General features: G+C 39.4%; 471 protein-coding genes, 1 tRNA gene, 2 other RNA genes, 5 pseudogenes, 3 riboswitches and 8 other annotated features (1 of these 490 only partly in view). Of the genes and pseudogenes, 393 read left to right on the top strand and 86 right to left on the bottom strand.

Translation table 11 applies throughout. The features are described from left to right. Window positions 1-96: IS3 family transposase (locus LC455_RS11245; RefSeq protein WP_223591631.1), on the top strand; the 96-nt coding region annotated here is incomplete at its 5' end. Between the two features lie 50 nt (window positions 97-146). Here LC455_RS11245 and LC455_RS11250 read toward each other — a convergent pair. After that, a complete protein-coding gene (locus LC455_RS11250; protein WP_223590932.1) occupies window positions 147-1,262 on the bottom strand; it encodes an aminopeptidase in 1,116 nt (371 codons plus the stop codon). Between the two features lie 225 nt (window positions 1,263-1,487). On the opposite strand from LC455_RS11250, the gene LC455_RS11255 reads away from it, so the two are divergent. The 5 genes from LC455_RS11255 to ccpA all read left to right on the top strand — a co-directional run bounded on the left by LC455_RS11255 (window position 1,488) and on the right by ccpA (window position 5,420). Then, window positions 1,488-1,949, top strand: a complete 462-nt coding sequence (locus LC455_RS11255) for a DUF948 domain-containing protein (protein WP_223590934.1) — start codon at window positions 1,488-1,490, stop codon at window positions 1,947-1,949. Between the two features lie 22 nt (window positions 1,950-1,971). Further along, entirely contained in the window at window positions 1,972-2,463 is a 492-nt protein-coding gene (locus LC455_RS11260; RefSeq protein ID WP_223590936.1) for a YtxH domain-containing protein, read from the top strand. 75 nt (window positions 2,464-2,538) lie between these two features. Further along, window positions 2,539-2,871: a bacillithiol system redox-active protein YtxJ gene (ytxJ, locus tag LC455_RS11265; RefSeq protein ID WP_223590938.1), complete on the top strand. Its 333-nt coding sequence runs from the start codon at window positions 2,539-2,541 to the stop codon at window positions 2,869-2,871. 255 nt (window positions 2,872-3,126) lie between these two features. Further along, window positions 3,127-4,203 (top strand): bifunctional 3-deoxy-7-phosphoheptulonate synthase/chorismate mutase, encoded by a 1,077-nt coding sequence (locus LC455_RS11270; protein WP_223590941.1) that lies wholly within the window; start codon window positions 3,127-3,129, stop codon window positions 4,201-4,203. A gap of 218 nt (window positions 4,204-4,421) precedes the next feature. Beyond that, entirely contained in the window at window positions 4,422-5,420 is a 999-nt protein-coding gene (ccpA, locus tag LC455_RS11275) for a catabolite control protein A (RefSeq protein WP_223590943.1), read from the top strand. A 45-nt stretch (window positions 5,421-5,465) separates the two neighbouring features. Here ccpA and acsA read toward each other — a convergent pair whose 3' ends face one another. Beyond that, window positions 5,466-7,184: an acetate--CoA ligase gene (acsA, locus tag LC455_RS11280; protein WP_223590946.1), complete on the bottom strand. Its 1,719-nt coding sequence runs from the start codon at window positions 7,182-7,184 to the stop codon at window positions 5,466-5,468. 217 nt (window positions 7,185-7,401) lie between these two features. On the opposite strand from acsA, the gene LC455_RS11285 reads away from it, so the two are divergent. From LC455_RS11285 to LC455_RS11295, 3 genes are read left to right on the top strand one after another with little or no spacing between them, the layout of a single operon-like run. Further along, entirely contained in the window at window positions 7,402-8,034 is a 633-nt protein-coding gene (locus tag LC455_RS11285; protein ID WP_223590948.1) for a GNAT family N-acetyltransferase, read from the top strand. A gap of 40 nt (window positions 8,035-8,074) precedes the next feature. Beyond that, a complete protein-coding gene (locus LC455_RS11290) occupies window positions 8,075-8,722 on the top strand; it encodes an acetoin utilization AcuB family protein (RefSeq protein ID WP_223590950.1) in 648 nt (215 codons plus the stop codon). Further along, window positions 8,719-9,891: an acetoin utilization protein AcuC gene (locus tag LC455_RS11295; RefSeq protein WP_223590952.1), complete on the top strand. Its 1,173-nt coding sequence runs from the start codon at window positions 8,719-8,721 to the stop codon at window positions 9,889-9,891. Before LC455_RS11290 ends, LC455_RS11295 begins: the two co-directional genes overlap by 4 nt. A 46-nt stretch (window positions 9,892-9,937) precedes the next feature. On the opposite strand, the gene LC455_RS11300 is transcribed toward LC455_RS11295, so the two are convergent. Continuing rightward, a complete protein-coding gene (locus LC455_RS11300; RefSeq protein WP_223590953.1) occupies window positions 9,938-12,676 on the bottom strand; it encodes a transglycosylase domain-containing protein in 2,739 nt (912 codons plus the stop codon). Between the two features lie 147 nt (window positions 12,677-12,823). Next, window positions 12,824-13,038: a binding site (T-box leader), on the top strand. Window positions 13,039-13,081: 43 nt separating this feature from the next. Between LC455_RS11300 and tyrS the strand changes: the two genes are divergently transcribed. The 13 genes from tyrS to LC455_RS11365 all read left to right on the top strand — a co-directional run bounded on the left by tyrS (window position 13,082) and on the right by LC455_RS11365 (window position 29,504). Beyond that, the gene (gene tyrS / locus LC455_RS11305; protein WP_223590955.1) at window positions 13,082-14,335 is read left to right on the top strand and encodes a tyrosine--tRNA ligase; all 1,254 of its coding nucleotides are present in this window, start codon (window positions 13,082-13,084) and stop codon (window positions 14,333-14,335) included. 83 nt (window positions 14,336-14,418) lie between these two features. Continuing rightward, complete coding sequence (locus LC455_RS11310; protein WP_223590957.1) at window positions 14,419-14,607, top strand: DUF6954 family protein; 189 nt, start codon at window positions 14,419-14,421, stop codon at window positions 14,605-14,607. 204 nt (window positions 14,608-14,811) lie between these two features. Continuing rightward, entirely contained in the window at window positions 14,812-15,732 is a 921-nt protein-coding gene (locus tag LC455_RS11315) for an N-acetylglucosamine kinase (RefSeq protein WP_223590959.1), read from the top strand. A gap of 36 nt (window positions 15,733-15,768) precedes the next feature. After that, window positions 15,769-16,896, top strand: a complete 1,128-nt coding sequence (locus LC455_RS11320) for a MupG family TIM beta-alpha barrel fold protein (RefSeq protein WP_223590961.1) — start codon at window positions 15,769-15,771, stop codon at window positions 16,894-16,896. A 16-nt stretch (window positions 16,897-16,912) separates the two neighbouring features. Next, complete coding sequence (locus LC455_RS11325; protein WP_223590963.1) at window positions 16,913-18,280, top strand: sugar phosphate nucleotidyltransferase; 1,368 nt, start codon at window positions 16,913-16,915, stop codon at window positions 18,278-18,280. Window positions 18,281-18,340: 60 nt separating this feature from the next. Next, entirely contained in the window at window positions 18,341-19,057 is a 717-nt protein-coding gene (locus LC455_RS11330) for an SIS domain-containing protein (protein ID WP_223590965.1), read from the top strand. Between the two features lie 342 nt (window positions 19,058-19,399). Then, window positions 19,400-21,331 (top strand): BglG family transcription antiterminator, encoded by a 1,932-nt coding sequence (locus LC455_RS11335; RefSeq protein WP_223590966.1) that lies wholly within the window; start codon window positions 19,400-19,402, stop codon window positions 21,329-21,331. Between the two features lie 180 nt (window positions 21,332-21,511). Then, window positions 21,512-25,174 carry a hypothetical protein gene (locus tag LC455_RS11340; protein WP_223590967.1) on the top strand — a complete coding sequence of 1,221 codons (3,663 nt, stop codon included), beginning with the start codon at window positions 21,512-21,514 and terminating at the stop codon, window positions 25,172-25,174. A 198-nt stretch (window positions 25,175-25,372) separates the two neighbouring features. Then, on the top strand, window positions 25,373-26,713 hold the full coding sequence (celB, locus tag LC455_RS11345; protein ID WP_223590968.1) for a PTS cellobiose transporter subunit IIC: 1,341 nt from the start codon (window positions 25,373-25,375) through the stop codon (window positions 26,711-26,713). A gap of 66 nt (window positions 26,714-26,779) precedes the next feature. Next, window positions 26,780-27,316, top strand: coding sequence for an RDD family protein (locus tag LC455_RS11350; RefSeq protein ID WP_223590969.1), 537 nt, complete (start codon window positions 26,780-26,782; stop codon window positions 27,314-27,316). Between the two features lie 15 nt (window positions 27,317-27,331). Beyond that, the gene (locus LC455_RS11355) at window positions 27,332-27,640 is read left to right on the top strand and encodes a PTS sugar transporter subunit IIB (RefSeq protein ID WP_223590970.1); all 309 of its coding nucleotides are present in this window, start codon (window positions 27,332-27,334) and stop codon (window positions 27,638-27,640) included. 224 nt (window positions 27,641-27,864) lie between these two features. Continuing rightward, on the top strand, window positions 27,865-28,176 hold the full coding sequence (locus tag LC455_RS11360; protein WP_223590971.1) for a PTS lactose/cellobiose transporter subunit IIA: 312 nt from the start codon (window positions 27,865-27,867) through the stop codon (window positions 28,174-28,176). Beyond that, a complete protein-coding gene (locus LC455_RS11365; RefSeq protein ID WP_223590972.1) occupies window positions 28,176-29,504 on the top strand; it encodes a 6-phospho-beta-glucosidase in 1,329 nt (442 codons plus the stop codon). Before LC455_RS11360 ends, LC455_RS11365 begins: the two co-directional genes overlap by 1 nt. A gap of 198 nt (window positions 29,505-29,702) precedes the next feature. Here the strand turns inward: LC455_RS11365 and rpsD are convergent, their stop codons facing one another. Next, a complete protein-coding gene (rpsD, locus tag LC455_RS11370; protein WP_223590973.1) occupies window positions 29,703-30,305 on the bottom strand; it encodes a 30S ribosomal protein S4 in 603 nt (200 codons plus the stop codon). A gap of 392 nt (window positions 30,306-30,697) precedes the next feature. On the opposite strand from rpsD, the gene LC455_RS11375 reads away from it, so the two are divergent. Beyond that, window positions 30,698-32,122, top strand: a complete 1,425-nt coding sequence (locus LC455_RS11375; RefSeq protein WP_223590975.1) for a sensor domain-containing diguanylate cyclase — start codon at window positions 30,698-30,700, stop codon at window positions 32,120-32,122. 28 nt (window positions 32,123-32,150) lie between these two features. Here LC455_RS11375 and LC455_RS11380 read toward each other — a convergent pair whose 3' ends face one another. Next, window positions 32,151-32,633 (bottom strand): GAF domain-containing protein, encoded by a 483-nt coding sequence (locus LC455_RS11380; RefSeq protein ID WP_223590977.1) that lies wholly within the window; start codon window positions 32,631-32,633, stop codon window positions 32,151-32,153. A 157-nt stretch (window positions 32,634-32,790) separates the two neighbouring features. Between LC455_RS11380 and refZ the strand changes: the two genes are divergently transcribed. The 7 genes from refZ (at window position 32,791) to rarD (ending at window position 40,838) form a co-directional block, all read left to right on the top strand. Continuing rightward, window positions 32,791-33,423 (top strand): forespore capture DNA-binding protein RefZ, encoded by a 633-nt coding sequence (gene refZ / locus LC455_RS11385; RefSeq protein ID WP_223590979.1) that lies wholly within the window; start codon window positions 32,791-32,793, stop codon window positions 33,421-33,423. Between the two features lie 167 nt (window positions 33,424-33,590). Next, window positions 33,591-35,279 carry a septation ring formation regulator EzrA gene (gene ezrA / locus LC455_RS11390; protein WP_223590981.1) on the top strand — a complete coding sequence of 563 codons (1,689 nt, stop codon included), beginning with the start codon at window positions 33,591-33,593 and terminating at the stop codon, window positions 35,277-35,279. Between the two features lie 89 nt (window positions 35,280-35,368). After that, entirely contained in the window at window positions 35,369-36,511 is a 1,143-nt protein-coding gene (locus tag LC455_RS11395) for a cysteine desulfurase family protein (protein WP_223590982.1), read from the top strand. Beyond that, entirely contained in the window at window positions 36,512-37,717 is a 1,206-nt protein-coding gene (gene thiI / locus LC455_RS11400; RefSeq protein ID WP_223590983.1) for a tRNA uracil 4-sulfurtransferase ThiI, read from the top strand. Between the two features lie 99 nt (window positions 37,718-37,816). Further along, on the top strand, window positions 37,817-38,020 hold the full coding sequence (locus tag LC455_RS11405) for an alpha/beta-type small acid-soluble spore protein (protein WP_223590984.1): 204 nt from the start codon (window positions 37,817-37,819) through the stop codon (window positions 38,018-38,020). Window positions 38,021-38,177: 157 nt separating this feature from the next. Next, the gene (gene mbcS / locus LC455_RS11410; protein ID WP_223590985.1) at window positions 38,178-39,764 is read left to right on the top strand and encodes an acyl-CoA synthetase MbcS; all 1,587 of its coding nucleotides are present in this window, start codon (window positions 38,178-38,180) and stop codon (window positions 39,762-39,764) included. A gap of 147 nt (window positions 39,765-39,911) precedes the next feature. Continuing rightward, a complete protein-coding gene (gene rarD / locus LC455_RS11415; RefSeq protein WP_223590986.1) occupies window positions 39,912-40,838 on the top strand; it encodes an EamA family transporter RarD in 927 nt (308 codons plus the stop codon). A 42-nt stretch (window positions 40,839-40,880) separates the two neighbouring features. Here the strand turns inward: rarD and LC455_RS11420 are convergent, their stop codons facing one another. After that, the gene (locus LC455_RS11420) at window positions 40,881-41,681 is read right to left on the bottom strand and encodes an NAD kinase (protein ID WP_223590987.1); all 801 of its coding nucleotides are present in this window, start codon (window positions 41,679-41,681) and stop codon (window positions 40,881-40,883) included. 162 nt (window positions 41,682-41,843) lie between these two features. Here LC455_RS11420 and sppA point away from each other — a divergent pair, with 162 nt between their 5' ends. The 9 genes from sppA (at window position 41,844) to LC455_RS11465 (ending at window position 49,153) form a co-directional block, all read left to right on the top strand. After that, window positions 41,844-42,851, top strand: a complete 1,008-nt coding sequence (gene sppA, locus LC455_RS11425) for a signal peptide peptidase SppA (RefSeq protein WP_223590988.1) — start codon at window positions 41,844-41,846, stop codon at window positions 42,849-42,851. 59 nt (window positions 42,852-42,910) lie between these two features. Continuing rightward, the gene (locus LC455_RS11430; RefSeq protein WP_223591632.1) at window positions 42,911-43,336 is read left to right on the top strand and encodes an RDD family protein; all 426 of its coding nucleotides are present in this window, start codon (window positions 42,911-42,913) and stop codon (window positions 43,334-43,336) included. Between the two features lie 69 nt (window positions 43,337-43,405). Further along, window positions 43,406-44,080: a DUF2953 domain-containing protein gene (locus LC455_RS11435; RefSeq protein WP_317851429.1), complete on the top strand. Its 675-nt coding sequence runs from the start codon at window positions 43,406-43,408 to the stop codon at window positions 44,078-44,080. Between the two features lie 17 nt (window positions 44,081-44,097). After that, window positions 44,098-44,568, top strand: coding sequence for a GerW family sporulation protein (ytfJ, locus tag LC455_RS11440; protein WP_223590990.1), 471 nt, complete (start codon window positions 44,098-44,100; stop codon window positions 44,566-44,568). 136 nt (window positions 44,569-44,704) lie between these two features. Beyond that, complete coding sequence (tpx, locus tag LC455_RS11445) at window positions 44,705-45,205, top strand: thiol peroxidase (RefSeq protein WP_223590991.1); 501 nt, start codon at window positions 44,705-44,707, stop codon at window positions 45,203-45,205. A gap of 107 nt (window positions 45,206-45,312) precedes the next feature. Further along, window positions 45,313-46,296: a class I SAM-dependent methyltransferase gene (locus tag LC455_RS11450; protein WP_223590992.1), complete on the top strand. Its 984-nt coding sequence runs from the start codon at window positions 45,313-45,315 to the stop codon at window positions 46,294-46,296. Window positions 46,297-46,523: 227 nt separating this feature from the next. After that, complete coding sequence (locus LC455_RS11455; protein WP_223590994.1) at window positions 46,524-47,714, top strand: acetate kinase; 1,191 nt, start codon at window positions 46,524-46,526, stop codon at window positions 47,712-47,714. Between the two features lie 87 nt (window positions 47,715-47,801). Beyond that, complete coding sequence (locus tag LC455_RS11460; RefSeq protein ID WP_223590996.1) at window positions 47,802-48,644, top strand: EcsC family protein; 843 nt, start codon at window positions 47,802-47,804, stop codon at window positions 48,642-48,644. Then, window positions 48,641-49,153, top strand: coding sequence for a MogA/MoaB family molybdenum cofactor biosynthesis protein (locus LC455_RS11465; RefSeq protein WP_223590998.1), 513 nt, complete (start codon window positions 48,641-48,643; stop codon window positions 49,151-49,153). Before LC455_RS11460 ends, LC455_RS11465 begins: the two co-directional genes overlap by 4 nt. A 31-nt stretch (window positions 49,154-49,184) precedes the next feature. On the opposite strand, the gene LC455_RS11470 is transcribed toward LC455_RS11465, so the two are convergent. Both LC455_RS11470 and LC455_RS11475 read right to left on the bottom strand, forming a co-directional pair. Beyond that, window positions 49,185-49,499, bottom strand: coding sequence for a hypothetical protein (locus LC455_RS11470; RefSeq protein ID WP_223591000.1), 315 nt, complete (start codon window positions 49,497-49,499; stop codon window positions 49,185-49,187). A gap of 113 nt (window positions 49,500-49,612) precedes the next feature. Further along, window positions 49,613-50,062, bottom strand: coding sequence for a universal stress protein (locus tag LC455_RS11475; RefSeq protein WP_223591002.1), 450 nt, complete (start codon window positions 50,060-50,062; stop codon window positions 49,613-49,615). A gap of 105 nt (window positions 50,063-50,167) precedes the next feature. Here LC455_RS11475 and LC455_RS11480 point away from each other — a divergent pair, with 105 nt between their 5' ends. The 3 genes from LC455_RS11480 to ald all read left to right on the top strand — a co-directional run bounded on the left by LC455_RS11480 (window position 50,168) and on the right by ald (window position 52,060). Further along, a complete protein-coding gene (locus LC455_RS11480) occupies window positions 50,168-50,326 on the top strand; it encodes a hypothetical protein (protein WP_223591003.1) in 159 nt (52 codons plus the stop codon). A 157-nt stretch (window positions 50,327-50,483) separates the two neighbouring features. Beyond that, a complete protein-coding gene (locus tag LC455_RS11485) occupies window positions 50,484-50,789 on the top strand; it encodes a hypothetical protein (protein ID WP_440446392.1) in 306 nt (101 codons plus the stop codon). A 152-nt stretch (window positions 50,790-50,941) separates the two neighbouring features. Next, window positions 50,942-52,060, top strand: coding sequence for an alanine dehydrogenase (ald, locus tag LC455_RS11490; RefSeq protein ID WP_223591004.1), 1,119 nt, complete (start codon window positions 50,942-50,944; stop codon window positions 52,058-52,060). A gap of 348 nt (window positions 52,061-52,408) precedes the next feature. Here the strand turns inward: ald and ssrS (LC455_RS11495) are convergent. Both ssrS (LC455_RS11495) and LC455_RS11500 read right to left on the bottom strand, forming a co-directional pair. Continuing rightward, window positions 52,409-52,605, bottom strand: a non-coding RNA gene (gene ssrS / locus LC455_RS11495) — 6S RNA. Between the two features lie 50 nt (window positions 52,606-52,655). Then, complete coding sequence (locus LC455_RS11500) at window positions 52,656-53,753, bottom strand: M24 family metallopeptidase (protein ID WP_223591005.1); 1,098 nt, start codon at window positions 53,751-53,753, stop codon at window positions 52,656-52,658. 178 nt (window positions 53,754-53,931) lie between these two features. Here LC455_RS11500 and LC455_RS11505 point away from each other — a divergent pair, with 178 nt between their 5' ends. From LC455_RS11505 to LC455_RS11515, 3 genes are all read left to right on the top strand, one after another. Beyond that, on the top strand, window positions 53,932-54,612 hold the full coding sequence (locus LC455_RS11505) for a metal-dependent hydrolase (RefSeq protein WP_223591006.1): 681 nt from the start codon (window positions 53,932-53,934) through the stop codon (window positions 54,610-54,612). A gap of 78 nt (window positions 54,613-54,690) precedes the next feature. After that, entirely contained in the window at window positions 54,691-54,927 is a 237-nt protein-coding gene (locus LC455_RS11510) for a hypothetical protein (RefSeq protein WP_223591007.1), read from the top strand. A gap of 112 nt (window positions 54,928-55,039) precedes the next feature. Beyond that, window positions 55,040-56,359: a CBS domain-containing protein gene (locus LC455_RS11515; protein ID WP_223591008.1), complete on the top strand. Its 1,320-nt coding sequence runs from the start codon at window positions 55,040-55,042 to the stop codon at window positions 56,357-56,359. A gap of 52 nt (window positions 56,360-56,411) precedes the next feature. On the opposite strand, the gene LC455_RS11520 is transcribed toward LC455_RS11515, so the two are convergent. Further along, window positions 56,412-56,720 (bottom strand): YtpI family protein, encoded by a 309-nt coding sequence (locus LC455_RS11520; RefSeq protein ID WP_223591009.1) that lies wholly within the window; start codon window positions 56,718-56,720, stop codon window positions 56,412-56,414. Window positions 56,721-56,806: 86 nt separating this feature from the next. Between LC455_RS11520 and LC455_RS11525 the strand changes: the two genes are divergently transcribed. Further along, window positions 56,807-57,742 (top strand): DHH family phosphoesterase, encoded by a 936-nt coding sequence (locus tag LC455_RS11525; protein ID WP_223591010.1) that lies wholly within the window; start codon window positions 56,807-56,809, stop codon window positions 57,740-57,742. A 40-nt stretch (window positions 57,743-57,782) separates the two neighbouring features. Here the strand turns inward: LC455_RS11525 and ytrI are convergent, their stop codons facing one another. Both ytrI and LC455_RS11535 read right to left on the bottom strand, forming a co-directional pair. Further along, window positions 57,783-58,286: a sporulation membrane protein YtrI gene (ytrI, locus tag LC455_RS11530; RefSeq protein ID WP_223591011.1), complete on the bottom strand. Its 504-nt coding sequence runs from the start codon at window positions 58,284-58,286 to the stop codon at window positions 57,783-57,785. Next, window positions 58,283-58,621 carry a YtrH family sporulation protein gene (locus tag LC455_RS11535; RefSeq protein ID WP_223591012.1) on the bottom strand — a complete coding sequence of 113 codons (339 nt, stop codon included), beginning with the start codon at window positions 58,619-58,621 and terminating at the stop codon, window positions 58,283-58,285. Before LC455_RS11535 ends, ytrI begins: the two co-directional genes overlap by 4 nt. Window positions 58,622-58,904: 283 nt before the next feature. Here LC455_RS11535 and dnaE point away from each other — a divergent pair, with 283 nt between their 5' ends. The 7 genes from dnaE to pyk all read left to right on the top strand — a co-directional run bounded on the left by dnaE (window position 58,905) and on the right by pyk (window position 69,348). Next, entirely contained in the window at window positions 58,905-62,267 is a 3,363-nt protein-coding gene (dnaE, locus tag LC455_RS11540; RefSeq protein WP_223591014.1) for a DNA polymerase III subunit alpha, read from the top strand. A gap of 115 nt (window positions 62,268-62,382) precedes the next feature. After that, the gene (locus LC455_RS11545; RefSeq protein ID WP_223591016.1) at window positions 62,383-63,621 is read left to right on the top strand and encodes an NAD(P)-dependent malic enzyme; all 1,239 of its coding nucleotides are present in this window, start codon (window positions 62,383-62,385) and stop codon (window positions 63,619-63,621) included. A 56-nt stretch (window positions 63,622-63,677) separates the two neighbouring features. Next, the gene (locus LC455_RS11550; protein WP_440446397.1) at window positions 63,678-64,244 is read left to right on the top strand and encodes a FadR/GntR family transcriptional regulator; all 567 of its coding nucleotides are present in this window, start codon (window positions 63,678-63,680) and stop codon (window positions 64,242-64,244) included. Window positions 64,245-64,450: 206 nt separating this feature from the next. Then, window positions 64,451-65,326, top strand: a complete 876-nt coding sequence (gene accD, locus LC455_RS11555) for an acetyl-CoA carboxylase, carboxyltransferase subunit beta (protein ID WP_223591018.1) — start codon at window positions 64,451-64,453, stop codon at window positions 65,324-65,326. Continuing rightward, the gene (gene accA, locus LC455_RS11560) at window positions 65,323-66,300 is read left to right on the top strand and encodes an acetyl-CoA carboxylase carboxyl transferase subunit alpha (protein WP_223591019.1); all 978 of its coding nucleotides are present in this window, start codon (window positions 65,323-65,325) and stop codon (window positions 66,298-66,300) included. Before accD ends, accA begins: the two co-directional genes overlap by 4 nt. A gap of 295 nt (window positions 66,301-66,595) precedes the next feature. Then, window positions 66,596-67,555 carry a 6-phosphofructokinase gene (pfkA, locus tag LC455_RS11565; RefSeq protein ID WP_223591020.1) on the top strand — a complete coding sequence of 320 codons (960 nt, stop codon included), beginning with the start codon at window positions 66,596-66,598 and terminating at the stop codon, window positions 67,553-67,555. A 29-nt stretch (window positions 67,556-67,584) separates the two neighbouring features. Further along, window positions 67,585-69,348 carry a pyruvate kinase gene (pyk, locus tag LC455_RS11570; protein WP_223591021.1) on the top strand — a complete coding sequence of 588 codons (1,764 nt, stop codon included), beginning with the start codon at window positions 67,585-67,587 and terminating at the stop codon, window positions 69,346-69,348. Window positions 69,349-69,394: 46 nt separating this feature from the next. Here pyk and ytvI read toward each other — a convergent pair whose 3' ends face one another. Then, complete coding sequence (gene ytvI / locus LC455_RS11575) at window positions 69,395-70,510, bottom strand: sporulation integral membrane protein YtvI (protein WP_223591022.1); 1,116 nt, start codon at window positions 70,508-70,510, stop codon at window positions 69,395-69,397. A 211-nt stretch (window positions 70,511-70,721) separates the two neighbouring features. Between ytvI and LC455_RS11580 the strand changes: the two genes are divergently transcribed. The 5 genes from LC455_RS11580 (at window position 70,722) to LC455_RS11600 (ending at window position 75,534) form a co-directional block, all read left to right on the top strand. Beyond that, the gene (locus LC455_RS11580; protein ID WP_223591023.1) at window positions 70,722-71,183 is read left to right on the top strand and encodes a DUF441 domain-containing protein; all 462 of its coding nucleotides are present in this window, start codon (window positions 70,722-70,724) and stop codon (window positions 71,181-71,183) included. A gap of 265 nt (window positions 71,184-71,448) precedes the next feature. Beyond that, window positions 71,449-72,567, top strand: a complete 1,119-nt coding sequence (gene citZ, locus LC455_RS11585; protein ID WP_223591024.1) for a citrate synthase — start codon at window positions 71,449-71,451, stop codon at window positions 72,565-72,567. 127 nt (window positions 72,568-72,694) lie between these two features. Then, window positions 72,695-73,963, top strand: a complete 1,269-nt coding sequence (gene icd, locus LC455_RS11590; protein WP_223591025.1) for an NADP-dependent isocitrate dehydrogenase — start codon at window positions 72,695-72,697, stop codon at window positions 73,961-73,963. Window positions 73,964-74,031: 68 nt separating this feature from the next. Beyond that, complete coding sequence (mdh, locus tag LC455_RS11595; RefSeq protein WP_223591026.1) at window positions 74,032-74,970, top strand: malate dehydrogenase; 939 nt, start codon at window positions 74,032-74,034, stop codon at window positions 74,968-74,970. 87 nt (window positions 74,971-75,057) lie between these two features. After that, a complete protein-coding gene (locus tag LC455_RS11600) occupies window positions 75,058-75,534 on the top strand; it encodes a MaoC/PaaZ C-terminal domain-containing protein (RefSeq protein WP_223591028.1) in 477 nt (158 codons plus the stop codon). Window positions 75,535-75,891: 357 nt separating this feature from the next. On the opposite strand, the gene LC455_RS11605 is transcribed toward LC455_RS11600, so the two are convergent. After that, complete coding sequence (locus LC455_RS11605; protein ID WP_223591030.1) at window positions 75,892-76,824, bottom strand: nuclease-related domain-containing protein; 933 nt, start codon at window positions 76,822-76,824, stop codon at window positions 75,892-75,894. A 274-nt stretch (window positions 76,825-77,098) separates the two neighbouring features. Here LC455_RS11605 and LC455_RS11610 point away from each other — a divergent pair, with 274 nt between their 5' ends. The 23 genes from LC455_RS11610 to LC455_RS11720 all read left to right on the top strand — a co-directional run bounded on the left by LC455_RS11610 (window position 77,099) and on the right by LC455_RS11720 (window position 100,377). Then, entirely contained in the window at window positions 77,099-78,658 is a 1,560-nt protein-coding gene (locus tag LC455_RS11610) for a spore germination protein (protein ID WP_440446398.1), read from the top strand. 32 nt (window positions 78,659-78,690) lie between these two features. After that, entirely contained in the window at window positions 78,691-79,782 is a 1,092-nt protein-coding gene (locus LC455_RS11615) for a spore germination protein (protein ID WP_223591032.1), read from the top strand. Beyond that, window positions 79,779-80,984 (top strand): Ger(x)C family spore germination protein, encoded by a 1,206-nt coding sequence (locus LC455_RS11620; protein WP_223591033.1) that lies wholly within the window; start codon window positions 79,779-79,781, stop codon window positions 80,982-80,984. The genes LC455_RS11615 and LC455_RS11620 overlap by 4 nt, the downstream gene beginning before the upstream one ends. Window positions 80,985-81,217: 233 nt before the next feature. Beyond that, entirely contained in the window at window positions 81,218-81,934 is a 717-nt protein-coding gene (locus tag LC455_RS11625) for a response regulator transcription factor (protein ID WP_223591636.1), read from the top strand. Continuing rightward, window positions 81,931-83,340 carry a two-component system histidine kinase PnpS gene (gene pnpS, locus LC455_RS11630; RefSeq protein WP_223591034.1) on the top strand — a complete coding sequence of 470 codons (1,410 nt, stop codon included), beginning with the start codon at window positions 81,931-81,933 and terminating at the stop codon, window positions 83,338-83,340. Before LC455_RS11625 ends, pnpS begins: the two co-directional genes overlap by 4 nt. A gap of 12 nt (window positions 83,341-83,352) precedes the next feature. Further along, window positions 83,353-85,992, top strand: coding sequence for a DNA polymerase I (polA, locus tag LC455_RS11635; RefSeq protein ID WP_440446393.1), 2,640 nt, complete (start codon window positions 83,353-83,355; stop codon window positions 85,990-85,992). A gap of 17 nt (window positions 85,993-86,009) precedes the next feature. Next, window positions 86,010-86,837: a DNA-formamidopyrimidine glycosylase gene (gene mutM, locus LC455_RS11640; RefSeq protein ID WP_223591037.1), complete on the top strand. Its 828-nt coding sequence runs from the start codon at window positions 86,010-86,012 to the stop codon at window positions 86,835-86,837. A gap of 91 nt (window positions 86,838-86,928) precedes the next feature. Beyond that, window positions 86,929-87,564, top strand: coding sequence for a sporulation membrane protein YtaF (gene ytaF, locus LC455_RS11645; RefSeq protein WP_223591038.1), 636 nt, complete (start codon window positions 86,929-86,931; stop codon window positions 87,562-87,564). A gap of 21 nt (window positions 87,565-87,585) precedes the next feature. After that, a complete protein-coding gene (gene coaE, locus LC455_RS11650) occupies window positions 87,586-88,185 on the top strand; it encodes a dephospho-CoA kinase (protein WP_223591039.1) in 600 nt (199 codons plus the stop codon). Window positions 88,186-88,353: 168 nt separating this feature from the next. After that, window positions 88,354-89,385: a glyceraldehyde-3-phosphate dehydrogenase gene (locus LC455_RS11655; protein WP_223591040.1), complete on the top strand. Its 1,032-nt coding sequence runs from the start codon at window positions 88,354-88,356 to the stop codon at window positions 89,383-89,385. A 280-nt stretch (window positions 89,386-89,665) separates the two neighbouring features. Continuing rightward, window positions 89,666-90,040 carry an adenosylmethionine decarboxylase gene (gene speD, locus LC455_RS11660; RefSeq protein ID WP_223591041.1) on the top strand — a complete coding sequence of 125 codons (375 nt, stop codon included), beginning with the start codon at window positions 89,666-89,668 and terminating at the stop codon, window positions 90,038-90,040. A 106-nt stretch (window positions 90,041-90,146) separates the two neighbouring features. Continuing rightward, window positions 90,147-90,527 (top strand): hypothetical protein, encoded by a 381-nt coding sequence (locus LC455_RS11665; protein ID WP_223591042.1) that lies wholly within the window; start codon window positions 90,147-90,149, stop codon window positions 90,525-90,527. Window positions 90,528-90,618: 91 nt separating this feature from the next. Further along, window positions 90,619-91,080 (top strand): transcriptional regulator NrdR, encoded by a 462-nt coding sequence (gene nrdR, locus LC455_RS11670; RefSeq protein ID WP_223591044.1) that lies wholly within the window; start codon window positions 90,619-90,621, stop codon window positions 91,078-91,080. Window positions 91,081-91,125: 45 nt separating this feature from the next. Beyond that, the gene (locus LC455_RS11675; protein ID WP_223591637.1) at window positions 91,126-92,529 is read left to right on the top strand and encodes a replication initiation and membrane attachment family protein; all 1,404 of its coding nucleotides are present in this window, start codon (window positions 91,126-91,128) and stop codon (window positions 92,527-92,529) included. 13 nt (window positions 92,530-92,542) lie between these two features. Beyond that, complete coding sequence (dnaI, locus tag LC455_RS11680) at window positions 92,543-93,469, top strand: primosomal protein DnaI (RefSeq protein WP_223591046.1); 927 nt, start codon at window positions 92,543-92,545, stop codon at window positions 93,467-93,469. A 141-nt stretch (window positions 93,470-93,610) separates the two neighbouring features. Next, window positions 93,611-94,486 (top strand): putative sporulation protein YtxC, encoded by an 876-nt coding sequence (ytxC, locus tag LC455_RS11685; RefSeq protein WP_223591047.1) that lies wholly within the window; start codon window positions 93,611-93,613, stop codon window positions 94,484-94,486. An 89-nt stretch (window positions 94,487-94,575) separates the two neighbouring features. Beyond that, window positions 94,576-94,819: a binding site (T-box leader), on the top strand. Between the two features lie 69 nt (window positions 94,820-94,888). After that, a complete protein-coding gene (gene thrS, locus LC455_RS11690; protein WP_223591048.1) occupies window positions 94,889-96,823 on the top strand; it encodes a threonine--tRNA ligase in 1,935 nt (644 codons plus the stop codon). Window positions 96,824-96,987: 164 nt separating this feature from the next. Continuing rightward, window positions 96,988-97,122 (top strand) — a sequence feature (ribosomal protein L20 leader region). Window positions 97,123-97,268: 146 nt separating this feature from the next. Then, entirely contained in the window at window positions 97,269-97,772 is a 504-nt protein-coding gene (gene infC / locus LC455_RS11695) for a translation initiation factor IF-3 (RefSeq protein ID WP_223591638.1), read from the top strand. A gap of 16 nt (window positions 97,773-97,788) precedes the next feature. Beyond that, window positions 97,789-97,989 (top strand): 50S ribosomal protein L35, encoded by a 201-nt coding sequence (rpmI, locus tag LC455_RS11700; protein WP_101649425.1) that lies wholly within the window; start codon window positions 97,789-97,791, stop codon window positions 97,987-97,989. A 37-nt stretch (window positions 97,990-98,026) separates the two neighbouring features. Further along, complete coding sequence (gene rplT / locus LC455_RS11705; protein ID WP_223591049.1) at window positions 98,027-98,386, top strand: 50S ribosomal protein L20; 360 nt, start codon at window positions 98,027-98,029, stop codon at window positions 98,384-98,386. A 62-nt stretch (window positions 98,387-98,448) separates the two neighbouring features. After that, a complete protein-coding gene (locus LC455_RS11710; RefSeq protein WP_223591050.1) occupies window positions 98,449-98,709 on the top strand; it encodes a DUF1294 domain-containing protein in 261 nt (86 codons plus the stop codon). Window positions 98,710-98,724: 15 nt separating this feature from the next. Next, window positions 98,725-99,216 carry a dUTP diphosphatase gene (locus tag LC455_RS11715; protein WP_223591051.1) on the top strand — a complete coding sequence of 164 codons (492 nt, stop codon included), beginning with the start codon at window positions 98,725-98,727 and terminating at the stop codon, window positions 99,214-99,216. A gap of 75 nt (window positions 99,217-99,291) precedes the next feature. Continuing rightward, window positions 99,292-100,377, top strand: a complete 1,086-nt coding sequence (locus LC455_RS11720; RefSeq protein ID WP_223591052.1) for a M42 family metallopeptidase — start codon at window positions 99,292-99,294, stop codon at window positions 100,375-100,377. Window positions 100,378-100,585: 208 nt separating this feature from the next. Here LC455_RS11720 and sspI read toward each other — a convergent pair whose 3' ends face one another. After that, on the bottom strand, window positions 100,586-100,792 hold the full coding sequence (gene sspI / locus LC455_RS11725; protein ID WP_223591053.1) for a small acid-soluble spore protein SspI: 207 nt from the start codon (window positions 100,790-100,792) through the stop codon (window positions 100,586-100,588). A 116-nt stretch (window positions 100,793-100,908) separates the two neighbouring features. Here sspI and LC455_RS11730 point away from each other — a divergent pair, with 116 nt between their 5' ends. From LC455_RS11730 to LC455_RS11745, 4 genes are all read left to right on the top strand, one after another. Next, complete coding sequence (locus LC455_RS11730; protein WP_223591054.1) at window positions 100,909-101,658, top strand: TrmH family RNA methyltransferase; 750 nt, start codon at window positions 100,909-100,911, stop codon at window positions 101,656-101,658. A gap of 60 nt (window positions 101,659-101,718) precedes the next feature. Next, window positions 101,719-101,965, top strand: a binding site (T-box leader). Between the two features lie 74 nt (window positions 101,966-102,039). Continuing rightward, window positions 102,040-103,077, top strand: coding sequence for a phenylalanine--tRNA ligase subunit alpha (gene pheS / locus LC455_RS11735; RefSeq protein ID WP_223591055.1), 1,038 nt, complete (start codon window positions 102,040-102,042; stop codon window positions 103,075-103,077). A gap of 139 nt (window positions 103,078-103,216) precedes the next feature. Next, the gene (gene pheT, locus LC455_RS11740; RefSeq protein ID WP_223591056.1) at window positions 103,217-105,631 is read left to right on the top strand and encodes a phenylalanine--tRNA ligase subunit beta; all 2,415 of its coding nucleotides are present in this window, start codon (window positions 103,217-103,219) and stop codon (window positions 105,629-105,631) included. Between the two features lie 256 nt (window positions 105,632-105,887). Continuing rightward, window positions 105,888-106,865 carry a nuclease-related domain-containing protein gene (locus tag LC455_RS11745; RefSeq protein WP_223591057.1) on the top strand — a complete coding sequence of 326 codons (978 nt, stop codon included), beginning with the start codon at window positions 105,888-105,890 and terminating at the stop codon, window positions 106,863-106,865. A gap of 277 nt (window positions 106,866-107,142) precedes the next feature. On the opposite strand, the gene LC455_RS11750 is transcribed toward LC455_RS11745, so the two are convergent. Beyond that, a complete protein-coding gene (locus LC455_RS11750) occupies window positions 107,143-107,433 on the bottom strand; it encodes a 4a-hydroxytetrahydrobiopterin dehydratase (RefSeq protein WP_223591058.1) in 291 nt (96 codons plus the stop codon). A gap of 52 nt (window positions 107,434-107,485) precedes the next feature. Further along, window positions 107,486-108,418 (bottom strand): ribonuclease HIII, encoded by a 933-nt coding sequence (rnhC, locus tag LC455_RS11755; RefSeq protein ID WP_440446394.1) that lies wholly within the window; start codon window positions 108,416-108,418, stop codon window positions 107,486-107,488. A 114-nt stretch (window positions 108,419-108,532) separates the two neighbouring features. Here rnhC and zapA point away from each other — a divergent pair, with 114 nt between their 5' ends. From zapA to LC455_RS11820, 13 genes are all read left to right on the top strand, one after another. Beyond that, window positions 108,533-108,793 carry a cell division protein ZapA gene (gene zapA, locus LC455_RS11760; protein WP_223591060.1) on the top strand — a complete coding sequence of 87 codons (261 nt, stop codon included), beginning with the start codon at window positions 108,533-108,535 and terminating at the stop codon, window positions 108,791-108,793. Between the two features lie 6 nt (window positions 108,794-108,799). Continuing rightward, window positions 108,800-109,321 carry a CvpA family protein gene (locus LC455_RS11765; protein ID WP_223591062.1) on the top strand — a complete coding sequence of 174 codons (522 nt, stop codon included), beginning with the start codon at window positions 108,800-108,802 and terminating at the stop codon, window positions 109,319-109,321. Between the two features lie 94 nt (window positions 109,322-109,415). Beyond that, entirely contained in the window at window positions 109,416-111,131 is a 1,716-nt protein-coding gene (gene polX / locus LC455_RS11770; RefSeq protein ID WP_223591063.1) for a DNA polymerase/3'-5' exonuclease PolX, read from the top strand. A gap of 17 nt (window positions 111,132-111,148) precedes the next feature. After that, window positions 111,149-113,506: an endonuclease MutS2 gene (locus LC455_RS11775; RefSeq protein ID WP_223591064.1), complete on the top strand. Its 2,358-nt coding sequence runs from the start codon at window positions 111,149-111,151 to the stop codon at window positions 113,504-113,506. A gap of 18 nt (window positions 113,507-113,524) precedes the next feature. Then, entirely contained in the window at window positions 113,525-113,932 is a 408-nt protein-coding gene (locus LC455_RS11780) for a DUF350 domain-containing protein (RefSeq protein WP_223591065.1), read from the top strand. Window positions 113,933-114,163: 231 nt separating this feature from the next. Next, window positions 114,164-115,870, top strand: coding sequence for an AMP-binding protein (locus tag LC455_RS11785; RefSeq protein WP_223591639.1), 1,707 nt, complete (start codon window positions 114,164-114,166; stop codon window positions 115,868-115,870). Between the two features lie 175 nt (window positions 115,871-116,045). Next, window positions 116,046-116,630: a TetR/AcrR family transcriptional regulator gene (locus LC455_RS11790; RefSeq protein ID WP_223591066.1), complete on the top strand. Its 585-nt coding sequence runs from the start codon at window positions 116,046-116,048 to the stop codon at window positions 116,628-116,630. Between the two features lie 21 nt (window positions 116,631-116,651). Next, a complete protein-coding gene (locus LC455_RS11795; protein ID WP_223591067.1) occupies window positions 116,652-117,425 on the top strand; it encodes an enoyl-CoA hydratase in 774 nt (257 codons plus the stop codon). Between the two features lie 116 nt (window positions 117,426-117,541). Next, window positions 117,542-118,315 carry an electron transfer flavoprotein subunit beta/FixA family protein gene (locus tag LC455_RS11800; protein WP_223591068.1) on the top strand — a complete coding sequence of 258 codons (774 nt, stop codon included), beginning with the start codon at window positions 117,542-117,544 and terminating at the stop codon, window positions 118,313-118,315. A gap of 39 nt (window positions 118,316-118,354) precedes the next feature. Further along, window positions 118,355-119,332, top strand: coding sequence for an electron transfer flavoprotein subunit alpha/FixB family protein (locus tag LC455_RS11805; RefSeq protein WP_223591069.1), 978 nt, complete (start codon window positions 118,355-118,357; stop codon window positions 119,330-119,332). Between the two features lie 122 nt (window positions 119,333-119,454). After that, window positions 119,455-119,769, top strand: a complete 315-nt coding sequence (trxA, locus tag LC455_RS11810) for a thioredoxin (protein ID WP_223591070.1) — start codon at window positions 119,455-119,457, stop codon at window positions 119,767-119,769. Window positions 119,770-119,867: 98 nt separating this feature from the next. Beyond that, window positions 119,868-121,640 (top strand): excinuclease ABC subunit UvrC, encoded by a 1,773-nt coding sequence (gene uvrC / locus LC455_RS11815; protein ID WP_223591071.1) that lies wholly within the window; start codon window positions 119,868-119,870, stop codon window positions 121,638-121,640. A gap of 70 nt (window positions 121,641-121,710) precedes the next feature. Beyond that, a riboswitch (Lysine riboswitch) is annotated at window positions 121,711-121,888 on the top strand. Window positions 121,889-122,001: 113 nt separating this feature from the next. Beyond that, entirely contained in the window at window positions 122,002-123,219 is a 1,218-nt protein-coding gene (locus tag LC455_RS11820) for an aspartate kinase (protein WP_223591072.1), read from the top strand. Between the two features lie 42 nt (window positions 123,220-123,261). On the opposite strand, the gene LC455_RS11825 is transcribed toward LC455_RS11820, so the two are convergent. Further along, window positions 123,262-123,714: a YslB family protein gene (locus LC455_RS11825; RefSeq protein WP_223591073.1), complete on the bottom strand. Its 453-nt coding sequence runs from the start codon at window positions 123,712-123,714 to the stop codon at window positions 123,262-123,264. Between the two features lie 449 nt (window positions 123,715-124,163). Here LC455_RS11825 and LC455_RS11830 point away from each other — a divergent pair, with 449 nt between their 5' ends. From LC455_RS11830 to LC455_RS11900, 16 genes and pseudogenes are all read left to right on the top strand, one after another. Further along, window positions 124,164-124,772 (top strand): succinate dehydrogenase cytochrome b558 subunit, encoded by a 609-nt coding sequence (locus LC455_RS11830; protein ID WP_223591074.1) that lies wholly within the window; start codon window positions 124,164-124,166, stop codon window positions 124,770-124,772. A gap of 62 nt (window positions 124,773-124,834) precedes the next feature. Then, complete coding sequence (gene sdhA, locus LC455_RS11835) at window positions 124,835-126,586, top strand: succinate dehydrogenase flavoprotein subunit (RefSeq protein ID WP_223591075.1); 1,752 nt, start codon at window positions 124,835-124,837, stop codon at window positions 126,584-126,586. A gap of 20 nt (window positions 126,587-126,606) precedes the next feature. Continuing rightward, window positions 126,607-127,368 (top strand): succinate dehydrogenase iron-sulfur subunit, encoded by a 762-nt coding sequence (gene sdhB / locus LC455_RS11840; RefSeq protein ID WP_223591076.1) that lies wholly within the window; start codon window positions 126,607-126,609, stop codon window positions 127,366-127,368. A gap of 118 nt (window positions 127,369-127,486) precedes the next feature. Further along, complete coding sequence (locus LC455_RS11845) at window positions 127,487-128,068, top strand: class D sortase (RefSeq protein WP_223591077.1); 582 nt, start codon at window positions 127,487-127,489, stop codon at window positions 128,066-128,068. 276 nt (window positions 128,069-128,344) lie between these two features. Continuing rightward, complete coding sequence (gene gerE / locus LC455_RS11850) at window positions 128,345-128,569, top strand: spore germination transcription factor GerE (protein WP_026572264.1); 225 nt, start codon at window positions 128,345-128,347, stop codon at window positions 128,567-128,569. Window positions 128,570-128,747: 178 nt separating this feature from the next. Beyond that, window positions 128,748-129,197, top strand: coding sequence for a MarR family winged helix-turn-helix transcriptional regulator (locus LC455_RS11855; protein WP_223591079.1), 450 nt, complete (start codon window positions 128,748-128,750; stop codon window positions 129,195-129,197). Window positions 129,198-129,211: 14 nt separating this feature from the next. Next, window positions 129,212-130,006 (top strand): glutamate racemase, encoded by a 795-nt coding sequence (racE, locus tag LC455_RS11860; protein ID WP_223591081.1) that lies wholly within the window; start codon window positions 129,212-129,214, stop codon window positions 130,004-130,006. A 134-nt stretch (window positions 130,007-130,140) separates the two neighbouring features. After that, window positions 130,141-131,196, top strand: a complete 1,056-nt coding sequence (locus LC455_RS11865; protein WP_223591083.1) for a GerMN domain-containing protein — start codon at window positions 130,141-130,143, stop codon at window positions 131,194-131,196. A 102-nt stretch (window positions 131,197-131,298) separates the two neighbouring features. Then, window positions 131,299-132,054: a ribonuclease PH gene (gene rph, locus LC455_RS11870; protein ID WP_223591084.1), complete on the top strand. Its 756-nt coding sequence runs from the start codon at window positions 131,299-131,301 to the stop codon at window positions 132,052-132,054. Window positions 132,055-132,097: 43 nt separating this feature from the next. Next, window positions 132,098-132,709, top strand: coding sequence for an XTP/dITP diphosphatase (locus tag LC455_RS11875; protein WP_223591640.1), 612 nt, complete (start codon window positions 132,098-132,100; stop codon window positions 132,707-132,709). Beyond that, on the top strand, window positions 132,706-133,227 hold the full coding sequence (locus LC455_RS11880; protein ID WP_223591086.1) for a metallophosphoesterase family protein: 522 nt from the start codon (window positions 132,706-132,708) through the stop codon (window positions 133,225-133,227). Before LC455_RS11875 ends, LC455_RS11880 begins: the two co-directional genes overlap by 4 nt. Before the next feature lie 436 nt (window positions 133,228-133,663). After that, window positions 133,664-133,740, top strand: a tRNA-Arg gene (locus LC455_RS11885). Between the two features lie 117 nt (window positions 133,741-133,857). Then, window positions 133,858-134,832: pseudogene (locus LC455_RS11890) on the top strand (tyrosine-type recombinase/integrase). A 351-nt stretch (window positions 134,833-135,183) separates the two neighbouring features. Then, window positions 135,184-135,312, top strand: coding sequence for a hypothetical protein (locus LC455_RS31395; protein ID WP_263297761.1), 129 nt, complete (start codon window positions 135,184-135,186; stop codon window positions 135,310-135,312). 15 nt (window positions 135,313-135,327) lie between these two features. Next, window positions 135,328-135,522: a YolD-like family protein gene (locus LC455_RS11895; protein WP_223591088.1), complete on the top strand. Its 195-nt coding sequence runs from the start codon at window positions 135,328-135,330 to the stop codon at window positions 135,520-135,522. Between the two features lie 190 nt (window positions 135,523-135,712). Next, window positions 135,713-135,946, top strand: a complete 234-nt coding sequence (locus LC455_RS11900) for a hypothetical protein (RefSeq protein ID WP_223591089.1) — start codon at window positions 135,713-135,715, stop codon at window positions 135,944-135,946. A 399-nt stretch (window positions 135,947-136,345) separates the two neighbouring features. Here the strand turns inward: LC455_RS11900 and LC455_RS31400 are convergent, their stop codons facing one another. After that, complete coding sequence (locus LC455_RS31400) at window positions 136,346-136,468, bottom strand: hypothetical protein (protein WP_263297762.1); 123 nt, start codon at window positions 136,466-136,468, stop codon at window positions 136,346-136,348. A 220-nt stretch (window positions 136,469-136,688) separates the two neighbouring features. On the opposite strand from LC455_RS31400, the gene LC455_RS11905 reads away from it, so the two are divergent. From LC455_RS11905 to LC455_RS11920, 4 genes are all read left to right on the top strand, one after another. Further along, window positions 136,689-137,150, top strand: a complete 462-nt coding sequence (locus LC455_RS11905; protein WP_223591090.1) for a hypothetical protein — start codon at window positions 136,689-136,691, stop codon at window positions 137,148-137,150. Between the two features lie 73 nt (window positions 137,151-137,223). After that, window positions 137,224-138,045 carry an ATP-dependent DNA ligase gene (locus tag LC455_RS11910; RefSeq protein WP_223591092.1) on the top strand — a complete coding sequence of 274 codons (822 nt, stop codon included), beginning with the start codon at window positions 137,224-137,226 and terminating at the stop codon, window positions 138,043-138,045. 230 nt (window positions 138,046-138,275) lie between these two features. After that, on the top strand, window positions 138,276-138,413 hold the full coding sequence (locus LC455_RS11915; RefSeq protein WP_223591094.1) for an anti-repressor SinI family protein: 138 nt from the start codon (window positions 138,276-138,278) through the stop codon (window positions 138,411-138,413). Between the two features lie 287 nt (window positions 138,414-138,700). Further along, a riboswitch (cyclic di-GMP riboswitch) is annotated at window positions 138,701-138,790 on the top strand. 17 nt (window positions 138,791-138,807) lie between these two features. Beyond that, the gene (locus LC455_RS11920) at window positions 138,808-138,933 is read left to right on the top strand and encodes an anti-repressor SinI family protein (protein WP_223591096.1); all 126 of its coding nucleotides are present in this window, start codon (window positions 138,808-138,810) and stop codon (window positions 138,931-138,933) included. Between the two features lie 244 nt (window positions 138,934-139,177). Here the strand turns inward: LC455_RS11920 and LC455_RS11925 are convergent, their stop codons facing one another. Continuing rightward, window positions 139,178-139,462, bottom strand: coding sequence for a hypothetical protein (locus LC455_RS11925; protein WP_223591098.1), 285 nt, complete (start codon window positions 139,460-139,462; stop codon window positions 139,178-139,180). 442 nt (window positions 139,463-139,904) lie between these two features. Here LC455_RS11925 and LC455_RS11930 point away from each other — a divergent pair, with 442 nt between their 5' ends. The 6 genes from LC455_RS11930 (at window position 139,905) to yihA (ending at window position 149,182) form a co-directional block, all read left to right on the top strand. Beyond that, window positions 139,905-140,930 (top strand): tetratricopeptide repeat protein, encoded by a 1,026-nt coding sequence (locus tag LC455_RS11930; protein ID WP_223591100.1) that lies wholly within the window; start codon window positions 139,905-139,907, stop codon window positions 140,928-140,930. Between the two features lie 169 nt (window positions 140,931-141,099). Beyond that, window positions 141,100-142,377: a trigger factor gene (gene tig / locus LC455_RS11935; protein ID WP_223591102.1), complete on the top strand. Its 1,278-nt coding sequence runs from the start codon at window positions 141,100-141,102 to the stop codon at window positions 142,375-142,377. Window positions 142,378-142,820: 443 nt separating this feature from the next. Further along, complete coding sequence (clpX, locus tag LC455_RS11940; protein WP_223591105.1) at window positions 142,821-144,080, top strand: ATP-dependent protease ATP-binding subunit ClpX; 1,260 nt, start codon at window positions 142,821-142,823, stop codon at window positions 144,078-144,080. A 328-nt stretch (window positions 144,081-144,408) separates the two neighbouring features. Then, complete coding sequence (lonB, locus tag LC455_RS11945; protein WP_223591107.1) at window positions 144,409-146,076, top strand: ATP-dependent protease LonB; 1,668 nt, start codon at window positions 144,409-144,411, stop codon at window positions 146,074-146,076. 200 nt (window positions 146,077-146,276) lie between these two features. Further along, on the top strand, window positions 146,277-148,604 hold the full coding sequence (gene lon, locus LC455_RS11950) for an endopeptidase La (RefSeq protein ID WP_223591109.1): 2,328 nt from the start codon (window positions 146,277-146,279) through the stop codon (window positions 148,602-148,604). Continuing rightward, the gene (gene yihA, locus LC455_RS11955; RefSeq protein ID WP_223591111.1) at window positions 148,601-149,182 is read left to right on the top strand and encodes a ribosome biogenesis GTP-binding protein YihA/YsxC; all 582 of its coding nucleotides are present in this window, start codon (window positions 148,601-148,603) and stop codon (window positions 149,180-149,182) included. Before lon ends, yihA begins: the two co-directional genes overlap by 4 nt. Window positions 149,183-149,212: 30 nt before the next feature. Here the strand turns inward: yihA and LC455_RS11960 are convergent, their stop codons facing one another. Then, entirely contained in the window at window positions 149,213-149,701 is a 489-nt protein-coding gene (locus LC455_RS11960; RefSeq protein ID WP_223591113.1) for a LiaF transmembrane domain-containing protein, read from the bottom strand. A 203-nt stretch (window positions 149,702-149,904) separates the two neighbouring features. Between LC455_RS11960 and hemA the strand changes: the two genes are divergently transcribed. The 6 genes from hemA (at window position 149,905) to hemL (ending at window position 156,213) form a co-directional block, all read left to right on the top strand. Further along, window positions 149,905-151,248 carry a glutamyl-tRNA reductase gene (gene hemA / locus LC455_RS11965; RefSeq protein ID WP_223591115.1) on the top strand — a complete coding sequence of 448 codons (1,344 nt, stop codon included), beginning with the start codon at window positions 149,905-149,907 and terminating at the stop codon, window positions 151,246-151,248. Between the two features lie 14 nt (window positions 151,249-151,262). Continuing rightward, on the top strand, window positions 151,263-152,096 hold the full coding sequence (gene ccsA, locus LC455_RS11970; protein WP_223591117.1) for a cytochrome c biogenesis protein: 834 nt from the start codon (window positions 151,263-151,265) through the stop codon (window positions 152,094-152,096). Between the two features lie 9 nt (window positions 152,097-152,105). After that, the gene (gene hemC / locus LC455_RS11975) at window positions 152,106-153,044 is read left to right on the top strand and encodes a hydroxymethylbilane synthase (protein ID WP_223591119.1); all 939 of its coding nucleotides are present in this window, start codon (window positions 152,106-152,108) and stop codon (window positions 153,042-153,044) included. Continuing rightward, on the top strand, window positions 153,038-153,814 hold the full coding sequence (locus tag LC455_RS11980; RefSeq protein WP_223591121.1) for a uroporphyrinogen-III synthase: 777 nt from the start codon (window positions 153,038-153,040) through the stop codon (window positions 153,812-153,814). The genes hemC and LC455_RS11980 overlap by 7 nt, the downstream gene beginning before the upstream one ends. 106 nt (window positions 153,815-153,920) lie before the next feature. Then, window positions 153,921-154,901, top strand: coding sequence for a porphobilinogen synthase (gene hemB / locus LC455_RS11985; protein WP_223591123.1), 981 nt, complete (start codon window positions 153,921-153,923; stop codon window positions 154,899-154,901). Window positions 154,902-154,926: 25 nt separating this feature from the next. After that, the gene (gene hemL, locus LC455_RS11990; RefSeq protein WP_223591126.1) at window positions 154,927-156,213 is read left to right on the top strand and encodes a glutamate-1-semialdehyde 2,1-aminomutase; all 1,287 of its coding nucleotides are present in this window, start codon (window positions 154,927-154,929) and stop codon (window positions 156,211-156,213) included. An 87-nt stretch (window positions 156,214-156,300) separates the two neighbouring features. Here hemL and LC455_RS11995 read toward each other — a convergent pair whose 3' ends face one another. Further along, window positions 156,301-156,441: a hypothetical protein gene (locus tag LC455_RS11995; protein WP_223591128.1), complete on the bottom strand. Its 141-nt coding sequence runs from the start codon at window positions 156,439-156,441 to the stop codon at window positions 156,301-156,303. Between the two features lie 74 nt (window positions 156,442-156,515). Between LC455_RS11995 and spoVID the strand changes: the two genes are divergently transcribed. Continuing rightward, complete coding sequence (gene spoVID / locus LC455_RS12000) at window positions 156,516-157,625, top strand: stage VI sporulation protein D (protein ID WP_223591130.1); 1,110 nt, start codon at window positions 156,516-156,518, stop codon at window positions 157,623-157,625. Between the two features lie 91 nt (window positions 157,626-157,716). Next, window positions 157,717-158,751 (top strand): spore coat protein YsxE, encoded by a 1,035-nt coding sequence (gene ysxE / locus LC455_RS12005; protein ID WP_223591132.1) that lies wholly within the window; start codon window positions 157,717-157,719, stop codon window positions 158,749-158,751. Between the two features lie 19 nt (window positions 158,752-158,770). Here ysxE and LC455_RS12010 read toward each other — a convergent pair whose 3' ends face one another. Beyond that, on the bottom strand, window positions 158,771-158,962 hold the full coding sequence (locus LC455_RS12010) for a hypothetical protein (protein WP_223591134.1): 192 nt from the start codon (window positions 158,960-158,962) through the stop codon (window positions 158,771-158,773). A 203-nt stretch (window positions 158,963-159,165) separates the two neighbouring features. Between LC455_RS12010 and LC455_RS12015 the strand changes: the two genes are divergently transcribed. From LC455_RS12015 to LC455_RS12030, 4 genes are all read left to right on the top strand, one after another. Next, complete coding sequence (locus LC455_RS12015; protein ID WP_223591136.1) at window positions 159,166-160,485, top strand: O-antigen ligase family protein; 1,320 nt, start codon at window positions 159,166-159,168, stop codon at window positions 160,483-160,485. 111 nt (window positions 160,486-160,596) lie between these two features. Next, window positions 160,597-160,830: a binding site (T-box leader), on the top strand. A 46-nt stretch (window positions 160,831-160,876) separates the two neighbouring features. Then, window positions 160,877-163,519, top strand: a complete 2,643-nt coding sequence (locus tag LC455_RS12020) for a valine--tRNA ligase (RefSeq protein WP_223591137.1) — start codon at window positions 160,877-160,879, stop codon at window positions 163,517-163,519. A 72-nt stretch (window positions 163,520-163,591) separates the two neighbouring features. After that, window positions 163,592-164,923 carry a bifunctional folylpolyglutamate synthase/dihydrofolate synthase gene (locus tag LC455_RS12025; RefSeq protein ID WP_223591138.1) on the top strand — a complete coding sequence of 444 codons (1,332 nt, stop codon included), beginning with the start codon at window positions 163,592-163,594 and terminating at the stop codon, window positions 164,921-164,923. 71 nt (window positions 164,924-164,994) lie between these two features. Beyond that, complete coding sequence (locus tag LC455_RS12030) at window positions 164,995-166,710, top strand: sensor domain-containing diguanylate cyclase (protein WP_223591139.1); 1,716 nt, start codon at window positions 164,995-164,997, stop codon at window positions 166,708-166,710. Between the two features lie 44 nt (window positions 166,711-166,754). Here the strand turns inward: LC455_RS12030 and LC455_RS12035 are convergent, their stop codons facing one another. The 3 genes from LC455_RS12035 to LC455_RS12045 are packed head-to-tail and all read right to left on the bottom strand — an operon-like array spanning window position 166,755 to window position 168,876. Next, on the bottom strand, window positions 166,755-167,948 hold the full coding sequence (locus tag LC455_RS12035) for a hypothetical protein (RefSeq protein ID WP_223591140.1): 1,194 nt from the start codon (window positions 167,946-167,948) through the stop codon (window positions 166,755-166,757). Continuing rightward, entirely contained in the window at window positions 167,945-168,409 is a 465-nt protein-coding gene (locus tag LC455_RS12040) for a PulJ/GspJ family protein (RefSeq protein ID WP_223591141.1), read from the bottom strand. The genes LC455_RS12035 and LC455_RS12040 overlap by 4 nt, the downstream gene beginning before the upstream one ends. 11 nt (window positions 168,410-168,420) lie before the next feature. Beyond that, window positions 168,421-168,876 carry a type IV pilus modification PilV family protein gene (locus LC455_RS12045; protein ID WP_223591142.1) on the bottom strand — a complete coding sequence of 152 codons (456 nt, stop codon included), beginning with the start codon at window positions 168,874-168,876 and terminating at the stop codon, window positions 168,421-168,423. A 265-nt stretch (window positions 168,877-169,141) separates the two neighbouring features. Here LC455_RS12045 and LC455_RS12050 point away from each other — a divergent pair, with 265 nt between their 5' ends. The 28 genes from LC455_RS12050 to pheA all read left to right on the top strand — a co-directional run bounded on the left by LC455_RS12050 (window position 169,142) and on the right by pheA (window position 194,028). Next, window positions 169,142-169,918 carry a hypothetical protein gene (locus tag LC455_RS12050; RefSeq protein ID WP_223591144.1) on the top strand — a complete coding sequence of 259 codons (777 nt, stop codon included), beginning with the start codon at window positions 169,142-169,144 and terminating at the stop codon, window positions 169,916-169,918. Window positions 169,919-169,941: 23 nt separating this feature from the next. After that, window positions 169,942-171,255: a G5 domain-containing protein gene (locus tag LC455_RS12055; protein ID WP_223591146.1), complete on the top strand. Its 1,314-nt coding sequence runs from the start codon at window positions 169,942-169,944 to the stop codon at window positions 171,253-171,255. Continuing rightward, complete coding sequence (locus tag LC455_RS12060; RefSeq protein WP_223591148.1) at window positions 171,239-172,933, top strand: GspE/PulE family protein; 1,695 nt, start codon at window positions 171,239-171,241, stop codon at window positions 172,931-172,933. The genes LC455_RS12055 and LC455_RS12060 overlap by 17 nt, the downstream gene beginning before the upstream one ends. A gap of 12 nt (window positions 172,934-172,945) precedes the next feature. Beyond that, a complete protein-coding gene (locus tag LC455_RS12065; RefSeq protein ID WP_223591149.1) occupies window positions 172,946-173,995 on the top strand; it encodes a type IV pilus twitching motility protein PilT in 1,050 nt (349 codons plus the stop codon). Further along, window positions 173,988-175,193, top strand: coding sequence for a type II secretion system F family protein (locus LC455_RS12070; protein ID WP_223591150.1), 1,206 nt, complete (start codon window positions 173,988-173,990; stop codon window positions 175,191-175,193). The genes LC455_RS12065 and LC455_RS12070 overlap by 8 nt, the downstream gene beginning before the upstream one ends. 142 nt (window positions 175,194-175,335) lie before the next feature. Then, window positions 175,336-175,797: a prepilin-type N-terminal cleavage/methylation domain-containing protein gene (locus LC455_RS31680; RefSeq protein ID WP_317851430.1), complete on the top strand. Its 462-nt coding sequence runs from the start codon at window positions 175,336-175,338 to the stop codon at window positions 175,795-175,797. Continuing rightward, a complete protein-coding gene (locus LC455_RS12080; protein ID WP_223591151.1) occupies window positions 175,797-176,543 on the top strand; it encodes a prepilin peptidase in 747 nt (248 codons plus the stop codon). The genes LC455_RS31680 and LC455_RS12080 overlap by 1 nt, the downstream gene beginning before the upstream one ends. Before the next feature lie 25 nt (window positions 176,544-176,568). Further along, window positions 176,569-177,564, top strand: a complete 996-nt coding sequence (gene pilM / locus LC455_RS12085) for a type IV pilus biogenesis protein PilM (RefSeq protein ID WP_223591152.1) — start codon at window positions 176,569-176,571, stop codon at window positions 177,562-177,564. After that, window positions 177,561-178,394 carry a PilN domain-containing protein gene (locus tag LC455_RS12090; protein ID WP_223591153.1) on the top strand — a complete coding sequence of 278 codons (834 nt, stop codon included), beginning with the start codon at window positions 177,561-177,563 and terminating at the stop codon, window positions 178,392-178,394. Before pilM ends, LC455_RS12090 begins: the two co-directional genes overlap by 4 nt. Beyond that, window positions 178,391-179,203 (top strand): hypothetical protein, encoded by an 813-nt coding sequence (locus LC455_RS12095; protein WP_223591154.1) that lies wholly within the window; start codon window positions 178,391-178,393, stop codon window positions 179,201-179,203. The genes LC455_RS12090 and LC455_RS12095 overlap by 4 nt, the downstream gene beginning before the upstream one ends. A 134-nt stretch (window positions 179,204-179,337) precedes the next feature. Further along, complete coding sequence (locus LC455_RS31685) at window positions 179,338-180,420, top strand: SPOR domain-containing protein (protein WP_223591155.1); 1,083 nt, start codon at window positions 179,338-179,340, stop codon at window positions 180,418-180,420. Window positions 180,421-180,648: 228 nt separating this feature from the next. Then, a complete protein-coding gene (locus LC455_RS12105) occupies window positions 180,649-181,221 on the top strand; it encodes a Maf family protein (protein ID WP_223591157.1) in 573 nt (190 codons plus the stop codon). A gap of 45 nt (window positions 181,222-181,266) precedes the next feature. After that, on the top strand, window positions 181,267-181,956 hold the full coding sequence (radC, locus tag LC455_RS12110; RefSeq protein WP_317851431.1) for a RadC family protein: 690 nt from the start codon (window positions 181,267-181,269) through the stop codon (window positions 181,954-181,956). A gap of 162 nt (window positions 181,957-182,118) precedes the next feature. Continuing rightward, complete coding sequence (locus tag LC455_RS12115; RefSeq protein ID WP_223591159.1) at window positions 182,119-183,132, top strand: rod shape-determining protein; 1,014 nt, start codon at window positions 182,119-182,121, stop codon at window positions 183,130-183,132. Window positions 183,133-183,160: 28 nt separating this feature from the next. After that, the gene (mreC, locus tag LC455_RS12120) at window positions 183,161-184,042 is read left to right on the top strand and encodes a rod shape-determining protein MreC (protein ID WP_223591161.1); all 882 of its coding nucleotides are present in this window, start codon (window positions 183,161-183,163) and stop codon (window positions 184,040-184,042) included. Beyond that, on the top strand, window positions 184,039-184,554 hold the full coding sequence (gene mreD / locus LC455_RS12125) for a rod shape-determining protein MreD (protein ID WP_223591163.1): 516 nt from the start codon (window positions 184,039-184,041) through the stop codon (window positions 184,552-184,554). Before mreC ends, mreD begins: the two co-directional genes overlap by 4 nt. Window positions 184,555-184,684: 130 nt before the next feature. Further along, window positions 184,685-185,365 carry a septum site-determining protein MinC gene (minC, locus tag LC455_RS12130; protein WP_263297764.1) on the top strand — a complete coding sequence of 227 codons (681 nt, stop codon included), beginning with the start codon at window positions 184,685-184,687 and terminating at the stop codon, window positions 185,363-185,365. Between the two features lies 1 nt (window position 185,366). After that, window positions 185,367-186,170 carry a septum site-determining protein MinD gene (gene minD, locus LC455_RS12135; protein ID WP_223591164.1) on the top strand — a complete coding sequence of 268 codons (804 nt, stop codon included), beginning with the start codon at window positions 185,367-185,369 and terminating at the stop codon, window positions 186,168-186,170. 105 nt (window positions 186,171-186,275) lie between these two features. Beyond that, window positions 186,276-187,070, top strand: coding sequence for a M23 family metallopeptidase (locus tag LC455_RS12140; RefSeq protein ID WP_223591165.1), 795 nt, complete (start codon window positions 186,276-186,278; stop codon window positions 187,068-187,070). After that, a complete protein-coding gene (locus LC455_RS12145) occupies window positions 187,063-187,929 on the top strand; it encodes a M50 family metallopeptidase (RefSeq protein WP_223591166.1) in 867 nt (288 codons plus the stop codon). The genes LC455_RS12140 and LC455_RS12145 overlap by 8 nt, the downstream gene beginning before the upstream one ends. Before the next feature lie 43 nt (window positions 187,930-187,972). Beyond that, entirely contained in the window at window positions 187,973-189,424 is a 1,452-nt protein-coding gene (locus LC455_RS12150) for an Rne/Rng family ribonuclease (protein WP_223591167.1), read from the top strand. Between the two features lie 46 nt (window positions 189,425-189,470). Beyond that, window positions 189,471-189,555, top strand: a sequence feature (ribosomal protein L21 leader region). 13 nt (window positions 189,556-189,568) lie between these two features. Then, entirely contained in the window at window positions 189,569-189,877 is a 309-nt protein-coding gene (rplU, locus tag LC455_RS12155; RefSeq protein WP_223591168.1) for a 50S ribosomal protein L21, read from the top strand. A gap of 15 nt (window positions 189,878-189,892) precedes the next feature. Then, window positions 189,893-190,237, top strand: coding sequence for a ribosomal-processing cysteine protease Prp (locus LC455_RS12160; RefSeq protein ID WP_223591169.1), 345 nt, complete (start codon window positions 189,893-189,895; stop codon window positions 190,235-190,237). Continuing rightward, window positions 190,238-190,531, top strand: a complete 294-nt coding sequence (gene rpmA, locus LC455_RS12165; protein ID WP_026572313.1) for a 50S ribosomal protein L27 — start codon at window positions 190,238-190,240, stop codon at window positions 190,529-190,531. Between the two features lie 204 nt (window positions 190,532-190,735). Beyond that, window positions 190,736-191,269 carry a sporulation initiation phosphotransferase B gene (locus LC455_RS12170; RefSeq protein WP_223591170.1) on the top strand — a complete coding sequence of 178 codons (534 nt, stop codon included), beginning with the start codon at window positions 190,736-190,738 and terminating at the stop codon, window positions 191,267-191,269. Window positions 191,270-191,337: 68 nt separating this feature from the next. After that, window positions 191,338-192,627 (top strand): GTPase ObgE, encoded by a 1,290-nt coding sequence (gene obgE, locus LC455_RS12175; protein WP_223591172.1) that lies wholly within the window; start codon window positions 191,338-191,340, stop codon window positions 192,625-192,627. Window positions 192,628-192,652: 25 nt separating this feature from the next. Beyond that, entirely contained in the window at window positions 192,653-193,108 is a 456-nt protein-coding gene (locus LC455_RS12180) for an ACT domain-containing protein (RefSeq protein WP_223591173.1), read from the top strand. A 65-nt stretch (window positions 193,109-193,173) separates the two neighbouring features. Beyond that, complete coding sequence (gene pheA, locus LC455_RS12185; protein ID WP_223591174.1) at window positions 193,174-194,028, top strand: prephenate dehydratase; 855 nt, start codon at window positions 193,174-193,176, stop codon at window positions 194,026-194,028. 38 nt (window positions 194,029-194,066) lie between these two features. On the opposite strand, the gene LC455_RS12190 is transcribed toward pheA, so the two are convergent. Beyond that, entirely contained in the window at window positions 194,067-194,606 is a 540-nt protein-coding gene (locus tag LC455_RS12190; RefSeq protein ID WP_223591175.1) for a transcription repressor NadR, read from the bottom strand. A 48-nt stretch (window positions 194,607-194,654) separates the two neighbouring features. After that, on the bottom strand, window positions 194,655-195,788 hold the full coding sequence (locus tag LC455_RS12195) for an IscS subfamily cysteine desulfurase (RefSeq protein WP_223591176.1): 1,134 nt from the start codon (window positions 195,786-195,788) through the stop codon (window positions 194,655-194,657). 100 nt (window positions 195,789-195,888) lie between these two features. Between LC455_RS12195 and nadB the strand changes: the two genes are divergently transcribed. From nadB to safA, 4 genes and pseudogenes are all read left to right on the top strand, one after another. Beyond that, the gene (gene nadB / locus LC455_RS12200) at window positions 195,889-197,463 is read left to right on the top strand and encodes an L-aspartate oxidase (protein WP_223591177.1); all 1,575 of its coding nucleotides are present in this window, start codon (window positions 195,889-195,891) and stop codon (window positions 197,461-197,463) included. After that, window positions 197,432-198,280 carry a carboxylating nicotinate-nucleotide diphosphorylase gene (gene nadC, locus LC455_RS12205; RefSeq protein ID WP_223591178.1) on the top strand — a complete coding sequence of 283 codons (849 nt, stop codon included), beginning with the start codon at window positions 197,432-197,434 and terminating at the stop codon, window positions 198,278-198,280. Before nadB ends, nadC begins: the two co-directional genes overlap by 32 nt. Before the next feature lies 1 nt (window position 198,281). Further along, window positions 198,282-199,379, top strand: a complete 1,098-nt coding sequence (nadA, locus tag LC455_RS12210; protein WP_223591179.1) for a quinolinate synthase NadA — start codon at window positions 198,282-198,284, stop codon at window positions 199,377-199,379. Window positions 199,380-199,626: 247 nt separating this feature from the next. Next, window positions 199,627-199,791, top strand: a pseudogene (safA, locus tag LC455_RS31915) (SafA/ExsA family spore coat assembly protein); the annotation flags it as partial. 152 nt (window positions 199,792-199,943) lie between these two features. Here the strand turns inward: safA and LC455_RS31920 are convergent. Next, window positions 199,944-200,018: pseudogene (locus tag LC455_RS31920) on the bottom strand (hypothetical protein); the annotation flags it as partial. A 1,352-nt stretch (window positions 200,019-201,370) separates the two neighbouring features. Between LC455_RS31920 and LC455_RS12230 the strand changes: the two are divergent. The 8 genes from LC455_RS12230 (at window position 201,371) to yajC (ending at window position 208,184) form a co-directional block, all read left to right on the top strand. After that, on the top strand, window positions 201,371-202,363 hold the full coding sequence (locus tag LC455_RS12230; RefSeq protein WP_223591181.1) for a phosphotransferase: 993 nt from the start codon (window positions 201,371-201,373) through the stop codon (window positions 202,361-202,363). 84 nt (window positions 202,364-202,447) lie between these two features. Beyond that, window positions 202,448-203,191 (top strand): YhcN/YlaJ family sporulation lipoprotein, encoded by a 744-nt coding sequence (locus LC455_RS12235; protein ID WP_223591183.1) that lies wholly within the window; start codon window positions 202,448-202,450, stop codon window positions 203,189-203,191. A 120-nt stretch (window positions 203,192-203,311) separates the two neighbouring features. Continuing rightward, complete coding sequence (locus LC455_RS12240; protein ID WP_223591185.1) at window positions 203,312-203,851, top strand: intercompartmental signaling factor BofC; 540 nt, start codon at window positions 203,312-203,314, stop codon at window positions 203,849-203,851. Window positions 203,852-203,965: 114 nt separating this feature from the next. Beyond that, complete coding sequence (gene ruvA / locus LC455_RS12245) at window positions 203,966-204,577, top strand: Holliday junction branch migration protein RuvA (protein ID WP_223591187.1); 612 nt, start codon at window positions 203,966-203,968, stop codon at window positions 204,575-204,577. 10 nt (window positions 204,578-204,587) lie between these two features. Further along, window positions 204,588-205,589: a Holliday junction branch migration DNA helicase RuvB gene (gene ruvB, locus LC455_RS12250; protein ID WP_223591189.1), complete on the top strand. Its 1,002-nt coding sequence runs from the start codon at window positions 204,588-204,590 to the stop codon at window positions 205,587-205,589. A gap of 38 nt (window positions 205,590-205,627) precedes the next feature. Next, on the top strand, window positions 205,628-206,656 hold the full coding sequence (gene queA / locus LC455_RS12255) for a tRNA preQ1(34) S-adenosylmethionine ribosyltransferase-isomerase QueA (protein WP_223591191.1): 1,029 nt from the start codon (window positions 205,628-205,630) through the stop codon (window positions 206,654-206,656). A gap of 80 nt (window positions 206,657-206,736) precedes the next feature. Next, on the top strand, window positions 206,737-207,876 hold the full coding sequence (gene tgt / locus LC455_RS12260; protein ID WP_223591193.1) for a tRNA guanosine(34) transglycosylase Tgt: 1,140 nt from the start codon (window positions 206,737-206,739) through the stop codon (window positions 207,874-207,876). 29 nt (window positions 207,877-207,905) lie between these two features. Next, window positions 207,906-208,184: a preprotein translocase subunit YajC gene (gene yajC / locus LC455_RS12265; protein WP_223591195.1), complete on the top strand. Its 279-nt coding sequence runs from the start codon at window positions 207,906-207,908 to the stop codon at window positions 208,182-208,184. Window positions 208,185-208,225: 41 nt separating this feature from the next. Here the strand turns inward: yajC and LC455_RS12270 are convergent, their stop codons facing one another. After that, the gene (locus tag LC455_RS12270; RefSeq protein WP_223591197.1) at window positions 208,226-208,639 is read right to left on the bottom strand and encodes a TIGR04086 family membrane protein; all 414 of its coding nucleotides are present in this window, start codon (window positions 208,637-208,639) and stop codon (window positions 208,226-208,228) included. A gap of 179 nt (window positions 208,640-208,818) precedes the next feature. On the opposite strand from LC455_RS12270, the gene LC455_RS12275 reads away from it, so the two are divergent. Next, on the top strand, window positions 208,819-209,478 hold the full coding sequence (locus tag LC455_RS12275) for a DUF421 domain-containing protein (protein WP_223591198.1): 660 nt from the start codon (window positions 208,819-208,821) through the stop codon (window positions 209,476-209,478). A 30-nt stretch (window positions 209,479-209,508) separates the two neighbouring features. Here LC455_RS12275 and spoVB read toward each other — a convergent pair whose 3' ends face one another. Next, complete coding sequence (spoVB, locus tag LC455_RS12280; protein WP_223591200.1) at window positions 209,509-211,062, bottom strand: stage V sporulation protein B; 1,554 nt, start codon at window positions 211,060-211,062, stop codon at window positions 209,509-209,511. 139 nt (window positions 211,063-211,201) lie between these two features. Here spoVB and LC455_RS12285 point away from each other — a divergent pair, with 139 nt between their 5' ends. The 6 genes from LC455_RS12285 to dtd all read left to right on the top strand — a co-directional run bounded on the left by LC455_RS12285 (window position 211,202) and on the right by dtd (window position 219,884). Continuing rightward, on the top strand, window positions 211,202-211,498 hold the full coding sequence (locus tag LC455_RS12285) for a post-transcriptional regulator (RefSeq protein WP_223591202.1): 297 nt from the start codon (window positions 211,202-211,204) through the stop codon (window positions 211,496-211,498). Window positions 211,499-211,633: 135 nt separating this feature from the next. Next, window positions 211,634-213,895, top strand: a complete 2,262-nt coding sequence (gene secDF, locus LC455_RS12290) for a protein translocase subunit SecDF (RefSeq protein WP_223591204.1) — start codon at window positions 211,634-211,636, stop codon at window positions 213,893-213,895. Between the two features lie 261 nt (window positions 213,896-214,156). Further along, complete coding sequence (recJ, locus tag LC455_RS12295) at window positions 214,157-216,520, top strand: single-stranded-DNA-specific exonuclease RecJ (protein ID WP_223591205.1); 2,364 nt, start codon at window positions 214,157-214,159, stop codon at window positions 216,518-216,520. After that, window positions 216,511-217,023: an adenine phosphoribosyltransferase gene (locus tag LC455_RS12300; RefSeq protein ID WP_223591207.1), complete on the top strand. Its 513-nt coding sequence runs from the start codon at window positions 216,511-216,513 to the stop codon at window positions 217,021-217,023. The genes recJ and LC455_RS12300 overlap by 10 nt, the downstream gene beginning before the upstream one ends. A gap of 210 nt (window positions 217,024-217,233) precedes the next feature. After that, window positions 217,234-219,429, top strand: coding sequence for a RelA/SpoT family protein (locus tag LC455_RS12305; protein ID WP_223591209.1), 2,196 nt, complete (start codon window positions 217,234-217,236; stop codon window positions 219,427-219,429). 11 nt (window positions 219,430-219,440) lie between these two features. Next, a complete protein-coding gene (gene dtd, locus LC455_RS12310; protein WP_223591210.1) occupies window positions 219,441-219,884 on the top strand; it encodes a D-aminoacyl-tRNA deacylase in 444 nt (147 codons plus the stop codon). 37 nt (window positions 219,885-219,921) lie between these two features. On the opposite strand, the gene LC455_RS12315 is transcribed toward dtd, so the two are convergent. After that, window positions 219,922-221,691 carry an SH3 domain-containing protein gene (locus tag LC455_RS12315; RefSeq protein ID WP_223591212.1) on the bottom strand — a complete coding sequence of 590 codons (1,770 nt, stop codon included), beginning with the start codon at window positions 221,689-221,691 and terminating at the stop codon, window positions 219,922-219,924. A 166-nt stretch (window positions 221,692-221,857) separates the two neighbouring features. Here LC455_RS12315 and LC455_RS12320 point away from each other — a divergent pair, with 166 nt between their 5' ends. From LC455_RS12320 to LC455_RS12340, 5 genes are all read left to right on the top strand, one after another. Then, window positions 221,858-222,034 carry a hypothetical protein gene (locus LC455_RS12320; RefSeq protein ID WP_223591214.1) on the top strand — a complete coding sequence of 59 codons (177 nt, stop codon included), beginning with the start codon at window positions 221,858-221,860 and terminating at the stop codon, window positions 222,032-222,034. 60 nt (window positions 222,035-222,094) lie between these two features. Continuing rightward, window positions 222,095-222,334, top strand: a binding site (T-box leader). 77 nt (window positions 222,335-222,411) lie between these two features. Then, complete coding sequence (gene hisS / locus LC455_RS12325) at window positions 222,412-223,683, top strand: histidine--tRNA ligase (RefSeq protein WP_223591216.1); 1,272 nt, start codon at window positions 222,412-222,414, stop codon at window positions 223,681-223,683. 13 nt (window positions 223,684-223,696) lie between these two features. Then, a complete protein-coding gene (gene aspS, locus LC455_RS12330) occupies window positions 223,697-225,466 on the top strand; it encodes an aspartate--tRNA ligase (protein WP_223591217.1) in 1,770 nt (589 codons plus the stop codon). A gap of 66 nt (window positions 225,467-225,532) precedes the next feature. Then, a non-coding RNA gene (ssrS, locus tag LC455_RS12335) (6S RNA) lies at window positions 225,533-225,729 on the top strand. A 165-nt stretch (window positions 225,730-225,894) separates the two neighbouring features. Then, window positions 225,895-226,662, top strand: a complete 768-nt coding sequence (locus tag LC455_RS12340) for a tRNA threonylcarbamoyladenosine dehydratase (protein ID WP_223591219.1) — start codon at window positions 225,895-225,897, stop codon at window positions 226,660-226,662. Between the two features lie 596 nt (window positions 226,663-227,258). Here LC455_RS12340 and LC455_RS12345 read toward each other — a convergent pair. Continuing rightward, window positions 227,259-228,164, bottom strand: coding sequence for a nuclease-related domain-containing protein (locus LC455_RS12345; protein WP_223591221.1), 906 nt, complete (start codon window positions 228,162-228,164; stop codon window positions 227,259-227,261). A gap of 223 nt (window positions 228,165-228,387) precedes the next feature. Here LC455_RS12345 and LC455_RS12350 point away from each other — a divergent pair, with 223 nt between their 5' ends. Continuing rightward, a complete protein-coding gene (locus LC455_RS12350) occupies window positions 228,388-229,314 on the top strand; it encodes an ABC transporter ATP-binding protein (protein ID WP_223591223.1) in 927 nt (308 codons plus the stop codon). Next, window positions 229,307-230,257: an ABC transporter permease gene (locus LC455_RS12355; RefSeq protein ID WP_223591225.1), complete on the top strand. Its 951-nt coding sequence runs from the start codon at window positions 229,307-229,309 to the stop codon at window positions 230,255-230,257. The genes LC455_RS12350 and LC455_RS12355 overlap by 8 nt, the downstream gene beginning before the upstream one ends. 46 nt (window positions 230,258-230,303) lie before the next feature. Here the strand turns inward: LC455_RS12355 and LC455_RS12360 are convergent, their stop codons facing one another. Then, entirely contained in the window at window positions 230,304-231,572 is a 1,269-nt protein-coding gene (locus tag LC455_RS12360) for a replication-associated recombination protein A (RefSeq protein ID WP_223591227.1), read from the bottom strand. 152 nt (window positions 231,573-231,724) lie between these two features. Between LC455_RS12360 and cymR the strand changes: the two genes are divergently transcribed. The 21 genes from cymR to LC455_RS12465 all read left to right on the top strand — a co-directional run bounded on the left by cymR (window position 231,725) and on the right by LC455_RS12465 (window position 252,222). After that, window positions 231,725-232,147 (top strand): cysteine metabolism transcriptional regulator CymR, encoded by a 423-nt coding sequence (gene cymR, locus LC455_RS12365; RefSeq protein ID WP_223591229.1) that lies wholly within the window; start codon window positions 231,725-231,727, stop codon window positions 232,145-232,147. Window positions 232,148-232,192: 45 nt separating this feature from the next. Next, a complete protein-coding gene (locus LC455_RS12370) occupies window positions 232,193-233,335 on the top strand; it encodes a cysteine desulfurase family protein (RefSeq protein WP_223591231.1) in 1,143 nt (380 codons plus the stop codon). Then, window positions 233,336-234,496 (top strand): tRNA 2-thiouridine(34) synthase MnmA, encoded by a 1,161-nt coding sequence (gene mnmA, locus LC455_RS12375; protein WP_223591233.1) that lies wholly within the window; start codon window positions 233,336-233,338, stop codon window positions 234,494-234,496. 80 nt (window positions 234,497-234,576) lie between these two features. Next, window positions 234,577-235,230: a tetratricopeptide repeat protein gene (locus LC455_RS12380; RefSeq protein ID WP_223591234.1), complete on the top strand. Its 654-nt coding sequence runs from the start codon at window positions 234,577-234,579 to the stop codon at window positions 235,228-235,230. 33 nt (window positions 235,231-235,263) lie between these two features. Next, window positions 235,264-237,675 carry an SF1B family DNA helicase RecD2 gene (gene recD2 / locus LC455_RS12385; RefSeq protein ID WP_223591235.1) on the top strand — a complete coding sequence of 804 codons (2,412 nt, stop codon included), beginning with the start codon at window positions 235,264-235,266 and terminating at the stop codon, window positions 237,673-237,675. Window positions 237,676-237,709: 34 nt separating this feature from the next. After that, window positions 237,710-238,186, top strand: a complete 477-nt coding sequence (locus tag LC455_RS12390; RefSeq protein WP_223591236.1) for a PRC-barrel domain-containing protein — start codon at window positions 237,710-237,712, stop codon at window positions 238,184-238,186. Between the two features lie 11 nt (window positions 238,187-238,197). Continuing rightward, window positions 238,198-238,389: a hypothetical protein gene (locus LC455_RS12395; RefSeq protein ID WP_223591237.1), complete on the top strand. Its 192-nt coding sequence runs from the start codon at window positions 238,198-238,200 to the stop codon at window positions 238,387-238,389. Between the two features lie 22 nt (window positions 238,390-238,411). Continuing rightward, window positions 238,412-238,546 (top strand): YrzQ family protein, encoded by a 135-nt coding sequence (locus LC455_RS12400; RefSeq protein ID WP_223591238.1) that lies wholly within the window; start codon window positions 238,412-238,414, stop codon window positions 238,544-238,546. An 81-nt stretch (window positions 238,547-238,627) separates the two neighbouring features. Continuing rightward, window positions 238,628-239,707, top strand: a complete 1,080-nt coding sequence (locus LC455_RS12405; protein ID WP_223591239.1) for an AI-2E family transporter — start codon at window positions 238,628-238,630, stop codon at window positions 239,705-239,707. A gap of 339 nt (window positions 239,708-240,046) precedes the next feature. Further along, window positions 240,047-242,683 (top strand): alanine--tRNA ligase, encoded by a 2,637-nt coding sequence (alaS, locus tag LC455_RS12410; protein ID WP_223591240.1) that lies wholly within the window; start codon window positions 240,047-240,049, stop codon window positions 242,681-242,683. 193 nt (window positions 242,684-242,876) lie between these two features. After that, window positions 242,877-243,143, top strand: coding sequence for an IreB family regulatory phosphoprotein (locus LC455_RS12415; protein WP_066311816.1), 267 nt, complete (start codon window positions 242,877-242,879; stop codon window positions 243,141-243,143). Window positions 243,144-243,146: 3 nt separating this feature from the next. Further along, the gene (gene ruvX, locus LC455_RS12420; protein WP_223591241.1) at window positions 243,147-243,563 is read left to right on the top strand and encodes a Holliday junction resolvase RuvX; all 417 of its coding nucleotides are present in this window, start codon (window positions 243,147-243,149) and stop codon (window positions 243,561-243,563) included. Between the two features lie 12 nt (window positions 243,564-243,575). Then, entirely contained in the window at window positions 243,576-243,869 is a 294-nt protein-coding gene (locus tag LC455_RS12425) for a DUF1292 domain-containing protein (protein ID WP_223591243.1), read from the top strand. Window positions 243,870-244,056: 187 nt separating this feature from the next. Next, complete coding sequence (gene mltG, locus LC455_RS12430; RefSeq protein WP_223591645.1) at window positions 244,057-245,190, top strand: endolytic transglycosylase MltG; 1,134 nt, start codon at window positions 244,057-244,059, stop codon at window positions 245,188-245,190. 241 nt (window positions 245,191-245,431) lie between these two features. After that, entirely contained in the window at window positions 245,432-246,091 is a 660-nt protein-coding gene (locus LC455_RS12435) for an O-methyltransferase (RefSeq protein ID WP_223591245.1), read from the top strand. Continuing rightward, window positions 246,078-247,007, top strand: coding sequence for a peptidase U32 family protein (locus LC455_RS12440; RefSeq protein ID WP_223591247.1), 930 nt, complete (start codon window positions 246,078-246,080; stop codon window positions 247,005-247,007). Before LC455_RS12435 ends, LC455_RS12440 begins: the two co-directional genes overlap by 14 nt. 122 nt (window positions 247,008-247,129) lie before the next feature. After that, window positions 247,130-248,401, top strand: a complete 1,272-nt coding sequence (locus LC455_RS12445) for a peptidase U32 family protein (RefSeq protein WP_223591249.1) — start codon at window positions 247,130-247,132, stop codon at window positions 248,399-248,401. 1 nt (window position 248,402) lies between these two features. Further along, a complete protein-coding gene (gene udk, locus LC455_RS12450; protein WP_223591646.1) occupies window positions 248,403-249,038 on the top strand; it encodes a uridine kinase in 636 nt (211 codons plus the stop codon). 162 nt (window positions 249,039-249,200) lie between these two features. After that, window positions 249,201-249,677 carry a transcription elongation factor GreA gene (gene greA / locus LC455_RS12455; protein WP_223591250.1) on the top strand — a complete coding sequence of 159 codons (477 nt, stop codon included), beginning with the start codon at window positions 249,201-249,203 and terminating at the stop codon, window positions 249,675-249,677. A 48-nt stretch (window positions 249,678-249,725) separates the two neighbouring features. Continuing rightward, window positions 249,726-251,483 (top strand): peptidoglycan D,D-transpeptidase FtsI family protein, encoded by a 1,758-nt coding sequence (locus tag LC455_RS12460; RefSeq protein ID WP_223591252.1) that lies wholly within the window; start codon window positions 249,726-249,728, stop codon window positions 251,481-251,483. Between the two features lie 82 nt (window positions 251,484-251,565). Next, a complete protein-coding gene (locus LC455_RS12465; RefSeq protein WP_223591254.1) occupies window positions 251,566-252,222 on the top strand; it encodes a YrrS family protein in 657 nt (218 codons plus the stop codon). A gap of 41 nt (window positions 252,223-252,263) precedes the next feature. Here the strand turns inward: LC455_RS12465 and LC455_RS12470 are convergent, their stop codons facing one another. Continuing rightward, a complete protein-coding gene (locus LC455_RS12470; protein WP_223591647.1) occupies window positions 252,264-252,467 on the bottom strand; it encodes a DUF2536 family protein in 204 nt (67 codons plus the stop codon). Between the two features lie 333 nt (window positions 252,468-252,800). Between LC455_RS12470 and mtnN the strand changes: the two genes are divergently transcribed. The 6 genes from mtnN to LC455_RS12500 all read left to right on the top strand — a co-directional run bounded on the left by mtnN (window position 252,801) and on the right by LC455_RS12500 (window position 256,729). After that, on the top strand, window positions 252,801-253,496 hold the full coding sequence (mtnN, locus tag LC455_RS12475; protein WP_223591648.1) for a 5'-methylthioadenosine/S-adenosylhomocysteine nucleosidase: 696 nt from the start codon (window positions 252,801-252,803) through the stop codon (window positions 253,494-253,496). A 17-nt stretch (window positions 253,497-253,513) separates the two neighbouring features. Then, complete coding sequence (locus LC455_RS12480; RefSeq protein ID WP_223591256.1) at window positions 253,514-254,437, top strand: PLP-dependent cysteine synthase family protein; 924 nt, start codon at window positions 253,514-253,516, stop codon at window positions 254,435-254,437. A gap of 2 nt (window positions 254,438-254,439) precedes the next feature. Continuing rightward, the gene (locus tag LC455_RS12485) at window positions 254,440-255,573 is read left to right on the top strand and encodes a bifunctional cystathionine gamma-lyase/homocysteine desulfhydrase (protein WP_223591258.1); all 1,134 of its coding nucleotides are present in this window, start codon (window positions 254,440-254,442) and stop codon (window positions 255,571-255,573) included. Window positions 255,574-255,714: 141 nt separating this feature from the next. After that, a complete protein-coding gene (locus tag LC455_RS12490) occupies window positions 255,715-255,975 on the top strand; it encodes a YrhC family protein (protein WP_223591260.1) in 261 nt (86 codons plus the stop codon). 428 nt (window positions 255,976-256,403) lie between these two features. Continuing rightward, window positions 256,404-256,544: a YrzI family small protein gene (locus LC455_RS12495; protein WP_223591262.1), complete on the top strand. Its 141-nt coding sequence runs from the start codon at window positions 256,404-256,406 to the stop codon at window positions 256,542-256,544. A 44-nt stretch (window positions 256,545-256,588) separates the two neighbouring features. Next, on the top strand, window positions 256,589-256,729 hold the full coding sequence (locus LC455_RS12500; RefSeq protein ID WP_223591264.1) for a YrzI family small protein: 141 nt from the start codon (window positions 256,589-256,591) through the stop codon (window positions 256,727-256,729). A gap of 446 nt (window positions 256,730-257,175) precedes the next feature. On the opposite strand, the gene LC455_RS12505 is transcribed toward LC455_RS12500, so the two are convergent. Continuing rightward, window positions 257,176-258,969 carry a M3 family oligoendopeptidase gene (locus LC455_RS12505; RefSeq protein ID WP_223591265.1) on the bottom strand — a complete coding sequence of 598 codons (1,794 nt, stop codon included), beginning with the start codon at window positions 258,967-258,969 and terminating at the stop codon, window positions 257,176-257,178. Between the two features lie 120 nt (window positions 258,970-259,089). Further along, the gene (locus tag LC455_RS12510) at window positions 259,090-259,245 is read right to left on the bottom strand and encodes a hypothetical protein (RefSeq protein WP_223591266.1); all 156 of its coding nucleotides are present in this window, start codon (window positions 259,243-259,245) and stop codon (window positions 259,090-259,092) included. 159 nt (window positions 259,246-259,404) lie between these two features. On the opposite strand from LC455_RS12510, the gene LC455_RS12515 reads away from it, so the two are divergent. Continuing rightward, the gene (locus LC455_RS12515; RefSeq protein ID WP_223591267.1) at window positions 259,405-260,082 is read left to right on the top strand and encodes a response regulator transcription factor; all 678 of its coding nucleotides are present in this window, start codon (window positions 259,405-259,407) and stop codon (window positions 260,080-260,082) included. Between the two features lie 16 nt (window positions 260,083-260,098). After that, entirely contained in the window at window positions 260,099-261,067 is a 969-nt protein-coding gene (locus LC455_RS12520; RefSeq protein ID WP_223591268.1) for a F510_1955 family glycosylhydrolase, read from the top strand. 24 nt (window positions 261,068-261,091) lie between these two features. Here the strand turns inward: LC455_RS12520 and sigK are convergent, their stop codons facing one another. Both sigK and pssA read right to left on the bottom strand, forming a co-directional pair. Further along, window positions 261,092-261,808: an RNA polymerase sporulation sigma factor SigK gene (gene sigK / locus LC455_RS12525; RefSeq protein ID WP_173058351.1), complete on the bottom strand. Its 717-nt coding sequence runs from the start codon at window positions 261,806-261,808 to the stop codon at window positions 261,092-261,094. Between the two features lie 155 nt (window positions 261,809-261,963). Then, the gene (gene pssA, locus LC455_RS12530) at window positions 261,964-262,506 is read right to left on the bottom strand and encodes a CDP-diacylglycerol--serine O-phosphatidyltransferase (protein ID WP_223591269.1); all 543 of its coding nucleotides are present in this window, start codon (window positions 262,504-262,506) and stop codon (window positions 261,964-261,966) included. A gap of 131 nt (window positions 262,507-262,637) precedes the next feature. Between pssA and LC455_RS12535 the strand changes: the two genes are divergently transcribed. Next, complete coding sequence (locus LC455_RS12535; RefSeq protein ID WP_223591270.1) at window positions 262,638-263,429, top strand: phosphatidylserine decarboxylase; 792 nt, start codon at window positions 262,638-262,640, stop codon at window positions 263,427-263,429. 69 nt (window positions 263,430-263,498) lie between these two features. On the opposite strand, the gene LC455_RS12540 is transcribed toward LC455_RS12535, so the two are convergent. Then, window positions 263,499-263,639: a sporulation histidine kinase inhibitor Sda gene (locus LC455_RS12540; RefSeq protein ID WP_223591272.1), complete on the bottom strand. Its 141-nt coding sequence runs from the start codon at window positions 263,637-263,639 to the stop codon at window positions 263,499-263,501. A 417-nt stretch (window positions 263,640-264,056) separates the two neighbouring features. On the opposite strand from LC455_RS12540, the gene LC455_RS12545 reads away from it, so the two are divergent. Genes LC455_RS12545 through LC455_RS12580 form a run of 8 tightly spaced genes read left to right on the top strand, consistent with a single transcriptional unit; the run spans window position 264,057 to window position 269,086 of the window. Continuing rightward, window positions 264,057-264,572 (top strand): YqeG family HAD IIIA-type phosphatase, encoded by a 516-nt coding sequence (locus tag LC455_RS12545; protein ID WP_223591274.1) that lies wholly within the window; start codon window positions 264,057-264,059, stop codon window positions 264,570-264,572. A 27-nt stretch (window positions 264,573-264,599) separates the two neighbouring features. Next, window positions 264,600-265,682, top strand: coding sequence for a ribosome biogenesis GTPase YqeH (gene yqeH, locus LC455_RS12550; protein WP_263297784.1), 1,083 nt, complete (start codon window positions 264,600-264,602; stop codon window positions 265,680-265,682). Window positions 265,683-265,710: 28 nt separating this feature from the next. Next, on the top strand, window positions 265,711-266,550 hold the full coding sequence (gene aroE, locus LC455_RS12555) for a shikimate dehydrogenase (protein ID WP_223591276.1): 840 nt from the start codon (window positions 265,711-265,713) through the stop codon (window positions 266,548-266,550). Then, window positions 266,544-266,834 (top strand): ribosome assembly RNA-binding protein YhbY, encoded by a 291-nt coding sequence (yhbY, locus tag LC455_RS12560; RefSeq protein ID WP_223591277.1) that lies wholly within the window; start codon window positions 266,544-266,546, stop codon window positions 266,832-266,834. Before aroE ends, yhbY begins: the two co-directional genes overlap by 7 nt. A gap of 17 nt (window positions 266,835-266,851) precedes the next feature. After that, window positions 266,852-267,421 carry a nicotinate-nucleotide adenylyltransferase gene (locus LC455_RS12565; RefSeq protein ID WP_223591278.1) on the top strand — a complete coding sequence of 190 codons (570 nt, stop codon included), beginning with the start codon at window positions 266,852-266,854 and terminating at the stop codon, window positions 267,419-267,421. Next, on the top strand, window positions 267,411-267,977 hold the full coding sequence (yqeK, locus tag LC455_RS12570) for a bis(5'-nucleosyl)-tetraphosphatase (symmetrical) YqeK (RefSeq protein WP_223591279.1): 567 nt from the start codon (window positions 267,411-267,413) through the stop codon (window positions 267,975-267,977). Before LC455_RS12565 ends, yqeK begins: the two co-directional genes overlap by 11 nt. A gap of 3 nt (window positions 267,978-267,980) precedes the next feature. After that, window positions 267,981-268,337, top strand: a complete 357-nt coding sequence (gene rsfS, locus LC455_RS12575; RefSeq protein ID WP_223591280.1) for a ribosome silencing factor — start codon at window positions 267,981-267,983, stop codon at window positions 268,335-268,337. Continuing rightward, window positions 268,334-269,086: a class I SAM-dependent DNA methyltransferase gene (locus tag LC455_RS12580; RefSeq protein ID WP_223591281.1), complete on the top strand. Its 753-nt coding sequence runs from the start codon at window positions 268,334-268,336 to the stop codon at window positions 269,084-269,086. The genes rsfS and LC455_RS12580 overlap by 4 nt, the downstream gene beginning before the upstream one ends. 71 nt (window positions 269,087-269,157) lie before the next feature. Here the strand turns inward: LC455_RS12580 and comER are convergent, their stop codons facing one another. Continuing rightward, complete coding sequence (comER, locus tag LC455_RS12585; RefSeq protein ID WP_223591282.1) at window positions 269,158-269,982, bottom strand: late competence protein ComER; 825 nt, start codon at window positions 269,980-269,982, stop codon at window positions 269,158-269,160. Window positions 269,983-270,069: 87 nt separating this feature from the next. On the opposite strand from comER, the gene LC455_RS12590 reads away from it, so the two are divergent. The 3 genes and pseudogenes from LC455_RS12590 to LC455_RS12600 all read left to right on the top strand — a co-directional run bounded on the left by LC455_RS12590 (window position 270,070) and on the right by LC455_RS12600 (window position 273,653). Further along, a complete protein-coding gene (locus tag LC455_RS12590; protein WP_223591284.1) occupies window positions 270,070-270,717 on the top strand; it encodes a helix-hairpin-helix domain-containing protein in 648 nt (215 codons plus the stop codon). Window positions 270,718-270,790: 73 nt separating this feature from the next. Further along, window positions 270,791-271,237, top strand: a pseudogene (locus LC455_RS12595) (ComE operon protein 2); the annotation flags it as partial. Window positions 271,238-271,325: 88 nt separating this feature from the next. After that, window positions 271,326-273,653, top strand: a complete 2,328-nt coding sequence (locus LC455_RS12600; protein ID WP_223591288.1) for a DNA internalization-related competence protein ComEC/Rec2 — start codon at window positions 271,326-271,328, stop codon at window positions 273,651-273,653. Window positions 273,654-273,730: 77 nt separating this feature from the next. On the opposite strand, the gene LC455_RS12605 is transcribed toward LC455_RS12600, so the two are convergent. Further along, window positions 273,731-273,865 (bottom strand): YqzM family protein, encoded by a 135-nt coding sequence (locus LC455_RS12605; RefSeq protein ID WP_223591290.1) that lies wholly within the window; start codon window positions 273,863-273,865, stop codon window positions 273,731-273,733. A 301-nt stretch (window positions 273,866-274,166) separates the two neighbouring features. Here LC455_RS12605 and holA point away from each other — a divergent pair, with 301 nt between their 5' ends. Further along, window positions 274,167-275,183 carry a DNA polymerase III subunit delta gene (gene holA / locus LC455_RS12610; protein WP_223591292.1) on the top strand — a complete coding sequence of 339 codons (1,017 nt, stop codon included), beginning with the start codon at window positions 274,167-274,169 and terminating at the stop codon, window positions 275,181-275,183. A 38-nt stretch (window positions 275,184-275,221) separates the two neighbouring features. Here the strand turns inward: holA and rpsT are convergent, their stop codons facing one another. Beyond that, the gene (gene rpsT / locus LC455_RS12615) at window positions 275,222-275,482 is read right to left on the bottom strand and encodes a 30S ribosomal protein S20 (RefSeq protein ID WP_223591294.1); all 261 of its coding nucleotides are present in this window, start codon (window positions 275,480-275,482) and stop codon (window positions 275,222-275,224) included. A 218-nt stretch (window positions 275,483-275,700) separates the two neighbouring features. Between rpsT and gpr the strand changes: the two genes are divergently transcribed. From gpr to deoC, 13 genes are all read left to right on the top strand, one after another. Continuing rightward, window positions 275,701-276,825 carry a GPR endopeptidase gene (gene gpr, locus LC455_RS12620; protein WP_223591296.1) on the top strand — a complete coding sequence of 375 codons (1,125 nt, stop codon included), beginning with the start codon at window positions 275,701-275,703 and terminating at the stop codon, window positions 276,823-276,825. Window positions 276,826-276,943: 118 nt separating this feature from the next. After that, window positions 276,944-278,140 (top strand): stage II sporulation protein P, encoded by a 1,197-nt coding sequence (gene spoIIP / locus LC455_RS12625; protein WP_223591298.1) that lies wholly within the window; start codon window positions 276,944-276,946, stop codon window positions 278,138-278,140. 17 nt (window positions 278,141-278,157) lie between these two features. Further along, the gene (locus LC455_RS12630) at window positions 278,158-278,484 is read left to right on the top strand and encodes a DUF3679 domain-containing protein (RefSeq protein WP_223591300.1); all 327 of its coding nucleotides are present in this window, start codon (window positions 278,158-278,160) and stop codon (window positions 278,482-278,484) included. 116 nt (window positions 278,485-278,600) lie between these two features. Further along, the gene (lepA, locus tag LC455_RS12635; protein ID WP_223591302.1) at window positions 278,601-280,436 is read left to right on the top strand and encodes a translation elongation factor 4; all 1,836 of its coding nucleotides are present in this window, start codon (window positions 278,601-278,603) and stop codon (window positions 280,434-280,436) included. A gap of 69 nt (window positions 280,437-280,505) precedes the next feature. Then, window positions 280,506-281,651, top strand: a complete 1,146-nt coding sequence (gene hemW, locus LC455_RS12640; RefSeq protein WP_223591304.1) for a radical SAM family heme chaperone HemW — start codon at window positions 280,506-280,508, stop codon at window positions 281,649-281,651. Window positions 281,652-281,736: 85 nt separating this feature from the next. Next, entirely contained in the window at window positions 281,737-282,768 is a 1,032-nt protein-coding gene (gene hrcA, locus LC455_RS12645) for a heat-inducible transcriptional repressor HrcA (protein WP_223591649.1), read from the top strand. A 108-nt stretch (window positions 282,769-282,876) separates the two neighbouring features. Further along, complete coding sequence (gene grpE / locus LC455_RS12650; RefSeq protein ID WP_223591306.1) at window positions 282,877-283,473, top strand: nucleotide exchange factor GrpE; 597 nt, start codon at window positions 282,877-282,879, stop codon at window positions 283,471-283,473. Window positions 283,474-283,506: 33 nt separating this feature from the next. Beyond that, on the top strand, window positions 283,507-285,342 hold the full coding sequence (gene dnaK / locus LC455_RS12655; RefSeq protein ID WP_223591308.1) for a molecular chaperone DnaK: 1,836 nt from the start codon (window positions 283,507-283,509) through the stop codon (window positions 285,340-285,342). A gap of 120 nt (window positions 285,343-285,462) precedes the next feature. Then, on the top strand, window positions 285,463-286,602 hold the full coding sequence (gene dnaJ / locus LC455_RS12660; RefSeq protein ID WP_223591310.1) for a molecular chaperone DnaJ: 1,140 nt from the start codon (window positions 285,463-285,465) through the stop codon (window positions 286,600-286,602). Window positions 286,603-286,619: 17 nt separating this feature from the next. Next, entirely contained in the window at window positions 286,620-287,561 is a 942-nt protein-coding gene (prmA, locus tag LC455_RS12665) for a 50S ribosomal protein L11 methyltransferase (protein ID WP_223591311.1), read from the top strand. A 96-nt stretch (window positions 287,562-287,657) separates the two neighbouring features. Next, on the top strand, window positions 287,658-288,407 hold the full coding sequence (locus LC455_RS12670) for a 16S rRNA (uracil(1498)-N(3))-methyltransferase (protein WP_223591312.1): 750 nt from the start codon (window positions 287,658-287,660) through the stop codon (window positions 288,405-288,407). A gap of 7 nt (window positions 288,408-288,414) precedes the next feature. Next, a complete protein-coding gene (gene mtaB / locus LC455_RS12675; RefSeq protein WP_223591313.1) occupies window positions 288,415-289,788 on the top strand; it encodes a tRNA (N(6)-L-threonylcarbamoyladenosine(37)-C(2))-methylthiotransferase MtaB in 1,374 nt (457 codons plus the stop codon). 91 nt (window positions 289,789-289,879) lie between these two features. Continuing rightward, entirely contained in the window at window positions 289,880-290,551 is a 672-nt protein-coding gene (gene deoC / locus LC455_RS12680; protein WP_223591314.1) for a deoxyribose-phosphate aldolase, read from the top strand. Window positions 290,552-290,576: 25 nt separating this feature from the next. On the opposite strand, the gene LC455_RS12685 is transcribed toward deoC, so the two are convergent. Continuing rightward, window positions 290,577-291,509 (bottom strand): Na/Pi symporter, encoded by a 933-nt coding sequence (locus LC455_RS12685; RefSeq protein ID WP_223591315.1) that lies wholly within the window; start codon window positions 291,507-291,509, stop codon window positions 290,577-290,579. A 226-nt stretch (window positions 291,510-291,735) separates the two neighbouring features. Here LC455_RS12685 and rpsU point away from each other — a divergent pair, with 226 nt between their 5' ends. The 26 genes from rpsU (at window position 291,736) to LC455_RS12815 (ending at window position 315,075) form a co-directional block, all read left to right on the top strand. After that, entirely contained in the window at window positions 291,736-291,909 is a 174-nt protein-coding gene (gene rpsU, locus LC455_RS12690) for a 30S ribosomal protein S21 (protein WP_007087607.1), read from the top strand. A gap of 14 nt (window positions 291,910-291,923) precedes the next feature. Next, window positions 291,924-292,370, top strand: a complete 447-nt coding sequence (locus LC455_RS12695) for a GatB/YqeY domain-containing protein (protein WP_223591316.1) — start codon at window positions 291,924-291,926, stop codon at window positions 292,368-292,370. Between the two features lie 126 nt (window positions 292,371-292,496). Continuing rightward, the gene (locus LC455_RS12700) at window positions 292,497-293,132 is read left to right on the top strand and encodes an NfeD family protein (RefSeq protein ID WP_223591317.1); all 636 of its coding nucleotides are present in this window, start codon (window positions 292,497-292,499) and stop codon (window positions 293,130-293,132) included. A gap of 17 nt (window positions 293,133-293,149) precedes the next feature. Next, window positions 293,150-294,139: a flotillin-like protein FloA gene (gene floA, locus LC455_RS12705; RefSeq protein ID WP_223591318.1), complete on the top strand. Its 990-nt coding sequence runs from the start codon at window positions 293,150-293,152 to the stop codon at window positions 294,137-294,139. A gap of 21 nt (window positions 294,140-294,160) precedes the next feature. Next, the gene (locus LC455_RS12710; protein WP_223591320.1) at window positions 294,161-294,625 is read left to right on the top strand and encodes a hypothetical protein; all 465 of its coding nucleotides are present in this window, start codon (window positions 294,161-294,163) and stop codon (window positions 294,623-294,625) included. Window positions 294,626-294,706: 81 nt separating this feature from the next. After that, a complete protein-coding gene (gene yqfC / locus LC455_RS12715; RefSeq protein WP_223591321.1) occupies window positions 294,707-295,009 on the top strand; it encodes a sporulation protein YqfC in 303 nt (100 codons plus the stop codon). After that, window positions 295,006-296,202: a sporulation protein YqfD gene (gene yqfD / locus LC455_RS12720; RefSeq protein ID WP_223591322.1), complete on the top strand. Its 1,197-nt coding sequence runs from the start codon at window positions 295,006-295,008 to the stop codon at window positions 296,200-296,202. The genes yqfC and yqfD overlap by 4 nt, the downstream gene beginning before the upstream one ends. Beyond that, window positions 296,199-297,167 carry a PhoH family protein gene (locus tag LC455_RS12725; protein ID WP_223591323.1) on the top strand — a complete coding sequence of 323 codons (969 nt, stop codon included), beginning with the start codon at window positions 296,199-296,201 and terminating at the stop codon, window positions 297,165-297,167. Before yqfD ends, LC455_RS12725 begins: the two co-directional genes overlap by 4 nt. A 172-nt stretch (window positions 297,168-297,339) precedes the next feature. After that, the gene (locus LC455_RS12730) at window positions 297,340-299,511 is read left to right on the top strand and encodes an HD family phosphohydrolase (protein ID WP_223591324.1); all 2,172 of its coding nucleotides are present in this window, start codon (window positions 297,340-297,342) and stop codon (window positions 299,509-299,511) included. After that, entirely contained in the window at window positions 299,508-299,978 is a 471-nt protein-coding gene (ybeY, locus tag LC455_RS12735) for an rRNA maturation RNase YbeY (protein ID WP_223591325.1), read from the top strand. The genes LC455_RS12730 and ybeY overlap by 4 nt, the downstream gene beginning before the upstream one ends. Beyond that, on the top strand, window positions 299,956-300,342 hold the full coding sequence (locus LC455_RS12740; RefSeq protein WP_223591326.1) for a diacylglycerol kinase family protein: 387 nt from the start codon (window positions 299,956-299,958) through the stop codon (window positions 300,340-300,342). Before ybeY ends, LC455_RS12740 begins: the two co-directional genes overlap by 23 nt. A 203-nt stretch (window positions 300,343-300,545) precedes the next feature. After that, entirely contained in the window at window positions 300,546-300,947 is a 402-nt protein-coding gene (locus LC455_RS12745) for a cytidine deaminase (RefSeq protein WP_223591327.1), read from the top strand. After that, window positions 300,937-301,860 (top strand): GTPase Era, encoded by a 924-nt coding sequence (era, locus tag LC455_RS12750; RefSeq protein ID WP_223591328.1) that lies wholly within the window; start codon window positions 300,937-300,939, stop codon window positions 301,858-301,860. The genes LC455_RS12745 and era overlap by 11 nt, the downstream gene beginning before the upstream one ends. Before the next feature lie 160 nt (window positions 301,861-302,020). Further along, window positions 302,021-302,164 carry a YqzL family protein gene (locus LC455_RS12755; RefSeq protein WP_223591330.1) on the top strand — a complete coding sequence of 48 codons (144 nt, stop codon included), beginning with the start codon at window positions 302,021-302,023 and terminating at the stop codon, window positions 302,162-302,164. A 34-nt stretch (window positions 302,165-302,198) separates the two neighbouring features. Continuing rightward, window positions 302,199-302,951, top strand: a complete 753-nt coding sequence (gene recO, locus LC455_RS12760; RefSeq protein WP_223591331.1) for a DNA repair protein RecO — start codon at window positions 302,199-302,201, stop codon at window positions 302,949-302,951. A gap of 49 nt (window positions 302,952-303,000) precedes the next feature. Next, window positions 303,001-303,188: a binding site (T-box leader), on the top strand. 65 nt (window positions 303,189-303,253) lie between these two features. Beyond that, window positions 303,254-304,636: a glycine--tRNA ligase gene (locus LC455_RS12765; protein ID WP_223591333.1), complete on the top strand. Its 1,383-nt coding sequence runs from the start codon at window positions 303,254-303,256 to the stop codon at window positions 304,634-304,636. 145 nt (window positions 304,637-304,781) lie between these two features. Then, window positions 304,782-305,423 (top strand): helix-turn-helix transcriptional regulator, encoded by a 642-nt coding sequence (locus LC455_RS12770; protein WP_263297768.1) that lies wholly within the window; start codon window positions 304,782-304,784, stop codon window positions 305,421-305,423. Between the two features lie 22 nt (window positions 305,424-305,445). Then, window positions 305,446-306,255 (top strand): pyruvate, water dikinase regulatory protein, encoded by an 810-nt coding sequence (locus LC455_RS12775; protein ID WP_223591335.1) that lies wholly within the window; start codon window positions 305,446-305,448, stop codon window positions 306,253-306,255. A gap of 396 nt (window positions 306,256-306,651) precedes the next feature. After that, on the top strand, window positions 306,652-306,762 hold the full coding sequence (locus LC455_RS31695; RefSeq protein WP_223591651.1) for a DUF188 domain-containing protein: 111 nt from the start codon (window positions 306,652-306,654) through the stop codon (window positions 306,760-306,762). An 85-nt stretch (window positions 306,763-306,847) separates the two neighbouring features. Then, window positions 306,848-308,656 carry a DNA primase gene (dnaG, locus tag LC455_RS12785; RefSeq protein ID WP_223591336.1) on the top strand — a complete coding sequence of 603 codons (1,809 nt, stop codon included), beginning with the start codon at window positions 306,848-306,850 and terminating at the stop codon, window positions 308,654-308,656. A gap of 44 nt (window positions 308,657-308,700) precedes the next feature. Continuing rightward, window positions 308,701-309,831, top strand: coding sequence for an RNA polymerase sigma factor RpoD (gene rpoD, locus LC455_RS12790; RefSeq protein ID WP_223591338.1), 1,131 nt, complete (start codon window positions 308,701-308,703; stop codon window positions 309,829-309,831). Window positions 309,832-310,187: 356 nt separating this feature from the next. Next, window positions 310,188-311,327 carry an acyl-CoA dehydrogenase gene (locus tag LC455_RS12795; protein ID WP_223591340.1) on the top strand — a complete coding sequence of 380 codons (1,140 nt, stop codon included), beginning with the start codon at window positions 310,188-310,190 and terminating at the stop codon, window positions 311,325-311,327. Window positions 311,328-311,520: 193 nt separating this feature from the next. Further along, window positions 311,521-311,889, top strand: coding sequence for a cytochrome c550 (gene cccA / locus LC455_RS12800; RefSeq protein ID WP_223591342.1), 369 nt, complete (start codon window positions 311,521-311,523; stop codon window positions 311,887-311,889). 255 nt (window positions 311,890-312,144) lie between these two features. Next, a complete protein-coding gene (locus tag LC455_RS12805; RefSeq protein WP_223591344.1) occupies window positions 312,145-312,873 on the top strand; it encodes a tRNA (adenine(22)-N(1))-methyltransferase in 729 nt (242 codons plus the stop codon). Then, window positions 312,851-313,966: a Nif3-like dinuclear metal center hexameric protein gene (locus tag LC455_RS12810; protein ID WP_223591345.1), complete on the top strand. Its 1,116-nt coding sequence runs from the start codon at window positions 312,851-312,853 to the stop codon at window positions 313,964-313,966. The genes LC455_RS12805 and LC455_RS12810 overlap by 23 nt, the downstream gene beginning before the upstream one ends. 170 nt (window positions 313,967-314,136) lie before the next feature. Beyond that, complete coding sequence (locus LC455_RS12815) at window positions 314,137-315,075, top strand: 4-hydroxy-3-methylbut-2-enyl diphosphate reductase (RefSeq protein WP_223591346.1); 939 nt, start codon at window positions 314,137-314,139, stop codon at window positions 315,073-315,075. Window positions 315,076-315,131: 56 nt separating this feature from the next. Here the strand turns inward: LC455_RS12815 and LC455_RS12820 are convergent, their stop codons facing one another. After that, window positions 315,132-315,788: a YqfQ family protein gene (locus tag LC455_RS12820; RefSeq protein WP_223591347.1), complete on the bottom strand. Its 657-nt coding sequence runs from the start codon at window positions 315,786-315,788 to the stop codon at window positions 315,132-315,134. A 266-nt stretch (window positions 315,789-316,054) separates the two neighbouring features. Between LC455_RS12820 and LC455_RS12825 the strand changes: the two genes are divergently transcribed. Both LC455_RS12825 and LC455_RS12830 read left to right on the top strand, forming a co-directional pair. Then, complete coding sequence (locus tag LC455_RS12825; RefSeq protein WP_223591348.1) at window positions 316,055-317,371, top strand: DEAD/DEAH box helicase; 1,317 nt, start codon at window positions 316,055-316,057, stop codon at window positions 317,369-317,371. A 22-nt stretch (window positions 317,372-317,393) separates the two neighbouring features. Continuing rightward, a complete protein-coding gene (locus tag LC455_RS12830) occupies window positions 317,394-318,287 on the top strand; it encodes a deoxyribonuclease IV (RefSeq protein WP_223591349.1) in 894 nt (297 codons plus the stop codon). 35 nt (window positions 318,288-318,322) lie between these two features. Here the strand turns inward: LC455_RS12830 and LC455_RS12835 are convergent, their stop codons facing one another. Next, window positions 318,323-318,577: a DUF2624 domain-containing protein gene (locus LC455_RS12835; protein ID WP_223591350.1), complete on the bottom strand. Its 255-nt coding sequence runs from the start codon at window positions 318,575-318,577 to the stop codon at window positions 318,323-318,325. 137 nt (window positions 318,578-318,714) lie between these two features. Here LC455_RS12835 and LC455_RS12840 point away from each other — a divergent pair, with 137 nt between their 5' ends. From LC455_RS12840 to LC455_RS12850, 3 genes are read left to right on the top strand one after another with little or no spacing between them, the layout of a single operon-like run. Next, the gene (locus LC455_RS12840) at window positions 318,715-319,488 is read left to right on the top strand and encodes a metal ABC transporter ATP-binding protein (protein WP_223591351.1); all 774 of its coding nucleotides are present in this window, start codon (window positions 318,715-318,717) and stop codon (window positions 319,486-319,488) included. Continuing rightward, window positions 319,485-320,354 carry a metal ABC transporter permease gene (locus LC455_RS12845; protein WP_223591352.1) on the top strand — a complete coding sequence of 290 codons (870 nt, stop codon included), beginning with the start codon at window positions 319,485-319,487 and terminating at the stop codon, window positions 320,352-320,354. The genes LC455_RS12840 and LC455_RS12845 overlap by 4 nt, the downstream gene beginning before the upstream one ends. After that, window positions 320,344-320,757 carry a Fur family transcriptional regulator gene (locus tag LC455_RS12850; protein WP_223591354.1) on the top strand — a complete coding sequence of 138 codons (414 nt, stop codon included), beginning with the start codon at window positions 320,344-320,346 and terminating at the stop codon, window positions 320,755-320,757. Before LC455_RS12845 ends, LC455_RS12850 begins: the two co-directional genes overlap by 11 nt. A gap of 36 nt (window positions 320,758-320,793) precedes the next feature. On the opposite strand, the gene LC455_RS12855 is transcribed toward LC455_RS12850, so the two are convergent. Next, the gene (locus tag LC455_RS12855; protein ID WP_223591355.1) at window positions 320,794-321,399 is read right to left on the bottom strand and encodes a 5' nucleotidase, NT5C type; all 606 of its coding nucleotides are present in this window, start codon (window positions 321,397-321,399) and stop codon (window positions 320,794-320,796) included. 196 nt (window positions 321,400-321,595) lie between these two features. Here LC455_RS12855 and LC455_RS12860 point away from each other — a divergent pair, with 196 nt between their 5' ends. Then, a complete protein-coding gene (locus LC455_RS12860; RefSeq protein ID WP_223591357.1) occupies window positions 321,596-322,033 on the top strand; it encodes a DUF308 domain-containing protein in 438 nt (145 codons plus the stop codon). Window positions 322,034-322,093: 60 nt separating this feature from the next. Here the strand turns inward: LC455_RS12860 and ispG are convergent, their stop codons facing one another. The 4 genes from ispG to LC455_RS12880 form a co-directional block, all read right to left on the bottom strand. Further along, window positions 322,094-323,194 carry a flavodoxin-dependent (E)-4-hydroxy-3-methylbut-2-enyl-diphosphate synthase gene (gene ispG, locus LC455_RS12865; protein WP_223591652.1) on the bottom strand — a complete coding sequence of 367 codons (1,101 nt, stop codon included), beginning with the start codon at window positions 323,192-323,194 and terminating at the stop codon, window positions 322,094-322,096. Window positions 323,195-323,313: 119 nt separating this feature from the next. Further along, on the bottom strand, window positions 323,314-323,643 hold the full coding sequence (locus LC455_RS12870; RefSeq protein WP_223591358.1) for a hypothetical protein: 330 nt from the start codon (window positions 323,641-323,643) through the stop codon (window positions 323,314-323,316). Window positions 323,644-323,736: 93 nt separating this feature from the next. Beyond that, window positions 323,737-324,504, bottom strand: a complete 768-nt coding sequence (locus LC455_RS12875; protein ID WP_223591359.1) for a DUF1189 domain-containing protein — start codon at window positions 324,502-324,504, stop codon at window positions 323,737-323,739. A 103-nt stretch (window positions 324,505-324,607) separates the two neighbouring features. Beyond that, complete coding sequence (locus LC455_RS12880; protein ID WP_223591360.1) at window positions 324,608-325,303, bottom strand: Crp/Fnr family transcriptional regulator; 696 nt, start codon at window positions 325,301-325,303, stop codon at window positions 324,608-324,610. Between the two features lie 346 nt (window positions 325,304-325,649). Here LC455_RS12880 and LC455_RS12885 point away from each other — a divergent pair, with 346 nt between their 5' ends. From LC455_RS12885 to LC455_RS12985, 21 genes are all read left to right on the top strand, one after another. Further along, window positions 325,650-326,258 carry a superoxide dismutase gene (locus LC455_RS12885; protein ID WP_223591361.1) on the top strand — a complete coding sequence of 203 codons (609 nt, stop codon included), beginning with the start codon at window positions 325,650-325,652 and terminating at the stop codon, window positions 326,256-326,258. Window positions 326,259-326,372: 114 nt separating this feature from the next. Next, window positions 326,373-327,590 (top strand): MFS transporter, encoded by a 1,218-nt coding sequence (locus LC455_RS12890; RefSeq protein ID WP_223591362.1) that lies wholly within the window; start codon window positions 326,373-326,375, stop codon window positions 327,588-327,590. Between the two features lie 190 nt (window positions 327,591-327,780). Then, window positions 327,781-329,835 (top strand): peptidoglycan D,D-transpeptidase FtsI family protein, encoded by a 2,055-nt coding sequence (locus LC455_RS12895; protein ID WP_223591653.1) that lies wholly within the window; start codon window positions 327,781-327,783, stop codon window positions 329,833-329,835. 192 nt (window positions 329,836-330,027) lie between these two features. Then, window positions 330,028-330,951, top strand: coding sequence for a phosphate ABC transporter substrate-binding protein (locus LC455_RS12900; RefSeq protein ID WP_223591363.1), 924 nt, complete (start codon window positions 330,028-330,030; stop codon window positions 330,949-330,951). A gap of 77 nt (window positions 330,952-331,028) precedes the next feature. Continuing rightward, window positions 331,029-331,949 (top strand): phosphate ABC transporter permease subunit PstC, encoded by a 921-nt coding sequence (pstC, locus tag LC455_RS12905; protein ID WP_440446395.1) that lies wholly within the window; start codon window positions 331,029-331,031, stop codon window positions 331,947-331,949. Next, window positions 331,949-332,836 (top strand): phosphate ABC transporter permease PstA, encoded by an 888-nt coding sequence (gene pstA / locus LC455_RS12910; RefSeq protein ID WP_223591364.1) that lies wholly within the window; start codon window positions 331,949-331,951, stop codon window positions 332,834-332,836. The genes pstC and pstA overlap by 1 nt, the downstream gene beginning before the upstream one ends. Window positions 332,837-332,852: 16 nt before the next feature. Beyond that, a complete protein-coding gene (gene pstB / locus LC455_RS12915) occupies window positions 332,853-333,674 on the top strand; it encodes a phosphate ABC transporter ATP-binding protein PstB (protein ID WP_263297769.1) in 822 nt (273 codons plus the stop codon). A 12-nt stretch (window positions 333,675-333,686) separates the two neighbouring features. After that, window positions 333,687-334,460: a phosphate ABC transporter ATP-binding protein PstB gene (pstB, locus tag LC455_RS12920; protein WP_223591365.1), complete on the top strand. Its 774-nt coding sequence runs from the start codon at window positions 333,687-333,689 to the stop codon at window positions 334,458-334,460. A gap of 13 nt (window positions 334,461-334,473) precedes the next feature. Further along, window positions 334,474-335,133: a phosphate signaling complex protein PhoU gene (gene phoU / locus LC455_RS12925; protein ID WP_223591367.1), complete on the top strand. Its 660-nt coding sequence runs from the start codon at window positions 334,474-334,476 to the stop codon at window positions 335,131-335,133. Window positions 335,134-335,294: 161 nt separating this feature from the next. After that, complete coding sequence (locus LC455_RS12930) at window positions 335,295-335,837, top strand: DUF4912 domain-containing protein (protein WP_223591369.1); 543 nt, start codon at window positions 335,295-335,297, stop codon at window positions 335,835-335,837. A gap of 98 nt (window positions 335,838-335,935) precedes the next feature. Then, entirely contained in the window at window positions 335,936-336,568 is a 633-nt protein-coding gene (locus LC455_RS12935; RefSeq protein ID WP_223591371.1) for a hypothetical protein, read from the top strand. A 54-nt stretch (window positions 336,569-336,622) separates the two neighbouring features. Beyond that, window positions 336,623-336,772, top strand: a complete 150-nt coding sequence (gene rpmG, locus LC455_RS12940; protein ID WP_015594975.1) for a 50S ribosomal protein L33 — start codon at window positions 336,623-336,625, stop codon at window positions 336,770-336,772. 55 nt (window positions 336,773-336,827) lie between these two features. Continuing rightward, window positions 336,828-337,394, top strand: coding sequence for a 5-formyltetrahydrofolate cyclo-ligase (locus tag LC455_RS12945; RefSeq protein ID WP_223591373.1), 567 nt, complete (start codon window positions 336,828-336,830; stop codon window positions 337,392-337,394). Then, window positions 337,394-338,176 (top strand): DUF92 domain-containing protein, encoded by a 783-nt coding sequence (locus LC455_RS12950; protein WP_223591375.1) that lies wholly within the window; start codon window positions 337,394-337,396, stop codon window positions 338,174-338,176. The genes LC455_RS12945 and LC455_RS12950 overlap by 1 nt, the downstream gene beginning before the upstream one ends. 133 nt (window positions 338,177-338,309) lie before the next feature. After that, window positions 338,310-339,263: an L-lactate dehydrogenase gene (locus LC455_RS12955; RefSeq protein ID WP_223591377.1), complete on the top strand. Its 954-nt coding sequence runs from the start codon at window positions 338,310-338,312 to the stop codon at window positions 339,261-339,263. 60 nt (window positions 339,264-339,323) lie between these two features. Then, the gene (locus tag LC455_RS12960; RefSeq protein ID WP_223591379.1) at window positions 339,324-339,518 is read left to right on the top strand and encodes a hypothetical protein; all 195 of its coding nucleotides are present in this window, start codon (window positions 339,324-339,326) and stop codon (window positions 339,516-339,518) included. Window positions 339,519-339,606: 88 nt separating this feature from the next. Continuing rightward, window positions 339,607-341,154, top strand: a complete 1,548-nt coding sequence (locus tag LC455_RS12965) for a rhomboid family protein (protein ID WP_223591381.1) — start codon at window positions 339,607-339,609, stop codon at window positions 341,152-341,154. A gap of 206 nt (window positions 341,155-341,360) precedes the next feature. After that, window positions 341,361-341,567, top strand: coding sequence for a YqgQ family protein (locus tag LC455_RS12970; RefSeq protein ID WP_223591383.1), 207 nt, complete (start codon window positions 341,361-341,363; stop codon window positions 341,565-341,567). A gap of 9 nt (window positions 341,568-341,576) precedes the next feature. Continuing rightward, window positions 341,577-342,551, top strand: a complete 975-nt coding sequence (locus LC455_RS12975; RefSeq protein ID WP_223591385.1) for an ROK family glucokinase — start codon at window positions 341,577-341,579, stop codon at window positions 342,549-342,551. A 100-nt stretch (window positions 342,552-342,651) separates the two neighbouring features. Beyond that, the gene (locus tag LC455_RS12980) at window positions 342,652-343,839 is read left to right on the top strand and encodes a M14 family metallopeptidase (RefSeq protein WP_223591386.1); all 1,188 of its coding nucleotides are present in this window, start codon (window positions 342,652-342,654) and stop codon (window positions 343,837-343,839) included. A gap of 94 nt (window positions 343,840-343,933) precedes the next feature. Next, window positions 343,934-345,076, top strand: a complete 1,143-nt coding sequence (locus tag LC455_RS12985) for a hypothetical protein (RefSeq protein WP_223591388.1) — start codon at window positions 343,934-343,936, stop codon at window positions 345,074-345,076. A gap of 34 nt (window positions 345,077-345,110) precedes the next feature. Here LC455_RS12985 and LC455_RS12990 read toward each other — a convergent pair whose 3' ends face one another. After that, window positions 345,111-345,287, bottom strand: a complete 177-nt coding sequence (locus LC455_RS12990) for a DUF2759 domain-containing protein (RefSeq protein ID WP_223591389.1) — start codon at window positions 345,285-345,287, stop codon at window positions 345,111-345,113. A 106-nt stretch (window positions 345,288-345,393) separates the two neighbouring features. Continuing rightward, the gene (locus LC455_RS12995) at window positions 345,394-345,870 is read right to left on the bottom strand and encodes a hypothetical protein (RefSeq protein WP_223591390.1); all 477 of its coding nucleotides are present in this window, start codon (window positions 345,868-345,870) and stop codon (window positions 345,394-345,396) included. A gap of 94 nt (window positions 345,871-345,964) precedes the next feature. Between LC455_RS12995 and LC455_RS13000 the strand changes: the two genes are divergently transcribed. Both LC455_RS13000 and LC455_RS13005 read left to right on the top strand, forming a co-directional pair. After that, complete coding sequence (locus LC455_RS13000) at window positions 345,965-346,600, top strand: MBL fold metallo-hydrolase (protein WP_223591658.1); 636 nt, start codon at window positions 345,965-345,967, stop codon at window positions 346,598-346,600. Window positions 346,601-346,744: 144 nt separating this feature from the next. Beyond that, window positions 346,745-347,836: a class I SAM-dependent methyltransferase gene (locus tag LC455_RS13005; RefSeq protein WP_223591391.1), complete on the top strand. Its 1,092-nt coding sequence runs from the start codon at window positions 346,745-346,747 to the stop codon at window positions 347,834-347,836. A 40-nt stretch (window positions 347,837-347,876) separates the two neighbouring features. Here LC455_RS13005 and LC455_RS13010 read toward each other — a convergent pair whose 3' ends face one another. The 12 genes from LC455_RS13010 to LC455_RS13060 all read right to left on the bottom strand — a co-directional run bounded on the left by LC455_RS13010 (window position 347,877) and on the right by LC455_RS13060 (window position 355,979). Next, a complete protein-coding gene (locus tag LC455_RS13010; RefSeq protein ID WP_223591392.1) occupies window positions 347,877-348,119 on the bottom strand; it encodes a DUF2626 domain-containing protein in 243 nt (80 codons plus the stop codon). An 82-nt stretch (window positions 348,120-348,201) separates the two neighbouring features. Then, window positions 348,202-348,900, bottom strand: a complete 699-nt coding sequence (locus LC455_RS13015; protein WP_223591393.1) for a helix-turn-helix transcriptional regulator — start codon at window positions 348,898-348,900, stop codon at window positions 348,202-348,204. 231 nt (window positions 348,901-349,131) lie between these two features. Then, window positions 349,132-349,317, bottom strand: coding sequence for a YqzE family protein (locus LC455_RS13020; protein ID WP_223591394.1), 186 nt, complete (start codon window positions 349,315-349,317; stop codon window positions 349,132-349,134). Between the two features lie 60 nt (window positions 349,318-349,377). Beyond that, on the bottom strand, window positions 349,378-349,764 hold the full coding sequence (gene comGG, locus LC455_RS13025) for a competence type IV pilus minor pilin ComGG (protein WP_223591396.1): 387 nt from the start codon (window positions 349,762-349,764) through the stop codon (window positions 349,378-349,380). Continuing rightward, on the bottom strand, window positions 349,761-350,234 hold the full coding sequence (gene comGF / locus LC455_RS13030; protein WP_223591659.1) for a competence type IV pilus minor pilin ComGF: 474 nt from the start codon (window positions 350,232-350,234) through the stop codon (window positions 349,761-349,763). Before comGF ends, comGG begins: the two co-directional genes overlap by 4 nt. Further along, window positions 350,185-350,517: a competence type IV pilus minor pilin ComGE gene (comGE, locus tag LC455_RS31415; RefSeq protein WP_317851434.1), complete on the bottom strand. Its 333-nt coding sequence runs from the start codon at window positions 350,515-350,517 to the stop codon at window positions 350,185-350,187. Before comGE ends, comGF begins: the two co-directional genes overlap by 50 nt. Then, on the bottom strand, window positions 350,501-350,941 hold the full coding sequence (gene comGD, locus LC455_RS13035; RefSeq protein WP_223591397.1) for a competence type IV pilus minor pilin ComGD: 441 nt from the start codon (window positions 350,939-350,941) through the stop codon (window positions 350,501-350,503). Before comGD ends, comGE begins: the two co-directional genes overlap by 17 nt. Then, window positions 350,938-351,255 (bottom strand): competence type IV pilus major pilin ComGC, encoded by a 318-nt coding sequence (gene comGC, locus LC455_RS13040; RefSeq protein ID WP_317851435.1) that lies wholly within the window; start codon window positions 351,253-351,255, stop codon window positions 350,938-350,940. The genes comGD and comGC overlap by 4 nt, the downstream gene beginning before the upstream one ends. 18 nt (window positions 351,256-351,273) lie before the next feature. Next, entirely contained in the window at window positions 351,274-352,305 is a 1,032-nt protein-coding gene (gene comGB / locus LC455_RS13045) for a competence type IV pilus assembly protein ComGB (RefSeq protein WP_223591398.1), read from the bottom strand. Continuing rightward, window positions 352,292-353,374: a competence type IV pilus ATPase ComGA gene (gene comGA, locus LC455_RS13050; protein ID WP_317851436.1), complete on the bottom strand. Its 1,083-nt coding sequence runs from the start codon at window positions 353,372-353,374 to the stop codon at window positions 352,292-352,294. Before comGA ends, comGB begins: the two co-directional genes overlap by 14 nt. Before the next feature lie 147 nt (window positions 353,375-353,521). Beyond that, window positions 353,522-354,313, bottom strand: coding sequence for a YqhG family protein (locus LC455_RS13055; protein ID WP_223591400.1), 792 nt, complete (start codon window positions 354,311-354,313; stop codon window positions 353,522-353,524). Beyond that, complete coding sequence (locus LC455_RS13060; protein ID WP_223591401.1) at window positions 354,291-355,979, bottom strand: DEAD/DEAH box helicase; 1,689 nt, start codon at window positions 355,977-355,979, stop codon at window positions 354,291-354,293. Before LC455_RS13060 ends, LC455_RS13055 begins: the two co-directional genes overlap by 23 nt. A 165-nt stretch (window positions 355,980-356,144) precedes the next feature. After that, window positions 356,145-356,232, top strand: a riboswitch (glycine riboswitch). A gap of 262 nt (window positions 356,233-356,494) precedes the next feature. On the opposite strand from LC455_RS13060, the gene gcvT reads away from it, so the two are divergent. Genes gcvT through gcvPB form a run of 3 tightly spaced genes read left to right on the top strand, consistent with a single transcriptional unit; the run spans window position 356,495 to window position 360,416 of the window. After that, complete coding sequence (gene gcvT, locus LC455_RS13065; RefSeq protein WP_223591402.1) at window positions 356,495-357,598, top strand: glycine cleavage system aminomethyltransferase GcvT; 1,104 nt, start codon at window positions 356,495-356,497, stop codon at window positions 357,596-357,598. An 18-nt stretch (window positions 357,599-357,616) separates the two neighbouring features. After that, the gene (gene gcvPA, locus LC455_RS13070) at window positions 357,617-358,963 is read left to right on the top strand and encodes an aminomethyl-transferring glycine dehydrogenase subunit GcvPA (protein WP_223591403.1); all 1,347 of its coding nucleotides are present in this window, start codon (window positions 357,617-357,619) and stop codon (window positions 358,961-358,963) included. Next, window positions 358,956-360,416: an aminomethyl-transferring glycine dehydrogenase subunit GcvPB gene (gene gcvPB, locus LC455_RS13075; RefSeq protein WP_223591405.1), complete on the top strand. Its 1,461-nt coding sequence runs from the start codon at window positions 358,956-358,958 to the stop codon at window positions 360,414-360,416. Before gcvPA ends, gcvPB begins: the two co-directional genes overlap by 8 nt. Window positions 360,417-360,597: 181 nt before the next feature. On the opposite strand, the gene LC455_RS13080 is transcribed toward gcvPB, so the two are convergent. After that, window positions 360,598-360,981 (bottom strand): rhodanese-like domain-containing protein, encoded by a 384-nt coding sequence (locus LC455_RS13080; protein ID WP_223591407.1) that lies wholly within the window; start codon window positions 360,979-360,981, stop codon window positions 360,598-360,600. Between the two features lie 190 nt (window positions 360,982-361,171). Between LC455_RS13080 and LC455_RS13085 the strand changes: the two genes are divergently transcribed. After that, window positions 361,172-362,008: a lipoate--protein ligase family protein gene (locus LC455_RS13085; RefSeq protein WP_223591409.1), complete on the top strand. Its 837-nt coding sequence runs from the start codon at window positions 361,172-361,174 to the stop codon at window positions 362,006-362,008. A 29-nt stretch (window positions 362,009-362,037) separates the two neighbouring features. On the opposite strand, the gene LC455_RS13090 is transcribed toward LC455_RS13085, so the two are convergent. Continuing rightward, window positions 362,038-362,517, bottom strand: coding sequence for an SRPBCC family protein (locus LC455_RS13090; protein ID WP_223591411.1), 480 nt, complete (start codon window positions 362,515-362,517; stop codon window positions 362,038-362,040). Window positions 362,518-362,895: 378 nt separating this feature from the next. On the opposite strand from LC455_RS13090, the gene LC455_RS13095 reads away from it, so the two are divergent. Both LC455_RS13095 and LC455_RS13100 read left to right on the top strand, forming a co-directional pair. Beyond that, the gene (locus LC455_RS13095; protein ID WP_223591413.1) at window positions 362,896-365,454 is read left to right on the top strand and encodes a vitamin B12-dependent ribonucleotide reductase; all 2,559 of its coding nucleotides are present in this window, start codon (window positions 362,896-362,898) and stop codon (window positions 365,452-365,454) included. A 207-nt stretch (window positions 365,455-365,661) separates the two neighbouring features. Then, on the top strand, window positions 365,662-366,114 hold the full coding sequence (locus tag LC455_RS13100) for a C40 family peptidase (RefSeq protein WP_223591415.1): 453 nt from the start codon (window positions 365,662-365,664) through the stop codon (window positions 366,112-366,114). 40 nt (window positions 366,115-366,154) lie between these two features. Here the strand turns inward: LC455_RS13100 and LC455_RS13105 are convergent, their stop codons facing one another. Beyond that, window positions 366,155-366,448 carry an RNA polymerase alpha subunit C-terminal domain-containing protein gene (locus LC455_RS13105; protein ID WP_223591416.1) on the bottom strand — a complete coding sequence of 98 codons (294 nt, stop codon included), beginning with the start codon at window positions 366,446-366,448 and terminating at the stop codon, window positions 366,155-366,157. Between the two features lie 130 nt (window positions 366,449-366,578). Here LC455_RS13105 and LC455_RS13110 point away from each other — a divergent pair, with 130 nt between their 5' ends. Beyond that, complete coding sequence (locus tag LC455_RS13110; protein ID WP_223591417.1) at window positions 366,579-367,451, top strand: patatin-like phospholipase family protein; 873 nt, start codon at window positions 366,579-366,581, stop codon at window positions 367,449-367,451. 12 nt (window positions 367,452-367,463) lie between these two features. Here LC455_RS13110 and LC455_RS13115 read toward each other — a convergent pair whose 3' ends face one another. After that, entirely contained in the window at window positions 367,464-367,856 is a 393-nt protein-coding gene (locus LC455_RS13115) for an SA1362 family protein (protein ID WP_289985054.1), read from the bottom strand. A 57-nt stretch (window positions 367,857-367,913) separates the two neighbouring features. Continuing rightward, entirely contained in the window at window positions 367,914-368,858 is a 945-nt protein-coding gene (locus LC455_RS13120) for a DUF1385 domain-containing protein (protein ID WP_223591419.1), read from the bottom strand. A 253-nt stretch (window positions 368,859-369,111) separates the two neighbouring features. Between LC455_RS13120 and LC455_RS13125 the strand changes: the two genes are divergently transcribed. The 17 genes and pseudogenes from LC455_RS13125 (at window position 369,112) to LC455_RS13210 (ending at window position 381,720) form a co-directional block, all read left to right on the top strand. Further along, on the top strand, window positions 369,112-369,609 hold the full coding sequence (locus LC455_RS13125) for a YqhR family membrane protein (RefSeq protein ID WP_223591420.1): 498 nt from the start codon (window positions 369,112-369,114) through the stop codon (window positions 369,607-369,609). A 78-nt stretch (window positions 369,610-369,687) separates the two neighbouring features. After that, window positions 369,688-370,749, top strand: coding sequence for a M24 family metallopeptidase (locus tag LC455_RS13130; RefSeq protein WP_223591421.1), 1,062 nt, complete (start codon window positions 369,688-369,690; stop codon window positions 370,747-370,749). A 22-nt stretch (window positions 370,750-370,771) separates the two neighbouring features. Continuing rightward, on the top strand, window positions 370,772-371,329 hold the full coding sequence (gene efp / locus LC455_RS13135; protein WP_223591422.1) for an elongation factor P: 558 nt from the start codon (window positions 370,772-370,774) through the stop codon (window positions 371,327-371,329). A 159-nt stretch (window positions 371,330-371,488) separates the two neighbouring features. Beyond that, window positions 371,489-371,963: pseudogene (locus tag LC455_RS31700) on the top strand (DUF6803 family protein). A 159-nt stretch (window positions 371,964-372,122) separates the two neighbouring features. After that, the gene (locus LC455_RS13150) at window positions 372,123-372,566 is read left to right on the top strand and encodes a PCYCGC motif-containing (lipo)protein (protein WP_369075758.1); all 444 of its coding nucleotides are present in this window, start codon (window positions 372,123-372,125) and stop codon (window positions 372,564-372,566) included. Window positions 372,567-372,577: 11 nt separating this feature from the next. Then, window positions 372,578-373,231, top strand: coding sequence for a cytochrome c (locus LC455_RS13155; protein WP_223591427.1), 654 nt, complete (start codon window positions 372,578-372,580; stop codon window positions 373,229-373,231). Between the two features lie 224 nt (window positions 373,232-373,455). Further along, complete coding sequence (locus LC455_RS13160; RefSeq protein ID WP_223591429.1) at window positions 373,456-374,508, top strand: hypothetical protein; 1,053 nt, start codon at window positions 373,456-373,458, stop codon at window positions 374,506-374,508. A gap of 13 nt (window positions 374,509-374,521) precedes the next feature. After that, a complete protein-coding gene (locus LC455_RS13165; RefSeq protein ID WP_223591431.1) occupies window positions 374,522-374,974 on the top strand; it encodes a cytochrome c maturation protein CcmE in 453 nt (150 codons plus the stop codon). A gap of 25 nt (window positions 374,975-374,999) precedes the next feature. Beyond that, a complete protein-coding gene (locus LC455_RS13170; protein ID WP_223591432.1) occupies window positions 375,000-376,982 on the top strand; it encodes a heme lyase CcmF/NrfE family subunit in 1,983 nt (660 codons plus the stop codon). Between the two features lies 1 nt (window position 376,983). After that, entirely contained in the window at window positions 376,984-377,487 is a 504-nt protein-coding gene (locus LC455_RS13175; protein ID WP_223591434.1) for a cytochrome c-type biogenesis protein CcmH, read from the top strand. Between the two features lie 12 nt (window positions 377,488-377,499). Next, window positions 377,500-377,874, top strand: a complete 375-nt coding sequence (locus LC455_RS13180; protein WP_223591437.1) for a hypothetical protein — start codon at window positions 377,500-377,502, stop codon at window positions 377,872-377,874. Next, window positions 377,871-378,866 (top strand): hypothetical protein, encoded by a 996-nt coding sequence (locus LC455_RS13185; RefSeq protein WP_223591439.1) that lies wholly within the window; start codon window positions 377,871-377,873, stop codon window positions 378,864-378,866. The genes LC455_RS13180 and LC455_RS13185 overlap by 4 nt, the downstream gene beginning before the upstream one ends. 25 nt (window positions 378,867-378,891) lie before the next feature. Further along, window positions 378,892-379,596, top strand: a complete 705-nt coding sequence (locus LC455_RS13190; protein WP_223591441.1) for an ABC transporter ATP-binding protein — start codon at window positions 378,892-378,894, stop codon at window positions 379,594-379,596. Next, complete coding sequence (locus tag LC455_RS13195; protein ID WP_223591443.1) at window positions 379,593-380,273, top strand: heme exporter protein CcmB; 681 nt, start codon at window positions 379,593-379,595, stop codon at window positions 380,271-380,273. Before LC455_RS13190 ends, LC455_RS13195 begins: the two co-directional genes overlap by 4 nt. Window positions 380,274-380,276: 3 nt before the next feature. Continuing rightward, window positions 380,277-381,038, top strand: a complete 762-nt coding sequence (locus tag LC455_RS13200) for a cytochrome c biogenesis protein (protein ID WP_223591444.1) — start codon at window positions 380,277-380,279, stop codon at window positions 381,036-381,038. A 12-nt stretch (window positions 381,039-381,050) separates the two neighbouring features. After that, window positions 381,051-381,182 (top strand): CcmD family protein, encoded by a 132-nt coding sequence (locus LC455_RS13205; RefSeq protein WP_223591446.1) that lies wholly within the window; start codon window positions 381,051-381,053, stop codon window positions 381,180-381,182. A gap of 28 nt (window positions 381,183-381,210) precedes the next feature. Then, window positions 381,211-381,720, top strand: a complete 510-nt coding sequence (locus LC455_RS13210; RefSeq protein WP_223591447.1) for a TlpA family protein disulfide reductase — start codon at window positions 381,211-381,213, stop codon at window positions 381,718-381,720. A 140-nt stretch (window positions 381,721-381,860) separates the two neighbouring features. Here LC455_RS13210 and LC455_RS13215 read toward each other — a convergent pair whose 3' ends face one another. Then, a complete protein-coding gene (locus tag LC455_RS13215; RefSeq protein WP_223591449.1) occupies window positions 381,861-382,526 on the bottom strand; it encodes an SIMPL domain-containing protein in 666 nt (221 codons plus the stop codon). Window positions 382,527-382,702: 176 nt separating this feature from the next. Here LC455_RS13215 and spoIIIAA point away from each other — a divergent pair, with 176 nt between their 5' ends. The 22 genes from spoIIIAA (at window position 382,703) to spo0A (ending at window position 402,394) form a co-directional block, all read left to right on the top strand. Then, complete coding sequence (gene spoIIIAA, locus LC455_RS13220; RefSeq protein ID WP_223591451.1) at window positions 382,703-383,626, top strand: stage III sporulation protein AA; 924 nt, start codon at window positions 382,703-382,705, stop codon at window positions 383,624-383,626. Then, window positions 383,627-384,142, top strand: coding sequence for a stage III sporulation protein SpoIIIAB (gene spoIIIAB, locus LC455_RS13225; protein ID WP_223591453.1), 516 nt, complete (start codon window positions 383,627-383,629; stop codon window positions 384,140-384,142). Window positions 384,143-384,153: 11 nt separating this feature from the next. After that, complete coding sequence (gene spoIIIAC / locus LC455_RS13230; protein ID WP_007084610.1) at window positions 384,154-384,357, top strand: stage III sporulation protein AC; 204 nt, start codon at window positions 384,154-384,156, stop codon at window positions 384,355-384,357. Between the two features lie 16 nt (window positions 384,358-384,373). Continuing rightward, window positions 384,374-384,763 (top strand): stage III sporulation protein AD, encoded by a 390-nt coding sequence (gene spoIIIAD / locus LC455_RS13235; protein ID WP_223591661.1) that lies wholly within the window; start codon window positions 384,374-384,376, stop codon window positions 384,761-384,763. Between the two features lie 13 nt (window positions 384,764-384,776). After that, window positions 384,777-385,976, top strand: a complete 1,200-nt coding sequence (spoIIIAE, locus tag LC455_RS13240; RefSeq protein ID WP_223591455.1) for a stage III sporulation protein AE — start codon at window positions 384,777-384,779, stop codon at window positions 385,974-385,976. 16 nt (window positions 385,977-385,992) lie between these two features. Beyond that, the gene (gene spoIIIAF / locus LC455_RS13245; RefSeq protein ID WP_223591457.1) at window positions 385,993-386,622 is read left to right on the top strand and encodes a stage III sporulation protein AF; all 630 of its coding nucleotides are present in this window, start codon (window positions 385,993-385,995) and stop codon (window positions 386,620-386,622) included. Further along, entirely contained in the window at window positions 386,615-387,265 is a 651-nt protein-coding gene (spoIIIAG, locus tag LC455_RS13250; RefSeq protein WP_223591459.1) for a stage III sporulation protein AG, read from the top strand. Before spoIIIAF ends, spoIIIAG begins: the two co-directional genes overlap by 8 nt. Window positions 387,266-387,281: 16 nt before the next feature. After that, window positions 387,282-387,842: a SpoIIIAH-like family protein gene (locus tag LC455_RS13255; protein ID WP_223591461.1), complete on the top strand. Its 561-nt coding sequence runs from the start codon at window positions 387,282-387,284 to the stop codon at window positions 387,840-387,842. A 201-nt stretch (window positions 387,843-388,043) separates the two neighbouring features. Further along, window positions 388,044-388,553: an acetyl-CoA carboxylase biotin carboxyl carrier protein gene (gene accB, locus LC455_RS13260; protein WP_223591463.1), complete on the top strand. Its 510-nt coding sequence runs from the start codon at window positions 388,044-388,046 to the stop codon at window positions 388,551-388,553. Window positions 388,554-388,567: 14 nt separating this feature from the next. Continuing rightward, complete coding sequence (accC, locus tag LC455_RS13265) at window positions 388,568-389,923, top strand: acetyl-CoA carboxylase biotin carboxylase subunit (protein ID WP_223591465.1); 1,356 nt, start codon at window positions 388,568-388,570, stop codon at window positions 389,921-389,923. 18 nt (window positions 389,924-389,941) lie between these two features. After that, window positions 389,942-390,349 (top strand): Asp23/Gls24 family envelope stress response protein, encoded by a 408-nt coding sequence (locus tag LC455_RS13270; protein ID WP_223591467.1) that lies wholly within the window; start codon window positions 389,942-389,944, stop codon window positions 390,347-390,349. A gap of 213 nt (window positions 390,350-390,562) precedes the next feature. Continuing rightward, window positions 390,563-390,961 (top strand): transcription antitermination factor NusB, encoded by a 399-nt coding sequence (gene nusB / locus LC455_RS13275; protein WP_223591468.1) that lies wholly within the window; start codon window positions 390,563-390,565, stop codon window positions 390,959-390,961. 36 nt (window positions 390,962-390,997) lie between these two features. Further along, the gene (gene folD, locus LC455_RS13280; RefSeq protein WP_223591469.1) at window positions 390,998-391,855 is read left to right on the top strand and encodes a bifunctional methylenetetrahydrofolate dehydrogenase/methenyltetrahydrofolate cyclohydrolase FolD; all 858 of its coding nucleotides are present in this window, start codon (window positions 390,998-391,000) and stop codon (window positions 391,853-391,855) included. A 214-nt stretch (window positions 391,856-392,069) separates the two neighbouring features. Further along, window positions 392,070-393,428, top strand: a complete 1,359-nt coding sequence (gene xseA, locus LC455_RS13285; protein ID WP_223591470.1) for an exodeoxyribonuclease VII large subunit — start codon at window positions 392,070-392,072, stop codon at window positions 393,426-393,428. Beyond that, entirely contained in the window at window positions 393,418-393,651 is a 234-nt protein-coding gene (locus tag LC455_RS13290) for an exodeoxyribonuclease VII small subunit (RefSeq protein ID WP_223591471.1), read from the top strand. The genes xseA and LC455_RS13290 overlap by 11 nt, the downstream gene beginning before the upstream one ends. A gap of 2 nt (window positions 393,652-393,653) precedes the next feature. After that, on the top strand, window positions 393,654-394,547 hold the full coding sequence (locus tag LC455_RS13295; protein WP_223591472.1) for a polyprenyl synthetase family protein: 894 nt from the start codon (window positions 393,654-393,656) through the stop codon (window positions 394,545-394,547). A 322-nt stretch (window positions 394,548-394,869) separates the two neighbouring features. Then, window positions 394,870-396,765, top strand: coding sequence for a 1-deoxy-D-xylulose-5-phosphate synthase (gene dxs / locus LC455_RS13300; RefSeq protein WP_223591473.1), 1,896 nt, complete (start codon window positions 394,870-394,872; stop codon window positions 396,763-396,765). 3 nt (window positions 396,766-396,768) lie between these two features. After that, window positions 396,769-397,599 carry a TlyA family RNA methyltransferase gene (locus LC455_RS13305; RefSeq protein ID WP_223591475.1) on the top strand — a complete coding sequence of 277 codons (831 nt, stop codon included), beginning with the start codon at window positions 396,769-396,771 and terminating at the stop codon, window positions 397,597-397,599. A 152-nt stretch (window positions 397,600-397,751) separates the two neighbouring features. Then, entirely contained in the window at window positions 397,752-398,201 is a 450-nt protein-coding gene (gene ahrC, locus LC455_RS13310) for a transcriptional regulator AhrC/ArgR (RefSeq protein ID WP_223591477.1), read from the top strand. A gap of 15 nt (window positions 398,202-398,216) precedes the next feature. After that, window positions 398,217-399,905: a DNA repair protein RecN gene (recN, locus tag LC455_RS13315; RefSeq protein ID WP_223591479.1), complete on the top strand. Its 1,689-nt coding sequence runs from the start codon at window positions 398,217-398,219 to the stop codon at window positions 399,903-399,905. A gap of 119 nt (window positions 399,906-400,024) precedes the next feature. Then, complete coding sequence (gene spoIVB, locus LC455_RS13320) at window positions 400,025-401,314, top strand: SpoIVB peptidase (RefSeq protein ID WP_223591481.1); 1,290 nt, start codon at window positions 400,025-400,027, stop codon at window positions 401,312-401,314. A 285-nt stretch (window positions 401,315-401,599) separates the two neighbouring features. Further along, window positions 401,600-402,394 carry a sporulation transcription factor Spo0A gene (spo0A, locus tag LC455_RS13325; RefSeq protein ID WP_223591483.1) on the top strand — a complete coding sequence of 265 codons (795 nt, stop codon included), beginning with the start codon at window positions 401,600-401,602 and terminating at the stop codon, window positions 402,392-402,394. A gap of 68 nt (window positions 402,395-402,462) precedes the next feature. Here the strand turns inward: spo0A and LC455_RS13330 are convergent, their stop codons facing one another. Then, complete coding sequence (locus tag LC455_RS13330; RefSeq protein WP_223591484.1) at window positions 402,463-402,603, bottom strand: YycC family protein; 141 nt, start codon at window positions 402,601-402,603, stop codon at window positions 402,463-402,465. A gap of 38 nt (window positions 402,604-402,641) precedes the next feature. Here LC455_RS13330 and LC455_RS13335 point away from each other — a divergent pair, with 38 nt between their 5' ends. Further along, window positions 402,642-403,370: a glycerophosphodiester phosphodiesterase gene (locus LC455_RS13335; RefSeq protein WP_223591485.1), complete on the top strand. Its 729-nt coding sequence runs from the start codon at window positions 402,642-402,644 to the stop codon at window positions 403,368-403,370. 13 nt (window positions 403,371-403,383) lie between these two features. Here LC455_RS13335 and LC455_RS13340 read toward each other — a convergent pair whose 3' ends face one another. Then, the gene (locus LC455_RS13340; RefSeq protein ID WP_223591486.1) at window positions 403,384-403,617 is read right to left on the bottom strand and encodes a DUF2627 domain-containing protein; all 234 of its coding nucleotides are present in this window, start codon (window positions 403,615-403,617) and stop codon (window positions 403,384-403,386) included. Between the two features lie 182 nt (window positions 403,618-403,799). Between LC455_RS13340 and LC455_RS13345 the strand changes: the two genes are divergently transcribed. The 18 genes from LC455_RS13345 to LC455_RS13430 all read left to right on the top strand — a co-directional run bounded on the left by LC455_RS13345 (window position 403,800) and on the right by LC455_RS13430 (window position 425,149). Further along, entirely contained in the window at window positions 403,800-405,875 is a 2,076-nt protein-coding gene (locus tag LC455_RS13345) for a sigma-54 interaction domain-containing protein (protein ID WP_223591487.1), read from the top strand. Window positions 405,876-406,007: 132 nt separating this feature from the next. Further along, window positions 406,008-406,913: a phosphate butyryltransferase gene (gene yqiS, locus LC455_RS13350; protein WP_223591488.1), complete on the top strand. Its 906-nt coding sequence runs from the start codon at window positions 406,008-406,010 to the stop codon at window positions 406,911-406,913. A gap of 29 nt (window positions 406,914-406,942) precedes the next feature. Beyond that, window positions 406,943-408,046, top strand: a complete 1,104-nt coding sequence (bcd, locus tag LC455_RS13355) for a branched-chain amino acid dehydrogenase (protein WP_223591489.1) — start codon at window positions 406,943-406,945, stop codon at window positions 408,044-408,046. An 87-nt stretch (window positions 408,047-408,133) separates the two neighbouring features. Then, complete coding sequence (gene buk, locus LC455_RS13360) at window positions 408,134-409,237, top strand: butyrate kinase (RefSeq protein WP_223591490.1); 1,104 nt, start codon at window positions 408,134-408,136, stop codon at window positions 409,235-409,237. A 22-nt stretch (window positions 409,238-409,259) separates the two neighbouring features. Beyond that, on the top strand, window positions 409,260-410,681 hold the full coding sequence (gene lpdA, locus LC455_RS13365) for a dihydrolipoyl dehydrogenase (RefSeq protein ID WP_223591492.1): 1,422 nt from the start codon (window positions 409,260-409,262) through the stop codon (window positions 410,679-410,681). Window positions 410,682-410,720: 39 nt separating this feature from the next. After that, on the top strand, window positions 410,721-411,719 hold the full coding sequence (locus LC455_RS13370; RefSeq protein WP_223591494.1) for a thiamine pyrophosphate-dependent dehydrogenase E1 component subunit alpha: 999 nt from the start codon (window positions 410,721-410,723) through the stop codon (window positions 411,717-411,719). 2 nt (window positions 411,720-411,721) lie between these two features. Further along, window positions 411,722-412,705, top strand: a complete 984-nt coding sequence (locus LC455_RS13375) for an alpha-ketoacid dehydrogenase subunit beta (protein ID WP_223591496.1) — start codon at window positions 411,722-411,724, stop codon at window positions 412,703-412,705. A gap of 43 nt (window positions 412,706-412,748) precedes the next feature. Next, the gene (locus tag LC455_RS13380; RefSeq protein ID WP_223591498.1) at window positions 412,749-414,047 is read left to right on the top strand and encodes a dihydrolipoamide acetyltransferase family protein; all 1,299 of its coding nucleotides are present in this window, start codon (window positions 412,749-412,751) and stop codon (window positions 414,045-414,047) included. Between the two features lie 108 nt (window positions 414,048-414,155). After that, entirely contained in the window at window positions 414,156-416,024 is a 1,869-nt protein-coding gene (locus LC455_RS13385) for a methylmalonyl-CoA mutase subunit beta (protein WP_223591500.1), read from the top strand. Beyond that, window positions 416,005-418,203: a methylmalonyl-CoA mutase gene (scpA, locus tag LC455_RS13390; protein ID WP_223591502.1), complete on the top strand. Its 2,199-nt coding sequence runs from the start codon at window positions 416,005-416,007 to the stop codon at window positions 418,201-418,203. The genes LC455_RS13385 and scpA overlap by 20 nt, the downstream gene beginning before the upstream one ends. Next, entirely contained in the window at window positions 418,204-419,328 is a 1,125-nt protein-coding gene (meaB, locus tag LC455_RS13395; protein ID WP_223591504.1) for a methylmalonyl Co-A mutase-associated GTPase MeaB, read from the top strand. It begins immediately after the preceding gene. A gap of 78 nt (window positions 419,329-419,406) precedes the next feature. Further along, a complete protein-coding gene (locus LC455_RS13400) occupies window positions 419,407-419,844 on the top strand; it encodes a BrxA/BrxB family bacilliredoxin (protein ID WP_223591505.1) in 438 nt (145 codons plus the stop codon). Between the two features lie 123 nt (window positions 419,845-419,967). Then, on the top strand, window positions 419,968-421,140 hold the full coding sequence (locus LC455_RS13405; RefSeq protein WP_223591506.1) for a M20 family metallopeptidase: 1,173 nt from the start codon (window positions 419,968-419,970) through the stop codon (window positions 421,138-421,140). Window positions 421,141-421,376: 236 nt separating this feature from the next. Beyond that, the gene (locus tag LC455_RS13410) at window positions 421,377-422,153 is read left to right on the top strand and encodes an ABC transporter substrate-binding protein (protein ID WP_223591507.1); all 777 of its coding nucleotides are present in this window, start codon (window positions 421,377-421,379) and stop codon (window positions 422,151-422,153) included. A gap of 27 nt (window positions 422,154-422,180) precedes the next feature. Beyond that, window positions 422,181-422,840, top strand: a complete 660-nt coding sequence (locus LC455_RS13415) for an amino acid ABC transporter permease (RefSeq protein ID WP_223591508.1) — start codon at window positions 422,181-422,183, stop codon at window positions 422,838-422,840. Continuing rightward, entirely contained in the window at window positions 422,833-423,555 is a 723-nt protein-coding gene (locus LC455_RS13420; protein ID WP_223591510.1) for an amino acid ABC transporter ATP-binding protein, read from the top strand. Before LC455_RS13415 ends, LC455_RS13420 begins: the two co-directional genes overlap by 8 nt. 67 nt (window positions 423,556-423,622) lie before the next feature. After that, window positions 423,623-424,612, top strand: coding sequence for an aromatic acid exporter family protein (locus LC455_RS13425; protein ID WP_223591513.1), 990 nt, complete (start codon window positions 423,623-423,625; stop codon window positions 424,610-424,612). An 18-nt stretch (window positions 424,613-424,630) separates the two neighbouring features. After that, entirely contained in the window at window positions 424,631-425,149 is a 519-nt protein-coding gene (locus tag LC455_RS13430; protein ID WP_223591514.1) for a L,D-transpeptidase, read from the top strand. 40 nt (window positions 425,150-425,189) lie between these two features. Here LC455_RS13430 and prli42 read toward each other — a convergent pair whose 3' ends face one another. After that, a complete protein-coding gene (prli42, locus tag LC455_RS13435) occupies window positions 425,190-425,288 on the bottom strand; it encodes a stressosome-associated protein Prli42 (protein ID WP_223591515.1) in 99 nt (32 codons plus the stop codon). Between the two features lie 159 nt (window positions 425,289-425,447). Here prli42 and mce point away from each other — a divergent pair, with 159 nt between their 5' ends. From mce to LC455_RS13455, 4 genes are all read left to right on the top strand, one after another. Beyond that, the gene (gene mce / locus LC455_RS13440; RefSeq protein ID WP_223591516.1) at window positions 425,448-425,861 is read left to right on the top strand and encodes a methylmalonyl-CoA epimerase; all 414 of its coding nucleotides are present in this window, start codon (window positions 425,448-425,450) and stop codon (window positions 425,859-425,861) included. 1 nt (window position 425,862) lies between these two features. Continuing rightward, entirely contained in the window at window positions 425,863-427,413 is a 1,551-nt protein-coding gene (locus tag LC455_RS13445) for an acyl-CoA carboxylase subunit beta (protein ID WP_223591517.1), read from the top strand. A 99-nt stretch (window positions 427,414-427,512) separates the two neighbouring features. Next, window positions 427,513-428,634, top strand: a complete 1,122-nt coding sequence (locus tag LC455_RS13450) for a tripeptidase T (RefSeq protein ID WP_223591518.1) — start codon at window positions 427,513-427,515, stop codon at window positions 428,632-428,634. Between the two features lie 72 nt (window positions 428,635-428,706). Then, complete coding sequence (locus LC455_RS13455; RefSeq protein WP_223591519.1) at window positions 428,707-429,984, top strand: DNA polymerase IV; 1,278 nt, start codon at window positions 428,707-428,709, stop codon at window positions 429,982-429,984. Window positions 429,985-430,027: 43 nt separating this feature from the next. Here LC455_RS13455 and zwf read toward each other — a convergent pair whose 3' ends face one another. Further along, the gene (gene zwf, locus LC455_RS13460) at window positions 430,028-431,554 is read right to left on the bottom strand and encodes a glucose-6-phosphate dehydrogenase (protein WP_440446396.1); all 1,527 of its coding nucleotides are present in this window, start codon (window positions 431,552-431,554) and stop codon (window positions 430,028-430,030) included. Between the two features lie 169 nt (window positions 431,555-431,723). Between zwf and rnz the strand changes: the two genes are divergently transcribed. Continuing rightward, a complete protein-coding gene (gene rnz / locus LC455_RS13465) occupies window positions 431,724-432,647 on the top strand; it encodes a ribonuclease Z (RefSeq protein WP_223591520.1) in 924 nt (307 codons plus the stop codon). Between the two features lie 45 nt (window positions 432,648-432,692). Here the strand turns inward: rnz and namA are convergent, their stop codons facing one another. The 3 genes from namA to proC form a co-directional block, all read right to left on the bottom strand. Then, the gene (gene namA / locus LC455_RS13470; protein ID WP_223591522.1) at window positions 432,693-433,712 is read right to left on the bottom strand and encodes an NADPH dehydrogenase NamA; all 1,020 of its coding nucleotides are present in this window, start codon (window positions 433,710-433,712) and stop codon (window positions 432,693-432,695) included. 77 nt (window positions 433,713-433,789) lie between these two features. Then, window positions 433,790-434,938 carry a glycosyltransferase gene (locus tag LC455_RS13475; protein ID WP_223591523.1) on the bottom strand — a complete coding sequence of 383 codons (1,149 nt, stop codon included), beginning with the start codon at window positions 434,936-434,938 and terminating at the stop codon, window positions 433,790-433,792. A gap of 68 nt (window positions 434,939-435,006) precedes the next feature. Then, a complete protein-coding gene (proC, locus tag LC455_RS13480) occupies window positions 435,007-435,849 on the bottom strand; it encodes a pyrroline-5-carboxylate reductase (protein ID WP_223591524.1) in 843 nt (280 codons plus the stop codon). Between the two features lie 437 nt (window positions 435,850-436,286). Between proC and LC455_RS13485 the strand changes: the two genes are divergently transcribed. From LC455_RS13485 to LC455_RS13495, 3 genes are all read left to right on the top strand, one after another. Continuing rightward, window positions 436,287-437,255, top strand: a complete 969-nt coding sequence (locus LC455_RS13485; RefSeq protein WP_223591525.1) for an MBL fold metallo-hydrolase — start codon at window positions 436,287-436,289, stop codon at window positions 437,253-437,255. Between the two features lie 18 nt (window positions 437,256-437,273). Beyond that, the gene (locus LC455_RS13490; RefSeq protein WP_223591526.1) at window positions 437,274-438,071 is read left to right on the top strand and encodes an SDR family NAD(P)-dependent oxidoreductase; all 798 of its coding nucleotides are present in this window, start codon (window positions 437,274-437,276) and stop codon (window positions 438,069-438,071) included. A 439-nt stretch (window positions 438,072-438,510) separates the two neighbouring features. Continuing rightward, window positions 438,511-441,678: a DEAD/DEAH box helicase gene (locus tag LC455_RS13495; RefSeq protein ID WP_223591527.1), complete on the top strand. Its 3,168-nt coding sequence runs from the start codon at window positions 438,511-438,513 to the stop codon at window positions 441,676-441,678. Window positions 441,679-441,919: 241 nt separating this feature from the next. Here LC455_RS13495 and LC455_RS13500 read toward each other — a convergent pair whose 3' ends face one another. After that, window positions 441,920-442,111, bottom strand: coding sequence for a YqzH family protein (locus LC455_RS13500; RefSeq protein WP_223591528.1), 192 nt, complete (start codon window positions 442,109-442,111; stop codon window positions 441,920-441,922). Between the two features lie 166 nt (window positions 442,112-442,277). Between LC455_RS13500 and LC455_RS13505 the strand changes: the two genes are divergently transcribed. Both LC455_RS13505 and LC455_RS13510 read left to right on the top strand, forming a co-directional pair. Next, complete coding sequence (locus tag LC455_RS13505) at window positions 442,278-443,537, top strand: Y-family DNA polymerase (protein WP_223591529.1); 1,260 nt, start codon at window positions 442,278-442,280, stop codon at window positions 443,535-443,537. Between the two features lie 22 nt (window positions 443,538-443,559). Continuing rightward, window positions 443,560-443,898, top strand: a complete 339-nt coding sequence (locus tag LC455_RS13510; protein WP_223591530.1) for a YolD-like family protein — start codon at window positions 443,560-443,562, stop codon at window positions 443,896-443,898. Window positions 443,899-443,936: 38 nt separating this feature from the next. Here LC455_RS13510 and LC455_RS13515 read toward each other — a convergent pair whose 3' ends face one another. Then, complete coding sequence (locus LC455_RS13515; RefSeq protein WP_223591532.1) at window positions 443,937-444,143, bottom strand: CDGSH iron-sulfur domain-containing protein; 207 nt, start codon at window positions 444,141-444,143, stop codon at window positions 443,937-443,939. 65 nt (window positions 444,144-444,208) lie between these two features. Here LC455_RS13515 and LC455_RS13520 point away from each other — a divergent pair, with 65 nt between their 5' ends. Beyond that, window positions 444,209-444,541 carry an iron-sulfur cluster biosynthesis family protein gene (locus LC455_RS13520; protein ID WP_223591534.1) on the top strand — a complete coding sequence of 111 codons (333 nt, stop codon included), beginning with the start codon at window positions 444,209-444,211 and terminating at the stop codon, window positions 444,539-444,541. Between the two features lie 18 nt (window positions 444,542-444,559). Here the strand turns inward: LC455_RS13520 and LC455_RS13525 are convergent, their stop codons facing one another. The 3 genes from LC455_RS13525 to LC455_RS13535 form a co-directional block, all read right to left on the bottom strand. After that, the gene (locus LC455_RS13525) at window positions 444,560-445,480 is read right to left on the bottom strand and encodes an alpha/beta hydrolase (protein ID WP_223591536.1); all 921 of its coding nucleotides are present in this window, start codon (window positions 445,478-445,480) and stop codon (window positions 444,560-444,562) included. Between the two features lie 213 nt (window positions 445,481-445,693). Beyond that, window positions 445,694-445,834, bottom strand: a complete 141-nt coding sequence (locus tag LC455_RS13530) for a hypothetical protein (RefSeq protein ID WP_223591538.1) — start codon at window positions 445,832-445,834, stop codon at window positions 445,694-445,696. A gap of 70 nt (window positions 445,835-445,904) precedes the next feature. After that, complete coding sequence (locus tag LC455_RS13535) at window positions 445,905-446,810, bottom strand: hydroxymethylglutaryl-CoA lyase (RefSeq protein ID WP_223591541.1); 906 nt, start codon at window positions 446,808-446,810, stop codon at window positions 445,905-445,907. A gap of 146 nt (window positions 446,811-446,956) precedes the next feature. Here LC455_RS13535 and LC455_RS13540 point away from each other — a divergent pair, with 146 nt between their 5' ends. The 4 genes from LC455_RS13540 (at window position 446,957) to LC455_RS13555 (ending at window position 449,900) form a co-directional block, all read left to right on the top strand. Beyond that, window positions 446,957-448,144, top strand: a complete 1,188-nt coding sequence (locus tag LC455_RS13540; RefSeq protein ID WP_223591543.1) for an acetyl-CoA C-acetyltransferase — start codon at window positions 446,957-446,959, stop codon at window positions 448,142-448,144. A 30-nt stretch (window positions 448,145-448,174) separates the two neighbouring features. Beyond that, window positions 448,175-448,864 (top strand): CoA transferase subunit A, encoded by a 690-nt coding sequence (locus LC455_RS13545; protein ID WP_223591545.1) that lies wholly within the window; start codon window positions 448,175-448,177, stop codon window positions 448,862-448,864. 24 nt (window positions 448,865-448,888) lie between these two features. Beyond that, the gene (locus LC455_RS13550; protein ID WP_223591547.1) at window positions 448,889-449,557 is read left to right on the top strand and encodes a 3-oxoacid CoA-transferase subunit B; all 669 of its coding nucleotides are present in this window, start codon (window positions 448,889-448,891) and stop codon (window positions 449,555-449,557) included. Window positions 449,558-449,645: 88 nt separating this feature from the next. Continuing rightward, complete coding sequence (locus LC455_RS13555) at window positions 449,646-449,900, top strand: YqkE family protein (RefSeq protein WP_223591548.1); 255 nt, start codon at window positions 449,646-449,648, stop codon at window positions 449,898-449,900. Between the two features lie 27 nt (window positions 449,901-449,927). On the opposite strand, the gene LC455_RS13560 is transcribed toward LC455_RS13555, so the two are convergent. Both LC455_RS13560 and mciZ read right to left on the bottom strand, forming a co-directional pair. Beyond that, complete coding sequence (locus LC455_RS13560; protein ID WP_223591549.1) at window positions 449,928-450,839, bottom strand: aldo/keto reductase; 912 nt, start codon at window positions 450,837-450,839, stop codon at window positions 449,928-449,930. Between the two features lie 67 nt (window positions 450,840-450,906). Next, window positions 450,907-451,038 carry a Z-ring formation inhibitor MciZ gene (mciZ, locus tag LC455_RS13565; protein WP_223591550.1) on the bottom strand — a complete coding sequence of 44 codons (132 nt, stop codon included), beginning with the start codon at window positions 451,036-451,038 and terminating at the stop codon, window positions 450,907-450,909. 70 nt (window positions 451,039-451,108) lie between these two features. Between mciZ and LC455_RS13570 the strand changes: the two genes are divergently transcribed. From LC455_RS13570 to sigF, 13 genes are all read left to right on the top strand, one after another. Then, window positions 451,109-451,663 carry an NUDIX hydrolase gene (locus tag LC455_RS13570; protein ID WP_223591551.1) on the top strand — a complete coding sequence of 185 codons (555 nt, stop codon included), beginning with the start codon at window positions 451,109-451,111 and terminating at the stop codon, window positions 451,661-451,663. Beyond that, a complete protein-coding gene (locus tag LC455_RS13575) occupies window positions 451,660-452,823 on the top strand; it encodes an endonuclease Q family protein (RefSeq protein ID WP_223591552.1) in 1,164 nt (387 codons plus the stop codon). The genes LC455_RS13570 and LC455_RS13575 overlap by 4 nt, the downstream gene beginning before the upstream one ends. A gap of 128 nt (window positions 452,824-452,951) precedes the next feature. After that, window positions 452,952-453,596 (top strand): stage II sporulation protein M, encoded by a 645-nt coding sequence (gene spoIIM, locus LC455_RS13580; RefSeq protein ID WP_223591553.1) that lies wholly within the window; start codon window positions 452,952-452,954, stop codon window positions 453,594-453,596. A 111-nt stretch (window positions 453,597-453,707) separates the two neighbouring features. Next, window positions 453,708-454,166: a ferric iron uptake transcriptional regulator gene (gene fur / locus LC455_RS13585; RefSeq protein WP_223591555.1), complete on the top strand. Its 459-nt coding sequence runs from the start codon at window positions 453,708-453,710 to the stop codon at window positions 454,164-454,166. Window positions 454,167-454,296: 130 nt separating this feature from the next. Then, window positions 454,297-454,524 carry a YqzK family protein gene (locus LC455_RS13590; protein ID WP_223591557.1) on the top strand — a complete coding sequence of 76 codons (228 nt, stop codon included), beginning with the start codon at window positions 454,297-454,299 and terminating at the stop codon, window positions 454,522-454,524. A 5-nt stretch (window positions 454,525-454,529) separates the two neighbouring features. Next, window positions 454,530-455,423: a site-specific tyrosine recombinase XerD gene (gene xerD, locus LC455_RS13595; protein WP_223591559.1), complete on the top strand. Its 894-nt coding sequence runs from the start codon at window positions 454,530-454,532 to the stop codon at window positions 455,421-455,423. Window positions 455,424-455,648: 225 nt separating this feature from the next. Further along, the gene (gene deoB / locus LC455_RS13600) at window positions 455,649-456,833 is read left to right on the top strand and encodes a phosphopentomutase (RefSeq protein WP_223591561.1); all 1,185 of its coding nucleotides are present in this window, start codon (window positions 455,649-455,651) and stop codon (window positions 456,831-456,833) included. Between the two features lie 14 nt (window positions 456,834-456,847). Then, complete coding sequence (locus LC455_RS13605; RefSeq protein ID WP_223591563.1) at window positions 456,848-457,666, top strand: purine-nucleoside phosphorylase; 819 nt, start codon at window positions 456,848-456,850, stop codon at window positions 457,664-457,666. Between the two features lie 39 nt (window positions 457,667-457,705). Continuing rightward, entirely contained in the window at window positions 457,706-459,010 is a 1,305-nt protein-coding gene (locus LC455_RS13610; RefSeq protein WP_223591565.1) for a pyrimidine-nucleoside phosphorylase, read from the top strand. A 122-nt stretch (window positions 459,011-459,132) separates the two neighbouring features. Next, the gene (locus LC455_RS13615; RefSeq protein WP_223591567.1) at window positions 459,133-460,326 is read left to right on the top strand and encodes a D-alanyl-D-alanine carboxypeptidase family protein; all 1,194 of its coding nucleotides are present in this window, start codon (window positions 459,133-459,135) and stop codon (window positions 460,324-460,326) included. A gap of 145 nt (window positions 460,327-460,471) precedes the next feature. Further along, entirely contained in the window at window positions 460,472-460,822 is a 351-nt protein-coding gene (gene spoIIAA / locus LC455_RS13620) for an anti-sigma F factor antagonist (protein WP_223591570.1), read from the top strand. Continuing rightward, window positions 460,823-461,263, top strand: coding sequence for an anti-sigma F factor (gene spoIIAB, locus LC455_RS13625; RefSeq protein WP_223591572.1), 441 nt, complete (start codon window positions 460,823-460,825; stop codon window positions 461,261-461,263). It begins immediately after the preceding gene. Between the two features lie 12 nt (window positions 461,264-461,275). Further along, a protein-coding gene (sigF, locus tag LC455_RS13630; protein WP_223591573.1) for an RNA polymerase sporulation sigma factor SigF crosses the window boundary here: on the top strand, window positions 461,276-461,373 show its start. 661 nt of this gene lie beyond the right edge of the window; 98 of the gene's 759 nt are visible here — the first part of the coding sequence; the start codon lies at window positions 461,276-461,278; its stop codon lies beyond the right edge, outside the window.

The raw sequence follows: 461,373 nt of genomic DNA on the forward strand, positions 1-461,373 counted from the left end.
TATATCAATTACTATAATAACAAGCGTATAAAGCAAAAATTGGCAGGCATGAGTCCGGTTCAATACCGTACCCATACCAGCCAATTAGCTGCTTAATATAAAACTCTAACTTTTGGGGGTCACATCACAAGCGGCATCCTTTCTTTTTACTTCAATTTATCAGGATTTAATACCTCTAACTCTGGAAGGACAAACAGACCATCCTTGCGGATCAGAACATCATCAAAATACATTTCCCCGCCTCCATATTCAGGCCGCTGAATATTGACCATATCCCAATGAATGTTGGAATGATTGTCATTGAAGGCATCATCATAGCATTGACCAGGAGTAAAGTGGAAGCTGCCGGCTATTTTTTCGTCAAACAAAATATCCTGCATTGGATTGAGGATAAATGGATTAACCCCAATTGCAAACTCCCCAATATAGCGGGCCCCTTCATCAGTGTCAAAGATTTTATTTATCCTTGTACTATCATTTGCTTCTGCTTCAACTATTTTTCCATCTTTAAAGGTTAGCTTCACATTTTCAAATGTAAAGCCTTGGTATGGTGATGGCGTATTATAAGTAATGACCCCGTTAACTGAATTCCGGACTGGAGCCGTGTACACTTCCCCATCTGGAATATTTAATCTTCCAGCACATTTAATGGCAGGAATATCCTTAATAGAGAAAGTTAGGTCTGTGCCAGGACCGGTTATGCGGACTTTGTCTGTACGGTTCATCAGGTCTACCAGACTATCCATAGCTTTATCCATTTTTCCGTAATCCAGGTTACAAACATCAAAATAAAAGTCTTCAAATGCTTCGGTACTCATTTTTGCTAGTTGCGCCATGTTTGAAGTAGGGTAGCGGAGGACAACCCATTTTGTTTTCGGGACACGGATATCGCGGTGTACCTTTTTTCCAATGGTATTACCATGAATTTTCATTTTGTCATCAGGCACATCGGCCTGTTCATTGATGTTGCTGCCTGAACGCAGTCCTATGTATGCATCCATTTTACTCATAACATTTGCTTCAAACTCAGCCATCATATTAAACTGTTCTTCCTGGGCACCTAATAATAAAGAACGATCAACTTGATGATCTTTGATTAAAACGAAAGGATAACCGCCAGCTTCATAGGCTTCTTTCACAAGAGCTGTGACAAGCTCACGCTGCAGCCCAAAGTTTTCAATTAGAACTTTTTCTCCTTTTTGAAGCTGAACAGAATAATTAATTAAATTTTTAGCTAGTTTCTCAATACGAGGATCCCTCATCATAATGCCTCCTACATAAAAAATTACATACAAGGATTATTGTAACCGAAAGGAGAGGAAAAGTTCATAGATAAAGTTCCAACTAATGATTTACGGATGAATTTTTTAAAACAATTGGCAGGAAATGAGGACAAAGATATTGAAGTAGTATAAGATTATTAGCGAGGTTTATATCCATCACTGATGGGTAATACATAATGATAGAGTTAAGGCGGAGGTATCACAATGCAAATTATTTTATACTTAAGCGTAGCCTTGATCGCGATTGCGTTTCTTGTGCTCGTCATCTACTTATCGAAAACGCTTAAATCCCTTCAAGAGACACTGGCAGGCGTTTCCGGCACGTTAAAGGGATTAGAAAAACAGCTTGATGGCGTTATGGGTGAAACTCATCTGCTGTTACAAAAAACGAATGCATTGGCGGAGGATATTCATCAAAAATCCAAGGATCTAAATAGTGTGGTATCAGCGGTAAAGGATGTCGGTACAACTATTGCTGGATTTAATGGAACGCTTAAAGGCATTACAACCTCGGTGGACCAAACAGTGGAGGAAAGCAAGGAAAAGGTTGCGCAGATCATTCAATGGAGCAATATTCTCCTCGAATTAAAGGATAAGTGGCAGGCTAGAAAGCAAGCAAATAATGAAGTAAATTCTGAAGTTAAACCGAGAATCAGAGCACATTAAATAAATCTAGGGAGGTATTGAAATGTCAAACAGAGATTATGAATCTCGAGAAATAAACCAAACCCGCAATGAAGGAACATCATCCGGCTTCTTATTAGGAGCGTTAATCGGCGGGGCAGTTGGTGCTGCAGCGGCACTGCTTCTGGCTCCGAAAACCGGGAAGGAACTGCGTATAACTTTAAGTAGTCAAGCAGGTTCCATTATGGAAAAAACAGCCGATTTACGGGAAAATGTAGTGAGTAAAAGCAATGATTTAGCATCAAAAACCTCTTCACTTTCTCAAGGTTTAATCCAGCAATCCTCTGGGCTGTTAAACAAGGCGAAGAACAAAGCGTCAAATAAAGCCGAAGCTGGCGAGGAATCAAGTCCCGCTTATATTTCAATAGGGAATCCAAAACCAACTTTTCCGAATAAAACAGTTGATGAGGCAACAGTAGACAGTGTTGAAATCAGGAAAAGAATAGCGGAAGCAGAAAAGGCATTGCAAGAAGAAGAAAGTAAGGTCAAGCTTTAAATCCGTTTATTTGTTATAGGTACGGTGAAGTGATAAAATTACTTCACCGTTTATTTATTTTAGGGAGGTTTTTTTATGTTAGAAAAAATTGATACAGTCGAACAATTTGAGGATTTGCTCCAAAAAGAAAGTAAATTTTATTTGTTAAAGCATAGTTTAACATGTCCTATCAGTCATGCGGCGTATAAGGAATATGAAAAATATGCAGATGAAAATCAGAATATCCCAACGTATTTCCTAGCTGTTCAAGATTCACGCCCACTGTCTAATGATATTGCTGAAAAATTTCAAATTAAACATGAATCCCCGCAAGCTATTCTATTTTCAAATGGAGAACCTATGTGGAATGCTTCCCATTGGAAAATAACCAACCGCTCTTTGGCAAATGCTATGAGTGAAAATCAATAAAAAATAATTTGAAATTTATTCACATTTTCAAAATAGAAAACATAAATTGATTAAATATATATAAAACAAATACTTTAGTGCTTAAAAGCGTCTAACCATTAAAGAAAAAAGAGATGACAAAAAAATTAATTTCCGTTATAATAAAGCCTAATTAAAAAATGTTTTAAAATTTCAAATTTTTAACCTTGTGAACCAGTAAACATTTGTCAAAAGAGTAATGATACTGATTTGCAAAAGAAAGGACGGGGATGCGTAATGGGTACCAATAAATTGGATCAATTGAGAGCGCGTGTAGATGAAGTAAACTTGGAGTTGTTGAGGCTGATTAATGAAAGAGCTCACCTCGTCCAAGAGATTGGACAGGTAAAAGGTAATCAAGGAGTATACCGTTACGATCCAGTCCGCGAAAGAAAAATGCTTGAGGTTATTAAGGAACACAATGATGGTCCATTTGAAGATGCAACTATCGATCATATCTTCAAAGAAATCTTTAAAGCAGGGTTAAATCTACAAAAAGATGATCATGAAAAAGCATTACTTGTCTCAAGAAAGAAAAAGCCTGAGGACACAATTGTTTCCTTAAAGGGTGAAACTGTCGGCGATGGTAAACCGCATTTTGTCTTTGGACCTTGTGCTGTTGAATCCTATGAGCAAGTAGCTACGGTGGCAAAGGCTATGAAAGAGAAAGGTCTAAAGCTTCTTCGTGGTGGTGCGTATAAGCCTAGAACTTCTCCATATGATTTCCAAGGCTTAGGGGTAGAAGGATTAAAAATTTTAAAACGTGTTGCAGATGAATTTGATATGGCGGTTATTAGTGAAATCGTAAACCCTGCTGATATTGAAATGGCGATTGATTACATTGATGTCATTCAAATCGGCGCCCGTAATATGCAAAACTTTGAACTATTAAAAGCGGCTGGTGCTGTTAAGAAGCCAGTGCTACTAAAAAGAGGTATTGCAGCAACAATAGAAGAGTTTATTAATGCGGCTGAATACATTATGTCACAAGGAAATGGCCAAATTATTCTTTGTGAACGAGGAATTAGAACTTATGAAAGAGCAACAAGAAATACACTTGATATTTCAGCAGTTCCAATTTTGAAACAAGAAACGCATTTGCCGGTAATGGTCGATGTAACACATTCCACAGGAAGAAGAGACTTGCTTCTCCCTGCTGCTAAGGCTGCCCTTGCTATTGGGGCAGACGGCGTAATGGCTGAAGTACATCCAGACCCTGCTGTTGCCCTTTCAGACGCACAGCAGCAAATGAATCTTGAGCAGTTTGACCAATTCTATAACGAATTGCTTGCATCAAACTTTGTCCGGATTTAATATTGCCAATCATTCAAAAAAAACCTTCTGCATTTGCCTGCAGAAGGTTTTTTGTTGAAAACAATAGAAAATATGACCAATGCGATTGCAGGTTTAATCTTCTTATCGTATAGTTAAAGACATATATCAAATTGTATATTTTCTCACAAAGCGGATAGGTTTTTACTAGCTGCAGTAAAATAAGAGAAATAAGGATCGTTTTAGGAGAGTGTTTAAACGTGAATATAACCATTTATGATGTTGCCCGCGAAGCTAATGTTTCCATGGCAACGGTCTCACGCGTAGTGAATGGAAATCCAAATGTAAAACCAGTAACCCGGAAAAAAGTACTAGAAGTAATTGAACGACTTGGCTACCGTCCAAATGCGGTTGCTAGGGGATTGGCAAGTAAAAAGACAACAACAGTCGGAGTCATTATCCCTGATATCTCTAACATCTTTTTTGCTGAATTAGCACGCGGAATTGAAGATATCGCAACGATGTACAAGTACAACATCATTTTAAGTAATTCCGATCAAAATAAAGAAAAGGAATTGCACTTGCTTGGTACGATGCTTGGGAAACAAGTAGATGGAATCGTATTCATGGGTGGAAACATTACCCCTGATCATGTTGAGGAATTTGAAAAATCACCTGTCCCAATTGTCCTTGCTGGCTCAATTGAAGAATCAGACAAGATTCCTTCTGTCAACATTGATTATGAAGAAGCGGTATATGATTCTGTTAAGGAATTCATTGAAAAAGGCCATAAAAACGTCGCCTTCGTGATTGGACCTCTTCATGAACCTAAAAATGCACAAAAAAAATTAAAAGGCTATGAGCGTGCTCTTCAAGAGGCAGGAATTGGTTACAATGAAGACCTTGTCGTTGAAGGTGACTATACGTATGATTCTGGTATTGAAGCTTTTGAAAAATTGCTTGAAGCCGAGATGCGCCCTACGGCTATCCTTGTCGGTTCTGATGAAATGGCCCTAGGGGTGGTACATGGAGCTGAGGACAAAGGTTACAAAATTCCGGAAGACTTTGAGGTTACCACATCCGATAATACAAGGCTTTCTTTGATGGTCCGTCCACAGCTGACCACAATTGTCCAGCCTTTATATGATATTGGCGCTGTTGCCATGCGGCTATTAACCAAATTGATGAATAAAGAAAAAACAACCGAAAACATTGTCATTCTTCCACATCGAATTGAACATCGCCAATCCACTAAATAAGCATCAAAAAACACAAGAGAAGATTCTCTTGTGTTTTTTAATATTTTAGTCCTCAAGTGTAGAGAGATCGCCTGCTGGCAAATTTAATTCCCAAGCCTTTAAGACGCGGCGCATAATTTTTCCGCTACGTGTTTTTGGCAGCTTATCACGGAAATCAATTTCTCTTGGGGCAGCATGGGCGGCAAGACCTTTTTTCACAAATTGTCTGATTTCTTCTTTCAGCTCATCTGAAGCTGTATAGCCATCCCTTAAGGCGATGAATGCTTTAATGATTTCTCCGCGGACAGGGTCTGGTTTACCAATTACGCCTGCTTCTGCAACCGCTGGATGCTCGACAAGCTTGCTTTCTACTTCAAACGGTCCTACCCGTTCACCGGATGTCATAATTACATCATCAATTCGCCCTTGGAACCAGAAATATCCATCCTCATCCATATATGCAGAGTCACCGGAGAAATACCAGCCGCTCGGCATAAAATAGGATTCATATTTCTCAGGATTATTCCAGATTGCATGCATCATGGAAGGCCAGCCTTTTTTAATAGCAAGATTCCCCATGCGATATGGCGGAAGTTCATTTCCTTGATCGTCCACAATAGCGGCCTTAACCCCTGGAATTGGCTTCCCCATTGAACCTGGCTTAATCGTCATGCAAGGGTAATTACTAATCAGTTGGGCTCCAGTTTCTGTCATCCACCAGTTATCATGGATTCGGTGATTAAATACTTTCATACCCCATTTAACGACTTCAGGATTTAATGGTTCACCCACACTTAAAACATGGCGAAGACTACTTAGGTTGAATTTTTTTACTAATTCATCACCAGCACCCATTAACATGCGGAAAGCAGTTGGGGCACTATACCATACAGTAACGCCAAAATCCTCAATCATTTGATACCAGGATTCAGGACTAAAGCGGCCGCCGATAATGACATTTGATGTTCCAGTTAACCATGGTCCAAAAATGCCGTAGGAAGTTCCGGTAACCCAGCCAGGGTCGGCAGTACACCAGTATACATCGTCCTCTTTTAAATCAAGCACCCATTTTGCAGTTTGGTAATGCTGGATCATTGCATTATGTACATGCAATACTCCTTTAGGTTTTCCAGTAGATCCGGATGTATAATGCAGGATTAGACCATCTGTTCTTTCTACCCATTCAATTTTAAGTTCTTTGCTTGCAGATTCAAATTTTTCTAAAAAGTTAATATATAACCCTTGTTCCACTACATTATTGCCCACAAGGAATATATGCTTCAACGCAGGCAATTCGCTGACAGGGACTCTGTCTAATAACTCAGGTGTTGTAACCAAAACCTTAGCCTCACTGTCCTGCAGGCGATCCTTGACTGCACCTTCCATAAATGCTTCAAATAAAGGGCCGACAATGGCACCAAGTTTAATCGCACCTAAAACAGTAAAGTAAAGCTCAGGAGAGCGAGGCATAAAAATGAATACACGGTCGCCTTTTTCAACATCACCGTAATTCTTTAGAACGTTCCCAGCTTTATTGGAAAGCTCCTTCATCTCTTTAAAGGTATACTTTTCATTCCTTGAACCATCACGATAATAAAGGGCAACCTTATTTTTTCTGAAGGTTTCTACATGGCGGTCAATCGCTTCATAGGCCAAATTCACAAGACCTGTTTCACTCCAAGAGAATTGCTTTTCCGTTTCTTTCCAGTCAAAATTCTTATACTTTTCCTCATAATTTTGTAAATTATGATCTCCTTGAACAACTGGTAACGCTTCCACTTTCATTTAATCTCCCCCTTGTTGTGTATTTTAAGATAATTATAGTACAAAAAGTTACTATTCACAATTTTTTAAATTTTACCTGCTATAATTTTATTATAATACTAATAGTATTTGTCAACTCGTTTTATAAATCTGAAAATTTTGTTAAGTCGACTTTACTTACTAGATTTTATGTATAATAGATTTGAACAACGAATGATTTTTTTAGGTAGGTGACCGTATGGAACATAAAAAAACATATAATGCCAAACAACTCAAAACACCTCATGGGACCCTGATTATTGAAGGGCCTATTTCGTCCGATAAACTAGCAGGGTTTGATTTTCATGAAGACCTGATTGCTTTTCGCCCGCCAGAACAGCAGCATAAGGCTTTAATTGGGATTGCTGACCTTTCAGAAGGCAGAATTATTATTGCCAGGTATCGAAATACCATTGTTGGTTATGTCACCTTCCTTTATCCAGACCCGCTTGAAAGATGGTCAGAAGGAAAAATGGATAATTTAATTGAGCTTGGTGCCATCGAGGTCATTCCCCAATTTAGAGGCAGTCAGGTCGGGAAAAACCTTCTGATTGTTTCGATGATGGATGATGCAATGGAAGACTATTTAACCATCACAACCGAGTATTATTGGCACTGGGATTTAAAAGGAACTAAATTGAATGTGTGGGAATATCGAAAAATAATGGAAAAGATGATGAATGCCGGCGGACTTGAATGGTATGCAACAGATGACCCAGAAATCTGTTCCCATCCCGCCAACTGCCTTATGGCGAGAATTGGAAAACGTATCGATAGTGAAACGGTGCAAAAGTTTGACCGCCTGCGCTTTATGAATAGATTTATGTATTAAAGTTTTGCTGATATTGCCTGCAATAGAGGGGGAATTGTTTATGATCATTGAAGAAATCATGAAAACAGATGTCGCAACACTATATCCAGATAATACAATTGCCGATGCAATGGATTTAATGGAATCTAGAAAAATTCGCCATATTCCTATTATCACTTCAGAAAAACAATTGGTAGGTCTTGTTACCATTGCCGAAATTAGGGAGGCAACACCCTCCATTTTTCATGCGAATGAGCATCCGGAGGATTTAAAAAAGCCGCTTGAGACAATCATGGAAAAAAACGTTATTACTGGTCATCCTCTCGACTTTGTGGAAGAAGTGGCCGGACTCTTCTATGAGCATAAAATAAGCTGTATTCCCATCATAAATGATCAAAAATTGGTTGGCATTGTTACCGAAACTGATTTACTGCGAACCATGGTTGAGTTGACAGGTGCCCATCAGCCCGGATCCCAAATTGAAATAAAGGTTCCTAATTTAGCAGGCAAACTTAGTGATATTACTACTGTTATTAAAAATCGGAAAGCAAATATTCTTAGTGTCCTTGTATATCCTGACAAATCGGATGATCAATATAAAATTCTCGTCATCAGGGTGCAAACGATGAATCCAACGGCGCTTATTCAAGATCTTAAAGAAGCTGGCCATCATGTTTTATGGCCTAATCTGCCGGGGATTTCCCTATGAAAGATCAATGCTCCTTTGTTTTCTCGGAAGAACTGTTAAATTATAAATTTAGCAGTCATCATCCGTTTAACCAATTCCGGCTTAAATTAACAGTAGATCTATTAAATAAAATGAATGCCTTAAATCCTGAACACATCATCCCTCCAAGAATGGCTACCGACGAAGAATTAGCGCTTATCCATGATCAAAGCTACATAGAGGCAGTGAAAAAAGCTGGATATGGGCAGCTTCCGAACGGAATCGCTGAAAATTATGGACTTGGTACAGAAGATACACCTATTTTTCCTAATATGCATGAAGCAAGTGCCTTACTAGTAGGCGGCACTTTAACGGCTGTAGACGAAGTAATGTCCGGCCGTGCCCGACATGCAGTAAATCTAGGAGGAGGATTGCATCATGGCTTCCGTGGCAAAGCCTCTGGATTTTGCATTTACAATGATAGTTCAGTAGCCATTAAATATATTCAGGAGAAGTATAATGCCCGGGTATTGTATGTTGATACAGATGCCCACCATGGGGACGGAGTCCAGTGGTCCTTTTATGATGATCCGAAGGTGTGCACCCTTTCGATTCATGAAACAGGAAGATATTTATTTCCTGGTACAGGGAATATCAATGAAAGGGGACAAGGTTCAGGCTATGGTTATTCCTTTAATATCCCAGTCGATGCCTTTACTGAAGATGAGTCATGGCTGAATGCCTATTCTCAGGCAATTAAAGAAGTGGCTGACTTTTTTAAACCAGATGTAATTTTGACGCAAAATGGGGCTGATTCCCATTATTATGATCCTTTGACACATCTATCAGCAACGATGAAAATCTACCGGGAAATTCCAAAGCTTGCCCATGAAATTGCTCATCAATATTGCAATGGAAGATGGATTGCGGTAGGAGGAGGCGGCTATGATATTTGGCGGGTGGTGCCCAGAGCCTGGGCGCACATATGGCTCGAAATGACTGAAAACTCAAATTGTTATGGCAGCTTGCCTGAGGAGTGGGTGGAACGCTGGCAAAAAGAGGCGCCTGTCCAATTGCCAAGGGAATGGGATGACCCGGAAAATTTATATACACCTATCCCAAGAAAAGCAGAAATTACCGAAAAAAATTTACTTACACTCGAAAAGGCACTGTATCCGATTCGGAATCATCAAAAAAGTGAATCTGTATAATTTTACGTAAAAAAACACAAGAGATGTAAGTCTCTTGTGTTTTTTATTACGGTGCAGGAGTTGTTGCAGCACCAACAGTAACTTGATTAGATGGGGCAGATTCTTTACCAGCAATATCAACAGCCGTTACATAGTAATTCCCGTTGCCTGCCGTATAAGACTTAGAGCCGCTATTGACGCTGGCTACTTTAATACCGTCTTGATAAACTCTGTACCCGACAACATCATTATCACCAGGTGATGACCATGTTATTGTACTGCCAGAAACCGATAACCCTACGCCGTTAGGAGTTTTTCCGTTATCAACCATTTTTGCACTTGATACAAGAACTTTGCCCCAACGGTCCTTATTTGGAATGAGCTGGCTATAATTTTTAAAGGTCTTTCCTACCATCCGAGTAATAAAGTCCGGATTTAGGATTAAACCAAACTGGGCAAACTCTTTTGGGGTAGAATTAAGAGCTAAATATCGTTTGTCGCCTATGGTGACAAATTTACCTTCGATTAAGCTATCATCAACTTTAGAAGGAACGTTATTAACATTAAAGTAATCACTCTCAATTAATCCTGCTTTGGAACAAGCACTAGATGGCAGCATTCCGGAAACAGCACAATAAGAGCGTTTTACAATTCCTTCTGGCATTTGAAACGATTCTTTAGGATCAATTAAATCGGGTTTAAGGTTATAGGCAGAATTGATTAATTCAGCCCACAGATTATTCGTTCGCTGGCTGTAAGACATCCCTCTAGACTGCAATGATTTAGGTGTATCATAACCGGTCCAAATACCAAAAGTGACATTTGGGTTGGTTGCAACGAACCAAGAATCAACATATTCATTACCAGTACCTGTTTTTCCTGCCCAATCGGCACGGAATTTTAATTTACTGTTAATCCCTGCTGCAGTCCCCATTTTGATAACATCCCGCATCATATCGAGCGTTAAATAGGCAGTCTGCGGTTTGAAGACGTCTACAGGCTTCACCTCGTGTTGATAAATAACTTTGCCGTTTTTATCAACAATTTTATCAATCATATAGGCATCAATAAATTTCCCGCCGTTCGCAAAAGTACTGAACGCATTTGTGTTTTCTTCTACAGTTACCCCCGTTATGGAACCGATGGCAGCTGAAAGGTTTGTATGATCCTCTTTACTAAGCGAGGTGAATCCCATCTTTTCCAAATACTTGGCGGGATGCTGGTTTACGATTTCAGAGTAAAGTTTCACTGCCGGAACGTTATAAGATTTTGCAAGTGCATATCTTGCTGAAACTAAGCCGCTATAGCGGTAATCGTAGTTTTGCGGCCATGGCTTGCTTCTGCCAGGAATAAAATTTAAGGCAACGTTAGGAAGCGGTGTGCCAGGAGATGCTTTTCCCAACTCTATTGCAGGACCGTAAACAAGAAGCGGTTTCATTGTGGAAGCGTTTGGACGAAGTGAACTAGTAGCGTGATTCATCTGTTGTTTATCATAATCTCTTCCGCCAACAAAGCTGATAATTTTCCCAGTCTTGTTTTCAATAAGCTCTGCCCCGACTTCCACTGGTTCCATCACAGTTTTCTTTTCACCTGTTTCAGGATCCTTTTTTTCCTGGGGTTTATCTGGGCCATAATATTTGTAATTATCCTTTACCTTTTGCATCGCTTCGTAAATACCTTGGTCGATGGTGGTATAGATCTGGTAACCATTTTGATGTAAAGCATGGTTGGCCATTGTTTGATATTTGTAGTAAAGATTATCATCATTTTTTAAATCTTTGTCTGTATAGTCATCTTTTTTTGCGAAAACTGTTGTTAGAATCCCAGCAGCTCGCTTTTCAATTTCTGTTGGCAGACCTGGGTATTTTTCACTTGGAGTACTGATCGGCTTAATAAAATCTTTCGTAATATCGTAGGAAGATGCTTCTGCATATTGCGTTTGATTGATATAACCGCCATCGAACATCCGTTTTAAAACTGTTTTCATCCGTGTGAGTCCTGGTTCAAGATTGTTCTTGACTGTACCTTCTCTGGTAAAAGGCGTATATCCAAAAGGACTCTGAGGCAATCCTGCGATAAATGCTGCCTGCGGAAGGGTTAATTCACTTGCTTTTTTTCCAAATATACCTTTTGCGGCTGCTTCAACCCCAGCAATATTTCGGCCTGATGAATTTCTGCCAAAGGTGGATACGTTTAAGTAAGCTTCGAGGATTTCTATTTTATCGAAGAATTTCTCTAAACGAAGGGCAAGTAAAATTTCATTGGCTTTCCTTTGAAAGGAAACCTCATTGGTTAAGAGTTGGTTTTTAATTAATTGCTGTGTTAATGTGCTGCCGCCAGATTGGACGGAAGAATTGGTCACTTCTTGAAAGAGGGCGCGGAAAACTGCCTTTGGCACTACGCCATGATGCTTATAAAAATATTCGTCCTCAGTAGCAACCACTGCATTGACTAGGTAGTCTGATACTTGATCCAGCTTTACTTCTTCACGTTCAAGATCGGAGCGCATTTTTCCTAAATAAACATTATTAGCAAAATATAATTCCGATGGTTCTGTATAATTATAAATATCTTTTTTCATACTTTCATATGAGCGGACAGGTTCGTCCTTTACTAGTGAGGCAAAATAACCAGCTCCAACCCCTGTAGCAAATGAACCTCCAAGGATGATAACTGTTAAAACCAACAGGAATAGGTTCCAAAATACAGAATAGGTAATTCGGGCCGATTTTACAGCCTTTTTATGGGTTATTAAGTTAAGCACGGATTTTGTTTTTTCCAGCCATGCTTGAATTTTTTCATTCATTTATAGCATCACCTCATCTAAAATCACATACATTATAGCATATAGAAGGTATAAAAACTGACAACGTTCTACATTTTTCTGAAATTTCCATTTCGAGTTTGACATAAGCAGAAAGATATGGTAAAAATGCTATAAGTTAAATTTCATAAACAAGCATTGAAGGGAACCAATTGTAGTTCTTCTATCCCTGTAAATTAGAGAGTCAGCGGCTGGTGAAAGCTGTCACAAATAGAAGAATGAATTACATCCTCGAGCTTTCTCTGTGAAAAGGTCAGTAGCAGAGAACGGTGAAGCCGTTATATTTTTCGAGTTGGAGGAATATTCCTCAAGCTGGGTGGTACCGCGATTATTTCGTCCCTGCATTAATGCAGGGGCGTTTTTTATTTTTGATTGGAGGGATAACGAATGGATTTATTACAGGATTTAGCGTGGAGAGGAATTATTTATCAGCAAACGGATGAAGAAGGTTTAAAGGATACAGTTAGTAAGGAAAAAATTTCATTATACTGCGGGGTCGATCCTACTGCAGACAGTATGCATATTGGACATCTGCTTCCGTTTTTAACGCTTAGAAGATTCCAGCAGCATGGCCACCGTCCTATCGTGTTAGTCGGCGGTGCAACAGGGCTTATCGGAGACCCAAGCGGGAAAAGTGAAGAGAGAAAGCTTCTAACTCTCGAAACAGTACAAAACAATGTCAACGGAATCAAAAAACAATTACAGTCCATTTTTGAATTTGAAGGAGAAAATGGCGCCATAATGGTAAACAACTATGACTGGGCCGGCTCAATGGACGTGGTAACTTTTTTACGTGACATTGGTAAACATATCGGCGTAAACTACATGCTGGCAAAGGACACAATTGCTTCTCGCCTTGAAACTGGCATTTCGTTTACTGAATTTACGTACACCATTTTACAGGCAATGGATTTCCTTCATTTATACCAGAATCATAATTGTAAATTACAAATTGGCGGCAGCGACCAATGGGGGAACATTACATCTGGTCTCGAACTAATCCGCAAAATCGAGTCGGAAGGCTCTAAGGCATATGGTTTAACTATTCCTCTCGTTACAAAAGCAGATGGAACAAAATTCGGCAAAACAGAAAGCGGGGCAGTCTGGCTTGATCCGGAAAAAACTACTCCATACGAGTTCTACCAATTCTGGATTAACACTGCTGATGCTGATGTAGTGAAGTACCTAAAGATTTTCACGTTCCTTTCACATGAGGAAATTGAACAACTAGATAAAGCTGTCCAGGAAGAGCCGCATCTTCGTAAAGCTCAAAAGGTTTTGGCCGAAGAATTGACACGCCTCATTCATGGTGATAATGCCCTAGAGCAGGCGATAAAGATTTCTCAGGCTCTGTTTAGCGGCGATGTGAGAAGCTTAACTGCTGCTGAAATTGCACAAGGCTTTAAGGATGTCCCTGCCTATGAGTCAGCTAATGAGGAAAATTTAGTTGATCTATTGGTAGCAGCGAAGATTTCACCTTCTAAGCGACAGGCTCGCGAAGATATTTCCAATGGAGCAGTTACTGTTAATGGTGAAAAAATAACCGATACTGCTTATGTCCTCCAGGAAACAGATCGGATCGAAGGACAGTTTACGATAATTAGAAGAGGCAAAAAGAAATACACGCTAATCAATTATTAAGAAAAGTAAGGAAGGGCCTTGGTGAATCCAAGGTTCTTTTTTTTCGTCTATATAAATAAGAAGAGAAAATGGGGGTGAAGTAAATGAAATATATATTGCATGCATTCTTTATCATTCTCATTGCACTAGTCACATTTTTCGGGCTTGGGCCCGTATTATTCGCTGATGGAGCAGCTCGTGAAAGGGTATTAACCTCAATTGTACTTATATTAATCTATGCACTACTTGGATTTGGATATTGGATGTCCATTAAATTAATCAATAGAAAATAACACTGAACCCCGAGTCGTATAGTGGCTTGGGGTTTCCTTTATACTCGTGGATTCATAGCTAGTAATATTGCTAAATATGTTGGAAAAAATCAAACTGTTTAATGGTTTTTGCGGTAAGTATACTTAAATAAACTAAAGTAGTATCTTGGTTGATTCAATGAATTTTAGTAAGAAATAAAATATAAAAGGATGAATGAACAGATAATGAGGAATAGAGTGATTATTGGAGTGGACGGCGGAGGAACGAAAACGAGAGTTATGGTCAAAGAACGACCAGATGGAGAAACATTATTTGACCAAAATTTTGGGATGTCAAATTATAATAACATTGGCGTAGAAGGTCTTAGAGCTGTATTTCGCGTGATTTATGAAGCATTAATCACATGTTTTGGGGAACGTCTGAAGGATGCGATTCTCGTACTAGGTTCTGCAGGTGTAGATAGACCGAATGATGTTGAAATCTATCTGTCTGCTTTAAAAGAAAGTGGATTTACTTGCCAGCTAGAAGTAGTGAATGATGCCGAAATTGCTCTTATTGGCGGAAACGGAGGTCGAAAAGGTGCTTTGGTGATTGCTGGAACAGGTTCCATTGTTGTTGGAATTGACTCAAAAGGAAAAATCGTACGCTCCGGTGGTTGGGGCGGATTAATCAGTGATGAAGGAAGCGGTTTCCAAATTGGTCGACATGCGATTGCAGCTGTAATGCAAGAGTACGACAAGGTTATTGCCCCTACTTCATTTACAGAAAAGTTGCTCACTCATTTTCAGTTGGCTTCTCCAGAAGGTTTTATGGATTTATTATATTTGGAAAATACAATACCTGTTAACAAAGTAGCTTCCTGTACGCCAATTATTCTAGAAGCATGGGCAAAAGGAGACGAAGCTGCTTGTATGATTGTTGAAGCGGAACTAGGGAAATTAGTTGGTTTAGTCGTTGGAATCAGTCGACAATTGGGATCAGAAAAATTCCGTCTCTCAGTTGCTGGCAGTTTGTTGACGAAATCAACAGATTATTTCGGTATGTTAAAAGAAAAGTTAAGTTTGGTTCTACCACAAGTAGAAATTTCTGCACCACTTCATGATCCAGTATTCGGTGCCATCATGATGGGTGCAGAGTACAAGTAACTACAAATTTAGAATAGTAAGGAATGGCGACTTAATATGCGTGAAATAGGAATTAGTGTGTACCCCAACTTTTATCCTTTAGATCAAATCAAAGATTATTTGGAAAAGTCGAATTCGCTTGGTTTTAAAAAAGTATTTGTTTCACTGATTTTAAATAATCATGGTTTTGAAGGTGCTCAGGATGTAAATGTGAACACTTGGAATGCAGTACTGAGCTACTGTAAAGAGCTTGGTATGACTGTATCAGCTGATATTAATGATAAAGTTTTTAACGAGTTGGGTTGTACATTGAACGATCTTACAGCGTTACAAAAGATGGGGATCACAAAACTCCGTATTGATGGTGGTTTTACGAGCGAGGAAATTGCTCTTCTTTCAAAAAATAAGCAGTCGATTCAAATTGAAGTAAATGCTTCTATGTCTTCATCTGATAATCTGAATGGAAATGCTATACGTGAATATCGAAAATTTTTAGAAATGATTGAAAAAGAAGGCAATATTGGTCAACTAACAGCTTGTCACAATTTTTTTCCGCTGCCAGATACAGCATTGTCTCTTGAGGACATTCGCCCAATTAACGATCTGTTTGCCGCATATGGTGTGCCGGTCGGTGGGTTTGTTGCATCTCAGCTTTCGCCTAAAGATTTACACTACTTAGGTCATGGTGTTTGTACGATTGAAAAACACCGCTTTTTGCCTTGTCATATTGCCATGTTAGAGTTATTTGCAAATGGTTTTGATGATGTGCTAATAGGTGATTCGTTTGCGGATCTTTCTGAACTTACCGAAATGGCAAGATGTTACAAACAAGATTATATAGAGATTCCAGTTGTATTTAATCAGTTTGTTCCTCAAAATACAAAAATGAAAATTCAAGAGCTGGTCCTAATTACAAGAGTGGATCAGCCTGCAAATTTAATTCGGGCGACTGATACGAGAGGAATGGAAGTGCCTCCTTGCTATTGCGCACCAAGAGGAAAGAATACAATTTCTGTTTTAAATAATAGAAGTGCGCAATATGAAGGGGAAATACAAATCTCATTGAAAGATTTAGGACAATCCGTTGAGCACAATGTCATTGGATTTGTTCATCCTTTCGCAAATAATTTATTGCCTTATCTTTTAGCAGGTAAAAATAAATTTCGATTGGTGGAATATAAGTAATAGTCGAGGTGCTGGAATGGTAAAAAGCGCAATTATTCTTGCAGCAGGTAAAGGTAGTAAAATGTTTCCTTTCAACATGGTTCGCTCCAAAACAACAATAAAAATCGCAGGGAAGCCATTAATCCGCTATAACATTGAATCAATTGTGGCAATGGGAATACAAGAAATTGTTGTTGTCGTTAATGAAGAACATCAAAGAGAAATAGAAAATCTTCTATTAGATATAGAAAACGTTAAATTTATATGTGATCAAACAAATTTAGGAAGCGCAGAAAGTCTGGTAACAGGAGTTGAGAAACTCTCTGATCCTAAGGATTTTATCGTTCTCTATGGTGATACCATCATAGAACAAAAGGATTTAGAGTATTTAGTGAATTCTATTAAACCTGCTGTGTTGTTGAAAAAATTAGAGGAATCGCCAAGAAACTGGATTGGTGCTAGTATTGGAAATGGGTTCGTTCAGTCGATTGGTGCCCACTATCGTGGGAACAACATTACCCATCAATTTGCAGGATTTCACTTTGACGATACACTATTAGATTATGTGAAAAGAACTCCAGATTACTTTCCAGATGTAAAAGTAGGAGTAGGTGTTCCAAAAGAGCGATTTATTGAAGCTGCACTTTTGAAATCACTTGAAAAAGTAAAATTACATGCGATCGAATGTAGCGGCTATTTCTTTGATATTGACAAGCCCTGGCATATGTTAGCTGCAAACCAATTTATGGTGAATCATTTTTGCCATGAATTACAAGAGAACCAACTAGCAGAAGGTGCGGCGATTTCAAAAAATGCAACAATTCATGGCTATGTAAAACTGGGCAAAAACTCCTCGATTGGCGATCGAGTTGTCATTCACGGAAACCTGATTGTAGGTGACAATACAATTATTGACAATGGAGCCATTTTTACTGGAAATGCGGTGATAGGTGATCGTTCAACCATTCGTAATTACTGCATCATTTATGATGGAGTATCGATAGGATCGAATTGTATTTTCGACCATTGTGCGGAGTTCCTTGGTGGAATGGTGATGGATAAGGTATATCTTTACCACTATGGCGAGTTTTACGGCGCAATTGGCAGTCATACGGATATTGGAGCAGCAACTGTTTGCGGAACATTACGCTTTGATGACGGAGAAACTGAGCACGTTGTGAATGGACGGAAAGAAGTACCGTTACATTTTTCAAATGCTGCGTATCTTGGCGACTATTGCAGAACTGGTGTCAATACGATTATTATGCCTGGTTGTAAAATAGGTGCTTATAGTGTTCTCGGTGCTGGTGCAATCATCGATAAAGATATTGAAAAAAATAGTCTTGTTTTCGTGAAACAAGATTTGATCATCAAAAAATGGAGCGAAAAGAAGTATGGGTGGTAATTTTGCCATTATACGCAGCATTTTTTGAGCATTCCAATCAATATAAGAAGGTATGGAATAATGGAGAACTATTATAAATATGTGACCGCAAATCTCGAAAAACTGTATACGACACAGATTAATAAAATGGATGAAGCGGCAGCATGCATTTTTGAAGCACTTCAAAATGGAGGTCGATTCCTTGTTACTGGCTCAGGTCATTCACATATGTTTGCAGAAGAATTTTATGTAAGAGCGGGTGGATTTGCCCAAGTCTCTCCTATTTTGCCGAATGAGTTTTTTTTACACGATCATCCTTTAAAAAGTACTATGATTGAACGGATAGAAGCCTACGCAAAAGTAATCTTTGATTTATATAAAATTAACTCTATGGATATCCTTGTGATCGCTTCCAATTCAGGTAGAAATGGGATGATTGTTGAGCTTGCAAAAATGGCGCAAGAATGTGGTGCAAAGGTCATTGCTTTTACAAATCCCAATCAACCTTCAGGTTCAAAATCAAGACACAGTAGTGGAAAATATCTTTGCGATTTTAGTGATGTCGTCATTGATAGTTGTACTGGACTTGGGGATGCTGCTTTTTATGTAGAAGAAGCAAACACAGGTATGGGGGCAACTTCTACGATGGCGGGAGCTTTTGTTGCTCAATCTATTTCGATTTTGTTAGCTAAAAAGTACCATCAAGCTGGACTGAAACCGCCAGTGTTTAAGAGCTCGAATGTTGATGGTGGAGATGAATGGAATAAAGAACTTTTTGCGAAGTATTATGGTGTTTAATTTAGTCTTGATAAATATCTAGGAAAGTGCAAATAAGTTAAGAAGAGAAGCGTTCCCTGGACATAGGAACGTTTTTTTAGTTGCTGCTTAATGGTACCCTGGACGGACATTAAGGAAGATTAAAGGGAATATTAAGTGTTACTTAATATGTATTCATAAAATCATAAATTTTTAAACGTGAAGAACTATGATAAGATTCTTTAAGTTATTTTTTTATTATTTAGACTATATTTTTGTTTCATTTTGCTAAATATGTTGGAAAAAATCAAACTGTTAAACGTAGTTGGCCGGAAGTATACTTAAAAATATCCTAGTAAAGTAACTAGAGTGATGAGGTAATGTATGCGAAGGGATCTAATATTGCAATATTTGTATCAAAAAGGCAAATCACTTACATCACATGAAGTTGAATCAGAATTCGCCATTTCAAATCGGACATTACGAAATGAATTGAAAGAATTAAACGTTATTGGTGAAAAATCTGGATTTGTGATTCAGAAAAAACGTGGTGAAGGATATTTACTTCAGGTAGTAAACCAAGAAATGTTTCAATCGTATATGAAAGAAATTGAGGGAGCTTTAGCCCCAGATTTACCTCGTGTTCGTGTAATCAATATCATTATGCTCCTGCTTCAAACGACTGAGTTTCAAACCATTGATATGTTTGCTGAAAGCCTTATGATCAGTAGATCGACAGTTCTTAGCGACATGATATTAGTTGAAAAGCAAGTAAGGATTTTTGATTTAAAAGTAGAAACTAAATCACGTTATGGTGTTCGTTTACTAGGTGAAGAAACAAATTTTAGAAGGGCGTTTTCTTACTTCTTAAGTCAAAAAGAAAAAGGCTTGTTAAAAAAATCTAATTATTTGAATTTCGAGAAAGCGTTTCCATTTGAAGAAATTAGAACGGTTTTGAGTGAAGAAGTACAAAACAATCATTTGAAATTAAGTTATTTTGCACTTGAGAACATTTTAGTGCATATAAAAATACTCTCGTTTCGAGTAACTCAACACAATTTTATATTACCTAATCAAGAAAAGAAGTTAGATGTTTCCCTAATCAAGCCATCGTTTATGAATATAGCCAAGAGAATTTGTGAAATTCTTTCCGAACTATATCATGTTGTACTACCAGAGAGTGAGATTATTTATCTTGCAGCACATTTAAGTGGTAAATCTAGTGTGGATGATATTGAGGAACAAGAAAAGAATGATTTAAAACAAAATCTAAAGCAGTGTTTTGAGAAATTAGATCAAACTTTCTTGACACAGCTTACAGGCGATCAGCAGCTTTTGGATATGCTTTTGATGCATATGTACCCTTTGTTAAGAAGGTTATATTTCAATTTAAAGCTTACGAATCCACTGATTGATGCCGTTTACAGTAGATATTCGGATGTGTTTATGATTGCATTAAAGTTTTCTGAAATGATAAAGGAAATATGGGGATTCGAACTTTCTAGTGATGAAATGGGTTACCTTACTATGCATTTTGCAGCCCATATGGAAAGGGAGAAGCAAAAACAATTAAGTTCCTACCAAAAAATTCTCCTATTATACGGTTCAGGAGCAGGATCGGCGAATTTACTTAAAATGAAACTAGAATCACTTTTCCAAGGTGCAAAGATAGACGTCGTTCTGTATAGTGAACTCCAATCGGTTCATCTAGAGGAATATGATTTATTAGTTTCATCCATTCCGATACGTTTTGATAATATTTCTATTCCATACATTCAAGTAGCACCAATATTAACTGAAACGGATATCCAGAGAATTCGTCGTACGCTCACTAGGTACCCAGCGAGTAGAGTTAAGGAAAATACACCAACACTCTTATCTCTGTTTCATTCAGAATTGTTTTATATAGAAGAAAGTAGAGAGTCCTTTGACTACAGTGCTTTCATTAAAGAAAAAGCAAAATGTGTGGTCGAGATGGGGTTTACAACACCCGACTATCCTGATTTGGTTGTCGAACGAGAAGAAAAAATATCGACGATTCTTCAAAATGGGATTGCAGTGCCGCATGCATTAAAAATGGTTGCCATTCAGGATTCCATAAGTGTTGTGATATTTAAGAATCCACCTACTTTTGAAGGGAAAGTGGTACAAATTCTTTTTTTAATTAATCTACGCGCTGGAGACTTGTTTTTACACAAGGAGTTAAGTCGATTAGTTTTACATTTAATGGATCATCCGGGAGCGAAACACAAAATTCTAAAGTCAAATAACTTTAATGATTTTCAGTACGAAATTTCTAAAATATTATTTTGCTAGACTTGTTATGATTTGTTCCTTTATCGCAATGAACAAAAGATTATTAAAAACGAGGCTCGATTAAAGGAATAATGATATAAAAACTTTTCTTTCAAGGGGGAATGAAGGGTTTAGAATGTATGGTTCAATCTATGATTTAGTTAGAAAATTGATTCGAATATATTCATAGGAGGATGTTAAATGGTAAGAAGAATAAAAAGAAATAAATGGCGTCGGGCTGCTGTGGCTGCAGTTTTAGCAACTTCAATGGCTGCAAGTAATTTTAGTAGTATAGTTGTTAACGCTGCTCCTTCTATTTCAACTCAATCTTTTACTGTAGCTCCTGTTTCAACTGGTACAAGCGTTAATATGAATACTACACAAATTACTCATGCAAAACCTGATGGATTAGATACAACAAAGCCGGTAAAATGGACAACTTCTGATCCATATGTTGCATATGTTGATATGATTGGCAACTCAAAGGGTGATTACAGTGGAAAGATTTTAGGGATATCTGGTGGTACTGCAAAAATCACTGGTACTGGAGTAGATGTAAATGGTAACCCGAAAACTGTGAATATTACAGTTACTGTAGTAGAGTCACAGCCAACTACAAATCTTGAAAAGGTAGTTTACTATTACAATGCAGGAGATCCGAATATTCCGGCTGCTCTTGCAACAACAAAATGGCAAACAACCAATATTCCGACTGCTCCAGCGGGAACTAAATTCCCTTCTAAAAACTATGTTGGTTATGTTAATGGAGAAAATGGCATAAAGTGGTTGGTTTCAAAAGATACTTTAATCAAATCAAACGATAAAATTCTTCTTGGCGATGAAAGAGCTCATGGCGTAATTACTGGTATCGTTTCTGATGCAGTAACACTTTACGATCCTAACCTTTCTCCAGCTGATCAAATTCAGTATTTACAAGGTGGAAGATATATTCCTCAAACTGGTGAATCTTCAGGTTCTGGTACTAATAATAATGGTGCCGCTGCTTCATTTAACGCCAAAGAAGTGATTACCAACATTATGCCTGATGGTAATAATGGACTTTGGGTTCTAGGTGAAAAAGGAAATGCAACACATATTGTAAGAAAGCAAATTTCCCTAATGGGGAAATCTTTACTTCAAACAGAGATTTCTAGAAACTATACAGATAGATTTGGGTTCCAATCTGGTAATATGAGATTCTCTTCTCAAGCAGACATGATTAAAGCGCTTATGACTGCTGATAAAGATGCTGCTAGAGGAAACTATGATACGGACAATGATGGTCTTTGGACTACAATGTACGCATCTGGTGAAATCTGGAGATACAACTACATGAAGGATTCTTTTGGTCCAAATGATGAAAGAACAAAAGATGCAAAAGCATCTGCTATTCGTGCAGTTGAGGCAATTATAACTCTTGGTTATGTATCTGGTACGCAATTAAAAGTTACCTCAAAATACAATGTAAACGACTTTGTGTATGTTGTTAACTCTTTAGGTGGTAACGTCAAGACTATTGAAGAAGCAAAAAATTGGCTAGATAAGAACGAAGGAAAGCCAGTCTTCGTTGATGCAAACGGCAAATACACGTTGAATGACACTGGAAAACCTGCTGCATCTGGTTTCTTTGCTCGTTCGTACAAAGTAGACACAAGTAACAATGGTGCTACACTTGCTGAAGCTAAAACATGGGATAATGCATGGATTAGAAAGAAAGCTGGACAGACTCAAGATATTAATGGAAAGACAGTTTGGTATAACGTACCTGGATCTTTCAAAAGTGGAACTCAAACTGATCTTAAAGCATATGACACAGTCGCAGTACCTCCACGTTTAACTAAAATATTTGCAGACCAAAACGAAGGTTTTGATGCTAATACAAAAGCTTTAGACTCGGATAAAGTTGTTTACAAAGCGACAACATCTACTGATGAATTAGTAGGTCATTATTTTACACTTGACCTAGCATATAAAGCTTTCAAAGAAGATGATCCAGAACTAGCAGCGTTAATCAAAAATGATATGATTAACCACACAAATGCTCTAGTTCTGAACAACTATTTCCAATTGACTGTTAATGGTGAGAACCCAACTGAAGCTCGTTTTGCTAGTGGTTCTATTCCTGGTAATGGATTGAATGCTCCTAATGCTCCAACTAGATGGGCAAACATGAACCCTGAATACCTTGATGGTAATAAGGATGCATGGGGGAGAGACGCAGACTATGAAGATGGTCCGTTAAATGCACAATTACAATTACAAGCACTTGTAGTTGCAAGAGATTTAGGTGCGTATACAGATGAAGAAAAAGCACTCCTTAAAGCTCAAGGCATTGATGTAATTGAACCACTTGATTTTGCAAATGAATACAAAGTAATGAATGGTGTGAAAGCGTCAGGAACAGCTAATGAACACAATGATTTTGAAGTAAGATATCCAAAAACTTACAACTCATCTTCAATGCTTGATATGACGTTACAATATCTTGCAAGATACTTCGGTATTGCAGCTCATAACGGAGATGATATCGGTGTAAGCGGTGTAACTCACGAATCATACATGAACTATTCTGATGAAGAGGAAGAAGCACTAGCATACTACACATTGTCTCACCACGCTGAAAGCTTTAATGGTGATGAAATTTTAGAAGGCATGAACCAATGGTGGACAAACGAAAAGAGAGAGAAAAACCCATTCATGACAACTTTCTACGCAGCTTCTCTAGGTGCATTGAAAGCTAAAGGTATTGATATCGGAAACTCTCAAGTTGACCTTGCAGGTTCAGAATGGTACATGACTCGTATCCCTAACAATTTCATGAACTTTGATGTATTGTCAGCAAACAGAAATGACATAACACATGTAGCACCAAATTTAATGGTTGACCAATTAATTCCACGTGACGAAGTTATGATGTCTAAGTACAATACAAACATTTTCGGAACGATGGATCGAAGAACGATTGACTCTGGTAACAGCTTAACAATGGAATCTTCTACTGTCATTTCTATGCCTTATTGGATCACGCAAAACCCTGACGATGCTGCTTACGTAGGTCAATTAGGATCAACAGTTACTGCACCAGTAAATAAAGGTACAGAAAGCATTGAATACCCAACTAATTTAGCATCCATGAATCCTAAAGCTAAATATAATGCAGATACACATACATTTACGATTAACGTGGGTGACTCTGTAAAGCTTGATGCTAAAACAAAGGGCTATATTAAGAATGTGTCTTGGTCAACGAATGCTTGGGATCAAGCAGGATATATCAATGGATTACCTACACAAATCAATGCTGATGCAAATGTATCTCAAGTTATTGACCTTAGAAATATTGCAACTTACGGTGATGAAGGAAACGTAAATCCAACTGATTTAAGTGTAAATGGCGAGTACTATGGTGCTTATGCAACAGGTTTAAGGCCAGGAACTTGTACGGTTACGGCGTACGTTATTGATGGGTTCTTTAGAACGCCTGCTAAAATAACATACACAATAAATGTGGTTGACCCTAAGAAATCAGCAGAACCAATTGCTGCTGCTAAGCTTGACAAAGGATCTTTTGCATATCCATCATGGTTAAAAAATGCAATGGATGATTCAACTCTAAATACGGATGGAAACAAATATGTAAAAGTTAGTTACGAATCATCTTCACCAGAAGATGTAACTGTTGATAGTGAAACTGGAGAACTCACCTATAAAACAGATAAGCCAGCTAACATCACTGCAACTGTTGTATACTCGGCAATGACAATTGATGGAGAGCCTAGATTTGAAACTGATAGCCACGTGATGACTTTTGTAAGAACTGTTTCTAGGAATAAAGCGGCAAAATCAAGTAAGACTTCAAATTAAGTTGACTTGGTCTGCAGTGCACTGGATTTTGGAGCTTAGTAGATTGTAAATATTGTTAATGAATACTGAGGCTATATAACTAAAGTTTAGACAAAAGCTCATTAATAATTTTCCTTATTTAAATTAATTATTTTAAAAGGATCTTGGTATAAGGGAAATATCTTTACCAAGATCCTTACTTATAGGAGTGATAATTCAATGAAAAGTAATTTCTTTGAAGAGAAATTTTTACCGATCGCTTCGAAAATAGGTAATCAAAGACATTTGCTTGCCTTACGTGACGGTATTATGTTTGCAATGCCGCTAATGATAATTGGTTCGTTTTTCATTATCGTTGCCTGGTTAGAAGCAGAATGGTATCAAAACTTCATGGCAAAAACCTTTGGGGACAATTGGAATGCTTTTGGAGACATCGTTTATAACGGTACAATGGGCATCATCGCTTTAATTGCTGTGTTTGGTGTAGCATACTCATTGGCAGGCAGTTATAAAGTCGATGGAAAGAATATTGATGGTGTTCCAGCAGGTGTTCTAGCATTAGCAGGATATTTAATTGTTAACATTATGAGCACTTTCACGGTTGATGGTGAAAGCGTATCCGCTTGGTCACCTGATCTATTTAGTGCACAGTATTTGTTTGTTGGATTAATTGTTGCCATTATTACCGCTGAAATTTATCGTTACTTCTTACAAAAGAAGATTATTATCACGTTACCAGATACTGTACCACCAACAGTTGCTCGTTCTTTTACAGCTCTTATTCCTGGTTTCATTATTATTATTTTCTTCTTACTTGTTAGATTTGGATTTGCACATACTAATTGGGAAAACTTTGCAACTTTTATAAATGAGGTTGTAACACAACCATTTACGATTTTAGGGTCAACCTACATTGGTACTCTTATCGCAAGTTTAATGGAACATCTATTATGGAGTTTTGGAATCCATGGTTCATCAATCATCACTTCTGTTATGGAACCTATTTGGATTACTAATGCAGATGCAAACTTAGCAGCGGTTAAAGAGGGTGCGAAGACACTACCACATATCATTACTTATACATTCTATGAGAATGGGATCTGGATGGGTGGATCAGGTGCTACTCTACCGGTTGCTATTTATATGATGTTTTTAGCAAAATCAAACCTTCTTAAGAAAGTTGGACGTTTGGCAATCGGACCTTCCATTTTTAACGTCAACGAACCAATTGTGTTTGGAGTTCCGGTTGTTTTAAACCCATTCTTAATAATTCCTTTCATGCTTGCACCAGTAGCCGTTTTAACCGTTACTTATTTTGGGACGTCTTTAGATATTTTCCCACATACGACTGGTACAATCATTCCGTGGACAACACCATATTTCATCAGTGGATATCTTATGACGGGTGGTAAAATTATGGGTGTTGTCATGCAATTAGTTGCTTTTGCAGTTGCCTTTGCCATTTGGTACCCATTCATTAAGATGTGGGATAAGAAAAACTTAGAAATGGAGAAAGCTAATAAAGACGTGCCTTCTGGGGGTCAATCTCTTCAAGTTTAACACCAATCATATTCGTGGTTGAACATGATAGACCAATGGCCGTCCTAATTTTAGCGAATACTTACTATGGACATCAAAAAGAAAATGTTTACTCAGTTTCGATTAAAAAGAATGGCTGCTTTTGTCATAGATGCGGTGATTGTCTCAATCCTACTTTCAATAGTTTATAGAATAACAGGATTTGCAAACTTTCCTGGAGTTTTAACAAAAATGATTGAAATTCAAAAAATGATGGGTGAAGCAGCTAGTCAAGATGCTACTGTTAAAGTAATGGCTCTTTTTAATAAAGCCTTTCTCCAATCACTGCTTATCTGGTTTTGTTATGATGTCTTAACAACCTTCTTATTAAGAGGATCTACAGTCGGGAAGCTTATCTTTCGATTGAAGCTAACACACATCAATAATAAAAAAGGAAAGCTTGTTTATGTATTATTAGTGATTGTTAGAAGTTTCTTTAAATTTTTATCGATGTTTCTTTTTCAAGGCATTCCATTCTTGATATCCGTTATAAGCATATTTGCTAATCCAAACTCATTAGCTGCACACGATCGAGTAGCTCGACTAGTCGTAGTCAATAAGAACGACATTAACAGCTTAGAATAAAAGGGGGAGAATATAATGAATATTTTACTATGTTGTGCAGCCGGCATGTCTACAAGTCTTATCGTTACTAAAATGGAAAAAGCGGCTGAGTCAAAAGGGATTTCAGCACGCATTTGGGCAGTATCTGAATCAGTTGTTCGCTCACAAATCGACGAAACGGATGTGTTATTGTTAGGACCACAAGTTCGTTTTCTTTTGAACGAAATGAAAAACATCTGTGGTGAGAAAAATATTCCAGTTGAAGTCATTGATATGATGAATTATGGCATGTGTAATGGCGAAGCGATTCTCGAGCAAGCAATAAAACTCATAGAAAATAAGTAGAATACCATTCTAATGCCTTTTGAAAGCAAATGTCTTTGAGTTCAAAGGGCATTATGAAAGACATGAAAAAACATGATATTTTAAGAATTAAAGGTTTAAGGTTTGGAAGATAAGATTTTTATAGAATACAAGAATACCCAGAGGGATTTTTATAAAAGAAAATTTATAGCCATATGGTTTCCGAGTTTCAAAATTTCTCATGAAAGAGAAAGGAGGTCAGTTTTATGGTAAAACATGAAACAGAAATTTTTACATTGATTTTACATGGTGGAAATGGTCGAAGTGCCGCAATGGAAGCCATTCATGCAGCAAAAGAACAGAATATGGATTTAGCACGAGAGAAATTAAGTGAAGCAAGTGATTCTTTAAATGAGGCGCATAAAATTCAAACAGCTCTCATTCAATCAGAGATAAGTGGAAATTCAACAGAAATTTCACTTTTAATGATTCATGCTCAAGATCACTTGATGAATGCGATGACCGTAAAAGACTTGGCAAAAGAGATCGTTGACTTGTATGAAAGGGGCCTTAAATAATGTCAAAGAAGTTTAAAATTGTGACAATAGGTGGGGGCTCTAGTTATACGCCGGAATTAGTAGAAGGTATAATAAAACGTTATGATAAATTACCCGTTACTGAGCTTTGGCTTGTTGATATCGAAGAAGGTCGCGAAAAATTAGAAATTGTTGGAGCGTTAGCTAGACGAATGGTAAAAAAAGCTGAGCTTCCAATTGAGATTCACCTTTCGTATGATCGTCGTGAAGCCTTGAAAGATGCTGATTTCGTTACTACACAGCTTCGTATTGGGCAATTGGCTGCACGCGCACTTGATGAAAGAATTCCATTAAAACATGGAGTGATGGGGCAAGAAACCAATGGTGCAGGTGGTTTGTTTAAAGCGCTTCGTACGATTCCAGTTATTTTGGATATTTGTAAGGAAGTAGAAGAGCTTTGTCCAAATGCGTGGGTCATTAACTTTACAAACCCTGCGGGTATGGTTACAGAGGCAGCATTAAGATACTCAAATATTAAGAAATTTATTGGTCTTTGTAATATACCGATTGGAATGGAAATGGGTATTGCAAAACTTTTAAACGTGGATCAATCTCGTGTTCGAATTGATTTTGCTGGTCTTAATCATATGGTTTTTGGATTAGATGTATATCTAGATGGAGTTAGTGTAAAAGATAAAGTTCTTGAAATGATAATGGACCCTGTCAATGCAAGTTTTGTAAAAAATATTGACGCAGAGGAGTGGGCACCTGAATTCCTCAAAGGTATCAATGTCATTCCATGCTCATACCATCACTATTACTATAAAACATCTGAGATGTTGGCAAGAGAATTGAAAGAATTCGAGTCTAATAAAACACGAGCAGAAGTCGTACAACGGATTGAAGCGTCACTATTTGAAAAATATAAAGATGAAATGCTAGATGTAAAACCACTTGAGTTAGAAAAACGTGGTGGAGCATATTATTCTGATGCTGCTTGTCGTTTGATCTCATCTATTTACAATGATACTCGAGATATTCAACCATTGAATACAATGAATAAAGGGGCAATTTCAGGTCTTCCATATTATGGTGCTGTTGAAGTTAGCTGTGTCATTACAAAGGATGGACCGGTTCCTTTAACGATGGGAGAATTGCCAGTTCCAGTTAGAGGATTGATCCAAACGATTAAATCTTTTGAACAGATGGCAGTTGAGGCTGCGGTAGAAGGAAGTCGTGAAAAGGCAATCGTTGCATTGACCATCAATCCGCTTGTTGCGAACGATAAAGTAGCTGTAGCTATTGTAGACGAAATGCTAGAGGCGCATAGAGCTTACTTACCAAGTTTTTTTAAAAACGAGCCAAATTGATTTTAAACCATTTGATGACTAACGCATAATTTCGTTAGTCTTTTTCGTTTCCTTTCTTTTTGTTTTCTCGTATCGTTACTGAAAGCTCCTACGGTATAAATTCAAAATTCTGCTAAGCAGAGCAATAATAAAAAACCCTAGAAGCGTTGATATAACGCTTCTAGGGTTTTTGTGATAGCTGTTTAATAAGCAAATCAATTAACGAGAGTAGAACTCAACGATAAGAGCTTCGTTAATTTCAGCTGGAAGTTCAGAACGCTCAGGTAAGCGAGTGAAAGTACCTTCAAGCTTGTCTGCATCAAAAGTTAAGAAGTCAGGTACGAAGTTGTTTACTTCAACTGCTTCTTTAACTACATCAAGATTACGTGATTTTTCACGAAGGCTGATAGTTTGACCAGCTGTAACGCGGTATGATGGGATATCAACGCGTGAACCGTTAACTAGGATGTGACCGTGGTTAACTAATTGGCGAGCTGCACGACGAGTGCGAGCTAAACCTAAACGGTATACAACGTTGTCAAGACGTGATTCTAAAAGAACCATGAAGTTTTCACCGTGTTTACCAGCAAGCTTGCCAGCTTTGTCAAATAGGTTGCGGAATTGACGCTCATTGATTCCGTACATGTGACGAAGCTTTTGCTTCTCTTGTAATTGCAATCCGTATTCAGAAAGCTTTTTGCGTTGGTTTGGACCATGTTGTCCAGGAGCGTAAGGACGCTTTTCTAATTCTTTACCTGTGCCGCTTAGAGAGATTCCAAGACGACGGGATAATTTCCAGCTTGGGCCGGTATAACGAGCCATGAATGACTCCTCCTCTGTGTTTTTATTTTGGTAAAATAAAAACCGTTATGAAACATCATTAAAGCCATTTTGTTTTCATGCACCTTCGCCCTAGCAGCTAAGGGTTACAAGATGCACCTTCGTAAGGCAGTTGCCTTATGAGGAACAAAATGAATCAAATAAAGTTGTTCACATAGGCTGCAATATTTTACACAAAGAGTATTATATAGTTTTTATTCATCCCAAGTCAAGTATATTTTTTTATCTGTTAGCAAAAGGAACAAAAATGTGGTAAAAAAAATTTATAAATTATTCAAATTAATATTCCAAAAATACACGAATATTATCTATAATTAGGTTACGATGTATATTTTTGGAATTAAAAACGGAATGGAAAATTAGGTGGAGATGGAATGAATATTCTCGAAAGAGAGTTAATCTTGCAATCAGAAAGATATAAGAAGTTATTTCGTATTTCCGAAAAACTGCATTCCACGTTTGATATCGATACACTTTTGGGAGAATTATTCGTAATCCTTCAAGAGGTATATCCTGATTTCTCGTATAACCTGCTGATGTCCCAGGATACATATATCCATAATGAACTTCCAATCTTGGAATTGGAATATGATAATGAAAATATGGCGGCAATAGAAGCTTATGTAACTGCTGAAAAACAATATGAGCAATCAGACAGCCATACCATTATTTACGAGCCAATTAAAGGGATTCAAGGGATTTATGGAGTCTTACAGGTATTTGTGCCATATGAATGTGAATTTCTAAAAACAGAGGTGGAATTCATAACATTATTAGCAGGAAGTGTTGGGCAGTCATTAGAAAATGCCCTTCTTTATCAGCAATCAAGACGCAGAATTTCCAATTTGAAACTAATAAACGAAACCTCACATCGCTTAAATTCTAATCTACGCTTGGCAGAAACGATTGGTTATATAACAGAGCAAATTAAGTCTTCCTTTAATGCGCAAGAAGTTGGTTTTTTTATTCTCTCCGAAGAACACGAAAAAGTGAAAGTACTCCCTGGTTCAACTCCCTACTTTTTTACAAAACAAGCAAGGTTCTATGTGAAATATATTAAAGAAAAAATTCAAATGGAAAAAGAGTCTCTCTTTATGGGTGATATGAGTCTCCCTAAAATTCAAACCATCACAAATTTTCATTCGGTTATGGCAGTACCGATGATTCAAGCTGAGAATTTAAAGGGGTTCACTATTGTTATGCACCAAAAACCCTACTTCTTTTCTTTTGAGACCTTTAAGCTGCTGCAATCATTAATCCATCATTCTTCGCTAGCACTTACGAATTCTTTGCTTCGAGAAGAATTAGAAAAATTGGTCATCACTGACCACCTTACAAAGCTCCATTCCAGAAAATATTTGGATGAACAAATTCAATGGTCGATGAAGGAAGATGAGGAAGGAACTTTTATTCTCATAGACATTGATAACTTTAAAGAAATCAATGATTTACATGGTCATCAGGTTGGGGATGAAGTTCTCATCCAAGTAGCAAATGTAATAATGAGTAATATTCGCGGAAATGATATTGGAGCCCGTTGGGGTGGTGAAGAACTTGCCATTTATCTGCCGAAGGTCGCTCTTGATGCCGGTGTACGTATTGCTAAAAGATTGGTTGAAAAGGTGGCGGAATCTACCAATCCGCACATTACCGTGTCATGCGGTGTTTCCTATTGGCATAAGGAGCGGCTTGATACCTATAATCATTTATTTAAACGAGCCGATGAAGCACTTTATCATGCGAAAGGAACGGGTAAGAATAAGGTTGTATCGCAAAATGAGAATATGAAGGTTAGTTAGGCACGGATTTCAATCCCGTGCCTTTTTTTTAAATATACTCTAACAAAATGGCAGCAAATTCTTCCAGTTTTTGTTGATCAAGTTCATCAAAGCGATTTTTTTCAGGTGAATCGATATCTAATACCCCAATAAGCTGTTCCCCTTTTAGAAGTGGAATGACAATCTCTGATTGGGATGCAGCATCGCAGGCGATATGGCCGGGAAATTGGTGCACATCCTCGATCCGTAAGGTTTCTCTTTTCAAAGCGGAAGTCCCGCAAACTCCTTTGCCAAGCGGAATGCGGACACAGGCCGGCAAACCTTGGAAGGGGCCTAATACAAGCTCGCCGTTTGTATCTAAGAGATAAAAACCGACCCAGTTGATACGGTCAAGAAATTGGTTTAATAAAGCAGAAGCGTTGCTGAGATTTGCAATTTGATTTTTTTCATCGTGCAGAAGTGCCTGCAATTGTTTTATCACGAGATCATAATTTTCTTCGCGACTTCCTCTATACATTTCGACGTTAAACATGAAATTTCCCCTTTTTCTTATAAAATCTATAACTTATTTTATCAAAATAAGAAGAAAATGAGCAGACTTTGTCGATATTTTTATAAAGGAATCTATTGTGACATAAAGAATCATTATGTAAGGGGATATTCGGTGTTTTAATTGGGGGGGAAAGCTGATGAAGAAAAATTCAAAAGAAGCGATCGTTAAAGCCGCCGTATTATTGTTTAATTCAAAAGGGTACACTGGGACGTCAATCAGGGATATTGCTCATTCAGCAAAAGTAAATTCGGCAACGATTGCATATCATTTTGAAAATAAAGCTGGATTGTTAGAATATTGTTTTACGCATTTTTTTGAACAATATATCAACAAAATGGAAGAAGCTTACCTCTCAATTGAACGAGGCGCTGAAGTCTGTTTAAAGCGAATTGTCGCCGATTTAATTCACTTTCAATGCGAAAATCTGCAGCTGGCATGCTTTGTATATCGTGAAATGTCAATTGATTCACAGGTTGTCAGAGAAATTATGTCGACTTATTCATTAAAAGAAAAATATTACTTTCAAAAAATCTTTGAAAGAGGGTTTGAATGGGGAGAGTTCCGCCCTCATTCCATTCCATATTTAATCATACAACTTAAGGGGTTGATCATGATGCCCTTTATGAACAATCATTATATGAGAGAAGTATTATATGTTTTTCCAAATGAGCAATTTTTTGAGCAGAAATATTTAAAAGATATCAATCAATGGATTGAAAAAACATTATGCTCAGATGTGCCAATTAAAAAAGGAGCAATGCTAAAATAGCGGCAATCGCTATTTTTTTTTATTTTACAAAAAAATTGAATTTAATAGTCAAAAAATGTCGTTTACATGGTATCATAATAGCATTGAATAAAACATTAAGTGATCTTTTTATATAGACGAAAAAATTCTTTTAATAGAATCAGTGTGTTGAGCTAGGAGGCTTTCATGTGAAGTATTTCATTGGTTTATTCTTCCTATTACTAGCCCTATTTGTAGTAGGATATTTAATAAAGAAAAAATATTTTAAAGAAATGGATCGATTGGAAGCTTGGAAAATTGATCTAATGAATCGTCCGATACTAGATGAAATGTCGAAAGTGAAACAGCTTAATATGACCGGACAAACCGAGGAGCTTTTTGAACATTGGCGGAGTCAATGGGATGATGTCGTAACTGTAAAGCTTCCGGACTTAGAAGAAATGCTGTTTGATGCAGAAGAGTACATAGACAAGTACCGATTCAAGAAGTCAAAGGAAGTTCAACAAAAGATTGCCGAAAAACTTCAGGAGACAGAAGACCAAATTAAAAGTATTTTGGAAGAGCTTCATGAACTAGTTGGGAGCGAGGAGAAAAACAGAGTAGAGATCGAGGAATTAAAAGAGCTTTATCGGGAATCGAAAAAAATGCTTTTAGCCCACCGCCATAGCTTTGGGAATGCTGAAAAATGCTTAGAGGTGCAGCTCAGTGAAGTGACGCAAAAATTTCATGAATATGATGAAAAAACGGAAAACGGCAATTACCTTGAAGCACGAGAAGTGGTCTTACTGATTCATAGCACACTTGACTCAATCAAAAGCAATATGAATGTAATTCCTCAGTACTTAATTGAGTGTCAGTCATTGCTTCCAAATCAGCTTGCTGATGTTTTCGATGGATACCGGGAAATGATTGGTCAAGGATATTATTTAGAGCATATAAATGTGGAAAAAGAAAAGATTCGCTTGGAAGAAAAGCTCACTGAGATTGTAATGCAAATTGAGAAAACAGAAATAGAGCAAGCTGAAGAAGGGATAAAAGAAGTGAAGGAAAGAGTCGATATTCTTTTTGACCTTTTGGAAAAGGAAGTTCATGCCAAGCATTTCGTGCTGAAGAATGAAAAGGTAACCAGCGGTCTTCTTATTTCAGCTGAGGAAGAAAATAGAAATCTTTCAAATGAAGTATTTAATATTCAAGAAAGATATCAGTTATCAGATAATGATTTTGAGACACAGCGGAATTTAGATAAAGAACTTACTGCAGTATTTAAACATTATGATATTTTATTGGAAAAATTAAAACTAAACGAAACAGCTCAATCTGTTCTAAGTGAGGAATTAAGTGAACTAAAAGAACAATTAGAAATCATCCTCGACGGACAGCATGCATTTGCTTATAAGCTGCAAGCACTGAGAAAAGATGAAATTGAGGCAAGAGATAAACTAAAGGAACTAACGAAAAAGGTTGGAGAGACTGTCCGCCTTGTTGCAAAGAGCAATGTTCCAGGCTTACCTGATGACTACAAGTACCTATATGAAGATACTAACGATAGTATTCAAAATGTCAGATACCAGCTGGAGGAAAAGCCGCTTAACATTTCTGCCCTTAATCAATATTTAGAAATTGCTGTATTAACTGTTGATAAACTTGTTTCTTCGACTATTGAATTGATTGAGAATGCAACGCTTGCGGAAAAAGCCATTCAATACGGAAACCGATACCGACGCCAGTATCCTTCTGTTGCAAAAGGCTTATCGGATGCAGAACTCGCCTTTAGACTCTATGATTATCAAGAGGCTTTAGAGCAAGTAGCGGCTTCTTTGGAAGGTATTGACCCGGAAGCATTAAAGAAAATAAAAGCTTCGGCTGTCATGGAATAAAAAACCGATTCTGCTGAATCGGTTTTTTTCTTTTCTTTTTCAAAAGATATGTTTATGATAAGATTTATTTTTGACGGAGGATAAAAACGATGATTTATTTTGATAATAGTGCAACGACAAAACCATATAAAGAGGTTTTAGATTCTTTTGTAACAGTATCCAGCGAATATTTTGGCAACCCCTCTTCTTTGCACAGTATGGGCGGGCAGGCGGAAAAGCTTTTATCACAGGCTAGAGAACAGGTTGCCGGTCTTTTAAAGGTAAAGGCAAATGAGATTTATTTTACCTCTGGCGGGACCGAAAGCAACAACATCGCCATTAAAGGTGCTGCTTTATTAAATCGACAAAAAGGCAGGCATTTGATTACTTCGAGTGTAGAGCATGCATCAGTCCGAGCAGCAATGGAGCAGCTTGAGCAGGAGGGATTTGAGATTACCCGCTTGCCAGTAGATGAGTACGGACGGATCTCAGTAGAAGATTTAGAAAAGGCCATTCGAAAAGAAACGATCTTAATCTCGATCATGCAGGTAAATAATGAGGTTGGAACCATCCAGCCTATTGAAGAAATAGGTAGTATTCTAAAAAAATATCCATCCATCCTTTTTCATGTGGATGCAGTACAAAGTGTTGGAAAAGTACCACTTTCTTTATATAAAAATAATGTAGATCTTTGTTCACTATCAGGCCATAAATTTCATGGCTTAAAAGGCACTGGTGTCCTATTTATACGGGAGGGAGCAAGACTGACCCCATTATTTTCAGGCGGAAATCAAGAGCGGAGGATGCGTAGCGGTACCGAAAATGTGGCAGGATTTGTTGCAATGGCAAAGGCGCTCAGGATGACAATGATGAAAAGTGATGAAGGAATTGCAGGACTGGGGAAAATTCAACATTTGCTGCGAAAAAGCTTAACCAAAATCGAAGATATTCAGATTCACACACCCGTTCAACATGCTGCACCACATATTTTAAATTTTTCTTTGAAAGGGTTAAAATCAGAAGTTTTTATCCATGCTCTTGAGCAAAATGGGATTTTTGTGTCTACGACAAGTGCTTGTTCATCAAAGAAGAAATCACCCAGCAATACATTGCTCGCGATGGGAGTCCCAGAAAGCCTTGCAGAGAGTGCTATAAGAATAAGCTTATCTTTTGATAATACAGAAGCTGAAGCCTTAAAAGTCCTCTCAGAAATTGAAAAAACAGTAAACCAACTACGAAAGGTTATGAAATAGATGAATTATGATCGTGTTCTAATACGTTATGGAGAGATATCCACCAAAGGAAGAAATCGCAATAAATTTATTGATAAATTGAAAAAGAGCGTTCGAATCGCCTTAGCCCCATTTCCAAAAGTAAAAATTGAAGCAAGCCGTGACCGGATGTATGTATTACTAAATGGTGAAAACGGAATGGAAATTATCGGGAAATTAAAGAATATATTTGGGATTCAGTCCTATAGTCCGGCAATAAAAGTTGAAAAAGATGTGGAGGCTTTGAAACAGGCCTCATATGAATTAGTTAACTCTCAATTTAAAGAGGGACAAACCTTTAAAATTACCGCTAAAAGATCTGACAAAACCTTTGAGTTGAATACAGACGGAATCAATCAAACGATTGGGGCGCATCTGTTAAAAAATATTCCAGGAATGAAAGTGGACGTAAGGAATCCGGACATTAATTTACGCGTTGAGGTTAGACCGGATGCCATCTACCTTTCTTCTGAAACTATTCAAGGTGCTGGCGGGCTTCCAATTGGTTCGAGTGGGAAGGCTATGCTCATGCTTTCAGGTGGAATTGATAGCCCTGTGGCCGGATATTTATCGATGAAGCGGGGAGTAGAAATTGAAGCCGTTCATTTTTTCAGTCCGCCTTTTACTAGTGAACGATCGAAGGAAAAAGTGATTGATCTTTCCAAAAAACTTGCAGGAATTTTTGGCTCGTTAACACTCCATATCGTACACTTTACAGATATTCAGCAAGCCATCCGTGAGCAGGTACCGGAAAATTATTCGATGACATCAACGCGGAGAATGATGTTACGGATTACAGATGAAATTAGAAAAAAACAAGAGGGCCTTTCGATTATTACCGGTGAGAGTCTTGGGCAGGTAGCAAGCCAAACGCTTGAGAGTATGTATGCGATTAACGAAGTGACGAACACCCCAATTTTACGTCCCTTGATTTCGATGGACAAAACGGATATTATTAAAATCGCTGAGGAAATTGATACCCTCGATATTTCGATTCGTCCTTTTGAAGATTGCTGTACTATTTTTGTGCCGTCATCTCCAAAGACAAAACCGAAACGAGAAAAAGTTAACCAGTATGAAAGTTATTTTGATTTTGAACCTTTAATTCAAGAGGCTGTTCAAGAGGTTGAAACACTTATTATCAAACCTGACAGCGAACATCGCTCGGAATTCAATGAGTTATTTTAAAATGTATTTGTGAATTTTTTGTGAATAATTACCAATTGATATTTAGAATGAACCTTGTGAATTCTACACATTCTATACTCACAAGGAGGTGATTATCACATGGCTAATAACAACTCTAATCAACTATTAGTACCTGGTGTTGAACAAGCTCTTGACCAAATGAAATATGAAATTGCTTCTGAATTTGGAGTACAACTTGGTGCAGACACTACTTCACGTGCCAACGGTTCTGTTGGTGGTGAAATCACAAAGCGTCTAGTTCAAATGGCTGAACAGCAATTAGGCGGCGGATTTGCTCGTTAATCAAATTTAATAAGATGGCTACAGAGAGTGAGGCATTTGCCTCGCTCTCTTTTTATTTTAAATAATATTAACAAATGAATAATAATTTAAAATTTTAGAATAATTTTGTATAATAAATTTGAGGGAATTTTATTATCTAATATTGAGGGGGAGAAGAATGAAACGCGAGGATTTAATTGCACCAGAAAAGTATAATCTTGTATCTGAAGTTGAACGATTTGCTAAAGACCCAAACAAAGTGGCATTAAAATGGGAAAATGAATCTGGTGAAACAAAGCAGGTTACATATGAGCAATTATTAAAACAAGTTAACCAAGCTGCAAATGTTTTTGCTCAAAATGGTTTGGAAAAAGGCGATGTCGTTCTCGTAATTATTCCACGCCTAATTGAAGCATATGTTGTTTACTTAGCCGCCTTAAAATCGGGGATGGTAGTCATTCCAAGCTCGGAAATGCTAAGGGAAAAGGACTTGCAGTACAGAGTTTCACATGGTGATGTGAAATCAGTTATCAGCTATTATCCTTATGTGGACCAATTTGAAAATATAAAATCAACACAGCCACTCGTTAAGTTTACAATTGGGGCAAAAGAGAATGGCTGGATTCATTTAGATGAGAATATGAAAGCGGCTTCAGAAGAGTTCCCACTAGCTGACACACTTCGGGATGATATGGCCTTTTTATCCTATACATCAGGAACAACAGGAAATCCAAAAGGGGTAGTCCATACACACGGATGGGCATTTGCTCATTTAAAGACTGCTGCAGCCAAATGGCTTTGCATCGAAGAAGGTGATACAGTATGGGCAACAGCGGGGCCAGGCTGGCAAAAATGGATTTGGAGTCCTTTCCTTTCCGTTCTTGGATCAGGGGGAACAGGATTAGTCTATAATGGGAAATTTGAGCCGAAAAAGTATTTAACTCTTCTGCAAAAATATGATGTGAATGTTCTATGCTGTACACCTACAGAATACCGCTTAATGGCAAAGGTAGATAATTTAGCTGAATACCAGCTGTCCAATCTTCATAGTGCTGTTTCAGCTGGAGAGCCGTTAAATCGTGAGGTCATTGATACATTTAGAAAATATTTCAATGTGGACGTTCGCGATGGCTATGGTCAAACAGAGAATACATTACTAGTTGGTGTGACCAAAGGGATGGAATTAAAACCGGGTTCAATGGGCAAGCCGACTCCAGGGAACAGAGTTGAAATTATCAATGATGAAGGCCAGGTCTGCGCTGTTGGGGAAGTTGGCGATATCGCTGTACACGTGGAAACACCGGCGTTATTTAAAAATTATTATAAGGATCCGGAAAGAACAGCCATGCAGTTCCGCGGCGATTATTATGTCACGGGTGATAAAGCGAAAATGGACGAGGAAGGTTATTTCTGGTTCGAAGGCCGCGGGGATGATATCATTATCAGCTCCGGATACACAATTGGGCCTTTTGAAGTTGAGGATGCCCTTGTTAAACATCCAGCTGTAAAAGAATGTGCGGTTGTTGCAAGCCCTGATGAAATCCGCGGATTTATTGTTAAGGCATTTGTAGTCTTACAAGAAAATGTTGAACTGAATGAGCCTGAATTAACCAAAAATCTTCAAGAGCATGTAAAAACACTCACAGCTCCATATAAGTATCCAAGAAAAATTGAGTATTTGACAGAACTTCCGAAAACAACTTCTGGTAAAATTCGCCGGATTGAACTGCGCCAAAAAGAAATGGAAGCAGTAAAGAAAAATTAATTTTCACAATCTAAAGGCTGGCTGGGACGTTCCAGCCTGCTTTTTTTATGGAATGAATTAGTAAGCAAAAAAATCCCCAATTAAGGTTGTTTCACGTTATAATATAAAATATTTCGAAACTAGAAAGAATAGGGGATCGAGAGATATATGAAAAAGAGTGAAACACAGCTAGGGGTCATCCATGCCGGATTTTCCTATCTTCTTTGGGGATTATTGCCGATTTACTGGAAGCTTTTAGACAATGTTAATGCAAAGGAAATTCTTGCAAACCGCATTTTTTGGTCATTTATTTTTATGGTAGTTGTTCTTATCTTCTCAAAAAAATGGGGATTATTCATAAGTACTTTTAAAGGCTTTGCCCAAAATAAAAAACAGATGTATGCCTTAATCATAGCTTCACTTCTTATTAGTATAAATTGGTTTATTTATATTTGGGCAGTAAATAGTGGTCATATGATTGAAGCAAGTCTTGGCTATTATATTAATCCTTTAGTAAGCATTTTATTGGGAATGGTTGTCTTAAAGGAAAAATTATCAGTGCCACAATATGTATCTTTCGTGTTAGCAGGGGTTGGGGTTGCGATTATCACAGCATCGCATGGGAATTTTCCCTGGATCGCCATTGGTCTTGCAGTTTCCTTCGGACTTTACGGATTGGCTAAAAAATTGATTAATGTCGATTCTGCAGTTGGGTTAACATTAGAAACTTTAGTAGTGGCACCGATCGCTGCGATATATATGGCTTTTCTTTTTGTAAATGAGTCAAATGCATTTTTAACGGCAGGTATTGGCACTAATTTGCTCTTAATTGGTGCTGGGGTCGCAACAGCAGTTCCTTTGCTTTATTTTGCAAAAGGGGCACAAAAAATTCCCCTTTCCTTACTCGGCATCCTGCAATATATCGCACCAACAATCACACTGCTGCTTGGTGTATTTGTTTATCAGGAACATTTTTCAAAAATACAGCTGCTTTCGTTCTTATTCATTTGGTCCGCCTTAACCATTTATTCTCTATCAAAAACCAAACTGTTTTCCCAGAGTGGATTAAAGGTAAGGGGAGAAAAAAGAACATAAAAGTAAAACCTTATCCTGTTTTTTAAGGATAAGGTTTTTTTATTAAAGAAATGACCGCTTTACCTTTTGCCAGAAGGAGTTGTCCTTTAATTTAAGGGTTTTTATTTTTTTGTCACTTAAGGTAATTTGGATTTTGTCCACATGACGAATGCTTAATGCCTCGTTGTCCATGCCCATTGTCGGGTGGTCGTTGCCTTCCTGGATAACCTTTAGTGTTAGTGTTCGGTCACTGCTTAAAATAAACGAAGAACCGAGGGTACGGTACCGATTATTATTAACGGAAGCGACCTCACTTACCTGCATACAGGAAAGTAAGGGGTCAACGATGGAACCGTCAACGGATTTGTTATAAGCGGTGCTTCCGGTTGGCGTGGCAACAATCAGGCCGTCACCGCGGAATGTTTCCAAATGAAGGTCATCGACAAACACATCCACTACGAGCGTTTTAATAATGGAAGAGCGGATGGAGAATTCGTTTAAGCATGGAAAAGTTCCTTGTCCATCAACAGAAACTTCAATCAGCGGATAGCAGCGAACCTCTAACTTTTCATTAAGCATTGCTAAAATCATGGATGGGACGTCTTCAATTTTAAAATCACAATACATATTTAAACTGTTTTTTATCGAAATCCCCATATAAAGGCAATCATCTCGAAAACCTGTTTTTCTAACTGCTTGGAGAAAGGCTCCGTCATCGCCAATACTGGCAATTATATTTGCTTTTCGATAATCATTCACGATGGTAAATCCATAACGTTCACTTGCTTCAAAAAGAGGAGCGGCTTTTGCAAGCACTTCAGGATCTCGCTTGTAATCATAATAAATATTGCGTCTTTCTGTCATGGCAGGGCCCCCTTAGTTAAGAACTGAAATATAGAGTTTCCCCTATATTCAATTTAATCATTGGTAAATTAATGTTTTAATGCATTTAGTTTAGCATGTTTAAGAAACAATATGAATGAATGAACGTAAAAGTTCAGAGTTTTGACAAAAGGGGGAAACGTATTGACTGGAAAACGCTGGGCCGCACTTGGAATTGCAGCCGTTCTATTTATTGGATCAGTCATCATTAATCTATTATCATCCTTTGCTTTTAAAGGAATTGAAACAGATATAAATGACTTGATGAATTCTGATAAGCCATATTTAGAGGAAGTGGTTCAAAATGGAAGCGAATTAAAGAAAATCGTCATCCTTGATATAAATGGAGTAATCCAGGACTCAGGGGACTCAGAATCGATTTTACAAAGCCCAGGTTATAACCACCAGGAGTTTATGAAGAGGCTAAATTATATTAAAAAGGATGATACAGTTAAAGGAATCATTATCAAAGTTAATTCTCCTGGAGGCGGGGTGGTAGAAAGCGCAGAAATTCATGATAGATTAATGGAAGTCCAAAGGGATACGAAAAAACCAGTATATATATCTATGGGCTCCATGGCAGCATCAGGAGGATATTATATTTCAACGGCTGCGAAAAAAATCTATGCCAGCCCTGAAACTCTTACGGGCAGCCTAGGGGTAATCATGGAAGGTATTAATTATCAGGGACTGGCAGATAAATACGGTGTAGATTTTGTCACGATAAAAAGCGGAAAATATAAGGATATCATGAGCCCAACTAGAAAAATGACTGACGAAGAACGGCAAATTTTACAACGAATGATTGATAATTCATATGAGGGATTTGTCAAAGTGATTTCTGAAGGGCGTCATATGACTGTGGAGCAAGTTAAAAAAATTGCAGATGGCCGAGTTTATGATGGCCGTCAGGCGAAGGATTTAAATCTTATCGATGGATTCGGCTATTTAGATGATGTCATCTCGGAGATGAAAAGAAATGAAAAGCTTAAGGGTGTCAAGGTGGTGCGTTATACAGATGATCTCGGACTAGGTTCCTTATTTAATTTAACAGCAAAAAAATGGATGGGTGATCGCGTTGAAATGACAGGTCTTTTAAAATTACTTTCCAAGCCTAATTCGCCGCGTCTCATGTATCTTTATGCTAAATAGGGGGTCTATAAATGGAATCGAATGATTACTCTGCCGGAGAAAATGTAGTTTTAGAAAGAATGAATAGTCAGGTTCGCTATGCAGGCTTTTGGATGCGGTTTTGGGCCTATCTCCTTGATTTAATCGTTATCGGCAGTATCGGGCGCATTTTAATCAAGCCAGTCTTTCGCGGGCTTGATCTATCGTTATCCGAATTGAATATGTTTGCCCCGATTTCTATTGCATCTGCTGTCATCTTTTATTTGTATTTTGTGCTGATGACAAAATACTTCAATCAAACGCTCGGGAAAATGGTGTTTGGATTAAAAGTAATTGAATTTAATAAAGAAAAATTAACATGGGGAACCATACTTTTTCGCGAATGGATTGGCCGGTTTATTTCAGCAACAACAATCCTTGGATACCTTATTGTCGCATTTTTACCTAAAAAACAAGGAATACATGATCTTTTCACTGACACTTCAGTCATTCATGTCGAACGATAAAAATGGAACTATCAACTTCGTTGTTGATAGTTTTTTTGTGAATGGGAAATACTAACATGCGGAAAGGTTGTGAATATTTTGTTTTGGCTGTTACTTTCCTTGTCTATCTTGTTGCTCTTATTTATCCTTATCATATTTTCTAATTTAACGATTCTTGTAAATTATTATCACCATAACGACAATGATGATTTAAAGGTAGAGTTAAGGATTTGGTTCGGATTAATTAAATATAAAAAACATATTCCATTAATCAAGTTGGATGATAACTCCCCAAGCATTGTGGTAGAAGACGATTCATCCGATAAAAATGTCAAACAAATTACTCCAAATGATATGCTTACGAATCTACAAAATACGAAAGAAATGCTGAAGCATGTTTTTGGAATGCATGTGATCGTGAGGAAGTTCTTTCGGAAAGTCACGATAAAAAAATTCGAGTGGCACTCGATGATTGGGGTTGGCGATGCTGCTCATACGGGAATGGCGACAGGTGCGTTATGGGCGGTAAAAGGGGGGATTATTGGAATGCTGAGCCATTTTTTAAAGCTAAAAGAAATGCCTCAATTGACGGTTACCCCGCATTTTCAAGCAGTTGTTATTCACACCCAGTTAACATGTATTTTTCAGTTTCGAATCGGGCAAGCTATTCTAGCAGGATTAAAACTGATTAAATTCTGGAAGGGCGGGAAACCGCACTTAAAAAGCAAAGCAAATATTTCAGATGAAAAAATGAAATCTATTTGAACGAGGAGGATACCTTCATGTCCGATCATCCAATTCAAGGTTTAATGACAACGGCAATGGAAAGCTTGAAAGAAATGATTGATGTAAATACGATTATTGGGGATCCAGTTGAAACCCCAGACGGAAGTGTCATTTTAACAGTTTCAAAGGTTGGATTTGGATTTGCTGCCGGGGGCAGTGAGTTTAAGATGGATAGTTCCCAGTCCCAGTCCGGCGGCCAAAAACAAGACCAAGGGCAAAGTCAGGGGCAAGCCAAGCTGCCATTTGGCGGCGGTAGCGGCGGCGGTGTATCCATTACACCAATTGCCTTTTTAATTGTTAACTCACATGGAGTCAAAATGCTTCACTTAGACGAAAGTACCCATTTATATGAGAAGATTTTAGAAGTCGCACCGCAGGCGGTCGATAAAATTCAGCAAATGTTCTCAAGGAAAGATGATGGAAGACAACAAACTAACCATCAGACTAAACATGATTTAGATTTATAAAGAGAAAGGTTAATCTTCCTAAAGACGAGGAAGATTAACTTTTTTCATGAAATGAGATTTCAGAAAGCTTTATAATTGCAAAAATAATTCTGAAAAGATATATTTACACTGTACATAATCAAAGGAGGATGATAGTATGGCAAATGTTACTTTCAAGGGGAACCCGATTACATTACTTGGTAATGAAGTAAAAGTAGGAGACAAAGCTCCAAATTTCTCTGTGCTTGCAAATGACTTATCTGCTGTTACTTTAGACAATACAAAGGGGCAGGTTCGTTTAATCAGCTCAGTACCTTCACTGGATACTGGTGTATGTGATGCAGAAACTCGCCGTTTTAATGAAGAAGCTAATTCTTTAGGTGACGTTAAAATCTTAACCATCAGCAATGATCTTCCGTTTGCACAAAAGCGCTGGTGTGCAGCAGCTGGAATCGAAAATGTACAGACATTATCAGATCACCGTGACCTTTCTTTTGGTGAAGCATATGGCGTAGCAATCCAAGAATTAAGATTATTAACTCGTGCCATTTTTGTTGTGGATTCAAGCGACACAGTTACCTATGTAGAATATGTAAGTGAAGCTACCAACCACCCTAACTATGAAGCAGCACTTGAAGCAGCAAAAGCTGCAAAATAAATTTAAATAATTAAGGTCTCGTCAATTGGCGGGGCCTTTTTAGTTGTTTAAATTTTTATTTTTCGTTTAAAATGAGTAAGGAAATTTATAAATGGGGAGTATCAAAAATGAAAATAACTCCAACAGAACAGTTATTTACTTTATTCAATGAAACAGCTCTTATTCTGCAGGAAGAATTAGATTGTACCTACCTAGAAGCTCTGGCTGAAACAGGGGAGAATTTATTTCAAGGCGCTATTCTTCAGGAGGAACTAAGTGAATTAACCGTTAAAAGGTTGAAGAAGCAATATGAAGAAATTCATTTACAAAAGTTTTCGAATGAGGAAATCCGCAAAGCGTATCAGCTGGTTATTCTAAAAGGGATGAAGGAAAATGTTCAGCCCAATCATCAAATGACCCCTGATACTGTTGGAATGCTTGTAGGCTATCTTGTTGATAGATTTTTAAAACAATCAAGCTTCCGATTGCTGGACCCGGCTGTTGGTACCGGAAATTTATTAACAACAGTTCTAAATCAGCTAAATAAAAATGTAGCCTCCATTGGTGTTGAGATTGACGATCTTTTAATTAAGCTTGCCTATGTCAATGCTAATTTACAGGAACATCCAGTCCAGCTTTTTAATCAGGACAGCCTGGAGCCGTTATTCATTGATCCTGTTGAAGCCGTCATCGCGGACTTGCCTGTTGGATTTTATCCAAATGATGTAAGAGCAGCAGATTATCAACTAAAAGCAAAGGAAGGCCATTCTTTTGCCCACCATTTATTTATTGAGCAAAGTGTCCGGCATACAAAGCCTGGAGGCTATTTATTCTTCATCATTCCAAATGGACTGTTTGAAAGTGAACAAGCTGCCCAGCTGCGGGAATATTTTAAAGATCAGGTTATCATCCAGGGATTGCTTCAACTGCCGACAAGTATGTTTAAAAATAAAAATGCGGCAAAGAGCATCTTAATTTTGCAGAAAAAAGGAGAAGACGTTCAGCCGCCAAAGCAAGCGCTGCTTGTTGATCTGCCAAGTTTGTCATCTGCAGCGGAAATGGATAAAATTTTAATAAAAATGGAAAAATGGTTTCAAGAAAATAAAGGATAAAATCGGTAAAAACAGCCGGTTTTATCCTTTTTGATTATTCGATTAATTTGAATATAATTATATTTTTGCTGAAAACGTTCCCAGCTAAATTATTTCTTGAAATGTGAATTATACCGTGATTTAATGAGGAATTGAGAGAAAGAAACAAGGTCGGTTTGCACAAAATAAAGTTGTATTAATTTCGTATACTCCAACCGATGTTGTTATATAAAAGGAGCGTCAGCAAAATGGCAAAAGTTATTGCAATTAATGCAGGAAGTTCGTCCTTAAAGTTTCAATTGTTTGAAATGCCAAGTGAAAATGTAATTACAAAGGGTCTTATTGAACGGATTGGTTTAAAAGATTCTATTTTTAATATCACAGTAAACGGTGAAAAAATACAAGAGACTAATGATATACCAGATCATGAAGTGGCTGTAAAAATGCTTTTGGATAAACTAACTACCCTTGGTATTATTGCTTCACTTAATGAAATTGAAGGAATTGGCCACCGTGTCGTACATGGGGGAGAAGAATTTAATGATTCGGTCCTAATCACGGAGGAAGTCATGGAGAAAATTCAAGAATTATCGGATTTAGCGCCTTTGCATAATCCTGCAAATATCACAGGAATCCAGGCATTCAAGCGTGTGCTTCCAGATGTTCCGGCTGTTGCGGTGTTTGATACAGCCTTCCATCAAACAATGCCAGAGAGTTCATTCCTTTATAGTCTTCCATATGAATACTACGAAAAATATGGAATACGAAAGTACGGTTTTCATGGAACGTCTCATAAATATGTATCCCAGCGTGCTGCAGAACTATTAGGTCGTCCTGTAGAACAGCTTCGATTAATTTCTTGTCACCTTGGGAATGGGGCGAGTATCGCAGCGATTGAGGGCGGAAAGTCAATTGATACTTCCATGGGCTTTACACCTCTTGCAGGCGTAACAATGGGAACTCGTTCCGGAAATATTGACCCTGCTCTTATTCCGTTTATTATGGAGAAAACCGGGCAATCGGTTGAAGAGGTACTTGATGTACTAAATAAAAAGAGTGGTATGTTAGGTGTAACAGGCTTCTCCAGCGATTTAAGGGATATTGAAATCCAGGCAAAGCAAGGAAATAACCGGGCACAGCTTGCCCTGGATGTGTTTGCAAATCGCATTCATAAATATATCGGTTCATACGCTTCACGTATGTATGGAGTTGATGCGATAATTTTTACAGCAGGTATTGGCGAAAACAGTGATGTCATTAGAGAAAATGTCTTAAAAGGTCTTGAATTTATGGGTGTTTATTGGGACCCTGCTCTAAATAAAGTCAGAGGTGAGGAAGCTTTTATTAATTACCCTCACTCTCCGGTTAAGGTCATCATCATTCCAACAAATGAAGAAGTAATGATCGCAAGAGACGTTGTTCGTTTAGCGGCCATTTAATCATCAAAAAGGCAAAGGCAGGTAACTGCTTTTGCCTTTCTTTGTGCTATACTGATGGTAAAAGATATAAAAAGGAGGAACCTAAACATGCCGCTGACTGACCGCGAGAGCAGAGTCTTGAATGATATTCGCGAATGGGAAAGGAAAATACTTAACTATGAAGCAAGCGATTTTCGTTTAACATATGAAAAATATTTAGAACGTTCCTTTTCCTTACTGCCTGAGGATGTTCAAAGACAGTTTTTTTCGGTCATAGATAGCTGGTTGTTTTATTTACATGGAATTATCCAGGGTTCCCAGCTTCAAATGGATGCGAAGAACAGAATTCTTTCTTCGGGGAGAACTTTTCGGAAGGATATCGAAAAAATAGAAGATTTAAAACAATTAGAGATTGATCAATTGCAATACATAGCTGACCAGCAAATAGCGAGGCACCGTTTGTATTCGTTTGTCCAAGGGGGATTTGCAGGTACTGGTGGCCCGCTCCTATTGGGAACCGATATTCCCGCAATAGCGGTTATTAATTTAAGAGCAGTTCAATTAATTGCGTGTGTCTATGGGTTTGAAGTGAATTCCCCATACGAAATGATGTCATCACTCAAGGTTTTTCATACGGCTACATTGCCCCCGGGAATTCAAAAAGACGGGTGGTCCTCCTTGATGGAGGACATAGAAGCTAATGGTGATCCTTATTTTTATGAAGGCAGGGAAGAAATCACCGATATCACCTGGCTGGAGCAGCCTGTCCAACAATTATTAAAAGCGATGGTGATTGCCTTGTTTAGGAAAAAACTGATTCAAGGGGTTCCACTAATCAGCATGGCCATTGGTGCTGGTGCAAATTATCAATTAACAAAAAATGTAACTGATTTGGCCCATAAATATTATCAACTTCGCTATCTAATGGAAAAAGAGGAGTCTTTTGAATGAGCACTAAGGAGCATAAACAAGAAGCGCCTAAAACGGTAAATTGTAAGGTCATCACGGTCAGCGATACGAGAGAGAAGGATACAGATAAAAGCGGAAAGCTAATGATTGACTTACTTGAACAAGCAGGGCATAAGGTTGTAGACTATGTGATTGTGAAAGACGAAACGGCGCCAATAGAAACGGAAATTCTCAAAGGCTGCAGGCGTGATGAGATCGATGTCATTTTAACGAATGGCGGAACTGGGATCGCGAAGCGCGATGTTACAATTGAAACGGTTCAAAATCTTTTGGATAAGGAAATTGTCGGCTTCGGTGAATTATTCCGAATGCTAAGTTATCAAGAGGATATTGGAGCCTCGGCCATCCTTTCAAGAGCGATTGCCGGTGTGGTCCAAAATAAAGCTGTATTCTCGACGCCAGGCTCAACCGGTGCTGTTAAGTTAGCAATGAATAAATTAATCCTGCCTGAACTTGGCCATGTAGTGAGAGAAATAAAGAAAGATTTATAAAATGAGAAAACTCCCTGTTTCGGGAGTTTTTTTAGTGATGGGATTTAGCAGATAAACTTTGGTTTGCACGGAACCATAACCATAAATCATTAATAATTGAGGCCAAATCTGCTATTTCCGTATTTAATTGACATGAACGCTTGAAGTCACTTTCATCGGAAAGCTGTGCTTGTTTATGATTGATATCGTTTTCGAGATCGGCAATCCGGTCAGGAATGGAGCCGCGGATTTGTTCCCAATTAAATAAAATGTCTTGCTGGGTTTCTTTACTATATTCGTCCCATTCATTTGTTAAATCAGGCAAGTAAATACCTAGACGTTCATCGAAAGAAAAATGCTCTTTCATTTTTTGCCTCCAAGCTTGAGTAGTTATATTAATTGTACTACACATCTAGTATTCATTCACGATAAAACTATTAAAAAAGCACGAAACCGGATTTGCTTCGTGCCTTATCGTTATTAACTTTCTTTTTCTGTACGGACAACAAGAACGTCACATGGAGCATACCGGGTAATATGTTCAGAGACACTTCCAATAAAGAACCTTTCGACAACATTCATTCCAGTCGCTCCACAAAGGATTAAATCAACCTTGTGCTTTCTAGCTAATTCTCTAGGGATTCTTACCTTAGGAGAGCCAAAATCAATTTCATATTGAACTTCTGGTAAACCAGCATCCATTGCCTGTTGTTGATAGTTTTCAAGCATATCCTTGGCCAGCTTTTCTGCGTGATTACCAATGACAGTATCGTAGGCTTCTACTAATGCAAATGATCTTGTGTCGATTACATGGACTAAAAGTAGTTTGGCATTATTTCTTTTGGCAATTTCAATTCCTTTTTTAAATGCCCAATCAGCTTCCTTTGAACCATCAACTGCGACTAAAATATTTTGATATTTAAGTCCCATGATCATCATCTCCTCACCCTTATTATACAAAATTTAACAACGTATAACTGTTGCAATTTTTCGAACAATAATTAGGAATCTTACATTGAAAAGGAGAATTATTTGATGGTTAATGGTGACCCTAATAAGCAGTTTTCATTTGAGTTTGATGAACAAGGGGCAAATGAAGTTAGTGAGCAAATTTTTGATTCATACAATACGGGTTTTATAGATCAAGGAACTGCGCTTGCTGATAGTGATGATTTTACGTCAGTTGAAGAATAAGCACGAAAAAGAAAGAGACTGTCCTGAACTGGATAGTCTTTTTTGCTGGACAAATGTCTTGGGAATTTAGTATTAGAAGGGCATTTACCCAAGAATTTGGTTTAGCTGTTGCATATTCTTAAGTGTGCAATTTATTAATAAAATGAGGAGGAAAAAAATGTATACAGGAATGCCCGTAGATGCGAATTACGATATGGTGAATCCAGGAGATCAGAGGATTCGTCCATTTGGCTTCGGATTTGGCCGTCCATTTGGCTTTGGCTTCGGTAGACCATTTGGCTTCGGATTCGGCCGTCCATTTGGCTTTGGCTTTGGCTTTGGACCATGGGGATTTGGTTTACCATTTTTAGGTGGTTTAGCTGCTGGAGCGCTTTTAGCAGGCCCTTGGGGATACGGATATCCATACGGTTACGGATTCGGTTATCCATACGGCTACGGTTTCGGTTATCCATTCTGGTATTAAGCAAATATAAAAGCTTTGCCTTCCTGGCGAGGCTTTTGTTTCCTTTATCTTTCTTGATAACTGCTTGTTGTTACATCTTACTAATGAAAAGGGTTATAATAAAATAGTATTGGTTTATTTTAGAATTGATAACATTATTTGGAGGTAAGCACATGCGGATTGGAGTACCTAAAGAAATAAAAAACAATGAAAACCGTGTAGCCATGACACCTGCAGGAGTCGTGAATCTTGTGAAATTTGGTCATGAAGTAATGATCGAAAAAGGCGCTGGACTCGGCTCTGGCTTTATAGATGATGATTATAGTTCCGCTGGTGCGAAATTGGTAGAAACAGCTGAAGAAGCATGGTCGATGGAAATGGTGATGAAGGTTAAAGAGCCGCTTCCAAGTGAATATAAATACTTTCGTGAAGGATTAATACTATTTACATATTTACATCTAGCACCTGAACCAGAATTGACGAAAGCGTTAATTGATAAGAAAGTCGTCGGAATTGCCTATGAAACGGTTCAGCTAGCAAACCGCAGCCTTCCGTTATTGACGCCGATGAGTGAAGTAGCAGGGAGAATGGCTGCCCAGATTGGTGCTCAATTTTTAGAAAAGGTATATGGCGGTAAGGGAATTCTTCTCTCTGGTGTTCCTGGTGTTCAGAGGGGAACAGTAACGATTATTGGCGGAGGAGTAGCTGGCACAAATGCCGCTAAAATGGCGATTGGCTTAGGGGCCAAGGTAACGATTATTGATTTAAACCCTGACCGACTACGCCAACTAGATGATATTTTTGGATCAGACGTAACAACATTAATGTCTAACCCTTATAATATTGCCGAAGCAGTAAAGGAATCTGATTTAGTTATTGGTGCGGTTCTCATCCCTGGGGCCAAGGCACCCAAGCTTGTAACACAGGATATGATTAAATCAATGAAGCCAGGCAGTGTGGTCGTAGATATCGCCATTGACCAAGGAGGCATTTTTGAAACAACAGACCGAATTACGACGCATGATAATCCAACCTATGAGAGACATGGAGTTGTCCATTATGCGGTGGCCAATATGCCTGGTGCGGTACCGAGAACCTCAACTATTGCCTTAACAAACGTAACTGTTCCATATGCCGTAGAAATTGCCAATAAAGGCTATCAAAAGGCATGTCTAAATAATGAAGCATTGCTAAAAGGAATCAACACACTTGGTGGGTTTGTCACCTATGAGGCAGTCGCAGAGGCACACGGACTTGAATTCAAAGATACGAGATCATTGCTGGAAAAATAAATATTTAACATGGATCCATGAGGACAGCTTTAGTAGTTTGCGAACTAGTTCTGTTCTCATGGAGCTTTTATGAGGAAAGATTCCGTGGTTTTCGAGCTAGTTTTGTCCGCATGGGGATTCCATGAGGCCAGGTCTGGTGGTTTTTGGATTGATTTTGTCCGCATAGGGCTTCCATGTAGACAGTTTCATAGGTTTTCGAGCTAGCTTTGTCCGCATGAACCTTCCATGAGGACAGTTTCATAGGTAACGTACAAAAATTGTCCTCATCCTGCTATACATCTATTATTAACCAGTCAACAAAATAAGAAAAACCAGTTCCAAAATGGAACTGGTTTTATGTTTAGAACATATGTAGCCGCCTTTGCCGTATCTATATAAGAAAGTTTTAAACCACCACTCCTCAAAGTGGGTGTTTTCAGAAGCTTTTCTGCATGTCCTCCATGTCTTATAGACAGAGGCTTGTCATTCCGGCTTCGATGTTTAAACTCCCTATTACAGCTTATAAGGTTAAAACTTTATTATTATTACGTACAACGCAGCTTGTATTTGTATAATACACCATTTAACCGTACAATTCAATGTAAAACAAATCCAATTACTTAATAATCTGAAGCTCTTTCGGGAATTTCGTTAAAACTTTAGCGCCATCTGCTCCAATAAACAAATCATCTTCAATCCGGACACCGGCAACATTTGGAACATATATCCCAGGTTCAATGGTATAAACCATGCCCTCTTCAATAATTAGCTGATTGGTCTCCGTTAATGACGGATATTCATGAACGCTGATTCCAAGTCCATGTCCCAAGCGGTGTGGAAAATACTCGCCATAACCCGCATCCGCAATAATCCTGCGTGCCGTTAAATCGACTTCAGCAGCCGACACTCCAGGCTTACTTGCCTCAACCGCAGCAAGCTGTGCTTTTAACACGGTATCATAAATTTCTTTTTGCTTATCGTTTATATCACCAAATGCAACCGTTCTAGTTATATCTGAACAATAGCGATCCACGACGACACCTAAATCAAATAAAACTAAATCCCCTTTTTGGATTTTCGTTGTCCCAGGATTGCCGTGAGGGGAAGCTGCATTTGCACCTGTCAAAACCATGGTCGCAAAGGACATTTCAGTCACGCCCTTTTGCTTAAGAGCATACTCAACCGCATTTAGAACTTCCAGCTCTGTCCGGCCCTCTTTAATTTCACTTACACCGACTTCAATGGCATAATCCGCTAAGGCACACGCTTCTTCGATAATCTTTAATTCCTTAGCATCTTTGACCATTCGAAGAATTCTTAATTTTTCTTCCGCAGAAACATATGCTGCACGAGGGAATAGTCTTGAAAGATGTTCATATCGCTCTACATTCATATGCTCTTTTTCAATTGCAACCTTTGCAACAGCATTAATCCGCTTATTGATTGCATTTAACACCATGTCCCACGGATTTTCGATATCGCTGAAGCCAATGATTTCATGATCCCAGCCGGAGCGTCTTGCATCATGAACTTCCATAGCAGGACAGACAAGAAACGGCTCCTGCTCTTGAAAAACAACAAGCGCGAGCAAGCGTTCATGCGGGTTAGTATAATAACCGCTTAAATAAAATACGTTTTCAGAAGAGGTTAGGAAGCTAACTTCAATATCATTTTCCTTCATCCATGTCTGAAGCTTTTCTAAACGTTGATTCATTATTTGGAGCCCCCCTAAAAATTTCAAATCCACTATGAGATTATCAATATTAAAAGTAATTGTAAACTATCTGACCTTAGCATGTGCTAAAAGAGGACAGTTGTGGATATAAATGAGGAAGGAAATCCAAACTTTTTATGGAAGTACATAATAGACCAATTTTGAAAGGGGATTAAAAATGAAAATTTCTTATCATGGCCACTCAGTTGTACAAATTAATTCGAATGGGAAAACAATTATTATCGATCCATTCATTTCTGGAAACTCATTGACAGATTTAAAAGTCGAGGATGTAAAACCAGATGTTATTATTTTATCACATGGCCACGGTGACCATGTCGGCGATACCGTGCAATTAGCCAAAAAGCATAATGCCCTTGTCATCGCCAACGCTGAGCTTTCTGAATTCTTAAGCTGGCAAGGAGTAAATACCCATGCCATGCACATTGGAGGTGCTTATCAGTTTGATTTTGGGAAAGTGAAGCTGACTCAGGCGTTTCATGGTTCGAGCTATACGCTAGAAAACAAACAAATCGTTTACTGCGGCATGCCTGCTGGAATTCTGTTTATGAATGAAGGCAAAACGGTTTACCACGCCGGTGACACCGGCTTATTCTCTGATATGAAATTAATAGGAGAACGTCACCCAATTGATCTCGCCTTCTTGCCAATCGGTGATAATTTTACAATGGGGCCTGAAGATGCTGCATATGCAGCAAAACTATTGAATGCAAAAACCGTTGTTCCAATGCACTATAATACCTTCCCGCCAATCAAACAGGACCCATATCAATTTATTGAAATGCTGGATTCAAAAAATGGCAGAGTGTTAAATCCTGGAGAAGCAATAGAATTATAAAGTTCCTAGGCTTTCGCATACTTTTTTTCCTCTCAAATGCATAAAAATGAAACAAGCACTTATGAAGGAGGAAGAAAGTTGAAGAAAAATAGATATTTACTATGCCTGTTGCTCTGTGGATTTATGCTTTATTTTGCTTTACCGCGATTATCGCTTCATGCTGAGGGGATAGAGGGTGCTTTTTCTATTGTCTGGCTGGCCTTTGCATTAATTGTAATGGCAGGGAATTTAACAGGGATTTTATATAGTCCTAAGAAAACTGTTCAAAAAATCCAATCTCAGAAATTAAAGAAAAAATCTCGCTCTTTTCATTAATCAGTGAGAAACCGCATTGAATCAAGACTTTTTAAACTTTATAATAAAATTTATACGTAATTTGCTAATCTTGACAGAATAGATTGGAATTTGATTATAAAGGGTGAAGGTCTTGGCTACTAAGCATGAACAAATATTACAATACATTGATGGACTTCCAATCGGTGAAAAAATATCAGTGCGGCAAATCGCCAAGGCGATGACGGTAAGTGAAGGAACAGCCTATCGTGCGATTAAAGAAGCAGAAAATAAAGGCTATGTCAGCACGATTGAACGAGTTGGAACGATTAGAATTGAACGAAAAAAGAAGGAAAATATTGAAAAGCTTACTTTTGCCGAAGTGGTAAACATTGTTGACGGCCAGGTTCTAGGCGGACGAGCAGGATTGCATAAAACCCTTAATAAATTTGTTATTGGTGCGATGAAATTAGAGGCTATGATGCGCTACACTGAGGCTGGCAATCTGTTAATTGTCGGGAACCGAACACAGGCCCATGAGCTTGCAATAAAGGCTGGTGCAGCTGTCCTAATTACAGGTGGATTTGATACGGAGGACCATGTTAAAAAATTAGCGGATAAACTGGAACTGCCGGTCATCTCCACCAGTTATGATACGTTTACGGTTGCCACAATGATAAACCGGGCTATTTATGACCAGTTAATCAAAAAAGAAATTATTTTGGTGGAAGATATTTTAACTCCTATTTCCGAAACCTTCTTTCTAAAAACCTCTGATAAAGTGTCAAAATGGCATGAATTAAATCAGCAAACGACACATAGCCGTTATCCTGTAGTCGACCAAAACATGAAGATTCAAGGAATGGTGACGAGTAAGGATGTGTTAGGTCAAAATGCAGATACTTCTATCGATAAGATTATGACCAAACATCCAATGACTGTAAATGGGAAGACGAGTGTTGCTTCCACTGCCCATATGATGGTGTGGGAAGGAATTGAGGTTCTTCCTGTTGCGGATGACTCCAACCGTTTGGAAGGCTTGATCAGCAGGCAGGATGTCTTAAAAGCACTTCAAATGAACCAAAGACAGCCTCAAGTCGGCGAAACGATTGATGATATCGTAACCAATCAGATGGTGTTAATGCAGGGAAGGGCAAAAGGGGAAGATGTATTTTCTTGCGAAGTAACCCCGCAAATGACGAACCATCTTGGGACGATTTCCTATGGTGTGTTCACGACCATTGTCTCGGATGCTGCGAATCGAGTGCTCAGAAGCTACAAAAAAGGGGACCTCGTAGTAGAGAACATGACCATCTACTTTATTAAACCCGTTCAAATGGAAAGCAGGCTGGAGATTTTTCCAAAAATACTGGAAGTAGGCCGTAAGTTCGGGAAAGTGGATGTAGAAGTGTTCAATGAAGGTGTCTTAGTTGGAAAAGCGATGATGATGTGCCAGCTAATAGATAGAACTTAATAATATTAACCAAATAAAAGCCGCTTCCTATGAACGAAGCGGCTTTTATCTATTATTTTTGCATATCAAGCTCTTTTGCTTCCTCAATGGCAAAAGGCAGGTAGTGTTTGTATTTTTTGTATCCTATCAAGCTGAATAAAGCCCCATAGATAATAAAAATTGCGGCAACAATGTAAGTGCCTGTTGACTGAGATACAAATAAGGAATTTATCCCAAAAAAGAAAACGAAAAGCCCTAGGGCAATATTTGATTTAGCAGAAAGCCATTTCTTTTCGACTAAACGGTTGCTTCGAATGTATTTTGTTTTATAAAATAAATAAAAAGCAAATAATATGACGATTAAAAAGGCAAAAACTAGCATGATCTGTTCCTCCATGTTTAAAATCATCTATTATTGTAACTTTTATTTTTAAAAAACGCCATATTTCGTTGTAAAAAGGAGATTGTATGAAAGAGAAAATTTTGGAAACAATTGAACAATATGACACGATTATTGTCCATCGTCATGTGCGCCCCGACCCAGATGCCTATGGCTCCCAAGGTGGATTAGTTGCGATTCTGCAAGCATCCTATCCGGAGAAAAAGATTTATGCAATTGGACAAGAAGAACCGACCTTGCACTTTATGCGCCGGCTTGATGTGATTGAGGATGAGGTCTATAAAGGCGCTTTAGTTATTGTTTGTGATACAGCCAACCAAGAAAGAATCTGTGATAAGCGCTATACTTTAGGAGATAAGATCATTAAAATTGATCATCATCCAAATGAAGACCCGTATGGTGACTTATTATGGGTCGAAACGACCGCAAGTTCATGCAGTGAAATGATTTATGAATTTTATCTGTATGGAAAAGATAAAGGTTTGAAAATGAATGATGAAGCGGCACGGCTGTTGTTTGCTGGAATTGTCGGGGATACAGGAAGATTTCTGTTTCCTAGTTCAACAGAAAAGACATTCACCTATGCTGGGGAATTAATTCATTACAATTTCTCACGGACTGAGCTATTTGATAAAATGTACGAATTGGATGCCAATATAATTAAGCTAAAAGGGTACATATTACAAAACTTCGGATTACATGAGAACAGCGTAGCCTCTGTGAAGTTAACAAAAGAATTATTAGCCGAATACGATGCAAGGCCGGCTGAGGCATCTCTTCTTGTTGGGATCTTAGGAGATGTAAAAGGGATTAAAGCATGGGTTTTCTTTATTGAAGAAAATGATCAAATTCGCGTGCGTTTACGCTCAAAGGGTCCTGTTATTAATACGGTTGCCAGAAAGTTTAAAGGTGGCGGCCATCCGCTTGCAGCTGGTGCGTCCATCTATTCATGGGATGAGGTAAGCCAAGTCCTCAAAGAACTAGAGGAAGTATGTAAAGGTTAGTTCAAATGAAAAATCGGTCCCCTTCAATGGACCGATTTTTTTATTTGTCAAATTGCAGCTCTACTTGAATGGAGAGGGTGGTATAAATGACCATTTCCTTAACCTTGAGCTTATATCTCTTTTCATTGATTTTCAATGGCTTGTTTTCAATGATTTTTTTCAGGAGGTCCTTGCTTTTGTATACAGTGTCTAAGTCCTTGGCCAGCATGATACTTAAATCATCCCTAACAGCCTCTTCAGTTTGAAAGGTACTAAAATAATCAAGCTTATACTTTTCATAATTTGTGATTTTAATGTTTATTTTTTGAACTGTAATTTTTTCTAAGTTCCGCTTGTTTAACTCCTTATATTCTTCCTGCCAAATTTTCTTTTCATTATTTAGATCAGAAATATTATCCTGGAGGCTAAGGATTTGTTTTGAATACTTCTCCTGCCAAACTCCGTGTATATATAAAAAAATGCACCAGCTAATCGCGCCGCCAATCACCATTCCAGAAAAAAATCGCTGCCAGGAGGGCCTGCGGTAATAGGGAGGGATTCTCATGATGAAATATGCTCCTGAGTCAGCCAATTGATGATAAGCGCCCCAGTCTGAGCGCCGCCTAATGCCGAAAGAATAAGTAAAAATTGTTTAAAAAGATCTCTGGTTTCTGCATTAAGGATTCCCCTCTCAAAACTATACACGGTATCAAAGGTTCCGCCAATCGCCGCGACGATCGCCCAGATTCTTAGTGCAGAAGATAAGCGATACACCGTAGTTAAGGGAGGTTGTCCAGTTAAGAAAGAAGCAATCCCCCCGATCAATGCTCCTCCAAGAATGACTCCTAAGGCAATAAAATAGCTTTCAATAAACGCAGGAAAAAAACCAATTTCTTTCATTCCTTCATCCGCCCCTATAAAAATAGTCCTTATATTCATCTATATGGACAAACCATTGTTATTATGTTCAAATTGAGAACTATCTAGCTGCAGCGCCTAGGGGCTCGAGTCATAAGCCTATCCGTCATGAAGGTTAAAAAACAACCTTCAAGCCGGCTCGTCTTATGCTTGTCGCCCTTGGGCAAGGCGCTTCCGCTTTTAAATTAAAATGAGAACATATTTTCCTTTTTTAGTATGAAGTTCTATAATAGATAGTGAGATAATTTATAAGGGTGTGACGTTTATGTCTTTTATTCACCTTCATGTATATAGTGCGTATAGTTTGTTGACAAGCACGGCTTCTGTCCCGGAATTAATCAAAAACGCCCAATCAAAGGGCTTTCGGGCACTTGCCTTAACCGACAGAAATGTGATGTATGGCACCATTGAATTTTATAAGCTCTGTAAAAAGCATAATATAAAACCGATTATCGGCTTAACCGTGGATGTTGCCAGTGAGATAAATGAAAACGAAGCATATCCACTCGTGCTACTTGCCGAAAATGATCGTGGTTTTAAAAATCTTTTAAAAATATCCAGTGCTGTTCAAACAAAAGTAGAAAATGGGATACCCCTAAAATGGCTAAAGCATTATTCTGATGGGCTGATTGCCATTACACCGGGACTTGAAGGCGAAATCGAACAGCTTTTATTAAAGGGCAGCGAGGATTCGGCACGTGCATTAATTAAAAGATTGACCACTATTTTCGGCAGTTGCAACTTTTTCTTATCACTGCAAAATCATCAGCTTGAGAAAGAGTTAACTATCCGGAATCAGCTTCAGTCCGTTTCGAGAGAAATGAATATCCCCATGGTTGCCTCCAATCGTGTCCATTATTTAGAAAAAGAAGATACCTTTGCTCACGAATGTTTGCTTGCGATTAAGAATGGTGATAAATTGCAGGATGATCATAGGGAGAAATTGGGAAGTGATCAATTCTATTTAAAAACCACAGCAGAAATGATAGATGCTTTCTCAGAGGTTCCAGAAGCTTTAGAAAATGCTTTGAATATTGCCGATAGATGTCAGGTAAATATTGAATTAAATAAAACCTATTTGCCGACTTATCCGACGGAAAATGGGATACCCGCAGAGGAATACCTTGAAATGCTTTGTAAAAAAGGCCTTCTCGAACGCTTTTCCTCTCCTAACGAAGAGTACTATAACCGGTTATCCTATGAATTAGAAGTAATTAAACGAATGAAGTTTAGCAATTATTTTTTAATTGTCTGGGATTTTATGAAATATGCCCGTGAAAATGGAATATTAACAGGCCCTGGAAGGGGGTCCGCTGCAGGATCTCTAGTTGCATATGTTTTATATATTACCGATGTCGATCCATTAACACATAATTTGTTATTTGAACGTTTTTTAAATCCAGAGCGGATTTCTATGCCCGATATTGATATCGATTTTCCAGACCATCGCCGTGATGAAGTAATTGAATATGTTGCAAAGAAATACGGAGAACTTCATGTAGCGCAAATTGTTACATTTGGGACACTTGCTGCCAAGGCAGCATTAAGAGATGTCGGCAGAGTATTCGGCTTGAATTCAAAAGAGCTCGAGCAATTATCGAAGTTTATCCCTTCCCGGTTAGGAATTAATATCCAATCTGCCTACAATGAATCAGAGGGGTTCCAGCGGTTTGTCCAGGAATCTTCGATCAATCGAAAACTTTTTGAAACAGCATTAAAGCTGGAAGGGCTGCCCCGCCATACCTCTACCCATGCCGCAGGGGTGGTTATTAGTGAAAAGCAGCTCATAGAGTTAGTTCCGATTCAAAAGGGCTCTAACAATGTCTATCTAACCCAATATTCAATGGAACACTTAGAAGAGATTGGTTTGCTAAAGATGGATTTTTTAGGACTTCGGAATCTATCGCTTATAGAATCCATTTTATCTTCTATATCACGTCATACAGGAACGAATCTGGATATCAGGTCGATTCCATTAGAGGATCCAACTGTCTTCGACCTATTATCAAAAGGGGAAACGACAGGAATTTTCCAGCTGGAATCAGAAGGGATGAGAAAGGTTTTAACACGGTTAAAGCCATCAAGATTTGAAGATATTGTTGCAGTTAATGCACTTTATCGGCCAGGCCCAATGGAGAATATCCCGCTGTTTATTGACAGGAAACATGGCGGGCAGTCAGTCGAATATCCGCATCCGGATCTCCAGCCAATTCTTGAGAATACATATGGCGTCATTGTTTACCAAGAACAAATCATGCAAATTGCTTCGAAAATGGCTGGGTTCTCACTCGGGGAAGCAGATTTGTTAAGAAGGGCTGTCGGGAAAAAGCAAAAAGAGGTACTGGACAAAGAGCGCCATCACTTTGTTCAAGGAGCGCTTAAAAAAGGATACAATCTATCACTCGCCAATGACATTTATGATTTAATTGTTCGATTTGCCAATTATGGATTCAATAGAAGCCATGCGGTAGCCTATAGTATGATTGCATATCAGCTTGCCTATTTAAAAGCAAATTTTCCAGTGTATTTCATGGCTGGATTACTGACATCTGCTATTGGAAACGAGGTGAAAATCGCACAATACATTATGGAAACAAAGCAGAAGGATATCGTCATTCTGCCCCCGTCCATTAATCAGAGCGGTTATTCCTTTTTAATTGAAAAAGGGGCCATCCGCTATAGCCTTGCAGCGATTAAAAGCGTTGGAGGCACTGCTTTAAAAGAAATTTTTCAAATAAGAAAAACAAAGAAGTTTCTGGACTTATTTGATTTTTGTATTCGGGTTTCCTCGAAAGCAATAAATCGGAAAACAATGGAGTCTCTTGTTCATTCCGGAAGCTTCGATGAATTTGGCGAGGATCGTGCCGTACTGCTTGCCAGTTTGGATGTTGCCATAGAACATGCCCAAATATTCAAACCAGATGATTCTAATCAATTTGATTTATTTGAGGAAGAATTTAATCTTAAGCCGAAGTATGTTGACGTCGACCCTATCACCCAGGAAAATAAACTATACTTTGAAAAAGAAGCACTTGGACTCTACCTGTCAGACCATCCAATCTCTATTTTCGAAAAGAATTTAAAAAAGATAGGTGCGCAGGTGCTGTTTCATCTTAAAACTGATCAGCGAAGAGTGGGTGTAGGAGTCTATATTTCCTCATTGAAATCCATTCGCACAAGAAAAGGGGATTCGATGGCATTTTTAATGGTGAGTGATGGCAGCGGAGAAATGGAGGCAGTCGCATTCCCCAATGTGTATAAAAAAGCTTCGCTCTTGTTAGGGCAGGGGAAATTTGCCTGGCTGGAGGGGAAAATAGAAGAACGGGACGGAAAACGGCAGTTTATCATTCAACAAGTAAATGATTTAGAACAGTGGCTAGAAACCAAAATAAATAATCAATCCGTTTTGTATTTGAAAATTGTCAGGGGAAAACAGGATGAAACTTCGCTTAAGCAAATTAATCATGTCTTAATGGAAAATAAAGGGGAAACGGGAGTTGTATTGCATTATGAAACAACCCGTAAAACCATTAAATTAGGATCAGAAAATAATGTTAATCCAACCTCAATTTTATTAGAACAATTAAGGACTATTCTCGGTTCAGAAAATGTTGTACTAAAAGATTAATTCTTTACAACTATCGTAGATATGTTATAGTGATAAAGAGACAAGTGTGGTCTGACCACCAATATAATAGGATGTTCTAATCATTTTTTTGTAATTATTCGAGGGGTGACATGTCTTGACTTTACGTGAAGAAGCATTACATATGCATCGGATTAACAAGGGCAAATTAGAATCAAAATCAAAAGTGCAAGTTCGGAATGCGACTGATTTAAGCCTAGCTTATTCACCAGGTGTAGCCGAACCATGTAAAGAAATTTATGAAAAACCAGAAACCGTATACGACTATACCATGAAAGGAAACATGGTTGCAGTAGTATCTGATGGCACAGCGGTTCTTGGACTTGGTAATATTGGTCCGGAAGCGGCTCTCCCAGTAATGGAGGGAAAAGCAGTATTATTTAAAAGCTTTGCCGGGGTCGATGCTTTTCCGATTTGCTTAAACACTACAGATGTTGATAAAATTGTTGAAACTGTTAAGTTACTTGAGCCAACCTTTGGCGGCGTAAATCTTGAAGACATTGCAGCTCCAAATTGTTTTGTAATTGAGGAAAGACTGAAAAAAGAAGCCAATATCCCAATCTTTCATGATGACCAGCATGGTACTGCAATTGTAACCGTTGCAGGTCTAGTCAATGCCTTAAAGCTTGTTGGCAAGAAAATGACAGAAATTAAAGTCGTTGCAAACGGTGCAGGGGCTGCTGGGATTGCTATTATTAAATTATTATATAGCTATGGTGTAAGAGATATCATTATGTGTGATACGAAGGGTGCCATCTACGAGGGCCGCCCTCAAGGTATGAACAATGTAAAAGCAGAAGTAGCAAAATATACGAATCGCGACAATCTTTCTGGCAGTCTTGCAGATGTTATTAAAGGTGCCGATGTCTTTATTGGAGTATCTGTTGCTGGGGCTCTAACGAAAGAAATGGTAGCATCCATGAATCCAGACTCAATCATTTTTGCGATGGCTAATCCAGTTCCAGAAATTATGCCTGAGGATGCAAAAGAAGCAGGAGCGAAAGTAGTAGGAACAGGCCGCTCTGATTTCCCAAATCAAGTAAACAATGTACTTGCTTTCCCAGGCATTTTCCGCGGTGCCCTTGATGTTCGTGCTACACATATTAACGAAAAAATGAAAGTGGCAGCAGTGGAAGCGATTGCGGGATTAATCCATGAAGATGAGCTAAATGCAGATTATGTTATTCCAGCTCCATTCGATCCAAGGGTTGCTCCAAATGTGGCAGCAGCAGTCGCAAAAGCTGCGATGGAAACAGGTGTCGCCCGCATAAAAGTAGACCCAGAAGAAGTGAAAGAAAAAACACAAAGGCTCGCTTTGATTGGCAAAAGTGAGTGATTCCATTAGTGACAAGCTCAAAGGTTTATTTAGAGATTGTAAAGCAATTACGAGAAATGATTACAATTGATGGACTGAAGCCAGGAGATAAAATCCCTTCAGAACGAGAATTGTCAGAGCGCCTGAATTTCGGGCGCTCTTCAGTTCGGGAAGCATTAAGAGCATTAGAATTACTTGGCTTAATTGAAACACGCCGCGGTGAAGGAACATTTATCAGAGACTTTCGCGGTAATCAGCTGGTCCAGCTTCTCGGCACATTTATTTTACAGGATGAAAAAGCCAAACGGGATGTGTTCGAAACTAAAAACTATATCGAGATGGATTGTCTTCGTTTGGTCCTTCAAAGGATGGACGATCATCATTTAGCCATTTTGCATGATTGGATTAATAAAGAAGAACATTTTACAGATGATGAGTTCTTTTACCGAATCATCGAAATGTCTGACAATCACCTCTTCTTGAGGATTTGGTTAATCTTAAAAGAGTATTATTATTCTTTAAATCCCATTCAGGGTACCTATAAGTTTGAAGACTATATACTTTTGCTAAATGGATTAGCTGATAAAGATGAAGCAAAAACACTTTCTGCATACTACAACTTAAGAAATTTGTCTTCATTCTAACGACAAGAACTAACAAATTTTGAACTCTTTTTATTTTATAGTGAATTCTGTACAAGCCCAATTTTTAAGGGAATTTTAATCATCTAGTGGTCTGACCACTTTTGTGAATATAAACGTATGAAGTTTAAATAAGATAGAAAGACTTCTGAATAGAATATAGTGGGGAATCGTCCCATAATGCAGAAGCGAACCAGGGAGGTTTAATTTTGGCGCTTAAAGATCTTTTTACAAAAAACCAAACAAAAAAGAAAAAATATGCAACGATACCGACAGAAGCAGCGAAAAGTGATGTTCCAGAAGGAATAATGACGAAGTGTCCTACATGTAAGAAAATTATGTATTCAAAGGAACTTTCCAAAAATTTATTGGTTTGTTTACATTGCGGACATCATTTTCCGATGAATGCGAAAGAACGAATCGATAGCTTTATTGATGAGGGAAGCTTTGAAGAAATTAATGAAAATATGATTTCCAAAAATCCACTTAATTTTCCTGATTATTTGGAAAAGCTTGAAAAGGACCGGCAAAAAAGTCAATTAAATGAAGCAGTTGTTACGGGTATAGGGTCAGTTGGCGGACATAAATTAGTCGTAGCCATCATGGATTCATCCTTCCGAATGGGAAGTATGGGATCAGTTGTTGGTGAGAAAATTACACTTGCAATTGAAAAAGCAGATGAACTTGGTGTACCTTTTGTCATTTTTACAGCTTCTGGCGGTGCTAGAATGCAAGAGGGTGCTTTAAGCTTGATGCAAATGGCAAAGACGAGTGTTGCTTTAAAGAAATTCAGCGACAACGGCGGCTTAATTATTTCCATTATGACCCATCCGACAACAGGCGGCGTTTCTGCAAGCTTTGCCTCATTAGGGGATTACAACCTCGCTGAACCAGGCGCGTTAATAGCATTTGCCGGACGGCGAGTTATTGAGCAATCAATCCGTGAAGAATTGCCTGAGGATTTTCAAACAGCAGAGTTTCTATTAAAGCATGGTCAGCTGGATGCAATTATTTCACGTCTTGACATGGTAGAGAAAATCTCAACCATTCTAGATATTCATCAACCAGGGGGTGAACTGGCATGATTGGAGAATTGGAATTTGAACGCCCGGTAGTGGAGCTAAGGAAGAAAATCAGTGAATTAAAGGAATTCACAAAAAACGCTGATGTGGATTTAAGCTCTGAAATTAAAAAATTAGAGGGACGTTTAGAAAAGCTAGAGCAGGATATTTACGAAAATATTAAACCATGGGACAGAGTCCAAATCGCTCGTCTCGCGAATAGACCGACAACCCTGGATTATATTTCCTTCCTGTTTGAAGATTTCTTTGAATGTCATGGTGATCGCACTTTTGCTGATGATGAAGCGATTGTGGGCGGAATAGCAAAATTTAAAGGTCTTCCGGTTACCGTCATTGGTCATCAGCGGGGAAAAGACACAAAGGAAAACATTCGCCGGAACTTTGGAATGCCACATCCTGAGGGCTATAGAAAAGCCCTTCGCTTAATGAAGCAGGCAGATAAATTTAATCGGCCAATTATTTGCTTTATTGATACAAAAGGTGCCTATCCAGGGAAAGCTGCAGAAGAACGGGGCCAAAGTGAAGCGATTGCCCGCAATCTGTTTGAGATGGCTGGTTTAAAGGTACCCGTTATTTGTATTGTTATAGGAGAAGGCGGCAGCGGCGGGGCCTTGGCTCTTGGAGTAGGGAACCGCATTTATATGCTTGAAAACTCAACCTACTCGGTTATTTCACCAGAAGGGGCAGCCGCAATTTTATGGAAGGATGCCTCTTTCGCTAAAAATGCCGCAGAGACGATGAAAATTACCGCTCCTGACTTGAAAGAGCTCGGCGTAATTGATGCCATCATCCCTGAAGTAAAGGGCGGTGCTCATAAGGATGTTCAAGAACAGGCGGAGGAAATTGAAAAGATTCTTAGTGACTCACTAAAGCAACTGTTAAAATTATCTGAGGATGAATTAATTTCCGATCGGTACAATCGATTCCGCTCAATCGGTGAATTTGCTTTAATCAATGATCTTATTGGAGTTAAGTAAAAAATCGTGCTCAGTGGGGCACGATTTTTTTTCACCCGTTCAATAAATAAACATGAAAATTTCAAGGAATAGACAATGATGACGCTTACACTTGAGTATAAAACGCTTCCAGTTTACTAACTATTCTGTCTATTATAATTACTAATACGATTGGGTTGTTATGGCTATTTCTTCATGTTATTTTATTAATATTCAAGGGTTTTATGTGAATAATAAAAGAAGGTATTTTGGCATATTCTGTGTTTCTTTCAATGAATGATTACATAATTTTTATTTTGATATTGAGGTGATATCCATGAAAAAAATTGGGGTACTTACGAGCGGTGGAGATTCCCCTGGGATGAATCCAGCCATCCGCGCTGTTGTTCGAAAAGCAATCTATCATAACGTTGAAGTTTATGGTATTTATGGAGGGTATTCCGGATTAATCTGTGGAAATATTAAAAAATTAGAGCTCGGTTCTGTTGGGGACATTATTCATCGTGGTGGTACAATGCTGCATTCAGCACGGTGTCCGGAGTTTAAAACAAAAGATGTCCAGCTAAAAGGGATCGAGCAGCTGAATGTCCATGGGATTGAAGGCCTTGTTGTTATTGGCGGTGATGGTTCATACCGTGGGGCGAAGGCATTGACAGAGCTTGGCTATCCATGTGTCGGTGTTCCTGGAACGATTGATAATGATATTCCTGGAACAGAACTTACAATTGGTTTTGATACGGCATTAAATACAGTTATAGATGCAGTGGATAAAATTCGTGACACTGCTACATCCCATGAAAGAACTTTTGTCATTGAAGTAATGGGCCGGGACGCAGGGGATATTGCTCTATGGGCAGGACTAGCAGGCGGTGCAGAAACCATTCTTATTCCTGAAGAGAATTATGACATGAATGAAGTAGCTGACAGGCTCCGTAAAGGACAAGAGCGCGGGAAAAAGCATAGTATCATCATTGTTGCTGAAGGTGTCTGCAGCGGCGTGGAATTTGCCAAGGAGCTTCAAGAATTAACGAATTTTGACACTCGGGTTTCAGTGTTGGGGCATATGCAGCGCGGAGGATCCCCGACAGCTGCTGACAGAGTACTAGCGAGCAGATTGGGAGCAAGAGCAGTTGAGCTCCTTATTGAAGGAAAAGGCGGCCGAGCCGTAGGTATCGAAAATAATCAGCTAGTTGATTATGACATTGTTGAAGCATTAGGCCGGAAACATGTATTAGATCTTGAATTGTTTAAGCTATCAAAGGAATTATCTATTTAACTATTTTGTAGTATCGGAGGATAACAAGGATGTTACGTAAAACAAAAATCGTTTGTACGATTGGTCCTGCAAGTGAAAGTGTTGAAAAATTAACCCAATTAATAAATTCAGGAATGAATGTGGCCCGGTTGAATTTTTCCCATGGGAATTTCGAAGAACATGGCGGACGGATTCGAAATATCCGCGAAGCAGCAGAGTTGACTGGAAAAACCGTTGCCATTTTACTTGATACAAAAGGCCCGGAAATTCGTACAAACAATATGGTGAACGGCGCGATTGAGCTAAAGGCCGGAGAAAATATAATTGTTTCAATGACGGAAGTCGAAGGAACAGTTGAAAAATTCTCTGTTACATATCCAGGCCTGATCGAAGATGTGCATATCGGTTCAAAAATCCTGCTGGACGATGGATTGATTGGACTTGAAGTTATCAAGATAGATACTGACGAAAATGAAATTCATACTAAAATTTTAAACAGCGGCACGTTAAAAAATAAAAAAGGTGTTAATGTTCCGGGGGTGTCGGTTAAACTGCCGGGCATTACAGAAAAGGATCGACAAGATATCCTTTTTGGAATCGAACAAGGAATTGATTTTATTGCCGCTTCATTTGTTCGTACGGCCAAAGACGTGTTAGAGATCCGTCAGCTTTTAGAAGAGAATAATGCTGCGCATATCCATATTATCCCTAAAATTGAAAACCATGAGGGCGTAGATAACATCGATGAAATTCTAGAGATTTCTGATGGTTTGATGGTGGCTCGTGGAGACCTTGGCGTCGAAATTCCTGCAGAAGAGGTTCCGCTTGTTCAAAAAATGCTCATTAAGAAATGTAATGCACAAGGAAAGCCTGTAATTACAGCTACTCAGATGCTCGACTCTATGCAGCGAAATCCAAGACCAACAAGAGCAGAGGCAAGCGACGTAGCCAATGCTATTTTTGATGGAACAGATGCTATTATGTTATCAGGAGAAACAGCTGCGGGCCTTTATCCGGTGGAAGCAGTTCAAACCATGCACAATATTGCTTCTAGAGCAGAACAGGCTTTGGATCATAAAGAAATTCTCTCAAGCCGCAGTAAAGATACTGAACACAATCTTACCGATGCCATTGGCCAGTCTGTAGCTCATACGGCTTTAAATTTAGAAGTAAATGCGATTATTACTCCGACCGAAAGCGGACATACTGCAAGAATGATTTCCAAGTATCGTCCTAAAGCTCCGATTGTTGCGGTAGCTGCTAATGATTCTGTTTCCCGCCGTTTATCTCTTGTTTGGGGTGTTTATACGCGAGTTGGAACAATGTGCGCAACAACTGATGAAATGCTTGATATTGCTGTTCAGGAAAGTTTAAACAGCGGGATCGTTAAGAGTGGTGATTTAGTAGTCATTACTGCAGGTGTACCAGTCGGTGAAGCTGGAACTACAAATCTGATGAAAATTCATGTTGTCGGCGATATTATCACAAAAGCTCAAGGAATTGGCCGAAAGTCTGCATTCGGTAAAGTGGTTATAGCTCATAATGCACAGGAGGCTTTAGAAAAAGTAAAGCCAGGCTCAATTCTTGTGACAATTGGTTCGGATCGTGATATGGTTCCTGCAATTGAAAAATGCGCCGCTCTCATTACCCAAGAAGGCGGATTAACAAGCCATGCTGCTGTGGTTGGATTAAACCTAGGCATCCCAGTAATAGTTGGCGTGGACAATGTGATGGAATTATTGAAGGAAGGCCAAGAGATAACCGTCGATGCAACAAGAGGAGTTATCTATAACGGGCATGCAAGCGTCTTATAATAAAAAAGTCAGCTTCCTATTTAATTTGGAGCTGACTTTTTTTCTGCTATACTTGCTTCCCTTTTATAAAGGACCAAACATCATGAAAGACATTGGCTCGATATAGTGTGCTAATAATAACGAGGGTAACTGGTCCGACAATCAAGCCTAAAAAACCAATTAATTTAAAACCAACAAAAAGTGCAATTAAAGTGGCTAATGGGTCGAGGCCAATACTGGAAGAAAGAATTTTCGGCTCCATGATTTGCCTTTGAACTAAAACGATGATATAGAGGACGCCAAGTCCAATTGCAAGGCCCATATCACCGCCGATTGCTTCATAAATAATCCACGGAACAAATACTGCACCTGTTCCAAGGTATGGGATGATGTCAACAATTCCTGTAACCAAAGCAATCGTAATCGCATAATCAACCCTTAAGACAAGAAGACCAATTAAAATAATAATTGTTGTAATAGAGATAAGTGTCAATTGTGCTCTAATAAAGCCAAATAATGCCCTCTTTAAGTCAACGAAAACGGTTCTGCCGCTCCTTTTTGCTTTTTCAGGTAAAAGTCTTCCTCCCATGGCCGATAAACGATACCAATCCTTGCTGATAAAGAAAGTAGCCAAAAGCGAAAAAATGAGCACGGTTGCCACATTTGGAAACCAGGAAATGATATTTGGAATTTTTAAAAATAAATTTTGAATAAATGATCCAACCGTAGAGCCGATTTTCTGACCGACATTTTGGATATTGGAAATGATTGTATCCTGCTGTCCGGTTTCAAGCTTATTAAATACACTCGTTAATTGATTGTAAAGCGGAAGAATTTGGCCTGTAAAATAATCCTCAAGATAATTAATGAGCGTATCCAGATGTTCTGGTACTACCTTAGCTAAATAAGTGGCACCTGATACAATCTCAGCTACTAATAGTGTAATTAACCCGGCAAATAAGGCAAATATAATAATTAGAGCAAGGAAGACCGAAAGTACCCGCGGCATTTTCGCTTTTTTTTCAAAAATATTGACGAGCGGGTTAATCATAAGAGCAATAATAAGGCCGATAATAAAAGGATAAGCAACCTTTGATACAAAATAAAAAGAAAAGAGTGCTAAAACGACGACACCAATGACAAGTAAAAATCTTAATGTTTGATATATGTATTTAGGATTCAAGCATAGACCTCCTATTCATAACGAAATATTGGTTTTAGTTTACCATTTTATAAGCGTTTGTGTATAATTTTCCAAATCTCAAACATTAATACGAAAGTAATGAATAAAAGTTTCAAAAACTTAGAAAACAAAAATACCCTATCAATTCAGGATTCTGACCTTTTTTAAATGTTATGGTACAATAATTTGTATGTGGAAATGGTGTGACAAAATGATAAGCCAGCCTGTTTTATTCCTTATTTTATTATTGATCATTGGATTTCTTGCTAAAAATAGTTCATTAATGTTGGCTATAGCAGTCCTGCTCTTTTTAAAGCTGATCGGCATGGATACTAAATCCTTCTCGTTTCTGCAAGCGAAGGGGATTAATTGGGGAGTTACCGTGATTACCATCGCTGTACTAGCACCGATTGCAACGGGTGAAATTGGCTTTCGAGACTTAACAGGTGCCTTTAAAACCCCTTATGCATGGATTGCACTTGTCTCAGGGATGCTTGTGGCATTGCTGGCGAAAGGCGGCGTAACCTTATTAGCAAATGATCCACAGATTACAACAGCCTTGGTTTTAGGAACTATTCTTTCTGTATCCATCTTTAAAGGTGTGGCGGTTGGCCCACTGATTGGCGCTGGGATTGCCTATGCCTCCATGAAAATCTTTAGTTTTTTTACTTAGATTTTTTGTGAAATAATATTTTTTTTAACAAATTCAGGCCCTTTTCATTCACAAAGTTCTGATAATTGTTTATAATAGGCTTGTAAGCGTCACCTTTTTTACATAAATCATATATGTATACAGTATTACTTGTAAAAATTTTTTTATCATGTGAATGAAAAGGCATTCAATTTTTTTATTTCTTATCCTGAGCAATCGCTCAATGAAATTTTTTGTTAACAAAATGGGTAATGGGGAAAATTAGTATGTGAAGGAGAGATTAACTATGTCAGTAACACGTGGTCTTGAAGGGGTAGTGGCAACAACTTCCTCCATTAGTTCAATTATTGATGACACGCTAACATATGTTGGCTATGACATTGATGATTTAGCTAAAAATGCTAGCTTTGAAGAAGTTATTTATTTATTATGGCACCGCAAGCTTCCTAATGCCGAACAATTGGCTGAATTAAAACAGCAGCTTGCTGAAAACGCTGCACTTCCAAAAGAAGTAATCGAGCATTTTAAAATGTACCCAATTCAAAAAGTACATCCAATGGCAGCCCTTCGTTCAGCAGTATCTTTATTAGGCTTATATGATGAGGAAGCAGATCTTATGGACACAGAAGCGAATTATCGAAAAGCTGTCCGCCTGCAAGCAAAAATGCCAGCAATTGTAACTACGTTTGCCCGCGTTCGAAAGGGTCTTGACCCAATCGCTCCAAGACAAGATTTAAGCTTTGCCGCAAATTTCCTTTATATGTTAACAGGCAATGTACCAGATGCAATTGCGGTAGAAGCAATTGACAAAGCATTGGTATTACATGCTGACCATGAATTAAATGCATCTACATTCACAGCACGTGTATGTGTTGCTACATTATCGGACGTTTATTCAGGTGTAACCGCAGCCATTGGTGCTTTAAAAGGCCCTCTTCACGGTGGTGCTAATGAAGCCGTAATGAAAATGCTTACAGAAATCGGTACATTGGAAAATGTTGAGCCATATGTACGCGGTAAGCTTGAAAACAAAGAAAAAATCATGGGCTTTGGCCACAGAGTATATCGTCAAGGCGATCCACGTGCCAAGCACTTAAAAGAAATGTCAAAGAAATTAACTGAGTTAACAGGCGAACCGCATTGGTACGATATGTCTGTTAAAATTGAAGGCATCGTTACAGGAGAAAAGAAACTTCCGCCTAACGTTGACTTCTATTCTGCATCTGTATATCACAGCTTAGGAATTGATCATGACTTAATGACGCCAATCTTTGCCGTAAGTCGTGTTTCCGGCTGGCTTGCACATATTTTAGAGCAATATGAAAACAATCGACTTATCCGTCCTCGTGCTGAATACACAGGTCCTGGAATGCAGAAATATATTCCAATTGAACAAAGAGGATAATATTTTTCATTTTTTTAAAAATTGTTGTAAAATAGGAGAGTATGAAAAGGTTAGGGACCTTGGTTCTCTAACCTTTGATTCAGTCCAACATTTTTAGTTTTCATACATAATAGGAGGGAGAACATCTATGCAAGGCGAAAAAATTACGGTAACAAATGGAGTATTAAATGTACCAAACAATCCAATTATCCCATTTATTGAGGGAGACGGTATTGGTCCTGATATCTGGGCTGCTTCCGAAAGAGTTTTAAATGCAGCTGTAGAAAAGGCTTATAAAGGCGAGCGCAAATTGGTATGGAAAGAAGTTCTAGCTGGAGAAAAAGCATTCAATCAAACTGGCGAATGGCTTCCACAAGAAACTTTAGATTTAATTAGTGAATACCTAATTGCTATCAAAGGACCACTTACAACTCCAGTTGGCGGAGGAATTCGTTCGTTAAACGTTGCTTTACGTCAAGAACTTGATTTGTTTGTGTGCTTACGTCCTGTAAGATGGTTTGAAGGCGTTCCTTCTCCAGTTAAGCGTCCACAAGATACGGATATGGTAATCTTCCGTGAAAACACAGAAGATATTTATGCTGGTATCGAGTATGAAAAAGGAACTGAAGCAGTTAAAAAGGTAATTGATTTCCTTCAAAACGAAATGGGTGTAAATAAAATCAGATTCCCAGAAACTTCTGGTATCGGTATTAAACCTGTTTCTGAACAAGGTACAACACGTCTTGTTCGTGCTGCTATTAACTATGCTATTAAAGAAGGCCGTAAATCCGTTACACTCGTGCATAAAGGCAATATCATGAAATTCACTGAAGGCGCGTTTAAAAACTGGGGTTATGAGCTAGCTGAAAAAGAATTCGGCGATAAGGTCTTTACATGGGCTCAATATGATCGCATTAAAGCTGAGCAAGGTTCAGATGCTGCTAACAAGGCCCAAGCTGATGCTGAAGCTGCAGGCAAAATCATTGTTAAAGATGCGATTGCTGATATCTTCTTACAACAAATCCTAACTCGTCCACGTGAGTTCGATGTTGTTGCAACAATGAACCTAAACGGTGACTTCATTTCTGATGCTCTTGCAGCACAAGTTGGTGGTATCGGTATTGCTCCTGGAGCTAACATCAACTATGAAACTGGACATGCCATTTTTGAAGCAACTCACGGTACTGCTCCAAAATACGCAGGTCTTGATAAAGTAAACCCTTCATCAGTTATTTTATCTGGTGTATTATTGCTTGAGCACTTGGGTTGGAACGAAGCGGCTACAATGGTCATTAAATCAGTTGAAAAAACCATTGCATCCAAAGTTGTTACTTATGACTTTGCCCGCTTAATGGAAGGTGCAACTGAAGTGAAAACTTCTGAGTTTGCTAATGAGCTAATCAAAAACATGGAGTAATATTTTTAAAGGGCTGTTTTTAACAGCCCTTTGATTAAATTTTTTAACGGAAAAAGGGGAGAGCTAATATGTCATTAAAGCGTAAAAAGGTTTCTGTAATCGGTGGCGGATTTACTGGTGCAACTACTGCATTTTTACTTGCACAAAAAGAACTTGCTGACGTTGTTTTAGTTGATATCCCGCAAATGGAAAACCCAACAAAAGGTAAAGCATTAGATATGCTTGAAGCTAGTCCAGTTCAAGGCTTTGATGCAAATATCACAGGTACTTCCAACTATGAAGATACAAAGGATTCTGATATCGTTGTTATCACAGCAGGGATTGCTCGTAAACCAGGCATGAGCCGTGACGATTTAGTCCAAACCAACCAAAAAGTAATGAAAAGTGTAACACAGGAGATTGCAAAGTACTCTCCAAACTGCACAATTCTTGTATTAACAAACCCGGTTGATGCAATGACGTATACCGTATTCAAAGAATCTGGCTTCTCTAAGAACCGTGTAATCGGTCAATCAGGTGTTCTTGACACAGCTCGTTTCCGTACATTTATATCACAAGAATTAAACCTTTCCGTAAAAGATATTACCGGCTTCGTTTTAGGCGGACATGGTGACGACATGGTTCCTCTTGTTCGTTACTCTTATGCAGGCGGCATCCCGCTCGAAACTTTAATTCCGAAAGATCGTCTTGATTCAATCGTTGAGCGCACTCGTAAAGGCGGCGGCGAAATCGTAAACCTTCTTGGAAACGGAAGCGCTTACTATGCTCCAGCAGCCTCCTTAGTGGAAATGTGTGAAGCGATTCTTAAAGACCAACGCCGCGTTCTTCCTTCAATCGCTTATCTTGAAGGCGAATATGGATACGATGGAATTTACCTTGGTGTTCCAACGATCCTAGGTGCTAACGGTATTGAAAAGGTAATCGAGCTTGAGTTAACTGCAGACGAAAAAGCAGCATTAGACAAATCTGTTGATTCTGTTCGCAACGTAATGAACGTATTAGCTTAATAGATTGTTTTTAAATTCGGGGTTATGGGGACCCCGAATTTTCTCTATATTTTTTTGGAATCGCTTACAAAGGGGTGTGTTTTTTAGATGCTTTTAGGGAAAAAAAGAAAACTAGGGAGAAGAATTGAAGAAATAACCGTTGGGGAAAAGTTAACTTTAACTGAGAAGATTGAGGATAAAGATCTGCTTCTCTATTTAGGCTTAACAGATGATGCCAACCCGCTTTATATTCAACATGACTACGCATCGCAAACACCATTTGAAAAACCAATTGTACCAAGTATTATGCTGACCGGCATGATTACTTCGGCCATTTCAAAATATTTACCTGGGCCGGGGAGCCATATTTTAAGCCAAAATCTTGATTTCCCAAAGCCTGTTTACCATTACGGAACCGTCGAGTTTTTATTCGAAATCATTAATGTGGACAGTGATGACCATACTGTTTTAATTCAGGTGGCAGCTGTCAACGAAAAAAATGAAACCGTCATAAACGGTACGGTGAAAGTATGCCCTCCACATCGGTTGCAGGAAATTCATGGCACGGCGTTGGATAATTTTTAAGAAACGGGCTCTTGAGTGTTCATGAGGACTAAGATTGGTGAGATGAATCCGAATCTGTCCTCATGGAGTGTTCATGAGGACAAAGATCGGTAAGAAGAAGCCGAACCTGTCCTCATGGAGTGTTCATGAAGATAAAAATCGGTAAGGTGGATCCGAACCTGTCTTCATGGAGCGTTCATGAGGACAAAGATCGGTAAGGTGCATCCGAACCTGAATTCATGGAGCGTTCATGAGGACAAAGATCGGTAAGAAGAAGCCGAAACCTGTCTTCATGGAGCGTTCATGAGAACATAGATCGGGAAGAAGAAGCCGAACCTGTCCTCATAAATCTTTCAATAGGCCATAATAGGAAAATAATTATTCGCTTACATAGTAAGAATACTTACCATGCCCAATCCTTTTAAACTTCTTGGTCAATAACCTATTAATTTTCTTCTTTGACACTGCTCCCCCACACCACTCAAAAACACAATTCGTTGTAATTCTCTTAACCGGAAACAAAAGTTTTATTTCCTGGACACACCGTAAAACAGCAGAATCAACCTCTTCCTCGGATCCACAATCATTACAGAACATTTTCCCGCTTGAGCCTGAACCTGACCCTATAATTGAAACCTTAAATGAATTGCAGATTCTACAAGTAAGCCCCTTCCGCATTTTTTCAAAAGAATATGCGGGCAGCACTGTATACGGGGATTCAACCTGATGCAAAGAAACCAGTTTCTCCGCCAGCATTTTATGCCTGTTAGATAGTTTTGACGGCAGGGAATTAAATTTTTTCATGAACTTTTTTAATTGTGTTGGATGAATAATAGGCTCGTTAGGGGGCGATTGATATAAGGTGAACTCGGGGTTGATAAATACAACGTAGCCCTTAATGGGGATATTATATCCCATGTTTTGAAGTAATTGACGGAGCAGTAAAGTATTCTTATTCAGCTGATCTAGTGAATTCTGATATTCCTTCCCAGAAAATGATACCAACTTATTAGTTTTGAAAATAAGATCGTATTCATAATTTTTTACCTCAAATAGATGGATTGTTTCTTGAAAAAGGATTACTGTATCATTTTGGAAACTAGTATTACCTGTCTTAAGCAGCAAATCATTTAAAATATAGCATTCATTCTGAAGCTGCTCTGTTAATAAATCAAACTGAACTTCCCCTTCATAGCCTTTCTTAAGGTTGAAATAGTGCTTTTTTTCATCTGCGGTTAATTCCATTCTTGTGTTTAAAATTCTTAATATTTTTAACTCCCTTGATGCAATGCGAGGTTTAAAAGCCATCATCCACTTCCTTTCTATTTTCAACCTTAATTTTACAAAAAAATATATCTGCGACCGAGCGACAAAAACGACTAATTTGTTAACTTTTCCACTTGGATTATTTTCTCAAATAATAGGAAAGATAAAAACAAATCATGGAAGGAAATGGTGAGTATGTGGAAAGCTGTAGTCGATTATCTTCCTGACTGGAAAGTTTTTATCCAAGCCTTCATCACCTTCTTTATCCCATTTACAATTTCACGATTGCTTAGATGGATACGTTCTTCTAAGGAGAGGTATTAAATTGAAACGACGGAAGATCGAGATAAAGCTGTCCCAACAACAACAACAACAGACCAGTCAAATTGAAAAGCGGCCCGAGTCTTCTACAGTTCCATTTACAGGTAATATCACTATTGATTTAGACCAAATCAGGAAAGAACTCGGTCATAACTCTGACGTGATTTTTCGCGAGTTTTATTTAGGAAACACAGGAATTCGAGCGGCCATTATTTTCCTTTATGGGCTAACAGACAAAGAGATCATCAACAAATACATTTTAAAATCACTTATGGCCAATTTTCCAGAAAGACATAACCACCGAGAAGTCAGTCTAAAAGAATTTATTACAAATCAAGCTCTTTCTATTAGTGACTTAACAGAAGTTAATAATTTGCATGATACGGTATCTAAAATATTAACAGGTAATACAGCACTTTTAGTCGATGGCATACAGGAAGTCATCATTCTCGGCACGACAAAAGCGAAAGCGCGCAATATCGAAGAGCCTGTTTCAGAGGCTTTGGTTCGAGGTCCAAGGATTGGGTTTACAGAAACGTTAAGCGATAATACGGCCATTTTACGACAGCATGGATGTAATCACAATTTATCTATTATTCAAATTCAAGTCGGTGAAAGATCTAAAAAGGAACTTGTTATTGCTTTTATAAATGACATTGCAGACCCAGCATTGGTCGACGAGGTTAAAAAAAGAATTAAGACAATTAATATCGATGATCTGCCGGAATCAGGCTATGTGGAGCAGCTAATCGAGGATAATTACCTCAGCCCATTTCCTCAGGTGCAGAATACGGAGCGTCCAGACAGGGTTTTCAGTGCTTTGATGGAAGGCAGAATCGCGATTTTATTAGATGGATCACCTTTTGCTTTGATTGTCCCAGTTACCTTTAGCATGCTGCTGCAATCACCAGAGGACTATTATGAACGCTGGATTCCTGGCTCACTAATCCGCCTCTTGCGCTTTTTAGCTGCCTTTTTATCTCTTTTTGCACCTTCGATGTATATTGCTTTCATCTCGTTTCATCCAGGATTAATACCGACCAAGTTAGCATTATCTATTATTTCATCAAGGGAAGGCGTTCCTTTTCCAGCGTTGATAGAGGCACTAATTATGGAAATATCGATTGAAATATTGCGGGAAGCAGGTCTCCGCCTGCCCAAACCGATTGGACCTGCAATGGGGATTGTCGGCGGATTAATCATTGGGGAAGCTGCAGTACAAGCTGGGATTATTAGTCCCATTATGGTAATTGTGGTGTCCTTAACCGCCATTTCCTCCTTTGCAATCCCACAATATAGTGCCGGAATCACGTTAAGAATTCTTCGTTTTGTAGCGATGTTCTGTGCTGCAGTGTTTGGTTTGTATGGAATTATTTTGTTTTTCCTCATACTTTGCAGTCACTTGGTGAAATTGAAAAGTTTTGGAGTTCCATATGTCAGTCCAGCCGTTCCTTATCGAATAAGTGACTGGAAGGATTTTATCTTAAGAATGCCGCTATCAATGATGAAACGCCGTCCGAAAATGCTGGACACAAAGGATTCCATTCGTAAAGGGTGAACTGACTTTAAAAAAAGGGGGATGAACCAGCGATGAAAGTAAGTCATAAGGACCGTATTACAACGCCTCAAGCAGTAATTGTCCTGATCAATTATATTCTTGCAGCTGGAATCCTCACCCTTCCACGAACTTCTGTAGAAAAGGTGAAAACACCTGATGTCTGGTTGTCAGTCATCATCGGCGGTTTGATCGCAATAATTGCAGGTATAATCATGGTCAAATTGAGCCAGCAATTTCCTGAAAAAACCATCTATCAATACAGTCAAGTGTTGCTAGGAAAATGGTTAGGAGGCATGCTCAGCTTGCTAATTGTAGGTTACTTCTTTACCCTTGCAGCCTATGAAGTTAGAGCGCTGGCTGAGGTAACAGGTTTTTTTTTGCTGGAAGGCACCCCGATCTGGGCCATCATAATGCCGTTTATGTGGGTAGGACTTTATTTAGTCTTGGACGGAATAAACCCGATTGCCCGTCTGTTTGAAATCATTTTTCCAATCACAGTAGTTATCTTTTTGCTGGTAACCTTTATGGGATTCGAAATATTTGAGATAGATAATGTACGGCCCGTCTTAGGGTTAGGACTAATTCCTGTGTTAAAAGGTATAAAAACAACGGTTCTAGCATTTTTAGGACCGGAAATTATGTTGATCCTAACAGCATTTATGCAAAAACCGAATAAAGCCACGAAGGTTATTCTCGTTGGAATTGTTATTCCTATGATTTTTTACATTATAACCGTAATTATGGTCATCGGAGCATTATCAATTGATGGAGTCGTTTTGAGAACATGGCCCACGCTAGACCTCATTAGGAGCTTTGAAATCCAAGGATTGATTTTTGAACGCTTTGAATCGTTGTTATTAGTTATTTGGATTATGCAAATATTTTCCACCTTTACGATCACGTATTATGCTGCTTCCCTGGGTTTGTCCCAAATTTTTAAAAAGAAGATGAATCCATTTATATACGGTTTGTTATTCATTATTTATGTCATAGCTTTAATTCCCAAAAATATAAACGACCTTTTCAAATTTGGAGATTTAATTGGAAATGCTGCGTTGGTGTTATTTGGTGTAATTCCACTGCTATTATTGTTAATTTCGAAAGTGAAGGGTGGGAAAACATGAAACGAAGAAATTTTTTTCGGCATCTTAAATGTTCCCTAGTCCTTTTGCTCCTGCTGCAGCTTACGGGATGCTGGAGTAGTAAAGAAATTGAAGAATTGGGTCTTGTTGCAGGTACAGCACTGGATTTAGAAAAAAAGGCAGACTTAAGTGAAGAAATTGAGGGACAGGAGGAAAGGTATCCTAATAGGGTTATGATTACGATAACAAACCAATTAATAACCTCCCAGACAACGGAGAGTGGGAAAAAAACAGGTGCCCCGCAGCAAAAATCTTTCAAAAATGTATCGGAAACAGGGGATTCCATTCTTCCTATATTACGTAAGATGATTTTGAAGATTGATAAACGTGCTTTTGCTCAACATTCAAAAGTGATTGTCATTGGAGAGGATCTTACACGTACTTTGAATCTACAACAGATTTTGGATTTTTTTCTTAGAGAACAAGAGATGCGGTTAAGCGGTCTAATACTTATTGCTAAAAACAACGCTAAAAAAACTTTGGAATCGCAAGAAACCACTGTTATTCCAGCCTTTCATCTTTTTCAGATTACAAAAAGTCAAGAAAGAACCACGAAGATTTTGCCTCCCTTATCACTGGCTAAAGTAATGGGTAAGTTGCATTCTGGATCCAGTTTTCTTGTACAGACTGTGGTATCAGAGAATAGTGAAGTCAAATTTGCAGGAGCGGCTGTAATAAAAGGCAAGACAAAAAAACTGCTCGGTTTTTTGAATGAAAAAGAATTAGAGGGCTTAGCATGGCTAACAGGTAAAGGAAAAGGCGGGGTTGTGAAGAGCTTTGATGAAGAGACCAGCCAGCCGATTATTTACGAGATAAAATCAATGAAAAGTAAAATTCAGCCTCGGATTGTGAATAATAACATTTCATTTGATGTAAAGATTGAATCTGAAGGAAGTATTGCTGAGCATTGGGTTCCTTCAGGAAAACCCTTTGAAAATGAATTTCTAAAAAAAGCGGAAAAAACGACAGAAAAAGAAGTGGAGCGTTTAGTTAAAAATATATTAGTCAAAACCCAACAAAACTATAAGGTTGATATAGCAGAGTTAGGAAACAGATTGAGAATTGAATATCCCCGAGTTTGGGAGAAGGTTAAGAAAGATTGGGATCACACGTTTAGTAAGATTCCTATCAAGTACAATGTAAATCTAACCGTAAAGGATTATGGGACCAGTGGGTCAAATTAGCTTTTCAGCAATAATAAAATAATTAAATGAAGCCTAATTTTTCCTTTATGATAAATTAGGCTTTGTTAAGTTTTTGTAAAGATAATCACAATTAAAACCTTTGACAAAGACCAGACCTAGGTTTTTAACAATTTTTTTGCGTCAGCCATACCAATTTAGTTCAACCCGTAAAACTAGATAATACGCATAATTTATTATTATAATGAAGTTAACTTATGTAGGCGGGGGATATGATGAAAAATAAAATACTAGTAGTCGATGATGAACAGTCAATAGTCACCCTGCTTCAATATAATTTGGAGCAGGCTGGGTTTGAAGTTTTAACAGCGATGGATGGGGAAGAAGGAAAACAATTAGCTGAACTTGAATCGCCAGATATTATCGTTCTCGATTTAATGCTTCCAAAGCTGGATGGGATGGAAGTATGTAAGCAGCTTCGCCAGGAAAAAATCATGACGCCTATCTTAATGCTGACTGCCAAAGATGATGAACTTGATAAAATATTGGGTCTCGAGCTAGGTGCAGATGACTACATGGTCAAACCATTCAGCCCAAGAGAAGTGATAGCAAGAGTAAAGGCCATCTTAAGAAGAACGCAGGTTCAACAAGAAACTTCTGAAGAAAGCGGTAAAGAGGAATCACAAATTTTGATTGGAAATTTAATGATTCATCCAGAAAAATATGAGGCCTACTTTAAAGAGAATCTTATTGAGTTAACCTTAAAAGAATTTGAACTGCTCCTGTATCTCGCACAAAATAAGGGACGAGTATTAACCCGTGATCAATTACTTAGTGCTGTTTGGAATTATGACTTTGCTGGCGATACTAGAATCGTGGATGTCCATATCTCACATTTAAGGGAAAAAATTGAGGAAGACACCAAAAAGCCAGCCTATATTAAAACCATTCGCGGCCTTGGCTATAAACTGGAGGAGCCAAAAGGAGAATGATAAAATTTCGGACCAGAATGATCATTGCTCTAATCACCTTAATTATTTTTGTATTGGTTGGTATAGGATTATTGCTTGGTCAGTTATTTAAAAGCTATTTATTAGACTCACTTAATGATCACTCAAAAATAGTCATCTTGTGGAGCATCTCTTTATTTCTGGGGCTTGCATTAATTGTCATCATCATTCTTGGATTAAGAATAACGTCGAGGTATACGAAGCCGATTGTCGAAGCGACCAACGTTGCGATTGAGCTGACAAAAGGAAATTACCGGGCGAGAACAAGAGTCGACAGGCTCGATGAGACCGGTATGCTGGGCTCATCGATAAACAGGCTGGCTCAAAACCTTCAAGAGCTTGTGAAAACACAAGAAATGCAACATGATCGTTTGAAAGTATTGATTGAAAATATGGGTGCCGGTTTAGTTTTCATTGATAGCCGCGGGTACATCAATTTAATCAATAAAGGCTTTATTGATATTTTCCAAGTCAGCCCGTCTGATTACTTAAATAAACTTTATTATGAAGTCATTGAAGAAGAAGAAATTAGTGGTTTAATTGCAGAAGTATTTCGAACTGAGAAAAAGGTTAATAAACAAATATTAATTCCTTTATTTATTGAACGAAAATATTTTGTCGTATATGGTGTGCCGATAATTGGAACCAACAATGTTTGGAAAGGAGTTTTGCTCGTTTTTCATGATATTACAGAGCTGAAAAAACTCGAGCAAATGCGAAAGGATTTTGTGGCGAATGTTTCTCACGAATTAAAAACTCCTGTTACTTCTATTAAAGGATTTGCGGAAACACTCCTCGATGGAGCGATGAATAATAAAGAGACTTTGGAAGCCTTCCTTTCTATTATTTTAAAAGAAAGTGACCGGCTGCAAACGCTCATTCAGGAATTATTAGATCTTTCAAAAATAGAGCAGCAGGGCTTTCAATTAGCCATGCAGGATTTAGATTTATATACATTACTGGAAGAAGTTATTACACTTCTAAATGGTAAGGCACAAACAAAGGGAATTCATCTGGAACTTATAAGTAAACAGCAGCAAGTAATCATAAAAGGTGATGTCGACCGACTAAAGCAGGTATTTATCAATTTAATTGCCAATGCCATTACATACACACCAGCTGGGGGAGAGGTAAAAGTTATCCTGATTGAGCATGGTGAAAATGTTCGGATACATGTGAAGGACTCAGGTGTCGGAATTAAAAAAGAAGAAATTCCCCGTATTTTTGAACGCTTTTATCGGGTCGACCGGGCAAGAAGCAGAAATTCAGGCGGTACGGGTCTGGGGCTTGCCATTGTTAAACATTTAATCGAAGCTCATCATGGTCAAATCAGTGTTAGAAGTGAGCTTGGTGAAGGAAGCGAATTTATCATTGAACTTAAAAAATAATAGAGGGTGAAATTGTTGGAGAAGAAAAAGCTTGTGCTGATTGACGGCAATAGTATTGCCTATCGTGCTTTTTTTGCACTGCCGCTGCTTAATAATGACAAGGGGATACACACCAATGCGGTATACGGCTTTACGATGATGCTTATGAAAATACTCGAAGATGAAAAGCCGACACATATGCTTGTTGCTTTTGATGCCGGTAAAACGACCTTTCGTCATAAAACCTTTGGAGAATATAAAGGCGGAAGACAAAAAACCCCGCCTGAATTATCGGAGCAATTTCCGTTCATTCGTGAATTGCTCGATGCCTATGGAATCTCGAGGTACGAACTGGAAAATTATGAGGCGGACGATATAATTGGAACGCTTTCGTTGTCAGCGGAAAAAGATGGCTATGAAGTGAAGGTTATTTCAGGGGACAAGGATTTAACGCAGCTTTCCTCCGCTCATACTACGGTTGGAATCACACGAAAAGGGATTACCGATATTGAAGAATACACTCCGGGCCACGTTGCGGAAAAATATGGACTGATTCCAGAGCAAATTATTGATATGAAGGGATTAATGGGTGATACCTCCGATAATATTCCAGGTGTTCCAGGGGTTGGAGAAAAGACCGCGATAAAGCTGCTTAAGGAATTTACAACCTTAGAAAATTTGTTAAACTCGATCGATCAAGTCAGCGGAAACAAATTGAAGGAAAAGCTCGAGGAATTTAAAGACCAGGCTTTGATGAGTAAAGAACTTGCGACGATTGAAAGACAAGCACCTGTAGAAATAGATCTAGAAAGCATCCAATACGAAGGTTTTATACGTGAAAAACTAGTACCTTTCTTTAAAGAATTAGGTTTTAATTCATTACTGGACAAACTGGGTGAGGATACAACCATAAACGAAGAGAGGGAGCTGGAGGATGTTGAAGTCAATATCCCGTCGGAAATAACGCCAGAGATTTTTGCAGACAACAATTATTTTTACGTTGAAATGCTTGATGATAATTATCATTATGCAGATATAATAGGTTTTTCCATCGTTAATAAAAATGGACACTTTTACTTGCCAACGGAACTAGCCCTGCATTCGGAAGCTTTTAAAAATTGGGCTGAGGATGAAAACAAGAAAAAAACGGTTTATGATGTCAAACGTTCCGAGGTTTCATTAAGGAGGCATGACATCCATTTAAAAGGAGCCGATTTTGATATTTTGATGGCTTCCTATATCATAAATCCTTCTGAAAACATCGAAGATCTTGCCGCGATTGCGAAACGGTATGAATTACATAATATCCAATCAGATGAATCGTTTTATGGGAAAGGGGCAAAACGTAAAGTTCCGGAAGCGGCCAAGGTTGCGGAACATCTTGTTCGCAAAAGCCTGGCCATGTCCGATTTGAAAGAAAAATTGGAAGATGAATTAAGAAGCAATGAACAATATGAATTGTTTACAGAGCTCGAAATGCCATTATCGCTTATTTTAGCGGATATGGAATCTTGCGGTATCAAAGTAGAGCGGGAACGACTTGAAACGATGGGCAGGGAACTAAATGAACGGCTAATTGATATTGAGGAGAAAATTTGTGAATTAGCCGGTGAAAAATTTAATATCAATTCAACCAAACAGCTAGGTGTAATATTATTTGAAAAGCTAGGGCTCTATTCATTTAAGAAAACGAAAACGGGCCATTCTACATCCGCAGATGTCTTAGAAAAATTAGCAGGGGACCATGAAATTATTGAGCATATCTTGCTCTACAGGCAATTAGGAAAGCTTCAGTCAACCTATATCGAAGGGCTGCTTAAATTTATTAATCCAAATACTGAAAAGGTACATACACGATATCAACAAACCTTAACGGCAACTGGTCGATTAAGCTCGATTGATCCTAATCTGCAAAATATTCCAATCCGGCTTGAGGAGGGCCGCAGGATTCGACAGGCGTTTGTTCCGTCTGAACCAGGCTGGGTTATTTTTGCAGCAGATTATTCACAAATTGAACTCCGTGTTTTGGCTGATATTGCTGGTGATGAAAAACTGATACAAGCCTTTAAAGAAGACCTGGATATCCATACTAAAACAGCGATGGAGGTCTTCCATGTCGGCAAAGATGAGGTAACCTCAAATATGCGGCGGCAGGCAAAGGCAGTGAACTTTGGTATTGTCTATGGAATAAGCGATTACGGTTTGTCTCAATCGTTAGGAATCACAAGGAAGGAAGCGGGAGAATTTATTGAGCGCTACCTTGAGACCTATCCAGGTGTAAAGGAATACATGGATGACATTATCCATTCAGCAAGACAGAAGGGGTATGTTACCACATTGTTGCATAGAAGAAGATACCTTCCTGAAATAACAGCCCGTAATTTTAATCTTAGAAGTTTTGCAGAGAGAACAGCGATGAATACACCAATCCAAGGAACTGCTGCAGATATTATAAAAAAAGCAATGATTGATATGGCAGAAGCCTTAAAGGATAAAGGCTTAAAAACCCGTCTATTACTTCAGGTACACGATGAATTAATTTTTGAGGCGCCTGAAGAGGAAATAGAAATTCTAAAAAGCTTAGTGCCGCTAGTTATGGAAAATGCGCTCGAATTAAAAGTACCATTAAAAGTCGATTATGCTTATGGTTCAACTTGGTTTGACGCGAAATAAAAAGGGGGCCAAACGAAGTGCCAGAGCTTCCAGAAGTAGAAACAGTCAGGAAAACCTTAAAAAAACTAGTACTCCATAAAACAATCGAAAGCATTTCAGTTTTCTGGCCCAAAATCATAAAGAATCCTGTCGAAGTGGAGCAGTTTACCGATGCTCTAAAAGGTGAAACGATTCTGGATGTCGGCAGGCGAGGGAAATTTTTAATTCTGTATACGAACCAATTCGCCATGGTTTCCCATTTGCGGATGGAAGGAAAATATGGTCTACACCCTAAAGACGAGCCATTTGATAAGCATACACATGTAATTTTTCATTTTACAGATGGAACTGAATTAAGGTACCGCGATGTCCGCAAATTTGGAACGATGCATCTTTATAAAAAAGGCGAGGAATTCCTCAAGCCGCCCTTAATTGAACTGGGTCCTGAACCCTTTTCCAAGGAGTTTACAGAAGAGTATTTAGCTGAGAAATTGAAAAAAACGAATCGTAAAATAAAACCGGCTTTATTAGATCAGAAGCTCTTTGTTGGCCTTGGAAATATCTATGTCGATGAAGCCCTTTTTCGTTCAGGGATCCATCCTGAGAGGATTGCCAGCACACTAAACAAGAATGAAATATCCATTCTTCACCGTGAAATTGTCGCGACCTTAAGTGAGGCGGTCAAAAAGGGCGGCAGCACCATTCGATCGTATGTGAATTCTCAAGGTGAAATCGGTATGTTTCAGCTCGAATTATATGCATACGGACGAAAGGGCGAAGAATGTAAACGATGCGGGACACCCCTAGAAAAAACAACGGTAGGCGGCAGAGGCACTCACTTTTGCCCAAGCTGTCAAAAACTTTAAGTTTGTAAGAGTGGAGGATAATTGAATAACATCGGATAGGCTCCTGCCATATACTATCTTAGTGATTTTGGAGGAAGGAGTCCTAGACGTCATGGTTCAGTTGTTCTCACTTCTTATTCTGGCATTTGCCCTTAGCCTTGACAGCTTTAGTGTAGGTTTTACCTATGGACTGAGGAAAATGGTAATGCCGTTAAAATCAATTCTTATTATTGCAACATGTTCGGCGGTTTCTTTATTAATTGCCATAACAATCGGACATGGTCTTGAAAGGGTTTTGTCCCCGAAGATCACCGCAAGCCTGGGAGGCTTCATTCTGATTGCTCTTGGCGCTGGGGTGCTCTATCAATTTTTCCGGCCTGAGAAAGAAAAAGAAGTCCTTAAACATGAAAAAACTATAGTGAATTTTGAAATACGCTCCCTAGGAATAGCCATTAATATTTTGAAAAAACCAATGTCAGCCGACTTTGACCAATCCGGTACCATTACGGGAATAGAAGCGTTAATGCTTGGTTTAGCCCTGTCACTTGACTCTTTTGGAGCAGGAATTGGGGCAGCGATGCTTGGGTTCTCTCCTTTAATTTTATCCTTTACCGTAGCAACAATGAGTTCTCTATTTGTTCTATTAGGTATAAAAAGCGGAACCTTTTTTCATAAATTTGAATGGATTCAAAAGTTTACGTTCATTCCTGGTATCTTATTAATTATAATTGGAATATGGAAATTATAAGAATCGAGAAAGGATAAGAGCATGTCACTAATTATCGGTTTAACAGGCGGAATTGCCAGTGGAAAAAGTACCGTATCAAATATGTTCAAGGAAATGGATATTACAGTTGTCGATGCAGACGTTGAAGCACGCCTCGCCGTCATGAAGGGAGAATCTGCTTACAATCAAATTGTTAAAGAATTTGGTAAGGAGATTTTACTTGAGGATGGTGAAATCGATAGGCCGAAATTGGGCTCGATTATTTTTCACCAAGCTGAAAAAAGAAATCAATTAAATCAGATTGTTCATCCGGAAGTACGGAAAAGAATGAACTCAAAAGTTGAAGATGCTAAAAATCGTAAGGAACAAGTTGTGGTTCTAGATATTCCATTATTATTTGAAAGCAAGCAAACTTATTTGGTGGAGAAAACCATCCTGGTTTATGTAGACAAACAAACTCAATTAAAGCGATTAATCGAGAGAAATAATCTTTCAATAGAGGATGCGGAAGCAAGAATTCATTCGCAAATGCCACTCTCTGATAAAGTCAAATTAGCCGATGCCGTAATTGACAATAATGGATCAATTGCAGATTCAAAAAAACAGCTCATTGAAATATTATCGAGCTGGGGAATCAAGTAGAAATAGATTAAGAAGGAGCCGATCCTTCTTATTTTTTTTGAGTAAATGTCAGAATAATAAAACATTAAAAAATCCGCATTTTATTCATCACAATTAAGTTTAAATATGTTATACTAATTACATCAAGGAAACTAAAAAGTATAACATTAATGCGGAAGGGGTCATATAATGAAGGCAAGAGTAGCAATTAATGGATTTGGGAGAATCGGAAGGATGGTTTTTAGAAAAGCGATTCTTGAAAATAAACTTGATATTGTAGCAATCAATGCAAGCTATCCGGCCGAAACGTTAGCTCATTTATTGAAATATGATACAAACCATGGGCCTTTCCAAGGAGACGTCATTTCTTTAGATAATGAACTAATTGTGAATGGAAAAAGAATTAAATTGTTAAGCAACCGTAATCCTGAAGAACTTCCTTGGAGAGAACTTGGGATTGATATTGTTATTGAAGCTACAGGGAAATTTAATGCTAGAGAAAAGGCTGCGCTTCATCTAGAAGCAGGAGCCAAAAAAGTAATCTTAACTGCACCAGGTAAAAATGAGGATGTAACAATTGTTATGGGTGTCAATGATGAAATGCTCGACATCACACAGCATGATATTATTTCAAATGCGTCTTGTACAACAAACTGCCTTGCACCTGTTGCAAAGGTATTAGATGATAAATTTGGAATTGAAAGCGGTTTGATGACAACCATTCATGCCTATACAAATGATCAAAATAATATTGATAACCCTCATAAAGATCTAAGAAGAGCCCGTGGATGCGGACAATCTATCATTCCAACTACAACGGGAGCTGCGAAGGCTTTATCCCTAGTGCTGCCTCACTTAAAGGGGAAATTGCATGGAATGGCACTAAGAGTTCCTACACCAAATGTATCATTAGTGGACTTAGTAGTTGATTTGAAACAAGATGTAACTGTTGATGATATTAATAGAGCGTTTACTGAAGCAGCTGATGGTGCATTAAAAGGTATTTTAGATTTGACGATGGAACCGCTGGTATCCGTGGATTTTAATACAAACGAACATTCCGCTATCATTGATGGTCTTTCCACCATGGTAATGGGATCAAGAAAAGTAAAAGTACTTGCTTGGTATGATAATGAATGGGGCTATTCTTCACGCGTAGTCGATCTTACATTATATGTAGCAGAGGAAATTGCCAATATGCCAAAGGTTAAGGTTGGGTAAAAAAGCTGTCGACTGACAGCTTTTTTTGTTGCCTTTTTGCCTAATTTGAATATCATTACATGGAATTATTTAATACTTGCAAAAATTTCATTTTGATAGGTTGCAAAAAAAATATAAACAAAGTATACTAGTCATCGTGAACTTCTTGAAATTGGGAGTGAATAATTACTTAAAGGGTTAGGACCTCTCTGGACTAACTTTCCCCCGTGGTAATTGTTCTGTACCGTCAATAACAGAATTTCAAGAACGGATCTGAAAAAGGTTAGAGGGGGAATTGAATATGGAAACAATGGGACGTCACGTAATCTCTGAATTATGGGGATGCGACTTTGAAAAACTAAATAATATTGATTTTATTGAACAAACCTTTGTAGAAGCGGCTCTTAAGTCAGGTGCAGAAATTCGCGAAGTAGCTTTTCATAAATTCGCTCCACAGGGTGTCAGCGGGGTAGTCATTATTTCTGAATCACATCTAACCATTCACAGCTTCCCTGAGCACGGCTATGCAAGCATTGATGTATATACTTGCGGTGATTTAAATCCAAATATTGCAGCGGATTATATTGCTGAAGCGTTAAATGCCGAAACACGCGAGAACATTGAAATTCCACGCGGAATGGGTCCTGTTCAAGTTAAACAAGCAAGAATTCTTTAATTTAAATAAAACAAAAAATGTTAGAGGTGTATTCAGTACACCTCTTTTTATATTTTTGCTTTAATGTTGTACACTATAATAAAAGTGCAATTTGCAGGGGGTTTTTATGGCTAATTTATTTACTCGATTTAAAAGAGAAATTGAAACTTCAGACGGGAACTCTGATGCTTCACTGAAAACTCATTATTATAAAGCTACTTTTAATCAATTATTTGAATCAGCAGAAAAAATGTTTCGGGAAGACGCTGATTGCCGGATAACGACCGTTTCAAAAGAACATGGAGAAATTGCCGTTGAAATCAATAAACCATTCTCCTGCTTCCTTATTGCGACAATCGTTTCGGTAAAACCAATGCACACAGCAGTTGATTTTAATATTTCATCTGAGAAATTCTCCCTTCTGGGCATCTATCCGGACTTAAAAAAGCGGATCGACTCTTATTACCAGCGATTGAATCAATTACATACGACTATAAAAAACTCTTAATACTTCTACTTGTGAAAAGGTATTCTTTTTTATAAGATAATAGTAAGGATGTTGAACGGATTTATAGTGTAGAGTTGGAGTTGATTAGCAAATGAAATGCCCTTCATGTCAAAATTATGGAACTCGTGTACTTGATTCTCGGCCTGTTGATGAGGGACGTGCGACAAGACGTCGAAGAGAATGCGAAGAATGCGGCTATCGCTTTACCACTTTTGAGAAAATCGAAGAAATTCCTTTAATTGTCGTGAAGAAGGAAGGCACAAGGGAAGAATTTAGCCGTGATAAAATACTTCGCGGATTGATAAAAGCATGTGAAAAACGTCCTGTTGCCCTAAAGGAATTAGAGGATATTACACATGGAGTGGAAAAGGCACTTCGCAGCCAGGGTGTTTCAGAAATCAAAAGTGAAGCAATCGGCGAAATGGTCATGGATAGATTGGCGCATGTTGACGAAGTGGCCTATGTCCGCTTTGCTTCGGTTTACCGGCAATTTAAGGATATAAATGTTTTTATTGAAGAATTGAAGGAACTAATCAATAAAGAAAAATCTTAAGGGAGCTATCGCTCTCTTTTTAATTGAAGGGAGTGTTAAATGGGTATGGCGCAGCATTGGCAGGAAATTCTTCCAATTGACCGTTACCGGGTAGCGGCAAGTGGGATCTTGCATGAATATGACCGAAAAGTGCTGACGTTTTTATATCAGCCCTTAATTGGATCAGTCTGTTTTAGCCTCTATATGACACTTTGGTCGGAGCTTGAAGAAAATAGACTTTGGTCTGAACACTCTACACATCATCTCTTAATGAACCTGTTAGGGATGAATTTAAAGGATATCTATGAAGCACGCTTAAAGCTTGAGGGTATTGGTTTATTAAAGACATATGTGAAGAATGATGAAGGTGAGAGATCCTTCATTTATGAACTTCACCCTCCCTTAAATCCTGAACAATTCTTTTTAGATGGAATGTTAAATATTTATCTTTATCGAAAAATAGGAAAAAAACATTTTAACCGGCTTAAACGCTTTTTTTCGGATCAGAAAAAACCAAACGGAAAAGAATTCCAGGATGTAACGAAAGCTTTTCAGGATGTGTTTGCTTCAGCCACACCAGAAAGTATGCAGTATTTACAGGATACTTCAAAAGATTTGGAAGCGGAAGAAAATCAGCAATTTATTAGCCGTAATGAGCAAAGAGGAATTCAAATTGAAGTTGGTACCTTCGATTTTGATTTGCTGATGGCTGGTTTAAATGAATCGTTAGTACCCAAAAAGGCCTTAACCCCTAAAGTAAAAGAGGTTATTAGCAATTTGGCTTTCCTATATACAATTGACCCGCTGCAAATGAAAAATATTATTTTCAGTGCCTTAAATGAATCCAATGAAATTGATATTGAAGAATTAAGAAAAGGCGCCCGCGATTGGTATCAATATGTCAACCATGATCAACTGCCTAACCTGGTTGAACGGGTTCAGCCTGCTATTCATCAGGTTCAAATAACTGAGCCAAAAACACAGGAAGAACAACTGATTCGCTATTTGGAAACGACCTCTCCTTTGCAATTTTTAATAGACCTTTCAGGGGGAGCAGAGCCTTCAAAATCGGATATCCAAATTATTGAAGAGGTTATGTTTAAACAAAAGCTTCTACCTGGCGTGATTAATGTCCTTATTCATTTTGTCATGCTTAAAACAGATATGAAGCTGACAAAAGGCTATGTAGAAAAACTCGCCAGTCACTGGGCAAGATTGCAAATGAAGACCGTAAAAGAGGCAATGGACCTGGCGAAGAAGGAACATCGAACCTATCTTGGCTGGACGGAAAATAAAAAATCCGGTGGAAAAGGGGCAACAAACAAAAAGCCAATTCGGACAGAACTTATTCCAGATTGGTTTGATGAAAGTTCTAATCATACTGCTAAAGACCATTCACAAGCAAATATTTCTGAAGATGAGGCCAAAAAACGCGCCATCGAAGAGAAATTAAAGGCTTTTCGAAAATAGGGGGTGACGAAGGATGGAGAGAATTAATAAAACATTGCAGCGGCTCTCGGGAAATGAAAACTTTCAAAAACGGTTTGAAGAGCAGCGTCAAGAGGTGCTCCAAAATCCTGGGGTAAGAGCCTTTTTAATGGAGCATCAGGATGAAGTGACGCATGACATGATTAATAAGGGCCTGATAAAATTATTTGAATTCACGAAACAGAGCATTGGATGTAATAAATGTCCAAGTCTTGATAGATGTGTCAATATGATGCAGGGTTATCACCCCGAACTAGTGATCAATAGGGGCTCCATTGATGTTGTTTATAAACGATGCCAGAGAAAAGTAATCGCAGATGAAAAACGGAAAAACGAACAGCTCATCAAAAGCTTGTATGTCCCACGAGATATATTGGAAGCATCCTTCGAGGATTTTGAAGGAGATTCGGGCAGGCTGGATGCCGTTGATAAAGCAGCCACTTTTTTAATGAACTATGAAAAGGGCAAGAAACAAAAGGGATTATATTTTTACGGCAAATTTGGCGTAGGAAAATCCTATTTGTTAGGAGCCATTGCCAATGAACTTGCAAAGAAACAGATTTCCTCGATGATTGTTTATGTGCCAGAATTGCTAAGGGAAATGAAAAGTTCCATTGCCGATTCCACCTTAAATGAAAAAATCGAAGCGCTAAAAAAGGAACCTATCCTCATGATGGATGATATTGGTGCAGAAGCGGTATCCAGTTGGACGAGGGATGAAGTATTGGGGCCGATTTTACAGTTCCGGATGCTGGAAAGCCTGCCGACCTTTTTTACTTCAAACTTTGATTTGACCGGTCTCGAGCACCATTTGACCTATAGTCAGCGCGGCGAAGAAGAGAAAATGAAGGCGCGCCGGATTATGGAGCGGATTCGTTCCTTGAGTGAACCTGTTCTTGTGGACGGTCCGAACCGTCGTTAATCATCTTTATTTGGGATTGCCTAAGAAAAGGGCAGTTCTTTTTTTTATCTAAAATACAAATGCATCCATTCGCTAACTTCTATTTTGGCCAAGTCCCCCATATATATTTAAAACAAAGATTTGGTTAAAGGGGGGATTTGGTTGGTTGAAATCATTTTCCAAAGTAAGATGGATGCAATGAGGTTTTATAACCACTTACTAAAGTGTGTAAATAAATTGGAATGTGAAAATATTCTTCTTTTTGAAGATCGAAATATAGTGAAAATTTTAAATGGCTCTTTTATCGATAACGTTTTTGAAACAATCAAAAATGCATTTTATGAGTTTATTACCGTCATTAAACGGGATGATTGGTTTTGTGATATTTTGAAGAATCAATATTATTACGAGGATCAAGAAGAACAGCAGCAAATATTAGAGATTATATATTCCATACTTGAAGATCAAAGAGAAGACTTTAAAGGTTTATTGAAGGAAACGAGTGAGGAACCGAAAATTAAAGAGGCGATTGAGCAAATTTTTCAGGACAATGTCTCGTTTTCATTTGATTCATTGTTGAAATTTCGCTTGCGCCCCTATCTCCAGCTGCTCGAAAGCTATGTAGAGATTTCAATTGACGAATACAAAATGGAGCAGGAGTATCAAATGTTTGTCCAAATGCTCAGGGATTTTTTAGCGAACCGGGAACCGAAAATGGATGTACTACACATTTTGTTTGATGAAGAAATCACTTTTTACAATGAGCATTTGGTTGAAATGAAAAGGGGAGAATTAACAAAATTAATTGATCGGAAATTACTTTTTAATCATCCAGTTTATGTGGATTCTGCTTCGATCGCACCGCTTTTATCCATTGCACCAAACTCTATTTTTATTTATACAAAAAACGCAGATGAGCCATTGGTTAGAACCATTAAAAACATTTTTGAAGAAAGAGTGTCAATTCATTCGTATGATGCTCTTAGGGGAACAAAAAAATGGGCATCAGATACAAATTCTTCAGAAAATCATGCATAGGAAAATAAAATTTTGTCAATATTTAGTTTTATGTACCTTGATTTTTCAAAAATAAATCATTATAATAACCTACATAGCAAAATACCACAGTAAATGTAATGATGAGGATAACAGTATTTCTTTACGGTTTCTAGAGAGGGAGTCCAGCGGCTGAAAGTCTCCCAACACGGAAAAAATACTTACCACCTTTAAACTTCGGCAGTGAACACTTCATTCTTTGAGGTCAGTAATCGCCGACGGCTTCAACCGTTACCCAATCCTAAAGTCATGTTAAGGAAGGATTTAGCATGAAAAATTGGGTGGAACCACGTGTTTATTAAACTCGTCCCTTTTCCAGGGACGGGTTTTTTTATTTTTATAAAGCGACCTATTATGGCGCTCAAAATGAATGGAGGAATTGTTATGTCAGACGTTGTGAAGATTTCGTTTCCTGATGGGGCAGTAAAGGAGTTCCCTAAAGGAACAACAACGGAAGATATTGCCGCATCCATCAGCCCGGGCCTTAAGAAAAAGGCCATTGCGGGTAAATGGAACGGAGAAATGTATGATCTTCGCCGTCCAATCCTTGAGGATGGTCCTATAGAAATTGTTACACCAGAATCCAAAGATGCTTTAGAAGTGTTACGTCATAGTACAGCACATTTAATGGCTCAGGCTGTAAAGAGGCTTTTTCCAAACGTTAACCTTGGTGTTGGTCCTGTAATTGAAGGTGGATTCTATTATGATATGGATTTAGAGGAATCACTAACGCCTGAAGACCTGCCAAAGATTGAAAAAGAAATGGCGAAAATCGTCAATGAAAATATTGAAATTGTCCGCAAGGAAGTCAGCCGATCCGAAGCCGTTCAGATTTTTAAAGAAATGGATGATCCATATAAGCTTGAGCTTATTGAAGCAATTCCAAATGAAGAAACTGTAACTATTTATCAGCAAGGTGAATTTTTAGATCTTTGCCGTGGTGTCCATGTTCCATCGACTGGGAAAATTAAAGAATTTAAGCTATTAAGCATTGCCGGTGCTTACTGGCGAGGCGACAGCAACAATAAAATGCTGCAGCGTGTTTATGGAACTGCCTTTTTCAAGAAAGAAGATTTGGCTGAACACCTTCGCTTATTAGAAGAAGCAAAAGAGCGTGACCACCGCAAAATTGGTAAAGAATTGAGCCTTTTCACTAATTCGCAATTGGTTGGCCAGGGCTTACCGATTTGGCTTCCTAAAGGAGCAACAATCCGCCGTATTGTGGAACGTTATATTGTTGATAAAGAAGTACGTTTAGGCTATGACCATGTATATACTCCTGTAATGGGCAGTGTCGATTTGTATAAAACTTCCGGTCACTGGGATCATTATCAGGAAGACATGTTCCCGGTAATGGACATGGATAACGAGCAGTTGGTATTACGTCCAATGAACTGTCCGCATCATATGATGGTTTATAAAAATGCGATTCACAGCTACCGTGAGCTTCCAATTCGAGTTGCTGAACTTGGTACAATGCACCGCTATGAAATGTCAGGTGCCCTATCAGGATTGCAGCGTGTTCGTGGAATGACATTGAACGATGCCCATATCTTTGTTCGTCCAGATCAAATTAAAGATGAATTCAAACGGGTTGTAAACCTGATTTTAGATGTCTATAAGGACTTTAATCTGAGTGACTATTCCTTCCGGCTTTCCTACCGTGACCCGCAGGATACTGAAAAGTATTTTGACGATGATGCTATGTGGGAAAAAGCGCAGGGTATGCTGAAGGAAGCAATGGATGACCTTGGACTCGATTATTATGAGGCAGAGGGAGAAGCAGCTTTCTATGGTCCTAAGCTTGATGTTCAAGTGAAGACTGCATTAGGTAAGGACGAAACTCTCTCAACTGTCCAATTAGACTTCTTACTGCCAGAACGCTTTGATTTAAACTATGTAGGTGAAGACGGCAAACAGCACCGTCCGGTTGTTATTCACCGCGGTGTCGTGTCCACAATGGAACGTTTCGTGTCCTTCTTAATTGAAGAATACAAAGGAGCCTTCCCAACTTGGCTCGCACCTGTTCAGGTTCAGGTTATTCCTGTTTCACCTGGCGCGCATTATGACTATGCCCGCAAGGTTCAAGAGCAGCTTCAAAATGAAGGATTCCGCGTTGAATTAGATGGCCGTGATGAAAAAATCGGCTACAAAATCCGCGAAGCCCAAATGCAAAAAATCCCATATATGCTCGTTGTCGGCGATAAAGAAGTTGAAAACGGTGCTGTTAACGTCCGTAAATATGGCGAACAAAACTCAGAAACAAAGCCATTTGCAGACTTCCTTGCTTCCATCAAAGCAGAAGTGCAAAAAGGTTAAGGTTTTAGTAAGGGAGGTTTTTCCTCCCTTTTTTTATTAAAAAAACTATTGAATAATTTTTTATTTCTTGCTAAAATAAATTTCGTTGTCATAAGAAATGTTCATTTGACATTACATCTTTGCTTATGTTATAGTTACTAAGGTAAAAATTGAATACGAGTTTTTGGGAAAAGAAGAAGCACCCGCTTCTCACCTGATTTGACGCTGATTGAGCAGTTGGCAGGTTTTACGTGAACTTTTTTGTTTATTACTTATGTTTCGTAAAGTGTGGGTGTATACATCCGCACTTTTTTATTTGTGTACTTAATGAAAAGATCTGCTTGATCCTGTCGATTCAACATAGTGTCACAAATCAAGGTTCGAACGGTGAGCCTTTCAAATCTTCTTGAACCCGATAAAAGTATTCGTGATTAAACCTTGGAGGTGGCTAATTATTAGCAAAGATATGTTGTTAAATGAGGGCATTCGCGCTCGTGAAGTTCGCTTAATTGATCAAAATGGCGAGCAGCTAGGAATTAAATCCAAAAACGATGCGCTTGAAATTGCTGGAAGAGTAAATCTTGATTTGGTACTTGTTGCACCAAATGCAAAGCCTCCGGTAGCCCGGATTATGGACTATGGCAAATTTAAATTCGAGCAGCAAAAGAAAGATAAAGAAGCTCGTAAGAATCAAAAGATTATCACTACTAAAGAAGTTCGTCTAAGCCCAACGATTGATGAGCATGACTTTAATACAAAGCTTCGCAATGCTATTAAGTTTTTGGAAAAAGGCGACAAGGTAAAAGCTTCAATCCGTTTCAAGGGCCGGGCGATTACCCATAAAGAAATCGGTCAGCGTGTGTTAGACCGTTTTAGTGAAGCGTGCAAGGAAGTTGCAACGATTGAATCTCATCCGAAAATGGATGGCCGGAGCATGTTCCTGGTTTTAGCACCGAAAAACGATAAGTAATAAGGAGGATATCCCAATGCCAAAAATGAAAACTCACCGCGGCGCTGCAAAGCGTTTCAAGAAAACAGGTTCTGGTCAATTAAAGCGTGACCACGCTTATACAAGCCACTTATTTGCTAACAAATCAACAAAAGCTAAGCGTAAACTTCGCAAAGGAACTCTTGTTTCTAAAGGCGATTTCAAGCGCATTCGTCAATTATTAACTTACGTAAAATAATCTCGGACAGATTGATTTATTATAGGAGGGAAATTACATGCCACGTGTAAAAGGCGGTACTGTTACTCGCAAACGTCGTAAAAGAGTTCTTAAATTAGCTAAAGGTTATTTCGGTTCAAAACATACATTATATAAAGTTGCTAACCAACAGGTTATGAAATCTTTAATGTATGCATTCCGCGATCGTCGTCAAAAGAAGCGCGACTTCCGCAAACTTTGGATTACTCGTATCAACGCAGCAGCTCGTATGAACGGTCTTTCTTACAGCCGTTTAATGCATGGCTTAAAGCTTGCTGGTATCGAAGTAAACCGCAAAATGCTTGCTGAATTAGCAGTTAGCGATGCAAACGCATTTGCTGAATTAGCAAATGCTGCAAAACAACAAAATAACAAGTAATTTTAAATAAATGCCATTCTCATTGATGAGGATGGCTTTTTCTATAAGGGGGAAAGGTTTGGATGGCACTATTGTTTGCGGCCTATTTTATCATGAATATAGCAGGCCTTGTGATTATGTGGGAGGACAAGAGACGGGCTAAAAGGCATGAGTACAGAATCCGTGAGAGAACGTTATGGCTGGTGGCCTTGTTTGGAGGAGCGGTTGGTACGACAGCGGGAATGCAGCTTTACCGGCATAAAACAAAGCATTTAAATTTTAAAATAGGATTTCCTATTCTTGCTATTATAGAAGTAATTCTGTTAATAAAAGTATTATTATAAGGAGTGTTTTTTACGATGAACCTTGAAAAACTGTTTCAAATGCAAAAAGCTTTAGATTTGCATATTGAAGAAAAACATCAATTGCAAGACGAGGATTTATTCGGCCGGAAGGTGCTCGCTTTGCTTGTAGAAATAGGCGAATTGGCCAATGAAACACGCAGCTTTAAGTTTTGGAGCGTGAAACCGTCTTCAGCTAAGGATGTTATTTTAGAAGAATTTGTTGACGGTGTTCACTTTATTTTATCACTGGGAATTGAGTGTGGCTTTGACCAGCAGGAATTTGATCTGTCCAGGAATTCCTCGTTGTTGTCTGTCACAGATCAATTCCTGAAGGTGTATGCAGGAGTATGTATGTTTCAAACCAGTAAAAGCATCCATGATTTCGTAGGATTATTTGAAGCATATTTAGAATTAGGATTTCTATTAGGAATAACTTCTGAAGAAATGGAACAAGCATATTTTCATAAAAACGAAGTAAATTATCAAAGACAGCAAAATAACTATTAGTAGAAAAATTTGTTAATTTACTGTTTGTTTCGGTATAATGAATGCTGTACATACATAAAAAGGGGGTCTACAAGAATGGCAAAATTAGATGAAACATTGTCGATGCTAAAGGACTTAACCGATGCCAACGGAATTCCTGGCAATGAGCGTGCCGTACGCGAAGTCATGAAAAAATACATAGCTCCTTATGCGGATGAAATCACTACGGATGGCCTCGGGAGTTTAATTGCTAAAAAAGTAGGTAAAGAGGGCGGCCCGCGGATCATGGTGGCAGGCCACTTAGACGAAGTCGGCTTCATGATTACTCAAATTGATGATAAAGGCTTCCTTCGTTTTCAAACTGTCGGCGGCTGGTGGGGACAGGTTATGCTCGCACAGCGCGTGACGATCGTTACAAGAAAAGGCGATGTTACAGGTATTATCGGCTCAAAGCCGCCGCATATTCTATCGCCTGAAGCCCGCAAGAAACCAGTTGAAATTAAAGATATGTTTATCGATATTGGTGCTTCAAGCCGTGAAGAAGCGATGGAGTGGGGAATCCGTCCAGGCGATATGGTGGTCCCATACTTCGAGTTCACCGTAATGAACAATGAAAAGATGCTTTTAGCAAAAGCTTGGGATAACCGCATTGGCTGTGCGATTGCAATTGATGTCTTGAAACAGCTTAAGGGTGTTGACCATCCAAACGAAGTATATGGAGTAGGGACGATTCAAGAGGAAGTGGGTACACGTGGTGCCCGAACTTCAGCGACACAAATTGAGCCGGATATCGGTTTTGCAGTGGATGTAGGTATTGCCGGTGATACACCGGGAATTAGCGAAAAAGAAGCGATGAGCAAAATGGGCAAAGGTCCGCAAATTATTCTTTATGATGCAACCCTTGTTTCTCATAAAGGATTGCGTGACTTTATTACCGATCTTGCCGATGAATTGAACATTCCGTATCAATTTGATGCGATTCCAGGCGGAGGAACCGATGCAGGGCCGATTCATATCACTCATAATGGCGTTCCAGCACTTGCGATTACGATTGCGACTCGTTATATTCATACACATGCAGCAATGCTTCACCGCGACGATTATGAAAATGCCGTTAAGTTGATTGTTGAAGTGATTAAGCGTTTAGATCGTGAAACGGTTGATAAAATTACGTTTGAGTAAAAATTGGTGTTGGTCCCCGGCTGCGATTGCCGGGGATTTTTTTGATTCGCAAATAATAGGGTCGAATTCGCAAATAAAACCTGTGAAATCGCAAATAAAAAGTCTAGATAATAAAACTTGATTTACTACAAATAAACAGGGAAGTACCTTAAAAAATACAAAAAAAGCCGCCGACCGCACTTGATCGACAGCTCTAACAAAAAAACTATTACTTCAACCCGCTTTCAAGGGTAGTAAGCATCTCTTTTTTCTCTTCTTCAGATGAATTTTTCCAAATAACTTCAAACAATACTCCCAATCCTGGCAGCATTTTTTCTTCGCCATTTTGAATGGCATCTACGATTGTATCTTCTAACTCTGCTTGGGAATTACCAGAAACATTGTGAATAATAGCATTTCGTAAATTTAAGTTCATAACTGCACACTCCTTTTTTATCCTGAATTACTTTATTATCATTTCTATAATTTGGTTTTATTATGTATCTTAATTAGGCTATAATGAGAAAATCAACAAAGTAAGGAGAACCAGTTTTGAAACACATTGAATCTGTCAATAATCCTAAGGTCAAACAATGGAAAAAGCTATTAACAAAAAAAGAACGGGATAAGTCTGGTACATTTTTAGTGGAAGGCTTTCATTTGGTGGAGGAAGCTTTAAAACAAGGTGAACAGGTTTTGGAGATAATTATCTCTGATAAAATTGGCCTGCCGCCGCGCTGGGACACCGGTAGTACACCAGTCACCCTCGTTACTAATGAAATCTCAAATTCACTATCGGAAACGGAAGCTCCCCAGGGGATTTATGCAGTCTGCCGCCAGCTTGATCAAGAAGCTTTAGATGCAAAAACTTACCTGCTCATTGATGCCGTTCAAGATCCGGGCAATCTTGGCACCATGATTCGTACTGCGGATGCGGCAGGAATTGATGCGGTAGTTGTCGGCCGCGGCAGCGTCGATATTTTTAATTCAAAAGTCTTAAGGTCGGCACAGGGCAGCCATTTTCACCTGCCAATCATCAGAGGTGACCTGCATGAATGGACCGACAAGCTAAAAGAAAAAAATATTCCTGTTTATGGAACAGCACTAGAAGGTGCTTCTGCATATACTGATATTTCAACCGGAGAATCCTTCGCGCTAATAGTTGGAAATGAAGGCAGCGGCGTGAACAAGGAGTTGCTCGAAAAAACTACAGCGAACCTTTATATTCCGATTTACGGAAAAAGCGAATCACTAAACGTGGCCGTTGCAACCGGTATTCTTTTATACTATTTAAAAAAATAACCGAAAACTTGTTTGAAACGGTGTAATTTTAGTATATAATATTTAACAATGTTGATAATTTTAAAGACAATGACGGAGAAAAGTATCTTGCCTGTTGTCCATTTAGGGAGAAAGTGCCGTGACTGAAAGCACTTTTATGGTTCGGGGCTAGAGAAGTTCACCTCCAGAGTCGGCATCGGGATCATTTCAGTAACGAAATGTAAAGATGCATCGGCATATGCCGTTATCCGAATGAAGCGAACACTAGTGTGTTTTACATATGGTGTTTACAAGGGTGGTACCGCGAATTCTAAACCTCGTCCCTTTCCAGGGATGGGGTTTTTTTATTTTTCAAAAAGCTCATTCGACCCATTATCATAATGAAATTAAGGAGGAATCTACATGCAAGAACGTTTAAAAGAATTGCAGGAAGAGGCTATTCAGAAGATTGAGCAGTCTGCAAATTTAAAAGAATTGAATGACATCCGCGTTGCTTATTTAGGGAAAAAAGGGCCAATTACTGAAGTATTGCGCGGAATGGGCAAGCTTTCAGCAGAAGAGCGCCCGGTTATGGGAGCATTAGCTAATGAAGTTCGTGAAGCGATCGCTGTAAAAATCGAAGCAAAACAAAAGGGCTTAGAAGAAGCGGCTGTTTTAGAAAAATTAGCATCTGAAAGCATCGATGTTACCCTTCCTGGACGTCCAGTAAAGGTTGGGAACCACCACCCGCTCACAAGAATTATTGAAGAAATTGAAGATTTATTTATCGGCATGGGCTACCAGGTAGCGGAAGGTCCAGAGGTGGAGCAGGATTATTATAACTTCGAGGCTCTAAATTTACCGAAAGGTCACCCTGCCCGCGACATGCAGGATTCCTTCTATATTACAGAAGAAATTTTACTTCGCACCCATACATCACCGGTTCAAGCACGGACGATGGAAAAACATCAAGGAAAAGGTCCTATCAAAATCATTTGCCCTGGTAAAGTGTACCGCCGCGATAATGATGATGCGACACACTCACACCAATTCATGCAAATTGAAGGTCTAGTTGTCGGCGAGAACATTCGCATGAGTGATTTGAAAGGAACTCTAGAAGTGTTTGCGAAAAAAATGTTCGGTGAAGACCGCGAAATCCGCTTACGTCCAAGCTTCTTCCCGTTCACAGAGCCATCTGTTGAAATGGATATCTCATGTAAAATTTGCGGCGGCAGCGGCTGTAACGTATGTAAGCAAACAGGCTGGATTGAAATTCTCGGCGCCGGTATGGTTCATCCAAACGTACTTGAAATGGCTGGCTACGATTCTAAAAAATATACTGGCTTCGCTTTCGGAATGGGACCAGAGCGGATTGCAATGCTGAAGTATGGTGTTGATGATATCAGACACTTCTATACAAATGATGTAAGGTTCTTAAAACAATTCTCAAAACATGAATAAATAAAAGCGGAAGCGCCTTGAACAGGGGCGACAAGCATAAGACGAGCCGGCGAGAAGGTCGTTTTCTGACCTTCTTGACGGATTGGCTTATGACCTCGAGCCCCTAGGCGCTGTAGCTAGATAATAGGAGGTTGACGACATGTTCGTTTCATATAAATGGCTTCAGGATTATGTAGATTTAACTGGAGTAACAGCAGCTGAATTGGCTGAAAAGATTACCAAAAGCGGGATTGAAGTTGAAGGCGTAGAAATCCTGAACGAAGGAATTAAAGGTGTTGTTGTTGGTCATGTGTTAGAGCGTGAACAACATCCGAATGCTGATAAATTAAGTAAATGTCTGGTAGATGTTGGTGAAGGTGAACCTGTCCAAATTATTTGCGGAGCACCGAATGTTGCCCAAGGTCAAAAGGTTGCAGTGGCAAAAGTGGGTGCAGTATTACCAAGCAATTTTAAAATTAAAAAAGCAAAGCTTCGCGGCGAAGAATCAAATGGGATGATTTGCTCTCTTACAGAGCTTGGCATGGAAGGAAAGGTTGTACCAAAGGAATATTCGGAAGGAATCTTTGTTTTCTCAGCAGATGCTGAGGTTGGCACAGATGCTCTTGCACTATTAAACCGAGACGATGAAGTGCTTGAGCTAAGCTTGACGCCAAACCGTGCGGATGCGTTAAGTATGCTTGGGGTTGCTTATGAAGTGGCGGCAATTTTAGGCAGAGATGTAAAGCTTCCTGAAACTGATCTTCAGGCTTCCACTGAAAAAGCAACTGATTATGTCAAGATTGTTGTTGACGCTAAAGATGATAATCCTTTATACGTAGCCAAAATGATTAAAAATGTAAAAATCGGCCCATCACCACTGTGGATGCAGACTCGCTTAATGTCAGCGGGAATCCGTCCGCACAACAACGTGGTCGATATTACAAACTATATTTTATTAGAATACGGTCAGCCGTTGCATGCGTTTGATTACGACCGTTTAGGATCGAAAGAAATTCTCGTGCGCCGTGCTGCAGATGGCGAAAAGTTTGTTACTCTTGACGATGTAGAGCGTACATTAACAGCTGACCATTTAGTAATTACAAATGGTGTGGAGCCAGTTGCTCTTGCTGGTGTCATGGGTGGAGCCAATTCAGAGGTTACTTCTGATACAACAACAGTGTTATTAGAAGCAGCATACTTTAACGGGGCTGCAGTAAGAAAAGCCTCAAAAGACCATGGTTTAAGAAGTGAAGCGAGCGCCCGTTTTGAAAAAGGTGTCGATCCGAACCGTGTACGTCCTGCAGGTGAACGTGCCGCTTATTTAATGGCGAAGTACGCGGGCGGAGAAGTTTTAGAAGGTGCGGCAGAAGTTGACACATTAACTGTCGAGCCTGCAGTTGTTTCAATCACGCTTGAAAAAATCAACCGCGTTCTTGGAACAGAACTTGTAATGAAGGATGTAGAGGAAATCTTCGCCCGTCTGCAATTCTCTGTAAGCGTTGAGGGAGATACGATTACCGTTACAGCACCGACTCGCCGTGGTGATATTAAAATTGAGGAAGACCTTGTGGAAGAAGTTGCTCGTTTATATGGTTACGACAACATTCCTAAAACACTGCCAATCGGTTCTTCCACTCCTGGCCGCATATCTGCTTACCAGAAGAAGCGCCGTGTTGTACGCCAATATCTTGAAGGGGCAGGCTTATACCAGGCGGTTACGTATTCTTTAACTAGCGAAGAAAAGGCTACACAATTTGCGATGGAAAAGCGTGACACGATTCGCTTAGCGATGCCAATGAGTGAAGAGCGCAGCATCCTTCGCTTAAGCATTTTGCCTCAATTATTGGAAGTAGTAAAATACAATAGCGCCCGTCAAAACGACAGCTTGGCAGTATATGAAACTGGGGCCGTATTCTTATCGAATGGTACTGACGTACTCCCTGTTGAGAAGGAGCATTTAGCGGGAGCAATGACAGGGCTTTGGCATTCGCACTCCTGGCAAGGGGAGAAGAAGGCTGTTGACTTCTTCGTTGTAAAGGGAATTTTAGAAGGCATGTTTGCAAAACTTGGTCTATCTGAACAAGTTGAGTACGTTCAGGCTCAGGTGGAGGGCATGCATCCAGGCCGTACAGCAGTGATTTTATTGAATGGCGAGAAAATCGGTTTTATCGGCCAAGTTCACCCAAGCATGCAAAAAGAGCTTGATTTGAAAGATACCTATGTATTTGAGCTTTCATTAAAAGCCGTTCTTGAAGCAGAAGCACCGGTATTACAATATGAATCTATCCCACGCTTCCCATCGATCACAAGAGATATTGCCCTTGTGGTAAACAGAGAAACGGTGTCAGGCACCTTAAAGGAAATCATTCTGACTGCAGGTGCACCATTATTGAAAGAGGTTCAGGTGTTTGACTTATATGAAGGCGATAAGATGGAAGCAGGCAAGAAATCAATCGCGTTCTCGTTGAAATATGTTGACCCTGAGCGTACGCTGACGGATGAAGAAGTAACAAAGGTACATGAAAAAGTACTTGGAGCTTTAGAAGAAAAGGCAGGCGCGGTATTACGAGGTTAATTGAAGTTGGCCAGCTCGAGATTTCGGGCTGGCTTTTTCTATTTTGGCAGGGGAATTCCGATTCGCTGATAAATGGTCCGAATTCGCTGATAAACTAGTTAAATTCGCTGATAAATGAACCAGATTCGCTGATAAACTGCTAAAAAGCGCTGATAAAATAATTAGACAAAAAACGTTAACAAATTTCGGCAAAATTCGGCAGGTATTTCGTGCTGTTTTTTTGAATTTAATAACCAAATTGAAAGGAGTGATAAGTTTGATCATTAAAAATAGGACAATTCCACTAGTAATTTTAATTTTAGAGGCATTATGCCGGCGTCTTCCTCTTAATTACCCCAAATACCAGCAAATTTTAGAGGAACTTGGCAGGCGGCAGGCAGGATACCAAGGAGAAGTAGCTCTTGATTATTATTTGCGCCTCCTTCCGATAGACAAGTACATGATACTCCACGATTTAAATCTTCCCGATGGTGACTACAACTGCCAAATTGATACCCTTTTCCTCACACCTGAATTCGCTCTAATTGTTGAAGTGAAAAATATGGCTGGAAAATTAATTTTTGATACCGAAAATGAGCAGTTCACTCAAATAAACAATGACAAGGAAAAAGGTTACCCCGATCCAATTGCTCAAGCGAAAAGGCATAAAGAGTACATACAGAAACTAATGGCTGAACATAAGTTTCCACTGGTTCCTGTTGATTGCCTTGTTGTTATAAGCAATAACTATTCTTCTTATGTCATTACAGGAAAAAACGCTTTTAAAGTCAAACCGCGAGTATGTAAGGCAGATGCTTTTATAAACAAAATTCAGTTTTTCGAAAAGATGTATACAAATCCACTTCTCACTGCAAAAGACCTCCGAAAACTTGGCCGCCTTCTCGTAAAAATGAATACAATCCCGACGAACTATATTTTGAGTAAATACGGAATAAAAAAGGAGGATATTAAAACCGGTGTATTTTGCCCTAATTATAATCAGCATGCTCCTCTTATTAGGAAAAAACAGAAATGGTATTGCACTACCTGCGACGAATATTATAATGACGCTCATATAAATGCCCTGAAGGATTATTTTTTACTAATTGATTCGAAAATTACGAATAGGGAGTTTCGGGACTTCGTTCATTTAAAATCGCATGATGCTGCAAAACGATTACTTCTTTCTGCAAGTTTGAATTATACTGGTTCAAAAAAGGTACGTGTTTACTACCCAAAGACTTTTCCTTGGTAAATTTTTAATTCGCTGATAAAGTTAAAAAATCCGCTGATAAACTATAAGAATTCGCTGATAAACACTCTAAATTCGCTGATAAAATAAAAAAAACGCTGATAAATATACTCGAGATGTCAATTTACTCAATTTTTGTGAAAAAAATCGGTCTTAATATTATTCGAATGTTTATTTCTAAAAAAATCATTCTTTTTAAGTGAAAATTTCTCAAAAAACCTCAAAAAAGGCTGCCCCATCACTAAAATTTCGGGGCAGCCTCTCAAATTCTCGCATTAAATTAAATTTTCCCATAAATTTCATCATAATTCCGAGCCAATGCCATATCCAAGTCTGTCAATCCCCCTGCATTCCAGGAGGTTAACCTTAATGTTACTAATTTATAGTCAATCGCGATAAAAGGGTGATGATTCTTTTCTTCAGAGAGAGAAGCAATCTCATTCACGAACGCCACACCTTTTAAAAATTCCTGAAAGCGATACTTTTTGACAATAAATTTTCCGTCTAATTTCCAACCAGGCAATTTAGCTACAGATTCATTAATCTCAGTTTCATCTAGTCTCCTAACCACCTAAATCCCCCCATTTGATTTTTACCTCATATTTTATTCTTCAAAGAAGAGGTTAACGCTTCTTATTAACAATTGCCATAGCTTTTTCCGTATTAGCAAAATGCAGCTTCACATACGATGGCAGCGCCTCATGCCCTTTACTCAAAATAAGCTTTGCGGCGGCTACATCTACCTGAGCCCCGGCACCCTTCGGAATTTTAAACCCGGCTGCCTCACTCAGCTTATCAATATATTGAATAAACGCATATCGGGCAAGAATGCTTGCCGCTGCAACCGCCAAGTGAATGCCTTCCGCCTTCGTGCTAAAATAAACGTTTTCCTTCGCTACCGCTTTTTGGCCTTTAACATGCTGAAAATAGGTGCTGGCCTGAACAAATTGGTCAATTAGAATCGCTTCTGGTTTATCCGGAGAAATCTTACCTAACACATTTAAAATCGCCTGATTATGTAGAATGGCCTTCATTTTCCCCTGCGACATCCCCTTTTGCTGCACCTGATTATATTTTTCATTTTTCAGCGTCATCAAGCTAAAAGGGACAACATCTTTGATAACCTTAGCAATCTCAATGATTTTTTCATCGTTTAAATCCTTGGAATCCCTGACACCCAATTCTTTTAATAATGGAATCTGTTCTTTTTTTACATAGGCGGCAACAACGGTAATCGGGCCGAAAAAGTCTCCAGTACCTACCTCATCAGAGCCGATGACAGACATCCCCCCAATGCCGGCTGGAAGGTCTCCTTTCGCAGCTGATTTTCCTTTTGAAGAAACAAGTGCCGGATTTCCACCCCATCTGCCAGCCTCCGTTTCACTAGCATTCCCTTGGAATAGTACCTTTCCAGATTTATATGCGGTGATCATGCAGGAAGGGGTTTTCGCCGCAAACACACTCCCTGGAGGTAATTTATCAACTAGATGCATGCTATAATAGCTTTTCATTTCCAAAATCTCTTTCATTCCAACATTAATGACTACATTACCCAAATAAAAGCACCACATTTCTATTAAATATATCTTTTGCTAATTGGTTTGACTTTTCCACTTATAACTGTTCGTGTTATGATATAGTGTAGGATTCTTTGAATGGAGGCATTTGCGTTGTCAAATACAGAAAAAAATCGAACAACCGTAGATATTTACGGACAACGGTACGTTATAGTAGGTACGGAGAGCTCGGGCCACGTAAAATATGTAGCATCATTGGTAGATGACAAAATGCGGGAAATCAGCTCCAAGAATCCTTTATTAGATGCAAGCAAGCTTGCCGTTTTAACTGCGGTCAATGCAGTGAATGATTATTTAAAAATCAAAGACGAGCTGGAACGGCTGCAAGCGGAACTACAAAAAGAAAAGGACTAAAGAATCATGTTGGATTTAGCCATTTTATTATTTCTTATTATCGGATTTTTTGTTGGCCTAAAAAGAGGCTTTATTATGCAATTTGTCCATATTGCAGGCTTTATTATTGCATACATCGTCGCCTATTTATACTATGGTGAGCTAGCACCAAAGCTGACACTTTGGGTTCCGTATCCGAATTTTGGTGAAGGGACGACTTTAAAAATTCTAACCGACTCCAGCAATGCGGAAACTGCCTTTTACCGTACCATCGCATTTGTAATAATCTTTTTTGCCGTAAAAATATTGTTCCAAATCATTGGTTCGATGCTCGACTTTATTGCCCATCTTCCTATTTTAAGACAGTTAAATATTTGGGCAGGGGGAATATTAGGCTTTTTGGAAATCTATTTAATTATTTTCATTGTATTATATATTGCAGCCTTAATTCCAATGGAACTTTTGCAAAATCCTCTAAACAATTCATTTTTGGCAAACGCGATTGTGAATCATACACCGATTCTTTCACAGCAGATTAAAGGCTTATAGATTGAATAGACTGCAGCACGAACTTCTCTGTAGCAGAGAAGTTTTTCTTTATGTTGAAAAAAAGGTTAAAATGTACTCAAGGCAGGTGGATTTTATGGAAGTAAACAAAAAAGAAATCATTCGTCTATTAGAAATGATTGCGATTTATATGGAATTAAAAGGTGAAAATACGTTTAAGGTTTCGGCCTTTCGAAAAGCAGCAAATGCCTTGGAAACCGATGAACGCAGCTTAACAGAAATTGAGGACTTTACATCGATTTCGGGAATTGGCAAGGGTACTGCCGCTGTGATTGATGAATACATAAAAGAGGGTTCCTCCTCTGTTTTAAAAGAGCTTAAAGAGGAAGTTCCGGCTGGACTGATTCCGCTGCTTCAGCTACCGGGGCTTGGCGGGAAAAAGATCGCTAAACTCTATCAGGAGCTTGGAATTGAGGATGTCACAAGTCTAAAAGAGGCATGCGAGGCAGGTAAGGTTCAAGGTCTCGCTGGTTTTGGCAAAAAAACGGAAGAAAAAATCTTAAGTGCGATTGCTAATGTTGGCTCAAGGCCGGAACGGCTTCCGCTTGCCTACATGCTCCTAGTGGCCGAGCAAATTGAGGCAAGACTTTCGCAAATGACTGACATATATCGATTCTCAAGGGCCGGCAGCCTGCGCAGAATGCGGGAAACGATTAAGGACCTTGATTTTATAATCGGAACCCAAAATCCTGAATCAGTTCGACAGCAGCTGCTAGAATTGCCTTATATAAAAGAGGTCATTGGGGCGGGGGACACGAAGGTATCCTTAGTATTTGAACTAGAATATGATGTTTCCGCTGATTTTCGTTTGGTAAAACCCGAGGAATTTATCACTACCCTGCACCACTTTACAGGTTCAAAAGATCATAATGTCCGAATGAGACAGCTTGCTAAAGAACGCGGCGAAAAAATTAGTGAATACGGTGTGGAAAACGTAGACACAGGAGAAATCCTCACCTTCTCATCCGAAGAAGAATTTTTCAAGCATTTTGATCTTCCGTTTATTCCACCGGAAGTTAGAGAGGACGGCAAGGAAGTCGAAACCTTTTCACACAATCAAGAGTTAATCGAACTTGAGGATATTAAAGGCGATCTTCATATGCATTCCACCTGGAGCGATGGTGCACACACGATTGAAGAAATGGCTGAAGCCTGCCGCAAAAGAGGCTATCAATATATGGCGATAACGGACCACTCGCAATATTTAAAAGTAGCGAATGGGCTGACGCCTGAAAGATTATTGAAGCAGAGAGAAGAAATTAAGAAATTAAATGAAAAGTATGATGATTTTCTCATTCTATCAGGTGTCGAGATGGATATTTTACCTGATGGAACCCTGGACTATGACGATGAGCTCCTTGCTGAGATGGATTTTGTCATCGCGTCCATCCATTCTGCTTTTTCCCAGCCAAGGGAAAAAATCATGGAGCGTCTGAAAACAGCCTTAACAAATGCCCATGTCGATTTGATAGCCCATCCGACTGGCAGAAAAATTGGCCGCCGTGAAGGTTATGATGTGGATATCGATATGCTGATTGAGCTGGCTAAAGAAACAAACACAGCGTTAGAATTAAATGCGAACCCTAACCGGCTCGACCTGGCAGCGGAATACTTACGAAAAGCCCAGGATGCAGGTGTTAAACTCCTCATTAATACTGATGCCCATATGGTCGATACATTAAAGCATATGGCAATCGGCGTATCAGCCGCTAAAAAGGGCTGGATAAAAAAATCATCGGTGATCAACACCCTTGATAGAAATGACCTGCTAGAATTTTTGCATAATAGATAAAAAGGAGGCTCGACCTCATGAAAGATAGAGTTTTAAAAGTATTAGAATTCACCAAGGTGAGGGAGCAGCTGTTGGAGCATGCTGCATCTTCACTTGGAAAAGAAAAAATAAAGCACTTAGTGCCGTCAACTGATTTTGAAGAAGTCGTTAAGCTTCAGGCGGAAACGGATGAAGCGGCCACTGTTTTTCGGATTAAAGGAAATGTCCCGTTATCCGGGATTTATGATATTCGTGCCCATATCAAACGTTCCGTCATTGGCGGTGTTTTAAGCCCGCATGAGTTAGTGCAAGTCGCGAGCACGATTCACGCTAGCAGGCAAATGAAGCGATTCATTGAGGAAATCGCAGAAGAACGAACGGAAATTCCGATTTTATTAGAGCAAGTGGACAGAATCATCCCGCTTACGAACCTTGAACAAGCGATTAAATATGCCATCGATGAAAGCGGCGAAGTGCTGGATGGTGCCAGTGAGCTGTTACGGTCATTAAGGCATCAGCTTCGAGCCAATGAAGCACGAGTGCGCGAAAAATTAGAAAGCATGATTCGCTCTTCAAGTGCGCAAAAGATGCTGTCCGATGCGATTATCACGATCCGGAATGACCGTTTTGTTATCCCTGTAAAACAGGAATACCGCGGCCACTATGGCGGAATTATCCATGACCAAAGCTCGTCAGGACAAACGCTGTTTATCGAACCGCAGGTTATTGTTCAGCTAAATAATCAGCTGCAAGACATCCGCGTCAAGGAACAGCTTGAAATTGAACGGATTCTGACGGAGTTATCTGCGAAAACGGCTGAACATGAAAGTGAGCTTCAAGTAATCGTAAAGGTTCTCGCTAATTTAGATTTTATTTTTGCCAAGGCTAGGTACGGGAAAAAAATAAAAGCCACCATGCCGAACATGAATCATGAGGGAAGAATCTCATTATTTAAAGCGAGACATCCGTTAATTCCAATCGACGAAGTAGTGGCGAATGACATTATGCTCGGGAAAGATTTTACGACCATAGTTATTACGGGTCCGAACACCGGAGGTAAAACGGTCACGTTAAAAACACTTGGCTTATGTTCTCTAATGGCCCAGGCAGGACTGCAGGTTCCCGCTCAGGACGGATCTGAGCTTGCCGTTTTTGACGCTGTTTATGCCGATATTGGCGACGAACAGTCAATTGAGCAGAGCTTAAGTACGTTTTCCTCCCATATGGTGAACATTGTCGATATCTTAAATAAAGTGGATTTTAATAGTCTTGTTTTGTTTGACGAGCTTGGAGCAGGAACCGACCCTCAGGAAGGGGCGGCACTCGCCATCTCCATCCTCGATGAAGTTCATAGAAGGGGAGCAAGAGTCATTGCCACCACCCATTACCCGGAATTAAAAGCTTATGGCTATAACCGGGAGGGAGTTCTCAATGCCAGTGTCGAGTTTAATGTCGAGACATTAAGCCCAACCTATAAACTCCTTTTAGGTGTACCGGGAAGAAGTAATGCATTTGAAATTTCTAAGAGACTTGGTCTTAACGACCGGGTAATCCAGGCCGCGCGCTCGCATGTCAGTGAGGATACGAACCAAATTGATAAAATGATCGCCTCTTTGGAAGAGAGCAAGCGCAGGGCTGAAATCGAGCAGCAGGAAGCACGCGATTATTTAAAGCAAGCAGAAAAGCTTCATCAGGATTTACAAAACCAAATGATGGAGTTTTATGAGAAAAAAGACTCGATGCTGGAAAAAGCGGCTGAAAAAGCCGGAGAGATTGTGGAAGAAGCAAAAAGTGAAGCAGACAAGGTTATCCGCGACCTTCGAAAAATGAGAACAGAAAAGCATGCCGAAATAAAAGAGCATGAATTAATTGATGCCAAACGCCGCCTCGAAGGAGCGGCACCGGAAATAAAGAAATCTGAAAAACTCATCAATAAGAAAACGAAAAAGGTTTCCTACATGCCTGGGGATGAAGTAAAGGTTCTGACCTTTGATCAAAAAGGCATCCTGGTCGAAAAAGTGACGGACAACGAATGGCAGGTCCAAATTGGCATTTTAAAGATGAAAGTGAAAGAAAAGGACATGGAATATTTGGGGACTCCGAAACAAGTAGAAACACGTCCGATGGCTATTGTAAAAGGCAGGGACTCCCATGTTAAACTAGAATTGGACCTGCGTGGTGAAAGATATGAGGATGCCCTCCTAAAGGTAGAGAAATACATTGATGATGCCCTCTTGGCAAGTTATCCCCGCGTATCCATTATTCATGGTAAGGGTACGGGAGCATTAAGGCAGGGGGTTCAAGAATATTTAAGGAACCATCGTTCTGTTAAGAAAATCCGCTTTGGAGAAGCCGGAGAAGGCGGGTCAGGCGTCACCGTCGTTGAATTTAAATAATGTCCGGGGAGAATGGCAATGGACCAGTTTTGGGAAAACGAGTATATTCAAATAGCTGCTTATTATAGTGTAGTCATTTTGTGTATGATTGTCTTTTTAGCCATTTTTGAGGCTGTAACGAAATACAAAAATTGGGAAGAAATCAAAAAGGGGAATGTGGCCGTGGCGATGGCTACGGGAGGGAAAATATTTGGCGTTGCCAATATTTTTCGTCACACGATTGAACACAACTCTTCCGTGCTGTCAATGGTTGGCTGGGGTGTTTACGGTTTTGTTTTGCTATTGGCCGGCTATTTTATCTTTGAATTTTTAACACCCAAATTTAAAATTGACGACGAAATCCAAAATGATAACCGGGCGGTTGGTTTGATTTCGATGATCATTTCGATTGGATTGTCGTATGTGATTGGTGCAGGAATTTCGTAAGGGGAGAATGAACAGTGGAGACATTAGCTAAGGTACTTCTCGGATTATGCGGCTTGTTTTTGCTAATCGGTGTTATCTATCTTGTTTTCTTTTAATTAAAATCATCGCTGAACAAGTTTCAGCGGTGATTTTTTTAGGCCTGCCTTCAATTGTTAATTGTGAAATACTGTATTATAATAGAATAAGAAATGAGAATATTTTTAATTATTTTATTAAATAAGGAGGTTTATTATTGTGGAGTCCAAACCATGGCTGGCTCTTTATCCAAAGGAAATTCCTGCCACTATTGAATACTCCTCAGAATCCGTACAAACATATTTAGTCAATGCTGCCGAGCACTATCCAGGCAAGATTGCCGTTCATTTTATGGGGAAAGATATGACCTTTAAACAGCTTTATGACGATGCTTTGAAATTTGCCGGTTACCTCCAGGAGAAGCTTGGCATTACAAAAGATGACCGCGTTGCGATCATGCTGCCCAATACTCCTCAGGCAGTCATTTGTTATTTTGGTATATTAATGGCCGGTGGAATCGTCGTTCAAACCAACCCGCTATATACCGAACGGGAACTGGAATACCAAATGAAAGATTCTGGTGCTAAAGCAATCATCACCCTAGACATCCTATATCCCCGAGTTTCTAAAGTAATGCCGCAAACGGATTTGCAACATATTATTGTAACCGCCATCAAAGACTATCTCCCATTTCCCAAAAATCTCGTCTATCCATTCATCCAGAAAAAACAATATGGAATTGTCGTCAATGTAAAGCATGAAGGAAGCGCCCATTTGCTAACGGAAATTTTAAAAATGAAGCCTAAAAAACTTATCAGCTATGAGGTCAATGTAGAAGAGGACTTGGCTTTACTGCAATATACAGGCGGAACGACGGGTTCACCGAAGGGGGTCATGCTGACCCATAAAAATTTAATTACGAATACAACCATGAGCGAGAAATGGATATATAAGTGCAAACCTGGGGAAGAAAGTGTTCTGGCCATCGTACCGTTTTTCCATGTTTATGGAATGACTGTATGTATGTTATTATCCATCAAAATGGCCTGTAAATTAATCTTACTTCCTAAATTTGATGCACTGACAACGTTGAAAACGATTCAAAAGCAGCGGCCAACCCTTTTTCCGGGAGCTCCAACCATTTACATTGGTTTATTAAACCATCCTGATCTAAAAAAATATGATTTATCGTCTATTGCAGCCTGCATCAGCGGTTCAGCTCCGCTTCCGCTTGAAGTTCAGGAGAACTTCGAGAAGGTTACAGGAGGAAAACTGGTTGAAGGTTATGGCTTGTCGGAAGCATCCCCAGTTACCCACTCGAACTTCTTGTGGGATGTTGAAAGGGTAAAGGGCAGCATAGGTGTCCCATATCCTGATACGGATGCAAAAGTTATTTCCACGGATACCGGTGAACCAATGCAAATAAAGGAAATTGGCGAAATCGTCATCAAAGGTCCCCAAATCATGAAAGGCTACTGGAATCGTCCTGAAGAAACAGCCGAAGTTTTGAAGGATGGCTGGCTCTATACAGGCGATCTTGGCTATATGGATGAACAAGGCTATTTTTATGTTGTCGACCGCAAAAAAGATATGATCATCGCTGGCGGATATAATATTTACCCTCGTGAAATAGAAGAAGTGTTGTATGAGCACCCTGATGTGATCGAAGCGGTTGCTGCGGGAATATCTGACCCATATCGCGGGGAAACCGTTAAGGCTTATATTGTTTTAAAAGAAGGTTCAAGGGTTACCCCTGAAGAAATGAACCAATTCGCCAGAAAATTTTTAGCAGCCTATAAAGCGCCACGCTTGTATGAATTTAGAAAAGAATTGCCAAAATCGGCTGTTGGAAAAATTTTAAGAAGGATGCTGGTGGAGGAAGAGAAGCAAAAAATAGAAGAAGAAAATAAAAAACAAGCTTAGAAGTATTTTTTTTTGAAAGTTAAGGCTTGTCTAAAAATAATCACAAGAAGTCTATTCAGTAGTTCTTGACAGAAGTACATATAAAAATTATTATTAAAATATGAATGATGATTCATTCATATTTTTCTTTTTACTTACTTAGAGTATATCAGTTTTCTTCAAAGGGGGGATAGCATTGAAAAAAAGCAAGCCAAAGTATATGCAAATCATTGATGCAGCAGTCATCGCCATTGCTGAAAATGGCTACCACCAAACGCAGGTTTCAAAAATTGCGAAACAGGCAGGAGTGGCTGACGGCACCATTTATCTCTATTTCAAAAACAAGGAAGACATCCTTATCTCTCTCTTTGAAGAAAAAATGGGTTATTTCGTTGAAAAAATAGAAGAAAAAATTGCAGGAAAAATAACAGCGGCAGAGAAATTATTAATGATGGTAGAAACTCATTTCCAAGCTTTGTCTGATGATCATCACTGGGCAATCGTAACCCAATTGGAATTACGTCAATCCAATAAGGAACTCCGTTTACGTATAAATGATGTTCTTAAAGGCTATTTGCAGGTGATCGATAAGATCCTTATTGAAGGAAAAGAAACTGGAGAGTTTTCAAGCGACCTTGATGTTCGTCTTGCCCGGCAAATGATTTTCGGTACGATTGATGAAACCGTTACATCCTGGGTTATGAATGAAGAGAGGTATGATTTGAAGGCATTAGCAGCCCCGGTCCATCGTCTTTTGATTAATGGCTGCGGAATTCGGTAGTTTAAGTTAGGAGGGGAATTGATGGAATATTTAAAATGGTCTCATGAGGACAGTATTGCTACTATTACTTTGGAACGTCCTCCGGCAAATGCCCTTTCATCAGGTCTATTAAGGGAACTTTCTGCCGTACTGGATGAAATCGAACCAAACCGTGAAATTAGAGCTGTGGTCATTCATGGGGAAGGGCGCTTTTTCTCAGCAGGTGCTGATATTAAAGAATTTACCACAGTAACTTCTTCCGAGGACTTTTCTAAACTGGGACAGTTTGGACAAGATTTGTTTGATCGGATGGAAAAATTCCCAAAACCGATTATTGCGGCGATTCACGGTGCAGCCCTTGGCGGAGGTTTAGAGCTTGCAATGGCTTGTCATATTCGTTACGTCAGTGAAACGGCTAAACTTGGTCTTCCTGAACTGCAATTAGGGTTAATCCCAGGATTCGCAGGTACTCAACGTCTGCCTAAATATGTAGGTGTGGCAAGAGCAGCCGAAATGCTTTTCACATCTGAGCCTATCACTGGATTAGAAGCGGTCCAATATGGCTTAGCAAACCGTGCCTTCCCAGAGAATGAGGTTTTGGAGCAGGCGAATAAATTGGCTAAAAAAATTGCAAAGAAAAGCCCAGGTTCTATTAAAGCAAGTATCGAGCTTTTAAACTATGCTAAAACAGAAGAATTCTATCGAGGTACAAAAAGAGAAGCTGAACTTTTTGGCAAAGTGTTTGTCTCCAATGACGCTAAAGAAGGCATCCAAGCCTTCATTGAAAAAAGAGAACCTCATTTTAGGGGTGAATAGGCTTCCATAATCTTGGGCTTGACCCATCTGGAAGCTTTTAATAAAATTTTTTTGAAGACAATTTTCTTAATCTTTCAAACTGAGCGAATGCTCGAAATTTAACTAGGAGGGTAACCATGAACATTTATGTATTAATGAAAAGAACCTTTGATACTGAAGAAAAAATTGCGATCTCCGGCGGAAAAATCAATGAGGATGGTGCTGAATTTATCATCAATCCTTATGATGAATATGCAATTGAAGAAGCAATCCAAGTTCGCGATGCTAATGGCGGAGAAGTAACGGTTATCTCTGTAGGCAATGAAGAAACAGAAAAGCAATTGCGCACTGCACTTGCGATGGGTGCTGATAAAGCTGTCCTTATTAATACAGAAGACGATGTTGAAAACGGCGATCAATTTACAACTGCTAAAATTCTTGCTGAATACTTAAAGGATAAAAATGCTGATTTAATCCTAGGAGGAAATGTGGCGATTGATGGCGGTTCTGGTCAAGTAGGTCCGCGTGTTGCTGAACTTTTAAACATTCCTTATGTAACAACGATTACAAAGCTTGAAATTGATGGCACAAATGTAACCGTTACGCGTGACGTTGAAGGGGATTCAGAAGTAATCGAAACAAGCCTTCCATTATTAGTTACAGCGCAGCAAGGTCTAAATGAGCCGCGTTACCCTTCTTTACCAGGAATCATGAAAGCAAAGAAGAAGCCGCTTGATGAATTAGAATTGGATGACCTTGATCTTGAAGAAGATGATGTGGAAGCAAAAACAAAAACAATTGAAATCTACCTGCCAGCGAAAAAAGAAGCAGGAAAGGTTTTATCCGGCGATTTGAATGATCAGGTTAAAGAACTGGTTCACCTACTTCATACTGAAGCAAAAGTAATTTAATCGAAATTTCATAAAAATTGTTTGCAGGAGGGAAATGGAATGTCTAGAAAAGTGTTGGTATTAGGAGAAGTTCGTGACGGTTCATTACGTAATGTATCTTTCGAAGCAGTGGCTGCAGCAAAAACGGTTGCAGAGGGCGGAGAAGTTGTTGGTGTTTTAGTTGGCGATGCTGTAAGCGCTTTAGGGGCAGAATTAGTACAATATGGTGCTGATCGCGTCGTGGTTGTGGAAGACGAAAAATTAAAGCAATATACTTCTGATGGTTATGCACAAGCCCTTTTAGCGGTTATTGACCAAGAAAATCCAGAAGGGTTGGTATTGGGTCATACAGCACTTGGAAAAGACCTTTCTCCAAGAATCGCTGGGAAGCTTCAATCTGGTCTTATCTCGGATGCTACAGCTGTTGAAGTGGCTGGCGGCAATGTTGTATTTACAAGACCAATTTATTCAGGTAAAGCATTTGAAAAGAAAATTGTAACGGACGGCTTAATTTTTGCAACTGTGCGTCCAAATAACATCGCACCTTTAGCAAAAGATGAAAGCAGAAATGGTGACGTTGCTTCCCTTTCTGTTGAAATTAAAGACCTTCGTGCGATTATCAAAGAAGTAGTACGTAAAGCAAGCGAAGGTGTTGACCTAAGCGAAGCTAAAGTGGTTATTTCAGGTGGACGCGGTGTGAAGAGTGCAGAAGGATTTGCCCCGCTTAAAGAATTAGCACAAGTTTTAGGAGGAGCAGTAGGAGCTTCCCGCGGTGCATGTGATGCTGAATATTGCGATTACTCCTTACAAATCGGCCAAACTGGTAAGGTTGTAACGCCTGACCTTTATATCGCTTGCGGAATTTCCGGCGCGATTCAGCACTTAGCTGGTATGTCTAACTCTAAAGTAATCGTAGCGATCAACAAAGACCCTGAAGCAAACATCTTTAAGGTAGCTGATTACGGAATTGTTGGCGACTTATTCGAAGTTGTTCCATTATTAACTGAAGAGTTTAAAAAGCTTAAAGTTCATTCATAATAATAAGGCGAGCGGAATGTTCCGCTCGTTTTTATTAGCGAGTCAGATTATTAGCTTGAGAAAACAAACGATGTTATACTTTCGGTAGTGATTCATTATTCATTAGGAGGGCAATATAAAAAATGGCTATTTCACATTTAACAGACCAAAACTTCTCGTCTGAAACAGGTTCAGGCCTTGTACTTGTAGATTTCTGGGCACCATGGTGCGGACCTTGCAAAATGATCGCTCCAGTTTTAGAAGAACTTGATTTAGATATGGGCGATAAAGTAAAAATCACGAAGCTTGATGTCGATGAAAATCCACAAACAGCTGCTAATTTTGGCGTTATGAGCATTCCAACCTTATTAGTATTCAAAAATGGCGAAGTTGTCGATAAAGTAGTTGGCTTCCAGCCAAAAGACGCGTTAGCAAGCGTATTAGAAAAGCACGTTTAAAATGAATAGACCCTTGGTCAGAAATTTTCTGGCTAAGGGTTTTTATTTTTGTTAAAATTTTAAAGATAAATAAAAAAATGAAGCGAGGAGTGGCCGGAATGAATGAAACCATTAAGCAAAAACTGACACTGCTGCCGGATCAGCCTGGCTGCTACTTAATGAAAGACCGTCAAGGAACAATCATTTATGTGGGGAAAGCTAAAATATTAAAGAACCGGGTCCGGTCTTATTTTACCGGATCACATGACGGAAAAACGCTCAGGCTTGTTCAGGAGATCGAAGACTTTGAATACATTGTCACCTCCTCTAATATAGAAGCACTCATTTTAGAATTAAACCTAATTAAGAAATACGACCCAAAATATAATGTCATGCTTAAGGATGACAAAACCTATCCATTTATCAAGCTGACAGCCGAAAGACATCCGAAACTGATTATCACCAGGAAAGTAAAAAAGGATAAAGGCAAATATTTCGGTCCTTATCCGAATGTTATGGCGGCTAATGAAACGAAAAAGCTTCTTGACCGGATTTATCCTCTCCGTAAATGTGCGACACTTCCCGACCGGGTCTGCTTATATTATCATCTAGGACAATGCCTGGCACCATGTGTCAATGAGGTAACGGAACAACAGTATAAAGAAATGACTGATGAAATTACCCGCTTTTTAAATGGCGGTTATAAGGAAATTAAAAAAGAATTAACCGAAAAAATGACCTTAGCGGCAGAAGAGCTGGATTTTGAAAGAGCGAAGGATTTCCGTGATAAAATCATCCATATTGAAACGATAATGGAAAAGCAAAAAATCACGATGACTGACTTTACCGACCGCGATGTATTCGGCTATGCGGTTGATAAAGGATGGATGTGCGTTCAGGTCTTTTTTGTGCGCCAAGGGAAGCTAATCGAACGAGACGTATCGATGTTCCCGATTTACAATGAACCTGAGGAAGAAATCCTCACATTTTTAGGACAATTTTACCAGAAGACAAACCATTTCAAACCCAAGGAAATTCTCATTCAGGATGAAGTCGACTTAAATATGGCAGAACAGCTTCTTGAAGTAAAAGTGTTGCAGCCGCAGCGGGGACAAAAAAAGGATCTCGTCAAAATGGCGATCAAAAATGCGAAAATTGCCTTAAATGAAAAGTTCTCGCTGATTGAAAAAGATGAGGAACGAACCATAAAGGCTGTGGAAAACCTTGGGGAACTTCTCGGAATTTATACGCCGCACCGCATCGAGGCCTTTGATAACTCTAATATCCAAGGAACCGATCCTGTTTCGGCAATGGTTGTGTTTACGGATGGTAAAGCAAACAAACGAGAATATCGCAAATATAAGATTAAGTCAGTAAAAGGTCCCGATGATTATGAATCTATGAGGGAAGTAACTCGAAGAAGGTATTCAAGGGCGTTAAAGGAAGAGCTGCCGCTTCCTGATTTAATTATTATTGACGGCGGCAAGGGGCATGTGGAGGCCGTCAGGGATGTTTTAGAGAACGAGTTAGGGTTAGATATTCCCCTTTCTGGTCTGGTGAAGGATGAAAAGCACCGCACCTCCCAGCTTTTATATGGCAATCCATTAGAAATTGTCCCATTGCAACGGAATAGCCAGGAATTTTATCTGCTTCAAAGAATCCAAGACGAGGTTCACCGCTTTGCGATTACCTTCCATCGGCAAATCCGCGGCAAAAGTGCTTTCCAATCATTGCTCGATGATATTCCCGGAATTGGCGAGAAACGGAAGAAATTATTGCTTAAGCAGTTTGGATCTGTGAAAAAAATGAAGGAAGCTGGACTTGAGGAATTTAGAGCAATTGGAATCCCTAAAGACGTAGCGGAAGAATTAATGAAAAAACTTCAGTCATAAGGATTGTCAGAGTAATATTATCATGCTATAATAAGTGAAAATTTAATTTACTGTCACTTTTACGTACTAAAGTGAAGGTAGAGGTGCGAGCTTCAAAAGTAAGGGTTCTGAGAAGGATGAGCTTCCATGACGAGCCTTGAAAGGGGATGTTCGCCGAAGTGAAGAAAGTCTCATTTCTTTCTTTGCTGGTCCTGTATTTAATAAATGCCGGATTGTCAAGGCTATTGTCTTGGAGAGCTATCTTACATTGTAGGCGCAAGATTTTTTTGTGTTTATTAAGCAATGAGATACTCTCTCATTGCTTTTTTTATTTTTTCCAGGGAAAACTATAGCAATCATTTGAAAGTAGGGGAAAACGAACATGGGGCTTATTGTACAAAAATTCGGGGGGACTTCCGTAGGAAGCGTCGAGAGAATTTTAAATGTAGCAGAATGTGTTAGAGAAGAAACCGAGCGGGGAAACAAGGTTGTTGTTGTCGTTTCGGCAATGGGAAAATCGACGGATCAGCTCGTCAGCTTAGCAAAGGAAATCTCCGCGCAGCCTAATAAGCGGGAAATGGATATGCTTCTTTCTACCGGGGAGCAGGTGACTATCGCGTTATTGAGCATGACTTTAAACCAAAAAGGCTTGGAGGCTGTTTCTTATACTGGCTGGCAAGCAGGAATCGTGACTGAACCTGTTCATGGAAATGCAAGAATTTCAAAAATCAATACTCAGGCGATTGAAACCCAGCTTAATGATGGGAAGGTGGTCATTGTTGCCGGCTTCCAAGGAATTACCGAAGAAGGTGAAATCACCACTCTCGGACGCGGCGGCTCTGACACGACCGCAGTGGCTTTAGCTGCTGCTTTAAAAGCCGATAAGTGTGATATTTATACGGATGTTACCGGAGTATTCACAACGGATCCTAGGTATGTGAAAAACGCTCGTAAATTATTATCCGTGTCTTATGATGAAATGCTTGAGCTTGCTAATTTAGGAGCAGGTGTGCTGCACCCTAGAGCAGTAGAGTTTGCCAAGAACTATAATGTCCGATTAGAAGTTCGTTCTAGTATGGAGAAAATTGAAGGAACAGTAATTGAGGGGGAAGCTACAATGGAACAAAACTTAGTCGTCCGCGGAGTCGCATTTGAAGATGAAATTACACGGGTAACCGTTTTAGGACTTAAAAATTCATTAACAAGTCTTTCTACAATTTTTACAACACTTGCACAGAATCACATTAATGTCGATATTATCATTCAAAGTACAACCGAAGCTGGTACAGCCAATTTGTCATTCTCTATCCACACAAACGATTGGGTTGATACGTTAAAAGTCCTAGAAAACAATAAGGCAAGCCTTGGATATGAGCAGCTTGATGCTGAGAATAAACTAGCCAAAGTATCAATTGTAGGTTCTGGCATGATTTCCAATCCTGGAGTGGCCGCACAAATGTTTGCAGTATTAGCTGAGAACAATATTGCTGTTAAAATGGTCAGCACATCTGAGATAAAAGTTTCAGCAGTTGTAGAAGAGAAAAATATGCTGAAAGCGGTAGAAGTATTGCACGACGCATTTGAACTTGGGAATAACTAAAAAATAGTGAAAGGCACCTCAATGGAGTGTGCCTTTCACTATTTAAATTGAATCTTTCTTATCCCATTTGACAGTGAAGCGGACGGTGTTGGATTTTTTGACTGGATGTTCGAAGGTTTCGGCTATGGCTTCCTTTTGCAGCTCGATTTGCTGGGCAAGGAATCCTGCTTCCAGCTGAAAAAAGTTTTCTGCTTTTGATTTGACACGGGACACTAGAAGTGGACTAGATAGTTCGAATTCTATCTCATTTTTATTTTCATGATTGATGGATAACTGTCCCCAGGAAGCATTGGCAAAAAATTCAACCATTTGACCATAATCGGATAAAGGAAATTTACGTGCTAGCCTTTTGCCCGCCCAATATAAAATTTCTGGCGTATCTTTTCCTAAAATCTCTGGCAAAAGAACTTCTCGGATCAGTTCATAACCGAAGGTAGATATGGTTCTTGGTTCTTCAATAGGTTGTTTGAATTCTACGACTGTACTATCTTTCACTTGTTTCCCCTCTTTCTATCATTCTATTATATACAAACTATGTTACAATTCAGTACCGTTTTTATAAAATAGCGCTTACATTTTGAAGGGATTTTTTGTTATATTACGATATTATCGCTCGTTTCCTATCATAATTATCATTTCCTAAAAATTTTATTTTCCAACCGTAAGATGTTGGAAATTTTAATGTAAAAATCTAGATTATTTTTAAAATAAAACCAATCAAAAATGAATGCGCTTTCATTGTCTATTATAATATCAATATATAATAAAAACTTTATTTTTTACCAAAGATTTGTGTATCCGGTTTCTTGACGCTCTATGATGATGGGAGTAAAATGGACATGTCACATTATTGTCACAATGGTGCTAGGTTACATATTCTTTAAAAAGGATTGAAGAAAGGAAAGTACTTAACATCATTTTAAAAATTAAAAGGGGGTAAATGTATGGCGAGTAATCGAGAGTTTTTTAATCGGAGATTGCATTCATTGCTGGGAGTTATTCCTATCGGGATTTTTCTCATGCAGCACCTAGTAGTTAACCATTATGCAACAGTGGGAGTCGAGTCTTTCAATAAGGCTGCGAACTTTATGGGGAATCTTCCTTTCCGCTATGTCTTAGAGACAGTAATTATTTATTTACCATTGTTATTTCATGCAATTTATGGGCTTTATATTGCTTTTACTGCCAAAAATAATACTAGCAGATTCGGATTTTTCAGAAACTGGATGTTCTTGCTGCAACGTGTCACAGGCGTAATCACGCTGATCTTTATTGCATGGCATGTATGGGAGACTCGTGTTGCTGCCGCTTTTGGAAATGAAGTTAATTTTCAAATGATGCAGGATATTCTTTCTTCACCATTCATGTTTGGATTTTATATTGTTGGGATTATTTCAGCTATTTTCCACTTTGCAAATGGTTTATGGTCATTCATGGTTAGCTGGGGCATCACTGTATCGCCACGTTCACAGGTTATTGCAACATATGTGACAATCGTGATTTTCTTAGCACTTTCCTATGTTGGAATTTCAACTTTGTTAGCATTTGTATAATAGTTCACATTTACATTTGTTCGGAAAAAATAATTGGATTTTGGATTAAGGGAGTGAGTTAAATGAGTAAAGGTAAGGTAGCCATAGTCGGCGGCGGTTTAGCAGGCTTAATGGCAACAATTAAGGTAGCGGAATCCGGAACACCAGTAGAATTGTTTTCGCTTGTTCCTGTTAAACGCTCTCACTCTGTTTGTGCCCAAGGCGGTATTAATGGAGCAGTAAATACAAAAGGTGAAGGTGACTCCCCGTGGATTCACTTTGACGATACTATTTATGGCGGAGATTTCTTAGCAAACCAGCCGCCTGTTAAGGCAATGTGCGATGCAGCACCTGGAATCATCAATTTATTTGACCGGATGGGAGTTATGTTTAACCGTACCCCTGAAGGACTTTTAGATTTCCGTCGTTTCGGAGGTACACAGCACCACCGTACAGCGTTTGCCGGTGCAACAACTGGCCAGCAGCTTCTCTACGCATTGGACGAGCAGGTTCGCCGTTTTGAAGTAGATGGATTAGTAACCAAGTACGAGGGCTGGGAATTCTTAGGAGCAGTAATCGATGACGAAGGCACTTGCCGCGGACTTGTTGCTCAAGACCTAAAAACAATGGAAATCCGTTCTTTTGCCGCTGATGCCGTCATTATGGCATCTGGTGGACCTGGAATTATTTTTGGAAAGTCAACGAACTCTGTAATTAACACTGGTTCAGCTGCTTCCATTGTTTATCAGCAAGGTGTTTATTATGCGAACGGTGAAATGATCCAAATTCATCCTACCGCTATTCCTGGCGATGACAAGCTTCGTCTTATGAGTGAATCAGCACGTGGTGAAGGCGGACGAGTTTGGACTTATAAAGATGGTAAGCCATGGTACTTCCTAGAGGAAAAATATCCTGCTTACGGAAACCTTGTACCACGTGATATCGCAACACGTGAAATTTTTGATGTGTGTGTAAATCAAAAATTGGGAGTTAACGGCGAAAATACAGTTTTCCTTGATCTTTCCCACAAGGATCCACACGAATTGGATATTAAACTAGGCGGGATCATCGAGATTTATGAAAAATTCATGGGTGATAATCCACGTAAAGTACCGATGAAAATTTTCCCTGCGGTTCACTATTCAATGGGCGGCTTATGGGTTGATTACGATCAAATGACTAATATCAAAGGTCTATTTGCAGCAGGTGAGTGTGATTATTCACAGCACGGCGCTAACCGTCTTGGAGCAAACTCCTTACTTTCAGCGGTTTACGGCGGAATGGTTGCAGGACCAAATGCAGTTAAATATATCAATGGACTAGAAAAGAGTTCCGATGCTGTTTCTTCTTCTGTCTTTGACCGTCATGTAAAAGAACAAGAAGATAAGTGGAATTCGATTATGTCATTAAATGGAACGGAAAATGCTTACGTTCTTCATAAAGAGCTTGGTGAATGGATGACTGATAATGTAACTGTTGTTCGTTACAATGACAAGCTGTTAAAAACAGATGAAAAGATTCAAGAGCTCATGGAGCGCTACCAAAATATTAACATTAATGATACATCTAAATGGAGCAACCAAGGTGCAGCCTTCACACGTCAATTACAAAACATGCTGCAAATGGCTCGTGTTATCACACTTGGCGCTTACAATCGTAATGAAAGCCGTGGTGCTCATTACAAGCCAGAATTCCCAGAGCGTAATGATGAGGAATTCATGAAAACAACAATGGCTAAATTTGTAGATTCACAATCTGCTCCAGCTTTCCATTATGAGGACATCGATGTATCCTTGATCAAGCCACGGAAGCGCGATTACACTACAAAGCATTAATGAAAGGGGAGTAGGAATAAATGTCTGAGAAAAAAATGGTAAAATTTATTATCCAACGTCAGGATAGCGAAAATGCCGCTCCATATGAGGAGACTTTTGAAGTTCCTTATCGTCCGAATATGAACGTTATTTCTGCGTTAATGGAAATTCGTAAAAATCCTGTCGATGCCAGTGGAAAAGCTACTACCCCAATCACTTGGGATATGAACTGTTTAGAGGAAGTTTGCGGTGCTTGTTCAATGGTTATCAATGGCAAGCCGCGCCAATCCTGTTCCGCTCTTGTTGATCAATTGGAACAGCCAATCCGTTTAGCACCGATGAAAACATTCCCTGTTGTTCGTGACCTTCAGGTTGACCGCAGCAGAATGTTTGATGCTTTAAAGAAAGTAAAAGCATGGATTCCAATCGATGGAACTTATGACCTAGGTCCTGGACCACGTATGCCAGAAAATAAGCGTCAGTGGGCCTATGAGCTTTCAAAATGTATGACATGCGGTGTATGTCTAGAGGCGTGTCCGAATGTTAACAGCAAATCCAACTTTATCGGTGCACAGCCATTATCTCAGGTTCGTCTATTCAACGCCCATCCAACAGGAGCAATGAATAAGGCTGAGCGTTTAGAAGCGATTATGGGTGACGGTGGGCTTGTAAACTGTGGTAACTCACAAAACTGCGTTCAATCCTGCCCGAAAGGTATTCCGTTGACTACTTCAATTGCAGCATTGAACCGTGATACAACGATTCAATCATTCAGAAGATTCTTCGGAAGCGACCATCAATAATTTTGTTTATTAACCTTCTTTTCATTTTTGAAAAGAAGGTTTTTCTGTTTTTAAGCTTGAAATCTTTGTTATACTTGTAAATATGAAAATACCTTTTAAAAAAGGCAGGTACCCTAACGTGAAAGCTAAGTTTCCGCTGTTCATCATTTTTATTGGTCTCGTTCTTTTAGGCATCGGTGCCTGGCAATATATTGATGTTAAACTCCAAACGAAAGCTTCTCTAAAAGAGGCTAAAGAGATGGTGCTAGATCAGCCTGCCGATGCAAAAGTGCAGCATCAAAAACATGAAGCGCCTAAGATGGGGGAAACGGCCGGTCTTTTAGTCATTCCCAAGATTAAAGCAGAGCTAGCGATCGTGGAGGGCACCGACCCGGATGATCTTGAAAAAGGCGTCGGCCATTATAAGGGCTCATTTTTTCCCGGAGATAAGGGGCAAATTGTATTATCTGGGCACAGGGACACCGTATTCCGCCGCTTAGGTGAATTGAAAATTGGCGACTCCCTGAAAATGCAAATGCCATACGGGAACTATACCTATGAAATTACCCATACCAAAATTGTTAAATCCGATGACACCAGCATCATTACCTTGCAGCACGAAAAGGAAGAATTGATCCTCACAACCTGTTACCCTTTTAGATACGTCGGGAATGCCCCGAAACGGTATATTATTTATGCGAAGTTGAAAAAGCTTAATTAATATACAGTTCATTGCACGTGAAAGGAAAAATCCTGTGTGTGCGGGCTTTGTCGGCAGGGGAACAATCGTTCAGATCTCCAAAAAGACAGGCAAAGGGTTTCCGTAGACAGAGCAACAGAAAAAATTGCTCATAAATAATGAAAAAATTAGCATATAATTTTATTTTCCTTTAAAGAAATATAGTCACTCCAATTGCCTTATGCACATAAGATATGGTGACTAAATATATACCCACCCCCGGTGCATAACTGGCGAAGGCAAGGAGGGTCACATTACTTGAAGGAGAATGATTATACTCACAAGCCATTACTCACCAAACGCGAAAGAGAAGTATTCGAACTGTTAGTACAGGACAAAACAACTAAGGAAATCGCTGGTGAACTTTTTATAAGCGAAAAAACGGTTCGAAACCATATTTCGAATGCCATGCAAAAGCTTGGTGTAAAGGGGCGTTCTCAAGCTGTTGTAGAGCTCCTTCGAATGGGAGAGCTCGAACTATAACAATGACCGGCATCCTTTTTGGAGGCCGGTTCATTATTGTTCATAAAATACTCTTCGATTATTTCAACTTGAAATTTTAGCGAAAAAAGTAGAAAATAAGTACAAGCATTAAGAATATTTATTAAAAAATAGATAAACTAGTCTTGGGAGAAGCTTTTTATATAGGAGTGTATGAATCATGAAACTCGATAATACCGAAAAAATTAACGGGGAAATTGTCGCCAATATTGAAAAAGATTTACGCTATATATCTGGAATCATCAAGCAAAAAGGAAGAGAAATGCTAAGCAATTATAAAATTACTCCTCCGCAATTTGTTGCCTTGCAATGGCTGTTTGAAGATGGCGATATGACTATCGGTGATCTTTCAAATAAAATGTATTTGGCCTGCAGTACAACAACGGATCTTGTAGACCGAATGGAGAAAAATCTTCTTGTTGAACGAGTGAAGGATCCAAGCGACCGTCGTGTGGTCAGAATCCATCTGCTTGAAGAAGGTAAGAGAATTATTGATGAAGTAATTAAAAAGCGTCAAGTTTATTTGGAAGAAATATTAGACGATTTCTCAATGGAAGAAATTCAATTTCTTCAAAAAAGCTTGATGAAACTTCATCAGGAAATGCGGTAAAAGAGGCGAGTAATTTGAAACAACCAATTGGTGTAATCGATTCAGGTGTGGGTGGATTAACCGTTGCCAAAGAGGTAATGCGGCAGCTTCCTAATGAGAAAATCATATATTTGGGTGATACCGCCCGCTGTCCGTATGGGCCACGGACACCTAGGGAAGTAAAAAAATTCACATGGGAATTGACCACCTTTTTACTAGAAAAAAACATTAAAATGCTTGTAATTGCTTGCAACACGGCAACGGCTGCAGCTCTTGATGAGATTCGAAAAGAACTATCGATTCCCGTTCTTGGGGTCATTAATCCAGGCGCAAGAGCAGCTATCAAGCGGACGAAGAACTACCGGGTTGGGATTATAGGTACAGAAGGGACGGTTAAAAGTGGTGCGTACGAAAGGGCACTTAAATCACTTAATAGCCGACTTTTTGTGACTAGCCAGGCCTGTCCCAAATTCGTCCCACTTGTTGAGAGTAGTGAGTTTGGCGGCCCCATTGCAGAGAAAATAGTCGATGAGGCATTAAAACCGCTCCAAAATCAAAATTTGGACACGTTAATTTTAGGCTGCACTCATTATCCGCTATTGGAACCATTAATTAAAAATGTTATGGGTGACAATTGCAGTGTCATTAGTTCTGGCGATGAAACAGCAAGGGAAATTAGTGCTATTCTGCAGTATAATGGCTTGCTGGAAACGTGTGAGGAAGAACCGGCGCATGAATTTTATACAACCGGATCAAGAAGGATTTTTTCAAAAATTGCTTCACAGTGGCTGGGAATCCCGATAAATGAAGTAAAGAAAATTAAACTTTAGAGTTCTCAATTTGAGAGCTCTTTTTGTATGGAAAAAATTTTTAAAAGATGTTCTATTTTTCTGTCCTAAGGCGGTCTAATTTTTTCCTAGGCTCGTATACATATTAGTACAAACTGTCTTAGGGGGGAATTAATTTGTATAAAAATAAAGCAAAAATCCTTGGTTTAACGGTGCTGACTTCATCAGTGCTGCTATCTGGCTGCGGCTTGTTTGGCGGTGAAATACAAAAGAAAATTGATCCGCCAAAAACAACACAAGTAGTCGATAAAAAAGAAAATACAGAAACAGCGGCTGCGAAGAAGGCCAACGCTGAAAACACTGTTCAAACAGAACTATACTTAATTGATAAAAACGGCTATGTCGTTCCACAAACAATTGCTCTTCCGAAGACAGCTTCAGTAGCCAAGCAGGCCCTTGAATACTTAGTGGTGAATGGTAAGGTAACAGACCTGCTCCCAAATGACTTCCGTGCCGTCCTGCCTGAGGACACGGACATGTCAGTTAATATTGATAAAGACGGAGTAGCGACCGTTAATTTTTCAAAAGAATTCAAGGATTACAAAGCAGAAGATGAAAAGAGGATTCTTCAATCGATCACATGGACACTAACACAATTTGATAATATTAAGTCAGTTGCTCTTAAAATGAATGGAACCCCATTGACGAAAATGCCTGTGAAAGGAACTCCAATCAGCGAGCATCTTTCAAGAGCATCGGGTATTAACATTGATACAACGGATGTAATGGATATTACGAATACGAAGCCTGTAACCGTCTATTACATAGGTGGAGAGGAAGAAGGCTCCTATTACTATGTACCGGTAACCCGCCGTGTCCCTGCCGGTGAAAAGGATAACATTACTGCGGTAGTAAACGAATTGATTCAAGGGCCTAGTGAAAATTCAAACCTAGTCTCTGAGTTTATGTCTGATGTAAAGCTCTTAGAAGCGCCTAAGATTGCCAATGGTCAGGTGACGTTAAACTTTGATGAAAATATTTATGGCAGTTTTGAAGAAAAAGAAATCTCTCAATCATTACTAAATGCGCTCGTGCTTTCCTTAACGGAGCAAAAGGACATTAAAAAAGTGGCCATCCAAGTTAAAGGCAAGGCAGAGCTGAAAAATGATGAAGGGAAAAAATTAACTGAGCCGGTAACTCGTCCAGAAAAAGTCAATACAGGTAGTTTCTAAAAAATAATTTTTGTTATACTATATAGTGACCATGAAAGAGGTTGGCTTTTAAAGGCCGCCTCTTCTTTATTTGGCATGCAGTAAATGAAGGGGGCGTATGTTATGCGTGTTGATGGCAGGGAGCAATTACAGCTAAGGCCAATACATATTGAAACAAACTATTTAATGCATCCTGAAGGATCTGTCCTCATTTCCGTAGGGAATACGAAGGTAATTTGTACGGCGAGCATCGAAGATCGAGTTCCGCCGTTTATGAGAGGCGAAGGCAAGGGTTGGATTACAGCCGAATATTCGATGCTTCCACGGGCAACGGAAACGAGGAATATTAGGGAATCCTCAAAAGGAAAGGTCACCGGCCGGACAATGGAGATTCAGCGATTAATTGGCAGAGCACTCCGTGCAGTAGTAGACCTTAATGCCCTTGGCGAGAAAACGGTCTGGATTGATTGCGATGTCATCCAAGCAGACGGTGGCACTAGAACGGCTTCGATTACAGGTGCTTTTGTTGCGATGACTATAGCAATCAATCGTTTATCGGAGAAAAAATCTTTGTCAAAGTTTCCTATAATCGATTATCTAGCGGCTACCAGCGTTGGAATTTTACAAAAAGGCGAAACGGTTCTCGACTTGAATTATGCTGAAGATTCCAAGGCACACGTCGATATGAATGTCGTAATGACAGGCAGCGGTGAGTTCGTCGAATTACAAGGGACTGGCGAGGAATCTACTTTTTCTTATGAACAGTTGCAAGGCTTACTCCATGCTGCACAGGAAGGGCTAATGGAGCTGTTTGAACACCAAAAAACGGCCCTTGGCGAAGAGATTACGAAGAAAATAGAGGGCCGGCGAAAGAAATAGCTGATATTCGATTTCAAATAAGCCTAGTAAAGAGGAGATTATGATGAAAGAAGTTATAATTGCTACTAAAAACCCGGGCAAAGCAAGAGAGTTTGAACATATTTTTGCCCCTAGAGGATTTTCGGTCAAAACCCTGCTAGATTTTCCCGAAATCCCTGAAGTAGAAGAAACAGGCTCAACCTTCGAAGAAAATGCCATTTTGAAGGCGGAGGCTGTTTCACAGGCGCTAAATAAGATGGTGATTGGTGACGATTCCGGCCTAATCGTGGATGTATTAGAAGGCAGACCAGGAATCTTTTCCGCCCGCTATGCAGGAGAGCCTAAAAACGATCAAAAAAATACAGAAAAAGTTCTGATTGAATTGAAAGGCGTTCCTGAGGATGAGCGAACTGCCCGTTTCTATTGTGCATTAGCAGTGGCGGTTCCGGGGCAAGAAACCTTCACGGTGTCAGGCACCTGTGAAGGGCGTATATTAGAAGAGCAACGTGGTACTAATGGTTTTGGCTATGATCCCGTCTTTTATGTTCCTGATAAGAGCCGTGCTATGGCTGAGCTTACTTCTGATGAAAAAAATAAAATCAGCCACAGAGCAAATGCACTTAAAAAGCTGGATGATGTCCTGGATGGTTTTTTAGAAAAGGCTAATGAGGCATGAGCAGGGTTTTAGTCGTTAGCGATAGTCATGGATTGACAAAGGAACTCGAGATTTTGCGGGCAAGGCATTTGAAAGATGTCGATTTGATGATTCATTGCGGCGATTCACAATTGATGCCGGATGATCCATCCATTTCCGGTTATATAACCGTAATGGGAAACTGTGATTTTGGCGGAGGGTACCCGTTAGATACGACCACCGAAATTGCCGGCAGAAAATTCTTCATTACCCATGGACATCGATATTCTGTGAAAACATCTTTGATGAATTTAAAGTATAAAGCACAAGAGGTTAATGCCGATATCGTCTGCTTTGGACACTCGCATGTCCTAGCTGCGGAAGTGATTGGCGGAACGCTGTTCTTAAATCCAGGAAGCATCCGTCTTCCTCGTGAACGATTGGAAAAAACATATGTTATTTTGGATTTATTGGATGATAGAATAAAAATGTCCGTATTTGAAACGAATGGACGGGAGATCTCAGATCTTTCTCGGGAATTTAAATTACCTCAAAAATGATTTTGAAACCGATTAGTGACCGTGCAGGGGAAAAATAACTTTGTACGGTCACTAAGAAGGGTTTATAATGCCCGTGAACCAAGAAAAAGATGTTCGACAGTCGTTTAGAGGGTTTCATAATGCCCGTGAACCAAGAAAAGGATGTTTGACGGTCGTTAAGAGGGGCTCATAATGCCCGTGAACCAAGAAAAGGATGTTTGACGGTCGTTAAGAGGGGTTCATAATGCCCGTAAAACAAGAAAAAGATGTTCCACGGTCACTTAGAGAGGTTTATAACGCTCTTGAAACGAGAAAAAACGTGTACCTAGTCATTAAGAACGATTAAAATTTTCATTTCGAAAACTTAAACTAAAATAAAAATAAAAAAAGTAATAAAATCCGTTGACTTTTAGTTATTAGGATAATATAATAAATCTTGTCCTTGATAATTAAATACGTCCCAGTAGCTCAGCAGGATAGAGCAACGGCCTTCTAAGCCGTCGGTCGGGAGTTCGAATCTCTCCTGGGACGCCATACTACATACCATAAAACCGCAAGGTTATCGCTTTCTAGCCCGTCAAATGAAACAGTCAGTGTATCGGTCAATCACCGAAACGACTTGAAATTTGGCGCAGCTAGGAGGCTTTTTTTATGTCAAAAAAGAAGAGCGTATTAACCATCACGGAGGACCTTAGCGGATTATTTAACGAGCGTCCTACGGAGAGGAAACCGGAGCCCGAGCGATTAACCATCGAAAAGGCTCTTGCAACGATTACACGGCAAATGGAGATCAGCGGAAACCGTCCGCGGACCATTAACGATTATTCTGTTTACGTCAATCATTTCGCGGTATAAACTGGCGTTTTATACTTAAACGAAATAACTGCCGAAACCATTTACGATTGGCTGGCCGGCATGGATGTCAGCAATCAGACGAAGTTAACGCGTGTAAAGTGCCTGAAGGCGTTTCTAAGCCGTTGTTTTGCGAATGGGTGGGTAGAGGCGCAGTTTTGGAAACCGATTAATATAAAGGTCGACAACAACGTTAAAGAGGGCGCTACCGAGCGAGAAATTAAAATGTTGCTATCGGTGCTCGATTTGAGCGACTTCGTTCAGCCCCGCGATGCAACAGCCGCCTTGCTTATGTATAAGACCGGCATCCGGATCAATACGATCGTGCATCTCGAGAATAAGCATATTGACTTTTCGGCCAAGCTATTGCGCTTAGATGGCGCGATAATGAAGAATCACGAACAGTTTTTGCTGCCGTTCGATGATACGCTTAACAAATTGCTTACGGTGTTGATACGCCAGAATGACGCCATTAGGCGCGAGTATTTCAGGAAAAATGAATACGTCTTTATAACGATGCAGGGCGGAGTGATTGCGAATAGTCCGTCTTATAACAATATACAGAAGCGTCTAAATAAGTACGCCCGAATGTATGGGCTTCGCAATATTAATCCGCATGCACTGCGTAGAGGATTCGCCAAGTCATTGCTGAGTAAAGACGCTAACATTGCGGAGATATCGAAAGCGTTAGGTCATAGTAATCTCGCGGTCACAACGCAATACTTGCACCTCGATAAAGAAGAAACAGCGGAGAGTCTACGGAAGTATTTATAACGAAAACCATTGCGTCACCTTAACGGGTGGCGTTTTTTTTGCTTAGGATTATTAGGATTAGTCGACGAATCTCCTTTGGCGGCACGATAAAAAAGAAAAAGAAACGATACAGCCAATATTGATAAAATAAAAAAGATAGTAAAAGGGGTATTTATAACATGATCATATATCGAATTAAACATTAGATTTCTCCTTAATCAAAAAATGAAAAACCACCCTTATATTCAAAGGATGGCTTTTCTACCCAATTTATTTCCATAGGAGGAATCCTACATTAATATTATCGCTTTAATAATCTCTCTATATACATATAGAACATTCGTTCGTATGTAATAATAGCGAGGTGATATTATGGCGATAAGAGATCGCGGAATACAAAAGTGGCAATTTGCGTATGGCATGCCGGAATTAATTAAGACGCAGCGGGATATGTGGCGAGATACAGAGCGCATGAGTAAGCCGATTATTGACGAACACTAGGCGGAAGAGTTTGACTTGCGGATAGCCTACGTAATGGAATACGGCCATTCTGTGAGGCTTAGCGTATGGGATGACGGTTTCACTTCGGAGATAAGCGGCCGTGTTCATTATGTTGATCCATTGACGAAAGAACTGCGGATAGAAGTAAAGGACGGAGAGTTTGAGCGAGTGGCTTTCGATAGGGTTGTCGGAGTGAAAGTTTTAGGCTGACGTTCTTCAACTACCATGAAAATAAGTTTCCTTTAGATATGAAAAAAAGACAATACTTAAGATCGCTAAAAAAAGAGGAGGGCGTGACTGGATTAAGGTCAGCCTCTTGGTTAACATTACCAAACATATACGAAAAAGCACATCATACCTTTAATCTTGTAGATAAATTTTACTAAAGAAGGTGGGTAAGTTGTCGGACCATAAAATGAGCAATTTAGCAGTTTCTTTAATTGTAAACGGTGAATTTACGAATAGCATATTAATCTCAAATGAAATGCTGATCGAAATAGCGGTTAATCTTCGCGAAGAAGGGAAATGTTCCGTTCATTTTGCAGACGAAATTGTAGAGGCCGAAGGGATTGTCATTTTAGCAAATGGTTTCAGACACGGAATTATAATGCTACCTAATATAGTTAACAATTAGAATGCCACATGCAGGCTAAAGTTTTCATTTTTTATAAAATATCACTCTTTCTTCAACAAACGGGTTGAACAACGGCACGACCTTACGCATATACCTACCAGGGGTATATAATAGAAGGAATGCGGTATATTACGATAATAACGGGTAATATCACGTAATGTACATGTGGATACGGTGGCATACTGCGGAGGGGTTGCCGCCAGTGCGTCCACCTATTCAAAACAATACATATTCGCAATATCATTAGCACGAGGCGGCTGGGGCGGAAGGTGGTCCAGAACTTACGGGGGGAGCTGATCGGAGGGGCTACGCTACTTAATCGTAATCATTCCGTTATGCATTAACCGTGGGAAATACCGGAGATACTGGCGGATATATGCCGGGATAAACCGCGCCATATCAACGCTGCATAAAATCCTGCATATCGATATTATCTGCGTAATGATTTGACGTTAATATGATAAATGACCGCTCAATCTTCTCCCATTCCTCCCGCGTTGATTCGCAAAAATCCTCGGACATGGTTACACCTCGCGGCGCATCAGCAAGGCAACGCCAGGTCTTAAGTTCAAGTGAAGCATTAGAAGCTTGCTGGGAAAAGAAAATGCGAAAAAATTTAAAACCTTCTCCTTATCTAGAAGGTTTTTTCTTTGTGTGTGTCAAATATTACCTTTGATGGTAAAAAATTAATATAATAAAAGGTTGTGATTTCATGAAATAAAGCAGGGTTGATCATGTAAGAGTGTACATATCAACTGAAAAGGAAATAATAAAAGATAAAAATTTGATTTTCAATGATGTAAAAAAAAAAATTAATAAACTTGATAGTGGTATGATCGTTCACACGTCAATTAGTAATTGGATTAGAGAGTCATTTAACAAACACAAACAGGTTGTTCAAGATGAAAAAACTGTTCTAGTTGATTTGAACCTTCCAAGAAATCAATTTCCTATCGATGAATTGGAGTATGAGGGTAAGATTTATCCATTTTCAAAGACACGTCTTTCTGTAAATAATGCTCATTCTGATGATGCATTTATTACGTATTTATTTGACGGAGGAAAAGAAGAATTTGATTTAAATCGATTAGTTGATGAATACATAGAGATTCTTAAAAAAGATGAAGTATTCGCAGCAATCAAAAAAACAAAATGGCCTAAAGGTTTTACGAATAAAGGGGATAAAGAGATATTTGAAGAGTGATTTACTCCTTCCAATAGTCTCCTAATCTTCAGTTATGCTAACCGTGTTACAATGATAGGCGAGGTGTTTTTCTATGTTCATATCGCCTATGTTACTGCATAAATCAGATCATCCGTTCGACTCAACTGATTACATTTCCGAACTAAAACTCGACGGCATCCGCGTCATATATTCTGTAGACCAAGCAGGCAAGGTACGTTTATATAGCCGCCACAATAACGAAATCACATCGAAATTCCCCGAGTTACACAGCCTCGAAATTCCGCCAGGTACCGTGCTCGATGGCGAGTTAATCGTTAGTGACGACGCAGGCAAGCCGGACTTCGAGGCGATGATGGGCCGGTTCATGTCGTCGCGAGATAATACTCCGATTACTTTCGTAACCTTTGACGTAATCCAGCACGAAGGACAAAGAGTAACCAATCTTCCGTTGCTTGAGAGTAAGGAATTACTTGCGGACATTGTACCGACAGATTCAGACCTAATTGCCAAGACGCAATTTATTGAAGGGCGTGGCGAGGCATATTTTGACGCAATAAAGGCGCAGAGCCTCGAGGGCATCGTTTTAAAGCGAAAGGATTCGCGCTATGAAGTCGGCAAGCGGTCGCATTCGTGGTTAAAGGTGATCAATTACCAATACGCTGATGTGTTCGTCGTTGGCTACCGCAAGCAACCGAAGGATTTCGGCTGGCTGCTACAATTTAATGATGGCCGCTATGCTGGCGTCATGGAGCTCGGTGTGCCTGCGAAAGAACGTACGAAGATTTACCGAGCGCCGATTGTAAGTGAAACGGATGACTTTGCGTACATTAATCCGATCAAGTGCCGCGTCAAATATCGTAATTTAACAAAGGCTGGCTTGTTGAGGCTACCAGGTTTTGTAGAGTGGGTCTAGCGCCCACTCTTTTTTTGATCACTTATTCAACTAAAGTCCTCGTTTTTTTAAGTATATAATTTCACAATCTTAGAGCAATATTAATTTCATATTACGTATTTTTCATTTATACTTCATTTAATCTGATACCACATAAATAGACCCTTAAGTTCGAAAATTATATTGAGATTAGTTTTAATCTCGAATGCTTTCTAATTTACAATAAGTCTGTTTTAAATGGAGGGATAAATGTGAAAAAAAGTGAGTCTAATCTTCCTAAAGAATGGATTGAGTTAGTAAAAGAAGCAATGAAATCTGATATTACTAAAGAAGATTTTAAGATTTTTTTAGAAAAAGAAAAAGAGAAAAGGAAAAACCATAAATTATAGCAGAGTTTAAAGTTAACTTACATAGTTGCTTTGTAGGTATTGTGCCTCTCCTTATTTTTTAAGGTTTGGGACGGGTCTTATTTGGTATTGATTTTTTTCGGTGTTACATAAATTTATTTGCATGTTAGTTGAATAAGCACCTTTTCTATTGTTGTACATAAATGACGTTATTTTGACATGTTTATTCCGATTTATGTCGAAGTTTTTGGGATTTTTTCCAAACTGTATCAGAAAGAAATATAGTATTATTACATTAGTATTAATTGTTTTAGTGCTTTATCACTATATTACGATAAAGGCAAACCTGTACGAAAGTCAGGGACGCAAAGCCACAGGTCTAAGGTACTTTTATTACTATTGATCGCTGGGTTGCCTAATTTTGGAGGCTATTTTTGTGTCTGTAAACACTATCTTAAAAACTGAAAAAGAATTAGATGAAGAATGGCTAGACCTCATTTGTGAAGCACGAGATTTAGGAATTTCAATTGATGAAATTAGAGATTTCCTACAATCATCATAGACCTATTACGGTCTCTTTTTTTTACCATTAAAAATTGCACAATATCAATCAATTTCTAATTAAACCAATTGGGATTGTTAATTTCACTTATTGCACCAATATGCCTCGTTAGTTGAAATACGAAGGGCTTAAGAAGCAGCCGAAAATTAGTGAAATAAAGAACTTCTAACAATGAATGATTCCAAACAGATCATTAAAATTTATCAGAATATATCAAATAAAAAGCCTCAGTGATTTACCGAGGCTAAATGTCGCGAGATATTTCTTCGCGCCTTTTCTTTGCGTTATATGTATATTCACCTTCTTTACCTTCGAGATAATGCGAAACTGTGACCGCCATAAGTCCGATAGGCAGCGTGACCGCCAAAACAAAACCAGCGTAAAGCCAACGGTAAGGATGCGGAGCCTCTTCCGATACAAAATCGATCGCACTTATGTCGATTACCTTTAGTGAAGTTACGATATAAATAGCGATAATAGTACCAACAGCAATGGCGAAGTAGCCAGCCCATTTTAATGCGTTTGACATGCGACTCCTTCCAATTCATATTGGTAGAAATTTAAACTTATTGAATTATATGTAAAATATCGGTATTTAAGCTATCAAAAATGTAAAAAATGGATAACCCTGCAGAATTGGAGTAGTACGAAGGCTCCCGGTAAAGTGAGGAAAGTAAGGACAGAGAAATTTCGGTTTTAGTTTTTTTAAGTTTGAGCACCCTATCCGCTTTTCTTCTATAAAAATGTCGTGTTGTATTAGAAACGGTCGAAAGTTCGGCAAATGACCGAATCAGTGTCCGTTTCAATCAACGGTTAGCCATGCGGATAGGTAATTAAGCGGTCGGGAGTTCGAATCTCTCCTGGGACGCCATACTACATACCAATCATTATACTCACCCATACCGGTGAGTTTTTTTTGTGCCTCATTTATGCTACAATATTTTCCATGACACGCAAAAGGACGGATTTTTATGAAAAAACGGGAAAAGGCAAAACGAATCGATAATGTCATTTTCTTTCCCGGAATTGAAAAAAGATTAACAGATAAAGGCTTAGAGAGCCTGCATAATAAAAAATTTCAAGAAGCTATTACCCTTTTAGAAGAAGCAAAAGAACTAGATCCAGAAAATGACGACATCCTAATCGGACTGGTTCTTGCTTATTTCGAGGCAGGATCCTTTAAAAAAGCAAGAAAGCTCGCCAACGAAATGCTCTTAAAAGGAATTGGCGACTATTTTCAAATGGTAGACCTTTATTTAACAATCCTTATCCAGCTCCATGAATACCAAGAAATTGTCTCTACCATTGAAGCCTTGTTAGAAGAAAAAGAGATTCCATTAGATAAACATGACCATTTTTTAACCATCCTCCAATTCAGCCAGAGAATGGCGGAGAGTCGCAAGCTGGACATAAATGAACCCGAGATTGAGGAAAACCATCCACGGCAGTTGAATCTTTTATCATCAAACAATCTAAATGAACAAATGCTGCTAATTTCGAACCTGGCAGAAAAAAATATCCGCCCCTATGTTCCTGAGATTGAAGAATACCTCATAACAGAAGAAGGGCATCCATTTCTTAAAACGATTTTGTTAACGCTGCTCAAAGAGCAAGAAATCGATCGGGAGTTAAAAATAACAAAATTCTCACAAGAAAACACAGTCATCCCCACGCAATTGCCGGATGTTAGACAACAGCCCAGAATGATCCAAATTAAAGCTCTACTAGAAAATCAACTTGAAAGCAGTGACCCTATACTCTTTGAAAATATCAGCGGCATGATTGAACGGATATTTTTTATTAGCTATCCCTTTGAATTACCACCAGCGAATTCTGCTTCCTGGGCTGCTGCCTTCTACACGTTGGCACAAGAATACATGGGAATTGATCCAAAAATAACCAAAGTAACTCAAGAATATGGGGTAACACAGCAAGAAATAGAGCAAGCAAGAGACCAAATTGAGTTAATTGAGAAAATTTCTTATCCTAATATATAACCTACAGTGTTGAAACACAGCAATCCTGTGTTATAATGTAGGGGTTGCATTGTGTAAAAAATTATATTTTACATTAAAAAAGTGGAAATATGACTTATTGGACAAGACATATTTCGATTCTTAATTCGTTACGAATGAAATGAGAATAGATGTTGGAGGGAAAATAGGTATGACAGCAAAATGGGAAAAATTAGAAGGAAACCGCGGCGTCCTTACAGTTGAAGTAAGTGCTGAACAAGTAAGCAAAGGTTTAGACGAAGCATTCCAAAAAGTTGTTAAGCAAGTAAACGTTCCAGGCTTCCGTAAAGGAAAAATGCCTCGCGGTATGTTTGAAAAGCGTTTCGGTGTAGAATCACTTTACCAAGACGCATTAGATATTCTTCTTCCAGAAGCATATGGCAATGCAATCGACGAAACAGGAATCGAGCCAATCGACCGTCCTGATATCGACATCGAACAAATGGAAAAAGGCAAAGATCTTATTTTCAAAGCAACAGTTCAAGTTAAGCCTGAAGTAACATTAGGCGAATACAAAGGCCTAGAAGTAGAAGAGTTAGATACAAACGTAACTGACGAAGACGTTCAAAAAGAATTAGAAACACTTCAAAACCGTCACGCTGAGCTTGTTGTGAAAGAAGACACTGCTGCTGAAAACGGTGATACAGTTGTTATCGACTTTGAAGGATTCGTTGATGGCGAAGCATTCGAAGGCGGCAAAGCTGAAAACCACTCTTTAGAACTTGGATCAGGATCTTTCATTCCTGGCTTCGAAGAACAATTAGTTGGTGTTAAAGCTGGAGAATCTAAAGATGTAGAAGTAACATTCCCTGAAGAATACCATGCAGCTGAGCTTGCTGGCAAACCAGCTACTTTCAAAGTAACTGTACACGAAATCAAAGGCAAAGAGCTTCCTGTATTAGATGACGAGTTCGCAAAAGATGTTGACGATGAAGTGGAAACATTAGATGCATTAAAAGAAAAAATCAAAACTCGTTTAGAGGACAGCAAAAAGCATGAAGCAGAACACAACCTTCGTGACACTTTAGTGGAAAAAGCTGCTGAAAACGCACAAGTAGAAGTTCCTGAAGTAATGGTTTCTAATGAAGTAAACCGCATGCTTCAAGAGTTCGAACAACGCCTGCAAATGCAAGGTATGAACCTTGAGCTTTACTTCCAATTCTCTGGTCAAGACGAAAATGCACTTCGTGAACAAATGAAGGAAGAAGCAGCAACTCGCGTTAAAGTGAACTTAACACTTGAAGCAATTGCAAAAGCGGAAAACCTTGAAGCAACTGACGAAGATGTAAACGCTGAGCTTGATAAAATGGCTGGTATGTACAACATGTCAATTGATGCTATTAAACAAGCACTTGGCGGCGTAGAAGGAATCAAATCTGAACTTAAATTCAAAAAAGCGATCGACTTTCTTGTTGAAAACAAAAAGTAATTTTTATAAGTAATCGCAGGGCACGATTTTTATCGTGCCTTGTTTTATACATTTTTTCAATTACATATTATAATTATGTCAGGGAAACCTTTTTAATATCTAGCTTCAGCTCCTAAGGGCTCGAGGTCATAAGCCCCTGGTCAAGGCGCTTCAGCTTTTATTTACAATGGGCAGGAAAATCAACATTACATATCGAATTAATAATTTCCAAAGAGCTTTTAGATTTAATTTCAAAAAATATGGCAAAGATTAATGAGTACATAAGTTTCAAATGGTGCTTCTCCAAACAAATCAAAACATAAAGCATTTTAGTTCCAGTCCATTGGCCAAATATGATACAATGCAGAATACATACCATTTTAGAAATAGTTTGAACTCGGCTTTTGTTTGGATGATCCACCAGCTTCAAAGAAGGATATAACACGTTTCAAGGGGTGAAAGAGTTGTTTAAATTTAATGATGAAAAAGGACAATTAAAATGTTCATTCTGTGGAAAAACGCAGGATCAAGTCCGTAAACTAGTGGCAGGGCCGGGAGTTTATATATGTGACGAGTGCATCGAGCTTTGCACAGAAATCGTAGAGGAAGAGCTTGGAACTGAAGAAGAAGTAGAATTTAAAGATGTTCCAAAACCGAAGGAAATCTGTGAAATCCTTGATGAATATGTCATTGGCCAGGATCAAGCAAAGAAATCCTTGTCTGTTGCCGTTTACAACCACTATAAGCGCATCAATTCCAACAGCAAAATTGATGATGTCGAGCTTTCCAAGAGTAATATTGCTATGATCGGGCCAACAGGAAGCGGGAAAACTCTATTGGCACAAACATTGGCTCGTATCTTGAATGTTCCATTTGCGATCGCGGATGCGACTTCTCTTACAGAGGCAGGCTATGTCGGTGAAGACGTTGAAAATATTTTATTAAAATTAATTCAGGCTGCCGATTATGATGTAGAAAAAGCCGAAAAAGGCATAATTTATATCGATGAAATTGATAAAATTGCCCGCAAATCCGAAAACCCATCGATTACACGCGATGTTTCCGGTGAAGGCGTACAGCAGGCATTATTGAAAATTCTTGAAGGTACGGTGGCAAGTGTTCCTCCTCAAGGCGGAAGAAAACACCCGCATCAAGAATTCATCCAAATTGACACCACCAATATTCTATTTATCTGCGGGGGAGCATTTGATGGAATTGAACCGATTATTAAACGCCGTTTAGGACAAAAAGTAATTGGTTTTGGTGCTGATCCAAAGCAAGCAGAGATTACTTCCAAAGAACTACTTTCAAAGGTATTGCCTGAAGACTTGCTGCGATTCGGCTTAATCCCTGAATTTATTGGCCGTCTGCCAGTTATCGCTAGCCTAGAACAGTTGGACGAGGCGGCATTAATTGAAATTTTAACAAAGCCAAAAAATGCGCTTGTAAAACAATATCAAAAAATGCTTGAAATTGATGATGTTGAACTAGAATTTGAAGAAGGCGCATTAACGGAAATCGCAAAGAAAGCGATTGAACGCAAAACGGGTGCCCGTGGATTACGTTCAATCATTGAAGGAATCATGCTTGATGTCATGTTTGACCTTCCTTCCCGCGATGATATTACAAAGTGTATCATTACGAAAGAAACAGTCATCAACAACAGCGTTCCGAAGCTTGTTTTAGAAGACGGAACAGTAGTTGTTGAAGAAAAATCAGCATAATTGTTTGAGGACCTTGCAGTTGCCGGGTCCTTTTGTATTTCCAAAAATTGTCTAATTAGACAAAGTCATCGGAAAAATAGACAAACCAATAGAAAAAATGGACAAAACCCCCGGAAAAATAGAGAATGCACCCCAAAAAATAGACAAAGCACTCCAAAAAATAGACAAAGCACTCCAAAAAATAGACAAAGCACTCCAAAAAATGGACAAACCTATCCCAACACAAATTCCTAGCATATCAGTTTCTTGCATTTTGTGGTTTATTCCACCTCTCGGCAGGAAATACTTATTAATATCTATAGAAGTACATAGTGCTGGAGGGAAAAGAATGAGTTGGACGGGGATTGCTTTATTTATACAGCTGTTTTTTGGAATCATCATCGGGTTATACTTTTGGAATCTGCTTAGAAATCAGCGGACTCAAAAGGTTTCCATCGATCGGGAATCCCGAAAAGAAATGGAACAGCTTAGAAAAATGAGATCGATATCATTAACAGAACCATTATCAGAAAAGGTACGTCCTACAAGCTTCGAAGATATTGTCGGCCAAGAGGATGGAATAAAATCTTTAAAAGCAGCGTTATGTGGACCGAATCCGCAGCATGTCATTATTTATGGACCGCCTGGAGTCGGAAAAACAGCCGCCGCCCGCCTCGTGTTGGAGGAGGCAAAGAAAAACACGAAATCACCATTTAAAAAAGAATCCGTTTTTATTGAGCTAGATGCTACAACAGCACGATTTGATGAGCGGGGGATTGCTGACCCGTTAATTGGATCCGTTCACGACCCGATTTATCAAGGGGCTGGTGCAATGGGACAGGCTGGGATACCGCAGCCAAAACAAGGAGCTGTAACGAACGCCCATGGCGGGGTTCTCTTTATTGATGAAATTGGTGAACTTCATCCGATACAGATGAACAAGCTGTTAAAAGTATTAGAGGATCGTAAGGTTTTCCTTGAGAGTGCTTATTATCACGAGGAAAATAACCAAATTCCAACCCATATCCATGATATTTTTAAAAATGGCCTTCCTGCCGATTTCCGCCTCATTGGGGCAACGACGAGAACACCTAGTGAAATTCCCCCGGCGATTCGTTCGCGCTGTATGGAGGTATTCTTCCGTGACTTAAACCAGGAAGAAATTGTGAAAGTAGCAAAAAAAGCAGCAGATAAGGTGAATATGGAAATAAACGATACGGGTGTGAATACACTTTCTACCTATGCCCGTAATGGCCGTGAAACGGTCAATATGATTCAAATCGCAGCGGGACTGGCGATTACGGAAGACCGTAATTTTATTAAAGATGAAGATATCGAGTGGGTGATCCATTCCAGTCAAATGACTCCGAGAATGGAACGAAAAATCAATGATATTTCCCATGTTGGTCTTGTCAATGGACTAGCTGTATATGGACCGAATTCCGGTGCGCTTCTTGAAATTGAAGTGACCGTCATTCCCGCAAAAGAAAAAGGAACCATAAATATTACAGGAATCGTCGAAGAAGAAAGCATTGGCGGACAGGGTAAATCGATACGCCGCAAAAGTATGGCGCGGGGCTCGATTGAAAATGTCATTACCGTTCTCCGCTCCATGGGTGTCCCGGCAAATGACTACGATATCCATGTGAATTTCCCAGGCGGTGTTCCAATTGACGGACCATCAGCAGGAATCGCCATGGCGACAGGGATTTATTCGGCGATTTATAAGATTCCTATCGACAACACTGTAGCGATGACAGGCGAAATCAGTATTCACGGAAATGTAAAACCGATTGGTGGCGTATATCCAAAGGTGAAGGCAGCCAAGAAAGCCGGTGCGAAAACGGTTATTATCCCGGAAGAAAACATGCAAACGATTCTAAATGAAATCGATGGCATTCAAATCGTTCCAGTTAATCATTTACATGAGGTATTTGAAATCGCCTTGAAAAATGATTATCGGAAAAATATCGCTATCCCCGCTTCCATTGAACTATCTAAAAAAGAGTCGATTTAACCAAACACTTCGGTTTGACTTAAAAAGCAAACCGGAGTTTTTTTGTGAGAATGTTGGGGAAAATAATTATATTGCTAAAGAGATACCCAGTCTAACTCTAAAAATAGACACGTAAAACCAAATAAGATAGAATTGTACAACAAAGACTATTCTGCATTTGCAGTAGTAAAAAAGGATTATGCATGTGGAGGTGCTGTATTATGGCGAAAAATAATGAATTGCTCGTCCCCCTCCTGCCGCTTCGGGGATTGCTAGTTTATCCGACCATGGTGCTTCATTTAGATGTCGGCCGTGAAAGATCAGTGCAGGCCCTTGAAAAAGCAATGGTAGATGACCATTTAATTTTTTTAACCACTCAAAGGGATGTCTCGATCGATGAGCCTTCTGAAGAGGATTTATACAAGGTTGGAACCTTAACAAAAGTTAAACAAATGCTTAAATTGCCAAATGGAACAATTCGTGTATTGGTGGAAGGACTAAGCAGGGCGGAAATTGTTACTTTTTATGATGAAGAAGATTACTTTTCTGTCACTATCACCACCTTCGATGACCCAGAAACGAAAGATGTGGAAGACCAAGCCTTGATGCGGACGATGCTTGATTATTTTGAGCAATACATAAAATTATCCAAAAAAATCTCTGCTGAAACCTATGCGTCTGTCGCAGATATTGAAGAACCTGGGAGAATGGCTGATATCATCGCTTCCCATTTGCCAATCAAGCTGAAGGAAAAACAGGAAATCCTTGAAACGATTGAAGTTAAACAAAGAATGAACATGGTCATTGACACGATTCATAATGAAAAAGAAGTGTTAAATCTCGAAAAGAAGATTGGCCAGCGTGTCAAGCGTTCCATGGAAAGAACGCAAAAGGAATATTATTTGCGTGAACAGATGAAGGCAATCCAAAAAGAATTAGGCGATAAAGAAGGCAAAACAGGTGAAATTGCCGACCTTACCAAAAAAATCGAGCAAGCAGGAATGCCTGAACATGTCCATCAAGCAGCGCTTAAGGAATTAGACCGCTATGAAAAGGTGCCTACAAGCTCAGCAGAAAGTGCAGTCATCCGTAATTATATTGAATGGCTGATTTCCATTCCGTGGTCGAAAAAGACAGAGGATGACATTGATATCCTTAGGGCCGAAAAAATCCTTAATCAGGACCATTACGGCCTTGAAAAAGTGAAGGAACGTGTGCTGGAATATTTAGCGGTTCAAAAACTGACTAACTCCTTAAAAGGACCGATTCTATGTCTTGCCGGACCTCCAGGGGTTGGGAAAACAAGCTTGGCCCGTTCCATCGCCACATCGCTCAATCGCAATTTCGTTCGCGTATCGCTTGGCGGCGTCCGTGATGAATCCGAAATTCGGGGTCATCGCAGAACGTATGTCGGGGCGATGCCAGGCCGGATTATTCAAGGGATGAAGAAAGCGGGCACGATAAATCCGGTCTTTTTATTAGATGAAATCGATAAAATGTCGAGCGATTTCCGCGGCGATCCATCTGCAGCGCTGCTGGAGGTCCTTGACCCAGAGCAAAACCATAATTTCAGTGATCATTATATAGAAGAAACATACGATTTATCGAAGGTCATGTTCATCGCAACAGCGAACAACCTGTCAACCATCCCGGGACCATTGTTAGACCGAATGGAAATCATCACAATTGCCGGCTACACTGAAATTGAAAAGGTTCATATTTCAAGAGACCATTTGCTGCCTAAGCAAATTAAGGAAAATGGTCTTTCAAAAAGCACCTTACAGGTTCGTGATGATGCCATTTTAAAAGTGGTTCGCTATTATACACGCGAAGCAGGGGTCCGAAGCCTTGAACGACAGATGGCGACGATTTGCCGGAAAACTGCGAAAATCATTGTGTCTGGTGAAAAGAAACGCGTAGTTATTACCGATAAAAATGTAGAAGAATTTTTAGGAAAGCCACGATTCCGGTACGGCCAGGCGGAAACAGAAGACCAGGTTGGTGTGGCAACAGGCTTAGCGTACACTACCGTGGGCGGCGATACTTTACAGATAGAAGTTTCCTTAGCACCGGGTAAAGGAAAGCTGGTTCTCACGGGTAAACTTGGCGATGTTATGAAGGAATCTGCGCAGGCAGCATTCAGCTATATTCGTTCCAAAGCAAAAGAACTTGGGATTGAAGAAAACTTTCATGAAAAATATGATATTCATATTCACGTCCCAGAAGGAGCCGTACCAAAGGACGGACCATCTGCCGGGATAACGATGGCTACCGCACTTGTATCCGCGTTAACAGGCAGACCTATCCGCCGCGAAGTCGGCATGACCGGTGAAATTACCTTACGCGGCAGAGTGTTGCCGATTGGCGGCTTAAAAGAAAAAACACTGAGTGCTCATCGAGCTGGCCTGACAAAGGTCATCCTTCCGAAGGATAATGAAAAAGATATCGATGACATTCCCGAAAGTGTGCGAAATGAATTAGAGTTTGTTCCAGTAACACATGTAGATGAAGTATTGAAGCATGCTCTATTGGAAGGCGGAGCAGAATGAAAGTAGTAAGTTCAGATATAGTCATTAGTGCAGTTAAACCCGAGCAGTATCCGGAAACGGATCTGCCGGAATTTGCACTGGCCGGCCGTTCAAATGTCGGCAAATCTTCTTTTATCAATAAAATGCTGAATCGAAAGGGCCTAGCGAGGATTTCCTCCAAGCCTGGAAAGACTCAGACATTAAACTTTTTCCTCATCAATGAAATTCTTCATTTTGTTGATGTCCCGGGATATGGGTATGCAAAGGTGTCCAAGACGGAGCGGGCAGCTTGGGGGAAGATGATTGAAACCTATTTTACGACCCGCGAGCAATTAAGGGCGTGTGTGTTACTCGTTGACTTGCGCCATCCGCCAACAACTGACGACGTCATGATGTATGATTTTTTAAAGCATTATGAAATTCCTTGCGTTGTTATTGCCACTAAAGCGGATAAAATCCCAAGAGGAAAGTGGCAGAAGCACCTAAAAGTGACACGTGAGACGTTAGATCTTGACCCTAATGACCATATCGTCCTGTTCTCCTCGGAAACCGGGGAAGGAAAGGATAAAGCGTGGGCAATCTTACAAAGCTATATGTAAACAAAAACCGCCAGGCATAATGCCAGGCGGTTATTTTTTCTTTTTTAGTAAAAAATAAATACCAACAACGATTAAGAGAGCGGGCCAAAATTTCCAAACCAAGCTCATACCGTTTTGTAATAAGCCAAGATATCCCGCAATTTTATCATAGAAAAGCAGCAACACTGCTAAAATGAGAAAGAGGAATGCTTGAAATAATCCTGTGTTGGTTTTTTGAAAACGGAGAAAGAATCCGATTGAAATAATTAAAATTAACATACCGATTGTATTTGTTGGCCAAAACGAAACGTGGCCGGCGAGATGAAAGTGAAGGCCAAATCCAGTCATGATGACACCGGGAAGGATGGCTTCCTGGTCATTAGCCTTAAACGCTTGGCCGAGGAAAGCAATTCCCACAATAATGAGTAACGTAGGCCAAGTGAAAAATTGTTGAAAAAGAGTAATCCCCGCTTGCTGTAATAAAAAGTAGGCTCCAAAACCAATTAAAATAATTCCAGGGAAAATACGCAGGTTTTTCATAGAAATACACCACTTCCAGTAAGGTTCACTTGAATATCATCGAATTTTTTGATACTGTACATAGGGAAGTAATTTTGCCCATATAATTTTCTATGTTACCACATAGTTTCATTTAATGTTCACATTTTCCGAGCGAATGTAAAAAATGCTCGTGATATAATCAATCTAGTTAATCATGTTATTAATGGGGGTGTTCTTAACAAATGCATATATTAGTTGTCGGTCTAAACTATAAAACTGCCCCTGTCGAAATCCGTGAGCGGTTAACCTTTAGTGAAACTGATCTTGTGGATGCCATAAAAAAATTAAATACCAAGAAAAGCATCCTGGAAAATATCATCTTATCTACCTGTAATCGTACGGAAATTTACGCGGTCGTCGATCAATTACATACAGGCCGCTATTATATTAAAGAATTTCTTTCTGAATGGTTTGGAATGGAACAAGCAGAATTTTCACCCTTCCTCTTCATAAATGAAGACGATGGTGCGGTGGATCACTTATTTAATGTAACCTGTGGACTTAATTCAATGGTCTTAGGTGAAACGCAAATTCTAGGACAGGTTCGTACAAGCTTTATGCTTGCCCAAGCAGAGGAAACGACAGGTTCTGTGTTTAACCACTTGTTTAAACAAGCGGTTACTCTTGCCAAGCGGGCTCATTCAGAAACAGAGATTGGTGCTAATGCGGTTTCTGTCAGCTATGCAGCAGTTGAACTGGCAAAGAAAATTTTCGGGTCTCTTGCAAATAAACATGTGTTGATTTTTGGCGCTGGAAAAATGGGTGAATTAGCGGCACAAAACCTGCACGGCAACGGCGTCAAAAAAGTGACAGTTATTAACCGGACGTTTGATAAAGCGAAAGTGTTAGCCGGTCGTTTCAGCGGCGAGGCAAGAACAATTTCTGAATTAGAAAAATCGCTGATCGAAGCAGATATTCTAATCAGTTCAACCGGTGCGAAGGATTTTGTCATTACCAAAGCGATGATGGCGAAAGTAGAAAAAATGCGGAAGGGCAAACCATTATTTATGGTGGACATTGCCGTACCGCGTGACTTAGATCCAGCCATTGCCGAGCTTGAAAACGTCTTTTTATACGATATTGATGATTTAGAGGGAATTGTCGAGGCTAACCTGCAAGAGCGCAAAAAAGCTGCTGAAAAAATCATGCTCATGATCGAAAAGGAAATCGTCGATTTCAAGCAATGGCTTGGGATGCTTGGTGTGGTTCCTGTCATTTCGGCTCTTCGCGAAAAAGCCCTTGCGATTCAGGCTGAAACAATGGAAAGCTTGGAAAGAAAACTTCCTAATTTATCAGATCGTGATATCAAGGTGTTAAATAAACACACTAAGAGTATTATTAACCAAATGTTAAAGGATCCAATTTTACAAGCAAAAGAATTGGCTGCCAAACCTAATGCCGAACAGGCAATGGACTTATTTATGAAAATATTTAATATTGAAGAGCTTGTTCACGAACAACATGCGAAAGCAGCCGAAACCAATAAAATATCGGTTACAGAAGCACAGGCTTCCTTTCAGTCATAAGGGGGCCCTCTGTTATGTCTGATGTCTTTATGACGAGGCTTCATGAGTTTACAGTTGTTCTGTATGCCTTCTGTGTGTTGTTATATTTTTTCGACTTCATTCACCATAACCGGAAGGCAAACCGAACTGCTTTCTGGTTACTTGCATTTGTATGGGTTTTACAAACGGTGTTTCTATTTTTCTATATGAATAAGACAGGTAGATTCCCAGTACTCACAATCTTTGAGGGACTCTACTTTTATTCTTGGGTATTAGTAACATTGTCAATTGTTATAAATCACTTACTACGAGTCGATTTTATTGTCTTTTTTACAAATATACTGGGCTTTACCGTCATGGCGATTCATACCTTTGCTCCAATGCAATATCATTCGAACATTATGGCGAAACAGCTTGTTTCTGAACTTTTATTAATTCATATTACAATGGCGATACTGTCATATGGTGCTTTTTCCTTATCGTTTGTTTTTTCATTACTATACCTTCTTCAATACGATCTATTAAAACGAAAAAAATGGGGAACACGGCTTATTCGTCTCGCAGATTTAGAGAAGCTTGAAAGATTATCCTACATATTAGCCGTTATTGGTGTTCCCATGCTCCTGCTGGCACTCATATTGGGCTTACAATGGGCTTTTCTAAAGGTTCCCGGGATGCCTTGGTATGATATGAAAATTATTGGTTCTTTTCTATTATTAACGGCCTATAGCGTTTTTTTATATCTCCGGATTGCGAAAAATCTATCAGGGAAAAAATTAGCCCTTTGGAATACAGCATCTTTTTTAATCGTATTAATTAACTTTTTCTTATTTGGGCGGTTATCATCTTTTCATTTATGGTATTCATAGGAGGCAGTCATGCGAAAAATTATTGTAGGCTCTAGACGCAGCAAGTTAGCATTAACACAAACAAATTGGGTGATTGAACAGCTTAAGAAAATAGATCCCCGCTTCGAATTCGAAATAAAAGAAATCGTCACGAAAGGTGATAAAATATTAGATGTCACCCTTTCCAAGGTAGGCGGAAAAGGGTTGTTCGTAAAGGAAATTGAGCAAGCCATGCTGGATAAAGAGATTGATATGGCCGTTCATAGTATGAAAGACATGCCGGCTGTGCTTCCAGAGGGACTGACCATTGGCTGCGTGCCGTTCCGTGAGGACCACCGTGATGCCCTTATTTCTAGAGACCATGTTAAGTTAAACGATTTGAAGCCAGGTGCCATTATTGGTACGAGCAGCCTGCGCCGCAGTGCACAGCTGTTAGCGCAGCGTCCGGATTTAGAGATTAAGTGGATCCGCGGAAATGTCGATACAAGATTAGAAAAATTAAAGAGTGAAGAATACGATGCCATCATTTTAGCGGCAGCAGGCCTTTCCCGCCTCGGCTGGGCAAGCGACGTCGTGACTGAATTTATTGATGCCGACATTTGTATTCCTGCCGTAGGCCAAGGAGCATTATCAATCGAATGCCGCGAAGATGACAAAGAGCTTCATGAGCTGTTTGAAAAATTCACCTGCAAGAAAACGGAAAGAGCCGTTCGCGCTGAGCGTGCCTTCCTGCAAAAAATGGAGGGCGGCTGTCAGGTGCCGATTGCCGGGTTTGCCCGTATCGATGAAAACGATGAAATCGTCCTTAATGTTTTAGTCGGTTCTCCTGAAGGTCAAGAAATCTTTAAAGAAGAACTTCGCGGACAAAATCCGGAAGAGCTTGGTGTTCAAGCTGCGGATTTATTAACTCAAAAAGGAGCCAAGGACCTGATTGATCGAGTGAAACGTGAGCTCGAAGGTCAATGCTAAACTCCCTGCCTCTCCTTGATAAAAGAGTTCTAGTTCCAAGAGGAAAAGATCAAGCAAAATCTTTTTCGCAGCTTGTTGAAAGCTATGGAGGGATTCCCATTGAAATCCCTCTAATTGCCTTTCGGCCGATAGCATCAAATGAGCGCCTTCAAGACTGTTTGAAGGCTCTTGATACATATGATTGGATTATTTTTACAAGTAATGTTACGGTGGAAACCTTTTTTACTTTTTTAGACGATAGTGTGGAGGCTTTGCCGAGGGTCGCCGTCATTGGTAAAAAGACGGAAGAAGTTTTGAAGGAAAAAGGGGTTCAAGCTGAGTTTGTTCCTTCGGTGTATGTTGCCGAAGAATTTGTGGAGGAGTTTTTACCGATCCTTCAGAGTGGTTCAAAGGTACTAATTCCAAAAGGCAATCTTGCCCGTGAATATATCGCAGCTGCTTTAACGGAGGCGGGTGCCCAGGTTGAAGAGGTCATCATTTATGAAACGTATCTGCCTGAGGAAAGCCGTTTAAAAGTACGTGGAATGCTGGCTGATGGAGAGATTGATATTTTAAGCTTTACAAGTCCATCAACGGTGGATCATTTCATGGAAGTAGTAAAGGATTACGATTTGCATGAGCAGCTGTCAAGCTGTGTAATCAGCTGCATCGGTCCAGTCACCGAGAAAAAATTACTTGAATACGGTCTTGCGGTGCATGCTTCACCAAAGGTGTATACCGTGAAAGACATGATCAATAGCACGATAGATTTTTTAGAAAAGCATCGCTAAAATAGGATTCGCAAATAAAAGTGGTAAATTCGAAAATAAAAGCCGCGGATTCGCAAATAAACCAGAAAAATTTGCAAATAAAGCTATATTTTGGGAGGAAATTACTATGGATCTTCAATTTAAACGCCACCGCCGCCTGCGTTCAAGCGCAAGCATGCGTGCACTTGTTAGAGAAAACCACCTGAAAGCGGAAGATTTCATTTATCCGCTGTTTATTTATGAAGGAGAAAACATCCGTAACGAAGTTTCCTCCATGCCAGGCGTATTCCAAGTATCAATGGACAATCTTCAAGCGGAAATGGAAGATATCGTTGCCCACGGAATTAAGTCCGTATTGCTATTCGGTATCCCAAAAACGAAGGATGCCTGCGGAGAGCAAGCCTACCATGATCATGGCATTATCCAGGTTGCAACCCGTTATATAAAAGAAAAATTCCCGGAAGTCATCGTTGTCGCTGATACATGCTTGTGTGAATACACCAGCCACGGCCATTGCGGCGTCGTAGAAGGGGAGAAAGTCCTTAACGATAAATCACTTGAATTGCTTGTAAAAACAGCTGTAGCCCAAGCTGAAGCAGGAGCAGATATCATTGCTCCGTCTAACATGATGGACGGCTTTGTAACAGCAATCCGTGCCGGTTTAGATGAAGCTGGTTTTCAAGAGATTCCAATCATGTCATATGCCGTAAAATATGCTTCCGCCTTCTACGGACCATTCCGTGAAGCGGCAGAGGGTGCTCCGCAGTTTGGCGATCGCAAAACCTATCAAATGGACCCGGCAAACCGGATGGAAGCTTTTAGAGAAGCAGAATCCGATGTAGCGGAAGGCGCAGATTTCTTAATTATTAAGCCTGGTATGCCTTACCTAGATATCGTTCGTGATGTGAAAAATACCTTTAATTTACCTGTTGTCGTATATAATGTCAGCGGTGAATATTCCATGATCAAAGCGGCTGCTTTAAACGGCTGGATTGACGAGAAAAAGACCGTCCTTGAAATGCTCATAGGCATGAAGCGTGCCGGTGCAGATCTTATCATTACCTATGCCGCAAAAGATGCGATTCGCTGGTTAAAGGAAGAAGAATAATCCATTTTTGAAAAGAGGGAAAAAGATGCGTTCGTATACAAAATCGATTGAAGCATTTAAAGAAGCCCAAAAACTAATGCCAGGCGGTGTCAACAGCCCGGTCCGCGCCTTTAAATCAGTGAATATGGATCCGATTTTCATGGAGCGGGGGAAAGGCTCTAAAATTTATGATATTGATGGCAATGAATATATTGATTACGTCCTTTCCTGGGGTCCGCTTATCCTCGGCCACACCAACGACCGAGTGGTGGAAGGACTTAAAAAAGTAGCTGAATTAGGTACAAGTTATGGTGCTCCAACCTTAATGGAAAACGAACTGGCGAAGCTTGTGATTGAACGTGTACCTTCAATCGAAGTGGTTCGCATGGTTTCATCTGGCACGGAAGCAACGATGAGTGCGCTTCGTTTAGCCCGCGGCTACACTGGACGCAACAAGATTTTAAAGTTCGAAGGCTGCTATCATGGCCATGGCGATTCATTATTGATTAAAGCTGGTTCTGGTGTAGCAACGCTCGGATTGCCAGACAGCCCAGGGGTGCCTGAGGGCGTAGCCTCCAATACCATTACTGTCGCTTATAACGATCTTGAAGGCGTACGATATGCGTTTGAACAATTCGGTGAGGATATCGCTTGTATCATCGTTGAGCCAGTTGCCGGTAATATGGGACTTGTTCCGCCGCTTCCTGGCTTCTTAGAAGGTCTTCGTGAGATTACTTCGGCGAACGGCTCACTGCTTATTTTTGATGAAGTTATGACTGGATTCCGGGTGGGCTATAACTGTGCCCAAGGTTATTTCAACATTACTCCTGATATTACTTGTTTAGGTAAAGTAATCGGCGGCGGCCTTCCTGTTGGAGCATACGGCGGCAGAGCGGAGATTATGGAACGCATCGCCCCATCTGGTCCGATTTACCAAGCTGGAACCTTGTCCGGTAACCCGCTTGCCATGACAGCCGGCTTTGAAACATTAAGCCAGTTAACTCCAGAGCACTATGAGGAGTTTATCCGCAAGGGAGACCTTCTGGAAAAAGGCTTTAAGGCAGCGGCTGAAAAATATGATATTCCAATTTCATTCAACCGCGCTGGTTCGATGATTGGTTTCTTCTTTACAAATGAAGAGGTTATCAATTATGAAAAAGCAAAAACTTCTAACTTAGAATTCTTTGCAGCGTATTATCGTGAAATGGCAGACCAGGGCATCTTCCTTCCACCATCACAATTTGAAGGATTGTTCTTATCTACTGAGCATTCCGACGAAGATATTGAAAAAACGATTCAAGCTGCAGAGATTGCATTCTCTAAGCTTAAATAATATGGTTTATGGCACCCACCTTGTTTGGTGGGTGCTTTTTTAGTTAGCTAAGTTAATCAGCGGATAACGAGCTCCAATCAGCGGAAATCAGCTTCTATTGGCGGATAACACATTCCAATCAGCGGATAACGCATCCCAATCAGCGGATACCATCCTCCAATCAGCAAATCGACTCACTCCAACCCCATTCCACGATTCTTTTTCACAGACAAATCGCTTTTTTATCATAAAAAATCCACTTGGTTCATAGAGTGTAAGTGACATAGTGATTTTGCGTGAAGGAAACGAAAGGAGGAGTCGCTTTGTCCCAGGAGAATCAATCGTGTCTGCGATTTTCCTTGGAGGAGTCGCTGTGGTTTAGAAAAGGACAGGAAGTCGAAGAGCTTATCTCCATTTCTCTAGACCCGGACATCACCATCCAGGAAAACGATCAGTACGTAACCATAAGAGGTTCGTTGGAACTCACCGGCGAATATAAAAGTTACGAAGAAAGCGAAGTAAGTGAAGAAGAAGGGTTTACCTCTCAAAAATTTGTCGAGCGAGTGGCAGAACGCGAAGGGGAAGAAACCTGTGAATTTTCACATCGATTCCCAGTCGATATCACCATTCCAAACAATCGGATTCAAAGTATCTATGATATTGATGTCCTCGTTGAATCATTTGACTACTCCCTCCCAGAGCGCAGCTGCCTGAAGCTTTCAGCTGAGCTGACAATCAGCGGCCTTTACGGAACTGAGCAGCAGGAGGAGGAGGTAATTGAAGCAGCAGAGCCTGAATTTGAGGTACTTCACCGCTCCGAAACCGAAGAGGATGAAGTAGAATCCATCCAGGCTGCGTTCCAAAACAATTATCAAGACAGCTTCTTGTTTGAAACAGAAGCAAGGAAACCGCTTGAAGAAGAAAGTGTTGACGTTTTACCGAAATTCCCAACCTTCAATTATCAGCCGCAGCAAAACTTCTATCAAGAAGAGGAAGAAGAAAACTATCAGCCTGCCTGGAACTTCCAAGAAGCAAGAGGTGGGGAGAAAAAGGCGGTTGTAGAAGAAGAGAAAGTTGTCGTTGAAAAAGAGCCAGTTCAAAAAGTGGAAGTCAAAGAAGAGGAAGAAGAAGTTTCAGTGGAAGAAGAAAGCTCCTCCTCTTCATCAGATAATATAGTCCATAAGTTAAAGAAAAAGCTGCCGATTAAAAAGAAAAGCATGACATTAACAGAATTTTTTGCCCGGAAGGACGAGGGAGCAGAACAAGCGAGATTAAAGATGTGTATCGTTCAAAAAGGGGATACCGTAGACAGTCTGGCAGAACGCTACGATGTGTCCATCAGCAATCTCCTCCGCGTCAACCAGCTGGAACTGAATCAAGATGTTTATGAAGGCCAGGTATTATACATCCCGGCAACACTAGCTAAAAAATAATTTTTTCAAAAAGAAGTTGAGCGGGTTTTCTAACCTGCTCACCTTCATTTATCAGTGCTTCTGTTTTTCGAAGAAAGAGAGATGAGTTCTCATGAGTGACTCCAGCAGATTAGAAGAAATATCGCCTATTTTACAAAATTACCTTGTAGAGCCTTATTTTGTTGAGGATTTTGGACCTGTTCAAAAAATCTATTCCAACAAAGGCACTTTCGCACTAAAAAAAATTGCCCCTACAACCGGAACCGATTTCATTCGTCACGTTCATCTTCTTTATCAAAAAGGCTATAATCGCATCGTCCCGATTTATCCGACGATGGATGGCAGGTATGCTGTCCTCCACGAAAATAACCTTTATTATCTAATGCCATGGATGCCAGATGATCACCGAGAAGATCGTCAGCAAAAGAATCACCAGCTTTTCCGTGAACTGGCCAGACTTCATACCCTTTCCGCTAAAGAAATCACGATAAGCAAAGAAGAACGAAATGAACATTATGAAAAGACGATTCAACAATACGAAAAACATCAGGAATTCCTCGATGGGTTCGTGGATGAATGCGAAAAGAAGACCTATATGTCGCCATTCGAATTGCTTTATTGCCTGTATTACAATGAAATAAACCAGGCACTTAGATTTTCGAAAACAAAATTTGAAGAATGGTATGAGGGGAATAAAGAAAACGATAAGGCCCGAATGGTGATTACCCACGGGAAATTTTCATCTGAACATTTTCTATACGATGAACGGGGCTACGGCTATTTTATGAACTTTGAAAATGCCCGCTATGGTTCGCCGATTCATGATCTTTTGCCTTATTTATCCCGCGCCTTAAATACCAGCCCAAAGCGCAGCGATGATGTCATCGATTGGATTTATCATTATTATAAATATTTTCCGTTTAAAGCAGATGAAAAATTGTTATTCTACAGCTATTTGGCTTATCCAACTCCAATTATCCAAATGGCTGAAAAATATTATCGAAAGCAGCGGCCGAAAAACGAGTTGAAATTCGTCCGAAAGCTGCAGCAGCGATACTGGCATTTGAAAAACTCAGAGTATGTCGTGATGAGAATGTCGGAAATCGAAGCCCAGCAAAAAGCAAAAGAAGGAGCCCAGCAGCAGTGAAAACTGCATAGTGGGCTCCTTAAACTACGTCAAAATAGATGGAAATCGCAATCGCGATAAAAACCGCTAATAATAAAACGTCAAAGACTGTAGGCAGTATCAGCGTTCGGATAAATTGAAATATCACAAAAGGGACAATAAATTGCCCGCATATTCTCCGGCACGTTCTAAACCAGGGTTGGTATTTAATTTTGTTGAAATTTCCTTTCACCTGGTAAACCTCCCCTTACTTTTATGACATTTATTTTATGTATATTCCAAACCCACAACGTATTCCCCTAAAATAAATCATTTTCATGAAAAATTCAGATTGAATAGTTTATTAGGAAATGGAATAATTAAGAGTAAATAATTTACCAGTTATATAGGAATATTTTTTCAGAGACTTTTGACATAAGGGAGTAATTATTAAAAATGTTTTGGTTTATCGTTTTGTTTCCGTTAATGATTTATCCGTGGGGAATAGACCCCTATTACACAACCTCAAAGACAAATTACTTGTATCTTTTTGTGGTCGCTGCCTGGCTGTTTATTATTTTTAAACGAAAACATCGTACTTTATTACCAGCAAAAGATGAATCCAAAGCCATCTATATATTATTAGCATTTTTATCATTAGTGGAGCTTTCAACTGCTTTTTCAAATTATACATATAGCTCGGTTTATGGCTCAATCGATCGCAAGGAAGGACTTGTTACCTTCTTTTCTTATTGCAGTGTTTTCCTTTTTTCCTATAAGTTAGTAGACTTAAAGAAAGTAAATATAGTTTTTCCTGGCATAGCCATTGTCTCAATGATTGTTTCTCTGTATGGAATACTTCAGCATTATTCTTTAGATTTCTTGCCGAGAAACAGCGCAATGCGCGGTTATACTGGAACTTATACCTTTTTTGATAATCCTAACTTTTTCGGATCGTATCTTGTATTAATATTGCTAATCTCGATGATGATGTACTTAACGGAAAAAAATAAAAAGTTATTATCGTTATATTTTATTGCCTCAAGTTTAGGCTTTATTGCTCTTATTTTTTCGAGTACTAGAAGCGGTTATGTCGGCGTTTTTTGCGGAGCTGTTTTTCTTTCCCTACTTGTTGTCCTAAAAAGAAAATATCTTTGGAAAAGATGGACTTCCTTATTAATCACATTAGGACTATTGCTTTTTGGAATTAATATTACAGAAAATGGCCAATATTTTAACCGGATAAACTCAGTCGTTACAGATACCTATAGTGTTGCTTCCAATAAAAGTACCGGCCATGAAGGTTCATCCCGTTTTTTTATCTGGGAAAAATCGTTGCCGCTTGTTCCAAAGTATTTTTGGGTTGGATCCGGTCCTGACACTTTTGAATTTGTTTTCAAAGCATCTCCCGAGGAACTGCAAGAATTTTTTGGCACTCCCAATATTACAGTTGATAAAGCCCATAATGAATATTTGCAGATTGCCATTACATTAGGCACACCAGCACTCTTGACGTACTTGCTTTTCATATTTGTCATTTTTAGGAGGGCTTTCAAAGCTGTTAGACAAGCAGAGGGAAATGAAAAACTAATTCTTTCCGGGTTAATTGCGACCATCATTGGCTATCTCGTACAAGCATTTTTTAATATTAGTACCGTTCCGGTCGCGCCGATTTTTTGGGCTATCCTAGGCATCACCATGGCCAAATCGGAATATATTCTTAAAAATGCAAATGCAGTACACTCATTTGAAGAAGTAACTGAAAAAAGTGCATAATAAATACAATCAATTTCGTCTGCTGCACATAAAGTATAAATAATAAAAAAATCGGCAATCATGATTGACGTGAAACCCTTTTTTTCGGTAGTATTACTATATAATTTAATTAGCTAAGCAAAGACAGGGAAGAGTACGATGCCAGCCTGCTTCAAGAGAGGGAAATCATTAGCTGAAAGATTTCCTAAGTGGAACATCCGAACGTCGCCCAAGAGCTTCTTCTGCGAAAAGGTCATTAGACCCCAGTAGTTGAAGACGGATGAAATCCGTTATCCAGTTAAGTGCCAATCATGAATTTGATTGGAAAAAAGGTGGTACCGCGAAGCAACTCCATTCGTCCTTTTATGACGAATGGGGTTTTTTTATTGGAAAAAGAAGGAGGACGTTTCAAATGGAAACAAAAGAATTAACGATGCCAACCAAATACGACCCGCAATCGATTGAAAAAGGTCGTTATGAATGGTGGTTACAAGGAAAGTTTTTTGAAGCATTAAATGATGAAGGCAAACAGCCATATACAATCGTAATCCCGCCGCCAAACGTAACAGGCAGACTGCACTTAGGCCATGCATGGGATACTACTTTACAGGATATCATTACTCGAATGAAAAGAATGCAGGGCTATGACGTTCTTTGGCTGCCCGGTATGGACCACGCTGGAATTGCGACACAGGCCAAGGTTGAAGAAAAGCTGCGCAGCGAAGGTAAAAGCCGCTATGATTTAGGAAGGGAAAAGTTTGTAGAAGAAACGTGGAAATGGAAAGAAGAGTATGCTTCCCATATCCGCCAGCAGTGGGCAAAACTTGGTCTAGGCCTAGACTATTCACGCGAGCGTTTCACTCTTGATGAAGGCTTATCCGCGGCAGTTCGTGAGGTATTTGTAACCCTTTATAAAAAAGGACTCATTTACCGCGGCGAATATATCATTAACTGGGATCCATCCACGAAAACAGCTTTATCTGATATTGAAGTTATTTACAAAGATGTTCAAGGCGCTTTCTACCACATGAAATATCCATTGGCAGATGGTTCTGGACATATCGAAGTTGCAACAACCCGTCCTGAAACCATGCTTGGTGATACTGCGGTTGCCGTTCATCCAGAAGACGAGCGCTACAAGCATTTAATCGGAAAAACCGTTATCTTGCCAATCGTCGGCCGTGAAATTCCAATCGTGGGTGATGATTATGTTGATATGGAATTCGGTTCTGGGGCAGTTAAAATTACACCTGCACATGACCCGAATGACTTTGAGCTTGGCAACCGTCACAATCTTGAGCGTGTCCTGGTTATGAACGAAGACGGCTCCATGAACGAGAAGGCTGGTAAGTATCAAGGTTTAGACCGTTTTGAATGCCGTAAGCAAATTGTGAAAGACCTTCAAGAACAAGGCGTTCTATTCAAAATTGAAGATCACCTCCATTCTGTTGGTCACTCTGAACGGAGCGGTGCGGTTGTTGAGCCATACCTTTCAACACAATGGTTTGTTAAAATGCAGCCGCTAGCGGATGAGGCGATTGCTCTTCAAAGCAAAGAAAACAAAGTAAATTTCGTTCCGGATCGTTTTGAAAAAACATACCTGCACTGGATGGAAAATATCCGTGACTGGTGTATTTCAAGACAGCTTTGGTGGGGACACCGGATCCCAGCTTGGTATCACAAAGAGACTGGTGAGGTATATGTAGGACATGAAGCACCTGCAGACAGTGAAAATTGGGAACAGGACAAAGACGTTTTAGATACTTGGTTCAGTTCAGCATTATGGCCATTTTCAACAATGGGCTGGCCTGATACGGAAGCCGCTGATTTCAAGCGTTTCTTCCCAACAGACGTTTTAGTAACCGGTTATGATATTATTTTCTTCTGGGTATCACGGATGATTTTCCAAAGCATCGAATTTACTGGCGAGCGTCCATTTAAAGATGTACTCATCCACGGTCTCGTTCGTGATGAGCAAGGCCGGAAAATGAGTAAATCACTTGGAAACGGCGTTGACCCAATGGATGTAATCGATAAGTACGGGGCAGATTCCTTACGTTATTTCTTATCAACTGGAACATCTCCAGGTCAGGATTTACGTTATAGCACTGAAAAGGTTGAAGCAACTTGGAATTTTGCCAATAAAATTTGGAATGCCTCCCGCTTTGCGTTAATGAATATGGACGGCATGACTTACGAGGAAATTGATTTCAGCGGTGAAAAATCAGTTGCTGATAAGTGGATTTTAACTCGCTTAAATGAAACGATTGAACATGTAACAAGACTATCAGAGCGCTATGAATTCGGTGAAGTGGGCCGTGCTCTTTACAACTTTATCTGGGATGACTTCTGTGATTGGTATATCGAAATGGCGAAGCTTCCACTGTATGGTGAAGATGAAGCGGCGAAGAAAACGACTCGTTCGATTCTTGCCTATGTATTAGACAATACGATGCGTTTATTACATCCCTTCATGCCGTTTATCACCGAAGAAATTTGGCAAAACCTTCCACACGCTGGTGAATCGATTACAACAGCAAAATGGCCTGAGGTGAAGCCCGAGCTTTCTGATGACGAAGCAGCCGGAGAAATGAAGCTGTTAATGGAAATGATCCGCTCAGTACGGAATATTCGTGCAGAAGTGAATACACCATTAAGCAAGAAAATTAAAATGCTTGTTAAAGCAAAAGATGAAAAGATTTTAAAATCCATCGAAAAGAACCGCAGCTACATTGAACGCTTCTGTAATCCAGAAGAATTAACAATGGGCACCGAGGTTCAATCTCCGGAAAAAGCGATGACAGCGGTTATTACAGGGCTTGAAATTATCTTGCCGCTTGAAGGCTTAATTAATATCGATGAAGAAATTGCTCGTCTACAAAAAGAATACGAAAGACTAAACAAAGAAGTAGAACGAGTTCAGAAGAAATTAAGTAATGAAGGCTTTATCAAAAAAGCTCCTGAAAGTGTAATAGTTGAAGAACGTGCTAAGGAAAATGATTATCTTGAAAAGAGAAGCATTGTCGAGGCGCGTATTAAAGAATTAAAAGGTTAAACAATAAAGAGACGAATCCAATTTGGATTCGTCTCGCCTTTATTACAAGACTAAATAGATGGAGTGTCAAGAATGTTTACTACATATCAAGAAGCATTGGACTGGATTCATGGCAGGTTGAGACTTGGCATTAAACCGGGGTTAAAACGAATGGAATGGATGATGGAAAGGCTCGACCATCCTGAAAATAAAATCAAGGCTGTCCATATTGGCGGGACAAATGGAAAGGGTTCAACCGTAACCTTTTTACGGTCGATTCTAGAAGCAGCCGGTTATACTGTGGGTACATTTACTTCTCCCTATATTGAACAATTTAACGAAAGAATCAGTGTGAACGGAAAGCAGGTAAGCGATCAAGAAATCCTGGATTTATCCAATATCATCCTTCCATTAGCAGATGAATTAGAGGAAACGGAACTGGGTGGTCCAACGGAATTTGAAGTAATCACAGCCATGTCCTTCTATTATTTTGCCAATATGAATAAGGTTGATATTGTTCTGTTTGAAGTAGGTCTAGGGGGACGGTTTGATTCCACCAATATTATTCAACCGTTAGCTTCGATCATTACAAACATTGGGCTCGACCACACAAATATTCTCGGAAATTCTTACGAGGAAATTGCTTTTGAAAAGGCAGGAATTATTAAAGAGAAGACACCTATTTTTACAGCAGTAAAACATCCAGGTGCATTAAAAGTGATTGAGGAGCAGGCTGAAAAGAAGGAAGCATCCATTTATCGCTTAAATCAGGAATTTTCCATAAGCTCTCATACATCGCTCACAAAAGGCGAAGTTTTTAATTTACAAACCCAAACAAACAACTTGGACCATCTCGAAATCAGCATGATTGGCGAGCACCAAACGGAAAATGCTGCTCTAGCTGTTTGTGCGGCACAATTTTTGAATCAAGTAAGCTCATTCAACATTTCTGAGCAAGCTATCAGGAGCGGATTAAAATCGGCCTACTGGCCGGGAAGATTTGAAATCCTTTCGGAAAATCCACTGGTGATTATCGATGGAGCCCATAATGATGAAGGAATTACGGCATTAGTTCATGAATTATCTTCTAGATATGCAGATCGAGATATCCATATTATTTTTGCCGCGTTAAAGGATAAGAAGCTCGATAAAATGATCGCCAAGCTCGATTCCATCGCGAATCAAATTTCCTTTGTCAGCTTTGATTTCCCGCGAGCCGCCGATGCGAAGGATTTGCTGAACATCTCCCAATCACAAAACAAAGTGGCTGTTGACAACTGGAAATCTTATATAGTAGAAGAGATGCAAAATCTTCAAGAAAATAGCTTGATGGTCGTGACTGGGTCTCTTTATTTTATTTCAGAAGCAAAACCATTTATATGTAAAAATTTGAAAAATTTGAAAAATTTGACGATTTCGTTATGACAAGCCTCCTATAATTTGTTAAAATTAATTTATCTTGAATTAATAATATTCACATGGGGAGGGGGAGAAAGATGCAAGTAAACCCGCAAATGAAAAGGGTCATTTTTATCGTTTGGCTCTTATTAGTTCCGACAGGACTGTGGTATACGTATGAATCCTATCCTCCTCATCTATCTGGTCATTGGGTAGATTTATTAGCTTTTTTACTATTAACATCTGTTGTGGCCTCAATGCCTATTGTCATTAACGAGATGTTTATTTTCTTAATCCAATGGGTGGCACTGGCTACCTTTTTAAGGTATGGCTTATTTGTGGAAATGGTCTTTGCGCAAGTAGCCGTCATTGTTTTACTATTAAAGCTCAAGATTCTCCGCAAAGGTCAATTATTTCGCTTACCCCTTAATTTGATCATGTTTTTTCTTGTTTCCTATTATAGCGGTATCATTTATTATGCCCTAGGAGGTCAGACAGGCCCTATTCTAGCTGAGGATACCCACTCATTATGGCTGGGGATTTTGTATGCGCTATTAAATTATCTGATTAATCAAATAATTATTTCGTTTAATCTTTACTTTATCTATAAAAGCAAAGAGCCTTATTTTGGGAAGGATTTCTTTGTTGAGACGATTACAACATTCATTACATTCCCAATCGGTTTTGTTTTGTATATCCTCTATAACCAGGTTGGGTTATTTGCATTGTTATTTGTGGGGGTACCATTTGTCAGCTTATCAATCATTTTTAATCTCTATTATTCAAGTGAAAAAATAAATGAGTACTTACAAAAGGCAGCAGAAATTGGTCATCAAATGGCCGAACGTCTGCAGATGAATGATGTTATTGACCTATTTATTCAAAAGCTCGGAGAAATGCTCCCGGTCGACTATGCCTACATTTTGGAAGCAAAAGAAGATGAATTAATATTAATTCGTCGGATGGAAGCTGGGAAAGAATTGTCCAATGATTTGCCAGCATTGAAAAAAAATGAAGGGATCAGCGGCAGAAGCTGGGCAAAACAAAAGGCCTATCTTTATTCGGCAAGATTTGAATGGCAAGGAATATCAACTGGTTATATTCCCGGAGATGCAGAAAGTATATTATGTGTTCCCATTATCAGAAATAGAAGGGTGATAGGGGTTTTACTGTTAGCATCAAGGCGGAGACGTGCCTATGAAAAATTTCAACTTATGATCATTGATATCCTTTGTTCCTATTTTTCTGTTGCAATGGAAAATGCCAAGCACTATGAGTTGACGAAAATGCAAAGTGAGCGCTGTTCCTTAACGAAATTATACAATTATCGTTATTTTGAAAACCTGTTGAATGAAGAATTTGAAAAAATGACCCGATTTGCGCGTAAGGCGTTATCGTTAATTATTCTTGATATCGACCATTTTAAACAGGTAAATGATACATATGGACATCAAAGTGGAAATGAAATCCTGCGTGAGCTTGCTAGTAGAATTAGTGAATTGGTAGGAGGTAGCGGGACAGTTGCTCGTTATGGTGGAGAAGAATTTGTAGTCTTATTGCCAGATTCCACAAAAATCGAAGCCTATCAAATGGCCGAGCATATTAGGCAATCGATAGCGAACAGGCCTTTTATCCTTCGGCAGTCTTTAGATTACAATCAACAGCAAGTAATGATAACTGCTTCTATTGGTGTTGCAACCGCTCCTGAAGATGCTGAAGATCCATTAGCATTGATTCGACATGCTGACAGAGCATTATATGTGGGAGCGAAGAGAGCTGGTAGGAATCGGGTGGCAGAGTATTCTTCGTGTTAAAAAAGAGGTGTGACCAACTTGGGTCACACCTCTTTTTTTGTAGGTTAATTAGTATAATCCACATTATTGATGAGGGTATTAACGTTATCTCCCCATTTGATTTTGAAATCAACCGGTACTTCCATTCCACACTCTTTGAGAAACGTGTCACTAGTAACTGTATAATTAGTTCTCTTCACTCCACTTTCCCAAACTGTTCCTAGAACATATAACTTGCTGTTCGAATCAACAGATATACTTTTAGCGGATAAATCTCCTTTTACACACATTTTTGAAGAGGTGAGAATATTTAAATTATTATCAACCGTTGCTGCCTTATCAGTTGATGGTACACCAGTTCCGCCTACAAATACAAATGAATTATCTGCAAGCTCTAAATTTTGATTCACGTATAAGGATTTATTAACAAGTATTTTTGATGATCCGCTTATTTTTACATTTTGCATAAAGGATGCACTATCTTTTGTTTCAATTATAATATTGGCTGCACTATTCATGTTCTTGCCAATGTTGATTTGACCATCGGCATGAATTTTGACATTGGTTATATTATTTTCATTACCAATTCCATCGAGAGTTAATGATCCAGTGGTAAAAATGGTTTGGTTATCCTTAATATTGTTATTTCCATCAAAACTTCCATTTCCATTTATATAAACATTCGTACAATCTAACGTATTACATCCGGATGGGGGTAGTGAAACATTCGTATAAGTCGGAAGAGCATTTTCTGTAATGTTTTCTTCCGCTGCTTGATTAACAATGGAATCAAAGTCTATACTCATTTGCGCATAAAGAGTAGATTCCTTCATGTTATCTGTGCCAACTACATTAAAACTAATTTTTACTTTATTTGAACTTGTGTTAGGATCAGGGATAACCACATAATTCTTCATAGAATAAGGAACATTAGCAGGTGTAGCGATTGTTGTCTTTTGCAGCTCATCTGCCATTTTGACGGCTGCTTCCCTTTTAAAGTTAGTTCTAAGCGCCGGGTTTGCTCTAATATAGTCACTTACATACTGCTGTTTCGATTCAAAAGTTCTTTGAATTTCAACTTGATAATAGGAAATTCCCATTTCTGCTGCAGCAACAGATCGAGACTTTTTCTCTACTACTTGATTTTGCTTGGTACTGCTGAAGGCTTGACCCATGAAGGAAAGAGAAATAATCATAAACACAACTATTACGATTAATACCGTTACAAGTGCATAGCCATTTTCATTCTTTGAAATCATTGATAATCAACACCCTTCACTCGGTAGAGAAATGTATTAATGGTGATACTATTTGCTGAATTATTTTTATCACTCACACTAATTTTTAAAGAAATATCATTTGCGTTTTTATTGGGTTCAATGGTTTTAGGGCCTGAACCAGTTACATTATTAATCTCTAGTATTTTAAAACAAATACTCGGGTGATTGAACTCTTGTACCTGCGAAGAAGTAGTTAAATCTGTAACCTTTATTGAACAATTTTCACTTTTGATCTCATATTTGATAAGTTTCTGATGAACTCTTTTTAAATTAGTTACTAATATATTGGATTCTTGCAGCATAAAATTCTTCGAAATCGCTTTTTCCGAAAAATTAAATCCTTGAAAGAAAACACTCCAAATAATAACAGCGACCATAGAGAATATTGCTAATGTAGCTAACACCTCAACTAGTGTTAATCCACTTTCATCACGCTTCAATCATTTCACTCCTATCTTTTAACATATCCAAACGTTTCACTAACGACATTGTTATTTTTTTTATTTAACATCTGGACAACAATATAATTTACACTTGATAATCTTGAACTCGTTTCAGGAGATTTTTTAATTTTTATTTTAACGTTGTAAATATCTTTAGTTGCATCAAAATAATAATAGGTTGAGTCATAGGTAAAGGCATTGTATGCGACCTTTGGATCTGTAGAGGTAAAGCCGGTGACACGGTCTGATTTAACAAGGAACCATTTCACATCACTTGATTCCTGCCAGTTAATCAGGACTTCTTTCGCAACATTAATGGCTTGAGTCTTATCTTGATTTTGCTTATTCACAAATCCCATTTGTGGGAAAAAACTCATAGTTGTTAATAGGACCATTGCTAAAATAACAATTGAAACAAGAACCTCTATTAATGTTAATCCTTTTTCATTTTTCTTAAAATCCATTTTAATCAAATCCCTTCAGGGAGAAATTGTTCAATTCATAGTTTAATAGAATCATTTTAACGAATTTATAAGATAAAATTTAACAAATGTCAGTAATTAATACCTATAAAAGTTTTCCGTCTTTTAAACTACATGAAAATATTATACAATATTTAGTAGGCGATTTTTGTCTAATTTTTGCATAAAATAATTAAATCTAGGATAATTTCAAAAAAATTGTAGTTTAATAGTATAAAAGTAAGGCGACTAGAAAGGAAGAAAAGGGATGGGAATGATTGTTTGGGCCTTTGGAGCCATGTTGGTTTTGATGTTAATTATAGCTTTTTTACCTATTGGTTTCACGTTAAGAGGGAAGATTTATTTGGTTTTAGCTAGTTTTGTATTGGCCCTTGGAGGTCTTGGAGCAGTTACTTCTTTCCCGTTATGGCAGTCGGCATTAATGATTTTTTTATTAGTCTTAATTACGGCTTATATCATGAACAGCCGTCTTGCTGCCGTTTTTTATAGTCAAGAAATAGATTCTATTGAAGATGATTACGAAGACGAAAGTCCTAAATCATTTGACATGGTTAAACAACCAGAAAATTCTACAGATTTAGACATGATTGATTTAGGTGAAATCAATATCACTGCCCCTTCAACTGAAAAACTTGAAAATATCTATGAAGACTCTCTTGAATTACAACCTCAAATGTTAGAAGAAAATGATGAATTAGCGGATATAGGTGTTGAAGAAATTTCGTTTATGGATGAGCGCCCTGAAATTCAATTAGTTGAAACTAATGAAGATATTGAACCGGAAGATGGATATTTAGCGGATATTGAAAGTTTATTATTCGAAGAAACAATTGAACCGACTACATCCAAAGAATACGATTTATCTGAGGAAATTAAAGAGGAAAAGTCAGAAGAAAAAAACATCCTTTTTGATGATGAAAACGACTTGGAAGAGTTATTTTTTGCAATGAAAGAAACGGCCGCTTCCATTGAAAAAGAACAAGAGGAAAGCCAACTGAAAAAAACTGACCAATTGCAAAAGTAATTTGAAAGAAAGCGGGAGTATGGATGAGGAAAAACCAACAGTTTATCAAGCTTTTTATAGTGCTTTTTTTCGGTACAGCGTTTATTTTTAGTTTTTCACACTTTGGAGCACAGGCTTTCGAAAAATTAGGTAACGCAGATGGAAAATACTCCGAAGGAACGGCAATCGGAAGTTTAGATATTTCCGGAAAAACGGATGGTGAAGCAGCTAGTTTGCTAGAAGAAAAATATGTTGAATGGCTGAAAGCTACAAAGTTTGAATTGCAATATAGTGAGATGAGTGTTCCTTTTGACTTAAACCTTTTAAGTTTAGATACAGAGACAACGGTTAATTCAATTAAAGACGGTCAGCAAAACCCAGTTTATATTAGTTTAAACCAATCTGATGTCGAGGATCAGATTCATATTCTTTTCCCGCAGCTCAATAGTAAAGAAATTGACCTAAACAAGCTGAAAACGAATTTAGAAACAACTGCTTCAAAGTTTCAAATAGGATCTTTTACCTTCAATCTTTATAATGATTATTCCCTTGGAGGTAAAAAAGATTTTATTGTTAGTGAAGCAGTTCTAAAATTAACGGATATACCTGCAGAACTTCAGACAATCGTGAAGAAAAGCCCTGAAATCAAAATTGCAGAAGGAGCTACTTTTTCCCTTTTGGATTTTGCTAAGAATCAAAAGATTGAGAATTCCGAAGCGCTTAGTATGCTGGCTACAGGTTTATATCAAACAGTTTTGCCAACGAACTTTACAATAGTTGATCGAAATATTAGCAGAACCATCCCTGCATATGCAGAACTCGGATTTGATGCAAGAGTAAGCCCTGCACAGAAGACTGATTTAGTGATTGCCAATCCAAATAAATCTGCCTATACAATACAGCTATTATTAGAAGACAATTTATTAAAAGTTAGCCTAAAGGGCGAGAAACTACTTTACAATTATAAAGTTTCTAAAAAAGACCAACAGCAATTAAAGCCAAAAACAATAGTCCAATACAGTCCACTTCTAAAAGCGGGTAAAACCATGGTTAAAGCTGCTGGGACTGATGGAATTTCCTTAAAAGTATACCGTGATATATATCAAGGTGAACAATACCTAAAAAGTGAACTTATATCTGAGGAATATTACCCGCCAATTTATCGTGTTGAAGTTCATGCTTTAAGTGGAACACTGCAAGGAACTTCATCTGCTGCTGCCAGCCAAACTAACAGCACAGTGAATGCTGCTACTCAAACGAATCCTGATGGAAGTCAAACTACTTCAACATCTGACACAACACAACCAGATTCTGATGTTGATAACCTTTGGGGGAAGCCGAATGAACAGCCGAAATAGTGTTGAGTTAAATAAAAAGAAGCAAACTAGAACTCGTCTTGGTGATTTATTGTTAGAAGAAGGAATCATCACCGTTGAACAGTTAGAATCGGCTTTGGATGAAAAGGGATCCAACCAAAAACTTGGTGAAGTATTGCTGCAAAAGGGATATATAACCGATCAACAATTAGCAGAAGTGCTCGAACGACAGCTTGGTATTCCGCATGTAAACCTTTTTCAATATCCATTTGATACAAATCTCTTTTCGATCATTTCGAAGGATACAGCCAAACGGAATTTAATTGTTCCGCTAAAAAAAGAGGGCAACAAGCTATTTGTAGCAATGGTAAATCCGATGGATTTTATCATCATCGACGACTTACGGTTATCCACCGGTTTTCAAATTGAAACAGCGATTGCAACAAAAGACGATATATTACGAACGATTAATAAATATTATGACGATGATGAAGGCTTAGAGGAGCTTTTCGATGACTTTTCCCCAAGTGAGCGCGGCAGGGATGAAGATGTTACTAACCAAGACTCGCCGATCGTTCGTCTCGTCAATCAAATCCTAACTAATGCCGTCATCCAAAAGGCTAGTGATATTCATATTGACCCCCAGGAAACGAAAATTGTTGTCCGATACAGAGTAGATGGCGTACTAAGAACAGACCGTGTATTACCACGCCAAATGCTGAGTGTGTTAACAGCTAGAATTAAAATTATGTCGAATCTCGATATCACTGAGCACCGTATTCCACAAGATGGCCGGATTAAACTTCACCTTGATTTTCACCCTATCGATCTTCGTGTTTCGACATTGCCGACCGTATACGGTGAAAAAATTGTAATGCGTATATTGGATATGGGTGCTGCATTAAATGATATAAATAAGATTGGCTTTAATACATTGAATTTTAAAAGGTTCAATGACATGATTGAGCAGCCGACCGGAATTGTACTTATAACCGGACCAACTGGTTCAGGGAAATCCTCGACTCTGTATGCGGCCCTAAATAAACTGAACAGTGAAGAAGTTAATATCATCACGATTGAAGATCCGGTGGAATACCAATTGGAAGGCATAAATCAAATCCAGGTAAACACAAATGTCGGGATGACGTTTGCAGCCGGACTTCGATCTATCTTACGTCAGGATCCGAATATTATCATGGTCGGTGAGATTCGTGATAAAGAAACAGCTGAAATTGCGATCCGTGCCTCTTTAACTGGGCATTTAGTTTTAAGTACTTTGCACACCAATGATTCTTTAGGGACCGTAACACGTCTGGTTGATATGGGTGTCGAACCATTTCTGCTTGCTTCCTCATTAAGCGGGATTGTTGCCCAACGGTTGGTTCGAAAGGTATGTAAGGATTGTGCCGAAGTTCAAGAACCTTCCATGAGAGAAAAAAATATTTTCGCAAGACGCGGGCTGAAGATTGAAAAGGTTTTGCGAGGAAAGGGATGCCCTTCTTGCAATATGACAGGTTATAAAGGAAGGGTAGCTCTTCATGAAGTTTTAGTGCTTAATGACGACATGCGTCGAGTCATTATGAATGATAATTCCTTTCAAAAGCTAAAAGAACATGCGATTAAAAACAAAACAATCTTCTTGATTGATGATGGCTTATTAAAAGTGAAACAAGGCTTAACAACAACAGAAGAAGTATTACGTGTAGCTATTCTGGAGTAGGAGTTTGAACAGATGAAAGAAAGAATCGATAATATTTTACGTGCCGCACTTGAATTTAAAGCTTCTGATATCCATTTAACAGTTGGGGTTCCCCCAGTATTCCGTATCAATGGGGATATTAAGCGTTATGGGAAGGACATGCTTTTGCCTGCCGATACAGAGGCGATTGCAAAAGCAATTGTCCCTGAAAACATGTATGACCTGTTTAAGGAAAAGGGAGAGCTGGATTTTTCTTATGGTATTCCTGGGGTGTCGCGTTTCCGTGTTAATGCCTATCATCAACGGAAAAGCGTTGCCCTTGCACTTCGTGTCGTTGCTTCGAAAACACCTACAATCGAAGACTTAGATTTGCCTGAAATCATTCCGAAGCTAATGGAAAAGCCACAAGGATTAATACTTGTAACTGGACCTACTGGAAGCGGAAAGTCAACGACACTTGCATCGATGATTGATTATATGAACCGGACGATGCGTAAGCATATCATTACACTTGAAGACCCGATCGAATACCTTCATAAACATGGTAATTCGATTATAGACCAGCGTGAGGTTGGTTTTGACACCAAATCATATGCCAATGGTTTAAAAGGAGCGCTTCGCCAAGACCCTGATGTTATTCTTGTTGGGGAGATGCGTGACTTAGAAACAATTGGTATAGCCATTACGGCTGCGGAAACTGGGCACTTAGTGCTTGGTACCCTTCATACATCGAGTGCGCCGTCAACCATTAACCGGATCATCGACGTATTTCCGCCAGCGCAGCAGCCTCAGATTCGGGTGCAGCTCGCATCCGTTTTAGTAGGAGTAATTTCACAACGACTATTTCCTACTGCCGATAAAAAAGGCAGAAAGGCAGCAACAGAGATTTTAGTTAACAATCCGGCCATTGCCAACCTGATCCGAAGTGAAAAAATTCACCAAATTTCAAGCACAATGCAAACTTCCCGTGCCCAGGGAATGCATACGCTAGAAATGAGTATTCGCGACTTGCTTGACCGTAATTTAATTCAGCAAGAAGCAGCGACAAAATACCTCCACGAAAAGATGATGCAGGATGCCTAGGTTTAAATATTCTGGTCGTGACAAACGAGGAAAAAAACAGGGCACTGTAACAGCGGCTTCCAGACGAGAAGCAATGATGAAGCTAAAAGAAGATGGCGTTCGGGTTGTTGAAATGAAGGAAGTCCCTGAAACCCTAATGACAATGGAATTAACAATTGGTAATCCAGTTAAGCTTCAGGATTTTGTTATATATATTAGACAATTCGCCACATTGCTTAAGGCCGGGGTAACCATCGTTGAAGCTACATCAGTTCTCGCAGCTCAAACAGAAAGTAAAGCCTTAAAAAGGATTTTACTGGATGTGGAGCAGGAACTTCGCGAGGGTAACCCTTTTTCTGAGGCAGTATCGAAACATACCAAAGTATTTAATTCCATGTTTATCAACATGGTTAAGGCTGGAGAAGTTAGCGGGAATATGGATGAAACACTAGAACGTCTCGCGACAGATTTTGAAAAACAGCATCATACAAGGCAAAAAGTGGTTTCGGCGCTGACTTATCCGCTTGTAATCGGAATTATTGCAATTTGTGCTGTTATCTTCTTGCTTGTTGGGGTAGTCCCTAAATTTGTAACTATGTTTAAAGACATGAATGCAGAGTTGCCTGGAATAACGAAGTTTGTCTTATCCTCTAGCGAATTTATGAAATCATTTTGGTGGGTTGTTTTACTATTATTCATTGCAATTTATCTTGGTTTTACCTTCATGAAAAAAAATAAGCAGACAAAATACTATCTAGATTATGCACTCTTAAGGATGCCTATATTCGGTAAAATGATGCAAAAAGCACAACTAGCCAGAATGATGAGAACACTTAGCACGTTATTTTCTAGTTCAGTTCCAATCCTGCAATCTATGGCCATCGTGGAAAAAGTCGTAGAGAATGAAGTAATTTCAAAGGTCATTCGTGAATCAAGAGACTCTCTTGAGAAAGGCCGATCAATGACTGAGCCAATGAATGATCACTGGGCCTTTCCTCCTCTTGTAACGCAAATGATATCCATTGGGGAAGGAACTGGGGCATTAGACGCAATGCTATCAAAAATTGCTGAATTCTATGAAAAAGAAGTCGAAGCTGGAACAGATAGACTAAAGTCCCTGATTGAGCCAATCATGATTGTCTTTTTAGCAGGTATTGTCGGGGTTATTGTCCTATCGATTATGATGCCAATGTTCTCGATGTTCGACCAAATGAGCTAAGATTTGCAAATTTTTAGTTAATTGTTACAAAAATCCAATTTTTGAGACAAAAAATGATAAAAAACTCTTTTCGAATACTGTCATTTATTGTATACTCATAGAGAAATATTACTAGGTTCATAGAACCAGAGGGAGCGGTAAAATGGTACAAGCGTTAAAGTTAAAAATGAAAGAACAAAAAGGTTTTACCCTAATTGAATTACTTGCAGTTATCGTTATTTTAGGGATTATTGCTGCGATTGCGATTCCTGCTATCGGAAATGTTATTAAAAAATCAGATCAGAAAGCTACAGTGCAAGAAGGTTTACAAATTATTAATGCCGCAAAGATGTATGTTGCTGACAATGCTGCTGCCAAAAATGTTACATTAAATTATAATGGGACTGGTACATTAAATACTACTACTGGAGCAGGTACTGATATATCTCTAAAAGATTACTTAGATCATGTTAAAGATACTAGTTTTGTAGTTACTGTAACTTATAATACCACCTCAGGTAAGTACACCTATTCATTATCTGGACATGCAGCTGCTGCCTTAGCTGATGGTTCAGACGCTGGCACCGATGCTTCTGAAAATGAATTAATAAACTATAGTAACTAATGTTTATTGCAATTATGTTTTTATATGGTATACTCCTAGGCTCCTTCTTTAACGTGGTAGGCCTAAGGGTGCCATTAAAGAAATCAATCGTAAAACCAAGATCAGCATGTCCAACTTGCGGACATCAGCTTACACCATTAGAACTAATTCCGGTTTTATCATATATGCTTCAAAAGGGGAAATGCCGCGGCTGTCAGTCGCGGATTTCTCCTATCTATCCATTTTTTGAACTGCTTACAGGAATCTTGTTTGCAGCGGCACCATACTTGGTTGGATGGTCTGGAGAATTATTCGTTGCCTTAACGTTAATTTCATTGTTTATGATTATCATCGTTTCCGATATTCATTATATGATCATCCCTGATAAAATTTTAATTTGGTTTGCAGGGATTTTTTTATTGGAACGAATTATTATGCCTTTAGACCCATGGTGGGATAGTGTGCTCGGTGCTGTCACTGGGTTTTTATTACTGTTTACCATCATGATTGTCAGCAAAGGCGGGATGGGCTTCGGCGATGTGAAACTCTATGCCCTGCTCGGACTCGTATTAGGATTTAAACTGGTCTTATTATCTTTTTTCCTTTCTACACTGTATGGAGCTGTTATAGGCGGATTAGCCCAGCTATTTAAAATCGTAGAAAAACGCGAACCGATTCCATTCGGCCCATTCATTGCAGCCGGTACATTGACAGCTTATTTTTGGGGTTTGGATCTAATAGATTTATACTTTCAAATTCTTTTATAGGAATTTTTTATAAGGGGTTCATGATATGGCATTTTCCCTCTTTTCTACTAAAAATCGAATAATCAACCTGGTAATAAATGATCACTCGATTCGCTTCTTAGAATTGAAACAAGCGAATCCCCCTATACCGCAAAGGTGGAATGAGCGTTTTTTGCCGCCTGGAATCATTACGGATGGAAAAATCGTCGACATTGATTCACTCTCAAGCATTCTTGAGGAATGTATCGAAGAATGGAAAATCCGTAGACGTGCGATTCGTTTTATAGTTCCAGATCCGCTTGTTATTATACGGAAAGTCTCTATCCCAGCAGATGTGCAGGAAGATGAGATTAAGGGGTATCTTTATTTAGAGCTGGGTTCTAGTATACATTTACCTTTCGAGGAACCGGTATTTGATTATTACTCACTTCCGGATAACGGTAAAACAAAGGATTTATTATTATTTGCTGCTCCGGAGCAGAATGTTATGGAGTATGTTGATTTACTCAACAGCCTCAAATTAAATCCAGTTGCGGCTGATATTTCTCCGCTTTCCTTATATCGTTTGTACTACCATTTAGGGCAGGCAAGCTCGGATGAAGTTCTTTTCACTGTCCAATTTGATCTGACCAGCGTCAATTTATGCATCTTTGATGAAACGGTACCGTTAGTCATGCGTCATTTCGCTTTGCCGTTTGATTTCGATAAATGGGAAATTTCCCGAGATGCGTTACAATTAATGGTTTGCAAATACACAGGCGAACCGGAAGAATTGGTTGTGCAATTTGAAGATATTTTTAAAGAAATAAACAAGTTATTGGATTTTTATCGTTATTCACTTAATAGTGAAAAGCAGGATGTCACCAAGTTTTTATTAAATGGCGACCATCCAATGCTAATGGCTATTTTTGATGAAATGAAAGAAAGATTTGAAATTCCTGTGGAATTAATTAATTTCGAAAAGGAAGCAAACAGTAAACCGGTTAGTGTACCGAATAATTTATTACTGCCTTTAGGTCTTGCTTTAAAAGAGGTGCAATGATGCTTGTAGAAATTAATCTGCTTCCTCAAAAAGAGCCCAAAAAATTCAATATTATCTATTTATCATCCATCGTTGCGGCATTAGTTCTCATTGGCGGTGTTTACCTTTGGCAGATTCAATCCGTCAAAAGTGATGTGGAAGCTGTTGATAGTCAAATTGCAGTGACAAAGAAGCTTGCTGATAAGCAACAACAAAATGCCAATCAAGCACAAGTAGCTTCTTCTGCAGGATTATTGAAATCTGCTGTTGAATGGGTGAAAAACTACCCAATTCAAACCATCCCGGTAATGAGACATCTGACATCTCTATTGCCAGAGCGCGGGTTTATTCAGTCCTTTGCCTATACAGAAGCAGGGACGGTAACACTTAGTGTCCAATTTGACAGCGCAAGAGAGGCTGCCTATTTTCTGGAGAACTTAAAAGAATCTTCATGGATTGCCGATGCCAGCCTTAACTCCTTAAGTGCTGTCGAGAAAAAGGAAACGACTGCAGCAACTGCACAAACTACTGGTCAAAATACTGCGACTAATACTAGCGGTCAAAACACAGCTACAACTACGACTGCTACTCAAAATACAACTAATACAAACGCTGCAGCTACTACTAATCAGAGTACGACAGCTGCAGGTCAAACAAGTACAACAAATTCAACAACTAATACAACAACGAATACTGCAACCAATTCAGCTACTGCTGCCACTGGCACAAATGCACAACCTGATAAAAATATTCTTCCAAGGTATCTTGGTCAATTTGAAATTAAGTTTAATAAAGATGTTATCAAAACGGATTTGAGCAAGAAGAAGGCTGAAGGGGGGACTGGCTCATGAAGTCCCGCCTATCAAAACTAGACAAAATAATCGTGGGTGGCGGATCCCTATTAATCATACTGGTATTCGTCTATGCCCAGTTCCTTTCGCTCACACCTTTGAAATCAGATTTAGCGTCTAAGGAGCAAGAACTACAGACTGAGCAAAAACTGTTAGAAATGACGGAGAAGAAAAAGACTGACTCCCAAAAGACAGAACCTGAAAACACAAGTGAACTGCAAAAGCAGCTTCCAGTTATGCCACTTCAGGAACAAGTTCTTTTGGATTTAGAAAAAGCAGAAACTGTTTCTAATAGTCAAATTAAATCCATGGGTTTTGCAAAAGATGCTGATGTGACGCCGCCAGCTACTGAGACTCCTGCAGCAAATTCAGGAACGAATCAGGCTGCAGGACAAAATCAAAGTACCACAAATCAGGGTACTCAAAATCAACCGACAACTGCTCAAGGGACAGGCAATCAAGCTGCAACCCAACAACCAGCAGCTACTGCTCCTAGCGGCCTTAAAAAACTGACTGTTCAGCTTCAAGTTGAATCTCAAACCTATACAGATTTAGAAAAATTCATCGAAACATTGGAATCATTGCCGCGAATTGTGGTAGTGGAGGCAATCAATTATACAGGCGGAGAAGAGGTCACAACTCTTGATCAAGAAAATAAACCTTTAAGCTATTCGCTTACCATTTCTGCCTTCTACATGCCAACATTAACAGACCTTGCAGCACAGCTGCCTAAAATCGATGCACCGGCACCGGCGGGTAAAGAAAATCCATTAACCCAGTTTCCTGCTACGGCAGCAACTCAGCCTTAATGAACAAGTTAGCGAATGAACCAATAATTTGGCGAAACTCTACGATAACAAGACGACAAAAGTCTTGTTATTTTTTTTTGCCCCTATGATAGGATGAAACTAATTATCTGTCGGATGAGAAGGGAGAACGTAGAGTGGACAAGCCTAAAAAAGGCAATACGATCACGATAAAGTTAAATGGAGAAAATCAGTCATTTCAGGAACAACCCCCAAAACAAGATATTGAAGCCAAAATTGAAGCCAACCTTGAACCCTATTCCAAAGTAATAAAAATAGATAGAGAACTGCCGGAATCGGAAGGAATGATTGAAACTGCTGCTGCACAGGAGTCCGTCGATGAGAGCTTTGACTGGATCATTCCTGAATCGGCTGAAAATGAAATTGAGGAATTCAAATTTACCAATAATACAAACCCGAAAACAATCAGCCACAAAAACCTACCATCCTTTACAACTAACTTCAAGAAGAAAAATGGCCGGCCTTTAAGTTCCATATTAATCTCAGCATTTTTCGCTGTTTTAATAGGCACCACAATTGGCTTTTTCATGTTGAAGCTTGTCATAACGGAACAAGGTGACAAGGTTCCGACTACTCAACCAGTTGTGAGTGAAACGGGAACTGAAAAAACGGCGTCAGAAGGCAAGTCTACTTCTTCAGTCATTGATCAATTAACAACCTATGTGGTTCAAGGAGGAGTATTTTCATCCAAAGAGGGGACCCAAGAAATCGCAAATGATTTGGAACAGAAAGGGGTTCCGTCACAAACGGTTGAATTAAATGGTAAGTTCTATCTACTTTTAGGCTTAGCTGATTCAATCGAAACAGCTAAAGCTTTAGGAAACCAGTATAAAGAAAATGGAGTAGAAGAAGTATTCGCAAAACCATTATTGCTGGATGAAAAGAAAGTTTCCAATGTAACGGATAAAGAAAGGTCCTTTATGGAAGAACTTCCATCCATCTATCAAACTCTGGCAGGAGCAACATCGAATGCTCTCGTCACCAAAACGATCCCAGCAGAGTCAGCGAAATCTCTAGCTGGCATTGAAGAACAATTAAAAGCCAGCGGTATTAAAAATGAGAAGTTAAAAAATCTAAAGATGGAATTAACAAGTGCGGATGAAAAGATAAAAGCGTATCAAAAGTCTAAAGCTGCGAAAAGTTTAACCGAAGCTCAGCAGCATCTATTAAACTTCGTGTCTCAATACAATGCTATGTAAGTCAGTATCTGACAAACTTCGGTATTTTCCGGGAAATGAATAATATTATTTCGCCTGCTCAACTAGGGCAGGCTTTTCAATGTCCACAATTCTTCCATAAAATGATTATTTCTGCATAATTTTACAAAATTCATCAAACTTTAAGGATATTAAAATTGTTTGCTTCTATAAATTCTGATACGATTAACTAGTATCTCCCTATACAAATGCAAAAGGTAAGGTGATGAAATGCAAAACCTCATTTTAGCCTCTTCTTCTCCACGGCGAAAAGAACTTCTAGAAACTCTCCAGTTAAAATTCGCGATCTCAAGCAGTGAAGTTGATGAAAGCTTTGACCCATCGCTCTCTCCAGAGGAAGTCGTGATGGAGTTAGCCGAACGAAAGGCCATGGTTATATTTAAAGAGAACCCTGATTCTTTTGTGATTGGCTCAGACACGATCGTGGTCGCGGATAATCGAATCTTAGGAAAGCCCGCTGATGAAGCAGAAGCCATTAGTATGTTACAAAGCCTTTCAGGCAGAAAGCATGAAGTATTTACTGGTGTATCTATACTGTCTCCAACAAGTTCAACCCGTTTTTACGAAAAAACAGAAGTTTGGTTTTGGGAGTTAACGGATGAAGAGATACGGTCATATGTGAAAAGTGGTGAACCGCTTGATAAAGCAGGTGCATATGGCATTCAACAACTTGGAAGTATGCTTGTCAAAAAAATACATGGAGACTATTTTGCGGTTGTCGGTCTGCCCGTTGCAAGAACGGTTCGGGAATTGCAGCGGTTAGGCTACCAGTTGCCGTATTAACTTTTTAAAAGTTTATTAACTCCCAATCAAAAGGGAGGAAAAAAAGTGTCCACAAATACATTAATGATCCGTGATTTCCCTCAAGACGAAAGGCCGAGAGAGCGTTTTATCAATCATGGCCCGCAAAGCCTTTCAAATCATGAATTGATTGCTATTCTACTACGAACCGGGACAAAGGATGAATCCGTGCTGCAATTATCGAATCGCCTGCTGACCCATTTCGAGGGGCTTCGGCTGTTAAAATCTGCCACATTAGAAGAAATTACCGAAATCAAAGGAATTGGTTCGGCCAAGGCGATTCAAATTCTCGCTGCTGTTGAAATCGGCAGAAGAATTGCCAATCTGTCCTTTAATGATCGATATGTCATCCGCTCCCCCGAAGACGGTGCGAAGTATGTCATGAATGATATGCGCTTTTTGTCGCAAGAGCATTTTGTCTGCCTATATTTAAACACCAAAAACCAGGTCATTCATAAACAAACGATTTTTATCGGGAGCTTGAATGCTAGCATAGTCCATCCAAGGGAGGTCTTTCGCGAAGCCTTAAAGCGGTCAGCGGCCTCCGTTATTGCTCTGCATAATCATCCCTCCGGGGACCCAACTCCTAGCCGAGAGGACATAGAGGTCACGAAGAGACTGGTGGAATGCGGAAAAATACTAGGCATCGACCTCCTCGATCACCTCATCATTGGTGAAAATAAGTTTGTCAGCTTGAAGGAAAAAGGATATTTATAACACTATGTTTTTATTTGACGTCACGCTATAATATTAGTTATGATTTTTTAGGACTGCTTTTGACCTAGCACTATAAAAAATAAGAAAAAAGACATGATATAAAAGGTGATTACCTGCCTAGGGAATTTTTGCATTTCGTATCAGAAAGGGAGCTACATAATTATGTTTGGAATTGGAACAAGAGATCTAGGAATTGATTTGGGGACTGCCAATACCCTCGTCTATGTAAAAGGAAAAGGAATTGTCCTGCGTGAGCCATCTGTTGTGGCCTTGCAGACCGATACAAAAAGCATCGTTGCCGTTGGGAATGACGCGAAGAATATGATTGGACGGACACCTGGTAATGTCGTTGCAACACGACCAATGAAGGACGGTGTCATTGCCGACTTTGAAACAACGGCAACGATGATGAAATACCACATCCGTCAGGCTCAAAAAAGTAAAAGTGTTTTCTCTGGTAAGCCATATGTCATGGTATGTGTACCTTCTGGAATTACGGCAGTAGAAGAAAGAGCGGTAATCGACGCCACAAGACAAGCCGGTGCCAAAGACGCTTACACAATTGAAGAACCGTTTGCGGCAGCCATTGGGGCCAATCTTCCTGTTTGGGAGCCAACTGGCAGCATGGTGGTCGATATCGGCGGGGGTACCACTGAAGTTGCGATTATTTCTTTAGGCGGTATTGTCACAAGCCAATCAATCCGCATTGCCGGTGATGAAATGGACGAAGCGATTATTTCCTACATCCGCAAAAATTATAATTTAATGATTGGGGACCGTACGGCGGAAACAATCAAAATGGAAATCGGTTCTGCCGGTATCCCTGAAGGCATTGATAATATGGAAATTCGCGGCCGCGATTTGTTAACTGGTCTGCCGAAAACCATCGAAATTTCTGCAAAAGAGATTGCAACAGCCTTAAATGATACGGTATTTGCGATTGTCGAAGCAGTGAAAAATACACTCGAAAAAACTCCGCCGGAGCTTGCAGCAGACATTATGGACCGGGGAATCGTCCTAACGGGCGGAGGTGCCTTGCTTCGTAATTTGGACCGGGTCATCAGTGAAGAAACAAAAATGCCGGTGTTAATTGCTGAAAATCCGCTTGATTGTGTGGCAATCGGAACAGGAAAAGCATTAGACCATATTCACTTATTTAAAAATAAAGCGAAATAATCGCGATAGAATATAGAGGTGTATAATCATGCCACAGTTCTTTTTGAATAAACGACTGATCATTTTGCTTGTCAGCATCATTGTTCTCGTGGCATTGATTGGGTTTTCTTTAAGGGAGAGAAGCAAACTATCCTGGCCGGAACAATTTGTGAAGGACACAACCGGCTGGGTTCAATCCCTGGTTTCAAAGCCTGCCAATTTCGTTGCAGGCTTTTTTGAAAATCTCCAGGATTTGCAAAATACATATGAAGAGAATAAAGAACTTAAATCGCGAATTGAAGATCTTGTCAGCCTTGAAGCAGAAAACCAAGTGCTGAAAAAAGACAATAAGGAATTACGTGACATTCTCGGTGAAAAAAGAACCCTGCGAGATTTTAAACCATTACCAGCTACTGTTATTGGCAGAAACCCTGATCGTTGGCATGAAATGATTATTATCGATAAAGGAAATCTCAACGGCATCAAAAAAAATATGGCGGTCGTTACCGCCAAAGGTCTCATTGGCAAGGTGAAGACGGTCAATCAATTCAGTTCCACCGTACAGCTATTGAGTGCGATGGATCCAAAGAATCGGATTTCCGTCACCATTCAAGGTGAGACAAGTATTTATGGTTTTGTTCAAGGCTTCGATGATAAAAAGAAATTACTGTTAGTGAAAAGCATCCCAGCTGGGGTCAAAGTGGAAAAAGGCCAAAATGTGATTACTTCAGGTAAGGGCGGTGTTTTCCCCGAAGGATTGGTCGTTGGGAAGGTTGAAGAGGTTAAACCTGATCAATATGGGCTAAATCAAACGGCTTTAGTAAAACCCGGAGCGGATTTTTATGATATTGAAAACGTTATTGTCATTAAACGATTAATGACGCAGCCTGAATTAACGGATATGGAAAACGGGAAGGAGAAGGATCTATGAAAAAATTCCTTCTTCCTCTTTTGTTTTTGTTTCTTTTTCTAGCCGAAAGTCTTTTTGTTCAATTTTTTCCTGGCAACTCTTTCGGCGGAAAGGTCATCGTCCCCCATTTTTTATTTGCGGCCATTGTTTTTTTAACGATTTTTACAGGCAAAAAACAAGGAATTATCTATGCGGCCGTTTTTGGGATGATATTTGATATTGTTTATGTTGAAATTATCGGGATATACTTTTTTCTTTTTCCCTTTATCTGTTACATTGTTACAAAAATCATGCATATCATGCAGGCAAATATCATTATTGCCTTCCTCGTTTCCCTTTTTGCCATTGCGTTATTAGAGATTGGGGTATATGAAATGAACTTCCTCATTCATGTGACCGATCTCGATTTTATGGGATTTTTAAATTTACGTTTTTATCCAACGCTAATCTTAAATGCGATTTTTGTGTTGATTTTTGGATATCCATTAAAGAGACGCTTTGAAAAGTATGCCGATGCATTGAGAGATGAATGATTTTTTTTAAAAAGAGGAGAATAGACACATCGTGTCGAATTTTATTAAGAAGAATCTGCACTTTGATTCGGAGTAGTTCATTATATCTATTCCGAAATTGTTTTTTTAATTATGAGGTGAAAAAATCTCCATGAAAAATCGGCAAAATGTTACAATAAAAGGGACAAAAGATGGGCTTGTCCTTCATCTTGATGACAGTTGTTCCTATGAGGATCTAAAAAAAGAATTAGACCAAAAGCTTTCTGCAAATTCCCAGACACAGGATGAGCGTAATTTAATATCTGTTAAAGTGGAAATCGGTAATCGCTATTTAACAGAGGCGGAGCAGGAAGAATTAAAAGAGTTAATTCGGCAAAAAAAGAATTTAGTTGTTGATAATATTGAAGCGAATGTAATTACGAAAGAAGAGGCCAACCGCTTAAAGGCGGAAACAGAGGTCGTGACCGTGTCCCGTATTATTCGTTCCGGCCAGGTGTTAGAGGTTCCAGGTGATTTACTGTTGATTGGAGACGTAAATCCTGGCGGAACGGTAATTGCAGGCGGAAATATTTTTATAATGGGTACATTAAAAGGAGTGGCCCATGCAGGCTATTTAGGCAATGACCAAGCTGTTATTGCCGCTTCGAGCATGAAACCATCGCAGCTGAGGATTAGCGATTGTATTGAGCGAACACCGGAATCGGTTCAAAGTGTAGAGAAACGAGAGATGGAATGTGCTTACATAGATGATAACCGCCAAATCATTATTGATAGATTACAAGCTTTAATTCAATTAAGGCCTGATTTAACTAGATTAGAAGGGGGACATTAAAGTGGGAGAAGCAATAGTAATTACATCCGGTAAAGGCGGAGTAGGCAAAACAACAACCTCTGCGAACATTGGTACTGCACTCGCCCTCCAAGGGAAAAAAGTATGCTTAGTAGATACTGACATCGGTCTTCGAAACTTAGATGTCGTAATGGGACTTGAAAACCGAATTATATATGATTTGGTTGATGTTGTAGAAAAAAGATGCAAAATTCATCAAGCTTTAGTGAAGGACAAACGTTTTGATGGGTTATTGTATTTATTGCCTGCAGCACAAACCGTTGATAAATCGGCTGTTCAGCCAGAGCAAATGAAAGAACTCATTACCGAATTAAAGCAGGATTACGATTATATCATTATTGATTGTCCTGCCGGAATTGAACAAGGCTATAAAAACGCCATTGCCGGCGCGGATAAAGCCATCGTCGTCACGACGCCGGAAGTTTCTGCCGTACGCGATGCCGACCGGATTATTGGCCTCCTTGAAAAAGAAAAGGGTATGGAGTCTCCAAGATTAGTCGTGAACCGGATACGCAATCATATGATGAAGAGCGGTGACATGCTCGATTTAGACGAAGTCACCCAGCATTTATCCATTGAGCTTATCGGAATTGTCGCGGATGATGAAGAAGTCATTAAAGCTTCAAACCACGGCGAACCGATTGCCTTAAATCCTAACAGCAAGGCATCCATTGCCTACCGGAATATTGCCAGAAGAATCCTAGGGGAATCGATCCCGCTTCAGCCGCTTGAAGAAGCAAACAAGGGTGTCTTTACAAAACTTAAAAAGTTCTTTGGAGTTAGATAATTAATGAAGCCTGTCTACATAAATTGTGGACAGGCTTTTTTGTAGTCATACTCTTTCATACCTGCTCATAGACTTGTACAAAAAGCGGGAAAAGGGTTGATGGGTATGGCTCGATCTTCAGCGGATGAAATACGGCGGCGAATCGCCAGAAGAAAAAAAGAACAAGGGACTCAAGGTACTCAGGGGAAAAGTCCAGACCGGCATATTGCTTGGCCAGGAGATGATGATGATAAATACGGATTTAATCATTTTAGCTCGTCAGGATCGAATGGAGAAGACGGGCATCCCTTATTTAAGAAGGAAGTCTTTTTCTTTAAAATTTTAGCGTCTATCCTTCTTTTTTTAGTTGTAGCTATCCTGTTTCGCAATCAAACAGCCTCACTGGATCCAGCAAGGGATGCGATTGTCAAAACAATGGACAAGGACTTTAGATTTGCGACCGTATCAAAGTGGTACGAGGATAAGTTTGGCAAACCGCTTGCTCTGCTTCCTTTTACCGATGATGATAAAGCTGGTAAAAAAGAGGTCGTTCAAAACAAATCGGCTGTGGAGGTTTCCGGGCGGCTCCTTGAGAATTTTAAGAAAAATGGCCAGGGCATCATGATTGAGACGCAAAAAGGAGCAGGGGTTCAAGCGATTAATGATGGCTTCGTCCGCTTCACAGGTGTGAAAGATGGGTTAGGGAATACCGTCATCATTCAGCACTCTGATGGCTCCGAAACCTGGTATGGGAATTTAGACACGATTAAGGTCAATTTATATGATTTTGTTGAAAAAAGAACGGTGGTTGGCTCCGTATCTTCCTCCTCTGGCGAAGATAAAACAAAAGGTAAATATTATTTTGCGATAAAAAAAGGCGATGATTTCATCGACCCAATTCAGGTGATACGATTTGAATAGAGCGATATTTTTACTTCGTCATGTTCATATCCATCCATTGTTGTGGATTGTGATTGCACTTTCGATTGCTACAGCGCATTTCCTTGAAGTTTGTTTACTCCTTGGGATTATTTTCATCCATGAAATGGGGCATGCTGCTGCAGCATCTTTTTTTTCATGGAGGATCAAAAAAATTACCTTGCTGCCCTTTGGCGGGGTCGCTGAGATGGATGAGCATGGCAATAGGCCGTTAAAAGAAGAGGCCATTGTGGTCATCGCTGGTCCGCTACAGCATGTATGGATGGTAGGTCTGGCATACGGTCTATTATCCTTTCATCTCATATCAGAAGAGTTATTTAGTTTATTTTTAAGTTATAATTTGATGATTTTTCTGTTTAATCTATTCCCAGTCTGGCCGCTTGATGGCGGCAAACTGGTTTTCCTGCTGCTATCATTAAAAAATTCATTTCCGAGCGCCCATCGCATTACGCTTTTACTCTCGTTTGGCAGCTTACTTCTATTTTCCATCGCAATCTTAGCAGCGGCTCCCACACATCTCAATGTTTGGATCATCATTGCTTTCTTATTTTTCTCGCTGTACCACGAATGGAAGCAGCGGCGCTATATTTTTATGCGATTTTTATTAGAGCGCTATTACGGAAAAAAATCCAGCCTGCATAATTTGAAGCCTATCCAAGCGGATGAACAGGAATTACTCATCCACGTCTTAGAAAAATTCCAGCGAGGCTGCAAGCACCCGATCATTGTGGAAGTCGATGGCCGGGAAAAGGGCAGATTAGATGAAAATGAACTATTGCATGCTTACTTTACAGAAAAACGTTTGACCGATAAAATCAGCGACCTTCTCTTTTCTTATTGAAACTGTATAATAGAGACATCATGGATAAAGCGAGGAAACAAGGTTGGAAACGTTAATTGTCAATTACTTTGGGCGTGAAAAGCGGTATGCGGTTTTGCGCGACAAACAAGTTGAAAAAATTATAATCGACCGACCAGAGCACCAATCTCTGGTCGGTAATATTTATTTTGGGACAGTGACAAAGGTTTTGCCGGGGATGAACGCAGCCTTCATCGATATTGGCGAAGAAAAAAACGCCTATTTGCATCGTGACAACCTGTCCTCATACATACTCTCAACCGAAAAGCAGAAGAACATCTCTTCTTTTGTCCACCAGGGCGAAAAACTCCTCGTTCAGGTGGACAAGGATGCAACTGGAACAAAAGGTCCGAAAGTAACGGGGATAATAGAAATACAGGGCGGCAATCTAATTTACATGCCAAAGGGCCGTTACATTGCGGTCTCTAAAAAAATTGCCGATGAACAGCAAAATGCTGCACTAAGAGGTTTAGGGAGCCGTTTGAAGACAGAAGAGGAGGGAATCATTTTTCGTACCTCCAGCTTGAACAGCATAGAAGGAGAGATTGTCGAAGAGCTGAATTTCCTTCGAGGCCAGTATCAAGAACTGCTCCAAAAAGCTGCTTCCCTTAAAAAGTCAGGGGTTATTTTCCAAAAAGATTCCTTCTTGGAAATGCTTATGGAGCAAGTCTCAAAAATGACGGCAGGTGAAGTTATTATAGATGACCTCACCGTCAAAAAAATGCTGGAACAAAAAAATGCTCACGTTACATTCACGTACCACAACAGCCTAGAAAATATTTTTTCTGCCAACAAAATTGAACATGAAATCGAGAAAGCCCTAAAGCGGGTGGTGTGGCTCGATCAAGGTGCCTACCTCATTTTCGATGAAACCGAGGCCCTGACCATAGTGGATGTGAATACAGGGAAATTCTCCGGCAAGGCCGATTATCAGGATACCGTTCTTAAAACCAATCAGCTAGCCGCAAAGGAAATCGTCAGACAGCTGCGCCTCCGGGACATTGGCGGCATCGTTCTAATTGATTTTATCGATATGAAACGTGAAAAGGATAAGCAAGCGATACTGGATCTTTTCGAAAAAGAACTAGCCAAAGATGAAAAAAGAACGAAACTGATTGGATTTACACCGCTTGGGATTCTTCAGCTGACAAGGAAGAAAACCAAGGTTGCTCTATCAGAAGCATTAAAGGTGAAATGTCGAGTTTGCGATGGGACCGGCCGTATCTTAAGTGCAGAGACAATCGCTTTTCGTCTTGAGCGAGAGCTTCTTGAGCATCGCCATTCTGAATTTGAGGCGGTCTTAATAGAAACGACAAAAGAAGTTAAAGAGCTCTTACAGTCTCACCTGGAAATACTGGAAGAAATGCTTCATTTTAAAGTGTTTTTTGCGATTCAGCCCGCTCCAGATCATCATTACGTTTTGAAGCAATTCGGCACTGTGGACGAGATATCCCAAAAAGCTTTCAATTTCTATTGACACTTTTACTTAAATTATGTATGATTTTAATGTTATGTTTGTAGCACCCGTGCTACAACCGCACAGAACAGGTACTAAGCTTTCTGCGTGATTCGCGGGGACGCCTGTGTATGGCGAGTCTGAGTTTATAAGGAGGTGCAGTTCATGTACGCAATTATCGAAACTGGCGGTAAGCAACTTAAAGTCGAAGAAGGCCAAGCTATCTACATTGAAAAATTAAATGTTGAAGCTGGTGAAACAGTTACTTTTGACAAGGTTCTATTCGTTGGCGGTGAAACTGTAAAAGTTGGAAGCCCTGTTGTTGCAGGCGCTACTGTTACAGCTAAAGTTGAAAAACAAGGCCGTGCGAAGAAAATCATTGTTTTCAAGTACAAAGCGAAGAAAAACAACCGTAAGAAGCAAGGTCATCGTCAACCTTACACTAAAGTAATCATCGAAAAAATCAACGCGTAAGGTGTTGGAAAATAGATGATTGGAATTACGATTACTCGTACTGAGTCCGGTGCGGTTCAATCCTTTGAAATGAGTGGTCATGCTTTGTTCGCTGATCGGGGCAAAGATATTGTCTGTGCAGGCGTATCAGCCGTGTCTGTTGGTGCTATCAATGCGGTGCACGAACTTACCGGTGTTACTCCCGACCTGGAACATCGAGCAGATGGACTTCTCCGCTGTGTACTGCCGGAGGATCTTTCTTCCGATACACAAGAGAAAGTTCAGCTTCTTCTAGAGGGCATGATTGTTTCATTACGATCGATTGAAGAAACGTACGGAGAGCACATAAAAATTACCTTCAAAAAGCAGGAGGTGGAATAAATGTTATTAAAATTAGATCTTCAGTTGTTTGCATCTAAAAAGGGAGTAGGTTCTACAAAGAACGGACGTGACTCTATCGCAAAGCGCCTTGGTGCTAAGCGTGCAGATGGTCAATTCGTAACTGGTGGTTCAATCCTTTACCGTCAACGCGGTACAAAGATTTACCCAGGTGAAAACGTAGGCCGCGGTGGTGACGACACTCTTTTTGCTAAAATCGACGGCGTTGTAAAATTCGAACGTTTAGGTCGTGACCGTAAAAAAGTGAGCGTTTATCCAGTAGCTCAAGAAGCGTAATGCTTTTATTGGAAACTCTAACCAAATCGGTTAGAGTTTTCTTTTTGCACTGATTAATATCATATTAAGGGTATTTCCTCGTATTGAGCTTCTTTTTTTTACCTCTTTAGGAAACCTTTCGTATAAAAAAGCTTACTCATGGTTACTTTTTTGATATACTAACAACAAACAGTGTGTTCCGACACTTAATGTGGGAGTGTGGGTATGGAGAAAGAATGGGGAATCGTCGAGGTGCTGCGGCACTCGCGTCATGATTGGTTGAACAAGCTTCAGTTGATTAAAGGGAACATCGATTTAAATCGAATTGACCGGGCGAAAGAGGTCATTGATGAAATTGTGATAGAAGCCCAACATGAGACTAAGCTTACAAATTTAAATTTGCCTTTATTTGCTTCGCTCTTATTCACTTCTAATTGGGAGAATCCTTTTTTTAGACTCGAATATGAGATACTAGAGGATGCCGAACCATTAAAAATGAACGATTCCGTCCTGACAAATTGGACAAGTTCCTTTTTTTCATGCTTAAATAAGGCAATCGAAGCATTTCAAGAAAATCATTTATCGATTACAATTGAGCCGAACTCGGAGGGAATTCGTTTCTTTTTCGATTTTAGCGGGATAATAATAAAAAGTGAACTGATTGAAAAATTCCTTGGAGAGTCCAAATCATTGGATGTAGAGGTCAAGGGATTTTCGGAAAGCGAACTCGCACTGGAAGTTTTTATGCCTAAACTTTAAACGGTGTAAAACGCGAGCGCTCTCGTCGCAATCATCAGTTGATTTATTTGTGCGACAGGAGGAAAAAAATGTTTGTCGATCAAGTCAAGATATATGTAAAAGGTGGAGACGGCGGAAACGGAATGGTTGCATTTCGCCGTGAAAAATATGTACCAAAGGGCGGTCCGGCCGGCGGAGATGGCGGGAAGGGCGCCAATGTTGTTTTTCAAGTCGAAGAAGGCTTGCGTACTCTAATGGATTTCCGTTATCAGCGCCATTTTAAAGCCACTCGTGGCGAGCATGGAATGTCGAAGAATCAGCATGGTCGTAATTCCAAGGATATGATTGTCAAGGTACCGCCTGGGACCGTTGTCACGGATGCTGAAACAAAAGAAGTTATTGCCGATTTAGTTGAGCATGGACAGCAGGCCATCATTGCAAAAGGCGGCCGCGGCGGCCGGGGGAATTCCCGTTTTGCCACTCCAGCCAATCCGGCGCCAGAGCTTGCTGAAAATGGTGAGCCAGGCCAAGAGCGCGACGTCATACTGGAGCTTAAGCTGCTGGCTGATGTAGGGTTGGTTGGTTTCCCAAGCGTTGGGAAATCCACGCTATTGTCTGTTGTTTCTTCAGCGAAGCCAAAAATCGCCGAGTACCATTTTACGACGATTGTTCCGAATCTGGGCATGGTGGAAACAGAGGACGGCAGAAGCTTTGTCATGGCTGATCTTCCTGGTCTTATTGAAGGGGCCCATTCCGGCGTAGGTCTTGGACATCAGTTTTTGCGTCATATCGAGCGGACGAGGGTTATTGTTCATGTCATAGATATGGCGGCGACGGAAGGCAGAGACCCATTTGAGGATTACCTGACGATTAATAAAGAATTACAAGAATATAATCTGCGTTTAACAGAGCGTCCGCAAATTATTGTGGCCAATAAAATGGATATGCCTGGTGCGGAGGAAAATTTAGAAACCTTTAAAGAGAAGCTTGAAGAGGATTATCCGATTTTTCCTATTTCGGCCATTACACGAAAGGGACTGCGCGAGCTATTGTTTGCCGTTGCGGATAAAATTGAGGAAACACCGGAATTCCCGCTTGAGCATGAAGAAGAGGATACTGGCGTTCATCGTGTGCTTTACAAGCACGAGAAGGATCCGGATGCTTTCCACATTTCCAGAGAATCCGATGGAACGTTTGTGGTTTCTGGTGAAAAAATTGAAAAGCTCTTTAAGATGACTAATTTTTCAACAGAAGAATCGGTTCGCCGCTTTTCACGCCAGCTTCGCGGTCTAGGGGTCGATGAGGCATTAAGAGAGCGCGGGGCAAAAGATGGAGATGTCGTTAAGTTATTAGATTTCGAATTTGAGTTTATTGATTAGGGTTTCAGGTAAAAGAGGTAATGAAATGAAAATGGATAACATTGATAAAAAATTTTATTTAATCCGTGAAGACGTTTTGCCAGAAGCGATGAAAAAAACGATTGAAGTGAAAGAAATGCTTGATCGAGGCAAGGCGGAATCGATTGCGGATGCTGTCCAGCGGGTCGACTTAAGCAGGAGCGCTTTTTATAAATATAGGGATACCGTATTTCCGTTTTCAACCATTAAACAGGAGCGCTTAGTTTCGTTATTCTTTCATTTAGAGGATCGCTCCGGCACCTTGTCAAAATTATTAAGTGTTGTTGCCTCTTCTGGCTGTAATGTTTTAACCATACACCAAACGATTCCCCTTCAGGGCAGGGCGAACGTGACTCTTTCATTAAACACGGCAAATATGACAAATGAAATTGATGAATTATTATCCGACCTTAGAAAACTCGAATTTGTAGAGAAAGTAGAAGTGCTGGGAACAGGTGCATAGTGGACAAAAGTCTGCTGAGAAACCAGTTCTCAGCTTTCTTTTTAAAAATAGGGGAGTGGAATGCAATGAAAATTGGTTATTTAGGTCCTAAGGCAACCTTCACGGAACTTGCGGTCACAAAGGTTTTCCCAGGTTTGGAACTAGAGCCTTTTCGGACAATACCAGAATGTATGGACGCGGTAATAGACAAAAAAGTTGCGCTTGCGGTTGCTCCGATTGAAAATGCGCTTGAGGGTTCCGTTAATATTACCCTCGATTATCTAACTCAGGTTGCTCAAATCCCCATCGTTGGAGAAATTACTCTACCGATTAAACAGCATTTGATGGTCCATCCTGCGAATGCCGATAAATGGGAGAATGTCAGCAAAATTTATAGCCATTCGCATGCCATCGCGCAGTGCCATAAATTCTTACATAATCAATTTAAAGGCGTTCCATTTGAATATATTTCTTCTACAGCGGCTGCGGCGAAATTGGTGATGGATGAACCTGAACATAATACGGCCGCCATTGCGAATGAATTGGCTGCCAAAGAATATGGATTATCCATTGTTCAAAGAAATATTCACGATTTTGACTATAACCACACCCGCTTTGTGGTTTTATCTGAAGACGAATTTGATTTTCAGGCTATTTGTGGCTCCTCCCATTACAAAACAACGTTAATGGTAACTTTACCATCAGACCGTGCCGGGGCACTTCACCAAGTTTTATCAGCCTTTGCCTGGAGAAAAATAAACCTCTCTAAAATTGAATCAAGACCGATGAAAACCGGGATTGGCAATTACTTTTTCATTATCGATTTAGAAATGAAGCTTGATGAGGTGTTAATACCAGGGGCAATGGCGGAGCTAGAAGCACTGGGATGCGGAGTAACACTAATGGGAAGCTATCCGTCAACATTAGTCGAATTAAATTAGAAAAGGACCTGGGATGAAAAAAATATCCCGGGTCCTTTTTATGATTCCATTAAAAATCCCTCAGCCTTAAGGGCGGCTTCTGCTTTATCAAGGATTTTTTCGCTTGATGCAGAAATCGTATGAAGATGAATGCCATCTGTCAGCTCCGACAGCAGAGCGGCATTCGTTGTTTGCAGGTTACTCAAAAACTGTTTCACTTCTTGACGGTTTGAGACCATGATGGAGGCAGTTAAATCACCATAGACGGCGTGCTCAATTTTTACATCCTTTACCAAAACTCCATGATCCACCAATAAATTTAGTTCCTTTTCCGTGTCTTTTGGATTATGCTTACAGGCGATCGTTCTTTCATATATCCGGGTACCAGCATTCTGCTTTAAATACACATACCCCTGGCTTGTGGCCATAATCGGTTCGTTTTTTGCCTTTAGCAGGGTGATGTCTCCCACAATGACCTGCCGGCTAACATTCGTTCTGGCAGCAAGCTCGCTTCCCGTCAATGGTTCGGAGCTGTCTTTTAGCAGTTGAAGAATCAAGGACCTCCTTTCTTCTCCTAATATTTTTTTTTGCTCAGCCATATTATTCCTCCCAAACAATCTCTGTTTTTATATTCTAGCATAACTTATTTAAAATTCCTGGACAATTTTAACAATGCTTTCCGTAAGCTGTAAAACTTCTTCCACCGTTGTCGATTTTCCAAAGGAAATCCGAATAAACTGTTTGGCCTCTTCTGTACTTAGGCGCAGTGCTTGCGTTACCTTTGCAGGGGATTGCATCCCGATTTGACAGGCGCTTCCGGTTGAAATGGCGAATCCTAAGCGATTGCATTCAAGCATCATCCATTGTCCCTCTATCCCTGAGATTCTAAGCCCGATTATATTTGGAAGCTGCGATTCAGCAGCATCTGTCCCATAAACTACGACTCTATCTTTTATTGGTTTAAGTGCTTCAATAAAGGTATCTCGCAGTAATGCAAATGTATCATGATTCGTAGAAGTCTGTCCGATAATTTTCTGCGCGGCAACGGTCATTGCCGCAATTGCCGGAACATTCACCGTGCCAGGACGAAAGCCGCGTTCATGCGATCCACCTGGAAAAAAGGGATCCCAATGAGTGCGTGGATTGATATATACACCGCCAATCCCCTTTGGTCCATAAATTTTATGCCCGGAAAAAGAAATACTGCTCACAAGCGGTGTTATGCTTTTTAAATCCAATTTTCCAAACGACTGGACGCAGTCGCTGTGAAAATGAATCTGCTGGGCCTTGCAAATTTCTGCAATAGTCTCGACTGGCTGGATTGTTCCGATTTCCGAATTTACATGCTGAACGGCAACTAATATGGTCTCCGGTTTAATTTCGTTTGCAAGCTTCTCAATATCGATAAGCCCTGAGTCATCAAACGGAAGAAGTGTAATTTCATAACCGGCTTTCTCTAATCTCCTAAGTTCTCCATGGATGGATGAATGCTCTGCCATACCTGCAATAATATGGTTGCCCTTTTTTAATGGAGCTGATAACAAGGCTTCCAAGGCTAAAAAATTCCCCTCAGTGGCTCCACTTGTAAAGAACAATCCCTTTTTATCAACACCCAAAATTTGCGCCAATTCTTCGCGGCAATTGTCAAGCAGGGCTGAGGATTGGCCTCCAATATCATGAAGGCTGCTGGCGTTGCCAAAGTATTCGGTTGCGACCTTCAGATAAACTTCTGCTGCATCTTTATCTAATGGAGTTGTAGCGGCAAAATCAAAATATATCATTATATTTTCTCCAATAACTTTTTAATATAATACTTGTTTTTAGTTTAATTCTGTGTAAATATATATGTCAAGACACCTGTTAATCAGGGAGGGTCAACCTATGGATAATGTTGATGTTGTAATTATTGGAAGCGGGGTAGCGGCATTACAGCTGGCTGTCCAATTAGGAAATGATAAGAATGTGAGGATTCTCACAAAGTCAAAAATAAGAATGGCTAATTCCTATCTTGCCCAAGGCGGGATCGCTGCGGCAATTGGAGCACAAGATCATCCATCCAAACATTTGGCGGATACTTTAGAAGCTGGAAGATTCCACAATAATCCTGATACAGTAAGAAAAATCATTTATGAAGCGCCATCACTTATTAAGGCAATTGCTCGAAAGGGAGATGTTTTCGATCGAAATCATCAGGGGGAATTGCTCCTTGGCATGGAAGGAGCTCATAGCGAGCATCGCATTGTCCATGGCGGCGGGGACGCCACTGGTAAAAACGTAATCGAGCATTTGATTAGCCAGCTTTCCGACAATGTGCTGATAGCAGAAGATGAATTTGCTTATGAATTGATTTTGAATGAGCAAAAAAATCGCTGCATTGGGGTAAAAACAAAGCGGCCGGATGGCAGCATTCATATGTATTACGGAAAACACATCATAATCGCTACAGGCGGCTGCGGCCAATTGTATAGATTTACATCAAATGCCCGGACGGTTAGCGGCGATGGAATTGCGCTTGCGTACTTGGCGGGTGCTGAAATTGTCGATATGGAATTTATTCAATTTCATCCCACCCTTTTATATCTCAGTGGTGAAACAAAAGGCTTGGTTTCCGAAGCCGTGAGGGGCGATGGAGCTATCCTTGTTACAGAAGATGGAACACCGATTATGGAGGGAGTCCATCCCTATAAAGACCTTGCACCACGGCATGTGGTTTCGCAAACAATCTATGAATATTTGAAAAATGGCCATAACGTATATTTAGATATTAGTAGTATAAAAGATTTTCAGAAACGTTTCCCTTCAATCACAACTCTTTGCGGGCAGAATGGCATTGACCTATTAGCTGGAAAAATTCCCGTTGCTCCTGGAAGCCACTTTTTAATGGGCGGCATCAAAACGGATTTAATCGGGCGCACCTCTATTGATGGACTTTATGCCATAGGCGAGGCAGCTTGTACAGGCCTGCACGGGGCTAACCGCTTAGCAAGCAATTCCCTATTAGAGGGATTGTATCAAGGGAAAAAATTATCAGAATGGATTCAAGCTAATCTAGCCGAAGCACCTGAATCAGAACAGCCGAGTCTAAATATTACCCAGCAAAAAATCCTTTTACCTACAGAGCAGCAAATCAAGGATTACATGATGGAGCGGGTGGGAATCGTCCGCAATGAAGTGGATCTTAGGAAGCAGAGAAAATGGCTTCATCAATTTAAGGTTCATGAATTAACTGAACTTGATGGGTTTTGTGTTCAAGACTTAACAAAGATTTTCATGGTACTCACAGCAAAACTGATTACCGAATCAGCTTTTAAACGGAAAGAAAGCCGCGGCGGCCACTTTAGAAGTGATTATCCGCATGAGGATGATAATCATTGGCTAAGAAAATCGCTCAGTCATAAAAAGAAACGGGAAGTGAAAAAGGATCATGAACACATTAAAACTGCGCTCACAACTTGAGAATTTTTTTATCGAAGATATAGGTGAACAGGATATTACCACTGATTTAATTTTTGCGAATGAAACGAATGGTGAAATTGTTTTTCTCGCCAAAGATGAAGGAATATTTTGCGGCGAAGAAGTGATTAAAACAGGTTTCAAGCTGTTAAATAACGATATTAACGTAGAGGTACTCGTAAAAGACGGAGACCGAATTGAATATGGTCAGCAGCTTGCGCTTGTTTCTGGAAAGATTGCAGATTTGTTAAAAGGAGAAAGAGTGGTACTTAATCTCATTCAAAGGATGAGCGGAATTGCTACTCTCACCAATAAAGCGGTTATCACCTTAAATAGCGATTTTACAAAAATCTGCGACACACGAAAAACAACGCCGGGACTTCGGATGTTTGAAAAATATGCGGTCCGCTGCGGCGGTGGTTTTAATCACCGCTTTGGGTTGTATGACGGTGTGATGATTAAGGATAATCATATTTCTTTTGCTGGTTCGATTGAGCGGGCTGTTGCAACCGTCCGAAAGCAAGCCGGTCATATGGTGAAGGTCGAAGTGGAAGTTGAGACAGAGGAACAAGTAGTGGAAGCGGTGAATGCTGGTGCCGATGTGATTATGTTCGATAATCGCACCCCAGACGAAATCAAGGAATTAATTAAATTAGTTCCGGCCGGAATCATTACCGAAGCATCAGGCGGTATCCAGTTGAGCAATCTGGCTGACTATGGCGATACAGGTGTTCATTATATTTCCCTTGGATTTTTGACCCATTCTTATAAAGCGTTGGATATAAGCGTAAAAGTAAAATGGAATAAAGGAGAAGAATAAGATGAACATTTTAGCCTCACTACAAACCAATAAAATGATTCCGGAAAAATATAAGCAGATGTCACGGGAGGAATTAGAGGCACGAGTGATTGAAGTGAAAAACAAGCTCGGATCACGGCTTTTCATCCCAGGACATCATTATCAAAAGGATGAAGTAATTCAGTTTGCCGATGCGACAGGGGATTCATTAAAGCTGGCCCAATTATCGGCGGAAAATACAGAAGCGGAATATATCGTTTTCTGCGGGGTTCATTTTATGGCAGAAACGGCTGATATCTTAACAACGGAAAATCAAAAGGTCATTCTGCCTGATATGCGCGCGGGCTGCTCGATGGCGGATATGGCGGATTTAGGGCAAACGGAGAGAGCATGGGAGAAGCTGCAGACGATGTTTGGTGATACGATTCTTCCATTAACCTACGTCAATTCAACGGCCGCTATTAAGTCGTTCGTCGGTGCTAATGGCGGGGCAACGGTTACGTCTTCGAATGCGGAGACAATGGTAAAATGGGCTTTTGAACAAAAGGAGCGGATTTTATTTTTGCCGGATCAGCATTTAGGACGCAATACGGCTGCTGATTTAGGCATTCCCCTGTCCGAAATGGCCATTTGGAATCCAATTAACGATACATTAGAATATGATGGTGATGTTTCCAAAATAAAGGTAATTCTTTGGAAAGGGCATTGCTCTGTCCATGAAAACTTTACCGTTCAAAATGTGATTGATACGCGTTATAAGTATCCTGACATGAAAATTATCGTCCATCCGGAATGCCGCCGCGAAGTGGTCGAATTATCTGATCTGGCCGGTTCCACAAGCTATATCATCAATGCAATTGAAAAAGCGGAGCCTGGGTCTGCATGGGCGATTGGTACAGAAATGAACCTGGTTAACCGTCTAATTACCAATCATCCGGATAAACAGATTATTTCTCTAAACCCTCATATGTGTCCTTGTTTGACCATGAACAGAATTGACCTGCCACACCTGGTATGGAGCTTGGATACATTAGAAGATACGAATAATGTCATTAAAGTTAGTCCAGAAATTGCCGAAAACGCCAAATTGGCGCTTGAACGGATGCTAATAAATTCATAATAGGCCAAAAGAGATGCAATTTAGCTGATTGCATCTTTTTTTTGGTCTTTACCAGAGTGAAAATTAATTTATCGGCCGGACAAGTCTAGTTTATTTGCGAATTTAAGCTGTTTATTTGCGAATCTAAGCTGTTTATTTGCGAATCTAACGAATTCCATTTATTCAGGGACTTATTCATATTTTAATAAAAATTAGCATAAGTTTTTTTGAAGAATGTTAGCACTTTGCCCATCTTCACATACACTATATGGACTTATGCCATAGGAGGGAAATCAGAGTGAAGATCCATATCGTACAGAAAGGGGATACTCTTTGGAAGATCGCCAAGAAGTACGGCGTGAATTTTGAAGAGCTGAAAAAGATGAATTCGCAGCTCAGCAACCCTGATATGATTATGCCCGGAATGAAAGTAAAGGTCCCAACCTCAGGTGGAACAATAAAAAAAGGAGCATCTGCGGGACACAATCCTGGTACGACAATCAATATGGGAGCAAAAAAGGAAATGCCGATTGCCAAAGAGAAACCAATAAAAGAAGCGCCGATTAAGGAGGCACCGATTAAAGAAGCTCCAATCAAAGAAGCTCCAATAAAAGAAGCTCCAATCAAAGAAGTACCAATTGCAAAAGAGAAGCCGATCATCAAAGAAGCACCAAAAGCACCCTATACTCCAAAAATGCCTCTGCAAGTAGTCCCAGAAATTGATATTAACAACTACTACATGATGAATATGACAAATATGATTCCTCAACCGCAGCTGCCGCCAAAACCAACCAATATTCTTCCTGAAATCAAAGAAGTACCTAAGAAAGAAATGCCAATTAAAGAAGTACCAATCAAAGAAATGCCCATCAAAGAAACACCAATCAAAGCAAATCCAATTCCAGAACCGGTAATGGAAGCACCAATTCAAATGCCTGTTCAAGACTGTGTTCCAATGACACCAGTTATGCCTGGTCCAGGATTCTGCCCGCCATTTGACGGAGGGTTCCCGGTACCAACACCGTATATGCCGTTTCCGCAAATGCCGGGCGGAGTGATGCCGGGCGGAATGATGCCAGGCGGAGTAATGCCGACCGGTGTGATGCCTGGTACGGCTGGATACCCGCCTGTAACACCGGGTTATGCACCAACCGTAGCAGGCACACCCTATGTGCAGCCGTATTTCCATGATGAATCATCATCATTTATGCCGCAAATACCTGCAATGAACCCAGGATTTATTCCGGGCGCCATGCAAAACCCAGCGTTCCAGCAGCCTTATATGGATCCAGCGGCATTTGGTCAAGTGCCCCCCGGATATGGACAAATGCCAACAGGCTTTGCTGGAGCACCGCCAACAGGCTTTGCTGGAGCACCGCCAACAGGCTTCGCTGGAGCACCGCCAACAGGCTTTGCTGGAGCATCGCCAACAGGCTTTGCTGGAGCACCGCCAGTTGGCTACCCTGGAGCAGTGCCAGGTGCCTATCCGCCAGGAGTAACAGGAGGATATCCTGTCGAAAGTTCATCCTTTTACCATGCCCAGCATCATCCGACTGGATTTGCGCCTGGACCGATGTATGGGGCTCCTGGAATGGTAAACCCATACGGAATGGGAGCACCATATGGTCAAATGCCGTATGGTTACCCTCCACAAATGGGCGGAGTCCCACAGACTATGGGAGAAGATTTTGAGACAGCAGAAGCACCAGTACCAGGCTTCGGAGCACAAATGCCTTATATGCAGCAGCCTTATCCAACACAAGGACTGCCTATCGGGACAGGTGGTTTAGACGATTGCGGCTGCGGAGCAGTCCCAACTGGTATGCCTTCAGGAATGCCGGCTGGAATACCAGCAGCACCAACAAGTGTTGCACCAGCCTTTGTACCGCCAACACCGCCAATTTATAGTGCGCCATTTACTGGACCGGCTAATGTTGCTCAGCCTCCATTTATGAACCCCTATGGAATGGGACCAGTTGGAACTAATCCTTATGGAATGCAAGGGTTCCAGGATGAGAGCAGTTAATACAACGAAAAACAAAAATGGAGACGATGATTATTATAATCGTCTCCTCTCTTATTTTCGGTCGCAGTTTACAGAAAAAATCATCCAAATGGTTCCGATTAGAAAATCTGTTTTATTTTTAAAAACAGAAAAAAATACTTATATCATGAAAGGGTACCAGACCAACAGCAGACTTAGACTTCAAGAAGCGTTTACAACCACATTGAATAAAGAAGGGTTCAGCAAAACATATAAATTTCTTAATCCCATTGTGAAAGATCAGCTGTTTTTCGAGGGTACTTACTTTGGCTGCATCGAGTATATTGCCCCGAGTAAAACCACTTTTTCCTTTCACTCTCACAAAAACCGTCAGGAAGGAATTGAGCTGCTCGAACAATTTCATCAAACAACAGCATCATTTGAAGCACGGTATCGTACATTGCTGCCGAAAGCGGATTTAATTGGTAAGTGGACAGAGAGATATCATATTTTTAAGAATAATCTTCCCTTCGTTAAATATTTTTTCAATGATCCCTTTATTTCGGAAATGGTCTCATGGGCAGAATGGTCACTGGAGGGTATGGAAAAGGAACACCTCTTTTTCAAAAAAGAACCATATGTGATCCTGCATGGGGATGTTGCCCATCATAATTTTTTACGGGACAAAAGTGGAACCTTATTATTAATCGACTTTGATTTAATCAGCATCGGCCCTGCTTCTTTTGATTATTTACAATACGCAAATCGGATTCTTCCCTATCTAGACTGGTCGTTTGATAAGCTGCTTCAGTATGAACCAATCACAAAATATATTCGTCTAAAACCGTTTTTGTATGCCTTAGTATATCCAGCAGATATTTTTCGCGAGTGGAACAGAATCATTAGGGAAAAATCGTATTCTGACCATGCGAAATTAAAACAGGTGATGGATTTAACGATTAATCAGTTTTACGCAAGAAAAAAATTTATTGACCGAATTAAGACCATAGTAGATGAATGAAAATGAATGAAAACCCCTAAAAAATTGCACCCTATTAACGAGCATGTTAATACATGCTCAGGATGAACTAAGGGGGTTTTTCGCTTGAACAAGAAGCAGTGGATGATTCCTCTTTCGGCCGTGATGATGATGGGGCTGGCTGGCTGTAACAATGATGATAACCGTGCAGGTGTGAATAAAGGGAGCAATAATCTGGCCCGTCCGATGGGGTATTACTCGAATGAAAACCACCCTAATGGTAATAATGGTTTACTTAGGGACAATGATGGGGCCTTTACCGAAATGATGGATCATACCCTTGGGAATGAGGATGGAATTGTAAACAATCAAAAAAGAAAACTGCTTCAGACAAGGGATGAAAATGGCAACCCAAAAAACCCGACAACACCTTTAGCAGAGACCGACCGTAATTTCTTCCAGCGGGATAACCGCTTTAGTACCAGCGATATGAATTATCACGGTCACTTGAATAAAAATATCGGTAAGACCGGTGAAGCAACAGATAAACTTGTCCAAGAAAATATAACCGATAATATCAGGAGCAAAGTTTCAAACATCGATAACGTTCAATCAGTCAGATCCGTTGCCTATGGGAACACTGTTATTGTTTCGGTTAACTTAGTGGACCATGACAGAGAGGCCGCAACCAAAAGGGCTATTAAAAATGCGGTGAAGCCATACGCGAACGGAAAATCAGTAACTGTCATTACAGATGAAGGGACAATTGGACGGGACCGGAACATCAATAATGATGTACCGCAGCGGCAGCCGAAAGCGAATAAGGACCGCCGCCAAAGCGAAGAAGTTCCAAACAGATATTCAAAATAGTTTTAATAAAGGGCAAAGCTTACGGGCTTTGCCTTTTTAATTTTTCGGATATAAAGGGAAAAATAGGCTAAACTAGAACTGTAAAGTTTGTTCATTAAATAACAAAAAGAGGTGAGTATCATGAGGTTCAATTGGATATCATTGTCTCGGTATAGCTTAGCCGTATTTTCTGTTTTACTGTATGTACTAATCGGCGGGGCTTCGGAAATTACTGGATCGGCGGCACAAGTCGATGACCGGCAAAAGACGGAACCTCAGCACCTGACGGTTATTTTAGAACGAATCTATCTCGATGGAGAAATTAGTCAAGAAGTCGTTCACGAAACATGTTGGTCCATGGCGAATTTCTGGGCTAAGTATGATCAATGGCAGCTAACTGAAATGGAAGAATCGACCTTTGTTTTTAGAAGGAAGGTCGATGATATATCCCCGCTATTAAAAGCAAATGGCTTTTTCGGGATAACAGAAGATGGGGTTTTGACCATTTTTAATGGCAGACCCGGCCAATCAAGAATCATTCAATCGTTTTTTCAAATAGATATTAGAAAGCTTGAAAGTAAGAGACAAGAAGAATTAATACAAGGCATCCCAATTAAAACGAAAGATCAATATGTTCAAGTTTTAGAAACCTTTAAGCCTTATTCATTAAAAAAAGAATGAATTCTCATTTTGAAACAGACTGATCATAATAAATCAGCCTGTTTTTTATTTCTTTCTAAAACTTAAAATTATGGTAGAATGAAATACGGTGAAAAACTAAGGGAGAGAATACGATTGTTTGAATTTATTAAAGGGGCCGTTGAGTTTGTCGGGCCTGAATATATTGTCATTGAAAATAATGGAATTGGCTATCAAATCGCGACACCCAATCCGTTTATTTATTCCAGCAAGATGGAAACAATGGTAACTGTATATACCTACCATTATGTACGCGAAGATATAATGGCGCTTTATGGCTTCCAATCAAGGGAAGAGAAAAAACTATTCACTAAATTGTTAAATGTATCGGGTATCGGGCCGAAGGGGGCGCTTGCGATCCTTGCTTCTGGTGAAGTCCAACAGGTGGTGAACGCCATCGAAAATGAGGACGAAGCCTTCCTCGTTAAATTTCCTGGAGTAGGCAAAAAAACAGCACGGCAAATGATCCTCGATTTAAAAGGGAAATTACAGGATGTCGTTCCAGATTACTTCCCAAATCTATTCAATGCCGATACACTTCCACTATATACACAAACGAACAATACGGCCTTTGAAGAAGCCATTCTTGCTTTAAAAGCACTGGGTTATTCTGATAAAGAAATTAAAAAGATTTCACCTGAATTAAGAAAAGAGCAGATGTCCACTGATCAATACATTAAACAGGCCTTAAAGCGCCTTTTAAAATAGGTGATAATTTATGGATGACCGGATTATTTCTAATGAAGCTAATGAAAGTGAAATAAGCATTGAACAAAGTCTTAGACCGCAAACCTTAAAGCAATATATTGGACAAACCCAGGTCAAGGAAAATTTAGAAATTTTTATTAAGGCGGCAAAGCTTCGGAAGGAAACGTTGGACCATGTTCTTCTATATGGGCCTCCGGGTTTGGGGAAAACGACCCTTGCTGTTATTATTGCTAATGAAATGGGGGTTAACCTTCGGACAACCTCCGGACCGGCAATTGAAAGGCCTGGCGATTTAGCAGCAATTTTAACAGCGCTTGAGCCTGGAGATGTTTTATTTATCGATGAAATTCATCGGCTGCCGCGAACGATTGAAGAGGTACTGTATCCGGCGATGGAGGATTTCTGTCTTGATATTGTTATTGGGAAAGGTCCAAGTGCAAGGTCTGTCCGCTTGGATCTCCCGCCGTTTACATTGGTCGGGGCGACAACCAGGGCTGGTTCTTTGTCTGCGCCACTGCGGGATCGATTTGGAGTTTTATGCCGGCTCGAGTATTATAAAGAAGATCAGTTAAAAAATATTGTTATCCGTACCGCAGATTTATTCGAAACGGAGATAGATGAACAGGCTGCTTCAGAAATCGCAAGAAGAGCAAGGGGAACCCCACGGATTGCCAATCGTCTCCTCCGCAGGGTTCGTGACTTTGCCCAAGTAAAGGGAAACGGCACCATCGACCTCGCCCTTGCGAGAGAAGCGCTTGAATTACTTCAGGTAGACAGGCTTGGTCTGGATCATATTGACCACAAGCTGTTAAAAGGGATTATTGAAAAATTCCGCGGCGGCCCTGTCGGCTTGGATACAATTGCTGCATCAATTGGCGAAGAAGCGGAAACAATTGAAGATGTATATGAACCCTATTTATTACAAATTGGCTTCCTGCAGCGAACACCAAGGGGCAGAATGGTAACACCAGCCGTTTATCATCATTTTGGCATGGATACCCTAGCAAAGTGAGCACGTATTTTAAAAAGTTATAGTAAGGATGTAATTTTATGAAAGTAGATATTTTTGATTTTCATTTGCCTGAAGAATTAATTGCACAAGTCCCACTGCAAAACCGGACTGACAGCAGATTAATGGTTTTAAATAAAAAAACAGGCGAACTAAAACATGAAGTATTTAAAAATATAATCGAATACTTGCGTGAAGGGGATTGCCTTGTCTTAAATGATACAAGAGTTCTTCCTGCACGCCTTTTTGGCGTCAAGCAGGATACCGGAGCCAAGATTGAAGTGTTACTGTTAAAACAGCTGGAAGGCGACCAATGGGAGACCCTCGTAAAACCAGCAAAACGGGTGAAAGAAGGAACGGAAATCGAATTCGGCGATGGGCTCCTTAAAGCCGTATGCACCGGAACTTCCGAACATGGCGGCAGGGTCTTGGAATTCAAATATGAAGGCATTTTTTACGAAGTCCTCGACCAATTAGGCGAAATGCCCCTGCCCCCATACATCAAAGAGCAGCTTGATGACCGTGAACGATACCAGACCGTTTTTGCCCGTGAGCCTGGTTCCGCTGCGGCCCCAACGGCAGGACTTCATTTTACTGAAGATCTATTGAATGATATTAAAGCAAAAGGTGTTCATATTGCCTTTATCACTCTGCATGTTGGACTTGGTACATTTAGACCAGTCAGCGTGGACGATGTTGAAGGACATGATATGCATTCTGAATATTATATGGTTACAGAAGGTACGGCGCGGCTTTTAAACGAGGTTAGAGAGAGCGGTGGACGAATTATCACCGTTGGTACAACTTCGACCCGCACCTTAGAGACGATTGCCTCGCAAAACGATGGACATTTTATTGCTGGCAGCGGCTGGACCGGTATTTTTATTTATCCAGGCTACGAATTTAAAGCGATTGATGGGATGATTACGAATTTCCATTTACCTAAATCAACTCTGATCATGCTCGTGAGTGCCTTAGCTGGAAGAGAAAATGTATTGCATGCCTACCAGACAGCTGTAGAAGAACGGTACCGTTTCTTCAGCTTTGGCGATGCAATGTTTATCATCTAGTGGGAAAGGGGCGGAGCGCCGCTTAAGTGAATCACTGCTTAGCTGGCTCATCACACCGCCTATAGGAAGGAGAAAACAATTTGACAGCGATTCGCTATGAGTTAATTAAAACATGTAAACAAACCGGGGCGCGGCTTGGCAGAGTCCACACCCCGCATGGATCCTTTGATACACCTGCCTTTATGCCGGTTGGAACGCTTGCGACCGTCAAAACGATGTCCCCAGAGGACTTAAAGGAGATGGGGGCAGGGATAATTTTAAGCAACACCTATCATTTATGGCTTCGCCCTGGGCATGAGATTATTAGAGAAGCTGGCGGGCTGCATAAATTTATGAATTGGGATCGCGCTATTTTAACAGATTCCGGCGGATTCCAGGTGTTTAGTTTAAGTGAATTCCGTAAAATTGAGGAAGAGGGTGTTCATTTCCGCAACCATATGAGCGGGGAAAAATTATTTTTATCACCGGAAAAGGCGATGGAAATTCAGAATGCCCTTGGTTCCGATATCATGATGGCCTTCGATGAGTGCCCGCCATACCCTGCTACATTTGAATATATGAAAAAATCAGTAGAGCGTACCTCAAGATGGGCGGAGCGTTGTTTAAACGCGCATCAGCGTCCAGAGGATCAAGGCTTATTTGGAATCGTACAGGGAGGAGAATATGAGGAGCTTCGCCGTCAAAGTGCAAGAGACCTCGTTTCGCTGGACTTCCCAGGCTACGCTGTCGGCGGATTATCCGTAGGGGAACCAAAAGACGTCATGAATCGGGTGCTAGAATTTACAACACCGCTATTACCAACAAATAAACCACGCTATTTAATGGGAGTAGGTTCGCCGGACTCACTTATTGATGGTTCCATTCGCGGTATTGATATGTTTGACTGTGTACTGCCAACAAGGATTGCAAGAAATGGTACGCTCATGACCAGTTCGGGCCGTTTGGTTGTCAAAAATGCTCAATTTGCTAAAGATTTTGGACCGCTTGATCCTGAATGCGATTGCTACACATGCCGAAATTATAGCAGAGCCTATATTCGACATTTAATAAAATGTGATGAAACATTTGGAATTCGATTAACGTCTTACCATAATCTCTATTTTCTGCTAAGATTAATGGAGAAGGTCAGACAAGCTATTATGGAAGACAGGCTTGGTGATTTCCGAGAAGAATTTTTTGAGCAATACGGCTTTAATAAGCCAAATGCGAAAAACTTCTAATAGATCTTTTTTGAAAGGAGGGAAACAAGATGCAAAACATGACTACACTCATTCCATTAATTTTAATGTTTGTGTTATTTTATTTCTTACTGATTCGCCCGCAGCAAAAGCGCCAAAAAGCGGTTCGTGAAATGCAAAGCGACTTAAAAAAGGGTGATAAAATCGTCACGATTGGCGGTTTACATGGTTTTGTCGACTCGATTGATGACAATAAAGTTGTGATCAAATGTGGAGACGGCAGCCGTCTTACCTATGACCGCAATGCCATTCGCGAAGTAACTGAATCTTCAAAGACTGCAGAAGTATAATACAAAAGGAAGCCTTTTATTTGAAGGCTTCCTTTTAATATTTATGCATGCCTTTTATTATTTGTTGCGATATTGACCCCAAGTATACCGCCCATCATTGCGATCAGTGTGTAGCAGGTATGATAGATAACCTGCTCGGCATTAAAGAGGTGATCAAAGCCTAAATATTGAAACAAAAAGACAAGGAATGAGTAAATAAGCCCCGTAGTTCCCCCTATTAGCCAACCTTTTTCTTTCCGTTTTCCACCAGAAAGAAAACCGCCGCCAAATAAGCCGATAAACGATAAAGCTGTTACCACATATTGAAGTGAGCCTTCCCGTGCTGAAGTAAATCGAAGTATAAACGCAAAAATCAGGCTGCAGACAGCAGCGAATGCAAGAATAAAGATTAATCCATACAGAATTGAAGTTCCAAAGCTTTTAGATTCGATTTTTCTCTCCCCCTTAGTCGCCAAAGGCTGAAACCCTGCCTTTAGTAGACAGTTTCTTTCCTAGTACAAGCGTATTCATGAAGAAGAAAAAGTAGAATATATTTTCATCACTTTAAATAAATAACTTTGGAAGTTTATTCCTATCATTATCCGCCGTAAACTGCAAACAATAGTTTTGAATGGAAAAAAAGGGGCGGGACAAAGTGGAACCATATTTAACAAGTGTGTTTCGAACAATTATTTTTTACGTACTCATTTTGATTATTTTTCGAATGATGGGTAAGCGAGAAATAGGGGAACTTAGCATTCTTGATCTTGTCGTTTTTATCATGATTGGCGAACTGGCAGTTGTGGCTATTGAGAGGCCGAATGTCCGTATACTCCATGCAATCGTTCCAATGGTTTTATTGATGTTTATCCAAATCATCATGGCCATCATTTCTTTAAAAAGTAAAAGATTTCGTGATTTGGTTGATGGAAAACCGAGCATTATTATAAATCGCGGGAAAATAGACGAAGTAGCGATGCGCAAACAGCGTTACAATTTTGATGATTTAATGACACAATTAAGGGAAAAAGACATCCGCAGTATTGCTGATGTTGAGTTTGCGATACTTGAATCATCTGGAAGCCTGTCCGTCATTGAAAAATTAAAAAACAGCAACGAAATCCCAAAGCAAGGGGATATTACTATCCCGTTAATTATCGATGGTTCCATCGAGGAAGAAAATTTAAAAAGAATTAATAAAACCAATCTGTGGCTGCGTCAGGAATTAAAAAAAAAGGGCTACCGAGATGTGAAAAAGATTTCGTTTTGCAGCTATGAAAACGGGAAATTCTTTATCGATCTGCAGGATGAATAAAAGAAGACACGCAGATTTAGCGTGTCTTCTTTAGCGAAAAATAATAAAGTTTCGTATCCACGGTATTCGCTCCAGTTCTTCTTTTTTGAGAAGACCGAAAAAGATCAGCATCAAAATGTAGGAAAGACTCATCCCTGAGACTGAGATTAAAACACGAATTGTTAACGCTTCTTTTAGAAGAATATTTTCAAACAACCAATAGCCAAGCCAGCCCGATGCCGCCATAACAAGAAATCCTTTCAAATAATCGCGAATATAAAAGGAAAAGGCCACTCGCTTCATTACTGTTGCAAAATGAAGGATGGTAACTAAAACAAAACCAACAATAATCCCAAGAGCGGCGCCGGTAATTCCAAAGGATGGCTGGGAAGCAAGTAAGAAGATGACGGCTGTTTTCACTACGGCACCGATGAGACTATTAATCATGGCCGCTCTTGCAAGATTTAACGCTTGTAGGACGGCTTGTAACGGTCCTTGATAATAAAAAAGCAAGAAGAATGGAGCCATAATCTTAATAAAATAGGCTCCCTTCGTTGAGCCGTACATGAGCTGCATAAGCGGGTCCGCCAAAACATATAGGACAATGACAGCAAGTCCCCCTGATAAAAAAACAAAGCGCAGTGCTTGCTGGAGCCTGTATTCGATCAATTTATGATTATTTTTGGAATTGGCTTCACTAATTGCCGGGACCAGTGAAGTCGCTAAGGAAAACGTAACAAATGAAGGCAGCATTAACAGCGGCATAGCGTAACCGGTTAAAGCTCCATACTGTTTCGTTGCATTTACGGCTAGTACACCGGCAAGGGCTAAACTGTGAGCCACAACGATAGGTTCGAAAAACCATGCTAATGATCCAATCATCCTGCTCCCCGTCGTAGGCAGGGCGATTTCCATTAACTCTTTAAAGGTCCGCTTTCCTTTATGAACAAATTGGAAAAAATCTTTCCTCAGTTTAAACCGCTTTTTTAATTTAAACATGGTCAGCAAATAAACTAGGGAAAGCAATTCACCTAATACAGAGGCGGCCATGGCGGCTGCAGCAGCATATTCAACCCCATAGGGGAGGAAGGTTTTTGTTGCGGTTGCGATCAGGGTTATTCTCACAAGCTGTTCTAATATCTGAGACACAGCGGAGGGACGCATGTTTTGTCTCCCTTGGAAGTATCCCCTTAACACTGAAGATATTGCGATAATTGGCAGTGCCGGTGCAATCGCTATTAAAGGATAATAGGTCCTTTGATCGGTGAAAAGCGTGTTTGAAAGCATTGGTGCCAGTAATAGCAATGCCGGAGTAATAAGGATGGAAAGTCCAATGGTGATGGCCAGGGAGACCACCAAGATTTTTTTAATTTCTCCATAGTCCTTCCTTGCTTCCGCCTCGGCAATATTTTTGGAGATGGCAACCGGGAGCCCAAGCTGCGTTATCGTAACCACGAGGATAAACGTGGGGTATGCCATCATGTATAAGCCAACGCCTTCTTCGCCAATGCTGCGAGCTAGCACGATTCGATAAATAAACCCCAGGACCCTAGTTATAAAACCGGCCACTAATAGGATAAAGGTCCCTTTTAAAAACTTCGACATTCTACTTCCCACCTTCTCAAAATAGGCGATATCATATACAATTAACTATATGCATCATGGTGGACAAAGCATGACAAGTTGTCTTGGCTTTTTGCAAAGGTTCAAGAACTTTAGGGACTTCTCTCAGGGGGTAGTTAGAATGGATAACAGCCATAAATTTGATCATTTTCGTACCCAGGTACAGCCGGCCTTAAAAAGTAAACTTTTTGAGTTTCGCTTACTAGGAATTGACTCTGTAACAGAAAAGGAGCTTTGGGATTTTTTAATTAAGAAAAAGTGGAAAAAGGTAAAAGATGAAATGAAGCTGTACGAAATGATCCAAGAAATACTCTCTGTCAAGGTTAGCGATTATATGAACTTTGCTACGATTGAAGCCTTTAAAACGGCTGAGTTCTCTTTTGATGATGAAAATGAATGGAAAGAGCTATTGAAATAGAGCGTTTTCATTTATTTGTAAATTGACACACTTTCTTACTTATTCCATAATGATAGCAGTGACTTTTTTATTATTTTTATATAAGACATGACGGTAAAAGTGCTTTGCACACGCACTAAGGAGGAACAATACATAATGGTAAAACGCAGTAGAATCATTGCTTTCTTACTTGTGGTTCTGATTCTCGGAAGCACAATGGGGGCAACAACGAAAAACATCTTAAACAATATGAAGCTTGGACTTGACCTCCAAGGCGGATTTGAGGTCTTGTACGAGGTAAAACCGGCGAAAAAAGGACAGAAAATCGACAAAGAGGTCTTGGCTAGTACAGCGGAAGCCCTTGATAAGCGGATTAACGTGCTGGGCGTAAGTGAGCCGAATATTCAAATTGAAGGTAATAACCGTGTTCGCGTTCAGCTTGCCGGGGTAAAAGACCAAAATAAAGCACGTGAAATTTTGTCTACCCAAGCTAACTTATCCTTCCGCGATGCCAATGATCGTCTGATGATGGACGGGTCTGACTTAAAGCAGGGCGGTGCGAAGCAAACCTTTGACGAAAATGGAAATCCAAGCGTTTCTTTAACATTAAAGAGTGCGGATAAATTCCGTAAAGTTTCTGAAGAAATTATGAACATGAATCCAAACGTTCTTGTTATTTGGCTTGATTTTGAAGAAGGCAAAGACTCCTTTAAAACAGAAAGTACAAAACCAAATCCGAAGTATTTATCTGCTCCAACTGTTAGACAAGTTTTCAATCAAAACACTGTATCCATAGTCGGAAGTTTCACTGCAAAAGAAGCTCAAACCTTGGCTTCTCTTTTAAATGCAGGTTCCTTGCCAGTAAAGCTTAAAGAGGTATACTCTACTTCCGTCGGAGCCAAGTTTGGTGAACAAGCCTTACATGACACGGTTTTAGCGGGTATCGTCGGTGTCATCATCATTTATCTGTTTATGCTTTTCTATTATCGTTTTCCAGGTTTCATTGCAACTATTACGTTATCCATTTATATTTATCTCGTCCTATTGATTTTTGATTGGATGAATGGAGTCCTGACCTTGCCGGGAATTGCGGCGATTATACTTGGGGTCGGTATGGCCGTCGATGCCAACATTATTACGTATGAACGGATTAGAGAAGAACTTAAAGTGGGCAGAACGATTAAATCAGCCTTCCAAGCTGGTGAGCAGCATGCATTTACTGCGATTCTTGACGCAAACTTAACAACCATCTTAACCGCAGGCGTTCTTTTCTTCTATGGGACAAGCTCGGTAAAAGGGTTTGCGACCATGTTAATAGTGAGTGTTCTTATGAGCTTCCTAACCAACGTTTATGGTGCACGGTTATTATTAGGACTTTGGGTGAACAGCGGTTTATTGAAGGATAAACCAGGCTGGTTTTCTGTACGCCAGTCACAAATTAGATCTCTTACCGAAAATATCGATACAGTCAATCTTCCTACAAGATTTGATAAAATTGATTTTGTTAAACTCAGAAAACCCATTTTTGCTATATCGGGTGTTCTGCTAGTGGCAGGTATTATAATTCTCGCCATTTTCCGCATGAATTTAGGAATTGATTTTTCAAGTGGTACACGAATTGAGGTTCAATCAAAAACACCTTTAACAACTGAAAAGGTGGAAGCTGCTTTTACAAAACATCATTTAACACCTGATGATATCGTCATTTCCGGTGATAAAAAGCAAATTGGCGCAGTCCGAATGCTCGGGGTTATGTCAAAAAATGAAATTGCTGATTTAAAAGCGGATTTCAAAAAGCAATTTGGCTTTGAGCCGAATGTCAGCACGGTTTCTCCGACAGTAGGTAAAGAACTGGCGAAAAATGCCTTTTTTGCGATTTTATTTGCATCAATCGGTATAATTCTTTATGTATCTGTTCGCTTTGAAGCATATATGGCGATTGCTGCCATTGCCGCTATCCTTCATGATGCCTTTTTCATGATTGCAATCTTTAGTATTACAAGACTGGAAGTAGATTTGACCTTTATTGCAGCGGTATTAACTATCATCGGTTATTCCAACCATGATACGATTGTTACTTTCGATAGAATTCGCGAAAATATGCGCAAGAAAAAGCGTCTTAAAACGGTTGAGGATATTGCCGAAGTCGTAAACGTGAGTATCCGTCAAACGTTAACTCGGTCAATTAACACCGTCTTAACAGTACTCATTACGGTCGTTTGCTTAATGATTTTTGGCAGTCCATCCATCCTTAATTTCTCTATCGCGTTGTTCGTGGGATTAATTGTAGGTGTATATTCTTCCGTCTTTATCGCCGGTTCTTTATGGTATGTACTGAAATGTAAAGAGCTGAAAAAGAAAGGCGTCATTAAAACCGTTAAAGAAAAAAGAAAATATTCAGATCAACCGCAAGTGTAATTTTTTGAAAACCGCAGCGATTCTGCGGTTTTTTCTTGTCTAGCTCCAGCACCCAGCGGCTAGTGTCCTTCGTGTTTCCTTTATCTCAGTTGGAGCGCTCCACAAGGAACGCTTCGGCAGCATAAGCATCGCACGAAGAAAAAGCGTGAGCTTTTTCGAGGAGGCCATACGCCGCTAGACGGGCGCTTGCGCTTTTCTATTATCATTGAAAGCTGATTCCAGCTCCTGTATAATAAGAAAGTCTGAGGGGTGAACTTACTAATGTTAAAGTCGAAGACAAGATGGATTGTACGTAAATCTGATGACCAACTTGTTAAAATGTTGGCAAATGAATTGAAAATAACACCTCTAGTTGCATCGCTGCTTGTCAATCGTGGATTTGATACCGTTGATTCTGCACGGTATTTTTTATTTGGAAAGGATGAGTTCCACGACCCTTACTTGTTAAAAGGGATGGACATCGCGGTGAATAGAATTCAGAAAGCCATTGAACTGCAAGAACCAATCCTAATATATGGCGACTATGATGCTGATGGGGTTAGCAGCACCTCCGTATTGATGATCACCTTACGTGACTTAGGAGCGAATGTTGACTTTTACATCCCTAATCGCTTTACAGAAGGCTATGGTCCAAATGAATCTGCCTTTCGCAAGGCAGCAGAATCTGGTATAAAATTAATTATTACTGTTGACACTGGAATATCTGCTATACATGAAGCAAACGTGGCAAAAGAGCTGGGGCTTGACCTTATTATTACCGATCACCATGAACCGGGTCCGGTCCTTCCTGAAGCACTTGCTATCATTCACCCGAAGCTTCCTGACAGCATATATCCGTTTCGCGAGCTGGCCGGAGTCGGGGTAGCATTTAAAGTAGCACATGCTTTATATGGAAAATTACCTGAGCATTTGTTTGAGATTGCCGTTATTGGTACAATTGCGGATTTGGTATCTTTAAAAGGTGAAAATCGACTGATTGCTAAAAAAGGTCTCGAAAAACTAAAGGTTACGACAAACATAGGATTAAGGGCTGTTTTTAAATTGGCTGGAGTGGATTTATCAACCATTAACGAAGAAACAATCGGATTTACTCTCGCTCCCAGGATTAATGCTGTCGGCCGTTTGGAAGATGCTGATTTGGCGGTGCAGCTTATTCTAACAGATGATCCGGAGGAAGCAGACCATTTAGCGCAAGAAATGGATGACCTGAATAAAACAAGACAATCGATCGTTAATACGATTACACTTGAAGCAATCGAAGAAGTGGAACAGAATTATCCGATTGACTCCAATAAAGTTCTCGTCATTGGAAATGAAGGCTGGAATGCCGGAGTTATTGGGATTGTTGCCTCAAGACTGGTGGAGAAATTTTATCGTCCTACGATTGTTCTGAGCTTCGATCGTGAAAAAGGGTTGGCAAAAGGATCGGCACGTAGTATTGCCGGTTTTGACCTGTTCCATAATTTATCTACCTGCCGCGATATTCTGCCGCATTTTGGCGGACATCCAATGGCAGCGGGTATGACCTTGAACTTGGATGATGTGGGAGAGCTCCGTCAGAGGTTAAACCATCTTGCAGATGAGCTAATGACCGAAGAAGATTTTATGCCGGTCACCTATCTTGACGAAGAGGTTCAAATTGAGGATATCCAATTGTCTACATTAGATGAATTAAATCAATTAGCTCCTTTTGGTATGGACAACTCCAAGCCAAAAGTTCTAATAAATAATGTTGATATTTCTTCTATTAGAAAAATTGGCAGTGACCAAAACCATTTGAAAATATTAGTGAATGATCAGGGGGCCACATTGGATGGGGTCGGATTTGGATTAGGTCCATTTGTTGATCATATTTCTCCAGCATCAAAAATTTCATTCATTGGAGAATTATCGATAAACGAATGGAACAATATACGTAAACCGCAAATTTTCATCCATGATATGGCCGTGCAGTCCTGGCAGTTATTCGATTATCGCGGACAAAAGCGAATCAATACTATTGCCAATCTGGTTCCAGATGAAAATAGAAAAATTATTATTTTTAACAAAGAGCATTATGAAAAAATAAACGCTCAACTTCAGCTTGAAACCATTCTTATTCAAGATATGGAAGATGCCCAATCCTTCGATGGTTATGAGGCAAACATCGTACTGGTCGACCTTCCTCCATCAAAAGAGCTTGTCGCTCAATTATTGAAGGGGAAACAGCCGGCAAGGGTTTATGCCTATTTCTATAAAGAGTCCAGCGATTTTTTCAGCACCATACCAACTCGGGAACATTTTAAATGGTTCTATGCGTTCCTGTTAAAAAATGGCCCGATTGACCTTAAACGTTACGGTGATGATATTGCAAAGCAGCGCGGCTGGTCAAAGGAAACGATTTACTTTATGTCAAAGGTGTTTTCTGAGCTGGAATTTGTTACAATAAACAATGGATTTATAACTTTACAAAGATCAGCGCAGAAGCGTGATTTAACTGACTCAAGAACCTATCAATTAAAACAAGCTCAATATGCTCTTGAAAGAGATTTATTGTTTTCATCCTTTCAGGAATTAAAAGGCTGGTTCGACGAAGTCATTCAAGAGTCGGTTGAAATTGAGGAGGCAGTAAAAGGATGGATTTAAAACCATTTATAGCAATCGTAGAGGATTACCCAAAACCAGGAATTAAGTTTAAAGACATTACTCCATTAATGAACAATGGCGAAGCATATAAATATGCAACAGACCAGATTGTGGCATATGCTCAAGATAAGAATATTGATTTAATTGTTGGACCAGAAGCTAGAGGTTTTATTATTGGCTGTCCAGTTGCTTATTCGCTCGGAATTGGCTTTGCTCCAGTCCGTAAAGAAGGAAAGCTTCCACGCGAAACCATAAAGGTTAACTACGGCTTAGAATATGGCAGCGACGTTTTAACCATCCATAAGGATGCGATCAAGCCTGGCCAGCGCGTTCTCATTACAGACGATTTATTAGCTACAGGCGGCACCATCGACGCTACCATCAAATTAGTAGAACAGCTTGGCGGCGTTGTTGCTGGTATCGCTTTCTTAGTAGAATTAACTTATTTAGAAGGCAGAAGCAAACTTGAGGGTTATGATATTTTAACATTATTGGAATATTAATGAATATAAGGGGGCACTCGATAGGCGGGTGCTCTCTTTGTATAAGGAAAATCGACATTTTTTTCGGAAAATGTTGAAAAAATCTCACAATCTCTTTACATCTTTGTTATTTTTTTCGATAATAGAAACAATCATTCTAATTTAGGAACTATTTTTTATAGGATGACATTTATATATATATAAAATTGAGATGAAAATAAAGGTGATTTCATGGCGAATGATCAAGTGTTAACAGCCGACCAAGTCATCGACAAGACTAGAAAATACTTAAATGAAGAACATGTTGAACTCGTGAAAAAAGCGTATGAATTCGCGAAGCATGCTCATCGTGAACAATATCGAAAATCAGGCGAACCGTACATTATCCACCCTATTCAGGTTGCAGGCATCCTCGCTGACCTGGAGATGGATCCGGCAACGGTCGCATCTGGTTTTCTCCATGACGTTGTTGAAGATACAAATGTATCCTTAAAGGATATTGAAGTAGCCTTTAATGCCGAAGTGGCTATGCTTGTCGACGGAGTAACGAAATTAGGGAAAATTAAATATAAGTCGCACGAGGAGCAGCAGGCTGAAAACCACCGAAAAATGTTTGTGGCAATGGCACAGGACATCCGGGTCATTCTCATAAAGCTTGCTGACCGTTTGCATAATATGCGGACATTGAAGCATCTTCCTTTAGAGAAACAGCGTCGGATTTCAAATGAAACACTTGAAATTTTTGCCCCTTTAGCGCATCGTCTTGGTATTTCTAAAATTAAGTGGGAGCTGGAAGACACAGCATTACGATATTTAAATCCGCAGCAATATTACCGGATTGTTAACTTAATGAAAAAGAAGCGTGCTGAGCGGGAGCAATATTTAGAGGACGTCATTGATGAAGTCAAGAACCGGATGAGTGAGGTATCCATAAAAGCCGAACTTTCTGGCAGACCAAAGCATATTTACAGCATTTATCGGAAGATGGCCCTGCAAAATAAGCAATTCAGTGAAATTTATGATTTGCTGGCCGTTCGAATTGTCGTCAACAGTATTAAAGACTGTTATGCAGTACTAGGCATTATTCATACATGCTGGAAGCCAATGCCGGGACGGTTTAAGGATTATATTGCAATGCCAAAGCCGAATATGTATCAATCCCTGCATACAACTGTTATTGGACCAAAAGGGGATCCGCTTGAAGTGCAGATTCGGACTTTTGAAATGCATCGAATTGCCGAATTCGGGATTGCGGCCCACTGGGCTTACAAAGAAGGCAAGGCAATCAGTGACAGCTCTACCTTCGAGCAAAAATTAACCTGGTTCAGAGAAATCCTGGAATTCCAAAATGATACGCAAAATGCGGAAGAATTTATGGAATCTTTAAAGATCGATTTGTTTTCCGATATGGTTTTTGTGTTTACACCAAAAGGGGATGTAATCGAATTACCGTCCGGTTCAGTTCCTATTGATTTTGCGTATCGCATCCACTCTGAAATCGGCAATAAGACGATTGGAGCAAAAGTGAACGGCAAGATGGTGACGCTTGACTATACGCTTAAGACCGGGGATATCATCGAGATTCTTACCTCCAAGCATTCCTATGGTCCTAGTCAAGACTGGTTGAAGCTGGCACAAACTTCCCAAGCGAAAAATAAAATCCGCGCCTTTTTTAAAAAGCAGCGCCGAGATGAGAATATTGTCAAGGGCAGAGAGCTTGTAGAAAAAGAAATTAAGGCGATGGAGTTTGACATTAAAGAGATTCTCACTCCTGATAATTTGAAAAAGGTTGCGGAAAAGTTTAATTTTGCGGGTGAAGAGGATATGTACGCCGCAGTTGGTTATAATGGGGTAACTGCCCTGCAGGTGGCCAACCGCTTAACAGAGAAATGGCGGAAAAAGCGCGACCAGGAGCAGTCAGCCAGCATCACCAACGCGATAACGGATTTAAAGGCATTTCCTTCGACCAAAAAACGAGAGTCTGGTGTCCGCGTTCAAGGTATCGATAACTTGTTGATTCGTTTATCTAGATGCTGTAATCCGGTGCCGGGAGATGAAATTGTCGGCTTTATAACAAAAGGCCGCGGTGTGTCCGTGCATCGTTCTGACTGTACGAACATTGATTCCAATGATGCCCAGTCCAGATTAATTCCCGTAGAATGGGAAACTTCCCTAAATGACCGAAAAGAATACAATGTCGATATCGAAATCAGCGGTTACGATCGCAGAGGACTTTTGAATGAAGTTCTGCAAGCTGTAAATGAAACGAAAACAAATATTTCAGCTGTTACTGGTAAATCTGACCGAAATAAAATGGCGACAATTATTATGTCGATTGCCATTCATAATGTCAGCCATCTCCAGAAAGTGGTAGACCGGATTAAACAAATCCCGGATATTTATTCGGTGCGCCGAATTATGAATTAAGGAGTTTCAAAATGCGAGTTGTAGTACAGCGAAGTAAAGCTGCCCAAGTAACCGTTAATGGCGAAATTACTGGGCAAATTACAAAAGGCTTTGTCCTCCTTGTTGGCATTACCCATGAGGACAGGGAAGAAGATGCAGCCTATTTGGCCGATAAAATTGTAAACCTTAGAATCTTTGAAGATGAAGCGGGAAAAATGAATTTTTCCCTTCTCGATGTAGGAGGAGAAATTCTTTCTGTCTCCCAATTTACTCTTTATGGAGATTGCCGAAAAGGAAGAAGACCCAACTTTATGGATGCGGCAAGACCAAAGCAGGCTGTCCAGCTTTACGAAGTATTTAACACTATGCTTCGTGAAAAAGGAGTAAAGGTTGAAACAGGCGTGTTTGGGGCGATGATGGATGTCTCACTCACAAATGACGGTCCAGTTACCTTAATCGTTGAAAGTAAAGCATAAAAAAGGCTTGGCACTAAATAAAAAGTGCCGAGCCTTTTTAATTTTCTTTAAAAAATCGAGCTAGTCCATCATACAAACCCGATGCAGCGTTTTCCTGGAACGCTCCGGAATTTAGCGTCATTTCTTCCTCGGGGTTGCTTAAATAGCCAAGCTCAATCAAAGTCGCTTTTTGGCTATTTTCCCGAATAACATGGAAATCACCAAAGCGTACCCCACGGTTGGATAATTTCGTTTGCGCAATGGTGGAAGCAAAAATTGTATCTGCCAGGGATTTTTGATAGGAATGATAATAATAGCCAGTCATACCGCGGACGCTGCGGTCTAAATTGCTATCATAATGCAAACTGATAAAGGCATCTGCACGGTTCGCACTTGCTAAACTCACCCTTGACGGGAGTGTAAGATAGGAATCATTATTTCGGGTCATATAGACATTCGCACCAGCGGCTGATAATTTATCATACAAAAGACGAGCCGTTCGAAGAGTAAGGTTCTTCTCCAGTGTGCCGCTCGCTCCAGTTGTTCCGTTATCACCGCCGCCATGACCAGGGTCCAGTACAATGGTTTTATTTTTTAAATAGCCATCTGCGCCGGACTTCTCAATCCTTGGTCCAGAACCGTTTGTAGAAACGATCCAGCCGGCAACGTAACCGGATTTTCCATTTTTAAGTTTGATTTCATACCAATCATTCTTAACGCTGACAACTGAAAAGGATTCTCCTTCATTGGCGCGTTGAAGCACGTCAGACTGTACATTTGCTTCTTTACGGATATTAGTACCGTCTTGCAGTATGGTAATGGTTTTATCTTTTCCTGATGTTTGCCCACTACTTGATTTTCCAGATGATTTTTCAAGGTACCACCCGGCCACCCAGCCGAAACTACCATTCTTATACTCTATTTTTGCCCAATTATTATTCTCTTCTAAAATGGTAAAACTTTGTCCCTTTGTAACACTGCCAACAATGGATGCGTTCAATGAGGCGCCTGAGCGGACACTAAGACTGTTGGCTGTTACAGTGCCAGTAATACCGCTGGCTTTTGCCGGCTTGTCCACCTTGGAAGCATCCGACCCTATGTCAATGAACTCGGAGCTGACCCATCCTTTCAGGTTGCCGAATCCCACCTCATACCAGCTCTTTTGCTTATCATAAATCGTTACGATAGTCCCTTTGGTTAGTTTTCCAAGGACCGAGCTTGATGATGAAGGTTCCTTCCGGACGTTTAAGGTATCACCATTTACAACACCCGATGTAGTCCCCTTCGAAGTAGTCGATTCCGGTTTCTTTTCGGGCTGCCCTGTTTGTATAACTAAAAAATCTCTAGCAACCCAGCCTTCGCCAAATGTGGAGGTGATTTTATACCAGTTTTCGTTTTGGTCGAGGACGGTAACTTCCTGTCCCTTATTTAAGAATCCGACAATTTGAAAGCTTGTCCCAGGTCCGGAACGAACCCTTAATTGATCGGTATTGGCTTTTGCAACAGTGTCTGCAGAATTTGAGGCAGATGCTGCATTAGCTGTTTTTTGTTCATTTTCTTTTGTAACAAGCCAATTTACCACCCAGCCTGTTTTGCCAAATGAAAGCTGAATTTGAATCCAATCGTCCTTTTCTTTGACAATGGAATACTTTTCGCCTCGGTTTGCGATTTTTACAAGCGGATAGCTTAATCCAGGTCCGCTGCGGATATTGGCTGTATCACTTGAAATAATGATGGAACCACTTGCTGCGCTGCTTTTTCCTTGCGGCAGGAAGGCTCCGAAAAAAAGAATTAAAGATAATAGCAGTAAACTAAACTTTTTGGACATTCTTCCCCTCCTTATCTAATTCCTTATTTTACCGTAAAAACTAGTGAAAATCATTCCTAAACTGTTAAATTTGGCCAACAAAATCTCGAAATTCCTCTTATCCATGCAATTTTTTCACAAGGATGGAAATAATAAGCCTATCTAATGAAAGGCAGAGGTGATTGGCATGAGATCAAGTGACAAAGGAATGAACATCCAATCCATGAATGGACGGATATTTGGGGTGGATTTTCATGATTTTATTGAAAAAGAGCAGCACGCTTCATCCATTGAACTTGCATCTGAATTCGGGTTGACGATGAGTGATGTCAGAAAGTTAAAAAAACTTTTAGGGAGATCGTAAAACTCTCTTGACAAGGCACGCGATGCTCCGTATTATTATATAAATATAAAACATACTCGGATATAACCAATGATGGAGCATAGTAGTTAAGCTAACCCATGAAAAGAGAGGAAATGCCTTAGGCTGAAAGCATTTCTGCATGTGTCTTAATGAAGGAACACTCCGTAGGTTTCTCTCTGAAAAAGTCTTGGCTCTATTAGGAGATGAACGTAACAGGCGTTAACTGTTTAAGAGGAAGCATACCCTTTTGGGCCGCTTCAACTAGGGTGGCACCGCGGGATATAAACTCTCGTCCCTTGTATTTAATACAAGGGATGGGAGTTTTTTGTTTTTTAGATTACATAATTAATTTTTTTATATAGAGGAGGGTTCCTATCATGGCAATTAGTATTCCAAGAGGAACACAGGACATCCTGCCAGGTGAAATTGAGAAATGGCAGCTGATTGAACAAAAAGCAAGAGAACTTTGTGAAAAATATCAATATCAAGAAATTCGGACACCTATTTTTGAACATACTGATCTTTTTTTACGGGGGGTCGGTGATACGACTGATATTGTTCAAAAGGAAATGTATACCTTTGAAGACCGCGGCGGCCGGAGTATTACATTAAGACCGGAAGGCACAGCAGCGGTGGTTCGTTCGTTTGTTGAGAAAAAAATGTTTGGTTATGCAAACCAGCCAGTTAAGCTTTATTATATGGGACCAATGTTTCGCTACGAGCGGCCGCAGGCAGGGCGCTTCCGCCAGTTCGTCCAGTTTGGAATAGAGGCACTTGGAAGCAATGATCCGGCAATTGATGCTGAGGTTATATCGCTGGCGATGAATCTGTATAAAGAAATGGGCCTGCGAAAACTGAAGTTGATTATTAACAGCCTTGGTGACAAGGAGAGCAGAACTGCTCACCGTGAGGCGTTAGTGAATCACTTTAAACCAAGAATCGGCGAGTTTTGTCGTGATTGCCAAAACCGTCTCGAGAAAAACCCTTTGCGAATCCTTGATTGTAAGCAGGATCACGATCACGAATTAATGAAATCAGCACCATCGATTCTTGAATATTTAAATGATTATTCAAAGGCTTATTTTGAAAAATTACAGCAGTATTTAACTCAGCTCGATATTCCATTTGAAGTGGATGCCAATCTTGTTCGAGGCTTGGATTATTACAACCACACAGCCTTTGAGATTATGAGCAATGCAGAGGGCTTTGGCGCGATCACTACTTTATGCGGCGGCGGCCGCTATAACGGCTTAGCGGAGGAAATTGGCGGTCCTGAAACACCAGGAATCGGCTTTGCGTTAAGTATTGAACGGTTTATTGCTGCTCTTAAGGCAGAAGGAATTGAACTTGAGATCAATGAAGGCATTGATTGCTACCTGGCTTCACTTGGTGATGAGGCAAAGGATTATACAGTTGGCTTGCTGCAGCAGCTTCGTCTTGCTGGTTTTTCAGCAGAAAGAGATTATCTAGATCGAAAAATTAAAGCCCAATTTAAGGCGGCAGACCGCTTGAAGGCCAAATATGTGGCAATTCTTGGTGACGATGAGCTTAAAAACAACAAAATCAATGTGAAAAATATGGCTACAGGAGAACAAGAAGAAATAGCACTTGAATCTTTTATTCAATATTTTCAGGGGTTAAAACAATAAGGGGGATTAAGGAATGTTTGGCAGATCGTATTTTTGTGGTGAAGTTCCAGAAACAGCAGTAGGGGAAAAAGTAACCCTAAAGGGATGGGTTCAAAAAAGAAGGGACCTAGGCGGATTAATTTTTATCGATCTACGCGACCGTACAGGAATTGTTCAGGTTGTCTTTAATCCTGATTTGTCAAAGGAAGCTTTAGAGACAGCCGAAAAAATCCGTAATGAATATGTTCTTGATATTGTTGGAACGGTTGTTGCTCGTGAAGAGGGGACCATTAATGAGAACATAAAAACGGGGAAAATCGAAGTCCAAGCGGAAGTCGTGACCATTATTAATGAAGCGAAAACGCCGCCGTTTATGATAACTGATAAAACTGATGCTTCCGAGGATGTACGTCTGAAATACCGTTATTTAGACTTCCGCCGCCCGGTCATTTTTGAAACACTGAAAATGCGCCATCAGGTGACAAGGGAAATCCGTAATTTCCTTGATGGAGAAGGCTTCTTAGATATTGAAACGCCGATTTTAACAAAGAGTACGCCTGAAGGTGCCCGTGATTATTTAGTGCCAAGCCGTGTTCATCCTGGTGAATTTTATGCATTGCCGCAATCGCCGCAGCTTTTTAAACAATTACTAATGGTTGGCGGAGTAGAGCGCTATTATCAAATTGCCCGCTGCTTCCGTGACGAGGACCTGCGTGCAGACCGCCAGCCTGAATTTACGCAAATCGATATTGAAACGAGCTTCCTAAGCCAAGAAGATATCATTGCTATGATGGAAAAAATGATGTCGAGAGTGATGAAGGAAGTTAAGGGTGTAGATGTTCCGGCTGCGTTCCCGCGAATGACTTATGACGAAGCGATGAGCCGTTTTGGATCTGATAAACCTGATACCCGTTTTGGACTTGAGTTGGTTGACCTTTCTGAAATCGTTAAGGATTCCGGATTCAAGGTGTTTGCAGCTGCTGTTGCAGGCGGCGGTCAAGTTAAAGCTATCAATGTAAAAGGTGCAGCTGAAAAGTATTCCCGTAAGGATATCGATGCCCTAACTGAATTTGTAGCTGTTTACGGTGCAAAGGGTCTTGCTTGGCTAAAGGTAGATGCTGAAGGGCTGAAAGGTCCAATTGCTAAATTCTTCTCAGAAGAGGATGCGAATGCACTGCTTGCTTCCCTTGAAGCGGCAGCTGGAGATTTGCTGCTGTTTGTCGCTGACAAAAAGAGCGTTGTTGCCGATGCACTGGGTGCACTTCGATTGAAGCTTGGTAAAGAATTAGGTCTAATCGATCAAAGCCTATTTAATTTCCTATGGGTTACTGACTGGCCGCTTTTGGAATACGATGAGGAAGAAGGCCGTTATTATGCCGCTCACCATCCGTTTACAATGCCATTTAGAGAAGATCTTGAATTTTTAGATTCAGATCCTTCTAGAGTGCGTGCTCAGGCTTATGACCTTGTTCTAAATGGTTACGAGCTAGGCGGCGGTTCTTTAAGGATTTTCGAACGTCATATCCAAGAAAAAATGTTCAGCGTCCTTGGCTTTAGTCCTGAAGAAGCGCGCGAGCAGTTCGGCTTCCTGTTAAATGCGTTTGAGTATGGTACACCTCCACATGGCGGAATTGCCCTTGGCCTAGACCGCTTGGTTATGCTTCTTGCCGGCAGCTCTAACCTTCGTGATACGATCGCATTTCCAAAGACAGCAAGTGCAAGCTGCTTGTTGACTGATGCACCAGGTGAGGTTTCTGAAGCGCAATTAAAAGAGCTAAATTTGTCACTAAATGTCAATAAATAGCATGAATTCGCTTTCATGAAACCTTGAATGACGAATCTTAATATGGTATTATAAAGTCAATTCAAAAGAGTCCTGAAATGTACGTTGTGTTACCTGAAGTTTTGACCGAACATTATTTATTCGGGAGTCTGGAGTTTCCTGATTGCATAAATGCCTCACTCTTTGACGAGTTAGGGGACTTATAATTTCGGGAACAGGACACCCCCCTGCTGAATGCGGGATCAAAACGAGGGATCATTAGCGACGGCATCATTGGGACTCTTTTCTATGTTTATGAGTGCTAAACCTCCTGTCATTGTGCAGGAGGTTTTATTTTTACTTGTATCTACATCATTCCTATAAAAATACTTGTTTTTATGAGTGGGTATGATATATTTTTATGGTGAAAAAATAAATATAAATTGAATTTACATTTGGAGTGAAAATAAATGCTGCATCAATTTTCTCGTAATGAGCTTGCGATAGGAAAAGAAGGATTAGATATTATGAAGGGCAGCACCGTTGCTGTTCTGGGTATTGGCGGTGTCGGTTCGTTTGCGGCGGAAGCGCTTGCCCGTTCTGGTGTCGGGCGCTTAGTGTTAATCGATAAAGACGACGTTGATATCACCAATGTGAATCGACAGCTTATCGCTCTTCTTTCAACTGTCGGCCGGCCAAAGGTTGAAATTATGGAGGAGCGGATTAAAGATATTAATCCTGATTGTGAAGTCATCGCTCTTAAAATGTTTTATACTGAGGAAACTTATGAAGATATTTTCGGATATAATCTGGATTTCGTGGTTGATGCGTCGGATACTATTATGTATAAAATCCATTTAATGAAAGAGTGCTTAAAGCGAAATATCCCGATTATCTCAAGCATGGGGGCAGCCAATAAAATGGACCCAACCCGCTTTCAGATTGCCGATATTTCAAAAACGCATACGGATCCAATTGCTAAGGTAATTCGTACGAAGCTGCGTAAGGAACGAATCCATAAAGGCATTCCGGTTGTTTTTTCCGATGAAAGCCCTATCGTTATTCGGGAAGATGTCCGCAAAGAGGTCGGGAATGATCAAGCGGCTATCCGTAAGGCGAAGATGCCTCCTTCCTCTAATGCTTTCGTACCATCCGCTGCCGGCTTAATTATGGCGAGCTATGTGGTGAGAGAATTGCTTAAAAATATCAAAATTAGTCGCGTTTCGGATGAAAAATAGACTTGTTGTAGGCCTTGGACTGGTAAAGTTCGGGGTCTTTCTTTTTCTAGCGGGAAAAAATTAACATAGAGCGGGTATACGTGCCCGAAACCGCAGTGGGAGTAAGAAAAAGGTAACGTAGACCGTGTCTACATGCCCGAAATTAAGGTGGGAGTAAGAAAAAGGTAACGTAGACCGTGTCTACATGCCCGAAAGCGAGGTGGGAGTAAGAAAAAGGTAACGTAGACCGTGTCTACGTGCCCGAAAGCGAGGTGGGAGTAAGAAAAAGGTAACGTAGACTGTGTCTACATGCCCGAAATCGGGGTGGGAGTAAGAAAAAGGTAACGTAGACCGTGTCTCCGTGCCCGAAATCGGGGTGGGAGTAAGAAAAAGGTAACGTAGACCGTGTCTCCGTGCCCGAAATCGGGGTGGATTAAGAAAAAGGTAACGTAAATCGTGTCTACGTGCCCGAAACCGCAGTGGGAAGAAGAAAAAAGGCACGTAAAACGAGTCTACGTGCCCGAAACCCTGAAGTGAGAAGGAAAAAGGTAACGTAGAATAAAAAAGGCCGCTTAGAGATCCCCTAAACGACCATAATATAAGTTTAAATATCAAATTTATTCATAGTAAAACCATCGACCATACCCAATTTTATTATAATTCTCCATTAGAATCCTCCTAATTTTCTTTCTAGACTGAATTACCCCGCACCATTCATGCACCAGATTAGTTGTAATCTTCAAATCAGGAAAAAGCAGTTTTATCTCCTCGACGCCCCTTAAAACGCCGGAAACCACATCTTCCTGGCACCCACATTTTTCACATACCAATTTCTTTTCACCGATTAAATGCATAAATGAAAAGCATAAGTGGCAAAGGATGCCCTTTCTGAGTGGTTCATATTTATATGAAATTGACCGGCTATATGGAGTTTCATTGAGATGCATTGAAATTAATTGGTCCGCGAGCTTTTTATGTAGGCCGTTTAATTTTGAAGGAATTTGGTCAAATTTTTTTATAAAGCTATCAAGCTGTGTCGGAAATATAATTGGTGAGTTTAATGGGGCTTGATATAAGGTGAATTTGGGGTTTACAAAGCTTACATATCCATCTAGGGGAAAAGTAAATCCAAGATTTTTGATTAATGGCCCAAGAAGCAATTTACTCCTTTTTAATTGATCCAATGGATTCTGTATTTCATCATTGCCAAAGGTTAAGAAACTGCCTGATTCATAATAAAAGTCCCCTTCAAAGTTTTTAACCTCAAAAGGATAAAGTGTTTCTTGAGAAATGATTAAGGTATCGATTTGGAAAAATGAGTTGTTAAACTCAAGGCATAAATCATTGATAACATACTTATCACTTTGAAAGGTTGCTGTTAATTGGTCAAACATCACCTCTCCCTGATAGCCTTTTTCGAGTTTCCAATAACGCTTCCTTTCTTTGGGTGACAACAACATCCGTGGATTTAATGACCGAAGAATCCTCAATTCAATTGAGGGTGAACGGGACTTTAAAAACATATTACACTTCCTCTCAAGTTCATAATTTCATTATAAAAAATAATTTTGTTAATAATGCATGAACCTTTTGTTAACATTCTCAGTCTCCAGCCCTAGAACCCATTCATCCTCGAGCCGTTTATCCTGTCAACTAAATCCAGATATAATAAAGTCAGAAAAACACCTTCATGCAGGAAAATTTTTCTTCAATAAGGTAAACTGGCAAGTAGAGAGGAGAGAAAAAATGGAAAAAATTGTCGAGTTAAAAGGCGTTACCAAAGTTATTAAAGGAAGAACCATTATTGATAATATTAGCTTTCAAGTAAATAAAGGCGAGGTTTTCGGCTTTTTAGGCCCAAATGGGGCGGGGAAAACGACAACTATTCGGATGATTGTCGGCCTGATGGGAATCACTTCAGGGGATATCACCATTGATGGAGCAAGCATTAAAACCCAATTTGAAGATGCTGTTAGACATGTAGGCGCCATCGTTGAAAATCCGGAAATGTATAAATTTTTAACCGGTTATCAAAATTTGGTGCATTATGCCAGAATGACCAAAGGAATTACTAAAGAAAAAATAGCCGAAACAGTCGAACTTGTCGGGTTAACCGACCGGATTAACGACAAAGTAAAAACTTACTCACTTGGGATGAGGCAGAGATTAGGGCTTGCACAGTGTTTACTGCATGACCCCCAGGTGTTGATCCTTGATGAGCCGACCAACGGATTAGACCCTGCAGGCATAAGAGAAATCCGCGATTATGTCCGCCTGCTGGCACGTGAAAAAAATATGGCCGTCATCGTCTCTAGCCATCTGCTATCTGAAATGGAAATGATGTGCGACCGAATCGGAATTATTCAAAACGGTAAACTGATTGATGTACAACTAGTTCAGGAATTCGTCCAGAGTACCGAAAGCACGTATGAATTAGAGGTAGTTCCAAGCGACAAGGCATTAGCACTAATCGAGACAATCTATCCTAATATTAGGACAGGCCGATCACGAAATGGCATTTCCGTTGAGGTTTCAAAAGAAGAAATTCCTCAGTTAATCAAAATATTGGTTAATGAGGATATCAAGGTTTTTGGGATAAAAGAAGTAGCCAAAACATTAGAGGATCGCTTCCTTGAAGTTACGAAAGAAAAGGAGGCAGCAACCCATGCTTAATTTAATCAAAAATGAATGGATGAAAATATTTAAACGGCCGGGGACGTATGTAATGATGGCCATCTTGATCGCTGTTACCATTATTGTTGGGATTTTCTTTAAGTATCAAGATACTAACAGCAAAGCAGCAGTCGATAAAAATTGGGAGCAAACCTTGCAGCAGGAAAATGATGCATTAAAGAAGCAGATGGATCAAAGTCAAACCAAAATAGAAAAGAAATTTTTCCAAAAAGAAATCGCCATCAATGATTATCGAATCAAGCATCATCTAAATCCGCATGAAAAATATAATGTTTGGTCCTTTGTCAAGGATGCATCAGAGCTCATTATTTTAGCAGGTTTATTTACCATTATCGTCTCAGCTGGAATTGTTGCCAGTGAATTTAATTGGGGGACTATTAAACTATTGCTAATCAGGCCGATTAATCGGACGAAAATCCTTACCTCGAAATATTTAACCGTTTTAATGTTTGCCCTGTTTATGCTAGGGATTCTGTTTGTTTTTTCGATGGCGCTGGGAGCCATCTTATTTGGGATGCCAGAGAATGCCGTTCCATATTTGAATTATAATAATGGCCAGGTTACTGAACAAAATATTGTCGTTCACTTATTAATCTATTATGGTCTAAACTCGATTAAAATGATGATGTTAGTTACGATGGCATTTATGATTTCATCTGTGTTCCGCAATAGTTCGCTGGCTATCGGTCTATCATTGTTCTTATTGTTTACCGGTGATCAATTCACAGCTTTATTGTCATTGAAATTTTCTTGGGCGAAATACATCCTATTTGCCAATACCGATTTAATGCAATATTTCGAAGGCACACCAATGGTGGAAGGGATGACGTTGACCTTCTCCATCCTCATGCTGCTGCTCTATTTTGTTGTCTTCCAATTTTTTGCTTTCTTCGTTTTCAAAAAACGTGACGTAGCAGCTTAACAAAAAAAGGTGTCAGGCACGATCCAATGGTGCCTGACACCTTTTCCTATTTTCGCATCAATTTCTCATAAACAGTCGCTAATGCCTGCTCAAATTTCCCTGTTTTCTTAGGTTGATAGTATTGTTTATTTTTTAGCCTATCTGGTAAGTATTGCTGAGGCACCCAGCCGTTTTCAAAGTCATGAGGATATTTGTAGCCGATTCCTCTGCCAAGCTCTTTTGCGCCTTTATAGTGGGCATCACGCAGATGGTCCGGCACTTCGCCGACGATTCCTTTTCTGATATCTTCAAGGGCTGCTTCAATCGCTAAAACAGCAGAGTTGGACTTAGGTGACAAGCACAGCTCAATCACGGCATTTGCTAAGGGAATCCTTGCTTCAGGGAAACCGATTCGTTCTGCCGTTTCAATGGCCGCTAAAGTCCTTGCTCCCGCTTGCGGGTTAGCGAGCCCGACATCCTCATAAGCAATAACAATCAAGCGCCGGCTTATACTGACCAAATCGCCTGCTTCAATTAACCTCCCAAGATAATGAAGGGCCGCATTGACGTCGCTGCCTCGGATTGATTTTTGAAAAGCCGAGAGGACATCATAATGTTCATCCCCATCTTTATCGGCAACTAAGCTTTTCTTTTGCAAGCACTCTTCTGCTGTGGCCACATCGATATGAATTACATCCTCCGGATCTTTATCTGTTGAAAGAACCGCTAATTCCAGTGCGTTTAACGAGCTTCTAACGTCACCGCCCGATGCCTGAGCAAAATGCTGCAGTGCTTCATCTGAAACCGCCACCTTTAATCGTCCGAAGCCCCGCTCTTCATCCTCAAGTGCCCGTTTCAAAGCCTGTTTAATTTCGACTGGAGTTAACGGCTTAAGTTCGAAAATTTGACATCGGCTGCGGATCGCTGGATTAATCGCAAAATAAGGATTGCTGGTAGTCGCGCCAATTAAGGTAATCATTCCGTTTTCCAGGTAGGGTAATAAAAAATCCTGTTTTGCTTTATCTAAACGATGGACTTCGTCGAGGAGAAGGATTACTTTCCCGGACATTTTCGCCTCTGCTGCGACAATTTCCATGTCCTTTTTATTATTGGTTACGGCATTCAAAGTTCGAAATGCATATTTCGTGCTGCCAGCGATGGCGCTGGCAATCGAGGTTTTGCCGATCCCTGGCGGTCCATATAAAATCATTGATGTCAGCTGTTTCGCTTTTACCATTCTCGCAATAATTTTACCGTCGCCTACTAGATGCTGCTGGCCGACAATTTCTTCAATCGTTCTGGGACGCATTCGAAATGCTAAAGGTTTTTGCTGCATGTTCATCTCTCCAACATAAGAAATCACTTACCTTAACGATACCATTTTCTATCCTAAAAGCATATTAAAGAAGAATATGATATAATTTTAATGCCTATCAATTAACTAAGGATTTTCTTTAATATAGATAATAGAACATAGGGGTGCTAATAATGAAGATTTCTACAAAGGGACGTTATGGCTTGACGATTATGATTGAGCTTGCTAAAAAACACGGTGAAGGTCCTACTTCTTTAAAAACGATTGCTCAGGCCAATGAATTGTCAGAACATTATTTAGAACAATTAATTGCTCCATTACGAAATGCCGGATTAGTTAGGAGTATTAGGGGTGCTTATGGAGGCTATATTCTTTCAGATATTCCTTCAAAAATTACTGCAGGGGATGTTATCCGTGTCCTTGAAGGTCCGATTACGCCTGTAGAGGGCATTGAAGATGAAGAACCTGCCAAGCGTGAGCTGTGGATTCGTATTCGTGATGCGATTAAGGATGTTTTAGATAATACGACATTAGAAGACTTAGCAAGCCACAGTGAAGATCAGGAACCAGAAGAAGGTTATATGTTTTACATTTAAGGTGAATGGTAATAATAGAGAATTATTTTGATTGAAGGTGTATTTATGGAAAGAATCTATCTCGACCATGCAGCGACATCTCCTATGCATCCAAGGGTTGTGGAAACAATGCTCGAAGTCATGAACTCAACTTTTGGGAATCCTTCCAGCATTCATTCCTTTGGCAGGGAAGCACGCCATCATATTGACCTTGCACGGGCAGCGTTAGCTAAAAGCATCGGGGCGAAGGAAAACGAGATTATTTTTACAAGCGGGGGTACCGAAGCCGATAATTTGGCCTTATTCAGTGTGGCTGAGAACTACCAGAAAAATGGGAAGCATATTATCACCACACAAATTGAACATCATGCAGTTCTTCATGCTTGTAAAAAACTAGAAAAAATGGGCTTTGAGGTGACTTATTTACCTGTCGATGAAACAGGGCGAATTTCGATTGATGAACTCCGAAACGCCTTGAGGAACGACACAATCTTGGTTTCTGTTATGTATGGCAATAACGAGGTAGGTACCATTCAGCCAATTAAGGAAATCGGACAACTATTAAAAGACCATCAAGCGAAATTTCACACCGATGCGGTTCAGGCATATGGAGTAGAGGACATTGATGTCCGTGAATGCATGATTGACTTATTATCTGTTTCTGCTCATAAAATCAATGGCCCAAAAGGAATGGGCTTTCTTTTTGCAAGTACAGAGGTAAAAATTTCCCCTCGTATTTTTGGCGGGGAGCAGGAGAGAAAAAGACGTGCCGGAACAGAAAATGTTGCGTCCATTGCTGGCTTTCATGAAGCCGTCATCGTTTCAAATGATGAGCGCTCCACAAAACGTGATAAGTATTTTGGGTTAAAAGAAACCCTTCTGCGAAAGCTTCAGGATTTAGAGGTTGAGTTTGAGGTAAACGGATTGCTTGAAAATTCGCTGCCGCATGTATTAAACTTAAGCTTTCCAGGGACAAGCGTGGAAGCGATGCTGGTGAATCTTGATTTAGCAGGTATCGCTGTTTCGAGCGGATCAGCTTGCACGGCTGGCTCAATCGAACCTTCTCACGTCCTGGTGGCCATGTTTGGCAAACAATCAGAGCGATTAATCAATTCCATCCGTTTCAGCTTTGGCTTCACCACAACAGAGGAAGAAGTAATAAAGGCTGCGGAAGAAACGGCTAAGGTGGTTTCGCGTCTGAAAAAATAAATGTACAGCAAAAGTTTCTGCAAAAAGAGAGGTGAATTAAAATTGGAAAGAAAAGATCCTAAAGACACACGGGTTGTTGTTGGAATGTCCGGAGGGGTGGATTCTTCAGTAGCAGCACTTTTATTAAAGCAGCAGGGCTATGATGTCATCGGCATTTTCATGAAAAACTGGGATGACACCGATGAAAACGGTGTTTGTACAGCGACTGAAGACTATGAAGACGTGATTCGTGTCTGCAATCAAATCGGTATTCCGTATTATGCCGTTAATTTTGAAAAGCAATATTGGGACAAGGTATTTACGTATTTCCTTGAAGAATACAAGGCTGGAAGAACTCCTAATCCAGACGTGATGTGCAATAAAGAAATCAAATTCAAAGCCTTCCTCGAGCATGCGATGAAGCTGGGAGCGGACTATCTTGCGACTGGCCATTATGCACAGGTAGAATATCGTGATGGAGAATACAAAATGCTACGTGGTCTGGATGAAAACAAGGACCAAACGTATTTCTTGAATCAGTTGTCTCAGGAGCAGCTAAGTAAAGTTATGTTTCCAATCGGCAATTTAGAAAAAGCAAGAGTACGGGAAATTGCCAAGGAAGCGAACCTGGCAACCGCGACGAAAAAGGACAGCACAGGGATTTGTTTCATTGGGGAACGCAATTTTAAGGAGTTCTTAGGACAATATTTACCGGCTCAGCCTGGAAAAATGGAAACATTCGAAGGTGAAGTAAAGGGCAAGCATGAAGGCCTGATGTATCATACAATCGGCCAGCGCCATGGACTTGGCATTGGCGGTTCGGGTGACCCTTGGTTTGCTATCGGTAAGGATTTAAAGAGAAATGTCCTGTATGTTGGACAAGGTTTTCATAACGAAAAGTTATATTCCGATTCGATAATCGCGGCGAATGTCAGCTGGGTGTCCAATCAGGAAAAACCAGCAGAATTCGAATGTACGGCAAAATTCCGTTATCGTCAGGAAGATAATAAGGTAACAGTTCGTCCACTGGAAGGAGGACGGGCAGAAGTTATTTTCCATGAACCAATTCGTGCCGTCACACCTGGACAGGCTGCTGTATTTTACAATGGTGATGAATGCCTTGGAGGCGGAACGATTGACGAAGTATATAAAAATGGTGAGCGTCTGACCTACGTCGGATAAAAGCGGCCCTGATTCCTGCTCTGGAGTCAGGGTTTTTTTACGGAATATGTTATACTTTCCTTTAGAATGGAGTGATTGGAATGGATAAAAACCAATTGGGTGTACAGTACATGCAAGAAGGGAACTGGGAAGAAGCAGCAAAGGCCTTTAACGAAGCTATTGAAGAAAACCCAAAAGACCCTATTGCTTATATAAATTTTGGTAACGTCCTCTCAGCAGTTGGGGACGATGAAAGAGCTCTAAACTTCTATCAAAAAGCAATCCAAATAGATGAAAACGCAGCGGCTGCGTACTATAGTATCGGTAATTTACTTTTTAGCAAAGACTTATTCAACGAAGCGAAAAATATGTTTGAAACCGCGATGAAAAAAGGACTTCAGTCGGCTGACAATTTCTTTATGCTGGGATTAACTCTAGTCAGTTTAGACCAAGGAAGGTATGCTCTTCCCTACCTGCAAAGAAGCGTCGAGCTAAATGAAAGCGATGCCGAAGCTCGTTTTCAATATGGCTTATGTTTAGCCCAGTTAGAGCTCATTGATGAGTCGATGGTTCAATTTGAAAAATGTGTGGAGTTAGATCCTCATCATTCAGATGCTTACTATAATTTGGGGGTATCGTATGCATTTAAAGAAAATGCTGATAAAGCATTAGAAATGTTTCAAAAAGCTTTAGACATTCAACCAGACCATATGCTTGCTGGTCATGGTAAAAAATTAATTGAAAATAATCAATAAAGTATTAAATTTTAAGTGGAGGGAGGGAGCATAATGGAAAAACAGGACTCGCTTGATTTATTTGCCGAACAAGGGAAGTTTGTAAAGGGCAGACCAATTGTTACGATTTTTCACAATGAGCAGAACCTTTATACGGTTTTAAGGATCAGGGTTGATGAAACCAATCATCCGTATGATGACAAAGAAGCGGTTATCACCGGCTATTTTCCAAAAATCCATGAGCAGGAAACCTATATTTTCTACGGTGAGTTTAAAGATCATCCGAAGTTCGGGCTGCAATTTCAAACTAATCATTTCAGGAAGGATATGCCGCAGTCAAAACAAGGAGTGATTGCTTATTTATCTGGCGAAATGTTTAAAGGAATTGGAAAAAAGACGGCCGAAAACATTGTGGAAACACTAGGGGAAAACGCAATTTCGAAAATTCTTAATCAGCCGTCACTCCTAGATTCGGTGCCAAAGCTCCCTCCTGATAAGGCCAAGCTGCTTTACGACACTTTGATGGAGCATCAAGGGCTTGAGCAGGTTATGGTCGCCTTAAATCAATATGGCTTTGGGCCGCAGTTATCGATGCGGATTTATCAGGTGTATAAAGAAGAAACCTTAAATACCATTCAAAAAAACCCTTATCAACTTGTCGAGGATATTGAAGGGATCGGATTTGGCCGCGCGGACGAGTTGGGCTACCAGCTTGGCATCTCCGGCAGCCATCCTGACCGAATTAAAGCAGCCTGTCTCTATATCCTAGAAAATGAAAGCATGCAAACCGGTCATGTTTTTATGCAGGCAGAGGATTTGCTTGAGCGGGTAAGAGCACTTTTAGAAGAAAATAAACGGGATCAAATCGACTACATAAATATTTCTAACGAGATTATCAAGCTTGAAGAAGAAGGAAAAATAATTGGGGAAGAGAAACGTGTTTATTTACCTTCCTTGTTTTTTGCGGAAAAGGGACTTGTTACTAGCATCAATCGCATTCTAAAACAAACAGAGTACAAAGAACAATTTCCTGAATCGGAGTTTTTGCTTGCATTGGGAAGCTTAGAGGAACGGATTGGGGTTCAATACGCCCCAACCCAAAAAGAAGCGATTCAAACAGCGTTAATGTCACCGATGTTGATCCTAACAGGGGGGCCCGGTACAGGAAAAACAACAGTCATCAAAGGAATTGTCGAGTTATATGCCGAGTTGCATGGCTGTTCATTGGAGCTGAAGGATTACCATAAAAAAGATGAGCCGTTTCCATTTTTGCTGGCCGCACCAACTGGTAGAGCAGCTAAAAGGATGAGCGAATCAACAGGGCTTCCGGCGGTGACGATTCACAGGCTGCTCGGATTTAACGGTTCAGAAGGATTTGACCGTGCTGAAGACAGTCCTCTTGAAGGGAAAATCCTGATTGTCGATGAGACCTCCATGCTCGATATTTGGCTTGCCAATCAATTGTTTAAAGCACTCCCTGAGAATATTCAAGTGATTTTAGTAGGGGATGAAGACCAGCTTCCATCGGTTGGACCTGGTCAAGTATTAAAAGACCTGCTGCAATCTGAACGAATTCCAACGGTACGATTAACCGATATATACCGCCAGGCAGAAGGCTCCTCTATTATCGAACTAGCCCATGAAATTAAAAAGGGTCACTTGCCGGCTAATGTCGCAGAACGAAAGCCAGACCGTTCGTTTATTAGATGTTCAACAGCCCAGATTTCACAGGTAGTCGAAAAGGTCGCAATCAATGCAAAAAATAAAGGCTATACTGCCAAGGATATTCAAGTATTAGCCCCTATGTATCGGGGACCGGCAGGAATTGACCGATTAAATCTATTGCTGCAGGAAATATTTAATCCGAACCCGGAGGGCACAAGGAAGGAAATTACCTTTGGTGAAGTGAAGTACCGAATTGGCGATAAGGTGCTTCAGCTTGTTAATCAGCCGGAAAGCAATGTATTTAATGGCGATATTGGTGAAATTATTTCGATTATTTATGCGAAGGAAAATACCGAAAAACAAGATATGATTTACATTTCCTTTGAAGGCAATGAAGTCGAATACACAAGGCAGGATTTAAGCCAAATTACCCATGCTTATTGCTGTTCTGTTCATAAATCACAGGGCAGCGAATTTCCTATCGTCATCCTTCCAATAACAAGAAGTTATTACCGTATGCTGCAGCGCAATTTAATCTATACGGCGATTACAAGAAGCAAGCAATCCTTGATATTATGCGGCGAAGAAGATGCACTCAGAATGGGCGTCGAACGAGCGGATGAATCGAAAAGGCAAACCACCCTATGCGAGAAGCTTCGTGAGACCATTCCGGCAAATGATTCCAGTTTAGCTTCAAAAGCAGATGGGAGCGAAATGTCGTTAGAAGAGGAACTAATGCTGGTCAGTCCCATGGTGGGTATGGAAAACGTTACCCCTTATGATTTTATGGTGAAAGACTGAAACTATAAATGTTCGAGAGGGGGTGGGACACTCTTTGCGGACATTTTCATTATTAAAAGGACAGCCGGTTTTTGACACTAAAAAAGGAACAAAAATTGGCGAAATTCACGACCTTTGTATTTCCAGCAATGGAAAAGTAAATGGTCTTTTAGTAAAAAAAGGCGTTTTCTTCAAACAATCCTATTTTCTAGATATTCAAAAGGTGGCTTCCTTTGGCTGGGATGGGGTAATGATTGAGAATGCCGAGGAATTGGAAAAGTTGAAAGAGAGCCCTGAATATACCTTGACTCATCAACATTCTCTAGATGGAATGATGATGCTTACAAAGAGCGGTGAGTCGCTCGGAATGTTAAAAGATGTATATTTTCAGGAGGAAGTGGGCACAATCGTAGGGTACGAAATCACGGATGGCTTCTTTTCGGAGATTACGGAAGGGAAACAAGTGGTTCAATCCGGGAAGCCCTTAGCGATCGGAAAGGATGCCATTATCGTTGATGTAGATCATACGTGAGGTGTCTTTTCATGTTTAAGTGTCCTAATTGTCAAAGCAAGGATATCGGCAAAATTGGTATCAACCAATATTATTGCTGGAATTGTTTTATTGAACTTTCCCTTAACAAAGGTATAATCAACACCCATCAAGTCGAAGAAGACGGATCCCTAAGTTCGCTGGATGATTTGTTTGAAGAAGAAGAACGTCGTTACACCCTTTAAATATTGCAAAGAGGTGAGGCGTATGAATAAAATGATGAAGACGATGGTTACCTTTGGTGCTGGAATGGCGGCATATAATATCGCCCAAAGAAATAATATGCTGTCAGCCCGCAATATGAAAAGAATGCAAAAGATAGTAAAACGAGCGATGTTTTAAAATTAATCCCCCTCAAATTTGAGGGGGATTTTGAATATTCCATTGAAATGTCTCCAAAACTAAAAGAAAGGAGGCGCGGACGTGGACATTCGAATGAAATGGTATTACAGAATCGGATTTTTGCTCCTTTTATTAATTGCCATTTTTGTTTTTCTAAAAATTAGCTTTGTCTGGATGCCGATTGTAAGAATGGCTGCAATCATTGTTCTCCCCTTTGTAATAGCGGGATTCATTACATATTTACTTCATCCCATTGTAGAAAAATTGCATGAAAAAGGGCTGCACCGTGGTCTTGCTATTATTTTAATATATGTGCTATTTTTTGGCGGAATCGGTTTTGCCCTCTATAAAGGAATTCCAGTCATCATCGACCAATTAAAGGACCTGTCAGAAAGTGCTCCGGTATTTGCGGAGCAATACCGAGGCTGGATCAATCATTTACAATCCCACACGAGAGCATGGCCGGATGGTCTGCAAACTAAATTAAATGATGGTATTGACGCATTTGAAAAAAAGATGGATTCGCTTTTGACGGTGATTGTGAATATTTTAATGAACTTTTTGAATTCGGCATTAATCTTTATGATTATTCCGTTCATAGCTTTTTATATGTTAAAGGATTTTCCGTTGATAAAACGAGCAGTTTGGTATTTGACTCCGAAAAAATGGCGGAAAAAAGGAACGGCTTTCCTTAAGGATGTCGATGATTCCCTTGGCAGCTATATTAGGGGGCAGTTGTTGGTTTGCATTATTATCGGGAGCATTTCGGCCTTGTTATTTTGGATTTTTCATTTAAGATATCCATTGCTATTAGGGTTAATAGTTGGTGCTACAAATGTGATCCCTTACTTTGGACCGATAATCGGCGCGGTGCCTGCTGTCATTATTGCAGCCACTACATCAGTTAAGCTAGTCATTATCACATTAGTCATTGTGTTTGGATTGCAATTTCTTGAGGGAAATATTTTATCCCCGTATATCGTTGGGAAAAGTCTGCATATGCATCCCTTATTAATCATGGTGGCGTTAACGGCAGGAGGAGAAATTGGCGGGATACTAGGATTGATATTAGCAGTCCCAATCCTAGTTGTTCTAAAAGTAGCGATCCTTCATGCTAAAAATCATTTTATGCAGCGGGAAACGCCTGATTCACCAACATAAGAAATTGACAAACGTTTTCTAGGTGGATATAATTCGATATAGAATAATTGGATGAACATGTTGAAGGACCTTAGTATGTTGTAGACCATCTGTAGCGCAAATTGCGTTGAAGAGAGGAGCTTCCCCGGCTGAAAGAAGCTCTAGATGAAGGATGACAGAACGCTAGTCCAGAGTGCAGCTAACCACTGCCGTTTTAGCCGCGTTAAGGCTTTATTGAGAGATGGATACGTGCTTTTGTATTCATAATCAGGGTGGTACCGCGAGACATAGCTCTCGTCCCTGCTATAGGGATGAGGGCTTTTTTGTATTCTTTTTTACATATATAAGGAGGTCTATATTATGAAAAACTTAACAGGATCACAGATCCGCCAAATGTTTCTTGATTTTTTTAGCAAAGAAAAAGGACACCATGTTGAACCAAGTGCTTCACTTGTCCCGCATGATGATCCATCACTATTGTGGATTAACAGCGGTGTGGCAACGTTAAAGAAATATTTCGACGGCCGTGTCGTGCCGGAAAATCCAAGAATTACAAATGCGCAAAAATCAATTCGTACAAACGACATTGAGAATGTCGGGAAAACAGCCCGCCACCATACTTTCTTTGAAATGCTCGGCAATTTTTCTATCGGCGAGTATTTTAAAAAGGAAGCCATAGAATGGGCATGGGAGTTTTTAACCTCTGAAAAATGGATTGGCTTTGACCCAGAGCTATTATCAGTAACCATCCATCCAGAAGACAATGAAGCCTATGAAATTTGGAATAAAACGATCGGAATACCGGAAGAGCGCATTATTCGACTTGAAGGAAACTTCTGGGATATTGGGGAGGGCCCAAGCGGTCCGAACACGGAAATTTTCTATGATCGCGGTCCTGAGTATGGAAATGATCCTAGCGACCCTGAGTTATATCCAGGCGGGGAAAATGAACGCTACCTTGAGGTTTGGAATCTGGTATTTTCGCAATTTAACCATAATCCTGATGGCAGTTATACTCCGCTTCCAAAGAAAAACATTGATACTGGAATGGGATTAGAGCGGATGGCATCCGTTGTTCAAAATGTTCCAACCAATTTTGATACTGATTTATTTATCCCGATTATCCGTGCTACAGAAGGAATTTCTGGTGATAAATACGGTGTAGAGAAAGAGCGTGACGTCGCTTTCAAAGTTATTGCAGACCATATTCGTACCGTTGCTTTTGCAATTGGAGACGGGGCATTGCCATCAAATGAAGGCCGCGGCTATGTATTAAGACGCTTGCTCCGCCGAGCTGTCCGTTACGCGAAGCAAATTAATATTAATCGTCCCTTTATGTTTGAACTGGTTCCAGTCGTCGGGGAAATCATGCAGGATTTTTACCCTGAAGTAAAAGACAAGGAAGAATTTATCCAAAAAGTCATCAAGAACGAGGAAGAGCGTTTCCATGAAACCCTTCATGAAGGCTTAGCTATTTTAGCAAGTGTTATTAAAAAGGAAAAAGCTAAAGGAAGCAATACTATTTCGGGTGAAGACATTTTCCGTCTTTATGATACTTACGGCTTCCCAGTTGAATTAACGGAAGAATATGCAGAAGAAGAAGGTATGAAGGTTGATCATGCAGGCTTCGAGGTAGAAATGGAGCAGCAGCGGGAACGTGCCCGAAAAGCACGTGCGGATGTTGATTCGATGCAGGTTCAAGGCGGAGTACTGCGCGATGTGACGGTAGAAAGCAAGTTTGTTGGTTATGACCAGCTTCAAACAACTTCTTCTGTATTAGCCATTATAAAAAATGGTGAACTTGCAAATGAGGCTGCAACCGGTGAGGAAGTACAGCTTATTTTAGACGTAACACCTTTCTATGCTGAAAGCGGCGGACAAATCGCTGACCGCGGCCTGATTGAGGGCGAGGGCGTAAGTGTTTTTGTAAAAGATGTTCAAAAAGCACCAAACGGTCAAAACCTGCATCAAGTTGTCGTTAAATCAGGTACATTAAAAACAAATCATCAAGTTACGGCTGCTGTCGATGCGGATAACCGCGTAAAAATTATTAAAAACCATACAGCTACTCACTTGCTGCATCAAGCATTAAAGGATGTCCTTGGCGAGCATGTGAACCAAGCAGGTTCCCTTGTTGAACCAGACCGCCTTCGTTTTGACTTTTCGCATTTTGGTCAAATTAAACCGGAGGAACTGGAGCAAATTGAAAAAATCGTTAATGAAAAAGTCTGGAGTAATATAGAAGTCAATATTAGCCTAAAGCCAATTGCTGAAGCAAAAGCAATGGGGGCAATGGCTCTTTTCGGTGAAAAATATGGCGATATTGTCCGAGTTGTAAAAGTTGGCGATTACAGCCTTGAGCTTTGCGGCGGCTGTCATGTTCCTAACACTTCTGTGATTGGCTTATTTAAAATTGTTTCAGAAGGCGGAATCGGGGCTGGAACTAGACGGATTGAAGCAGTTACAGGCGAATCCGCTTATAAAGCCTTAAATGAACAAGTTGGCTTATTAAAGGAAGCAGCTGAAAAGCTCAAAACTAATCCAAAAGATATCGCTGTGAGAATTGAAGGTTTATTGACTGAAATCAAACAGCTTCAACGTGAAAACGAATCACTTGCTGCAAAGCTTGGGAATATTGAAGCTGGTAACCTCGTGTCTAATGTTAAAGAAATAGATGGAGTTAAAGTGTTAGCTGCTAAAGTTCAGGCTGCTGATATGAACAACTTAAGAAATATGGCAGATGATTTAAAGCAAAAATTAGGCTCTGCAGTTATCGTATTAGGAAGTGCTCATGAAGAAAAAGTTAATTTAATTGCTGCAGTTACAAAGGATTTGATTGAAAAAGGTTACCATGCCGGGAAGCTGATCAAAGAAGTAGCAACGAGATGCGGCGGCGGCGGCGGCGGTCGTCCTGACATGGCCCAAGCAGGCGGGAAAGATCCTGAAAAACTTGAATCCGCTTTACAATTCGTGGACGAATGGGTAAAATCCATTTGATAAAAGGACAAACTAGTGTAAAATGTAGGTAATTAGAAAAGCGGAAGCGCCTTGTCCAGGGGCGACAGGCATAATACAAGCTGGCGAGAAGGTTGTTCTTTAACCTTATTGACGGATTGGCTTATGACCCCGAGCCCCTAGGCGCTGGAGCTAGACAGATACAATTCTCTCCTTAAAGAACGAGGTGCATGATATGAGCTCATTTGACAAAACGATGAGATTTAATTTTCCAGAAGAGCCTTTTGAACATGATGTAAACGATGTACTTTTTCAAGTCTATGAGGCTCTAAAGGAAAAAGGGTATAACCCCATCAATCAAATAGTCGGTTACCTTTTATCAGGAGACCCTGCCTACATTCCACGTCATCGTGATGCCCGTAATATCATTCGCAAGCTTGAACGGGACGAAATTATTGAGGAATTAGTTAAATCCTATCTAAAACAGCAACGAGAGGGTTAATGAATGCGCGTATTGGGTTTAGATGTTGGCTCGAAAACTGTTGGAATTGCTCTTAGTGATGAACTAGGGTGGACGGCACAGGGCCTCAAAACCCTCAAAATCAATGAAGAAAGACAAGCGTTTGGTTTTGAGGAAATTGGTCAATTAATAAAAGAGTATCAAGTAGATAAAGTGGTCATTGGTTTGCCAAAAAATATGAACGGTACAATTGGACCGCGCGGTGAGGCAAGCAAGCAATATGCTGAGGAAATAGAAAAACAATTTTCTGTGCCGACTATTTTATGGGACGAGCGCCTGACAACAATGGCTGCTGAACGTGTATTGCTTGAAGCGGATGTCAGCCGAAAAAAGCGTAAAAAAGTCATCGATAAAATGGCAGCCGTAATGATTCTGCAAGGCTATCTTGATAGCAAAAATTAATGAGGTGATAAAATGGAACACGGAGAAAACCAAATTACAATCGTTGATGAAGAAGGAAATGAGCAATTATTTGAAGTGCTCTTTACCTTTGAATCAGAAGAATTCAAAAAGTCTTATGTCTTATTTACTCCAGTTGGTGCAATGGACGAAGAGGATGAAGAAGGTCCAGAAATTCATGCCTACGCCTTTAATCCTACTGACGAGGGCGGCGACGGTGAATTAATCCCGATTGAAACCGACGAGGAATGGGATATGGTTGAAGAAATGCTAAATACCTTCTATGAAGAGCAAGAAGACGAAGAATAAGATTGAGGGAACCAGCTATTTTATTGCTGGTTCTTTTTTTTGATAATTTTACTTCCTATACGACAAATTAATTGTTAAATTGACATTTTTCTTGCTATATGCTGAAATAAAATAGGAGTTTTATTTGCAAAAATTCATTACCTATCGTTATTTTACAAAAGTAAGTCAAGTGGAAAGGGGGAAGAAAATGACGACTGACAATAAAGACACAAAAAAAGATGTTATTCGTCAAAAAATGCTCGAGCACCAAAGCGAAGCAAAGGTTGTTCGAAAGATTGTTTTGATTATTTCAATTTTAATTATATTATTAATTTTGTTAGTAGGCGGCGGAGGCTATCTCTACATAAAATCAGCCATGAAACCGGTTGATTCAAAAAGTAAGGTTCAGAAAAAAGTTGAAATCCCAATCGGCTCTTCTGTGACAGGGATTGCTGAAACACTAGAATCAAACGGAATTATTAAAGACGCTAAGGTATTTAAGTATTATGTAAAACTTAAAAATGAAGGCGGCTTTATGGCTGGCGAATATCAATTAAGTCCTTCGATGGATGTGCAAGAAATCGTAGGGCGCTTAAAAACAGGGAAAGTACTTGCGAAAGCAAGCTTTAAAATCGCCATTCCAGAAGGAAAACAACTGAAGGAAATTGCGGGAATAATGGCTGCTGCTACAAAGCAAAATGAAGCAGATGTTTTTAATAAATTAAATGATAAAGAGTTTATTAAAGCACTTATGGCTAAATATCCTGATATTTTAACAGATGAAATCATGAATGCTTCCATAAAATATCCACTTGAGGGTTATTTATATCCGGCAACCTATCCATTTTATAAGCCTAACCCTACCGTTGAGGAAATGGTCACAGCTATGCTTGATAAAACGCGTACCGTATTATCCGATTATACGGGGGAAAGCAAGGAGAAAAAGCTATCCGTTCATCAGCTGCTAACGATGGCTTCTTTAGTAGAAGAGGAAGCAACTGAAAAAGCGGATCGAAAAACGATTGCAAGTGTTTTCTACAATCGGATTAAAAAGGGGATGCCGCTGCAAACGGACCCAACTGTTCTATATGCCCAAGGGAAACACAAAGAAAAGGTTTTTTATAAGGATTTAGAAGTGAGTTCACCATACAATACCTATCAAAATAAAGGATTGCCACCGGGTCCGATTGCCAATGCAGGAAGAGTTTCCATCGAAGCTGCCTTAAATCCAGAGAAAACCGATTATTATTATTTCCTTGCAGCCAATGATGAAATCTATTTTAGCAAAACGCTTGAAGAACATAATAATTTAAAAGCAAAGTATATTTCCAGTAAAAAATAATGAACACATTGGGGGAAATGTTCGCATTCCCCTTTTTTTTATGGTAGAATAATTCAGTGTTGAATAAGTAATTCATAGCGTAACTCACAGTAAGGGAATTTGGGACGGTTTTGTCCGAAAGAAACGGATCGGGTCGAACTCGTGATGTCATTTTCTGTGAACGCTATTTTTTCATGTCTAAAGACCATTAAATTGGCAAAAATGCTTTTAAGGCATTTTAAAGGATTGAGGTGACGGCAGCTTGTTAAATGAAAAGCTGCATTTTTATATTGAAGAATTGATTCCGGGGCGAAATCCTTTGTTTTCGGAAATGGAAAACTACGCTCAGGTGCATAAAGTCCCGATTATGGAAATTGCCGGAATCGAAGCGCTGCTTCAATTACTGCGCATCCAAAATTCAAAAAAGATTCTTGAAGTAGGGACGGCAATTGGCTATTCGGCCTTAAGAATGGCAAATGCTCTTCCTAAAGCTCAAATTGTTACGATTGAACGGGATGAGGAACGAATTCAAGCAGCTAAAGAGTTCATCAAACGATCTGAGCATGCCCAGCAAATTATCCTGGTTGAAGGTGATGCATTAGAGGTGGAGGAGGGAGTCAGCAAGTTTGCTCCTTACGATACCATTTTCATTGATGCCGCTAAAGGCCAATATAAAAAGTTTTTTGAAATCTATTCAAAATATCTTTCCGATGACGGAATGATTATTACTGATAATGTATTGTTTAAAGGATTAGTGGCGGAGTCTGAGATAGAATCTAAAAGAATCCGAAATTTAGTAAAGAAAATTGATGACTTTAACCACTGGTTAATGGACCATCCAGATTATGATTCGGTTATTCTTCCTGTAGGGGATGGAGTCGCAATTAGTAAAAGAAGAGGTGAGAGTTATGAAAAAGCCTGAATTACTTGTAACACCAACATCTGTAAAGGATATTCTGCCATTAGCTGAGGCGGGAGCAGATGCTTTTGTTGTTGGAGAACAGCGATATGGGCTGCGTCTTGCAGGTGAATTTAATCGGGAAGATGTTAAAAAAGCGATTGAATTGGCACATTCAAAAGGGAAAAAAGTGTATGTAGCGATGAATGCTATTTTTCATAATGATAAGATTGAAGAGCTTGGCGAGTATATCCAATTTGCGGCGGAGAATAAAGCAGATGCCATCATTTTTGGAGACCCGGCAGTTTTAATGGCAGCTAAAGAAGCAGCGCCAGAAATGAAACTTCATTGGAATACAGAAACGACAGGCACGAACTGGTATACATGCAACTACTGGGGGAGAAAGGGCGCAAAAAGAGCCGTGCTAGCCCGTGAAATCAATATGGATGCCATTGTTGAAATCAAGGAAAATGCCGAAGTGGAAATTGAAGTACAGGTACACGGCATGAGCTGTATGTTCCAATCCAAGCGTTCGCTGCTTGGGAATTATTATGAATACCAAGGCAAAGCAATGGAAATTGAAAACCGTAAAATGCAAAAAGATATGTTCCTGCATGATAAGGAACGTGGCAATAAATATCCGATTTTTGAAGATGAAAACGGCACCCATATTATGAGCCCGAATGATATTTGTATTATCGATGAGCTTGGGGAAATGTTAGAAGCGGGTATTGATTCATTTAAAATCGACGGAATCTTAAAAAGTCCGGAATATATCATTACAGTCACCAAAGCCTACCGCGAGGCAATCGATTTATTTTTTGAAGATCCAGATGCATATGAAGATAAAAAGGACGAGCTGTTAGTAGCAATCGAAGAAATTCAGCCAGAGAATCGTCCATTAGATACAGGATTCTATTTTAAAGAGACAGTTTACTAAATAGAAAAGCGGAAGCGCCTTGGTCAGGGGCGACAGGCATAAGACGAGCCTTCTTGACGGATTAGCTTATGACCCCGAGCCCCTAGGCGCTGCAGCTAGATAAATTAGGAGGAGTTTCAATCGTGAATACAGTTAAAGATAAGATTTCTGAAATTATCGATGGAAAGCGTGTCATTGTGAAGAAGCCGGAACTCCTTGCTCCAGCAGGAAATCTTGAAAAGTTGAAAATTGCCGTGCAGTATGGTGCGGATGCCGTATTTATTGGCGGACAGGAATACGGTCTGCGTTCCAATGCGGATAACTTTACCTTTGAAGAAATGAAGGAAGGCGTGGAGTTCGCTAAAAAGTACGGTGCGAAAATTTATGTTACTACCAATATCTTTGCTCACAATGAAAATATCGATGGGTTAGAGGAGTATTTACAAGGTTTAAAAAAAGCTGGAGTTGCAGGAATCATTGTGGCCGACCCATTAATCATTGAAACATGCCGCCGTATTGCACCGGAGATTGAAGTGCATTTAAGTACGCAGCAATCCCTTTCAAACTGGAAGGCTGTCCAGTTCTGGAAGGAAGAAGGCTTGGAGCGTGTAGTATTAGCTCGTGAAACTAGCGCGGAAGAGATTCGTGAAATGAAAGAAAAGGTGGATATCGAAATTGAAACCTTTATTCATGGTGCGATGTGTATTGCCTATTCAGGCCGTTGTACATTAAGTAACCATATGACCGCAAGAGATTCCAATCGTGGCGGCTGCTGCCAATCCTGCCGCTGGGATTATGACCTGTATCAGCTTGAAGGCGAAGGTAACGAGGTACCTCTTTATGCTGAAGGTGATGCTCCATTTGCGATGAGCCCGAAGGATCTTAATTTAATTCAGTCGATTCCGCAAATGATTGAGATAGGAATCGATAGTTTGAAAATTGAAGGCCGGATGAAATCGATTCATTATGTGGCAACCGTTGTCAGTGTTTATCGCAAGGTTATTGATGCTTACTGCGCAGATCCAGATAATTTTGTGATCAAACGTGAATGGTTAGAGGAACTCGATAAATGTGCTAATCGTGAAACGGCTCCAGCGTTTTTTGAAGGGGTTCCGGGGTATAAAGAGCAAATGTTTGGTAATCATAGCAAGAAGACAAAGTTTGAATTTGTTGGTCTTGTGTTAGATTATAATGAAGAGACACAGGTGGTAACCCTTCAACAGAGAAACCATTTCAGACCGGGTGATGAAGTGGAATTCTTCGGACCGGAAATTCAAAACTTTACTCATGTGATTGATAAAATTTGGGATGAAAAAGGTAATGAACTGGATGCGGCTAGACATCCTCTTCAGATTGTACAATTCAAATTGGACAAACCGGTGTACCCTAACAACATGATGCGAAAGGAGAACTAGTATAATGCGCAAGCCCGTTGTTATTGGTGTAACCGGTGGCTCCGGCTCCGGAAAGACCAGTGTTACCAAAGCGATTTATGAAAGCTTTAAGGGGCATTCAATTTTGATGCTTGAACAAGATTATTATTATAAGGATCAGAGTGAATTGCCATTTGAGGAACGGTTAAAGACAAACTATGACCACCCGCTCGCTTTCGATAACGATTTATTAATAGCTCACATTGAAAAGCTAATACGCTTTGAACCGATTGAAAAGCCTGTTTATGATTATTCACAGCATACACGTTCAGAAAAAGTCATTCATGTAGAACCAAAGGATGTCATCATTTTAGAGGGAATCCTGGTACTCGAAGATGAACGTCTCCGCAATTTAATGGACATTAAACTGTACGTGGATACTGATGCAGATTTACGGATTATCCGAAGATTGCAGCGTGATATTCAAGAACGTGGGAGAACACTTGATTCTGTTATCGATCAATATGTGAATGTGGTTCGACCAATGCATAATCAATTCATTGAACCGACCAAACGTTATGCGGATGTCATCATCCCTGAAGGCGGTCATAATCACGTGGCGATTGATTTAATGGTAACAAAAATTCAAACAATTCTTGAACAAAAGTCATTTTTATGAAACAATAGCAAAAGAACTATCTATAAAATCCCAATTGGATAAATGCGCGCCCTTTATTTTACAAGGACGCGCTGAATGTATTATGCCGGTTGGCATAATATCTACATACATTACATACACAATTCTAATGGGGGATTGTGAAGACTAGAAGGAGTGAGGATTTTGGCTACTGAGAAAGTATTTCCAATGACACAGGCAGGTAAGGACAAACTTGTACAAGAACTAGAATACTTAAAATCCGTTAAACGTAAAGAAGTGGTAGAAAGAATTAAAATCGCGCGCAGCTTCGGAGATTTATCTGAAAACTCTGAGTACGATTCCGCAAAAGAAGAGCAAGCTTTTGTTGAAGGCAGAATTACCACTTTAGAGAATATGGTTCGCAACGCTAAGATTATCGAAGAAGGGGAACTTGCGAGCGACTCTGTAACTCTTGGCAGCTCCGTTACCTTTGTTGAACTTCCAGATGGAGAAGAAGAAACCTATACGATTGTCGGCAGTGCTGAAGCTGATCCGTTTGAAGGTAAAATTTCTAACGATTCACCAATCGCTAAAAGCCTTTTAGGTAAAAAGGTTGGAGATCAAGTATCTGTTCAAACGCCTGGCGGTGAAATGAGCGTCCGTATCGTTTCTATTAAATAATGTTTGAAATAAGAAAACCTCGTCAAAACTTTTGACGAGGTGTTTTTTATGTGGAGAAAACGCACAATTGGCTGGCTTATCATAAGCTTAACCGGATTTGTTTTGCTTTTAGCTCGTTTAATGCAAATACAATTAGTTGAAACAGAAACTTTTTCAAAACATAACGTTAATTTACTTGAGGAAAGCGTAAAGCAGCGAACACAAGAATTAGTGATAGATAACGGCAGAGGTAATTTTCTTGATCGAAATGGAACAATGCTGACACATAAGAAGGTGTCGGTGCTTGTCCTATTTCCATTTTTAAAAAAGATGGACTGGGAGGCTAAAAAAGTAGCGGATATTACGGGGATACCTGCTGATTTTTTAAAAAGTGCAGTAGAAGGGGCAAAGAAGCCATTTGCGTATGGTGAACCAGAACCAATGGAACTGACAAGTTCGCAAATGGAAAAAATTAATGCATTAAAAATCCCTGGTGTATTTGCGATTGAAAAAAAGTTTGAACGGAGGGATGTGCCGGCTGAACAATTATTAGGGTTAACAGGAGAAAATGCCAAAGAATTACAGAAACGTTATCCCAACAAAGACTTATCGGAGAAAACCTTAATTGGTGTATCAGGTCTTGAGGAAAGCTTTGATGAATTTCTTTTGCCTGAAGGAAAATCAAAGCTCGTTTACCATGTTGATGGCGGTGGTGCCCCGTTATTTGGGATCAATGTGAAGTATGTCGATCCAGCTAATCCCTTTTATCCTGTTAATGTTCGAACAACCATTGATAAAAGTCTGCAGCAAAAAGCAGAGGAACTGGTTGATAAGTATCAAATAAAAAAAGGCGGTTTGGTTTTACTAGACATTGAGGAAAACAGTGTGCTGGCGATGGTTTCGCGCCCGACCATTAATAAAAAAGACCCATACAATGGAGCGGGAATTACAAATGTAATGTTAAAGCAGCAAATCATGGGCTCTGTCTTTAAAACAGTTGTGGCAGCAGCATCAATAGACCAAAATCTTGATAATCCGACACGCATGTTTGATTGCAGTAAAAAGATCAATGGAAAGCCTGAGCTGAAATATAATTATGGAATGTTGAATTTTACAGATAGCTTTGCCAGAAGCTGTAATCGGACCTTTGGTGAGTTAGCAAGAGAATTACAAAAAAAGAATCCGAACTTGCTGGAAGATTATGCGGCAAAATTATCCTTGACTGGTTCTGTCGGCTGGCAGGGGGATATTTATCATACCAGCAATTTCAAACAGCTTCCTTATGAAGATAAGGGTAGAGTGTTTGTGTCAGATGTGGCAAGAAAAGATTCAAATTTCGCGGCAATGTCAGGAATTGGCCAGCATGAGGTCCGCGCTACCCCTTTAGCTGTTGCCAATATGATGGCCACGATTGCTAGAGGCGGCCAAAAGGAAATGGTCCGTGCTGTGTCAAAAATTGAATATAAAAATGGCACCACCATGGTGAATTTTGATCCAAAAGACTTAAAGGGTGATACTATCTCACCATATACAGCGATGAAGCTGCAAAAATTGCTGCGTGAGGTTGTCTTAAACCCAAATGGGACAGGCAGATGGTTTAAAGATCTGCCATACGAGGTTGCGGGGAAATCTGGGACGGCGGAAACTGGAAAGTTTGTAAACGGACAGCAATTGCATAATAAATGGTTTGCTGGCTATTTTCCCTATCAAAACCCTAAATATGCGTTAGTAGCCGTCAATTTAGATGTACGAGACAATGCGGGCGGAGTTAATTTGTTATTTGCCGATATGGTAAAGATGCTCTATGAAAAAGGTAATGAACAATAACGGTGGGAGGTTTTTCCTTTAAAATTTCTATCAAATCATGTTAGAATATTGAGAGCCTAATTTTTAGGGAGAGTGATTCAAATTGAGTAATGAACTTAATCAAAATTCGCGCTTTGGTAACCGTACAAAAAGAAAAAAGACGAACCTCGTCTTAAATAGTTTAATTATCATTGTACTGCTGTTAATCATTTTTGTCGCCTATAATATTTTTGCTTCAGGCGATGACAATGCCGCTGAGCCGAAAAAGGAAACGCAAAATACGGAACAAAAGCACAAGGAAGTAAAAGAGAAAAAAGAGAATGTTTCAAAAGAGGAAGATGATGCATCATCCAAGAATGCAGATACTGAATCGGAGGATCAAAGTGAGGAAGCTGCAACAGATGAACAGCCAGATGACTCACAGGCAGTCGTCACGGAAGGCGGAAGTTCATCAGATGTTTCACAATCAGTTGAAAATCCTTCATGGGAGCCTGTAGGCACAACCCAATCAGGTGAACATACCCCGGTATATGATCAAAATTCTGCAGATTGGCAGGAAATGCTAGCAGCAATGTCCTATGCAACTGGAATTGATAAAAGTAATATGACAGTATATTGGCTAGGCAGAGATAAATCAACGCAAAATGCCTCGGTAGGAACGATTGAATCCAAAGACACTAAACAGAAGTATAGAGTTTATATTAAATGGGTCGAAGGCCAAGGCTGGATGCCAACAAAAGTAGAACAACTTTCACAATAAGTAAAAAAATATAAAAGGATGGGCCAATTATTGGCACCATCCTATTTCTTTTTAAAATGAACGACGGCAGAAAAATAGGTTTGTCCATTTTCATTTACATGCATTTGATGGGAAACCGAATGAACTCCCAGCATAATCGCTTTATTTTCCTCTATTTGTGCCTCAATCTTTTTTTGTAATGTTTTAAGGTTATTGGCCTCATAAAATTCAACTTTATCCTCAATGAGGTCAAACTGGAAATTCATCATATAAATCATCCTTTCTGTTCATTTATATTTTAGACATTTCAATAAAAAAACGGAAGCGCAAGCTTTATATGGCAGACTTCTTTCTATTGGGGTAAAATAGTGTTCGCGGATACGATGTATGAATCTGAGGAAGATTATAATAATGCAATCGTAGAAGCAAAAAATAATGGCTTTCATAACCTGGCAAAGGATTTGGAATCGGAGTATTATACAACAATTCCCTTTTTAGAACATATTTTAAAGAAAAACGGTTTTAGCGTTACTTTTACGCGCTTCAACGATTTTGTCTGGGGGATGGAAGGCGTAAAACAATTAGAAAGAGGTAAAAAAATGAAAATTGCCATCATCGGTGCAATGGAAGAAGAAGTGACTCTGTTAAGAGATAATATCGCGGATCAAACACAGGAAACTGTTGCCGGCTGTGAATTTACGTTTGGAAAAATGCATGGAGAAGACGTAATTCTTTTGCGTTCGGGGATTGGTAAGGTGAACGCAGCAATGTCAACGACCATTCTGCTTGATAAATATAAGCCTGATTATATCATCAATACCGGTTCAGCAGGAGGACTTAATCCTTCGTTAAATGTAGGTGATGCTGTCATTTCCACTGAGGTTCGCCATCATGACGTCGATGTAACAGCGTTTGGATATGAGTATGGCCAGGTTCCTCAGCTTCCAGCTGCTTTTGAAGCTGATGATAAATTAATTGGGGTAGCAGAAACTGCCGCAAAAGAATTAGACAGATTTCAAACCGTCAGAGGCTTAATTGCTACGGGGGACTCTTTCATGGAGGATCCAGCTAAAGTAGATTTTATCCGAGAGAAGTTTAAAGATCTTCAAGCAGTGGAAATGGAAGCGGCGGCGATAGCCCAGGTAGCTCATCGCTTTGGTGTTCCTTTTGTGATTATTCGGTCCCTTTCCGATATCGCTGGTAAAGAGTCGGAAATCTCATTTGATCAATTTATTGATAAAGCAGCAACCAATTCTGCCACGCTGGTTATGAAAATGGTGGCCGCTTTAAGATAGGAATCAGGGGTGTAAAAATGAAGGTTTATAAGAACGTACATGAATTAATTGGGCACACACCAGTTGTCGAGATTACTCAATTTCCATTGCCTGAAGGCGTTCGCATTTTTGCGAAGCTGGAATTCATGAACCCCGGAGGCAGTGTTAAAGATAGGCTTGGTCTAGAACTTTTAAGAGATGCATTCGAATCCGGAAAGCTGCAGCAAGGTGGAACAGTTATCGAGCCGACTGCCGGAAATACAGGTATTGGCGTGGCACTTGCGGCAATAAACAAAGGAGTACAGGTTATTTTTTGTGTTCCGGAAAAGTTTAGTATGGAAAAGCAGGAAATCATGAAGGCCCTTGGTGCCAAGATTGTAAATACCCCAACAGAACTTGGAATAAAAGGTGCTATAGCCAAGGCGCAGGAACTTTTAGAGGAAATTCCAGGATCCTTTTGTCCCCAGCAATTTGCTAACCCAGCGAATCCTGATACTTACTATAAAACACTTGGGCCGGAATTATGGGAGCAACTGGACGGACAGATTGATATATTTGTCGCCGGAGCGGGCTCTGGCGGAACCTTTATGGGGACGTCGCGTTACTTAAAAGAAAAGAAGAAAGAAATCAAGACCGTCATTGTTGAACCGGAAGGCTCAATTTTAAATGGCGGAAAACCAGGACCACATAAAGCGGAGGGAATTGGGATGGAATTCTTGCCTCCATTTATGGATACAGAATACTTCGATGCCATTCATACTGTGATGGACATTGATTCCTTTCAGCTTGTAAAAGAACTGGCTGCAAAAGAAGGCCTGCTGGTTGGCAGTTCTTCCGGTGCGGCTTTATTCGCTGCGCTTAAAGAAGCGGAAACAGCAAAGCAAGGAACAAATATTGTAGTGATATTCCCCGATGGAAGCGAACGATATTTAAGTAAAAAAATTTTTGAGGGAGGCATTTAGTTTTGAAAAGAAAAACGAAGTTAATTCATGGCGGTATTAGCGAAGACCCGGCAACAGGTGCTGTATCGTTTCCAATCTACCAAGTAAGTACGTATAAGCAAGAAGGTGTCGGCGGCCACAAAGGCTTTGAGTATTCAAGAACCGGCAATCCAACGAGAAATGCTCTTGAAGAACTGATTAAAGATATCGAAGGAGGCAAAGCAGGATTTGCTTTTGGCTCCGGTATGGCAGCAATTACAGCCGTAATCATGCTGTTAAACAGTGGTGACCACGTCATTCTTACAGATGATGTGTACGGAGGAACATTCCGAGTTATGACTAAGGTTTTGAACCGTTTCGGAATCGATTCCACTTTTGTTGATACAAGTAATTTAGAAAATATTAAGAGTGAAATTCGCCCAAACACAAAAGCAGTATATTTAGAAACACCGACAAACCCACTTTTAAAAGTCACGGATATTGAAGCGGCTGCCAAGCTTGCTAAAGAACATAACCTTTTAACGATTGTAGATAATACATTTTCAACACCTTACTGGCAAAATCCACTTGAACTTGGAGCAGACATTGTCTTGCATAGTGCTACGAAATACATTGGCGGACACAGTGATGTTGTAGCAGGGTTAGTGGTTGTTAATAGTGATAAGCTGGCTGAAGACCTTCATTTTGTTCAAAACTCAACTGGCGGTGTATTAGGGCCTCAGGATTCATGGCTGTTAATCAGAGGGATCAAAACATTAGGTATCCGCATGGAAGAAACTGAATCCAATACAAAGGCACTTGTGGAGTTTTTACAAGGGCATTCTAAAGTGAAAAAGGTATTCTATCCAGGCATAGAAACACATCCAAATCATGACATAGCTAAAAAACAAGCCAGAGGTTTTGGCGGAATGGTTTCATTTGATGTCGGAAGCGGGGAAAATGCGGATAAACTGTTAAGCAAAGTAAAATATTTTACTTTAGCAGAAAGTTTAGGTGCTGTTGAAAGTTTAATTTCCGTTCCAGCAAGAATGACACATGCATCCATTCCAGCTGAACGGAGAGCAGAACTAGGTATCACCGATGGCCTAGTCCGCATCTCAGTTGGCCTCGAAGACGTAGAAGACCTAATCGAGGACCTGTCACAAGCATTAGAATAGTATTAACGTTACAATGGGTGTCAGGCACCATGTGAAATTTTCACATGGTGCCTGACACCTTTTCTAATATTTACATACTGTTTAACGCTGTTTTCTGTGGTAAAGTAGGTTAGTAGATTTTAAGTGAAGCAGGTGATGGTAATGGAACAGCAATCGAAAAGTCTTTTTGAGAAGATAGCTGATTTCAAACGGTTTGCGCTGACTTTATTTGCTTTCGGAGTATTTTTCTATTTAGGTGCGATTATTCCATATGCAGGAAAAACTGTGACGGATTTAACTTTTATGATCAATACATCCATTTCATTCTTAGCTGCGTCTATTTTATTCTTTATTCAAGTAAAGAGATATCAATTAAAGCTTCTAGAGATAGAAGATGGACATGATGATTTTAGGAAAAAGTAAGTGTTCCCAAATTGGGGGCACTTTTTTTGCGTTAAAAGGGCCATTTCCTTATTTTTGAAAAAATTTGTTTAAAATGGTTTACAAAGTATCTTTGTGTGGATATAATTACCGTAGTAAGTAAAAAATTCCAAAAAGGGAGGTCGAATAAAATGATGTTAACGTACATTTGCGCGAAATCAACTAAATATTTGAATAACACGCATTCGACCAGACTGGAATGGATTGCTTAGCATTTTGTGACAATACATATCCATGCCGCAGGGAGAATGACGCCTTGCGGTATTTTTGTGTCTAAAAAAACCGGCCGCAGGGAGCTGACTTCTTGCGGCCTTTTTGTGCCCTTTTTACTCGCCAATTGGATATGTCTTGCATAAATTGTAAATTGTGTTGAAGAGCTGGCAATAAATCATCAAAGGAGGTGGTTAATTATGACCCTGAATATTTTATTCTTTTCCATTACTATTAAAAAACGTCAAGTGAATCTTCGTGAAGCTGCCCACCAGGAAATGGTTAAAAAGCTTTATGAACAAAACAAAGATCGTCAAATATCCATGTACCATGAAATGTGATGTTATGAAACACCTAAATTAATAATGAAAGGAAGTGATATGAAATGACCTTAAATATATTATTTTTCTCGATAACAATAAAGAAACGAAATGTGACTCTTGAAGAAGCGGTTCATCAGGAACTAGTTGAAAAACTGTATGAACAAAATAAAGACCGTCAAATCTCCATGCACCGTTTTATGTAAGAACTAAAAAATCCATGAAAAGAAAGGTGGTTTTAACGATGATTTTTCTAATGCAAGGAAGAGGAGCAAGCTTATGGGGTATGAAAGATACCACCTAGCTTTGTGATTAACAATAGGAGGTAACGATAATGCCGCTGCATATTTTATTAATTTCGCTAATTTTTAAATCAAAGAAAAAATGATATCATAGTTCATTCATTATGCTAATAGCAGGTTTTGTTAATTAACAAAATGTTCACATCTCATAAAGATAGGTACTGTGAAAATATGATAAATTCAAAGTAGAAAAGGCAGAACTATTTTAAGGGGTGGAGAATATGTTCATGATTGTGATGGCCTTGGTCATTACTGGGGCGATTGGCTGCGTAATCTCAGCAGAATTAAGTGTTGAATAATAGTAAAGCATCGGCCGCAATCATTTATGGCCGATGCTTTTATTATGCAAATTATTTGGTTAGCTCTAAAAACTCATCCACATCATCCATACAAATTTGGACTGCTTTTTCCCAGAAGTCCTTTTCTGTTAAGTCGACCTGCAAATGTTTCTTTGCCAGATCTTCTACTGACATCGAAGCTGTATCTCTTAATAATGCAATATACTTTTCTTCATATCCTTTTCCTTCCTCAAGTGCCTGTGCATAAATACCGAGTGAAAATAGGTAACCAAAGGTATATGGGAAGTTGTAGAACGGGACACCCGTAATAAAGAAGTGAAGTTTCGATGCCCAGAATAATGGATGATATTCTTCCAGTGCTTCGCAGTAGGCTTCCTTTTGAGCCTCAAGCATTAATTCATTTAATCTTTCCACTGCAACTGGACCTTGTTTTCTTTCTTCATAAAAACGTGTTTCAAACAGGAAGCGGGCATGGATATTCATTAATAGCGCAACCGTTCTTTGAATTTTATCATCCAGCAGGACGAGTTTTTCCTCGGGATCCTTTGCGTTCTTCACCGCAGCATCGGCTACAATCATCTCGGCAAAGGTAGACGCTGTTTCGGCGACGTTCATTGCATAGTTGCGGTTAAGATGCTGAACACCTTTCATAGCAAATGTATGGAAGCCGTGTCCCAGCTCGTGTGCGAGTGTGGAAACATTAGAAGGTGTTCCTGAATACGTCATGAAGATCCTTGATTGATTACTTTCAGGGAAGAAGGTACAGAATCCTCCAGGTGCCTTTCCAGGCCGATCCTCTGCTTCAATCCATTGCTCCTCGAATGCCTTTTTCGCAAATGCGGCCATTTTCTCGCCAAAAAGTGCGAAATTCTGTTCAATAAATTCAGCTCCCTCTTGATAAGAAAGTTTTGAGGCAGTTTTCCCAAATGGAGCATCTAAATCAAACCAGCTTAATTTTTTAAGACCTAAAAGCTTAGCCTTTCTTTCTAAGTAGGTTACAAGCTTTTGTTTATTTTCAGAAATGACCGTCCACATCGCCTCAAGGGTTTCCTTTTCCATTCGGTTAATGCTAAGCGGTTCTTTTAAGACTTCTTCCCAGCCTCTTTTTTGATAAACATTTAAACGAAAACCGGAGAGGTGATTAAGGGTTTTCGCTAAAAAGTCAGACTGGTCTCCCCATGCTTTTTCCCAATTTTTAAAAACAGTTGCTCGGAGGCTGCGGTCCGGGTTTGCAAATTTGTTAAACGCTTGGCCGACAGACAGAAGCTTCTCATGGCCATTCTCCTGAACCGGAATTTTTATTTTTCCAACAATTAAATCATACAATTGTCCCCAGCTGTGATATCCGTCAACACCAAGTGCGCTGATTAACGCTTCCTCTTCCTTAGAAAGTCTCTCTTTGGCACGTTCACGTCTTTCCGAAAGTACAAATGAAAGTTCGTTTAATGTCTCATCTGAAAGCAGCTGAGACCAAACTTCATCCTTTATGGATGTAAGCAGACTATCAAAAGCACTTAGAGCTGTTTGAAAGGCAGCGCTTAAACTGGTTACTTTTGATTCAAGATTATAAGCTTTTTTATCTTCGGTATTTTGTGCTTGAAGGCATCCGACAAACGCGCCAGCCTGGCGGAGTTTTTTAGCTGCTTTTTCGAAGTCCTCCAACAGTTCCTGCAAATATTTTTGATCTTCCATAGTATTAAGTGGTGTCCAGTTATTTACTTTAGATTGGAAAATTTGAATTAATTCTGCGGTTTGGTTTAAGTGGTCTGCGAATTCAGGAGATGCACTCCCTCCTTTAAAAAATACTTCAAGATTCCAAACATCTAAATATGTAGCAGCTGTCATCAAATGTACCCCCTTTGAATATGTACTTCTTCATTATAATATATATTTTTCGAAAGATTCTATATTTTCCGGTTCTCGAAACAAAAATGGCTTATACAAAATTGTATAAGCCAAAGAATCTTAACAAAACCGAGAATAATACCACCAGCCGCCGAAAATTAAAACGAGAATCAAGATGACGATAAAGAGTGCATACCATCCTCCACCGCCGATAGGATATGGCACAGGATATGGTACAGGGTAAAAGGCAGGCGGGTATGGATAACCATATGGCATATAATTCCCCCCTTTATCCTTTTACTATAGGGTATGTGCCCTAGCCCGTGCTTGTATAGGCAGACGTGTATGTCCACTTTTGTCCAAACAAATTCACATCTGTTTTTACTCAATTGTAGTATAATTTATTTTAGATTTAATCGGGGAGAGGGACAGCATTTGAAAAAAATTCTACTGATAGACGATGAAGCAAGAATGTTAGATTTACTTTCCCTTTATTTAAAACCAAAGGGATATACATGTATAAAAATGACATCTGCTATAAAGGCGATTCATTATTTGGAGAAGGAAAAAGCAGATCTCATCTTATTGGATATAATGATGCCCGAAATGGATGGCTGGGAGGCATGCCTGGAGATACGAAAAAATTGGGATATCCCCATTATCATGCTAACCGCTCGAAGTGAAAAAATCGATGTGGTTAAGGGCTTAAAAATGGGTGCGGATGATTATGTTTCTAAACCATTTGATGAAGAGGAGCTAATCGCTAGGATTGAAGCCATATTAAGAAGAAAGAATGGAATAAAAGGGGGCGTAGCCTTCAATGGTCTTTCCTTAAATGAAGATTCCTTTGAAGTTTCTTATCATGATAATAATGTACCCGTTACCCCTAAAGAATTTTCGATCTTGGGACTTTTCTTGCAGAATCGAAATAAGGTATTTACCCGTGAACACTTGTTAACTACCATTTGGGGATATGCTGCACCGACAGAAGACCGAACAGTTGATTCTCATGTGCGGAATCTAAGAGAAAAATTAAGAAAAACAGGTTTTCCAGTTGATGAATATTTGACAACAGTCTGGGGACTGGGGTATAAGTGGATGGATAGGGATTAGAATCAGGAGGAAAAAAGTGAAGATTCAAAAGAAAGTATTACAAGTTATTATAACAGGTATTTTATTAATTCTTGCCGGCTGCAGCGGAAACGAGCAAAAAAATGCAGTACCAAAGAATGAGGCTGTAAATAAAACGAAATTTGAAATTGTAGAAGCGAAATCATTTAAATTAGAAAATATACGAGGAATTGGCTTTCCAGGAAATGACAATAGTCTTTATATTGCTTCTAATGATGGTTTAAAAATGTTGAAAGATTCAGCATGGTACAAAACAACCACAAATAACCATGAATATATTGGCTTTCAGGCAATTGAAAAAGGCTTTGTATCAAGTGGGATTCCGCAAAAGGGGACAGGCCTTAAAGACCCGCTTGGTTTGGTACAAAGTAGTGACAAAGGAAAATCCTTCAAAAAATTAGCATTCTATGGTGATACGGATTTTTATTTTATGGCGGCAAGTTTTTCAGGGGATGCCATCTATGTAATTAGTGAACAGCCGCATGATAAGTTAAGCCAAGGCGTCAATTATACGAAAGACAACGGACGAACTTGGAAAAAAAGTGCGTTCCAAAATTTTGGTGCGGATTCACTGGGAATGATGGCGGTGCACCCAACAAACGGGAATATCATGGCGATGTCAACTAGATCAGGAATTTATTATTCTACTGACAATGGAAATACGATGAAACGAATAACGGATCCTTTCATGGTTACAGCCCTTACGTTTAACGGTGATTCAATTTTATTTTCCAGTGTTGAAAAAAATTCAATTTTCTTGAAAAATTGGAACGCTGCTACTGGCGGCATAACAAATATCGCGATTCCGTTTCTTGATTATGACAATCCAATTACTTATTTAGCGGTGAATCAAAAAAATCAAAACCAAATCGCTTTCACCACGTATAGAAATGATTTATACCAATCTATAGATGGTGGAAAAACATGGAACATGTTATTAAAGGACGGTAAAAAAGAGCTGGAGTAACCCAGCTCTTTTTCAACTTTGTCTTTAATTTTTCTTCTTTCTTTCCTTCTCGGCCCGGTAGAATTCATGAAACATTTTCATTAATGCCCGCTTTTCGATTCTGGAGACATAGCTTCGGGAAATTCCAAGTTCTTTGGCTATCTCACGCTGTGTTTTTTCCTTTTGCAAATCAAGGCCAAAGCGTCCGATAATCACTTCCTTTTCGCGATCATCAAGCACTTCAATATATTTCTTTATTTTTTCTAGCTCCATATTTAACTGGATTGTATCAATGACATCTTCTGATTCTGATTTCAATACATCAATTAAGGAAATTTCATTCCCCTCTTTGTCTTGGCCAATGGGGTCATGCAGGGAAACGTCCTTTTTCGTTTTCTTCAACGCCCGCAAATGCATAAGAATTTCATTTTCAATACATCGTGCAGCGTAGGTGGCGAGTTTTGTTCCTTTACCCTCTGAGTAGCTTTCAATCGCTTTTATTAATCCGATTGTTCCGATGGAGATTAAATCTTCCGAATCTTCACCGGTATTTTCGAACTTTTTGACAATGTGGGCAACTAAGCGTAAATTATGTTCAATTAACATATTGCGTGCATGCGAATCCCCTTCTGCCATTAATCGTAGATATTTCCTTTCTTCTGCAGCAGATAGGGGTTGAGGAAAGGCATTATTTTTCACATAAGATACAAGAAACAAAAACTCTTTAACCAAGTAGCCAAGAGCTGTCAAGATACCAGACATCTACTTCCACCCCCGTATCTTTTTTTGGGCTTCTGCCTATTACTAATTCCTATGAAGAAAACGGGAAATTGTGTCTGTCCAGAAAATTTTATTGTTTAAAAAAAATAACCTGCTTGGCTATTGCCCAAGCAAGTCATTTTTGCATTTCTGAATTATTAAACTTTTTTAAGCTTAAAGGAGCTGACCATTAGGAAGGATAGAATAATAATAATAAATAAGAACGTTTGGGATGGTACGTAGTTAATGGCCAAAAAGCTTAAGGTTGCTAAGCATCCTGCTGCAGTGATTGGTAAACCAGTGAAATATCCATTGCTTTCGGTAATATTAAAACGTGCAAGTCTGAATGCGCCGCATCCAATATAAAATACAGTGAAAAATGTGCCGGGTCCACCGAATTCATGCAAAACTCCTTGGTATAGTAATAGTGCAGGAGCCACTCCAAATGATATAATATCACTCATGGAATCCAATTGTTTACCGAGCTCTGATTCGATATTAAACTTTCTTGCAATCAAGCCGTCAAAACGATCTGCCAAGGCTGCAATAAAAATAAGCAATAAGCTTAATCGCAGGTTATTGGCATGAAGTGCGAAAATAATTGCAAACCCACCCAACGATAAATTTGTTAACGTAATAACATTGGCTGTTTGGGATTTAAGCTTTTTGATGGTTTGATCCAAAACGTCCAATAAAAACATTTCTCCTCATCACTCCTTTTTTAAAAAGCCAGAAGGGAATTCCATTTTTTGAGTTAATTCTATATTATTTAATTCTAAGCGTTTTATGCTTCTTCGTAAAGAGTATTTTTACACTATTTGGGGGTCATTTAATGTTGCAAACTATGTATCGTCTTTTGATTGAATTAACGAATGGCAGGTGGACATCCCGCATATTAAAGAGCTTTGCACGTTCGCGTGCAAGTCGGTTTATCGTACCATCCTTCGCTAGAATCTATCAATTGAATCAAGAAGAAATGGATAAAGGACTGTCAGAATATCCAACCCTTCATGATCTGTTTATTAGAACCTTGAAAAGTGAAGCGAGGATTATTAATAAAGATCATGATTCCGTAGCAAGCCCGGTGGATGCTGTCATTGAGGATGTTGGTCCCATCAATGAAAAAAGTGACATTATCGTAAAAGAGAAGACCTACTCCATTGATGAGATGCTTGGGGACCGTGACCTGCTTTCAAAATATTTAAACGGTACATATATGATTCTTTATTTAAGTCCAAGCCATTATCACCGGATCCATAGCCCTGTTAATGGAACGGTAACAAAACAATGGACACTTGGTGCAAAATCCTATCCTGTAAATAAATTGGGGTTAAAATACGGAGTCCGAACGCTTGCAAAAAACTACCGCGTCATTACGGAAGTTAAAACAGATTTTGGTCATGTGGCGATTGTAAAGGTTGGCGCGATGTTTGTTAATTCCATTGAGACCACGCATAAGGGATCTGAGTTAGAAAAGGGTGCTGAAATGGCGTATTTCACATTTGGATCTACGGTTGTTTTGCTGTTTGAAAAGGATATTTTCCAAGTTGACGCTAATCTTCACACTCCTAAGGAAATTAAGGTCGGGGAAAGAATAGGGGTTCTAAAGAAAATTGAGTCCTAAAATGACGGCACCTATAATGTGCATTTGTTTTACGTAAAAAAAAAGCCCTCTTAGGGCAGGTTTTGATCATTATGATGTCATTTTGATTTTATTGTATAAGGAACGTCGGTGAATTTCGGATTCAATTAGATTAATAAATTCTTGACTTAATTTTAGTTCTCTTGCTTTAAAATAGGATTCGATTAATAATTCATCTGACAGTTTCCGCACGTCAGAATCCACCTCCGATTTGAATTTTAAGGTTCTATTTGCTGATTAGCAGACATAAAATAGTACGTTCAATTGGTGTACCCTAAATCTACCAAATTTATTCCTGTAGAACAATCGTTCTAATTATCCACATAATCCAGTGGATAACTTGTGATTAATTTGTTTATAGAGGGAGGAAAATGGACTGACTCAATGGGTATAATGTTAATAACGTTATCCACAGAGTCTGAGATTGCTGAAATTTGTCGAAAAATATTTTTTATTTTTAATCATTTCACCATATTTTTGAATCTCATGTATTGGCGTGTTTTGATGAACAATAAGAACATGACATTTATTCTTTGTATCAAAGGTTAAAATTGGTTATGATGAGAAGTGCCATGAAGTCTATTTAAAAATCAATGAGGTGTAAGCTTAGTGTTAAAACAATTTTTACCCGATGAACATGTGAAAAGCATTCTTGATATATCACCGCAACAATTAAAAGGACGCGGAGTTAAAGGGATTATCACGGATTTGGATAATACATTAGTGGAATGGGACCGCCCCAATGCGACTCCAGCCTTAATCAGATGGTTTGATGAGATTAAAAAACAAAATATTCTTGTCACAATTGTTTCTAATAATAATGAAGAAAGAGTAAAGGCTTTTTCCGATCCGCTCAATATCCCGTTTATTTTTCGAGCTAAAAAGCCAATGGGACCTGCTTTTCACAAAGCCCTGCAACAAATGGGGCTAAAAAAAGAAGAGACAGTGGTTATTGGCGATCAATTATTAACGGATGTACTTGGAGGAAACCGAAGCGGGTTCCATACGATACTGGTTGTTCCTGTAGCGCAGACAGACGGCTTTTTTACAAAATTTAACCGCTTTGCAGAACGAAGAATTTTGAATTGGTTCCGCAAAAAAGGCATGCTTCAGTGGGAGGAATAGGCTGTGATTGACCAACAATATGTATGTATGGGATGCGGTGTGAAGGTTCAAACAGAAGATCCTGGGAAAATAGGATTTGCTCCTGCTTCCGCCTTGGAAAAGGAAACCATTATATGTCAACGATGTTTTCGTTTAAAGCATTATAATGAAGTTCAAGATGTGGATTTAACGGACGATGACTTTTTAAAGATTTTAAATGAAATTGGTAAATCTGATGCTTTAATCGTCATGATTGTCGACATATTTGATTTTAATGGCAGCTGGCTGCCTGGATTGCACCGGTTTGTAGGAAGCAACAAAGTTCTGCTTGTAGGAAATAAGGTTGATTTATTACCTAAATCGGTTAAGCATAATAAATTAATTCACTGGATGAAACAAGAAGCCCGAGAACTTGGCCTGAGGGCGGAGGAGGTTTTCCTTGTTAGTGCTGCAAAAGGCTTGAATATTAAAGAAACGGCAGCAGCAATCGATAATATACGTAATGGTAAAGACGTTTATATTGTTGGCTGTACAAATGTTGGTAAGTCCACGTTTATTAATAGAATTATTAAAGAGGTAACAGGGGAGGCGGATGTTATTACCACTTCTCACTTTCCTGGAACTACTTTAGATATTATTGAAATTCCTTTAGATGATGAAAAAGCAATAATTGATACACCAGGAATCATCAATCATCATCAAATGGCTCATTTTGTTGATAAAAAGGATTTAAAAGTGATTACACCGAAAAAGGAAATAAAGCCAAAGGTATTTCAATTAAATGAGGGCCAAACCTTGTTTTTTGGCGGACTTGCCCGTTTTGATTATGTAAGCGGAGGAAGAAGATCTTTTGTTTGTTATGTTTCCAATGACATTAATATTCACAGAACCAAAACGGAAAATGCCACTGAGCTGTATGAAAAGCATGTCGGAGAAATGCTGACCCCTCCTCGTGAAGAGCAACTGGGTTCGTTCCCTGAACTTGTTAAACAGGAATTTATCATTAAAGATGCCAAGACAGACATTGTATTTTCGGGGCTTGGCTGGATAACGGTGAATGAGCCGGGGGCAAAAGTTGTTGCTTACGTACCTAAGGGAGTTCAAACGCTAATTCGAAAATCATTAATTTAAAGATAAAATGTGGGATGAGGAGATACAAATGAAAAAATTATTTGCTGTACTAGGGGATCCAATTGGACATTCCATGTCTCCCATTATGCATAACGATTTATTTTCGTATTATCAAATTGATGCTCATTATCTGCCTTTCCATGTCAAGAATGATGACTTGGAGGATGCTGTTAAAGGATTGAAAGCACTTGGGGTGGGCGGATTTAATATAACGGTCCCGCATAAGAGCGCCATTATTCCCTTCCTCGATGAAGTAGAGGAATTGGCTTTAAATATTGGAGCAGTTAATACGGTTGTCAATGATGGAGGCAAATTAATCGGATACAATACAGATGGACCTGGATTCTTAAGGGGATTAGAGCTATACAGGCCTTCAATAGAAGGAAAGAAAGTCTTAGTTATTGGAGCAGGCGGCGCTGCAAGAGGGATTTATTTTACTTTAGCTAAGGAAAAAGCATTGGCAATAGACATTGCAAATCGTACGGTGGAAAAGGCCTCTGGTCTTATTGAAGCTTGCCCATATAGCACTGCATCGAGCGCCTATACATTGGATGAGGCTAGCAGAAACTTAGAGGAATATGATTTAATCATCCAAACCACGACGATTGGAATGTCACCAAAAATTGCGGAATTACCCGTAAACGTGCCAAATATAAAGAAACAAGCATTAGTATGTGATATAATATACAACCCGCTTGAGACTCTATTTTTGCAGGAAGCAAAAGAAAAAGGAGCAAGCATCCAAAACGGCATCGATATGTTTGTTTTTCAGGGAGCCCTTGCTTTTGAAAAATGGACCGGGATTTTTCCTGATGCTGAAAGAATGCGGGAAAATGTGTTAAACCAACTAGGAGGAAAAACATGTTAACAGGTAAACAAAAAAGATTCTTACGTTCAAAGGCACACCACCTCGACCCTATTTTTCAAGTAGGAAAAGGCGGAGTGAATGAAAATATGATTAAACAGGTTGCAGATGCTCTTGAAGCGAGAGAGCTTTTTAAAGTGAGCGTTTTGCAAAACTGTGAAGAAGACAAAAACATAGTAGCCGAGCAGTTAGCTGAGGGTGCTGGTGCGGAAATCGTGCAAATTATCGGAAATACAATTGTCCTTTACAAGGAATCAGTGGAAAAGAAGCAAATTACTCTTCCATAAAATGAAGGTGGTGGAGCATGAAGAAAGTTGGGATTTTAGGCGGTACTTTTGATCCGCCGCATTTCGGACATCTTTTGATTGCAAACGAGGTTCTTTTTGCTCTTCAGCTAGATGAGATTTGGTTTATGCCAAATCAGGAGCCTCCACACAAGAAAAAATCTGATGCAGTAAAAAATGAAGATCGGCTTCATATGCTTCAGTTAGCTTTAGGAGATAATCATGCTTTTCAAATTCAGTCCATTGAACTTGAAAGGGAGGGTCCATCTTATACAGTTGAGACTATGAAGTTAATCAATGACGAATTTCCTGACCATCAATTCTTCTTTATTATTGGGGCAGATATGATTGAGTATTTACCAAAATGGCATAACATTGATGAGCTCGTAAAACTCGTTCAATTTGTTGGCGTGGATCGGCCTCATTATAGCCATCAAACCAATTACCCTGTCCTATATGTAGACGTACCCGCGATTGATATCTCTTCAAGCATGATCAGAGAGAGAATAAAAAGCAGGAAGACGGTTCGTTATTTACTGCCAGATTCCGTTATTTCTTATATTGAGGAGAAACATTTATATGGAACGTGAAAGGGCCTTACAGTTAGTAAAGAAACAATTAACTGAACATCGATACCAGCATACCTTAGGGGTAATGGAAACCGCCATTATCTTAGCTAATCGATATGGTGCAGATGAAAAAAAAGCTGAACTTGCGGCGATTTTTCATGATTATGCAAAATTTCGCCCAAAGGAAGAAATGAAAGATATTATTGCTGCAAAGGGTTTTCCGCAGGATTTGCTCGAATATAATGCTGAACTTTGGCATGCACCTGTTGGTACATATTTAGTTGAGAAGGAAGCAGGCATATCGGACCGTGATGTCTTGGATGCAATCCGTTACCATACATCCGGCAGGCCGGGAATGACACTTCTTGAAAAAATTATTTATTTGGCCGATTATATTGAACCGGGAAGACATTTTCCGGGGGTCGATGATGTAAGGGAAATGGCAAAGGAAAGCTTAGATAAAGCATTAATTAAAGCAGTTCAAAATACAATTGTATTTTTAATGAAAAAGAATCAAATGGTATACCCGGATACTTTTCATACGTATAATGACCTAATAAAAAATTTGGAGGATTGATTAATGGATAAACATGAGTTACTAAAGATTACCGTAAAGGCCGCAGATGATAAGCGGGCAGAGGATATAATGGCTTTAAATATGAAGGGAATTTCCCTAATTGCGGACTACTTTATTATTTGCCATGGAAATTCGGATAAACAAGTTCAGGCTATTGCCAGAGAGATGAAAGAAAAAGCGCAGGAAAATGGGTATGATGTTAAAAGGATAGAAGGTTTTGATGAAGCTAGATGGGTATTGATTGATTTAGGGGATGTTGTGGCCCATGTTTTCCATCGTGATGAACGAAGCTATTATAATTTAGAACGCTTATGGGGCGATGCTCCATTAGAAGATATCCGCAGTGAGCTAAATTCATGAGTTATGAACAGTTCGCTTATCTTTACGATGAACTGATGCAGGATGCACCGTATGATGAGTGGATCCAGTTTGTCAAAGATAAACTTGTAAAATATGGTATTAGCGAAGGGTCAATAAAATTACTTGATTTAGCTTGCGGAACGGGAGAGCTTTCGGTCCGTTTTGCAGAGGAGGGCTATCAAGTGACCGGTGTTGATTTGTCTGCTGATATGCTGGCTGTCGCTCATACAAAAGGAGAGAAAGCCGGAATAAAGATTCCTTTCTTTCAACAAAACATGGCTGATTTAGAGGGCCATGGAGAATTTGATGTGATCGGTATTTTTTGTGACTCATTGAACTATCTTGAATCAGAGGATGAGATAAAGAATACCTTTTTAAATGTATACAAGCATTTAAGTCAAACTGGAATTTTTATTTTTGATGTGCACTCGATCTACAAAATGACCGAGGTTTTCATCAATCAGACTTTTGCTCATAGTGATGACCATGTGTCATATATCTGGAATAGTTTCCCTGGTGAAAAACCTAACAGTGTGGAACATGAACTTAGCTTTTTTGTATTGGATGAAAAATCGGGAAAATATGACCGTTATGATGAGCTTCATTTACAACGGACCTATTCTGTTCAACAATACTCGAATTGGTTGAATGATGCCGGCTTCGACATATTAGATATTAGTAGTGATTTTGAAAATTTTGCTCCAAAGGATCATTCTGAAAGGATCTTTTTTACCGCTAGGAAAAAATAATCTAAGCCATCTTTTAAAAAAAGATGGCTTTTTTATAAAAATATAGAAGGATTTTGTCTTAATTTGGCGAATTAATTATTAAAGAATTGTCCCTCTACCTTTGAAAGGTCTTCTTTGAACTTCGCGTGTGTGGCTTGAAACAGGTGTTCAAACATATCGCCAACCTCATTTTCCAATATTTTTATTCCTTCACCTGTTATCCCGCCCTTTACACAAACTTTTTCTTGAAGTGACGGTAAGGTATAATGACCTTGTTTTAACAATTCACCGAGCCCCACGACCATCTCACTGGCAAATATTGTCGCTGTTTCTTCATCAATTTCCGTTTCTTTCACCGCTGCTTTTATAAAACCCTGAAGTAAATAGCTGAAGAATGCAGGTCCACAGCTAACAATATCAGAGGCAACTCTCGTAATTTTTTCATCAATTGAAACTGGCACAGATATCTTCGTTATTAATTTTTCCACTTCTACTTTCCAATAATCGCTGCAATTTTCTCCAAAGGTAGTTAATGAAACCCCAGCCAATGCCCGATTTGTGATACTAGGGATTACTCGGACGACGGAACAGGAAACTTTTTTTTCAATTTGGCTTGTACTGACTGGACTTGTTATGGAAACGAGGCATTTTTCCTTGCCTAAATATGAATTTATCTCATCAAGTATTTTAAAAATCTGTAATGGTTTCACGCAAATAAATATTAAATCGGACTCTGCCGCAACTTCCACTGCATTCGCCGCAATTTTTATATTTTTATATTTTTCTTTAAGCAGCATCGCTTTTGACTTTGTTCTATTTGTAATCATTACTGAAGAAGGGGAGATTGCTTTTCCATCAATCAAAGCCTCGACTAAAATCGTCCCCATATTTCCGGTACCGATGATGCCTATATTCATTGATACGACCCTCCTTCACATGAAAGATTCTCTTATAACAATATGAAAACCAATAGTGAAATATACCTTCAGAAAGGATGAATCCAATTGAAAGACTGGTTAAATGAACACAAGTTATATGTTATCCTTGCTGCAATCATTGTTTTTGGCGGACTTTATTATTTCTTTTATATCGGTAATGATGCCCCGTCCACATCCAACCAAACCGTGAGTTTGGAAAACACCACCTCTCAGACAAACGAACAAGAAGGGGAAAATAATCAGCAGGAAAAACAATCGAAAGTGCCTGATAAAATTATGGTGGATGTTAAGGGACAAATTAAGCAGCCTGGGGTTTATCAAGCCAACATAGGTGAAAGGGTAATTGATGTTATCAGCCGGGCTGGCGGATTAACAGACCAAGCTGATCAGGGACAGGTGAATTTTGCTGAGCATGTCCAGGACGAAATGGTTATCTATATTCCAGCGAAGGGGGAGACGGGCGCTGCACCAGTATCTTCGGGAGGTACACCCTTATCTGGCGGTGTGGCTCAAAATGAGGGGAAAATTAATCTTAATAAAGCCGATGAAAATGAATTGCAAAACCTTCCGGGAATCGGACCTTCAAAGGCAGCAGCAATCATTGAATACCGGAACACGAGCGGCCCATTTAAAGCGGTAGAGGATTTAAAGAATATAAGCGGGATTGGTGATAAAACCTTCGAAAAGTTAAAGGATTTGGTCGATGTTCATTAAATATGCCAATTGACCAAATCGTACAAGCCGTTTACACTTTAATAAAAAGATTTTTTCAAGGGAGTGGGAGAAAATGAAGCGGATTTCCTGGGATCAATATTTTATGGCACAAAGTCATTTGCTCGCACTAAGAAGCACATGTACCCGTCTTACAGTGGGGGCAACAATTGTCAGAGATAAACGAATCATTGCCGGAGGCTACAACGGATCGATTGCTGGCGGTGACCATTGTATTGATAAAGGATGCTATGTAATCGATAACCATTGTGTTAGAACCATCCACGCGGAAATGAATGCACTCTTGCAGTGTGCCAAGTTTGGTGTCCCAACAGCAAATGCTGAGATATATGTTACCCATTTTCCGTGTTTACAATGCTGTAAGGCCATTATCCAGGCGGGCATTAAAACGGTCTATTATGCTGAGGATTATAAGAATCACCCTCATGCCATCGAATTATTTGACCAAGCAAATGTAAAGGTAGAAAAAGTAGAACTAACTGAATCATTTATCGATTTTCGAAAGGTTAATCAATAATCCTCAAATATCGCCGGCTTAATCGCCGGCGAATCTCTTCCCTCATAAATTACTTCAAAATTGGAGAAAAATCATGTACGATAAATATGTGTATTTTGCAATTGCTGCCTTTTTAGCGGAGTTAAGCGTACTAAGTAAATTTTTTCCTTTTTTTCTTTTAACCTTAACCTATCTTTATGTTTTATATAAATACAAGAGATTTAACAATCAACAACTATTGTTTTTGATGGCTATTGTTTTTATATTTTTTTTCGCTGGACATTCTGCTGTTATTAAAAACAAAACAAAGATTCCAGAATCAGAAACAGCCTTTTTGCTTGAATATACTCAAGATCCCAAAATTGATGGGGATTTGTTGCAGGTTCAGGCTTTCGAAAAACGGTACAAAGAGAAAATATTAATCCGCTATTACATCCAAACCGAACAAGAAAAAAACCTGTTACATAGTAAAAGTTTTTATGGTTATAAATGTAAGGCTTCTGGCACTTTGGAAAAACCGAAAGTGGCCAAAAATCCTAATGGCTTTAATTACCGCAATTATTTATCCGCTAAAGAAATCTTTTGGATTGTTGAAATCCAAGGAAGTCCCCTTCAGAATTGCGCTCCAGTTCATCAGTCCGCAACAGTCATAATTAAACAGCTTCGTTTTATGGGTGAACACTACCTTGAAAAACATTTTCCGCTTGAAATCGCATCACTGTCCTCAGCTTTAATTTTTGGTGATAGAAGTATGCTTGACAGTCAACTCCTTGGGGATTATCAACAAACGGGAATTGTCCATTTACTAGCTATTTCAGGACTGCATGTTTCTTTGCTTATTGGAATGGTTTTTTATATGGGCATTCGAATAGGTTTAACCCGGCAGTTCATGTTGAATTTCTTACTTATTGTGATTCCGATTTATGTAATCTTAACTGGAGCATCTCCGTCGGTTATAAGGGCAGCACTTATGATTTTACTCATTTTAATCACGGATAAATGGAAAGGAAGTATCAAGCTTCTGCCGATTGATGCTATAAGTTTGGCATTTATGTTATATATTTTTTTTAGTCCGCTGGTTCTTTTTGATATCGGTTTTCAGCTTTCCTTTTCCGTAAGCTTTGTCATTATTTTGTCATCTAGTTCAATCCTTAAAGGATATCTCACAAATTGGGCACAGATGCTGGTTACGTCAGTCATTTCCCAATTGGCGGCACTTCCCTTTATACTGTATCATTACTTCGGCATGTCCATGATTGGGATATTCGCCAATATGTTATACATTCCGCTTTTCTCTTTTGTTTACCTGCCGGGTTTATATTTATTGTTTTTCATTCAACTCATTTTTTACCATACCCCGTCATTTCTAATCTCACTATTTTTATTGATAATAAATTTTTTCAATCATCTTATTGGTATTATGGCTGACTTTTCCATTATTTCATTTGTTCCAGGAAGGCCAAACTTATTTCTCCTTATCATTTATATTCTCATTCTTTTCAGGATTTTTTGTATTTGGGAATCCAAGCCCACTTTCAAAAGAAATGCGCAGCTAATTTCTATTACGATCGTGTTATTTATTTTTCAGCCCTTTTGGAACCTTCTTAATCCTTTTGGCGAAGTAACGATGATTGATGTCGGACAAGGTGACAGCATTTTGCTTCATTTTCCACACAATAGCGGCACCTACCTTATTGATACCGGCGGGACGATGCAATTTACAGAGGAAAGCTGGAAAGAGAAGGGAAAACCCTATGAAGTGGGACGAGATGTGGTGGTTCCGTTCTTAAAGGGAAAAGGCATTACGAAGATCGATAAACTTATTCTTACCCATGGTGATATGGATCATATTGGGGGGGCATTTTCCATTTTAAAGGAGATAAAAGTAAATCAAATTCTAATGCCATCTGTTCGCGATCCTTCGGATACAGAAAGTGCCATTGTTAGTTTGGCAAAACAGAAAGGGATACCTGTAATTAAAGTCTCAAACGGAAGTCATTGGAACAGTGGGGACAATGAATTTTATATCCTTTCACCAGAAAATAATTTTGAGGGTGAACGGAATCGTGGTTCGATTTCCATAATTGCTCAAATTAGGGGTGCTAGCTGGTTTTTTGGAGGTGATATAGACCAGGAAGGAGAGAAAGCAATTCTCAAAAACTATCCTCATTTAAAAATAGATGTACTTAAGGCGGGACACCACGGAAGCAGAACATCTAGCGCTGAATCTTTCATTCATCAAACAAAGCCGAGTATTGCGTTAATTTCTGCTGGTGAGCATAATCGATTTGGTCATCCCCATCAGGAAGTGCTCGAGCGATTAAGGGCGGCTAATATTACGATATACCGCACTGATATACAAGGGGCGATTACGTATCGTTTTTACCAGAGAAAAGGAACCTTTTCAACCTATTTGCCATAGGATATAGCAATTATCCCAGAACTAAAAAAGACTGCATTTACTGCAGCCCTTTTTAGTTCTTCATATGTAGCTATTTATTAAGATCCGATTAATTTAATGACTGTTGCAATAATAAACATGATGGCAAAAAAGCCAAAAGAAACCCCAAAGCCAACTCCAGAATCAATTGCATCGTTACGTTTACTTATAATGTTTTTTTCAAATTCGTTCACAATTTACCCCTCCTATTTCAAGATATAGTATAAGCCATTCGCTTGAAAAAATCCAGCCTGCCTCAAATTGCTTTCAATAACTGACAAGTGTTGTCAAAATAGTTTGATTAGCCGCGGGCTACACTATGACTACAAAGAAATTCCGCAGGCATTAAGAAGTTCCTAGGGCCTTAATGCTGCGTTCATTATAGATCGGGAATTGGCACTTTTTAGAAAGCGCCAATTCCCTTTAAGTACTTGTCAAATCGTCCAAGCTTCTTTACGATAATATGTGAGTGAATTGAAGGGGAGAGCTTGGCAAATGGTATTAGATGTTTGGAAAAAAATAAAGCAAAGGGAATTTGCCCCTATTTATTTATTATATGGAACAGAGGCATTTTTAATCAATGAAACAAAACAACTCCTTTTAAACACTGTTTTAGGGGAAGAGGAGAAGGAATTTAATTTCGCTGCTTATGATTTAGAGGAAACACCTATCGAATTAGCTTTAGAAGATGCAGAAACCTTCCCTTTTCTTGGTGATAGAAAGGTTATTTTTTTACATAATCCTGCTTTTTTAACGGCCGAAAAAACAAAAGAAAAAGTGGACCATAATTTAACACGATTTGAGGCATATCTAAAGGAGCCGGCACCATATACGATTATGGTTATTTCTGCTCCGTATGAGAAATTGGATGAACGAAAGAAAATCACAAAAGAAATGAAAAGGAACGCTGAAATTGTAGAAGCGAAGAAATTAAATGAGTTTGAACTAAAAAACTGGGTGAAAACAAGGGCGAAATCCAGTGGAATTGAATTCGAGCAAGACGCGATTGATCAATTGCTGGCACTTAGCGGAACCAATATGTTTATGCTTTCAAGTGAAATAGAAAAACTGGCTTTATATGCTGCAGAGAAAAAAAGAATTGATGTAACGATTGTTGAGCAATTAGTTGCAAGGTCACTTGAGCAAAACATTTTTACCTTAGTTGAAAAGGTAGTTCAGCGGAAACTGGATGAAGCATTAAGAATTTATTTTGATTTGTTAAAACAAAATGAGGAACCGATTAAAATACTGGCTCTTCTGGCTGGCCAATTTAGATTGATTTATCAGGTAAAAGAGCTCTCAAGAAGAGGATACGGTCAACAGCAAATTGCGGGGTATTTGAAAACTCACCCGTTCCGTGTAAAGCTTGCTCTCGGACAGGCAGCCAGCTTTACTGATGAGGACTTATCCCATTTGATGGGTCTCCTTGCCGAAGCAGACTATCAGATGAAAACGGGTGGAATGAATAAATCCTTATTAATCGAAATGCTATTGTTTCGCTTAAAGAAATAAAAAAAACGATTCCTTTAAATAAGGAACCGTTTTTTTTATTATAGAGAGTTAGCTTTTTTCATTAGACGAGATTTTTTACGAGCAGCAGCGTTCTTATGGATAAGACCTTTTGCAGCAGCCTTGTCTAATTTACTAGCAGCAGTTACTAATGTTTCTTTTGCAGCAGCTGCATCGTTAGTTGAAATAGCAGCTTCTGCTTTCTTAACAGCAGTACGCATTGCAGATTTAGCAGTTGTATTTTGAGCATTACGAGCTTCGCTTGTTTTTACACGCTTAATAGCAGATTTAATGTTAGGCATTACTTTCACCTCCTACAAAGAATCGAGACTATATGAACTCGACTTAACATTCATTATTCATAATTCGCAACAAGAGATATTTTATCAAATGGGACCCTATATTGCAATATAGAAATTACCTTGTTACTTAGTTTACCCTGCATGTTTTTATCGAAAAGGGGTAAAAATAGGAAATAGTTTCTATATTTAAGGAAATTTTTTGATTGGAGTGATCTGAAATGGGTGAGTCTGTCGACTTAAGTCAGTATTCTGTTCGAACAGATTTAGCGATTGAAGCAAGGGAAATGGTGCTTGCTGGCAGAGGTGGATCTGTACAGCAGGAGGAAAATCTTTCACAAATTGAAGGCGTCATCATCAAAGAAAAAGATGTTGATGATATAAAAATCTCATTAGTAGAAGTTACAAAACAAGGTGAAGAGCAGCTTGGAAAAAAAGCTGGCAGGTATTTAACGTTGGAAGTTCAAGGGATTCGCCAGCAGAACACAGAGGTGCAGCAAAAGGTTGAGGAGATTTTTGCCAAAGAATTCTCTCATTTTTTAGAAGGTTCAGGAATTAAAAAAACGGATTCCTGTCTTGTAGTTGGGTTGGGGAACTGGAATGTAACGCCAGACGCGCTGGGACCCATGGTTTGTGAAAATCTCCTGGTTACACGTCACCTTTTTCAACTCCAGCCGGAAAATGTTGAGGAAGGATATCGCTCTGTCAGCGCTCTTTCACCTGGAGTAATGGGGTTAACAGGAATTGAAACGAGCGATATTATTTTTGGGGTGGTAGAAAAAACAAAGCCTGATTTCGTGATTGCGATTGATGCCTTGGCATCTCGTTCAATCGAAAGGGTTAATTCTACCATTCAAATTTCCGATACAGGCATACATCCTGGTTCAGGGGTAGGAAACAAACGAAAGGAATTAAGTAAAGAAACATTAGGAATTCCTGTAATCGCCATTGGTGTACCCACAGTGGTGGATGCTGTTTCCATTACAAGTGACACGATTGACTTCATTCTAAAACATTTTGGTAAAGAGATGAAGGAAGGAAATCGTCCATCACGTGCACTTGCTCCGGCAGGAATGAGCTTTGGTGAACGACGCAAATTGACAGAAGAAGATATGCCTGAAGAAAAGCATCGGAAAACCTTTCTTGGAATGATTGGGACACTTCCTGATGAGGAGAAAAGAAAGTTAATTTATGAAGTTTTGTCCCCGCTTGGCCATAATTTAATGGTTACACCTAAGGAAGTCGATGTTTTTATTGAAGATATGGCTAATTTAATTGCTAATGGATTGAATTCTTCGCTCCACAGTGCAGTTGATCAGGAGAATGCTGGATACTATACGAGATAGCATAAATTTAAGGGGCCATTTTGGCCCCTCGATGAAATCTCTTATTTTTTAAAATGTGGTTCTACCAACTCTAGCAATGTCATAGGATTTACTAGAATCCGTTTTGCGAGGTGGAACCATGAAATCTAAATCTTCAGGAACGTTTGTAATGGTGCAAGGGACAAGTCTATTGAAAGCCGGTGCTGCACTTTTTGTGTTTTTGCTATTGATTTTCTCTATAAGTGGGTTGTTAACCTCGTTAAAACCACAATATCGATTAATGTCGACTTCCGTTAACCAAGCGACGATGAAGGTGAACGGTGAACTGCTGTATCAATTGATGGGTTGGGAAAATCATCATTTTTTAAAGGTTGATAACAATTGGACAACTGCCCCTAAATTAACCAATTTAGTATTTAAGCTGTCAAGCAATATTAATTTGAATGATCCACGAAGCTTGCTTGGCCGGGAATTGCCTGGATTTTTTCAATTTGATGGACAAATTGTTGTGGCTGGTGAGGGAACGAATTACACCAATATGCCAATAGAATCCTCGCCGCCAATCGAAATTATGAAAGCGGAACGTGAGGCAGCCTTGCAAAATGTAGAGGGTTTGGACAAGCCGGATGATGATAATCCCCGTCCAACACCTGGGCAGACAACAGGAGATCGAAAAGTAGTATACCTTTACTTCACACATAACCGGGAATCCTATTTACCATATCTTAAAGGTGTCACCAACCCGGATTTAGCCTATCATTCGCAAATCAACGTGACAAAAATTGGCGATCATCTAAAAACAAGTTTAGAGGATAGAGGAATTGGAACCTTTTTAGATAAGACAGATGTACAGGCGAACTTAAATAAAAAAGGTTTAAATTATGTAAATTCTTACCAAGAATCCCGCTCAATTGTACAAACGGCAATGGCGACAGATCGTGATTTACATTATTTTATCGATATTCATCGAGATTCTAAACGGAAACCTCAAACAACTGTTACCATTAATGGCAAGTCCTACGCAAAGCTTGCATTTATTATTGGCGGCAAAAATGCGAATCATGAAAAAAATGAAAAGCTAGCAACTGAACTCCATAACCTTTTGCAAAAAAAATATAAGGGTTTGAGCAGGGGTGTGATCGTGAAGATGGGTGGAAATGCAGTTTATAATCAAAACCTTTCAGATAATGCGATCTTAATCGAATTTGGCGGTGTAGATAATACATTCGAAGAATTAAACCGTTCTGCCGATGCGCTGGCCGACGTGTTTAGTGAATATTTCTGGCAAGCCGAAAAGGTTAATCAGGATGTTGAACAATCAAAGAATAAACAATAGAAGTAGGGAGCATGCTTATGAAGATGTTCATGCTAAAAAGCTTAGGGGTTGCAGTGCTAATGTTTATCTCCGTTTTAGCAGGAATGCAATTGGCTAATGATGGAATTCATAAAATGAAAGGCTATGATGATCCGAATTTTCAAAATGCCGTTTCTATCAATGAAACGGACAAAGACTTAAATGCAACCTTTCTTGGGAAAGATATTTCCAGTCATGATATAGAAGCAAAAAAGAAGAAGCTAGAAGAAATAAGCGCTTTTAATTTTTTTTCCTCAATGGGAAAGAAATTATCAGACGGGCTCTCAGGTGCCTCTGGAAAACTAATAAAGCAAATTACCGAATAAAAACTTTGAAAGCGGCCCATTACACAGGCCGCTTTTAGAATTTCATTGAATCTTGATTTCCCTGCTGATATAATCAAAAATAGTGTACATGTGCGAGTATAGTAGGAGTGAACGACATGAACAAAGAAGAAAAACTCAAACGACAATCAAAGATTAGAAATTTTTCGATTATTGCCCATATTGACCATGGTAAATCAACATTGGCAGATCGGATTTTAGAGAAAACCAATGCTCTTTCATCACGTGAAATGAAAGACCAGCTGCTCGATTCAATGGATCTTGAACGAGAACGAGGCATTACGATTAAGTTAAATGCCGTCCAGCTTAAATATAAAGCAAAAGATGGAGAAGAATATATTTTCCATTTAATTGATACACCTGGGCACGTCGATTTTACGTATGAGGTATCAAGGAGCCTTGCTGCCTGCGAAGGGGCAATATTGGTCGTAGATGCAGCACAAGGAATAGAAGCACAGACACTAGCGAACGTTTACCTTGCCCTCGATAATAACCTTGAAATTCTACCAGTTATTAATAAAATAGACCTGCCAAGTGCTGAACCTGAAAGGGTTCGAAATGAAATTGAAGAAGTAATTGGCTTAGATGCCTCCGAAGCAGTTTTAGCATCTGCTAAAGCAGGAATTGGTATTGAAGATATACTTGAACAAGTAGTAAAGACTGTTCCTGCTCCAACTGGAGACCCTGAAGCTCCATTGAAGGCTCTCATTTTCGATTCATTATATGATGCATATCGTGGTGTTGTTGCCTATATCCGTGTCGTTGAAGGATCAGTAAAAGTCGGCGATAAGATTAAAATGATGGCCACTGGAAAAGAGTTCGAAGTAAATGAAGTTGGAGTATTTACTCCTAAAACAACGTTACTCGATGAATTAACCGTTGGTGATGTTGGCTTTTTAACAGCATCGATTAAAAATGTCGGAGATACTCGTGTTGGTGATACAATTACGAATGCGAAAAATGGAACGACGGAACCTCTTCCTGGTTACCGGAAACTAAATCCAATGGTGTATTGCGGACTTTATCCAATCGATACAGCTAGATTTAATGACCTTCGTGAAGCCCTTGAAAAGCTTCAGTTAAATGATTCCGCCCTTCAATTTGAACCGGAAACATCCCAAGCGCTTGGTTTTGGTTTCCGCTGTGGTTTCTTAGGCCTTCTTCATATGGAAATCATTCAAGAGCGGATTGAGCGTGAATTCAAAATAGACTTAATTACCACTGCACCAAGTGTTATTTATCATGTACACATGACAGATGGAACTGAATTAAAGGTAGATAACCCCTCTAATTTACCGGATCCTCAGAAAATTGATCGTGTAGAAGAGCCTTATGTAAAAGCAACCATGATGGCTCCTAATGAATATGTAGGGGCGATTATGGAGCTTTGCCAATTAAAACGCGGAATCTTTATTGATATGCAATACCAAGGTGAAAATCGCGTAAGTATTATTTATGAAATTCCATTGGCAGAAATAGTTTATGATTTCTTTGATCAATTGAAATCTGGCACAAGGGGATACGCGTCTTTTGACTATGAATTAATTGGTTACAAACCATCTAGTCTGGTTAAAATGGATATATTGTTAAACGCTGAAAAAGTGGATGCCTTAAGCTTCATTGTGCATAAGGATTTTGCTTATGAACGAGGAAAAGTAATTGTTGAAAAACTAAAGGAATTAATTCCAAGGCAGCAATTTGAAGTACCTGTTCAGGCTGCAATTGGTCAAAAAATTGTTGCTCGTTCAACGATTAAAGCAATGCGGAAAAACGTATTGGCTAAATGTTATGGGGGAGATATCTCTCGTAAACGGAAGCTGTTGGAAAAGCAAAAAGAAGGTAAGAAGCGGATGAAACAAGTTGGCTCTGTTGAAGTACCGCAGGAAGCCTTCATGGCCGTCTTAAAAATGGACGATAATAATACAAAAAAATAAACATGAAAGAGAGGTAAGGACTAGCCAAATATGGTGAACCCTGCCTCTTTTTATTAGGAAGTGAAAAACTTGATAAAAGCAGCATACCTTCATATCCCTTTCTGTGAGCATATCTGTCATTATTGTGATTTTAATAAAGTGTTTTTGAAAGGACAGCCGGTTGATGAATATATACAGGCACTGGATCGCGAAATGGAGTTGACACTTCAAAAATATCCAACAGATGAACTGCAATCCATTTTTGTTGGCGGCGGCACACCAACGTCCTTAAATGAGCAGCAGTTGCAGCGATTTTGTGAAAGTATTAATGAACGATTACCTAAAAGCACAGATTTGGAGTTTAGTTTTGAAGCGAATCCAGGAGATTTATCAAAGGAAAAACTGCAAATATTAAAGGATGCAGGTGTAAACCGAATTAGTCTTGGTGTCCAAACATTTAATGAAGAATTGCTAAAAAAAATTGGCCGTGTGCACCGGGCGAAAGACGTATACCAATCAGTTGAAAATGCAAAATCCGTAGGTTTCGAGAATATCAGCATTGATCTTATTTTCAGCCTGCCAACTCAAACAATTGCAGACTTTAAGGAATCTTTAACAGAGGCCTTCACACTCGATATTACTCATTATTCCGCCTATTCGCTAATTATTGAACCCAAAACGGTTTTTTATAATTTATTGAAAAAAGGTAGTCTGCCGACCCCCGGTGAAGATGCAGAAGCAGCAATGTATGAATTATTAATGGAAGAAATGGAGAAACATGGATTTTCCCAGTACGAAATTAGTAATTTTTCAAAGCCTGGCTATGAAAGCAGGCACAATCTTACCTATTGGAATAATGAACAGTACTATGGGTTTGGAGCAGGAGCACATAGTTATCTAAATGGACTAAGGCGTTCAAACGTGGGTCCCTTGAAAAGATATATGGATCTCATAACAAAAGGTGAAATGCCTATTTTAGAGGAAAATCAAGTAAGCATTTCGGAACAAATGGAAGAGGAGATGTTCCTTGGGCTGCGTAAAACAGCCGGAATTTCGATCTCTCATTTTACCGGAAAATTTGACCGAAATCCTTTAAAAATATTTAAACATCAGCTTGAGGAGCTTGTTTCGAAAAATTGGATTGAAGTCTCTGATGACCATATATATTTAACTAAAAAGGGGCGTCTTTTAGGAAATGAAGTTTTTCAAACCTTTTTAGGAGTATGTGATGTGTAATGATTGACACCATCCCCCCTTTTTTGATAATTTATTAATATAATTAGCACTCGGTAACAAGGAGTGCTAACAGAGGTGATGAATGTTGTTAACAGATCGTCAATTGTTAATTCTTCAGGTTATTGTTGATGACTTTATTCGATCTGCACAACCTGTCGGCTCAAGAAGTCTGTCGAAAAAGGAGGAAATCTCCTTTAGTTCAGCAACCATACGAAATGAAATGGCCGACCTCGAAGAATTGGGGTTTATTGAAAAGACGCATACCTCATCAGGTCGTGTGCCTTCTGAAAAAGGTTATCGTTATTATGTAGATCATTTGCTTTCGCCTCAGGTTTTAAATCAGCAGGATATTTCAATTATTCAATCGATTTTTGCTGAGAAAATTTTTGAGTTTGAAAAAATCATTCAAAGATCTGCTAAAATTTTATCGGATTTAACTAATTATACATCAATCGTTCTAGGGCCGGCTGTCAGTATTAATAAGTTAAAAAGGATACAAATCATTCCGTTAAACAAAGATACAGCGGTCGCTATTTTTGTTACGGATACAGGGCATGTTGAGAACCGCTCCTTTTCATTACCACCGTCTATAGATATTAGTGATTTGGAGAAAACGGTGAATATATTGAATGATCGTTTAGCAGGAGTTTCTCTCGAAGATCTGAACGATAAGATTTATAAAGAGGTAGCTGTTCTTTTAAGGCAGCATATCCATAATTATGATTTAATGCTGCACACCATTGGTGAAACCTTTAAAATGCCAATTAATGAAAAGTTATTCTTTGGCGGAAAAACCAATATGTTAAGTCAGCCGGAATTCCATGATATTACAAAAATTCGAAGTCTTTTAACGATGATTGATCAGGAAGAGTGGATTTATAATTTAATAAGGAAAAACTCATCTGGAATCAATGTGAAAATAGGCAAAGAAAATAATGTGAGTGCAATGGATAATTGCAGCTTAATCACGGCTTCTTATTCTGTTGGAGCAGAAAATTTAGGAACAATCGCGATTCTTGGACCTACCAGAATGGAATATTCCCGAGTCATCAGTCTGCTCCAATTATTAAGCCATGATTTAACTGAAGTCTTAACTAAGCTGTATCAAAATAATTAGCACTGGTAATATTGAGTAAGGGTGAAATGCCTGTTTATTTCACCCCCTTTACTATGGAAATGTATTTTAATCTAGCTTGCGAGTAATTCTTTAAGGGAGGTGAGTAAGTTGACAAATGAAAAGAACAATACCATAAATGAAGAAGTAGAAACATTAAAAGAAAAAGTTGAACTTACTGAAGAAGAAGTGGCTGAGCCAGTTTTTGCTGAAGAGGAAAATGTTGAACAAGAAGCGGTGACCCCTCTTGAAGAACAACTTAAAGAAATTCAAATGCTTCAGGAAAAGTTAGATGCAGCAGATAATCGTTATCTTCGTCTTCAAGCAGATTTTGATAATTTCCGTCGCCGTACTAAACTCGATCTAGAAGCGAGTGAAAAATATAGAGCACAAAAATTAATTATGGATTTACTTCCTGCTTTAGATAATTTTGAAAGAGCATTGAAAGTGGAAGCTGACAATGAGCAAACAAAATCTCTTTTGCAAGGAATGGATATGGTATTCCGCAGTTTGGTAGATGCTTTGAAAAAAGAAGGTCTTGAACCAATTGAAGCCGTTGGCAAGGAATTTGATCCACATCAGCACCAGGCAGTCATGCAGGGGGAAGATGAAAATTATGGTTCAAACATTGTCATTGAGGAGTTTCAAAAGGGCTATCTATTAAAAGATAGAGTCATCCGGCCATCTATGGTTAAAGTCAATCAATAAAAGTTTACATATTTTATCTAGGAGGAAAAGGTAATGAGTAAAATTATCGGTATTGACCTTGGTACAACAAACTCATGTGTTTCTGTACTTGAAGGCGGAGAACCAAAAGTTATCCCTAATCCAGAAGGAAACCGCACAACTCCTTCTGTTGTTGCCTTTAAAAATGGCGAACGTCAGGTAGGGGAAGTGGCAAAACGCCAAGCTATTACAAATCCAAATACGATTATATCTATTAAACGCCATATGGGTACTGATTACAAAGTAGAGGTTGAAGGGAAAAACTATACTCCTCAAGAACTTTCTGCAGCAATCCTTCAATATTTAAAGTCCTATGCAGAAGACTATCTTGGCGAACCAGTTACAAAAGCGGTTATTACTGTTCCTGCTTATTTCAATGATGCTGAGCGTCAAGCAACAAAGGATGCTGGCAGAATTGCCGGTCTTGAAGTGGAACGGATTATCAACGAGCCAACAGCTGCTGCACTTGCATACGGTTTAGATAAAACGGACCAAGACCAAACGATTCTGGTTTATGACCTTGGCGGCGGTACATTTGACGTTTCTATCCTTGAACTTGGTGACGGTGTTTTTGAAGTAAAAGCAACTGCTGGGGATAATCGTCTTGGCGGAGATGATTTTGACCAAGTTATTATTGATTACTTAGTAGAGCAATTCAAGAAAGAAAATGGTATCGACCTTTCTCAAGATAAAATGGCGTTGCAGCGCTTAAAGGATGCAGCTGAAAAAGCGAAAAAAGACCTTTCTGGTGTAACTTCAACGCAAATTTCATTGCCATTTATCACGGCTGGACCAGCTGGCCCGCTTCACCTTGAAGTCAGCATGTCCCGCGCTAAATTTGAAGAAATTTCAGCACATCTTGTGGAACGCACTATGGGTCCTACACGTCAAGCTTTAAGTGATGCAGGTTTAACTCCTTCACAGATTGATAAAGTAATCCTTGTAGGTGGTTCAACACGTATTCCTGCTGTTCAAGAGGCAATTAAAAAAGCTACCGGTCAAGAACCACACCGCGGTGTAAACCCTGACGAAGTGGTTGCGATGGGTGCTGCCATTCAAGGCGGCGTAATCACTGGTGATGTGAAGGATGTTGTTCTACTAGACGTAACTCCATTATCACTTGGTATTGAAACCATGGGTGGAGTCTTTACAAAACTAATTGATCGTAATACAACTATACCTACATCAAAGTCGCAAGTATTCTCTACCGCTGCAGACAATCAAACTGCTGTTGATATCCATGTTCTTCAAGGGGAACGTCCAATGGCTGCAAATAATAAAACATTAGGACGCTTCCAGTTGTCAGATATTCCACCAGCACCACGTGGAATTCCGCAAATCGAAGTTACATTTGATATTGATAAAAACGGTATTGTAAACGTTCGTGCGAAAGACCTTGGCACAAATAAAGAACAACAAATTACTATAAAATCATCAACTGGTCTATCTGATGAAGAAATTCAAAAGATGGTTAGAGAAGCAGAAGAAAACGCAGAAGCTGACAAACAACGTAAAGAAGAAGTGGAGCTTCGCAATGAAGCTGACCAACTTGTCTTCACAACTGAAAAGACGTTAAAAGATCTTGAAGGCAAGGTAGACGCTTCTGAAGTTGCGAAAGCTAACGAAGCAAAGGATGCTTTAAAACAAGCCATTGAGAAGAATGATCTTAATGAAATCCGTACTAAAAAGGATGCTCTTCAAGAAATCGTTCAAGCTTTGACAGTTAAGCTATATGAGCAGGCAGCACAAGCGCAGCAAGCAGCGCAAGGCGGTCAAGAGAGCGGCAGCACTGCTGGCAAGAGCGATAATGTCGTTGATGCAGAATTTGAAGAAGTTAAAGATGATAAGTAATAGGCTGTGAAAATAAAGATAAAAGCCAAAGTCAGTTCAGCTGCTTTGGCTTTTTTATTGCAATAGCACTAATAACGATGTTAGAATAATCTTTATGTGAAAGATTCGGGAGTGGTAATCATGAGTAAACGGGATTACTATGAGGTGCTAGGTGTAGCTAAGGGCGCTTCAAAGGATGAAATAAAAAAGGCATATCGTAAACTATCAAAAAAGTATCATCCAGATATTAATAAAGAGCCAGATGCAGCTGATAAATTTAAAGAAATTGCTGAAGCATATGAAGTCTTAAGTGACGATCAGAAAAAGGCTCATTATGACCAATTTGGCCATACCGACCCAAATCAAGGTTTTGGCGGCTTTGGCGGCGGCAGTGATTTCGGCGGCGGTTTTGGCGGTTTTGAAGACATCTTTAACACCTTTTTTGGCGGTGGAGGCGGCTCAAGAAGACGTGATCCGAATGCTCCAAGACAAGGAGCAGACCTGCAGTATACAATGACGATTTCCTTCGAAGAAGCAGCGTTTGGAAAAGAGACCGATATTGAAATTCCTCGTGAAGAAACATGTGGTACCTGCAGCGGTTCTGGAGCTAAACCTGGAACTAATGCTGAAACATGTAAACATTGCCAGGGGTCCGGGCAATTAAATGTTGAACAGAATACTCCATTTGGCAGAATTGTGAATCGTCGCACATGCCATCACTGTAATGGATCTGGTAAAGAAATTAAACATAAATGTTCAACCTGCGGCGGAACAGGAAAAGTGAAGAAACGCAAGAAAATCCATGTGAAAATCCCAGCGGGAATTGACGACGGCCAGCAATTAAGAATGTCTGGGCAAGGGGAAGCGGGTATCAATGGAGGACCAGCCGGAGACCTTTATGTTGTCTTCCATGTCCGTCAGCATGAGTTTTTTGAAAGAGATGGCGATGATATTTACTGCGAGATGCCGATCACATTCGTGCAAGCTACTCTAGGTGATGAAATTGAAGTCCCAACCCTGCATGGTAAAGTGAAGCTGAAGGTACCAGCTGGAACACAAACGGGAACGAGATTCCGCCTGAAGGGAAAAGGGGTTCCGAATGTCCGTGGATACGGTGTTGGGGATCAGCATATTCAGGTACGTATCATTACCCCAACCAAGCTCAACGATAAGCAAAAACAGGTCTTACGTGAGTTTGCTGAAGCCAGTGGTTCGGCCCCAATAGGTGAACATGAAGAAAGCTTTTTCTCAAAAGTAAAACGTGCCTTTAAAGGCGAGTAAGGATTGGAGTTGGTAGAATGAAGTGGTCAGAAATTAGTATCCACACAACAAATGAAGCGATCGAACCTATTTCACATATATTGCATGAAGCTGGTGCGAGCGGTGTAGTGATTGAAGATCCATTCGAATTGACAAAGGAAAGGGTAGATCAATTCGGGGAAATCTACCAACTCAATCCTGATGACTATCCGGAAGAAGGCGTAATAGTAAAAGCATATCTTCCAGTTAACAGCTTTCTAGGTGAAACAGTCGAGGCCATTAAAGAATCGATTAATAATTTAATTATTTATGATATCGATTTAGGTTTAAACCAAGTCACCATCAGTGAGGTAAATGAAGAGGAATGGGCAACAGCCTGGAAAAAATATTATAATCCAGTTAAAATTTCTGAGAAATTTACAATTGTCCCTACATGGGAGATTTATAAACCTGTCAGCAGCGACGAATTAATCATTGAATTGGATCCAGGCATGGCATTTGGGACTGGAACCCACCCGACAACGGTTATGTGTATTCAAGCACTTGAACGGACAGTCCTTCCTGGAGACCGGGTTATTGATGTTGGAACGGGCTCAGGTGTTTTAAGCATTGCTGCGGCGCAGCTTGGTGCTGAGGATGTTCGGGCGTATGATCTTGATGAGGTGGCTGTGGCACAGGCGAAATTAAATATTAAATTAAATAAAGTCAGTGATACGGTTACCATTTCGCAAAATAATCTGCTGGATGGTGTTGAGGAAAATTCAGCGGATGTCATTGTTGCGAATATTTTAGCTGAAGTGATTTTGCGCTTTACAGACGATGTTGCGCGGGTGGTTAAGCCAGGCGGGTCATTTATTGCATCGGGAATCATTCAGCAGAAGAAAGAGTTAGTTAAAGAAGCAATTGTAAGTGCAGGCTTTGAGATCATAGAAACCATTTTAATGGAAGATTGGGTTGCCATTATTGCAAAAAGGAAATAACTATTTGAGAAAGGGGATTAACCCCTTTTTCTGCTTTCAAAATGAACTTACATTTAGTAAAATAAGGCGTAAATGTTTTTAGAGAGGGTGCATCGTGTGCAACGCTACTTTGTTAAAGACCGAGCAAATGAAGACCGTTTTGTTATTGATGCTGATGACCGTCATCATATTATTAAGGTTATGCGCATGGATATTGGTGAACAAATCATTTGTGTCGACCCGGATGGAAAATCCGCTGTCTGCAAAATTGCAGAAATTACCGATGAAAGAGTCGTTGCAGACGTTGTACAATGGAAAATGGAGATTTCAGAGCTGCCGATTTCAATTACAATTGCCAGCGGTCTTCCTAAAGGGGACAAGCTTGAGTGGATTATTCAAAAAGGAACAGAATTAGGCGCACATCAGTTCCTCCCATACTCTGCCGCTCGGTCAATTGTGAAATGGGATGAGAAAAAAGCAGCTAAGAAAATAGAGAGATGGCAAAAAATTGCTAAAGAAGCTGCCGAACAATCGCATCGCAATCTTGTACCCCAAGTTTTGAATCCGATGAATTTCAAAGCTTTGCTTGAAAAAAGTAAGGAATTTAATTATAAATTAGCGGCATTTGAAGATGAAAGCAGAAGTGGTGAAACGTCTACTTTTTCTGCAACACTTCAGAAAATGCAAAGCGGGGAATCCCTCCTGATTGTGTTTGGTCCTGAAGGAGGATTATCAGAAGAAGAGGTCAAAGCCTTTAAAGGCAACGGTTTTAACTTGTGTGGATTAGGGCCGCGAATATTGAGAACGGAAACCGCGCCGTTATATGCGCTCGCGGCGATTTCCTACCATTTTGAATTAATGAGGTGAACAATCAATGCCAACAGTTGCATTTCATACACTTGGATGTAAAGTAAATCACTATGAAACGGAAGCAATCTGGCAATTATTTAAGCAAGAAGGTTATGACCGAGTTGAGTTTGAATCTATCTCGGACGTTTACATTATCAATACATGTACAGTAACCAACACTGGAGATAAAAAAAGCCGTCAGGTAATTAGAAGAGCTGTGCGAAAAAATCCTGATGCCGTTATTTGTGTAACAGGCTGTTATGCACAAACGTCTCCAGCGGAAATAATGGCCATCCCTGGTGTGGATATTGTTGTAGGTACACAAGATCGTGTAAAAATGCTTGATTATATTGAGCAGTACAAGGTTGAACGCCAGCCGATTAATGGTGTCGGTAATATTATGAAAAATCGTGTTTATGAAGAACTTGATGTTCCTTCGTTTACAGATAGAACACGTGCATCTTTAAAGATTCAAGAAGGCTGCAATAATTTCTGTACCTTCTGTATTATTCCATGGGCCCGTGGTTTAATGAGATCCCGCGACCCAAAAGAAGTCATTCGCCAAGCACAACAGCTAGTGGATGCCGGCTACAAAGAAATCGTTTTAACTGGAATTCATACAGGCGGTTATGGTGAAGATATGAAGGATTATAATCTCGCAGCTTTACTTCGTGATTTAGAAGCAGAAGTAAAAGGTTTAGAGCGACTGCGCATTTCATCAATTGAGGCAAGCCAGATTACCGATGAAGTGATTGAGGTAATTAAACATTCCAATATTATTGTCCGCCATTTGCATATTCCGTTGCAATCAGGTTCAAATACGGTTTTAAAAAGAATGCGCCGTAAATATACAATGGAGTTCTTTGGTGAAAGATTAGACCGGTTAAAAGAGGTCCTCCCTGGCCTTGCTGTTACATCTGATGTTATTGTCGGCTTCCCTGGTGAAACTGAGGAAGAGTTCATGGAGACTTATAATTTTATTAACGAACATAAATTTTCTGAACTACACGTATTCCCATACTCAAAACGCACGGGTACTCCGGCTGCCCGGATGGACGACCAAGTGGATGAAGAGGTAAAAAATGAGCGGGTACATCGCTTAATTTCCCTTTCTGATCAATTGGCTAAAGAATACGCCTCCATGTTTGAAGGCGAAGTATTAGAAGTGATTCCGGAAGAGGCATTTAACGAAGAAGGCAATTCAGGATTATTTGTAGGCTATACAGATAATTATCTGAAGATCGTTTTTCCTGCAACAGAAGATATGATCGGAAAAATCGTTAAAGTAAAAATTACTAAAGCAGGCTACCCTTACAATGAAGGGCAGTTTGTCCGTGTGGTTGAGGACACGAAATTAGTAAAAGAAGAAATATTTACAAATGAAGAAGCAGCAATCTAAGGACCAATATAGGTCCTTTTTTCTTTTGGTTCAGGGCATACTATTTTCAGCAGCATATTCTTTCTTATCTAAATTGGAGGGAGCTTGTAAAATGGCTAATAATGTTGCTGCAATGATTGACCATACTTTACTAAAGCCTGAAGCGACAAGAAATCAAATCGAAACGCTCTGCCAAGAGGCTAGAGAAAACGAATTCTTTTCTGTTTGTGTAAACCCAACATGGGTCAGCACAGCAAAGGAATTATTACAAGGAAGCGCTGTGAAGGTATGTACTGTTATTGGCTTTCCTCTTGGGGCTTCCACTCCCGAAACAAAAGCGTTTGAAACCAAAAATGCGATTGATCATGGCGCGGATGAAGTGGATATGGTCATTAATATTGGTGCTTTAAAGGATAAGAATGATGAACTTGTAGAAAGTGACATTCGTGCAGTAGTAGATGCAACGAAAGGCAAAGCGCTTACGAAGGTAATTATTGAAACAAGTCTTTTATCGAAAGATGAAAAAATTCGTGCCTGCGAATTATCAGTAAAAGCAGGTGCTGATTATGTGAAAACATCCACTGGATTTTCAACTGGAGGAGCAACCTTTGAGGATATTGCCTTAATGAGAAAGACAGTTGGGCCAGATATTGGTGTGAAAGCTTCTGGCGGTGTTCGTAGTACTGAGGATGCCCAGATGATGATTGAAGCTGGTGCCACAAGAATTGGAGCCAGTTCAAGTGTAGCGATTATTAATGGACTTAAAGTGACTGCAGATTATTAAAGAAGGACGGCCGAGCATGGCCGTCTTATTTATTTGGTTTCCTATCGTGTAAAAATAATATCATTTCACCAAATTTAGTTGCAAAAGGAAGGATGAGCACGGAGGACACTACATTAAAAATCACACTAATATGTGCTAATTGCACATCTTTTCGATTAGCTAGTAATAGGGCATGATCCGTTAAAGTCGGAATCAACGGAATAAATAACAAGACACCAATTACATTTAGCCAAACATGAGCGAAAGCTGCCAATCTAGATTCCTTTCCTCCCCCGATTGAGGCGATAACGGCCGTAATACAAGTCCCAATATTTGCTCCAAGCACAATGGCAATTCCCGCGTCCAGCTGGAGCGATCCTGCCGTTAAAAAACCCATGGCGATTCCGGTCATTGCCGTACTAGACTGAATAATGGCCGTAATAATAGTCCCTGTTAATAAGCTTAAGAAAATATTGTCGTTAATGGACAAAATAAATTTATTAATAAAGTCCATCGAGGTTAAAGGATGGGCCAATAATTCGAACCCCTTCATTGCTGTAAAAACCGAGGCGATTCCAAATGTCAACATTCCAATACTCCGTGCCTTCTTGTTTTTAAACAAAATCAGGACGGCGCCACAAATAGCCAAAGGAACAAGGATGGCATCCAAATTAAAGGTAATTAACTCTGTTTTAAAGGTAGTCCCAATATTGGTACCAAGAATGATACCAATTGACTGTGGGAATGTCATAATCTTTGCTGAAATTAATCCAATGGTAATCACCATTACAGCTGAGCTGCTTTGCAGCAGGGCCGTTACAAAGGTTCCCGTCAGCATTCCCTTTAACGGAGAACTTGTTAGTTTAATCAGCCATGTTTTCAATTTATTTGCTGATAAATTAAATAAGCCAAACCTTATAATGGTCATTCCAAAAATAAATAATAAAATACAAAGGACAAATAATAATATGTATAGCATGTCTAAGGCCCCCCTCCCTTCATTGTATGGCCGCTGATGAAGGGACATGCCACCTTGCTGGAAAAATAAAGACAGGCTATGATAATTTTGTTTTAAACATGCATAAAAAATAAAAAGCATTTTTTACACTGCGAATTTCAGTTGACCTTGTATCAAGGTTATATTATAATTGCAAGGTACATGGATTGAATGTAAGTGTGTTGTGTTTCGGAGGGAGGGAAAGAGAATGTCTAAAACCGTCGTTCGTAAAAACGAATCGCTTGAAGATGCTCTTCGTCGCTTCAAACGTACAGTATCAAAAACTGGTACTTTGCAAGAGGCAAGAAAGCGCGAATTCTACGAAAAGCCAAGTGTAAAACGTAAGAAAAAGTCTGAAGCAGCAAGAAAACGTAAGTTTTAAGAGAGGGTGTAATCATGAGTCTTCTCGAGCGTTTAAATAATGACATGAAACAAGCGATGAAAAACAAGGAAAAAGACAAACTCTCTGTTATTCGGATGGTTAAATCTTCATTGCAAAATGAAGCCATTAAGCTTGGAGTAAAAGAACTATCCGAAGATGTGGAGTTAACGGTCCTTTCTCGCGAAGTAAAACAACGCAAAGACTCCCTCCATGAATTTGATAAGGCTGGTCGTCAAGACCTAGTTGAAAAATTGCGTGCAGAACTAGCAGTTGTCGAGCTGTATTTACCGAAACAGCTTTCTGAAGAAGAGCTGTCAGAAATTGTTGCACAAACGATTTCTGAAGTCGGCGCAAAATCAAAAGCGGATATGGGAAAAGTGATGGCTGCGATTATGCCTAAAGTAAAGGGCAAAGCAGATGGATCACTTGTAAATAAATTTGTACAACAACACCTTTCATAAGTATTCTGACAAGAAGACCACAAGCTAAAGAGCTTGTGGTCTTTTAATTTTATTAATAGTGAAACTTTTCTAACATACCTACGTATTGATTAATAACGGCTATATAGAAAGAAAGGGGGCCCAAGTATGATTGAGTTTCTTACTGACCCGATTGTGATTACTGTTCTTTTAACAATAGCGGGCGTTGGAATTGTTTTAGAGCTTTTTTCAGCGAAGTTTGGTGTGGCTGGCTTCATAGGTGTATTGGCGCTGCTAATATTCTTTTATGGGCATTTCCAAGCGGGATATGCCGGATTCGGTACATTGATCTTATTTGCCGGAGGAATACTTCTAATCTTTTTAGAGTTTTTCCTGCCTGGAGCTATTTCAGGGACTTTGGGTGTCGCAGCCTTAATTTTAAGTCTCTTTTTAGCAGGGGAAAATGCCTTACAGATGGGAGTATCCATCTTAATCGCCATTTTCATTTCAATTCTTGTTTTCTTTTTGATGATCAAGATCTTTGGCAAAAAACTCGTCCTTTTTAATCGAATGGTTTTGTCAGAGTCAGCTAGAAAAGAGGATGGGTATGTTTCCAATATTAACCGTACCGATTTAATTGGTAAGGAGGGCATTGCTCTGACGATATTACGGCCTGCCGGAACAGTCATCATTCAGAATGAACGAATTGATGTCGTGAGTGAGGGTGGGTTTATTGAGCAAAATGCCACCGTAAAAGTGATTAAAGTCGAAGGGGCCCGGATTGTAGTAAGGGAAATCGAATAATTAGGAGGGTTTGGAAAATGGTCACAAATGGAACAATCTTTATTATTGCCCTTGTAGTTGTGGTCTTAATTTTTTTAGGAATTTTACTATCATTTGTCCCAGTAATGCTTTGGGTATCAGCCCTTGCAGCAGGTGTCCGGATTAGCATTTTTACATTGGTCGGGATGCGCTTAAGAAGGGTAACCCCAAGTAAAGTGGTCAATCCGCTTATTAAAGCTCATAAAGCAGGTCTAAATGTTACGACTAATCAGCTTGAAAGCCATTATCTGGCCGGCGGAAACGTTGACCGAGTGGTGAATGCTCTTATAGCAGCACACCGGGCAAATATTGAATTAAGCTTCGAACGTTGTGCCGCAATTGACCTGGCTGGACGTGATGTTTTAGAAGCGGTGCAAATGAGTGTTAATCCAAAGGTGATTGAAACACCATTTATTGCTGGTGTGGCGATGAATGGGATTGAAGTAAAAGCAAAAGCAAGAATTACCGTTAGAGCTAATATTGATCGACTTGTTGGTGGTGCAGGTGAAGAAACAGTTGTTGCCCGTGTAGGTGAAGGGGTTGTATCAACAATTGGTTCATCGGACAGCCATAGCAAAGTTTTAGAAAATCCGGATTTGATTTCTCAAACGGTTCTTTCCAAAGGTCTGGATGCTGGAACGGCCTTTGAAATCCTTTCAATTGATATCGCAGATGTAGATATCGGCAAGAATATTGGTGCAGAATTACAAACAGAACAAGCCGAAGCCGATAAGAAAATAGCTCAGGCAAAAGCAGAGGAACGCCGGGCAATGGCTGTGGCTCAAGAGCAGGAAATGAAGGCAAAAGTCCAGGAAATGAGAGCGAAAGTAGTGGAAGCCGAAGCAGAGGTCCCTCTCGCGATGGCAGAAGCGCTTAAATCTGGAAATATTGGTGTGATGGATTATATGAACATTAAAAATATTTCGGCTGATACCGATATGAGGGGCTCCATCGGTAAAATTACAGGTGAGAAGAAAGACGACCGCTAAAAAAATAAAGGAGGCGGTAGTATGGAAACTTTAGTTTTTTTAATAATAATTGGGATTCTCTCCTCGATATTTGGCAAGAAAAAGGGGAAAAAGCTGCCAATAAAAAACAAATCATTTACCATGAATACTTTAGATGAGCTTAGAAACCTATTCCAGAATGAAACGGATCAAAGAATACATCCTGTTCAAGAGAAAAAGAATTCTCATCAGCCAAAAAAACAGGATATAGAAAAAAATTATCAACAAATTAAACAGGAATCGGCAGTCATCCAAAAAGGATTTACGAATCCAGCTAGTCAAGGAAAACTAAAGAAAGAAAAACCTAAAGACCCTTTATACACTGCTTTAGATAATGATGGTGAACCAGAATTTGAGACCCTTAATCCAAACTCAATCATCAACGGCATAATCTGGTCCGAAATCCTTGGAGAACCCCGGTCGAGGAAACCATATTTCTCAAGGAAAAGGCAGGCTGAAACCGAATAAAACAATCCATCTTATTGGAGAAAAATGTGCTAGAACCCTATTTCATTTCATACATATGAGATGAAAGGGGGTTCTTTTTTTATGGCGAAAAAATGGGGCCAGAAAGTCCGAAATTGGATGGCTAAAAAAATGGATCTTCCTCAAGATGTAATGATGGATTTACCCCGTATCACTATGATTGGGCAGATTCATATTTATATAGAGAATCATCGCGGCTTGCTTGCATACACAGACAAAGAGCTCCGCTTGCTTTTAAAGCAAGGGCAATTATTGATAAAAGGAAAATCCTTCGTTATTAAAACGTTTTTACCTGAAGAGGTGTTACTCGAAGGGAAAATCGATCAGGTCATATATATAACTGATAATCCGGGAGGAGCAAAATGAAGAACCAGTGGATAGAATTTATATTTGGCAGAGTAACGGTAAAAGTCTCAGGAAAGGGGGTTGAACGTTTTTTAAATATATTAGCCAGAAACGGTTTGCATATTTGGAATATTAAGAGGCATGGTACAGAGACCATTACCTTTAAAATGAGACTCGAGGATGCTAAGAATATCAGGCACTTTGCGAGACATAGTGAGTGTAACATTTCCTTTTTGCAAAGAAGCGGCGTCCCTTTTCTTTTTAAAAGATTATTAAAAAACAGCGGATTTTTAATTGGGGCAGGAATTTTTCTGTTCATCCTTTTGCTTTTATCTAATGTTATATGGGGAATAGAGATAAAAGGAGCAAAACCAGCTACTGAATATCAGATTCGTAAAGAATTGGACAAGATGGGTGTAAAGATTGGCAAGCTCCAGTTTTTTGTCGATAATGTGGAAGGAATTCAAAGACGGTTAACCAATAATGTTGGCGACCTTACATGGGTTGGTGTGGAATTAAACGGGACAACCTACCACCTGCAAGTGGTGGAAAAAAACGAGCCGAAAAAGCAGGAACAATTATCACCTCAGAACCTAATCGCGAAAAAGAAGGCTATCATTGTAAAAATGGATATAGAATATGGCCAAAAGGTCGTGGATATGAATGACCATGTGGAGGCGGGACAACTATTAGTATCCGGAATAATCGGTGAAGATGGCCTAAATCCGGAGTTAGTTTCTGCTCAAGGTGAGGTTTGGGGAGAAACCTGGTATAAAAGCCATGTAGAGCTCCCTTTTAAAACGAATTTTAATGTTTTTAATGGGAAAGAAAAACAAAAGTATTATCTTTCATTTGGGAAGTTAGAAGTCCCTATTTGGGGCTTTGGAGAACATGGCTTTAAAAAGTTCGAAACGGAAAAGAATGTTCATAAAATTCATTTCTTAAAATGGGAGCTTCCTGTTTCCTATATTCATAAAACAATTCGGGAACGAGAAGAATTCACACGAACCTATACGAATGAAGAGGCTGAACAAAATGCACTAGAGCTGGCTAAAAAACAAATAAAAAGTCAATTAGATGAAGATGCTATCATTAAAGATGAAAAAATTTTACACAAAGCAATTAAAAATGGTAAGGTTATACTAGATATCCATTTTAAGATAATAGAAAACATTGCAGTCGGGGCACCGATTTCCAAGGAGACTCATGAATGACAGAAAAATTAACAACGATCAATGTACAGCTTGAAAATCCTGCAGAGGCAATTATGCTGCTAGGAAATTCTGATCAAAATTTAAAAATCATTGAGCAGGAGCTTGGCGTTTCGATCATCACTAGAGGCGAATCCGTAAGTTTGTCAGGTGATGAGGACAAGGTATCCTTGGCCGGGCAAATTCTAGATCGCTTAATGTTTGTCATCCGAAAGGGGATTAACATTAGCCAGAGGGATGTTATCTATGCCATCGAAATGGCAAATAAGGGAACGCTCGATTATTTTGTAAATTTGTATGATGAAGAAATTGCTAAAAACGTAAAAGGGAAAACAATAAGAATTAAAACGCTGGGACAGCTGCAGTATGTTACGGCTATTAAGAAAAATGACTTGGTGTTTGGTATTGGCCCAGCAGGAACAGGGAAAACATACCTTGCCGTTGTGATGGCAGTCAATGCCCTTAAGAATGGGCAAGTAAATAAAATTATCTTAACAAGGCCAGCTGTTGAAGCAGGGGAAAGCCTTGGATTCCTTCCCGGAGATTTAAAAGAGAAGGTCGACCCTTATTTAAGACCTCTTTATGATGCTTTGCATGACGTATTAGGTGCAGAACATACACAAAGGTTAATAGAGCGCGGAACCATTGAAATTGCTCCATTAGCCTATATGAGAGGGCGTACATTGGATGATGCATTTGTTATTTTAGACGAGGCTCAGAATACCACTCACGCACAAATGAAAATGTTTTTAACCAGATTGGGCTTTGGATCTAAAATGGTTATTACCGGCGATCAAACACAAATAGATCTACCCAAAGGAGCGAAATCCGGCTTAATTATGGCCGAAGAGATCCTCCTAAATGTAAAGGGACTATCCTTTGTCTTTTTAGAGCAGAGTGACGTTGTCCGTCATCCTCTGGTTGCAAAAATCATCGATGCTTATGAAAAAAAGGCAAAACAAAACTAATCCATTCATTAAAGGGATGCACCGGTAAAGGTTTATCCCTTTTTGATTTTTATAAAAAGATGAAACTTGACAGAAAAACTGTTATCATTTTACATAACGTGTACTTTTAACTAAATTCAGTTGAAAACTCATTGAAACAGAATTTTCATTGGCCGTGGTTGGAGGGATTTGGTTGGATAAACTGCAGCAATACTTCATACGGATAAGGAAGCTGCTCGATTTAACCTTTTTTCGAGTTCTATTTTTTCTGGTTTTAGGGGCTGTGTTATATACCGCCCTGTTTAGTAATGTAAAGCCTGAAAAAGTGGATTTAAGCTTGTTTTCTGTTGCTGAAAAAACTATTCGTTCCCCAGGAACCGTCGAGGACAAGAAATCTACTGAAAACAAACGAAAAGATGCTCTTGATCAAGTTCAGGATGTATATGCCTTAAAAAAGGAATATACGCAAAACCGAGTGGATTTAATTACTTCTATCTTCCAATCCGCAATTGAAGTAGATGATGAAGTTAAAGATGAAATGAAGAAACAAGAAGCGGCAGCAACTGACGAGCAGCCTGCCATTTCAGAACCTAGTGTTGAAGAAAAAGTAACAAGATTAAAAGGGAAATTAACTCCTAATGTGACTAAGGATCTTTCTGATCAAGTTTTTTCTGCTTTAGTACAAGCTGGGCATGATGAGTTATCGATTGCAAAGGATTTGACCGTTACAGCCATTAATAATGTAATGAATAAAAGAATTTCTGCTGATGATGTTGAAAATGCAAAGAAAAGAGTGGAAGAGGAACTAAAATTTTCGGCTTTGAACGATAATTTACGGCTTGCTGCGATCGAACTGGGAAGATATGCGGTCATTCAAAACGAATTTTATGATCCTGTTGCGACAGAGGAGCTAAGACAGCAGGCAGCAGAAAGTGTAGAGCCTGTAAAAATTCTTCAGGGGCAAATTATTGTGGAAGAGGGCGAACTGATAAACCAGGATATTTATCGACAATTAAAGCTCGTGGGTTTAATTAATAATGAAAAATCCTTTAAACCATACATCGGTCTAATGGTATTAATTGCGATTATTCTTTCTGGCATCTATTATTATTTTTATCAAATGAAAATTGCACCGGATAAAAGGCAAACCTATTTGTTATTGTACGGAATGATTTTCACTCTTTCGATTTTTATTTTGAAAATTATTAGCATGCTCCAAGTATATAATTATTCTTGGATTGGTTATCTATTCCCTGCTGCAATGGGGGGAATGCTGATTAAAATATTAATTGATGAGAAGCTGGCAATCCTGATGGCGATCATTTTTGCTGTTTGCGGAAGTATTTTATTTAATGAGGGTGTGACTGGCTCACTTAACTTTTCGGTGGGAATTTATATTCTCTTTAGTGCTTTAGCAGGTATCCTGTTTTTGACAAATCAAAATCAGCGCTCAAAAATTCTCCAAGCGGGTTCATTTGCAGCCATTGTTAATTTATTGACTATTTTGGCTTTGATGTATATTCCAAATGGGCAATTTACCGGACTGGAATATGGGTACTATTTTATTACCGCCCTAATTTCAGGAATTGGTTCAGCCGTACTGACAATTGGATTACTTCCGTTCTTTGAAACAAGTTTTGGAATTTTATCGACTATGCGGTTAATTGAATTATCTAATCCCAATCATCCACTCCTTAGAAAGATTTTAATGGAGGCACCAGGTACATATCATCATAGTGTGATGGTCGCTAATTTAGCAGAATCTGCTTGTGAAGCAATTGGTGCAAATGGGCTTTTAGCAAGGGTCGGAAGCTATTATCATGATATTGGTAAAACCAAAAGGCCAAACTTCTTTATAGAAAATCAAATGCATCATGACAATCCCCATGATCGTTTGCCGCCGGAAAAAAGTGCACAAATCATTATTGCCCATGTCATTGATGGTTCAAATATTTTGAGGAAATACCATATGCCAAAAGAACTTATTGATATCGCCGAGCAGCATCATGGTACAACGCTATTGAAATTTTTTTATCATAAGGCGAATCAAAATGGTGAAGAGATAAAAGAAGAGGAATTTCGTTATCCTGGCCCTAAAGCTCAGACAAAAGAATCTGCTGTAGTTGGCATCGCCGACAGCGTGGAAGCGGCTGTCCGATCTTTATCACAACCTACGCCGGAAATAATTGAGTCGTTAGTCAAGAAAATAGTTGCCGACCGCCTGCAGGATGGCCAGTTAATCGAATGTGATATCACAATGAAGGAGATTGAAATCGTTTCTCACACTCTGTGTGAAACATTGAAGGGAATTTTCCATTCCAGGATCGAATATCCAGAAATGAATAAGAAGGTGAAGCAAGCATGACATTACTTATTGATAGTGTTGATGAAACGAATGAATTATCAGACGAGCAAATGCTTGAAATAGAGAGACTAATAAATTTTGCGGCTAATAAACAAAACATTGAAGAACATAGTGAAGTATCCGTCACTTTTGTTTCAAATGAGCGAATTCATGAAATTAACCGTGAATATCGGGATAAGGATGCTCCAACAGATGTTATCTCTTTCGCAATGGAGGAGATGGGAGAAGGTGAAGTCGCTTTGATTGGGGCTGATATGCCTCGTGTGTTAGGAGATATCATCATCTCCGTTCCAAAAGCAAAAGAGCAGGCAGAAGAATATGGACACGATTTTTTGCGCGAGCTTGGCTTTTTAGCTGTGCATGGATTCTTGCACCTATTGGGTTATGACCATATGACCGAGGAAGAAGAAAAAGAAATGTTCACGCTGCAAAAGGATATTTTAAATGAATATGGACTCATTAGATAAGAAAAAGATTATTCCATTAATCCGGTCATTTACCTATGCGATTACTGGAATCTTGACTGCTCTTAAATCGGAGCGAAATATGCGGATTCATGCTATTAGCTCGATAGTTGTTTTATTCTTTTCGTATTTCTTTTCTATTACAAAGATCGAGTGGTTGTTTGTTCTTATTTCAATAGGCGGCATGTTTGCGCTTGAGCTTATGAATACCGCAATAGAACGGGTTGTTGACTTGGCAACCTTAGAATATCACCCACTGGCAAAACAAGCGAAAGATTTGGCAGCAGGAGCAGTTTTTGTGTATGCTATACTTTCGGTCATAATTGGGATAGTAATCTTTTTACCGTATTTATTAAGTCTTTTTTAACCATCGAGGGACGGATTTGAAAAGGGAAATTTATTTCGGTAAAATGACTAATCAACAAGAAATTTTTAAGACAAATACATTTATGAGAAAATTCTAACTTTTTAAAATTTTTTATTACTTTTTATTTACAACTAATGATTTTCTCTGATTTTTAATGTAAAATAAAGACACAGCAGGTTTCTGCTGGAAAGGAAGAAAAACTAGTGAACATTGTTCAACTAATTGAAGAAGCAAAAAATGCAAGAGAAAAAGCCTATGTTCCTTATTCGAAGTTTGGTGTAGGAGCAGCATTATTAACAACAGATGGAAAAGTATATAAGGGCTGTAATATAGAGAATGCTGCCTATAGTATGTGTAACTGCGCAGAACGGACTGCCCTTTTTAAAGCGCTTTCAGAAGGGGATAGGGATTTTCAAATGCTGGCTGTTGTTGCCGATACTGAGCGGCCTTGTTCTCCATGCGGGGCATGCAGGCAGGTTATTTCGGAATTATGCACAAAAGAGATGAGAGTGGTTTTAACAAATCTAAAAGGTGATATTCAAGAAATGACTGTCGAAGATTTATTGCCTGGCGCTTTTTCACCGGAGGATCTGCATGCAAAATAATACCATTACAAATAAAGGTTATAAATCTGGGTTTATTTCGATTATCGGCCGGCCTAATGTCGGAAAATCAACGTTTCTTAATCGGGTGATTGGTCAAAAAATTGCTATTATGAGCGATAAGCCGCAGACAACCCGCAACAAGATTCAAGGCGTCCTTACACTTTCAGATACTCAAATGGTTTTTATTGATACACCAGGTATTCATAAACCAAAACACAAATTGGGCGATTTTATGATGAAAGTTGCACAAAATACATTAAAAGAAGTTGATTTAATTCTTTTTATGGTAAACGCTGAAGAGGGATTTGGCCGTGGTGAAGAATTTATCCTTGAAAAGTTTCAAACCGTAAGCACTCCAATCTTTCTTGTAATAAATAAAATTGATCAAATTCATCCTGATGATTTATTGCCGATTATTGAATCGTATAAGGAAAAATATAACTTTGAAGAAATAGTGCCGATATCTGCACTAGAAGGTAATAATGTTGAGCGTTTGCTTACGCAAATTAAGTCCTTTTTACCTGAGGGGCCGCAATACTATCCTGCAGACCAAGTTACAGATCATCCGGAACGATTCATCATTACCGAACTAATCAGGGAAAAAGCACTTCACCTGACTAGAGAAGAAATTCCACACTCCTTAGCTGTTGTATTAGACAAAATGGAGCGTCAAGAAGGTAAGGATATAATTCATGTCATGGCAACAGTCATTGTGGAAAGGGATTCACAGAAAGGTATTATCATTGGAAAAAAAGGCAGCATGTTAAAGGAAATCGGAAAGCGGGCTCGCGTAGATATTGAAAATCTTCTAGGGTCTAAGGTGTTTTTAGAATTATGGGTAAAGGTTCAGAAAGACTGGCGCAATAAGATGTCCCAGCTTCGTGATTATGGCTTTAATGAAGATGAATACTGATGAATAACCTTAACTAAAATATTAATCAATCGACAAGATTATGCATGGACAACATTAACAATTTTTTCGTCTTATGATTTTTGCGCAGGCAGGCTATGATAAATGTAAGGTTTGGGATTGAACTTTAGGCTAGTCTAAATAATGAAAGGTGGGGTTTTCGATGATGGATTTTACGTGGAAAGTATTTACCCAGACAGGGAATATTGACACATATCTTCTCTTTAAAGAGCTTGAGAAGGAAAACCAAGAAATACCCGGTAATCTTAATGAAGAGCTAGCACAAATAGATTTTCCCGTTTCATAAGCAAGTCTTTCGCGCTCTTTAGAAGGTGACATTTATGCTTCAGAAGTGTGAAGGCATCGTCATTAGAACAACAGATTATGGTGAAACAAATAAAATTGTAACAATATATACGAGGGAATGGGGAAAGGTTGGCGTAATGGCTAGGGGTGCAAAGAAGCCAAATAGCCGCCTTTCTTCCATTACCCAGCTTTTCACTCATGGTTATTTTCTAGTTCAAAAAGGTTCTGGATTAGGCAGCATGCAGCAGGGTGAAATGATTTCTTCTATGCGTTCCATTGGCGAGGATATTTTCTTAACTGCTTATGCAAGTTATATTGTCGAATTAACTGATAAATGTACAGAGGAAAAGAAACCTAACCCTTTTCATTTTGAACTGCTTTATCAAACACTCAATTATATGAATGAAGGCTATGACCCGGATATTCTTATGAATATTTATGAAATGAAAATGTTAAATGTGATGGGATTGTATCCGGTGTTAAATCAATGTTCCGTTTGCGGCAGTACAGACGGGCATTTTTCTTTTTCCATTCGTGAAGGCGGATTTATTTGCCACCGATGCCTTGAAAAAGATCCGTACCATTTTAAATTATCACCAGCGGCAGTGAAAATATTACGGCTATTTTATTATTTTGATCTTTCTAGGTTAGGGAATATTTCTGTAAAAGAAGAAACGAAAGCAGAATTAAAAAATGTAATCACTGCCTATTATGAAGAATATTCTGGTCTGCATCTTAAAACCAAGAAGTTTCTCAATTCTATGGCCCAATTTCGCAATTTATTATAGTTTCTGTTGACATTTTTTCTACTTTTAGTTAATATTTTCTTTAAAATTAATAATTGCGTTGATGGAGAGTAGTACTTAGTAAACTCTATAAAAGCGAACCTAGGACAGTGGAAGCTAGGGGATAGGGCACTAACGAAGGCGTTCCTGAGCAATATCATGTGTTGATCAACACATTTTAAGGAGGCTGCTAATTTAGCAGCAAATAGGGTGGAACCGCGGGTAACTCTCGTCCCTATGCTTATTGTAAGCATAGGGTCGGGAGTTTTTTATTTGCAGAAAAAACTATTAAAGGAGCTTTTAAAATGAAAGTAACAATGGAGCAAATTGTATCGCACGCAAAACACAGAGGATTTATTTTTCCGGGATCAGAAATCTACGGCGGATTAGCAAACACTTGGGATTACGGCCCATTAGGCGTTGAATTTAAAAATAATATCAAGCAGGCCTGGTGGAAAAAGTTTGTTCAAGAGTCACCATACAACGTCGGTTTGGACGCAAGTATCTTGATGAACCCGCGGACTTGGGAAGCATCTGGACACATCGGTAACTTTAATGACCCGATGATTGACTGTAAAAATTGTAAAGCCCGTCACCGAGCTGATAAATTAATTGAAAATGCCCTTGAAGAAAAAGGAATCGAAATGGTTGTAGACGGCCTGCCTTTTTCAAAAATGGAAGAGCTGGTAAAAGAGCATAATATCGCCTGTCCAGACTGCGGAAGCCATGACTTTACTGGAATTCGCCAATTCAATCTTATGTTTAAAACCTTCCAAGGTGTGACTGAATCAAGCACGAATGAAATTTTCTTACGCCCAGAGACTGCTCAAGGTATTTTTGTTAACTTTAAAAATGTGCAGCGGACAATGAGAAAGAAGCTGCCATTTGGTATCGCACAAATTGGAAAAAGCTTCCGCAATGAGATTACACCAGGTAATTTTACATTCCGAACAAGAGAATTCGAACAGATGGAGCTTGAGTTTTTCTGTAAGCCTGGTGAGGAATTAAAATGGTTTGACTATTGGAAGCAATTTGCTGAACAATGGCTGCTTTCATTGGGGCTTAATAAAGAAAATTTAAGACTTAGAGATCACTCTGAGGATGAACTTTCTCATTACAGTAATGCTACAACCGATTTTGAATTTAAATTCCCATTTGGATGGGGAGAGTTATGGGGTGTGGCTTCAAGAACGGATTACGATTTGAAACAGCATATGGAGTTCTCAGGAGAAGATTTCAACTATATTGATCCTGAAACAAATGAAAGATATATTCCGTTCTGTATTGAGCCATCTTTAGGTGCAGACCGTGTAACTTTAGCTTTCTTAATCGATGCTTATGATGAAGAACAGCTTGAGGACGGCACAACAAGAACAGTCATGCATTTTCATCCGGCATTAGCACCATTTAAGGCAGCGGTATTACCGTTATCGAAAAAATTATCGGATGAGGCGAGAGAGGTTTTTGCTGCATTATCTAAGCATTTTTCAGTGGATTACGATGAAGCGGGATCAATTGGTAAACGATATCGCCGTCATGATGAAATTGGAACACCGTTCTGTATCACTTATGACTTTGATTCCAAAGAAGATCAAATGGTAACGGTACGTAACCGTGACACAATGGAGCAAACACGTATTCCGATTTCAGAACTTGTCAGCTTCCTACAGGAGAAAATGGTGTTTTAAAAAGAAAGGCTACAGCGCCTAGGCGCTGTAGCTGGACAATGAAAAAGGTGCGGGCATCCGCACCTTTAATGTTTATTTTAACCACTGAATTAATTTCAAAAGAAAATTAACTAGTATATAATATTGTTATAAAAGTATAACGATTATGTATAAGGTGGTGAGCACAATCGAACTGACTAAGCGCCAGGAACATATTCTGCAAATAGTAAAGGAAAAAGGACCGATAACAGGTGAGCATATCGCCGATCAATTAAGCTTGACAAGAGCCACATTAAGACCTGACCTCGCCATTTTAACAATGGCAGGCTATTTAGATGCCAGGCCGCGAGTCGGATATTTTTATACTGGGAAATCTGGAGCACAGCTGCTGACTGAAAATCTGCAAAAAATTTATGTTAAGGATTATCAGTCCATTCCTGTTGTGGTAAGCGAAAATGTTTCCGTCTATGATGCTATTTGCACAATGTTCCTTGAAGATGTGGGAACATTATTTGTAGTGGACCATAACTCCTCATTAGTTGGGGTGCTATCGAGAAAAGATTTGCTTCGGGCAAGTATCGGAAAACAAGAGCTTTCCACCATCCCGGTCAATATCATCATGACTAGAATGCCGAATATTACCATGTGTGAACGTGATGATCTTTTAATCGATATTGCTAAAAAATTAATTGAAAAACAAATTGATGCCTTACCAGTAGTTAGAAAATCCGATAAAGGTTTTGAAGTAATAGGCCGAATAACGAAAACAAACATAACAAAGGCCTTTGTTACATTAGGTGATGAATAAAAAGAGGGGTGGATTTGAAAGAATGAGTATGCCAATCATTTACGTGGTTTCTGATTCCGTCGGGGAAACAGCGGAATTAGTGACGAAAGCGGCAATTAGCCAATTTAATGGATCCGGAATGACATTAAAGAGGTTCCCATATGTTGAAGACAAGGAACATATCGATGAGGTGCTCTCACTTGTTGTGCTCGATAAAGGAATGGTTGCTTTTACTTTAGTCAAACCAGAAATGCGTACATATATAACAGAAAGGGCATCTGCGGAAGGGATTATTGCTGTTGATTTAATTGGCCCAATTATGGATCAAATTCAATCCTTTAGCGGAAAGACTCCGCTGTGTGAACCAGGCCTTGTTAGGAAACTTGATGAGGATTATTTTAAAAAGGTAGAAGCGATTGAATTTGCAGTAAAGTATGATGATGGGCGTGATCCAAGGGGCATCCTTAAAGCGGATATTGTCTTAATTGGTGTATCGAGAACTTCTAAAACTCCACTATCACAGTACTTAGCACATAAACGTTTAAAAGTGGCCAATGTGCCTCTTGTACCAGAGGTAGACCCTCCAGAAGAGCTTTACAGGGTACCTGTTGAAAAATGCTTTGGCTTAAAAATCAGCCCGGAAAAATTAAACAATATTAGAAGAGAACGATTGATATCATTGGGGTTAAACGATAAGGCAAGCTATGCCAATATTGATCGGATCAAAGAAGAATTGACCTTTTTTGACACAGTCATGAAAAAAATTCATTGCCCTGTGATTGATGTTACCAATAAAGCTGTTGAAGAAACGGCTAATATTATTTTAAATTATATTCAAAAAGGCAGACCCTGACACATAGTCATAAGATTATGTGTTTTTTATTGAAAAAAGAAAATAAAAAAGTTATGGCAAAATGATATTAATTGTACTATAATAAAAAATTGTGATAAAAATATACTTTTTAGGTTTAGACTTGCATGTGAACGAATAAACTATTTATTGTTAGATGTCAAGTAGGGCCCTGAAAAATCTCCTGAAAAAATTCGACATAAATCCTTTTTTATAAAATTAATAGCTAAAGAAGGAAAATGCAGAGTGATGTAGAATTAATACTATTATAAAAGGCATTCCAACTGATTTTGTCGATGCAGATTCATGCCCGGTAAAAGAGGAGATTGTCGAAATAGCTTCTAAATTTCTGCACAAGTTCTTTTTATTGCTTCCTGAGATCACCATGTTAAGAAAGAAATTACATACTCAACCTGGAAATATGTTGATTCTGGAAAGGAAGCTGAGGATTTATTCATTATGAATCATGCACAAACTGGGGACATAGTTATTACTCAGGATATTTCATGATGGAATTGCCAAGAAATTTGTCGAAATTTGCAGGAATTTAATTATTTAACGTAGAATTTATGTAAGAACAAATGAGGTTGTTTCCATGGCGGATCGTATTGCCGAAGAAAAAATTGATCAAATTCGTCAGACAGTTGATATTGTTGAAATTATCAGCGATTATGTACAACTGAAAAAACAAGGGCGAAATTACTTCGGATTATGTCCTTTCCATGGTGAAAGCACACCATCATTTTCAGTATCACCCGACAAACAAATTTTCCATTGCTTTGGTTGTGGTGCTGGAGGAAATGTTTTTTCTTTTTTAATGGAGCTTGAGGGAATCTCTTTTCAAGAAGCTGCCATTAAGCTTGCTGCCAAAGGAAATATCGAACTTGATATCAATCTTGCAGGAGCTCGTGGCGAGAGAAAAATTGCAAAAGATTTGCAAGCTATGCTTGATGCTCATGAACTATTAACTAAATTCTACCATCACTTGCTGGTAAATACAAAGGAAGGCCAGCATGCATTGGAATACTTGCTAGGCAGAGGATTTACCCGTGAATCGATTGATAAGTTCCAAATTGGTTATTCCCTAAATTCCTGGGATTTCGTTACGAAATTCCTATCAAAGCGGGATTTTGCACCTGACTGGATGGAAAGGGCCGGATTGATTATCAAACGTGAACGGGATGGGACGTATTTTGATCGGTTTAGAGATCGGATCATGTTTCCAATCTTTGATCGCAATGGAAATCCGATTGCCTTTTCTGGAAGAGCGCTGGGATCTGATGAGCCTAAATATTTAAACAGTCCTGAAACGGCAATCTTTAATAAAAGCAAAATATTATACAATTATCATCAAGCAAAACCAAGTCTAAAAAAAATGCAGCAGGCTGTCCTTTTTGAGGGATTTGCTGATGTAATTGCTGCTGATCGATCTGGTGTGGAAAATGGCATCGCCACAATGGGGACTTCCCTGACAGATGATCATATCGCCCTTTTAAGGCAAAGTGTCCAGTCTGTAACCATCTGTTACGATTCCGATAAGGCCGGAATTGAGGCTGCCTACCGTGCAGGTAATCACCTTAACGAAGCTGGCTTTCAAATAAAAGTAGCCATGATGTCTGATGGTATGGACCCGGATGAATATATTAAAAAGTTTGGTCCTGATAAATTTCAAAAAGAAGTTATCGGTGCCAGCTTAACTTGGATGGCTTTTAAGTTTATTTACTTTCGAAGGGGAAAAAATCTTCAGCTTGAAGGAGATAGACTTGCCTATATCGAAGAAATAATCAAAGAAATTAGCAAATTAACGAAGGCGGTTGAAAGGGATCATTATTTACGGCAGCTCGCAGCTGAATTTTCGCTTTCTTTAGATGCGTTAAGAGAACAGCAAAAGCAGATTTTCTTTTCAGAAAAAAGAAGGTCAACCGGGAAAAATGAAAATATCAGCAAGACGATCGTAATAAAAAGGCCCGTTGAGGAATTAAAGCCTGCTTATTACACTGCAGAAAGGCGCTTAATAGCCCATATGCTAAAAGACCGTGATGTTGCTTACAAGGTTCAGGAATTATTACAAGGGAACACGTTTAATGTCGATGAACATCAGGCAATAATAACATATCTATTGGGATTTTATGAAAATCATTCAGAACCTGATTCGAGCGCATTTTTAACCTATATTCAAGATGAAAATCTTAGAAGAATGGTTGCAAATATTGAAATGATGTCGATAAATGATGAGTTAAGCAATCAAGAATTAACTGATTATATCAAACAGGTGTTGAATTATCAAAAATTGTTAAAAATAAAAGAAAAAGAATTAGAACTAAAAGAAGCTGAAAGACAGAGTGATTTTAGCAGAGCTGCTGTGGTTGCAATTGAAATTAACCAATTGCGTAAATCGCTTTAAATAATTTTTATGTTGTCTTTGATTCTGGAAGGAGGGACCCCCTTATGGCTGCTGAAAAATCAGCCCGTTCAAAAGAGGCCGAAAATGAATTAACTCTTGAACAAGTGAAAGATCAATTAACAGAAATGGGCAAAAAAGTCGGCGTCCTAGCCTATGATGATATAGCCGAAAAAATGGCTAATTTTGAATTAGAATCTGATCAAATGCATGAATTTTATGATTTTTTAGGTGATCAGGGAATAGAATTAGTTGGTGAAAGTGACGAGGAAGACCCTAACATAAAGGAACTGTCCAAGGACGATGATGAAGAATTTGATTTAAATGATTTAAGTGTTCCTCCAGGAGTAAAGATCAATGACCCAGTCCGCATGTATTTAAAGGAAATTGGCCGGGTTGATCTACTTTCCGCTAACGAGGAAAAAGAGTTGGCGCTTCGTATTGAACAAGGTGACGAGGAAGCCAAACGACGTCTTGCAGAGGCTAATCTAAGACTTGTTGTAAGCATCGCTAAACGGTATGTTGGCCGTGGGATGTTATTCCTTGATCTAATTCAGGAAGGCAATATGGGATTAATTAAGGCCGTAGAAAAATTTGATTATCAAAAAGGTTTTAAGTTCAGTACCTATGCTACTTGGTGGATTCGTCAGGCGATTACGCGTGCGATCGCAGACCAAGCAAGAACGATTCGTATCCCAGTTCATATGGTAGAGACGATTAATAAGCTAATTCGAGTTCAGCGTCAATTACTTCAGGATCTTGGCCGCGAACCGACACCGGAAGAAATTGGTGAAGACATGGATTTAACGCCAGATAAAGTAAGGGAAATTCTTAAAATTGCCCAAGAACCTGTTTCCTTAGAAACACCGATTGGTGAAGAGGATGATTCCCATCTTGGCGATTTTATTGAAGATCAGGATGCAACTTCACCGTCAGAACATGCAGCATATGAGCTTTTAAAAGAGCAGCTCGAGGATGTGCTTGATACATTAACTGATCGTGAAGAAAATGTTCTTCGCCTTCGCTTTGGGTTAGATGATGGCCGAACTCGTACACTTGAAGAGGTTGGCAAGGTTTTCGGCGTAACCCGTGAGCGTATCCGTCAAATTGAAGCAAAAGCTCTAAGAAAATTACGTCATCCTAGCCGCAGCAAACGGTTAAAGGACTTTTTAGAATAAAAATATACTTTTAAATAGTTTACTTCTTAAGAGGAGTAAACTATTTTTTTGTACAAAAGGAAATGTAAGCACTTACTCTGTTTTCATTTATTTTACTGAATTGTCTCTCATTTTGCAAATAGCCATCTATAAATTGGTATTGGGAAAAATTTCATTTTATTTTGTGGGAATAAGATTAATTTTGTTTTTATAATGAAAATAGTACAAATAACTCCCAATTTTAAACGCCAGCATTTTTACTATATTATATTCGGATAATATAATATTTTTAAAAATTTTTAAATGTTGAGAAATTTAAATGAATCCCCGTATAATAATAAAGAAAGCGATTACAAAGTTGTTTTAGGGGGATGGACATGAATTTCGATTTAACTTCTGAACAAGAAATGATAAAACGGATGATTCGCCAGTTTGCTGATGAGGAAGTAGCACCTGGTGCGATAGAGCGTGATCGAACAAAACAATTTCCTGTAGAGATATTTAAAAAATTAGCTAATATGGGAATTATGGGACTTCCTTTCCCTGAAAAATATGGCGGAGGCGGGGCCGACACTGTTAGTTTTGCCATTGTTACGGAGGAGTTAAGCCGGGTATGTGCATCAACTGGTATTACCTATTCTGCTCACATTTCCTTAGGAGGGGCACCGCTATACTTATTTGGAACTGAAGAGCAAAAACAAAAATTTTTGAACCCCATTTGTACAGGCGAGTCATTCGGTGCTTTTGGTCTCACTGAACCGAACGCTGGCTCAGATGCAGGAGGCACTAGAACTTCAGCTAAAGAGGATAATGGTGAATTTATCATTAACGGCAATAAGTGCTTTATTACCAATGCAAGCTATGCAAACCATTTAGCTTTAACGGCAATCACGGGTGAATCTGACGGGAAAAAAGAGATAAGCGCAATCATTGTTCCAACGAATGCACCGGGTTTTTCAGTAATTGATAACTATGAAAAAATGGGTTTAAATGCATCGAATACAACGGAGCTTGTTCTAGAGGATGTAAGGGTCCCTGTCGAAAACCTTTTGGGGAAACGCGGAGAAGGCTTTAAGCAATTTTTAATTACTCTTGATGGCGGCAGGATTGGTATTGGTGCCATGGCTGTAGGGATAGCTCAGGGGGCTTTTGAGAAGGCGCTTGCCTATGCTAAGGAAAGAAAACAATTCGGTAAATCCATTTCTTCTTTCCAAGCGATTCAATTTAAATTGGCAGATATGGCCATGAAAATTGAGTTAGCGCGAAATATGGTTCACAAAGCCGCATGGTTAAAGGATCAAGGGAGACCTTTTTCAAAAGAAGCAGCAATGTGTAAGTTATATGCTTCTGAAATTTGTATGGAGGTAACGAATCAGGCCGTACAAATTCATGGCGGGTATGGCTATATGAAGGAGTATCAAGTTGAACGAATGATGCGTGATGCCAAACTGCTTGAAATTGGAGAAGGAACCTCTGAAGTACAAAGAATGGTTATTTCAAGATTAATTGGTTGTTAATAAATAAATAGGGGATTATAAAAAGAGACTGAACAGATTGAATTGTTTTTAGTCTCTTTTCTCTTTTTTACAAAGATTATAGTGATAAAATAAGTTTAGGGCTTTTCCTTCTGTTCATTTTCAAGTAAAATAATAGTTGTTTGTAGACATTTTATTATTTACAAGGTATTCGTACATAAGGGAGGTTATTATCTTGAAGAAAAATCCGGTTATTCCTTTTATTATCATCATGGTTTTTGGTATCGGACTAATGTTTTTATTGTCTTTCAAAGGCCTTGGAGATATGAAAGAAGTCGCAAAGGATAAGGGCGAAGGCGGCGGCAATGAGAAAACGGAAGTGGCTGCAACTAATCCAGAAGACATTTATAAACAAACATGCATAGGCTGCCACGGCGACCAGTATCAAGGGGTTGTTGGACCATCATTAAAAGGTATTGGCAGCAAAATTTCTAAGGAAGAAATTATGACTGTCATTACAAAAGGTAAAGGAAATATGCCTCCTGGCCTAGTTCCAGAAGAGCAAGCTGCTGCAATGGCAGATTGGGTATCAAAGATTAAGTAATCAAGCAACATAAAAAAGTCCTTTGCATCTGTAAAGGACTTTTTTATATACTAGGCTTATTAAACTTGGTTGTTGATTTGCGCTCCAGGCGCTTGGATTTCCGCGGGCGTGCCGGGGAGCCTCCTCGGCGCTTTGGCGCCTGCGGGGTCTCCCCTGACCTGTACTCCCGCAGGAGTCTTCGCGCCTTCTGCTCCAATCAACAATGGCCTTTACAATGCCTAAAGAAATACATACATATAAAAAGTGGTGGTATTTTTGAATACAGATAAATTATCAGCTCGTTTAGCAGCGGTTGCTAAATATGTACCTAATGGGGCCAGCATGGCGGATATTGGTTCGGATCATGCCTATTTGCCTTGCTTTTTAGCTAAAAACCAAGGTGTTCGATTTGCGATTGCCGGTGAAGTAGTGGAGGGACCCTATAATTCCGCTAAAAATAAAGTGAGGTCAGAAGGTCTCACCGATGTTATCTCTGTAAGGATGGGGAATGGCTTAGAAGTAATCCGTCCCGGAGAAGTTGAGTGCATTACGATCGCTGGAATGGGAGGAGCCTTAATCACAAGTATTTTAGAAAGCGGAAAGGACAAACTCAGCTCTGTTAAGCGTCTGGTATTACAGCCGAATATCAGTGCCAATACAATCCGAAAGTGGTTTTTAGAAAATAATTGGCAGTTGATTGCGGAAGAAATAATGGAGGAAGATGGGAAGATCTATGAGGTGCTTGTTGCTGAAAAGGGAGACCCATTAAGAACGTATTCTTCAGAGTTAGAAATAGGATTATTAGTTGGACCTTTTCTTCTCCAAAATAAAAACGAAGCTTTCAGGAAGAAATGGACAGCTGAAAGGAATAATTGGTTAAGAATATACAATCAGTTGGAAAATGCTGCTCAATCACAAGAAACAGTAGAAAAAAAAGAGGAGCTGTTAAATAAAATAAAATTGGTTGAGGAGGTTTTGAAGGATGAAAATGCCAAACGGTCATGAACTAATCCAGCTTTTCGAACAATTTTCACCGAAAGGCCTGGCGATGGAAGGCGATAAGATAGGTTTGCAAATCGGCCGATTAAATAAAAAGATTGAACGAGTAATGATTGCCCTTGATGTACTCGAAAATGTCATTGATGAGGCGATTGAAAAAAATGCCCAATTAATTATCGCCCATCATCCCCCGATTTTTCGCCCGCTAAAAAATATCAATACTGACACAGTTCAAGGACGGATGATTGAAAAATTAATAAAGCATGATATAGCCGTTTATGCTGCACATACGAATTTGGATGTGGCAAAAGGGGGCGTCAATGATTTACTGGCATCAGCTTTAGGGCTGCAGGAAGCTGAAGTGTTAGTTCCTTCCCATGATACTCAGCTTAAGAAGTTAGTTGTGTTTGTTCCAGTAAGTCATGCTGATACCATTAGAGAGGTACTAGGCGAAGCTGGAGCAGGAAATATCGGGAATTATAGCCATTGCTCTTTTTCTGCAGACGGAACAGGACGATTTATGCCTGGGGTAAACACCAATCCTTATTTCGGGCATACTGGTCAGCTTGAAGCTGTTGATGAAGTTCGAATAGAGACGATTGTTCCTGAACCACTGTTAAAGAAGACGATCACGGCCATGATTAAAGCACATCCATATGAAGAGGTTGCCTATGATGTTTATCCATTGGAAAATAAAGGTGAAGTCCTCGGTCTTGGAAGAATCGGGAAAGTTGTTGAGATGACTTTAGCTGAGTTTGCAGAACGGGTAAAATCGGCGCTGGAGGTTGAAAGAGTGCGTGTGGTTGGTGATTTAAGCTCGAAAGTAAAAAAGGTGGCAGTTCTAGGCGGGGACGGAAACAAATATTTTAGTCATGCAAAATTCAAAGGGGCAGATGTGTACGTAACAGGAGACATCTATTACCATACGGCACATGATGCAATGATGCAGGGCTTAAACATGATCGACCCTGGCCATAATGTCGAAAAAATTATGAAAAAGGGGCTGACTGCTACATTACAGAAATTATGTCAAGAGGCAGGCTATGAAGTCGAAATTTTCCCTTCAGAAGAAAACACAGACCCTTTTCAATTTATCTAAATTCCATTAACCGAGATGTCCTTTATCTGCCTGATGAAGGACATTTTTAATGCCGCTGAAGCCACTTTAAAAAGCTGCACAGGAAAAATGTATCTTTGTATTATATCTATTAGTTTTATATAATAAATACATAGTTTATGAATCATAGTCTTTTAGGGGGACTTTTTTATATGCAAATAATTAAGATATCGCCACGCGGTTACTGCTACGGTGTTGTTGATGCAATGGTTATAGCGAGAAATGCCGCTTTAGATAAAACATTGCCTCGCCCAATCTACATTTTGGGAATGATTGTTCATAATAAACACGTTACGGATGCATTTGAAGAAGAAGGCATTATAACGCTTGACGGGAAAAACCGAAAAGATATTTTAGAAAAAGTAGATAAAGGGACCGTCATTTTTACAGCACATGGAATTTCTCCAGAGGTGAGAGAGATAGCTAAACAGAAAGGGCTTGTCACAATTGATGCAACGTGCCCGGATGTTACAAAAACTCATGACTTAATTGAAGAAAAAACAAAACAGGGCTACCAAGTCATTTATATTGGTAAAAAAGGGCATCCAGAACCGGAAGGCGCTGTTGGCGTTGCACCGGGTCAGGTCCATCTCGTTGAATCTCCAAGCGATGTGGATGCATTGAATCTTGACTGTGAGAAACTAATTGTGACGAATCAAACAACGATGAGCCAATGGGATGTTGCGGATACGATGAAGAAGGTTCAGGAAAAATTTCCGCATGCTGAGGCTTACAAAGAAATCTGTCTTGCCACTCAAGTGCGTCAAGAAGCCGTAGCAGAACAGGCAACTGAGGCAGATGTAACGATTGTGGTCGGTGATCCGAAAAGTAATAATTCGAACCGGCTTGCACAGGTTTCTGAAGAAATTGCAGGAACTAAAGCATACCGTATCGCTGATATCACGGAACTGGAAATTGACTGGATAAAAGATGCTAAAAACGTCGCCGTAACCTCCGGGGCCTCGACTCCAACCCCGATTACAAAGGAAGTTATCACCTTCCTTGAACAATTTGATCCAAATAACCCAGCTACATGGGAACGACGCAGGAATGTACCATTAAACAAAATTTTACCTAAGGTAAAAAAATAAATTTAATAAGAAAAAGCACACGGGATTTCAGAAATTGAAATCTTGTGTGCTATTTTTTATATATACATTTTTGGAACAGAGGTTCCTTTTTCCTGCTGCCTATTGCTATTCGTTTTTTGCTGTGGATTCTTTTTTCGTGTGGTATTATTCTTAGGAGTTTCCAGTTCACTTGACTCATTGCTTGATGACTCTTCCATTGCTGCTTCAGTGGTTGTATCCTTATTATCTGTTGATTCATCAGTGCTTTTTGAAGCATTTTTTAGTCCTCTATACAGTTTCCACATGGCCGGTAGATTTTTCACTAATGGTCCATATTGTTGGACCATTGGACCAATGGTTTGTGCTGTTTTCAAAACCTGCTGGGTATTGTTAAGAATGTTTGTAAGCCCACCAGGGTTACTTAACGATTGGAGTAAGCCACCTCCGCCCCCTGAAGCTGCACGTCCAACTCCTTGCATTCCCATTAATCCTCGTGCTTGATTTCCTCTTCCGAGAAGTTTCGAAAGTAGGCCGCCACCACCCCTATTCATTTGTGCTCCACCCATCATGGGATTTCTTCCGCCAAAAGGATTTGCAGATGGTCCCATCATCGGAACTCTCCCTCCAAAGGAGTTAGGACCTGCTCCCATCATTGGACCACCGCCGCCGAACGGACCTTGCATCATTTGCGGACCCATTCCTCCCTGCATGGGGAATCTTGGTCTTGGCTGCATTTTTTTAGCCTCCTTTCTTTTCTAACCCTTATGAATTAAAGTATGCATCTATCCAAAATTGGTTTAGGTAGAATACACAGGACAAAAACAAATTTAGTTGTTTAAAAGTTCCCAATAGGTAAAAAATGATACTAATAGGAAAGATACTGGTGTTTTGCAGGAATCTTTAATATAATTGCATGATGGATATTAAAGTGGAAGCTCTTGCTAAACAAAGAAAACTACTCCATAGTCATTAGATTATTTTTATATTAAGGAGCAATTACATGAAAGAAAATCGTTTTGATCGTTTTAAGTTTCAACCGTTTATTATAGAAGCCATTAATCATTTTGGATTTTATGAGCCGACAGAAATCCAAGAACGCATGATTCCATTAGTATTAAAAGAAGAGAGTGCTATTGGACAATCTCAGACTGGTACTGGAAAGACACTTGCTTTTGTGCTGCCGATCCTCGAAAAAATCAACCCGCAGCGGCAGGAGGTCCAGGCAGTTATTACAGCGCCGACTAGGGAACTGGCATCGCAAATCTATCATCAAATCCTGAAAATCACCGAACATTGTAATCCGGAGCAGCCCATCATGACAAGATGTTATATTGGCGGAACGGACAAGCAGCGCACCATCGAAAAATTGAAGGTACAACCGCATATTGTTGTGGGGACGCCAGGCAGAATCAATGACCTCATTGCAGATCAAGCCCTTTTTGTTCATACGGCGGGAATTCTCGTCGTGGACGAGGCAGATATGATGTTAGATATGGGATTTATCGAAGATTTAGATCGTGTGGCGGCCAGGATGCCTGAAAACCTGCAAATGCTAGTATTTTCAGCAACCATTCCAGAAAAGTTAAAGCCCTTCCTTAAAAAATATATGGAAAATCCGAAAACCATTCAAATTGAGGCAAAACAAAAGGCAGCGGAAAATTTAGAGCACTATTTATTACCGTCAAGACATCGCAATAAAAAGCAGCTGGTTCTTGACGCTCTGCTTGCCTATAATCCTTATTTAGCAATTGTCTTTACAAATACAAAAAAAATGGCGGAAGATGTAGCCAGATTTTTAAATGAAAAAGGCTTAAAGGTTGGACGGGTTCACGGAGATTTAAATCCGCGTGAACGAAAAAAAATGATGAAGCAAATTCAGGATTTGGAGTATCAATACATCGTAGCAACCGATCTTGCCTCAAGAGGAATTGACATCGAAGGGATAAGCCATGTCATAAATTATGAATTGCCTTCAGATTTAGATTTTTATATACATCGGGTCGGCAGAACGGCAAGAGCAGGAAATACGGGAATTGCTTTGACCATTTATGAATTATCTGATGAAGATGCTTTAAATCGGTTAGAAAAAATGGGTATTCAGTTTAAGTATGTCGATTTGAAAAAAGAAGGATTTGTGGAAGCGGATGAACGGAATAAACGGAAGACTCGGGTAAGGCAGGAAGATGAGGCCGACAAACTTGCGAAATCCATCGTTAAAAAGCCGCAAAAAGTAAAACCAGGCTATAAAAAGAAAATGCAATGGGAAATGGATAAAATCAAAAAACGGCAGCGAAGATTAAATCAGAAAAAGAAATAATGAAGAAATGGAGAGGAAAGCAATGTTAAAAATCGGATCACATGTCTCGATGAGCGGAAAAGATATGTTGCTTGCTGCAAGCCAAGAAGCTGTTTCTTACGGGGCAAATACGTTTATGATTTATACGGGGGCACCGCAAAATACAAGACGGAAAAAAATTGAGGATTTGAATATTGAAGCGGGAAGAAGGCATATGGAGACAAATGGGATTTCAGAAATTGTGGTCCATGCTCCCTATATCATCAATATTGGTAATACAGAAAACCCGGATACGTTTGAATTAGGCGTTCGCTTTCTTCGTTCAGAAATTGAACGAACTGAAGCGCTTGGAGCGAAACAAATCGTGCTTCACCCGGGTGCCCATGTCGGTGCCGGGACAGAAGCAGGAATTAAAAAAATCATTGAGGGTTTGAATGAAGTTCTGACTGGGCAAGAACAGCTTCAAATTGCCTTGGAAACCATGGCTGGAAAGGGTTCAGAATGTGGGAAATCCTTCGAGGAAATCGCGATGATTATGGATGGGGTTAACTATAGTGATAAACTGTCCGTTTGTTTCGATACATGCCACACTCATGATGCCGGTTACAATATTGTTGAAGATTTTGATGGTGTTTTAAATGAGTTTGACAAGATTATTGGGATTGAAAAATTAAAAGTACTTCATATTAACGATAGCAAGAATGCTGTAGGAATGCGGAAGGACCGCCACGAAAATATCGGGTTCGGTCATATTGGCTTTAAGGCACTCAATTATATTGTTAATCATCCGCAGCTGATGGATATTCCCAAAATCTTAGAAACACCATTTGTCGGTGAAGATAAAAATAATAAAAAAGCACCATATAAATTCGAAATCGCCATGCTCCGTGAGCAAAAGTTCAATGAAGACCTATTGGATAAAATCATGCAATCATAATCCTAATTTAAAATAAGCTGTGCAGAGTGCACAGCTTATTTTGTAAATGACATAAATAATTTATTAACCTCGCGTGCTGTTTCAGGCCCAGCCACTTTTGCGATTTCTCTAACGATTTGAGCCCGCTGTACATTATCAAATATATTGATATTTTTTCCTCTTAAGTATGCGGCAATTTTTCCTGCCTGCTGCCGATTAATTACAATATTAAATTGATCTGCATATTTTAATAATTCATCTGCAGTAATGGTATTTATTTTATGATTAATGATGTTTTCAAAAATTTTCACCCTCACCACTCCTCCCTGCTAATGTATGAAGATGCGGCAAGAGTGTGACAACATGCTTTACAATCTGAAAACACTATTGTATACTTTTTGAAGTTAAATCGGAATGATTCTGATAATTAAAAGGTGAGAGTGCAGATATGCAATCAATTATTGAAATTAAACATTTATTCTATCGTTATGAAAAGGATACTGTCCTTGAAAATATTAACCTATCCATTCCAGACGGCTCTTTTTTAGCCATAGTCGGTCCAAATGGTTCTGGGAAATCAACCCTCCTGAAATTAATTTTAGGATTGTTAAAACCGCAAAAAGGGGAGATTTTTTTATTTGGCCAGGAAATAAGCAAATTTAAAGCTTGGCAGCAAATCGGCTATGTCTCACAAAAGGCTAATTCTTTCAATACGGGGTTTCCTGCGACCGTATTTGAGGTAGTCGCAAGCGGTCTGACAAAAAAGCTTGGGATGTTTAAGTTTTTTAAAAAAGAGCATTCACGTATTGTTTTAGATGCATTGGATGCCGTTGGAATGAAGAATTTTCATAACCGGAATATTGGTGAACTTTCCGGAGGGCAGCAACAGCGAGTTTTTATTGCACGTGCCCTTGTCAGTGAACCCAAGCTGTTAATCCTAGATGAGCCAACGGTCGGAGTCGATGCTGAAAATGTTAATGCATTTTATCAAATGCTTGATGATTTAAATAAGAATCGAGGAATCACCCTTCTTTTGGTTACCCATGACATTGGAACGATTTCAGACAAGGTAACGCATGTTGCCTGCTTAAATAAAAATATGCATTTTCATGGGGAAACTAGCGAATTCGAGCAGCTAAAAAAAGAAGATATGTCTAAAGTTTATGGTCATGATGTCCATCTGATTGCCCATAATCATGATCACGGAGGCGTTTTAAAATGATTCAAGGAATTTTTCATTATGAATTTTTACAAAATGCCTTTTTAACAGGAATCTTGATTGGAATTCTTGCACCGTTATTAGGTGTTTTTATTGTCGTTAGAAGGTTATCGTTAATTGCGGATGCACTAAGCCATGTGACGCTTGCAGGTATTGCGGCAAGTCTTTTGCTTGAACGAAATGTTGCAGCGTTAGCTGGTTTAAATCCGCTTTATTTAGGGATGGTATTCTCTGTAGGCGGCTCCTTGTTTATTGAAAAGCTTAGAGGTGTTTATAAGCATTATCAAGAGCTGGCCATTCCCATTATTCTTTCAAGTGGAATAGGGCTTGGGGTCATCTTTATTTCATTGGCAAATGGGTTCAATACCGATTTATTCAGTTATTTATTTGGCAGTGTATCAGCAGTAAGCCGGACGGATTTACTCGTCATTTTTATCATTAGCATCCTTGTAATCACCGTTATCATTTTATTATATAAAGAATTGTTTTTATTATCGTTTGACGAAGAACATGCGAAAGCTTCTGGTATTGCCGCAAAGAGCATTCATTTCATTTTCATTGTAATGGTGGCATTAGTAATTGCAGCATCGATGAGGATTGTTGGGATTTTGTTAGTTTCATCGTTAATGACACTTCCGGTTGCGGCAAGTATTCGCCTTGCCAAAGGCTTTAAACAAACGATTTTCTTGTCAGTTTTATTTGGTGAAATTTCTGTCCTTGGAGGACTTTTTACAGCATATTATTTAGATTTGGCCCCTGGTGGAACGATCGTAATGCTTGCGGTTCTAATACTAATAATCGCAATTTTTTATAAGAAATTAATCATTAAGAAGCATGTGCTTTCGGAGGTAGAGTCAAGTGAACGTTAATGAAGCTATCCAATACCTAAAAGAAAACGGCTTTAAACAGACAGGGAAAAGAGAAGATATGCTTCAACTATTTGCTGACAGCGACAAGTATTTAACGGCTAAGGATGTTTTAGATCAATTGAAAGATGATTATCCAGGCCTGAGTTTTGATACGATTTATCGAAACCTCTCTCTGTTTGTTAACATGGGAATATTAGAGATGACTGAATTATCAGGTGAAAAGCATTTTCGCTTTACATGTTCGAGACATCATCATCATCATCATTTTATTTGTCTGGACTGTGGAAAAACGAAGGAAATTGAAACCTGCCCGATGGATGGATTGAGTGAAAATTTAAAAGGATATGATATTTCCGGGCACAAATTTGAAATCTATGGAAGATGTCCTGAATGTGTAAACTAAAAAAACAGCTTGCGGCCTTTGCCGCAAGCTGTTTTTTTAAATGAGGGAACTTACCAATTTACGATTGTCCTTTTGCTGTTGTCTCAACCAATGCTCCACCCAATCATAGGCCTCTGCCCAATTATAAACGCGAATGACCCCTTTAGGGATTGGATCTTGGTTATAGGGGGTATCAAATAATATAACGGGAATGTGGCACTCTTCGTGAATGGTAACAGCATTATCGTGTTTGTCTTCAAAAAAGATATCGATTTGATGCTTTTTCACGGATTCAATCTTATTATGGGTTCCAATTAATTCAATATGGTGGTAAAGCAGCTCATTAGCGGTAAACCATTTTTCTGTTACATCATAGAGATGCTGGCCTCGGGCACTGATAAAATACAATTCATGCTGATTTTCCCATTTTTTTAGGATGCTTTTTGCTCCTTGAGCCAGCGGTGAACCTTCATAGATGATCGGTTCATTTTCGTGAAACCATTTGGCAAAATCTTTTTCAGAAACATTTACAAACGGGGTCAATTCATATTGATTAACATCCTCATACGCAATGTTTAGTCCAAAAGCTTTGTTGATAAAAGGTAAAATTGAAGTTGGGCACGTAACCGTACCGTCGATATCAATTCCAAAACGTTTTTTCATTTGTGCTCACCTTCAAATTGCATTTGCTTATCTCATTCTATTTTACCAAAGAAGCGTGTTTTATAAAGTAAATAATTTTATGTAATATTTTTCGGGATTTGAAATAAAAACCTATTTAAGACAAACATTGACATAGTAAAAAGAGGTTTAAGGTAAACAATAATAGTGCTCCTATTACTGAAAGTGAGGGATTCGAATGGCAGATGAAAGAGACACGAAAGTGCAAGAAGCTCTTCAAAGTGCTAATATAGGACAGGATATCCCAAATTACCCTTCAGAATTTAGAGAAGAAACAGCTTCAGAAATTGCTCCGGAAATTGGTGCATCTGTTCCGATTAGACATTCTAATTATAGGGAAGAAACTGCTGCAGAAATTGCGGCGCCTGTACCAGTTATACGCGGAAAGGACCGTGGAGCTGTTAGAGAAAGAGCAGAGGGTGGTGCCGGGATTGGCACAGTAGCTTTAGCACTATCCATTTTATCTCTGTTTGTATTACCTATTCTTTTTGGTGCTGCAGGAATTGTGTTAGGTTTTGTTGCTAGGCGCAGAGGTGCACAAGGACTCGGTGCCTGGGCAATTGGGATTGGTGCTGTATCGATTATTATCGGTATCTTTATTCTCCCGTTCTTTTAACATATAGCTGCATAGGGGCGAAAAGAAACCCGGCAGGATACCTGCCGGGTTTTTCATATGTTATTTTGCGGCGGCTTCTTCAGCTGCTTTTTTCTGAAAATACTCTTCTGCCACTTGGTCGATTTCTTTTTTCAATTCTTCGACCATTTGGGCTTCTGGAACCTTCCTTACAATTTCACCTTTGCGGAATAGTAATCCTTCACCGCGTGCCCCGGCAATACCAATGTCCGCTTCACGAGCTTCTCCAGGCCCGTTAACGGCACAGCCCAGAACGGAAACTTTTATCGGAGCTTTAATTTTCTGGATATATTCTTCAACTTCATTCGCGATGCTAATAAGATCAATTTCAATTCTTCCGCAGGTTGGACAGGAAATTAATGTTGCAGCATTGGAGGAAAGACCAAACACCTTTAAAAGCTCACGTGCAACTTTTACCTCTTCAACTGGATCTGCACTTAAGGAAATCCGAAGTGTGTTTCCGATTCCCTTGCTGATAATCGCTCCTAATCCAGCAGCACTTTTTACTGTCCCAGAAAAAAGCGTCCCAGATTCGGTAATTCCTAAATGTAATGGATAATCGAAGGCACGGGCCGCCTTTTCATAGGCTTCAATCGCAAGATTTACATCAGATGCCTTCATCGAAACAATAATATCGTGGAAATCCAAATCCTCAAGAATTTTAATATGATGGAGGGCGCTCTCAACCATACCATCTGCTGTTGGATATCCGTATTTTTCTAATATCTTTTTCTCCAGGGAACCAGCGTTGACTCCAATCCGGATTGGAATTCCGCGCTCTTTAGCTGCTTTTACGACAGCTTCCACTTTTTCACGCTTTCCGATGTTACCCGGGTTGATTCTGATTTTATCCGCGCCGCCTTCAATGGCTTTTAAGGCTAATTTATAATCAAAATGGATATCGACAACAAGAGGGATATTGATTCTTTTTTTGATTTCAGCAATGGCATTTGCCGCACGTTCATCCGGACAAGCAACTCGGACAATCTGACAGCCAGCCTCCTCAAGCCGTTTAATCTCGGCAACTGTAGCTTCAACATCGTGGGTTTTTGTTGTCGTCATACTTTGGATAATTAATTCGTTATTACCCCCGATGGTTAAATTTCCAACCTTTACAGGCCGGGTTTTTGTACGATGTATAATTTCACTCACGTGGAATTCGCTCCTTTAAAATGGGATTCCAATAAAAAACGATAAAATCAATTCGACTTTATTTTATCAGTCTACTTCTATTTTTGACAAGAATAAGGGTGGTATCTTCATTATTTTGAGTAATCAGGAAAATGATATGTAGATCCAATTTGAATTTTTTCCGGATTGCGGCCTTGGTTTAATTTTTTAAAGTCTTCTATTAAATCGGTAATCGATACTGGAAGAGGTTTTTCTAATCTATGCTCTACAATTGAAATGACGGTTTCACCAGGTTTAACTTTTGCCTCAAAGGATGGAAGTCCCGTTTGCTTCTTCACAACGGTTTCCACTTTTGCATCTACCTGCTTTGCAGGTGAGGGGGTCAATGTTCCAACGGTTAAATCTAAATAAATGACATAAATAACAAGTATGGTTAAAAGGAATCCAAATAATTTTTTCATCGGACATGCCCCCAAATGGAATTTGTACATTGGTATGCTTGTCCACATATAAATAGAACTTTTATAGAAAAAAAACATCCGATTCGGATGCTTTTAATTAGCTTTTTTAGGTTTTGGTATTTCATTAATGGCTAAAAGTAATACGATAATTGCTACAAACCAATTTATAAAAAAGCTATTTGGTACAGTTGTTTTTATTGCCGCCATAACCGTAAAAAATAAGGTTGGTAATGTTTCGCTATAGGCAGCCATCCTCCATACATGACGATAGGTTAAGTTCCTTCCAGCGAGATTCTTTAATGCTAATCCAATCAATGCTAATACTGATACTTCAATGAAACTTGCGGCACTTGAAAACAAATACATAAAGACCGAGAGTACAGGAATGATTATAGCTTTCAATCCGCGGATTGTATCAATAAAATTAAGCAGGTCGTCTTTAGTCATTTTCTTTAGCATCGTGTATTGATAGGACTCACTCTGGCCCGCAGACGAAAAAACGAATTCATCTTTTAATAACGCAAACGCATTTCCTTCTTCTTCTACATCTGCTGCTTCAATCGTTCCTGTTGGATCTAGAATAACAGTAAAATCTTCTTTATTAATTGTGACAGGTACTTTTGTTTGTGCAGATAACTGTCCATTATTAATGGAAAAGGCAGGAAATTCATCTTTAATGATAGACCGAGCCGAATCTATTCCTGTAGAGAGTGCCGTACTCAAATAAATTATTGACGGTAAAACGGAGATAAGTGTAAGGAAAAAGACATATAATATGGTTTTTCCAATTCCTTGAAAACGAAATAAAGCAATATCCTTAGGAGAATAAATGCTTTTTATAAATTGCTTAAAAATATTCATAATGACCACCTTAATATAGATTCACCATTCTATTGTAGCTTTTGTAAACCTTATATACAAGAATGACCTGTTAGGGGTCCTTTAGAATTTCAAGACTGCATAATTAATTTATTCCACAAATCTCATAGGAACAATTTTGACAGTCAACACCCTCTTTTAAATAATGGATATTATTTATGGTAAACTTTTGATTTTCATATGTGATGATTCCCTTTTCACGCAATTCTTTTAAAGCCCTTTGAATGACCTCTCTAGTTCCAAAGGTTAAATTAGCCAATTCTTGATGGGTTAATGGCAAATCAATCAGGATTCCCTGTTCAGTCATTACACCATAAGAATTACAAAGACGGATAAGGATGGAATACAAACCGCCCTTTTTCCCATTCATAATTAAATCCTGGCATTTCATTTGTGCCTTTATATATCCAGTACTAAGCCAAGAGGCAAGAGCATTCATAGCCTCGGAATCCGTTAAAATAAAATCTTCGAAAAGATCTTTTTTAATGGCAAGGACCTCGCAGTCTGTCAACGCCTTAGCGTAAAATTGATAGCGGGGATTAGCTTGAAATAGTTGATACTCAACAATTAATTCTCGTTCGTTCAAGATCTTCAAAATAAAATCCTTCCCTCGTAAATGGACCCTTCCAAGCGCAAAGCTTCCTTTCAGCAATAAAAACACATTTTCTACCGGATCCTTTTCTTGAAAAAGAATTGTGCCGGCTTTTATTTTTTGAACTGGTTCGCTTTTTTGAAAAAAATGCACTATCAAACTATATATAGATAAGCTGTTATTTTGCATAATTTGTCACTCCTTTTTACCCTTCAACCTGATTAAAATCCTTTATTAGTAACATGTCAATGAAGCAATTATATGTATTTTAAGTGACTAAAGTTGGATATGATAAAAATCGTTGACAGCATGCTGTTTGGCTAAATATGACAACTTTTCGAAAGTTTGATTTATGATTGTTTTTCTTTTAGACTCAGTATAAAAAGTTGCTCAAATGAGCATTGTATATATGGTGAAATGTAAGCATTTTATTTGAAACGATGCCACAACTTTGGTATGTTAAGAACAAAGCTTTAGAAATATTCTAAATATGGATAAAGCCAATAATATCATGGATACATAGGAGGAATTTAACATGGCATTTGAATTACCAAAATTACCTTATGCAGAAGATGCACTTGAGCCACACATTGACAAGGAAACAATGAATATTCACCACACTAGACATCACAACACATATGTGACAAATCTAAATGCAGCATTACAAGGTAATGAAGAATTACTTTCTAAATCAGTTGAAGAAGTAATTGCAAATTTAGATGCTGTTCCTGAAGCTGCTCGTACAGCAGTACGCAACAATGGCGGCGGCCATGCAAATCACTCTTTATTCTGGCAAATCCTTTCTCCAAATGGCGGCGGTGCCCCAACTGGTGAACTAGCTGATGCAATCAGCAATAAATTTGGCAGCTTCGAAAGCTTCAAAGAAGAGTTTGCAAAAGCTGCAACAACCCGCTTTGGCTCTGGCTGGGCATGGTTGTCTGTATCAAATGGCGAATTAGAAGTATCAAGCACTCCAAACCAAGATTCTCCTTTAATGGAAGGTAAAACACCAATCCTTGGCCTTGATGTTTGGGAGCATGCGTACTACCTAAAATACCAAAACAAGCGCCCTGACTATATCGGTTCCTTCTGGAATGTAGTAAACTGGGACGAAGTAGCAAAGCGTTATAACGAAGCAAAGTAATTTGAGTTAATTTAAAGAAGGCAGCTTACGTAGCTGTCTTTTTGTTTGCCTAAAAAATTGAATAATAACAACCGACTTGATAAAGACTACCCTTAAGATAAAGGGGAGTTTTTTATGGCAAAAAGATTTAAGCTTTTAGGTGATGTAGAATTAACAAAGGATTTATCACTTTTACTGATTATTGGCGGTCTGTATTCATTAAGTGTTGCTTTATCCAATACGTTTGTGAATATTTATCTCTGGAAACAAACGGGAAAGTATTCGGATATTGCCCTTTATAACCTCTCGATTGTCGTATTGCAGCCTTTAACGTTTATTCTGGCGGGAAGATGGGCTAAAAAAATCGATCGGGTGATTGTTTTAAGAATTGGTGTCATCTTTTTGTCCCTTTTCTACTTAATGGTTTTAATAACAGGAACAAAAGCTGCCACATTTTTGCTTTTATTAGGAAGTATTTTGGGGGTAGGCTATGGTTTCTATTGGCTGGCCTATAATGTGTTAACCTTTGAGATTACTGAGCCTGAGACAAGAGATTTTTTTAATGGATTTTTAGGGATTTTATCATCCATAGGTGGAATGATTGGTCCCATTGCTGCAGGCATTATTATCACCCGATTTGAAAAATTCACAGGCTATACGATCGTATTTGGATTATCTTTAGGTTTATTTGCTCTGGCAGTCTTGATGAGTTTTTCCTTGAAACCCCGTCCGGCTAAAGGGAGATATTGTTTTAAAAGGATTTTAGAGGAAAGAAAATTAAATGATAATTGGCGTCTCATTACGAATGCCCACTTTTTTCAGGGACTTAGAGAAGGGACGTTTTTATTTGTTATTTCAGTCTTCGTTTATTTATCAACCGGAAGTGAAATGGCCCTAGGGACCTTTGGTCTGCTTAATTCAGGGATATCCTTTATTGCCTATTTTTTAGCCTCCCGAATGATTAAAAAAAGCTACCGGAAAAAGGCAATTTTGATTGGCGGAATCATTCTTTATGCGGCTGTCATACTTATTGTCTGGGATTTAAGCTATGCTAAATTATTAGTTTATGCGGGAATGATTGCCATTGCTTATCCCTTATTACTTGTCCCATATATGTCAACGACCTATGATGTAATTGGGATAGGTTGGAAAGCGGCAGAAATGAGAATTGAATATATTGTTGTTAGAGAAATTTTCTTGAACTTAGGAAGAATCGTTTCTATTTTAGCATTTTTAGCGGCGGTGACTTGGTTTAACGCGGAAAGAAGCATTCCAATTTTGTTATTGTTATTGGGTGCAGGTCATACATTGATTTATTTTTTCATTAAAAGAGTACATCTGCCAGTTGCTTAGTGCGATGAGTATTTTACAATACTCATCGCATTTTTGTAGAGGATTAAAAATTGGTAAGGGTTATTCATAGAAAAAAGGAGCATTATCTAATAAAATAGAGAAGGTTATGTTAGCGTTGAAAAAAAGGAAGTGTGTGTAGACCTTGAACAATAAAAAGAAAAAGAAGACGCATGTCCCGTTCCGATTGAACATGTTATTCTTTGTTGTGTTTCTGCTCTTCTCCGTTCTAATTCTCCGTCTTGGGGAATTACAAATAGTATTTGGTGATGATTTTAAACGTGAAATTGAGCGGACCGAAGATGTAACTGTTAATAACCCGGTACCACGAGGAAAAATGTTTGACCGGAATGGAAAAGTTATTGTGGATAATACCCCATTAAATGCGATTACTTATACTAAAACTCAGAAATCAACCCAAAAGGAAATGATTGATACTGCTGAGAAATTAGCAAAATTAATAACCATGGATACTTCAAAAGTTCCGATCCGCGATAAGAAGGACTTTTGGATATTAAAGCACCCAAAAGAAGCCAAAGCAAAAATAACTAAAAAAGAATGGGATTTATTTAAAGAAAAAAAATTAGACGATAAACAAATTTATAATAAGCAGCTTGACCGAGTAACCGATGATGAAATAAATAGTATTAAAGGCGAAGAACTTGAAACACTGGCCATCTACAGACAATTTAATAGCGGTTATGCCTTGACTCCGCATATCGTGAAGAATAAAGATGTAACACCGGAGGAATTTGCAATTGTCAGCGAAAACCTGGAGAGCCTCCCAGGTGTTGATACGACCACCGACTGGGATCGTAAGTATGCTTTTGAGGATACGTTGAAATCGATCCTAGGGGATGTTTCTTCCTCCCAGTCAGGCTTGCCGAAAGAGCTTTTAGATAAATATCTTGCCCGCGATTATAGCCGGAACGACCGGGTAGGAACAAGTTATCTCGAAAAGAAATACGAAGATGTTCTCCACGGTCAAAAAGCAAAAATAAAAAATGTTACAGATAAGTCGGGCAATATATTATCAACAGAAGTGGTTTCCGAAGGGAAACGAGGAAAGGACCTTGTCCTAACCGTCAATATGGATCTCCAGCTTCAAACTGAAAAAATTATTGAAGAAGAAATGTGGAGCGCTAAGCAAAAACCGAATACCGGCCTATTAGATAGAGCCTTTGTGGTCGTCATGGATCCACATACCGGTGAAATCTTAACAATGGCTGGAAAACAAATCGGAAAAAATAAAAAAACAGGTAAAACGGAGATGCAGGATTATGCTTTGGGGAACTTTACCTCCTCTTATAATGTTGGATCGGCTGTCAAAGGTGCAACAATATTAACGGGATATAAAACTGGTGCGATTAAACCCGGAACCACTCTGGTGGATGAACCAGTAAAAATAAAGGGTACACAAGTTAAAAAATCCTGGAAAACATTTGGTACCATCAACGATTTAAGAGCACTTCAAGTTTCATCAAACGTCTATATGTTCAAAACGGCCATTGCCATTGCAGGAGGTCATTATAAGTACAATCAACCAATAGATTTAGATTATACTGCCTTTGAAACGATGCGCAGATCCTTTAGTCAATTTGGCCTTGGTTCAAGAACAGGAATTGACCTCCCTGGTGAAACTCCAGGGGTAACTGGCACTGAAAAAAAACCTGGTTTATTGATGGACTTAGCAATCGGGCAATATGATATGTATACACCATTACAGCTTGCCCAGTATGTGTCCACCATTGCGAACGGGGGAAATAGAATACAGCCGCATATCGTTAAACAAATTCGTGAACCCGTTATGGAAAATAATGAATTGGGTCCAATCATCGAAGACATCCAACCAAAAGTATTAAATCATATTGATATGAAGGATCAATGGATTAAGCGAGTTCAAGAAGGGTTTCGAATGGTTATGCAGGTTGGAGATGGTACAGCAGTTAGTTACTTTAAAAGTGCCCCGTATCACCCAGCCGGAAAAACGGGAACCGCACAGGCCTTTTATTATGGGAAGGATAGAAGCAAATGGGGAACACCTGTAATGAATTTAAGTCTTGTCAGCTTTGCCCCGTCAGATAATCCTGAAGTGGCTATTGCCGTATTGGTTCCCTGGGCCTATCAAGGGAATTCTGGCCCAAGCATCAATAACATAATTGGCCGTAGAGTATTGGATGCTTATTTTAACTTAAAGAAAACAGGGCAAGCTACCGAAAGCACTGATACTAATCAAGTTAGTCATTAATATTTATTAACACCTGTCTCCGTCAGAGACAGGTGTTTTTTTATTTATAATTTACACAATCTCAACATTGATTTACACAACCTTTACAAACCGTTAAAACCACGTTAACAGTGAGGAAGTATTCTTATACATGTAAGGCAGAACAAAAGAAGCAACTTGAACAAACCAACATTCATAGGGGGAAATAAGGAAATGAAAAATTTGAAAAAATTTGGCCTTGGTATGACCTTATCGGCATTAATGGTAATAACTGCTGCATGTGGAGGCGGAGCATCTAAAGAGAATTCCACGGGCACAGACAAAACTACTAAAACTGAAGAGACGAAAGAACTTTCCGGCTCATTAGTCATTTCTGGTTCATCTGCAATGCAGCCATTAGTGGCAGCAGCTGCTGAAGAGTTTATGGCAGAAAATCCTAAGGTAGATATCCAAGTTAATGCAGGCGGATCTGGTACAGGCTTATCACAGGTTGCTGAAGGTTCAGTTCAAATTGGTAACTCAGACGTATTCGCTGAAGAAAAAGAGGGCATCCCAGCTGATCAGCTTGTGGACCATAAAGTAGCAGTTGTAGGTATGACGGCAGCTGTTAACCCTAAAGTAGGCATTAAGGATATTAAAAAAGAAGATTTAATTAAAGTTTTCACTGGTAAAATCACGAACTGGAAAGAACTTGGCGGAAAAGACCAAAAGATCGTTCTTGTTAACCGTCCTGACTCTTCTGGTACACGTGCAGTATTCAATAAATTCGCACTTGATGGTGCAACTCCTGCAGAAGGAATCACAGAAGATTCTTCAAACACAGTAAAAAAGATTATTAACGAAACTGATGGTGCGATTGGTTACCTTGCATTCTCATATTTCACTGATGATTCTGTAACTCCACTTTCAATCGATGGTGTAGAACCAACTGATGAAAATCTACAATCTGGTAAATTCCCAGTTTGGGCTTATGAACACTCTTATACAAAGGGTGAGGCAACAGGACTTACTAAAGAGTTCCTTGATTATATGTTGTCAGATGATATTCAAAACACTTTATTAAAAGATCAAGGTTATCTTCCGGTAACGAAAATGAAAGTAGAACGTGATGCAAAAGGAAATCAAAAGGACATCTAATTAGATGGATAATTTCATTAGGGTAAGTGCGCATGGCATTTACCCTATTATGACGTATTTTAGGGGTGTTTAGTATTATGGAAAAGCTTATTCCTGCAAAAGAAAGATTGTTGAAATCCGAAAAGAAATGGATGGATGGCGAATTACGCGGGAAGATTCTTGTTATTTTATGTGCTGTGATAATGATATCAGCTACAATATCAATTACTATTTTCCTCGGTTCAAAAGGGTTACAATCCTTTATCCATAATGGTGTAAGTCTTATTGAGTTCATAACCAGTAAGCACTGGAATCCCACTAATCAAGCTAGCCCGCAATATGGGGCATTACCGTTTATCCTTGGTTCCTTTGCTGTAACGTTTGCAGCTGCACTTGTAGCTGCCCCGTTAGGAATTGGCGGCGCGATCTTTATGACAGAAATTGCTCCATCGTGGGGCAAAAAAATTTTACAGCCAGTGATTGAACTGTTAGTCGGCATTCCGTCTGTAGTTTATGGATTCATCGGGCTTACAGTATTGGTTCCTTTTATTCGTGAGCATGTAGGGGGACTCGGATTTAGTTTACTTGCTGGAACCATTGTTTTAGCAGTTATGATTTTACCGACAGTGACAACCATCGCGACAGATGCTATGAGCTCACTGCCAAAGAATTTACGTGAAGGGTCTTATGCTCTTGGGGCAACTCGCTGGCAAACAATTCGAAAAGTTTTAGTCCCTGCTGCGATGCCAAATCTGCTTACCGCCATCGTACTTGGTATGGCCAGGGCATTTGGAGAAGCATTAGCCGTACAAATGGTCATCGGTAACGTTAGAGATTTACCATCAAACATCCTTGATGCATCAGCAACCTTAACAACGATTATAACCTTAAACATGGGTCATACCACTTACGGAAGTGTCGAAAATAATACACTTTGGTCAATGGGGTTAATTTTATTAATCATGTCGTTCGCGTTTATTCTCCTCATCCGCTATTTATCATCAAGGAGGAAAATGTAATGAATAGTAAAACAGCCGATCGTATCGCTACAGGTGTATTTATAACAATTGCTATTATTATCATTTCTATATTAGTTGGCTTATTTTATTATATTTTAGTTAATGGACTTAAACATGTATCGTTAGATTTCTTAACATCGCCTTCAAGTAATGTTCGGGCAGGCGGAGGAATTCGAGACCAATTATTCAATTCGTTTTATATTTTACTCATTACGATGTTAATCGCTGTTCCGCTGGGGATTGGCGGCGGAATTTATATGGCTGAGTATGCTAAGCCGGGAAAAGTAACAGATATCATTCGTTCTTGTATTGAAGTATTAGCATCTCTTCCATCGATCGTAATCGGAATGTTTGGATTATTAATGTTTGTTAATCTAACTGGCTGGGGTTATACCATTTTGGGAGGTGCCTTAGCGCTTACTGTATTCAATCTGCCAGTCATTGTACGTGTCAGTGAGGATGCAATAAGATCTGTTCCTCGTGATTTAAAAGAGGCAAGCCTGGCACTTGGTATTACCCATTGGCATACAATTAAAACTGTTATATTACCTAGTGCTTTCCCATCTATATTAACTGGTGCGATTCTAGCTTCCGGCCGTGTGTTTGGTGAAGCAGCAGCATTATTATTTACAGCAGGCCTTTCCACTCCAAGACTTGATTATGCTAATTGGAATCCATTTTCGGAAACTTCTCCATTGAGTATTTTTAGACCGGCAGAAACCCTTGCCGTTCACATTTGGTCTGTAAATACCCAAGGATTAATTCCCGATGTTGAAGAGGTATCCAATGGTGCCGCAGCGGTTTTAGTCCTATCCGTATTAATTTTTAACCTATTGGCCCGATGGATTGGAAGCATGATTCATAAGAAAATCACAGCAACTAAATAAAGGGCGGGGAGAAAAGATGGTTACAGCGTTTAAAGATGAACCAATAACAAATCATTTTTTAGATCATAACAGTCAACAACAAAATGAACAAATTTTACAAATAAATCATTTAGAGATTTTCTATGGTGAGAAACGTGCGGTAAACGGCATAACTTTGGATATTGAAAAAAATGCGGTAACGGCACTCATTGGTCCTTCTGGATGTGGGAAATCTACCTTTTTGCGAAGTATCAATAGAATGAATGATCTTATTCCAGGGGCTAGAGCAGAAGGAGAAATTATGTATGAAAATCTCAATATTTTGTCTGACGATATAAATGTTGTTGCCTTAAGGAAGGAAATAGGCATGGTGTTTCAAAAGCCGAACCCCTTCCCAAAATCCATCTATGACAATATTACTCATGCCCTTAAGTTTGCGGGAATAAAAAAGAAAAGTGAGCTTGATGAAATTGTCGAAGAGAGTCTTCAAAAAGCAGCATTATGGGATGAAGTCAAGGACAGGCTTCATAAGTCGGCACTATCACTTTCGGGTGGACAGCAGCAGCGTCTCTGCATTGCTCGAACGATTGCGATGAAACCGACTGTCATGCTTCTGGATGAACCATCATCCGCGCTCGATCCGATTTCAAATGCTAAGGTTGAGGATTTAATTGTGGATTTAAAGAAGGACTATTCAATTATCATTGTTACACACAATATGCAGCAGGCTTCCCGGATTTCCGATAAAACTGCCTTCTTCCTAAGCGGGGATTTAATTGAATACGATGCTACTGAAAAAATCTTTACAAACCCGTCTGTTAAAAAGACAGAAGAATATATCTCTGGAAGGTTTGGATAAGGAGGAGACCGTATGTCAAGCGTAACATTAACCAGGCAGGTATTTGATATTAAAGACCTTAATTTATGGTATGGAGATCATCATGCTCTAAAGAATATTGACTTCCCGATTAATAAAAAAGAGGTAACGGCAATTATCGGACCTTCTGGCTGCGGTAAGTCTACGTTTATTAAAACATTGAACCTGATGATTAATATGGTACCAAATGTAAAAATGACGGGCGAAATTAATTTCAATGGTCAGAATGTATTAAATGAAAAAATCGATCTTGTTGACTTAAGAAAACACGTTGGAATGGTTTTCCAAAAGGGCAACCCTTTTCCACAATCTATATTTGATAATATCGCCTATGGCCCAAGGATTCATGGAATCAAACGAAAGAAAGATTTGGATGAAATCGTTACGAAATCTTTAATGGATGTGGCCCTTTGGGATGAAGTAAAGGACCGTCTCCATGCTCCGGCACTAGGGCTATCTGGGGGTCAGCAACAAAGATTGTGTATTGCACGAGCACTTGCGACAAAACCAGATGTACTGTTAATGGATGAACCGACCTCCGCCTTGGACCCAATTTCTACCTTGAAAATCGAGGAATTGATTTTAGAATTAAAAGAGAAATATACGATTGTAATTGTTACCCATAACATGCAGCAAGCTTCCAGAGTTTCAGATAAGACTGCATTCTTTTTAATGGGTGAATTAATAGAATTAGATTCTACTTCAACAATATTTTCAAATCCTAAAGATTCACGCACAGAAGGCTATATTACTGGAAGATTCGGATGATGAGGTGACGAATATGAGTACGAGAGCAAACTTTGATCAAAATTTAAAAGAGTTGAAAGCAATGCTTTTAAAGATGGCTAGTAAATCGGAGTACGCAATTAAAGAAGCAATGATTGCCCTAATTAATCAGGACATAGAGAAGGCCAAACATGTTATTAAGGCTGATAGTGAAATCAATGAATTGGAACATGAAATAAATGATAAAGCTTTGTTACTAATTGCAAGAGAATCTCCTGTTGCATCGGACCTAAGGAAAATTAATGTTGCATTGAAAGTTTCGTCTGAAGTAGAGCGAATGGCTGATATGGCTGTAAATATTGCCAAATCAGCAGTGCATATTGGGGAAGAAAAGCATATTAAAGAACTTGTTGATATTCCGAATATGATGGAAAAGGCTTTAGATATGGTTGCTGAGTCGATAACTGCTTATTATTCGGAAGATATTTCGATTGCTAAGAAATGTGCAGAAAAAGACGATGAAGTGGATAAAATGTTTGGAAGATTAATTCAAGAACTTTTGGGGTACATTCCACAAAATCCTAACTCCACGAACCAAATTATCCAATTAGCGTTTGTTTGTAGATTTTTAGAAAGAATTGCAGATCACTCTACAAATATCGCAGAGAACGTTATTTATCTCGTAACTGGTCAACGTATTGATTTGAATGCCTAAGGTGAAGCATAATGCTTCACCTTTTTTGTCGAAGTACAAGCAAAATGCGACAATTTGCGTTTATTGTCTCCATGTCTATGAGGTGTTACGATTAAATTAACAGTTATTGAATAATTTGTTTTTTTTCGCATAAAATGTAAGTTTGCAGAATGGAGGAAATCATGTTTAAAAATAATGGAACCACAAAGGATGAAAACTCCTCAACTAACCCTATGCCACAGACTTATATTCCTCAAACAGGTGAATTAAAAGCAAAGCTTGTCACACCTCGAAAACTATTTCTCTTCTGGGATTTTTCAAATGTAGCCAAAAGAGTAATTGAATTATTTTCAAACTACAGACTTGAGGAACATGTTACGGTTATTAGAATTTATGATGTTACCGATTTAATTTTCAATGGAAGAAATGCTCACCACTATTTTGAAATTACAGTTCCCTATCAAATGGGTCATTGGTTTGTAAAAGGATTGGCTGCCAATCGCTGCTATGTTGCTGAATTAGGTATTCAAATGGCGGATACTGGCTTTTTCCCGCTATTCAGGTCAAAATGCTTGCAAACTCCCATTTTTGGAATAACAGGCGAAAGTGGGCTTAATTACGACATATTACAGTTTCACCGATATGAAGAAAATCCCCCGAAATGGCTGGATTATGTAAGCACCTATAGTTATTATTTGGATGCAAAAAACATGAAGGAGAATTAATTTCACGAAGTCCATGTTTTAACGTTCAAAGCTGAAAATTTATTTAATGAAAACGATGAAATTGTACCATCAAATAATTTGTAAAAGGTGTATGCGAAATGAACTTAACAGATTCACAAAAAAATAAACCGTCTCTTGAACCTCAGGCTGCCATTGATTCACTTCAGTTTATTCCCGGTATTTGGGTTAATGGAAAATATTATTGGCTTCATAATTGTACAGAAAAAGTAATTTTTGATGAAGAATTGATTATAAAAGTAAAAAATGAACCGATTCATTCAAAAATTCGCTTTTCCAGTATTTTTGTAAGTAATCACAGTAATCATAAGAAAGAGATCAAAGTATTAGTCATGCACCATTATGCGAATATTAAACAAGACAATTTAACATTCGTGTCACCGACAGATAATAGAATTTTTCATGTTGCAGATAAAGGTATTTTTCTGGTTAATGGCAAATTTGACGAATTTGGTATGAAAGAATATACTACCATTCCACAATGGTCAGCCTATACGGACAAAATTTGGAGTTCATTGCATAAAGGCAGCTTAAAGTATCAGCCGATGACTGGGGGCCCTGCTGCTAGTATTTACGCCATTAAAATGTCATTGGGTCAGCATGAGACGAGAAAAATGAATACTTGGACAATTGCTGGATCGAGCAAAAATGAATTGATTTCAATGGAGCAAGGACTTTTAAAAAACACACTAGCATTTCCTTTTGAAAAATGATATTATAGAAAAGTCGTATGAACGAACTAGCTTAATCGTTTGGAGGGAAATAACATGCGTGTTAATATTACGTTAGCTTGCACTGAGTGTGGAGACCGTAACTATATTTCAACAAAAAATAAACGTAACAACCCAGATCGTCTTGAGCTTAAGAAATATTGCCCAAGAGAAAAGCGCACAACAGCACACCGTGAAACAAAATAAGCAGTAGGGCTTCCTGCTGCTTTTTTTGTTGTCTAAAAAATGGAGGTCACTATTGATGAATAATAAGAACTCCCTTCGTAATCAAATGAAAGAAACACTTTCAAAGCTTTCAAAACCCCTTTACGAGGATTATTCTTATAAAATTGCCATGAGGGTATATAATGAGAACGATTGGAAGCAAGCAAACGTGATTGGAATCACCGTTTCAAAACGGCCAGAAGTCGATACATATCAAATTATTCGAAAAGCTTGGGAAGAAGGAAAAACTGTTGTAATTCCCAAGTGCTATCCGAAGGAAAAAAGGTTATCATTTCGAACATTAACGAAATTTTCACAGTTAGAATCCGTTTTTTATGGCTTATACGAACCCATTGTGGAATTAACAACCGAGGTGAATCCTGCCGATATTGATCTTTTAATTGTTCCTGGCTTAGCGTTCACAAAAGAAGGTTTCCGCTTGGGCTTTGGCGGCGGTTACTACGATCGCTTATTAACAAAGTTTAATGGTAAAACCTTATCACTTGCCTTTAATGAGCAAATGATTTCACAATTTCATGTCGAGGAGCATGATATTCCTGTTTCAAAAATTGTTACTGTCGAAGAGGTCATTCACATAACGTAATGACGGCATTATTGATACTGGGGGTGATCCTTATTAGCGGTACATCGGGATATTTACTTAACTCCTTAACCAAGTCAGGTGCGATTGCGGCTATTTTGACTGGACTTGCTGTTTATATTGGTTTTGGGGTAAAGGGGCTGTTCCTGTTAGGGGCATTCTTTGCCACTTCAAGCCTTTGGTCAAAATATAAAAGTGCGGCTAAAGCTTCCATTGAAGAAAAATTAGCAAAAGGTGCTACAAGGGATTGGCGGCAGGTTGCAGCAAATGGAGGGGCCGCCGCCCTTTTTAGTATCATTTATTATTTTCAAAATGATAGTCTTTGGTTAATGGGTTTTAGCGTCTCTCTTGCAAGTGCTAATTCGGATACGTGGGCTTCTGAGATCGGAAGTTTAAGCCGAAAAAGTCCGATATACATACGAACCTTTAAGCGAATTGAAAAGGGGACCTCTGGGGCAATTAGTTTATTAGGAAGTGCAGCAGCAATTAGCGGGGCACTTTTGATCGCTATCCTTACAATGTTTTTATTTCATTTGCCTGTATATGAAGGTTTGATTATTTTTTTGTTTGGATTTTTAGGGAATGTCATTGATACTTTAGTTGGTGCCTATTATCAACAAGAATATAGATGTGTAAACTGTGGAATTCATACTGAAAAAATGGTTCACTGTGGTAAGCCTGCTACCCGCATAAAAGGGGTTCCATTCGTGGATAATGATATGGTTAATTTTCTTTCCGGTTTAATAGCTGCAATTTTAGCGATTTGGGTCATCCATCTTTCATAATAAATGGTTAACAAAATTGTAAAAGAGATAACGGTTTCATTTAATTTTTACAGTAAAAAAAGATTGTGAAATGATGTACAATCTAAGTGTAAACCAATAAAATAACCAAACCAGATTTGAAGGAGGAATTTTTATGTTAAATCGTGTAAATAGAGTGGCTCTTATTGGGACTGGGTTTGTCGGCTCAAGTTACGCATTTGCTTTATTAAACCAAGGAATTACTGAAGAGCTTGTCTTAATCGACTTAAATAAAAATAAGGCGGAGGGAGATGCAATGGATTTAAATCATGGCTTACCCTTTGCACCTTCTCGAACAAAAATCTGGTACGGCAGCTATGAGGATTGTGGGCAGGCAGATCTTGTCGTTATCACTGCAGGTGCTAATCAAAAGCCAGGGGAAACCCGGCTTGACCTGGTTGAGAAAAATACAAGAATATTTAAGGGGATTGTCGAAGAAATTATGTCATCCGGCTTTGATGGTATTTTTCTAGTGGCAACCAATCCAGTGGATATTTTAACTTATACTGTCTGGAAGTTTTCCGGGCTTCCAAAAGAACGGGTAATTGGATCAGGTACAATTTTAGATACAGCACGTTTTCGCTTTTTACTAGGAGATTATTTTGACGTTGATACAAGAAATGTCCATGCATATATTATTGGCGAGCACGGTGATACAGAACTGCCAGTTTGGAGTCACGCCGATATTGCTGGTACTTCAATCTATGAATGGACAAAGAATAAAGAAGGATTCAATCAAGAAGAGCTTGACCAAATCTTTTTAAATGTCCGGGATGCAGCCTATCATATTATTGAACGAAAAGGGGCTACTTATTATGGTATTGCCATGGGCTTAGTAAGATTGACAAAGGCAGTATTACAAAATGAAAATTCAGTTCTAACTGTTTCCGCCTATTTAGATGGTGAGTACGGAGAAAAGGATATATACATTGGAGTACCGGCTGTGGTAAACCGTAACGGAATAAGACAGATTGTCCAGCTAGATTTAAATGACGATGAAAAACAGAAATTTACGCATTCAGTAAATGTATTAAAGAAAACAATGGAGCCTGTTTTTAAAAATTTTTAATGGTTTATAATTGGATAAAAAAGTTATTATCTTCACAGAATAGTAGCAGGAGGGATGATAATGTCTCGAATGTTAACATCTATTTTAATGATAGGGTCAATTGGTTATTTTGTATTCCGTTTCCGTTATCGTTTGATTAATGTCTTGTTAGGCTCTAGCTGGATGCGAAGAATTGCGGTTGGTTCTATTATGAGTTTTCCAGGTGTGAAACGAAAAATGATGCAATCGGTGTTTGGAGGACCATCTGAATGGTGAAAACCACAGATGGTTTTTTTTATATTAATGGACCGTGTTCATTTCGTTTATAATGAAGAAATAGAGGTTGATAGAAAGTTGGTGAGAAATGAATAATAAAGAAGGTTACATATTCTGGAAGCTTGCATATGGGTTAATAGCAGATCATGGCTATAGAATTATTCAATTATTCGAGAATCAAAAAGAGCTATGGCTTGAAAAATTAGAAAATAAACATGCCCCCATTATTAGAATGCTCCTCCATGATTTAGATTGGAGTAATGCGATGCAAAGAGATATCGAGTTTACCGCGATGAATGGGGAAAGAGTTCGAAAGCAAATTGGCCGCCATGAATTACATGTTGTTAACATTTATGTCAGTCAATATCCACCTGTTGATGATTATCAATACCGCCTTTCAACTCCATATGTGAATTCAGAATCCAATAAAACAACCGTTCGTTCGATATTATTAGCAATGGATGAATATGAATCAGGGTTCCGGCAAATTTCCGCTCTGATGAAAACAGACGTTCAATTTCCCATTAAAGATGAAATAACAGAAATGGATGTTGATGCTCTTAAGAAAACGACTTTGGGGCTTGCTGTTCAAAAGGTTAATTCAGAAAAGGCTCTTTTCATGAATGGGAAACCGTTTTTTACTTATATTTTACTTATTATGCAAATTGCGGTTTTTCTCTGGCTTCAACTTCATGGTGGAAGTACAAATACTGCAACTCTAATTAAATATGGAGCCAAAATGAACCAGCTAATATACGAAGGAGAATGGTGGAGGTTTATTACTCCCGTATTTCTTCATATTGGATTTGTTCATTTGGCCATGAATTCTCTTGCGTTGTATTTTCTTGGAACGACAGTGGAACGGATATTTGGTAATGTTCGTTTTTTATTCATTTATTTGTTTGCTGGAGTAACTGGTGTTATTGCCAGTTTTATATTCAGTTATAATTTATCAGCAGGGGCAAGTGGTGCTATTTTTGGCTGTTTTGGGGCCTTGCTTTATTTCGGAGTAATCTACCCAAAATTATTCTTCCGGACCATGGGGTTTAATATAATTTTTGTCCTGGCAATCAATCTCATTTTTGGGTTCTCTTCATCAGGAATTGATAATGCTGGTCATTTGGGAGGGCTGTTCGGAGGATTCCTGGCCGCAGGGATTGTACATCTCCCTAAAAAACGCAAGATAGGTTTGCAAATATTCATTTTCATTATTTCAGCTATTATTTTATGGGGTTCTTTATATTATGGATTTAGTAATTCATCAAAGGCGATTGGTGAAAAATCTGCTATTTCGATGGCACAGGAGTATATTCATCAAGAAAAATATGATCAGGCATACGATACATTAAAGAATTTCGAAGAGTCGGGAGTCAATCCTTCTGAAAAATTATATTTAATCTTATCCTTTGTTGAATACAAGGAAAAGTTGTATCCTGATGCAAAAAATCATTTGCAAACGGTGGTAAAACTAGAACCAAATACAGCTGCAGCCTATTATTATTTGGCGCTGGTAAACTTAAATGAAAATGATATTAAGGAAGCCAAAACAAATGCAGAAAAGGCACTAAAATTAGAACCAGATAACCAGGATTTTGCAAAACTAGTCCAGTTTATCCAAGCAAATGGAGGACAGTAGGGCTTATATTTAGGCTGAGTTATAGGAAATTGTTTATTTTAAACAATGTTGATTGGAGCGCCAGGAGCGCAAATCAACAACATAGTTTAACACAGCCCTTAAATTAACCTTTGTTCAAAATATATTTCCTTGAGGAGATATGTGGCATACGGTATACTTTTTCTATAATATTTTTTTCCTCCATTAATAAATTAAGGGGATTCTAAATGAAAACGGTTTATGAAATTCAACAATTTTTAAAGAAATTTGGAACGATCATTTATATCGGAGATCGAGTCGCAGACCTAGAACTAATGGAAGCGGAATTAACGGAGTTGTTTCAAGCCCAATTAATTGAGCAAAGGGAATATCAAACAGCCCTTTTAATTTTAAGACAAGAAATACAATTTCTAAAAGAAAAAAGTCAAAGATAGGTGAGATAAATGTCAGATCAGTGGTTCGCAGGGGTTGATTTGGGTGGAACAACGACCAAAATTGCTTTTATATCAATGAATGGAGTTATCGTACATAAATGGGAAATTCCAACAGATAATTCGAATGAAGGTCAAAACATCACTTCTAATATTGCAAAATCAATCAATGAAAAACTAAATGAACTTGGTGCCAACCGAGAACAATTAATTGGAATTGGAATGGGAGCACCTGGACCAGTAGATTATGAAACAGGAATTATTTTAAATGTTGTCAACCTTGGATGGAAGGATAACTACCCGCTTAAAGAAAGCTTAGAGGCAGCAACTTCCTTGCCAGTAGTAATTGAAAATGATGCCAACTGTGCCGCATTAGGAGAAATGTGGCAGGGGGCAGGTAATGGAGCGAAGGACCTGGTTTGTGTCACCCTGGGAACTGGTGTTGGCGGTGGGGTCATTGCAAACGGAAATATTGTTCAAGGGGTTAACGGTGCTGCGGGAGAAATTGGCCATATCACCGCCATTCCTTTTGGCGGGGCTCCGTGCAATTGTGGGAAGACAGGCTGTTTGGAAACAATTGCCTCAGCAACTGGCATTGTTCGTTTGGCTAATGAAGCACTTTTAAAAGACGGATCAAATGGAGAATTAGCTGAAAAGCATGCATCAAATGGAAATATTACCGCAAAAGATGTTTTTGATTCTGCACGAAATGGTGATTTATTGGCTAAAAAGGTATTAGATGATGTTTCATTCCATTTAGGATATGTTTTGGCCAATATAGCAAACACCCTTAATCCTGAAAAAATCGTTCTGGGTGGCGGTGTATCAAAAGCTGGTGATATTTTATTGAAGTCTGTCAGAGAAAACTTTGAAAAATATGCATTCTCATCAGTAAAGGATTCTACTAAGCTAGCGGTTGCTACGTTAGGAAATGATGCTGGAGTACTTGGAGCGGCATATCTCATTAAAAATAACTTAAACCTGTAAGAGAATTAGGAAAAAGCCTGCATATATTGCAGGTTTTTTCTTTTGAAATCATTTTTTCAAATCTCTTTCATATGTTACATATAAAATGGAGGGAGATATTATGGAGATAATTGTACGCTCCGGAGATACCTTGTCATATTTGAGTAATTTGTTTATGGTACCGCTTGAACTCATTATCGATTCCAACCCGGATGTCGACCCAATACATTTAAAAGTCTCAGAAAAAATACTTTTGCCTGGATTTATTTCTGTACCATATACCATTAAAAAAGATGATACCTTTTGGAAAATTGCCCATTCTAAAAATATAGCCATTGATGCCATTCTTTTATTAAATCAAAACCTGGATTCTAAAAAGTTAATATTGGGTGAAACGATGTACTTGCCTGAAAGGATTACTAAACCCAATACATCAGCAAAAGCAGGCTGCGATTATAAGAGTTTAGTTAAAATAATTAATCATTTTCAAAAGGTATACCCATTTATAAAAGTTACTGTAATTGGAAACAGTGTACTAGGAAATTCGATTCATGAAATCCGAATTGGAAAGGGTGCTAAAAAAGTACATATGAATGCCTCTTTCCATGCGAATGAATGGATTACAACCTTGGTGCTGATGAATCTGTTAAATCAGTATCTGCTTTCATTAACAAATGGAAGCTTAATTGGAGGAAGGAATACTCTTGAACTATATCAAAATGTAGAATTGTCTATCGTTCCAATGGTTAATCCCGATGGAGTGGATTTAGTTTTAAACGGACCTCCTATTAGTTTAAGAGATGAAGTGATCAGTATGAATGAAGGTACGGATGATTTTATTCATTGGAAAGCCAATATCCGAGGAATTGATTTAAATAATCAATTTCCGGCTAACTGGGATATTTGTAAACAAAACAAGCGGCCCAAATCACCAGCGCCAAGGGACTATCCAGGAGATTTGCCGTTAACGGAACCAGAAGCTATTGCCATGGCTGATTTGGCAAAAAATAACCCATTTAATCGTGTATTAGCGTTCCATACCCAAGGGGAGGAGTTTTATTGGGGTTATGAAGGCTTTGAACCTGCTGAATCAGAGACGATTGCTAAAGAATTTGAAAAAGTAAGCGGATATGAGGCGATTCGCTATGTAAATAGCCATGCAGGATATAAGGACTGGTTTATTCAGGAGTTTAAACAGCCAGGTTTTACGTTGGAGTTAGGAAAAGGAATAAACCCCCTGCCGCTATCGCAATTTCCAGAAATATTGAAACGGGCCGAAGCAATATTTTTAGCAGCCCTTTATTTATAAATTTAATAAGCTCATTACTTGTATTGTCCGTTTATTCTCATTAAAATTAATTATCATTATAAAAAAAGCAAATGAGGGGTACAAGGAGGGGAAGATGATTCAGTTAAAGAAAATAGTGTCCTATCAAAATCATACATTGTCCATACTATTGATTGTTATGACCCTCCTTTTAAGTGCCTGCGTGAATAAAGACCCGCAGAAATCAAAGACTTCAGCTAAACCAAATAAGAGCAAAACTCCTACTACAGAACAAAGAACAGAATGGAAGCTGCCTGTTTCACCACCAGAAGGTGAATTTTACAAATTTGCAGGATGGATCTCAGATACAGAAGTCCTCTATATAACAAACGTTGAGCAGACTTCCAATGTCTATCTCTATCATTTGTTAACCGGCAAAAGTGCTTTAATTTATAAAAGTAAGTATCCAATCGTTACTGTTGAAATTAGCCCATCAAAAAATTATATATTAATTCATTCCTCTCCATCTTCGTATGAGGGCTTAGTTACAATAATCGATGCTAAGGGTTCACAAAAACTAAATGAATCATTTCCATCTCATGAGTTAGAGTTTGAGTGGAATCCATATAACGAGTCACAAGTACTCGTTACCAAATTTGCAGAGGATTGGACTTTCTCTGTTTCATTACTAGACATCGAAAATTCTAAATCAAAAGAGCTTTCCGTACCTCAGCCATTTATTAAATGGATGAATGAGGAGGAAATAGCTTTCTTAAATTGGGATGAAAATAATCCTGCTTTATTTGCTCCACTTATCGGGATGAACCTGGATAATGAAAGTGAGAAACCGATATTTCCATCAGCCATTCATTTTTCAACATTTCGCCATTTAATTATGACCGTCACGGTGAGTAAGCAGGATCAATCTAAGGCTGCCTATTCCTTCTATGATCAAAGCAAAAATGAAATATTTTCATTCTCTATCCCGCAATTAACGAATTTCTCGGATTGGTTAGTTCCTTTTTATGATTACGATGAGAATAAGGGACAATTTATCACTCTTCAACCGCTGAGTAGTGGTGAATTTGATTCTTATAGGAGTGGTTTTCAATTAGTATTATACGATGTTAAAAAGGGGAGTAAAAAAGTAATTATGGAAGGTTTAGAAAACGAGCCCATCACTATTTCACCATCCGGCGATGCCTTGTTATTTGGAAACAGTTTAGAAAATATTATCGATTTAAAAGCAAAGAAAAAATATATGATGATAAAAGAATGACATTAAAAAAAGACTGTCGGCTGACAGTCTTTTTTTAATGTGTTCCAGTAGGAAAACCGTGTTCAACGATGGTCATAACGGTAAACCAGCCAAAAACAAGAAAGGATGCTACACCCCAAAATGCCCCTAGCATATTTTTATCCTTTAGTGACCTTAATCCTCCAAATACAGCGAGCAAGGTAACGAGAGCAAAAATGATAACCAAACCCATGAGAAATCCCCCTTTATAAGTAATAAGCAGGCATGAAGCCTAAGTTTGAAAGAAAATTATGTAACAATATTATATACATTCGATTCCTATTTTATATTTTTTTCTTTCATTTGTCGAGGGCAAAAGTGACAACAATATCATATGCCCTGGCAATTTTCTGAATCAGTTCAATATTGTCCTTATCAATAAAGAAAAGAGCTGCCCCATTTTCCTTTGTTTCAAACACTAAATGCTCCTCAAATTGATACATCGCCATCTGAATGTCATTTTGATTCCCCTTGGTAATACAGAAGGGAATGATATCAGACGCAAATAGACCGCAATGGTCTACGTCTAATTCAAGTGCATAATCCTCGAAAGTTGTGCTCTTATTACCATTAGCCACAACGAATAATGGGTGAATATGTTCAAAAAGATCAACAGCCTCTAATAATTCTTGAGCGAGGTTCGCCTCCTCTTCTATAAGGTAAATAAAAAAGTTTTTAACATTCCACTTAATGTTGGTCTCTTCAAATAACAAATCATGAAATTCTGGGAAATCGGCAATTTCAAAATTAGCCTCGACTGCAAAAGCTTTTATCATTTTAGTATCCCCCTTTTAAAGGCAATTCTTCCGCCTTCTTAATTAATAGTGTAAAATAATTGTATCTCAATTCCAATTTGGAGGAACAATGAAAATGAAATGGCAGCAAATACCCTTAGGAAGTATACAGACCAATTGTTATATTGTTGAAAATCCGGATCGTGCTTGTTTAATTTTCGATCCGGGCGGTGAAGGGAAAAAACTGATCAATTTATTAACAAAGAGAGGCTTAAAGCCTGCTGCAATCCTGCTTACCCATGCGCACTTTGACCATATTGGCGCAGTAAGTGAAGTAAGAGATTTTTATAATATTCCCGTCTATATCCACAAACAGGAAGAAAAATGGCTCGGGGACCCAGCGCTAAATGGATCCTCCTTCTTTAGGTTAATTGAAGAAATTAGGGTAAATCCCGCCGATCATCTTATAAAAAATGAAGGCGTAATGAAAATCGATGATTTTGAGTTTACTGTATTACATACACCAGGTCATTCACCTGGAAGTGTTTCTTATTATTTTGAAAAAGACGGGTTTGTCATCTCAGGCGATGCTCTGTTTCAAGGCAGTATCGGCCGAACAGATCTTCCAGGCGGAAATCAGGACCAGTTGTTAAAAAGTATTCATGACAAGCTCTTAACATTGCCAGAGGAAACCTATGTATTATCAGGACATGGGCCTGCAACAACGATTGTTGATGAAATGGACGGTAATCCGTTTTTGAATGGCTTCTAAATAGAAAGACCCTTCTCATAAAGAGAAGGGTCTTTCTGGGGGATGTTCTATTCATAATAATGGGAGGGGATATTGTTAAGCTACTAACTTTACAATATAATAAAGTTTTCACTATGTCAATAGTGTTAATTCGAAGGAGCAATGATGGAAACATACTTACAGCAGCTAATTTCTAATTCACCAAGTCGTCTTATATCCTATGCTGACTTTATTGGTGCAGCCCTGTATCATCCGCAATTCGGATATTATATGAAAGATAAACAAAAAATTGGACGTCTTGGCGACTTTATTACTACGAGTAATATCTCAGACGTATATGGCAGGCTAATCGCCAAATGGTTTTCACGAATATGTAAAACAGCGAACCTTGATCCTGTATTTTGTGAAATTGGTGCAGGGAATGGCAGATTTGCTCAATCTTTCCTGCAGGAATGGCATGAAACAATCAATACTCCATTACAATACATTATTGTGGAAACAAGTCCCTTTCACCGAAACCTGCAAAAGGAATTACTAAAAAATTACCCTTCCGTGATCCAAATTGAGAACTTGATGGAGCTGAAAGCCTTTGAAGGGGTGATTTTTTCCAATGAACTCTTTGATGCACTTCCGGTTCATGTCATTGAAAAAAGTCATGGGCAGTTATTCGAGGTGATGGTCGGTTATCAAAGTGAAGATCTTGTAGAGAAAAAGATACCATTAGAAAATGAAGATATTCTCTGCTTTTTACGGGAAAGCGGTCTAGCTTTGCGAGAAAATCAACGGATAGAGATTCCTATAGAAATGGAAAAAATGTTGCAGAGTATCTCCAATGTACTTACCAAAGGATTTGTGGTAACGGCTGATTATGGATATACAAATGAAGAGTGGATGAATCCCAGAAGGGCAGAGGGAAGCTTGAGAGGATATCATCAACATCGGATGATAAATAATGTCCTAGAAAATCCAGGTGAAATGGATATTACCACGCATATCCATTTTGATTATCTTATCCAAAAAGGAGAACAATTTGGTTTACGATTCTTAACAAAACTTAGGCAGGATGAATTTTTACTTAAAACCGGTATTCTTAAGGAACTAGAGGACCATTATGACCCCAATCCTTTTTCAGAGGTTAGCAAAAGGAATAGGGCTATACGCAGTTTAATCATGCCATCGGGAATGAGTTCTTACTTTCATATTATTATTCAACTAAAAGGTCTTCATTTAAATGAAAGTGATCTATTCTCTTTATAAAAAATAAAAACGCCGGTTTTAACGGCGTTTTTATTTTTTCTTATTCTCCGCCACCCAGTGGCATCATGAACGTTGTCCAATATGTAAAGCCAGCGAAGAAAATAGTTAAATATGCTCCGAAAACATACAAATACATACGCTCGGAAAGTTTAAGATAACTTAACAGAACAAAGAATCCTGTTTGGGCTAAGAAAAGCATAGCTGTCTTATCCAAATCACCAAGATATAACATAATGGTGAAAATGCCCGTCCAGAAACCACAAACTCTGAACATGCGATCCATATGTATCCCTCCTTTTACCCTACGATACCATCATTACAATATTATAAAGAAAAGGAGGTGCAATGTAAATAATGGTTTCGAATTAGTTTGTGACAAGTGCTTGATAAGAACAGGTTTCACAACCGGAAATCATATTTTCTTTTTCAATCAACTCTACCGATTCAAAAAGAGCTCCAAACATTCCTTTTAAAAATTCATGGTGCATACTGCAAACTGTTTCCGTATGCTCTTCAGCCACTTCTTTAAAAGGACAATTGAAAATTTGAAAGTATATTTTGGTTTTTTCGCCATTTGCTTCAAATTCCGGATAGAAACCTGCGAGTGTTGCTGCACTCTTTAATATATTTAGCTTTTGCTCGAATTCTAATTCTTCATCAAGTGATCTTTTAGCCATTTCCTGCTCAATAATTTCTGCACCAAACCGTTTTCCTGTTAAGAAAAGGGCTTCTCTTCCAGCCTCCCCAAGGGAAATCATGGTTTGAATCGCAACCTTCGAAAGGAGCATATAGTCTCGATATGGAAAATGCAACTGAATAACATCATCAGATAAGCGATATAATCTGCTAGGTCTGCCGCCTTTCCCCGTTTTTTTTGTTTCGGATGCCAACATGTTGACATCTTCAAGTTTTGATAAATGCAGTCTTGCCACATTTGGATGAATATTAAAATTATCTGCCACTTCTTGAACAGTTACTTCTTGATGGCGTTTCGTAATGTATTGATAAATGTAGTACCGCGTTGGATCTGACAAAACGTTTGTAATCTTTAATGTTTGTTCCATCTCTTGTTCACCTCGGACCCCCATAATTTATTCCATTATAATACAGCAATAATAAAGAGGGAATGAGGTTAACAAGGTAAACACTATATGTTTAGAAAATGTTCACATTTATAGACTTTATATTGTAACAATATTTAAATTTGGATTGAAATTGAAGGGGAAAGTATAAAGTCAATGTGTTATTATTGGAATGTTTGTAAAAAAAGAGAAGCGGTCATGAACAACCGCTTCTTATATTTTCCTTCTTTTCTTAACTTCGGTGTATAGGATATAAGGGAGAATTCCAAACCAACGATACCAAAAGGAAGCTCTTCCGTCTTTACGTTCTTGACGTATACGTTTCCTTTCCTCTTTTGGCTGGTCTGCATATTTAACAATCGTTTGTGTCATATATTTTACATAATCATTCGTTTTCATGGACACACCTGCCTTTTTGTTCACATATAAGTATGTCCAAGATTTATTATTTCAAACAAATTAATTCATTTTTTCTACCCATTTTATTAACTTTTTTGTTCTCGTATCAAAATATCCTATCCCATAAACCGTTTCTCCAGAGTATAAGTTAAGCGTAAAATTGACCTTCTGAACATACACTAAAGGAGTTTCCGCCTGATATCCCAAATTGCCCTTTTGATAAACGAGCGTTCCTTTTAAAGGAATTGCTCCGGCTGATTGGAACAGGTTCTCAATTTTTTTCACTGTTGTGAGAAAATAATACTCTTCCTGCAGTATTGTGGCCGTTTCATGGCCCATTTTTCTTTCAGATAGTAATTGTTCAATATGGATTGAGAGAAACATAAGAAAAAGGATAAGCAGGCAAAGTGTTAAAGGATAAGCAAATCCACTTTGACTATTTTTCATGGTGCTGCATTCCAATTCAATATGGAATAAGCAATTACTGAATAATCTTTCCCTGAAAGATCCTTAACCGTTACTTTTACTGAATTGTTTTGAATGGAAAAGGAATACTGAGATACATTTTGCAGAAGAATTTCATGTCCGGTGGAATCGACCCGCCTGCGCAAATTGGATCCATATTTCTCATACTGAATCATTTCTGTGTCCTTTGTCAGGATTAATCGGCCAGAAATAACTTGGGCCTTTGTGGACAATCGGATTTCTTTTTTTATCTGATTGCAAAAAACTTCCCACTCCATAGATTGTAATTCTGCTTGCGAATCTTTACTGTTAAACAAAATTTGAAAAATAGGCATCATAAAAAAAGCTAGGACAGAAAAAATCGAAAGGGCAATGAGCACTTCGATGAGCGTAAAAGCTTTATCATTCAAGTAGGCTGCAAATTTCGGTTTGTTTATGGATTGAACTGTCATCAACTCTAACGCACACCTCCTTATACTGGCTGTTTTCAGTCCAATTGATTTTGTACTCAATGCTATTGTGATTAACTGAATAATTTAAGAAAACGGGATTATTGTTTAATTTTGCTTGTAGTTCCTCAAACATGACTTGGCGGGCCTTTTTTTCAATTTCCAGTGTTCTAGCTTGAGCTCTTATTTCGATTAATAACGGGATCAAAAACAGACAAATCATTAAAAGGGTTGAAAGCGATAATAATAGTTCCAGCAAAAAAAATCCATTATTTTTCCGTAACATAAAACCGTCCCTTTCCAATCAAAACGGTCAAGAGGTAATCTTTTTTCTGAGTGTGGATCACAAAGGAACCAAATTTATTTACATTTCCGTCCTGTAGGAATTTGAAATAAAAGGGGAGAGTTCCTACCGTGAGATTAATGTTGGTTGAATATGTTCTCTCAACTATGGGCGGGACCTCGGTTCGCAAAAACATATAATACTTATACTCACTTGGGATAAAAACTACCGATACTTCATGTTGATGTGAGATGGCATAGTTCTGAGCATAATATAAGTCTGCCTTCAATTGGGTAAAAAATGCTGCATCTTCTAATACAGCATGCTGTGGTTTTAAAGAAATGGCTGTCACTAGGGAAAGAATCATAAAGATGGAGAGAACGACCAAGGACTCAGCTAAGGTAAATCCTTTTTGGTTGTTTATCATGATGAGGCAACGGAAACATTTCCTGCAGCATCGATGACAACATTCTTGCCGTTAGGACAACCTTGATTTTCTTTTAAATATCCTGCTGTTTCCAGTTCAGCCAGGGTAGGAACATCGTTATGTTCCATTTCGTAAGCCTGAACCTGGGCTTGAACCATTTTTACATAAGCATCACAGCCTTTGTTATTGATATTCGAATTATGTTTTGTGACATTCGGAATCGTAATCATTAATATTACTGATATTACGAGCATAACAATCATCATTTCAATTAAGGTAAATCCCTTTTCGTTTTTCATTTTTTTAAAGTTCATTTTAATAACCTCCATTTTTTAAATTCCATCCATTAGATGAAACATTGGTAATAAAATAGATAGATACATCGACACAATAAGAAGTCCAATAAATAAGTAAAGAATTGGTTGAATGGTTTTTAAGCTTTTTTCAATTAATTCCTCCATGATTGACACGCAATGCTTGCTGAAAAAAAGCAATTCCTGCTCTAATTTTCCATTTTCTTGGCCATGCTTCATAATCATTGGAAATTCTTTTTCAAAAAACGAAAAAGTTGCAATAATCGTCTCCAATTTTTCTCCGGTGACAAGCTTTGATTTAATTGTTTTACCCAGTTCACTATAAAAGGGCTGTTTTTCATTTTGCTCAAAAAGTACAAGAGCTTCTGAAACTGAAATTCCGCCGGATAAAAGGAAACTTAATTGAATGGAAAAGTAGTGGGTAAACAGCAATTTGAGGATTCTGCCAGCAATAGGTATCCGAACAAGAAGTTCCCGTTGCTTTAGGATAGAGTATTTTCGGAAGATGAAGACGTAGTAGATTGCTGTTAAGAATAACAGGACAAGCAATGTCTCAATATAGACAGGAAAATAATGATCAAAGGCGTAGATGACCCTAGTAAAGAAATTTGCTTCAAGGCCAAGCGATGTAAACAGGGTTGTAAATCTTGGGAGAAGGGTATTTTCTATAAACACAAAGAGGAACCCAGTGATCAGGATTAAAACAAAAGGATATTGAAGAAGTTTTATCAGCTTATGTAAATCCTTATTCTTCAATTGTGCAAGGCTGCTTCCCTCGAGCAGGGCTTCCGCGAAGCTTCCATGCTGTTCAGCAAAATAAACATAACCAATTAAGTCTTTGTGAAATCCTAGTTTGTCCAGTGCATCATGAAAAGGCAAACCTCTTTTTAACTCTACTAAACAATCATATAATTCCTCCTTTCTAGACTTAGGTAAATGTAATGATATGGACTCAATTGCAGCTGCAATTGGATACCCCCTGGCTAAAAGTTCACCAATTCTCTTTAAAAAGGCGGCTTGTTCGTTAACTGACCATTTACGTTTTTTCATGATCGTATACCAGCCGGTCATATTCAGATTCTTGTATATAACCAAGGGCAATGCCCTTTTTAATCACATCTTTAATTGTCCGATAATGTGTTTCAATGTTCTCACCTTTTGCCGCTTTCATGGTATTGCTTAAATTTCTTCCTGATAACAGTTCAAAAACGCTGGCTCTTTTCCATCTTCCATCTGAATAACATAATGGTGAACAATCTCCCTCACAATAGGGGCAGGTTAGCTCAACTAATCTTTGCCCTGTAACGGCAATTAATGTCTGCTCCACCTCTAACCAATTGACACCGAATTCTCTGAGGCGGTAAACCGCACCTCTGGCATCCCTTGTATGCATCGTGCTAAGAACCAAATGCCCAGTGAGAGCTGCTCTAACGGCAATTTTAGCTGTTTCGGCATCCCTGATTTCCCCAACCATGATAATATCAGGGTCATGACGAAGAATGGCCTTTAAACCGGCTGCATAAGTGACGCCGGCTTTTTCATTGACCTGTACCTGCAGAACGGAGTCGTAGTTTTTTTCTATTGGGTCTTCAAGGGTGATGACATTGCGATGAAATAGGTGGGCAGTTTCATTCAAAAGGGAGTAAAGTGTGGTCGTTTTGCCGCTGCCAGTTGGACCTGTGAAAATAATTAATCCATGAGCATGTTTGAGAAGTGCTAGCAGTTTTCTAGTCATAGAAGGGAAGAGTGAGAGCTGATGAAAAGGAATTTGTTCCTGCTGGGGTAATAGCCGGATCACAAGACTTTCTCTGTTGTTAGATGGAAGAGTGGAAAGCCTAAGGCCCATTAATTGTCCGTCGACCTCGCAAAAAATGGCTCCGCTTTGCGGGCGTCTTCTTTCTCCGATATCCATATTGGCTGTAAATTTAAAGTGTGAGATTAATCTGTCGCATTCTTCTTTTGGAAGTGATAATCGGGGAATGAGCTTGTTGGTTAAACGAATCTGGACAAGAGTGTCTTTCTTCCGTGGAATAATATGTATATCTGTTGCCTGGTTTCGGGCTGCATCTGTGATGATCCTGTTTGCTAAAATTTCAATTGAGCTAACAATGGGTAACACCACCTTTTTAATTTGTCTTTAATTAAATTTCGACATGATTCTCTCTTTTCCTCTTAAAATTTTTAAAAAAATATTTTTTTGTAAAAATATTTGAAGAGGGTGTCAGGCACCATGTGAAATTTTCACATGGTGCCTGACACCCTAGGATTAGATTGCTTTTTCAGTTAAGTAGAAAAGCCCGCCATTGATGAAGGAAATGTTTATTTTTGGTTCGTATTGTTCTTTTAACGCCTGTTTCTCCGTTTCATAGCTTTCGTTTTCTTCTTCGGCATCTTCATAGAAATGGTCTAAAAGACGTAAATCCTGTTCCCAGCGCTTTCTCGCGTCATCGGCCCAAGAATGGTCATCCTCCTCAATCATCGATTTAAGGTAATTCTCAATTCTTGACATCCCGCTTTTCGGCTTCACTAATGGTGATAGGGTAAAAGAGTAATCCGGTATTTTAGGTGTAAGCGATATTTTCTGAAGCCGATCATGGAAATCCTCCACCATTTGCCCATTAATCAGCTGTAAGCCAATAGACTTAAAAATATCTCGTTTCCGATCACATTGATAAGAAATTTTAACATTCATACAGAGCCAAGGCATTAATGGAGTTTGGCTGCTGCCATGTTGATGGTTTTCATAAAGCCGTATGTAACTGGCTAAATTTTTCGTTGATTCAAATATTTGGTGGAGCCGAGGGGAGCCGAAATGAATAATCTCCCCTCTCATATTTTCAGGTGCCGCTTTTTGATTAGTAATAAACGTCAGCTTCATCGGATTCGGAATGCCGCCCGTTTTTTCTAAATAATGCCAGTAAAAAGGGCGATTCATTAAGGCTTTATCGAGTTCAATCGTCAACTGAACCGTTAAATATCCCGGCTTATTTTCGACAATCGGACAATCATTGGCTTTAAAATAATTGAAAAGAAAACTATGAATTTCCTGCTGCTGCATGTGAATCTCCTTTCTTCATACTTTCTGCAAATTCAATCATCGATGATAAATTTTCCATTTTGATCCGCATTTCACCCTCTGAAGCGGACTGTCCAAATATATCAATTAAATGATCCTCAATATTGCCGAATTCCAGTTTCGTGAGAATATCATCGAGCTCGCCGATCACCTTCTCAAACAAATGAATTTTTTCATACAATAGCTTGAGAATATGCTCCTCGACCGTGTTTTTTATCGCGAAATTGTAGATCATGACATCTTTTTCCTGCCCAAGGCGATGAATCCGTCCAATCCGCTGCTCCAGTCTCATCGGGTTCCATGGCAAATCAAAGTTAATGATATGATTACAGAATTGCAGGTTAATTCCTTCACCGCCTGCTTCCGTTGCAATTAACACCTGGGCGTGTTTTTGAAACAATTCACGCATCCAGTCTTTTTTACCGCGCTTAAACCCGCCGCGAAAAGGAACAGAAGAGATTCCATGCTGCTTTAAATACCATTGCAAATATAACTGGGTTGCTCGGTATTCCGTAAAAATAATGACTTTGTCATTCACTTTTTGAATTAACTCGAGCGCCTTTTCTGCCTTTGAATTTTGCTGAACTGCTTCCACCTTTTTAATCAAATATTGGATTTGTTCTTCAAAAGCCTGTGTAGGATTTTCTTTCTTTTGCAGCATATTTTTTAATGTGTAAAAAACAGCTTCTCTGCTGCTGCAAGCTTCCCGCTGCAGGGTCATGACTGAGAAAGCACTGGTCTGGACCCAGTCACCTTCGCTTTTTAGGTCAGTAATCGACATATACAGTTCTTTTTCAGGTTGTGTAAATTCGATGGGAATTGTTTCAACATGTCGTTTCGTCCATTCAATTCCTGTATCAGCACGGCGGTTTCGAATCATCACTTTATTGACCAGCTCTTTTAAACGCTCGTCATCATTTAAGGATCGAGAATCGCGTTTGTATTTTTCATAGAATGCGGTTTCGCTGCCTAAATGACCTGGTTTAAGGAGCGAAACAAGGTTAAAAATTTCCTCAATCCTATTTTGAATGGGAGTGGCCGTCAACAATAAACAAAATTTCTTTTTTAGATTTTGAACAAATTCATAGTTTTTCGTTTTATTATTTTTCAATTTATGGGCTTCATCGATAATGATAAGGTCATAATCCTGCTGGTAAATAATGTCCCGATGCGGATTCCGCTTCGCTGTGTCAATCGAAGAAACCACCACATCGCACTGTTCCCATACATAGCTTTTCCTTTGGGTGATGGCAGGGATAAAAAACTTGCTATTAAGTTCAATGGCCCATTGGGTAACTAATGAAGCGGGAACAAGGATCAATACTTTTTTTACCAGTCCACGAATCATGTATTCTTTTAAAATCAAGCCGGCTTCAATCGTCTTACCGAGTCCGACTTCATCGGCAAGAATCGCCTTGCCATTCATGTTTTCAATTACTTGCTTAGCGGTTTCAAGCTGGTGAGGAAGCGGTGTTAAATTAGCCAGATGATTCGGTGCCTGAAGGCCCTCGAATTCAGGGATGACAAGGTGTTTTTCAACCCCAATAGCCAGTTTAAAAAGCTCCCAATTTCCCCAAGGACCATCGTTGTCAATTCTATGCAAAAAATCATCCTGCCATGAGGAATCAAATTCAATTTCGACAGACATCGTTTCAGCTCCTTTTCCTGCAAAAGTTCCTACAAAAGTTATTGCTCAATGTAATGTTTTAATGGTAGGATGATAATAGCTTTGAAAGTTTTAAATATTTTAATAAGGTAATTTATTTTAGAAGTATAATTAGTATGACCAAAATGGAAAATATTATAAATGCGAATGATAACAAGGGGAGAGACTACTTTGTAGCGCCGAAGGAGCAAGCAGACCATGTGAATCTCTCAGGCAAAAGAACTCTTGTTTGACGCAGCTCTGGAGAGTGCTGTATAGATTGGGCAGCCACCAAAGGGGAAAGCCATTCTTAGGTTAAACTTTCAGGTGCAAGGACAGAGACCTTCTTTCGTTTAAAGGGAGGTTTCTGTCCTTTTTTATGTTTTCCTTTGTCAAAATACTTTTTTAAATGCAAAATCAGAATAATATTTTTCCTGATTTTGTTAATGGGTTAATCTCTGTTAAAGAGTCAATTTTTACGAATAATGAACATGTAAAAGATTGAAGGGGGATTTATGATGACTGAATTGAAACGTACTCCGCTGTTTGACGTTTATAAGGAATACGGCGGTAAAACGATTGATTTCGGAGGCTGGGAACTGCCTGTCCAGTTTTCAAGCATTAAGGAAGAACATGAAGCCGTAAGAACAAAAGCTGGATTATTTGATGTTTCCCATATGGGGGAAGTAGAAGTAAAAGGTGCTGACAGCTTAAATTATTTACAAAAAATGATGACAAACGATATTTCAAAAATTAAAAACGGCGGCGCCCAATACACAGCAATGTGCTACGAAAATGGCGGTACAGTTGATGATCTGCTCGTTTATAAAATCGAAGATAATCACTATTTATTGGTTGTGAATGCATCCAATATTGAAAAGGATTATAAATGGCTTGAAGAACATTTAGAGGGCGATGTCAGCCTGGAAAACCTTTCTGAAAAAATGGCACAGCTCGCCGTTCAGGGACCTCTTGCTGAAAAGGTACTGCAAAAGCTTACAGATACTGATTTAAGTGGTGTTGGCTTTTTCAAATTTCAGCAGGAAGTGCTCATAAATGGAAAAAAGGCGCTTGTATCTAGAACCGGCTATACAGGTGAAGATGGTTTTGAGGTTTATTGTGATTCTTCAGAAGCCGCACTGCTTTGGAAAGAAATTTTAAAAGCAGGAGAGGAAGAAGGAATTCTCCCGTGTGGATTAGGAGCGCGCGATACTCTTCGTTTCGAAGCGGTGTTAGCACTCTACGGCCAAGAGTTATCAGCGGAAATTTCTCCGCTGGAAGCCGGAATTGGATTTGCGGTGAAATTAACTAAAGAAGCAGATTTCATCGGGAAAGAAGCATTAAAGCAGCAAAAAGAAAAAGGCCTCCCAAGAAAATTGGTTGGTATCGAAATGATTGACCGCGGAATTCCGCGTCACGGCTATCCAGTCTATAAAGGTGAAGAATTAATCGGAGAGGTTACGACTGGAACTCAGTCTCCAACCTTAAAGAAAAATATTGGTCTTGCCTTAATTAAGACAGAATTTGCTGGTCTTGAATCAGAGGTAGAAGTGGAAATTCGCGGTAAACGCCTGAAAGCTACAGTAGTTCCAACACCTTTTTATAAAAGAGAAAAGAAATAACAGAAGGGAGCTAGGTTTATGAAACATCGTTATTTACCAATGACTGAACAAGATAAGAAGGCTATGCTTGAAACGATTGGTGTTTCCTCCGTTGATGAGCTGTTTAGTGATATCCCTGAAAAAGTGAGATTTAAAGGTGAATATAATATAAAAGCAGCAAAATCAGAAACGGCATTAATGAAAGAACTATTTAATATGGCAAGCCGTAATGCAGACCTAAAAAGAAATGTTTCTTACTTAGGTGCCGGCGTTTATGACCATTACATGCCTGTAATTGTAGACCATGTCATTTCCCGGTCAGAATTCTATACAGCCTATACACCATATCAGCCAGAGATTTCACAAGGTGAACTTCAAGCCATTTTTGAATTCCAAACAATGATTTGTGAATTAACAGGAATGGATGTAGCTAACTCTTCGATGTATGATGGTGGAACAGCTCTTGCAGAAGCAGCAATGCTAAGTGCGGGTCATACAAAGCGCAAGACGATTGTTGTATCAAGTGCGGTACATCCAGAGTCCCGTGAAGTATTAAAGACCTATGCAAAGGGTCAATATCTTGACGTTGTAGAAGTTCCTGTAAAAGACGGTGTCACTGATGTTGAGGCTTTAAAAGGATTGGTGAATTCCGAAGTTGCTGCTGTTATCGTCCAATATCCGAATTTTTTCGGCAGAATCGAACCTTTGAATGAACTTGAAGAAATCATTCATGAACATAAAGCGATGTTTGTTGTTTCAAGCAATCCATTATCACTTGGAGTTTTGACACCTCCAGGGAAATTTGGTGCAGATATTGTGATTGGCGATGCACAGCCGTTCGGAATTCCAACTGCCTTTGGCGGACCACACTGCGGATTTTTTGCTGTAACAACTAAATTAATGCGTAAAGTACCAGGACGACTCGTTGGACAGACAACCGATGACCAAGGCCGCCGCGGTTTTGTATTAACCCTTCAGGCGCGTGAACAGCATATACGTCGTGATAAAGCGACTTCCAACATTTGTTCGAACCAGGCGCTTAATGCGCTTGCTGCGTCGGTTGCCATGACGGCTCTTGGTAAAAAAGGCGTTCGAGAAATGGCTGCATCCAACTTACAGAAGGCGCACTATGCGAAAAATGCCTTTAAAGAAGCAGGGGTTGAAGTTATTTTCGATGGCCATTCATTTAATGAATTTGTGGTCAAACTAAATAAGCCTGTTAAAGAAGTCAATCAACAGCTCTTACAAAAAGGAATCATTGGCGGTTATGATTTAGGCCGTGATTATCCTGAGCTGTCTAACCATATGCTTATTGCGGTTACGGAGCAAAGAACGAAGGAAGAAATTGATACACTAGTGAAAGAATTGGGGGATTTGCATGCATAATCAAGATCAAGCGCTCATTTTTGAACTAAGCACACCCGGACGAATTGGTTACAGCCTTCCGGAAATGGATGTTCCGGAAGCAGATCTAAATGGTCTTCTCCCAGAAGGATACTTACGTGTTGATGAACCGGAGCTTCCTGAAGTATCTGAGCTTGATATCATGCGCCATTATACTGCCCTATCAAGAAGAAATCATGGGGTAGATTCTGGCTTTTATCCGCTTGGCTCTTGTACTATGAAATATAATCCAAAAATCAATGAAAATGTTGCCCGCTTTAACGGTTTTGCCCATGTGCATCCATTGCAGGACGAAAGCTCTGTCCAAGGCGCACTAGAGCTATTGTATGACTTGCAGGAGCATTTAATTGAAATTACGGGAATGGACGAAGTAACCCTTCAGCCGGCTGCAGGTGCCCATGGTGAATGGACAGGATTAATGATGATCCGTGCTTATCATGAAGCGAATGGGGATTTGAAGCGTACGAAAGTAATCGTTCCTGACTCTGCGCACGGTACCAACCCGGCCTCTGCCACAGTTGCAGGTCTTGAGACGATTACCGTTAAATCGAATGAAAATGGTCTTGTTGACCTTGAGGATCTAAGAAGAGTTGTTGGGGAGGATACAGCTGCTTTAATGTTGACCAACCCAAATACACTAGGACTATTTGAAGAAAATATCCTTGAAATGGCTGAGATTGTGCACGAAGCTGGTGGTAAGCTTTACTATGACGGCGCGAACTTAAACGCGGTTTTATCTAAAGCAAGACCAGGTGACATGGGCTTTGACGTTGTTCACTTAAATCTTCATAAGACCTTTACCGGCCCTCACGGAGGCGGCGGACCAGGTTCTGGTCCTGTTGGGGTTAAGGCTGACTTAATTCCGTTCCTGCCAAAACCGGTAATCGCGAAACGCGGTGAAGAGTATGTTCTTGATTATGACCGTCCACAATCAATCGGACGTGTAAAGCCATATTACGGAAACTTTGGCATTAACGTTCGTGCCTATACTTATATCCGTTCCATGGGTCCAGACGGCTTAAAGGCGGTAACAGAATATGCAGTTCTAAATGCGAACTACATGATGAGAAGACTTGCTGAATATTATGATCTTCCGTTTGATAGACATTGTAAACATGAATTTGTCTTAAGCGGCCGCCGTCAGAAAAAGTTAGGCGTGCGTACCCTTGATATTGCGAAGCGCCTGCTTGATTTCGGCTACCATCCGCCAACCATTTACTTCCCGTTAAATGTGGAAGAGTGTATTATGATTGAGCCGACAGAAACTGAATCAAAGGAAACCTTGGATTCTTTCGTCGATATCATGATCCAAATTGCCAAAGAAGCAGAAGAAAATCCAGAGGTTGTTCAAGAGGCGCCGCACACAACTGTGGTAGGTCGCCTGGACGAAACTACCGCTGCTCGGAAACCAGTATTAAAATACCAAAAGGCATAATAAGTTTAGGGATGATTCGTTTGTGAATCATCCCTTTTTGTTGGGAAAAATATGTTTTAATGTCCAAAGTTCACTAATATATGTCCAATGCGTTCTGAAATTTGTCCATACACCACTTAAAATTGTCCAATCCACCAACATACATAAAAAGGCTCCGGAAACTGCTTCCGGAGCCTCAAACTTATTTCTTTGCTTTTACTTTTCCAGACCATTTTTTAAATCCGCCTTGCAGCTGAGTTAGGTCTTTATAACCTTTACGGTGTAAAAATTGGGCTGCACGGGCGCTGCGCATGCCGCTTTGGCAATAAAGATAAACAGGCATGTCAGGTCGAATTTCTTTCATGCGCATTCTCATTTGAGACATTGGGATATTACGTGCGCCTAGAATATGACCGCCTTCGAACTCGTTCGGTTCACGAACATCTATTAGCTGTGCCTTACGATACCCTGAACGAAAATCTTCTTCAGTTACCGTTTTGACAATCCTTTTTTGGTAGAAATACGTGAAAACGGAGTAAATAATAACTGCTGCGATAACGACTAATAAGAAATAAAGTGAATTCAATTCCTTTTTGCTCCTTTCAAGCTTTGCTGCACTAGTATTTATTATATAAGCCAACCCCGGAAAGATAAAGATGAATGGAAAAAATTCTTTAAAGAGTCCCTAAAGATATTATAGCAGAATCATCTCATTTTGAATTCCTATCAGATTTTGGTAGACTTAATATATAATTTTACAAAAATGAGGTTTTTGCATGGAAAAGGAAGTTTGGCGTTTTATAGATACGGGAAATAGTTCACCATCTTTTAACATGGCATTAGATGAGGCACTTCTTGACTGGCACAGCGAAGGGAAATTTCCGCCGGTCATTCGCTTCTATGGCTGGAACCCTCCAACGCTTTCTGTTGGTTACTTTCAAAAAGTAGAAAAAGAAATCGATATGGAGGCAGTGAAAGCACATCAGTTAGGCTTTGTCAGAAGGCCAACGGGTGGACGCGGCGTCCTTCATGAGCATGAGCTAACATATAGTGTAATCGTCTCCGAAGACCATCCAGAGATGCCGAAAACGGTCACAGAGGCTTACCGAGTGATTTCAGAAGGCATTTTAAAAGGGTTTCACCATTTAGGGTTAGAAGCCTATTTTGCTGTTCCGAAAACGGCAGAAGAACGGGATGCCCTTAAAAATCCTCGTTCTGCAGTCTGCTTTGACGCTCCGAGCTGGTATGAGCTTGTAGTGGAAGGCCGGAAGGTGGCTGGCAGTGCGCAAACAAGGCAGAAGGGAGTCATTCTCCAGCACGGCTCCATTTTATTGGATTTAGATGAAGATAAACTGTTTAGCTTATTCAAGTATCCAAACGACCGTGTAAAGGAACGGATGAAGAAGGCTTTTAAAGATAAAGCCGTCGCGATTAATGCGATTAGTCCAAGAAGAATAACGCTGGAAGAGGCCAAGGATGCTTTTTACAGGGGCTTTGCCGAAGGACTGAATGTATCGCTTGAACCATATCAGTTAACAGACGAAGAGCTTGCTTATGTTGAAAAAATTGCAAAAGAACGCTATGAAAATGAGGAGTGGAATTTTAAAAGATAAAAAAAGGCGAAATTTTTCGCCTTTTTTTATTATGCAGAGACTTCCTCAATTGCCTTTATATATTTCTCATACCAAATTTTCCATACGTCTTTTCGAGACTCAATTGTCCGTCCATCGAGCAGGGCATCGATGACATCTAAGCATACATGCCATCCAGCAAGGTCACGAGGTGTATGGCCGGTAATCTGAGTTAATTTTTCATTCAGGACTAATTTGCAGCCATCAATCTTGGGATAAAGTTCAAACCGAACCAGATCCTCTGCCCAGGTATATTCCAATATGGATTGCATTTTTAACTCTGTAATCGTCATTTCGATAAAGGTGCCATTGCCCATATTAAATTTAATGACGCCGCCCTCATGAAGCTCATCTACTCGAAGCTCTGGGAACCATTTTGGCAGTTTGTCATTGTCCGTTAAATATGACCATACATCTTCCGCCGAATGGTTTAAATGACGTTCGAATTTAGCTAGATAGCCATTTCCGTCCTTTTTTATTTCTGCAAGCATTTTATTCCCCTCCAAAAATCTATTAGTTTATAATATCATTTTGGACCAAGCTTATAAATTTGTATGACTGTATTCGGATAAAAAATAAATCTCAAACCGCAAAATATGTTAAAAATTGCAGTTTTTTGCCGAAAAACCATAGAAATCTTTATTTTACTCAAAAATCTAGTGTATTTTAAGTTTGACAAAATAATTGTTTTTTGCCTATTCTACAATATGTAGTAGTGTCGAAAATATTTTCGGTACCATATATTGAGTTTTAGTTGATTTGTTTTGTAATTCTATGTTAACTTATGTTTATTAAGACAACTAGATATAGCATAGCTTTCTAGAATCTAACACAATATACAGAATTTATAAATTGAAGGAGTTGTTTTCATGTCTATTGTTTTTAGACAAAAAATGAATATCGATTTTGAGAGGTTGAATGAGGACATCCGCTTGTTTCCCCAGGTGCACCCAGTAACCCCAGATATGAAAATAACCCACAAGGGCGTTTCGCGATTGGTCATGTTAGACCGCTACACCTTTAAGGATACTGCAAAAATTACCCTGACGAATGGTGACTTTGTTGTTTTGACGATTAAAGAGGATCCGAAATTTCCAGCTAGAGGGCTTGGTACAATAAAGGAAATTGATTGGGAAAAGAAAAAGGCAAAGGTTTTGGTGGAAGAGGAATTCAGAGGTGTTCTGGATGATCAACAGGAATCTGAAACGGGAATGATCTGGCGTTCTCTCGATGTAATCGAGAAGCCGCTGGAACTTTTTTATGAGCAGATTGCCAAGAGGAATGCCACGGGGCTTGCTTCGGTTGAAGAAACAGAAGAGAAGCGAATTGAGTGGGCAGAGAAGTTTTATCAGGAGCTTGTGAATATGAACTTTATTCCAGCCGGGCGTGTTCTTTACGGAGCAGGTTCAGGCACGGAAGTAACATTCTTTAATTGTTACGTAATGCCGTTTGTTCCGGACTCTCGTGAAGGTATCTCAGACCACCGGAAGCAGGTCATGGAGATTATGAGCCGCGGTGGAGGGGTTGGTACGAATGGTTCGACATTAAGACCAAGAAACACCCTTGCAAGAGGCGTAAATGGTAAGTCATCGGGTTCGGTTTCTTGGCTGGATGATATTGCGAAGTTGACTCACTTAGTCGAACAAGGAGGCAGCCGCAGGGGCGCGCAGATGATCATGCTGGCGGATTGGCATCCAGATATCATTGAATTCATTATTTCAAAAATGCAAAATCCTAGAATTCTACGATTCTTAATTGAAAATACAAATGATGAAACAATTAAAAAGCATGCAAAAGATAAGCTAAAGTTCACACCATTGACTTTGCAGGAAACTGCGATGTACCAAGGAATTGTCAATTATAAAAACATCCCTGGTTTAGGAGGCTTTAGTGATTCGATTATTGCTGAGGCCGAAGAAAAACTAGAAACCGGCGGTAATTTTACAGTTCATAATTCTGAATTCTTAACGGGTGCAAACATCTCTGTGTGTTTAACAAAAGAATTTATGGAAGCTGTTGAAAACGATGGTGAATATGAACTCCGTTTCCCATATGTTGAACACTATAATGAAGAGGAAATGAAATTCTACAACGAAGAATGGCATAAAGTCGGGGATGTTCGTGAGTGGGAAAAGCTCGGTTATAAAGTGCGAGTTTATAAAAAGATCAAAGCAAAAGAGCTTTGGAATCTAATAAATATCTGCGCAACCTACTCTGCTGAACCGGGAATATTCTTTATTGATAACGCAAACGACATGACAAATGCGAAAGCATATGGTCAACAAGTTGTTGCAACAAATCCATGTGGTGAACAGCCCCTTGCACCATTTTCTGTATGTAACCTAGCAGCAGTTAATCTTGCTGAAATGGCTGATAAAGATACAAAAACCGTTGATTTTGAAAAATTAAAGCAAACAGTAGCTATTGGCGTCCGTATGCAGGACAACGTCATCAATGCTACACCATATTTCTTAGAAGAAAACAAAAAGCAAGCTTTAGGTGAACGTCGTGTTGGTCTTGGAGTTATGGGACTACATGATTTACTAATCTACTGCGAAACAGAGTATGGTTCACCAGAAGGTAACCAACTCGTTGATCAGGTATTTGAAGCAATTGCAACGACTGCATATAGAACATCTGTTGAATTGGCGAAAGAGAAGGGAAGCTTCCCATTCTTAAACGGTGAAACATATGAAGAAACAAATCGTTTACGAAAGGCTTTCATTGATACTGGATATATGAAGAAAATGCCTGAAGACATCCGCGAATCTATTTTAGAAAGTGGAATTAGAAATTCTCATTTGCTGACTGTTGCTCCAACTGGATCCACTGGAACAATGGTTGGTGTTTCTACCGGATTAGAGCCGTATTTCTCATTCTCATACTTCCGCAGCGGACGTTTAGGCAAATTTATTGAAGTAAATGCAGATATTGTTCAAGAATATCTTGAGAAGCATCCAGAAGCAGATCCAAACAATCTGCCAAAATGGTTTGTTACAGCAATGGAGCTAGCTCCTGAAGCCCATGCTGATGTTCAATGCGTCATCCAGCGCTGGATTGACAGTTCTATTAGTAAAACTGTAAATGCACCAAAAGGCTACAGTGTGGAACAAGTAGAGAAGGTATATGAGCGGCTGTACCGCGGCGGTGCAAAAGGCGGTACCGTCTATGTAGACGGTTCACGTGATTCTCAAGTACTTACACTTAAAGCAGAAGAGAACACTAATGAGCAGTTATCCATGTTTGATGAAAAACCAAAACAGCATGTTGTTCTAGTCGATACGATCAGCGATCTTCGTTCAACTGACGTGACTATCGGATCTGAAGTTGGCAACACATGCCCAGTCTGCCGAAAAGGAAAAGTAAAAGAAATTGGCGGATGTAATACTTGTACAAATTGTAATGCCCAATTAAAGTGTGGATTATAGAATATGTTAGAGCGAATGGAAGGTAATGTCCATTCGCTTTTTTTGTTATTTTGACCATGCGGAGAGCTTCATGATCCACTAATTAAAACTCAAAATAAAATTATTCTAATATAATTTTTGTAACATAACTGTAATCTAGCTGTGACCTCTCTGTTACTCTTTCCTTGTATAGTATGAGTATCAAATCACTCCAAGGGGGACTAACAAATGTTGAAGAAACTTATCGCAGCTTTAGCAATTACAGCTACTATAACTACTTCTTTGTTTGCCACTACGGGTGATAAAGCAGAAGCAGCTTATTATCATACAAAAGCAATTTCGGTAGCAAAAGCCAATTTAGGCGTTCCATATCGTTATGGCGGCATTACCCCAAGAGGCTTCGACTGTTCAGGTCTTGTAAAATACTCGTTCGGACAAGCTGGTAAAGTATTACCTAGAACGGCAGCCGACATGTTTTACACAAAAGGTTATCGTGTTGGTTCTTTACAGGCGGGAGACCTGATGTTCTTTGCGCCAACTAAAGCAAGCAGACCAGATCACGTTGCGATTTATATCGGAGCAGGGAAAATGATTATGGCCTCATCTTCGAAGGGTGTAATCATTACCTATACAAGCAACAGCTATTGGAAGCCAAGATACATTGGAGCAAAACGAATCTAATTGTACAAAAAAGAACATCGTCCATGGCGATGTTCTTTTTTTATGACCTAAATGTCAATCCATTTTCTTTTAAAGCAGACCTAAGTTTAGGTAAAGAAGCTGGCCCCATCCCATGGAATTGCAAAATTTCTTTTTCGCTATATTTTGATAACGTCTTTAATGAATATATCCCATTGTTTTCCAATGCTCGCCTAGCTGGAGCAGAGAGCAATGAAAGAAATCCATTTTCAGGTTTACGTTCTTGCTCACAAGTCGGACAGGTTGGACAATCGCTGCTTTTATAATATTTGTGTCCTTGACTGCAAATCCTTAAATTCTTTTCCGATGCTGCCATTTTAATTATCTCCTTTCGTATAAAGCTATTCTACACCACACACATAAAAATTTTCTCTTTGTCCGCTGTACTATTTTGCTAACAAGCCGATTAAAAATGTAACAATGACTTCATCTAGGGAGTGGCTGCCATGAAAGTAGACGGCGTTTTTTCTGGGGGAGGAATGAAAGGCTTTGCACTTGTAGGTGCCTGTGAAGAAATTGAAAGCAGAGGAATACAGTTTGTCAGGGTGGCAGGAACCAGTGCAGGATCAATCGTGGCAGCACTAATTGCTGCGGGTTACACAAGCAAAGAAATTTATCAAATGATAGATGAGCTGGATATATCAAATATACTCGATGCCCGCAAAACATTCATTCCAATACCATTTATAAAATGGCTATCTGTTTATTGGAAGCTCGGTCTTTATAAAGGAAAAAAGTTTGAAAAATGGATGAAAAATAAGCTGGAAGCTAAAGGAATAAGCACCTTTTCTGATCTGCCCCCACAATCACTAAGGGTGATAGCTTCAGACCTTTCAAATGGTCAAATGGTCGTTTTGCCAGATGATTTAGTAAAATATGGGGTCGATCCTGGTTCCTTTTCAGTCGCAAAAGCAATTAGAATGAGCTGCAGCATTCCATATTTTTTTGAACCTGTTAAAATGCGTTCAAACATTTTAGTGGATGGCGGAGTCCTAAGCAATTTCCCGATGTGGCTTTTTGATAAGGAAAATATTCAAAAAGTAAGACCTGTCCTGGGAATCAAGCTAAGTCCAAATGAATACGAACATAAAAGGCACAAAATCAACAATGGCATTCAATTAATGGGAGCCTTATTCGAGACCATGAAGGATGCGCATGATGCAAGGTACATTTCCAAAAAACATGCAAAAAATATCATCTTTATTCCAACTGATGGTTTTTTCTCATTGGAGTTCCATTTAACAGATGAAAAGAAACAAAAACTGTTTGAGTTAGGAAAAGAGCAGGCAAGACAGTTCTTGAAATCATGGTGTTATTAAAAAATCGAGCATCTAAAACGATGCTCGATTTTTCTTTTTACTCTTTTTCCCATCAATGACGGTGAGATGAGCAGGAGATTTCTTTTTTGTTTTGCTGCTTTTCTTTAATGAGGTTAACGTCCCATGGGCAGAGCCTTTAACAGAGGCATCTCCGCCCTTTAGCTGCAATCGTTTTTTCGATTGTTTTGCTGCTTTAAGAAATGCCCGCTGCTCTTTTTTCTGGGGGCTCGAATTTGAAAATTTACGTACAACGAAATATATGATTAAACCGATCAATGCGATGACAGCTATTCTCTGAATGAAACCGGCAGGATTAGCTGTAAAAGAGCCATAAATACCTAATAAAGCAAGAATAATAAGACCGCCAACGACAAACACGGATGTCCGATTTTTCAAGAAAGCCACCTCCCTAAGAGCATCATAAGCATTTTTTTAACCTTTTAAACCCGAAAAAAGCAAAGATTAAACAATTTCTTCCTTTTCAAAAGAGACCTCAGACTCCTTTTCTCTTCTTAACAATTCATTAAAGGAAAGGATAGCCACTTCCACCTGGTCATCATTAGGTTCTTTAGTCGTTAAAAGCTGTAACCAAAGTCCCGGCAGACCTAGGTATTTCAATACTGGAATATCTCTAAGTTTGTTTGTAATCTGCAAGACTTCAAAGGCAATACCTAATACAACAGGTATTAAAAGAAGTCGGTCGACAATGCGTAACCAAAGCGGCGATGTTGGTACAAGTAAATAGACAAAAACGCCGACAATGACTGTAAATAGGATGAAACTGCTGCCACACCGATAATGAAGCCGTGAGTGTGCCTGAACATTTTCAATTGTCAATTCGACTCCAGCTTCAAAGGTATTAATTACTTTATGCTCAGCTCCATGATATTGAAACACCCTTTTAATAAGAGGAGTAAGTGATACGAAATATATATAAGAAAGGAGCAGTAGAAGCTTAAACAACCCTTCTACTAAAACTTGAGCAACATCTGATGGGAAGATGGGTTTTGTTAATTCCGCTAAGAAAACTGGAATTAGGGTGAAAGCGAATTTACCAAATAAAAAGGAAATGACTCCTATCACAGCAACTCCAAGATACATCGTAAATTTTGAGACTTCTTTTTCTTTAATTTTCGCATCTTCTTTTGGGTCTAAATCAAATCTTTCCGTGGAAAAGTTTAAGTGTTTGGAGCCGTTCGCACTTGCCTCAATTATGGCAATAATCCCTCTAATAAACGGAATTTTTTTCAAAAATGAAAAATAAGGGTTTCCTTTACGGGGCAAATGGAAATATTCTACAGAATGATCTTTTCTGCGAACCGCGGTCACATAGTGATGTTTTCCGCCAAACATGACTCCTTCTACAACGGCTTGACCGCCATAAACGGGTTTTTGAGTATGGGACATAATGAACACCAACCTATTACAAAAGTTGCACAATAGCAGAAATGATAAATCTGTATGTACTTAAATGTATTCTACTAGAAAAATGAAAAAACCTCTAGGAATGACATAATTTTTCCATCTAAATTCAGTAATTTTTTTTTTGCATGCAAGGGAATGAAACCCTAGGGACATAATAAGGTGGAATTTATTCAAGTGCATACATGATTTGTAAAAAAAGCTTTTGTTTGAAAGTTAAAATTGGAGGTTTATGGTAATGGCTAATATACTAAAAACAGATGATTATCCAAAACCAATGTCTTTTCCTGTAATGGTCTTCTGGACTGGTTTATTTGGTGGTGTTTTTTGGGGGTTCATTGGATATCTTGCGAATTATTTAAGTTTTACGGAAATTCATCCCAATGTAATCCTAGAGCCATGGGCTTTTGGGGATTGGAAAACACAATGGCAGGGCACGTTAATTTCTCTTTTAATATTAGGAATTATTTCAGTTGTGGCAGCATTTATATACTATTTCGTATTAAGGAAACTGAAAGGATTTTGGTTTGGTATCATTTATGGGCTTATCTTGTACCTTTTGGTATTCTTTGTCCTAAATCCTGTTTTTCCTGGAATAAAACCATTTTTTGATTTAAGCCGAGATACCATTATTACTTCTATTTGTATTTATATCGTATATGGAATTTTTATTGGATATTCCATTAATTACGAGTACCAAAATAATATAGCACAAGAGAATGAGGCATCATCTTAACTTGTAATTAGTCGGAATCCGCTGGTTATGATAAAATATTTGTGTCTTCGTTTGGATTTGAAAAGGAGAGTGGGAACGATGGAGAAATTAGAAAAATTACGATCAAACTTTGGTGCATATGGGATTGATGGAATCCTAATTACAAGCTCGTATAATCGCCGGTACATATCAAATTTCACAGGCTCTGCAGGGGTTGTTTTAATAAGTGCAGATAAAGCCCTTTTTATCACCGATTTTCGCTATATTGAGCAGGCTTCGAAACAATGCGGCGGTTTTGAAATCATTAAGTTTTCTGGTTCCATTCCTGAGGAAGTGGCCCAGCAGGCAAAAAATTTAGGCATTAAAAAGCTTGGAGTTGAAGAGGATTATTTAACTTACTCTTCCTTTAAAGTATATGACAAAGAAGTTGAAGCTGAACTTGTTCCAGTTTCAGGGGTTGTGGAAAAATTACGCTTGATTAAGACCGATGCAGAGATTAAGATATTAAAGGAAGCAGCGGATATTGCTGATGCTGCATTTAAACATATTTTAGATTTTATTCGTCCAGGGAAAACTGAACTGGAAGTATCGAATGAGTTAGAATTCTTTATGAGAAAAGCTGGAGCAACTTCATCTTCTTTTGATACCATTGTTGCTTCTGGACATCGCTCTGCGCTTCCGCATGGTGTAGCAAGTGACAAAGTAATCGAAAATGGTGACATGGTAACACTTGATTACGGAGCGTATTACAAGGGATATGTTTCCGATATCACAAGAACAGTTGCTGTTGGTGAGCCAGATGCAAAGCTGAAGGAAATTTATAATATCGTTCTAGAGTCCCAATTACGTGGTATGGATGGTATTAAACCTGGGATAACTGGGAAGGAAGCAGATGCTTTAACGAGAGACTACATTACCGAAAAAGGTTATGGTGAATATTTCGGGCATTCAACAGGCCATGGAATTGGTCTAGAGGTCCATGAAGGCCCTGGTCTATCCAGCAAATCTGATCTCGTTTTAGAACCAGGAATGGTCGTTACTTGTGAACCAGGTATATACATTCCTGGACTTGGCGGCGTTCGGATTGAAGATGATACCTTAATTACCAAGGATCATAACGAAGCACTTACTCATTCAACGAAAGATCTAATTATTTTGTAACGAACATAGGAGGATTTATAACATGATTTCTGTTAACGATTTTCGTACAGGATTAACTATCGAAGTGGATGGCGGCCTTTGGCGCGTCATGGATTTCCAACACGTAAAGCCAGGGAAAGGGGCGGCGTTTGTTCGTTCAAAACTCCGTAACCTCCGTAATGGAGCCATTCAAGAAAAAACATTCCGTGCGGGTGAAAAGGTAGAAAAAGCACAAATCGATAACCGCAAAATGCAATATCTTTATGCAAGCGGTGACCAGCATGTGTTTATGGATATGGATTCATACGAGCAAGTGGAACTTCCTGCCAATAACATTGAATATGAATTAAAGTTTTTAAAAGAAAACATGGAAGTTCATATTATGATGTTTAATCATGAAACACTTGGTGTAGAATTGCCTAACACTGTTGAACTGGAAGTAACAGAAACAGAACCAGGTATTAAAGGTGACACTGCTTCCGGCGGTACGAAGCCTGCAACACTTGAAACTGGATTAATTGTTCAGGTGCCATTCTTCATTAACCAAGGTGACCGATTAATTATCAATACTACAGAAGCATCATACGTATCAAGAGCATAATAATGATTGAAAAAGCCTTAGACCGCAAAAAACGGTACTAAGGCTTTTTTATTTTTAACAAATTCTCTAAACTTTCTCCTAAGTTTCTGCACACTTTTTTTTTAGATTAAGAGTGTAATCAAACTAAAGGAGTAGATAAACATGAACATGACACATTATATGGGATTATTAGCAGACAATCAGCCGTGGAATTTAATCATTTTTATGGCGATTCCAGTAATCTGTGCTGAAACCATTGCGATTACAGAATTAGGTATCCTTTTTACCCGGAATCTAAATGGCGGCTTAAGAAAAGTTAATAAGATCGTAAGTATTATAGCTGGTTTTTATTTTACAGGAATTTTCGTTTACTTAATGAAGACAGCGTATATTCCGTTAACCGTAAATGGAGAAAGGCTGGATTGATGTTGTCGCGGTGACTTTTTACCTGCTTGGAATCGTACCATTACTAGGAATGGCCCTCTTAGATTTGGGTCTTATCTACAAAAGCAAAACCGCAGAAGAAAAGTTGAAGATTCATGCTTTTTTCGTGGGGATGTTCCTAGTCGTTGCCCACGTAGCCATGATATTTGGGATGGTCGACCCTTCAATTGGAACAGTAGGTCATGGTGGTCATGACATGAGGGATATGTAGAACGAAATCGCTGAAGATTCCAAAAAGGCTTTTCAGCGTTTTACATTTAATTATCTTAAAAACTTCACGAAATAGTAAGAATTAATAACAATTCAGCCATTTTCTATTTGCTAAAATGAATTTGAAAAAATAAATAAAAGGGAAGGGGGGACACAATACATGAAACGAATAACATCTCTTTTATTTCTAGCCATTGTAATGGCAATTGTTGCGGCTGGCTGCAGTTCAAAAATACAAGATTTAAAGCTTGATAAAAAACATAAGCCGCTTCCTGATTATGTGTTGAATTCTTCAGAAAAAATTCAAGAGACCTATATAATGGCAGCAACCTATCCAGAAGTGGTAGCGCAAGTTCCTTGCTATTGCGGTTGTGTAAGCGATGGACATAAGAGCAATCTAGATTGCTTTGTAGGACAAATGGGTGGAGAAAATGCCGTGGAAGAATGGGATTCGCATGGTATAGCATGAGACACTTGTGTCAATATCGCCCGGGAGGCGGTAGAAATGCATCTTGACGGAAAAAGTCCTAGTAAAATATATGATTTAATCACAAGAAAATACGAAGATTTTGGGGAACCAACTCCAACACAGGAACCAAAGTAAGGGAGTAACCCATGAAAAAAATACTAATCGGAAGTTACATTTTGATTATTATTGGAATAATTTTTTGTATCGGGAATAGCGAACTTTTTAATTCCAAGAACTCTATGTCAATTGCTGCAGGTGAAAAAGTATACAATAAAAACTGTCTTATTTGTCACGGTAAAACTGGAAAAGGTGAAGGTTTAAAAGCAGGGACAGCCATAAACAATCAACACTTTTTAAGTTCTGTATCGGATAAAGATCTGTATAATTATGTGAAATTCGGCAGAGAAGCGACCACGATGCCGGCTTATGGATCAAGATTATCGGAAAAGGATTTGAAAAATCTTGTTACATTCATAAGGGATTGGCAAACCGAGGAGATAAAATTTAATGCTCCGAAAACGTTTTCTGGTAATCCGGAAAAAGGCAAGAAACAATATAATATGTATTGTTTAACTTGTCATGGCGAAGCTGGTTCAGGGAAGCAAAGAATGGGAACTGCATTGTCAAATCCAATGTATTTGAAGTATACAACCGATAAGCAAATTTGGATTGATATTGCCTACGGGCGTGAAGAAACACGCATGGGTCCTTCTTTAAAGGGTCTTGATGGTGCACGACAGCTTAATGAAAAAGATATTTCCGATATTGTTTCCTATATTCATTCTTGGGAGAAAAAATGATGAAAGCAAAACCTTAAATCTACATGGTAGATTTAAGGTTTTTTTCATTTTTTATCAAATGTGTCCAATTTGTGGTTGTTTTTTGACGAAAAGGTAACGTTTTTTGCCCTTTAACAAAATGTTCAAGAGTGGTTCAACAAAGAGGATTCAATAACGATTATATTTATTTCAAAGAGGACTATAGTAAAAATTACTCAGCTTTCCATAGGTCAAGGAGGATTAATATGCTTAAAAAGAGGTTGTTGGCATTATTCGTAATTGGAGCATTTTTTACGAACTTTATCATTCCAAAGGCTAGTGCCGAAACAGTATTTCAAGCTGAAAAATTTCCTTTTAAGGAAATGCAGATACAAGTAATGCCAGAATTTGATTACCCAGAGGATTGGGGATCACGGGATATTCCTTCATTACTTGTAGGCCAGTACGGCACCATTACAAATAAAAGTGGTCAAGATTATGATGGGAAAATTGAAATCCCGGTTCCTGCTATGGAAAAAGGTTTCGAAGCCTATTTAGTAGCAGAATTTCCAGAAGAAAATAAGCCAGAGGTCCAGCGGCCCTATGATGTTGATAAAGAAAAGGGGCTCATCACCTGGAAACCAGCGAAGCCAATAAAGAGTAACGAATCGTATAAATTTGTTATCGAATATTATACCAAAACTGTGGACGTAAAGGACAATAAAAGCTTTACATACGAACTTCAAAAAAACGCTGATATAGAGCTGCTGGATGTTATCTTTTATGCGCCTATGAATGCTAAAGATATCAAGCTTGAACCGAAGGTACAAAATAATTCAAAAAGTGAATATGGCGAAGAGTTGTATTACTACCAATACAAAAATGTAAAACCAGCTGATAGTTTAAAATATTCCTTCACCTATAAAAAAGATGGAACAGAATCAACGATGGAAGCGATAAACAAGCAGCAGCCCCCAAATGATGAAAACCATTCCGGTGTTAATGGTACAGCAACAGATCAAGTCAAAAAAAGCGGAAGCGATAATTCAATACAGCCAATTATTGGCGTAGGCGGAGCATCAATTATAGGGATTGCGATTATTATTGCCGGTGCCTTTATTTTCTTAGGATTAAAAGGGAAATCACCAAGACCAACAAAGATAACCAAACAAAATAAACAACAACCGAACAAACCAACAAATGTAAAAAAAGAACATAAAACTGCGAATGAAGATGAGAAAAAGGAACTTCGTAAAAAGCTTTTAACCGGAAAGATCGATCAGGAAATGTACGAAGAAGAAATGAAAAAATTAATTTAATGAGGTGAGTAGAATGAGAAAGAACACACTTGTCATGCTCGGAGGGTTTATTATTGCGGGAGCCATTGTTTTTCTATTAATGGCAGCTACCCCAGGTTCAAGTGGAATCGAATTGACCATGAAAGAGCTGCTTGCAACACAAGAACAACATAAAGACGATTTTGTTACGGTAGAAGGTCTATTAATCGAGGACTCTATCAAATGGAATCCTGACAAAATAGAATTGAAATTTGAGGTAAAGGACAATGACGGTAATGTCATGCACGTGATTCACAAAGGGCCAAAACCAGATAACTTCTCAGAGGGGGTCATCACCATTCTTCAAGGGGCTCCAACAAAGAAAGACACCTTCGTCGCAGAAACAGTCAAAACGAGATGCCCTTCTAAATATGAAGGAAAAGATATGAAGAACTATGATCCAGAAACCCATAAGGATAAGCTTAATCAACCACCGAAAGAAAAATAACAGGCAAACTTAAGAAGGTGAAGAAATGTATTTATTCGCAAATGCAACAATTTATATAGGATTAGCTGTTGCCATATATTCATTGCTTATTATAACTTTGGGAATTAGCACGAAAAATCAAAGACTGATTAACAGTGGTAAAGGCGGAATGATTGCATTATTTGTTTGTGCTGCAATGGCGATGCTTTCCCTTTCCTACCTTTTAGCAACATCACAATTTCAATATGAATATGTAACTGATTATACGAGCAGTGAGCTGCCAATCATCTATAAACTGACTGCCCTTTGGGCAGGTAATGCTGGTTCTTTGTTACTGTGGACATTCTTCCTTACCCTTTACTCCATTATGATCTCTTTTTCAAGGAAGATGAAGGGAAACCCGATGGTTCCATATATCTCAGCTATTCTTTTAGCAAATGCGGTTTTCTTCTTCTTCATCCTAGGATTTGTAGCTAAACCATTCGTTCTTTTGGATACAATTCCGATTGAAGGTAAAGGCTTAAACCCGATGCTTCAAAATCCTGGAATGATCATCCATCCAGTTACTCTCTACCTTGGTTATGTGGGTCTTGCTGTGCCATTTGCATTTGCTATGTCTGCATTAATCCTTAAAAACGTTGATGACTTCTGGATTAAAATGACAAGGCGCTGGACGATTATTGCTTGGTTATTTTTAAGTCTCGGAAATATTTTTGGCGGACAATGGGCATATGTTGAGCTTGGCTGGGGTGGGTATTGGGCATGGGATCCGGTTGAAAATGCTTCATTTATGCCATGGCTTACTGCTACTGCATTCCTCCATTCTGTCATGATTCAAGAACGAAAAAACATGCTGAAAATATGGAATATTAGTTTAATCATCGTTTCATATGCTCTTACATTATTTGGTACTTTCCTCGTCCGAAGTGGTGTACTGACATCCGTCCATGCTTTTGCCAATTCGAATTTAGGATTATATTTCTTAATATTTATGGGTGTTGCTGTCATTCTTGCATTATACGTTTTAATGAGTCGTTACAACATGCTAAAGCGCAGTGCAGGAGAATTCCAATCCTTTGTTTCTAAGGAAAGCAGCTTCTTAATAAATAATCTATTGCTAGTAGGTGCAGCCTTTGCTGTTTTTTGGGGGACGATTTTCCCGCTGGTATCAGAAGCGGTTCGCGGTACAAAAGTAACTGTCGGACTTCCATTTTTCAACAAAGTAGAAGCACCAATCCTTTTATCCATGATGTTTGTCATGGCCGTTTGTCCAATGCTTGCGTGGCAAAGGTCAACAATAAAAAATCTAAGGAAAAATTTCTTGATACCTTCTATCCTTGCCGTAGCCGGCATGGTACTGATGATTGTACTTGGAATTCAAAAAGCATGGGCTGTTATTGGCTATGGAGTTATTATTCTACTTTTAATCACTCACTTCCTAGAGTTTTATCGAGGTGTCAAAGCAAGAAGAAAGATGACAAAAGAAGCGCCAATTACAGCTTTATACCGTTTAATGATTCGTAATCGCCGCAGATATGGGGGATATATAGTCCATCTTGGAATTGCCTTTATTACAATGGGGATTATCGGTTCACAAAACTATGATTTAGAAACAATGAAAACAGTCGCACTAGGCCAATCGATTGAATTAAAGGATTACCGAATTAATTACGAGCGTCTTGATCAGAAAAAAGAAGGCATAAACGATATTGTTTATGCAGACGTGACCGTGTTTAGAGATGGAAAAAAACTTGGTACTTTCCAGCCAGAAAAAGTTTTTTATGGAAACTGGGAACAGCCATCATCAGAAGTAGCCATTATTTCATCGGTCAAAGAAGACTTGTATATTGTGTTGAGTGCTTGGGAAGATGATGGCAAGGCAACGTTCGTTGTTAAGGTTAATCCAATGATGAATTGGTTATGGTTTGGTTCCTTTATGATTGTCATCGGTGCTCTATTCGCTGTTTGGAACGGAAAATATGGTAATGTCACTCCAAGGTACACTGGAGTTCGCAAAGAGGTGTCTTAATATGAAAAATAAAATATACATAGGGCTCCTAATTTTAGCGTTTATCTTTCAAGGATCATTCTTTCGTGTAGAAGCAAAAGAGTTCGACTATAAATCTGCTGAATTTAAAGCAGTAGCCTCTCAATTTGCCTGTACCTGCGGCTGCGGCCAAGACCATTATGAATGTGATCCCAATACTTGCAGTCTGACTACTGAATTTAAAAAGGATTTAGTTGGCATGATGATAAAAGGCTGGGATAAGGATAAAATCCGCGAGTATTATGTCAATATTTATGGAGAAGAAATCTTAACAGCTCCGGAGAAAAGCGGTTTTAGCTTAACTGCCTGGGCTATTCCTTTTGCGGTATTGGGCGTTGCAGCGATAGCATTATATTTTATCATTCGTAAATGGGTGAAGAGAAAAGGAAAAGTAGAACTAATCACTGATTATCAGAACACTGAAGATGAAGTTGAAGGAGAAATTCTTTCTTCCATGATCGATGAAGAACGCAAAAAGTATCTTTAGGATGTGAATATAATGCACGATATCTCAATTATTTCGATGATCTTTACGGCTTTATTAGCGCTTACTTGTCTGTTTTTAATATTATCACCTTATTTTAAGTGGGATACATATTTAAACGTAAGTGGAAAAGGTCAAGATATAGTTTCCACAAAGGAAGCACTGTTAACAACCTTGAATGAATTAGAGTTTGAATACAAAATGGATAAAATCTCACACGCTGATTATAAAAATTTAAAGAAACAATATGAAGCTGAAGTAGCAGGAATTATGAAAGAAGAAGAACTTACAATCGCAGCACGAGTTGATCAAGATTTAATGGCTGAAGTGGAAAAAGAAATTGAGGCTCAAATGAAAAACTATGAACAGAAAAAGGGGGAAGGAAAGTGATTAAAAAAATCACCGTTCTCCTCTTTGGACTAATGCTGTTCATTCCAATTAACGGTTTAGCAGCATTTGAATCAAAGGTTTCCATTGATATGCATTACATTGTTGTTAGCCCAGCTGAAGATGGGTCAACGAATATGATGAATATGGTAAATTATACGAATACATCATCTGAAGAATTTAAAGGAGACGGTTCAGATGAGGCCGTATTAAAGGTGACTCTGCCTAAAGGAGCAAAAGACCTAAACTTTTTAGATAATAAAATTGCCTTTAAACAAGTAGACGAGGGGTTTATTACAACAACTCCTGTTCCAGCCAACCAAACACAGGTACTCCCTTACAGCTATCGAATGGAAAAAGGCAAGGAGATTTCACTAACGGTAGATTATCAAGTACAAATGATGCAAATTCTTGTTCCAGAAGGAATGGGAAGCATTGAAACGAAAGGCGTCCAAGCTACAAGTCAAGGACTATTTAAATTTGATGATCAAAACTATTTTGGCTATAGCATTGAAGGTCTTAAGGCTGGTCAAACCTTTTCGCTAGTATATAACAAAGATGTACAACCTGCAGCGGATGAGACAAAACAAGTTCAAACAACAAGTGACAGTTCAAAAAATAGTGACGTGACCCACACAGCACCGGCTTTTCATAATCCAGGTCATCTTAGAATGTGGGCACAATCGCCATTACATCGCTTTAATCCACATGTTTTCTTAATTATTTTAGGAGCCATAATCATCTCCGGAATCTCCTATATTGCCTATTTCAAAAGAAAGGCAAGATTGGAGGAGGAAAGACTTGGCGCAGATAAGGAAGAAAAAGCTTTCAAACTATTAATGGCTAAGCAGAAGGCCATAATGGATAAAATTATAGAACTCGAAGAAACCTTTGGTGATGGAAAACTTTCAGAGAGTGAATACCACACTAAGCTGGACGCTTATAAACAGCATTTAGTTCAGGTGAAATTAAATTTACGTCATTTCATAGAATAGCAGCTGGCATGGGGAGGGAACGCGAATGATAGATATAAAGAATCTGACGAAGCAAGCCGATAATAAGCTAATCTTACGTGGTGTAGACCTCCAGGTAAAAAAAGGGGAAACGGTCGCCATCCTTGGACCAAATGGTGCTGGTAAAAGTACCTTACTAAAGGTGCTGGCAACTCTAATTAAACCGACATCAGGTATAGTTAGAATAAATGGTTTAGATCTTAAAAAGAACCATATTGAAATAAAAAAAATATTAGGTTATTTACCCCATTCCAGTTTGCTTTATGATCATTACTCTCCATTAGAAAATCTTGTATTCTTCGGAAATTTATATGGAGTGCGGGATGTAGAACAAAGAGCAATGAAACTTGTGAAGGACGTTGGACTATCATTTTTCTTAAATGAACCGGTTAAGAACTTTTCTCGGGGAATGATTCAAAGAATTGCGATTGCACGGGCAATTGTCCATGACCCTGAGGTTCTCCTTTTAGATGAGCCCCATACTGGTCTAGATCAAGGCGCTATATCAATCTTAAATAATGTCATTCTTTCGATGAAAGAAAAGGGTGCCACTACATTAATGGTTACTCACGATTTCAAACAGGCAGCTGAAATTTGTGACCGAATTATCATTGTGAAAAACGGAAAAATTGTCGATGATTTTAAAATTAAGAATCGCAATTTAGACCTTGTTTCAGAAAAATATGAAATGCAGATGGAGGGAGTATCATGAATTTATTTCATACAGCTCTCCTTCTTGCCAAAAAGGATTTATATTCAGAACTAAAAACAAAACAAATTCTAGTTACGCAAATTATCTTTGCAGGACTTGTTATTGTCGTGTTCAGTTTTGCTTTTGATCCGGCTAATAACACAACAAAAGCAGTTATTCCTGGAGTAATATGGGTCATTATTGTGTTTGCAGGAATATTAGGACTTAATCGGTCATTTATATCGGAACAGCGAAATGATACCATGCAGGGCTTATTGGTAGCACCAATGGAGGCTGCGAGTATTTATTTTGGAAAATTCCTGGCGAATTTCTCTATGATTCTAGTAGTCGAACTTGTTTCGATTCCGTTTTTATTCCTATTATTTGATTTTAAGTTTTTTGGGAGCCTTCCATATTTTATTTTAGTCATATTCTTAGGGAGTTTTGGGTTTATCGCCATTGGTACGTTCTTAGCAGCCCTCGCAGCTAATTCAAAAAGCAGTGAAATGCTGCTGCCGTTATTGTTATTTCCCATAACAACTCCTATCTTAATTGGTGTTGTTCAGGCAACAAAAATTATTTTAACTAATATGGAAAAACTCCCGAGTGCAATTGCTTGGATTCAATTGGTTTCTGCTTACGATGTGATTTTCTTTGTAGTTTGTTTCTTATTAATCGATTATGTGCTGGAGGTTTAAGTGATGAGTATAAATCTCGAACGAGAGAAAGCGGTGCTTCCTGGTTCAGGCCTGACTGAAACCAGGGGGGTGAATCTATCAAAAGTTTTGTTTGGTGCATCCGCCATTTCCATGCTGGTTTCACTTTATTTCATCTTTATATTTGCTGCCGAAGAATCAACCATGCGAGCTGCTCAAAAAATCTTTTATTTCCATGTGAGTTCAGCATGGCTGGCTTTTCTAGCCTTTTTTGTAACCTTTGTGTTTAGTATTTTGTTTTTAATCAAACGGAAAAGAATATTTGATACCTATGCGTATGTTTCAGCTGAAATCGGTGTAGTCTTTACCATCATCGTATTAACCACAGGTCCGATCTGGGCAAGGTCCGCATGGAATACTTGGTGGGTATGGGAACCACGGTTGATTACGACGTTAATTCTTTTCTTTATTTACGTTGCCTATATTATGATTCGTCAAATGGATGGTGTTTGGGATAAAAAGGCTCGTCTTGCTGCCGTTTTTGGCATCATTGGGTTTGCAGACGTCCCGATTGTTTTCTTCGCGATTCGCTGGTGGCAGACAAAATTCCATCCAATTGTGTTTGGTGAAGGGCCGTCTCAAAAGGGCGGCGGTATTGAGGATACGATGTTAATTGCACTGCTTGTTACCATCACGGCTTTTACGATTCTTTATTCTTATCTTCTTAATAAAGGCGTTTCATTTGAAAATATGAAAATTAAAGTGGATCAGTATAAAGAAAAATTAAGAGAAACATTGGATAAATAGGAGGAATGAATCATGAATTATGAATATATGCTAGGTGCGTATTCCGTTGCTTGGGTTATCATTTTTAGTTATATGTTTATCATTGGAAAACGGCATGACAAGCTTAAGAAGGAAATCGAATTCTTAAAGCAGCTCGATAAATAGATGTTGATCCGCGTCAGGAGGAAGTCCGATGAATAAGCGAGTTGGCAAATTGCTCGTAATGATTCTCATCGTAGGGATGTTTGGCTTTTTTGGTTATAGTTTAGTAACGAAGGGCAAACATACAGATGTGGGAGATAAGGCTTATAATTTCGAATTACCCAATTTGGATGGCAGCAAAACAAAACTCACAGATTATAAGGGCGAAGTGGTTATTTTGAATTATTTTGCCAGCTGGTGTGCACCTTGTAAGGAAGAATTTCCAGAGCTGGCCGCCTTTCAAAAAGATTATGGCAAAAAGTATCCATTAATAATGATAAACCGCGGAGAAACGATGGATAGAATCAATAAGGTTACGAAAAAAAATCAAGAGGGAATGACCTATTTATTTGATTATAATGCCAAAATTTCTAAATTATATAATGTTACAGGGCAGCCTGAAACATTTGTTATTGATAAACAGGGAATTATTAGACAACATTATAACGGTCCGGTAACCGAAATGCAGTTATATAATTGGGTTAAGAAATACGACAAATAATAAAAAAGGATTGAACCATTTAGCCATGGCTCAATCCTTTTTTATGGAAAGTATAAATTTCGACTTCGAGAACTGTCCAGCTCCAGCGCCTAGCCCCTCGAGGTTTCTTGTCGGGGCCGACCAAGGCGCTTACGCTTTTCTTATGTGTAATGAAATTCGGCCAATATATTGGCCCTTACAATAATTTGGCCAGGTTCAATTTGAGTAGTAGTCATGCTTTTAACCATGATTTCAGGCTGATAAGAAAAAGGTTGGACCGTTGCGCCTACCTCAACGACTAAGCTAGGAGTTTGTATTAATGTCACATTTAAAGATCCGGCAATCGTTTCTGCTTTTTGGATTGCATTGTCCAGCGCAAGCTTCAGTGCTTGCTGGTAATAGGCAGCTTTATTTTTTACTTTAAACTGAACATTAGAGACATAATTAACTCCGTTTTGGACCGCTGTATCCACTATTTTTCCGATTTTCGATAAATCGTCTATCTTCACTTGGAGAATATGAGTGATTTTAAATCCGCGGAATATTTGTTTTCCCTGTTCGTAATCATAATCTGATTCAATACGGTAATCGAAGGTTTGGATCTGATTTTTACTGACCCCTTGCGATACTAAAGCATTGATTACCTTTGTAGTTACCTGAGAATTTTGCTGCTGCGCGGTTATTAGTTCCTTTCCTTCCGTTATGACGCCTAAGTTTACCGAAGCTGAATCCGGTTGTACCGCTAATTCTCCTTCCCCATTCACTTTGATTAAAGATTCCCCAACTCTTGGAAATCCGTTACGAATCGATGGCTGGTAATGGTACACATATGTCCCCCCTCCCAAAAGCTTTTCTCCTTCCTATAAAATACGATACCCCTTAATAAAGGTTCCATTTATTAATAGACTCAAAACATATTTTGACAGATTTGAAAGTCATAATGTGTCTTAGCAGGCATACATTTTAAATAATGAGACAGGCATTTAAGAGGAGGAAGCTTTTTGTGGAAACGATCCTAAACTTTTTACCTAAAAATATCGCCGGCCTAATTAAACAAATCCCCTCTGATCAAAAAGAAGAATTGGAAGAAATACGGATTCGCATCGATCGGCCAATTGAAATAACGATGAAGGGTGTACCAAAATTCCTTTCATATATCATCCAGCCTGATGATGCCTTCCATCTAATGAATAAAATTAGTCAATTCTCCATCTATACCCTTGAAGAGGAACTTAAACGAGGGTATATAACCGTTTCAGGCGGACACAGAATCGGACTTGCCGGCAAAGTTATTCTCGAAGACGAAAAAGTGAAGGCCATAAGAGATATCGCTTCTTTTAACATTCGGATCGCCAGAGAAAAGATTGGGATTGCAGACCCGATGATTCCGTATCTGTTTAACGGAAGCTGGAAGCACACCATGATTATCGGCCCGCCTCAAACGGGAAAAACAACCTTGCTTCGTGATATTGCAAGAATAATCTCTGCAGGGGATAGAATGAAAGGCATTGAGTCTAATAAGGTAGGGATAGTGGATGAACGCAGTGAAATTGCCGGATGTGTAAATGGAGTGCCACAACTGACCTTTGGCCACCGGGTAGACGTTTTAGATGCTTGTCCAAAGGCAGAGGGAATGATGATGATGATTCGCTCGATGAGTCCGGAAGTCCTCATTGTGGATGAAATTGGCAGGAAAGAAGATGCTGAAGCCATTCAGGAGGCTGTTCATGCGGGAATAAAACTCATAATGACCACACATGGGACTAGCTTGGAGGAAATAAGGAGCAGACCTTCCTTAAGGGAAATCCTTGATCAAAAAATTTTCGAGCGGTTTGTTGTTCTTAGCCGAAAAAGTGGTCCTGGTACCATTACCCAAATATTAGATGAAAAAGGCAAAGAAATGAATCAAAAAGTGAGTGTGACATAAATGGTTAAGCTTATTGGAGCCATCTTTATAATCGTTGCAACCACTGTCATTGGATTTGAGGCGGCCCGGCATTTTAGTGAACGGCCTAAGCAGCTTCGTGCCTTGAGGTCTGCTTTGCAATCTCTTGAGGCTGAAATTATGTACAGCCATACACCATTACATGAAGCAGCAAGAAGATTGGCCGTCCAGCTGTCAAAACCACTATCCTCTTTCTTTGATAGTTTTGCCAAGAGATTAACGGATACGGAAACAACGGTAAAAGAGGCTTGGGAAACCAGCTTAAAAGAGATATGGAAGTCAACGGCTTTAAAGCAGGGAGAATTTGAAATTATGAAGCAATTTGGGGAAACCCTTGGCCGTCATGATCGCTTTTCCCAACAGAAACATATATTACTGACTCTTTCCCATTTGGAAAGAGAAGAAGCTGACGCGATTCAAGCACAGGCAAAATACGAAAAAATGGTAAAGAGTCTCGGGTTCTTATCGGGATTGTTACTGATCATTTTATTATTTTAGGGGGAAAAGCAATGGGCTTAGAAGTGGATATTATTTTTAAAATAGCCGGAGTGGGAATAGTTGTTGCATTTTTGCATACAGTTCTTGATCAGGTTGGAAAAAAGGAATATGCACAATGGGTTACCCTTTTTGGGTTTATTTACATTTTATTTCAGGTCGCTTCGATAGTCGATGATCTCTTCCAGAAAATAAAATCAGTATTTTTGTTTCAATAGAAGGGGGGGCTCTGCCATTGAAATCATAAAAATTATCGGCGTAGCTCTGGTTGCAACCTTTCTGGCTTTAATTGTAAAGGAACAAAAACCTAATTTTGCCTTCCTTTTAATCGTCTTCGTCGGTTGTGTCATTTTTCTTTTTTTGGTAGATAAAATTTATGAAATTATTCATATGCTCGAAAAATTGGCCGTCAATGCAAAGGTAAACTTGGTTTATGTGGAAACCATTCTAAAAATAATTGGCATTGCCTATATTGCTGAATTTGCTACGCAAATCACCAAGGATGCTGGGCAGGGAGCGCTGGCATCAAAGATTGAATTAGCAGGAAAAATTATCATACTTGCCATGGCGATACCGATTCTGACGGTGCTGATCGAAACAATAATCAAACTAATTCCGAGCTAATGAGGTGTAAAAATTGAAGGCTAGGCTGCAGATTATTCCCATTATCGTTCTCTTATTCTCCTTTTTATTTATTCCAAGTGTACAAGCTGCCGAAGAATCTAAAGACCCAGCTACTCCAATTTCACCTCAGGCATTGGTTGACGAACAGCTTAAATCCTTGGATTTAACAGAACTTAAACAATATTGGGAGGATATTTCCAATAAATATGGCGGTTTCCTGCCAGAAAGCCAAAAGGGAAGCTTGTATGACTTTGTAAGCGGTGAAAAAAAGTTCTCTTTTAAACAATGGGGGCAGGGGGTACTAAAGTTTGCCTTCCATGAATTTGTTGCCAACGGTAAATTACTTGGATCCTTAATCATGCTGACCATTTTTAGCATGTTTCTTCAATCCATGCAAAATGCGTTTGAACAAAGTGCCATAAGCAAGGTTGCTTATTCTATTGTTTACATGGTGCTCGTTATACTCGCCTTAAATAGTTTTCATATTGCTATTAATTACACAAATGAAGCAATTGGGACAATGATTTCCTTTATACTAGCGCTCGTCCCATTGCTGCTGGCTTTAATTGCCGCGTCCGGTGGACTCATTTCAGCTGCTTTCTTTCATCCAGTTATTCTTTTCTTAATGAATATGAGCGGAGTATTCATGCAATATATTATTCTGCCGCTCCTATTTTTAGCCACTTTGCTCAGCATCGTCAGTACAATGTCAGAGCAATACAAAGTGTCACAATTAGCGGCACTATTAAGAAACTGGAGCATCGGGTTAATGGGGCTATTTCTAACCGTATTTCTTGGCGTTATCTCTGTACAAGGTGCTTCAGCAGCAGTAACGGATGGAGTAACCATAAGAACGGCTAAATTCGTGACAGGGAATTTCATTCCTGTTATCGGAAGAATGTTCACGGATGCAACAGACACGGTCGTTAGTGCGTCCGTCCTGTTAAAAAATACGGTCGGCATCGCGGGTGTAGCCATCCTATTAATTATTGTTGCCTTTCCAGCAATTAAAATCTTAATGATTGCCTTTATTTATAAGTTTGCTGCCGCAATCCTCCAGCCACTAGGAGGAGGACCGGTCATAAAATGTCTGGACATTATCAGCAGAAGCGTGATTTACGTCTTCGCCGCCCTTGGTATTGTATCCCTAATGTTCTTTTTAAGTATTACTGTCATTGTCGCGGCGGGAAATTTAACGATGATGATGAGATAGGAGGGAGATCTTAGCAATGGACTTTTTGAAAGAATGGGTAACAAATATTATTCTTTTTATTCTTTTAGCAACAGTAATCGATATGCTCCTTCCAAATTCAAGTATGCAAAAATATACGAAGATGGTAACCGGATTGCTGTTAATTGCCATTATTTTAACCCCAATCTTCAAATTAATCTCTAAGGACTTCGAAACAGCTATTGGTTCTCTCCCTTCATACCAAGCCCCTGGAGAAAAAAATATGAAAAATTCAATAGATTTAAAGAAAAAAGAAATACAAGCCTCCCAACATGCATATATTTTAGAAGAAATGGCTGTCCGACTCAAAAAGGACGTTAAGGAGGAGTTGATGGAACAATACGGATTGGAGATAGCAAATATCGATATCGCCATAAACGAAGAAAGTGATCTAGCATTCCCTGAAAACCTCCAAAAGGTTATGGTTCTTCTGAAACAGCCAGAAACAAAAGTGAAGACAGTCGAAGCGATTAAACAAATAGAAATTAACACAGAAACACCTCTTCCATCAAAAAAATCAGCAGAAGAAACAGAACAAATAGCCGCATTTCTATCGCAAAAATGGAATGTAAAAGAAAAAACAGTTGAAGTTTCGATTGAAGGGGGGATCAATAAAAAGAATGGATAATAATAAAGGACCATTATCAATCTTGAAAAAATGGCTCAAACTTGATGGAAAATCTGAAAAGAAACCAGGGAAATATCAATATATGCTACTTGTCCTTTGTATTGGAGCAGCCTTTATGCTTGCAGGTAATGTCATCTTTAAAACGGGCTCCAATTCTTCTAATGTACCTGCAACAACTAGTAATAAGGGCGGATCAAGTGATGTGCCGGCATTTGGGATAAAAAAGAGTTCAGGTAATAAAGCAATAGCTGAATATGAAGAAAAATACGAAACTCAGCTAGAGAAAGCACTTAAGGAAATGTTAGGTGTTGACGATGTCACTGTTGTTGTAAATATAGATTCTACAGATAAAAAGGTGCTAGAAAAAAATAAGGTTTCAAAAACGCAAACCACCGACGAAACAGATCGTGAAGGCGGACAGCGAAAGGTTCAGGAAACCTCCTCAGATGAACAGCTCGTGATTATCAGGAACGGAGATAAAGAGGTTCCGATTGTAGTAGAAACAAAGAAACCCGACATTCGCGGTGTCTTGGTGGTTGCAAAGGGTGCAGATAATATTCAAGTGAAAAAATGGATAGTCGAAGCAGTAACACGTGTCTTAGGAGTTCCGAGCCATAGAGTTGCTGTTATGCCTAAAAAATAAAAGGGGGATTTTAATAATGCTTTTGAAAAAACAAACGGTTTGGTTATTAACAATGTTGAGCTTAGTAGTCGTATTATCGGTGTATTACATTACTTCACCAGAACAAAAGAGCAATGACCTCGCAGCTGTGCAACAAAACCCTAAAGACCAAATGGACCAAAAGCAGGCAAAAACTAAGACCCAGACCAAGGATGGAAAAACAGTTGTTTCTTCTATTGCAGGGGATGCGGCCTTTGAAGAGTTACGTATGAAGCTTGAAGATGCTCGAAGTGAGGAGAAGGAAAAGCTAACAGCAACCCTTGCCTCTACTGACCTAACTCCTGACGAACGGAGCAAGGCAAAAGATCAAATGGATAAATTAACGCAGACAGCTCAACAAGAAGAAATTCTTGAAACCCTTATTAAAGCAATGGGCTATGATGATGTCCTTGTCAGAGCCAATGGTGAAAAAGTTAACGTAACCGTTAAATCTAAGAAGAAACATAGTGCTGCTGAGGCTAATAAAATTATTAAAGAAGTGAAAAAAGAAATTGGAGATACTAATTTCGTAGCGGTAACCTTCCAGCCAGCTAAATAGCTTGCACAAAAAGGGAAAGTCAAAGACTTTCCTTTTTAAATGGTTTAATTTAACTTTTTAAGGGAAAAATAATATTTTGAATTGAAATATTCTCTCAAAATTCGCCCGCCTTCAGGTATAGATTATTGAACTTTTATGCGGTATTATCGTATAGTATTAGTAGTAAGTCCTAATTAAAAGTAGTACAAGGGGTGTTACATAATGTTAAAAGTACAAGAAATTCGCGAATTGATTAAATTAGTTGACCAGTCTAGCATTGATGAATTTGTATATGAAATTGACGGTTCAAAAATTAAAATGAAAAAGAATGGGGCTCAAGTGGTAACGGCTGTACAACCAGTTCCACATGCCGCTGCTCCAGTGGCGGCTGCATCTATTCAACCAATCCCAGTTGCACCTGCAGCTGCAGTAGAGGAAGTAAAACAGGAAGCACCAAAAATGGAAGTACCTTCTCAAGCTGATACAGCTAACTTACACAAGATCACTTCGCCGATGGTGGGAACATTTTATGCTTCGCCAACACCAGATGCGGATGTCTATGTAAAAGCAGGGTCCAAAGTTTCTAAGGATTCAATTGTTTGTATCGTTGAAGCAATGAAATTATTTAACGAAATTGAAGCGGAAGTAAATGGAGAAATTGTGGAAGTTCTTGTTAAGAATGGCCAATTAGTAGAATACGGACAGCCTTTATTTTTAGTAAAGCCTGAATAAGGAGCGATAACAGGATGATAAAAAAACTGTTAATTGCAAACAGAGGAGAAATTGCAGTTAGGATTATTAGAGCCTGCCGGGAAATGGGAATTGAATCAGTTGCCGTATTTTCTGAAGCAGACCGCGAAGCGTTACATGTACAGCTTGCCGATGAAGCCTACTGTATTGGACCAACTTCATCAAAAGACAGTTATTTAAACGTGACAAATATTATTAGTGTTGCAAAGTTAACCGGTTGTGATGCCATTCATCCAGGATATGGTTTCTTAGCCGAAAATGCTGATTTTGCAGAGTTATGCAGGGAATGCAATATCACCTTTGTTGGACCAAGTCCAGAGGCCATTACCAAAATGGGAACCAAGGATATTGCAAGGGAAACGATGCGGGAAGCAGGTGTCCCAATTGTCCCTGGGTCAACAGGCATCATTAATAATATTGATGAAGCCCTTGAGCTTGTGAAAAAGATAGAATATCCAGTCATTATTAAAGCAACTGCCGGCGGAGGCGGTAAAGGCATCCGCGTTGCTAAAAATGAGCAGGAATTAATTAAAGGAATCAATATTACTCAGCAGGAAGCATTAACAGCATTCGGGAATCCAGGTGTTTATATTGAAAAATATATTGAGGATTTCCGCCATGTTGAGATACAGGTGTTAGCCGATAATTATGGAAACACGATTCATTTAGGAGAACGGGATTGTTCCATCCAACGGAGACTACAAAAACTTCTTGAAGAAACTCCTTCACCAGCATTAGATGGCGAAATTCGCACAGAAATGGGAAATGCGGCTGTTAAAGCGGCGAAAGCAGTTGATTATTCAGGTGCAGGCACGGTAGAATTTATTTATGACTATCGCAATCGAAAGTTTTATTTTATGGAGATGAACACCAGGATTCAGGTAGAGCACCCTGTTACCGAAATGGTCACAGGAATCGACCTAATTAAAGAGCAAATTCGTGTAGCAAATGGCGAAAAGCTTTCCTTAAAACAACAGGATGTTACCTTTACAGGCTGGGCAATTGAATGTCGGATTAATGCAGAGAATCCGGAGAAGAATTTTCTCCCTTCCGCTGGAAAAATCAAAATGTACTTACCTCCTGGCGGGCTGGGTGTTCGGATTGACTCAGCAGCGTACCCAGGATATACAATTCCACCATACTACGATTCGATGATTGCGAAAGTTATCACATATGGAAGCAGCAGGGAAGAGGCAATTTCAAGAATGAAGCGTGCTTTAAGTGAATTTGTAGTGGAGGGTATTCAAACAACCATTCCGTTTCATTTAAAACTTCTTGAGCACGAAAAATTCGTAGAAGGCCAGTTTAATACGAAATTCTTAGAATTGCATGATGTGATGAAATCAGTCTAAAATCTGGAGGTGTTTTTGATGAGCGAATTTAGCATCTTGGAAATGGAACAAGGTAATAACGGCCTTGGGAAAATTGAGATTGCTCCTGAAGTAATTGAAGTTATTGCTGGTATTGCCGCATCCGAAGTCGAAGGTGTTGCAGGCATGCGTGGTAATTTTGCAACAGGTGTCGTCGAGCGCCTTGGGAAGAAAAACCATGGTAAAGGCGTGAAAGTGGAACTAACCGAAACAGGAATAAAAGTAGATGTCTATTGTTTAATGAAATTTGGCGTCTCTATTCCAACGGTTGCAGGGAAAATCCAAGATAATATTCGTCAGGCACTGCTAAATATGACGGCATTGGATGCGGAAGAAGTTAACATCCATGTTGTCGGCATTCAATTTGAAACACAAAAAATCGAGCCTGAAATTGATTCAGAAGTATAAAATGAAAAAACCAAAGGTGCTAATTCCTTTGGTTTTTCATTTTTTTTAAAATAAAAGCGGTTGCAAATTAGAAAATTTCTTTGTAAATGTGCGAATCGTTTTTAGTTATGCTATTATCATTTTATGTGTAAGGTTTCACGATTACCTAATACTATAACTTGTATATAAAATAGACAAAATTTACTTAATATCCCTAAAGGAGATAAAGGTATAATGAAAAGAAGAACAGCCAGGGAAAAAGCGTTGCAGGCGCTTTTTCAAATCGATGTAAGTAATACTGAACCAGAATCAGCTATTGAACATGTTTTGGAAGGAGAAGAAGGCGACGAATATTTATCAAAGCTTGTTTTAGGTGTGGTAGAGCACAAAGCTGAAATTGATAAATTAATTATTGAAAACCTTGAAAAATGGTCTATGGACCGGCTGGCAACAGTTGATCGAAACTTACTAAGAATTGCAGTATGTGAACTAAAGTTTTATCGTTCTGAAGTACCGGAAAAAGTTATTTTAGATGAAGCCATAGAAATTGCAAAAATTTTCGGAGATGACCAATCAAGCAAATTTATTAACGGTGTTCTTTCAAAGGTAAAAGAAAAAATTCTAAACGATTAATTACTGGGTTATCTCTAGGGTAAGGGAGAGAAGTAAATGACCGCTGAAATTATTAATGGAAAAGAAATTGCTGCAAAGAAACGATTAGAAATTGCTGAAGAGGTTCAAAAACTTAAAAGCGAGGGAGTCACCCCGGGATTATCTGTTATTCTTGTAGGAAATAACGATGCTTCCAAGACATATGTAAAGAGCAAACAAAAAACATGTGAAGAGCTTGGTATGTACTCCCTTTTAATTACCATGCCAGAAGAAGTTTCTGAAGAGGAACTTTTAGCAAAAATTATAGAGTTGAACGCAGATCCTTCCATCCATGGAATATTAGTTCAACTTCCACTCCCAAAACATATTGATGAAACTCGGGTAATTGAGTCGATTTCTCCATTAAAAGATGTTGATGGCTTTCATCCGATTAATATTGGCAGAATGATGACTGGCCAGAATGCCTTTCTACCATGTACTCCTTACGGTATCTTGGTCCTTCTTGAAGAAACAGGTGTCCAATTAGATGGAAAGCATGTGGTTGTTGTTGGAAGAAGTAATATTGTGGGCAAGCCGGTAGGACAGCTTCTCCTTAATAAAAATGCAACAGTAACGTATTGTCACTCTAAAACAAAAGATTTAGCGGTACATACAAGGCAGGCAGATATTTTAATTGCTGCTGTAGGAATTCCGAATTTTATCAAAGCTGATCATGTAAAAGAAGGCGCTGTAGTCATCGATGTCGGAATTAATCGCAATGAGGCAGGCAAGCTTTGCGGTGATGTAGCTTTTGATGAGGTTAGCGAAAAAGCCGGCTATATTACTCCAGTTCCAAAGGGAGTAGGTCCGATGACAATTACAATGCTTATGTACAATACCTTAAAATCGGCTTCTGAAAGTATCGGAGGGTTTTAAGCAGAATCTTGTCCTTATCATTGATAAGGACAGTTTTATTATTAGAAAAGCGGAAGCGCCTTGACCAGGGGCGACAAGCATAAGACGAGCCGGCGGAAAGGTTGATTTTTAACCTTTTCGACGGATTGGCTATAGACCAAAGAGCCCCTAGGCGCTGTAGCTGGACAATTTTCAAAGTCAATATTAATACCTTCCTATAAAAAAAGGAGCGGCCATGCAAGAAGAACGATATTTATCTGTGAATGCTTTAACCAAATACATAAAAAGAAAATTTGATGCGGACCCTCATTTACATGATATCCATGTAAGAGGAGAAATTTCGAACTTTAAACAGCATTCGAGTGGACATATGTATTTTACCTTAAAAGACGAAAAAGCCCGCATACTTGCAGTTATGTTCTCTAGTCATTCAAGGTTTATGAAGTTTTCGCCTGAAAACGGAATGAAAGTGATAGTCAAAGGTGACATCACCGTATATGAACCAGGCGGTCAATATCAAATTTATATCAAAGAAATGCAGCCGGACGGAATTGGAGAATTGTTTTTGGCTTTTGAGCAATTAAAACAACGGCTGGAGGCAGAAGGCTTATTTGCTCTTGAAACTAAAAAAGCCCTTCCATTATTTCCTAAAACGGTGGGAATCATCACATCTCCAACCGGAGCAGCAATAAGAGATGTTATTACCACAATTAAAAGACGGTATCCCATTGCTAATATTCTTGTATTCCCCGCACTTGTGCAGGGTGAGAATGCAGCCCCGTCAATCGCCAGGCAAATTGAAAAAGCAAATACTATGAAAGAAATTGATGTATTGATAGTCGGCCGCGGCGGTGGATCAATTGAGGAGTTATGGGCTTTTAACGAGGAACTGGTAGCCAGGGCGATTCATCAATCGCGGATTCCAATTATTTCAGCTGTCGGACACGAAACCGATTTTACAATTGCCGATTTTGTGGCTGACCTAAGGGCGCCAACTCCAACAGGTGCGGCTGAACTTGCTGTTCCCCATATTGAGGAACTAATGGATAGGATCCTCCAGCGGCAAACACGGCTGCTTAGGGCGATGCAGGAAAAATTTCGGTTCGAAAAGGAACGATTAAACAGAGTGCAAAAATCGTATGCTTTCCGTTATCCTCATCGTTTATATGAACAAAAATTGGAACAGGTTGATAAACTGACTGAATTGCTTGTCCGTGGAAGTTCCCGCTTGGCTTCGATTAAAAAGGGACAACATGACCTTCTTCATAAACGTTTGCAGAGAAATCACCCGAGCGAAGCCTTATCTGCAGCCCAAAAAAGTTTTTACCGAACACAAAAAGACATGGATCGTGCAATGCACAAAATTTTATCAAAAAAACAAACAGATTTTGATCGTTTAGTATCAACTTTACAGGCATTAAGTCCGTTGAAAATAATGGAACGCGGATACAGTTTAGCTTATTCAGCAGAAAATCGTCTGGTCAAAAGTGTCAGTCAGGTAAAGGTGAATGAACAATTACAGATTCAATTAACAGATGGCAGTCTATACTGTAAAGTGGAGAACATAAAGGAGAGCGAAAATAGTGCCGAATGAAAACAAATTATCCTTTGAAGAGGCGATGACGAAGCTCGAACAAATCGTCGATAAACTTGAAGAAGGGGATGTTCCTTTAGAGGAAGCGATTATATTCTATAAAGAAGGTATGGAATTATCCAAACTTTGTCATGATAAATTAAAAAGCGTAGAAGAACAGCTGACGCAAATTATTACGGAGGATGGACGCACGGAGAATTTTTCTGTTGTTGAGGAGGAATAGACTTGGAAGCCGGTTTACTTCATACATTTTCACAAGATTATAAGCAGCTCCTTGAGAATGAACTTAAATCTCTGGTTGAAGAGCTCGATGCACCCTCTATCATCAAGGAATCAATGATTTATTCCCTTGATGCAGGCGGAAAAAGAATACGTCCCTTATTATTATTCGCAACCTTGGATGCATTTGGAATGGACCCAAGAAAAGGCCTTCTTGCAGCTGCAGCAATTGAAATGATACATACCTACTCTTTAATTCATGATGACCTTCCTAGTATGGATAATGACGATCTTCGAAGAGGGAAGCCGACCAATCATAAAGTGTTTGGAGACGCCATCGCAATTCTGGCTGGAGATGCGTTACTAACCTATAGTTTTGAGGTTGTTGGTAAAATTCCAAATGAATATGCCACCCCTGAGACAAAGCTAAAATTAACGATAGAAATGGCAAAAGCTGCAGGAACGGAAGGAATGGTAGGCGGTCAAGTAGCAGATATGGAGGGAGAAGGGAAAGCCCTTTCACTTGAGGAATTGGAATATATCCATATTCATAAAACTGGGAAACTGTTGAAATATAGTGTTCTTGCTGGGGCAATTATTGCTGGTGCCACTCAAAGTCAGATGGAAAATTTATCAGCGTTTGCCCATCATCTTGGTCTTGCGTTTCAAATTCAGGATGATATCCTGGATGTGGTTGGAAATGAACATTTAATTGGAAAGCCTGTTGGAAGTGACAAGACGAATCAAAAAAGTACGTACCCGAAATTGTTATCTTTAGATGGGGCTAGAGATGCTTTACATACGCAAATAAACCTGTCAAAGGAACATTTGGAAAAGACAGGCTTAGATACGAATTTACTAATGGAATTAACGGATTTAGTCGCTTCGAGAGACCATTAAGAACGGCTATTTGAGGCAATGAAATAAGTGTGTTATAATTGTTTTCAATGTAGAAATGTTCTCTTGCCGTTATCACTTTCGTGTTAGCGGCTTTTTTTAGAAGGCTATAAAGGAAACAGTTAATGGTTTTAACACTGTAATTGGAGCGGAAGGCGCGAAGACTCCTGCGGGAAAACGGGGCAGTGGAGACCCCGCAGGCGCATAAGCGCCGAGGAGGCTCCCCGGACCGCCCGCGGAAAGCGAAGCGCCTGGAGCGCAAATCAACAACCTAGTATACAGAAGCATTTTAGTATGAAAAAGTATGAAAGTGAGTGGTCCAAACATGGATCTGTTATCAATAAAAGACCCATCCTTTTTAAAAAGGATGTCAAACAAACAACTGGAGGCTTTAAGTCAGGAAATTCGCCAATTCTTGATTGAAAAGTTATCTGTAACTGGAGGCCATATTGGACCTAATTTAGGTGTAGTAGAATTAACAATTGCCTTACATAAATGCTTTGACAGCCCAACCGATAAAATTATTTGGGATGTAGGCCATCAATCCTATGTCCACAAAATTTTAACGGGTAGAGCTTGTGAGTTCGATACATTAAGACAGTTCAAGGGCCTTTGCGGCTTTCCAAAACGAATTGAGAGTGAGCATGACGTATGGGAAACTGGGCATAGTTCCACTTCTCTTTCTGCTGCTATGGGAATGGCGATTGCCAGAGATTTAAAAAAGGAAAAATCGTTCGTTGTTCCTGTTATTGGTGATGGTGCCTTAACCGGAGGTATGGCTTTAGAAGCCTTAAATCATATTGGTCACGAGAAAAAAGATATGATCGTGATTTTAAACGATAATGAAATGTCGATTGCGCCGAATGTAGGTGCCCTGCATAATATCCTTGGTCAATTACGGACAGCAGGAAAATATCAATGGGTAAAAGATGAGTTAGAAGTATTATTAAAGAAGGTCCCAGCTGTTGGAGGGAAATTGGCTGCAACGGCTGAGAGAGTAAAAGACAGCCTAAAATATTTATTTGTTTCTGGCATGTTTTTTGAAGAGCTTGGTTTTACTTATTTAGGCCCAATTGATGGCCATAACTTTGATGACTTATTTGAAAACCTTAGCTATGCTAAAAAGACAGAAGGCCCAGTACTTATACATGTGATTACGAAAAAGGGCAAAGGCTTTCAACCTGCTGAAAGCGATAAAACCGGAACATGGCATGGGACGGGTCCATATAAGATGGATACGGGTGCTTTTGTTAAACCTGATAAAAAACAGCCGCCAGCCTGGAGCAGTCTGATAAGTGAGACGGTTCGAAGGCTTGCCCGTGAGGATGAACGCATTGTTGCTATAACTCCGGCGATGCCGGTGGGTTCTAAGCTTGAAGGTTTTGCTAGTGAGTTCCCTGACCGAATGTATGATGTAGGGATCGCTGAACAGCATGCTGCAACAGTTGCTGCAGGATTAGCTACTCAAAACATGAAACCTTTTTTAGCCATTTATTCAACTTTTCTGCAAAGGGCCTATGATCAAGTGGTTCATGATATTTGCCGGCAAAACTTAAATGTGTTTATCGGAATTGATCGAGCTGGCTTGGTAGGTGCAGATGGTGAAACACATCAAGGCGTATTTGATATTGCTTTCTTACGGCATGTGCCTAATATTGTGTTAATGATGCCGAAGGATGAAAATGAAGGGCAGCATATGGTTTATACGGCCATGAAATATGATGATGGTCCAATAGCCTTAAGATTTCCCCGCGGAAATGGGCTTGGTGTGCCATTGGATACGGATTTGCACAGTATTCCGATTGGTACATGGGAAGTACTAAAGGAGGGGGAAGATGCTGCAATCTTAACCTTTGGAACGACTATTCCAATGGCACTAGAAGCGGCTCAGCGCCTTGAGAAACAAGGGATTTCTGTGAAAATTGTTAATGCCCGCTTTATTAAACCTTTGGATGAAAAAATGCTTAATATTCTCTTAGAAAAAAATATGCCGATCCTTACAATTGAGGAAGCAGTGCTGCAAGGTGGATTTGGAAGTGCTGTTCTTGAGTATGCCCAGACAAATGGCTTTTATCATTCACAAATAGACAGAATAGGAATTCCTGATCAATTTATTGAACATGGTGATGTAGGTGCACTCCTTGATGAAATTGGCCTGACAACAGAGGAAGTAGTTAAACGAATTTCCATTCTTGCACGAAAAAAACAACAAAGGGCTTAAAAAATGAAAAATAAAGAACGTTTAGATGTTTTACTTGTGGAACGGGGATTAATTGAAACACGCGAAAAGGCGAAAAGGGCGATAATGGCAGGTTTGGTTTATACAAACGAAGAGCGCTTGGATAAGCCAGGTGAAAAAGTTAAAACGGATATCCCACTTAATATTAAAGGCAATATGCTGCCATATGTCAGCCGAGGAGGATTAAAGCTTGAAAAGGCATTAAAATCCTTTGAGGTAAATATTCAGGACAAGGTTCTGTTAGACATTGGGGCTTCCACTGGGGGGTTTACGGATTGTGCCCTGCAAAATGGGGCAAAAATGTCGTACGCCCTTGATGTTGGCTACAATCAGCTTGCCTGGAAGCTGCGCCAAGATGATAGAGTCGTTGTCATGGAAAGAACAAATTTTCGCTATGTTACACCAGCTGATTTGAACGGAGAAATGCCGAATTTTGCCTCCATTGATGTTTCATTTATATCTTTAACTTTAATTCTGCCTGTACTGAAAACACTCTTAATACCAGGGAGTGACATAATTGCCCTTATTAAGCCACAATTTGAGGCCGGTAGAGAGCAAGTGGGCAAAAAGGGTATTGTAAGGGATGAAAAAGTTCACCTTCAAGTGATTGATAAAATTATTCATTTTTCTATTCAACAAGGGTTTACAATTATGAACTTGTCCTATTCACCTATTACTGGCGGGGATGGGAACATAGAGTTTCTTCTTCATCTGAAATGGGAAGGTGAAAGAGAGGCGGGAGTAAACCTGTTGCCGATTTTGCCGGGCGATATAGTGAAGGAAGCACATAGAGAATTCCATACAAAGCAAGAATAACAAGGGTAGGTTCGCTTACCCTTTTTTTGTATTTCATTGCATATTTATTAAGAAAAAAATGTACAAGGATTGAAAAATGGGCTAACATATGAGTAGATGCGACAAAATAGAACAAAATACTCAGTTGTTTTAACCACTACGAGGTGAAAGTGATGAATAAAGGGCAACGACATATAAAGATTAGAGAAATTATTGCCACCAATGATATTGAAACACAGGACGATTTAGTCGATGAACTAAAAAATGCAGGCTATAATGTTACTCAGGCGACCGTCTCCAGGGATATTAAAGAGTTACACCTTGTAAAGGTACCTCTAAGTGACGGGCGATATAAGTACAGCTTACCGGCTGATCAGCGATTTAATCCATTACAAAAGCTAAAAAGATCATTAATAGACGCATTTGTTCGAATTGATTCAGCAGGACATTTACTAGTTATGAAATGCCTGCCGGGAAATGCTATGGCTATTGGTGCTCTCATCGATAACTTGGATTGGGACGAAATATTAGGAACCATATGCGGTGATGATACGATGCTTATTATTTGCCGAACACCTGAGGATACAGAAGTGATAACCAATCGGTTCCTGGACATGCTTTAATTGGGGGAGAGGTCCTTGTTAGCAGAATTATCAATTAAAAATTTCGCGATAATTGAGAACTTAACGATTTCTTTTAAAAAAGGTTTAACCGTTTTAACAGGAGAAACAGGCGCTGGAAAATCTATTATCATTGATGCTATTCATCTCCTCGTTGGCGGAAGGGGATCAGCGGAATTTGTCCGCCATGGAGAAGAAAAGGCAGAAATTGAAGGGTTATTTCAAATAGATGATCCACAACATCCAGTAATATTCAAAGCAATGGAGTTCGGGATTGATATCGAAGAAGGAATGGTCATTTTACGTCGTGATATTGCTAAGACTGGAAAAAGCGTATGCCGTATAAATGGCAAGCTCGTAACCATTTCTACACTTCGTGAAATTGGGGCTGCCCTGGTGGATATTCACGGACAACATGAACACCAAGAATTAATGGATGAAACTTGGCATTTACCACTGCTTGATCAATTTGGTACAGAAGAAATCCTGCCATCACTTGAAGAATATCAGGAAGTTTTCCGCCGATATGAACAAACTAGGCAAAAGCTTAAATCCTTAAGTGATAATGATCAACAAACGGCCCATCGTCTGGATTTAATCGTATTTCAGTTAGATGAAATCCAAAAAGCAAATTTAAAGCCCCAGGAAGACGAAGATTTGTATGAAGAAAAGAAGAGACTGGGGAATTTTGAAAAGGTATTTGCGGCTGTACAATCAGGTTATAATGGCTTAAATGGAGAACAAAAAGGACTCGATTGGATTAGTTTGGTCATGGGGCATCTTGAAGATGCAGCTTCCCTCGATAATGCTTATAAAGAAATTTATGAATCGGTCTCCAATAGCTTTTATCAACTAGAGGATGCTGCCCGGTCGTTAAGAAATGAACTAGACGTATTAGAGTTCGATCCGCAAAGGTTAAATGAAATTGAAGATCGTTTAAATGAAATTAACCAACTAAAACGTAAATACGGAAAAACCATTAATGAAATAGTGGAGTATTCCGCTAAAATCGAAGAAGAGATTGAAACGTTGCAAAACAAGGAAACACATATTGAGGAATTAGAAAAGGAATTAGCTTCCATCAAAAAGGATTTGAGCCTTGAAGCAAAGCAATTAACTGAACTTCGTAAAAAATGGGCAGAAAAGCTGACGAAATTAATACATAAAGAATTGAAAGAATTATACATGGCGAAAACCGTATTTGAGATTCGCTTTGAGCCAGATATCGAGCATTTTTCTAAAACAGGTGTTGATCATGTTCAATTTTATATTAGTACCAATCCGGGAGAACCGGTAAAACCATTATCAAAGGTTGCTTCTGGCGGGGAATTATCACGTATCATGCTTGCATTAAAAAGTATTTTTTCTAAACATCAAGGCGTCACTTCCATTATTTTTGATGAAGTAGATACGGGGGTTAGTGGCAGAGTGGCTCAGGCAATTGCCGAAAAAATTTATAAAGTAGCTTCTGATTCCCAGGTTTTATGTATTTCTCATTTGCCTCAAGTTGCGGCTATGGCGGATACGCATTTATTTATTTCGAAGATCATTAAAGGAGGAAGAACAAAAACCTCCGTTTCTCCACTGAATATTGAAGAAAAAATAAAAGAAATCGGACGGATGATTTCTGGTGTGGAAATAACCGATTTAACCAAAAAACATGCCGAGGAATTATTGCAATTAGCAGAAATAAATAAAAAAAATTGAAAAGCTATCCATTCTGGGTAGCTTTTTTATGTAGAACGAAGTTATAAATGATTGTCAAGGAGGCAAAATTATAGATGTAGCCATTTAAGTTGTAACTAGAAGCGAGGAGAGTGAAAAGTTTGAGGTTAGAGATAATTAGAAAAATTATTGGTGGAATTCTCCTTGTTTCATTAATTAGCCTTATTTTTTTTCAGCCATTGCAACAATATTTAAGTGTACCTAAAACAATCACTGTTTTTGAAGGACAAGATTACACATTTCAAAAGGCTGTCCCGGTTTCAGCCTCATTAGTTTCTCACAATTCCACAATCACACTTGAACAGGAAAAACATTCGGTTTCTGTAAAGGCTTCTGAAAAAGGCAAAAATGAAATGCTTTTAGAATATGCCGGTATCCCCATTAAAAAGGTTGATGTACATGTCTTAAAAGATTTCCGTGTTATCCCAGGCGGTCAATCAATCGGTGTAAAATTGAATACGGTAGGAGTTTTGGTTGTCGGCCACCACTTAGTTAACACATCAAATGGAAAAAAGTCTCCAGGTGAAATTGCAGGAATTAAAGTTGGAGATATCATCACAGAGATCAATGGAAATAAAATTGAAAAAATGACAGATGTAGCACCATTCGTACAAGCTGCTGGACAGGATGGCAAAGCATTAGATATGATGATTAGCCGAGAAAGCGGCAAATTTAAGACTAAACTTACCCCATTAAAGGATAAAGAAGAAAATAGTTATAAGCTTGGATTGTATATTAGAGATTCTGCTGCTGGGATTGGGACGATGACTTTTATTCATCCGCAGTCCAAAAAATATGGTGCTCTTGGCCATGTCATTTCAGATATGGATACGAAAAAGCCGATTGTTGTAGAAGATGGTCAAATTGTAAGGTCAACCGTAACATCAATTGAAAAAGGGAGTAATGGAGATCCGGGTGAAAAGCTTGCGCGTTTCTCTTCGGACCGAGAAATTGTCGGTAATATTACTAAGAATAGCCCATTTGGAATTTTTGGTGAATTAAATAAGGATTTAAAAAATGGTGTGTTAGATAAACCATTGCCAATTGCTTTATCCCATCAAGTAAAAGAAGGGCCAGCAAAAATTTTAACGGTTGTAAATAATGACAAAGTTGAAGAATTTAATATTGAAATTGTCAGCACAATCCCGCAAAAGTTTCCAGCTACAAAAGGCATGGTCATAAAAGTAACCGACCCTAAGCTGCTTGAAAAAACGGGAGGAATCGTTCAAGGAATGAGTGGAAGTCCAATTATTCAGGATGGTAAGCTTGTCGGAGCAGTGACACATGTCTTTGTTAATGATCCAACCTCGGGTTATGGGGTTCATATTGAATGGATGCTAAATGAAGCTGGAATTAACATATATGATATGCCAAAAAATAAAGCGAGTTGATAATTGAGCAAAATAGGTAAAATTCCCTATTTTGCTTCTTTTCTTATATAACGTTTTTTCGACAAATACCAGTTATAAATTGGAAAAAATGCGATTTTCGTCGAAAGGACGAGAAAAACAAAGAAAAGATAAGATTTTATCACTAATTTAAGAAATATTAAAAAAATGAGAGGATTTTTTGTTGCATTGTCGAATTTCTAATTTAGAATAGAATTAAGAGCTTACTGAGAATATGGATTGAAATTGAAATAGAGATTAATGAGTCGAGTTAAGGAGGAACCGGAGTTGAAAAAAATAAAAGTATGTGTCGTTGATGACAATAGGGAACTAGTTGGATTATTAGAGGACTATATTTCGTCCCAGGATGATATGGAAGTAGTAGGTATTGCTCATAATGGTCAGGAATGTTTAGAAATGTTAAGTAATACAGATCCTGATGTTCTCGTTTTAGATATTATCATGCCGCATCTTGATGGTTTAGCGGTTTTAGGACGCCTTCGTGAACTAAAAAAAGGAGTCCTGCCAAATGTCATTATGCTGACTGCATTTGGTCAAGAGGATGTAACCAAAAAAGCGGTTGAACTTGGGGCCTCTTACTTTATCCTTAAACCTTTTGATATGGAGAATTTAGGCAGTCATATAAGACAAGTTAGCGGAAGCAGTAATTTATTTACCACACGCAAGGCTCCGGCAACAAATTATCGTTCCCAATCCGAACAAAAACCCAAAAATCTTGATGCCAGCATTACGAGCATCATCCATGAAATCGGAGTACCCGCCCATATTAAAGGTTATTTATACTTAAGAGAAGCGATTTCGATGGTTTATAACGATATCGAGCTGCTTGGCTCGATTACTAAGGTTTTATATCCAGACATCGCAAAGAAATATAATACAACAGCCAGCCGTGTAGAACGTGCGATCCGACATGCAATTGAAGTGGCTTGGAGCCGCGGCAATATCGACTCTATTTCTTCATTGTTCGGATATACTGTCAGTATGTCAAAAGCAAAGCCGACGAACTCTGAATTTATCGCCATGGTTGCTGATAAACTTCGCTTAGAGCATAAGGCTTCTTGAAAGGAAGAGTAAATTAAATTAAAAAGCCTTCATTTTGGATAAATGAAGGCTTTTTTTGCTTTTAATTGTTAATTATTCTTATCCTTTTCCATTTCCATTAGCTTTTGAATGAGAATATGCTGTGGCATGTGCATAAGCTGTTCAAGAGGAATATTTAATTTCTGTGCAAGCTTTAGGGCAGTATCAGGTGATAATTGTAATGGTTTCATTTGGAATCCTCCATATTTTTAGTTGGGATGTGAAAAAATTGACACAAATTTTCGCGCACCGTGGTTACTCTGCTTTATTTGCTGAAAATACAATGGGTGCCTTTATTGAAGCAGAAAAAGCGGGTGCAGACGGACTAGAACTGGATGTTCAATTAACAAAAGATGGCGAAATTGTCGTCATCCATGATGAAAAAGTCGATCGAACCACGACGGGAAAAGGATTTGTTAAGGATTTTTTATTTAAAGATATTAGAAAACTTAACGCCAATAAAAATGGTCTCAAAAAGGAATCGATTCCTTCTTTAGCGGAAGTGCTAGAATGGCTTAATACAAACAAACTAATTTGTAATATTGAATTAAAAAATGGCCTGATTCCTTATGAAGGAATCGAAGAAAAGGTTATTAAGCTTATTTGGAAATATGGTCTATCAGATAGGATTATCATTTCATCGTTTAATCACTATAGTATTGTTCAAAGTTATCGTTTAGCGCCCGAAATTGAAACGGCCCCTCTGTTTATTGAAGGAATTTATATGCCGTGGATATACTCTCAAGCTATTAGGGCAAAAGGGATTCATCCAAAGCATTCTTCCATGTCAGATAACATTTTTATCAATACAATGCAAAATGGGATAGCAGTTCGGCCCTATACTGTTAATAAGGATGCGGATATGCACCGGTTCTTTAATATTAATTGTACCGCTTTTATTACCGATGACCCAGTAAAAGCTTTACGAATAAGAAAGCAATATGAAAAGAGACCATAACTGGCCTCTTTTTTTATTTTTTAAATTTAGTTTGTACCTTATTTCTTTTTCGGTCGCGATGGAGGATGAATCCGGCAACAAAACCAAGACCTCCAATGAAAAAGACTAATCCAACGAGAAATTGAAGCCATAATTTAGGAAATGGTGCTTGAAGAATCCCGAAGGTCATATCTCGCATTAATTTTATTCCAACTGCAGCCAAAACACCAGGGATCAATACTATAATAAGGGCAATAATCCTGCTCATGAACGAAATCCTTCCAAATTGTAATTTAAATAAGCACATCTAAATTATAACTCATGAAAATATTATTACATAGTTGAAATTTGTCAAGATTAGTATTTGGTTATAAAATAGATACTGAAAAAAGTTGCATATTTTTCCTGTAAGGAATGAAAAGATTTTCTTAATATGAAAGGGTGGGAAAAATGCAAAATGTCATGATTGTAGGAGCCGGTAAGGGTGGTACAGCAATCTTGAAAATATTAAAGGAGTCAGAAATGCTAAACCTTCATGCCGTTGTTGATCGAAATTTGGATGCACCAGGTATACAAATGGCACAAGAAGAAGGTATTAAAACAGGGACATGCTGGCAGTCATTTCTAAACGAAAACATAGATATCATTATTGAAGTTACAGGCAATGATGAAGTTTTTCAAGAAATACGGGACACCAAAAATAAAAAAACAGTTTTAATTCCAGGTAGTGTAGCCTTCCTCGTGGCAAGGCTGATGGAAGAAAAAGAAGAACTCATCGAAAAGCACCAGAATGAATCCTATCAGCAAGAATTAATTTTTAACGCTACAAATGATGGGATGGTTGTCATTGATAAATTTGGAAAGGTCATTTTATTTAATAGACGGGCAGAAGAAATAATGGGAGTCAAGAAAGATGAGGCAATTGGGAAATTTGTCGTTGAAGTTATCCCGCATAGCCGTCTGCCGCATATCCTCGAAACCAGAAGGATTGAGTCTAACCAAGAAATGATCTTAAGGAATGGTAAAAAAATTATTACTACTCGTATTCCGATTATTGAGGAAAATGGAACCTTAATAGGGGCTTTCGCTGTTTTTAAAGACATTACAGAGGTTGTAAATCTTGCCGAAGAAATCACGGATCTAAAAGAAATACAAACGATGCTGCAAGCCATAATCCACTCAAGCGATGATGCGATTTCGGTTGTGGATGAAGATGGCCGGGGACTCCTGATAAATCCTGCCTATACCCGAATAACTGGGCTTACAAAAGAACAGGTTATCGGCCAGCCGGCAACCACCGATATTTCTGAAGGTGAAAGTATGCATATGAAGGTGCTGCAAACAAGAAGGGCAGTTCGTGGCGTAGCGATGCGAGTTGGACCGAACAAAAAAGAAGTAATCGTTAATGTAGCGCCTATTATCGTAAAGGGGAAATTAAAGGGAAGTGTCGGCGTTATCCATGATATGTCTGAAATGAAATCGCTCAGCAGGGAATTGAGCCGTGCTAGACAGTTGATTCGGAAGCTGGAGGCAAAATACACATTTGAGGATATCATCGGAAAATCGGACGAAATGACCTTAGCAGTCGAACAGGCAAAGCTTGGAGCCAAAACTCCTGCCACAGTCCTTCTTCGCGGTGAGTCAGGAACGGGAAAAGAGTTATTTGCCCATGCTATACATAATGCGAGCGATCGTAAATATAACAAATTTATCCGTGTTAATTGTGCTGCTATATCGGAATCCTTGCTTGAAAGCGAATTGTTCGGCTACGAAGAAGGTGCTTTTTCTGGTGCAATAAGAGGAGGAAAGACAGGCTTTTTTGAGGAAGCAAATAATGGGAGTATATTTCTCGATGAAATCGGTGAACTTTCTGCCAATACTCAGGCAAAGCTGCTTAGGGTATTACAGGAGAATGAAATCATCCGTGTGGGTGGAACAAAACCAATCACAATCAATGTTAGGATTATTGCAGCGACAAATGTCAATCTAGAAAAGGGTATTGCTAAAGGAACGTTTAGGGAAGACTTATATTATCGTTTAAATCGCATGCCAATCCACATTCCTCCCTTACGAAAACGCAAAGATGAAATTCCGTTATTATGTGAAAGGTTGATTCAAAAGATTAATCGAGATTACGGACGAAATGTTGAAGGAGTTACCCAAGCAGCCTTGTTGCAGTTGATGGGGTATGATTGGCCTGGCAATGTAAGAGAATTGGAAAATATTCTTGGCAGAGCGATTATTTTTATGAATTATTATGAAACCTTAATCGATGTTCATCACTTGCCTGAATTAAAAAATAAAAAATCAGGACAAGAACTAAATTCAACAAACGAAAGTGAGTCCTTTACAGTAGATCGTACACTTTCCGAAATGATGGAAGAATATGAAGCGAATATTATTCAGCAAACACTAAGCCGATTAAAGGGCAATAAAACTTTAACAGCTAAAACCCTTGGTTTGTCTGTTAGGAATTTATATTATAAACTGGAAAAATACAATCTTGAAAAAAATATCACGCAATAAATTTCATGGTGTGAAATTTTTTGCATGAAGGAAATTTAAAAATAAAGCGTTTTCATTGTGTTTTAGTTTGGCATAGAACTTGCATTGTAATATATCGGAGTGGAAGAAACAGGAGAAGGGGTTGATGACAACTTGTTGCTTGAATCACTAATAGACAAAGCAACCCAGGTTAGTGCTAAAACAGTGGCCGTTGCAGCTGCAGAGGATGAAGAAGTTATTGAAGCTGTTTTGGATGCTCTTAACCGAAATCTCGCAAATTTCATATTATTTGGTGATAAGGAAAAAATCAAAACCATTTTGGAATTGAAAAAACATGGTAAAAAAGTTTCAAACAATTTGGAGATCATTCATGCTGAATCAAACACATCAGCTGCTGAATTGGCCGTCAGAGCCGTTTTTAACAAAAAGGCAGATGTATTGATGAAAGGCAATATTCCAACAAGCACTTTATTAAAAGCAGTTTTAAATAAGGAATATGGGCTAAGAACAGGAAATGTCCTGTCCCATGTAGCGGTTTTTGAGATACCTGGCTTTGATCGATTTACAATTGTGACAGATGCTGGTATGAATATTACTCCAGATTTAGAACAAAAGGCACAAATTACAAAAAATGCTGTATCTATAGCGAAGTCAATTGGAATTGAAATACCGAAAGTGGCACCGATTGCTGCAGTAGAAGTAATTAATCCAGTTATGCAGCCTACTTTGGATGCAGCTGCTTTAACGGTGATGAATAAACGTGGGCAAATTTCCGGCTGCATAGTCGATGGACCATTGGCATTAGATAATGCCGTTTCGGAGCTTGCAGCAGAGCATAAAGGAATTCAAAGTGAAGTCGCTGGAAAAGCCGATATTTTATTGGTGCCTACTATTGAGGCAGGTAATATCTTATATAAATCATTAATTTATTTTGCTAAAGCCAAGGTTGGGGCAATAATTGCCGGGGCCCGTGCGCCGATTGTCCTGACTTCCAGAGCTGATTCTGCAGAAAGTAAACTATACTCGCTTGCACTTGCATTATGCTGCGTATCAAAATAGAAGGTTAACATTCGAGGAGGAATAAGATAATGGAAATTTTCAAGTACTTAGAGAAATATGATTATGAGCAAGTGGTATTTTGCCAAGATAAGCAGTCAGGATTAAAAGCTATAATAGCTATTCACGATACAACTCTTGGACCAGCATTAGGCGGAACCCGCATGTGGACATATGAATCTGAGGAAGCAGCCATTGAAGATGCTCTTCGCCTCGCAAAAGGAATGACTTATAAAAATGCTGCGGCAGGTTTAAATCTTGGCGGAGGTAAAACAGTAATCATTGGTGACCCTCGCAAAGATAAGAACGAAGAAATGTTCCGTGCCTTTGGCCGATATATTCAGGGTCTGAATGGCCGATATATTACAGCAGAAGATGTTGGTACCACAGTGGCTGACATGGATTTAATCCATGAAGAAACAGATTATGTAACGGGAATTTCGCCAGCTTTCGGCTCTTCCGGAAATCCTTCACCGGTAACCGCATACGGTGTTTACCGTGGAATGAAAGCCGCAGCCAAAGAAGCCTTCGGAACAGATTCACTTGAAGGAAAAGTGGTTTCAGTGCAAGGTGTAGGAAATGTAGCCTACACTCTTTGCGAATATTTGCATAAAGAAGGCGCTCAGCTTATTGTTACAGATATTAATAAAGAGGCTGTTAATCGTGCCGTGGAAGCATTTGGTGCGCGTGCTGTAGACCCTAATGAAATTTATAGTGTAGAGTGTGATATATATGCTCCATGTGCTCTTGGGGCAACAATTAATGACGATACTATTCCACAACTGAAAGCAAAGGTTATTGCAGGTTCAGCCAATAATCAGTTAAAAGACACCCGTCACGGCGATATCATTCATGAAATGGGTATTGTTTATGCTCCGGATTATGTTATTAATGCCGGAGGAGTTATAAATGTAGCCGACGAGCTATATGGATACAACCAGGAACGTGCGATGAAAAAAGTAGAGCAGCTCTATACAACGATCGAAAAAGTAATTGAAATTTCTAAACGTGATGGTATCCCAACATATGTTGCTGCTGATCGGATGGCAGAAGAGAGAATTGCAAAAATACGTAATTCAAGAAGCCAATTCCTGCAAAATGGCCATCACATTCTAAGCCATAGAATCTCAAGATAAGACATAAGGCTGGGGAAGAACGCTGAATGAGAAATTCAGCGTCTTTGCCTTTAATAAAGCGAATTTTCCTAATTGGAGGTTAAAACGTTGCCAGATAAAGAATATCGAATTCTCGTCATCAACCCAGGCTCGACATCAACAAAGATTGGAGTCTTCGATAATGAAATTTCTATTTTTGAAAAAACAATCCGCCATGATGCAGAAATAATCAATTCTTTTTCCAATATTATTGAACAGTACGATTTTAGAAAGTCCACTATTTTGGAAACACTGGATAAAGAAGGAATAAATATTTCCAAATTAAGTGCCGTATGCGGCAGGGGCGGATTACTCCGTCCAATTGAGGGTGGTACCTATGCAGTCAATGACTTGATGCTAAAAGACTTAAGGGCCGGTTTTTCCGGACAGCATGCATCGAACCTTGGCGGTATCATTGCTTACGAAATTGCGGCAGGTCTTAATATTCCTGCATATATTGTAGATCCGGTTGTTGTCGATGAACTCGATCCAATAGCAAGAATTTCCGGGTTCTCTTTAATTGAAAGAAAAAGTATCTTTCATGCCTTAAATCAAAAGGCAGTTGCAAGAAGAATCGCAAAAGAACTAGGAAAAAAATACAATGAGTTGAACTTAATCGTAACCCATATGGGCGGCGGCATTACTGTTGGCGTTCATAAGAATGGAAAAGTTATTGATGTAAATAACGGACTCCATGGTGATGGACCTTTTAGTCCAGAGCGAGCAGGGACTGTTCCGGCGGGAGACTTAATTGCCCTTTGTTATTCAGGTGAATATTACCGGGAAGAAATTATGAAGAAACTTGTTGGTCAAGGTGGACTTGTTGGATACCTTGGAACGAATGATGCCGTTCAGGTGGAACAAAGGATTGCTTCTGGTGACAAGGAAGCCAAGCTTGTCTATGATGCAATGGCCTATCAGGTTGCTAAGGAAATTGGGGCGGCAAGTGCCGTTTTGGCTGGTAAAGTAGATGCCATTGTGCTGACAGGCGGTCTTGCTTATGGTAAAGATTTTGTGAAAGAAATATCTGATAGAATAAATTGGATTGCCGATGTTATTGTCCATCCTGGTGAAAATGAACTTCAAGCTTTGGCAGAAGGGGCTTTCAGGGTCTTGCGCGGTGAAGAAGAGGTAAAGGTCTACCCTGGGAATTTTACAACAGCAAATATTTAAGAAATATGGGGAGGAATTTTAAGTGGCACAAGAATATGATTTAGTCATTCTTGGCGGTGGAACTGGCGGTTATGTAGCTGCCATTCGCGCTTCTCAGCTTGGGTTAAAAACTGCGATTGTCGAAAAAGGAAAATTAGGAGGAACATGTCTTCATAAAGGGTGTATTCCAAGTAAGGCACTCCTAAGAAGTGCAGAGGTTTTCGCAACAGCAAAACATAGTGAAGATTTCGGTGTTGTCACAGGTGATGTTTCTGTTAATTTTAATAAGGTTCAGGAAAGAAAAAATAAAATTATCGATCAGTTACATAAAGGTGTTCAGCATTTAATGAAGCAGGGGAAAATTGATGTCTATGAAGGTCTTGGACGTATCCTTGGACCATCCATTTTTTCACCAATGCCAGGAACGATTTCCGTTGAAATGAATAATGGATCTGAAAACGAAATGCTAATACCGAAAAATGTGATTGTGGCGACTGGATCGAGACCAAGAACTCTTCCTGGACTTGAAATTGACGGGGAGTATGTTATGTCCTCTGATGAAGCACTACAGCTCGAGGGGCTTCCAAACTCGATCATTATTGTTGGCGGCGGTGTAATTGGAATTGAATGGGCATCCATGCTTTCAGATTTCGGGGTCGAAGTAACTGTCATTGAGTATGCTGACCGAATCATCCCGACAGAAGATAAGGAAATCTCTAAAGAAATGCAGCGTTTAATGAAGAAAAAAGGGATTAAACTGGTAACAAGTGCAAAAGTCCTTTCAGAAACTATGGTAAAAGATAATGGAGTTGCCATTTCAGCGGAAGTAAAAGGTTCTGTGAAAGAGTTTAAAGCAGATAAACTGCTTGTTTCTGTTGGCAGACAAGCAAATACAGAAGGAATTGGACTTGAAAACACCGAAATACAAGTAGAAAAAGGTTTTATATCTACAAATGAATTTTACCAAACTAAGGAATCCCATATATATGCAATTGGTGATGTCATCGGCGGTCTTCAGCTTGCACATGTGGCAAGCCACGAAGGAATAATTGCCGTTGAGCATATTGCTGGAAAAGATCCTTCAAATCTTGATTACAATCTAGTTTCAAGATGTATTTATTCAAGCCCTGAAGTTTCAAGTGTCGGGATTACAGAGGACCAAGCGATAGAAAAGGGCTATAAAGTAAAGGTCGGAAAGTTTTCATTCAGGGCAATTGGTAAAGCATTAGTTTTTGGAGAATCAGATGGATTTGTTAAAATTGTTGCAGATGAAGAAACCAATGATATTCTAGGTGTGCATATGATTGGTCCTCATGTAACTGATATGATTTCTGAAGCTGGGCTTGCGATGGTTTTAGATGCTACACCTTGGGAAATTGGCCACACAATTCATCCGCACCCAACATTATCTGAAGCCATTGGAGAAGCTGCGCTTGCAGTGGACGGAAAAGCAATTCATTCATAATAAAGACTTTTTTACGAACAATTGGGAGGTTAGAAATTAATGGTAGAAAAGCGTCATGAAGCTTTAGGGTTAAGCGACGGAAAAGTATTGGAAATGTATGAAACGATGCTTTTAGCCCGCCGCATAGACGAACGGATGTGGCTATTGAATCGTGCTGGGAAAATTCCATTTGTTATTTCTTGTCAGGGACAGGAGGCAGCTCAGGTCGGTGCAGCATTTGCCCTTGATCGTGATAAAGATTATGTACTGCCATATTATCGCGACATGGGAGTTGTTTTAACATTCGGCATGACACCAAGAGAACTTATGCTGTCAGGATTTGCTAAAGCGGAAGATCCTAATTCAGGCGGACGTCAAATGCCTGGGCACTTTGGCCAAAAGAAAAACCGGATTGTGACTGGATCTTCGCCAGTTACTACCCAAGTTCCACACGCAGTAGGTGTTGCTCTTGCTGGAAAAATGGAAAGAAAAGACCTCGTTACGTTTGTTACATTTGGTGAAGGTTCCTCAAACCAGGGGGATTTCCATGAAGGTGCAAATTTTGCGGGTGTACATAAGCTTCCGGTTATTTTTATGTGCGAAAACAACAAATATGCTATCTCTGTTCCGATAGAAAAGCAATTGGGCTGTGAAAAGGTTTCAGATCGTGCAATTGGTTACGGAATGCCAGGATATACGGTTGATGGGAATGATCCATTAGAAGTTTATAAAGTGGTAAAAGAAGCTGCCGACCGAGGTCGCCGCGGCGAGGGGCCAACTCTGATTGAAACTATTTCTTACCGTTTAACACCACACTCTTCCGATGATGATGATCGTTCTTATCGGGCGCCGGATGAGGTGGCCAAGGCGAAAACACAGGACCCGATTATCACTTTTGGAGCTTATTTAAAAGAAACCGGAGTAATGAATGACGATTTGGAAAAAGAAATCAACGATCGTGTGATGAAATTGGTGAACGAGGCAACTGATTATGCTGAAAATGCTCCGTATTCTGCACCAGAAGATGCGTTGAAATATGTTTATGCGGAGGGAGTATAGGCATGGCAGTAATTTCTTATATTGATGCGGTAACAATGGCCATTCGTGAAGAAATGGAGAGAGATCCTAAGGTATTTGTCCTTGGTGAAGACGTTGGAGTTAAGGGCGGGGTATTTAAAGCTACCCAAGGCTTATATGAACAATTTGGTGAAGAGCGCGTTATTGATACGCCGTTAGCTGAATCAGCCATTGCTGGAGTAGGAATTGGGGCAGCAATGTACGGAATGCGTCCAATTGCGGAAATGCAATTTGCTGATTTTATCATGCCAGCTGTCAATCAAATTATTTCGGAGGCTGCAAAAATTCGCTTTCGTTCCAATAATGACTGGCATTGTCCTATGGTCATTCGTGCCCCATATGGCGGGGGAGTTCATGGAGCGCTCTATCATTCCCAATCAGTAGAAGCAGTATTTGCTAACCAGCCGGGCTTAAAAATTGTCATGCCTTCTACTCCTTATGATGTTAAAGGGCTATTAAAAGCAGCTATCCGCGATAATGACCCTGTATTGTTTTTTGAGCATAAACGTGCCTATCGTTTAATTAAGGGAGAAGTTCCAACGGATGATTATACATTGCCAATTGGAAAGGCCGATGTAAAGCGTGAAGGAGAAGATATCACCGTCATTACATACGGACTTTGTGTTCATTTTGCCCTTCAGGCAGCTGAAAAATTAGCAAAGGACGGAATTTCTACTCATATTCTTGATCTGCGTACTGTTTATCCACTTGATAAAGAAGCCATTATTGAAGCCGCTTCAAAGACAGGAAAAGTGTTGCTTGTAACGGAGGACAATAAAGAAGGAAGCATTATTAGTGAAGTGTCAGCGATAATTGCCGAAAACTGTTTATTTGAATTAGATGCACCGATTATGCGTCTAGCAGGTCCTGACGTACCAGCAATGCCATATTCTCCAACAATGGAAAAGTTCTTTATGGTAAATCCTGATAAAGTGGAAAAAGCAATGCGCGAGCTGGCTGAATATTAATTTTTTTAATTAATGGAATTGTTTTACTAAGGAGGTTTCACCATTGGCAATTGAACAAATAAAAATGCCGCAGTTAGGCGAAAGTGTTACTGAGGGAACGATAAGCAAGTGGCTCGTTTCCGTCGGAGATAAAGTGAATAAATACGACCCTCTCGCAGAGGTTATGACAGATAAAGTAAACGCAGAGGTTCCATCCTCATTTACAGGTGTGATTAAAGAACTAATTGCCGGCGAAGGCGATACATTAGCCGTTGGAGAAATCATTTGTACAATCGAAATTGAAGGCGGCAATGGTGCCGAGGCAATCTCGGTGGAACAAAAATCAGAAGCAACTGAATCAGTCGCAGCTCCTCAAGCGGACCAAGGAAATAAAGCCCGTTATTCACCTGCTGTTCTAAAAATTTCACAAGAACATGGCATTGATTTAACACAGGTATCAGGCACCGGAGCCGGCGGCCGGATTACTCGTAAAGATTTATTAAAACTAATTGAATCCGGAACGATTCCTGCGGCAGGTTCAAAAGTGGAAGAACCACAACAGCCAGCGGCTGCAAAGCAAGAGGTGGTTCAACCTGCAGCAACAAGTCAGCCGGTATCTTCTGTTTCCGCTGCTCCAGCAGCGAATATCCCAGTCGCAGCAGGTGATATTGAAATTCCGGTTACAGGCATTCGTAAAGCGATTGCTTCCAATATGCTCCGAAGCAAGCATGAAGCACCTCATGCCTGGACGATGATTGAAGTTGATGCAACAAATCTCGTAGAATACCGTAATGCCCTTAAGGATGAATTCAAGAAAAAAGAAGGCTTCAATTTAACCTTCTTTGCCTTCTTTGTAAAAGCTGTAGCACAAGCACTTAAGGAATTCCCGCAAATCAATTCAATGTGGGCCGGAGATAAAATTATCCAAAAGAAAGATATAAATCTTTCAATAGCTGTTGCTACGGATGATGCTTTATTTGTACCGGTTATAAAAAATGCTGACGAGAAAACTGTTAAAGGAATTGCACGTGAAATATCCGAATTAGCTGTTAAAGTGAGGACTGGAAAACTTCGTTCAGAAGATATGCAGGGCGGGACGTTTACCGTCAACAACACAGGTTCATTTGGATCTGTACAATCAATGGGAATCATAAATTATCCGCAGGCGGCAATTCTTCAAGTCGAATCCATTGTCAAACGACCTGTAGTAATGAATAATGGCATGATTGCCGTCCGTGATATGGTAAATCTTTGTATGTCACTTGACCACCGCGTATTGGACGGTCTCATTTGCGGCCGCTTCCTCGCAAGGGTAAAGGAAATCATTGAAAATACATCAAAATCCACAACATCCATTTATTAAGGAATTTCCCGCTGCCTGCTCTGGGCAGCGGTTATTTTTATTGCTTCATCCCAATATCTATCCTAAAATAGAATTAATTGAATTTTTATAATTTTTTTTTGAAAGGGGATGAGTTCTTTGGAGAATTTAAGGAGTCAAACTTTCCCTCCCAAATCCGTTCAAGATTGGGGAGAAAAAGCCGAACAAACCTTAAAGGGAAGAAAGATTGAATCTTTACAAAGTGTTACATATGAAAACATCATTTTGAAACCGCTTTATTCCCGTGAGGATGAACAGATAGTTCCTGAATATCCTGGTGGATCAGATTCAAGAAGAGGTATACATCCTTTAGGATATGTTACAAATGAATGGAAGGTTGCACAGCGAATCACAGCTGATACAGCTGGTGAACTGAAACGTAAGCTCCATGAATCAGTCCAAAAAGGACAAACGGCTATTTCATTTGAAGTAAGAGAAGAGCTATGTGAATCTGAAAGTTTTGCAGATTTATATCAGAATTATCCCTTCGCATTAAATTCAAAATGGCTGCAGTCTGATTTCTTATCAAAGCTAGACAGCCAAATTAGTGAAAAGGAAAAGGTTACTGGATATATTGCAAATGACCTCATTTCTCTTTTTGCAGAAACAGGAATTTTTTCGGAGGAGCTCCTTGAAAAGTGGACAGAGGATGTTAAGTATGCAGAAAAGAAATTTCCACAATTACGAAGCATTCTTATAAACACTACTCCCTATCATAATGGAGGGGCAAATGCTGTCCAAGAACTCGGAATTGCAGCCGCCACTGGAGTTTTTTATTTACAATTACTTATTGAAAAAGGGATAGACCTTAATTCCATAACCAACAAAATGGTCTTTCAATTCTCAATTGGAAGCAACTTTTTTATGGAAGTGGCAAAGTTAAGGGCGGCCAGAGTCATCTGGGATCGAATTTCCGAGCTTTATGGTGCTGAAGGGGATTCTCGTAAAATGCACATCGCGGCCGAAACTTCCACTTTTACCAAAACAATTACAGATTCTCACGTTAATCTTCTGCGTTCCGCAAATGAGGCATTCGCCGCTGTTTTAGGAGGAGTCCAATATTTACAAGTAAGCTCCTTTGATTATATAACCGGATCCAGCGCTTTCTCAGAACGAGTTGCACGGAACATTCAGCTGATTTTAAAGGAAGAGGCCCATTTACAGAAGGTAATTGACCCAGCTGGCGGCTCTTGGTACATTGAAGCGCTGACTAATCAATTAGCTGAAAAAGCGTGGAGCTTTTTCCAACAAATTGATGCAAAGGGCGGAATTCTTGAAGTCTTAAAATCTAATTGGCTTCAACAAGAGCTCGAAGCAGTTTTTGAAAAAAGAAATGCTGATATTCAAACAAGAAAACAGAGTATAGTCGGAACGAATGTCTATGCTGCACTTGAGGAAAATTTACCTAATATTCAATCCTCCCAAACAAGTGAATCTTTCGGCAATAACGATTCACTAGAGATTGAAAGAATTCAACCAAGAAGATTATCAGAACCTTTTGAGGAGCTGCGATATAAGGCAAAATTAATTGAGGAAAAACTAGGTTCTACTCCATCTGTAGGCATGATTTGTCTTGGGGAATTGAAGCAGTACAAAGCAAGACTTGATTTTATGAAAGGCTTTTTAGCGGCCGGAGGCATTAAGGCTGTTGAGAGTAAACCAATCTTCAATCTGGAAGATGCTAGACAATTTCTAATAGACCTCGAGACGAATTTTGTTTGTTTCTGTGGCACCAATGAACAATATGAATTGGTAGGTAACCCAATACTTGCTGCCCTTAAGGCAGAATTTCCAAATCAGACGTTCCTTTTGGCAGGACTTCCTGAAAAGGAAAGACAGGAAGCGTGGCAAAAGGGTGGAGTTGCCCAGTTTGTTCATGTTAAAAGCAACTGCTATGAAACGGTTTTAAACATCCTAGAATCAATGGAGGTGAGCTCAAGTGAAGAAACAAAAGCCTGATTTTCAAAACAAACCGTTATTTGATAATCAAAAATTCCTTTCTAACGAAGAATGGCTGGAAAAAGCCGAAAAAGAATTCAATGCTTCCATCGATGATTTATTGTTTGAAACCAATGAACAAATTAGTTTAAAACCCATCTATACAAAAGAAGACCGAGATGGCTTAGAGCATATCGATGACTTGCCAGGGCTCCCGCCATTTACCCGTGGCCCCTATCCGACTATGTATGTGAATCGCCCATGGACAGTGAGACAGTATGCTGGCTTTTCAACAGCGGAGGAAAGCAATGCTTTTTACCGCAGAAATCTTGCGATGGGACAAAAGGGTTTATCAGTTGCTTTTGATTTGGCAACCCATCGCGGCTATGATTCAGATCATCCACGCGTTGTTGGAGATGTTGGTAAAGCCGGAGTGGCGATTGATTCTATTCTCGATATGAAAACACTGTTTGATGGTATTCCACTTGATCAAATGTCTGTATCAATGACAATGAACGGTGCAGTCCTTCCGATTTTGGCCTTTTTTATCGTAACTGCTGAAGAGCAGGGTGTCAGTCAGGAGAAGCTTTCCGGAACGATACAAAACGATATTTTAAAAGAATATATGGTGCGTAACACCTATATCTATCCTCCAGAAATGTCAATGAAAATTATTGCGGATATTTTTGAATACACGTCCAAATATATGCCTAAGTTTAATAGCATCAGTATTTCCGGCTATCACATGCAGGAGGCTGGAGCACCGGCGGATTTAGAATTAGCCTACACATTAGCAGATGGATTGGAATATGTAAGGACTGGACTTAAAGCGGGAATCGAAATTGATTCGTTCGCACCAAGGCTTTCCTTTTTCTGGGCGATTGGCATGAATTATTTTATGGAAGTAGCAAAAATGCGTGCTGCCCGCCTTATCTGGGCAAAAATGATGAAATCTTTTAATCCGAAAAGTGAAAAATCATTGGCACTTAGAACCCATTCTCAAACCTCCGGCTGGAGCTTGACTGAGCAGGATCCATTTAACAATGTAACCAGGACGTTAATTGAAGCACATGCGGCAGCGATGGGGCATACACAATCCCTTCATACAAATGCGCTAGATGAAGCAATTGCCTTGCCTACGGACTTCTCTGCAAGGATTGCCAGGAACACTCAGCTTTTTTTACAGGAGGAAACCGGTATTACAAATGTTATTGATCCATGGGCAGGTTCCTTCTATGTTGAGAAATTAACTGATGAATTAGTGCAAAGAGCTTGGACACATATTGAAGAAATTGAAAAACTTGGCGGCATGGCAAAAGCGATTGAAACCGGACTTCCAAAAATGCGGATTGAAGAGGCAGCGGCCAAAAGGCAGGCGCAAATTGATTCAGGAAAAGAGACAATTATTGGTGTAAACCGTTACCGTCTTGAGAAAGAGGAAGCAATCGATATTCTTGATATCGATAATACGGCTGTTCGCTTAAAGCAAATTGAAAAATTAAATGCATTAAAGTTGAGCCGGGATGATGAAAAGGTTAAGGAAGCTTTGGCTGCTCTAACGAAAGCAGCGGAAACAGGTGATCGGAATCTATTAGAAGTCGCTGTCCAAGCAGCAAGGGCAAGAGCAACACTAGGCGAAATTTCTAATGCGATTGAAAAAGTGGCAAACCGTCATAAAGCGGTAATCCGCTCTATTAGCGGTGTTTACAGCCAAGCGTTTACCAATGAAGAAGAAATTGCCGCAGTGAAACAAATGACTGACGAATTCCTTGAAAATGAAGGTAGAAGACCAAGAATTTTGATTGCAAAAATGGGGCAGGACGGTCATGACCGTGGTGCCAAGGTTATTGCGACTGCTTTTGCGGATCTTGGGTTTGATGTAGATATCGGCCCTTTATTTCAAACTCCCGAGGAATCAGCCATGCAGGCAGTTGAAAACGATGTACATGTGATAGGTATGAGCTCACTGGCTGCAGGACATAAAACATTACTGCCGCAGCTTGCCAGCGAATTAAAGAAGCTGGGCAGAGAGGATATTTTAATTGTTATCGGCGGTGTTATTCCAGCTCAGGATTACCAATTTTTATATGACAATGGTGCAGCAGCCATTTTCGGTCCTGGGACAATTATTCCTGTTGCAGCCGGGAAAGTAATCAAGGAGATTTATAAACAGCTTGGTTATGAGGAAGTGGCACAGTAAATGGACGGGGATAAGAGACCAGAATGGAGCGACCCAAACGAGCCTGATAAATTTTCAAGCATTATTCGTAAAGGCCAAATGCAGGAAGGGCAAGAAATTTCCATTCAAAAAAATATGCGGTTTCAAAAGCGCAAATCGAGCGAGCCCTCAGTCGAAGAATTATATGATGGGGTGCTGTCGGGGAACAGAAGCCAGCTTGCTCGTTCGATTACCTTGGTTGAAAGTAATGCGGAACAGCATTTTCATAAGGCCCAGGAGCTTCTTCAAAAACTTTTAACACATACAGGGAAGTCGGTTCGGATTGGAATTACGGGTGTACCCGGAGCAGGCAAAAGCACTTTTATCGAGGCATTTGGCACGTTTCTATGTGAATTAGGGCTCCAAGTCGCTGTGTTAGCCATTGACCCATCCTCTAGCATTAGCGGAGGCAGCATTCTTGGAGATAAAACGAGGATGGAGCAGCTTTCCCGAAATCCAAGGGCCTTTATTCGACCTTCCCCAACGGCAGGGAAGCTTGGAGGAGTGCACCGAAAAACAAGGGAAGCGATGCTGATTTGTGAGGCTGCCGGTTATGACGTTATTTTGATTGAAACCGTCGGTGTCGGTCAAAGTGAAACCATCATCAGAGATATGGTAGACTTCTTTATGCTCCTTGTTTTAACTGGTGCAGGAGATGAATTGCAGGGGATGAAGAAGGGAATCATGGAACTTGCCGATGCGATAATTGTTCACAAGGCTGATGGAGCGAATCAACCAAAAGCAGAGCAGACCAAAAAAGAATACAATCGTATTCTCCATTTCCTTCAGCCGGCCACGAAGGGCTGGAGCACCAAGGCCTATACTTGTTCGTCATATACTGGAGATGGGATAAAAAATGTTTGGAATGTCATAAAAGAATTTGAAGCATCAGGGAAATTAACAGGTGTATTTAACGAAAGAAGAAATGCTCAGCAGCGGGATTGGCTTTATTCCATGATTACAGATCAGCTTCAATACAGCTTTTTCCATCATCCGGCTGTAAAACTGAAATTACCCCAACTGGAAAACGAAGTCATTGCCGGAGAAAAAACAGCTGCCTCAGCAGTCGAAGCCTTATTCGATGCGTTTTTGAATAAAAAGGTCTAGTGGGCGAATGGTTTATTTGAAAAAAACACTTTTTTACTGTTATCATATAGTTATAAGAACATAGAAGGAGTGAAATTGATGAGCATGGATTTTAATTTTTTCATGAATGATGTAGTTAAACAGGCACGCCAAGAAATCGCGGCGGCTGGCTATAAAGAGTTAAAAACACCTGAAGAGGTGGAAGCAGCACTTGAACAAAAAGGAACAACTTTAGTAATGATTAATTCTGTCTGCGGCTGTGCAGGCGGGATTGCCCGCCCTGCGGCGGAACATGCCCTGCATTATGATAAACGTCCAGACCAACTTGTCACCGTTTTTGCCGGCCAGGATAAGGAAGCAACCGAAAAAGCAAGAAGTTATTTCACTGGCTATCCACCATCTTCTCCGTCATTTGCTTTATTAAAAGACGGAAAGATTGTCTCCATGGTTGAACGCCATCAAATTGAAGGCTACGATCCAGCAGCAGTGGTAGCAAAGCTTCAAAATGAATTCGAACAGCACTGTGAAGAAGTATAAGGAACAAAATGGAAAGGTCAAATCGTGAATCGATTTGGCCTTTTTTATTGTCGAATCTATCTTTATCGTGTATATTTATTAATTATTTCGTAATTTTAATCACTTCAAAGGGGAGTTTCTGATATGAAAGACTTATTAAAAAGTTATTTAGAAAACATTCAAAATAGATTATGGGAGATAAGTGATACCCTGTACCATCATCCAGAATTGGGTGACCAAGAATTTGAATCCATGCAGCGATTAGTGGATTTTCTTGAAGAAAATCAATTTACAGTTGAAAAAGGGATTGTTGACAGGCCGACTGCCTTTAAAGCTGTGTATGATAGTAAGAAAGAAGGACCAACTATTGCTTATTTATCCGAATATGATGCTTTGCCTGAGATAGGTCATGGATGCGGCCATAATATGATCGGAACCATGAGTGCAGGTGCAGGTGTACTTTTAAGCAAGGTTGTTGATGAAATTGGCGGAAGGGTTGTTGTATTAGGCACTCCTGCTGAAGAAACAAACGGCGCAAAAGTTCCAATGGCAGAACAGGGAATCTTTGATGATATCGATGCAGCGATGATTTTGCATCCAGCTGATGAATCCTATGAAAGTGGTGATTCATTGGCGATGGATGCCATACAATTTGAATACAAAGGCAGGACAAGCCATGCAGCCGCTTCTCCTGAAAAGGGAATTAACGCACTTGATGCTGTTTTACAACTATTTAACGGAATAAATGCTCTTAGACAACATGTCACTTCAGATGTTAGAATACACGGAATCATTAAAGAGGGCGGTGTTGCGGCCAATATTGTCCCAGACAAAGCGATAGCCCAATTTTATGTCCGTGCTAAAAACCGCAGTTATTTAAACGAAGTGGTTGAAAAGGTAGAGAATATTGCAAAGGGTGCTTCTTTAATGACTGGAGCGGAGCTCGAGATTAGTAATTACGAATTAAGCTATGACAATATGGTAACGAACCATACCTTATCACAGTTGTTTACAAACAATCTTCTAACAACTGGTGTTAAAGAGGTTAAAAAAGCTAAAGATTCATATGGATCCATTGATATGGGAAATGTGAGTCACGTAGTTCCTGCCATTCATCCGTATATCGGTCTTGATTCGCCTGGATTAATCGCACATACAAGGGAATTTGCGGACATAACTATTACTGACAATTCTCATAAGATCCTTTCTAATGGTGCCTTAGCCCTTGCCTTAACTGGTTTTGATGTAATAACCAACAAAGATGTTTTGGAAAAAATGAAAAATGAATTTCGTCAGCCGGAATTAAGTAAGGCATAAGTATTGCCAGTACCTCTCCATCATGAGAGGTACTTTTTTATTTTAATAAATCATTATTACATAAAAAAACTGTAAGCGTTTAATCTAATTAATATAAATTGCAATAGAATTATTTGAATATTTTTATATTAAAAAAATATCTTTTCAAAATAATATTCATGTGTTATTATTCGTTCTGTTGAATAAAAATTCAAGTTGTTATAAAAAAATACCCTTTAAATATAGGAGGAGACATCATGAAGAAGACAATCTTATCATTAACTCTTATCTTAACTTTAGTTGTTTTAGCTGCATGCGGCCAAACTAATAAGGATGGAGCAAATGGAGGGAAAACTACAGACAAAAAAGTATTAACGATGGCAACATCTGCTGATTTTGCTCCATTTGAATCAAGAGATCCATCTGGCAAGGTTGAAGGTTTTGATATTGACTTGGCGAATGCAATTGCAAAGGAATTAGGTTATAAATTAGAAATTAAAGACATGAAGTTTGATGGCTTAATCGGTGCCTTACAGGCTAAGCGTGTAGATATGGTTCTTGCAGGAATGTCTGCAACAGAAAAGCGCAAGAAAAATGTTGATTTTTCAACTCCTTATAACCATTCAGGTGAAATGTTCTTAACATTAAAGGATGCTAATATTAAAACGCTTGATGATCTAAAAGGAAAAACAGTTGGAGTTCAGCTTGGGACAATCCAAGAAGAAGGTGCAAAAAGCCTGCAAAAACAGGTGGATTTCACTCTTAAGCCATTAGATAATGCAACTACTTTAATTCAAGAGTTATTATCAAACCGAATTCAAGTCGCTTATTTAGATAAATCAGTTGCTACAGGCTACATTAAGGAACAAGGCTTAGCTGGATTTGATGATCCAACAACAAGTTCTCCAGGGATGGCCGTTGCATTTCCTAAAGGCAGTGACATGATTGACGATGTAAATAAAGTTCTTAAAAACATGGAGGATAACGGAAAACTCCAAGAATTAAAAGACAAGTGGTTAAAAGACCAACAATAATTAAAATATTGAAGTGAGGTGTAAGGCATGAATTTGGATTTTAGCCAAATTGTGCCTTATATTCCTTTTATCCTAAAAGGAATATGGGTTACATTAAAATTTGTTATTATTGCGATTATTTTTGGATTCCTCCTTGGAACAATTTTAGCTTTGTTTAAGATTTCACGTAATAAGGCATTAAATTGGATTGGCAAGGTATACACATCCATTTTTCGTGGTACTCCGTTAATTTTGCAATTAATGTTAATTTATTTTGCCATTCCACAATTAACCGGCTATGACATTCAGCCATTCTTAGCATCGATCTTAGCTTTTGGTTTAAATTCAGCTGCATATGTTTCAGAGATTATCAGGGCAGGCATTCAAGCGGTTGATAAGGGCCAAACCGAAGCTGCCCAAGCGCTTGGAGTGCCTTACCGTTTAATGATGAAGGATATCATCCTGCCCCAAGCGTTTAAAAATATTTTACCTGCACTCATGAATGAATTTGTCACTTTGACTAAGGAATCGGCACTTGTCTCAACAATAGGCTATTTAGACCTTATGCGCCGAGCGCAAGTTGTGGGGGCAGATACGTATCGAAATTTTGAACCATTGATCTTTGTAGGTTTAATCTATTGGTTAATGATAATGGTACTGACAACGATGGGACGAATAGTTGAAAGGAGGATGAAGTTCAGTGATTAAAGTGGAAAACCTCTGTAAACAATTCGGAGAAAACGAAGTATTAAAAAATATTTCTACCCATATTGACAGTGGGGAAGTTGTCTCCATTATTGGACCTTCAGGTTCTGGTAAGTCCACCTTTCTTCGTTGTTTGAATATGTTAGAAACACCTTCGCAAGGAAAGGTCTGGGTCAATAACCAGGAGATTACTGATAAGAAAACGAATATAATGAAGGTTCGGGAACAAATAGGTATGGTTTTTCAGCACTTTTATTTATTTCCCCATTTGACAGTTTTGGAAAACTTAACTTACGCACCGATGAAGGTTAAAGGGGAATCCAGGGAAACTGCTGAGAAAAAAGCTCGGGAATTGCTGGCTAAAGTTGGCCTATCCGAAAAAGAAACAGCATATCCCAATAATTTGTCAGGCGGACAGAAGCAGCGTGTTGCCATTGCTCGTGCTCTGGCAATGGAACCAAAGCTGATGCTGTTTGATGAACCTACTTCAGCGCTTGACCCGGAAATGGTAAAAGAAGTATTAAACGTTATGAAGGACCTGGCACAATCAGGAATGACCATGGCCATCGTAACCCATGAAATGGGATTTGCACGGGAGGTTTCTGACCGCATCATGTTTCTTGATGAGGGGAAATTACTAGAAGAAGGCACTCCCAATGAATTTTTTAATAATCCTCGTACAACCAGAGCAAAGGACTTTCTGGAAAAAGTGTTATAATTATATTAATGAAGATTTTAAAAGATGGTCATTAAGATCATCTTTTTATTTATATAGGAGAGTCAAAATGAAATTTCGCATTGGTTATCGGACAATCAAAACTGCAGTAGGAACTGCAGCTTCCATCTTAATCGCGCAGCAGCTTGGCCTTCACAACTACGCTTCTGCAGGAATTTTAACTATTTTATGTATTCAAGTGACGAAAAGAAGGTCTCTTAGGACATCCTGGGATCGATTTTTGGCGTGTGTATTAGCCATGCCTTTCTCTGCTCTGTTCTTTGAGGGAATCGCCTACCATCCAATTGTTATCGGGGTTATGCTGTTTTTCTTTATTCCTCTACTTGTCATGTTAAAGGCCAGAGACGGTATTGTTACTAGCAGTGTCATAATTCTACATATTTACATGGCTCAAAAAATTTCTATAGCTAATTTTGTAAATGAGCTGGGTGTTATTATTATAGGAATCGGAGTGGCTCTCCTCATCAATCTTTATATGCCTAGTGCTGATAGAAAACTAAGGGACTATCAACGTAAATTAGAAGAAAACTTTAAAATTATTTTATGTGAATTGGTTCGATACTTACGAACGGGTGAAAGCGATTGGGGAGGGAAAGAGATCACCGAATGTGCCCGCTTGCTCGAAGAGGCAAAAGCACTAGCTTTCAGAGATGTAGAAAATCATCTTTTACGAGATGAGAATCTTTATTTTCATTATTTCAAAATGAGAGAAAAGCAATTTGAAATCATGGAACGTGTCCTGCCGATTGTAACCTCCATTACCAGAACAGTTAGGCAAGGGAAGATGGTGGCTGATTTCCTCGAAGAATTGTCTGAAAATGTTCATCCTGGAAATACAGCACATATTTATATCGATAAATTAAGAGAGATGAAAAAGGAATTTGAAGAAATGGAGCTTCCAAAAACTAGAGAGGAATTTGAAACGCGGGCGGCCCTGCTTCAATTAGTGAAAGAAATGAATAACTACCTCATTATAAAAAGTTCATTTAAAGGAATGAAAACTTTCATGAATGAAAGGAAGAAAGTTGAAGCAAACTAGGAAAAAAAAGGCAGGTGGATGAATTTGATAAAAATCTTATCGCCAATCCTGATTGCTTTTTTCCTATCTCCGCTTTGGCCGTTAGGGCCTAATCCAGTACCAGGAGCCCCATTTGTTATTGTCAATAAAAGTAAAAATGAACTGGCTTTTATTAATGAGAACAAAGTTCAAACAGTTGTTAGTGTTGGAACAGGAAAGACACAAGAATTGACACCTGAAGGACTTTTCACGATTACGGTAAAAGCAAAGGACCCATATTTTCGAAGAGAGAATATTCCTGGCGGCAATCCGAAAAATCCTTTAGGGGCTAGATGGATTGGCTTTGACGCAAGGGGAACGGATGGCAGAACCTACGGAATTCATGGAACCAATCAGCCTGCTTCAATTGGGAAATACGTTTCACAGGGCTGTATACGTTCGCAAAATGAGGTAATAAAATCGTTATTTCCATTAATCCCATTGGGGACAAAAATTCTTGTCACTTCTTCAAAAAAATCCTTTGAATTGCTGGCCCAAGAAAATGGAGCAATAAAATGAGGGAAGGGAATGTTCGAATTGAACATTCCCTTTTATATGGTTAACGAATAAACTGGCCGATTCCAATTAGGAGGGTTGACGCAAGCATGGCAAACAACATTAAATAAACAACAATTTTTCTATTTTTCTTTTTGGACAATCTAGGGACCTCCTTCATTTTTAAAACTATATTTATATTTTACAGGGAAAAGCCTAAATGAACAATGGAACAACTCCGGCAATTTAGGAAGGAATTATGAACTTTTTACCGAATACAATAATTGTCGAATTATTTTAATATTGAAACAGAGGGGAAAACATGATTAAAAAAGTCGACCATATCGGAATAGCTGTTAATTCATTAGAGAATGCACTGCCTTTTTATACGGAAGTGTTACGTCTGCCACTCTTAAAAATTGAAGTGGTTGAAAGCCAGAAGGTTAAAGTTGCATTTTTGCAGGCTGGGGAAACTAAACTCGAACTGCTGGAACCTATGTCAGAGGAAAGTACCATCGCAAAATTTATTGAAAAACGCGGTGAGGGTATTCACCATGTCGCACTTGGAGTTAACTCCATTGAAGAAAGAATTATGGAATTGAAAGAAAAAGGGATTCGTATGATTGATGAAAGCCCAAGGCTTGGCGCAGGGGGAGCACATATTGCATTTATGCATCCAAAGTCATCTTCCGGTGTATTATACGAGTTATGTGAAAAGAAAGGACTGAAGGGGTAACATGATCGACATCTATGAGAAAATTAACGAATTGTATGATAAGCGCAGAGAGGTTGAGCTAGGCGGCGGGGACGAGCGAATTGATAAACAGCATGAAAAAGGGAAACTGACTGCCCGAGAAAGAATTGAGCTTTTAGTTGATAAAGGAAGCTTTGTTGAACTAAATCCTTTTATTGAGCATCGTACCAATGATTTCGGGCTCGATGAACAAAAAGGGCCTGGGGATGGAGTTGTAACCGGTTACGGAAAGGTTAATGGCCGTCCGATTTATTTATTTTCCCAGGACTTTACTGTGTTTGGCGGTGCCTTAGGGGAAATGCATGCCAAAAAGATTGCTAATGTGATGGATTTAGCAGCGAAAAATGGCGCTCCATTTGTTGGTCTGAATGACTCGGGCGGTGCTAGAATACAGGAAGGTGTTGTCTCGCTGGATGGCTATGGTCATATATTTTACCGTAATGCCATTTATTCAGGGGTCATTCCGCAAATTTCCGTTATTATGGGTCCGTGTGCCGGGGGTGCAGTTTATTCGCCAGCCATTACGGATTTTGTGTTTATGGTCGAAAAAACAAGCCAAATGTTCATTACCGGTCCAAAGGTAATTGAAACGGTAACCGGTGAAAAAATAAGTGCAGAAGACCTAGGCGGGGCGGATGTCCATAACTCGATTAGCGGGAACGCCCATTTCCGTGCTTCGACTGAAGCGGAAGTGCTCCAGGATGTTCGAAAGCTCTTAGGTTACCTGCCGCAAAACAATGAAGAAAAACCGCCAAGGCTAAATCCGGAGGAAGAAAATGATTACCGTCCGGATTTAACCGACGTGATTCCGTTTGATGCGGTAAGGCCTTATGATGTTCGAAAGGTGATTGAACAAGTTGTAGACGGCGACTCATTTATGGAAATTCAAAAGGATTTCGCTAAAAATATAGTTGTAGGGTTCGCGAGAATTAAGGGAGAACCGGTCGGCCTTGTCTGCAATCAGCCAAAGGTTATGGCTGGGGGTCTAGATATTGATTCATCTGATAAAGCTTCAAGATTTATCAGAACCTGTGATGCGTTTAACATTCCTATTATTACCTTTGAAGATGTGACGGGTTTCTTCCCAGGTGTTAAGCAGGAGCACGGAGGAATCATCCGTCATGGTGCGAAGATTTTATTTGCTTATTCCGAAGCAACAGTACCTAAGCTGACAGTCATTTTAAGGAAGGCCTATGGCGGGGCGTACGTTGCCCTTAACAGTAAATCAATTGGAGCAGACCTTGTATTTGCATGGCCGAATGCAGAAATCGCGGTCATGGGTCCACAGGGTGCAGCTAATATTATTTTTTCGAAGGAAATTCAAAACAGTGAAAATCCTGAGCAAACAAGGCAGCAAAAGATTGAAGAGTACCGTGAAAAATTTGCGAACCCGTATGTGGCTGCATCTAGAGGTATGGTAGATGATGTCATCGACCCACGGGAAACGAGAATCAAAATTATTCAAGCGCTAGAAATGCTCAGAAATAAAAAAGAATCAAGACCATATAAAAAACATGGAAATATTCCATTATAAATTGTAAAAGGCAGGTCTAGGACCTGCCTTTTATTTGATGGTATGAATTTGAAAAGGTATACTGAAATAGTGAGTACATAATTGGGAGGGTTTCTACAAATGATTAATCAGGAACGTCTTTTAAATGAATTTTTAGAACTTGTACAAATTGACTCGGAAACAAAATTTGAGACTGAAATTGCAAAGGTTTTAAAACAAAAATTTTCAGATTTAGGTCTTGAAGTTTTCGAAGACGATACAACGGCTGTGACTGGACATGGTGCAGGAAACTTAGTATGTAATTTAGCAGCTACTAAGGAAGGAATTGATCCGATTTATTTTACCTGCCATATGGATACCGTTACTCCTGCGAAAGGAGTAAAACCATCGATTAAGGATGGCTATGTTGTAACCGATGGTACAACAATCTTAGGTGCGGATGATAAAACAGGTATTTCTGTTATGCTTGAAACCATTCGTGTTTTAAAAGAACAGAACATTGAACACGGCTTAATACAATTTGTCATTACGGTTGGGGAGGAATCAGGTTTAGTTGGAGCAAAAGCCCTTGACCCTTCCTTAATGAAAGCAAAATATGGCTACGCGCTTGATAGTGATGGCTTAGTTGGTAATGTGGTTGTAGCGGCTCCAACCCAGGCAAAAGTGAAAACAACTATTTATGGAAAAACAGCTCATGCCGGTGTTGCTCCAGAGAAAGGGGTTTCGGCGATCACCATCGCTGCCAAAGCAATTTCCAGAATGCCATTAGGAAGAATTGATCACGAAACCACAGCAAATATTGGCCGTTTTGAGGGTGGTTCTGCTACAAATATCGTTTGCGACCGAGTTGACATTCTAGCTGAAGCACGTTCCCTGATTCCTGAAAAAATGGAAGCACAGGTCAGCAAGATGAAGGAAGCGTATGAAACGGTTGCAGCCGAAATGGGCGGCAGAGCAGAGGTAAATGTGGAAGTCATGTACCCAGGCTTCAAATTCGGCGAAGGCGATCAAGTAGTAGAAATCGCCCGAAAGGCCGCTGGGAAAATCGGCCGCAGCTGTGAATTGCAGCATAGCGGCGGGGGCAGTGATGCTAACGTAATCGCTGGATTCGGCATTCCTACTGTTAACCTTGCAGTTGGTTATGAAGAAATCCATACAACTAACGAACGCATGCCGATTGAAGAGCTATACAAGTTGGCAGAAATGACCATTGCGATTATTAACGAAGTAACCAATCAATAGTTTTGAAGGAGAGCCAAGGGCTCTCCTTTTTGTTATACTTAAACTATCAATTGTTTTAGGAAGTGTGTCGGCTTGAAGGAAATGTATCCGAAGAATGGTCGTGTCATTTTACATGTTGATATGAATAGCTTTTACGCATCAGTTGAAATGGCGTTTGACCCATCTCTTAAGGGAAAACCGCTAGCCATTGCCGGAAACGCTGAGGAAAGACGAGGAATTATCGTCACCTGCAGCTATGAAGCCAGGAAATTCGGTGTGAAAACAACAATGCCACTTTGGGAAGCAAAAAAGCTTTGTCCGCAGTTAATCGTAAAAACTCCCAATTTTGAGCGCTACCGGGCTGCGTCTATGGGGATGTTTGATATCCTAAGGCATTACACAACACTAGTAGAACCCGTTTCGATTGATGAGGGGTACATGGATATTACAGAAAGCTTTCAATTTGGCAGTCCAATTGAAATAGCAGAAAGCATCCAAAAAAGAATACTTGAGCAGCTGGATTTACCCTGCAGCATCGGTATTGCACCGAATAAATTTTTAGCAAAGATGGCATCAGATATGAAAAAGCCGCTTGGGATTACTGTCCTTCGCAAGCGTGATATTCCATCAGTGCTTTGGCCCTTAAACACAAACGAAATGCATGGAGTGGGTAATAAGACAGCAGAAAAACTTACGACTATTGGGATTCACACCATCGGTGATTTAGCAAAGGGCAATGAAATTCAATTAAAAACCCTATTAGGAATCAATGGAGTCCGCCTGAAAGAACGGGCAAATGGAATGGATCAACGGCCGGTTGACCCTGAATCAATTGAGGAGTTTAAAAGCATTGGCAATTCCACAACCCTGCCTCGAGACATCAGCAATCAGCAAGAGCTTTTTCATGTCCTTGAGTCGTTAGCTGAAACTGTTTCTGTCAGGATAAAGCGAAAAAATGTTTTGGCTGCAACTCTGGGAATCACTATCCGTTATAAGGACCGACGAACAATTACGAGAAGTAGAAAATTAGCAAACCCTGTTAATCATAAAGATGATATTGCAGCGTTTGCTAAACAGCTGTTTCTTAAATCCTGGAATGGTGATGCTATTCGCTTGTTAGGAATAACTGGTTTTGATTTAGTTGAACAGGATCAAGCTTTTAAACAGTTAGATATATTTTCATACGAACATGATGCCAAAAAGGAACCGTTACTTAAAACTCTTTCCGGCCTCCGTGAAAAGTATGGGAAAAATATTATTGAAATTGCTGGAACTCATAATGTTGACCCTGGTCATAAAATTGGCACAGGCACAAGCTTTAATAAGGATTTTCTTCGTTCTTTTCCCCAGAAAAAAGAGGAAGAAGAGTAAAAAGCTCCACATTGCCCATATAGAGCAAGTGGAGCTTTATTAATTATTTGCAAATATCTACTTCTAAATCTGTTACTGGCCACCAGAAGAAGCCGTCTTTTTCCAAAAGCTTATCTGCTGCATCTGGTCCCTTCGAACCGGATACATAATTTGGAAAGTCTGCTTTTGTTTTCTGCCATTCAGCTGAAATTTTGTCTACAAACGCCCAAGAATAGGCAACTTCATCCCAATGGGTGAAATTCGTGGCATCGCCGCGCATACAGTCATAAAGCAGCTTTTCGTACCCTTCAGGCGTATTCATTGCATGAATACCAGTATTTGCAAAACTTAATCTTACTTCTTGTGCGTCCAAATGACCACCTGCTTTTTTGGCATTTAGATGCAAAGTGATTCCCTCTTCAGGCTGAATATGAATAACAAGGAGATTTGGGTTCAGCATTTTTTCGGTTTGGTAATATAGATTCATTGGAATATCTTTAAATTGAATGACAATTTTGGTCGATTTAACCTTTAGTCTTTTTCCTGTTCGAATATAAAAAGGAACGCCGGCCCAGCGGAAATTATCAATCATTACTTTTCCAGCCACATAGGTTTCAGTATTGGATTCTTTATCGACCATTGGCTCATCACGGTATTTTGGAACCGGATTTTCATCCATTTCACCCTCGCCATATTGCCCGCGGACGAAATATTCATTTACTTCGTCACCATCGACTGATCGGAGCGCACGAAACACTCTGACTTTTTCAGACCGAATTTCATCTGTTGTCAGCCGGATTGGCGGCTCCATCGCCAGTAATGCCACCATTTGCATCATATGGTTTTGCAGCATATCTCTAAGGGCGCCGCTAGACTCATAATAGCGCCCGCGTTCTTCTACACCAAGTGTTTCGCTGGAAGTAATTTGGATATTGGAAATGTATCGATTATTCCAAAGCGGTTCAAAAATGGCATTGGCAAAACGAATGACTTCGATATTCCGCACCATTTCTTTTCCTAAATAGTGATCGATCCGGTACACTTCTTTTTCCGAAAAGGCGGTTCGAATTTGTTTGTTTAATTCCTTTGCGGATTCTAAATCATGCCCGAATGGTTTTTCAATGACAAGGCGCTTGTAGCCCGATACATCTGTAAGCCCATCAGATTTTAAATGCAAGGCGATTGGACCGAAAAATTCCGGTGCCATGGCTAAGTAAAAAATTCGGTTTCCTTCCAGTTTATAATGTTCATCAATTTTGTCGGCAAAGGTTTTTAAGGAGCCGTATGAACTTGAATCTGACACATCATGAGGTTGATAATAAAAATGCGAGATGAATTCATCAATATTTTCCTTGTTTCCAAGTGCCGATACAACGGAGTCCCTTACAGATGCCTGAAAATCCTCTTTAGGCATAGATTTCCTGGCAACGCCAATCACAGCAAATTTATGGAATTTTCCTTTATTGTATAACCGGTACAGAGAAGGGAAAAGCTTCCGTTTCGCTAAATCCCCAGTTGCTCCAAAAATCATGATTAAAGAAGTCATGTTTTCTTCCACGTTCAAAGCCCTCATTTCTAAAGTTTGATGCATATGTAGTTAGTACTTAACAAGTATTTAATTTAGCGCTTATGAATAGGTTTCGCAAATATAATGATTTGCATGTATCAATTTAGTAGGTCATAACGGGCTAAGAAGCAATCCGCAGCAGTTTATGCTATAGTAATTGGAAGTAGTTTCGGTATAGAGAGGAGATTTAATTTTGGACATTTTTTTCTTAGGAACCGGCGCAGGAATGCCCGCAAAGCTTCGCAATGTCACGTCCATTGCCCTTAAACTATTGGAGGAACGCGGGGCAGTCTGGTTATTCGATGCCGGTGAAGCAACGCAGCACCAAATTTTACATACATCGATTAAACCCCGGAGAATTGAAAAAATCTTTATAACCCATCTTCATGGGGATCATATATACGGTCTTCCAGGTCTGTTATCGAGCCGGTCTTTTCAAGGCGGAGATACCGAAGTAACAGTATATGGGCCGAAAGGGATCAAAGAGTTTATTCATGTTAGTCTATCTTTAAGTCAAACCTATTTAAAGTATCCGTTGTCTGTTATTGAAATCTCCGAGGGTATTATTTTTGAAGATGATCAGTTTTCCGTCGAAGCTCGTTTGCTCGAACACGGAATCCCTTCCTATGGATATCGGGTGGTTGAAAAGGACAGGCCCGGTACGTTGCTTGCCGATAAGTTAATTGAAGCAGGCGTCCAGCCTGGCCCTATTTTTAGAAAGATTAAGAACGGTGAAGCTATTACACTTGATGATGGCAGTATCATTGAGCCGCATCATTTTCTTGGTCCTGATCAAAAGGGGAGAATCGTTACCATTTTAGGAGATACCCGATTTTGCGAAAATGCGATTTTGTTAGCAAAAAATGCTGATTTGTTGGTTCACGAAGCGACCTTTTCAAAAGGAGAAGAAAAATTGGCTTCCGACTATTTTCATTCAACGACTCATCAGGCTGCAGAAATTGCTAGAGGGGCCGGATGTAAGAATCTGTGCTTGACTCATATCAGTTCACGGTATGATCGAAATGACTGGAAAGAATTAGTTGACGAAGCAAAAGAAATTTTTCCAAATACGGACATATCTGAGGATTTTAAAGAAATTAATATTCCGCTTAATTAATCAAAAAAGGCACTTACCAAAAATCTGGTAAGTGCCTTTTGTCTATTATACCCAGCCGCGCTCGTATTGTTTTGGTCCTTCAATGCTGACACCAAGTTCTTTCGCCGCGGTTCTTGGCCAGTATGGATCTCTTAGTAATTCACGTGCTAAAAAAACTAATTCGGCCCGTTCGTTTTGTAAAATTTCTTCTGCCTGAATCCCGGAAGTGATTAAGCCAACTGCACCGGTAGGGATGTCAGCACCATTCTTAATCGTTTCGGCATATTTAACCTGATAGCCCGGATAAACATTAATGCGTGCTGGAACGACTGCACCTGAGCTTACGTCAATTAAATCGACACCCTGTTCTTTCATCCACTGAGAGAAGGTTACGTAATCTTCCGGTTTTAAGCCTTCTTCATGGTAATCATGAGCGGAAACACGCACAAAAAGGGGCCCCTCCCAAACTGCTTTGATGGCATCAATGACTTTTTGCAAGAATCGGTAACGATTTTCAGCTGATCCTCCGTATTCATCGGTTCTTTTGTTGGAAAGAGGTGAAAGGAATTCGTTTATCAAATATCCATGCGCCCCGTGAATCTCAATTACATCAAATCCAGCCTTGGCAGCCCGCTCGGCACCCTTCTTAAAAGCCTCCACGGTTTCTTCAATTTCGGATTTTGTCATTTCCTTTGGCGTTTTCATTTTATCATTGAAAGCGAGCGCGGAAGGGGCAACAATTTCTCCTTCTAGCATCGCTTTTCGACCCGCGTGGGCAAGCTGAATGCCCATTTTTGCCCCGTGTTCTTTCCCAAGCTTAACTAGTTCTTGGAATCCTGCAATATGGTCATCATTCCAGATGCCTAAATCCTGTGTTGAAATCCGTCCCTGAGGGGTTACCGCTGTTGCTTCAACCATAATGAGGCCGACCTGGCCCACTGCCCTGCTTGTGTAATGCGTGCGATGCCAGTTTTGAATATGACCATCCTCATTATGACTGGAATACATGCACATTGGTGCCATGACAATTCTGTTTTTGAATGTCACCCCTTTAATTGTATAAGGAGAAAATAATTTAGCTGTCATGTTAAGGAGCCTCCATCAACTGTTATATTATCAATCTTAGTATAGCAAAAGGCTCCAAGATAATTAAAAATTCTGCTTCAGTCGTTATCTCTAAGCTCGCTTAATCGGTAGGTGGTGCCTCTCCAGACTATTCCCCCGCGTTTAAACGTAAGGATGCTTGCTCTAATAATTGAATAAATAAACAGCAAGGCCGTAATCGGAAATACGGCAAAAAGAAAAGGGGAGAATCGCGTCATTTTCTTCACGATTATCCAATACAGAATGCCGCTCGCAGCAATATTTCCTAAACTGAGCAGGGCAATGGTTTTATTTTTTGAAAAAATAGTCACAAAGGGAAGCACATGAGTGACAAAGACTCCAAATATCGAGAAAAGGACCATGCTGATCCGATAATTTAGTCCGGCAAAAGTATTTTTTTCAAGACCCACAAAAGCCTCTTTTAAGCTGCCATACCATTCGACTTCAATTAATTTGAGCGCGGTGGCAATTCTTTGCCGGAATCCTGCTTTTTTCATTTTCATCCCCAGCTGCAAATCATCATCCGGACGCATTTTCACTTTTTCATGTGTACCAAATTGTTTATAGGCCGCTTTTGATACGAGGTTAAACGCCCCGATTCCCGTGCCGATTTTCGACTTAGGGTTATTCGCAGACCATGGCCGCTTAAAATAGGAGAAGCCAAATAGGAAGAAGGCGACAAAGGTTTTCAGCCAAAAATGGTTTGCGTTTAGATTTGGTGCCGCCGTTAAATGATCAAGCTGGTGTTTGTCAAAATAATGGAGGGCTTTTGCGAATGCTTCTTCGTCATACTTTACATCCGCATCGGTAAACAATAGCCATTTACCCGTGGCTTTTAGAGAGCCTTGATATAAAGCATGATTTTTCCCTAGCCAGCCCTCAGGCAGGTCCTTAATGTGGAGAACTTTTATTCGCGAGTCTAGTTCCATTAATTCATCCATGATTTTTCCGGTATGATCAATTGAACGGTCATTGACAAGAATCCATTCCACATTTTTATAGGTTTGCTTCAGTTGACTGATAATGCTTGATTTTATTTGTTTCTCTTCATTTCGGGCTGCCACAATTACCGACAATAATGGCCCAGTTTCTAAGCATTCTTCGCTTTCAAGCGAGTCTAAATTTTTAAAACCAAAATGAGCATCTAGGAGAAAAACAATCCAAACCAGGATGCCCAAGGAGAATAAAACGGTAAGTATGGTGTCCATATCCTCAGCCCTCTAAAATCATGTGTTTACTATTAGTTTAAGAGAACTGTGGATTACGATACAACTTTTTAAATTGTTTTTCCTACCTTAAGCTGTGAACAGAGGGTATCTCCCATTTTCCTAGATTGGGCAGTCGCTGCTTTAATACAGGAAATGAATGCCTCTTGAACCCCGTTTTCCTCTAAAATCCGAATGCCAGCTTCCGTAGTGCCCCCTGGACTCGTCACTTCTTTCCGCAATTGTGTCGAAGTTTTACTGGAGTTTTTAACCATCTCTGCCGCTCCAATCAACGTTTGCACAATTAATTCACTTGCCATTTCCTTTTCCAATCCAACCTCTACAGCACTTTTTTCCATTGCTTCAATCAGGTAATAAATATAGGCTGGTCCGCTGCCGGACAAACCTGTTACAGCATCGAGCTGTTCTTCGGCGACAAAGGCTGCCAGACCGACTGTTCCAAAGAGCTTTTTTGTAGTTTCTAGCTGTTCTGTGGTGACACGGTTATTAACAGCGATGGCGGTCGCCGATTTTCCTACTGCCGCAGATGTATTAGGCATGGATCTGGCGATGGAGAGGGATTTATCCGCTAGAGTCTCAATCGTATTCATCGAAACCCCCGCTAGAACGGAAACTACCAGCATTTGCTCGGTTAAATGCCCGCGGATATAGTCGATTGCCGATGCTGCATCCTTTGGCTTCATCGCTAACATGACAATATCGGCCCCATCAAAAAGTACATTCAAATCATACGTCCCCCGGACACCATATCGTTCTTCTAGACGATTTAATCGTTCTTGATTCGAATTATTTGTTACCCATACATTTTTTTTATCAATTAATCCATTTTCTAGAATGCCGGAAATAAAGGCTTCAGCCATTGAACCTGCGCCAACAATTGCAATTTTTTTCATCATAAACCCTCCTTAATGTTTTCAAAAAAAACAAAAAGACCCTTCATCCACAAAGGACGAAAGGTCTAGCTTCCGTGGTACCACCTTCATTTACCCAAGTTGGAACAATACACAACAGGGTTCACTCGACTCCGTTAACGCCGGACATACGTTAGGTTTTCCTAAATGCTCATAAGGTAGGTTCAATGATTAAGCGGGCGGTGAAGCCTTTCAGCCTTCGAGCTTCACTCTCTTTCGCCATTTCTCATTTACTGGCCTTACTCATCGCTTCGAACAAATGAAATTTTAATAGTGATTATGCAAGAAAAATAGCCTGTCTGTCAAGAAATAAATTTACATAATTTTTTATTTTTTCTAAAAAATTATGTAAATATAATGACATTGGAAAAAATAATCGTTACACTTTAAATTAACCATTATGTTAAGGGGTTTTTAAAATGACTGAATGGAAAGATGGAATTGCCAAGATTACGTTGCCGACTCCTTTTGCGGTTGGCGATGTTAATGTTTATTTGATTAGGGGAGAACGTTTAACGCTTGTTGATACGGGAGCGAAAACGGAAGAATCATGGAATTCTCTTATAGAACAAATGGCTGAATTAGATTTAAGCCCTAAGGATATCGAGCAGGTAGTTCTTACTCATCATCACCCTGATCATGCCGGGATGCTCGATTTTTTCCCCGATTCGTTAGAGGTGTATGGACACCCGCTGAATGAAAGATGGATTCATCCAAATGAAGCTTTTTTTCAAGAACAAGAACATTTTTTCATAGAGCATTTTAAGGAGTTCGGATTACCGGAGGAATATTTTGCGATACTTCCAAAATTAAGAAAGACGATGAAGTATATGTGTAATCGGCCGCTTACCGGACATCTCTTTGAGGGCATGAGACCTCTAGGACTACACGACTGGAAAGTACTCGAAACCCCTGGTCATGCCCAAAGTCAAATTGCGCTTTTTAGGGAAAAGGACGGAGTTTTGATTGGCGGGGATTTAATACTTGCACATATTTCACCTAATCCATTACTTGAGCCGCCGGCGCCTGGAGAAAAAGAGAGGCCTAAGCCGCAGCTTCAGCATAACGATTCGATGAAAAAGCTGCTTCACTATCCAATTCATTGTGTCTATACCGGTCATGGTGATGAAGTCTATCAGTTAGCTGAACTAATTGAAAAAAGGCTAACCCGCCAGCATGAACGTGCGATGACGGTAAAAACTTGGCTTGAGGAAGAGGAACTTACTGTATTTCAAATCTGCCAGCGGCTGTTTCCATCCGTCTATCAGCGTGAATTGATGTTGACGATTTCGGAAACGGTTGCTCAGCTTGACTATTTGGCTTCTATCGGGGAGATTATTAGTAGAGATGGTCAGCCTGTGGTATATCAAGCAAAACCACGGGATTAACTCTGATGGGGTGTATGAATGGTTAGGGAACAGTTAAAGGGTAAAAATATTGTGATTACCGGTGCATCCGGGGGGATCGGAGCGGAAATTGCCAAGCTTTGTGCGGCAAGCGGCGCTAATCTTGTCCTCCTGGCACGAAGCCTCGATAAGCTTGAACAGCTGAAGGCAGTATTGCAGCGAAAGTATCAAGTAAGAGTGGATGTTTTTCAGCTTGATGTGTCTGATACTGATCAAGTTCAAAGCGTTTTTAAGCAGATTTTTGTAGAAATAGGACAAGTAGACATACTTGTAAATAATGCAGGCTTTGGGGTTTTCCGTGAAGCGCATGAAGCCCCGATTGATGAAATTAAGGGAATGTTTGAAGTAAATGTCGTTGGGCTGATGGCCTGTACCAACATGGTGCTGCCGAAAATGCGCGAGCGGCGCTTTGGGCATATTATTAATATTGCTTCACAAGCTGGAAAAATTGCCACTCCGAAATCGAGTGTCTATTCTGCCACTAAGCATGCTGTTCTTGGCTACACCAATGCTCTTAGGATGGAGCTTTCCGACTATAATGTTCAGGTAACCTCCGTGAATCCAGGGCCAATTGCCACTAATTTTTTTAACATTGCCGATGAAAAGGGCACTTATGTTAAAAATGTTCAACGGTATATGCTACAGCCTGAGTATGTGGCAAAGAAGGTCGTTGACAGCATGCTGACGAAAACGAGGGAGATCAATTTGCCGCGTTGGATGAATTTTGGAAGTGTTGCCTATGTTCTATTTCCTCGGTTGTTCGAGCGGCTGGGAAAACGAATGCTCAGTTCTAAGTAAGGGAAAAGCTGCCTTGGTCAGGGCGGCTTTTTGTATGGGAGCGTCAGATTGGTTCGATAAAAATGTTATAATGGGATAATCAAAAATGGCGTCATTGATAAAAGAAATTTTATAACCACTGTGCGGAGGAAATTTTGCTGCATAAGGTCGATAATAAGGGTTCATAACGACCGAGCGAGGTAAATTTTGTAGCTGAAGGTCGATAATAAGGGTTTCATAACGACCGAGCGAGGTAAATTTTGTTGTTGAAGGTCGATAATAAGGGTTCATAACGACCGAGCGAGGTAAATTTTGTAGCTGAAGGTCGATAATAAGGGTTTCATAACGATGTCAAAGGTAAATTTTTGTAGCTGACGGTCGATATGAAAAGTATATAACGACTTTCTAAAGTTAAATTTGCCGCTTAAGATTAAAAAATTCCTCAGGAAGGAGTCAGCCATTGAATATTAGATTACACTCAAAAATGATTAAAGAAATGTGCGGGACTGTCTCCTTCAAAAGAGGAGAGGCTTTTTACCGTTCCAACAAAGTAACCTTTGAAAATTACGGTCCTGTCCGATGTGAAGCAATAGTATCAGGAACTGAGGATTTCCATGTTGTGATTGAAAGGGAAGACAACGGTGGTTTTCGATCAAAGTGCACCTGTCCTGTGTTGACTTCCTTTCAAAAGGATTGTCAGCATATTGCGGCGGTATTGCTAGCTATCCATGACCATCAACGTAAAGGAACCACTCCCTTTCGAGAGGTTTCTTCAAACAGTGGGGAGAATTTAGCTGAGGGCGTGCTGAACCTCTTCAATAATCAGCCGATACGCTCTAGTGGGCATCAGCTCCATTTTGAAAATAGAACCGTGCTTGAAGTCGAACTTACCTGTGAACCCATTTTGATTGATGAACAGTACCTACTCGGAATGGAGATAAAGATTGGACCAATAACAGTACCAAACATCCGGGACTTTCTTAGCGCCGTTGATCAGGGACGGCCAATTATGTTTTCTAGCCTATTCAGCTATGAACCTTACTTGCATTGCTTTCAACCTGAAATTGATTCCGTGATTAAGAAACTAATACAAGTGATTCAAGATAATAAGCACACTGGCGAGTCAAAACTTCTTCCTATTCCGCCATCTTCCTGGAAGGAGCTACAGCCATTGCTTACGAAGGCACCATTGGTGAAGCTAAAATACAATGGCAATACCTATGATAGTTTAATTGTTACGGCCGAGCTGCCTCCGTTAAAGTTTGAATTTAGCGAGGCGGAAGGCACTGGCTATTTTCTTAAGGTCAAAGGATTATCTAATATGATTATCTTAGATTCATACGGGTCTGTTTTATCTGCAGGGAAAATCGTCACGATGAAAACGGAGGACTGCCAGCGGTTGTCCGATCTTAACCATCTGCTGGCTGCATCAGGAACGAATCAAATTTCCATCCCTCAGGTACAAATCCAGCATTTTTTAGAAAAAGTAGTTCCTGGCTTAAAAAAAATAGGTTATGTCCAGCTTTCTGATGCACTGGCAAAAGAGTATAGGAAAACGCCGCTGATTGCCAAATTGTACGTGGACCGGGTGAAAAATCGCCTGTTAGCAGGGCTGGAGTTTCATTATGATCATGTTGTTATCAATCCTTTAGAGAAGCAGGATATTCATGCTGGTTCTAGAGTAATCCGAGATGAGGAAAAGGAGAGCCAGATTTTGCAGCTTATGGAGGAGAGTTCATTTTTCAAAACTGAAGGCGGTTATTACCTTCACAATGAAGAATTAGAATATGCGTTTCTTTACCATACTGTCCCGAAGCTTCAAAAGCTAGTGCAAATTTATGCCACAACAGCTGTAAGAAACAGGATTTTTAGAGAGAATCCCCGCCCGGGCTTGAGAGTAAAGGTGAAAAAAGAAAGAACAAACTGGCTCGAATTTAAATTTGAACTAGGAATTCCAGAGCAGCAAATTAAAGAAGTTTTAGCGGCCTTAGAGGAAAAGCGGAAATATTATCGGCTCCGGAATGGTGCGCTATTGTCGTTGGAGACACGGGAGTTTAAGGAAATCCAACGGTTTTTAGCGGAAATACCAGCGGAGAAGAAAAATCTTGAAGACAGCTTCGAGCTATCGATTATGCAGGGACTGCCGCTGCTTGATTCCGTTGATGACAGTCAGGTATTCGTCGCAGAAGAATCCTTTCGTCAGTTCCTCGAAAGTCTCCGCAATCCCGGCAGCTTGGAGTTTGTGGTGCCATCTAGTTTAGAGTCGATTTTACGTGACTATCAAAAACGCGGTTACAAATGGATGAAAACACTAGCCCATTACGGGTTTGGCGGAATTCTGGCTGATGATATGGGCCTTGGAAAAACGCTGCAAAGCATCTCGTTTATTTTATCAGAGCTTTCGATTATCCGTTCAAAGAAGCAGCCAGTTCTAATCGTCTGTCCTTCCTCTTTATCGTATAACTGGCTGAGTGAAATAATGAAATTCGCTTCGGAAATTCAAGCTGTTGTCGTGGATGGCAATCAAGCTGAGAGGCATCGTATCCTGAAGGAAGCTTTGCAAATGGACGTGGTTATTACTTCGTATCCTTTGCTGCGGCGGGATCTCAAATGGTACGAGAAACAAGAGTTCCACACTGTCTTTTTTGATGAAGCTCAAGCCTTTAAGAACCCGCTGACTCAAACGGCACGAGCGGTTAAAAAGCTTAAAGCGGATTATCGGTTTGCCTTGACAGGAACACCGGTGGAAAATTCTCTCGAAGAACTCTGGTCTATTTTTCATGTCGTCTTTCCTGAACTATTTCGTGGCTTAAAGGAATTCTCAAACCTATCAAGGAAAAAGATCTCCCGGAGAGTCCGTCCATTCTTATTGCGCAGGATGAAGGAAGACGTCGTTTCCGAGCTTCCGGAAAAATTAGAGTTTACGGAATCAGCAGAACTTCTTCCAGATCAAAAGAAGCTGTATGCGGCGTATTTGGCCAAGCTTCGAGAGGATACACTTAAGCATTTGGACAAGGAAACTATCCGGAAGAACCGGATAAAAATCCTCGCAGGTTTAACGCGCTTGCGGCAGATTTGCTGCCATCCGGCTTTGTTTGTGGACGGTTACAAAGGCAGCTCTGCAAAATTTGAAATGCTGATGAGACTTATTGAGGAATCCAGGCTTTCAGGAAGGCGGGTGTTGATTTTCTCCCAGTTTACAAAAATGCTCGGTCTTATAGGGAGAAATTTAGCGGTTAAGGACCTTCCATTTTTCTATCTTGATGGGGCTACTCCGTCTGAAGAACGCTTGGAAATCTGCAATCGATTTAATGAAGGGGAACGTGATTTTTTCCTTATTTCGCTTAAGGCTGGCGGTACAGGGCTCAATTTGACGGGAGCGGACACGGTCATTTTGTATGACATTTGGTGGAATCCGGCTGTCGAGGAACAGGCCGCAGACCGGGCCCATCGCATTGGCCAGAAAAATGTTGTCCAGGTCATCAAGCTTGTTTCCCGGGGCACCATCGAAGAGAAAATCAGCGAACTGCAGGACAAAAAAAGACAGCTGATTGAAGAAATCATTGACTCCGAGGAGCAGGGCAATTCCGTATTAACCGAAGAGGATATACAAGAAATATTATCTTAAACTTCCTGCTATTTTTGTCCTCATGAGCCTTCCATGAGGACAGCATTCTAGGTTTTCCTGCTATTTTTGTTCTCATGAGCCCTTCATGAGGACAGCATTCTAGGTTTTTCTCACTGTTTCTGTCCTCATGAGCCCTTCATGAGGACAACATTCTAGGTTTTCCCACTATTTTTGTTCTCATGAGCCTTTCATGAGGACAGCATTCTAGTTTTCCTGTTATTTTTGTCCTCATGAGTTCTCGTTATTGTGTTAAAAATTCATACACCATATCATTTACTACCTCATATAAATCCGCAGTCGGTTCTTCGTCTTTTGTTTGAAGAATCCGATTCACAAGTGCCTCCAAATCTTTCTCATCAACAGGCAGCGAATCCGCCTCATAATACTGTTTAAAACAATTCTTGATCATTTTAACGACTAATTTTTTCTCCATAAAAAGCACCTCATCGTTATTATACTGTTTTGTCGCTTAATCTCCATCTAAAAAAACAGTCAAAAAATTTCCATTGAACGAGAACGTATATTCGCTTATCATAATAAATATAATAATAAAGAACAAATGTTCTACTTTTTTTAAAATAAACTGTGAGGGGAAAGCCATGGTGGATTATAGCACACTGCCGCAAAATAAAATTCTATGTGTAGATATGAAGAGCTTTTATGCAAGCTGTTCAGCTGTTATGAGAGGTCTTGACCCATTGAATTGCTATTTAGCGGTGGCTGGCAACTTGGATCGGCAGGGAAGTGTCGTGCTTGCTGCTTCCCCGCGCCTCAAAAAGGAATTTGGGATTAAAACAGGTTCACGGCTATTCGAGATTCCAAAAGACCCAAGAATTCAAATTGTTGAGCCAAGGATGGCAACTTACTTACGTGTTTCAACTGAAATTTCCCGTGTCTTTAACCGCTACGTTCCAAAAGAAGCCATCCATACGTACAGCGTCGATGAAAGCTTTATTAAAGTCGATGGCGCGATTCATTTATGGGGGGATGCCCGGACGATTGCTGAAAAAATAAAGGACGATATTGAACGGGAATTTCAGCTGCCTTGCGCCGTCGGCATTGGACCGAACATGCTCATGTCAAAGCTTTGTCTGGATCTGGACGCAAAGAAAAAAGGAGTGGCCGAGTGGACGTATGAAGATGTAAAAACAAAGCTTTGGAACGTATCCCCGCTTAGGGAAATGTGGGGAATTGGCCGGCGTGTCGAAAAGACATTAAACGGAATGGGGATTTTTACGGTTGGCCAGCTGGCCCGCTATGATTTAGAAAAGCTGGAAAAGAAGTTCGGCATTATGGGGAACCAGCTTTATCACCATGCCTGGGGAGTGGATCTTTCTGAGCTGGGAGCCCCAATCATCCAAGGGCAAATCAGTTTTGGAAAAAGCCAAATTCTCTTAAGGGATTATAAAGAGGAAAAGGAAATCAAGGCCGTTATTTTAGAAATGTGCGAGGAAGTGGCCCGGAGAACAAGAACGCGCCGAAAGGCAGGGAGGACCATTAGTCTCAGCGTCGGTTACAGCCAAGATGAATTTGGCGGCGGCTTTCATCGCTCCCGTACGATCAGGCAGCCAACAAATGAAACGATGGAGCTTTACCGCGTCTGCCTTGAATTGTTTCATGAAAATTATACTGGCAAGACGGTAAGGCAAATTGCGATTGCTCTCGGAAATATAGTCGACGACAGCGAGCTTCAGCTTGATCTTTTTGACTTGGGGGCCTACAAGAGGCGGGAGCTTGGCTATGTAGTGGATTCGGTCCGCCGGCGCTTCGGTTCAGGCTCACTGCTGCGCGCTGTTTCCTATACAGCCGCTGGAACTGCAAAGCATAGGGCAACACTAGTAGGCGGACATAAAATGTAATTGGGAAAGAAGGTAGAGGCGTATGACGATTCGCGACCGCGGCAGAATCAAATGGACGTCGATGATGCTTCCTGAGCATGTGAAATTGCTCCGGGATTGGGTAAAAGAAGATGAATACGAACAGAAAAGAGAAATGGATGAGCAGCAGCTCGAACTCATGAATGAGACCTTGTCTGAAGCAATTGAATTTGATCAATACGTTACAATTACGCATTACCATAACCGGAACTATGAAATTGTGATTGGCAAAATTCATTACTGGGACGAAATGGCCCAAAGGCTTCATGTAGTAGACCGCTTTGAAGAAGTGCACCGGATTCCCATAGATGCGATTGCCGATATAAGGCTGACGGACACATAAAAAAAACGCGGCTTCTATATGAAGCCGCGTTTCTTAATCTATTCACCTTCAGGAACCCGGACTTGTGATTCGAAATTTCCTTTATGCGAGCCATCGCAAAAAGGTTTGTTTTTTGATAAGCCACATCGGCAAAGAGAAAAAGAAGGTTTAGTAGTATAAACATTGCCTTCACCATCTAGCAGCTCCACATCACCGGTGATTCTTAGAGAGCCGTTATCATTTACTTTGATTTGAACTTTGGACATAAACTGACACTCCTTTAAAAACATATGATACAATCATCATATGCCAAAAGAGAGGAGCTTTAAACGTGGAAATCACCATAACAGCGGAAGCGGCAGGAAAAATCAATGAAAGAACCGAAAACCGTGAAGGCTATTTAAAATTAAAATATGATACAGATGGCTGCGGCTGCGCCGTAAACGGCGTAATTGCCCTATGGCATGTTACTGAACTAGATGATACCGACATCGCGATTGAAACAAACGATAGAACGGTTTATGTGGAAAAATCCAAAATGGTCTTCTTTGATGAACAAATGAAAATTGATTTTTCCAAGGCAACTAATTGCTTTCAATTAAAAAGCCCAGGGCAAATTCTAAACGGACATATGAGCCTAATCCTGAAAGAAAAAACAGACTGATCCAATGGACAGTCTGTTTTAATTAGGCAAGGGATGGTGAACATATTTTTGCAGAAATTCATCAACCACCCGTGCGTAGTCGGCGGGATTTTCGTTAAAGGATTGGGCATGCCGCCCGTTTGCTGCAAGATAGAGCATTTTCGGCCCTTTCTTTTGCTCAAATAACTCTTTCGTCATGGTAGGAAGAATAAAATCATCCTTTTGGCTGTGAATGAACAAAACGGGATGTTTGATGTTCTCAATGACCGAAATCGGAGAAACATTTCGAATGGAATATTTATCACGTAACCTTAAAAGAGTGTCACCAATCGGCAGCAAGAGTCCAGGGATGAGTTTAAAATCCTTTTTAATCAGATAGGCAAGCTGTTCTTTAAAATCAGAAAATGGACAGTCGGCAATATAGAAATCAGCGCCATCCTCTAAAAGACCTGCATATAACAGCATCGTTGCTGCCCCCATCGATTCACCGTGAATTCCAAGTTCAAGATTAGGACCTTTTTCTTTTTTTAGCCAGTCAACAATTGTTTTTAAATCAAATTTTTCATAGTGGCCAAAGCTGGTGGTTTTCCCTCCGGATTCTCCGTGGCGGCGGTGGTCATAAATCAAGGCATTGAACCCGCGCTCAAGGAAAAGGTTTGCATATTTAATCGAATTAATTTTCGTTTCGGTTACACCATGGGTAATTACGATATAGCGGTTGGTCTCGTGCGGTTCAACCAAAACGGCTTTAATGGTGTAGCCGAAAGGAGAAGGTATATCCACTTCTCGTTGTGGAAGGGAATCAAATTCATCAGGATTATACCTGCCAGCATCCTTTTCCCGCTTTAAGATAAAATCCTCGTCCTTTTTTTTCATATACATAATCCGGTTTGTAAAATATAAAGCGAGAGATAACCAGAAAAACAATAAAATGAACAAAGCTCGAAATGCCTTTTTCAAAAGCGGCACCTCCCGAAATGTTTAATATAACATATGAAAAATAAACTTCATGCGCCCATAAATTTTAACATGAAAAAAGCCGCTGATTCCAATTTAGCGGCTTAAGCTCATAATACAAATTACATAACATCGCACTTTGAGAACTGTCCAGCTCCAGCGCCTAGGAAAAAATGAACTGCTTTTTTCCCTGGGCAAGGCGCTTCCGCTTTTTTATTATGACTCTGCATTTTGTCGCTTCGTCGGATGAATCGCTTTGTTCATCTCTTCAGCGGCCATCGTCCGTGTGCCGCCACCGCCTGTTTCTGCATAGTCTTTGCCCTTTTGGCTGTTTCCTTTGTCACGTTTTTGGCTCATAAAATCAATCTCCCTTCAAGGTAGCTTCATCTAATAAGATGCATAGATAGAAGGGTGATTATTCAAAAATCTAAATGGTTTGAGCATGTAAACGATAATATCCGCTATCGATGGACCTTGAAAGATGAGGCCGGACGATTTCAATCGCATCCACGAGCTTTTCGAGATTAACTCCTGTTTCAATTCCCATCCGCTCAAGCATGTAAACTACGTCCTCTGTTGCCGCATTTCCGCTGGCTCCAGGTGCGAAAGGGCAGCCGCCAAGCCCGCCGGCAGAAGAATCAAATCGGTCAATTCCTGCTTGAAGGGAAGCTAAAATATTGGCTAAGGCAAGCTTCCGGGTGTCATGAAAATGGGCTGTTAAAAGAACCCCAGGGAATTCTGCTTTTAGTTGAGAAAACAAAGAGTAGGCTTCATCAGGTGCAGCCATCCCAATCGTATCGGCCACGCTTAATTCATCGGCACCAGCCTCTACAAAATCACGGCAAAGCGCCAATGTGTCAATCTCATTGATTTTCCCTTCATAAGGACAATAAAAAGAGGTAGAAATGCAGGCGCGAACAAAATAATTCTTTTCTTTTAATTCTTGGATGATGGGTTTTAATTCTTCCATACTACCCTTCGTTGATTTATTTATATTTTTTAGATTAAAAGTGTTGCTCACCCCAACAAACACGGCAACCGCTTTGCAATCGGTGGAATAAACACGGTCAATCCCTTTTCGATTCGGCGCAAGGACAATATTTCTTGTCCTATCATCGAGGCAATCAGTGACAATTTCAGCCGCATCGCCCATTTGCGGCACCCATTTTGGCGAAACAAACGAAGTCAGCTCCATTTCCTGAAGCCCGGCATCTCTTAAAGCGGCAATAAATTGTTTTTTTATATCAGTCGGTACGAATAACTTCTCATTTTGCAGACCATCGCGCGGACCAACCTCAATAATGGTCACCTTTTTTGGTAAATTAAGCATCATTTTTCCCCTCCCATTTTCATACTTTCATTGTAGTGCCGTTATTTTTAAAAAATCAAGAAAAAATGAAATTTTGACAAAATTAGAGGAATTTCCGTGTTAAACTAGAAGTAGTAAAGGTAAAAAAGGTTGAAGGGGAGAGAAAGATAATGAGTCAAATAGAAGTAGTCATTGTCAGTGCGGTCCGAACTGCACTTGGAAACTTTAACGGAAGTTTAAAAAATATATCCGCACCGGAGCTGGGAGCGACTGTTATCAAAGGGGCACTTGAGCAGGCAGGAGTAAAGCCAGATCAAGTGGATGAGGTAATTATGGGAAATGTTCTCCAGGCAGGCCTCGGGCAAAACCCGGCAAGGCAGGCGGCTATTCAAGCGGGCATTCCTGAAAGCGTTTCCTCAATGACGATTAATAAAGTTTGCGGTTCCGGACTTAAGGCTGTTCACCTTGCGACGCAAGCCATTTTGGCGGGTGATGCTGAAATCGTAGTGGCTGGCGGAATGGAAAATATGAGCCAGGCGCCATACCTATTAAAAAATGCCCGGGACGGCTTTAAAATGGGCGACCAAAAATTAGTGGATACATTAACTTCTGATGGTCTTACATGTGTATTTAACGACTATCATATGGGGATTACCGCAGAAAACCTTGCTAGCAAATATTCGATCACAAGAGAAGAGCAGGACGAATTTTCGGCATGGAGTCAGGACAAAGCTGTGAAGGCGATTGAAGCAGGGAAGTTTAATGATGAAATCGTTCCTGTTGTTATCCCGCAGCGTAAAGGGGAGCCAATTGTTTTTGCTGTGGATGAATATCCGAAAAAAGGAACAACTGCAGAAAAATTGGCCGGGTTGAGAACAGCGTTTAAAAAGGATGGCACGGTAACGGCAGGAAATGCTTCAGGAATTAATGATGGCGCGGCTGCTGTAGTGGTCATGAGTAAGAAAAAGGCCGAAGAACTAGGTCTTGAACCATTAGTAACTATTAAAGCAAATGCCAGTGCCGGTGTAGACCCAAGCATCATGGGAATTGGTCCGGTACCTGCCGTAAGAAAAGCATTGGAAAAGGCAGCTGTTTCGATGGAGGAGATTGAATTAATCGAAGCAAATGAAGCCTTTGCGGCACAATCACTGGCTGTAGACCGTGAGCTTCAGTTTAATAAAGAAATTCTCAATGTAAATGGCGGCGCCATTGCTCTCGGCCACCCTATCGGAGCAAGCGGGGCGAGAATTTTGGTTACCTTAATCCACGAAATGAAAAAGAGACAGGCGCGCGTAGGATTGGCTACTCTTTGTATTGGCGGCGGGCAAGGTGTCGCAACGATTGTTGAGCTTGCATAAAACGTTCATGATAAGGGGGAGAGAACGAAAATGAAGAAAATTTGTACATCCTTCCAGGAAGCAGTTGCCGATATTCATGATGGAGCGACGCTGATGGTAGGTGGATTTGGTTTGTGCGGGATACCTGAAAACCTGATTTTAGCGTTAGCAGAGAAAGGCGTAAAGGATTTAACCGTTATTTCTAATAACTGTGGAATTGATGAGTGGGGGCTCGGTCTCCTATTAAATAATAAGCAAATTAAAAAAATGATCGGCTCCTATGTCGGGGAAAATAAAGAGTTTGAGAGACAGGTTTTGACAGGAGAGCTGGAAGTGGAATTGACACCTCAAGGCACATTAGCGGAAAAAATTCGAGCAGGCGGCGCCGGCATTCCAGCGTTTTATACTCCTGCCGGGGTAGGGACGCCGATTGCTGAAGGCAAAGAAACAAAAGTTTTTAAAGGTCGGGAATACCTTTTAGAAGAAGCGCTGACAGCTGATTTTAGCTTGGTGCGGGCATGGAAGGGCGACAAAATGGGCAATCTCGTTTACCACAAAACAGCCCGAAACTTTAATCCTATGATTGCGGCTGCTGGCAGAGTAACGATTGCTGAAGTAGAAACACTCTATGAAATCGGAGAATTGGATCCGAATTTTATTCATACCCCAAGCATCTATGTGCAAGCCATGATCGAAGGAACCCAGGAGAAACGAATCGAGCGATTAACTATAAGTAAATAAAGTTGGTAGAAGGGAGTAGTGTAAATGGCGAATGAGAAAGTCTCTGTCAGAGAGAGAATTGCGATTAGGGCAGAGAAGGAAATTGAAAACGGCTTTTATGTAAACCTAGGAATCGGTATGCCAACCCTCGTTGCCAATTATATAACGGATAACAAACAGGTTGTTTTGCAATCAGAAAATGGCCTTTTAGGAATTGGTCCATATCCACATGAAGATGAAGTGGACCCGGATTTAATAAATGCAGGGAAAGAAACGGTTACAGCGGTCAGCGGTGCAGCCTATTTTGACAGTGCTGAATCGTTTGCGATGATTCGCGGCGGACATGTGAACCTGGCAATCCTCGGTGGAATGGAAGTCTCCGAAACTGGCGATCTTGCAAACTGGATGATTCCAGGAAAAATGATTAAAGGAATGGGCGGGGCGATGGACCTTGTTCACGGCGCTCAGAAAATCATAGTTATCATGGAGCACGTCAATAAAAAAGGCGAGTCAAAAATTCTAAAACAATGCACTCTTCCATTAACAGGGAAAGGGGTCGTCAACCGGATTATCACGGAACGCGCCGTTATGGATGTCACAGCTTCCGGTTTGCGGCTTGTGGAAGTAGCAAAAGGTTTTACCGTAGAGGAAGTCGTAAATTCGACGGAAGCAGCACTAAATGTCGATGAAAGTGTTAAACTAGAAGCATATTAAAGAAAAGTTTAAGCAGGCTGTGTAAACAAACAGCCTGCTTTTTTCATGATATAATAAAAGGAATAATTGAATTCTGGAGGATTTTAGAATGAAAAAGAAAGCGAAACAAAAAAATCAATCTAAACCAAAAACAGATGACAAACCCGTAACACTTAAAGATATGATTAATCCAGACTTAATTAAGCAGTTAAAAGATCAGCAGAATCAATTAAAGGCGGAAGAAGAAAGAAAAAAACAAGAGGAAGAAGCAAAAAAACGGGAAGAACGCAGATTAAAAGAAAAGAATAAATCATTTGAAGAGTTATTGAACGAAAGCGGGATGAACTGGAAGGAGTTTAAATAATAAAAAAAGGAGGGCAGCTGCTCTCCTTTACCGATGTTCTGGATAAATATTATTCTTTGTTAAGTCTTTGATTAGCGCAACCTCTTGATCCGTCAATGGCTGGCTTCTTACCGCCTTGGCATTGCCTCTAATCTGTTCTGCACTGCTCGCACCGGCAACAACAGATGCGACAGCAGGGTTTGCTAGATTGTATTGCAGCGCCACTTCTGTAAACGAGCGGCCAGCCCCCACTTTTTCTTTTAATAAGCCAAGCGTCTCTCTTAACTCTTCGTAGGAATAATCCAAATACCCCTTTTCAGATGCTTTTTCAAGCAGCTTATCGCTAAGCAGCCCTTTTGCAAGCGGTCCCCGGGTAACAGCACTGATGCCTTTTTCATGAAGCAGGGGTAATGCCTCTTCTTCAGGCCTTCGGTCTAACATGCTGTACTGCATCATAACAGAAACCATCCCAGATTTCCTCACATATTCGCGAATCACATTCGGCCGAATCGATGAGATGCCATAATAGCGAATCAAGCCTTCTTCCTTTAATTCCTCAAATGCTTCGATCGTTTCGTCAATCGGGTCCTCAATCGTGCCGCCATGCAATTGATAAAGATCAATATAGTCTGTTCCCAGCCGTTTCAGACTGTTTTTCACTGCTTCTTTTATATAGGCTTTAGAAGGGTCCCACGACCAGCCGCTTCGATCCTCCTTCCAGCGATTCCCGACTTTAGTCGCAATAATCACCTGTTCACGGACATCCTTTAACGCACTTCCGACGATTTTCTCATTTTCACCGAAATCATATAAATCAGCTGTATCGAAATAGTTGATTCCTTCCTCAAGTGCTGCTTCGATGATTTTTCTCGAAGAAAGCTCATCTGTTCCGATGGACATACAGCCGAGCCCTAACTCGGTAACATACAAATCGGAGGCTCCTAATCTTCTTTTTTTCAAAAAAAACACCCCGTTCTTTTTTCTATCATTTTACAAAAAGAACAGGGCAGACTACAAACAGCAGAACTCATTTTTGCGCAATATTTTGAACCCATTCCGAAACGAAAGTATAATCCTTGTTATATTCCTTAAGCTTTTGAAGAATCTCCCAGCCCTTTCCGACAAGGATAATTCCTTTTTCGTGCACGACGACCTTCATCCATACCCCTCCAGTTTAAGTATGGTAAAATGTATGAGCAGATTATCGGAATAGAACAGGAGTGACCTTAATGAGCAAACTTGAAGAAAAAACGCTTCATAGTGAAGAAATTTTTTCAGGAAAGGTAATCAGTCTTCATTTACAGGATGTTGAACTGCCAAATGGAAAGCAGTCCAAACGGGAAATCGTCAAACATCCCGGGGCAGTTGCTATTTTAGCTGTCACCAATGATGAAAAGATCATCATGGTCGAACAATACCGAAAAGCGTTGGAAAGAACGATTGTGGAAATACCTGCAGGAAAGCTGGAAAAAGGGGAAGAACCAGCTGTCTGTGCCCGCCGCGAGCTCGAGGAAGAGACCGGCTATGGATGTGAAAGTCTTGAATTACTCACTTCCTTTTATACTTCACCAGGTTTTGCTGATGAAATCGTCCATGTATATTTGGCAAAGGGCTTATCAAAAATAGAAAATTCCGCCGCACTTGATGAAGACGAATTTGTGAATCTCGAGGAATTAACTCTTGAAGAAGCTTTACAATATGTCAAGGAACAAAAAATTTATGATGCGAAAACGATCTATGCTGTCCAATATTTACAATTGCAAAGGGCATTAGGAAAAAAATGAATCGTTATTATGTAGATTTACATATTCATATTGGCAGAACTTGGACAGGCAAACCGGTCAAAATTACCGGGGCCAAATCGTTAACTTTTACAAATATTATCGAACATGCCAGGCACGAAAAAGGGCTCAATATGGTCGGAATAATCGACAGCCATTCACCAGAGGTCATTCTCGAGATGGAAAGTCTGATTGACAGTGGTGAAATTTATGAGCATCCGGATGGTGGCTTAGTATTTGGAGACTTAACGGTTATCCCGGGGTCGGAGTTGGAGATCTATGATGAGCAATGCAATGGTCCAATTCATTTGCTATGCTATTTTCCAAACCTAACGATTATGAGAGAATTCTCAGCATGGTTGTCGAACCACTTGAAAAATATTCAATTAAGTTCACAAAGAATCTATGTATCAGGTCGGGTATTGCAAACAAAAGTAAAAGAGCTTGGAGGCATTTTCATTCCCGCCCATGTTTTCACGCCCTTTAAAAGTTTATATGGAAAAGGGGTCAATCATTCACTAACAGAGGTACTGGATCCCGATTTAATAGACGGGATAGAGCTTGGACTAAGCTCAGATACAAGCATGGCTGATCAATTAGGAGAATTGCACCGCTATACGTTTGTAACGAATTCAGACGCGCATTCCCTTGCAAAGATTGCCCGTGAATATCAAGTGGCTGCGATGAAAGAACCAACCTTCCTTGAACTGCAAAAAGCATTAAAAGGAGAAGACGGCCGGCAAATTATTGCAAACTATGGGCTTGATCCACTGCTGGGGAAATATCATAAAACTGTCTGCGCAGAATGTTTAAATCATGTTAGTGAGGAAGATCAGCTTTGTGATTTATGTGGAAATAAGAAAATCGTAAAAGGAGTGGCTGACCGAATTCTGGAATTGAAAACGGCAGATGAAAGTCCTCCTGGCCGCCCTCCCTATGTTCATCAAGTACCACTGGAATTTATCCCTGGCCTAGGGCCGAAGTTACTTGAAAAACTGGTGAATCATTTCGGCAGTGAAATGGCTATATTACATGAAGTACCACATGAAGCATTAAAAGAGGTAGTTCCGGCCAAAATAGCCGACCTTATCATGAAAGCAAGGGAAGGAAAAATAAATCTAGCAGCTGGCGGCGGCGGAAAATATGGTAAAATTGCGGATTAAAATCCCGGCAGTATGTGCTGCCGGGATTTTTCCTATACTCTATTAAATTGTATTAAATTATGGTAATAGAAATACTAGATTAGGCATAGATTGTAATAACCGATTGACAAAAGTAGGAGGAACCGCAAATGAAAAAACGATTGAACCAGTCCAATGCCGCTAGTTATTTCCGTGAGCATTCCTCGATTTTCTTATTTATTGTAATTTTATTTTTAATGGGGGTCATATTTGGAGCGGTTGTAGTAAACAGCATGAGTTTTACCCAAAAGGAAGATCTCTACTATTACTTATCACAATTTTTTGGCCAAGTTTCCGGTGATAAGGTAGCGGAAGATAATGACCTATTTTTCCAAAGCTTTTCCCACAATAGTAAGTTTATTGGACTAATGTGGATCCTTGGGATATCAATCATCGGACTGCCTGTTATTCTGATTCTCTTATTTGTTAAAGGAATGGTTGTCGGGTTTACAGTTGGCTTTTTAGTAAGTCAAATGGGCTGGAAAGGATTTCTGCTCGCGTTTGCTTCGATCCTCCCGCAAAACTTGATTATCATTCCAGTGTTTATCATGATGGCAGCCTTATCAGTGATATTTTCAATGAGAATGATCAAAAAACAGTTTATGAAAAAATATGCCCAGCCAATCATGCCATTTTTTAAAGGATATATTTTTGCCCTGATTGCTGCAGTGATTTTTATCTCGGCAGCATCTGGAATAGAGGCTTATTTATCGCCATGGTTAATGAAAACGATTATTACCTCAACATCTTTATAGTAATTATTACTTAATATTAATTATAAGTTCTTGTTTATAATAATTTTATTTTGAATCTCATTTCTCATCTGTTATAATGAGAACTAACAGTGGCGAGGGAGGGACTTCAGAATGGAAACTAGAATTGAACGTATAAAAAAACAGTTGCATTCAGCAAGTTATAAGCTAACACCTCAGCGTGAAGCAACCGTCAGAGTTTTACTAGAAAATGAAGAGGATCATTTAAGTGCGGAAGATGTGTACCTCCTCGTTAAAGAAAAATCGCCTGAAATTGGATTAGCAACTGTTTATCGAACATTAGAGTTATTAACGGAATTAAAAATTGTCGATAAAATAAATTTTGGCGACGGCGTATCGAGATACGATTTAAGACAGGAGGGTGCAGCACATTTTCACCATCATCTTGTTTGTATTGAATGTGGCGCCGTTGATGAAATTCAGGAAGATTTGCTTGAGGATGTAGAAGCTGTCGTCGAACGACGATGGAATTTTAAAATTAAAGATCATCGCCTTACTTTTCATGGGATTTGCTATCGCTGCCAGGCGAAAGTAGAAGAAAAAACTGTATAGCTTATAAATGGTCCTTTTGTGCAAAGGGCTTTTTCTTTTGTTTCCCCCATATTTCGAGATATAAAGGTATAAAACTTGTACATTTTGGCATACCTTTTACTAGAGTACCTGAAAATTAGGGGGAAGCAAGATGATCTCTTTTATAAAAATTACACTGCAAACCTTAAAGGTTTTTATCATTTTCACCGGATGCACAATCCTCTTCTATTATGGTATCATGTGGGTATCAGAAGAATACCAAAGCTATCATCGCTATGAAGAACCGGAAGGAGCAGCATTAAAGGTTTCAAATGCAGTAGATGAAGAAAATCCTTCCTTGTTAGATCGGCTGATGTTGTTTTATTTAAATGGGGAGTAAGGGCGATGGAAGAGCGAATAAAAGAATTTATGCATTATTTGATAGTTGAAAAAGGGCTGGCCCAAAATACGATTCTATCCTATGAACGCGATTTGAAAAGCTATCTTCATTATTTAGTAAAGGTTGAGGCAATCCGCTCCTTTAATGATGTACAGCGCGTCCATATTGTACAATTTCTGGGATTTTTAAAGGAGCAAGGAAAATCAGCGAAAACAATTGCACGGCACATTGCTTCCATTCGTGCCTTTCATCAATTTTTATTAAGGGAAAAAGCAGCTGATCAGGATCCTTCGAATTTGATTGAACCGCCGAAACTTGAAAGGGCTATTCCTAAAGTTTTGAGCATGAAAGAGGTTGAATTCCTTTTAGAAGCGCCTAAATTGGATGATCATTTTGGAAAACGGGACAAAGCGATGCTTGAACTTCTCTATGCAACAGGAATTCGTGTTAGTGAACTGATTGGTCTGGATGTTGATCATGTTCATTTAACGATGGGGTTTATTCGTTGTCATGGAACAAGCAATAATGAACGGATTATTCCGATTGGGCGAACTGCCTCAAATGCGATATTGCAATATTTAGAACAAGGCAGACCTTTGTTTGCGGCGAAAAAGAACCCTGATAATGCCTTGTTTTTAAATCACCAGGGTAAAAGGTTGACCAGACAGGGTTTTTGGAAAATTCTAAAAAAACTTTCCAAAGAGGCTGGAATAGTAAAAGAGCTGACTCCACATACACTCCGTCATTCCTTTGCTGCTCATTTATTGGAAAATGGGGCTGATTTAAAGGCTGTTCAAGAAATGTTAGGACATGCAAATATAGCTACCACACAAATATATACAAACGTTTCTAAAACAAGGTTGAAGGACGTTTATAGTAAATTCCACCCAAGAGCTTGATAGAATCATAGTTGCTACTCAATTTCATAAAAACGTCAAAAAGCTGCCAAAAATTCAGGCAGCTTTTTCTTGTATTTTCGAAAACATTTAGTAAAATAGAGATGTCAGACTTCTGACGATTGTAATTATGTGACCCCTTCATAGTTCCAATATAAACAGGGTAATCTATTTTTGTGTGTTTTTTTATTTGTAAACGTTTCCTATTGATAAAGGAGGAAGATTCGAATGACGGCAGATACATATAAGCGTATTTTTATTATCGTCATGGACTCAGTCGGAATTGGAGAAGCACCGGATGCAGAAAAGTTTGGTGATAAAGGTGCTGATACATTTGGACATATTGCTGAAAGAATGAACGGTCTTAATATGCCCAATATGGCGAAATTGGGATTAAGTAATATTAAGGAAATAAAAGGAATTGATAAAGCAGAAAAGCCTTTAGCTTTTTATACAAAAATGATGGAAGCTTCAAACGGAAAAGATACAATGACAGGACATTGGGAAATTATGGGGCTGAATATTCAGACGCCATTCCGTGTATTCCCAGAAGGGTTTCCAGAGGAACTTGTATCTGAATTAGAAAACCGCACCGGCAGAAAAATTATTGGCAATAAACCAGCCAGCGGAACCGAAATTCTCGATGAACTTGGTGCAGAGCACATGAATTCAGGTGCATTGATTGTATATACATCGGCAGATTCTGTCCTGCAAATTGCCGCCCACGAGGAAATTATTCCGCTTGAAGAATTATATAAGATTTGTAAAATTGCACGCGAACTGACGCTTGATGAAAAGTATATGGTTGGCCGGGTAATTGCCCGTCCATTCCTAGGGGAACCAGGAAACTTTAAACGAACTTCTAACCGCCATGATTATGCCTTAAAACCATTCGATCGGACAGTAATGAGCGAATTGAAGGATGCAGGATTTGATGTAATCGCGATTGGTAAAATATCGGATATTTATGACGGCGAAGGCGTTACAAAGTCACTCCGTACCGTTTCGAATATGGACGGTATGGATAAGCTTGTTGAAACCCTTGATATGGACTTCAATGGAATAAGCTTTTTAAATCTAGTGGATTTTGATGCATTGTATGGTCACCGCCGCGACCCTGAAGGTTATGGTAAAGCACTTGAAGAATATGATGCGCGCCTTCCTGAAGTGTTTGCGAAAATGAATGAAGATGACTTATTAATGATTACAGCAGACCACGGAAACGACCCTGTCGCACCTGGCACAGACCATACTCGTGAGTATGTCCCATTATTAGTTTACTCTAAGAAAGTGACTGAGGGCAGAGAGCTGCCACTCCGAGAAACATTTGCTGACCTAGGAGCAACAGTGGCGGAAAACTTCAATGTGAAAATGCCAAATTACGGAAAGAGCTTTTTAAAAGAATTAAGTTAAAAAGGGGAATGAACATGAACGTTAAAAAAATTCAAAATGCTGCTGGATTTCTTAAAGATAAATATGCGAATACACCTAGAATTGGTCTCATTTTAGGATCTGGATTAGGTGTGTTAGCGGATGAAATTGAGAATCCTGTCAAAATTCCATACAATCAAATACCTGATTTCCCAGTCTCCACAGTAGAAGGACATGCAGGACAGCTTGTTTTTGGGGTATTTAGTGGAGTAGAGGTTGTTGCAATGCAGGGCCGCTTTCATTTCTATGAAGGATATGCAATGGATAAAGTAACCTTCCCTGTTCGCGTCATGAAAGAAATGGGAGTTGAAATGTTAATCGTTACGAATGCTGCCGGCGGTGTCAATGAAAGCTTTGAGCCGGGAGATTTGATGATTATTACCGACCATATTAATAATATGGGAACAAATCCATTAATTGGGCCAAATGATGCTAAATTAGGCGTTCGTTTTCCAGATATGTCAGAAGCCTATACGAAGGAATTACGTGCTATGGCAAAGGAAATCGCTTCTCGCTTAAATATTAAAGTTCAGGAGGGTGTTTATTTCGGAAACCCTGGCCCTGTATATGAAACACCAGCTGAAATTCGCATGGTTCGGGTGTTGGGCGGTGATGCAGTGGGAATGTCTACTGTACCAGAGGTAATCGTTGCCCGCCACAGTGGAATGAAGGTTCTTGGTATATCTTGTATTTCAAATATGGCTGCCGGTATTCTTGACCAGCCGCTGACACATGATGAAGTCATCGAAACAACTGAAAAAGTTAAAGCAAATTTCCTTCTATATATAAAAGAAATCGTTAAAAACATGGCCTAATTGAGAAGAAACCTATTTATTGTAAAGTGGTGATAATCGATGAGAATGGTTGACCTAATTGAGAAAAAAAGAGATGGACATGAATTAACAACGGAAGAAATCAAATTTATTATTAACGGCTATACAGATGGTTCCATACCGGATTATCAAATGAGTGCCTTAACCATGGCTATCGTCTTTCAAGGGATGACCGAGAAAGAAAGAGCCGATTTAACAATGGCAATGGTGGAATCCGGGGATCAAATTGATTTATCACAAATTGAAGGAATAAAAGTTGATAAACATTCAACTGGCGGAGTTGGTGATACAACCACTCTTGTTCTTGGCCCGCTTGTAGCTGCCTTGGGAGTCCCTGTTGCGAAAATGTCAGGTCGTGGATTGGGACATACCGGCGGTACCATTGATAAATTAGAAGCAGTTAATGGTTTCCATGTTGAAATTGATAATGCTGAATTCATTGATCTAGTAAATAAAAATAAAATCGCCGTTATCGGCCAAAGCGGAAATTTAACACCTGCGGATAAAAAGCTTTATGCCCTAAGAGATGTTACGGCAACTGTTGAAAGTATTCCGCTGATTGCCAGTTCCATCATGAGCAAAAAAATTGCTGCAGGAGCTGATGCCATTGTACTGGATGTAAAAACAGGCGCCGGAGCTTTCATGAAAACGCTTGATGATTCAAAAGACTTGGCAAAAGCAATGGTTCGGATTGGTAATAATGTCGGCAGACGTACAATGGCCGTCATTTCCGACATGAGCCAGCCGCTAGGATATGCTATCGGTAACGCGCTTGAAGTAAAGGAAGCTATTGACACATTAAAAGGTGAGGGGCCCGAAGATTTAACAGAGCTATGCTTAACACTCGGCAGCCATATGGTTTACCTGGCAGAAAAAGCAAGCTCATTAGCAGAGGCAAGGACACTCCTTGAAAATGTGATTAAAGATGGTTCAGCCCTTGAAAAATTAAAAGTCTTTTTAAGCTCGCAGGGCGGGGATGCCTCGATTGTAGATGATCCTGCTAAAATGCCTCAGGCTAAATTCACGTTTGAGCTTGAAGCGAAAGAAGATGGGTATGTTTCCGAAATCGTCGCTGACGAGGTTGGAACAGCAGCAATGTTACTAGGAGCAGGAAGAGCAACGAAGGAATCTATTATTGATTTGGCAGTTGGCCTTGTGTTAAGGAAGAAAATCGGCGACCAGGTCAATAAAGGTGAATCGTTAGTAACTATCTACAGCAACTTTGAGGACGTAAGTGAAGTAAAACAAAAGCTTTATGAAAATATCAAAATCTCGGCAGCCAAAGTCGACGCGCCAGTTCTCATACATGGAGAAATAACAGAATAATAAACGTGCTCTAAGGTGTCAGGCACCATGTGAAAATTTCACATGGTGCCTGACACCTTTTTATGTATAAACTTGTTTATTTTGGTAAAAATGGTGGCTATAAAGAATGGAGGGTTATGCGAATGAAACGATTGTTCTCTTTTATAGTAGCATCTTTTTTACTGACTAGCTTATGGGTACCATCTTCCTTTGCTGCAGAAGAAAAAAAGAATGCCCAAATAGAAAATAAGAGTACAGATATTGTCAGTAACGTCAGTTCTGCCATTTTAATTGAGCGGGACACAGGCAAGGTTCTTTATGAGAAAAATAGCCAAGAAAAATTGCCGCCTGCAAGTATGACCAAAATTATGACGATGTTACTCATTATGGAAGCGATTGATAAAGGAAAGCTTTCCTGGAATGAAAAAGTCCGGACGAGTGAATATGCCGCCTCTATGGGGGGATCACAAATATTCCTAGAACCAGGTGAAGAAATGACAACCAAGCAGATGCTTCAGGGCATCGCGATTGGTTCAGGAAATGACGCTTCTGTAGCGATGGCTGAGAGAATTGCCGGTTCGGAGGAAGCCTTTGTCGATATGATGAATGCAAAGGCCAAACAACTGGGATTGAAGCATACCTTTTTTAAAAATACCACCGGCTTACCTGTAAGCGGACATTACAGCTCTGCACATGATATGGCAGTAATGGCAAAAGAATTATTAAAATATGAAGACATTACAAAATTTACGGGAATGTATGAGGCATACCTTCGTGAAAATACAGACAAAAAGTTCTGGCTCGTTAATACAAACAAATTGGTTCGTTTTTACCCTGGAGTTGACGGGTTAAAAACAGGTTTTACGGCTGAAGCGAAATATTGCTTAACAGCAACAGCACAAAAGGATGGCATGCGTGTAATTGCCGTTGTCTTTGGAGCACCAACGTCGAAAGAGAGAAATGCTCAAGTGACAAAAATGCTTAATTATGCTTTTAGTCAATACCAAACACACCCGCTGTATAAACGAAATCAAACTATTGGCACAGCCAGAATCAGTAAAGGCAAGGATAAATCAGTAGCGGCAGTCACTAGTGAACCACTTTCTTTACTGACTAAAAAAGGTGAAAAAACGGAGGATGTAAAGCAAAAAGTAATTCTCCAAAAAAACCTCAACGCTCCATTAAATAAAGGTGACAAGGTTGGGACGATTAAGCTGATTAAGGATGGAAAGGTAATCCTTGAAAGTCCGCTCGTCGCAAGTAAGTCGGTAAAAGAAGCAGGCTGGTGGACCCTTTACAAGCGTTCATTCGGAATGTTTACAAAAGCAGGAAAATAATTCAAAGCGTATACGCTTATCGTTGTCGAAAGTTAAGATAATCCACTACTTTTGACGAAATAAGACTAGTTTTGTATTTATAGAAGGATATTGATAATAAAACAGCGAATTGACTCACTATACCAGATTAAGGAGGCCGGGGATAGTGAGTCTTAACATTGAATTAGTTACAAAACATGATGTTCTATGCATTCGCTTAAGCGGTGAATTAGACCACCACACTGCGGATGAACTTCGCGAGAAAGCAACAGCAGCGATCGAAAAAAATGACATTCGCCATATCGTCTTGAATCTAGAACAACTCTCTTTTATGGATAGCTCAGGTTTAGGCGTAATTTTAGGAAGATATAAACAAATTAAACAGGTGCATGGTGAAATGGTAGTTTGTGCAATTTCCCCAGCAATACAAAGATTATTCGATATGTCTGGTTTATTTAAAATCATCAAAATGGAACCGACTGAGGAATTTGCATTGCAAAGATTGGGGGTTGCCTGAATGAAAAATGAGATGAATCTTGAGTTCAGTGCTTTAAGTCAAAACGAATCCTTTGCCCGTGTGACTGTAGCTGCATTTATTGCCCAACTAGACCCAACGATGGATGAGTTAACCGAAATAAAAACAGTGGTTTCAGAAGCCGTGACGAATGCGATTATTCATGGTTATGAAAACGATCCAAATGGGATTGTTTATATCCGTGTTTCCATTGAAGATAGTTTAATTGATATGACAATTAAAGACATAGGATTAGGAATCATCGATGTGGAGGAAGCTCGTCAGCCATTATTTACAACAAAGCCGGACTTAGAACGGTCCGGTATGGGTTTTACCATCATGGAGAATTTCATGGATGAGGTAGAGATTCATTCACAGCCAGGCAGCGGAACCGAGGTTAGATTACGTAAGCATTTACAATCCCGCAAAATGCTTTGCAATTAAGGAGACTTGCCGATGGATGTGGAGGTCAAGAACGATAAAAGTCAACCGTATTTAAAGGATCATGAAGTGAAAGAGCTCATCAAAAAGAGCCAGGACGGAGACCAAGAAGC

Source organism: Neobacillus bataviensis, from assembly GCF_019969725.1.

Excerpts from the sequence above, each read along its gene's own strand:
- LC455_RS11250 (WP_223590932.1), bottom strand. The coding sequence starts at position 1,262 with ATGAGGGATCCTCGTATTGAGAAACTAGCTAAAAATTTAATTAATTAT.
- LC455_RS11255 (WP_223590934.1), top strand. The coding sequence starts at position 1,488 with ATGCAAATTATTTTATACTTAAGCGTAGCCTTGATCGCGATTGCGTTT.
- LC455_RS11260 (WP_223590936.1), top strand. The coding sequence starts at position 1,972 with ATGTCAAACAGAGATTATGAATCTCGAGAAATAAACCAAACCCGCAAT.
- ytxJ (WP_223590938.1), top strand. The coding sequence starts at position 2,539 with ATGTTAGAAAAAATTGATACAGTCGAACAATTTGAGGATTTGCTCCAA.
- LC455_RS11270 (WP_223590941.1), top strand. The coding sequence starts at position 3,127 with ATGGGTACCAATAAATTGGATCAATTGAGAGCGCGTGTAGATGAAGTA.
- acsA (WP_223590946.1), bottom strand. The coding sequence starts at position 7,184 with ATGAAAGTGGAAGCGTTACCAGTTGTTCAAGGAGATCATAATTTACAA.
- LC455_RS11285 (WP_223590948.1), top strand. The coding sequence starts at position 7,402 with ATGGAACATAAAAAAACATATAATGCCAAACAACTCAAAACACCTCAT.
- LC455_RS11290 (WP_223590950.1), top strand. The coding sequence starts at position 8,075 with ATGATCATTGAAGAAATCATGAAAACAGATGTCGCAACACTATATCCA.
- LC455_RS11295 (WP_223590952.1), top strand. The coding sequence starts at position 8,719 with ATGAAAGATCAATGCTCCTTTGTTTTCTCGGAAGAACTGTTAAATTAT.
- LC455_RS11300 (WP_223590953.1), bottom strand. The coding sequence starts at position 12,676 with ATGAATGAAAAAATTCAAGCATGGCTGGAAAAAACAAAATCCGTGCTT.
- tyrS (WP_223590955.1), top strand. The coding sequence starts at position 13,082 with ATGGATTTATTACAGGATTTAGCGTGGAGAGGAATTATTTATCAGCAA.
- LC455_RS11310 (WP_223590957.1), top strand. The coding sequence starts at position 14,419 with ATGAAATATATATTGCATGCATTCTTTATCATTCTCATTGCACTAGTC.
- LC455_RS11315 (WP_223590959.1), top strand. The coding sequence starts at position 14,812 with ATGAGGAATAGAGTGATTATTGGAGTGGACGGCGGAGGAACGAAAACG.
- LC455_RS11320 (WP_223590961.1), top strand. The coding sequence starts at position 15,769 with ATGCGTGAAATAGGAATTAGTGTGTACCCCAACTTTTATCCTTTAGAT.
- LC455_RS11325 (WP_223590963.1), top strand. The coding sequence starts at position 16,913 with ATGGTAAAAAGCGCAATTATTCTTGCAGCAGGTAAAGGTAGTAAAATG.
- LC455_RS11330 (WP_223590965.1), top strand. The coding sequence starts at position 18,341 with ATGGAGAACTATTATAAATATGTGACCGCAAATCTCGAAAAACTGTAT.
- LC455_RS11335 (WP_223590966.1), top strand. The coding sequence starts at position 19,400 with ATGCGAAGGGATCTAATATTGCAATATTTGTATCAAAAAGGCAAATCA.
- LC455_RS11340 (WP_223590967.1), top strand. The coding sequence starts at position 21,512 with ATGGTAAGAAGAATAAAAAGAAATAAATGGCGTCGGGCTGCTGTGGCT.
- celB (WP_223590968.1), top strand. The coding sequence starts at position 25,373 with ATGAAAAGTAATTTCTTTGAAGAGAAATTTTTACCGATCGCTTCGAAA.
- LC455_RS11350 (WP_223590969.1), top strand. The coding sequence starts at position 26,780 with ATGGACATCAAAAAGAAAATGTTTACTCAGTTTCGATTAAAAAGAATG.
- LC455_RS11355 (WP_223590970.1), top strand. The coding sequence starts at position 27,332 with ATGAATATTTTACTATGTTGTGCAGCCGGCATGTCTACAAGTCTTATC.
- LC455_RS11360 (WP_223590971.1), top strand. The coding sequence starts at position 27,865 with ATGGTAAAACATGAAACAGAAATTTTTACATTGATTTTACATGGTGGA.
- LC455_RS11365 (WP_223590972.1), top strand. The coding sequence starts at position 28,176 with ATGTCAAAGAAGTTTAAAATTGTGACAATAGGTGGGGGCTCTAGTTAT.
- rpsD (WP_223590973.1), bottom strand. The coding sequence starts at position 30,305 with ATGGCTCGTTATACCGGCCCAAGCTGGAAATTATCCCGTCGTCTTGGA.
- LC455_RS11375 (WP_223590975.1), top strand. The coding sequence starts at position 30,698 with ATGAATATTCTCGAAAGAGAGTTAATCTTGCAATCAGAAAGATATAAG.
- LC455_RS11380 (WP_223590977.1), bottom strand. The coding sequence starts at position 32,633 with ATGTTTAACGTCGAAATGTATAGAGGAAGTCGCGAAGAAAATTATGAT.
- refZ (WP_223590979.1), top strand. The coding sequence starts at position 32,791 with ATGAAGAAAAATTCAAAAGAAGCGATCGTTAAAGCCGCCGTATTATTG.
- LC455_RS11395 (WP_223590982.1), top strand. The coding sequence starts at position 35,369 with ATGATTTATTTTGATAATAGTGCAACGACAAAACCATATAAAGAGGTT.
- thiI (WP_223590983.1), top strand. The coding sequence starts at position 36,512 with ATGAATTATGATCGTGTTCTAATACGTTATGGAGAGATATCCACCAAA.
- LC455_RS11405 (WP_223590984.1), top strand. The coding sequence starts at position 37,817 with ATGGCTAATAACAACTCTAATCAACTATTAGTACCTGGTGTTGAACAA.
- mbcS (WP_223590985.1), top strand. The coding sequence starts at position 38,178 with ATGAAACGCGAGGATTTAATTGCACCAGAAAAGTATAATCTTGTATCT.
- rarD (WP_223590986.1), top strand. The coding sequence starts at position 39,912 with ATGAAAAAGAGTGAAACACAGCTAGGGGTCATCCATGCCGGATTTTCC.
- LC455_RS11420 (WP_223590987.1), bottom strand. The coding sequence starts at position 41,681 with ATGACAGAAAGACGCAATATTTATTATGATTACAAGCGAGATCCTGAA.
- LC455_RS11430 (WP_223591632.1), top strand. The coding sequence starts at position 42,911 with ATGAATAGTCAGGTTCGCTATGCAGGCTTTTGGATGCGGTTTTGGGCC.
- ytfJ (WP_223590990.1), top strand. The coding sequence starts at position 44,098 with ATGTCCGATCATCCAATTCAAGGTTTAATGACAACGGCAATGGAAAGC.
- tpx (WP_223590991.1), top strand. The coding sequence starts at position 44,705 with ATGGCAAATGTTACTTTCAAGGGGAACCCGATTACATTACTTGGTAAT.
- LC455_RS11450 (WP_223590992.1), top strand. The coding sequence starts at position 45,313 with ATGAAAATAACTCCAACAGAACAGTTATTTACTTTATTCAATGAAACA.
- LC455_RS11455 (WP_223590994.1), top strand. The coding sequence starts at position 46,524 with ATGGCAAAAGTTATTGCAATTAATGCAGGAAGTTCGTCCTTAAAGTTT.
- LC455_RS11460 (WP_223590996.1), top strand. The coding sequence starts at position 47,802 with ATGCCGCTGACTGACCGCGAGAGCAGAGTCTTGAATGATATTCGCGAA.
- LC455_RS11465 (WP_223590998.1), top strand. The coding sequence starts at position 48,641 with ATGAGCACTAAGGAGCATAAACAAGAAGCGCCTAAAACGGTAAATTGT.
- LC455_RS11470 (WP_223591000.1), bottom strand. The coding sequence starts at position 49,499 with ATGAAAGAGCATTTTTCTTTCGATGAACGTCTAGGTATTTACTTGCCT.
- LC455_RS11475 (WP_223591002.1), bottom strand. The coding sequence starts at position 50,062 with ATGGGACTTAAATATCAAAATATTTTAGTCGCAGTTGATGGTTCAAAG.
- LC455_RS11480 (WP_223591003.1), top strand. The coding sequence starts at position 50,168 with ATGGTTAATGGTGACCCTAATAAGCAGTTTTCATTTGAGTTTGATGAA.
- LC455_RS11485 (WP_440446392.1), top strand. The coding sequence starts at position 50,484 with ATGTATACAGGAATGCCCGTAGATGCGAATTACGATATGGTGAATCCA.
- ald (WP_223591004.1), top strand. The coding sequence starts at position 50,942 with ATGCGGATTGGAGTACCTAAAGAAATAAAAAACAATGAAAACCGTGTA.
- LC455_RS11500 (WP_223591005.1), bottom strand. The coding sequence starts at position 53,753 with ATGAATCAACGTTTAGAAAAGCTTCAGACATGGATGAAGGAAAATGAT.
- LC455_RS11505 (WP_223591006.1), top strand. The coding sequence starts at position 53,932 with ATGAAAATTTCTTATCATGGCCACTCAGTTGTACAAATTAATTCGAAT.
- LC455_RS11520 (WP_223591009.1), bottom strand. The coding sequence starts at position 56,720 with ATGCTAGTTTTTGCCTTTTTAATCGTCATATTATTTGCTTTTTATTTA.
- LC455_RS11525 (WP_223591010.1), top strand. The coding sequence starts at position 56,807 with ATGAAAGAGAAAATTTTGGAAACAATTGAACAATATGACACGATTATT.
- ytrI (WP_223591011.1), bottom strand. The coding sequence starts at position 58,286 with ATGAGAATCCCTCCCTATTACCGCAGGCCCTCCTGGCAGCGATTTTTT.
- LC455_RS11535 (WP_223591012.1), bottom strand. The coding sequence starts at position 58,621 with ATGAAAGAAATTGGTTTTTTTCCTGCGTTTATTGAAAGCTATTTTATT.
- dnaE (WP_223591014.1), top strand. The coding sequence starts at position 58,905 with ATGTCTTTTATTCACCTTCATGTATATAGTGCGTATAGTTTGTTGACA.
- LC455_RS11550 (WP_440446397.1), top strand. The coding sequence starts at position 63,678 with ATGATTACAATTGATGGACTGAAGCCAGGAGATAAAATCCCTTCAGAA.
- accA (WP_223591019.1), top strand. The coding sequence starts at position 65,323 with ATGATTGGAGAATTGGAATTTGAACGCCCGGTAGTGGAGCTAAGGAAG.
- pfkA (WP_223591020.1), top strand. The coding sequence starts at position 66,596 with ATGAAAAAAATTGGGGTACTTACGAGCGGTGGAGATTCCCCTGGGATG.
- pyk (WP_223591021.1), top strand. The coding sequence starts at position 67,585 with ATGTTACGTAAAACAAAAATCGTTTGTACGATTGGTCCTGCAAGTGAA.
- LC455_RS11580 (WP_223591023.1), top strand. The coding sequence starts at position 70,722 with ATGATAAGCCAGCCTGTTTTATTCCTTATTTTATTATTGATCATTGGA.
- citZ (WP_223591024.1), top strand. The coding sequence starts at position 71,449 with ATGTCAGTAACACGTGGTCTTGAAGGGGTAGTGGCAACAACTTCCTCC.
- icd (WP_223591025.1), top strand. The coding sequence starts at position 72,695 with ATGCAAGGCGAAAAAATTACGGTAACAAATGGAGTATTAAATGTACCA.
- mdh (WP_223591026.1), top strand. The coding sequence starts at position 74,032 with ATGTCATTAAAGCGTAAAAAGGTTTCTGTAATCGGTGGCGGATTTACT.
- LC455_RS11600 (WP_223591028.1), top strand. The coding sequence starts at position 75,058 with ATGCTTTTAGGGAAAAAAAGAAAACTAGGGAGAAGAATTGAAGAAATA.
- LC455_RS11605 (WP_223591030.1), bottom strand. The coding sequence starts at position 76,824 with ATGATGGCTTTTAAACCTCGCATTGCATCAAGGGAGTTAAAAATATTA.
- LC455_RS11615 (WP_223591032.1), top strand. The coding sequence starts at position 78,691 with ATGAAAGTAAGTCATAAGGACCGTATTACAACGCCTCAAGCAGTAATT.
- LC455_RS11620 (WP_223591033.1), top strand. The coding sequence starts at position 79,779 with ATGAAACGAAGAAATTTTTTTCGGCATCTTAAATGTTCCCTAGTCCTT.
- LC455_RS11625 (WP_223591636.1), top strand. The coding sequence starts at position 81,218 with ATGAAAAATAAAATACTAGTAGTCGATGATGAACAGTCAATAGTCACC.
- pnpS (WP_223591034.1), top strand. The coding sequence starts at position 81,931 with ATGATAAAATTTCGGACCAGAATGATCATTGCTCTAATCACCTTAATT.
- ytaF (WP_223591038.1), top strand. The coding sequence starts at position 86,929 with ATGGTTCAGTTGTTCTCACTTCTTATTCTGGCATTTGCCCTTAGCCTT.
- coaE (WP_223591039.1), top strand. The coding sequence starts at position 87,586 with ATGTCACTAATTATCGGTTTAACAGGCGGAATTGCCAGTGGAAAAAGT.
- LC455_RS11655 (WP_223591040.1), top strand. The coding sequence starts at position 88,354 with ATGAAGGCAAGAGTAGCAATTAATGGATTTGGGAGAATCGGAAGGATG.
- speD (WP_223591041.1), top strand. The coding sequence starts at position 89,666 with ATGGAAACAATGGGACGTCACGTAATCTCTGAATTATGGGGATGCGAC.
- LC455_RS11665 (WP_223591042.1), top strand. The coding sequence starts at position 90,147 with ATGGCTAATTTATTTACTCGATTTAAAAGAGAAATTGAAACTTCAGAC.
- nrdR (WP_223591044.1), top strand. The coding sequence starts at position 90,619 with ATGAAATGCCCTTCATGTCAAAATTATGGAACTCGTGTACTTGATTCT.
- LC455_RS11675 (WP_223591637.1), top strand. The coding sequence starts at position 91,126 with ATGGCGCAGCATTGGCAGGAAATTCTTCCAATTGACCGTTACCGGGTA.
- dnaI (WP_223591046.1), top strand. The coding sequence starts at position 92,543 with ATGGAGAGAATTAATAAAACATTGCAGCGGCTCTCGGGAAATGAAAAC.
- thrS (WP_223591048.1), top strand. The coding sequence starts at position 94,889 with ATGTCAGACGTTGTGAAGATTTCGTTTCCTGATGGGGCAGTAAAGGAG.
- infC (WP_223591638.1), top strand. The coding sequence starts at position 97,269 with ATGTTGTTAAATGAGGGCATTCGCGCTCGTGAAGTTCGCTTAATTGAT.
- rpmI (WP_101649425.1), top strand. The coding sequence starts at position 97,789 with ATGCCAAAAATGAAAACTCACCGCGGCGCTGCAAAGCGTTTCAAGAAA.
- rplT (WP_223591049.1), top strand. The coding sequence starts at position 98,027 with ATGCCACGTGTAAAAGGCGGTACTGTTACTCGCAAACGTCGTAAAAGA.
- LC455_RS11710 (WP_223591050.1), top strand. The coding sequence starts at position 98,449 with ATGGCACTATTGTTTGCGGCCTATTTTATCATGAATATAGCAGGCCTT.
- LC455_RS11715 (WP_223591051.1), top strand. The coding sequence starts at position 98,725 with ATGAACCTTGAAAAACTGTTTCAAATGCAAAAAGCTTTAGATTTGCAT.
- LC455_RS11720 (WP_223591052.1), top strand. The coding sequence starts at position 99,292 with ATGGCAAAATTAGATGAAACATTGTCGATGCTAAAGGACTTAACCGAT.
- sspI (WP_223591053.1), bottom strand. The coding sequence starts at position 100,792 with ATGAACTTAAATTTACGAAATGCTATTATTCACAATGTTTCTGGTAAT.
- pheS (WP_223591055.1), top strand. The coding sequence starts at position 102,040 with ATGCAAGAACGTTTAAAAGAATTGCAGGAAGAGGCTATTCAGAAGATT.
- pheT (WP_223591056.1), top strand. The coding sequence starts at position 103,217 with ATGTTCGTTTCATATAAATGGCTTCAGGATTATGTAGATTTAACTGGA.
- LC455_RS11765 (WP_223591062.1), top strand. The coding sequence starts at position 108,800 with ATGTTGGATTTAGCCATTTTATTATTTCTTATTATCGGATTTTTTGTT.
- polX (WP_223591063.1), top strand. The coding sequence starts at position 109,416 with ATGGAAGTAAACAAAAAAGAAATCATTCGTCTATTAGAAATGATTGCG.
- LC455_RS11775 (WP_223591064.1), top strand. The coding sequence starts at position 111,149 with ATGAAAGATAGAGTTTTAAAAGTATTAGAATTCACCAAGGTGAGGGAG.
- LC455_RS11780 (WP_223591065.1), top strand. The coding sequence starts at position 113,525 with ATGGACCAGTTTTGGGAAAACGAGTATATTCAAATAGCTGCTTATTAT.
- LC455_RS11795 (WP_223591067.1), top strand. The coding sequence starts at position 116,652 with ATGGAATATTTAAAATGGTCTCATGAGGACAGTATTGCTACTATTACT.
- LC455_RS11800 (WP_223591068.1), top strand. The coding sequence starts at position 117,542 with ATGAACATTTATGTATTAATGAAAAGAACCTTTGATACTGAAGAAAAA.
- LC455_RS11805 (WP_223591069.1), top strand. The coding sequence starts at position 118,355 with ATGTCTAGAAAAGTGTTGGTATTAGGAGAAGTTCGTGACGGTTCATTA.
- trxA (WP_223591070.1), top strand. The coding sequence starts at position 119,455 with ATGGCTATTTCACATTTAACAGACCAAAACTTCTCGTCTGAAACAGGT.
- uvrC (WP_223591071.1), top strand. The coding sequence starts at position 119,868 with ATGAATGAAACCATTAAGCAAAAACTGACACTGCTGCCGGATCAGCCT.
- LC455_RS11820 (WP_223591072.1), top strand. The coding sequence starts at position 122,002 with ATGGGGCTTATTGTACAAAAATTCGGGGGGACTTCCGTAGGAAGCGTC.
- LC455_RS11830 (WP_223591074.1), top strand. The coding sequence starts at position 124,164 with ATGGCGAGTAATCGAGAGTTTTTTAATCGGAGATTGCATTCATTGCTG.
- sdhA (WP_223591075.1), top strand. The coding sequence starts at position 124,835 with ATGAGTAAAGGTAAGGTAGCCATAGTCGGCGGCGGTTTAGCAGGCTTA.
- sdhB (WP_223591076.1), top strand. The coding sequence starts at position 126,607 with ATGTCTGAGAAAAAAATGGTAAAATTTATTATCCAACGTCAGGATAGC.
- LC455_RS11855 (WP_223591079.1), top strand. The coding sequence starts at position 128,748 with ATGAAACTCGATAATACCGAAAAAATTAACGGGGAAATTGTCGCCAAT.
- rph (WP_223591084.1), top strand. The coding sequence starts at position 131,299 with ATGCGTGTTGATGGCAGGGAGCAATTACAGCTAAGGCCAATACATATT.
- LC455_RS11875 (WP_223591640.1), top strand. The coding sequence starts at position 132,098 with ATGAAAGAAGTTATAATTGCTACTAAAAACCCGGGCAAAGCAAGAGAG.
- LC455_RS11880 (WP_223591086.1), top strand. The coding sequence starts at position 132,706 with ATGAGCAGGGTTTTAGTCGTTAGCGATAGTCATGGATTGACAAAGGAA.
- LC455_RS31395 (WP_263297761.1), top strand. The coding sequence starts at position 135,184 with ATGGCGATAAGAGATCGCGGAATACAAAAGTGGCAATTTGCGTATGGC.
- LC455_RS31400 (WP_263297762.1), bottom strand. The coding sequence starts at position 136,468 with ATGTCCGAGGATTTTTGCGAATCAACGCGGGAGGAATGGGAGAAGATT.
- LC455_RS11910 (WP_223591092.1), top strand. The coding sequence starts at position 137,224 with ATGTTCATATCGCCTATGTTACTGCATAAATCAGATCATCCGTTCGAC.
- LC455_RS11925 (WP_223591098.1), bottom strand. The coding sequence starts at position 139,462 with ATGTCAAACGCATTAAAATGGGCTGGCTACTTCGCCATTGCTGTTGGT.
- LC455_RS11930 (WP_223591100.1), top strand. The coding sequence starts at position 139,905 with ATGAAAAAACGGGAAAAGGCAAAACGAATCGATAATGTCATTTTCTTT.
- tig (WP_223591102.1), top strand. The coding sequence starts at position 141,100 with ATGACAGCAAAATGGGAAAAATTAGAAGGAAACCGCGGCGTCCTTACA.
- lonB (WP_223591107.1), top strand. The coding sequence starts at position 144,409 with ATGAGTTGGACGGGGATTGCTTTATTTATACAGCTGTTTTTTGGAATC.
- lon (WP_223591109.1), top strand. The coding sequence starts at position 146,277 with ATGGCGAAAAATAATGAATTGCTCGTCCCCCTCCTGCCGCTTCGGGGA.
- yihA (WP_223591111.1), top strand. The coding sequence starts at position 148,601 with ATGAAAGTAGTAAGTTCAGATATAGTCATTAGTGCAGTTAAACCCGAG.
- LC455_RS11960 (WP_223591113.1), bottom strand. The coding sequence starts at position 149,701 with ATGAAAAACCTGCGTATTTTCCCTGGAATTATTTTAATTGGTTTTGGA.
- hemA (WP_223591115.1), top strand. The coding sequence starts at position 149,905 with ATGCATATATTAGTTGTCGGTCTAAACTATAAAACTGCCCCTGTCGAA.
- ccsA (WP_223591117.1), top strand. The coding sequence starts at position 151,263 with ATGTCTGATGTCTTTATGACGAGGCTTCATGAGTTTACAGTTGTTCTG.
- hemC (WP_223591119.1), top strand. The coding sequence starts at position 152,106 with ATGCGAAAAATTATTGTAGGCTCTAGACGCAGCAAGTTAGCATTAACA.
- LC455_RS11980 (WP_223591121.1), top strand. The coding sequence starts at position 153,038 with ATGCTAAACTCCCTGCCTCTCCTTGATAAAAGAGTTCTAGTTCCAAGA.
- hemB (WP_223591123.1), top strand. The coding sequence starts at position 153,921 with ATGGATCTTCAATTTAAACGCCACCGCCGCCTGCGTTCAAGCGCAAGC.
- hemL (WP_223591126.1), top strand. The coding sequence starts at position 154,927 with ATGCGTTCGTATACAAAATCGATTGAAGCATTTAAAGAAGCCCAAAAA.
- LC455_RS11995 (WP_223591128.1), bottom strand. The coding sequence starts at position 156,441 with ATGATAAAAAAGCGATTTGTCTGTGAAAAAGAATCGTGGAATGGGGTT.
- ysxE (WP_223591132.1), top strand. The coding sequence starts at position 157,717 with ATGAGTGACTCCAGCAGATTAGAAGAAATATCGCCTATTTTACAAAAT.
- LC455_RS12015 (WP_223591136.1), top strand. The coding sequence starts at position 159,166 with ATGTTTTGGTTTATCGTTTTGTTTCCGTTAATGATTTATCCGTGGGGA.
- LC455_RS12020 (WP_223591137.1), top strand. The coding sequence starts at position 160,877 with ATGGAAACAAAAGAATTAACGATGCCAACCAAATACGACCCGCAATCG.
- LC455_RS12025 (WP_223591138.1), top strand. The coding sequence starts at position 163,592 with ATGTTTACTACATATCAAGAAGCATTGGACTGGATTCATGGCAGGTTG.
- LC455_RS12030 (WP_223591139.1), top strand. The coding sequence starts at position 164,995 with ATGCAAGTAAACCCGCAAATGAAAAGGGTCATTTTTATCGTTTGGCTC.
- LC455_RS12035 (WP_223591140.1), bottom strand. The coding sequence starts at position 167,948 with ATGATTTCAAAGAATGAAAATGGCTATGCACTTGTAACGGTATTAATC.
- LC455_RS12045 (WP_223591142.1), bottom strand. The coding sequence starts at position 168,876 with ATGGATTTTAAGAAAAATGAAAAAGGATTAACATTAATAGAGGTTCTT.
- LC455_RS12050 (WP_223591144.1), top strand. The coding sequence starts at position 169,142 with ATGGGAATGATTGTTTGGGCCTTTGGAGCCATGTTGGTTTTGATGTTA.
- LC455_RS12055 (WP_223591146.1), top strand. The coding sequence starts at position 169,942 with ATGAGGAAAAACCAACAGTTTATCAAGCTTTTTATAGTGCTTTTTTTC.
- LC455_RS12060 (WP_223591148.1), top strand. The coding sequence starts at position 171,239 with ATGAACAGCCGAAATAGTGTTGAGTTAAATAAAAAGAAGCAAACTAGA.
- LC455_RS12065 (WP_223591149.1), top strand. The coding sequence starts at position 172,946 with ATGAAAGAAAGAATCGATAATATTTTACGTGCCGCACTTGAATTTAAA.
- LC455_RS12070 (WP_223591150.1), top strand. The coding sequence starts at position 173,988 with ATGCCTAGGTTTAAATATTCTGGTCGTGACAAACGAGGAAAAAAACAG.
- LC455_RS31680 (WP_317851430.1), top strand. The coding sequence starts at position 175,336 with ATGGTACAAGCGTTAAAGTTAAAAATGAAAGAACAAAAAGGTTTTACC.
- LC455_RS12080 (WP_223591151.1), top strand. The coding sequence starts at position 175,797 with ATGTTTATTGCAATTATGTTTTTATATGGTATACTCCTAGGCTCCTTC.
- pilM (WP_223591152.1), top strand. The coding sequence starts at position 176,569 with ATGGCATTTTCCCTCTTTTCTACTAAAAATCGAATAATCAACCTGGTA.
- LC455_RS12090 (WP_223591153.1), top strand. The coding sequence starts at position 177,561 with ATGATGCTTGTAGAAATTAATCTGCTTCCTCAAAAAGAGCCCAAAAAA.
- LC455_RS12095 (WP_223591154.1), top strand. The coding sequence starts at position 178,391 with ATGAAGTCCCGCCTATCAAAACTAGACAAAATAATCGTGGGTGGCGGA.
- LC455_RS12105 (WP_223591157.1), top strand. The coding sequence starts at position 180,649 with ATGCAAAACCTCATTTTAGCCTCTTCTTCTCCACGGCGAAAAGAACTT.
- LC455_RS12115 (WP_223591159.1), top strand. The coding sequence starts at position 182,119 with ATGTTTGGAATTGGAACAAGAGATCTAGGAATTGATTTGGGGACTGCC.
- mreC (WP_223591161.1), top strand. The coding sequence starts at position 183,161 with ATGCCACAGTTCTTTTTGAATAAACGACTGATCATTTTGCTTGTCAGC.
- mreD (WP_223591163.1), top strand. The coding sequence starts at position 184,039 with ATGAAAAAATTCCTTCTTCCTCTTTTGTTTTTGTTTCTTTTTCTAGCC.
- minC (WP_263297764.1), top strand. The coding sequence starts at position 184,685 with ATGAAAAATCGGCAAAATGTTACAATAAAAGGGACAAAAGATGGGCTT.
- LC455_RS12140 (WP_223591165.1), top strand. The coding sequence starts at position 186,276 with ATGGCTCGATCTTCAGCGGATGAAATACGGCGGCGAATCGCCAGAAGA.
- rplU (WP_223591168.1), top strand. The coding sequence starts at position 189,569 with ATGTACGCAATTATCGAAACTGGCGGTAAGCAACTTAAAGTCGAAGAA.
- LC455_RS12160 (WP_223591169.1), top strand. The coding sequence starts at position 189,893 with ATGATTGGAATTACGATTACTCGTACTGAGTCCGGTGCGGTTCAATCC.
- rpmA (WP_026572313.1), top strand. The coding sequence starts at position 190,238 with ATGTTATTAAAATTAGATCTTCAGTTGTTTGCATCTAAAAAGGGAGTA.
- LC455_RS12170 (WP_223591170.1), top strand. The coding sequence starts at position 190,736 with ATGGAGAAAGAATGGGGAATCGTCGAGGTGCTGCGGCACTCGCGTCAT.
- obgE (WP_223591172.1), top strand. The coding sequence starts at position 191,338 with ATGTTTGTCGATCAAGTCAAGATATATGTAAAAGGTGGAGACGGCGGA.
- LC455_RS12180 (WP_223591173.1), top strand. The coding sequence starts at position 192,653 with ATGAAAATGGATAACATTGATAAAAAATTTTATTTAATCCGTGAAGAC.
- pheA (WP_223591174.1), top strand. The coding sequence starts at position 193,174 with ATGAAAATTGGTTATTTAGGTCCTAAGGCAACCTTCACGGAACTTGCG.
- LC455_RS12190 (WP_223591175.1), bottom strand. The coding sequence starts at position 194,606 with ATGGCTGAGCAAAAAAAAATATTAGGAGAAGAAAGGAGGTCCTTGATT.
- LC455_RS12195 (WP_223591176.1), bottom strand. The coding sequence starts at position 195,788 with ATGATATATTTTGATTTTGCCGCTACAACTCCATTAGATAAAGATGCA.
- nadB (WP_223591177.1), top strand. The coding sequence starts at position 195,889 with ATGGATAATGTTGATGTTGTAATTATTGGAAGCGGGGTAGCGGCATTA.
- nadC (WP_223591178.1), top strand. The coding sequence starts at position 197,432 with ATGAACACATTAAAACTGCGCTCACAACTTGAGAATTTTTTTATCGAA.
- nadA (WP_223591179.1), top strand. The coding sequence starts at position 198,282 with ATGAACATTTTAGCCTCACTACAAACCAATAAAATGATTCCGGAAAAA.
- LC455_RS12230 (WP_223591181.1), top strand. The coding sequence starts at position 201,371 with ATGAGAGCAGTTAATACAACGAAAAACAAAAATGGAGACGATGATTAT.
- LC455_RS12240 (WP_223591185.1), top strand. The coding sequence starts at position 203,312 with ATGAGGTTCAATTGGATATCATTGTCTCGGTATAGCTTAGCCGTATTT.
- ruvB (WP_223591189.1), top strand. The coding sequence starts at position 204,588 with ATGGATGACCGGATTATTTCTAATGAAGCTAATGAAAGTGAAATAAGC.
- queA (WP_223591191.1), top strand. The coding sequence starts at position 205,628 with ATGAAAGTAGATATTTTTGATTTTCATTTGCCTGAAGAATTAATTGCA.
- yajC (WP_223591195.1), top strand. The coding sequence starts at position 207,906 with ATGCAAAACATGACTACACTCATTCCATTAATTTTAATGTTTGTGTTA.
- spoVB (WP_223591200.1), bottom strand. The coding sequence starts at position 211,062 with ATGTCGAAGTTTTTAAAAGGGACCTTTATCCTATTAGTGGCCGGTTTT.
- LC455_RS12285 (WP_223591202.1), top strand. The coding sequence starts at position 211,202 with ATGGATAACAGCCATAAATTTGATCATTTTCGTACCCAGGTACAGCCG.
- secDF (WP_223591204.1), top strand. The coding sequence starts at position 211,634 with ATGGTAAAACGCAGTAGAATCATTGCTTTCTTACTTGTGGTTCTGATT.
- recJ (WP_223591205.1), top strand. The coding sequence starts at position 214,157 with ATGTTAAAGTCGAAGACAAGATGGATTGTACGTAAATCTGATGACCAA.
- LC455_RS12300 (WP_223591207.1), top strand. The coding sequence starts at position 216,511 with ATGGATTTAAAACCATTTATAGCAATCGTAGAGGATTACCCAAAACCA.
- LC455_RS12305 (WP_223591209.1), top strand. The coding sequence starts at position 217,234 with ATGGCGAATGATCAAGTGTTAACAGCCGACCAAGTCATCGACAAGACT.
- dtd (WP_223591210.1), top strand. The coding sequence starts at position 219,441 with ATGCGAGTTGTAGTACAGCGAAGTAAAGCTGCCCAAGTAACCGTTAAT.
- LC455_RS12315 (WP_223591212.1), bottom strand. The coding sequence starts at position 221,691 with ATGTCCAAAAAGTTTAGTTTACTGCTATTATCTTTAATTCTTTTTTTC.
- LC455_RS12320 (WP_223591214.1), top strand. The coding sequence starts at position 221,858 with ATGAGATCAAGTGACAAAGGAATGAACATCCAATCCATGAATGGACGG.
- hisS (WP_223591216.1), top strand. The coding sequence starts at position 222,412 with ATGGCAATTAGTATTCCAAGAGGAACACAGGACATCCTGCCAGGTGAA.
- aspS (WP_223591217.1), top strand. The coding sequence starts at position 223,697 with ATGTTTGGCAGATCGTATTTTTGTGGTGAAGTTCCAGAAACAGCAGTA.
- LC455_RS12340 (WP_223591219.1), top strand. The coding sequence starts at position 225,895 with ATGCTGCATCAATTTTCTCGTAATGAGCTTGCGATAGGAAAAGAAGGA.
- LC455_RS12345 (WP_223591221.1), bottom strand. The coding sequence starts at position 228,164 with ATGTTTTTAAAGTCCCGTTCACCCTCAATTGAATTGAGGATTCTTCGG.
- LC455_RS12350 (WP_223591223.1), top strand. The coding sequence starts at position 228,388 with ATGGAAAAAATTGTCGAGTTAAAAGGCGTTACCAAAGTTATTAAAGGA.
- LC455_RS12355 (WP_223591225.1), top strand. The coding sequence starts at position 229,307 with ATGCTTAATTTAATCAAAAATGAATGGATGAAAATATTTAAACGGCCG.
- LC455_RS12360 (WP_223591227.1), bottom strand. The coding sequence starts at position 231,572 with ATGCAGCAAAAACCTTTAGCATTTCGAATGCGTCCCAGAACGATTGAA.
- cymR (WP_223591229.1), top strand. The coding sequence starts at position 231,725 with ATGAAGATTTCTACAAAGGGACGTTATGGCTTGACGATTATGATTGAG.
- LC455_RS12370 (WP_223591231.1), top strand. The coding sequence starts at position 232,193 with ATGGAAAGAATCTATCTCGACCATGCAGCGACATCTCCTATGCATCCA.
- mnmA (WP_223591233.1), top strand. The coding sequence starts at position 233,336 with ATGTACAGCAAAAGTTTCTGCAAAAAGAGAGGTGAATTAAAATTGGAA.
- LC455_RS12380 (WP_223591234.1), top strand. The coding sequence starts at position 234,577 with ATGGATAAAAACCAATTGGGTGTACAGTACATGCAAGAAGGGAACTGG.
- recD2 (WP_223591235.1), top strand. The coding sequence starts at position 235,264 with ATGGAAAAACAGGACTCGCTTGATTTATTTGCCGAACAAGGGAAGTTT.
- LC455_RS12395 (WP_223591237.1), top strand. The coding sequence starts at position 238,198 with ATGTTTAAGTGTCCTAATTGTCAAAGCAAGGATATCGGCAAAATTGGT.
- LC455_RS12400 (WP_223591238.1), top strand. The coding sequence starts at position 238,412 with ATGAATAAAATGATGAAGACGATGGTTACCTTTGGTGCTGGAATGGCG.
- alaS (WP_223591240.1), top strand. The coding sequence starts at position 240,047 with ATGAAAAACTTAACAGGATCACAGATCCGCCAAATGTTTCTTGATTTT.
- LC455_RS12415 (WP_066311816.1), top strand. The coding sequence starts at position 242,877 with ATGAGCTCATTTGACAAAACGATGAGATTTAATTTTCCAGAAGAGCCT.
- ruvX (WP_223591241.1), top strand. The coding sequence starts at position 243,147 with ATGCGCGTATTGGGTTTAGATGTTGGCTCGAAAACTGTTGGAATTGCT.
- LC455_RS12425 (WP_223591243.1), top strand. The coding sequence starts at position 243,576 with ATGGAACACGGAGAAAACCAAATTACAATCGTTGATGAAGAAGGAAAT.
- mltG (WP_223591645.1), top strand. The coding sequence starts at position 244,057 with ATGACGACTGACAATAAAGACACAAAAAAAGATGTTATTCGTCAAAAA.
- LC455_RS12440 (WP_223591247.1), top strand. The coding sequence starts at position 246,078 with ATGAAAAAGCCTGAATTACTTGTAACACCAACATCTGTAAAGGATATT.
- LC455_RS12460 (WP_223591252.1), top strand. The coding sequence starts at position 249,726 with ATGTGGAGAAAACGCACAATTGGCTGGCTTATCATAAGCTTAACCGGA.
- LC455_RS12470 (WP_223591647.1), bottom strand. The coding sequence starts at position 252,467 with ATGAATTTCCAGTTTGACCTCATTGAGGATAAAGTTGAATTTTATGAG.
- mtnN (WP_223591648.1), top strand. The coding sequence starts at position 252,801 with ATGAAAATTGCCATCATCGGTGCAATGGAAGAAGAAGTGACTCTGTTA.
- LC455_RS12480 (WP_223591256.1), top strand. The coding sequence starts at position 253,514 with ATGAAGGTTTATAAGAACGTACATGAATTAATTGGGCACACACCAGTT.
- LC455_RS12490 (WP_223591260.1), top strand. The coding sequence starts at position 255,715 with ATGGAACAGCAATCGAAAAGTCTTTTTGAGAAGATAGCTGATTTCAAA.
- LC455_RS12495 (WP_223591262.1), top strand. The coding sequence starts at position 256,404 with ATGACCCTGAATATTTTATTCTTTTCCATTACTATTAAAAAACGTCAA.
- LC455_RS12500 (WP_223591264.1), top strand. The coding sequence starts at position 256,589 with ATGACCTTAAATATATTATTTTTCTCGATAACAATAAAGAAACGAAAT.
- LC455_RS12505 (WP_223591265.1), bottom strand. The coding sequence starts at position 258,969 with ATGACAGCTGCTACATATTTAGATGTTTGGAATCTTGAAGTATTTTTT.
- LC455_RS12510 (WP_223591266.1), bottom strand. The coding sequence starts at position 259,245 with ATGCCATATGGTTATCCATACCCGCCTGCCTTTTACCCTGTACCATAT.
- sigK (WP_173058351.1), bottom strand. The coding sequence starts at position 261,808 with ATGTCTGGTATCTTGACAGCTCTTGGCTACTTGGTTAAAGAGTTTTTG.
- pssA (WP_223591269.1), bottom strand. The coding sequence starts at position 262,506 with ATGTTTTTATTGGACGTTTTGGATCAAACCATCAAAAAGCTTAAATCC.
- LC455_RS12535 (WP_223591270.1), top strand. The coding sequence starts at position 262,638 with ATGTTGCAAACTATGTATCGTCTTTTGATTGAATTAACGAATGGCAGG.
- yqeH (WP_263297784.1), top strand. The coding sequence starts at position 264,600 with ATGGGATGCGGTGTGAAGGTTCAAACAGAAGATCCTGGGAAAATAGGA.
- aroE (WP_223591276.1), top strand. The coding sequence starts at position 265,711 with ATGAAAAAATTATTTGCTGTACTAGGGGATCCAATTGGACATTCCATG.
- yhbY (WP_223591277.1), top strand. The coding sequence starts at position 266,544 with ATGTTAACAGGTAAACAAAAAAGATTCTTACGTTCAAAGGCACACCAC.
- LC455_RS12565 (WP_223591278.1), top strand. The coding sequence starts at position 266,852 with ATGAAGAAAGTTGGGATTTTAGGCGGTACTTTTGATCCGCCGCATTTC.
- yqeK (WP_223591279.1), top strand. The coding sequence starts at position 267,411 with ATGGAACGTGAAAGGGCCTTACAGTTAGTAAAGAAACAATTAACTGAA.
- rsfS (WP_223591280.1), top strand. The coding sequence starts at position 267,981 with ATGGATAAACATGAGTTACTAAAGATTACCGTAAAGGCCGCAGATGAT.
- LC455_RS12580 (WP_223591281.1), top strand. The coding sequence starts at position 268,334 with ATGAGTTATGAACAGTTCGCTTATCTTTACGATGAACTGATGCAGGAT.
- comER (WP_223591282.1), bottom strand. The coding sequence starts at position 269,982 with ATGAATATAGGCATCATCGGTACCGGAAATATGGGGACGATTTTAGTC.
- LC455_RS12600 (WP_223591288.1), top strand. The coding sequence starts at position 271,326 with ATGTACGATAAATATGTGTATTTTGCAATTGCTGCCTTTTTAGCGGAG.
- holA (WP_223591292.1), top strand. The coding sequence starts at position 274,167 with ATGGTATTAGATGTTTGGAAAAAAATAAAGCAAAGGGAATTTGCCCCT.
- rpsT (WP_223591294.1), bottom strand. The coding sequence starts at position 275,482 with ATGCCTAACATTAAATCTGCTATTAAGCGTGTAAAAACAAGCGAAGCT.
- gpr (WP_223591296.1), top strand. The coding sequence starts at position 275,701 with ATGGGTGAGTCTGTCGACTTAAGTCAGTATTCTGTTCGAACAGATTTA.
- spoIIP (WP_223591298.1), top strand. The coding sequence starts at position 276,944 with ATGAAATCTAAATCTTCAGGAACGTTTGTAATGGTGCAAGGGACAAGT.
- LC455_RS12630 (WP_223591300.1), top strand. The coding sequence starts at position 278,158 with ATGAAGATGTTCATGCTAAAAAGCTTAGGGGTTGCAGTGCTAATGTTT.
- lepA (WP_223591302.1), top strand. The coding sequence starts at position 278,601 with ATGAACAAAGAAGAAAAACTCAAACGACAATCAAAGATTAGAAATTTT.
- dnaK (WP_223591308.1), top strand. The coding sequence starts at position 283,507 with ATGAGTAAAATTATCGGTATTGACCTTGGTACAACAAACTCATGTGTT.
- dnaJ (WP_223591310.1), top strand. The coding sequence starts at position 285,463 with ATGAGTAAACGGGATTACTATGAGGTGCTAGGTGTAGCTAAGGGCGCT.
- prmA (WP_223591311.1), top strand. The coding sequence starts at position 286,620 with ATGAAGTGGTCAGAAATTAGTATCCACACAACAAATGAAGCGATCGAA.
- mtaB (WP_223591313.1), top strand. The coding sequence starts at position 288,415 with ATGCCAACAGTTGCATTTCATACACTTGGATGTAAAGTAAATCACTAT.
- deoC (WP_223591314.1), top strand. The coding sequence starts at position 289,880 with ATGGCTAATAATGTTGCTGCAATGATTGACCATACTTTACTAAAGCCT.
- LC455_RS12685 (WP_223591315.1), bottom strand. The coding sequence starts at position 291,509 with ATGCTATACATATTATTATTTGTCCTTTGTATTTTATTATTTATTTTT.
- rpsU (WP_007087607.1), top strand. The coding sequence starts at position 291,736 with ATGTCTAAAACCGTCGTTCGTAAAAACGAATCGCTTGAAGATGCTCTT.
- LC455_RS12695 (WP_223591316.1), top strand. The coding sequence starts at position 291,924 with ATGAGTCTTCTCGAGCGTTTAAATAATGACATGAAACAAGCGATGAAA.
- LC455_RS12700 (WP_223591317.1), top strand. The coding sequence starts at position 292,497 with ATGATTGAGTTTCTTACTGACCCGATTGTGATTACTGTTCTTTTAACA.
- floA (WP_223591318.1), top strand. The coding sequence starts at position 293,150 with ATGGTCACAAATGGAACAATCTTTATTATTGCCCTTGTAGTTGTGGTC.
- LC455_RS12710 (WP_223591320.1), top strand. The coding sequence starts at position 294,161 with ATGGAAACTTTAGTTTTTTTAATAATAATTGGGATTCTCTCCTCGATA.
- yqfC (WP_223591321.1), top strand. The coding sequence starts at position 294,707 with ATGGCGAAAAAATGGGGCCAGAAAGTCCGAAATTGGATGGCTAAAAAA.
- yqfD (WP_223591322.1), top strand. The coding sequence starts at position 295,006 with ATGAAGAACCAGTGGATAGAATTTATATTTGGCAGAGTAACGGTAAAA.
- LC455_RS12725 (WP_223591323.1), top strand. The coding sequence starts at position 296,199 with ATGACAGAAAAATTAACAACGATCAATGTACAGCTTGAAAATCCTGCA.
- ybeY (WP_223591325.1), top strand. The coding sequence starts at position 299,508 with ATGACATTACTTATTGATAGTGTTGATGAAACGAATGAATTATCAGAC.
- LC455_RS12740 (WP_223591326.1), top strand. The coding sequence starts at position 299,956 with ATGAATATGGACTCATTAGATAAGAAAAAGATTATTCCATTAATCCGG.
- era (WP_223591328.1), top strand. The coding sequence starts at position 300,937 with ATGCAAAATAATACCATTACAAATAAAGGTTATAAATCTGGGTTTATT.
- LC455_RS12755 (WP_223591330.1), top strand. The coding sequence starts at position 302,021 with ATGATGGATTTTACGTGGAAAGTATTTACCCAGACAGGGAATATTGAC.
- recO (WP_223591331.1), top strand. The coding sequence starts at position 302,199 with ATGCTTCAGAAGTGTGAAGGCATCGTCATTAGAACAACAGATTATGGT.
- LC455_RS12765 (WP_223591333.1), top strand. The coding sequence starts at position 303,254 with ATGAAAGTAACAATGGAGCAAATTGTATCGCACGCAAAACACAGAGGA.
- LC455_RS12770 (WP_263297768.1), top strand. The coding sequence starts at position 304,782 with ATGTATAAGGTGGTGAGCACAATCGAACTGACTAAGCGCCAGGAACAT.
- LC455_RS12775 (WP_223591335.1), top strand. The coding sequence starts at position 305,446 with ATGAGTATGCCAATCATTTACGTGGTTTCTGATTCCGTCGGGGAAACA.
- dnaG (WP_223591336.1), top strand. The coding sequence starts at position 306,848 with ATGGCGGATCGTATTGCCGAAGAAAAAATTGATCAAATTCGTCAGACA.
- rpoD (WP_223591338.1), top strand. The coding sequence starts at position 308,701 with ATGGCTGCTGAAAAATCAGCCCGTTCAAAAGAGGCCGAAAATGAATTA.
- LC455_RS12795 (WP_223591340.1), top strand. The coding sequence starts at position 310,188 with ATGAATTTCGATTTAACTTCTGAACAAGAAATGATAAAACGGATGATT.
- LC455_RS12810 (WP_223591345.1), top strand. The coding sequence starts at position 312,851 with ATGAAAATGCCAAACGGTCATGAACTAATCCAGCTTTTCGAACAATTT.
- LC455_RS12815 (WP_223591346.1), top strand. The coding sequence starts at position 314,137 with ATGCAAATAATTAAGATATCGCCACGCGGTTACTGCTACGGTGTTGTT.
- LC455_RS12820 (WP_223591347.1), bottom strand. The coding sequence starts at position 315,788 with ATGCAGCCAAGACCAAGATTCCCCATGCAGGGAGGAATGGGTCCGCAA.
- LC455_RS12825 (WP_223591348.1), top strand. The coding sequence starts at position 316,055 with ATGAAAGAAAATCGTTTTGATCGTTTTAAGTTTCAACCGTTTATTATA.
- LC455_RS12830 (WP_223591349.1), top strand. The coding sequence starts at position 317,394 with ATGTTAAAAATCGGATCACATGTCTCGATGAGCGGAAAAGATATGTTG.
- LC455_RS12840 (WP_223591351.1), top strand. The coding sequence starts at position 318,715 with ATGCAATCAATTATTGAAATTAAACATTTATTCTATCGTTATGAAAAG.
- LC455_RS12845 (WP_223591352.1), top strand. The coding sequence starts at position 319,485 with ATGATTCAAGGAATTTTTCATTATGAATTTTTACAAAATGCCTTTTTA.
- LC455_RS12855 (WP_223591355.1), bottom strand. The coding sequence starts at position 321,399 with ATGAAAAAACGTTTTGGAATTGATATCGACGGTACGGTTACGTGCCCA.
- LC455_RS12860 (WP_223591357.1), top strand. The coding sequence starts at position 321,596 with ATGGCAGATGAAAGAGACACGAAAGTGCAAGAAGCTCTTCAAAGTGCT.
- LC455_RS12870 (WP_223591358.1), bottom strand. The coding sequence starts at position 323,643 with ATGAAAAAATTATTTGGATTCCTTTTAACCATACTTGTTATTTATGTC.
- LC455_RS12875 (WP_223591359.1), bottom strand. The coding sequence starts at position 324,504 with ATGAATATTTTTAAGCAATTTATAAAAAGCATTTATTCTCCTAAGGAT.
- LC455_RS12880 (WP_223591360.1), bottom strand. The coding sequence starts at position 325,303 with ATGCAAAATAACAGCTTATCTATATATAGTTTGATAGTGCATTTTTTT.
- LC455_RS12885 (WP_223591361.1), top strand. The coding sequence starts at position 325,650 with ATGGCATTTGAATTACCAAAATTACCTTATGCAGAAGATGCACTTGAG.
- LC455_RS12890 (WP_223591362.1), top strand. The coding sequence starts at position 326,373 with ATGGCAAAAAGATTTAAGCTTTTAGGTGATGTAGAATTAACAAAGGAT.
- LC455_RS12895 (WP_223591653.1), top strand. The coding sequence starts at position 327,781 with ATGTTATTCTTTGTTGTGTTTCTGCTCTTCTCCGTTCTAATTCTCCGT.
- LC455_RS12900 (WP_223591363.1), top strand. The coding sequence starts at position 330,028 with ATGAAAAATTTGAAAAAATTTGGCCTTGGTATGACCTTATCGGCATTA.
- pstC (WP_440446395.1), top strand. The coding sequence starts at position 331,029 with ATGGAAAAGCTTATTCCTGCAAAAGAAAGATTGTTGAAATCCGAAAAG.
- pstA (WP_223591364.1), top strand. The coding sequence starts at position 331,949 with ATGAATAGTAAAACAGCCGATCGTATCGCTACAGGTGTATTTATAACA.
- pstB (WP_263297769.1), top strand. The coding sequence starts at position 332,853 with ATGGTTACAGCGTTTAAAGATGAACCAATAACAAATCATTTTTTAGAT.
- pstB (WP_223591365.1), top strand. The coding sequence starts at position 333,687 with ATGTCAAGCGTAACATTAACCAGGCAGGTATTTGATATTAAAGACCTT.
- phoU (WP_223591367.1), top strand. The coding sequence starts at position 334,474 with ATGAGTACGAGAGCAAACTTTGATCAAAATTTAAAAGAGTTGAAAGCA.
- LC455_RS12930 (WP_223591369.1), top strand. The coding sequence starts at position 335,295 with ATGTTTAAAAATAATGGAACCACAAAGGATGAAAACTCCTCAACTAAC.
- LC455_RS12935 (WP_223591371.1), top strand. The coding sequence starts at position 335,936 with ATGAACTTAACAGATTCACAAAAAAATAAACCGTCTCTTGAACCTCAG.
- rpmG (WP_015594975.1), top strand. The coding sequence starts at position 336,623 with ATGCGTGTTAATATTACGTTAGCTTGCACTGAGTGTGGAGACCGTAAC.
- LC455_RS12945 (WP_223591373.1), top strand. The coding sequence starts at position 336,828 with ATGAATAATAAGAACTCCCTTCGTAATCAAATGAAAGAAACACTTTCA.
- LC455_RS12950 (WP_223591375.1), top strand. The coding sequence starts at position 337,394 with ATGACGGCATTATTGATACTGGGGGTGATCCTTATTAGCGGTACATCG.
- LC455_RS12955 (WP_223591377.1), top strand. The coding sequence starts at position 338,310 with ATGTTAAATCGTGTAAATAGAGTGGCTCTTATTGGGACTGGGTTTGTC.
- LC455_RS12960 (WP_223591379.1), top strand. The coding sequence starts at position 339,324 with ATGTCTCGAATGTTAACATCTATTTTAATGATAGGGTCAATTGGTTAT.
- LC455_RS12965 (WP_223591381.1), top strand. The coding sequence starts at position 339,607 with ATGAATAATAAAGAAGGTTACATATTCTGGAAGCTTGCATATGGGTTA.
- LC455_RS12970 (WP_223591383.1), top strand. The coding sequence starts at position 341,361 with ATGAAAACGGTTTATGAAATTCAACAATTTTTAAAGAAATTTGGAACG.
- LC455_RS12975 (WP_223591385.1), top strand. The coding sequence starts at position 341,577 with ATGTCAGATCAGTGGTTCGCAGGGGTTGATTTGGGTGGAACAACGACC.
- LC455_RS12980 (WP_223591386.1), top strand. The coding sequence starts at position 342,652 with ATGGAGATAATTGTACGCTCCGGAGATACCTTGTCATATTTGAGTAAT.
- LC455_RS12985 (WP_223591388.1), top strand. The coding sequence starts at position 343,934 with ATGATTCAGTTAAAGAAAATAGTGTCCTATCAAAATCATACATTGTCC.
- LC455_RS12990 (WP_223591389.1), bottom strand. The coding sequence starts at position 345,287 with ATGGGTTTGGTTATCATTTTTGCTCTCGTTACCTTGCTCGCTGTATTT.
- LC455_RS12995 (WP_223591390.1), bottom strand. The coding sequence starts at position 345,870 with ATGATAAAAGCTTTTGCAGTCGAGGCTAATTTTGAAATTGCCGATTTC.
- LC455_RS13000 (WP_223591658.1), top strand. The coding sequence starts at position 345,965 with ATGAAATGGCAGCAAATACCCTTAGGAAGTATACAGACCAATTGTTAT.
- LC455_RS13005 (WP_223591391.1), top strand. The coding sequence starts at position 346,745 with ATGGAAACATACTTACAGCAGCTAATTTCTAATTCACCAAGTCGTCTT.
- LC455_RS13010 (WP_223591392.1), bottom strand. The coding sequence starts at position 348,119 with ATGGATCGCATGTTCAGAGTTTGTGGTTTCTGGACGGGCATTTTCACC.
- LC455_RS13015 (WP_223591393.1), bottom strand. The coding sequence starts at position 348,900 with ATGGAACAAACATTAAAGATTACAAACGTTTTGTCAGATCCAACGCGG.
- LC455_RS13020 (WP_223591394.1), bottom strand. The coding sequence starts at position 349,317 with ATGAAAACGAATGATTATGTAAAATATATGACACAAACGATTGTTAAA.
- comGG (WP_223591396.1), bottom strand. The coding sequence starts at position 349,764 with ATGAAAAATAGTCAAAGTGGATTTGCTTATCCTTTAACACTTTGCCTG.
- comGF (WP_223591659.1), bottom strand. The coding sequence starts at position 350,234 with ATGACAGTTCAATCCATAAACAAACCGAAATTTGCAGCCTACTTGAAT.
- comGE (WP_317851434.1), bottom strand. The coding sequence starts at position 350,517 with ATGTTACGGAAAAATAATGGATTTTTTTTGCTGGAACTATTATTATCG.
- comGD (WP_223591397.1), bottom strand. The coding sequence starts at position 350,941 with ATGATAAACAACCAAAAAGGATTTACCTTAGCTGAGTCCTTGGTCGTT.
- comGC (WP_317851435.1), bottom strand. The coding sequence starts at position 351,255 with ATGAACTTTAAAAAAATGAAAAACGAAAAGGGATTTACCTTAATTGAA.
- comGB (WP_223591398.1), bottom strand. The coding sequence starts at position 352,305 with ATGAAAAAACGTAAATGGTCAGTTAACGAACAAGCCGCCTTTTTAAAG.
- LC455_RS13055 (WP_223591400.1), bottom strand. The coding sequence starts at position 354,313 with ATGCAGCAGCAGGAAATTCATAGTTTTCTTTTCAATTATTTTAAAGCC.
- LC455_RS13060 (WP_223591401.1), bottom strand. The coding sequence starts at position 355,979 with ATGTCTGTCGAAATTGAATTTGATTCCTCATGGCAGGATGATTTTTTG.
- gcvT (WP_223591402.1), top strand. The coding sequence starts at position 356,495 with ATGACTGAATTGAAACGTACTCCGCTGTTTGACGTTTATAAGGAATAC.
- gcvPA (WP_223591403.1), top strand. The coding sequence starts at position 357,617 with ATGAAACATCGTTATTTACCAATGACTGAACAAGATAAGAAGGCTATG.
- gcvPB (WP_223591405.1), top strand. The coding sequence starts at position 358,956 with ATGCATAATCAAGATCAAGCGCTCATTTTTGAACTAAGCACACCCGGA.
- LC455_RS13085 (WP_223591409.1), top strand. The coding sequence starts at position 361,172 with ATGGAAAAGGAAGTTTGGCGTTTTATAGATACGGGAAATAGTTCACCA.
- LC455_RS13090 (WP_223591411.1), bottom strand. The coding sequence starts at position 362,517 with ATGCTTGCAGAAATAAAAAAGGACGGAAATGGCTATCTAGCTAAATTC.
- LC455_RS13095 (WP_223591413.1), top strand. The coding sequence starts at position 362,896 with ATGTCTATTGTTTTTAGACAAAAAATGAATATCGATTTTGAGAGGTTG.
- LC455_RS13100 (WP_223591415.1), top strand. The coding sequence starts at position 365,662 with ATGTTGAAGAAACTTATCGCAGCTTTAGCAATTACAGCTACTATAACT.
- LC455_RS13105 (WP_223591416.1), bottom strand. The coding sequence starts at position 366,448 with ATGGCAGCATCGGAAAAGAATTTAAGGATTTGCAGTCAAGGACACAAA.
- LC455_RS13110 (WP_223591417.1), top strand. The coding sequence starts at position 366,579 with ATGAAAGTAGACGGCGTTTTTTCTGGGGGAGGAATGAAAGGCTTTGCA.
- LC455_RS13120 (WP_223591419.1), bottom strand. The coding sequence starts at position 368,858 with ATGTCCCATACTCAAAAACCCGTTTATGGCGGTCAAGCCGTTGTAGAA.
- LC455_RS13125 (WP_223591420.1), top strand. The coding sequence starts at position 369,112 with ATGGCTAATATACTAAAAACAGATGATTATCCAAAACCAATGTCTTTT.
- LC455_RS13130 (WP_223591421.1), top strand. The coding sequence starts at position 369,688 with ATGGAGAAATTAGAAAAATTACGATCAAACTTTGGTGCATATGGGATT.
- efp (WP_223591422.1), top strand. The coding sequence starts at position 370,772 with ATGATTTCTGTTAACGATTTTCGTACAGGATTAACTATCGAAGTGGAT.
- LC455_RS13155 (WP_223591427.1), top strand. The coding sequence starts at position 372,578 with ATGAAAAAAATACTAATCGGAAGTTACATTTTGATTATTATTGGAATA.
- LC455_RS13160 (WP_223591429.1), top strand. The coding sequence starts at position 373,456 with ATGCTTAAAAAGAGGTTGTTGGCATTATTCGTAATTGGAGCATTTTTT.
- LC455_RS13165 (WP_223591431.1), top strand. The coding sequence starts at position 374,522 with ATGAGAAAGAACACACTTGTCATGCTCGGAGGGTTTATTATTGCGGGA.
- LC455_RS13170 (WP_223591432.1), top strand. The coding sequence starts at position 375,000 with ATGTATTTATTCGCAAATGCAACAATTTATATAGGATTAGCTGTTGCC.
- LC455_RS13175 (WP_223591434.1), top strand. The coding sequence starts at position 376,984 with ATGAAAAATAAAATATACATAGGGCTCCTAATTTTAGCGTTTATCTTT.
- LC455_RS13180 (WP_223591437.1), top strand. The coding sequence starts at position 377,500 with ATGCACGATATCTCAATTATTTCGATGATCTTTACGGCTTTATTAGCG.
- LC455_RS13190 (WP_223591441.1), top strand. The coding sequence starts at position 378,892 with ATGATAGATATAAAGAATCTGACGAAGCAAGCCGATAATAAGCTAATC.
- LC455_RS13195 (WP_223591443.1), top strand. The coding sequence starts at position 379,593 with ATGAATTTATTTCATACAGCTCTCCTTCTTGCCAAAAAGGATTTATAT.
- LC455_RS13200 (WP_223591444.1), top strand. The coding sequence starts at position 380,277 with ATGAGTATAAATCTCGAACGAGAGAAAGCGGTGCTTCCTGGTTCAGGC.
- LC455_RS13205 (WP_223591446.1), top strand. The coding sequence starts at position 381,051 with ATGAATTATGAATATATGCTAGGTGCGTATTCCGTTGCTTGGGTTATC.
- LC455_RS13210 (WP_223591447.1), top strand. The coding sequence starts at position 381,211 with ATGAATAAGCGAGTTGGCAAATTGCTCGTAATGATTCTCATCGTAGGG.
- spoIIIAB (WP_223591453.1), top strand. The coding sequence starts at position 383,627 with ATGGTTAAGCTTATTGGAGCCATCTTTATAATCGTTGCAACCACTGTC.
- spoIIIAC (WP_007084610.1), top strand. The coding sequence starts at position 384,154 with ATGGGCTTAGAAGTGGATATTATTTTTAAAATAGCCGGAGTGGGAATA.
- spoIIIAF (WP_223591457.1), top strand. The coding sequence starts at position 385,993 with ATGGACTTTTTGAAAGAATGGGTAACAAATATTATTCTTTTTATTCTT.
- spoIIIAG (WP_223591459.1), top strand. The coding sequence starts at position 386,615 with ATGGATAATAATAAAGGACCATTATCAATCTTGAAAAAATGGCTCAAA.
- LC455_RS13255 (WP_223591461.1), top strand. The coding sequence starts at position 387,282 with ATGCTTTTGAAAAAACAAACGGTTTGGTTATTAACAATGTTGAGCTTA.
- accB (WP_223591463.1), top strand. The coding sequence starts at position 388,044 with ATGTTAAAAGTACAAGAAATTCGCGAATTGATTAAATTAGTTGACCAG.
- accC (WP_223591465.1), top strand. The coding sequence starts at position 388,568 with ATGATAAAAAAACTGTTAATTGCAAACAGAGGAGAAATTGCAGTTAGG.
- LC455_RS13270 (WP_223591467.1), top strand. The coding sequence starts at position 389,942 with ATGAGCGAATTTAGCATCTTGGAAATGGAACAAGGTAATAACGGCCTT.
- nusB (WP_223591468.1), top strand. The coding sequence starts at position 390,563 with ATGAAAAGAAGAACAGCCAGGGAAAAAGCGTTGCAGGCGCTTTTTCAA.
- folD (WP_223591469.1), top strand. The coding sequence starts at position 390,998 with ATGACCGCTGAAATTATTAATGGAAAAGAAATTGCTGCAAAGAAACGA.
- xseA (WP_223591470.1), top strand. The coding sequence starts at position 392,070 with ATGCAAGAAGAACGATATTTATCTGTGAATGCTTTAACCAAATACATA.
- dxs (WP_223591473.1), top strand. The coding sequence starts at position 394,870 with ATGGATCTGTTATCAATAAAAGACCCATCCTTTTTAAAAAGGATGTCA.
- LC455_RS13305 (WP_223591475.1), top strand. The coding sequence starts at position 396,769 with ATGAAAAATAAAGAACGTTTAGATGTTTTACTTGTGGAACGGGGATTA.
- ahrC (WP_223591477.1), top strand. The coding sequence starts at position 397,752 with ATGAATAAAGGGCAACGACATATAAAGATTAGAGAAATTATTGCCACC.
- LC455_RS13330 (WP_223591484.1), bottom strand. The coding sequence starts at position 402,603 with ATGAAACCATTACAATTATCACCTGATACTGCCCTAAAGCTTGCACAG.
- LC455_RS13340 (WP_223591486.1), bottom strand. The coding sequence starts at position 403,617 with ATGAGCAGGATTATTGCCCTTATTATAGTATTGATCCCTGGTGTTTTG.
- LC455_RS13345 (WP_223591487.1), top strand. The coding sequence starts at position 403,800 with ATGCAAAATGTCATGATTGTAGGAGCCGGTAAGGGTGGTACAGCAATC.
- bcd (WP_223591489.1), top strand. The coding sequence starts at position 406,943 with ATGGAAATTTTCAAGTACTTAGAGAAATATGATTATGAGCAAGTGGTA.
- LC455_RS13370 (WP_223591494.1), top strand. The coding sequence starts at position 410,721 with ATGGTAGAAAAGCGTCATGAAGCTTTAGGGTTAAGCGACGGAAAAGTA.
- LC455_RS13375 (WP_223591496.1), top strand. The coding sequence starts at position 411,722 with ATGGCAGTAATTTCTTATATTGATGCGGTAACAATGGCCATTCGTGAA.
- LC455_RS13385 (WP_223591500.1), top strand. The coding sequence starts at position 414,156 with ATGAGTTCTTTGGAGAATTTAAGGAGTCAAACTTTCCCTCCCAAATCC.
- meaB (WP_223591504.1), top strand. The coding sequence starts at position 418,204 with ATGGACGGGGATAAGAGACCAGAATGGAGCGACCCAAACGAGCCTGAT.
- LC455_RS13400 (WP_223591505.1), top strand. The coding sequence starts at position 419,407 with ATGAGCATGGATTTTAATTTTTTCATGAATGATGTAGTTAAACAGGCA.
- LC455_RS13405 (WP_223591506.1), top strand. The coding sequence starts at position 419,968 with ATGAAAGACTTATTAAAAAGTTATTTAGAAAACATTCAAAATAGATTA.
- LC455_RS13410 (WP_223591507.1), top strand. The coding sequence starts at position 421,377 with ATGAAGAAGACAATCTTATCATTAACTCTTATCTTAACTTTAGTTGTT.
- LC455_RS13415 (WP_223591508.1), top strand. The coding sequence starts at position 422,181 with ATGAATTTGGATTTTAGCCAAATTGTGCCTTATATTCCTTTTATCCTA.
- LC455_RS13425 (WP_223591513.1), top strand. The coding sequence starts at position 423,623 with ATGAAATTTCGCATTGGTTATCGGACAATCAAAACTGCAGTAGGAACT.
- LC455_RS13430 (WP_223591514.1), top strand. The coding sequence starts at position 424,631 with ATGAATTTGATAAAAATCTTATCGCCAATCCTGATTGCTTTTTTCCTA.
- mce (WP_223591516.1), top strand. The coding sequence starts at position 425,448 with ATGATTAAAAAAGTCGACCATATCGGAATAGCTGTTAATTCATTAGAG.
- LC455_RS13445 (WP_223591517.1), top strand. The coding sequence starts at position 425,863 with ATGATCGACATCTATGAGAAAATTAACGAATTGTATGATAAGCGCAGA.
- LC455_RS13450 (WP_223591518.1), top strand. The coding sequence starts at position 427,513 with ATGATTAATCAGGAACGTCTTTTAAATGAATTTTTAGAACTTGTACAA.
- zwf (WP_440446396.1), bottom strand. The coding sequence starts at position 431,554 with ATGCATCAAACTTTAGAAATGAGGGCTTTGAACGTGGAAGAAAACATG.
- namA (WP_223591522.1), bottom strand. The coding sequence starts at position 433,712 with ATGACAGCTAAATTATTTTCTCCTTATACAATTAAAGGGGTGACATTC.
- LC455_RS13475 (WP_223591523.1), bottom strand. The coding sequence starts at position 434,938 with ATGGACACCATACTTACCGTTTTATTCTCCTTGGGCATCCTGGTTTGG.
- proC (WP_223591524.1), bottom strand. The coding sequence starts at position 435,849 with ATGAAAAAAATTGCAATTGTTGGCGCAGGTTCAATGGCTGAAGCCTTT.
- LC455_RS13485 (WP_223591525.1), top strand. The coding sequence starts at position 436,287 with ATGACTGAATGGAAAGATGGAATTGCCAAGATTACGTTGCCGACTCCT.
- LC455_RS13490 (WP_223591526.1), top strand. The coding sequence starts at position 437,274 with ATGGTTAGGGAACAGTTAAAGGGTAAAAATATTGTGATTACCGGTGCA.
- LC455_RS13500 (WP_223591528.1), bottom strand. The coding sequence starts at position 442,111 with ATGGAGAAAAAATTAGTCGTTAAAATGATCAAGAATTGTTTTAAACAG.
- LC455_RS13505 (WP_223591529.1), top strand. The coding sequence starts at position 442,278 with ATGGTGGATTATAGCACACTGCCGCAAAATAAAATTCTATGTGTAGAT.
- LC455_RS13510 (WP_223591530.1), top strand. The coding sequence starts at position 443,560 with ATGACGATTCGCGACCGCGGCAGAATCAAATGGACGTCGATGATGCTT.
- LC455_RS13515 (WP_223591532.1), bottom strand. The coding sequence starts at position 444,143 with ATGTCCAAAGTTCAAATCAAAGTAAATGATAACGGCTCTCTAAGAATC.
- LC455_RS13530 (WP_223591538.1), bottom strand. The coding sequence starts at position 445,834 with ATGAGCCAAAAACGTGACAAAGGAAACAGCCAAAAGGGCAAAGACTAT.
- LC455_RS13535 (WP_223591541.1), bottom strand. The coding sequence starts at position 446,810 with ATGATGCTTAATTTACCAAAAAAGGTGACCATTATTGAGGTTGGTCCG.
- LC455_RS13540 (WP_223591543.1), top strand. The coding sequence starts at position 446,957 with ATGAGTCAAATAGAAGTAGTCATTGTCAGTGCGGTCCGAACTGCACTT.
- LC455_RS13545 (WP_223591545.1), top strand. The coding sequence starts at position 448,175 with ATGAAGAAAATTTGTACATCCTTCCAGGAAGCAGTTGCCGATATTCAT.
- LC455_RS13550 (WP_223591547.1), top strand. The coding sequence starts at position 448,889 with ATGGCGAATGAGAAAGTCTCTGTCAGAGAGAGAATTGCGATTAGGGCA.
- LC455_RS13555 (WP_223591548.1), top strand. The coding sequence starts at position 449,646 with ATGAAAAAGAAAGCGAAACAAAAAAATCAATCTAAACCAAAAACAGAT.
- mciZ (WP_223591550.1), bottom strand. The coding sequence starts at position 451,038 with ATGAAGGTCGTCGTGCACGAAAAAGGAATTATCCTTGTCGGAAAGGGC.
- LC455_RS13570 (WP_223591551.1), top strand. The coding sequence starts at position 451,109 with ATGAGCAAACTTGAAGAAAAAACGCTTCATAGTGAAGAAATTTTTTCA.
- LC455_RS13575 (WP_223591552.1), top strand. The coding sequence starts at position 451,660 with ATGAATCGTTATTATGTAGATTTACATATTCATATTGGCAGAACTTGG.
- spoIIM (WP_223591553.1), top strand. The coding sequence starts at position 452,952 with ATGAAAAAACGATTGAACCAGTCCAATGCCGCTAGTTATTTCCGTGAG.
- fur (WP_223591555.1), top strand. The coding sequence starts at position 453,708 with ATGGAAACTAGAATTGAACGTATAAAAAAACAGTTGCATTCAGCAAGT.
- LC455_RS13590 (WP_223591557.1), top strand. The coding sequence starts at position 454,297 with ATGATCTCTTTTATAAAAATTACACTGCAAACCTTAAAGGTTTTTATC.
- xerD (WP_223591559.1), top strand. The coding sequence starts at position 454,530 with ATGGAAGAGCGAATAAAAGAATTTATGCATTATTTGATAGTTGAAAAA.
- deoB (WP_223591561.1), top strand. The coding sequence starts at position 455,649 with ATGACGGCAGATACATATAAGCGTATTTTTATTATCGTCATGGACTCA.
- LC455_RS13605 (WP_223591563.1), top strand. The coding sequence starts at position 456,848 with ATGAACGTTAAAAAAATTCAAAATGCTGCTGGATTTCTTAAAGATAAA.
- LC455_RS13610 (WP_223591565.1), top strand. The coding sequence starts at position 457,706 with ATGAGAATGGTTGACCTAATTGAGAAAAAAAGAGATGGACATGAATTA.
- LC455_RS13615 (WP_223591567.1), top strand. The coding sequence starts at position 459,133 with ATGAAACGATTGTTCTCTTTTATAGTAGCATCTTTTTTACTGACTAGC.
- spoIIAB (WP_223591572.1), top strand. The coding sequence starts at position 460,823 with ATGAAAAATGAGATGAATCTTGAGTTCAGTGCTTTAAGTCAAAACGAA.